A 452,614-nucleotide genomic window follows, 5' to 3' on the forward strand; every position below is an offset into this window, starting at 1 on the left:
TGCTTTCCAGGTTCCCGCTTTCGCGTTTCCCTTTCCGGCGGTTCCGACTCTATCAGATCCTTTCGGCCCTGATTCCCCGTCAGAGGGGGTTGTCTTCCCGGCTGTTGGGCCGTTCCGACGTCTCAAACTTTAGCGGACTCTCTCCGCGATTCTCAAATCGCGGCCGGAATTGAATTCGGGCACGCCGAAATCGATCCCGCTGGGAGGTCGTGCTGGTGGTTTGATGGCCGCTGCTGCGGCGGGAGGTGCTACCGCAGAACCGTTACGGTCCCGTGGCAACCCGAAGAACTGTACGGACCCCGCAGGGGGCTGTCAACCATCGCTGTCAAGATCTTTAATCGAGGTCGCTGAGCCGGCCACCGGCATCCGGCTGGGCGTGCTCCACCCTGCGCAGGAGCCGGGTGAGCACCTCGCCGAGCGCGGTGCGGTCGTCGGCGGAGAGGTCCTGGAGCAGGTCCTCCTCGAAGACCGTGGCGAGGCGCATGGCCTCCAGCCACTTCTCCCGCCCCTCCGCCGTAAGCGCCACGATCACCCGGACCCGGTTGGTCTCGTCGCGCTCCCGGGTGACCAGCCCCTCCGTCACCATGCGGTCGATGCGGTGGGTCATCGCGGCCGGTGTGAGGCCAAGGCGCTTGGCGAGGTCGCCGGGGCCGAGGCGGTAGGGGGCGCCGGAGAGCACGAGGGCCTTCAGCACCTCCCAGTCCGTGTTGCTGATGCCCAGCTCGGCGGTCTGCCGGCCGTACGCGACGTTCATGCGGCGGTTGAGGCGGGAGAGCGCCGAGACGATCTTCTCGACCTGCGGGTCGAGGTCCTGGAACTCGCGCTGGTAGGCGGCGATCTGCTCTTCGAGTGTCGGCTCGCCGGCGCCGGAGGTGTCGCCCATGGCCGCAGTATGGCACGCGGCTCCTTTGCTTTGAAGTCCTTCGGTATGTACTCTTTACCTTCGAACTTTAGCTTCTAAGTCTTCAGCTCTAACGGCTGGAGCGAGCGATCCCGAGAGATCAAGAGAGGGTGAACGTGACCAGGGCAATGGGCGCGGCGATGCGCCGGATTCACGTGGGCAACGCACTCAGCGCGTTCGGACTCGGCTTCACGGTCCCCTACCTGTACGTCTATGTGGCGCAGGTACGGGGACTGGGTTCCGTCACGGCGGGCCTGGTGCTCGCCGTCTTCGCCGTGGCCGCGCTGATCGTGCTGCCGTTCGCCGGGCGGGCCATCGTCCGGCGCGGCCCGCTGCCGGTCCTGCTGGTCGCCCTGGTCACCGCCGCGCTCGGCGCGCTGAGCCTCGGGCTGTCCGCCTCCGCGGGCACGGTGCTGCTGTCCGCCGCCGCGCTCGGTGCGGGCCAGGCGGTGATGCAGCCCGCGCTCGCGACGATGATCGTGGACTGCTCCACGACGGAGACCCGGTCACGGGCGTTCGCCACGCAGTTCTTCCTGCAGAACCTGGGGCTCGGCGTCGGCGGGCTCATCGGGGGTCATCTGGTCGACACCACGAGCGCGTCGTCCTTCACGCTGCTGTTCGCCATCGAGGCGGCGATGTTCCTGGTGCTGGTCGCGATCATGGCGACGGTACGGGCGCCGCGCGCGCCCCGGATCGAGGAGGCGCCGGGGCACACCGGCGGCGGGAGCTGGAAGCAGCTGCTCGGCAACCGGGCCATGGTGCAGCTGTGCGTGCTGGGCTTCGTGCTGTTCTTCGCCTGCTACGGGCAGTTCGAGTCGGGGCTGAGCGCCTACGGCGTCGAGGCGGCCGGGATCTCCACGTCCGCGCTGGGGACCGCGCTGGCGGCGAACACGCTGATGATCGTGGTCGCGCAGTTCGCGGTGCTGAAGTTCGTGGAGCGGCGCAAGCGCTCGCGCGTGATCGCGTCGGTGGGGCTGATCTGGGCCGTGGCGTGGGCCGTGGCCGGGTACGCCGGGCTGGGACACGGCAGCCAGACGATGGCCACGGCCGCCTTCATCTCGACGTACGCGCTGTTCGGGCTGGGTGAGGCGATGCTGTCGCCGACGCTGGCGCCGCTGGTGGCGGATCTGGCGCCGACCGGGCTCGCCGGGCAGTACAACTCCGCCTTCGCCCTGGTGAAGCAGCTCGCGCTGGCGATCGGGCCCGCGGTGGGCGGGCCGCTCGGGGCCTCGCTGCACGCGCCGTACATCGTGGCGTTCCTGCTGTTCTCGCTGGGCATCACGGTGCTGGCGGTGCGGCTGGGGCGGCAGCTCACGGACGTGCAGAACCAGCCGTCGCTGGCCAGGAGCCGGGTGGTCACGCAGGGCGGGGCACCGGCCGACGCGGTGGCCGTCGCGGAGGCGTGAGCGGGCCGTCGGCCGGGGACCGGGGTCCTCTCCGCCTCCGGCGCCGGGTCACGGCTTGTGCAGGACGAACTCGCACCACACCGCCTTGCCGCCGCCCGGGGTGCGCCGGGACCCCCAGTTGGAGGCGATCGTCGCGACGATGGCGATGCCCCGGCCGGACTCGTCCCCCGGCTCCGCGCGGCGGCGCCTGGGCAGGTGGTCGTCGCCGTCGGTCACCTCGATGATCAGGCGGCGGTCGGTGCGGCGCAGGCGCAGCCGCATCGGCGGGATGCCGTGCTGGAGGGAGTTGGCGACCAGTTCGCTGGTGGCCAGGACACCGAGGTCGTGCAGGTCGGTGGGGAAGCGCCAGCTGGTGAGGACGCCGGAGGCGAAGGCACGCGCGCGTGGGGCCGCCTCCACTCCGCCGAGCAGTTCCAGGGCGGCGTTGCGGAACAGCTCGGCCTCGGCTCCGCTGCGGGCGGGGTGCTGGAGGACCAGGACGGCGACGTCGTCGTCGTGGTCCGGGGTGACGCCCGCCGAGCGGATCAGGCGGTCGCAGACCACCTGGGGGGTGCCGGCGGCGCCGGACAGGGCGCGCTCCAGGGCGGCGATGCCCTCGTCGAGGTCCTCGTCGCGGCGTTCGACCAGGCCGTCGGTGTAGAGGACGGCCGTGGACCCCGGGGGCAGGGCGATGGAACCGGACGCGTGGATCCAGCCGCCCGTGCCGAGCGGCGGGCCGGTGGGTTCGTCGGCGCGCTGCACGGTGCCGTCCTCGTCGCGGACCAGGATGGGCAGGTGCCCGGCGGACGCGTAGACCAGCCGGCCCTCGTTGGGGTCGTGGATGGCGTAGACGCAGGTGGCGATCTGGTTGGCGTCGATCTCGGCGGCGAGGCCGTCCAGGAGCTGGAGCACCTCGTGCGGGGGCAGGTCGAGGCGGGCGTAGGCCCTGACCGCCGTACGGAGCTGGCCCATGACGGCCGCCGCGCGGACGCCTCTTCCCATGACGTCGCCGATGACCAGGGCGGTGCGGCCGCCGCCGAGGGTGATCACGTCGTACCAGTCGCCGCCGACCGCGGCCTCGGTGCCGCCGGGGTGGTAGGTGGCGGCGACGCGCAGGTCGTCGGGCTCCTCCAGTTTCTGCGGGAGGAGGGAGCGCTGGAGGGTGACGGCGGTTTCGCGCTGGCGGCGTTCGCTGGCGCGGAGGCGTCCGGCGGCCTCGGCGTGGTCGGTGACGTCGGTGGCGAACACCAGGACACCGCGGCCGCCCCGGCCGCCGTCGCTCCCGGTCTCGGTGACCGGGGTGCAGGTGAAGGTGTAGGAGCGGCCGTCCGGGGCCTTGCGGGACTTGAGGGTGCGGGGCCTGCCGCTGCGCTGGACCTGGTCCAGGAGCGGGAAGAGGCCCGGCTCGTCCAGCTCGGGGAGGGCCTCGCGGGCGCGGGCGCCGAGGTCGCGGGTGCCGAAGGCGGCGACGTAGGCGTCGTTGACGTAGGCGAGGCGGTGGTCGGGGCCGTGGAGGAGGGCGACGAGGGCCGGGACGCGGTCGAGGACGTCCCGTACGGGCAGTTCGTCGACGCCGGGGACACCGGGGGCGGGCGGAGACTCGTCGGTCGGCTGCTCGGCGCGGGCGGCGGGTACGGAGCCGTCCGCCCGCCGGTCCGGGGAGAGGGCCGTGTCGGTCCGCGCGGCGGCGCGGCGCTGTGTTCCGGGGAGTCGGGCGCTCCAGCGCGTGAAGTTCACGAATCCTTGCCTCGTGTAGTTGTCGGCGGCCGGGGACCGGGACGGGCCGGGGGCCCGGGCCCCGGGGGCCGCGCTGGGGCGAGCGGCGGCGCGCCCGCGGTGGTGGACCAGTCTGGCAGGGTGCCCGCCCGGCCGACATCCGTCAGACGCCCCAGTGGCCGGGGGAGTTCCTGAGACCGGTCAGGACGACCCCTTCGGGTTGTGCGGGGGCTCCTGGGAAGGCTTTCCACCGGCCGCGAGTTCGAACTCCGCCCGCGGATGTTCGAGTGAACCCAGGGAGACGATCTCCCGTTTGAAGAGTCCGGCGATGACCCATTCGGCGAGCACGCGCGCCTTGCGGTTGACGGTGGGGACGCGGCTGAGGTGGTAGGCGCGGTGCATGAACCACGCGGGGTAGCCCTTGAGCTTGCGCCCGTAGACGTGCGCGACGCCCTTGTGGAAGCCGAGTGAGGCGACGGAGCCGGCGTACGTGTGCGCGTACGTGTCGAGGGGTTCGCCGCGCAGGGCGTGGGTGACGTTGTCGCCGAGGACCTTGGCCTGGCGGACGGCGTGCTGGGCGTTGGGGGCGCATTCCCGGCCGGGTTCGCGCGCGGTGACGTCGGGTACGGCGGCGGCGTCCCCGGCCGCCCACGCGTGCGGGGCGCCGTCGACCGACAGCTGGGCGGTGCAGGTGAGCCGGCCGCGGTCGTCGAGCGGCAGGTCGGTGGCGGCGAGCACCGGGTGCGGTTTGACGCCGGCCGTCCAGACGACCGTGCGGGTGGGGAAGCGGGAGCCGTCGCTGAGGACGGCCACGCGGTCGGCGCAGGACTCGAGGCGGGTGTCCAGGCGTACGTCGATGTTGCGGCGGCGCAGTTCGGTGACGGTGTAGCGGCCCAGCTCCTCGCCGACCTCGGGCAGGATGCGGCCGGACGCCTCGACGAGGATCCACTTCATGTCCTCGGGGGTGACGTTGTGGTAGTACCGCGCGGCGTAGCGGGCCATGTCCTCCAGCTCGCCGAGGGCCTCCACGCCCGCGTAGCCGCCGCCGACGAAGACGAAGGTGAGGGCGGCGTCGCGGAGGGCGGGGTCGCGGGTGGAGGAGGCGATGTCCAGCTGTTCGAGGACGTGGTTGCGCAGGCCGATGGCCTCCTCGACGGTCTTGAACCCGACGCCGTGGTCGGCGAGTCCGGGCACGGGCAGGGTGCGCGAGACGGAGCCGGGGGCGAGGACGAGTTCGTCGTACGTGATCCGGCGGGCGCCCGTCCTCGCCTCCTCGGTGGCGAGGGTGGTGACCGTGGCGGTGCGGGTGGTGTGGTCGATGGACTCGGCCTCGCCGACCACGACGTCGCACTGGCCGAGCACGCGGCGCAGGGGTACGACGACGTGCCGCGGGGAGATGGAACCGGCCGCCGCCTCGGGGAGGAACGGCTGATACGTCATGTAGGGGTCAGGGGTGACGACCGTGATCTCGGCCTCGCCCCGCCGCAGTTCGCCCTTGAGGTTCCGTTGCAGCCGCAGGGCCGTGTACATCCCGACGTAGCCACCACCGACAACGAGAATGCGCGCACGTTCCTTCACCATCCCATGACGCACCCGGCGCTTGCGTTTGTCCACAGGCTCGTCAATTTGTGTGACCGGAGATCGCCTGCGCGCCGAGCCGGGCGAACCGCCGTGGCGCGGGGTGACCACGCAGGTCAGCATGGGTGAGCACGGGGTCGGACAGCGGCACATTCGGGGCGTATGCGATCCGTGCGCCGATCGGGGGGCGCTCCGTGCGGAACGTGCCCCTTCTGAATTGACTCCCGCTCAACTATGTTCTTTCCGACGGTGTGCAGGGGGATGTGCTCATGGGGGGTCCGCGACGGGCGGGCCGCGCAACCGGGCCCGTTCCACGCGCTCCGGCTTTCGATGGCGGGGAGTGTCTCCGGGGGGAGACGTCATTACCGGGGGATTGTCTATGCATGTTCAGGATTCTCATTGGTCGTCCGCGTCGGCCGTCGCGCCCGGCGGTGCGATGAACCCGGCGGCGGGCGGCGCACGCGGCGACGCGGCACGGAACGCGCCCTTGCGCGTGGACGCCCAGCGCAATCTGGAGCACGTGCTGCGCGCGGCGCGGGAGGTGTTCGGCGAGCTGGGGTACGGCGCGCCGATGGAGGACGTGGCCCGGCGCGCGCGGGTCGGTGTCGGCACGGTGTACCGGCGCTTTCCCAGCAAGGACGTCCTGGTGCGCCGGATAGCCGAGGAGGAGACGGCCCGGCTGACCGACCAGGCGCGCACGGCGCTCGGCCAGGAGGACGAGCCGTGGTCGGCGCTGTCCCGTTTCCTGCGGACGTCGGTGGCCTCCGGCGCCGGCCGGCTGCTGCCGCCGCAGGTACTGCGGGTCGGGGTGCCGGACGACGCCGACGGCGGCGTGGGTGGTGCGGTGGCCGGTGACGCGCGGGTGCCGCAGCAGCGGATACAGCCGGGCACCGGCGAGCTGCGCCTGGTGCCCGAGGAGAACGCCAGGGCCGGGGCCGGGGCGTCGGCCGGTGTCACGGGTTCCGTCGCGGCTCCCGTGGCGGTCGACGACGGGGCCGCGGCGCTCCTGGAGGTCGTGGGCCGGCTCGTGGAGCGGGCGCGGACGGCGGGTGAACTGCGGCCGGACGTATCGGTGTCGGACGTCCTGCTGGTGATAGCCACGGCGGCGCCCTCGCTGCCCGACGCGGCCCAGCAGGCGGCGGCTTCGACCCGGCTGCTGGACATCCTGCTGGAGGGGCTGCGGTCACGGCCGGCGTGAGACGGCGGCGGAGTCGTCGGACGGCCGGCTCATCCTTCCCCGAACGGCTGAGCGTTATTACCGCGGCACGGCAAGTCCCCACAGACGAGTGATGGTCGGCACAGGGGGGTTCTGAACAAAAGCCAATATGGCACGCTGACCCGGTGTTCGGACTGGCTGGGCAGGTTGGCGGGGGCTTTCCGCGATGAGCGTTGACGGGCGGGACGGGTCACTCGGCGGCGACGGGGAGAACGGCCCCGGTGACGTCGAGACGGGCGACACCCGGGACGGTGACGCGCCGCAGGTGCCGGGCCAGGGCGGCCCGGCCCACGGCCGGCGAGGCGGTGCTCCCGAGCAGGGCGACCGGCTGGCCGAGGACGGTGGCCGCGGGGGCCCCGTCGAGGACGGGGACCGTGCGGGGACCGGGGTTCCGGCGCAGCGCGAGCTGCACGAGGACAGCGTCCTGCCACCGCCGCGGGAGCTGTACGACGACGGCGTCCTGCCGCCGCCGCGGGAGCTGCCGGCGTCCGACGCGGAGCTGATCGAGCGGATGCGCTCGGGCGACGACACGGCCTACGAGGAGCTGTACCGGCGCCACGCGGACGCGGTGCGCCGGTACGCGCGCACCTGCTGCCGCGACGCCCACACCGCGGACGACCTCACCGCCGAGGTGTTCGCCCGCATGCTCCAGGCGGTGCGCGGCGGTTCGGGACCCGAGTACGCCGTGCGCGCCTACCTGCTCACCGCGGTCCGGCGCGTCGCCGCCGGCTGGACCAGGTCGGCCGGTCGTGAGCACCTCGTCGAGGACTTCGCGGTGTTCGCCGCGCAGGCCGCGCACACCGCGAAGGCGGACGACGACACCCTGGAGCTGGGCGCCGATGTCCGCGCCCTGCACGAGGCCGAGCAGTCGATGGCCATGCGGGCCTTCCGGTCGCTGCCGGAACGGTGGCAGGCGGTGCTGTGGCACACCGAGGTCGAGGACGAGTCGCCGAGCGAGGTGGCCATGCTCTTCGGGCTGGACGCCAACGGCACCCGCGTCCTCGCCAGCCGCGCCCGCGAGGGTCTGAAGCAGGCCTACCTCCAGGCCCATGTCAGCGACGCCCTCGCCACCGACGAGGAGTGCGCCCGCTACGCCGACCAGCTCGGCACGTACGCGCGCGGCAGGCTGCGCGTCCGGGCCGAACGCGGGCTGCGCAAGCACCTGGACGATTGCGCCAGGTGCCGGCTGGCCGCAATCCAGATCGAGGAGGTCGCGAGCGGCATTCCCGCCGTGGTGCCCGTCGCGGTCATCGGCTGGTTCGGTGCCGCCGGGTACGCGAAGGCGGCCGGGCTCATCGCCGGGGGCGCGGGCGCCGGTGCGGCGGGCGCCGCAGCGGCGAGCGGCGGCTCCGGCGGAGCGGGCGCCGGGGGCGGAGCGGCGGCCTCCGAGGGGCTGGGCGCACCGGTGAAGGCCGGTATCGCGGCCGGTGTGGTCGCGGTGGCCGCCGCGGCGGCGCTGGCCCTCGCGCTGGTCGGCGACGACTCCCCGGACAAGGAGCCGCCGAAGGCCGCCCCGCCCGCCTCCTCACCGGTGGCGCAGCCCGCCCCGGACACCCCCACGCCCTCGACGCACCCGCCCCGCCCGCCCGCGCCGGTGACAGCACCCAAGCCGAAGCCGTCCCCGAAGCCGACCCCCACACCCACTCCCGAGCCCACCCCGAAACCGAAGCCGAAGCCGACCCCCACACCCACCCCGACCCCCACTCCACCCCCGACAACTCCACCGCCATCACCACCGCCCGCCCCCGCCGTCTACCAGTGGAGCGAGCTGGCGTACGACGTGAGCGGCGACGGCACCGGCCCCGAGATGCGGCTGGCCGGAAGCAGCTGGGTCTGGCAGCGCTCCGCCCTGACGATCGACGACGTGTCGTACGCGCACGGCGTCACCGTCCACGGCCACTCCTCGGTCACCATCGACCTCAACCGCGCGTGTTCGTCCTACGACGCCCTCGCCGGCATCGACGACCTGACGATGAAGCTGGGCAAGGTCCACTTCTCGGTGTACGGCGACGGCGTCCGGCTGTGGAACTCGGGGATGGTCAAGGGCGGGGACCCCGCGGTACCGGTCCACGTGGACATCACGGGGCGCGAGACGCTGCGGCTGGTGACCGAGCCGCACAGCCCCTTCGACTCGGTGGCCCTCGCGGACTGGGCCCAGTCCCGCTTCACCTGCGCGTAGGGGCCCGCGGGACCGCCGCCGCCAGCTCCCCGACGACGTCCCGTGCGGTAAGGACGGCCCCCTCGGCCAGTTCCACGGCGTACCGCTCGGCGCCGAGGGCGGCGCGGGCGGCGGCCTCGGCGCGCTCGGCGTGCGCGCGGTCCGGCATGGGGCGCGGGCGGTCGCCGCGCCAGTGGCCCGCCGCCCCGAGCAGCCGCACCGCACGGGCCTGGTCGCCGAGGTCGCTCAGCAGGCCCGCCGCGCTGTCTACGAGGGTCGCGACGACCAGGTCGGCGCACCGCTCCTCGACGGCCGTCCGTACGGTGTCCGCCAGCAGCGGCAAGGCCTCCCCCGGGCCGGACTCGCCCGCCGTCACGAGCGCGTCCACCAGGCCCAGCATGGCCAGGAACTGCGGTGGCGGCGTGCCGCGCAGGCACTCCTCGCGGGCGGCCGCCCACAGGACGCGCGCCCGTGCGAAGTCCTCCTCCACCACGGCGAGCCCGGCCCGCAGCATCAGGACGAAGGCCTTGGAGTCCACGACGCCGTACCGGTCCGCCGCGGCGCCGGCCTCGTCGAGCACGCCTAGTGCCGTGCTGTGGTCCCCCTCGCGGTAGGCGATCTCGGCGAGCCGGGCGATGAGGAAGGGCGCCTCCGCGAAGGCGCCCACCTCCTCGGCAAGCCGCAGGGCCTCCTCGTACTCGGCCCTGGCCTCCTCGTAGCGGCCGCGCACCATGGCGGCCTCGCCGAAGGCGCTGCACACCTGGGCCTCCACCAGACGGTCGCCGACGCGGCGGCTGAGCACGCGCATCTCCGCGAGGTCGTCGTCGATGCCGGCCGGGGTGCCCGAGAGGTCGACCACCGCGTGGGTGCGGAACATGAGGCTGGCGGCGATCTCCCACTCGCCCCCGTACGCACGGCAGTTGGCGACGGAGGCGTCCATGGAACCGCGGACGTCGCCCGAGTCGCTGACGAAGAACTCGGTCAGCGGCCACACGAGACCGGGCACCCGGGCCGCCTCGGGGCCGCCCGCGGCGAAGTGGTCCCGCACCCGCCGGACGTAGGCCCGCATGCGCTCGTCCAGCAGCCCTTCCCTCGGCTCGGTCTCGAAGGTGAGGAGGATGTGCATCATCCGCACCTGCATGCGCAGCGGGTCGAGCGGGTGCGGCGGGCTGTCCTCCGGCAGGGCGAGCAGCGCGTCGACGGGGTCCGCGGCGGCCGTACGACGGGCGAGGACGTCCGCCGCGGGCACCCGGCCGTCCCCCGCGTCCAGGGCGGCTCCGAGGCGCAGTACCCGGTCCAGCCATCTGACGCCCTCGTGGCGGTAGTTGCGCAGCCACCAGAACCAGCCCATGGCGAGCGCGAGGGCGGCGGCCTCCGGCTCGTCGCCCGCGGTGAGCGAGCGGTCGAGGGCCGCGCGGAGGTTGTCGTGCTCGGTCTCCAGCCGGGCGATGTACGGCAGTTGCCCGGCCGAGCGCAGCCGCGGGTCGGCCTCCTCGGCCAGGGCGCGGGCCCACGCGCGGTGGGCCCGTTCGGCGGCGGCGCGCAACCCGGGGACCTCGGCGGCGCGTTCCCCGGCGTACTCGTGGATGGTCTCCAGCATGCGGTAGCGCATGCCGGCGCCCACGACGCCCGGATCGGCGACGACCAGGGACTTGTCGACGAGGGCCCCGACGAGCTCCGCCGCGGGACCGGTGGCCACGGCCTCCGCGGCCGCGAGGTCCCAGCCGCCCGCGAAGACGGACAGCTCGCACAGCGTCGTGCGTTCCGCCTCGTCGAGGAGGTCCCAGGACCAGTCGACGACCGCGCGCAGCGTCTGCTGGCGGGGCAGGACGGTACGGCTGCCCGAGGTGAGCAGGCGGAAGCGGTCGTCGAGCCGGTCGGCGATCTCCCGCGGGGTGAGCAGCCGCAGCCGGGCGGCCGCCAGCTCGATGGCCAGCGGCAGTCCGTCGAGGCGCCGGCAGATCTCGGCGACGGCCGCCTCGTCGCGCAGTACGGCTTCGGCGTCGGGGCGTACGGCGCTCGCGCGCGCGGTGAACAGGCGCCGCGCCTGCTCGGGGGTGAGCGGCTCGACCGGGCGGACCGACTCGCCGGGCACGCCCAGGGGTTCCCGGCTGGTGGCGAGGACGGTGAGGCCCGGGCAGCGGGTCAGCAGGGTCTCGGCGAGCCGGGCCGCCGCGCCGATGACGTGCTCGCAGTTGTCGAGGACCAGGAGCGGGCCGCGCCGGGCGCAGTACTCGACGAGCAGGGCGACGGGATCGTCCTGCACGGCGGGCCGGTCTCCGGTCAGCAGCACGGTCTCGCGCAGCCCGAGGGCGTTGACGACCGCGCCGGGCACGGCCTCCGGACGGTCGAGCGGAGCCAGCTCGACCAGCCACGCCTGGTCGAGCCCGGCGGCGGCCTCCTCGGCGAGGCGGGTCTTCCCGGACCCCCCGGGCCCGGTGAGGGTGACGAGGCGGGACCCGCGCAGTTCGGAACGGATGGCGTCGAGCTCCAGTTCCCGTCCCACGAAGGTGGTCAGCCGGGGCCTGATGTTGCCCCGACGACCGTCGGGAGCCCTCTCGGAAGCTCGCGTGGGTGCCTGGGAGCTGCCCACCGTGCCCTGGGCGCCGAGCAGTTCCGCGTGCAGGGCGCGCAGCCGGGGCCCGGGCTCGGTGCCGAGCCCTTCGGCGAGGGTGCGGCGAGCGCTCCCGTAGGCGGCCAGGGCGTCGGCGTCGCGGCCGGTGGCGCGCAGGGCGCCGATGAGGAGGGCGTGCAGCGGTTCGTCGTACGGGTGGGCGGCGGTCAGTTCGCGCAGCCGCGGTACGGCGTCGTGGGCGTCGCCGAGGCGCAGCCCGGCCTCGATACGGGTGCGGGTCGCCTCCAGGTGCAGGGCCTCGGGGCCGGCGGCGTGACCGGGGAGGTCGGCGAGGGCGGGGCCGCGCCAGAGGGCGAGTGCGTCGTCCAGATGCCGGGCGGCGGTCGCGGCGTCGCCGTGCCCGAGGGCGGTGGTGCCTTGGCGTACGAGGCGCTCGAAGACGTACAGGTCGACGTCGTCGCGGGTCGCCGCGAGCCGGTAACCGCCCGGGGCGGAGTCGACGGCCTCCTTGCCGACGGTACGGCGGAGGCGGCCGACCAGGGCCTGGAGGGCGGCCGGGGCGTCCTGCGGCGGGTCGTCCCCCGCCCAGACCTCGTCGATCAGCGTGCCGGGCGCGACGACGTCACCCGGGCGCAGGGCGAGGGCGGTGAGCAGCGCGCGCAGGCGGGGGCCGCCGGGGCTCGCGACGGTGCCGTGGTCCTCCGTCTGGGTGACGCCCAGGATTCTGTACCGCACGGGGCCATTGTCGCCGCAGCGGCCGGGTGGGGGCACCCGGCGTCCCTTCGTCACCCGGCGTGGCTGTGGCCGCGGGGGTGGGACGCGCGGCCCGGCGCTAACGGGGCGCCGCCGCGCCCACCCGTGCCGCCCCAGCGGCACGACTGCCCGCAGCTGGGGCGGGGGGGCGACGGCCCACAGCTAGGGCGGCGTGACGACGGCCCGCAGCGGGGCGGGGGCGGCGGTCCACAGCGGGACGGGAGGCGACGGGCCGCAGCTAGAGCAGCGCGGCGGCGGCCCGTAGCTGGGGCGGCGCGGCGACAGCCCACAGCTAGGGCGGGGGACGGCGGCCCACAGCGGCCCACAGTTAGAGCAGCGTGGCGACTGCCCGCGGCTACGCGCACGCGGTGGGAGAGCCGCGTACGGCGGGAAGGGGCCCGGAGGGCTGGCGGGCCGCAGCCGCGTACGGCGGGAAGGGGTCGGGTCGGGGGGTGTCCGCCCGCAGCGGTTGGCGCGTCAACGCCCCGCACCTCTGCAAACACCCGATTCCGCGCCGTTCCGAGGACGGACACCCCCCGGCGCGGCCCCGACCCACCCACCGGACGCACCGCGCAACGCGCACCCCCACGCACCCCGCACAGGCGCCGCAGGCACCCGCCCCCGTCAGACCCGCCGCGCCACCGTCCCGGCCCCGCCCAGCGCCCCCCGCTGCGGCGCGATGCCCGCGGGGACCGCGCGTTGGCGGGCCGGGGTCCCGGTCCAGCAGGTGCCGCGGCGGGCGAGGAGACGACGGAGCCACAGCTCCAGCGAGACGAGGTCCGCCAGCCCGTCCAGCGGCAACGGCTCCCCCGCGGCAGCCGCCCGCACCGCCTTGCGCACGACCCGCGCCTCCACGAGCCCCGCCTCCGCGAGCAGCGGCGTGTCGAACAGCCCCAGCAGCGAGTCCGCGGCGACCCGCAGCCCCGTCCGCGCCGCGGAGGCCGCCAGCTGCTGGGTGGGCGCCCCCCATCCGCTGGGCAGCTCGCTCACCCCCGCCCCCTCCAGCACCGTCCGCAAGATCGCCGCCCGCGCCCCCGGCTGCACCCGCAGCGCCTCCGGCAGCGCACGGCAGGCCCGGACGACCTGGTTGTCGAGGAACGGCGTGTGCAGCCGCTGGAAGCGGATCTCCGCGGCCTGCTCCAGCACCCGCACCTCCGAAGCGTGCCGCGCCAGCGCCGCCCGCGCCCGGAAGTCCCCCGGCCGCTGCCCCGGCCCCACCCCCGACCGCTGCGAGGACGTCTGGAGGCGAACCGATACTTCAGCCAGCGCCTCTCCGGTCAGCCACCGCGCCGCCGGCCCCGCCCCGGCCCAGGTCAGCGCGGCCAGCGAGGCGTCCATCGCCCCGTCGCCCGGCGTGTCGAACCGTCTGCGCAGCAACCGCTCGGCGAGCACCTCCAGGCCGCTCCGGTACGGCGTGCGCGCCAGCCGCCGCGCCGCCGCGTACACGCGCGCGGGGACCAGTACCGACCCGTCGGCCCGGGCGAGCGCGGCGACCGGCCGGACCAGATGCCGCCGTTTGCGGTCCATGAGCAGATCGGCGAGGCGTGCCGGATGCGCGTCGAGGACCTGCCGCGCCCCGTACCCGGTGAAGTGGTCCGCGCTCCCCGCGGCGAGCCGCGCCCGGTGCCGCGCGGCGGCGACCAGGGAGGAGCCCGGTTCGTCGGTCAGCGGCCCGTCGAGCGCGGCGTACGGCAGCATGTCCTCGCCGCCGGTGACCACCACGTGGTGCAGCCGCGGGTTGGCCGCCAGCGCGCCCGCCCGCGCCAGCTCGGGCTCCTGCCCGCCGACGGCGAGGTCGTTGAAGGTGACGGCCAGCAGCCGCTCCCCCGCCCCGGTGCCGTGTCCGAGCACGGTCCCCGGCATCCCCGGCAGCCCGGCCGCCAGCAGCGCCAGCGTGCCCGAGGCCGGCCCGCCGGACAGGTCGGCCCCGATCCCCGGCACCGGCATCCCGCGCGCCGCCCGGCGCTCCGCCGGCCCCATGCCCGGAACGGGCCCGGGGTCGATGCCGTCCCCGGGGACGTGCCGGGGCGCGGCGAGCCGGGTGCGCACCGCCTCCACCAGGGCGTCCCGCACACCGTCCACCGCGCGGTCGGGGTCCGCCACCGGCGCCGCGACGGCGAGCGAGGCCACCGGCTCGTACCCCGCGACCTCCCGCGCCCCGGCGCGCAGAATCAGCGCATGCCCCGGCGGAACGCGCTTCACGCCGTCGTACGGGGTGGAGTCGTCCAGCGCGGCCGGCACGTCGGGCGTGGCGAGCAGCGCGGCGAGGTGGCCGAAGTCGAGGTTGGCCTCGACGAGGTCGGCGAGCGGCAGCGCGGCGGTCGCGTAGGCGGTGCCGCCCGCCCAGGGGGTGTGGAAAACCGGCCGCGCGCCCGCGAGGTCGCCGCAGACGGTGATCCGCCGCCCCACCTGGACGACGGCCGTGTAACTGCCGGGCCACGCCGTCAGATGCCGCAACGCGCCCCCGCGCGCCGCGAACAGCGCGACCCGCAACTGCTCGTCGCTCGCACCGCAGATGCCGAGGACGGCGATCCGGGTCTGCGGGTCGGCGCTGACGACGCGCACCTCGTCGGGGCGCCAGTCGCCGACGGCCCACAGCGGATCGGGATCGCCCCACAACGGCTGGGCGCCCACGGGCTGCACGGTCTCACCGTCGTAGCCGGTGGCCCCCGCGGAGCCGGCCGCCCCGGCGATCCCGGCTGCTCCCACGGCGGCGCTGCTCCACCCCACCAACCACCGCATCGACGCCTCCACAGGCTGGGGACAACCAGTGCACCGTACGAACTGGTTCCCCATGCTGCCATGAAGGGCGCGCCACAGAGCGTCGGCGGAGCCGCGTGTGCTCCCTGCGGGCGCTCTCGCGGAAACTCACGCGAGAACACCGGCTCCCTCGCACCACCCCTGGACCCCGTCCGGGAGAGGGTGAAGACGACGCGAATGCGCCCCCGCAACGCGCCCCTTGGCTCCCCCACGCGCCCTCAACTCCCGTGGTGAGGGCGGTAGTACCCCGAAATCACCAGAGGTGATTTTCAGCCAAATCGACGTCACGCAGCCGCACTCGAACACGCTCCGTACAACCCCCGCACACCTCTGGGCGGCATGCCGCCGGCGCGTGGTCCGGGGGGCGGGACTCGCCCCCCGGACCGGTCCGCCGCCCGCGGGGATGTAGGCGGCGGCGTCCCCCAGCCCACTGGATCCAGTACAGCGGGCCGACCCACGCACCGCCCATGGAAACGCTCCCGCCGTGGCCGGAGAAGAGCGCACGCACGGGCGCACGGCCACACATCGGGAGCACGCGGCAACGGACCGTGCATGCACCGCACTTGAGTACGGACCACAATCCCGCCATCCGGAACAATGCCTCTTAACGCCTGGGATGCGGCGAACTACGCTGGGTTTACGAATGCCGCGTGGTTATGCCAGCGCGGCAGCCGTCTGTGTCGAGGGGTGGCGCATGTCCAGGGAGCAACGCGGGCCGAACGAAAAGCTCGGCGCCGTTCTCGCCCTCGCGGGAATCAGCAACGCAGGACTCGCCCGGCGCGTCAACGACCTCGGCGCCCAGCGCGGGTTGACGCTTCGCTACGACAAGACGTCGGTGGCGCGCTGGGTGTCGAAGGGGATGGTGCCGCAGGGTGCGGCGCCGCACCTCATCGCCGCCGCCATCGGCCAAAAGCTCGGCCGCCCGGTGCCGCTCCACGAGATCGGCCTGGCGGACGCGGACCCCGCCCCCGAGGTGGGCCTCGCCTTCCCGAGGGACGTCGGCCAGGCGGTCAGGTCCGCCACCGAGCTGTACCGTCTCGACCTCGCCGGCCGCCGGGCCGGCGGCGGCATCTGGCAGTCGCTCGCCGGGTCGTTCGCGGTGAGCGCCTACGCGACGCCCGCCTCCCGATGGCTGATAACCCCGGCCGACAGCTCGGTGGCGCGCGAGGTGGGCCCGGCCGAGGGCTCCGGCGCACCGCTCAAAGTCGGCCACAGTGACGTGCAGAAGCTGCGCGAGGCCGCCGAGGACGCCAGACGCTGGGACTCCAAGTACGGCGGCGGCGACTGGCGTTCGTCGATGGTCCCCGAGTGCTTACGCGTCGAGGCGGCCCCGCTGCTCCTCGGCTCCTACTCCGACGAGGTCGGCCGCGCCCTGTTCGGCGCCTCGGCCGAACTGACCCGCCTGGCCGGGTGGATGGCCTTCGACACCGGCCAGCAGGAGGCGGCCCAGCGGTACTACATCCAGGCCCTGCGCCTGGCCCGCGCGGCGGCCGACGTCCCGCTCGGCGGCTACGTGCTCGCCTCCATGTCCCTCCAGGCGACCTACCGCGGCTTCGGCGACGAGGGCGTGGACCTCGCCCAGGCCGCTCTCGAACGCAACCGCGGCCTGGCCACGGCCCGCACCATGAGCTTCTTCCGCCTGGTGGAGGCCCGCGCCCACGCGCGCGCGGGCGACGCGGTGGCGGCCGGGGCGGCCCTGAAGGCCGCCGAGAGCTGGCTGGAGCGCGCCCGCCCGGGCGACAGCGACCCGTCGTGGCTGGGTTTCTACTCCTACGACCGGTTCGCCGCCGACGCGGCCGAGTGCTACCGCGACCTGAAGGCACCACGCCAGGTCCGCCGCTTCACCGAGCAGGCGCTGTCGCAACCGACGGAGGAGTTCGTACGCTCGCACGGCCTCAGGCTCGTCGTCTCGGCGGTGGCCGAGCTGGAGTCGGGCAACCTGGACGCGGCCTGCGAGCAGGGCGTGCGGGCGGTCGAGGTGGCCGGCCGCATCTCCTCGGCCCGCACCACCGAGTACGTGAAGGACCTCCTGCACCGCCTGGAGCCGTACGGCGACGAGCCGCGCGTGGTGGAGCTGCGCGAGCGCGCCCGCCCCCTGCTGGTGACTCCGGCCTGACCCGGCGCCCGCTTCCGGGTTTGAAGGCGTTGTCAGTGGCGCAGTGCACTATCGACGTCGGGAGGTGGACCGGGACATGGAACAGGCGTTCGACTGCGAGGTGCTGGTGATCGGCGGCGGGATCGTCGGCCTGTCCACGGCGTACGCGATCACGCGCGCCGCCCCGGGCACCCGCGTCACGGTCCTGGAGAAGGAGCCCGGTCCCGCCCGCCACCAGACGGGCCGCAACAGCGGCGTCATCCACAGCGGTGTCTACTACCGCCCGGGCTCGCTGAAGGCGCGCTACGCGGTCCGGGGCGCCGCCGAGATGGTCAAGTTCTGCGCCGAGTACGGCATCGCCCACGCCGTCACCGGCAAGCTGATCGTCGCCACCGACCGCGCCGAGCTGCCCCGCCTGCACGCCCTCGTCCAGCGCGGCCGGGAGAACGGCATACCGGTGCGCGAGCTGAGCGGCGCCCAGATCCAGGAGTACGAGCCCGAGGTCCGGGGCCTGGCCGCCATCCACGTCGGCTCCACCGGCATCTGCGACTACGGCGCCGTGGCCCGGCAGCTCGCCCGCGCGTCCGGCGCGGAGATCCGCTACGGCGCCGAGGTGCACCGCGTCGACCGGCGTCCCGGTCTGGGGGTCGCCGTCCGCACCCGCGCGGGCGACGTGCTCCGCGCCCGGGTCCTGGTCAACTGCGGCGGGCTGCACTGCGACGGCATCGCCCGGCTGACCGGGGACGACCCCGGCATGCGGATCGTCCCCTTCCGGGGCGAGTACTACGAGCTGGCGCGACCGGAGCTGGTGCGGGGGCTGGTGTACCCGGTGCCGGACCCGGCGTTCCCGTTCCTCGGGGTGCATCTGACCCGGGGCATCGACGGCGGCGTGCACGTCGGGCCGAACGCGGTGCCGGCGCTGGCGCGCGAGGGGTACGGCTGGGGCGTGGTGCACCCCCGTGAGCTGGCCGCGACCCTGGCCTGGCCGGGTTCGTGGCGGATAGCCCGGCGGCACTGGCGGTACGGCGCGGGCGAGCTGCGGCGGTCGCTGTCCAGGACCGCGTTCACGACGGCGGTCCGCAGACTGCTCCCGGCGGTGGCGGAGGGCGACCTGGTCGCCGCCCCGGCCGGGGTGCGGGCGCAGGCGGTGCTGGCGGACGGCACCCTGGTGGACGACTTCCTGATCAAGGAGGGCGCCCACGCGGTGCACGTCCTGAACGCGCCGTCACCCGCGGCGACCGCGTCCCTGCCCATCGGCCGGGAGGTGGCGCGCCGGGCGCTGGCGATGCTGGCGCGCTAGCGCACCTCCCCGGCGCGGCCCTCAGTCCCGCCCGGGCGCGCTGCTGCCCTGGTACGAGCCGAGGCCCTCGATCAGGGCCACGAGGGCCGGGTCCCCCGCGAAGCGCTCGGCGTGGATCTGCCGGATGCGCTCGCCCGTGGCCGGGTCCTCGTCGTCGGTCAGGTCGTGCGAGACCATGTGCCGCACCAGCGGCAGCCCGAACTCGTCGACCCGCCGGTGCAGCGGATCGTGCATGTACGCCCGGTAGCCGTCGATGTCCTCGACCGCGAACATCGCTCCGTAGTCGAAGTCGCCGCCCACGTCCCGCCCGACCGCCCAGTACGCGACGGCGTCGATCTCACGGCCCATCCTGCGGAGCATCTCCAGCGCCTCCGCGACCTTGTCCTGCGGTGCGTCGGGGCGCATGGCGAGGCGGATCTGGTGGTGAATCACGGCGTCTCTCCTCCACGGTGCGGCATACAGTGCGACATACGGCTTTGCTCTATCGCTTGCGTTAGAGACTCTAACTAGTTCGATAGGCCATCGCAACCGCGTGCGCGGACTAAAATCGACGCATTGTGTCTGACTTCCACCGCGCCCCCGAGGCCGACGCCGCTCCCCCGCCCTCGGCCGGGGCCTCCCCGCGCCCCGTCCGCGCCAAGGGCGAGCCCCGTTTCCCCGACGGCCCGAAGGCCGATCCCGCCGGGTCGCACTTCGAGCGGCGGATCCGGAGTTTCCAGCCCCGGCGGAGCCGGGTGACCACCGGGCAGGCGGACGCGTTGCAGCGGCTGTGGCCCGTATGGGGACTGGACATCGACGGCCGGCGGGTCATCGACCTCGCCGAACTCTTCGGCAACGACCGCCCCGTGGTCCTGGAGATCGGCTTCGGCATGGGCGAGGCCACCGCGCAGATGGCCGCCGCCGACCCGGACACCAACCTCCTCGCCGTCGACGTCCACACCCCCGGCCAGGGAAACCTGCTCGCTCTCGCGGAGCGGAAGGCGCTGTCCAACATCCGGGTGGGCAACGGCGACGCGATCATCCTGCTGCGCGAGATGCTCACCCCCGGCTCCCTCGCCGGGCTGCGCGTCTACTTCCCCGACCCGTGGCCCAAGAAGCGGCACCACAAGCGGCGGCTGATCCAGCCGGAGTTCCTGTCCCTGGCCGCCACCCGGCTCGCCCCGGGGGCCGTCGTGCACTGCGCCACCGACTGGGAGCCGTACGCCGAGCAGATGCTCGAGGTGCTCACCGCGCACCCGGACTTCGAGAACACCGTGCCCGGCGGCGGATTCGCGCCCCGTCCCGAACACCGGCCGCTGACCCGTTTCGAGGGCCAGGGACTGGACAAGGGACATGTGGTGAACGACCTGCTCTTCCGTCGCGTACAGCACAAGGAGCTGCCCCCCACCGGTTAGGGTCCATGCCGTGGCCACCTGTCCCCCGTACCCGACCCGTGCGCACCGGCATACGCACTGGTGGCAGCGCCCCTGGGTCCGTTACGGCGCGCTGATCACCCTGCTCGCGCTGTCCGGGCTGGTGATCCTGGCCCTGGTGCGTGAACAGACCGGCACGCAGGGCTTCCTGGTGGGGCTGGGCCTGGCGGTACTGCCCGTGCCGCTGCTCATAGCCGCGTTCCGCTGGCTGGACCGGGTGGACCCCGGCCCCTGGCGGAACCTGCTCTTCTGCTTCGCCTGGGGGGCCTGCGCGGCGGCGCTGATAGCGATCGTCGCCAACAGCTTCGCGACCCGCTGGATAGCGACCGCCACCGCCGACCCGGCCGGCGCGGACACCCTGGGCGCCACGGTGATAGCGCCGGTCGTCGAGGAGTCCGCCAAGGCCGCCGCCGTCCTCCTGGTCTTCCTCTTCCGCAGACGGGACTTCACCGGCATCGTCGACGGCGTGGTCGTCGCCGGGGTCACCGCCACCGGCTTCGCCTTCACCGAGAACATCCTGTACCTGGGCACCGCCTTCGGCACCGACCAGCTCACCGGCGACAGCGGCATCGCCTCCGTCACCGCGGCGACCTTCTTCGTGCGGGTCGTGATGTCGCCGTTCGCGCACCCGCTGTTCACCGTGCTCACCGGCATCGGCTTCGGCATCGCCGCGCTCTCGGCTGGCCGGCACCGCGTGCGCCGGTCGCTGCTCCCGTCGGCCGGGCTGCTGCTCGCGATGGGCGTGCACGCCCTGTGGAACGGCTCGGCCGCGTTCGGCCAGTACGGCTTCTTCGCCGTGTACGCGGCGTTCATGGTGCCGTCCTTCGGCCTGCTGACCTGGCTGGTGATCTGGTCCAGGCAGCGCGAACTGGGCACCGTACGGGCCGAGCTGCCCGCGTACGTCGTCGCCGGGTGGCTCACGCCCGCGGAGCCGTACGCGCTCGGCTCAATGCGGGCCCGCCGCATCGCCCGGCAGTACGCCCGCCGGCACGCCGGGAAGGAAGGGGCGCGGGCGGTGGCGCGGTACGAGGCCTGCGCGACCTCGGTGGCGTTCCTCAGGCAGCGCGGGCGCCGGGGCCGGGCGGGCGCCGACTTCACCGTGCGGGAGCGGGCGCTGCTGGAGGCCCTGTGGCACCTGCGGGACGTGGCCCGCCCGGCGCTGGACCACGCCGCCCGGGCCACAGCACCGCCGCCGCCCGTGCCGCGGCCGATGCCGCCGTGGGCGTACCCGTACGGCGGGGCGCACCCCGGGTACGCCCCCCGCAGCGCGCCCGCTCCGTACGCCCCGCACCTCCCGTACACCCCGTACGCCCCCTACGGACCGCAGGCGCCTCTCGGCCCGTACGCGCCGCCCCACCCGGGCGCCCCGTACCCGCCGCCCGGCCCGCACCGGCCGTAGGTTCGCGCCGTCCGTCCGCTCAGGCGGACGCCCGCGTCAGGCGGACGCCCGTGTCAGCCGCCCGACCTCGTCCGCCGTCAGGCTCAGCTCGGCCACGCCCAGCAGCGCCGGCAGCTGCTCCACCGTGCGCGCGGACGCGATCGGCGCCGCCACCGTCGGCTGGGCGGCCAGCCAGGCGAGGGCGACGGTGGCGACCGGAGCGTCGTGGGCCTCGGCGATCTCGTCCAGGGCGGCCAGCACCCGGCGGCCGCGCTCGCTCTCCAGGTGCTTGGCCGCACCGCCCGCCCGCGGGCTGTCCACCGCGGTCCCCGGCCGGTACTTGCCGGTGAGGAAGCCGGCCGCGAGGGCGTAGTACGGCACGGCGGCGAGACCGGCCTGCTCGGCGAGGTCGCGCAGCTCGCCCTCGTAGGTGTCGCGGGAGACCAGGTTGTAGTGCGGCTGGAGGGCGACGTACCGGGCGAGGCCCTCGCGGTCGGAGAACTCCAGGGACGCGGCGAGCCGCTCGGCGGAGATGTTGGAGGCGGCGATGTGCCGCACCTTGCCGGCCTTCACCAGCTCGTCGAGGGCGCCGATGATCTCCTCGACCGGCACCTCGGGCTTGTCGTAGTGGGTGTAGTAGAGGTCGATGTGGTCGGTGCCCAGGCGGCGCAGCGAGGCGTCGGCCGCGGCCTTGATGTTCGCGGCGGACAGTCCCGGGTACTCGGGGTGCTGGCTGACCTTGGTGGCGAGGACGACGTCGTCACGATTGCCGCGGGCCGCGAACCACCGGCCCAGGACGGTCTCGGACTCGCCGCCGCTGTTGCCGTCGGCCCAGGCGGAGTAGGCGTCGGCGGTGTCGATGAAGTTGCCGCCCGCCGCCGTGTAGGCGTCGAGGACGGCGAAGGAGGCGTCCTGGTCGGCGGTCCAGCCGAAGACGTTGCCGCCGAGGGCGAGCGGGAAGACCTCGAGGCCGGAGGAGCCGAGTGTGCGCAGAGAAGTCATGTAGGGCGTCAACGACCGCACCGGAGCAGGTCATTCCGGCCAAGGCGCAAAAATCCGGCAAACCGGCGGCCCTGACGCCGGGGGGTTGCCGTCAGGACCGCCGGGTTCAGCGGGGTGGTCGGGGAGCGGGGTGGATCAGGGCGTGAGGCCCTTGCTCTGCAGCCAGGCCATCGGGTCGATGCCCGAGCCGCCTGCGGTGTGGACCTCCAGGTGGAGGTGGGCGCCGGTGACGTTGCCGGTGGCGCCGACGCGGCCGATGACGTCACCGGTGGTGACCTTCTGGCCGACGCTGACGCTGATGGACGACTGGTGCGCGTACCAGAGTTCGGTGCCGTCGTCGAGGGTGAGCACGGTCTTGTAGCCGTACGAGCCGTCCCAGCCGGCCGACGTGATCGTGCCGCTGTGCACCGCCTTGAGCAGGGTGCCCGTGGGGGCGGCGAAGTCGAGGCCGGTGTGGTGGCCGGAGGACCACAGGGAACCGGCCTGGTTGAACGTGGAGGAGATGGTGTACGAGGAGGTCGGCAGCGTGTACTGCTTGGCCAGCTTCGCGAGCCGCTCGGCCTCGGCCTTCTTCGCGGCCTCCTCCTCCGCCTTCTTCTTGGCGGCGGCGGCCTTCTCCCGGGCTTCCTTCTCCGCCTTGGCGGCGGCTTCCGCGGCCTTCTTCTCGGCGGCGGCCCGGGCCTCGGCGGCGGCCTTGGTCTCGACCTGCGCCTGCTGCTGCTCGGCCTGCGCCATGATCCGGGCCCGCAGCGACTCACCGGCGTCGGTGGTGCCGGTGCCCTCCGCGGTGTCGGCGGCGACGGCCTGGGTGATGCCGCTGAGCGGGGTGGCGGAACCCTCGGGCTCCGGCGTCCCGTCGTCGCCGGGCAGGAGTGAGCCGACGTTCGGCAGGTCCGGCATGGAGATGGACACCGGCGGCTTGCCGGTCTGCGCGCTGGCCATGCCGCCCGCGCCGACGGCGGCTATGACCCCGACGCCGAGGACGGTGGAGCTGCGGGCGAGCCCGCCGCGCTGCTTGGCGACGCGGTGCCGGCCGCGTACGGGGCGGATGGATTCCGCGGTGGGATTCCACTCCTCCCAGGGACCCTCTTCGGCACGGGGGGCGTCGTAGCCGAAGGTGTCGGTGCCGTGCCCGGCGGGCACGAACGGGGCCTCGGGGGCAGGCCGGTTGGACGCCACGTGGGCGTACTCCTTTCCTTCCTTTCGCCTACCGGGTTAGCTGACGGGTTCGGAGCAGGAAGGTCTCCTACGGGTGTGCGCCGACCGTGCGGACACGGCGGCAGACGCCCGATTCACCCCAATGTGGTGGTTCCCCGGTTCCCTTGCGGGATTCGGCGCGTGCGCACGGAGCCGCCTTCTGTGACGGCTGGGACGACCGCGCTGCGTTATCGAACGTTAATAGACGCGGGGCTCTGATTCCAAGCCGTTCCTCTTGATCGTTAACGGAAACGACTGGGACGTACGCCTCACGATCGGTGAAAACCGGGCGAGTTGACCCCGTCTCAGTATTCCCCTTCACGCCAGGTTTTTCTGACGGTATGTCAGTCGTTATGCGGAGGGGTGTCGGGCCGTCACGGCTCGTGACAACGATCATGTTCGCCGCGCCGGGGCCGCCGTACGGCGAGCAGCGCCATGTCGTCCGCCATGCCGCCCCCGGAGTGCCGGCGCACGTCCTCGGCGAGGGTGTCGAGCAGGGTCGCCGGATGCCGGAAGACCCGGCCGGTCAGCCGCACCTGCGGATCGTAGAACTCGCCCTTCGCGTCCCGGGCTTCGGTCAGTCCGTCGGTGTAGAGCAGCAGCGTGGCCCCGCCGGGGAAGGGGATCTCCTCCGCCCGGTCGGGCCACACGCCCAGCTCGCCCATGCCGAGCGGCAGCGCCGACTCGCGGGCGGGCAGCGGGCCGAGGGTGCCGTCGGCGTAGAGCAGCAGGGGCGGCGGATGGCCGCGGTTGACGATGCGGACCGTCCCGTCGCCGTGCGGGAGTTCGGCCAGTACGGCGGTGGTGAAGCCCTCGAAGGCGTCCAGTCCGTCGCGCCGGGTGCCCTCGCGCGCCAGCGCCCGCTCCAGCCGCTGCGCCACCGCCTCCAGCGTCGCCTCCTGCTCGGCGGCCTCCCGGAAGGCACCGATCACGACGGCGACGGCGGCCACCGCGCCCATGCCCTTGCCGCGCACGTCCCCGACGATGAGCCGGACGCCGCGGGCGCTGTCCTGCACCGCGTACAGGTCGCCGCCGATGAAGGCGTCCGCCTGCGCGGCCTCGTAGCAGACGGCGATCTCGAAGCCCGCGATCCGCTCGGCGGGCTGGGGCAGTACGGCGCGCTGGGCGGCCTCGGCGATCTCGCGGACGGAGACGAGGCGCTCGCTGCTGCGCCGGACCATGCCGTTCACGAGGACGGCGAGCACGGCGACGGTCGCGATGGTGATCAGCTCGGTGAGGGAGTCGACGTAGTGGATGACGCCCTTGCCGAGTTGCAGCCCGATGACCGCGGCGACCACGGCGACGCCGGTGAGCGCCGTGCCGCGCCGTGAGTAGAGCGGGGCGGCGATCAGGGGCGCGGCCGTGTAGAGGGGCCCGGCGGTGAAATACCTCGGGGTGAAGACGTCGTACAGGATGGCGACGACGATCAGCAGCACGGGGAGCGCGTGCACGAAGGCGCGCCCGTACCGGGTCCGCCGGTGCGGTGGTGGTGCCGGGGCCGAGAGGGGCTGCGGCTCGTCGCCGAGGCCGAGACCCGGGTCGGGCACGGGGTCGCCGGGGAGTCGGCCGCCGGCTCGGGCGTACGCTCCCTCGTCGTCCACGTCACCTGGCCGCACCACTCGTCTCCCGCCGCCCCGCACGTCCGCGCCGCTTGCCGTCCCGGACTCCAGGTTTCCGGGAGCGGGGGCGGGCGGCGAGCGGTGAGGGGCCGACCGGATGACACGCGACGCGTGCCGAAACGCACCGAGGGCCGGAACCCTTTCGGATTCCGGCCCTCGGCCTTCAGTAGCGGGGACAGGATTTGAACCTGCGACCTCTGGGTTATGAGCCCAGCGAGCTACCGAGCTGCTCCACCCCGCGTCGTTGTGTTCACCACTGTACGTCATCCCGGGGGCGGAATGCACATCGGTGTCTCCCGCCCGGCTCCCTACCCCTCCAGATGGCGGTTCGGCGCCTTCGCCCGCTGCGCGTACTCGGGCAGTACGACGACGGCGGCACCCCCCGCGGCGAGCATCCCGCTCCCGTCCGCCCCCGCCACGAAGGTGTCCGGCTCCCGCCAGGCCGTGACCACCCGGCGCACCCCGGCGTCGAGGATCAGCCGGGCGCAGGGGGCGGGCCGGGAGGCGCGGCGGGCGCAGGGCTCCAGGCTGCTGTACACGGTGGCGCCCGCGAGCCGCCGGTCGGCGGGACCGACCTTGGCGAGCGCGGCCTCCTCGGCGTGCACGACCGGGTCACCGCCCTCCCGGGAGTACCCCCGCGCCAGCTCGCTCCCGTCGGCGGCGACCACGACCGCCCCCACGCTGAAGGCGGTGTCCGACGGCGGGCACAGCTCGGCCAGCTCACAGGCGAGCGCCAGCCAGTGCCGGTCGGCGGCGGCGACCCGGTCGCCGGTGCCGGGGGCGGTGGGCCGGTACCGCATCAGGACGACGTCCTCGATCCGCCGCGTCTCGACCAGCGCGAGCCGCCCGCCCTGGTAGGCGCCGGGTCCGAACAGCCGGGGCGCGGCCGGGTCCCCGACCAGGAGGGGCGCGAGGACGAGGTGCAGTTCGTCGGCGAGCTCCTGCTGGAGCAGCTGGGTGTGCACGGTCCCGCCCCCTTCGACCATGAGCCGCCGCACCCCGCGCCGGTCGTGCAGGTACTCCAGCGCCGCACGCCAGTCGAGCACCGGCCCCAGGGACACGACCTCGGCACCGATGCCGAGCGCGCGGGCCCGCCGGGCACCGTCGTCCGTGGTCAGCAGCACCTTCTCCCCGCCCGTGTGCCAGAACCGCGCCGCCGGGTCCAGTTCGCCGCCGCCGCTGACGGTGACCTTGAGCGGGTACTCCGCCCGTCCGGCCGCGGTGCGGGCCGCCCGCCGCTCGGCCGAGTTCACCAGCAGCCGCGGGTTGTCGGCCCGGATCGTGCCGGCCCCGACCAGGATCGCGTCCACGGAGGCCCGCACCTCGTCGACCCGGTCGAAGTCGGCGGGGCTCGACAGGAGGAGCCGGTCGGGGCCGGTGTCGTCCAGGTAGCCGTCGAGGGAGACGGCGGCGGAGAGCAGGACGTGGGGCAGGGGCATGGGTGGCTCTCCGGTGGTGCGGGCGGACGGGCGGGCTGGGCGTGGAGTGCCGCCATTGTCGGTCATGGTCCGGCAAGGAACGCCAACGACGAGGAGCCGAAGCCTGCGCGGGCTTGACTCGCCAGTGGCTGGAGACCGCAGGGTGGGCCCATGAACGGCGCGATGCCCCCGTACTCGATCGGCGAACTGTCGGCCCGTACCGGCGTTCCCGTCCGGACGATCCGGTTCTACTCGGACACCGGACTGCTGCCGCCCACGGACCGCACCCCGGCCGGATACCGCCGCTACGACGACGCGGCCCTCGACCGGCTTCACCTCATCGGCGTACTGCGGGAGCTGGACGTCGACCTCGCCACGGTCCGCCGCGTCCTGGACGGCGGTCTCTCCGTCGCCGAGGTCGCCGCCGCGCACGCCGACGCCACCGCCCTCCAGATCCGCGCCCTGCGGCTGCGCCACAGCATGCTGCGGCTCGTCGCCCGGCGCGGCTCCAGTCCCGAGGAGACCGTTCTCATGCACCGGCTCACCCGGCTCACCGCCGACGAACGACGGCACATGGTGGCCGACTTCATCGCCGGCCTCGGCGCCGACACGCCCCGGTCCCGCGACGCTGCCGCCGTCCTGCGTACGGCCCTGCCCGACCTTCCCGACGAGCCCTCCGACACCCGGCTCGCCGCATGGGTGGAGCTGGCCGAACTCATCGCCGACGACGACTTCCGCGCGCGCATCGCGGACGCGGCGTTCCCGCCCGCCGACGAGGACGCGCTGCCGGGGGTGGCCTCCGAGCAGGCGGCCGAGCTCGTCCCCTTCGTCAGGGGGGTCGTCGCCGAAGCGAGGGAGGCGGGCATCGATTCGGCGGCCGCCGACGCCGTCCCGGTGGTCGACACCGTCGCGGAGCGCTTCGCCGCCGTACTCGGCCGCGCCGACGGTCCGGAGCTGCGGGAGTGGCTGGCGGGGCGTTTCGAGGCGGGCCACGACCCGCTCGTCGAGCGGTACTGGCGCCTGGTCTGGGCGGTCAACGACTGGCAGGTGATCCCCGGTCATCTGCCCTTCCAGCCCTGGATGATCACGGCACTGCGCCGGTCCGGCGGCCGGGTCAGCCCCAGTCGCCGTTGACCCACGCGAGCAGGCGGGCGCGCCTCGTGGAGGAGCAGAAGGTGTGGTCCGCGCCGGACGTGGGGTACGACCCGGAGCCGTACCGCACCTCGTACTCCTGGTCGCCGGGGCCGTACTCGCCGTCGCGGCGGCCGTCCAGGTCGTCGGCCCAGTCGAGGAGGCCGAAGTCGAGGCCGAGGCTGACGAAGTACCGCCCGGGGTCGGCCGGTTCCACCGGGGCGGGGCGATCGTCCGACGCGGCGGCGTGCCTGTCCTCCAGGCAGCCGTCGGACCGCACCGGCTGACCGAGCCACCACCCGGCCAGGAAGACGGCGTACAGGAAGGCGACGACCCCGAGGCGGCGCGGGGTGATCCAGGCGGGCATCCGGCCCTACCTCCAGTCGCCCTCGAACCACGCGCCGAGACGGGGCCGTTCACTCATGTCGTTCGTGCAGGCCACGGCGTAGGACGTATACGTCAGGGACATCACGTTGTCGTTGCCCACCACCAGCGAGTCGGAGACCGGACCCACGATCGGTGCGGGCGTGGGGGGCGGCTGGGTCCGGTACCGCTCGGCGGCCCGGTCGATCGCGGCCTGGTCGGCCTGGCACTCCGGGGTCACGGGCTGCCCCAGGTACCAGCCCGCGACGAACACGCCGTAGACCGCGGCGGCGGCACCGAGGCGGCGCGGGGTCATTCGACGGGGTCGAAGGTCAACCCGGCCTGCACCGTGCGGAGTTGTGCTCATGCCGGAGGACTCTACCCGCCGGTGTGACGGGCCCCCGGGTCACTCACCCTCGGTCCGGGGGACAGCGAAGGCGCCCGCGGCGGCCGCCAGCACCGCGGCCCGCGCCGCCCGTTCCGGCAGGCGCGGGTCGGGATCGGCGCGCAGGAGCACCAGTTGGTGGTAGAGCGGCGCCGTGGCGGCGATCAGCAGGCCGCGGGCGTCCACGTCCCGTGCGGGGAGTTCGCCGCGCTCGACGGCGCGCTCCACGAGGACCTCGCACTGGGCGTACCGGTCCGCCCACAGGCGCGTCTGGGCCCGGGCGGCCTGCTCGGAGTGGAACGACGCGGCCATCAGGGCGACGGCGAAGGACGGCCGTACGACGAGGGACTCCTGGATCTCCCGGTTGAGCGCGGTCAGATCACCGCGCAGGGAGCCGGTGTCCGGCGGCTGCCAGTCCGTCTCCCCGGCGGCGTCGATGACGTCGACCAGCAGCCCGCCCACGTCGCGCCAACGCCGGTAGACCGTGGTGCGGTGGACCCCCGCGCGGGCGGCGACGCCCTCCACGGTGAGCCCTTCGTGCCCGGCCTCGGCGAGTTCGGCGCGCACCGCGTCGAGGACCTGGGCGCGGATGCGGGCGGTACGACCACCCGGACGGCGCTCCGGCGTCATGGCTGTCGGGTCCGTCGGGTCTGTCCGGGCCGTCGGGTCTGTCATCGGGGGTCCCTTGTCCGGTTGATCGATGAGGCTGGACCGTGCGACCCTCCTAACGCTACACCTGTCGCACTAGTGATCCGCCGAGAGGATCCGCCTTGCCGATGCCCGCGCTCCCCGCCGATCCCACCGTGCTCCACCCGATGCCCGAACAGCCCCGGGTCGTGCTGCTCAAGCCCCTGGTGAAGTCCCCGCTGATCGAGGTCGGCGAGTTCTCCTACTACGACGATCCGGACGACGCGACCGCCTTCGAGACCCGCAACGTGCTCTACCACTACGGGCCCGAGAAGCTGGTGATCGGGAAGTTCTGCGCCCTGGGGACCGGCACCCGCTTCCTCATGAACGGCGCCAACCACCGCATGGACGGCCCGTCCACCTTCCCCTTCCCCACCATGGGCGGCTCCTGGGCCGAGCACTTCGACCTGCTCACCGGCCTGCCGAACCCCGGGGACACGGTGGTGGGCCACGACGTCTGGTTCGGCAACGGCGCCACCGTGATGCCCGGCGTCCACATCGGCCACGGCGCGATCATCGCCACCGGGGCCGTGGTGACGAGCGACGTGCCCGACTACGGCATCGTCGGCGGCAACCCGGCCCGCCTGATCCGCACGCGCCACGAGGAGCGGGACATCGCGCGGCTGCTCGCGGTGGCCTGGTGGGACTGGCCCCTGGAGCACATCACCGAGCACGTCCGGACGATCATGTCGGGCACCGTCACGGAACTGGAGCAGGCCGCCGCCGTTCGGCGCTGATCGACCTCAGGTTCCCCCGTTGCCGAGAAGACGCTGGGCTCCCGCGACGGACCGTGAGCGCGACTGCCGGAACTCCGCGTTCTGGTGGTTGAGCCGCTCGTCCATGTGCTCGAAGGTGAAGGCGCGGTCGAACGCGATCTCGAAGCGGCACATGTTCCCGTCGTAGGTCCCTTTCGCGAGGTCGGCCATGTCCTCCGGGCCTGCCACCCGCTTGCCGCGCCCGGCGCCCCGCGGTTCACGCCGGGCCGCCACGAATCGCGCACCTTGAGCTGAGGTGTCGCAGCGACCACTAGAGCCGAAGCTTCTTGGGCGGTGACAACCGTTTCGTCACGCCAGGACGGCTTTCAGTACCTGCGCTGTGTTGGCCAGGCTGTCCAGCACGACATCGGCGCCGGCCTCCCGCAGCTCGGCAGCAGGCGTCTTCCCCGTGGCGACTGCCACGACCCGCACACCTGCCGCGTGCCCGCCTTCCACATCAGCCGGGGTGTCCCCAAGGAACACAGCCTTACTCGCGGTCACGCCCGCCCGAGTGAGCGCCTTGCGCAGCAGCTCCGGCCGCCCTTCACCGTCCTCGCCGAACGCTCCCTCGCCAAGGAGCACATAACTGTCCAAACCGAAGATCGCCAGCTTCACCTCGGCGGCCACACGTACGTTGCCAGTCACTACCGACTGCCGCACCCCGCGCTCCTCGATGGCCGCCAGCGCCGCAGCGGCACCCGGCAGTGCGTGTCCGCGCTCGCGCAACTCGCCCGCTCGTCGCACGTGCACCGCACCGAGCGCATCGGAGAATCGAGCGAACAGCGCCTCGTCGTAATCCACACCGTGCAGCCGCGTGGTCTCGCGCAGAATGACCCGCTCCGTCGACCCCGTCACCGACGCCTGCTCTCTCAACGGCAGGCCCGTCACCTGTTCGAAGGCCACGGCCCACAACTCACCGCCCACCCCGCGCGTCGCCATCAAAGTGTGGTCGATGTCCCACAGCACCAGTTCCGGCACCGACGCCTCCTCTCTCTGCAACAACGGGGTCCCCACGCTTCGGGCACCCTACGCTCAGAGGACCGAGCAAGGAGCGGGCGATGGTTGCAGCAGACCTCCCCATCGGGGACCGGATCAGGCACCACCGCGGCGGGCGCCGTCAGGACGCTGTCGCCGGGTTGGTCGGCATCAGTCCCGACTACCTGTCGCAGATCGAACGCGGCCTGAAGGTCCCGTCGCTGCCGATCCTCTACGCGCTCGCGCAGGAGCTGGGGGTGCCGGCCGCAGCGCTGCTGTCAGAGCAGGCGCCCGCGACCGAGGAGGCGGCGGACACCGCCAAGGCAGCGGTCGGCCGGGCCTTCCTCGGATACGGCCCCGCCCGCGGCACAAGACCCGTGCCCTCGGCCGTGCTGCGGGACCGGGTGGAGGCCGCCTGGCAGTCCTGGCAGACCAGCGGCAATCGCTTCACGGAGGCCGCCGAGACGCTGCCAGACCTGGTCACCGATGTCGAGCACGCCACCCGGGCTGCCCGAGCCAGCACCGACCCAGCCGAGCGCCGGGCCGTACTGCGTGCCGCCGCCGATCTCTACTGCCTGCTCCGCTCGTACCTGCGGCGCACGGGCCGAGTCGACCTCGCCACCATCGCCGCCGACAGGGCCAAGCGCGCCGCCGAGGACGCCGACGATCCGCTCCGTATCGCCGCCGCGCAGTGGAACTTGGGCCACGTCCTCCTCGCTGCTGGCCAGCCCGCTGAGGCGGAGGAACTGGCGCTCCGCGCCGCCGAGCAGGTCGCCGCCACGACGATGCCCGAGACCGAGCAGGCCGCCATGGTCGGGGCTCTCCAGCTTGTCGCTGTGGTCGGGTCCGCCCGGCGCCGCCGGTGGTGGGAGGCCCGGGACCGGCTGACGCAGCAAGCAGCGAAGGCCGCCCGGCAGGTGCCGGACGACAGCAACGTGGCCTGGACCGTATTCGGGCCGACGAACGTCGCACTGCACGCCCTGTCCATCGACATGGAGGCCGGTGAGACCGGCGAGGCTCTGCACACTGCGGACGCCATCGACACCAGCGGCCTGCCCAGCCGGGAGCGGGAGTTCACGTTCGGCCTGGAGGTCGCGGCCTGTCACTCTCAGCGCCGCGACGACGCCGCCGCACTGCTCGCCCTCCGCGACCTGGAAACTCTCGCCCCTGAAGACCTTGCGCGCACCCCCCTCGCCCGCCAACTGGTGCTTACGGTTATCCGACGCGCCCGGGGCATGCACGCTCGTCAGGCCGAGCAGTTGGCCGAGCGGATCGGTCTCGTCTAAAGGACGAGCCCGTGGTCCACCCGAACTCACAGCTCGGGTGGACCGGTCAACACCTACATACGGTCACGGTTCTGAGACAGACCGCGATGACCGTAGAGGCGTAATCATGACCAACGAACGGGCACTTTGTCCTGTCGAGTCAAGACCGGGCGTACTGGTGCATCCAGCGGGCGACCGTCAGCTGGCCGCGTCTCGCTGGCTGCTGTCGACAGTCCGGCACCAAGATCGGGCCCGGATGGAGTGGCAGGAGCACGGACTCACGATGCTGCCGTTGGGCACACTGTTCTCCGCAGTCCGTCTGCCACAGCGCCTGGTGCTCGCCGTCACTGGCGGGACCGGCCCCTCGCCTGAGGTCGACGCGGTCCTCGGCGAGGCCCTCGGCGGCGGCCCGGTCATCTGCGACCCGCACGGCCACCGGTATTACGCCCTCGTCCCGGCCAGCACCCCCACCACGTGGCACCAGGCGGTCGACGACTGGCGTGTGGTGGACGTCGACTGCCTCGGCCGCCACACCTACCTGGGCGTGCCGCGCGTCGACCTCACCGCTTTCGACCGACGGACGTACGCGTCGTACTGGGCGGTGCCGATGCCGTCGATGGCCACGCTGTGCGCACCGATCGCTGTCGCCCGCCTCATCGCCGTCGGCCGGCACCAGCTGACCGAGCAGCCGGACGAAGAGAGACCGGCGTAGCGGGGGGACCCCGAAGCCCCCGCCCCGGGCCCCAACCCTGGACAGGTAGAGCCCCGGGGCGGGTTGCTCAGCGGCCGGAGACCGCTTCTCCGCAGGAGACAACCCAGACACTGGAGGCAAGTAATGCAGCAGAACCTGTACGCGCTGTCGGCAGCCGACGCGTCCACCCGGAAGTGGTGCGGTGGCAACCTCGGTGGCGACAACGAGACCTGCGTGACCACCGTGCCGCTGGCGGGCGCCGTGGATGCGTACGCCGTCGGCGACTCCAAGGCCGAGGCGAACGGCAGCGAGCTGCGCATGACCGGCGCGGAGCTCGACTCGTTCGCCATCGAGTGGGCCCGGAACCGCGGCCTCGCGCTCTAGGCTGTCCGCCCACCTTCACGCCCACCACGGTCCGCCCTGCGCGCGGGGCGGACCGTCACTGAAGGGATCTCATGACCGTTACCGCACCCGAACGAGTGAGTCTGAGCAGCCAGTCCTGGACGGGCCACTGGCACGGTTTCGGCCCCTGGACCGGGTCACCCGCGAACTACTTCAACGAGGGCAACAGGCGGCCCGCACACGAGATCCTGCCCGACCCCGGTGCGTCCTGCGCCGACCGATACCGAGAGGCTGCCAGCGAGTTCACCAACGGGTCCCTGCCTCCGCTGATGACCGGGCACTGGCTGCTGAAGCGCGGGCAGGCCGCGCGGGCCCGTACCTGGACGGACGCCGCCGACGCCACAAAGTGGCTGAAGGAGCAGTACGTCAGCAGCCCGCCCTTCGAGCGGACGGATGGAGGGCAGGCGTATGTCGGGCTCGACGTGAAGCTCGACTATGCCCTCAACGTGCTCCCGCGAGGCGTCGATGTCTCCTGGGTCCACTGGACGCCTTCCCGCTCCCTGTTTGCCGCTCAGGTCGTGTGCTGCCCGAACCTCCATCACTCGAATATCACGTGTCCCCTGCCCCCCTCGTGATCTGTGAGGAGAGATCATGTCCCTCCGCTTACTGCTGCCCGCCGAGGGCGTAGCCGGCCTCCTGTCCGCCTGGGCCGATCAGCCCCGCGTGTACGACCGCGGACTGACCGAGGTCGACGAGGCCCTGAGCCTGGACTACTTCAACGAGCTGGTCGACACCGGCTGTGCGCCTCCTGACGAGGTCGCCGTGATCAAGGCGGGGCCCTCCAACCGGGCAGCGTTCCTCACGAACGGCCGCACCGACCCGGTCAAGCTGAGCGGCTTGCGGGATCAGGGCTATACGATCCGCTTCGGAAATCTGCAGCGCTGGCTGCCTGCCTTCCACCGCATCTCCCAGGACATTCAGCGGGAGACCGGCTACTCGAACTACATGCACGCCTTCCTGACCCCCGGGGGCGAGCAAGGACTGCTGCATCACTGGGATCAGCAGATGGCCGTCATTGTTCAGGTGTCCGGCACCAAGACCTGGCAGTTGTGGAAGCCGCCCGTTGAGTCCCCGATGCGCGAGTTCAACGAGTCGTTCCGAGTGTGGCGCGAGGACTTCATCCCCGCATGGGAGGCCGCTGGCCCCGACCTGACGGTCGAGCTGGCGGCCGGACAGACTCTGTTGCTGCCTCGCGGCTGGGTCCACAACCCGCATGCCCTGAATCACAGCGATCCCAGCCTGCACCTCACGTTCGCCATCCGGGAGCGCACGCCCCTGTGGCTCGCCGAACAACTGCTCGCGGAGGCTGTCCATCAGCCGGAGTTCCGCCGCGTGCTCCTCCCCGCTGAGCTGGAGCTGCCGGCCCTCGCCGAACGGCTGGCCGAGACCAAGCAGGCCATCGCCGCGTTCCTTGACACGCTCGACATACCAGCAGCGGCGGCTCGCGTACGGAGAGCGGCCCTGACCGCGCAGGAGTACAGCACCTGACGGGGACGGGCTGGCGGTCGCTGCGGTGTGTCCTGTCCGCCCAGCCGCTCCGCGCCGCGTCAGCTCCCCCAGCTCTCGGGCGGGCCAGCGACGGGCCAGCAAGCGATCACGAGGGGGGTCAAAACGGACGAGACCCCAGCTCATTCCAACTGTGAGCTGGGGTCCGGCCGGTAGGCCCTGTGGGACTCGAACCCACAACCAATGGATTAAAAGTCCACTGCTCTGCCAATTGAGCTAAGGGCCCCAGGCGGTGTCTCGCGCGGTGTCGCGTGATGTTGCCACACCGAGCATAGCCCGACGCCGCCGGGACGCCGATCGGGTATCGGGGTCACGGCCGCGTCGGGGGCGTGACTGCCCCGGGTTACGGGTCCACCGGCTCGGGGGCGCTCGCCCGGGCGGCGGCGCGGGCGCGGGTGCGGGCGTGGTCGGGGTTGAGGAACCAGTGCCGGGCCGAGGCCAGCCACCAGGTGGCGGCGAAGCCCAGGACGACCAGGACGGCGACGGGCGCGTAGTTGAAGGTCTCCCAGGTGACCGGGGAGACCTGGGGCAGCATGAACAGGACGGTGATGACGCCGACCCACGTCACCGCGATCACGCCCACCGGCCGCGACCAGCGGCCCAGGTGCCACGGCCCGCGTTCGAAGGCGGCGCCCTTGCGGACGCGCAGCAGGGTCGGGATGACGTAGGCGATGTAGAGGCCGATCACCGCGATCGACGTCACCGCCGCGTACGCCGTGACGTTGATCAGGTACGGGAGGCCCAGGACCAGCGCGGCCAGGGCCGCCAGCCAGACCGCCGCGACCGGCGTGCGGGTGCGCGGGTTCACCGAGTGCCAGACGTGGGACCAGGGCAGCGCGCCGTCCCGGGAGAAGGCGTAGATCATGCGGCTGTTGGCCGTCACCGACGCCATCCCGCAGAAGAGCTGCGCCCCGATGACGACCAGGAGCAGCAGCTTGCCCGCCGTCGCGCCGAGGGCGTCGAGCAGGATCTGCGCGGGCGGCGCACCGGTCGGGGACGTCAGGGCGCCGTCGTAGGACTGGATGGCGAAGGTGAAGCCGAGGAGGAGGACGAAGCCCGCGATCCAGGAGGTCCAGATGGAGCGGACGATGCCCTTCGGACCGGCCGTGGACGCGTCGTGCGTCTCCTCGGTCATGTGGGCGGAGGCGTCGTACCCGGTGAAGGTGTACTGGGCCATCAGCAGACCGATGAGGACGACGTACGCCCCGCTGCTCCAGCCCGTGTTGTTCACGAACTCGCCGAAGACGAAGGACGCCGACTGGTGGTGGTCGGGCGCGAAGGTCAGCGCGCCGACGATGACCGCGACGCCGAGGACGTGCCACCACACGCTCACGCTGTTCAGCAGGCCCACGATGCGGACGCCGAAGGTGTTCAGCAGGCCGTGCAGGATCAGGATGGCCGCGAAGAGCAGGATCGTGCGGCCCGGCGTCACCTCGAAGTCGAACTGCAGGTTCAGGTAGGCGCCGAGGAAGGACGCGGCGCCGAAGTCGATGCCGGCGGTGACCGCGACCTGGCCCAGCACGTTGAACCAGCCCGTGAACCAGGCCCAGGCCGCCGCCGTGCGCGGGGGCGCCAGGCGGTGCGCCCAGAAGTACAGGCCCGCCGAGGTCGGGTACGCCGAACAGATCTCGGCCATCGCCAGGCCGACGAAGAGCGTCATCAGGCCGACGGCGACCCAGCCCCACGTGATGACGGCGGGGCCGCCCGTGTTCATGCCGAAGAGGTAGAGGGTCAGGCAGCCCGACAGGACCGAGATGATCGTGAAGGAGACCGCGTAGTTGGAGAACGCCGACATGCGGCGGGCCAGCACCTGGGTGTAGCCGAGCTGGGCCAGCCGTTCCTCGTCCGACAGCCCACTCGCCTTGGCGTCATCTGTCATGCCCCCAGCAATTCCCTCGCGGCGGGCGTGACATGCGTCACTGGGTGGCCGAAACCGGACCGCAACGCGAAGCGCCGTGGCCTCCACCCGGTGGGGCGGAGGCCACGGCGCGTCTCAGCTGGTCAGGCGTCAGCCGTTGCGCTTCCAGCGCGGCTTGTCGTCACGGCGGCCGAAGGACGAACCCCGGTGGTCGTCGCGGCGACCGTACGGGCGGTCGTGACCGCCGGTGCGGAAGCCGGGACGGTCGCCGCCCTGGCGGTCGCGGTTGAACGGACGGTCGCTGCCCCGGTGTCCGCCGCGCTCGCCGCGGTCGTCCCGGCGGAAGCCGCCACGGTCGTCACGACGCTCGAACGGACGGCCACCACGGTCGTCACGACGCTCGAAGGAACGCCCACCGCGGTCACCGCGGTCGTCGCGGCGCTCGAAGGAACGCCCACCGCGGTCACCGCGGTCGTCGCGGCGCTCGAAGGAACGCCCGCCACGGTCACCACGGTCACCGCGGTCGTCACGGCGGAAACCGCCACGGTCGTCACGACGCTCGAACGAACGGCCACCACGGTCACCGCGGTCGTCACGACGCTCGAAGGAGCGGCCACCACGGTCGTCACGCCGGTCGTCACGACGCTCGAACGAACGCCCACCACGGTCACCGCGGTCGTCGCGGCGCTCGAAGGAACGCCCGCCACGGTCACCACGGTCACCGCGGTCGTCACGGCGGAAGCCGCCACGGTCGTCACGACGCTCGTACGAGCGCTCGCGGTCGTTGCCGCTGCCGGTGCGCTCCGTCTTCTCCACGTCCCGGGCGCCGGGCTGCTCGGGCAGCGAGACCTCGGTCTCGGGCGACGCGGCGGCCACCTCGGCCAGCACCGTCTCCGGGTCCTCGCCGCGCTCCCGCGCGGCCCTGGCGACCAGGCGGTCGGCCTCCTCGCGCAGCTCGGTGGCACGGCGCTGGGCCCGCTCCAGCTCCTTGGTGAGCTGGCCGACCTCACGCTCGGCCTGCTGCGCCGCGTTGCCCGCCGATTCCGCCTGCACCTCGGTCATCGACCGGGCACCGGTGATCTCGGCGACCTCGGGGTCGAAGGCGGCGCCGCCCTGGATGATGTGGCGCGTGGCGTCGACGCCCGCGTCCTCCATCAGCCGGAAGATCTGGCGGCGCTGGTGCGGCAGGGACAGCGAGACGACCGTGCCGGTGCGGCCCGCGCGGGCGGTGCGGCCGGCGCGGTGCAGGTAGTCCTTGTGGTCGCCGGCCGGGTCCACGTTCAGGACCAGGTCGATGCCGTCGACGTGGATGCCGCGGGCGGCGACGTCGGTGGCGACGAGGGCGTTGACGTAGCCCTTCTTGAAGTCCTCCAGCACCCGGGTGCGCGCGCCCTGGGTCATGCCGCCGTGCAGCGCGTCGGCCTTCACACCGGCGTCGCAGAGCTGCTCGGCGATGCGGTCGGCGCCGAGCTGGGTGCGGACGAAGATGATCGTGCGGCCCTTGCGGGCGGCGATCGCGGCGGTGACCGGCGCCTTGTCCTTGGGCTTCACCACGAGGATGTGGTGCGACATGGTCGTCACGTTGCCCTGGGCGCTGTCGACCTCGTGCGTGACCGGGTCGGTCAGGTAGCGCTTGACCAGCGTGGAGATCTCGTTCTCCATCGTGGCCGAGAAGAGCATCCGCTGGCCGCCCGCGGGGACCTGGTCGAGCAGCTCGGTGACCTCGGGCAGGAAGCCCAGGTCGGACATCTGGTCGGCCTCGTCGAGGACCGCGATCTGCACGTTCTCCAGGGAGCAGGCGCCGCGGTTGATGATGTCGCGCAGCCGGCCCGGGGTGGCGACCAGGACGTCGACGCCGCGCTCCAGGGCGTAGATCTGGTTGCCCATCGAGGTGCCGCCGCAGACGACCTTCATCTTCAGGCCGAGGACGTCGCCGTACGGCTGGAGCGCGTCGGCCACCTGCATGGCCAGCTCGCGGGTCGGGGTGAGGATGACGGCGCGGGGCTTGTGCTTCTCGGTGCGACCGCCGGCCAGCGTGGCCAGGGTCGGCAGCCCGAAGGAGAGGGTCTTGCCGGAGCCGGTGCGGCCCCGGCCGAGGATGTCCTTGCCCGCCAGCGCGTCCGGGATGGTCGCGGCCTGGATCGGGAAGGGGGTGGTCACGCCGTTCTGCGCGAGCTTGCGCACGACGCCCTCGGGCAGACCGAGGTCGGCGAACGTCGGACCGGGAGCCTCGGTGGTCTCCGTGGCCGGGGAGGCGGCTACGGCCTCGACGGCCTCCGGCGCGCTCTCGACGCCCTCGGCGTTCTCGGGCACGACGACGTGGTCAGTACTGGTCATGGACATGCGAATGCGAAACCTTCCGGAGTCTCTCGTCGGCACGCGCCCGTCAACTCCGTGAATCGCGATTCGCAATACGACCGCCTCAATGCGGTCCACCACGGCAGGGGGAGAGAACGCGCCACACGGCGCGCTCTGCGGTGGCGCCGGGCAAATGGGATCAAACGATCTACCACCATACGCACCCCCCACCCCCGAACGCAAACCGGCCGCACATGCCCAGCTCAGCGGGCTGCCGTCACCCTGTTCAGCGTCCCGCCCGTCCTACACCGGTGCCCCGGCCGCCGGTGCCGGCTCCCGCTGCTCGAGCTGGGTCCCGGGCGGCTCGTGCGCCGACGAGGACGGCTCGGCCACCGTCGGCTCCGGCGTCGGGGAGGCGGGCGGCTCCGCGGTCCGCGTCGGCTCCGGCTCGGCGGTCCGGGTGGGCTCCGCCGGGGGCGTCCAGGTGGGCTCGGGGCCGTGGTTCCCGCCGTTCGGCGGCGGCGCTCCGGTCGGGCCCGCGGCCGGGGGCTCCGAGGCGGACCCGTCCCTGCCCTTGCGGCCCTCGCCGCCCTTCCCCTTGCCGTCGCCCTTGCCCTTGGCCTTGGCCTTCTTCCCCTTGCCGTGCCCGTCGTCGGCCGCCGCGTCGTACCCGGCGTTCCCTCCGGAGACCGCGGGGCCGCCCCCGGACGCCTCGCCGCCCCGCTCCCCGGCGGAGTGCGACGGCCTGGCGTCCCCGCCGGACTCCTCGCCGACGCTCATGCAGCCGGCGGCCGCGGCGACGGCCAGGGCGGTGGCGGCCAGACGGACGGGTACGTACAAGGGGCGCACGGGCGGCCACCTCCGGGGGTCAAGGAGTCGACGTGCCCAACTCCCGTCACCCACAAGAGGACACGCGCTCGGCGAGGCAGACTTGACCCGGGCGCGTCACCCGTACCCGAGGGAGTGCAGCCGCGCGTCGTCGATCCCGAAGTGGTGGGCGATCTCGTGAACGACCGTCACCTCGGTCTCGGCCACGACGTCTTCCCGCGTCGCGCAGAACCGCAGCGTCGGCCCCCGGTAGATGGTGATCCGGTCCGGCAGCACGCCCGCGTACCACTCCCCGCGCTCCGTCAGCGGCGTCCCCTCGTACAGCCCGAGCAGCTCGGGATCGTCCGCCGGCGGTTCGTCCTCGACGAACACCGCGACGTTGTCCATCAGCCGCGTCAGCTCCGGCGGGATCCGGTCCAGGGCCTCGGCGACCAGTTCCTCGAACTCCTCGCGCGTCATCTCCAGCACACGCCCATTGTCGGGTACGACCGTGGAGTACGACCCGCATATCCGCACCGGGCCCTGGGCATACGGGACCAATGGCCCGCGTCCCCGCCGCAGCCCCGCACGTCCTGGCCGAGGTGATGAACCGCATCCGCAACGCCCCGCGCATCCTCACCCGCCGCTCCCGCGACCGGCTCGCCCGCCGGGACCGGCCCGGGTCCGCCACCCCCGAGCTCGCCGCCCGCCCCCGCCCCTGGTCCCGCGCCGCCGGCCTCGTCGCCGTCGTCCTGCTCGGCGCCTGGCTGGGGCTGCTGGTCGTCGGCAACGTCCGGGCCCCGGTCGGCCCCATGGACACCACCATGACCCTGCGCCCCTCGCTGGCCGGCGGCACGAAGATCAACGTCTCGCCACTGGGCGCCCTCCAGCTCGACAGCCACGTCGCCCCGGTCCGCCTCGACGTCAACGTCGACCAGCTGGACCCCGCCCGCGCCCAGGCCCTCGTCGACCACCCCGAACGCCTCTCCGGCCTCCAGGACGAGGTCGCCCGGGACGTCGAGCACGGCACGCTCGATCTCGCCGTCCGCTCCTGCGTGGCCGTCGTCACCGGCGCCACCGCGCTCGGCCTCGCCGTCTACCGCCGCCCCCGGCGCGCCCTCGGCGCGGGCGGACTCGCGCTCGCCCTCCTGGTCGCCTCCGGCGGCACCGCCTACGCGACCTGGAACCCCGACTCCGTCCTGGAACCGAAGTTCTCCGGCCTGCTCTCCTCCGCGCCCTCGCTCGTCGGCGACGCGCGCAGCATCGTGACCGAGTTCGACGTCTACCAGAAGGAACTGGCCCGCCTGGTGACCAACGTGACCAAGCTCTACGACGTCACCTCGACGCTCCCCGCGTACCAGCCGGACCCGACCACGATCCGCGTCCTGCACGTGTCGGACATCCACCTCAACCCGGCGAGCTGGAAGATCATCGCCTCGCTGGTGCAGCAGTACAAGGTGAACGTCATCGTCGACTCCGGCGACACGATGGACCACGGCACGGCCGCGGAGAACGGCTTCCTGGACCCCGTCGAGGACCTCGGCGCCCCCTACGTCTGGGTCCGCGGCAACCACGACTCCCGCGGCACCCAGGAGTACCTGAAGCACCTGAAGAACGTGCACGTCCTGGACGACGGCCACGCCCGGACCGTCGCGGGCCTGCGCTTCGCCGGGATGGGCGACCCGCAGTACACCCCCGACCGCTCCGAGGCGGACGGCGCCGAGGCCAGCCAGGAACTGGCCGGCGCCCGCCTCGCCTCCGCCCTGCGCGACCAGAGCGCGGCAGGCACCCCCGTGGACGTCGCCATCGCCCACGAGCCGTCGGCCGCCCGCGAGGTCGACGGCGACGTCCCGCTGGTGCTCGCCGGGCACCTGCACCACGAGGACATGAAGGTCATGAAGTACGGCACCCGGCTGCGGGTCGAGGGCTCCACCGGCGGCAGCGGGCTGCGCGCGGTCGAGGGCAGGTACCCGGACCCCATCCAGGCGTCCATCCTCTACTTCGATCGGGACACCCGGCGCCTCCAGGCCTGGGACGAGATCAAGCTGGGCGGCCTGGGCCTGACGACGGCCGAGGTCAGCCGCCATCTGCCGAAGGAGAACCAGCCGGGCGCCACCCCGTCCCCCACCGCCACCAGCCCGTCCCCCGCCTCCACCAGCCCCTCTCCCTCCGTTCCGGTCAGCCCCGCCCCCAGCACTCCGTAAACCGTTTTGGCGATACCTCCCGCCATCCCATATGCTTCTCACGTCCCCGACGCGCTGCGAAGCGCCCAGGCGGGCCGATAGCCCTCATCGTCTAGCGGCCTAGGACGCCGCCCTTTCAAGGCGGTAGCACGGGTTCGAATCCCGTTGGGGGCACGCAGTACATGTGCGACACTGTCGTACAAGCTTGGTCCTGTGGAGCAGTTTGGAGTGCTCGCCACCCTGTCAAGGTGGAGGCCGCGGGTTCAAATCCCGTCAGGACCGCTGAGGTTTCACGTGAAACCTCGCGGCTGGGTAGCTCAGTTGGTACGAGCGATCGCCTGAAAAGCGATAGGTCGCCGGTTCGACCCCGGCCCCAGCCACAGCAAAGGCCCCGATCTTCGGATCGGGGCCTTGTTGTATGCGGCCTGTACGCGGCCGCGGCAAAAGCGTTCGCCAGGATTTTCCCGAGGATGAGATCCTGGAACCCGTATGTCTACGCACCCTGCCCCCGCCCTCGGCACCCTCGCCCCCCGGCTGACCGAGCTGTCGCTGCGCGACGCGCACCGGCTCGGCCGCAGGCTGGAGGGTGCGCGGAAGATCCGTAAGCCGGAGGCCCGCGCCGCCGTCCTCGCCGAGATCGAGACGGAGGTGGCCAAGGCCGAACAGCGCATCGGCGAGCGCCGGGCGCGCGTGCCGGCCGTCAGCTACCCCGAGCAGCTCCCGGTCAGCCAGAAGAAGGACGAGATCGCGGCGGCCATCCGTGATCACCAGGTCGTGATCGTCGCCGGTGAGACCGGCTCCGGCAAGACCACCCAGATCCCGAAGATCTGTGTCGAGCTGGGCCGCGGCGTCCGCGGCATGATCGGGCACACCCAGCCCCGCCGGATCGCCGCGCGCACCGTCGCCGAGCGGGTCGCGGACGAACTGGACACCCCGCTCGGGGAGACCGTCGGCTGGAAGGTGCGGTTCACCGACCAGGTGAACCCGCAGTCCACCTTCATCAAGCTGATGACGGACGGCATCCTGCTCGCCGAGATCCAGACCGACCGCGAGCTGCGCGCCTACGACACGATCATCATCGACGAGGCCCACGAGCGGTCCCTCAACATCGACTTCCTGCTGGGCTACCTCTCCCAGCTGCTGCCCAAGCGCCCCGACCTCAAGGTCGTCATCACCTCGGCGACCATCGACCCCGAGCGCTTCTCCCGGCACTTCGGCGACGCCCCGATCATCGAGGTCAGCGGGCGGACGTATCCCGTGGAGGTGCGGTACCGGCCGCTCCTGGAAGAGGACGGCGAGGACGCCGACCGGGACCAGATCACGGCGATCACCGACGCCGTCGAGGAGCTGATGGGCGAGGGCAAGGGCGACATCCTCGTCTTCCTCTCCGGCGAGCGGGAGATCCGCGACACGGCGGACGCGCTGGAGAAGAAGAAGTACAGATTCACGGAAGTACTGCCGTTGTACGCGCGGCTCTCGCACGCCGAGCAGCACCGCGTCTTCCAGCAGCACACCGGACGCCGGATCGTCCTCGCGACCAACGTCGCCGAGACCTCCCTGACCGTCCCGGGCATCAAGTACGTCATCGACCCGGGCTTCGCCCGCATCTCCCGCTACAGCCACCGCACCAAGGTCCAGCGGCTGCCCATCGAGCCGATCTCGCAGGCCAGCGCCAACCAGCGCAAGGGCCGCTGCGGCCGTACCTCCGACGGCATCTGCATCCGGCTGTACTCCGAGGAGGACTTCGAGGCGCGCCCGGAGTTCACGGACGCGGAGATCCTCCGGACGAACCTCGCCTCCGTCATCCTCCAGATGACCGCGGCCGGCCTCGGCGACATCGAGAAGTTCCCCTTCATCGACCCCCCGGACCACCGCAACATCCGCGACGGTGTGCAGCTGCTCCAGGAGCTGGGCGCTCTCGACCCGGCGCAGAAGGACGTACGCAAGCGGCTCACCGACACCGGCCGCAAACTCGCCCAGCTGCCCGTGGACCCGCGGCTGGCCCGGATGGTGCTGGAGGCGGACAAGAACGGCTGTGTCCGCGAGGTCATGGTCATAGCCGCGGCGCTGTCCATCCAGGACCCGCGGGAGCGCCCGGCGGAGAAGCAGGCCCAGGCCGACCAGCAGCACGCCCGGTTCAAGGACGAGAGCAGCGACTTCCTCGCGTTCCTCAACCTCTGGCGGTACGTGCGCGAGCAGCAGAAGGAACGCGGCTCGTCGTCCTTCCGCCGGATGTGCAAGCAGGAGTACCTCAACTTCCTGCGCATCCGCGAGTGGCAGGACATCTACACGCAGCTGCGCACGGTCGCCAAGCAGATGGGCATCCACCTCAACGACGAGGAGCACCCCGCACCCGACGACCGGGTGCACGTGTCGCTGCTGGCCGGTCTCCTCTCCCACGTCGGCATGAAGGACGTGAAGGAGGGCGCGAAGAACGAGTACCTGGGCGCCCGGAACGCCAAGTTCGCGATCTTCCCGGGTTCGGCGCTCTTCAAGAAGCCCCCGCGGTTCGTGATGTCCGCGGAGCTGGTGGAGACCTCCCGCCTCTGGGCCCGGGTCAACGCGAAGATCGAGCCGGAGTGGGTGGAGCCGCTCGCCGGACACCTCCTCAAGCGCACCTACAGCGAGCCGCACTGGGAGAAGGACCAGGCGGCGGTGATGGCCTACGAGAAGGTCACGCTGTACGGCGTGCCGATCGTGGCCCAGCGCAAGGTGAACTACGGGCGGATCGACCCCGAGGTCAGCCGCGAGCTGTTCATCCGCAACGCCCTGGTGGAGGGCGACTGGCGCACGCACCACAAGTTCTTCGCGGACAACCGCCGGCTGCTGACCGAGGTCGAGGAGCTGGAGCACCGCGCCCGGCGCCGGGACATCCTGGTCGACGACGAGACGCTGTACGACTTCTACGACCAGCGGGTGCCCGAACACGTCGTCTCGGGCGCGCACTTCGACTCGTGGTGGAAGCACAAGCGGCACGAGCAGCCCGACTTCCTCGACTTCGAGCGCGAGATGCTCATCAACGAGAAGGCGGGGGCGGTCACCAAGGACGACTACCCGGACTCCTGGCGGCAGGGCCCGCTGAAGTTCCGGGTGACGTACCAGTTCGAGCCGGGTGCGGACGCCGACGGCGTGACCGTGCACGTGCCGCTCCAGGTGCTCAACCAGGTCACGGACGAGGGCTTCGACTGGCAGATCCCGGGGCTGCGCGAGCAGGTCGTCACGGAGCTGATCCGCTCCCTGCCCAAGCCGGTCCGCCGCAACTACGTGCCCGCGCCGAACTACGCCCAGGCGTTCCTGGACCGTGCCGTGCCGCTTCAGGAGCCGCTGACGGTGACCATGGCGCGGGAGTTGAAGCGCATGGTGGGGGTGCCGTTCGACGCCGAGGACTTCGACTGGTCGAAGGTGCCCGACCACCTGAAGATCACGTTCCGGATCGTCGACGAGCGCCGTCGCAAGCTGGCCGAGGACAAGGACCTGGAGGCGCTGAAGCTCCGGCTGCGCCCGAAGGCGCGCCAGGCACTCTCGCAGGCCGCGGCGGCCACCGCGGAGCGCAGCGGCGGCGAGTCCCTGGAACGCTCCGGGCTGACGGACTGGACGATCGGCACGCTGACCCGGGTCTTCGAGACCCGCCGGGCCGGCCAACCGGTGAAGGCGTACCCGGCGCTGGTCGACGACGGACCGAAGGCCGGCACCGTCTCCGTCCGCCTCTTCGACACCGAGGCCGAGCAGGCGCAGGCGATGTGGAAGGGCACGCGGCGGCTGATCCTGCGCAACATCCCGGTCAACCCGGCGAAGTTCGCGTCCGAGAAGCTGACCAACCAGCAGAAGCTGGGCCTGTCCGCGAACCCGCACGGTTCGATCCAGGCACTGTTCGACGACTGCGCCATGGCGGCGGCGGACCAGCTGATCGCGGACTTCGGCGGCCCGGCGTGGGACGAGGAGTCGTACCGCAAGCTCTACGACAAGGTCCGCGCGGAGATCGTCGACACGACCGTCCGCACGGTGGGCCAGGTGCAGCAGGTGCTGGCCGCCTGGCAGGCCTGCGAGCGCCGCCTGAAGGCCGTACGCAGCCCCGCGCTGCTGGCGAACCTCCAGGACGTGCGGGGGCAGCTGGACGCGCTGGTGAAGCCGGGCTTCGTGACGGAGGCCGGGATCAAGCGGCTGCCGGACCTGATGCGCTACCTGGTCGCCGCGGACCGCCGGCTTCAGCAGATGCCGACGGGCGTGCAGCGGGACACCTCCCGCATGGAGAAGATCCACGAGATGCGGGACGAGTACGCGTGGCTCCTGGAGCAGATGCCGCAGGGCCGGCCGGTGCCGCAGCAGGTCCTGGACATCCGCTGGATGATCGAGGAGCTGCGGGTCAGCTATTTCGCCCACGCGCTGGGCACGGCGTACCCCGTCTCCGACAAGCGGATCGTGAAGGCCATCGACGCCCTCGCGCCCTGACGGAGCCGTGACCGAGCCCGCACGGAGGGTGAGTTCGACCGGCGGCCCACCCTCCTGTACAGTCTCTTCTCGCAGCGCAACGCAGCAAAAGCGCCGCGAAACCTGGTCCTGTGGAGCAGTTTGGAGTGCTCGCCACCCTGTCAAGGTGGAGGCCGCGGGTTCAAATCCCGTCAGGACCGCAAGAAAGCCCCGCGTCGAGAAACCGGCGCGGGGCTTCTTCGTACGCCGCCCCCCGCCACCCGCGACGCGCTGGCCACCCTGTCGAGGTGGAGGCCGCGCCCGCGGCACAGCCGCAATCGGACACAGCAAATCCCGTCAGGACCGCAAGAAAAGCCCCGCCCCGAGCAATCGGCGCGGGGCTTCTTCGTTGCCTGGCTCGATACCGAACCGTCCAGCACCCCCAGCACCGCCCGAACCCCCTGCACCCCCAGCGGTCCCCAGAAGCCCCCAGTGGCCCTCTCGCGGCCTTGACGGCGTCGGATTCGCTCGGTACTTCAAAGGGCAGGGCACACCCCTCGTGTGGCCCCTGGAGGTGGCGTATGACGACGACGGTCAGGCACGAGACGCGGGCCCTGCTCCGCGCGCACCTGTCGGCCGCGTCGTCGCTCGGTCACGCGACGCGCCACTGCCCGATCTGCCACCGGCTCCTGCGGCTCGCGCTGGACGCGCCGGCCCCACAGTCTCCGACAGGCCGTCAAGAGGGCGTCGAGAGCGGGAGCGCGCCCACGGCGTGAACCCCGCGAGCCCCAACGCCCTTGCCCCGCAGAGCTACTGGAAGCCGAGCCTCCCTTAGCGCACCGGTGCCCGGCCCAACAACCACCGTGCGATGTGACGGGTGTCACCGCACGAGTTTTTGAAAGGGTGGCCCTTACGCCTCTCCTACAACTCATCAATTTAATATGTGCAATTGCACCACCCCGACGGCGCTCGCACAGCCGATCCGACACCCCTCCCCAGACTCCGACAAGCCCGCGCACAGAAGCGTCCGCCGACCCGCCCACCTGGCACAGGACCGGACAAGGACCGTGGCGGACGACCGCGGCGGAGGACCGGGCGCCGGCCCCGGGACCGGGACCGGGCACAAAAAAATCGCGCTGGACCCGGCGGAGTCCAGCGCGATCAACGACGCACCTCTGTTGGGGCAGGGACGGCGTCGCTTGGAGCTGTGGTCCAGGCGCCCCGACAGGTTGGGGGACCTGCCGTTCTGCCCGGTTATTCAGTTGTTCAGGCCTCGCTGCGCTGCTGCGGAATGCCCGCGAGCAGGGCGCGGACCTCGGCTTCGCGGTAGCGGCGATGCCCGCCGAGCGTGCGGATCGACGTGAGCTTGCCGGCCTTCGCCCAGCGCGTGACCGTCTTCGGGTCGACGCGGAACATGGTGGCGACCTCAGCCGGGGTCAGCAGCGGCTCGGCATCAGGGGTGCGAGCGGTCATGAGCGGCCTCCTCGGGAGAACCGAACCTTCTCGGTTCATTCCTCTAAATTCTGCACCTTGACCCGCGTTGCCCGAAATGGCGGACGCGAGTCGAGTCGGTTATAGGACGAACGGCTTGTCCTCGGCACTACAACTACACCATCTGTCCAGCCGCGTCGGCCAAACCGATGGAATTGCCCTCCCAGGTGTTCATCAGCGACGGAAGCCGATGGACCATGCCATAGCGGACAGTCACGCCACTGTGACGAACAGTCACAGGGGCGATCAGGAGTCACCAGACCCCCCAAAGCGTGCAATGCTGAGATTCCACCCACAGTGCATCACGGCAGGACGGAAGGAGCCCTCCCCGGGCTCCTTGTCCTATTTTGGCATGAGGAGGGGGAAGCGGCGCAAGAGTGATGTACGTGCGGTCCGTCACGCTTGACGCATACGCCCGGATCGGGACCTACGTCCCTTGCCGCCAAGGGGTCGGCTCACCCCGACCGGGCGGCGTAGCGGAAGACGGAACCCCACATCGGGCGGTACGTCAAACGTCAGTTCGCGGAGCGCCGGTCCCGGACCGCCCGCCAGCGCTCCACCAGCCGCCCGTACGCCGCCCCCGCGGCTCCCCCGTCGCCGTGGCGCAGCGCCTCGATCCCCTCGGCCACGTCCGCCGCGGAGTGGTCCGCCTCCAACTCACCGGCCGGCAGGGCGTGCACCAGCCCGCCGTAGTCCAACTCCACCAGGGACCGCGGGTGGAACTCCTCCAGCCAGCGCCCCACGTCCACCAGGCCGTCGATGAGCGGCCCCTCGGACACGGCCTCCCGCAGGGCCCGCAGCCCCCGGGCCACCCGCCGGCGGGCCTGCACCATCGGCGTCCGGTAGCGCAGCACCGGCGCGGCCGCCCCCTCGCCGTCGCCCCCGTCGTACTCCCGCTCCGCGTCGGAGACCAGCACGAACCAGTTGATCGGGACCTGCCAGGTGGCCGTGCGGATCCAGGGCCGCGCGTCCGGGTTGCGCTCCAGCCAGCGCTCGTAGTCCTGCGCGCTCTGGCGGCGCACGACCGGCGGGATCAGGGCGTCCAGGACCGGCTCCGGGAAGTCCTCGGCCAGCTCGCCCAGGGCCTGCCAGCCGCGCAGCCGGGTCCGCCAGGGGCAGACGCAGACCACGCCGTCCACCTCCGCCACGAAGGCGTCCGCGCTCTCGTGCACGGGCACCGCGACGGGCGGGGTGGGCAGCAGGTCGGCCAGGGAGCGGCGCAGCTCGTCCTGGTAGGAGGGCCGGTCGGGGCGGCGGGCGTAGCGGGTCCAGTGCGCGCGCTCGTCGTCCGGGAAGGCCGCCAGCGGCTCGTACACACGTAGGTACGCCGCGTACGGGACGATCACCGAGGACACCTTGGGCACGCCTGCTCCCTCCCCCGCGCACCGACGCGAAAACCTGCGGAAACCCGTGGAAACGGATCACAAACGCGCGAGAATCTCTGCAAATCGTCGCACGCCCGTACTCCGTGCGGAGGTGATCCTGAGCACTGTGCGGCGGGCCGGCACCCCCAGGCTCTAATCTCGTGCCACAGTCCCCGCCACCTTCACGGGGCCTGCCACCCATCGCCGCACCTACACAGGAGTCACCACCGTGACCGACGTAAACGGCGCACCTGCTGATGTACTGCACACCCTGTTCCACTCGGACCAGGGGGGTCATGAGCAAGTCGTGCTCTGCCAGGACCGTGCCAGCGGTCTCAAGGCCGTCATCGCCCTCCACTCCACCGCCCTGGGCCCCGCGCTCGGCGGTACGCGCTTCTACCCGTACGCGAACGAGGCGGAGGCCGTCGCCGACGCGCTGAACCTCGCGCGCGGGATGTCGTACAAGAACGCCATGGCCGGGCTCGACCACGGCGGCGGCAAGGCCGTGATCATCGGTGATCCGGAGCAGATCAAGAGCGAGGAACTGCTCCTCGCCTACGGCAGGTTCGTCGCCTCGCTCGGCGGCCGCTACGTCACCGCGTGCGACGTCGGCACCTACGTCGCCGACATGGACGTCGTGGCCCGCGAGTGCCGCTGGACGACCGGGCGCTCCCCGGAGCACGGCGGCGCGGGCGACTCCTCCGTGCTCACCTCCTTCGGCGTCTACCAGGGCATGCGGGCCGCCGCCCAGCACCTGTGGGGCGACCCGACGCTGCGGGACCGCACCGTCGGCATCGCGGGCGTCGGCAAGGTCGGCCACCACCTGGTCGAGCACCTGCTCGCCGAGGGCGCCCACGTCGTCGTCACCGACGTGCGCAAGGACGTGGTGCGGGCCCTCACCGAGCGGCACCCGTCGGTGGTCGCCGTCGCCGACACCGACGCGCTGATCCGGGTGGAGAACCTGGACATCTACGCGCCCTGCGCGCTCGGCGGCGCGCTGAACGACGACACCGTGCCGGTGCTGACCGCCAAGGTGGTGTGCGGCGCGGCCAACAACCAGCTCGCCCACCCGGGCGTGGAGAAGGACCTCGCCGACCGCGGGATCCTCTACGCGCCGGACTACGTGGTGAACGCCGGCGGTGTCATCCAGGTCGCCGACGAGCTGCACGGCTTCGACTTCGACCGGTGCAAGGCGAAGGCGGCGAAGATCTACGACACCACGCTGGCCATATTCGCACGTGCGAAGGAGGACGGTATCCCGCCGGCCGCCGCGGCCGACCGGATCGCCGAGCAGCGCATGGCGGAGGCCCGTACCCGGCGATGATCCGACGGTCGTACGGCGGTGGTCCGGCGGGATCATCACGGGTTTGACCGGTACCCGTCGGGGCGCAGTTGGAGAGAACTCTCACTTATCCCGGCGGGTCGACCGTCGAAACGTGGTTAAAATCGCCTGTGACCAGCGAGGACGGGGCGCCTCGGCGGTCCTGGGCAGGGCCACGTGGTGCGGGCGACGTACCGTATGGGCGTGGGCTCAGGTACCGTGGAAGCCCTACGGACCGGTCTCTCCGAGGAGAGCCCGTTCCGGACCATGAACGCGTGTCAAGACTCTGGGGCCGTCGAGCCCCGTCGTTGAGGGGGTCGAGCCATGGGGCGCGGCCGGGCCAAGGCCAAGCAGACGAAGGTCGCCCGCCAGCTGAAGTACAACAGCGGTGGGACTGATCTCTCCCGCCTGGCCGAGGAGCTGGGCGCATCGCCGTCGAATGCACAACCGCCTAACGGCGGGCCATTCGAGGACGATGAGCAGGACGATGACGTGTACGCGAAGTACGCCGACCTCTATGAGGACGACGACGAGGACGAGGACGGCCAGTCCCCTTCCCAACAGCGACGCGGCGCTTGACCTTGCACTGAACACCTTCCCGGTCGGTGACTTCTGTCACCGACCGGGTTCTGTGCTACCCGCGTCGCCTGTGGCCTCCGCGGCAGCTCAGACGGCGTAGTCGCCCACCAGCGCCGCGCCCGTCCCGTGCTCGCCGCGGTCGGTGATCTCACCGGCCACCCAGGCGTCCACGCCGCGGTCGGCGAGGGCCGTCAGGGCCACGTCCGTCGACTCTTCGGGCACGATCGCGATCATGCCCACGCCCATGTTCAGGGTCTTCTCCAGCTCCAGGCGCTCAACCCGGCCGGTCCGGCCGACGAGGTCGAAGATCTCACCCGGGGTCCAGGTGGAGCGGTCGACCACGGCGTGCAGGCCGTCGGGGATCACGCGGGCCAGGTTGGCCGCGAGTCCGCCGCCGGTGACGTGGCTGAAGGTGTGGACCTCGGCGGTGCGCATGAGGGCCAGGCAGTCCAGGGAGTAGATCTTGGTCGGCTCCAGCAACTCCTCGCCGAGGGTGCGGCCGAGACCGTCCAGGTGGGCGTCGAGCGCCAGGCCGCCCTCGTTCAGCAGGACGTGGCGGACCAGCGAGTACCCGTTCGAGTGAAGCCCGGAGGACGCCATGGCGATCACCGCGTCACCCGTTCGGATGCGATCCGGGCCCAGCAGCCGGTCGGCCTCCACGACGCCCGTACCGGCGCCGGCGACGTCGAAGTCGTCCGGGCCCAGCAGGCCGGGGTGCTCGGCCGTCTCGCCGCCCACCAGGGCGCACCCGGCCAGCACACAGCCCTCGGCGATGCCCTTGACGATCGCGGCGACCCGCTCGGGGTGCACCTTGCCGACGCAGATGTAGTCGGTCATGAACAGCGGCTCGGCGCCGCACACCACGATGTCGTCCATGACCATGGCGACCAGGTCGTGGCCGATGGTGTCGTAGACGCCCAGCTGCCGGGCGATGTCGACCTTGGTGCCGACGCCGTCGGTGGCGGAGGCGAGCAGGGGGCGCTCGTAGTTCTTGAGGGCGGAGGCGTCGAAGAGGCCGGCGAAGCCGCCGAGGCCGCCGAGGACCTCGGGGCGCCGGGTCTTCTTGACCCATTCCTTCATCAGCTCGACGGCGCGGTCGCCCGCCTCGATGTCGACGCCGGCGGCTGCGTAGCTGGCACCAGTTGTGTCAGGCATGACGATGAGAACCTTCGTGTCGTACGGCAGGGAGGCCAGGAAGCCAGGGATACGGACGGCTACGGGCGACGGATGGCGTCGGCGGCGGCCGTACCGGCGGGCCCGGCGGCCAGCTCGGTCTCCAGGAGCTGCTTGCCGAGCAGCTCGGGGTCGGGGAGCTCCATCGGGTACTCGCCGTCGAAGCAGGCGCGGCACAGGTTCGGCTTGGCGATGGTGGTCGCGTCGATCATGCCGTCGATGGAGATGTACGCCAGGGAGTCGGCGCCCATCGAGGTGCCGATCTCCTCGACGCTCATGCCGTTGGCGATCAGCTCGGCGCGGGTGGCGAAGTCGATGCCGAAGAAGCAGGGCCACTTCACCGGCGGGGACGAGATCCGGATGTGGACCTCGGCGGCACCGGCCTCGCGGAGCATGCGGACCAGGGCCCGCTGGGTGTTGCCGCGGACGATGGAGTCGTCCACGACGACCAGCCGCTTGCCCTTGATGACTTCCTTCAGGGGGTTCAGCTTCAGGCGGATGCCGAGCTGGCGAATGGTCTGTGAGGGCTGGATGAAGGTCCGGCCGACATAGGCGTTCTTCACCAGGCCGTTGCCGAAGGGGATGCCGGAGGCCTCGGCGTAGCCGATCGCGGCGGGGGTGCCGGATTCCGGGGTCGCTATGACGAGGTCGGCCTCCGCGGGGGCCTCCTTCGCCAGCCTGCGGCCCATCTCGACCCGCGAGAGGTAGACGTTGCGGCCGGCGATGTCGGTGTCCGGGCGGGCCAGGTACACGTACTCGAAGACACAGCCCTTGGGCTTCGCTTCTGCGAATCGCGAGGAGCGCAGGCCGTTCTCGTCGATGGCGACGAACTCGCCCGGCTCGATCTCGCGGACGTAGGAGGCGCCGCAGATGTCGAGGGCGGCGGACTCGGAGGCGACCACCCAGCCGCGCTCCAGGCGGCCGAGGACCAGCGGGCGGATGCCCTGCGGGTCGCGGGCGGCGTAGAGGGTGTGCTCGTCCATGAAGACGAGCGAGAAGGCGCCCATGACCTGGGGGAGGACGCGGTGCGCGGCCTCTTCGATGGTCAGCGGCTTGCCGTCCTCGTCGACCTGGGCCGCGAGGAGCGCGGTGAGCAGGTCGGTGTCGTTGGTCGCCGCGACCCGGGTGGAGCGGCCTTCCTGCTTGGGCAGGTCGGCGACCATCCCGGCGAGCTGGGCGGTGTTGACGAGGTTGCCGTTGTGGCCGAGCGCGATGGAGCCCTGCGCGGTGGCCCGGAAGGTTGGCTGGGCGTTCTCCCACACGGACGCACCGGTGGTCGAGTAGCGGGCGTGACCGACCGCGATGTGACCCTGGAGCGAACCGAGCGAGGTCTCGTCGAAGACCTGGGACACGAGGCCCATGTCCTTGAAGACGAGGATCTGGGAGCCGTTGCTGACCGCGATTCCCGCGGATTCCTGACCCCGATGCTGGAGGGCGTAGAGCCCGAAGTACGTGAGCTTTGCGACCTCTTCGCCCGGAGCCCAGACACCGAAGACGCCGCAAGCGTCCTGGGGGCCCTTCTCGCCGGGAAGCAGATCGTGATTGAGTCGACCGTCACCACGTGGCACGCCTCCGAGTGTAGGCGAGGTCGACCACTGGTCCGAATTGGGGATGTGGGCTCACCTGTGGATCACTGGTCGGCCACGGCCCGGACGGTGGTGCCGTCTTCGCTGGTCAGGGTGAGGGTTTCCTGATCGATCCGGTAGGCGACCTTGCCGTCGAACAAGCCCAGCAGCCGCTTCTCGGCGGCCATGAGTGAGCCTTCGCACATCATTCGGGTGGTGGACGGGGTGCCGAGGGTGATACGGCCGTCGCTGACGGTGGCCTTGGCGTTGACGTGGTTGCAGGGGAGCCGTCCGGAGACGGTCTTCGCCCCCTGGTCGAAGGTGAGGTGGGCGCGGCCCTCGCCGCCCTTCTGGCCCGGAGTGTCCACCGCCCACTTGGTGCCGTAGAGGGAGGCGTTTTCGGACCTGCTGAGCCGGACGGTGTCGCCGTCGGCGGTGGTGAGGGTGACCCGCTCGCCCTCGTTCTTCGTGGTGAGCGAGCCGGTGGTCAGGGCGCGGCCGAGGGACTTCTCGAAGCCGGCGGGGGTCTTGGCGCAGGCCTTCTCGGTGAACATGGCGTCGCTGAGCCGGACGCGTTCGCCGTCGACGTCGGCGCGGGCGCTGAAGCTGTTGCAGCCGGTGCTGCCCTCGGCCTCGCCGTCGTCGATCCGTACGTGTGCCGCGTCCGGCGCGCGGTGGGTGGCTCCGTCGACGGTGACGCTGTCGATGCTCCACCGGACGCCGGTGATGCGCTGTCCGCCCGCGCCCACGGTGTCGCTGCCGCCGTCGCCGGCCTTCTCGCTGCCGCAGGCGGCGGCGAGCGGGACCAGCGCGGCGACGGCCGCCACGGTCAGGGTCATGCTGCGCTGCTGCTTCTGCCTGTACATGCCGATTCGACGGAGAGAGGGAAGATCCGGTTCCCGCCCCGTTCACCCCCCGGCTTCCGCCCCTCAGCCCAGCAGGGGCAGCAGGGCTCCGAGGTCGGCCCGCTCCCCGCTCGCGCTCACCTTCGCCCCGTCCAGGGCGTCCTGCCAGGTCAGCCGTCCGGTGGCCAGCCGCGTCCAGGTCAGCGGGTCGGTCTCGACGACGTTGGGCGGGGTGCCCCGGGTGTGCCGGGGTCCCTCCACGCACTGCACGACCGCGTACGGCGGGATCCGCACCTCCGTGGAGCCGCCGGGCGCCTTCACGGCGAGCGCGTCGGCCAGCAGCCGGGTCGCGGCGGCCAGTGCCTGCCGGTCGTACGGGATGTCGAGGCCGGGCACGGCGGCGTTCAGGTCGTCGGTGTGCACGACCAGCTCGACGGTCCGGGTGACGAGGTAGTCGGCCAGCGGCAGGGCGCCCGCGCTGGTGGGAAGCAGCCTGCTCCCGGGGTGGGTGTCGAGCCGCCCGGTGAAGCGCCGCTCGACCTCGGCGAGGTGGGCGTCGAGGTCGGGGTGCTCGGCGGCGAGCCGTCGGGCCGTCCCGGCGATGGCGTCCGCGTCGGCGGCGATGGCGAACGGCCAGTCCAGCAGCCGGCCGTCCTGCCGCACCGGCTCGGGCTCGTCCAGCAGCCGGTCCACGGCGGTCAGCGCCATCCCGACGTGCGCGACCAACTCCCGCACGGTCCAGTCCCCGAGCCGCGTGGGCAGGGCCAGCTGCTCGGGGGTGAGGGTGCGGACGCCCGCCCGTACGTGGCCGAACTGGGCGAGGACGGCGGCACGGGTGCGGGCGGGGTCGTAGGCGCGGGGGCGTTTTCTGGCCGGGGGCATGGGGGGAGCCTATGCGGGGGCCGGGGAGGCGGTCACCCGTACGTGTGCACGGCCGCGGAGACCGCTCCGGGCCACCGGCACGCGGCCCACACTGGTCTGCGCCAGGAAGGGCACGCGGCAGGGGGGACATGGCCGGACGCACGCCTCAGATGTCGGTCGAGGAGTTCGAGACGATCGCTCACGCCGCTCCTGAGACCGTCACGCTCGAGTTCCTGGGCGGACAGCTCGGAGTCAAGAAGGGGATGGACGGGGACCGGAGCACCATCGTGTCCTGGATGGCCCGGCGGTGCATGCAGATCAGACCCGAGCTGGATCTGTGTTGGGGCCGAGGTCTCCGGGTCGACGCGTACCGGCAGAGCAGGGCGCGACCGGACGCCGTACTCGCGCCCGAGGCACATTTCGCCGGGCACGGAGAATGGTCCGACCCGGACGGAGCGCTCATGGTCGTCGAGGTCACCTCGTACGACTCGGACACGGACCGGCGGGACCGGCACGAGAAGCCGGCTGCGTACGGGCAGGCCGGAATCCCCCTGTACCTGCTGATCGACCGGGACAACTGCACAGTCACGGTGCACAGCGGTCCGGACCGACAGGTCGGCGGCTACCGGGACGCCCGCGTAACGAAGTTCGGCGAGACGCTGGTCCTGCCGGACCCCGTCGGCATCGAACTCGACACGGAGATCCTCAAGAACTACGTGCGATAGCCACGAAGAACGCCGAGGCCCCGTCCGGAACCGGACGGGGCCTCGGCCGTGCAGGCGTGCTACGCCAGCAGCCCCGGGATCGTGCCCTCGTGGGCCTCGCGCAGCTCGGTCAGGGGGAGGGTGAACTCGCCCTGGACCTCGACCGCGTCGCCGTCGACCACGCCGATGCGGGTGACGGGCAGGCCGCGGGCGCCGCACATGTCGTTGAAGCGGACCTCCTCCGAGCGCGGGACGGCGACGACCGCGCGGCCCGCCGACTCCGAGAACAGGAAGGTGAAGGCGTCCAGGCCGTCCGGTACGACCAGACGCGCGCCCTTGCCGCCCAGCAGCGCCGACTCGACGACCGCCTGGACCAGACCGCCGTCGGACAGGTCGTGCGCGGAGTCGATCATGCCGTCACGGGAGGCGGAGATGAGGATCTCGCCGAGCAGGCGCTCGCGCTCCAGGTCGACCTGCGGGGGCAGGCCGCCGAGGTGGTCGTGGATCACCTGGGACCAGGCCGAGCCGCCGAACTCCTCGCGGGTGTCGCCCAGCAGGTACAGCAGCTGGCCGTCCTCCTGGAAGGCGACCGGCGTGCGGCGGGCCACGTCGTCGATGACGCCGAGGACCGCGACCACCGGGGTCGGGTGGATGGCGGCCTCGCCCGTCTGGTTGTACAGCGAGACGTTGCCGCCCGTGACCGGGGTGCCGAGCTGGAGGCAGCCGTCGGCCAGGCCGCGCACGGCCTCCGCGAACTGCCACATGACCGCCGGGTCCTCCGGCGAGCCGAAGTTCAGGCAGTCGGAGACCGCCAGCGGCTTCGCGCCGGTCGTGGCCACGTTGCGGTACGCCTCCGCCAGCGCCAGCTGCGCGCCCGTGTACGGGTCGAGCTTGGCGTAGCGGCCGTTGCCGTCGGTGGCGATGGCGACGCCGAGGCCGGACTCCTCGTCCACCCGGATCATGCCCGAGTCCTCGGGCTGGGCGAGGACGGTGTTGCCCTGCACGAAGTGGTCGTACTGCTGGGTGATCCACTGCTTGGACGCCTGGTTGGGCGAGCCGACCAGCTGGAGGACCTGGTCCTTCAGCTCGTCGCCGGTCTGCGGCCGGGGCAGCTTGTTCGCGTCGTCGGCCTGGAGGGCGTCCTGCCAGTCCGGGCGGGCGTAGGGACGCTCGTAGACCGGGCCGTCGTGGGCGACGGTGCGCGGGTCGACGTCGACGATCTTGCCGCCGTGCCAGTAGATCTCCAGCCGGTCGCCGTCGGTGACCTCACCGATGACGGTGGCGATGACGTCCCACTTCTCGCAGATCTCCAGGAAGCGGTCGACCTTCTCCGGCTCGACCACCGCGCACATGCGTTCCTGCGACTCGCTCATGAGGATTTCCTCGGGCGAGAGCGTCGAGTCGCGCAGGGGGACGTCGTCCAGGGTGACGCGCATGCCGCCGGAGCCGTTCGACGCCAGCTCGCTCGTCGCGCAGGACAGGCCGGCCGCGCCGAGGTCCTGGATGCCGACGACCAGCTTCTCGGCGAACGCCTCCAGGGTGCACTCGATGAGGAGCTTCTCCTGGAAGGGGTCGCCGACCTGGACGGCGGGGCGCTTGGAGGGCTTGGTGTCGTCGAAGGTCTCGCTCGCCAGGATCGACGCGCCGCCAATGCCGTCGCCGCCGGTGCGGGCGCCGTACAGGATGACCTTGTTGCCCGCGCCGGACGCCTTCGCGAGGTGGATGTCCTCGTGCCGCATGACGCCGATGGCACCGGCGTTGACCAGCGGGTTGCCCTGGTAGCAGGCGTCGAAGACGACCTCGCCGCCGATGTTGGGCAGGCCCAGGCAGTTGCCGTAGCCGCCGATGCCGGCGACGACGCCGGGCAGCACGCGCTTGGTGTCGGGGTGGTCCGCGGCGCCGAAGCGGAGCGGGTCCACGACGGCGACGGGACGCGCGCCCATCGCGATGATGTCGCGGACGATGCCGCCGACACCGGTGGCCGCGCCCTGGTAGGGCTCCACGTACGACGGGTGGTTGTGCGACTCGACCTTGAAGGTGACCGCGTAGCCCTGGCCGACGTCGACGACACCGGCGTTCTCGCCGATGCCGACGAGCATCGCCTCGGACTGGGGGGCCTTCTCGCCGAACTGGCGCAGGTGGACCTTGCTGCTCTTGTACGAGCAGTGCTCGGACCACATGACGGAGTACATGGCCAGCTCCGCGCCGGTGGGGCGGCGGCCGAGGATCTCGACGACCCTCTCGTACTCGTCCTTCTTCAGGCCCAGCTCGGCCCAGGGCAGCTCGACGTCGGGGGTCGCGGTCGCGTGCTCGACCGTGTCCAGAGGCGTCCGGCTCATGCGTTGACCAGCTTCTTGAGGATCGAGGTGAAGAACGGCAGGCCGTCGGTACGGCCCGTACCGATCAGCGGCTCGACGGCGTGCTCGGGGTGCGGCATGAGGCCGACGACGTTCCCGGCGGCGTTGGTGATGCCGGCGATGTCGTTGAGCGAGCCGTTGGGGTTCATGTCCAGGTACCGGAAGGCCACCCGGCCCTCGGCCTCCAGCTCGTCCAGCGTGCGCCGGTCGGCGACGTAGCGGCCGTCCATGTTCTTCAGCGGGATGTGGATCTCCTGGCCGGCGGTGTAGTCGCTGGTCCAGGAGGTGTCCGCGTTCTCCACCCGCAGCTTCTGGTCGCGGCAGATGAAGTGCAGGTGGTCGTTGCCCAGCATGCCGCCGGGCAGCAGGTGGGCCTCGGTGAGGATCTGGAAGCCGTTGCAGATGCCCAGCACCGGCAGACCGGCCTTCGCCTGGTCGATGACGGTGTCCATCACCGGCGAGAAGCGCGCGATGGCGCCGGCGCGCAGATAATCGCCGTACGAGAAACCGCCGCACAGCACCACGGCGTCGACCTGCTTGAGGTCCTTGTCCTTGTGCCAGAGCGCGACGGGTTCGGCACCGGCGACGCGGATCGCGCGCTGCGTGTCCCGGTCGTCGAGACTGCCGGGGAAAGTGACGACGCCAATACGAGCGGTCACTTCGCCGCTCCCGCGACCACGTCTTCGGACTCGACCTTGACGGTGAAGTCCTCGATCACGGTGTTGGCGAGGAAGGATTCCGCAAGATCATGGATGCGGGCGAGGGCGGCGTCGTCGACCGGCCCGTCCACTTCCAGTTCGAATCGCTTTCCCTGACGGACGTCCGAGATCCCTTCGAAACCCAGCCGCGGCAGTGCGCGCTGCACCGCCTGGCCCTGGGGGTCGAGGATCTCCGGCTTGAGCATGACGTCGACTACGACGCGTGCCACTGGCACTCCCGGTGTGTGGTGCTGAGCAGGTTCCTTCAGACTACCCGTACAAAATTTCTACGCGCGTAGCCTTGGAGGAAACTACGTGACCCCAGTCACGATTCGGTATCGGGAGGGGGCCGTCGCGAAAAGCTTCGGGAAAGATCCCGGATGGCGCACGGACACCTATTGCCCTACGGACACGCCAAGAGATTTAGTCGGGCTTCCCATTGCAATGCCAGGCACTGTACAAATGAAAAGTCATTAGCCGATACTTTGCCCAATTACAGGCGAACAGTCGGCATCATCGCGGCGTCTTGGCACGTTCGGGCACGTCATCGCGGAGATGCCGCACGAAGGGACCGATATTCGTGGCGCAGCGTGTCGTGGTCACTCTCTTTGACGACATCGACGGCTCGGAAGCGGCGGAGACGATCGCCTTCGGAGTCGACGGCCGGATGTACGAGATCGACCTGAACGAAGCCAATGCCCGGAAACTGCGCAAGGCGCTCGAGCCGTACGTCTCGGCCGGCCGCAAGCGCTCCCGGTCCGGCAAGGCCTACCGGCAGACGGAGGTCGCCCCCGACCCGGCGGCGGTCCGCGCCTGGGCGCAGGCGAACAAGATGGACGTGCCCGCGCGGGGCCGGATCCCGAAGAAGGTGTACGAGGCGTTCGCCGAGGCGCAGTGAGCCGTGCGCCCGGCACGGGCGGCCGACGGCCGCTCAGTCGCCCCTCGCGGCAACCGACTTGCGCGGCACCCCGGGTGATCAGCTAAAGTCTGGAGCACGCCGAGGGGCGAGGCCGGAAGGCCCAGCTCACGGAACATGCGGGTGTAGTTCAGTAGTAGAACATCCCCCTTCCAGGGGGAAGGCGCAGTGTGCAATTCCTGTCACCCGCTCTGCATCGCCGTACCGGTCACTCGTTGGGATCAGGTAGGCTGGTGCTCGCACCGATCGGTGAAGGCCGGTCGGGGGCAATGCGGACGTAGCTCAGTTGGTAGAGCGCAACCTTGCCAAGGTTGAGGTCGCGAGTTCGAGCCTCGTCGTCCGCTCGGGAATCAGACCCCGGTCCTCCAGGACCGGGGTCTTTTCGTGTGCCCGGCTCCCGCGCCCTCCTCCGGTCCGTCCCCGCCCTGACATTTGTCATGCCGGGCGATGACGGGCCGCACTGTCGTCCCGCCCCGGGCGCCGGAATGCTCGAAGCATGCAAACCAACGAACACGAACACGTGATTGAGGTCACCGGCCTGCGGCGTGTGTACGGGGGCGGGTTCGAGGCCGTGCGCGGGATCGACTTCTTCGTGCGCCGCGGTGAGGTCTTCGCGCTGCTCGGCACCAACGGCGCCGGCAAGACCTCAACGGTCGAGCTCCTGGAGGGGCTCGCCGCTCCGGCCGGCGGGCGGGTGCGCGTCCTCGGGCACGACCCGTACACCGAGCGGGCCGCCGTACGCCCCCGCACCGGGGTCATGCTCCAGGAGGGCGGCTTCCCCTCCGAGCTGACGGTCGCCGAGACGGCACGGATGTGGGCGGGGTGCGTCAGCGGCGCCCGGTCGCCGGCCGAGGTGCTGGCGCTGGTCGGGCTGGAGTCGAAGACCGGCACCCGTGTGAAGCAGCTGTCCGGGGGCCAGCGGCGGCGCCTGGACCTGGCGCTCGCGCTGCTCGGCGACCCCGAGGTGCTCTTCCTCGACGAGCCCAGCACCGGCCTGGACGCCGAAGGCCGCCGGGACACCTGGGAGTTGGTGAGCGGGCTGCGCGACGCCGGCACGACGGTGCTGCTGACCACGCACTACCTGGAGGAGGCCGAGAACCTCGCCGACCGGCTCGCGATCATGCACGAGGGCCGGATCGCCGCCACCGGCACCCCGGCCGAGGTGACCGCCGCACAGCCGTCCCACATCTCCTTCGAACTGCCCGCCGGGTACTTCGTGGGCGACCTGCCGCCGCTCGCCGAACTGGGCGTCGACGACCACGAGACCGACGGCCGCATGGTCAAGCTGCGCACCCGGGAACTCCAGCGCGCCGCCACCGGACTGCTGGTGTGGGCCGGACAGGCCGGAGTGGAGCTGCGCCGCCTGGACGTGCGCTCGGCGTCCCTGGAAGAGGCCTTCCTCAGCATCGCCAAGGAAGTGTCCGCGAGGACGGCCCCCACCACGACGGAGAAGGAGTACGCGGCATGAGCACCACCGACGCACCGGCCCGCCCGCAGCGCGCCGGGGCCCCGGCCACCACGCCGATGGGCCGCATGACTGCCCTCGCCCGCGCCGAACTGATCCTGCTCGGGCGGAACAAGGGCACCGTCTTCGCCGCGCTCTTCGTGCCGCTCGTGCTGCCGTTCAGCGTGCGGGCGGGGGCCAAGGAGATGGACCTCGCCGGGGCCGGACTGACCACCGGCACGCTGGTGCTGCCCGCCGCGATCGGCTTCTCCCTGCTGTTCGCCGTCTACTCGGCCCTCGTCGGCGTCTTCGTCGTCCGGCGCGAGGAACTCGTCCTCAAGCGGCTGCGCACCGGCGAGCTGCGGGACGTGGAGATCCTCGGCGGGTCCGCGCTGCCGGCCGTCCTCAGCGGACTCGTGCAGTCCCTGCTGCTCGCGGTGGGCTGCGCGGTGCTGCTCGACCTGTCCGCGCCGTCGGCGCCCCACCTGACCGTCGTCGGTCTGCTGCTCGGCCTGGTGATGTGCGCCGCGCTCGCGGCGGTCACCGCGAGTTTCACCAGGACCGGGGAGAGCGCGCAGGTCACGTCGCTGCCGTTCATGTTCGTCTCGATGCTCGGCTCCGGACTGTTCTTCCCGCTGGAGCTGCTGCCCGACCGGCTGGCCTCGGTGTGCGAGTTCCTGCCGCTGACGCCCGTCATCACCTTGGTGCGCGGCGGCTGGACCGGCGACCTGTCGGCGGCCGACGCGCTGGGCGCGGTCGTGACGGCGGTGGCCTGGACCGTGCTCGCGGTGTTTGCTGTACGGCGGTGGTTCCGCTGGGAGCCGCGGCACTGAGGTACGGGGCGAGGGCGAGTGGGAGCGGCGGACGGATGCGCAGGCCGGGCGGATGGTGGCGGATCAAGAGCACGCCGGAGAAGGTGGAGACGTACACGCGGTGGTCGTTCCACTTCTTCGGGGTCATCGAGGTGCTCGCCCTCGGGGTGACCGCCTACGGCCGGACCGGCGTCGGGCCGGCCACCGTGCTGTGCCTGCTGGTCGTCGCGCACGCCGCCGTCTGCATGCTGGCCTCCTCCAGGGTGCTGGACTGGACGCTGGGCCGTCGCCCGCAGCCCGTACGGATGCTGTGGGTGCTGGTCGCCGTCACCGCCGTGGTGGCGATCACCGCGGTCGGGATCGCGGACCGCGGACCGGGCGGCGAGGTGGAGACCGCGGCGGGCTCGGTCTACGGCGGGGTCATGTGCTACGCCGCGGGTGTCGTCACCGTCGGGGTGCGGGGCCGGCGGCGCCGGGTCACCGTCGTCGGGGGCTTCGGACTGGGCGCGGGGCTCCTCACGTTCCCGCTGGAGATGCCCGCCCTCGCGTCGGTGGTGGTGACCGGCCTGGTGCTGGTGACCGGCGGGGTTCTCGCCGCCACCTCGATCTTCTCCCTGTGGCTGCTCAAGGCGGTCTACACGCTCGACGACGCCAAGGAGACCCGGGCCAGGCTCGCCGTCGCCGAGGAGCGGCTGCGGTTCGGCCGGGACCTGCACGACGTGATGGGCCGCAACCTGTCGGTGATCGCGCTCAAGAGCGAGCTGGCGGTCCAGCTGTCCCGGCGCGGCAGGCCCGAGGCGGTGGAGCAGATGATCGAGGTGCAGCGCATCGCCCAGGAGTCGCAGCGCGAGGTCCGGGACGTCGTGCGCGGCTACCGGGAGGCCGCGCTGGAGGTCGAGCTGGCCGGTGCCCGCGGTGTGCTGTCGGCGGCGGGCATCGTCGCGGAGGTCACCGGCGAGACGGCCGGCCTGCCCTCCGAGGTGCAGGCGGCGCTCGGCTGGGTGGTGCGGGAGGCGACCACGAACGTGCTGCGGCACGGGGACGCGAAGAAGGTCGCCGTGACGGTGCGGATGTCGGAAGGGCGGGTAGTGCTGACGGTGGAGAACGACGGCGTGGCGGAGACGACGGGAGACGGCCCCCCGGCGGGCTCGGGCGGCTCCGGGCTCGCGGGGCTGCGCGAGCGGCTGTCCGCGGTGGACGGGACGCTGGAGGCGGGACCCGCCGGCCGGGGGGTCTTCCGGCTGACGGCCGAGGTGCCGCTGCCCGCCGCCGCGGCCGGGACCGCGCTGGAGGTCGCGTCATGACGACGACCGTGCGCGTCCTGCTCGCCGACGACGAGCACCTCATCCGCGGGGCGCTGGCGGCCCTGCTCTCCCTGGAGGACGACCTGGTCGTCGTCGCCGAGGCGGCCACCGGTCCCGAGGCACTGGCGATGGCGCGGGCGCACGCGCCGGACGTCGCCGTCCTGGACCTCCAGATGCCCGGCGCCGACGGTGTGAAGGTCGCCACATCACTGCGGACCGAGCTGCCCGCGTGCAAGGTGCTGATCGTGACCAGCCACGGGCGCCCCGGGCACCTGAAGCGGGCCCTCGCGGCGGGGGTACGCGGGTTCGTCCCCAAGACCGTCAGCGCCCAGCGGCTCGCCGAGCTGATCCGCACGGTGCACGCCGGAAACCGGTACGTCGACCCCGAGTTGGCCGCCGACGCGATCTCCGCCGGGGACTCGCCGCTGACCGCGCGCGAGGCCGAGGTGCTGGAGCACGCCGCCGACGGGGCGCCGGTCGCGGAGATCGCCGAGCGGGCCGCGCTGGCCGAGGGGACCGTGCGGAACTACCTGTCGTCGGCCGCGAGCAAGCTCGGTGCGGAGAACCGGCACACGGCGGTGCGTCTCGCACGGGAGCGGGGTTGGGTATAGTGGCTCTCGCGTCACGGCGAAGTCCACGACGAAGCCCGCGCAGTGCGAACGTAGCTCAGTTGGTAGAGCGCAACCTTGCCAAGGTTGAGGTCGCGAGTTCGAACCTCGTCGTTCGCTCCGTGTGAGAAGCCCCCGGCTCCGGCCGGGGGCTTCTTCGTGTGCCGCCTTTCGCGGCCCGTTACGACCAGCTCTGGCCGGTCAGCAGCTCGTAGGCCTCCACGTACTTGGCGCGGGTGGCGTCCACCACCTGCTGCGGCAGCGGCGGCGGGGGCTGCTCGCTCCGGCGGTCCCAGCCGGACTCCGCCGAGGTCAGCCAGTCCCGCACGAACTGCTTGTCGTACGAGGGCTGCGCGCGGCCCGGCTGCCACTGGGCGGCCGGCCAGAAGCGGGAGGAGTCCGGGGTGAGCACCTCGTCGGCGAGGACCAGGTCGTCCCCGTCGAAGCCGAACTCGAACTTGGTGTCCGCGAGGACGATGCCCCGCTCGCGGGCGATGTCCCGGGCGCGGGAGTAGACGGCGAGGGTGGCCTGGCGCAGGGCGGCGGCGGTCTCCGCGCCGACCTGGCGGGCGACCTCCTCGTAGGAGACGTTCTCGTCGTGCTCGCCGACCTCGGCCTTGGTGGCCGGGGTGAAGATCGGGGCGGGCAGCTCCGAGCCGTCGACCAGGCCCTCGGGGAGGGCGAGGCCGCAGACGGTGCGGGTCTCGTCGTACTCCGCCAGGCCCGAGCCGGTGAGGTAGCCGCGGGCCACGCACTCCACGGGGACCATCCGCAGCGACTTGCAGACCAGGGCGCGGCCCTCCCAGTCGGCGGGGGCGCCGTCGGGCAGCTCGGTGCTCAGGACATGGTTGGGGGCCAGGTCGGCGAGCTGCTCGAACCACCACAGGGAGAGCTGGGTGAGGACCCGGCCCTTGTCGGGGATCTCGGTCGGCAGCACCCAGTCGTAGGCGGAGATGCGGTCGCTGGCGACCATCACGAGGTCGCCCGCCTCGTTCCGGTACAGCTCGCGCACCTTGCCGGTGTGCAGATGCACCAGACCCGGAACCTGGAGCGGCTCGGGCTTTTCAACGAATCCGGACACGGTTCCTCCCCGTGGTTCTGTCCAATGCCTTGATTGTCCCGTACGTCGTGGGGAGGGCGGACGCCGGGTCAGTCCCGTTTGCAGATGCGGTCCAGGAGGTTGGCCGTGGCGCGCTGGACGCGCGGGTCGACGTGGCCGGGGCGGTCCAGGGCCGGGGACCAGGCGAAGGTGCCGGACGCGAAGACCCAGGCGCCCGACGGGGCCCGGTACAGGGACGTCTCCTGGTGCCGCCGGACGCCGTCCACGTCGGTGTACGGGGAGTGGGCGAGCAGGACCCGCTCGTCGTGCTCGGGGAGCGCGGTGCGCGGGAAGTACCGGTCGGCCTCGCCCGCCACCAGGTCCTCGATCGCGTCGCCCTCGTGCGCTCCGGTGGCCTCCCAGAGCCAGTGTCCGGCGTTGCGCACGATCATCGGGTGCGGTTCGGGGACACGGCCGGCGTACTGGATGCCGAGCAGCTGCTGCTCGGGGCGGTCGACCTCCCGCCACAGCGCGGGGCGGCCGGGTCCCTTGCGTTTGCGGCAGGTCAGCAGGCGGTCGGGGGTGCCGGACGGGGAGGGCGCCAGCTCCACCTGCCAGTACATGGTGTTGGCGGAGAGGAAGACCAGGGAGGTCCCCCGGTCGCGGGCCAGTTCCGCGGTGCGGCGCATGGGGACGGACCAGTACTCGTCGTGGCCGGGGAAGACCAGGCCACGGTAGCGGGCCGGGTCGACGCGGCCGGAGTGCAGGTCGCGGGCGTCGGCGTAGGCGAGGTCGTAGCCGTAGCGCTCGGCGAAGCGGATGAAGTCGTAGGCGTGGCCGACGTGCAGCGGCAGCCCGGCGCCCGCGTAGGGGCGATCGAAGGAGACGGTCGTCGCGGCGTCCGCCTCGCCCAGCAGCCGGCCCTCCTCGTCCCAGGCGTGGTACAGGCTGGCCCCGGTGCGGCCGTCCTCCGGATACAGGTTGTACGCCTGCCAGGTGACGTCCGGCAGGAGGAGGAGCAGGTCGGCGGGGTGGTCGTCGCGGACCGTGAAGGGCACGTGGGAGCGGTAGCCGTCGGCGGTGGTGAGGACGGCGACGTACGCGCCGACGGTCCAGTACGTCGGGATCTGCAGGCGCCAGGACAGCCACCAGTGGTGGCAGGAGACCGTGCGGTCGGCGGTGAGCGGCGGGGGCTGGACGATGCCGGACAGGCGGGGGCTGGTGGTGATCTTGGCGGCGCCGTCACCGCCGTAGTGCCCGATCCGGTAGACGTCGACGCTGAACTCCTGCGGCGGGTCGACGGTGACGTGGAAGTCGATGGCCTCACCGGGGGCGGCGGCCCCCGTCGCGGTGAAGCCCTTGATCTGGCGCCGGACGTCGTCCGCGGCGCGGGGACCCCCACCGGAGTGCGTACGAGAGCCGGTGCCGGCCTGGTCCTGGTCCGCGTACCAGGCGACGACCTGGCCGGTGTCACCGAAGTACGTCTCGCCGCCGCGCAGCCAGGGGACCGGCCCCTGCCCGAAGGGGTCCGTCACGGCGTGCGCGAGTGCTCCCGACTCCCAACGGCGGATCTGCTCGGGCCCCATGGGACAGTCCCCTCCCTCATGCCCCCGTGGTCGTGCGTATGACGAACGCCTTTGCCATGTGCGCGATCGGTCCCAGCACATCACATTTCGCACGTGGGCTGTCACTGTTCGTTGCGAAGTGGCCGAAAGTGGAAGGGGAGGGTCCGGTTCATCGGAACCCGGGGCGCGCGCGGGCGGACGAGGGGCGCTCTGCGGGAGTCAGACCAGGCGCACCGGCTTCTCCGGCCGTATGCCGACTTCGGTCATCCAGGCACGCAGCGGGCCCGGGTCGCCGGTCTCCACCAGGCTGAGCACGCGGGGTGCCAGGTCCGCGGTGCGGGCACCGCCGAGGAGGAGCGACGGCCCGTCGAGCCAGTCCAGGGCGGGGGCAGCGCCGGCGGTGTCCATCGCGGCGCAGCACACCATCGCGGTGATGTGCGCGGTGAGGATCTCCCGCCCGGTGCGCGGCGGCTGCAACGGCAACAGGGGCAGCGCGCGGTCGTCCCAGAGGGCGGCGTCGGGACCGGCGGCCGGTCCCGGGGCGGAGGCGGGGGCCGTGGCTCCGGTGGGCCGCACCTCGGCCTCCTCGCGGGCCAGCTGGGCACTGAGCCCGGCGGCCAGGGCGGCACCGCGGGCGGTGGTGCCGTCGAGGTCGTCCTCGTCGTCGGCGTCGTCGTCGGCGGGGGTGTCGGGGCCGCCGTGGGACGGGGCGTCGGTGCCGCCGTAGGGCGGGTGCGGGGCGTCGTGGTCGCCGTAGGGCGGGTGCGGGGCGTCGGTGAGGGCGTCCGGGGCGCTTCCGGGGTCCGCCTCGGCGTCGGCTACGGCGTCGGCGCGGGTGCCGGTCCCGGCGGCAGGGGTGACGGTGACCGGGGCGTCCGGGGCCGTGAGGTGGTCCAGGACGCGGGCCAGGGTCGGGCCGTCCGTGCCCGGCGCGGTGCCCTCGGCGGCGCGGCGGACCCCCAGGGTGTCCAGCACGCGGTGCAGGCGGGCCGCGTCCGTGCGCCAGGTCCGGTCGACGACCTCCTCGGGATACTCCTCCCATCCCACCGGCGACCAGTCCGGACCGGTCTCGGCGGGCCCGCCGTGGAAGAGGCGGGCGGCGAGGAGCGAGACCGCCTCGTCCATCACCCCGGGCTCCTCCAGCAGGTCACAGGCGGGACGCTCCCCCAGACGGGAGGCGAAGCCCTCGGCCAGGCGGTCCCGGCGGGACAGCTCCGTGAGGGCGGCGACGACCCCGACGTCCAGCCGCGAGGGCCAGCGGCCCATCCGCCAGGCGGGCAGCGCCACCCGGGTCAGCAGCCGGTCCCAGCCCGCGTAGGCGAGCCCGACCTGCTCCTGGGCGACGATCCGCAGACCGTAGTCCACAGCCTGTGCACGCTCGGCGGCCGCGGCCGCGACCCCGCGCTCCATCTCGGCCGCGTGCCCCCGGCAGCTGCGCAGCAGCAGCCGGGAGGCCCAGCCGAGGCCCGCGCACGCCACGCGGGAGAGCGGGTCGCGTCGGCCCGCCGAGGCCACCGCCACCGCGGCGTCCAGGCCCCGTATGAAACGCCGGGCCGCGGCTATGTCGGGGTGCGCCGAGGGTCCCGTACCGGCGACGACCGGGGCGAGGACGGCGCGCAGCTCGCCCACCCGCATCCACCACAGGAACGGTGAGCCGATCACCAGGACGGGCGCGGCGGTACTCCGGCGGTGGCCGGGTCCGCCCGGGTCGGCCAGGTCGTCGTCGTGCCTCTCCGCGGGCGGCGGGCCGTGGGCCGGGTGGGTGCGGTCCTCCAGCCAGCTGTCGCAGTCCGGGGTGAGCGCTATCGCCGAGGGGGCGGGGACGTCGAGCCGGTCGGCCAGGTCACGCACCATGCGGTAGAGGTCGGGCGCCGACTCCTCGGCGACCGTGACCGTGGGCGTCACGGCGGGCCGGGAACGGGCCACGACCAGGGCGACCCCGGCGGCGGCCAGCAGCACGAACAGCGCGAGGACGGAGACGACCCAGCGCAGGACGTCCCAGCCGCCGCCCGCCAGGCGCCCGGTGGAGCCGCCGACGAGGAGGATCACCGCGGCGGCGGCGGGCAGCAGGGCCACGGCCAGCGCGCGGCTGCGCACCCGCAGCACCGCCAGTGCCCGGGAACGCGCGGCCTGCGCGCCCATCTCCACTCCACCGATACCGGTCACGGCCGGACCTCACCCCCTCATCGCTGTCCTGTCTGTCCTGGACCGTCCTGCTGCTCTGCTGTGCTTCGGGTCGTGCTCACTCCACCCACTGTGGCACCCGGCACTGACATCGCAATGCCGGTGGGCCAAGTGCCGGAATGCTTGCGCGGCACCATAGTTGGGGCCCTGGCCCCAGTCAGCCGTATGGCCCATCGGTCACCCGATGGAATGGCTTTGGGGAAAGGTGGAGACGGACAGCAAAGGTCAGGCCCCGGCTCCTGGGACGGGAGCCGGGGCCTGTCGGGTTCGGTGACCGGGGAGGGGCGGGGGCTTACGCGCCGGCCGCCTTCGCCGCGATGTCGGTGCGGTGCTGCGAGCCGTCGAGGCCGATGCGGGCGACGGCCCGGTAGGCACGGTCACGGGCCTCGGTGAGGTCGGCGCCGGTGGCCGTGACGGACAGGACGCGGCCACCGGCGCTGACGACGGCGTCGCCCTCGGCGCGGGTGCCGGCGTGCAGCACGTAGGCGTGCGGGGCGTCCTCGGCGGCCACCGCGTCGAGGCCGGTGATCGGGTCGCCGGTGCGCGGGGTGCCGGGGTAGTTGTGCGAGGCGACGACCACGGTGACGGCCGCCTCGTCGCTCCAGCGCAGGGGCTCGAGGTCGGCGAGGTTGCCGGTGGCGGCGGCCATCAGCAGACCGGCGAGCGGGGTCTTCAGGCGGGCCAGCACGACCTGGGTCTCGGGGTCGCCGAAACGGGCGTTGAACTCGATCACGCGCACACCGCGCGAGGTGATCGCGAGCCCGGCGTAGAGGAGCCCGGAGAACGGGGTGCCGCGCCTGCGCATCTCGTCGACGGTCGGCTGGAGCACGCTCTGCACCACCTCGTCGACCAGCTTCGGGTCGGCCCAGGGCAGCGGCGAGTACGCGCCCATGCCGCCGGTGTTGGGGCCCTCGTCGCCGTCGAGGGCGCGCTTGAAGTCCTGGGCGGGCTGGAGCGGGCGGACGTTCTCGCCATCGGTGACGGCGAAGAGGGAGACCTCGGGGCCGTCCAGGAACTCCTCGATGACGACGCGCTCGCAGGCGTTCGCGTGCGCCCGGGCCGCCTCGACGTCGTCGGTGACGACGACGCCCTTGCCCGCGGCCAGCCCGTCGTCCTTGACGACGTAGGGGGCGCCGAAGGCGGCGAGGGCCGCGTCGACCTCGGCGGGGTTCGTGCACACGTAGGAGCGGGCCGTGGGCACGCCCGCGCCGGCCATCACGTCCTTGGCGAAGGCCTTGGAGCCCTCCAGCCGGGCGGCCTCCGCCGACGGGCCGAAGACCGGGATGCCCGCCTCCCGGACGGCGTCGGCGACCCCGGCGACCAACGGCGCCTCGGGCCCTACGACGACCAGCTCGGCGCCGAGACGGGTGGCCAGCGCGGTGACGGCCGCGCCGTCGAGGGCGTCGACCTGGTGCAGTTCGGCGACCTCGGCGATACCGGCGTTGCCGGGTGCGCAGTGCAGCGCGGTGACGTCGGGGTCGAGGGACAGGGAACGGCACAGGGCGTGTTCGCGGGCGCCGCCGCCGATGACAAGGACCTTCACGGGGTGCAGCCTAATGGGAACGGGCCGGTGGGGTTTGTGCGGGCTTCCGAACGGACGGGACACGCAGGCTTGTGCCTTCCTCCAGCCCGGCCCTTCCAGCCCCCCCGGGGGCTACTCGTTCACGATCTCCTCGACCACCGTGGCGCCCAGCTCGCGGACCAGCAGCTCCTTGCCGGAAAGCGCCGACTCGTCCAGGTCCGGATCGTCGTCCTCGGGGGTGTCGTCCTCGGGGGACACCGGGGGCGGCTCGGGCGCCGAGGGGCGGGGCGCGGGGGCCGGAGCGGGCGCCGGGGCGGGAGCCTGAGGCGGCGCGGCGGACGCGGGAGACGACGGCCGCTGGGCGGACGTGCCCCCACCGAAGCCGCCTCCACCACCGCCGCCGCCCCCGGAACCGCCGAAGCCGCCGGAGGGACCGGACGGGCCGGCGGCGGGCGGGGGCGCGGAGCCGCCGCCGGACGGGTCGACGACGGCGTCGATCTTCCACTGCACGTTGAACTGCTCGGCCAGGGCCTGCCGCAGTACGTCCTCGCTGCCGCTGCTCACGAAGTTGTCGCGGGCTCCGGCGTTGACGAAGCCGAGCTGGAGGGAGGTGCCGTCGAAGCCGGTCACCTGGGCGTTCTGGCTGAGCAGGATCCAGGTGAACCGACGGCGGTTCTTGACCGCTTCCAGGATGTTGGGCCACAGCGAGCGGGGGTCGACCCCGGAGGCACCCGGCGACGGGGAGCCGGGCGCGGGCGCGGCCGCCGCGGGAGCCGGGGCCGGGGCTGAGGCGGGGCCGGCACCGGCCCCGGAGCCATGACCGGGAGCGGGACCGGAGGAGGCCGGTGGCCGGCCCTGCCCACCGCCCGCCGGAGCCGCCGTGGGCCATCCGCCGGGGCGGCGCCCGCCCCCCGCCGGGGCCGCGGTCGGCCAGGCACCGGGCGCGGGCCCCGAGGCGGGCGGGGTTGCGGCAGGCGCGGGTGCGGGTTCGGTGGGGGCGGTGGCGGGAGCGGCGTCGACGGAAGGAGGCGCGGCCTGCGGGTGCCCACCACCGGCAGGACGGCCCCCCACATCGGACGCAGGACCGGCACCGGCACCGTGACCAGCACCCGCACCGGCCGCCGCGTCGGCGGAAGGGCCACCGCCCGGTACACCCGCCGGGGCACCGGCGCCCTGCCCCGCACCGGCACCGGCACCGGCACCGGCACCGGCACCCTGCCCCCGTACCGCCGCACGGGCCGCCGCAGGCCCGCCGCCCGGCGGCACCGGAGCCGCGGCGGGCGCCGCACCCCCCGCACCGGCATGCGCCTCGGGCCCGGGCACGTACCCCATGGCGGGAGCGCCCGCACCGGCCGAGAACTGCACCCCGCGCTCGATCCGGTCCAGCCGGGCCATCACCGACCGCTCGTCGCCGTACGCGGCGGGCAGCAGCACGCGCGCGCAGATCAGCTCCAGCTGGAGGCGCGGCGAGTGGGCGCCGCGCATCTCGGTGAGGCCCTCGTTGACGATGTCGGCGGCGCGGCTCAGCTCGGCGGCGCCGAAGGACCGGGCCTGCTCCTGCATCCGCTCGACCACGTCGGCGGGGGCGTCGATGAGCCCCTTCTCCGCGGCATCGGGCACGGCGGCGAGGATCACCAGGTCACGGAGGCGCTCCAGCAGGTCGGTGACGAAGCGCCGCGGGTCGTGGCCTCCCTCGATCACGTGGTCCACGACCCCGAAGGCAGCGGAGCCGTCCCCGGAGACGAAGGACTCGACGACGGAGTCGAGCAGCGAGCCGTCCGTGTAGCCAAGCAGGGCGGTGGTCATGTCGTACGTCACACCGTCGGCACCGGCGCCCGCGAGCAGCTGGTCCATGACGGACATGGAGTCACGCACGGAGCCGGCGCCGGCCCGCACCACGAGCGGGAGGACGCCCTCCTCGACCGCGATGCCCTCCCGGCCGCACACCTCGGCGAGGTAGTCGCGCAGGGTGCCGGGCGGCACGAGCCGGAACGGGTAGTGGTGGGTCCGCGACCGGATGGTCCCGATGACCTTCTCGGGCTCGGTGGTCGCGAAGATGAACTTCAGGTGCTCCGGTGGCTCCTCGACGACCTTCAGCAGAGCGTTGAAGCCCTGCGGGGAGACCATGTGGGCCTCGTCGATGATGTAGATCTTGTACCGGCTGGAGGCGGGCCCGAAGAAGGCCTTCTCGCGCAGGTCACGGGCGTCGTCCACACCACCGTGCGAGGCGGCGTCGATCTCGATGACGTCGATCGAACCCGGCCCGTTCCTCGCGAGGTCGCGGCAGGACTGGCACTCACCGCACGGGGTCGGTGTGGGGCCCTGCTCGCAGTTCAGGCAGCGCGCCAGGATCCGGGCGCTGGTCGTCTTGCCGCAGCCGCGCGGACCGCTGAACAGGTACGCGTGATTGACCCGGTTGTTCCGCAGCGCCTGCTGCAGCGGGTCGGTGACATGCCCCTGCCCGATGACCTCGGCGAAGGACTCCGGGCGGTAACGGCGGTAGAGCGCGAGAGACGACACGCATACGAGGTTATAGGCGCCCACCGACAACCGGACCGCCCGCAAAGGAGACGCCCCCCACGCACCCGCCAGAGCCAACCTACCCTTGCTGCCTTCCGGCCCTGGGGGAGTTCAGTCAGATAGCGCCGCGTGAGGGGCTGAGCCACACGTTACCCGATGTGGGGCCCTCGGAACGAGTTCGCAAGCACTCTCCGACGTCATGTAATGTTTGCCGCGGAGGATTCGCCTAGAGGCCTAGGGCGCACGCTTGGAAAGCGTGTTGGGGGCAACCCCTCACGAGTTCGAATCTCGTATCCTCCGCCAGTGCCTCACCGGGCACGATGTCGAAGGGCCCCACCGTTCGCGGTGGGGCCCTTCGACATGAGGGCTGTCGGGCCGCAGCCGCGTACGGCGAGCAGGGGTCGTGTCGGGGGGTGTCCGCCCGCAGCGGTTGTCGCGTCAACGCCGGTGAGATCTGTGGCCGACCGATTCCGCGCCGTTCCGAGGACGGACACCCCCCGGCGCGGCCCCGACCCACCCACCGGACGCACCGCGCTACGCGCACCCCCCACCGAAGCCGCACAGGCCGCCGCAGGCACCCGCATCCGGGCGGCACCCGCAGGCACCTATTCGCCGGCGGACTTCGCCGCCTTCGCCGCCTTGGCCGCCTTGGCCGCCGCCTTCATCTCCTGCTTGTGCGCCCGCACCTTGGTCAGGGACTCCGGCCCCCTGATGTCCGCGACCGACCGGAACGCGTCGGGCTCTCCGTACGCCCCCGCCGCCTCGCGCCACCCCTCGGGACGCACGCCCAGCTGCTTGCCGAGGAGCGCGAGGAAGATCTGGGCCTTCTGCTTGCCGAACCCCGGCAGCTCCTGGAGCCGTTTCAGCAGCTCCTTCCCGGTGGACACCCCCCGCCAGACGGCCTCGGCGTCACCGTCGTACGTCTCGACGAGGTACCGGCACAGCTGCTGCACCCGCCCCGCCATGGAGCCGGGGTAGCGGTGCACGGCCGGCTTCTCGGAGAGCAGCGCGGCGAACCCCTCGGGGTCGTAGGCGGCGATGTCATGCGCGTCCAAATCCTCCGCCCCCATGCGCCGCGCGATGGTCGACGGACCCTTGAACGCCCACTCCATGGGCACTTGCTGGTCCAGCAGCATGCCGACCAGCGCGGCGAGCGGGCTGCGCCCGAGGAGTTCGTCGGCCTCGGGGTCCTGGGCGAGGTGAAGTGTGACGTCCATGGTCCCGATGATCGCGCGTACGGGCTCAGGTCGCGCGCCAGTACCCCAGCGCGTTCACCCGCTGCTTCGGCACCCCCAGCTCCTTGCGGACGTACGACGAGAGCGTGCGCGTCGTCGCCGTGTCGCAGGCGATCCAGACGAACGGCTCCGCGGCGGCCCCCAGCAGCTCCGGCAGCTCCTCCTTCACCCGTGCCACCAACTGCGCCCCCGCGTCCCGGCGCGCGACCGCGCGGACCTCGTGCCGTGCGGGGTCGGTGCGGAAGGGCAGGCCGTCGTCCGTGCCGCCCTCGAACCAGACGGTCGCGGGCACCGGCCCCAGCGCGTCGAGGAGGGAGTTGAGCGCGGGCAGGGACGCGGGGTCCGCGACCGCGAAGACCCGCGAGGGAAGCGGCTGCGGCACCTCGAACCCGGTGCCCTGCACCGTCGCCTCGATCGTGTCCCCCGGCTTCGCCGCCCGGGCCCAGTCGCTCGCGCACCCCTCGTGCAGGGCGAACTCCATGGCGAAGGTCCCGGCCGCCGGGTCCGGGTCCACCAGCGTGTACCCCCGCTGGTGCGGCTTGCCCGCGTTGTCGAACCACAGCCGCACCCACATCGTGGGGTGGACGCCGGTCACCGCCAGCATGCCGCCGTCGCTCAGCCGCAGCCGCCGGTAGTGCGGGGTCACGTCCTCGACGCCCGTCACGGTGAACTCGAAGTCCTTCGCGCGCATCAGCTTGAGGACCGCGCCCTCCCAGCCCCGCCCCTGCCCCATGTTCCTTCACCTTTCACGTACTATTCGGCCACGACACACAAACTTAGGTGAGCCTAACCTAAAGGAAAGTAGAGGCACAGGGGTGAGCGCCGAGACCTACCGCGACGCCTGGGGAATCCCGCACCTGCGCGCGGACACCCCGCACGCACTCGCCCGCGCCCAGGGCCGGGTGACCGCCCGGGACCGCGCCTGGCAACTGGAGGTCGAGCGGCACCGCGCCCAGGGCACCTCCGCGGCCTTCCTCGGTCCCGGGGCCCTGTCCTGGGACCGCCTCGCCCGCCGGGCCCGGCTCGCGGACACCGCACGCCGCTGCTTCACCGCCCTGGAGCGGAAGGACCCGGAGACGGCGGCCTGGGTGCGCGCGTACGTCGACGGCGTGAACGAGGGGCTCGCCGAGACCGGACGACCGGCCCCGGAGTTCGCCCGCACCGGCCTCACCCCCGGCCGCTGGGACCCCTGGACCCCGCTCGGCGTCTGGCTCGCCACGCACCTCCTCTTCGCGGGCTTCCCCGCCAAGCTGTGGCGCGAGCACGTCTCCACGCACCTCGGCCCGGAAGCCGTGCCCCTCTTCGCCGCCGACGGCCCCGGCACCGCGGGCAGCAACGGCTGGCTGGTGAGCGGCGAGCGGACCACCACCGGGCAGGCGATCATCGCGGGCGACCCGCACCGCTTCATCGAGGACCCCGGCGTCTACCAGCAGATCCACCTCTCCTGCCCGGAGTTCGACGTCGTCGGCCTCGCCGTGCCCGGTGTTCCCGGCGTCGCCCACTTCGGTCACGCCGGCACGGTCGCCTGGGCCATCACCAACGCGATGGCCGACTACCAGGACCTGTACCGCGAGCGCCTGCGCCGCACCGGCGCCGGTGTCGAGGCGCTCGGCCCGGACGGCACCTGGCACCGCGCCGCCCGCCACACGGAGCGCATCGACGTGGCCGGGGAGGACACCGTCGAGGTCGAGATCATCGAGACCGGCCGCGGCCCGGTGATCGCCGGCGGCCCCGAGGGCCTAGACGACGGCACCCCGGCCGCCCTCAGCCTGCGCTACCCGCCCCGCGTCACCGCCGACCTCGGCTTCGGCGCCCTGCTGCCGCTGCTGCGGGCCCGCCGGGTCGCCGACGTGGACCGCGCCCTGGACGCCTGGGCCGAGCCGGTCAACGTGGTGCAGGCCGCCGACACGGAGGGCGGCCTGCTGCACCGCGTCGCGGGCCGGGTCCCGGTGCGCCCCGCCGCGAACGGCCTGCGTCCGGTGCCCGCCTGGGAACCCGGCCACGAGTGGACCGGCTGGCACGCCCCGGCCCGCGCCGGGCTGACCGACGGCGTCGCCGTGATGGCCAACCAGCGCGGCCCGTCCACCCCCCTCGGCGTCGAGTTCGCCCCTCCGCACCGCGCCGACCGCATCGCCGCCCTGCTCGCGGGCAAGGAGCGCTGGTCGGCGGCGGACATGCCCGCGATCCACACGGACACCCACCTGGGGTCGGCCGCCGCCCTCCTGGACCACCTCGCCGCTCTCACCACGACCACCCTGGCCCCCGAGGCCGCCGCCCTCTGCGACCGCCTCCTCGCCTGGGACCGGCGCATGGACGCCGACAGCGCCGACGCGGCGGCGTACGCGGCGGTGCGCTCGGCGGTCGTGCGAGGACTGGCGGCGCACCCGGCCCTGGCGTCCGCCGCGGCCCCACCCGCGTACCCCGAAGTGCTGCAACCGTGGCTCGCGCTGGTGCCGCGCGTCGCGTACGCCCTCGAACACCTCCTGCGCGCGGACGACCTGTACGGCATCGACCGCGCGGCGACCGTGCGCGCGGCGCTGGAGGAGGTCGCCGCGCGGCCGCCCGCCGGCACCTGGGGCGACACCCACCGCCTGGCCCCTTGGCGGGCGCTGCCGGACCCCGCCACCGCCCGCGAGGACGAACCCGGCCTCTCCGGCGACCACGACTGCGTGCTGTGCACCTCCCCCGTGCCCGGCCTCACCGACCGCGCCGCACGCGGCCCGGCCGCGCGGTACGTCTGGGACCTGGCCGACCGCGGGAACAGCCGTTGGGTGGTGCCGCACGGCGCCTCGGGCGACCCGGACTCGTCCCACCACCGCGACCAGCAGCCACTGTGGCTCGACGGGGAACTCGCCCCGGTGATCACCGACTTCGACCGGCTCACGAAGGAATCCGATGACTGACCCGCAAGCGCCGGCCCCCAAGCCCGCGCTCCCGTACGCCTCCCGCACCCCCGTCCACGAACAGCACCTGGACGGCTTCGGCACCGTCCGCGTCCTCCCCCTGGACCCCGTCGCGGACGCCGCGGTGGTCCACGGCTGGGTGAGCGAGGAACGGGCCGCCTTCTGGGGCATGAACGGCCTGACGGAGCAGCAGGTCGCCGCCATATACGCGCACATGGACACCCTCGACACCCACCACGCCTTCCTGGTCGTCAAGGACGCCGAGCCGGTCGCCCTGTTGCAGACCTACGACCCCGCGGCCGACCGGGTGAGCGAGTGCTACGCCACCGAGCCCGGCGACATCGGCGTCCACCTGCTCCTGGCGCCCGCCGGGACCGGGGGCGCGCGCCCCGGCTGGACCGCCGCCCTGTCGGGCGCCCTCATGGCGTACGTACTGCTGGGCCTGGACCGGACGCGGATCGTGGTCGATCCGGACGTGGACAACGAGAAGGCGATCGCCCGCTTCCTCAAGCAGGGCTTCACCGCCGGACCCCGGGTGGTCCTGCCCGAGGTGGACCTGCCGGACGTGTACCTGCCCGAGAAGAAGGCGCAACTCGCGTTCCTGCGCCGGGAGGTAGCGTTCGCCGGGTGACTGACACGCCGACCGCCGAGGACCTGATCGCGCACTACGCGCTGGAACCGATCCCGCGGGAGGGCGGCCTGTTCCGGCGCACCTGGGCCGGGCCCGACCGCCCGGACGGACGCCCCGCGGGGACCGCCATCGTGGCCCTGCTCACCGCCCGGCCGGGCGACTTCTCCGCCCTGCACCGCCTGCCGGCCGACGAGGTCTGGCACTTCTACCTCGGCGACCCGCTGGAGCTGCTGCTCCTCGCCCCGGACGGCGGCGCCCGCACGGCCGTGCTGGGACCGGACGTGCTCGGCGGGCAGCACGTCCAGTTCACGGTCCCCGCCGGTACCTGGATGGGCGGCAGGGTGGCGGCGGGCGGCCGGTGGTCCCTCTTCGGCTGCACCATGGCGCCCGGGTTCACCTACGGGGACTACGAGCACGGCGACGCCGCCGACCTCACGGCGCGCTACCCGGCCGAGACGGCGCGCATCATGGCACTGTGCCGCCCATGACCCCCTCCCCTTCCACATCTCTCCTCGACGGCCAGGTGGCCCTGGTCACCGGCGCGGGCGGCGGCATCGGCCGGGGGATCGCGCTGCGCTTCGCCGAGGAGGGCGCCGCGGTCGCGGTGCACTGCCGTACGGCGGTGGCGGCGGCTCGGGAGGTGGCGGAACGCATCCGCGAGCGTGGCGGACGCGCCACCGTCCTGCGCGCCGACCTCACCGACGAGGACGCCTGCCGGCGCCTGGTCGGGGAAGCCGCCGACTGGGGCGGCGGACGGCTCACCGCACTGGTCAACAACGCGGGCGTGCAGCCGCTGCGGGAACTGCCCGGCATGACGGCGGCCGAGTGGCGGGCGGTGGTGGACACCAACCTCACCGGCGTCTTCGCGTGCACGCAGGCTGCGGCCGACGTCATGCGGGACCAGGACGGCGGCGGCACGGTCACCCACATCGCCTCCATCGAGGCGGGCGCCCCGGCTCCCGCGCACGCGCACTACAGCGCCTCCAAGGCGGCGGTCGTGATGCACGCCCGGTCGGCGGCGCTGGAGTACGGCCCGTGGGGCGTCCGGGTGAACTCCGTCTCACCCGGCCTCGTCGACCGTGCGGGACTCGCCGAGTCCTGGCCGGAGGGCGTACGGCGATGGCTGCGGGCGGCGCCGACGGGACGGCTCGGGCGCCCGGAGGACGTGGGCGACGCGTGCGTATTCCTCGCCTCGCGGCTGGCGTCCTGGGTGACCGGCCATGACCTGGTGGTGGACGGCGGGGTGACGGCACGCCCGTCGTGGTGAGGAGCCACTGAGCACGGCGGCCTCCGCGTCCGTACGTATCCCCGAGGCAGTGGGTCCGGACGACGGAGATACGACGTGAGGTGTGACGACGGTGCACACGCTGGACACCGGGGACGAGGGACGGAACGGGCCGGGCCCCCGCTGGGCCCACGAAGCCCGAGGAGGCGAAAGCGCTCCTCGCGCCCTCCCGAACCGCTGGGGTCACTGGGTCGGCCGCGACCTCCGCTACCGCCGGGGACTCCGGCGGCTGGTGTTGTTGGGTGTCGTGCTGGGGCTGCTTCTCCTCGGGGGCGTCGGGACCGCGTCCGCGCACGCCGCGCTCGGCTCCACCGACCCCGGGGAGGGAGCCGTCCTCCAGCGGGCCCCCGGCCACGTCACCCTGACGTTCAGCGAGTCCGTCGGCCTGCGCGACGACTCCTTCCGCGTCCTGGACCCGGGCGGTCACCGCGTCCGTACGGGGGCGGCCGGACACGCGGACGGACGGGCCGACACGGTCCGGGTCGCGCTGCCGGGCGAGCTGGGGGAGGGCACGTACACCGTGGCCTGGCGGGTGGTGTCCGCCGACAGCCACCCGGTGTCGGGCGCCTTCACCTTCTCCGTGGGCACGCCGTCGCAGACGACCGCACCCGTGGACACCGGCCCCACCGAGGACCCGCTGACCGCCGCCCTCCACAAGCTCGCCCGCTACCTCGCCTACCTCGCCGCCGCCCTCCTCATCGGCACCGCCGCCTTCGTCGCCCTGTGCCGCCCGCCGGACCCGGCCCCGCTGCGCCGCCCGCTGGTGGCGGGCTGGTGGACCCTGCTGGCGGCCACCGTCGCCCTGCTGATGCTGCGCGCCCCGTACGAGGCGGGGACGGGCCCGTCCTCGGCCCTGGACGCCGGCGCGCTCGCCGACACCCTCACCGCCCGCCCCGGCGTGCTGCTGCTGACCAGGCTGGCGCTGCTGGCCCCGGTCGCGCTGTTCCTCGTCCGGATGTCCCGCGCGGACCCGCACCGGCGGCGCGACCCCCTCCTCGGCGCGGTGGGCGGCGCCCTGGCCGTCGGACTCGCCCTCACCTGGGCCGCCGCTGAGCACGCCTCCGCCGGTATCCAGGTGCCCCTCGCGCTGACCTCCTTCACCCTCCACCTGCTCGCCACCGCGGTCTGGCTCGGCGGCCTCACCGCCCTGGTCCTCACCCTGCGCTCCACCGCGGACGCCGCCACCGTCGCCCGCTTCTCCCGCGTCGCCCTCGCCTCCGTGACCGTCCTGGTGATCACGGGCGTCTACCAGTCCTGGCGCGGCCTCGGCTCCTGGGAGGCGCTCACCGGGACGACGTACGGCAGGCTGCTGCTGGTCAAGGTGCTCCTGGTGGCCGTGCTGCTGGCCGCGGCGGCGGTGTCCCGGAGATGGACGACGGCGCTGGCGACGGCGCCACTCGTCGTACGGGAGCCCGACCGGGCGCACCAGCGGGTACCGCAACCAGCGGGCGGCCCGCCGCCGCAGGCGCCGAAACCGCCGCCCCCCGATCCCGGGACCGGCGCCGGCCCCGACACCGATCCCCTCCTCCGCCGAGGTCTGCGCCGCTCCGTCCTCGCCGAGGCCGCCGTCGCCTCCGTAGTGCTGGCGGTCACGACCGTGCTGACCGCCACCCTGCCGGGCCGTGCGGCCGACGAGGCGGCGCGGACGGCCGTACCGGCGGACGGGGTGCTGCCCGCGTCCGTCACCACGATCCCGTTCGAGATCGGCACGGCCGGCCGCGGCACGGTCCAGATCACCCTGGACCCCGGCCGCACCGGCGACAACGCCGTCCAGGCCGTCGTCTTCGGCCCCGACGGCAGCCTGGCCGCCGTACCCGAACTGCGCCTCTCCTTCACCCTCCCCGACCGGCGCGTCGGCCCCATCGAGGCGGCCCTGGTCGACCGCGGCGGGTACTGGAGCGCCAACACCGTCACGCTGCCCCTCCCGGGGACCTGGACGATGAAGGCGACGGTCCGGGTGTCGGAGATCGACCAGGTGAGCGAGACCCGGCGAATACGGGTGGAGCGGTAGCCGCCGGTCCGGCGTGACCGGCGTGTGCGGCGGGACGGGTCGGCCGGGCGGCTGCTCGACCGCTAGGGCTCCTCGGTGGCCGGTCCTTCCTCGCGCTGGCTCAGCCTGGCCTTGATCACCGGGCTGACGAGCAGGTCGTACACGAGGACTCCGACGACCCCGCCGACGAGCGGGCCGACGATGGGAATCCACCAGTAGCCGCTGAACCAGTCGAAGGTGCCGGGCAGGGCGATGGCGCCCCATCCTTCGAAGAAGGTGAACAGGCGGGGGCCGAAGTCGCGGGCCGGATTGATCGCGTACCCGGCGTTGGTGCCGAAGGCGAGACCGATCGCGACGACGACGAGCCCGATGAGGAACGGGTGGAGGTTGGCCCGCGGAGCCGTGTTGCGGGTGTCGACGAGGGCGCAGATCAGCAGGAGCAGGACCCCGGTGCCCACGATCTGGTCGAGCAGGGGACCCCACCAGGAGTCGCCGAAGTACTCGGCGGGGAACGTGGCGAAGATCGAGTACGTGCTCAGCGACGTCTCCCGCGTCTCGCCCGCCTTGGCGATGGCCGCGTCGATCGCCCACCGGTAACAGGCGTACACGAGCGCGGCGGCGACGAAGGCGCCCACGACCTGGGCGAGCCAGTAGGGCAGGACCTTGCGCCACGGGAAGTCCCGCCGGACCGCGAACCCGAGGGTCACCGCGGGATTGAGGTGCGCTCCGCTGATGCCGCCGGCCACGTAGACGCCGAACACGACGGCCAGGCCCCATCCCCACGAGATGATGAGCCAGTTGGCGGGCCCGAAGTCCGCGGTCTGCCGTCCCGAGCCGGGCAGCCCGGCGACCGCGACAGCCACCGAGCCGATGCCGAACAGGATCAGAACGAACGTCCCCAGGAACTCGGCGCACATCTCACCGCCGAGGCCCTTTCGATAACCGCGTCGATGAACAATGCGTTCGGCCACCGGCCCTCCTTCACTGGAACGGAACAGACCAATCCGCCCATACCCGGAAAAAGACCGCCCGGATGCTCAACCGGGTGACGGCACCTGAAGACACCCGAGATTCCCCCTCGATGGAGCAACGCCGCGCGGCCAGGTCGTGATCGCGCGGACCTTGGGAGGTACCTCCAGGCGGCACGGGGGGGCGAGGCGGCCGCCCGCGCCGGGTGCCGAGGGAGCGCCGGATCGCGTCAGCCCCGTGGAGCAATCCGGCTGGCGTGGGTGTTCCGGCTGCTTTCAGCATGGGGCATGACCGAACCACCTAGCGGGTCCCCCGGTGGGACGCCGTACGACGACCGCGGGGTGCACGCCCGGCACGGGGCGGGGCGCGGGCCGGGCTCGGGGCGGCAGGAGCCGGAGCCCGAGCCGGCCTTCGAGGGGCCGCTGCACCTGCTGTCCCGCGCCGCCTGGCAGACCGTGCTGTTCACCGGTGCCGCCTCGCTGGTCCTGGGCGTCCTGGTGCTGGTCTGGCCGGGCGCCTCACTGCTCGCGGCCGGCGTGCTCTTCGGCCTCTACCTCGTCATCAGCGGCGTCCTCCAGCTGGCCGCCGCCTTCGGTACGCACCGGCGGACCTCGCTGCGGGTGCTGGCCTTCATCAGCGGCGCGGTGTCGATCCTGCTGGGTCTGTTCTGCTTCCGCGGCCCCTTGCAGTCGGTGCTGCTGCTCGCGCTCTGGATCGGCATCGGCTGGCTGTTCCGCGGTGTCACCCAGATCGTGGCCGCCGCGCACGACCCGGCGATGCCGGCCCGCGGCTGGCAGATCTTCCTCGGTGCCGTCACCGTCGTCGCCGGCATCGTCCTGATCGACTCGCCGGTCGAGTCGGCCACCGTCCTCATGCTGGTCGGCGGGTGGTGGCTGGTCGTCGTCGGCGTCGTGGAGATCGTCACGGCGGTGCGGCTGCGGGGGCGGGCGCGTCAGGTCCCGCGCGCCCTGTGAACGGCGCCCGCCCTACGCCGAGCGGGCGGTTCTGGCCCCCGGTGCGATGGACGGCGTACGCCGGGCGGGGACACGACTGAGATGAGCCCCGCCCCGCACGCCGCCGCCCGCCGTGGCGCCTGGCTGCGGGCCCTGGTGCTGCTGCTCGCCCTGATCGTGCCCTGTACGCACGTGACGGCGCAGTCGGCACCGGTGGAGGTGGTGGCCGGGGCGGGCGGCTCGGCGGGCGGTTCGGCGGGGGAGTACGACGCTCTCGACTCCGCCCTGCGCGTCGTGGCCCGGAGCGGCCGACGCGCCACCGTGCCGCGGCCGGTCCCGCCGTCCTTCGCGGCGGACCCGCCTCTTCGATGCGACGCCCGTTCCGTACAGGCCGCCGCCCCTCCCCGCGGCCCGCACTCCGTCGTTCTGCGCTCCGTCGTTCTGCGCTGCTGACCGCGCCGGGCCGGCCCCGTGCCGGTCCCCCGCGGACAGGGACGAACACGTGACGCACCAGGAACGAGGAAATCGCCATGCCCACCGACCCCTACGCCGTCCTGCGCGCCCTCCTGCGCGCCGAGGCCGCCCGCCGTACGCCCAAGCCTGGTTCCGCACCTCGGAAAGCCGAGGAACGGCGGCTCCCGGAGCGGGAACGGGGGCGCGGCTGACGGGAGCGTCCGGGCGGCGGGGGTGGGCACCCCCGCCGCCGCCCCCGTCTCCGCCGTCGGCGGAGTGCCGATTGATCCGGTTTACGGCGTCTTTTCCGGCGCCGCACTCCGGCGCCATGGCTGCGCCCGCAACGTCCGGGCCGGTAGGCTTTCCGTGTGATCTTCAAGCGCATCGGAAACGGCCGGCCGTACCCCGACCACGGCCGGGAAAGCACCCGGCAGTGGGCGGACGTCGCGCCGCGCCCGGTCCGCCTCGATCAGCTCGTGACGACCAAGGGCCAGCTCGACCTGGAGACGCTCCTGGCCGAGGACTCCACCTTCTACGGCGACCTGTTCGCGCACGTCGTGAAGTGGCAGGGCGATCTGTATCTGGAGGACGGCCTGCACCGGGCGGTGCGGGCCGCGCTGCAACAGCGCCAGGTGCTGCACGCCCGGGTCCTCGAACTCGACTGACGGGCGCCGAGAGGCTTCCGCTTGACCCTTTCGGGTTGCGTTGCGCCGCACCGCGGAACGTCGACTGATCATCTAATAGGCATCACCGCTCCGGCGCACTACGCTGCGCTCATGAGCATGCTGACTCCTCCCGGCATGGGTGGCCAGTACAAGATCACGGGGGACAGGTACCCGCGGATGCGCCCGGTCCGGCGGCGTGGCCGGGTCGCGTTCGTCTCCGTCGCCTGTGTCACCGTTCTCGGAGTGCTGGGCTGGGGCACGCTACAGCTCATCGACGTCTTCACCGGCGGCGACAAGGCCTCGGCGGCCGGTGCCGCGGGCTGTGTCACCACCGCGCGGGCGAGCGCCTCGCCGGCCGCTGCCGTGCTGCCGAAGCCCGGTCAGGTCACCGTCAACGTGCTCAACGCGACCACCCGCGGCGGCCTGGCGCAGAAGACCGCCGACGAGCTGAAGAAGCGCGGCTTCCGCGTGGGCGACGTGAGCAACGCGCCCAAGGAGTACGACAAGAAGGTCACCGGCACGGGGCTCCTGCTCGGGCCGGCCGCCTCCGAGAAGGGTGCGCTCCCCGTGCTCGGCACGCAGCTGCCCGGCGCCGAGCACCGCACCGACGCGGCCCGCAAGGGCGCCGCCGTCGACCTCATCATCGGCAACGGCTTCAAGGGACTGGCGAACCGCGCGGACGCCGACACGGCGCTGGTCAAGCTGACCGCGCCGCGGTCGACGCCCGCCGCGGAGAAGAAGAGCTGCTGAGCAGCCGTACGAGGTACTGGGTACGCGGTACTACTCGGCTGCTCCGTACATGCGGTCGCCCGCGTCGCCGAGGCCCGGGACGATGTAGCCCTGCTCGTTGAGGCGCTCGTCGACCGAGGCCGTCACGACCGTCACCGGGGTGCCGGCCAGCTCGCGCTCCATCAGTTCGACACCCTCGGGGGCGGCGAGCAGCACCACGGCCGTCACGTCGTCGGCGCCGCGCTTCATCAGCTCCTTGATGGACGCGACCAGGGTGCCGCCGGTGGCCAGCATCGGGTCGAGGACGTAGACCTGGCGGCCGGACAGGTCGTCCGGCATACGCGTGGCGTACGTCGACGCCTGGAGCGTCTCCTCGTTGCGCACCATGCCGAGGAAGCCCACCTCGGCGGTCGGCAGCAGCCGGACCATGCCGTCGAGCATGCCGAGACCGGCCCGCAGGATCGGCACCACCAGCGGGCGCGGGTGGGAGAGCTTGACGCCGGTGGTCTGCGAGACCGGCGTGTGGATGTCGACCTGTTCGGTGCGCACGTCGCGCGTGGCCTCGTAGGCGAGCAGGGTGACCAGCTCGTCGGCGAGACGGCGGAAGGTCGCGGAGTCGGTGCGCCGGTCGCGCAGCGTGGTGAGTTTGTGGGCGACCAGGGGGTGGTCGACGACGTGGAGACGCATGTCCACCACAGTAACCGGGCGCCGTGGGGGCGGCGTCCCCGCGGCGGGCAAGGCCGCTGGACGCGGAACCACTCGTTCACGGGCGTCAAACCGCCCGGCCGGGGGAAGGTGGGAGAGACGGACGCTAGGTGGTGAGACTGTGCCTGACCGGGACATCCACACAACGCCGTCCCCCGGCGCGGGGCGGGGTACGGAACGCGGGGCCGAGCCGAGAGCGGTGCCCGAGGACGAGCGGGAGCGGGGGCGCGAGGCGGAACGGCGTCGGCGCCGGGCCCAGTTCCTGCGCGATCTGGCGGAGGCCCGGCAGTTGCGGGACCGCGTGCAGCCGCGCCGGGTCAAGACCGCCCGGCTGCGGCACGCGATGCGCATGCGCACCTTCCGGTGGTAGTCCCTCCCCGGCTCCCGGGAGAAGTTCCTGACCCGGCCGGGGAAGATCGCGCGCCGCGCCGAGGTTGGTGGTGACGGACATACGCGGGGACCGCGAGAATCCGCGTACGATCCGCACGTGGCGGCGACGAGAACGCTGCTGGACGGCTGCCCGGGTACGCACCTTCCGGGACGCCGGTCAAAACAGCCGGACACAGGGCGCCGAAGACGTCCCCTGAGTGCCTTGTTTCTGCCACGATTCCGAGTGGGTGGGGCTCGGAGCACCGCTCCCCCGCCCGCAGCCTCCGCCGGGGGGACCCCCAACCGGCACGCCTAGGACCAGTGGGAGAGTCACGGTGTACTTCGCCGCACTGCTCGCGCGCACCGAAGACGGGTGGGAAGCGAGCGACACAGAGCTCGACGATGTGGAGACCCTGTCGGATCTTGCCGACCTGGCCCGGGAGGCCTCTCCCGACGAGGACACGGTGCTCGTGCTGATCGAGCAGGAGGACGCGTGGTTCGGAGTCGTCCGGGTGGACGGTGAGGAGGACCCTCGTATCTACGTCTCGGACGCCGCCGCGGCCGCCCGCAGCAGCTACGGCGAGATCCTGCTCACCGACGAGCTGCTCGGCCGGGACCCGGGTGAGGACGGCGACGTCCTCGACGCCCTCGACCTCGACGGCACCGAGGACGGCGAGTCCGACGACGACGAGGAGGACGACGGCGACGGCGCCGCCGCCGCGGCCACCGGCTCGGGCGAGGCCGTGCCGCACGGGCCGGTCGGTGACGCCGAGGTCCTCGACGACCTCGGGGTGAGCGAGAAGGAACTGCGCTCGATGTCCGGGGACGCGGTCGGGGAGATCGCCGAGGCCCTGGGCGCCTCCGAGGTCCTGGAGACCGTCCGCTGACCGCGCCGGCCGGTCAGTGGCCCGAGGAGGCACCGCCCGATCCGGTGCGCGACCGGTGGCGGGCCGCGATGCGGCTCGCCCTCGTCGAGGCCGGGCGGGCGGCGGAGGGCGGGGACGTGCCCGTCGGCGCCGTCGTCCTGGCGCCGGACGGCCGCACCGTGCTCAGCGCCGGACACAACGAACGCGAGGCCACCGGGGACCCGACCGCCCACGCCGAGGTCCTCGCGATCCGGCGGGCCGCGGCGGAACTGGGCGAGTGGCGCCTGTCCGGCTGCACGCTCGTCGTCACCCTGGAGCCCTGCACGATGTGCGCGGGCGCGCTCGTGCAGTCCCGCGTGGACCGCGTGGTCTACGGCGCCCGCGACGACAAGGCGGGCGCGGCCGGCTCCCTGTGGGACGTCGTGCGCGACCGGCGCCTCAACCACCGTCCCGAGGTGATCGAGGGCGTGCTCGCGGACGACTGCGCCCGGCTGCTCACGGACTTCTTCCGCGACCGCTGACCCGGCCCGGACGGGTGCCGGGACGGGTGCGGGGACGGCCGCCCGTACGGCCGTTCGTCGGCCGCGATACCGATTTCTGAGCATGCCGCTGTGTGCTGTAAGGTCTGTCTCGGTAGCGTGTCCGAGCGGCCGAAGGAGCTCGCCTCGAAAGCGAGTGTGGCGCAAGTCACCGAGGGTTCAAATCCCTCCGCTACCGCTTTGAAAGGGCCCCGTCGAAAGACGGGGCCCTTCGTGCGATCATGAGCGACCGAAGGCGTGAGTCGAAAGGGACAGGGGAGGCCGCGGTGGCGGTGAACTCGAAGAAGATCGCCGTCTACGTGCTCGTGGTCTTCGTGCTGTACGTGATCATCACTGATCCCGCCAAGGCAGCCGACTACGTGGAGATAGGTTTCCAGGGCGTGTCCGACGCGGCGGGCGCCGTGGGCGACTTCATGACCTGGGCCGCCAACGGAGGAGAATGATGATCCGCCACCTCGTCCTGTTCAAGCTGAACGACGGCGTCGGACGCGACGACCCGCGCGTCGTGGAGGGCGCCGAGGCCTTCCGGGCGCTCGGCGGCCAGATCGACGACCTCCGCTTCTGGGAGTGCGCCTGGAACATCAGCGACCGGCCCATCGCCTACGACTTCGCCATCAACTCGGCGGTGGACGACGCCGACGCCCTCCGGCGCTACCTCGAACACCCGGCGCACCAGGCGGGCGTCGCGCTGTGGCGGGAGTTCGCCACCTGGGTGATCGCCGACTACGAGTTCTAGTAGCCCCGCGGGCCCCTGAGCCCCCTCGGGCCGCGCCCCGGCCCCGCACCAGCCCGGTGCGGGGCCTTTCGCATTCACTCAACACGACCTTATGCGGTGCTTGCACACAGTGGACATGTCTTGTGATGCTATGACCGCTTTTGACGGATGAGTTGACGGAAGAGTTGACAGATCACGAGGTGGAGTTGACCGTGCCGGCCAGTACTGCGCCTCAAGCACCGCCCGCGCCGCCCGCCCAGGCCCAGGAGGCCCCCGCGCCGCAGCGCAGCCGGGGTGCCGACACCCGGGCCCTCACTCAGGTGCTCTTCGGTGAACTGAAGGGCCTCACCCCGGGCACGCCGGAGCACGACCGGGTGCGCGCGGCGCTCATCGAGGCCAACCTCCCGCTGGTGCGCTACGCCGCCGCCCGGTTCCGCTCCCGCAACGAGCCGATGGAGGACGTCGTCCAGGTCGGCACCATCGGGCTGATCAACGCCATCGACCGCTTCGACCCGGAGCGGGGCGTGCAGTTCCCGACGTTCGCGATGCCCACGGTGGTCGGGGAGATCAAGCGGTACTTCCGCGACAACGTCCGCACGGTGCACGTACCGCGCCGGCTGCACGAGCTGTGGGTGCAGGTCAACAGCGCCACCGAGGACCTGACCACCGCCTTCGGGCGCTCCCCGACGACCGCCGAGATCGCCGAGCGGCTGCGCATCACCGAGGAGGAGGTGCTGTCCTGCATCGAGGCGGGACGGTCGTACCACGCCACCTCGCTGGAGGCCGCGCAGGAGGGCGACGGGCTGCCCGGACTGCTCGACCGGCTCGGCTACGAGGACCCGGCGCTGGACGGGGTCGAGCACCGCGACCTGGTGCGCCACCTGCTCGTCCAACTCCCCGAGCGGGAGCAGCGGATCCTGCTGCTGCGCTACTACAGCAACCTCACGCAGTCCCAGATCAGTGCCGAACTCGGCGTCTCGCAGATGCACGTCTCCCGGCTACTGGCGCGTAGTTTCCAGCGGTTGAGGTCGGCGAACCGGATCGACGCGTAAGCTCGGCCACGACTTGGGGCGGAGTCGAAAGCGCGAGCGAGGGGTCACCGGCGAGAGCGAATCGCTCACCAGGGCCGTTGCGGACGGAATCGGGCTGAAAGCCCATCAGACCCCTTGTTTCCAGGGGGTATTCGCATCTCAGATGTCGACATGTCACTACAGCGCGTTGCCGACATGTGACATTCTGCCGGAGACGCGTTTGCCGGAGCGTCGGCTCCGGTATTCAGGTGAAGGCTGCGTTCCCGGCGTGGGAGCGTGTGCCGCGACCGTCCCGCGACCCAAAGGGGGTGGCATGTCCGCACAACAGGGCAGCTCGAAGGTGCTTGCGCTCGCGGAGAGCGAGACCGCGCCCGACTCGATCGAGGCGCTCGCCGTCGTCGAGCCCGTCGGCCCCATCGACTCCGTCGGCCCCGTCGACGGCCTTCAGGCCGGCGACGCCGTGCCGGACCTCGACGCCGTGCCGGCCCAGGCCCTCCCGGCCACGGGGGCCATCGACACCCGCACCCTGTCCCGCTCCCTGTTCCTGCGGCTCGCCGCCCTCGCCGAGGACAGCCCCGAGCGTGCCTACGTCCGGGACACCCTGATCGAGCTCAACCTCCCGCTGGTGCGTTACGCCGCCGCGCGCTTCCGCTCCCGCAACGAGCCGATGGAGGACATCGTCCAGGTCGGCACCATCGGCCTGATCAAGGCGATCGACCGCTTCGACTGCGAACGGGGCGTCGAGTTCCCGACGTTCGCCATGCCGACCGTCGTCGGCGAGATCAAGCGGTTCTTCCGCGACACCTCGTGGTCGGTGCGCGTCCCGCGCCGCCTCCAGGAGCTGCGCCTGGCCCTGACGAAGGCCAGCGACGAGCTGTCCCAGAAGCTGGACCGCTCGCCGACCGTGGGCGAGCTGGCCGCCGTGCTCGGCGTGTCCGAGGAGGACGTCGTCGACGGCCTCGCGGTCGGCAACGCCTACACCGCCTCCTCGCTGGACTCCCCGGCCCCGGAGGACGACGGCGGCGAGGGCTCGCTGGCGGACCGCCTGGGCTACGAGGACACGGCGCTGGAGGGCGTGGAGTACCGCGAGTCCCTCAAGCCGCTGCTGGCCAAGCTGCCGCCCCGGGAGCGGCGGATCATCATGCTGCGCTTCTTCGCCAACATGACCCAGTCGCAGATCGGCGAGGAGGTCGGCATCTCGCAGATGCACGTCTCCCGGCTGCTCACCCGCACCCTGTCGCAGCTGCGCGAGGGGCTCATCTCCGACTGAGGCCCGTCCCGGGACGGTCGGCAGGACAGCGCGGCGACCGCCGCGGCACCTCGGGGGTGCCGCGGCGGTCGTCTTCGTGTGCGCCGGTACCGGCCGGAGGGGCCCGGTGCCCCTGGCCGGTGCCCGTGCCTAGCCGAGCGCCAGCCAGGCCACGGCCGCGACGACGATCACGGCGGCCACGATGCCGACGATCAGCCCGACGCGGGGCCCGGAGGAGGCGGCGGGGGCCGCCTGCCGGCTCTGCGGGGCGTCGTCGACGAACGCGCGGAACATCTGGGTGCTGCCTGCGGGGTCGTTGGTGCCCTGGGGGCCCTGGGTGTTAGCCATGGGCCGAGACACTAGCGAATCCCCGGGTGCGGCCCAAGTGCGGGGCCGCTCAGCCCTCTTGACCCGGCCCACCCCTTATCACCTGCGCATTTACTTTCGCAATACTTGCCTTTGCCAACTTTTTATGCCGCGGCGACCGTTTTTGCTTGCCTGTAGCAACTAACTGATCCTATGGTTGCCCTAAGCAACGAACCGGGAGGTGCGCATGGCCGAGAGGGCGCAGTACGAGGAGCTGATCCGCCAGTTCAGCGCCTTCGGCGCCGTGAAGCGGGAGATGGGGCGGTTGCTGCCGTCCGACTGCCCCGGCGGGTCCGTCGCCGTACTGACCCTGCTCGGCCGCCACGGGGACATGCGCATGAGCAAGCTCGCGGAGCTGCTCGCGGTCGACATGTCGGTCACCAGCCGGCACGTCGCCCACGGCGCCGAGCGGGGCTGGATCGAACGTCTTCCCGACCCCGCGGACAAGCGCTCGCGCATCCTGCGCCTGACGGCCGCCGGACAGGACCAGCTCGACGAGATCGCCGAGCGGACCACCCAGCTGCTCTCCCACCGGCTGAGCGACTGGTCCGACGACGAGGTCGGCCAGCTCTCCCGGCTCATGGCCCGCCTCAGGGCCAGCTTCGACGACTGCCGGGCCCCCGCGGCCCGGCCTCCCGCACTGTCCGGGGACGAACAGTCCACCCGTACACCCGCGATCACCACGTAAGTAAAGGAAGTCCATGGCAACGACCACACCAGCCGGTGTGCGGGCTCATGCCAAGCACGGGGGAGGCTCCTCCGGAGACGCTCCGATGACGCACCGGCAGATCATGGAGGCATTGTCCGGGCTGCTGCTCGGCATGTTCTGCGCGATCCTGTCCTCGACCATCGTCACCAACGCCCTGCCCGAGATCATCGGTGACCTCGGCGGCGGCCAGAGCGCCTACACCTGGGTCGTCACGGCCTCGCTGCTGACGATGACCGCCTCCACCCCCCTGTGGGGCAAGCTCGCGGACCTGTTCAGCAAGAAGGCCCTGGTCCAGATAGCCCTGATCGTCTACGTCATCGGCTCCGTCGTGGCCGGTCTGGCGCAGAACCCCGCGATGCTGATCACCGCGCGGGCCATCCAGGGCCTGGGCGCCGGCGGTCTGTCCGCCCTGGCGCAGATCATCATGGCCGCGATGATCGCCCCGCGTGAGCGCGGGCGCTACTCCGGCTACCTCGGCGCCACCTTCGCCGTCGCCACCGTCGGCGGTCCGCTGCTCGGCGGCGTCATCACCGACACCAGCTGGCTCGGCTGGCGCTGGTGCCTCTACGTCGGCGTGCCCTTCGCGATCCTCGCGCTGATCGTGCTCCAGAAGACGCTGCACCTGCCGGTGCTCAAGCGGAAGGTCAAGGTCGACTGGGCCGGCGCCTTCTTCGTCACCGCGGCCGTCTGCCTGCTGCTCGTCTGGGTCACCTTCGCGGACGACAAGTACGACTGGATGTCCTGGCAGACCGGCGCCATGGTCGGCGGCGCGATCGTGCTGACGCTGCTCTTCCTGCTCGTCGAGTCGAAGGCCAGCGAGCCGATCATCCCGCTGCGCCTGTTCCGGAACCGCACCATCACCCTGGCCTCGCTGGCCTCGCTGTTCGTCGGTATCGCGATGTTCGCGGGCACCGTCTACTTCAGCCAGTACTTCCAGCTGGCCCGGGACAAGTCCCCGACCATGTCGGGTGTCATGACGATCCCGATGATCGGCGGTCTGTTCATCTCCTCCACGGTCTCCGGTCAGGTCATCACCAAGACCGGCAAGTGGAAGGGCTGGCTACTGGCCGGCGGCGTGCTGCTGACCGCGGGTCTGGGCCTGCTCGGCACCATGCGCTACGACACCCCCTACTGGCACATCGGCATCTTCATGGCGCTGATGGGTCTCGGCGTCGGCATGATGATGCAGAACCTGGTGCTCTGCACGCAGAACCAGGTGGACCCGAGCGACCTGGGTGCCGCGTCCTCCACGGTCACCTTCTTCCGGTCCCTCGGCGGCGCGGTGGGCGTCTCGGTGCTCGGCTCCGTGATGTCGACCCGGATCAGCCACTACGCCTCGGACACCATCGGTCAGCTCAGCCCGCAGGAGCAGGCGGCGGCGGCCAAGGCGTCCGGCGGCGGCTCGATCCCCGACATGGATCTGCTGCCCCCCGGCATCCGGGAATGGCTGGAGAGCGCCTACGGGCACGGCATCGCGGACATCTTCCTGATCGTCGCGCCGATCGCCCTGCTCGCCTTCCTGGTGACGCTGTTCATCAAGGAGGTCCCGCTGCGGACCAAGGGCGCCCTCGCCCAGGCCGCGGAGTCCTCGGCCGAGTCCGCCCCGCCGGTGGCGGGCACCCCGGCGGAGGCCGTCCGCGTTGCCGACGAGCCGGTTCCGGCCGCCGCGATGGCGTCCGTGTCGGCCTCGCCGGCCGGTGATCCGGCCGTCTCGGCGGTCTCGGACACCTCGGCCGCCCCGGCCACCACGCAGCGACTGGCCGCCGTCGCCACCACGACCGGCTCCGGTGAACCGCAGGCGCCCGTCTCCGGCGGCATCGCGGTGCGCGGCTTCGTCCGCGGCGCCGAGTCCGCGCCGGTCCCGCAGGCCGCGGTCACGCTGATCTCGCTGGCCGGCCGCCAGCTCGGCCGGTCCGTCGCCCAGGCCGACGGCTCCTACGCCGTCGACGCGCCGAGCGCCGGGTCGTACGTGCTGATCGCCTCCGCCGACGGCTTCCAGCCGCAGGCCTCCACCATCGTCGTCAACGACGAGCCGGTCGCCTACGACATCCTGCTCAGCGGCACCAGCGGGCTCACCGGCCTGGTCCGTGCCGAGGAGAGCGGGCTGCCGGTCAAGGACGCCATGGTGATCGTCACCGATGTGCGCGGGGACCTGCTGGCCAGCGCCGCCACCGGTGAGCAGGGCGAGTTCGCCTTCACCGAGCTGGTGCCGGGCACGGTGACCGTCGCGGTCAACGCCGCCGGCTACCGGCCCCGTGCCCTGCCGCTGGAGGTGGGCGGTACCGGCGTCACCCGCGTCGAGGTCGACCTCCAGGCCGGGGCGCAGGTCCAGGGCGTCGTGCGGGCACCGCACGGTCCGCTGGCCGACGCCCGGGTCACCCTGGTGGACGCGGCGGGCAACGTGATCGGCACGGCCACCACCGGGACGGACGGGGCGTACGCCTTCACCGACCTGGACGCCGGTGAGTACACCGTCATCGCGACCGGCTACCCGCCGGTGGCCACCGCCCTGACGGTCTCCGGCCCCGGTGCCGACGGCCACGACATCGAGCTCGCCCACCCCGGCGAGTAGCGGAACCCCGGCCCGTGGTGGCGTGCGCGCTCTGAGCGGAGGTGCGCCCGCCCACCACGGGCCGGTTTCTTTACGACCACTTTCTGAGCCTTTGCAGGGAGAAAACGGGATGGGACTGACCGCGAGGATCCGAACGCGGGACGGATGGGCCGTGTCGCACGCGGTCGTCACGGTGACCGACATGACCGGCACGCAGGTGCTGCGCGCCGAGGCGGACACCGAGGGGGCCGTGCGGGACACCACCGCGCTGACGCCGGGGGCGTACACCGTCATCGTCACCGCGGTCGGCTACGCGCCGGCCGCCTCCAGCGCGATCGTCACCGCGAGCGGCCGGGCCGAGGTCGGCACGGTGACGCTGGCCCGCCAGGGCGGCACCGAACTGCCGCCGCCGGGGCCGTGGACGGTCGACCCGGCGCACTCGAGCGTGGCCGCCGTCGCGCAGCACCTGGGCATCTCCAGCGTGCGCGGGCGTTTCACCGACTTCGCCGCCACCGTCGAGATCGCGCCGGACGACGTCACCAAGTCCCGGGTGGAGGCGGTGATCAAGGCGGCCTCGATCGACACCGGCAACGGCATGCGCGACACCCACCTGCGCTCGGCGGACTTCCTGGACGTCGAGCGCCACCCGGAGATCACCTACCGCTCCACCGGGGTGAGCGAGGCGGGCCCGGACCGCTGGACCGTCCACGGCGAGCTGGGCCTGCACGGGGTGGTCCGCGAGGTCGACCTGGACCTGGCCTACCTCGGCACCGGCGCCGACCCCTGGGGCGGCACCCGGGCGGCCTTCCGGGCGACGGCGGAACTGCACCGCGAGGACTTCGCCATGAACTACAACCAGGTCGTCCAGGCCGGCATCGCCGCCATCGGCACGACGCTCAGGGTCGAGCTGGACATCCAGGCGGTCCAGGGGGAGTCACTGCCCGCGGTGTGACGCACCGCCGGACGCCCGGGCCACCACCTGGGCGCACAGGTCACGGAGCTTGACGTTCCGGTCCTGTGAGGCCCGGCGCAGCCGCTCCATGGCCCGGTGGGCGTCGATGCGCTCCCGGGCCATCAGCATGCCGACCGCCTGGTCTATGACGCTGCGGGAGAGCAGGGCGGTGCGCACGTCGGCCGCCGAGGCCCGCTCCCGCTCGATGCGCAGCGCCTCGTTCACCGCCTCCGCGGCCCGCTCCGCGAAGGCGCCCGCCGCGTCCAGCCCCTGGGCCAGGGAGTCGGGCTGGAGGCCGTAGAGGTTGAGCGCGGCACCCGTCTCGCCCTCGACGGCCAGCGGCAGCGCCAGCACACAGCGCACGCCGGCGGCCAGCGCGTACTCCGTGTACGGGGGCCAGCGGGTCTCGGTCGCCAGGTCCGGGGAGTACTGCGCGCTGTCCGTCTCGGCGGCGTCCACGCAGGGGCCCGAGCCGTTCTCGTACTGGCGCAGGTCCAGGCCGCTGGGCAGGCCGGTGCTGCCCGCCAGCGTCATCAGCCGGTCGGCGCGGCGCACGGTGACCGAACAGGCGTCGGCGCCGGGCACCTGCTGGACCGCCCGGTCGGTCAGGTCGCGCAGCAGGGTGTCCAGGCCCTGGGCGCGGGCGAGGGCGTGGTCAAGCGTCTGCGTGCTCGGGTCCGTGCCCGGGTCCGTGGTCTGCGGGGTCATGACCGTACGGATGTCCCCTCACCGTTCGGTCACACCTCGTCCACCGGATGCGGAGTTCGCGTCGACGATGCGGCGGGCCAGGTCGCGCAGCTTCACGTTCTCCCGCTGCGAGGCCTTCACCAGGGAGTCGAAGGCACCGGCCGCGTCGATGTCCAGCCGCTCCATCAGGATGCCGGTGGCCTGGCCGATCAGGTCCCGGGTGCGCATCGCCTCGGTGAGCTGCTCGCGCACGGTCGCCGAGTCCAGGGCGAGGGAGACGTGCGCGACGAACAGCCGCCCGACGCGGGTGGCGTCGTCGTCGAAGGCCTGCGGCTTGCGGGCGTAGGCGGTCAGCACGGTCAGGCGGCGCCGGTCGGCGCGCAGCCGCAGGGACAGCGCCGAACGCAGGCCGAGCCCGGACAGGACGTTGCCGCCGCCGTCGGCCTCGCTGTCGTCCGTGCGCACCACGGGCGTGGTCCACAGGCGCTCCCAGTCCGGGTGCGGGGTGTGGCCGCCCTGCCGGGGCTCGGCGTCGAAGCGCACGGTCTCGTCGGTCCAGGCCAGGGTGCGCAGCCGGCCGCCGCGCTGGATCTCCGCGATGCCCGCGTGCTCGGCGTCGGGCAGCAGGCGTACCGCCAGGGCGACGGCGGTGTCCATGGTGGCGTCGGGGGTGTCCGTCCCGTGCAGATGCTGAGCCGCCGCGGTCAGCGCCTCGGCCAGCTCGAAGCCCACCGGAAAACGCGGCAAATCAGTAAATTCGGACGCAGCCACCACGAACCTCTTCGGCAAGCGCGGCCTCACGGCCGTGCGCAGGAGAGCTCCGCAGCACATTCCCGACTGCGAGCACAGGACGAACAGCACTTTAGCTGCTCGGTTGCGTGCCGGTGACGCGCGGCCGACGGACCGGGCGGGCGGCCGGCCGGTGCGCCTGTCGCGCCGCCCCGCGGCATGGTGCAATGGGGAGCGGGTCAGGAAGCGGCCCGGCCGGAAGCCCGACGGACGTCTGTCAGGTGAGTGCTGTGACCTTCCCTCCCCAGTCCCAAGAACCCTGTGAGCCCTGTGATCCACCCGGGTGCGCCGTGCTCGCGATGCCCCGCGAGATCGACTTCTGCAACGCCTCGGGACTGCTGCCCCTGATCACGACCGCCGTGGAGCAGCGCTCCGACGGACTGCGCCTGCTGGTCCTGGACCTCTCCGCGACCCGTTTCATGGACTCCCAGGGGGTCCGTCTGATCGCCGCCGTGCGCCAGGGGCTGCCCGACGGGGCCCTGCTGCGCGTGGTGGCCGTCCCCAAGGGCGTGCCGAGCCGCGTCCTGGAACTCTCCGGGCTCCGCCGCGACGTCCCGGTCCACGAGAACCTCGCGGAGGCGCTGCGCACCGAGTGCGGGACGGCGCCCTAGGCTGGCGGCATGGCACCGAACATCGCGACGAACACCCGTGTCTCCCTGGCCGAGTTGCTGGACTTCGTACGCCCCCGGCACCGGGCGATCCTGTTGACCCGGCGGGCCGACGGCAGCCCGCAGGGGTCGCCGCTGACCTGCGGGGTCGACGACGCCGGCCGGATCGTCGTCTCGACCTACCCCGAGCGGGCCAAGACCCGCAACGCGCGCCGTGACCCGCGGGTCAGCCTCATCGTGCTCAGCGACGAGTGGAACGGTCCGTGGGTCCAGGTCGACGGCACCGCGGAGGTCATCGACGCGCCCGACTCCGTGGAACCGCTCGTGGAGTACTTCCGCACCATCTCCGGCGAGCATCCCGACTGGGACGAGTACCGGCAGGCCATGGTCGCGCAGGGCAAGTCCATCATCCGGGTGACGCCGGAGAAGTGGGGACCGGTGGCGACGGGCGGCTTCCCGGCGCGGCTGACCGCGGACGACTGAGGACCCTGCGCCGAGGCGGGCGACCGGCGCCCGGTCAGTCCCGTCCCACCATGGCGTCGATGCCCGCGACGAGCAGGTCGAGGGCGAACTCGAAGTCCCGGTCCAGCATCTCCGCGACGGTGTCGCCGCCCCGGGCCGCCATGATGTCCCGGGCGTCCTCGATGACGCCCGCGGTGTCCGGCAGCTCGGTCGCCGCGCTCATCGAGTCCCGGTAGTACTCCTCGGGGCTCAGCCCGGTGTCCGCCACCCGGGCGAGGAAACGGCCCTCGATGGTGCCGTAGCCGTAGACGAACTGGAAGACGGCGGAGATGGCGCCGGTCAGCCGGTGCGCGGGCAGCCCGCTGCGGCGCACGACGTTCTGCACCGACCGGGAGAACGCCAGCGAGTGCGGCCCGATGTTGAGGTAGGTGCCGACCAGCCGGGACGTCCAGGGGTGGCGCACCAGCAGCGCCCGGTTCTCCCGGGCCAGCGCGCGCAGCTCCTCGCGCCAGTCGAGGCCGGCGTCCGGGTCGGGGTGGCGCAGCTCGCCGAAGACGGCGTCCAGGGCGAGTTCGAGCAGCTGGTCCTTGGTGTCGACGTACCAGTACACGGACATCGCGGTGACGTTCAGCTCGGCGGCCAGGCGGCGCATGGAGAACCCGGTCAGGCCCTCGGCGTCCAGCAGCCGGACGGTGACGCCGGTGATCCTGTCCCGGTCGAGCCCGGACGGCTGTCCCCCACGGCGCCCACTGCGCCGCCCCTCCCCCGACAGCCACACACTGTCCCGCGGCCCCTCCCGCCCTGTCTTCGCCATGCGCACCTACCTCGCTCTCCCCATCACCGATCATGCCAGGCGCCCCTGGCAGGAGCGCGGGGAACCGCGCGACCAGCCACGACCTGCCCACGGCCGCGAACATGCCCCACTTCCCGACCTCTTAGGCGTCCACCCGTTCCGCCCGCCGCAGCAACACCGCCGCCACCACCCCGCCCAGCAGCACCGCCACCGCCCCCACCAACTGACTGCTCTCCACTCCGGAGGAGAACGCGTCGAGCACCCGCCCCCGCTCTCCCTCCCCCTCCGCCGAAGCCAGCGCCGCGGGCAGCGACGCCGCCGCGACGGGGGCCAGCGCCGCGAACCGCGAGGTCAGCACCGCGCCCAGCACGGCCACGCCCAGCCCGTTGCCGAACTCGGCCAGCGTGCCGTTGACGCCCGCGCCGACCCCCGCCTTGGCCGGCGGGATCGCGCTCATCAGCGCGTGGGCCATGGCCGGGTTGCCGAGCGCGCATCCCACGCCGATCAGCAGCAGCCCCAGCAGCGTGCCGGCGTAGCCCTGCCCGGTCAGCGTGGCGATGGCCACCAGGCCCGCCGCCATCAGCACCATGCTCAGCAGCACCGCCACCGGCGTGCCGAGCCGTGCCAGCCACTTCGCCGCCACCCCGGAGAAGTTGAGCAGCACCACCGTCAGGGCCAGCGGCGCGGTCCGCAGCCCGGCCTCCAGCGGGCCGTAGCCGAGGACGAACTGAAGGTGCTGGGTGAGCAGGAACAGCGCACCGCCCATGCCGAAGGTGATCAGCACGAGACCGGCCACCGCGCCGGTGAACCGCTGGTCGCGGAAGAAGGCGAGGTCGAGCATCGGGTACGGGACGCGGCTCTCCCAGTAGGCGAAGAGGGCGAGCACGCCCACGGCGGCGGCGGCCGTGGCCAGGACCCGTCCCGACGCCCAGCCGTGCTCCGGACCGGAGATGATCGCGTAGACCAGCGCGGCCATGCCGATGGTGGAGAGGACGGCGCCGAGCAGGTCGGGCCGGTCGCCCTGCCGGTTCTTCGACTCCGGGACCAGGGCCACGACCGCGACCAGGCCGAGGGCCACCACCGGCAGGTTGATCAGGAAGATCGCGCCCCACCAGAAGTGGTCCAGCATGAACCCGCCGATCAGCGGCCCGCAGGCGAAGCCGAGCGCGCTGACCGCGCTCCAGATGCCGATGGCCTTGGCGTGCTCGGCGGGGGCGAAGATCTGCATGACCACGGCGAGCGTGGTGGTCAGCAGCAGGGCGCCGCCGACGCCCATGCCGGCCCGCGCCGCGATCAGCTGGCCGGTGGTGTCGGCGAGTCCGGCCGCCAGCGAACCGATCCCGAACAGGGCGAGGCCGGTGGCCAGCATCTTCTTGCGGCCGTACCGGTCGGCCGCGCTGCCCGCGGTGAGCAGCAGACCGGACTGGACGAGCGAATAGGCGTTGATCATCCACTGGATGTCCGAGGTGGCCGCGCCCAGCTCGTCGGTGAGCGAGGGGATGGCCACGTTCAGCACGGTGTTGTCCAGGACCACCGTGAGCTGGGCGAGGCTGATGACACCGAGGATCAGCCAACGCTGCGGGTGGCCCTGGACCGGGGGAACGGTTCCCCGTTCCCTGGCGGATTCCTGGGGTGATGTCGTCATGTTGTACAGCGTAGAGGACTCTCCTCTACGCTGTACAACGGTTTCTCGTCCGGAGTGGTTCAGTCCGTCGGTGCGGTGAGGTCGTAGAAGGTGGCCGAGCCTGCCGTCACCTTCTTGAAGGTGGCCTCGACCCACGCGGTGATCTGCGCCCCGGTGCCGGAGTCGCCGCCCATTCCGCCGCCGGTGCCGCCGCCGATGAAGTAGTGGATCCGGCCGTCCGCCACGTACTGCTTGAACTGGGCCAGGGTCGGTGCCGGGTCGGTGCCGTTGAAGCCGCCGATCGCCATCACGGGGTCGCCGGTGCCGAGCTGGTAGCTCGCGGCGTTCTGGGAGCCGATCGCGGCGGCGACCCAGGTGTACGCGTCGGCGTCGGTCTCCAGCAGCTTCCTCGCCTCGGAGTCGACTTCGGCGCCGTTGAGCAGGCCGCCCATGCCGCCGCCCGCACCCATGCGGCCGCCTTCACCGGTCGGGCCGTTGGGCGTCCGGCCGGTCGGGCCGGTCGGGCCGGTCGGGCCGTTCTGGCCGTTCTGGCCGTTCTGGCCGTTCGGCGTCCGGCCGTTCGGGGTGGTGCCGCCGGCGCCCGGGGCGGTGCCGCCGCCGGGGAAGCCGCCACCGCCGGGACCGCCCTGCCCCTGACCCTGACCGGGTGTGGTCCCGCCGCCCGGGAAGCCGCCGCCACCGGGGCCCCCGCCCCTGCTCGCGCCGGCCGGACCGGCCGTGACGATGGAGCCGCTGTGCCCTTCCCGCACGGTGCTCAGCGTGTACGCGGTGGGCGCGGCCAGCGACGCCACGAGGGCGAGCCCGGCCGCCGCGAGGGCGGTCCGCCGCCCCACCCGCCCGGCGAAGACCAGCCCCAGCGCGGCGACCAGGCCGCCGACCAGCACCGGCACCCTCAGCCAGGGCAGGTAGTCGGGCGTGCGGTCGAGCAGGACGTACCCCCAGGCCGCGCTCGCCGTGACGGCGGCGGCGAGGGCGAGCGACGCCCAGGGGCGCTCGCGGCGTTCCCACAGGGTCGCGGCGCCCATGCCGATCACGGCCGCCAGGTACGGCGCGAGGGCCACCGTGTAGTACTGGTGGAAGATGCCGGCCATGTAGCTGAAGACGGCCGCGGTCGTCAGCAGCGAGCCGCCCCAGACCAGGAGGGACGCGCGCGCGGTGTCCGTGCGGCCGGCGCGGCGCGTGGCGAACAGGCCCGCGGCGAGCAGGATCAGGGCGGCCGGGAGCAGCCAGGAGATCTGGCCGCCGATCTCGGCGTTGAACATCCGGTCCCAGCCGGTCTCGCCCCACTGCCCGCCACCGCCACCGCCCATGCCGCCGCCCCCGCCGCCGACGCTGCCGGTCTCCTCGCCGTTGAGACGCCCGAGGCCGTTGTAGCCGAAGGTCAGCTCCAGGAAGCTGTTGTTCTGCGACCCGCCGATGTACGGGCGGGACGAGGCAGGCCACAGCTCGACGACCGCGACCCACCAGCCGCCGGAGACGACGATCGCCGCGGTCGCCAGCGCGAGCTGCCCGAGGCGCTTCCTGAGCCGCACCGGTGCGCAGACGCCGTAGACGAGGGCGAGGGCGGGCAGGATCAGGAAGGCCTGGAGGGTCTTCGTCAGGAACGCGAAGCCGATCGCGACGCCCGCCCACACCAGCCACTTGGTCCGGCCGTCCTCCAGCGCCCGTACGACGAGGTAGCAGGCGGCGGACATCAGCAGGGCGAGCAGCGCGTCCGGGTTGTTGAACCGGAACATCAGCGCCGCGACCGGGGTGAGCGCGAGGACGGCGCCCGCGATCAGTCCGGCGGCGGGGCTGAACCGGCGGCGTACGGCCGCGTACACGACGGCGACCGTGCCCACCCCCATCAGCACCTCGGGGACGAGAATCGACCAGGAGGAGAGGCCGAAGATCCGCACCGCCAGCGCCATCGGCCACAGCGCGGCCGGGGGCTTGTCGACGGTGATGGCGTTGCCGGCGTCGAGCGAGCCGAAGAAGAACGCCTTCCAGGACTGGCTGCCCGCCTGCACTGCCGCCGAGTAGAAGGAGTTGGCGTAGCCGGAGGCGCTCAGGTGGGTGAGGTAGAGGAGGGCGGTGGCCAGCAGGAGGCCGAGGAAGGCGGGGCGTACCCAGCGCGGGTCCTCGGGCCGGCCGCACCATACCCGCCCGAGCCGGGACCGGGACCGGCGGGGCTGCCGGTGGGCGCTCGGCGGTCCCCCGTCCGCGCCGGCGGGGGTGTGCGTGCCGTCGGCGTGCGTGGTCGGGTCGTAGTGCGTCGTCATCGGGCGTCGCTCCAGGTGCGCTGCGGGTCCGGGAGGTGAGATCCCGTGAGGTGGGGTTCCGGGGCGGGGGCCGTGGGCGGCGGGTCGGGGAACACCCAGGCGCGGAAGAGCAGGAAGCGCAGCACGGTGGCCGCGAGGTTGGCGGCGATCAGCACCGCCAGCTCGGTCGAGTGGTCCGGGTCGGCCGTCGCCGCGCTCAGAGCGGCCAGCGAACCGCTGGTCAGCGCGAGCCCGATGCCGAAGACGACCAGCCCCTGCGCCTGGTGCCGCACGGCGCCGCCCCGGCCCCGTACCCCGAAGGTCAGCCGCCGGTTGGCGGCGGTGTTGGCGACCGCCGAGACCAGCAGCGCGAGCGCGTTGGCGGGCTGGGAGCCGGCGAAGTGGCGGAAGCCGCTGTAGAGGAGCAGGTAGCAGAGGGTGGACAGGGCGCCCACGACGCAGAAGCCGACGAGTTGCCGGGCCAGCCCCTGCGGGACCCCGGCCAGGTCGCGGTCGCGCGGGTCATCGCCGAAGGGGCGGGCCAGCCGGTCCAGTGGCAGCGAACCGGTGGCCAGGGCCTTGCCGACCCGCCACACGCCCTTGAGGTCCTCGGTCGCCGTCCGCACGATGTGCACGGTGGAGTCCGGGTCGTCCACCCAGTCGACCGGCACCTCGTGGATCCGGCACCCGGCGCGCTCGGCGAGCACCAGCATCTCGGTGTCGAAGAACCAGCCGCTGTCCTCCACCAGCGGCAGCAGCACCTGGGCCACGTCCCGGCGGATCGCCTTGAAGCCGCACTGGGCGTCGGAGAAGCGGGCCTGGAGGGAGCCGCGCAGGATGAGGTTGTAGGAGCGGGAGATGAACTCCCGCTTGGCGCCGCGCACCACCCGGGAGCTGCGGGCGAGCCGGGAGCCGATCGCGAGGTCCGAGTGACCGGAGATCAGCGGCGCCACCAGCGGCAGCAGCGCGTTCAGGTCGGTGGACAGGTCCACGTCCATATAGGCGAGGACCGGGGCGTCCGAGGCCGACCAGACGGTGCGCAGGGCCCGGCCGCGCCCCTTCTGCTCCAGCCGGACGGACCTGACCGCGGCGAGGTCGGCCGCCAGGCGGGCCGCGACGTGCGGGGTGCCGTCCGTGGAGGCGTTGTCCGCGACCGTGATGCGGAAGGCGTACGGGAACGTCCGGGTGAGGTGCTCGTGCAGGCGCAGGACGCACGGTCCGAGGTCCCTCTCCTCGTTGAAGACGGGGACCACTACGTCCAGGACAGGCGTACCGGCTCCTGCGGCCGGGAGGTGCTCCCGCGCCGGCAGGGAGCCGGGAGAAGAGTCGGTTCGCATGCGACCGACTTTTCTCAACTCCCCTGTCGCACCCGTGTGGTGGGACTGTGCTGCGCCTGTGAGTGCGTCCGCTCGCCCGGCCGGTCGCCGACGGCGGGCAGGTGGACGGTGAAGACCGTCCGGCCCGGGGCGCTGTCGACCGTCACGCCACCGCCGTGCGCGGTCGTCACGGCCTGCACGATGGCGAGTCCGAGGCCCGTCGAGCCGGTCGCGCGGGACCGCGCGGAGTCCCCGCGGGCGAACCGTTCGAAGACGCGCGGCAGCAACTCGGCGGGGATGCCCGGCCCGTTGTCCTCCACGTCCACGCGGAGCCAGGCCCCGTCGCGCCGCACGCGGGCCGTGACGGTGGTGCCCGGCGGGGTGTGGTTGCGGGCGTTGCCCAGCAGGTTGACCAGCACCTGCTGGAGCCGGGCCGGGTCCGCCGACACCAGGGCCGGTTCGTCGGGCAGGTCGAGCCGCCAGGTGTGGTCGAGGCCGGCCGCGCGGGCGTCGCTGACGGTGTCCACGACGAGCGGTACGAGGTCGGTGTGCCCGAACTCCAGCGGGCGTCCGGCGTCCAGGCGGGCGAGCAGCAGCAGGTCCTCGACCAGCAGGGTCATGCGATCGGCCTCGGACTCGATGCGGCCCAGCGCGTGCCGGGTGTCGGGGCCGACCTGTTCGCGCCCCCGGCGGGTGAGTTCGGCGTACCCGCGGATGGAGGCGAGGGGCGTGCGCAGTTCGTGGCTGGCGTCGGCGACGAACTGCCGTACCCGGGTCTCGCTCTGCTGCCGTGCGTGCAGGGCGCCGTGGACGTGGTCCAGCAGCCGGTTGAGCGCGGAGCCGACCCGGCCGACCTCGGTGTGCGGGTCGCACTCGGACTCCGGGACCCGTTCGTCGAGGTTCACCTCGCCCGCGTGCAGCGGGAGTTCGGAGACCCGGCCGGCGGTGGCGGCGACCCGGCGCAGGGGGCGGGTGGCGACGCCGACGATGACGGCTCCGGCGAGGGAGGCGGCGACGAGACCGGCGGCGGTGACGCTGGCCTCCACGAGGATCAGGGTGTTGATGGTCTCGGTGACGTCGGAGGTGGGCAGGGCGGCGTAGTAGCCGTCGTGGTACTCGACGCGGTAGTCGCCGAGGCCGGGGATCTCGACGGTGTGCGGCCCACCGTCCCGGGGGACGGAGGCGAGCGCGGTGCGCTGGGCCTCGTCGAGGGAGACCGCCGTCGTCCTGCTGGGGTCCGTGCTCTCGTCGTCCTTCTCGCCGTACTTGGCGTCGACGACGGCGCCGTCCCGCGTCTCGGCGACGATCGTGTCGCGCGGCTGCGGTCCGCCGTGCGTGACGAACTCGCCGAGGTCGATCCGCTGCTTCACCCCGCCGCCGGGCCCCGGTTCGCCCGGCGGTCCGAAGCCGGACACCCGGGCCGCGACCTCGCGCACCTGTCCGTCCAGTTGCTCGTACAGGTGCGAGCGCAGCGCCACCGTCGTCACCGTGCCGATCACCGCGCACACCACCGCGATCAGCGCCACGGACGCGACGACGAGCCGCGTCCGCAGGGTCCGCGGCCGCGGTCGTCGCCCGCGGCTCATGCCACCGCGGGCTTGATCAGGTAACCGGCGCCGCGCCGGGTGTGGATCATCGGCTCGCGCCCCGCGTCGATCTTGCGGCGCAGGTAGGAGATGTACAGCTCCACGACGTTGGCCTGGCCGCCGAAGTCGTAGGACCACACGCGGTCCAGGATCTGCGCCTTGCTCAGCACCCGCCGCGGGTTGCGCATCAGGAAGCGCAGCAGCTCGAACTCGGTGGCGGTGAGGTGGATGCCGTCGCCGCCCCGGGTGACCTCGTGGCTGTCCTCGTCGAGGGTGAGGTCGCCGACGACGAGGACGGAGTCGGAACGCCGGTCGGCGGCGCCGGAGCGGCGGATCAGTCCGCGCAGCCGGGCGACGACCTCCTCCAGGCTGAACGGCTTGGTGACGTAGTCGTCACCGCCCGCGGTCAGCCCGGCGATCCGGTCCTCGACGGCGTCCTTGGCGGTCAGGAACAGCACCGGCACGTCCGGCAGGTCGCGGCGCAGCCGCCCCAGCACGCTCAGGCCGTCCATGTCGGGCAGCATCATGTCCAGCACGACGGCGTCGGGCCGGAAGTCGCGGGCGGCCTGGACGGCGCCGTGGCCGTCCCCGGCGCTGCGGATCTGCCAGCCCTCGTAGCGCAGGGCCATGGACAGCAGCTCGGTGATGGACTGCTCGTCGTCCACTACAAGCACCCGGACGGGGCTCCCGTCCGGCCTCAGCAGTTCGGTGCGCCCCTGGGGCGAGGTCGTGGTCATGGCGGACACCATGTCGGGGCGCTCTGAGAGGGCCCTTTCCCCCAGCTGTGATTTCTCTGAGAAACCCGCCGGCGCGTCCCGGGCACCGCCCTTCAGGCCCCGCCGGTCAGCCCCTCGGCCGTGAGGGTGAGATGGCGGACCAGCACCTCGGCCGCGGTGTCGGCGTCGCGGGCCAGCGCCGCCTCCTCCAGCCGGCGGTGCTCCTCGACGCCGTCCCGGCCGGGGTTGCGGTGCGTCGACCAGCGGCGGGCCAGTTCGCTCGCCGTCCACAGCCGGTCGAAGGTCTCCAGCAGGACCGGGTTGCCGCAGCCCTCCATCAGGGCGCGGTGGAAGAGCCGGTGCGCCTCGGACCACGCCTCGCTGTAGTACTCGCCCTCTTCCGGCGTGTACGCGGGCGTGCGGGACAGCCGGTGGTGGGCGGCGCGCACCCGGGCCTCCCAGTCGACGTCGCCGCGTTCGACGGACATGCGCAGCAGGACCGGTTCGATGGTGCGGCGGGCCTCCGCGATCTCCTGCCAGCGGCGGTCGGAGTACGCCGGGACGGCGAAGCCGCGGTTGGGCAGCCGGTCGGCGAGCCCGTCGCCGACCACCCGCACGAGGGCCTCGCGCACCACGGCCAGGCTCACGCCCTGCTCCTTGGCGAGATCCTGCGGCTTCAGGGCGGCGCCGGGGGCGTGGTCGCCGCGCATGATCGCGTCCCGCAGGTGCGCGTAGACCTGCTCGGAGAGCATCCGCTTGCCCGTCGGCGGGGGCGAGGTGGGGCCGGTCTGAGTCATGGGGGCAGCATAGACGATCCCTTGAATAATCGATTATCAGTGTTATGGTCGATCTCAGTGGCCGACACAGCCGACCGCACCGCATACGGCTCGGCACGGCCCGGCACGGCCCGCGGGGCCGGCCCGCCCGAAAGGAAAACGACGCGATGAGCGCCAACAACCCGTTCGCCCGCCTCCCCGAGGCGGCCTCCTTCACCCTCACCAGCACCACCGTCACCGACGGCGCCCCCTGGCCGGACGCCCAGCACTCCTCCGGCGTCCCCGGCGGCAAGGACCTCTCCCCGCAGCTGTCGTGGAGCGGCGCGCCGGAGGGCACCAGGAGCTACGCCGTCACCGTCTACGACCCCGACGCCCCCACCGGGTCCGGGTTCTGGCACTGGGCGGTCGCCGACATCCCCGCCACCGTCACCGCCCTTCCCGAGGGCGCCGGCGACGACACCGGCTCGGGCCTGCCCGAGGGCGCCTTCCAGCTCCCCAACGACGCCCGCGCCGCCCGCTACATCGGCGCCGCACCGCCCGCCGGGCACGGCCCGCACCGCTACTTCGTCGTGGTGCACGCCCTCGACGTCGAGTCCATCGGCGTCCCGGCCGACGCCACCCCCGCCGTCCTCGGCTTCACCATGGCCGGGCACACCCTCGGCCGCGCGGTCCTGACCGCCACCGCCGAGACCCCCGCCTGACCCACCCCGTGTCCAGGCTCATCGACACCACGGAGATGTACCTCCGCACCGTCCTGGAGTTGGAGGAGGAGGGCGTGGTCCCGCTACGCGCCCGCATCGCCGAGCACCTGGACCAGAGCGGCCCCACCGTGAGCCAGACCGTCGCCCGCATGGAACGCGACGGGCTGCTGCGGGTCGCCGCCGACCGGCACCTGGAGCTGACCGACGAGGGCAGGCGGCTGGCGACGCGGGTAATGCGCAAGCACCGGCTCGCGGAGTGCCTGCTGGTCGAGGTGATCGGCCTGGAGTGGGAGCAGGTGCACGCGGAGGCGTGCCGCTGGGAGCACGTGATGAGCGAGGCCGTCGAACGCCGCCTCCTGCGTCTGCTGCGGCACCCGACCGAGTCGCCCTACGGCAACCCGATCCCGGGCCTGGCGGAACTGGGCGGCAGGGACACCCCGGTCCCGCACCCCGCCGGGAGCACGGTCAGCCTCGGTGACCTGCGCCCCGGGCCGGACGGCGCGAGTGCGGTCGTCCGGCGCATCGGGGAGCCGGTCCAGACCGACCCCGGGCTGCTGTCCGCCCTGCGGCGGGCCGGGGTACGGCCGGGCGCGGTCGTGTGCGTCACGCCGTGGCCCGGCGGCGTGACGGTCGGCGGAGTGACGGCTGGCGGCGGGACAGCTGGCGATGGCGACCGGACCGCCCGGCTCCCGGCACGGACGGCCGCGCACGTCTTCGTCGCCCCGCTCTGAGCCCGCACCTCAGCGCCGCCGGCCCTCCTCGTCCTCTCGGGCCTCTTGGGCCTCTTGGGCCTCTCCGCTGGTCGGCAGCCCGAACAGCCGGGCCGCGTTCTCGTGGCACACCCCGCGCAGCCACGCGTCCCCCAGCTCCAGCCGCTCCAGGGCGTGCAGTTGGTGCAGGTAGGGATACGGGATGTTGGGGAAGTCGGTACCGAGCAGGACGCGGTCGCCCAGGTCCGCGAGCCGGGGCAGCGCGCGGCGCGGGAAGGGCGCGAGACGCTCACTGAAGTCGGTGAACGCCATGGTCGTGTCCAGCCGGACCTCCCCGTACCGCTCGGCGAGGTCCAGGAAGTCCTCGTACTCGGGCATCCCGAGGTGCGCGACGACCAGCCGCAGCCGGGGATGCCGCGCCAGCACCCGTGCGATCGGCTCCGGTCCGGTGTGCTTGCCGGGCGCCGGGCCCGAACCGCAGTGGACGACGACCGGGACCCCCGCCTCGGCGAGCACGCCCCACGCCGGGTCGAGCAGCTCGTCGGCCGGGTCGTACGCCCCCACCTGCACATGGGCCTTGAAGACCCGCGCCCCGGCCTCGACGGCCCGATGGACGTACGTCTCGACGCCCGGCTCGGGGAAGAGGGTGGAGGTGTGCAGGCAGTCGGGGGTGCGGCGGGCGAAGTCCACCGCCCAGTCGTTCAGCCACTGGGCCATGCCCGCCTTGTGCGGGTAGAGCATCGCGGTGAAGGCCCGCACCCCGAACGCGCGCAGCAGCTCGGCGCGTTCGTCCTCCTCCTGCCGGTAGGTGATCGGCCACTCGACCCCGCCGGTCAGCGGCCCGAGGGCGTCGAAGTAGGCCCAGACCTTGCGCAGTACCCGCTCGGGCATGAAGTGCGTGTGCACGTCGATCAGCCCGGGCAGCCCGAGCCCCTCCCAGAACCGGCGGACCTGCCCCACCTCGTGATCACTCATGCCGCCACGATGGCGCCCCGCGCTCCCCTGAACAAGGGGGCCGGAGGAGGCCCGGAGAGGAGGTGGAACAAGGGGGCAAGGGGTCTCCCGGAGACCGAGGGGACTCCCGGAGACCGAGGGGACTCCCGGAGACCGAGGGGACTCCCGGAGACCGAGGGGACTCCCGGAGACCGAGGGGACTCCGGGAGACCTACAGGGCTCCCTGAGGCAAGGTCAGAACAGACCGTCCTGCACTCCAGCCGCCCGTTTCAGCTCCCGCAGGGGCACCGCGCACGGCTGCTCGCCCCCGGCGGCCAGCAGCTCCCACCCCGTCATCAGCCGGGTGTCGAGCACGACGACCCCGCGCTCCGTCGCCAGATGCAGATCCGGCCCGGCGGCGGCCACCAGCTCACCCCCGATCGCCCCGCCCGCCACCAGCTCGGCCACCTCCGCCACCGCGGCCGGCCCGCGCTCCGGCCCCGTGATCCCGAAGACGCCCGCGTGGTCGACGCCCCGGAACGGCTCCGGCGTCAGCGCCTCCGGCCAGCCGCCGAGCGCCGCCGCCCGCGCGTGCAGCCCGGCGATCTCGGCCGTCCGCTCCGCCTCCGACTCGGGCAGGGCGGCCCGCACCGCGCGCTTGTGGGCGTACGGGATGCGGTCGGGCACGCCCAGCGCGGCCCGTAGCAGCTCCTCGGTCCGGCGCGCGGCCATCAGCGGCCCGTGACCCAGCCAGCTGAAGCACACGGCCCCCTGCTCGAGGAGCCGGGCGGACCCCCGTTCGTATGCGGTGATCCCCACCTTGACCAGGCCCGGACCGAACCACGCCAGATAGACGCGGTACGGCCGCGGGTCGTCCGCCATGGTGTCGGCGGCCACGGAGTGGGCCCGGTCCAGCCGGGCGCACTCCTCGCACCGCGCCCCCGTACTCCGCCCCGGCACGCCGGCCCGCACCGGACACGCGTTCCCCCGTGCTCCCACGCACGTCCGCACACCCCCCTCGGCGACCGCGAAGGCCACCCGCTTCCCCCGGGCCAGCACACTGCGCCGGCCCCCGACCCACGTCAGCACGGGACCGTCCGCCGCCCAGCGCAGCCCCGCGCACTTCCATGCCTGTGCCATCCCCACCGACAGTAGAGGGCACCACTGACAACGGCCGGTGACGGGAGCCCGCGACGACGTCCGGGCGGGCACTCACTCATGGTGAGCGCCCGCCCGGACGTACCGTATGACCATGGCAGAAAGTGAACCGATGTGCCCCGAGCGCCTGCTCATGGAGCACGTCACCAGCCGCTGGGGCACCCTGGCCCTGATCGCTCTGCTCGACCGCCCCTACCGCTTCAGCGAACTGCGCCGGGAGATCGGCTCGGTCAGCGAGAAAATGCTGGCCCAGACCCTGCGGACCCTGGAGCGCGACGGTCTGGTCGACCGCGACGCCAAGCCCGTGATCCCGCCCCGCGTGGACTACTCCCTCACCGACCTCGGCCGCGAGGCCGCCGAACAGGTCCGGGACCTCGCGCGCTGGACGGAACGCCGGACGGCGGCGGTGGAGCGGGCCCGGGGGGCGTACGACGCGTCCCAGGCGTGACGTCCCGCCGCCCCCGCCGGCATCACGACTTCAGAAGCGCCTTCACGACTTCAGGACCGCCTTCATGACGCTCTTGGCGATGGGCGCGCCGAGCCCGCCACCGGAGATGTCCGCACGGGAGATGTCCATGTCGGTCGGGTCGATGAACACGGCCACCGCGACGGAGGACCCGTCGTCCTTCTTGCCGTAGGACACGAACCAGCCGTACGGCACCTCGTCGTTCACGTCCACACCGCGCTGCGCGGTACCGGTCTTGCCGCCGACCGTGATGCCGTCGATCTGGGCGCGGCGGGCGCTGCCCTCCTTGGCGGTGAACTCCATCATCTCCTGGACCTTCTGCGCGGTCTCGGCGGAGACCGCCTCGCTCATCACCGCGGGCTCGGTCTTCTCCAGGGTGTCCAGGTCCGGGCCCTTGACCTCGTCGACGACGTAGGGCTGCATCACCTTTCCGTCGTTGGCGATCCCGGCGGTGACCAGGGCCATCTGCATCGGCGTACTGGTGAGACTGCCCTGGCCCATGCCGGTGAGCGCGGTGCCGGGCTTGTCGAGGTCCTCGGGGTAGAGGCTCTTGGCGGCGAGCAGGTCGCCGAAGTCGTCGGAGTAGACGTCCTCGTTGAAGCCGAACTTCTCGGCCGTCTCGCGCATCTTCTCCTGCCCCACCTTGGAGGCGGCGTCGAGGAAGACGTTGTTGCAGGAGTGCTGCATGGCGGTCTTCATCGAGGCCTTGTTGCAGACCGCGTCACCGGCCTCACTGCCGATCTTGTTGGTGGACTGCGGCAGCGGGTACGGGGAGACGGCGTCCGTGCGGGCGTCGACGTCGGTGACGATCCCGTGCTCCAGCGCGGCGGCCGCGGTGAGGATCTTGAAGGTGGAGCCCGGCGGGTAGGTCTCCCGCAGCGCGCGGTTGGCCAGCGGCTTGTTCTTCTTCTTGTCCAGCGCCACGAAGCGGTCGGACTCCTTGAAGGTGCTGCCCGCGAACGCGGACGGGTCGTAGGAGGGCGCCGAGACCAGCGCCAGCACCTTCCCGGTCTGCGGGTCGAGCGCGACCACGGCCCCCCGGGCGCCCTTCAGGTCGGTCAGCCCGTCCCAGGCGGCCTTCTGCGCCTTCGGGTCGATGGTGGTGACCACCGAGCCGGGCCGCCGCCCCTCACCGCTGACCACGTCGGCGAACCGCTGGAAGGCCAGCCGGTCGTCCTTGCCGGTGAGGATGCCGTCGTAGGTCTTCTCCAGCAGCGTCATGCCCTGGGCCTGCGAGGCGTATCCGGTCACCGGCGCGTACATCGGCCCGTCGACGTAGGTGCGCTTGTACTTGAGGTCGGTGGTCTCGGTCTCCTTGGAGCCGGTGACGGCCCGGCCGCCGACGACGATGTCGCCCCGCGGGGTGGCGAACTGCTCGATCTGCACCCGCCGGTTCTTGGTGTCGGAGGCCAGCTCGGGGGCCCGGACGTACTGCAGCCAGTTCGCGCGGATCAGCAGGCCGAGCACCAGCAGCCCGCAGAAGATCGCCACGGCCCTCAGCGGCTTGTTCACCGTCGGCCTCCGTCGAGGCTCGTCCGGTCGGATATGAAGACTGGTCCTCTCAACATGCGTTCACCCTAGACAAAGTCGCGGACGTCATCACGTCCGGTCGCCCGTAACCGCCGTGTCGTCCAACTCCCGTTGCCTTTGGCCGTCGAGTCCCGGCGGCGACAATCCGTCGATACCTGTCACTAGTGCCACTGGGACCCGCCCCGTCCCCTGCATAGCGTGCCCGCATGAACCTTGCCGACCTCCTTCCCTACGTCATGCCGGTCGCCATCGGCCTCGTCGTCGTCCTGCTGCTGTCCCTCGTCCCGGACCGGCACCGCCGGCCCCTGAACGCCCTCGGGATCGCCGGGGCCGGGGGCGTCTACTTCTCGGGCGGCGGCCTGGACGCCTGGGAGCTCCCCTTCGGCGCGCTCATGCTGTACGTCGCCTACCGGGGCCTCACGTCCTGGACGTTCATCGGCATCGGCTGGCTGCTGCACACCGCGTGGGACGTCGTCCACCACCTGAAGGGCAACCCGATCCTCCCCTTCGCCCACGGCTCGTCCCTGGGCTGCGCGATCTGCGACCCGGTCATCGCCCTGTGGTGCCTGCGCGGCGGCCCGCCCCTGCGCGAACTCCTCCCGGGCCGTCGGGCTCCCCAGGAGCGAATGTTCACCTGACGGCCTACGTCTACTGATTCCGACCACTCCCCGTGCAGCCCGCCGCTGACGGCACGTCACGGCACCGCTGGTCCTGGTGCGACTGAAGCGCGACGCCACCGAAGACGACGCCGCAGACCAGGCCGACCACGACGGCCTGGCCGACCACGGTCACCACGGCCCTGACCCGCGCGGCCACCGCGGCCGCCGCCCCGGCGAGAACCCCGACTCCACCGACGGCGGCCAGGTAATCCCACAGAGGGTCGGGCGAAACGCTCTCCGCCGGGTCGAGCTGGAACCCGGACAGGAACCAGAGCCCGAAGATCACCGCCAAGGCGATCAACTCCAGGAACACGAGCCCGCACCCGGCCCCGATGTCGGCCCCGAGATCCGCACGGCGCCGACGCCGGGCGCCGTCAGTGGCGTCGAACGCCGGCGGGGCGACAGGCAGCTCCATACCCCCCACCCTCACCCGCCCGCGAGCCGGGCACATGAGTACGTCTACTCAGCTCCCGAGCCTCGCGCCCCCTTCGAATGGGAGTCAGCCGAGGTACGGCCGATTTCGGTTCTCGAGAAAGTGCCGAATCCGCAGCCGCTGGGTGTGATGCATGGGCAGTTCGGCCACATCTCCCGCCGGAACAAATCGCAGCTCAGTGGATTCGTCGGAGATCGCGAGCCGACCACCGACCACACGGGCGGTGAAGCAGACGTTGAACGGACATGGCGGCGCCGACCGGGCTGAGAGCTGCCGCGGAGCTGCGCACCGACCGGTGACCGGTCGGTGTCGGTGCGGACCCGGTCTACCGGTTCGCGGCTTCGCGAGAGGCGATCGGGTTCGTGCGACCGACCGCGCGGCCCACCGCGTTGCGCATCGCGAGGCCCGGCCGGGTGCGGGGCACCATGAGCCTGGAGAGCAGACCGACGCGTCGCTGCCGCGGGCCCACCTCACGGCGGAGCCGCGACTCGTAGGCGGCGAAGGCGCGGTCGTGATCACCGGGGTGGGCGGCGAGCTCTTCTGCGAGGGCGTACGCGCCCGCCATCGCCATGCTGGACCCGTCACCCAGCAGGGCCGTCGCCGCCGCCGCGTCCCCGAGCAGTACGACCCGTCCGCGGGACCACGAGGGCACTCTGACGGTGGTCAAGGGGTCGAAGAACGGAGCCGGGTGGTCGAGGAAGGCTGCCACGAGTTCCGGTGCCCGCCACCGCACGTCGGCGTAGGCGTCGGCCACGGTCTGCTTGTGAAGGGCGATGTTCTTGCGGTCGTGGGGCGTCGGCCGTGCGGCCCGGAAGGTGAAGATCGCGAGCGGGGTGGTCCGCGAGGGATGGACAACCAGCATCCGGTTCGGCACGGTCAGCATCGTCATCTCGGTCGGGTCCTCGACGGCGTCGGGTTCCAGCGGGACGGTCGCGCCGTACAGGCCCAGGTCGCCGGCGAACTGCCGCTCGGGCCCGAATACCAGGCGCCGTACGGTGGAGTGCATCCCGTCGGCACCGACGACCAAGTCGAAGCGCCGTGGCGCGGACCGCCGGAAGGTGACGTCGACCCCGCCTTCATCCTGGTCGAGAGCGGTGACCGTGTCGTCGAACAAGAACTCGGCATCGGTCTGCGCCGACCGGTGGAGCACCTCGGACAGGTCGGCTCGGGTCACCTCGACCGTCGGCGCCTTGTCCGAGGTGAGCGGGAGTTGCAGGATTCGCCTGCCGTCGGGGTCGAGCAGGGTCAGCGACCGATTGCGGGTGGCGAGTTCGCGGAGCTGCGGCAGGATGCCCATGCGCTCGGCGACCGGGATCGCGGGCCCCTTCACGACGATCGCGCTGCCACCGGAGCGCAGCTGCCGGGCGTGTTCGACGACCGTTGGCCGGTATCCATTCCGGGAGAGCCAGTACGCGAGTGCGGGCCCTGCGATTCCGGCACCGACTATCAGCACCTCGGGCTTCTTCATGACGATGACCTCTCGGAGTGTCGATGACCAGGTCTCCGGCGAGTGCCGGGCCGGGTCTGGGGGGCGCGGCCGCACGGGGCGGTGCAACCGGACCGAGGTACGAAGAATTTCGTACCTCAGGGAAGCACGCCCTTCAGGTACGATGCAAGTCGTACCTGAAGGAGGTGCCGCATGGCCGGGAGGAACCTGGACGGCCCGGAGGCCGATGCGCTCGATCTGGGTGCGGTGTTCCGTGCCCTCGCCGACGAGCACCGTCGTTCGGTGATGACGGAGTTGGCCACCGACCGCAGCGACAGCGAGCGGGGCTGCAACTCGTTCGATCTCCCGATCTCGAAGCAGACCCAGACCCACCACTTCCGGGTCCTGCGTGAGGCAGGTCTCATTGACGAGATCGACTACGGCAACCGCAAGGGCGTCCGACTACGGCGCGCGGACATCGAGAAGAGATTCCCCGGGCTCCTCGCGCTCCTGGAAGCAGGGCCCCCGGCCGATACCGCTCCTCGCTGAGCACAACTGAGGGGCGTCCGATTCGGCCCTGAGCCGCAAGTTCGACCGAGTCCAGCTCATGCCCGGCTCGCAGGCAGCCGGGCACGAAGGGGATCGGTGTCGCTTCGATCACCGTCCCGCGCTCGTGATCGGCGCCGAACGCTTCCGCGCGCGCTCCCTCACGCCACCACTCACTGAGGTTTCCTCAACCTGCGTGCGGATCGGGGCCACTGGGGGTGAGGGCGGGGTTGGGACGCAGAGAGGCTCCTGGTAGACGGGTGCGTGTCGAGTCCAAGCCATCCGGCCAGGAGCTTCCGCATGCTCGTCTACCCAGCCGGGGTCGATCTGTCCACCTCCGCTCTGCGCTTCCTCGCCCGCGAGCTGACCGTACGTCGTCTTGCGCAAGGGACACGATGGCGCCGGCCAGCCACCGGACGGCAGGCGCTGCTCGTGCCGGCTCATCTACGATGCGGCCCTACCTACGCCCAGCTCGCAGCCGGAATCGGCGTGGGCAGCCTCCGGTAAGGGGTTCGTGATCCTGGACGGTACGTTGCCGCCGATCGACCGGATCGCCGCCGACCGACCCTTCTACTCCGGGAAACACAAGAAGCACGGCACTGAGCTGACTCCCGAAGCCAAGGACCGGACCACCCGTCAGCCTGGACGGCCTCGGTGATCCCGACGCACGGGCGAGGAGGAGCATCGGAAGGCTGAGAGCGTCTCTCCGGACACACTGATGTCAGCCGTTGATGTCAAAGGCCCCGCCGGATTTCCCGGCGGGGCCTTTGACCTGTGTGCACTCGGCAGGATTCGAACCTGCAACCTTCTGATCCGTAGTCAGATGCTCTATCCGTTAAGCTACGAGTGCTTGTGTTGTTCAGTTTTACTGCCGCTCCCGTTCCTTCCGGCCCGCTCGCGGCGACAGGAAGAACATTACATGACTGCCGCCGTCATGTGAAATCCATTGGCCGCACCCCTTGTGACCTGCGCAAACGCCGCCTGGGGCCCGCCTGCAACACGGAAGCCCCGGCCGTGTGGGCCGGGGCTTCCGTGATCGGTGCGGAGGCGGAGGGATTTGAACCCTCGATGGGCTTTAAGACCCAAACCGCATTAGCAGTGCGGCGCCATAGACCGGACTAGGCGACGCCTCCAGACAACATCACCACCTCGCGTGCGAGCGCGAGTGGCGCGTGCCGATGATGACACAGTTGAGCGCGCTGTCACCAATCGACCCCTACGGTACTAGGCGGGCGGGCCGCAGAGCAAAGCCCTTACGGCGTAGTCCACGGCCGGTCGCGCAACGTCCGGGCGGCCCGCGCGTTGGTCAGGTCATGTTCCAGGTCACCCGCACCCCCGCCGCCCGCCTCCTCGGCGCCGCCGCCCTGTCCGCCGCCGCCCTCGCCTCCGTCTGCGCCGCGCACCCGGCCGCGGCCGCCGCTCCCGGTGCTCCGGACGGTGACCACCTCACGGTCACCGTCCGCGACGCCGGCGCGGGCGTCGACGGCACGTACGAGCTGTACTGCCACCCCGCCGGCGGCGACCACCCGCACGCCGAGGACGCCTGTTCCGTCGTCGACGGCGACACCCGCTGGGGCCGGGAGGTCTTCGCGCCGGTGCCCGAGGGCAGCGTCTGCACCATGCAGTACGGCGGCCCCGCCACCGCGCACGTCACCGGCACCTGGGCCGGGCGCCCCGTCGACGCGACGTACGACCGCCGGGACGGCTGCGAGATCTCCCGCTGGGACCGCATGGTGCCTCTGCTGCCCGAGATCGGGGACCCGGCCCGGTCCTAGAGACGGAGGGCGGCCGACGGACATCGGTCACAGGTTCTACATCACCTGATTCTTGCGAAGCGCCCGTATCCGCTGTCGGCATGCCCAAGGTGAAGCGAACGCGTGTGCCTGTGATCGCTGGTCGGGGTGGCGGTTGTGGGACCTGCGGGTGTGTGCGGCTGTCGTACGTATGGTCCTTCGCGGGGTTCGGGACGGCACGGTGTCCTGGACACAGGCCGTGAGGGGGTGCGAGATGACGCAGTCGGGGACGGATGGTCATGCCCGGTACACGTACCGGTTGCGGGTGTCGTCCGCGGCTCGCGCATCTCTGGCGGCGGAGTGGGGCCGGTGTCGCTGGGTGTGGAACGAGTGCGTCGCCAAGTCCAGGGCGGTGCACCTGCACCACAGGGCGACCGGTGAGAAGGCCACGTGCGGACCGGCGCAGCTGGACAGGATGCTGACCGAGGCCCGCGCCCGTACGCCGTGGCTGCGGGAGGGCTCCTGCGTTTCCCAGCAGCAGGTCATCCGCGACTTCGGGCGATCCCGCGCCAAGGCCCAGCAGGACATGACAGCCGGCCTGCCCCTGGCGCGCCGGGCCGGGATGCCGACGTGGAAGACCCGGCGCGAGGCGCCGGCGACCCTGAACTACACCCGGCGCGGGTTCCGGATGAAGGACGGCCGACTACACCTGGCGGGCGGCATCGTCCTGAACGTGGTGTGGTCGAGGGAGCTGCCCGACGAGCCGTCCTCGGTACGCGTGTACCAGGACAGCCTCGGGAACTGGTACTGCTCCTTCGTCGTCCCCGCCGAGGTCCAGCCCCTGCCCCCTACGGGCCGCGTCCTCGGTGTCGACTGAGGCGTGCGGGAGACGGCGACGACCACATCCGGCGCGCACGACCTGCCGCACCCCTCGCACGGTGGGAAGGCGAAGGAGAAGCTCACCCGCTACGACCGGATGATGGCCCGCCGCAGGCCGAGGGAGGGGACGGCCGGATCGAGGGGCTACCGTGAGGCGAAGAGGCTGCGGGCGAAGGCGTACAAGAAGGTCGCCAGGCAGCGTGCCGACACCGGCCGCAAGTGGGCCAAGAAAGTCGTCCGCGACCACGATGCCGTCGCAATCGAGGACTTCCGGCCGAAGTTCCTGGCCCGGTCGACGATGGCCCGCAAGGCCGCGGACGCCGCCATCGGCGCCACCAAGGCCGCTCTGATCGAGATGGCCCGTAAACACGGGCGGGACATCCGCCTGGTCCACCCCGCGTACACCACGATGGACTGCGCGCAGTGCGGAGCGAGAGCCAAGCACGCCCTGCCGCTGGGTGAACGCACCCACACCTGCACCGCCTGCGGAACCACGTCCCCCAGGGACAAGAACTCCGCACACGTCATGCTCGTCCGGGCTGGTCTCAACCCGGCTGGTGCCGACGGCGGAAGACCTCCTGGAGCGCCGCTCCAGAAGGCGGCCTGAGCCAGGAATTCCCTCCCTTCAGGGAGGGGAGGACTCAATTCCTCGTGCGACCTCCGTCCCATCCGACCCCGCCCGGCGGGCCCCAACCCTTAGACTCCCTCGCGTGACATGCTGCGGGCACGGTTGGCAAGATGGCCCAGGCGGTCGGCAAGTGCGGTAACAGGAGGGAAGCGTCTCGTGAGCAGCAGGCCATCCCGAGGCACTGCTCGCCTCGCAGCCATACTGGACGCGCTGCCGGACGCGTTGGTCCTGGTCAACGCCAACGGCACCGTGGTCAACGCGAACACCATCGCGCTGGAGGCGTTCGAGACGCCGGGCACGGCGCTGGTCGGGCGGGGACTCCTCGATCTGCTGCCGCAGTTCGACTCGCGGCTCATCCCCGGCTCCATGCGGCGCCCCGACCACGTCGACCCGCGGGCGCGCACCAAGCCGACGCGGATGGTCGCGCGGCGCACCGACGGCTCCGAGTTCCCCGTCGAGGTCACCAGCGCCAACCTGGAGACCGGTCAGCAGGCCTACGACACCTACGGCTACACCGGCGACGAGCTGCTGATGCTGGTCGTCCGCGACCTCTCCGGCACCGTCGACACCGAGGCCGAGCTGGCCCGTTCGCAGCGGCAGACCGAGATGATCCTGCGGGCCGCCTCCGAGGGCGTCGTGGGCACCGACACCGACGGGCGGATCGTCCTCGTCAACCCGGCCGCCGCCCAGATCCTGGGCTACCGCGCCGGTGAACTGGGCGGCCGGGAGCTGCATACCCTCGTCCTGCACTCGCGCGCCGACGGCTCGCCCTTCCCGTACGACGAGTCCCCGCTCGCCGACACCCTGCGTTCCGGGCGCAAGCACCGGGTGCGCGGGCAGGTGGTGTTCGCCAAGAGCGGGGACCCGCTGCCGGTCGACCTGACGACCGCACCCGTGCGTGACGGCGACCAGCTCGTCGGCGCCGTGATGACCTTCACCGACCGGCGCCCCTACGACGCGCTGGTCAAGGAGCACGAGGAGGCGGAGCGGCGGCACGCCGAGGAACTGGAGCGGCTCGCCGAGGAGCACGCCTCCGAGCTGACCGCGCTGCGTCAGCAGCACGTCGCCGAGCTGGAGGAGCTGCGGGAGCAGCACGCGGAGAAGATCGCCGCGGACGCCGACCGCTACGCCGCCCTCGGCGAGCGGGAGAAGGACCGGTACGAGGCGATCGCCGGACGGCACGAGCAGTTGCTCACCCTCCTCGGCGACTCCCTGCGCGGCCCCCTCGACGAGCTGCGCCGGGAGCTGGCCGCGCTGGCGTCGGACGACGCCGGTCAGTTGTGGCCCGAGGCCAACCAGGTGCTGCACCACCTGTCGGCCGGCTACTCCCGCATCACCACCCTCATCGACAACGTCCTCGGCTACCAGCGCCTCGACATCGGCACCGAACAGGTCGCCCGTACGAAGGTGATGCTCGACGCCGTCGTCGCCGGGGGTATCGACGGGGCCGTGGAGCTGATCGGGCCGGGGCGGGTCCAGTTCGCCGTGCACGCGCCGCCGATCGAGGCCGAGGTCGACCCGCGGCTGCTGGCCACCGCACTCGCGCACCTCGTCGCGGATGTCGCGGGCGTCGACGCCACCGGCAACTCGCCCGTCTCGGCGACGGGCGGCTACCTGGACAACACCGTCGTGGTGGCCGCGGCGCAGCGCGGCGAGGTCGTACGCATCGAGGTGCGCGGGCCGTACGCCGGGGGAGACCCGGTGCACGAGCCGATCGTGCGCGGGATCGTGCGGGCGCACGGCGGCGTGTTGCAGACGCACGAGGTGCCGGGCATGAGCGGCAGCGCGTACGTGCTCGAGGTGCCGATCGGGGGCGGCGCGGGTGCCGTCGCGGTCCAGGGCGCCGAGTCGGCCCAGGTCGCCCCCGCCGCACCGGGCGCCGGGGCCGACGCGGCCGGTGTCGCGGGCGGCGCGGGGAACGCCGTGGCCCTTCGGGAGCCGGCTTCCGGGGGCGGACGGCGGCGTGCGCGCCGGGCGTCCGTCGACGCGTTCCTGGAGAGCGGGGTCGCGGGGACGCCGGACGAGGGCGATGCCGGGCCCGAGGCGGAGAGCGCCGCACCGACCGGACGGCGCAGGCGGCGTGCGACCCAGGGCCAGGCCCAGGCCCAGGATTTGGTGCAGGCCGAGGCCGAGGGCAAGACGGAGGCCCGGGCTCCGCTTCCCCTGCCCGCGCAGGCGGGGCCCGGCGAGGGTGCCGGGGCCGGTGGTACCGGGCGTCGGCGCGGACGGCCCGCGGAGGGTTCGGGCGCCGAGGTCGCCGGGGTGCCCCAGGGATTGCCCGCCGGGGTCTCCGAGGGTGCCGTCGTCATGGCCGGCGAGCATCGCGGAGGGGCCGCGGCGTCCAACACCGGGCTGGGCGGGACCGTACCGCCGCAGGGCGTGCCCGCGCCCACCGGACGCCGGGGCGGGCAGGACGGCGGCGAGCAGCACGCGCTGCCCCCGGCGCTGCCCGCGCAGGCCGGCGAGTCGGACCCGGCGGACGCGGACCACGACCGGCCGACGGGGCGCCGACGCCGTGCCCTGGCCTCGGCCAACGAGCGCGCCGCGGCGCAGGAGGCGGCCCCGCGCCAAGTGTTCGCCCTGCCGCCCGTCGACGCCGACCGTCCGTCCGAGGGGACGGCGGAGATGACCGGCCAGGGGCAGGTTCAGGGACCGGCGCAGGGATCGGTGCCGGGACAAGGAGCGGTACCGGGACAGGGACCAGTGCCGGGACAGGGACCGGTACCAGGACAGGGGCCGGTGCCGGGACAGGCACGGCCCGGTCGGGTTCAGGTGCCCGGGCCCGCCGCTCCCGGTGACGTCCGGCCCGACGACGGCCGCCACGACGCCGTACCGCACGACCAGTCCGAGGACCACACGCCGCCGCAGGCTCACCCGGCCGAGGCCCCCACGGGACGCCGTCGCCGGGCCGGGGCCGCCCGCCCGGCCGACGAACCGGCGCCGGTCCAGACGGGGAACGCGCCCGCGCAGAGCGTCCCGGTGCAAGGGGCGCCGCCGGCGCACGGGGCCCCCGTGCCCGCCCCGGCCGCCGCCCGCGCCGACGGGCAGGCACCCCGGCCCACGGCGCCCGGTGCCGACACCGCCCGTCCCGACACCGCGACGCCCGCCACCCCCGGCCGGCCCGCCCCCGCGCCGCAGCCGTGGCCCGCCGCCGCGGACACCCCGGGCGCGGGCGCCTCCGTATCGCCGGGCACCCCCGTATCGCCAGGCGCTCCCGTATCGACGGGCGCCTCAGTACCGTCTGGCACCCCGGTACCACCCGGCACCCCCGTACCGCCTGGCACTCCCCCCGTACCGCCCGGCACGGGCACCGCGCAGGCGCCCGCGACGCCCGCGGCTCCGGCAAGTCCCGCGGCACCCCCTGCCGCCCCCGCCGCCCCCGGCGCTGCGCCGCAGGGGGTCCCCGCCGCCACGCCGAGCCGTGGCACCCCGCTGCCGCCCGAGAACGCGCCCGCCCCGCGTGCGGCCCAGCCGCTGCCCGCCGAGGCGTCCGCGCCGGTCGACCCGAACTCGACGCAGGGACGGGCGATCAGCGTGCGGACCCTGGGCCAGGGGTTGCCGTTCAACCGGCAGGCGGTCCAGGTGCAGCAGCCGTCGGCCACACCCGCCCCGCACCACCCGGCCGGCGGCGGGCGGCGCCGCAAGCTGGGCACGCCGCCCGACCCGGCCACCCTCCGCGCGGAACAGCCGGCCCGCCCGCACCCGGCCGCCGAACAGCCGCCGGGCACCCAGCCCGGCACCGCGCAGCCGCCCACCGGCCGGCCGAGGCAGCAGTCCCAGCCGCAGACCCCGCCGCAGCAGGAGCAGGCGTCCCTGGCCGGCGGTCAGGGACGGCTCGCGCCGGTCACCGAGGGCGCCGGACGGTCGTACGCCATAGGGGCACCGGACCGGAACGCCGCCGAGGGGCCCGAGCCGCTGGACGGGCCCGGCGGAGCGGTCGAGGTGGCCGATCCGCCGCGTCCGCAGCCGATGGACGACGAGTTGCCGCCGGAGCCGCTGGACAACCCGCGCCGGCTGCTGGTGTGGCCCGCGCCGGACGTCTCCACGCAGCAGGCGCTCAGCGACCGCGGCTACCGGCCGGTGATCGTGCACTCGCGCGAGGAGGTCGACGCGCAGATCGCGGCGTTCCCGGCCGCGCTGTTCGTGGACCCGCTGACCGGGCCGATCACGCGTACGGCGCTCCAGTCGCTGCGGCAGGCGGCGGTGGCCGCCGAGGTCCCGGTGCTGGTCACGGCCGGACTCGGACAGGCCTCGCGGGACGCCGCGTACGGCGCCGATCCCGCCGTCCTGCTGAAGGCGCTCGCGCCCCGGGACAGCGAGCAGCACCCGCCGCGCGTGCTGCTGATCGAGGAGCACGCGGAGATCGCGCTGGCGCTGACCTCGACGCTGGAGCGGCGCGGGATGCAGGTGGCGCGGGCGGCGAGCGACGCCGACGCGGTGACGCTGGCCGGGCAGTTCCGGCCGAACCTGGTCGTGATGGACCTGATGCGGGTGCAGCGGCGCCAGGGTGGGCCCGCCGGGATCGTCGACTGGCTGCGCGCCAACGGGCAGCTCAACCGCACCCCGCTGGTCGTCTACACCGCCGCCGTGGACCAGGACGACCTGCCGCGGCTGGCCTCGGGCGAGACGGTGCTGTTCCTGGCGGAGCGTTCCACCAGCGGTGAGGTGCAGTCCCGGATCGTCGAGCTGCTCGCGCGGATCGGGACCAACTGATCGGGATCGGCTGAGGGCACCCGCACCCCCCTGAGGGCGCCCCGCCGCGTGACGGACCGGCTCTACATGGCGGGCCGCCTCCGCGTGACGGGCCGGCCCCGCGTGACGGACCGGCTCCGCGTCAGCGGGCGACGATCCGCCGGGCCGCCTGCTTGATCGAGTCGCGCAGGCGGTCGGCGTCGCCGTCCTCGCCGCCGACCAGGATGCGTTTCATCTGCGGCACGACGACCGCCCAGTTCGCCATCGCGACCAGCAGGAACAGGAGGTCGGGCGCGGGGATGGCGTCGGTGATCACGCCGCGCTCCTGGCCGTCCCGCACGGCGGCGACCTTGCGGGCGTAGTGCGCCTGGCGTTCCGCCTCGTGGGGCAGCTCGGCGGTGCCGTACTCCATGCCCTCCCAGAAGAGCAGGTGCAGCAGCTCGGGATGGGCGGCGTGGTAGTCGAGCAGGCGGTCGATCCAGCCCTCGATGTCGTCGGGGTCGACGGGGACGGAGATCGCGAGGTCGAGCATCTTCTTCTCGAGGACGGACGCGAACAGCTCGCCCTTGTTGCCGTAGTAGGCGTAGATCAGCTGTTTGTTGGCCTTGGCGTCGGCCGCGATGCGGTCGATGCGGGCGCCGGCGATGCCGTGGCGGGCGAACTCCGCCACCGCCGCCTCGAAGATCCGGGCCTTGGTGGCCTCGGGGTCCCTTGCTGCCATGGGGCCAGGGTAGCGGGATGGCGGCGGTAACCAACTATTTGGTTGACACCGATCGGGAATGCGAGCCAGACTCCCGGGGTTGGTTCCAACCAACCAGTTAGTTGCTAGTTAGCGCGCACTCGAAGGAGTCGCTCCCCCTCATGTCGTCATCGCCCTCATCACCGCCCTCGCCGTCATCGCCGCCCGCCCCCGCGATCCCGCAGGCCGGGCTCGGACCCCGTCCCATGCGTCCGCCCAGGGGAACGTCGTCCGGGGCCGGTCCGTCCGGCGCCGCCGGCCGCCTCTTCCTCCCCCTGATCGCCCTGTGCACCGCCGTGACAGCCGCCAACATCTACCTCGCGGCGCCGCTGCTCCCCCTCATCGCCCACGACATGGGCTCCACCGCGTCGGGGGTCGCCTGGCTCGCCTCGGTCGCGCAGCTGGGGTACGCGGCCGGCCTGCTCTTCTTCGCCCCGCTCGGGGACAGCGTGAACCGGCGCCGGCTGGTCGCCGTCCTCTCGCTGGTCGCCACGGCGGCCCTGCTCGCCGCCGCCGCGTCGGCCGGGACCGGCGCGCTCGCGGGTGCCGTCCTGGTCGCCTCGGCCGCGACCGTCGTGCCGCAGCTGCTGGTCCCGCTGGTCGCCGAGCGCGCCCCCGCCGACCGCCGGGCCCGGCACGTCGCCGCCGTCATCGCGGGCCTGTTCACCGGCGTGGTCGCGGCCCGGGTGCTCGGCGGTCTCGCCGGGCAGGCGTTCGGCTGGCGCTCGGTGTTCGTGGGCGCCGCCGTCCTGACCGCCGTACTGGGACTGGCGACCGCGTACATCCTGCCCGCGGAGCGGCGGCAGCGGCAGGGCCCGCTGTTCGCGGGGCTCGTCGCGATACCGGGCGTGGTGCGCCGCTCGCCCGACCTGTGGCGGGCGTGCGTGCGCCAGGCGGGTATGTACGGCGCCTGGAGCGCCCTGTGGACCTCGCTCGCGCTGCTGCTCGCGGGGGACGAGGGGTACGGCATGACCACCGCCGCGGCCGGGCTGTTCGGCCTGTTCGGGCTGGTGGCGAGCGTGGTCGCGCCGCTCGCCGGGGGTCTGGTCGACCGGTTCGGCGCCGCCAAGGTCGTACGGTCCGCGTACGCGCTGGCCGCCCTGTCGGTGCCGCTGTTCTGGCTGGGCGGCCGGGCGATGGCGGCCCTGTGCGCGGCGGCCGTCCTGGTGCACGCCGCCCTGGTCGCCTCGCACGTCGCCAACCAGACCCTCGCCCTGACCACCACCCCGGCCCCGGCCACCGCCAACACGGCGTACGTCGTCGCCGGCTTCGCGGGCGGCGCGCTGGCCTCGGCCCTCGCGGGGCCCGCGTTCGCCCACTGGGGCTGGGGCGGCGTGTGCGCGGTGGCGGGGGCCTGGCTGGTGCTGGGGTGGGCGGCTACGGCCGTGCGCCCGGCGCGGTGAGGGCGGCCGGGGGCCGGGGGCCGGGTCAGCACGGCTCGCGCGGTGAGGACGACCGGGACCGCACGGCCCGCGCGGTAAGGACGGCCAGGGCCGCACACCCCACGCGATGAGGACGACCGGGACCGCACACCCCACGCGATGAGGACCGCCGGGGGCGCCGCCCGCGCGATGAGGACGGAAGGAGTGCCGGGCGCGAGGCCGTGGGGCCCGCCGCCCGGCATCGTCGTGCACGCGCCGGTCAGAGCCGGGTGACGTCGAGACCCCCGTCGGCGTACTGCCGGCGCAGCACCTTCTTGTCGAACTTGCCGACGCTGGTCTTCGGCACCGTCTCGATGACCGTCCAGCGTTCCGGGAGCTGCCACTTGGCGATCTTGCCGTCCTCGGCGAGGAAGGTGCGCAGGGCGGCGAAGTCGACGTCGGCCCCCTCCCTGAGGACGACGGTGGCCAAGGGACGCTCGCCCCACTTGTCGTCCGGTACGGCGACCACGGCGGCCTCGGCGACGTCCGGGTGGGCCATCAGCGCGTTCTCCAGCTCCACTGAGGAGATCCACTCGCCGCCGGACTTGATGACGTCCTTGGCCCGGTCGGTGAGGCTGAGGAACCCGTCCGGGGAGATGGTGCCGACGTCACCCGTCTTCAGCCAGCCGTCCTCGCTGAACTTGTCGTCGGGACGCAGCGGCTCGGCGCCGGGGCCGTTGTAGTAGGCGCCGGCGATCCAGTTGCCGCGCACCTCCAGCTCACCGGCGGACTCGCCGTCCCAGGGCAGGCGCTCGCCGCCGGGACCGGTGAGGCGGGCCTCGACACCGGCCGGGAAACGGCCCTGGGTGAGGCGGTACGCGAACTCCTCCGGCGTCCCCACCACGTGGGCCGGCGGCCGGGCGACCGTGCCGAGCGGCGAGGTCTCCGTCATGCCCCAGGCGTGGCAGACCCGCATGCCGAGCGCGTCGAACGCCTCCATCAGCGACGGGGGACAGGCCGAGCCGCCGATGGTGACCTGGGTGAGGGAGGAGACGTCGCGGGGCTTGGCCGTCAGCTCGGCGAGCAGGCCCTGCCAGATGGTGGGGACGGCGGCGGCGTGCGTGGGCCGCTCGCTCTCGATCATCGCGGCGAGGGGCGCGGGCTGGAGGAAGCGGTCCGGCATCAGCATGTTCACGCCGGTCATGAAGGTGGCGTGCGGCAGACCCCAGGCGTTGACGTGGAACTGCGGGACCACCACCAGCGAGGTGTCCTGGTCGGTCAGGCCCATCGACTGGGCCATGTTGACCTGCATGGAGTGCAGGTAGATGGACCGGTGGCTGTAGACCACGCCCTTGGGGTCGCCGGTGGTGCCGGAGGTGTAGCACATGGCCGCCGCGGCCCGCTCGTCCAGCTCGGGCCAGTCGTAGGCGGCGGGCTTGCCGGCGATCAGGTCCTCGTACTCGTGGACCTGCACGGACGCCCCGTCCAGCAGGGAGCGGTCGCCCGGCCCGGAGACGACGACGTGCTCGACCGGCTTGAGGTGCGGCAGCAGCGGGGCGAGCAGCGGCAGCAGCGATCCGTTGGCGATCACGACCCGGTCGGCGGCGTGGTTCACGATCCAGGCCAGCTGCTCGGGCGGGAGCCGGAGATTGAGGGTGTGGAGGATCGCGCCCATGGCGGGGATCGCGAAGTAGGCCTCCACGTGCTCGGCGTTGTTCCACATGAGGGTCGCCACGCGTTCGTCGTCGCCGACGGCGAGGTCCTCGCGCAGGGCGTGCGCCAGCTGGGCGGCGCGGGCGCCGATCTCGGCGAAGGAGCGGCGGTGCGGCTCGTCCTCACCGGTCCAGGTGGTCACCTGCGAGCTGCCGTGGATGGTCGACCCGTGGGCCAGGATCCTCGAAATCAGCAGCGGTACGTCCTGCATCGTGCTCAGCACGGTGTCCTCCCGGGGCGACATTGCCTACGCGGCGGCAAGGGCTGCGCTGATTCTGCGCACATACCGCGCGGTATGTCACTAGTCCCGGGTGATCGATCAGTGGGCGGGGCCGCCGACGCGGTCCCACCGAGGATCCACAGACCGGTTCAGGACCGGACAAACCCCAGCTCAGGGTCTTCCCGGAGCTTGCCGAGGGCCCGGGAGACCGCCGACTTCACGGTGCCCACGGAGACACCCAGCACTTCCGCCGTCCGGGCCTCGCTGAGGTCCTCGTAGTACCTGAGGACGACCATCGCGCGCTGCCGTGCGGGCAGCTTCATGATCGCTCGCCACATCGCGTCATGCAGGGCCTGCCGCTCCGCCGCGTCGTCGCCGCCGGGCGCGGGCTCCGGCTCGGGCAGCTCGTCACAGGCGAACTCGTCGACCTTGCGCTTGCGCCACTGCGAGGTCCGGGTGTTCAGCAGCGCCCGGCGCACATAGCCGTCCAGGGCACGGTGGTCCTCGATGCGCTCCCAGGCCACGTACGTCTTGGCCAGCGCGGTTTGCAGCAGGTCCTCCGCGTCGCTCGGGTTCGCGGTGAGCGACCGGGCGGTACGCAGCAGCACCGGCTGGCGTGCCTTCACGTACGAGGAGAACGACGGGTAGGGGAAGGTCTGCGCCCTGGCCGTGGCCGCGGCCGGTGCCGTGGCCGGCGCCAGGGCGGTGGCGGCGTTCGAAGCGCTGGTGCAGACGGGTGTGGTCATGGCTCAACGCTATGAGCGAGGGGATACCCGGCGGATCGGCCGCAGGTCCCGAAGCAGAGTCCGCCTCAGGTTGTAGGGGTGGTGTTGGCCCCACCTCCTGTAGGTGGAGTGGGGGAGGAGGGGCGGTCCGGGTCACCCCCTGGGGGTTCCGTGCGGGAGGGGCGCCCGCGCGGAGGGCTCCCGGCGCCCGGCGGGCACGAAAACGCCCGGGCGACGGTACCGAAGTACCGCCGCCCGGACGCACTGCGACCCCATGAAGCACACCCGCACAAGGAACCGGGGCCGGCGCGGCAGCGCACCCGCGCCGGCCCCTCAGCTCACCACCACAGCGGGGAGAAGCTGACGGCCACGTTCTCGTTGCCCTGGTTGATCGCCGTGAAGGCGGAGCCGTCGACCTGCGCGGTGTTGCTCTGGTTCGAGGCCCCCGAGCCGACCGCCTGCTGCTGCGTGGTGGACGAGTTGCCGTTGTTGCTGCCGCCGACACCGCTGCCGAGGATGCCGGCGTTGGCACTGGCGGCGGTCGCGTTCGATCCGTCGTCCGCGAAGGCGCCGTTGTCCGCCGTGGCGATCCCGCCGAAGAGAGCGGCGGCGAGCGGAAGGGCGGCGACGGCGGCGACGACACGGGCGGTACGGATGCTTGCCATGTTGTTCCTCCAGAACAAGTGCGCACCGGCTTCCAGCCGACAACGCGAGAAGTAAGTGAACTAGGGCTTGTGCCAAGGCAGTTGGCCGACCGCCTCGACGCTGTGCACGACGTCGCGTGATCAGAATTGCCCACCGGGTCCCGACGAACCACCCCGGAAGCCCTGATTCGCCCTCAAGCGTGAGGACAAGTCGATAAACCCCTTTGCTGCCCTTCCGCCGCACCACGGGACAGCACGGACGACTCCTCCTCAAGCCCCGCAAGGGGTGAAGCGTTCCGCCACTTTCTCCCCCGCCCCCGCCTCACCGGCGTGTCGCACCCCTCACTCTTCCCTTTGTCGAACATGCGTACGAACATAGACCCATGGCCACCACCGACCGGCAGGCCACGACGCTGGCCCTCGCCCACGCCCTGTCAGCCGCGGAACGCGGGCTGGCCGTCATCCCGCTGGCCCGGACGAAGCTCCCGGCGCTGCGCTCCCCCCACCGCGACGCCCCGGCGCCGGAGCCGTTCACCTGCCGCGGCGAGTGCGGACGCTTCGGCCACGGCGTCCACGACGCCTCCACCGACCCGGCCCGCGTCCGCGCGCTGTTCGCCGCGGCACCCTGGGCCACGGGCTACGGCATCGCCTGCGGCCTGCCGCCGCACCACCTGATCGGCATCGACCTGGACACGAAGCCGGACGACGCGCAGGCGGACTCCTCGACCGCCCTGCGCGAACTGGCCCTGCGCCACCTCTTCACGATCCCGCCCACGGTCGTCGTCCTGACCCCCAGCGGAGGCCGCCACCTCTGGCTGACCGGCCCGCCCGACCGCGTCGTCCCCAACTCGGCCGGCCGCCTCGCCCCCGGCATCGACGTCCGCGGCGCCGGCGGCTACCTGGTCGGCCCCGGCTCCGTCACCCGCCACGGCGCCTACACGACCGCGCCCGGCACGTCCCACCTGGCCCCCGCGCCCTGCCCGCCCGCCCTCCTGCGCCTGCTGCTCCCGCCGCCGGTGCGGCGTGCCGGGGGCGGGACGACGGGCGGCGACGGCCGGGGCCTGGTCCAGTTCGTCCTCGCCGCGCACCGGGGTCAGCGCAACACCCGCCTCTTCTGGGCGGCCTGCCGCGCCTACGAGGACGGCATCGGCGCGGCCCTGCTGGCCCCCCTGCTGGAAGCCGCACGCGCCACCGGCCTGACGGACCGCGAGGCCCGCGCGACCCTCGCCTCGGCGGCCCGCATGACGGGCCACCACCCCTGACGAACGCCGAGCCGCCCCCGCCTCCGCATCCCCCGGCCACCTGGGCGCCCGTCCCACCCGGCACGCAACCGAAAGACGCCGATGCACGACCGCCCCAGGGTGCCGACCCTGTCGCTGACCCGGATCACCCTGTCCTGCGGCCGCAGCGTCGACCTGACCGACCTGCGCCTCACCCCGACCTACGGCGACATGCCGTACGGCTACCCCTGCCGCCCCGCCAACGACCTGCGCATCCGGGCCCTCCTGCACACCGCCGCCCGAATGCTCCCCACCCTGCCGGTCCACCTGATCCCACCGCCGCGCACGTACCCGGACCAGTACCCGGGCCCCTTCGGCCCCGTCGAGACCCTCCCGCACGTCGCCTGCGTCGGCCGCTTCTCCTCGACACCCCTGACCCCGGCCAACGACCCACTCACCCACCGCTCCGGCCTGACCGTCATCTGGTTCCAGCCGACGCCCCGCATCCCGGACCCGTACGACCCCGACCCACCCCTGCGCAACATCGCCTGGCCAGCCCTGGCCCGGGACTACGAGCTGGGAGATCCGCCGTAGACGCCCTGAGCCCTCCGCCTCCCGCTGCCCCTTCCGTGCCGTGTTCGGCGGGCAGCGCACACGGCGACGGCCCCCGACCGTCATGCCTGGTCAGGGGCCGTCAAATACCGCGGTGGGTGTGGGATTTGAACCCACGGTGACATCGCTGCCACGACGGTTTTCAAGACCGTTCCCTTAGGCCGCTCGGGCAACCCACCCCCGCGCCGTCCCGCCTGGGGCGGAGCGGGTACAGCCTACCGGCACCGTCTGCCGTGCGGGGCTCACGTGGGGTGTGGGGGGCGGGCCGCCTGCCAGGCCGCCTCGATCATCGGGAAGATCTCGTCGAGGGCGGCCTCGGGGTCGGGGGCCTCGCGGGACACCGAGTAGGCGTCGATCACGAACCGGGCGAGGGTGCGGGCGGCGGTTTCGCTCCGGGTCAGGGCGGGGTCGGCGGCGATGGCCTTGGCCAGGGCTTCCGCGTGGCGGAGGCGGACCGACTCGTCGTACTTCCGCAGGGCGGGGGACGCGTCGATCATGCGCCAGATCGGGGCGGCGCTGTCCGCGGTGCAGTGCCGGACCAGGGCCAGGATCTCGCGGCGCAGCGCGGGGATCAGCGGTTCGTTCGGTGCCCGGTCGGTGACCGCGCGCGTGAGGCGGTGTTCGAAGTCCTCGTCCTGCTCGAAGACCAGGGCCTCTTTCGAGGCGAAGTGGGAGAAGAGCGTGGTGACGGCCACGTCGGCCTCGGCGGCCACGTCGCGGATGCCCACCGCGTCGTACCCGCGTTCCAGGAAGAGCCGCAGCGCGGTGTCGGCGATCTTCTGGCGGGTCGCGGCCTTCTTGCGCTCACGGCGGCCCGACTGCTGCACGGTCATGCCCGGCAGGCTAGCAGGTACGGAACAATAACCGTTACGGAACACTATCCGTTAGTGTTACGGTCGCCGCATGAAGAAAGTGAGCTTCGAGGAATTCGGTGGTCCGGACGTTCTGCGGCTGGTGGACGCCGAGGAGCCCCATGCGGGGCCCGGTCGCATACGTGTCGCCGTGCGGGCGGCGGGGGTGAATCCCGTCGACTGGCGGGTCAGGGAGGGGCAAGTGCTGGGGGCCCATCCGATCGAGCTGCCCTCCGGGGTCGGGCTGGACGCCGCCGGAGTGGTGGACGAGGTCGGCGAGGGGGTGACCGGGGTCGAGGTCGGGGACCGGGTGTTCGGCGAGGGCGCCGACACCTACGCCGAGTTCGCCGTGCTCGGGGCCTGGGCGCGGATGCCGGAGGGGCTGACCTTCGAAGAGGCGGCCGGGTACCCCTCCGTGGTGGAGACCGCGTTGCGCGTCATCCGCGAGGTCGGTGTGCTGCCGGGGCAGACGCTGCTGGTCAGCGGGGCCTCGGGCGGAGTCGGGTCGGCGGTGGTGCAGATCGCCCGCGATCGCGGCATCAGGGTCATCGGTACGGCCGGTGCGGCCAACCAGGACTACCTGCGCGGCCTCGGTGCCGTCGCCACGACGTACGGCGAGGGCTGGGTCGAGCGGGTGCGGCGGCTCGGCGAGGTCGACGCGGCTCTCGACCTGGCCGGTTCGGGGGTGATCCGCGAGTTGGTCGAGCTGGCCGGGGCGCCGGAGAAGGTCGTCAGCATCGCCGATCTCGGGGCGCCCGAGTTCGGCGTCCGGTTCTCCGGCGTGGCCGGGAGCGTGCCGGCGGCGCTCGCCGAGGCCGTCGACCTGATCTCGCGCGGGAAACTCCGCATCCCGGTCGAGAAGTCGTACCCGCTCGCCGAGGCCGCGGCCGCGCACGTCGACAGCCAGGCCGGTCACACGCGCGGGCGCCGGGTCATCGTCGTCTGAACCGGGGTCCGCACCCCCTGACGCACTTCGCCACCGGGGCGGCCCCGGTGGCGAAGTGGGTGGAACGTGAGGGTGGAGAACGCCGGTCAGTCGTCGCCGAGCTTCGAGCCCAGGGTGACCTCGGTCGTGTGCTGCTTGCCGCCGCGCTCGTAGGTGACGGTGACCTTGTCGCCGGGCTTGTGGGTCCAGATCTCGCCGATCAGGGTCGGACCGCTGTCGATCACCCGGTCGTCGAGCTTGGTGATCACGTCACCGGGCTTGAGGCCCGCGTCGTCGGCCGGGCCGCCCTTCTCGACCGGGTCGGAGCCGCCCACGCCCTGCTCGGTGAGCTTGGCGCCGTTCGTCGTCTCCTCCAGCGAGACGGAGGCACCGATCTTCGCGTACACCGGCTTGCCGGTCTTGATCAGCTGCTGGGCGACGAACTTCGCCTGGTTGACCGGGATGGCGAAGCCCAGGCCGATGGAGCCGGCCTGGCCGGTGCCGAAGCCGCCGTTGCCGGTCGACTGGATCGCGGAGTTGATGCCGATGACGTTGCCCTGCGCGTCGAGCAGCGGGCCGCCGGAGTTGCCCGGGTTGATCGACGCGTCGGTCTGCAGGGCGCTCATGTAGGACGCCTTGCTGTCGGCGCTGCCGTCGCTGGAGGCCACGGGGCGGTTCTTGGCGCTGATGATGCCCGTGGTCACCGTGTTGGACAGGCCGAAGGGGGCGCCGATGGCGATCGTCGAGTCGCCCACGGCGACCTGGTCGGAGTCGCCGAGGGGGAGGGGTTTCAGGTCCGAAGGGGCGCTCTCGAGTTTGACGACCGCGACGTCGTAGCCCTGAGCGTGGCCGACCACCTCGGCGTCGTACTTCTTGCCGTTGGGGAAGGTCGCGCTGAGCTTGCCGCCGTCGACCGCCTCCGCCACCACGTGGTTGTTGGTGACGATGTGGCCTTCCTTGTCGAAGACGAACCCGGTGCCGGTGCCGCCCTCGCCGTTGCTTCCCTCGGCCTGGATGGTGACCGTGCTCGGCAGCGCCTTGGCGGCCACGCCCGCGACGGTGCCGCCGTCACGCTTGACGGAGCCGCCGGTGTCGGAGGCGGAGACCGTGGTGGAGCCGCCGTCGTCGTTGTTCTTGGCCAGGGTGTAGCCGAGACCGCCGCCCAGACCGCCCGCGACCAGCGCGGCGATCAGGACGCCGGCAAGCACACCGCCACGTCCGCGGCCCGGCTTCGGCGCGGGCTGCTGGTACGAGGCGCCCCAGCCGCCCGCTCCGCCGCCGGCCCCGTCACCGGAGCCCTCGCCGAAACCGCCGCCGTAGCCGTAGCCGTTGTGGCCGCCTCCGCCGTACGCCGGTGTCTGGGCGGCCGGGGTGCCCGGCGGCGGGGGCGGGGGCCACGAGGCGTCGGGAGCGGTGGAGCCCTGCGGGACCTCACCGCCCTGGGGTGCCTGGTGCACCTGCGGCTGGGGCGCCTGGGGCTGGGGTGCCTGGTGTCCCGGGGGTGCCTGCCGGTCCTGCGGCGACGCGTCCTGAGGCACCGTGTGACCCTGCGACACGGTCGGGGCCTCGGCGGGGGGAGCCGCCGGGGCGTCGGGGGCGGAGGCGGGCGCCCGGTGCGGGGCGGGCGGCGCGGGAGGCTGGGCGGAGGCAGCGGGAGCATCCACCGGCACGGGAGGTGCGGACGGGGCCGGGGGTACCGCGGTGCCCTCGTTCTCGGTGCTCACAGCTTCTCTCCTAGTTCCACGGCTGGTTGTCGCTCACCCTGGTCGCGCTCAGCCACGCTCACGCGCTGCTCCACGGTCCGGCGCGATGCGGATGTGCTGGTGCTTTTGTATGCCATCAGCTTTTCCCACGGGCCGTCAGAGCACCATAAGCGGTAGCTGTGGGTCCCCGACCATCCTTTATATAGGTCATCCAAGACTAAACGGACACGGTGCCGTTTCAGCCGGTGGCACGTCTACCCGCCCGCGGTGGCACCATGACGCGGTGACCCACGCACGACAGCACCGGATTCAGGTCGTCGCCCACCGTGGCGCCTCCGAGGAGGCACCCGAGCACACCCTCGCCGCGTACCGCAAGGCGATCGAGGACGGGGCGGACGCCCTGGAGTGCGATGTGCGCCTGACCGCCGACGGCCACCTCGTCTGCGTCCACGACTGGCGCGTCAACCGTACGTCGAACGGTCGCGGCGCGGTGTCCGCGCTGGAGCTCGCCGACCTCGCCGCCCTCGATTTCAGCGCCCGCCGCACCCGGGAGTTCTGGCGCACGCGCGACGAGCAGCCCGACTGGGAGCACCGGCCCGAGGACCGGGAGGAGACCTCCGTCCTGACCCTGGAACGGCTGCTGCAACTGGTCGCCGACGCGGGACGGCGCGTGGAGCTGGCGATCGAGACCAAGCACCCCACGCGCTGGGCGGGGCAGGTGGAGGAGCGGCTGCTGCTCCTCCTGAAGCGGTTCGGACTCGACGCCCCGGCCTCGGCCGAGGAGTCCCCGGTGCGGGTGATGAGCTTCTCGGCGCGGTCGCTGCACCGGGTGCGGGCCGCCTCGCCGACACTGCCGACGGTCTATCTGATGCAGTTCGTCTCGCCCCGGCTGCGCGACGGGCGGCTGCCCGCGGGTGTCCGGATCGCGGGCCCCTCGATCCGGATCGTGCGCAACCACCCCGCGTACATAGAGCGCCTGAAGCGGGCCGGCCACCAGGTGCACGTCTGGACGGTGAACGAGACCGCCGACGTGGATCTCTGCTCCGACCTGGGCGTGGACGCCATCATCACCAACCGGCCGCGCGCGGTCCTGGACCACCTGGGCCGTTGATTCGTCCGCGGCTCTTGACCCGGCGGCCCGGCTGCCCCATTCTCCGGTCTCGGCCACACCGACCAGAACCAGCCAAGTGACTACAGGGAGTGCACCGGCGCGTTCGGTACGTGTTCGACCGTGTCGAATGCGTCACCGTGCGGCGACCGGCCGGTTTCCGGCTCAGGGCGATGGGGCATCCACACCGTGGCGTGGGGCGAAGGAGGTCTCGGGGGTGGCGTTGGTGGTGGCACAGGAAGTGCCCACGTCGTCGAGCATGGCCGTGCCCCATGGCCCTGCGGGCGTGGGGGAAGCGAGACACCGCATGCGCGATCAGCTGCGCAGGGGCGGGGTGGCGGAATCGGTCATCGACGACGCTGTACTGGTCCTTTCCGAACTGCTGAGCAATGCGTGCAAGCACGGCCGGCCCCTGGGCGACGCCCTGGCCGGGGACGGCGACGTCCGGGCCGCGTGGCAGGTGGACGCGGGCGGCCGGCTCCTTGTGGAGGTCACGGACGGCGGCGGCCCGACCCGCCCGGCTCCGGCGACCCCCTCGGTCACCGCGCACGGCGGCCGCGGGCTGAACATCATCACGGCGCTCGCCGACGACTGGGGCGTACGGGACGACCCCCGCGGACAGGTCACCGTCTGGGTCGTCGTCCACGACGACGTGCACGACCCGGACGCCGGGCACCGGCGCGACGACTTCGCCACCCGGATCTCGGCACCGGCGGTGTCGGAGATCCCCGGCCTGGACTTCGCGGACGCCCTCGATGATCTGGCCTGACCCGTACGACGACTCGCGCCGATCCGGTGGTGGCGTCTCACGCCGATCCGGTGGCGGTGCCTAGCGCCGCTTCGGTGGTGGCGTCTCGCGCCGATCGCGGTGGCGGTGCCTCGTGCCGATCCGGTGGCGGTGTACGAGGCCGGGTGTGGCGGCGAGTTGTCCACAGGCGGCCCGTCGTCCACAGGGTCCCGACGGCCGGAGTGGGAACGGCTAGGCTCGCGCCCGTACGAGTAGAGCCGTAACCGGGAGACACCCACGATGGCCAAGAAGCGACCCCAGACGAAGGCCAAGCGGCCCCAGCTCGACGATGCCGAGATCCCGGTCGTCGGCGCCCGCGAGCCCTGCCCCTGCGGCAGTGGCCGCCGGTACAAGGCCTGCCACGGCCGGACCGCCGCGCAGGCCACGACCGCGCTGGTGCAGCGCCCGTTCGAGGGGCTGCCCGGTGAGTGCGACTGGGTGGCGCTGCGGGAGCTGGTGCCGGCGGCCACGGTCGAGCTGACCCTGCGGGACGGCCTGCCCGAGGGCGTCCCCTCGGTCACGCTGGCCACGGTGCTGCCGATGGCCTGGCCGGCCCTGCGCCGCGACGACGGCTCGGTCCTGCTCGGCCTGCAGAACGACACGGCGTCGGGCGACATCAGCCGCGACCTCGCCGACACCCTGGCGCGGGCGCTGACCGCCGAGCCGGGCACCCCGGTGCAGGGGCGCCGCGCACCGGCCGACGGTCCTCGGCTCCAGGACCTGCTCGCGCCCGAGGGCGCGTTCGAGCCGGAGGTGCACTCGGGCTTCGAGTTCTGGGTGCCGGACCCGGCCAACGCCACGCCGGACGTCACCGCCTCCCTGGAGCGGGCCAACGCCGCGGCCATCCCGACCGTCCGGCTTCAGGGCGTGGACGCCGCCTACTGGTGCGAGACGCCGGACAAGAACCACCTGCGCTGGGTCATGCCGCACGACGAGGAGCGGCTTCTGGACGCTCTCGCCCGGCTGCACGCCGCGGGCCGGTCGTCCCTCGGCGAGGGCACCCGCCTCGTCGGCTCCTTCCGCGCCCACGGGCTCACCGTGCCGGTGTGGGACCTGCCGAGCGAGGTCACCGCGCAGGACATCGAGAAGCCGGCCGCGGAGTTCGCCGAGCGCCTCGCCGAGGCCCTGGCCACGGACGCTCCGCTCACGCATGACGAGCGCCGGGCGCGCGGCGGCCTGACCAACCGGCAGGTGACGCTCAGCTGACGCACAGCCGTGCGGGCCGCCCCCGGCTGACCGACCGGTCAGCCGGAGCGGGGGCTCGTGGACGGGTGACTCCGGTCACAACTCCCGTTGCGGACAAGCCAGTCGGTGACCGGAAAACAAGAGATCGAATTTGCTAACCGCCGATCTCTTGTTACCGTTCCAGTAGCCCGGTTGCTGGTGCATCCCCCGTCGCCAGCAACCGGGTCTTTTCATGCGCCCGGTCGAGCACTCACCGCAGTCGCCGGTCAACTCCCCGTCCCCGAGGGCGGTTTGCCGGCGCCGCTCCCGGCGCCTTCCTCGTCACCGCCGCCCTCGTGGTCCCCGCCGCTCCCGCCGCTTCCGGCCCGCAGCAGCAGCGGCCCGTACCCGGCCCGGCGCGCGAACTCCGCCACCGCGGCGTACCCCGCCAAGCCGCCCCCGCTCGCGCCCTCTGTGTCTTGCGGCGGTGTCTCGCAGGTGCCCGGCGCGTCCTCGACGCCGACCGCGCAGCTGGTCCGCACGCTGCGTCCGTCGGGTCCCATGAGGCTCAGTACGGACTCGAGCGGGCCGCCGGTGGCGTTGCGGTAGTAGGTCCGCGCCCAGGTCTCCGTCCCCCGGGCCAGGACACAGGTCTGCGCCTCGACGCCCGCGGGCGAGGTGAGTTCGGGGCCGCAGCGCGCGGCCAGCGCGGGGCCGGGCGGCAGCGGCGAACGGGCCGGGGACGGTGCGAGTCCTTCCGGGACGCGGTCGAATCCGCCCGCCCCAGACCCTGGCCCGGACCCAGACCCGAGCCAGGGCCCCGATCGGTCCCCCGCCCCCGCCGCGGAGGACGGCGCCTTGCCGTCACCGCCCCGCGCGAGAAGCGGCACGGCCGTCGCGCCCTCGGTGGCCGCGTCGCCCGAGGGCCCCGCGGACGCCACCGCGAACGGCAGTACGACCGCGCACACCACGACACCCGCGAGCCCGTACAGACGGATCCGCCGGCGGTCCGGCCCGCGTCGGGGCGACCCGGTGCGGCGCGGCCCGACGGCGCGGTGCTCCCCTGCATGAAGCGGCATGCCCGGACCATAACGACCGGGGACGGGCGCGGACTTCCGCGCGCGCCGACACCCCCTACAACTCGGGGGCGCTCACACCCGTACGAGTGAGGGCGTCGACCACCGCGTCCACCACGGCCTCCACGTCGGGCACCCAGGGCGAGGCGGAGCCGGGCAGCGGCGCCCGCTCCCAGCGGACGGCACCGGCGCCGGTCTCGGACGGGGGCAGCGCGAGATAGCCGCCCTCGCCGTGGAAGCGCAGGGAGCCGGGGACGAAGTCCTTGGCGTACAGCAGCTCGCCCAGCTGCTCCATGGAGTACGGCCGGACCAGCAGCGACCAGCGGGTGGGCGAGGCGACGACCGGGCCGAGCCGCAGCCCGGCGCGGTCGAGCGCGGCGAGGGCGTGGGCGGCCGGCAGGGCGGGCAGGGAGACGGCGCACGGGGCGCTGCCCCCGGTGGCCATGACGATCGGCGCGGTCGGCCGGTTGGTCCACCACCAGCGCACCATGCGCGCGTCGGTGGTCGCCGCGAGGAGACCGGGTTCGAAGGGATGGGCGCCCGGCACCGTGCACTCGGGGTCGGGGCAGGCGCAGCGTGACCGCGCCCGCGGTTCCGCCGCCACGCCCGGGAGTACGGGCCACCGCCATTGTGTCGCGTAGGTCAGGGCCGCGCCGATCAGCTCAGGCTGCCCGTCGTCGTGCTGGGACAGGAGCCTGCGTCGCCTTCCGAGGATCTCGCGCATGAGCGCTCGTTCCTTTCCGTTGCACGCCTGGCAACACCGTGGTCTCTTCACACCATGTGTCGATCACTTCGCTGTGCGTTGCTGGTGGCGCATCACACCCCTGCCGGGACACGTCCCCACGGGGGCACGTCTCCGCCAAGGGCAAGGGAAACCCCTGTGGGTCGAGCACTGACTGCGTCCGTGACGGTTCCGGCCACTGCGTCTGTCAAAAGCTGGCGTGGCGCGGGGGTGGCGAAGTCTGGCGTTTTGCCGTCGCGCGTATTTCTCTCCGCCTCCGCCACGGGAGGATGGGGCACGGTCGTCGGTGGATAGGACGCCCGGGTCCGTCGCCGGGTTCCAGGTGGCCCCCAACCACCCCCGGCCTTCTCCGAGTACGTACCCATCACGACCGCTGTGACGCTCCGTGAAGCACCCCCAGTCGACCGCAACAAGCCGTCCTCTGGGGCAGTTTCAAGCCAAATTCGTTTTTCCGCAAGGGGCCGGGAAGGAGGCCGCTCCCACCCCACGGACACCAGGAATACCAGCAGGACAATGCTGGACATCCCCTTACGAGTGCGTGTACATGTGGAGACACTGCTAGCGGCGCAGAATGACATGGGGGTTTGCGATGCTTTTGAGCAGTAAGCGCCGGTCGGAAGACCGGACGCCATGAACGCCCCGCACCCTGCGAAAGTGGCCGGAATCGATTCAACGGTTCCGTCCCCCGCACACACTGTCGCGTCCGCCGCCACGGACACCTCCCAGGCGGCCGAGCCCCCCACGACGGACGCCGCGACCGTCACGGACGACTCGGGCACACCTGGTGCCCCCGGGGCCCTGCTCCAGGACCGGCTGGCCGGCTGGGTCTCGGACCTCACGACCCTGCACGAGCTGACCGAACGCCTGGTCCGCACGGACACCCTCGCCGACGGCCTCCAGGAAGTGCTGCGCGCCGGAGCCGCCCTGGTCGGCGCCCGGCGCGGGCTCCTCGTGCTGGAACCGGCCGACGGACTCGGCCCCGGCACCACCGTCGGCCTCGGCCTGGCCCGCGCCGACCTCGGCCACCTCGAGACCGTGCCCCGCAGCTGCCTGTCCTACGGGCGGATCCTGGACGGACTGCCGGTCGCCCAGGAGGGCATCGCCGAACCCGACCTGCTCGCCGAGAAGGCCCTCGACCCCCGCCACCGCGAGGTCGCCGCCCGCCTCGGTTACGCCGCCAGCTACACGCTCCCCCTGTCCGCCGAGGGCACCGGGCGCCTCGGCGCCGCCGTCTGGCTCTACGACGAACCCGCCGAACCGGGTGAGCGGCAGCGCCACCTCGCCGGCCTGTACGTCCGGTACGCCGCCCAGCACCTGGCCCGCCTGCTGGAGGTCGAGCGCACCCGCGCGTCCATGGCGACGATGGCCGAGGAACTGCTGCCCTCGCGGCTGCCCCGGGTGCCCGGCGTGCAGCTCGCCGCCCGGCACCGCACCGGTCCGCTGGGCGGCGGCGACTGGTACGACGCCCTGCCGCTGCCGGACGCCGCGCTCGGCCTCGCCGTCGGTTCCGTCACCGGGTCGGGGCCCAGCGCGGTCGCCGCGATGGGGCGGCTGCGCGCCTCGCTGCGGGCGTACGCCGTGATGGAGGGCGAGGACCCGGTCGCCGTCCTGTCCGACCTGGAACTGCTGCTGCGGCTCACCGAGCCCGCTCGCTCGGCCACCGCGCTGTTCGGCTACTGCGAGCCCGCGCTGCGCCGGATCACCCTGGCCGGCGCCGGGCACAGCCCGCCCCTGCTGATCGGTCAGCGGCGCACCGAGTTCGTCGAGACCTCCGTCTCCGCACCGCTCGGCATGCTCGCCTGCTGGGAGGCGCCCAGCGTGGAGGTGCAGGCCGAGCCGGGAGAGACGGTTCTGCTCTACACCGACGGGCTGCTGCACCGCACCGGCGACCCGGCCGACCGTGCCTTCGCCCGGCTGCACGCGGCGGCGGCCGGTGTCCCCCGGGCCGCGCGGCAGGACCCGGACGCGGTCGTCGAGCACGTCCTGCGCACCGTGCTGCCCGACGGCAAGGCGGAGGCGCAGTGCGAGGAGGACGTCGTTCTGCTGGCCGTCCGGTTCGAATAACGGTCACCTGGGGTGCGCCAACGCCCCGCACGTCACGCATAGCGGACGGCAGCACTCCGTGTAACAGGCCCTTCGGCCCTGGGCCCCCTTCCGTACGACCGTACGATGGGGGGTGGTCCAGTGCCGTATCGAGGAGGATGACCGTGGCGGAGGAGCTCAACCCGGCAGTATCCGATCCTGCTGCTGACGCAGCGGGCCCGGACGAGACCGAGGAGCCGATCAAGCAGCGCAAGAACGGCCTGTACCCGGGCGTGTCCGACGAGCTGGCCGAGAACATGAAGTCCGGCTGGGCCGACACGGAGCTGCGCGACCTGGAGCCGATCCCCCAGGCCGCCGAGACCGCGGCCCGCCGTGCCGCCCTGTCCGCCCGCTTCCCCGGCGAGCGCCTGGTGATCCCCGCGGGCCGTCTCAAGACCCGCTCCAACGACACCGAGTACCCCTTCCGCGCCTCGGTCGAGTACACGTACCTGACCGGCAACCAGACCGAGGACGGCGTCCTGGTCCTGGAGCCCAAGGGGGACGGACACACCGCGACGATCTACCTCCTGCCGCGCTCGGACCGGGAGAACGGCGAGTTCTGGCTGAACGGGCAGGGCGAGCTGTGGGTGGGCCGCCGCCACTCCCTCACCGAGGCCGGAAAGCTGTACGGCATCCCCGCCTCCGACGTCCGCGAGCTGGCCGGCAGCCTGCGCGAGGCCACCGGCCCGGTCCGGGTGGTGCGCGGGTACGACGCCGGCATCGAGGCGGCCCTGACCGACAAGGTCACCGCCGAGCGCGACGAGGAACTGCGCGTCTTCCTCTCCGAGGCCCGCCTGGTCAAGGACGAGTTCGAGATCGGCGAGCTGCAGAAGGCCGTCGACTCCACCGTGCGCGGCTTCGAGGACGTCGTGAAGGTCCTCGACAAGGCCGAGGCGACCAGCGAGCGCTACATCGAGGGCACCTTCTTCCTCCGCGCGCGCGTCGAGGGCAACGACGTCGGCTACGGCACCATCGCCGCCGCCGGCCCGCACGCCTGCACCCTGCACTGGGTCCGCAACGACGGCCCGGTCCGCTCCGGCGACCTGCTGCTGCTCGACGCGGGCGTGGAGACGCACACGTACTACACCGCCGACGTGACGCGCACGCTGCCGGTCAACGGCACGTACAGCGCGTTGCAGAAGAAGATCTACGACGCCGTGTACGACGCCCAGGAGGCCGGCATCGCGGCGGTGCGGCCGGGCGCCAAGTACCGCGACTTCCACGACGCCGCCCAGCGCGTGCTGACCGAGCGGCTGGTCGAGTGGGGTCTGGTCGAGGGCCCCGTCGAGCGGGTGCTGGAGCTGGGCCTGCAACGCCGCTGGACGCTGCACGGCACCGGTCACATGCTCGGCCTGGACGTCCACGACTGCGCCGCCGCGCGCGTGGAGTCCTACGTCGACGGCACGCTGGAGCCCGGCATGGTGCTCACCGTCGAGCCGGGCCTGTACTTCCAGGCCGACGACCTGACCGTGCCCGAGGAGTACCGGGGCATCGGCGTGCGCATCGAGGACGACATCCTCGTCACCGCCGACGGCAACCGGAACCTGTCCGCCGGGCTGCCGCGCCGGTCGGACGAGGTCGAGGAGTGGATGGCCGCGCTGAAGCGCTGACCCTCACCCGCCGTACGACGGCCGGGCACCGCGCGGGTGCCCGGCCGTCGGCGTGTCCGGGCCCCGCCCGTCACACCGCCGCCAGCGGGGCGTTCTCACGCCACTTGAGGACCTTGTCGAAGCTCACCACGGCACCGGCCCGCCCCGGCGTACTGCCGATGTGGACATGGTCGGCGAGCTCCCGGATGAGACACAGGCCGCGGCCGCTCTCCGCCTCCGCCGCCGGGCGGGCGACAGCCTGCGGCCCGCCCGGAGCGGCGGCGGGAAAGCCGGGGCCCGTGTCGGCGACCTCGATACGGCAGCGCTCGCCGTCCAGGTAGGCCGTGACGCGGTACGCCTCGCCGGGGCCGCCGCACCCGTCGTCGCCGCCGTGCTCGACCGCGTTGGCGCAGGCCTCGCTCAGCGCGACGGAGAGGTCGAAGGAGATGTCGGGATCGACGCCCGCGGTCTCCATGGTGCCGATCAGCAGGCGGCGGGCCAGGGGGACGCTCGCAGCCTCGCGCCGCAAATGGAGTGACCACCAGATGCTCATGCTCCAGCCTCCCGGCCGCGGCTCGACATACCGATACGTATTGCCCCTCACACCCGGGCGTAAGCGCGCCGGGCCCGTGACACCGCTCATCTGGCGGATGTGTCGCCCTCGTCGGCCGGTGTATGCGGGGCGACTCGTACCAGAGGGTGACCTTCCGTCCCGTTCCTCGTCTTCCGGTCGTACGGCATCTTGTGGACCTGCCGTACGGCGTGCGGGCCGTGAGTGCGATGATGAGGCCGCCATGACTGCCCCCCACCCGCCAACGGCGCGCTCCGGGAACGATCTCCGGGTCCTGCGGGCCGCGGTGTTCGCCGCGGTCTGCGTCGTGCTGGCCGCGGCGGGGCACTCCCTCGCCTCCTGTGCCACCGTTCCGCTGTGGTCGCTGGGCGCGGGTTTCCTCGGGGCGGTCCTGGTCGCCGTGCCGCTCGCCGGCCGCGGGCGCTCGCTGCCCTGCATCGCGACGCTGCTCACCGTCGGACAGACCGCGCTGCACGCCCTGTTCGGGCTGGGCCAGCACGGCACCGCCGCGGCCACCGCGTCCGGTACGGCCGCCGCGTCCGGCGGTGGGGCGGGCGCGCTGTCCGACGCCTCCCTGGTCCAGCAGGCCGCACGGCTGGTCTGCGGGACCACCGCGGCGGCGATCAGCCCGACCCAGGCCGAGCGGATCCTCACCGACGCGCGCATCGCCCCGGACGTCACCACCGGCGCGGCGCACCACCAGGCCGACGCGCTGTCCACCGCCGGTACCTCCGCCTCGCTGGTGCCGTCGCTGCCGATGCTGCTCGGTCACGTCCTCGCGGCCCTGGCCGCCGGCTGGCTGCTGCGGCGCGGGGACCTGGCCCTGGCCCGGCTCGTCGAACTGTCGGCGCACTCGGCCCAGTCCGTGGCCGAAGCGGCACTCGTACGCGCCCTGCGCGCGGCGCTCGCCCTGGTGCGCGCCCTGCACGCCGGGCCGGCCGGCGCCCCCGGCACGGGCCCGCGTCCGCCGCGCGCCGCCCTGTGGGTGCCGCCGCGGCCCCGTACCACCGCGCTCCAGCACACGGTGATCAGGCGCGGCCCGCCGCGTGACGTGTTCGCCCTCGCCGCCTGACACGACGCGACCGTCATCCCGCTTCGGGAGGGGCCGCCGTCGTGCGGCACGCGCGCGCGTGCGCGCATCCCTCCTGTCACCCGGCACCGGCTGCTCGGCACCGGTGTCCCCACGAAGCGGAGTACTCCGTCCATGAAGGCTTCCCGTATCGCCGCCGTCGGCGCCGTGTCCGGCATCGCCGTCCTCGCCCTGTCCGCCCCCGCCTTCGCGCACGTCAGCGTGCAGCCGGAGGGCCCGGCCGCCAAGGGCGGCTACGCGGTCGTCGACTTCAAGGTCCCCAACGAGCGCGACAACGCCTCCACCACCAAGCTGGAGGTCAGCTTCCCGGCCGAGCACCCGCTGGCGTCCGTGATGCCGCAGCCGGTGCCGGGCTGGAAGGCCGAGGTCACCAAGGCCAAGCCGGCCAAGCCGCTGGAGTCGCACGGCAAGCAGATCACCGAGGTGGTCACCAAGGTGACCTGGACCGCCGACGGCCAGGGCGTTCAGCCCGGCTACTTCCAGAAGTTCCCGGTCTCCATCGGCGCGCTGCCCGAGGACGCCGACCAGCTGGTGTTCAAGGCGATCCAGACGTACTCCAACAAGGAGGTCGTGCGCTGGATCGAGGTGCCGCAGGAGGGCCAGGAGGAGCCTGAGACCCCGGCGCCCGTGCTCAAGCTGTCGGCCGCCGAGGACGACGCCCACGGCGCGGCGGGCTCCTCGGACGCGAAGGCCGACGACACCGAGGCGGCCGAGCAGAACACCGCCGCCGACGCCTCCTCGTCGGACTCCGGCTCCGGCAGTGACACCACCGCCCGGGTCCTCGGCATCGTCGGCATCGTCGTCGGCGCGGCGGGCGTCGGCTACGGCGTGCTGGCCGGCCGTCGGCGTGACTCCGGCGCGGCGGTGTAACGACGCCGTACCGGTGCGTCGGCGCCACCTCGCCGGCGCATCCTCTCGTCCGGTGCGCGCCGGACACCGTCCGTCGGTCCTCCGACGGGCCCCGGCGCGCACCGGAGCACCTCACATCTGGGACATTTTTCTATGCGCAAGAAGACGTTCGCCACGGCCGCCCTGCTCGCCGCCGCCTGCCTGACGCTGTCCGCCTGCGGCGGCGGCGCCGACAGCGACAAGCCCGTGTCCGTGGTCTCCGAGGACAACAGCCGGCAGGCCGCCACCGTCCTCGACCAGCCCTTCGAGAAGCCCGACCTGGTCCTCACCGACACCCGGGGCAAGAAGTACGACCTCCGCGAGCAGACCGCCGGCAAGCCCACCCTGGTCTACTTCGGCTACACCCACTGTCCCGACGTCTGCCCGCTGACCATGAACAACATCGCCGTGGCCAAGAAGCAGCTCCCCCGGGCGGAGCAGGACAAGCTCCGCGTCGTGTTCGTCAGCACCGACCCGGAGCGCGACACCCCGGCCGCGCTCGGCACGTGGCTCAAGGGCATCGACGCGCAGATCGTCGGCCTGACCGGCGACTTCGACACCATCCAGGCGGGCGCCCGCACCCTCGGCATCTCGATCGATCCGCCGACCAAGGACAAGGACGGCAAGATCGTCTCGACCCACGGCACCCAGGTCGTCGCCTTCTCCCCGAAGACCGACGCGGGTTACGTCCTCTACGGCGAGGACGCCACGGTCGACGACTACACCAAGGACCTCCCCAAGCTCATCAAGGGGCAGAACCCGTGAGGCGGCCCGCGGCAGGGCCCGTACGGCGCCGCCCCGCCCTCGCCGCCGTCGCGGTGATCGGTGCCCTGGCCCTGGCGGGCTGCGGCGGTTCGGACTCCGACTCGGACTCCGCGGCCTCCGGCGCCGAACTCTCCGTGGACGCCGCCTACATACCGCAGCCCGTCTCCGACTCGATGGCGGCCGGGTTCCTCACCATCACCAACAAGGGCGACGCCGCGGACGAACTGACCTCCGTCACCAGCGAGGCCGGCGAGGTCACCGTGCACGAGACCGTCGACGGGACCATGAAGGAGGTCGACCGCCTTGAGGTCCCCGCCCACGGTCAGCTCGTGTTCAGGAGCGGCGGAAACCACCTGATGTTCGAGAAGCTGAAGCACCAGCCGAAGCAGGGGCAGTCCGTCGCCGTCGAACTGCACTTCGCGCACTCCGGCCCCGTCACGGTCAAGCTGCCCGTGAAGGCGGCCACCTACCAGCCCACCACCGGACACTCCGGGCACTCCGAAGACTCCGGACACTGAGGGAGGGACCACCTTGACGCAGACCATCGCCCCGCGCCTGCGGACCCTGGTGCTGCTGCTCCTGGCCGCGGCCTGCGCGCTGCTGGCCGGCGCCGGACCGGCCTCCGCGCACGCCGCGCTCACCGGCAGCGACCCCCGGGAGGGGGCGGTGGTCGCCAAGGCTCCGGCCCAGGTGTCGCTCACCTTCTCCGAGTCGGTCTCCATGGACGACGACTCGCTGCGCGTCCTCGACCCCAAGGGCACCCGCGTCGACGACGGCAAGCCGTCCGGCACGGGCGGCACCACGTACTCCGTGAAACTGCGCCCCGGGCTGCCCGACGGCACCTACACGGTGACCTACCAGGTCGTCTCCGCCGACAGCCATCCCGTCTCCGGCGCCTACACCTTCTCCGTCGGCGCCCCCTCCGCGACCTCGGTCACCGTCTCCGGGCAGGGGGCGGGCGGCGGATTCGTCGGCGGGCTGTACGGTGTCGGCCGGTACGTGTCGTACGCCGCCTTCGCCGTCCTGGTGGGCGGCGCCGCCTTCGTCCTCGCCTGCTGGCCGCGCGGCTCCGGGGTGCGCGTCGTACAGCGGTTCGTCGTCTCCGGCTGGCTCGCGCTGACCGCCGCCACCCTCCTGCTCCTCCTGCTGCGCGGCTCCTACACCGGTTCCGGGAAGGTCGCCGACATCTTCGACCTGGGCCTGCTCGGCGAGGTGCTGCAGACCAAGTCCGGTGCCGCGCTGGTCTCCCGGCTGCTGCTGCTGGCGGCGGCCGCGCTGTTCATCGCCGTGCTCTTCGGCGCGTACGACAAGCGGGACGACGAGGAGAAGCGGGACCTCACCTTCGGGCTCGCGGTCGGCGGGAGTGTCGTGGCGGCGGGCCTCGCGGCGACCTGGGCGATGTCCGAGCACGCCTCCGTCGGCCTCCAGGCGGGCCTCGCCATGCCGGTCGACGTGGTCCACCTGATCGCCGTCGCCACCTGGCTCGGCGGCCTCACCGCACTGCTCGTCGCCCTGTACCGCGGCCCGGCGGACACCCCGGTCCCCGCCGTCGCCGTGCGCCGGTTCTCGCGCATCGCCTTCGGCAGCGTGATCGCGCTGGTGGTGACCGGCACCTACCAGTCCTGGCGCCAGCTCGGCTCCTGGACGGCCTTCACCGACACCCGGTACGGGCAGCTGCTCCTCGTGAAGATCGGGCTCGTGGCGGTGCTCGTCGGCGTCGCCTCCTTCTCGCGCCGGTGGACGGCACAGCTGGCGGAGGCGACACCCGCCGTCGCCGGGGCCGCCCGGGGCGCGGCGAAGGCGTCCGCGAAAGCGGCCGTGGAGACCGCCTCCAAGACGTCCGGGAAGGCGACCGGGAAGAGCTCCGGGGAGGCGTCCGGGACCGGGAAGGGCTCCGGGAAGGAGACGGGCTCGGGGAACGCGAAGGTCGCCGAGAAGGCGTCCGGCGCGGGGAAGGACTCCGGCGCGGGGAAGGATTCGGGCGCGGGGAAGGACTCCGGCGGTGGCTCCCGGCGAGCCGCCCAGCTCGCGCGGCAGCGCGCGGCCGTGGACGCCGCCCGGCAGAAGCGGCAGCGGGACGCCGACCCGAACCGCTTCGGACTGCGCCGCTCCGTGCTCGCCGAGGCGGGCGTCGCCGTCGTGCTGCTGGTGGTGACCACCGTCCTGACCCAGACCGAGCCGGGCCGTACCGAGGAGGATGCCAAGGCCGCCGGCGCGTCCTCCGCCACCAGCTCGGCGCCCTCCACCGGCGCGGTGACGCTGGACCTGCCCTTCGACACCGGCAGCCAGAACGGCAAGGGCGTCATACGGGTCGAGCTGGACCCGGCCCGGGTCGGCGCCAACGACATGCACCTCTACGTCGAGCGCCCGGACGGGACCGTCTTCGACATCCCCGAGGTGAAGGTGGCCCTCACCCAGAAGGCACAGAACATCGGGCCGCTGCCCGTCGCCCCCGACCACATCACCACCGGCCACTGGTCGGCGAGCGGAGTGCAGATCCCGATGGCCGGCGACTGGGAAGTCGCCGTCACCGTGCGCACCTCCGACATCGACCAGGTCACCGTCGCCAAGAACACGCAGATCGGCTGAACCGCACCATGGCTGACCAGTCCATCCCGGAGGCCCGGAACCACGAGGCGACCCGTGGGAAGCCCGGCGGCACCACCGGACCGTCCGGGCCACTCGGCTCGGAGGGCACCGAGACCGCCCAGAACGCCGAGAGCCCCACCGCTCCCGGAGGCATCTCACGACGGCGACTGCTCGGCACCGCCGGGGCCACCGGGCTCGTCCTCGGCGCGGCGGGAGCTGCCGCGGGCTACGCCGCCGCGCCCTCCTCCGCCGCGACTCCCCTCACCTCGCTCGGCAGCGAGCAGGCGATGTTTCACGGGAAACATCAGCCCGGCATCACCACCCCGCTGCAAGCCCGGGGCCACCTCATCGCCTTCGACCTCGCGGCCGGTGCCGGCCGCAGGGAGGCGGCCGCGCTGCTGCGCCGCTGGTCCGACACGGCCCGGCGGCTGATGGCGGGCGAACCCGCCGGAAGCGGTGACACGGACGTGGCCCGGGACGCCGGGCCCTCCTCGCTGACCGTCACCTTCGGATTCGGGCACAGCTTCTTCGGCCGGACCGGCCTGGACGAGCAGCGCCCGGTCGCCCTCGATCCACTCCCCGACTTCTCCTCCGACCACCTCGACAAGAACCGCAGCAACGGTGACCTGTGGGTGCAGATCGGCGCCGACGACGCCCTGGTGGCCTTCCACGCCCTGCGCGCGATCCAGCGGGACGCCGGGACGGCCGCCCGCATCCGCTGGCAGATGAACGGCTTCAACCGTTCGCCCGGCGCCACCGCCCACCCCATGACGGCCCGCAACCTCATGGGCCAGATCGACGGCACCCGCAACCCCAAGCCCGCCGAGGCCGACTTCGACGAGCGGATCTTCGTGCCGGAGGAGCCCGGGTCCGGGAAGGGCGCTCCGGCCTGGATGGCGAACGGCTCCTACGTCGTCGTACGCCGCATCCGGATGCTCCTCGACGACTGGGAGCAGCTGTCGCTCAAGGCCCAGGAGGCCGTCATCGGGCGCCGCAAGTCCGACGGGGCGCCGCTGTCCGCGGGGAGCGACGCCGGCGAGACGACGGAGATGGACCTGGAGAAGACGGACGGCTCCGGAAAGCTCGTCGTTCCGATCAACGCGCACGCCCGCATCACCCGGCCCGACCAGAACGGCGGCGCGGCCATGGTCCGCCGGCCCTTCTCGTACCACGACGGCTTCGACGCCGACGGCGTCCCGGACGCCGGGCTGCTCTTCATCTGCTGGCAGGCCGATCCGCTGCGCGGCTTCGTGCCCGTGCAGCGCAAGCTGGACCGGGGCGACGCGCTGTCGCAGTTCATCCGGCACGAGGCGAGCGGCCTGTTCGCGGTCCCGGGCGGGGCGTCCGAGGGAGAGTACGTGGGGCAGCGGCTGCTGGAGGGGTGAAACCGCGACGCGTCACCCCCCGGGAGGGGCTCGGGCGCAACCCGTGGGCCGCGCCTTCCCGGGCCCATTAGGGTGAGTACATGCCAGCCAGTTACGCGTATCTCGGCCCTGAAGGCACCTTCACCGAAGTCGCCCTGCGCACCCTCCCGGAGACGGCGACCCGGGAACTGGTCCCCTACGTCTCCGTGCAGTCGGCGCTCGACGCGGTGCGCACCGGCGAGGCCGAGGCCGCGTTCGTGCCGATCGAGAACTCCGTCGAGGGCGGCATCACCACCACCCTCGACGAGCTGGTCGCCGGCCAGCCGCTGATGATCTACCGCGAGGTGCTGCTGTCCATCACCTTCGCGCTGCTGGTCCGCCCCGGCACCAAGCTGTCGGACATCAAGACGGTCACCGCCCACCCGGCGGCGCAGCCCCAGGTCCGCAACTGGCTCAAGGCGCACCTCCCGGACGTCGCCTGGGAATCGGCCGCCTCCAACGCGGACGGCGCCCGCCTGGTGCAGGAGGGGCGGTACGACGCCGCCTTCGCCGGTGAGTTCGCCGCGGAGCGCTACGGCCTCGAGGTGCTGGAGGCCGACATCCACGACGCGGAGAACGCCCAGACGCGCTTCGTGCTGGTGGGCCGCCCGGCCCGGCCCGCGGCACCGACCGGGGCGGACAAGACGTCGGTCGTGCTCTGGCAGCGCGACGACCACCCCGGCGGCCTGCGCGATCTGCTGGGCGAGTTCGCCGCCCGCGGCATCAACCTGATGCTGTTGCAGTCCCGCCCGACCGGTGCCGGTATCGGCAACTACTGCTTCTGCATCGACGCCGAGGGGCACATCTCCGACCGCCGGGTGGCCGACGCGCTGATGGGTCTGAAGCGGTCCTGCCTCCAGGTGCGCTATCTGGGGTCGTACCCGCGCGCGGAGGTCGAGGCCGCGGACGTGGACGCGCTGCGGCCGGGCACCTCGGACGAGGCGTTCGTGGCGGCGGCGGAGTGGGTGGCGCGCTGCCAGGACGGCCGGTTCTGACCGCCGGGCCTATCTGCTGATTTTCCTTATCCACAGAAGTTATCCACAGGTCCGCTTCTCGACCTGGGGACAAGTCGACAACGAAGGGGCACATGGTCGACAAATCCCCCTACGGGACCCCACTTCGCCCACAGAGGTCCAGGTCACCCTTCGTCCACCTGTTTCTTGCCCGCCATTCTCCGGAGTGACACCGGGTGCCCCATTTCCACTCGAAAGTGGGGGCGTGGAGGGTTTGGACAGCTCGACTCCACGAATTAGGAATGATCACTTCCATGCATCCACAGATCTTTCGCACACCCTGTGGATAACTTTCCCGGGCTGTGGATTCCTGTGGACAGTCACGCCCCAAGTCCCGTTCTCCACAAGGAGATCCGGTCAACCCGCCGCCCATGCGGCGCCCCGTTCCGGGGAGGTCGCAGCATTTCCTTGACCCGCCGAACGGGACGTGCGGGCCGCGTACGGCAAGAGCGGGTCGAGAGCCGACACCGCGCACCGGTAGCCTTGACCGCGTGATTGACCTTCGCCTGCTCCGTGAGGACCCCGACCGTGTGCGCGCGTCGCAGCGCGCCCGTGGAGAGGACGTCGCGCTCGTCGACTCTCTCCTGTCCGCCGACGAACGGCGCAGGTCGTCCGGCGTCCGTTTCGACGAGCTGCGCGCCGAGCAGAAGGGCCTCGGCAAGCTGATCGGCAAGGCCGCCGGGGACGAGAAGGCCGAGCTCCTCAAGCGGGCCGAGCAGCTGAAGACCGACGTCAGGGCCGCCGACGCCGAGCGCGACGCGGCCGACGCCGAGACCCAGGAGCTGCTCCAGCGGCTCGGCAACCTCGTCCACCCCGACGTGCCCGTCGGCGGCGAGGAGGACTTCGTCACGCTGGAGACGCACGGCACGCATCGCGACTTCGCCGCCGAGGGCTTCGAGCCCAGGGACCACCTGGAGCTGGGCCAGCTGCTCGGCGCCATCGACGTGGAGCGCGGTGCCAAGGTCTCCGGCTCGCGCTTCTACTTCCTGACCGGCGTGGGCGCCCTCCTGGAGCTGGCCCTGGTCAACGCGGCGATCGCGCAGGCCACGGCGGCCGGCTTCACCCCGATGCTGACCCCGGCGCTGGTGCGCCCGCAGTCGATGGCCGGCACCGGCTTCCTCGGCCAGGCCGCCCAGGACGTCTACCACCTCGACAAGGACGACCTGTACCTGGTCGGCACGTCCGAGGTGCCGCTCGCCGCGTACCACATGGACGAGATCCTGGACGCCGACCGCCTGCCGCTGCGCTACGCGGGCTTCTCGCCCTGCTTCCGCCGCGAGGCCGGCTCGCACGGCAAGGACACCCGGGGCATCTTCCGCGTGCACCAGTTCGACAAGGTCGAGATGTTCTCCTACGTCCTCCCCGAGGACTCGCAGGCCGAGCACCAGCGCCTGCTGGAGTGGGAGAAGCAGTGGCTGACGTCGCTGGAGCTGCCGTTCCGGGTGATCGACGTGGCCTCGGCCGACCTGGGCTCCTCGGCCGCCCGCAAGTACGACTGCGAGGCGTGGATCCCCACCCAGGGCAAGTACCGCGAGCTGACCTCGACCTCGGACTGCACCGAGTTCCAGTCCCGCCGGCTGTCGATCCGCGTCCGCGAGGGCAAGAAGGTCCGTCCGCTGGCCACGCTCAACGGCACGCTGTGCGCCGTGCCCCGCACGATCGTGGCGATCCTGGAGAACCACCAGCAGGCCGACGGTTCGGTCCGCGTGCCCGAGGTGCTGCGCCCGTACCTGGGCGGCCGGGAGGTCCTGGAGCCGGTGGCCAAGTGACGGACACCGGCACCGCCACGGCCCCCGGCACCGGACCCGCCGAGGGCTTCCCCTACCGGCTGGTCGCGACCGACCTCGACGGCACGCTGCTGCGCGGCGACGACACGATCTCGCGGCGCACCCGTGACGCGCTCGCCGCGGCCACCGCGGCGGGCGCCGCCCACATCGTGGTCACCGGGCGGGCGGTGCCGTGGACCCGGCACATCCTGGACGACCTCGGTTACGACGGGCTGGCCGTCTGCGGTCAGGGCGCGCAGGTCTACCACGCCGGGGAGCACCGGCTGCTGACCTCCGTCACCCTGGACCGGCAGCTGGCCGGGGTGGCGCTGGCCAAGATCGAGGCGGAGACCGGCCCGCTGTACCTGGCGGCGAGCCGGGACGGCCTGGAGGGCGACGTGCTGGTCGGCCCGGGCTACGCGGTCGGGGGCGACCTGCCGGCCGTGCCGTTCACCGACGCCTCGGACCTGTGGTCGGCGCCGCTGAACAAGATCTACATCCAGCATCCGACCCTGTCCGACGACGAGCTGGCCGAGGCCGCCCGGCGTGCCGCGGGCGGCTTCGTCACGGTCGTCATGGCCGGCGCGGGCATCGTCGAGCTGCTGCCGCTGGGGCTGTCCAAGGCCACGGGACTGTCGCTGGCGGCCCGCCGGCTCGGCCTGAAGGCGGCGGACACGATCGCCTTCGGCGACATGCCCAACGACATCCCGATGTTCGCCTGGGCGGCCCGGGGCGTGGCGATGGCCAACGCCCACGAGGAACTGAAGGCGGTGGCCGACGAGGTGACGTCCTCCAACGACGAGGACGGCATCGCGGTGGTACTGGAGCGGCTGGCGGCCTGAGGCCGGCCCGGTGCTCTCCGGCGTAGCCCCCTCCGGCGGCCCCCGCGGTCCCTGCGGCGCACGGTCCGGACGGCGTCGGCGTCCCCGTCGGTCGGCCCACGCGGGGCATCCCGCGTGCTCGAAGCGGCCTCCCGTCGCACCGTCGCCGTCCGGCCTCGTGCATCCCCCACAGTGCCGTCACGGGAAGCCGGACGCCACCGATTAAAAGCGGACGTAGGTCGCGTTACCGACGGGGCGGGGTCACTCCTCCCCGGCGAGCGTCAGCGACCGCAGCTTCTGGCCGGCGTACCAGGTGGCGAGCACGGTCACCGCGGCGAGCAGCACCGTCGCGGTCGGCAGGCCGACGTCGGAGGTCACCAGGTTCCCGTCGGCGACCTTCTGGGCCACCGCCAGCGACCACTGCTGGACGCTGAGCGTGCGGGCGCCCGGCACCAGGGAGCCGAACAGGGCCTCCCAGACCAGGGCGTAGACGAGCCCGAAGACCACCGCGTGCCGGGACACCGTGCCCAGCAGCAGGAACAGCGCGGCGTACGCGATGGAGGCGACCAGCGCGGCGATCGTGTAGGCGACGGCGATCTGCTGGCCGTTGCCGTTGAGGATCAGACCGGCGAGCAGTGTGGGCACGGCGGAGAAGACCATCGTCACGGCTATGGCGACGATCAGCTTGGTGAAGATGATCGTCGGCCGCTTGATCGGCTTGGACAGCAGGTACACCACCGAGCCGTCGTCGATCTCGGGGCCGATGGCACCGGTGCCGGCGATGACGCCGATGATCGGCACCATGGTGGCGAGGGCGAACCCGCCCAGCACGTCCGTGGTGGTCTGGTCGTCCGCTCCGGCGAGCGCGCGCACCGCGACGGCGATGACGAGCAGCAACAGGGGGAGCGCGCCCAGGATGAGGGCCCGGCGGCGGCCGAGCAGGGCCCGGTAGGTGAGCCGGGCGACTGTGGGGTCGTACATTCTTGGGCCTCCTACGCCGCGACGAGATACGAGAAGACGGACTCGAGGGACTCGTCGGACGGCGAGACCGTGAGCAGCCGGATGCCGTGGTCGCGGGCGACCTTGGGCAGCAGGGCCGTGAACCGGCCGAAGTCGACGGCCTGGATGCGCAGGGCGCCCTCGGCGAGGTCGACCTCGATGCCGGACGTCGACGGGTCGGCGATCAGCGCCGCCGCGAGAGCCCGGTCGTCACTGGAACGCACCAGGTAGCGGTGGGGCCGGTCGGTCATCAGGCGGCGGATCTTGCGGAAGTCGCCGCTGGCCGCGTGGCGTCCGGCGACGATGACCTCGATGTGCCAGGCGAGCTGTTCGACCTCTTCCAGGATGTGCGAGGAGAACAGCACGGTGCGGCCCTCGTCGCCCATGCGCCGCAGCAGGTCCATCAGCTGCATGCGCTGGCGGGGGTCCATGCCGTTGAACGGCTCGTCGAGCAGGAGCAGCGACGGCTGGTGGACGAGGGCGGAGGCCATCTTCACGCGCTGGCGCATGCCCTTGGAGTACGTGGCGATCTTGCGGTCCTGGGCATAGGCCATCTCCACGGTGGCGAGGGCCTCGTCGGCCGCCTTGGCGCCCAGGCCGTGCAGTTCGGCGTTGGCGAGGACGAACTCGCGGCCGGTGAGGAAGTCGTACATCGCCTCCCGCTCGGGGACGATGCCGATGTGCCGGTAGATGTCCTCGTTGCGCCAGACCGGCTGGCCGTCCAGGGTGACGCTGCCGGTGGAGGGGGCGAGGAAGCCGCCCATCATGTTGATGAGGGTGGACTTCCCCGCGCCGTTCGGGCCGAGCAGGCCGGTGACGCCGGGGCCGATCGTCATGGTGATGTCGTTGACGGCGACCACGTTGCCGAACCAGCGGGAGACGTGGTCGATGTTCAGCGTGGTCACAGTCCCACCTTCTTGTAGCGGCGCATCAGCAGGCCGTAGGCGCCGGCGATCAGGCCGAGGGTGACGAGGACGTAGACCGCGCCCTCGCCGTGGCTCGGGCCGACCCCGCCGGGGAAGGCCGAGGTCGCTCCCAGGAAGGCCGCCGACACCCCGTCGATCAAGGTGATCGGCGAGAACAGGCCGATCCAGGTGACGGCCCCGGAGCTGCTCTGGACGTCCGCGATGGCCTGGAGCGTGGAGACCGCGCCGTAGGTGATGGTCAGGACGGCGATGACGGCGGCGATGCCGAAGCCGCGGCGCGGGGTGACCGAGGCCACGACCAGGCCGATACCGGCGAACAGCAGCGAGAGCAGTGCCACGGAGACCAGTCCCTGGGCGAACCCCTTGGTCTGGTCCGCGAAGTCGAGTTTGGCGAGCAGCGCGCCCACGTAGAGCACCAGCAGCGGTGCGGCGGTGAGGATGAAGAGAGCGGAGGCCAGCGACGCGTACTTGGCGCGGACGTAGTCGGCGGTCTCGATCGGCCGGGAGAAGTACAGCGGCACGGTCTTGAAGCGCAGGTCGCGCGAGACGGACTGGGGGGCCTGGGACGCGACGTAGAGGCTGATGACGGCTTGCAGGACGATCGCGTAGCGCGTGTAGTCCACGGGCAGGTCGTCGGCCTTGGTGGCGACGGCGACCGCGACCATGATGGCCGCCGGGAGGCACATCACTACGAACAGCAGCATCGGCAGCACCTTGGACTTGGCCGAGCGGCCGAGGCCGTAGGCGCCGCGCAGGGACTGCGAGTACAGCGAGCGGCGGGCGTAGGCGCGGCCGAGGCGGGGGCCGTCGTAACTGCGGTAGCCGATGTTGTGGATGCGGGTCTGGTCGCCCCGGACCGTGGCTGTGGGCTGTTCAGCTGCCATGGCCGACCGCCTCCTTCCGTGCTGCGTCGCTGTCGGTGAAGACCTCCGAGATGTGGTGCCGGCGCTGCTCCATGCGGACCAGGCCGATGCCGAGGTCGGCTATGACGTCGCGGACCAGGTCGTAGGTCTCCTCGCCCGCCGAGGTGAGCAGCAGGACGTGGCCGGCGCCGGGCAGGCCGCTGCCGTCCTGGACGGTGACCCCGCGCGCGTCGAGCGCGTCGCGCACCGCGCGGGTGCCGTCGGGGTGTGCGTCGGTGTCGGTGACCTCGATCGCGAGGGTCGTGGTGGTCTGGGTGAAGTCCGTGGTGGAGCTGGAGCGCAGCAGCTTGCCGCCGTCCACGACGACGACGTGGTCGCAGGTGCGCTCCAGCTCGCCCAGCAGGTGGGAGGTGACCAGGACGGAGATGCCGAAGTCGGTGTGGATGCGCCGGATGAGGCCGAGCATCTCGTCGCGGCCGACCGGGTCGAGGCCGTTGGTCGGCTCGTCGAGGAAGACCAGCTGGGGGTCGTGGACGAGGGCCTGCGCGAGCTTCACGCGCTGCTTCATGCCCGTCGAGTAGCCGCCGATGGGGCGGTAGCGCTCCTCGTACAGGCCGACGTGGCGCAGGGTGTCGGCCGTGCGCTCGCGGGCGGCGGTGGGCGGCAGGCCGGACATGCGTGCCATGTGGACGACGAACTCGGTGGCCGAGACGTCGGGTGGCAGGCAGTCGTGCTCCGGCATGTAGCCGACCCGCTCGCGGATGTCGGCGCCCTTGGTGGCGACATCGAGTCCGAGCACTTCGGCCCGGCCCTCGGTGGCGGGAGACAGACCCAGCAGGATCTTGATCAGGGTGGATTTGCCGGCGCCGTTGGCACCGACGAGTCCGGTCACACCGGGTCCGACGTCCACGGAGAGCCGGTCGAGCGCGGTCACCCGGGGGAACCGCTTGCTCAGGCTTTCGGTCGCGATCACAGTCACGTCAATGACACTAGTGACGCCCGCCACTGCCGTCGTCAGACCGCAGAGCCGTCTTGGCGTCAGACTCGAGTAGTACGGGCCCGTAGGGGATGCCGTACCTGAGAGCCACGGCCGGCCTGTCGAGGCCGCACGGGCCACCCGGTGAACACCCTATTGACGTTGGGTCTAACAACTGGGAGATTCGGCGGCGTCACGTTACGGGCGAGTAGCACCATCGGCGCGGACCGCGCCGGGACGGCGGAACGGGGGTGGCACGGCATGGGTGGCATGACGACGACGGCAGCCGGACTCCGCACGGAACTGCGGGGATTCCGGGAGGTGCAGCGTCTCGCCTACGCGTGCGCCGAGGCCGTGGCCGCCCGGCTGGAGCCGGGCGTGACCGAGCGGGACGCGGCCCGCATGCAGCGCGAGTGGCTGCGGGCGCGGGGCGTGCGGGACTGGTTCCACCTGCCCTTCGCCTGGTTCGGCGACCGCACGGCGTTCACCGGCTTCCGCGTTCCGCTCCAGTTCTTCCCCACCGGCCGCCGACTGGAGCCGGGGATGGCGTTCATCCTGGACATGGCCCCCGTGCACCGCGGTTTCACCGCCGACATCGGCTACTCCGGAGCGCTCGGCCCCCACCCGGTGCAGCACCGGCTGGCGGCCGACCTGGCCGCGCACCGCGAGCTGATCCTGCGCGAGGTGCGCGAACGCAGGCCGCTGCGGGAGATCTACGAGGACGTGGACCGGCTCATGGTCCGCCAGGGCTATGCCAACCGGCACCGGGCCTATCCCTTCGGCGTCATCGCCCACAAGGTGGACCGGGTGCGGGAACGGCGGCTGTCCCCGCGCCTGTTCGGCTTCGGCACCCAGTCGCTCAAGGGCCTGGCGGGCGACGCGCTGCACGGCCACCGCGAGGGCTGGTCGCCGCTGTGGTCGCCGTACCGCTTCTCCGACCACCCGCCCCGCGCGGGACTGTGGGCGGTCGAACCCCACCTCGGTTTCCGGGGTACGGGCGCGAAGTTCGAGGAGATCCTGGTCGTGACCGACTCGGTGGATCCCGAGGAGAGCGCCTTCTGGCTGGACGACGATCTGCCGCACGTGCGGCGCTGGGCGGAGGAGACATGACGGTGCTGGACGGTGCGCGGGAGCGCTGGGTGCGCTCGGGCGGGGTCGAGCTGTGCGTGGCCGAGCTGGGCGATCCGCGGCGGCCCACAATCGTCCTGGTGCACGGCTACCCGGACAGCAAGGAGGTCTGGTCCGAGGTCGCCGCCCGCCTGGCCGGCGCCTTCCACGTGGTCCTCTACGACGTCCGCGGCCACGGCCGGTCCACCGCGCCGAGCACGCTGCGGGGCGGGTTCACGCTGGAGAAGCTGACGGACGACTTCCTGGCCGTGGCCGACGCGGTCAGCCCGGACCGCCCCGTGCACCTGGTGGGCCACGACTGGGGCTCGGTGCAGTCCTGGGAGTTCGTCACGGTCCGGCGCACCGAGGGCCGCATCGCCTCCTTCACCTCGATGTCCGGGCCCTCCCTGGATCACTTCGGGCACTGGATCAGCAAGCGCCTCAGGCGGCCCACCCCGCGCCGGATCGGGCAGCTCCTCGGCCAGGGCGCCAAGTCCTGGTACGTCTATCTGCTGCACACCCCCGTGCTCCCGGAGCTGGCCTGGCGCGGCCCCCTCGGCAAGCGCTGGCCGGGCATCCTGGAGCGCGTCGAGAAGGTGCCCGGCGGCGACTACCCGACCGCCTCCCTCCCGTCGGACGCGGCGCACGGGGCGTGGCTGTACCGGGACAACGTGCGGCCCCGGCTGCGCAGGCCGCGCGAGGACGCCTACGCGCACGTGCCCGTGCAGCTCATCACGCCCCTGGGCGACGCGTTCCTGTCGGAGCGGCTCTACGACGAGCTGGAGCTGTGGGCGCCGCGGCTCACCCGGCGCACACTGCCCGCGAAGCACTGGGTGCCGCGCACCCGGCCGGACCGGCTGGCGGACTGGATCACGGAGTTCGTCACCGCCACCGAGGACGGCCGCTCCGGGGCCGGGGCGAACGGCAGGCACGCCGACCGCTTCGGCGGGCAGCTGGTCCTGGTCACCGGTGCGGGCAGCGGCATCGGGCGGGCGACGGCGTTCGCCTTCGCCGAGGCCGGCGCGCGCGTGGTGGCCGTCGACCTCGACGCCGAGGCCGCCGCCCGGACCGCGGAGCTGTCCCGGCTGATCGGTGCGCCGGCCGCCTGGGCGGAGACCGCCGACGTCTCCGACGAGCAGGCCATGGAGAAGCTGGCGGCCAGGGTCGCCGCCGAGTACGGCGTGGTGGACGTGCTGGTGAACAACGCCGGGATCGGCCTGTCCGGCTCCTTCTTCGACACCACGCCGGAGGACTGGAAGAAGGTCCTCGACGTCAACCTCTGGGGCGTGATCCACGGCTGCCGGCTGTTCGGCCGGCAGATGGCCGAGCGCGGGCAGGGCGGTCACATCGTCAACACCGCGTCGGCGGCGGCCTTCCAGCCCTCCAGGGCACTGCCCGCCTACGGCACCTCCAAGGCGGCCGTGCTGATGCTGAGCGAGTGCCTGCGCGCCGAACTGGCCGATCAGGGGATCGGTGTCACGGCGATCTGCCCCGGCCTGGTCAACACCAACATCACCGCCACCGCGCACTTCGCGGGCGCGGACCCCGCGGAGGAGAGGCGCCGGCAGCAGCGCACCGCCCGGTGGTACGGGGCGCGCAACTACCCGCCGGAGAAGGTGGCGGACGCCGTCCTGGAGGCGGTCGTGCACAACAGGGCCGTGGTCCCGGTGACGCCGGAGGCGCGCGGCGCTCATCTCCTGTCCCGCTTCGCGCCACGGGTGCTGCGGCGCCTCGCCCGGGTGAAGCCGCCCCTGTAGTTTCCACAGAGATCCCCAACCAGCCTGTGGATAACTGCACTTGACTGTGGATCAAACCTCGGGAACAAAATCGATCGCGTGACGCCCGTCTCACTGGGCAGGCTGGCGCCATGCAACAGGAACGCTCGGTGAAGGTGTCGAAGTATCTGTCGAAGCACCTGCGCCACCAGCCGGAGAGGATCGGGCTCACGCTCGACAAGGGCGGCTGGGCCGAGATCGACACGCTGATCGCCGCGGCGGCCGCGCACGGCTTCCGCTTCACCCGCGAAGAGCTCGACCACGTGGTCGCCACCAACGACAAGCGGCGCTTCGCGGTCGAGGGCACCCGCATCCGGGCCAGCCAGGGCCACAGCGTCGACGTGGATCTCCAGCTGCCCTCGGCGACCCCGCCGCCGTACCTCTACCACGGGACCGTGGCCCGGCAGCTGGAGGCCATCCGCGCCGAGGGCCTGCGGCGGATGAACCGGCACGCCGTGCACCTCTCGCCGGACCGCGAGACCGCGACCCGGGTCGGAGCCCGCCGCGGCCGGCCGGTCGTGCTCCCGGTGGACGCCGCCGCCATGCACCGCGACGGCCACGTCTTCCACGTCAGCGCGAACGGGGTCTGGCTGACGCGACACGTACCGTCCCGCTATCTGCGCTTTCCCGCTCCGCACTGACCCCGCATGATCGAGGGCATGGAGCACCTGCCCACCACCCAGTCCGCCGTCACCGCTCTCCGCGCCGTAGCCGAGGAGTACGCGCTGGAGATCGAGGTCACCGACGACATCGGCGCCGACCAGACCTCCCGGGGCACGGCCGCGGGCGTGGGGGTGACCACCGACGCCGACGGCTCGCTCCCGCACGAGGCGTTCGTCGAATTCGGCGGCGTCCCCCGGGTGAGCGTCCGCCTCTTCCACGAGGGCGACGCCCTGATCACCGTCGAGAACGTGGAGTTCCCCGATGTCGAACGCGACGACGTGCCCGCGTTCCTGCGCTCCGTCTTCGGTGGCCTCGCCTACGTCCACGGGCGCCGCTTCCCGCCCGGATACCGCCTGATCGTGCCGCTGCCGGGCGACCGGGCCCACAAGGAGCACGTGTCGATACTCCTCCTCACCCCGTGGCTGAGCGGTCGCGTACGGTGACGGCGGCGGCCGTTTCACGTGAAACCGACGCCGGCCGCATAGGCTCGGAGGCATGAGTCTGCGCCTGAGCACCGTGATCCTTCCGTACCGCCGCTGGCACGAAGGCGGCCGTTCGACCTGGACACGGGCCGAGCAGCTCGGCTTCCATACGGCGTACACCTACGACCACCTCTCCTGGCGCAGCTTCCGGGACGGCCCGTGGTTCGGTGCCGTACCGACCCTCACCGCCGCCGCGGCCGTGACCGAGCGGCTGCGCCTGGGCACCCTGGTCACCTCGCCGAACTTCCGGCACCCGGTGACGCTCGCCAAGGAACTGATCTCCCTCGACGACATCTCCGGCGGGCGGATCACGCTCGGCATAGGAGCGGGCGGCACCGGCTTCGATGCCACGGCGCTGGGCCAGGAGCCGTGGACGCCGCGAGAGCGGGCGGACCGGTTCGGCGAGTTCCTGCCGTTGCTCGACCGGCTGCTGACCGAGGACGCCGTGTCGTACGAGGGCGACTTCTACTCCGCGCACGAGGCCCGCAACATCCCGGGCTGTGTACAGCGGCCCCGGCTGCCCTTCGCGGTGGCCGCGACCGGCCCCCGGGGTCTGGCGCTCGCCGCCCGGCACGGCCAGGCGTGGGTGACCACCGGTGACCCGAAGCTGTTCGAGAACGGCACCCCCGAGCAGTCGGCCCGGGCACTGCGGCAGCAGGGCGAGCGACTGGCCGACGCCTGTGCCGCGATCGGCCGCGACGTGGGTGAGCTGGACCGGGTCCTGCTCACCGGTTTCACACCCGAGCGCAGTCGCCCGCTGGAGTCCGTGGACGCGTTCGTGGACTTCGCCGGACGCCACCGGGACCTGGGCTTCACCGAACTCGTCGTCCACTGGCCGATCCCCGACTCGGACTTCGCCGCGGACGAGAAGGTCTTCGAGCAGATCGCCATGGAGGCACCGGCACAGCTGAAGGAATGAGGGCGCAAGGAATGAGGGCGTCGCATCGAGCGGCCGCGGGGAGCCGCGCATGAGAGCCGTGGCTCACAGATGTGCGGACCCCCGCACGGGCGTGCACGCACATGCGTGACAATGACCGGGTGACCTCAGCGACCCGACAGCCCGAGCCCCCGGCCGCCGCCACCCGCCCGCGGCTCATCGCCACCGACCTCGACGGCACGCTGCTGCGCGACGACAAGTCGGTCTCCCCGCGCACGGTCGCCGCGCTGGCCGCCGCGGAGCAGGCGGGCATCGAGGTCTTCTTCGTCACCGGCCGCCCCGCCCGCTGGATGGACGTCGTCAGCGCCCACGTCCACGGGCACGGCCTCGCCATCTGCGGCAACGGCGCCGCCGTGGTCGACCTGCACGGCGGCCCCGGCCGGCACAGGTTCGTGAAGGTCCGCGAGCTGCCCCCGGAGAACGCCCTGGACGCCGTACGGCTACTGCGGGAGGCGGCGCCCGGCACGGTCTACGCGGTCGAGCAGACGTACGGCTTCCACCAGGAACCGGCCTACCCGAAACTGCACATGGAGGTCCCCGACGACCTCCTGCCCGCCGAGGAGATCCTGGCGCCGGGCGGCCGTGCCGCCGCCGAGCCCGTCCTCAAGATCCTCGCCTTCCATCCGGAGCTGGACCCCGACGGCTTCCTCACGCTGGCCCGCCTCGCCATCGGCGACCGCGCCAACGTCACCCGGTCCAGCCCCAGCGCCCTGCTAGAGATCAGCGGCCCCGAGGTCTCCAAGGCCAGCACGCTCGCCCTGTGCTGCGCCGAGCGCGGCATCTCGCACGAGGAGGTCGTGGCCTTCGGCGACATGCCGAACGACGTCGAGATGCTCACCTGGGCGGGCCAGTCGTACGCCATGGGCAACGCGCACCCGGACGTGATCGCCGCCGCCTCGGGGCGGACGGTCGCCAACAACGACGACGGGGTGGCCGTCGTGATCGAGCGGATGCTGGCCCTGCCCTGACGTCCGCCGCCGCCGGGCGGCCGGCCCGCGGCGCGTCCGGTGCCGTCACAGCGGCACCCCGCGCTGCGACAGCCACGGCACCGGGTCCAGCGCCGAGCCCATCTCCGGGGTGACCCGTACCTCGAAGTGAAGATGGGGGCCGGTGGAGTTGCCCGTGCTGCCGGACTGCCCGATCCACTGCCCGGCCTCGACCTTGTCCCCCTGGTCGACGGCGACGGCGGCGAGATGGGCGTACTGCGTGTAGTAGCCGCCCGCGTGCTCGAGGACGACCTGGATGCCGAAGGCCCCGCCGCAGGACACCTTCAGGACCCGGCCCGTGCCGACCGAGCGCACCGGTGTCCCGACCGGCACCGCGAAGTCCTGGCCGGTGTGCCGGTTGGCCCACCGCGATCCGCCGCTACCGAAGGACGCCGACAGTTCGTAGGTCTCGACCGGGGCCGTCCAGGACGCGCCGGCGGGCAGGTCCGGCTGGTCGAGACGGACCGCGCCGGGGCACGAGCCGGCCGCGACGGAGGAGTCCGCCTGGCCCTCCAGCCGGGACCGCGCCGCCTCCAGCTTGTTCTCGATCCTCTTCTTCAGCGTCCCCAGGTCGGCGTTGCGCTTCTCCAGCGCCTGCCAGGCCGCCTGCGCCATGGCTTCCTCGGCGGCGAGCCGGGTCTCCGCCCGCAGGTGCGTGCCGATGGCCCTGTCCACGGCGAGGTTGGCGCGGGAGACCGCCCGCTGACCGCGCATCAGCTCCTCGGGGTCGTCGGCGAGAAGCATCCGCGCGGTGAGCGGGAGACCGCCGCCGTCGCGGTACTGGGCACGGGCGATGCGGCCCAGGTCCTCCCGCATGGCGTCGATCTTCCGCCGTTGCCCGTCGAGCCGCCGCTCGTACTCCAGGGCCTTCGACCGCTGCGCCTCGGCCTTTCGCCGCCCGTCCTCGTACCGGCGGGTCGCCTTCGCCGCGTCCTCGTACAGTCGCGCCACCTGCGGCCCGAGACCGGCCCCGGGTCCGCCGTCCCCGTCCATGCCGTCGCCGGGGCGGGCCGCGAGCACGGCGAGCGCGCACAGCAACACCGGAACGAGCAACGGTCGGCGGCGGGATGGGCGCATGTCAGCGATCGTGGACCAGCGCGGGCCCCGCGGTCCCGTTCAGCTCGTACGAGTGGGGGACCCGTTGCTGCACACGGCTCAACGCGGCTGCTGCACACGGGGCAACACGGCGTCGGCCGCGCTCAGTACGGCGCTTCCCACCGCACCGTCGTGCCGGCGCCGTCCGCCCCGATGCCCGGCCCGAGCCGACTGCTGCCGCCCACGGACTCGGCGCGGCGCTCCAGGTTGTGCAGGCCGCTGCGCCGGCCGCCCTCGGGAACGCCGACCCCGTCGTCCGCGACGGTCAGCCGCACGCCCGGCCGGCCGTCCGGCAGGGTCGCCGTCGCGTCCACGACCACCTCGATCCGGTCGGCGCGGGCGTGCCGGAAGGCGTTGGACAGGGTCTCGCGCAGTGCGGCGATCAGGTTCTTGCCGGTCAGGTCGCCGACCGCGGTGTCGACCGGGCCGACGAAGCGGTGCGCGGGCGTGAAACCCAGCGGGACGGCGGCCATGCTGATCTCGCGCAGTACGCGGGTGCGCAGTCCCGTGGGCGCCTCGGCCGGCTGCTGGAGTGCGAAGATCGCCGAACGGATCTCCTGGATGGTGACGTCGAGTTCGTCGACCGCCCCGCCGACCCCGTCGCGCACCTCCGGCACGGCCGCTCCGCGCTGGGCGCTCTCCAGCATCATCCCCGTCGCGAAGAGCCGCTGGATGACGAGGTCGTGCAGGTCCCGGGCGATCCGGTCCCGGTCCTCGTACACGGCGAGCCGCTCCCGGTCGCGCTGTGCTTCGGCCATCGTGAGCGCCAGCGCCGCCTGCGAGGCGAACCGGTCGCCGAGCGCACGCTCCGTCCGGGTGAACGGGCGGTCCCCGCGGGCGCGGGGCATGACGAGGCACCCGAGGACGTTCCCGTCCCTGCACAGCGGCAGCAGCATGACCGGCCCGTAGGAGCGCACCGGTCCGTCGCCCAGGCGGGGGTCGGTGGTGGCGTCGTCCACGAACACGGGCCGTCCGGCGAGCAGTTCCGCGACGATGCCGTTCTCCGGCGGGATGACCGCGCCGAGCGCGTTCGTGGGGCGCGGCGCGTCGACGGCCACGATCTCCAGGCCGCCCCCGTCGGCCGGCAGCAGCACGATCCCGGCGGCCGCTCCGGAGAGGCGGCGGGCCTGCTCGGCGACGATCTGGAGGGCGTCGTCGGTGTCGCCCCCGGCCAGCAGGGCGGTGGTGACGGCGACCGATCCGTCGATCCACCGCTCCCGCTGCTGGGCCGCCTCGTACAGGCGCGCGTTGCCGATGGCGATACCGGCCTCCGTGGCCAGGACCCGGACCATGGCGAGGTCGTAGTCGTTGAAGGGCTCACCCGCGTGCTTGTCGGTCAGGTAGAGGTTGCCGAAGATCTCGCCCTGCACCCGGATGGGGACGCCCAGGAAGCCGCGCATCGGCGGGTGGTGCTCGGGAAGGCCGCACGAGCGCGGGTCCGCGGTGAGGTCGGCCGACCGGACCGGCCCGGGCTCGCGGATGAGCGCGCCGAGCAGGCCCTTGTGGCCGTCCGGGAGGTGGCCGACGCGGCGGGCGGTCGCCTCGTCGACGCCGTGGTGCACGAAGTCGGCGAGGCCCTCGCCGTCCTCGTCGACGACGCCGATGGCCGCGTACCGGGCGTGCGCCAGGTCGGCGGCCGTCTCGCAGATCCGGTGCAGCGTGGCGTGCAGTCCCAGTACGCTGCCGACGGAGCGCATCGCGTCCAGCAGTTTCGGCACCCGTGCCAGCAGCTCGGCCGAGGCTCCCTCACGGGACGGCGGGGAGCCGGGGGGCGGGGCTGAGGACATGACCCGAGCCTAATGAGACCCTTTTGTTCAGGAAAGTCGGATTAGCGGAATCCCTCGCCGATCCGTGGCCGGGCCGGCCGGTCACCGGGCTCCCACCAGCAGGTCCGCCGCCGCCTCCCGTCCGGCCATCTCCCGCAGCGGCCCCGGCACGGCCGCCAGCTCCGCGTACGTACCGCGCTGCACGACCCGGCCCCGGTCCAGGACGATCACCTCGTCCACGGCCCGCAGTCCCGCCAGCCGGTGGGTGATCAGCAGGCTCGTACGGCCCTCGGTGGCGGCCAGCAGATCGGCGGTGAGCGCGTCGGCGGTCGGCAGGTCGAGGTGCTCGGCGGGCTCGTCGAGGACGAGGACGGGGAAGTCGGCGAGCAGCGCCCGGGCCAGGGCGAGCCGCTGGCGCTGCCCACCGGACAACCGGGCCCCGTGCTCACCGACCAGCGTGTCCAGACCGTCGGGCAGACTGTCGGCCCACTCCAGCAGCCGGGTCCGCGCGAGCGCGTCGCGCAGCTCGCTCTCCGTGGCGTCCTTCCTGGCCAGGAGCAGGTTCTCGCGGACCGAGCTGTCGAAGAGGTGCGCGTCCTGGGCGCACAGCCCGACCAGCCGCCGTACGTCGTCCCCGGCCAGGGCGTAGGCGTCGACACCGGCCAGCGTGTAGGAGCCCGCGTCCGGGTCGAGGAAGCGCAGCAGCACCTGGGCCAGGGTCGTCTTGCCGGAGCCGGACGGTCCGACCACGGCGACGCGGCGCCCCTCGGCCAGCGTCAGGTCCAGCCCCGCCAGCGCGTCCCTGTCCTGCCCGGGGTGACGCGCGGCCAGTCCCTTGAGGATGACCGGGAACGGCGAGGCGGGTGCCTGCCTGGGCGCCTCCGGCTCGCGCACCGGCTCCGGGGCGTCGAGCACCTCGTGGACGCGCTCGGCGCTCCTGCGCACGCGCTCGCGGTACCGCACGGCGAGCGGCAGCCCGAGGACGGCCTCGAAGGCGGCCAGCGGGGTGAGGACGACGACGGCCACCGCCACCCCGGCGAGTCGGCCGTCGGCAGCCGCCTGGACCCCGACGAGGGCGGCGCCCGCGACGGTCAGGCCGGAGACGAGCGCGGTGAGCCCGTCGCCCAGCGCGGTGGCGGTGGCGGCCCGCGAGGCGATGCGGGTGAGGGTGCCGTCGGCCCGCCGCGCCTCGGCGGCACGACCGGGCAGGGCACCGGCCACGGTCAGCTCGGCGGTGCCGGTCAGCAGGTCCGTCACGCGGGTGGCGAGCACGCCCCTGGCAGGGGCGAGCCTGCGCTCGGCCCGCCGCGCCACGGCCGCGGTGACCAGCGGAACACCGGCTCCGGCCGCGAGCAGGCCGGCCGCGAGCACGGCGCCCGCCTCCGGCAGCAGCCAGGCCGTGAAACCGACCGAGGCGACGGAGACGACCAGCGCGCTGCCGGCCGGCAGCAGCCAGCGCAGCCAGTAGTCCTGCAAGGTGTCGACGTCGGCGACGAGACGGGTCAGCAGGTCGCCGCGGCGGCTGCGGCGCAGCCCCGCGGGGGCCAGCCGCTCCAGCCGCCGGTACACGGCGACCCGTGTGTCGGCCAGCATCCGCAGCACGGCGTCGTGCGACACGAGCCGCTCCGCGTAGCGGAACACGGCCCGCCCGATGCCGAAGGCCCGCGTCGCCGTCACCGCCACCATCAGGTACAGCACCGGCGGCTGCTCGGAGGCCCGCGAGATGAGGTACCCGGAGGTCGCCATCAGTCCCACGGCACTGCCCAGCGCCAGAGCGCTGAGCAGCAGCGCGAGGCCGAGCCGCCCGCGCCGGGCGCCGGACAGGGCACGGACCCGGGCCAGGGCGCCCTCTCGCGCCGCAGCGGGCTCGGCGGGCCGGGCGGACTCGGCGGCCGGTTCGTCGAAGAAGCCCGGAGCGGCGGTGCGGGGGCCCGCCTCCGCGGCGGCCGGCGGCCCGTCGGCGTCGGCGGACGCGGCGACCACGACCGGCGTGTCCAGCCGCACCACCCGGTCGGCCACCTCCAGCAGGGCCGGGCGGTGCACCACCAGCAGGACCGTCCGCCCCTTCGCCAGCCTGCGTACGGCGTCCACGACCTCGGCCTCGGTGGCCCCGTCCAGGGCCGCCGTCGGCTCGTCGAGCAGCAGCACCGGCCGGTCCGCGAGAAACGCCCGGGCCAGCGCCAGCCGCTGCCGCTGCCCGGCGGACAGGCCCGTTCCGTCCTCCCCGAGGACGGTCGCCGTGCCCTCGGGCAGCGCGTCCACGAACTCCAGGGCGCCCGCGTCCCGCAGGGCCCGGCGGACGGCGGTGTCGTCGGCGTCGGGCCGGGCCAGCCGTACGTTCTCCGCGATGGTGCCGGCGTACAGGTGCGGGTGCTGCGGCACCCAGGCGACGCGGGCGTGCCACTGCGCCACGTCGAGGGAGGAGAGGTCGGCTCCCCCGACCCGGACCCGCCCCCCGGTCGGGGCGACGAAGCCGAGCAGGGCGTGCAGGAGCGTCGACTTGCCCGCCCCGCTGGGGCCGACGAGCGCGACCGTTTCCCCGGGCTCCACGGTGAGGTTCACGTCCGTGACGGCCGCCGTGGCGCGTCCGGGATAGCGGACGGTCACGTCCTCGAAGGCCAGGGCACCGTCCGCCGGGACCTGCCCGGTCACCGACGCCGGTACGGGACGCTCCAGCACGGAGAAGATGTCCTCGGCGGCGGCGAGGCCCTCGGCCGCCGCGTGGTACTGCGCTCCCACCTGCCGCAACGGCAGATATGCCTCGGGCGCGAGGACCAGTACGACCAGGCCGTCGTACAGGGCCATGTCACCGTGGACCAGACGCATGCCGATGGTGACGGCGACGAGCGCGACGGAGAGTGTGGCGAGCAGTTCCAGCGCGAAGGACGACAGGAAGGCGATCCGCAGGGTCCGCATGGTCGCCTGGCGGTACTCGCCGGTGATGCGCTTGATCGACTCCGCCTGGGCCTTGGCCCGGCCGAAGACCTTCAGCGTGGGCAGCCCCGCGACCACGTCCAGGAAGTGTCCGGACAGCCGGGAGAGCAGCCGCCACTGGCGGTCCATCCGGGACTGGGTGGCCCAGCCGATCAGCATCATGAAGACCGGGATGAGGGGCAGGGTGCCGACGATGATGGCCGCCGAGACCCAGTCCTCGGTGACGATGCGGGCCAGCACCGCCACGGGCACGACCACCGCGAGGCCCAACTGCGGCAGATAGCGCGAGAAGTAGTCGTCGAGGGCGTCGACTCCCCGGGTGGCGAGGGTGACCAGTGAGCCGGTCCGTTGTCCGCTCAGCCAGCCGGGGCCGAGCGCGGTGGCCCGCTCCAGCAGCCGGCCCCGCAGCTCCGACTTCACGGCCGCGCTCGCCCGGTGCGCGGCCAGTTCGGTGAGCCAGCCGACCAGGGCCCGGCCGCAGGCGACGGCCACCAGCAGCAGCAGCGGCGTACGGAGTCCGGCGGCCGGGGTGCCGTGCTGGAAGGCGCCGACCACCACCTCGGCGATGAGCATCGCCTGCGCGACGAGCAGCCCGGCACCGACGGCGCCCAGGGCGACGACCGCCACCAGGAAGATCCGGGTGGCGCGGGCGTACCGCAGAAGACGTGGATCGATGGGTTTCACGTGAAACAGGCCTTCCTGCCCTGGGCTCCGGTTGCCCTGTGTTTCACGTGAAACACAGGGCAACCGGAGCCCGTTGGACTCAGTGCGCGGCGTCGGCGAGGTGCTGGGTGCCGATGCGCTTGCGGAACACCCAGTACGTCCAGCCCTGGTAGAGGAGGACGACCGGGGTGGCGATCACGGCCAGCCACGTCATGATCTTGAGCGTGTAGGCGCTGGACGAGGCGTTGGTGACGGTGAGGCTCCAGTCCGCGTTCAGCGTGGAGGGCATGACGTTCGGGAAGAGCGTCAGGAAGAGCATCGCCACGGCGGCCACGATGGTGACGCCGGACAGGGCGAACGCCCAGCCCTCGCGCCCGGCGTGGTTGGCCGCCAGCGCGGCGATCAGGGCGGCCACGGCCACCACGAGGGCGATCAGGCTCTTGGCGTCCCCGTTGTGGACTTGCGTCCAGAGCAGGAAGGCCAGGGCCAGCACGGCCGTGACCAGACCGACCCGCGACGCCAGGGTCCGCGCCCGCTCACGGATCTCACCGACGGTCTTGAGCGCGGTGAACACCGTCCCGTGGAAGGTGAACAGCGTCAGCGTCACCAGGCCGCCGAGCAGGGCGTACGGGTTGAGCAGGTCCCAGACGGAGCCGACGTACTCCAGGTCCCGGTCGATCTTCACGCCGTGGACGATGTTGCCGAAGGCCACGCCCCACAGGAAGGCCGGGATCAGCGAGGTCCAGAAGATCGCCGTCTCCCAGTTGCGCTGCCACTTCTCCTCGGGCCGCTTCACCCGGTACTCGAAGGCGACGCCCCGGACGATCAGGCAGACCAGGATGACCAGCAGGGGAAGGTAGAACCCGGAGAAGAGCGTGGCGTACCACTCGGGGAAGGCGGCGAAGGTCGCACCGCCGGCCGTGAGCAGCCACACCTCGTTGCCGTCCCACACGGGGCCGATGGTGTTGATCAGCACCCGCTTCTCGGCCCGGTCCCGGGCGAGCAGCTTCGTGAGCACACCGACCCCGAAGTCGAAGCCCTCCAGGAAGAAGTAACCGGTCCACAGGACGGCGATCAGAACGAACCAGACGTCGTGCAGTTCCATGACTGTGCAGCTCCCTCGGCCTAGTACGAGAAGGCCATCGGCTTGTCGGCGTCACGCAGATCGCCGCCGATCTTCGTGGGCGGACGGAGGTCGGCCTCGGTCAGCTCGGGCGGTCCCGCCTTCACGTACTTCGCCAGGAGCTTGACCTCGATGACGGCCAGGACGGCGTACAGCAGGGTGAAGACGGACATCGAGATGATGACCTCGGTGGTGGAGACACCGGGGGAGACCGCGTCGCGGGTCTGCATCACGCCGTAGACGACCCAGGGCTGCCGGCCCATCTCGGTGAAGATCCAGCCCCAGGAGTTGGCGATCAGGGGGAACGCCATGGTCCACAGCGCCAGCAGCCAGTACAGCCGGGAGAGCTTCGCCCCGAGCGGCTTCTTCAGCAGCACCAGTCGCGGGACCTCGTCCTCCCCGGTGCGCAGGGCCGGTGGCAGCAGGAACCGCTTCCGCGTGAGCCACAGGCCCAGCAGGCCGAGGGAGAAGGACGCCATGCCGAAGCCGATCATCCAGCGGAAGCCCCAGTAGGCGACGGGCACGATGGGCTTGTAGTCGCCGGGGCCGAACTGCTCCTGGAGGGCCTTGTTGGTGTCGTTGATGCCGGGCACGTAGGACTCGAAGTCGCTGTGCGCGAGGAAGGACAGCAGTCCGGGGACCTCCAGGGCGACCTTGTTGTGCCCCTTGTCGACGTCCCCGTAGGCGAAGACCGAGAAGGGTGCCGGCTTCTCGCCGTCCCACAGGGCCTCGGCGGCGGCCATCTTCATCGGCTGCTGCTCGTACATGACCTTGCCGAGGGTGTCACCGCTGACCGCGGTGAGCAGGCCGCCGACCGCCAGGGTCACCAGGCCGAGCCGGAGCGAGGTCCGCATCACCGGGATGTGCTTCTTGCGCATCAGGTGGAAGGCGGCGATGCCGACCATGAAGGCGCCGCCCGTGAGGAAGGCCGCCGAGAAGCTGTGGAAGACCTGGTTGAGGGTGGTGTTCTGGGTGAGGACCTGCCAGAAGTCGGTGAGCTCGGCGCGGCCCTTCTCCTCGTTGATCCGGTAGCCGACGGGGTGCTGCATCCAGGAGTTGGCCGCGAGGATGAAGTACGCCGACAGCAGGGTGCCGATCGAGACCATCCAGATGCAGGCCAGGTGGATCTTCTTGGGCAGCTTGTCCCAGCCGAAGATCCACAGCCCGATGAAGGTGGACTCGAAGAAGAACGCGATCAGCGCCTCGAAGGCGAGCGGAGCACCGAAGACATCACCGACGAAGCGCGAGTAGTCGGACCAGTTCATGCCGAACTGGAACTCCTGCACGATGCCGGTGACGACACCCATCGCGATGTTGATCAGGAAGAGCTTGCCCCAGAACTTGGTCGCCCTGAGGTACTTCTCCTTCTCCGTGCGGACCCAGGCGGTCTGCAGTCCGGCCGTGAGAGCGGCCAGCGAGATCGTCAGCGGGACGAACAGGAAGTGGTAGACGGTCGTGATGCCGAACTGCCATCGCGCCAGCGTCTCCGGCGCCAGAGCCAAGTCCACGTCGTCACTCTCCTCACATCGCCACACCGCCGTGGTCAGCGACGGTTTGGGCGCGTTTGTCACACCCAACGCGGGCGCAATCGGGACACGCTTGTGAACGCGTTCACATTCACAAGCAATTATGACCTACTGCTTTTCGACACCGGAAGGGGGGTCCCCTGTGACGTCAACCCCTTCGCCGGACTTCGGCGGGCCGCCGGATCCGAGGGGTGGGAACCGCGCCCACGGCATACGACATCGCGGGACGGCTCCCGGCCGTCCCGCGATGTGTCGTACCCGACGCTTCGTTGCGCGATGCGTCGTTCCGCGATGTGTCGTCCCGCCCCCGGTGGGGGCTACAGCTCCTTGCGGAACTCCTCCGACACCTTCAGGAAGATGTCGTTCGCCTCGCTCTCCCCGACCGTCACGCGCACGCCCTCGCCCGCGAAGGGACGGACGACCACGCCGGCCTGCTCGCAGGCGTCCGCGAAGGCGAGCGTGCGCTCCCCCAGCCGCAGCCAGACGAAGTTGGCCTGGGTCTCCGGCACCGTCCAGCCCTGCGCGCGCAGGGCGTCGACGACGCGGGTGCGCTCGCACACCAGCGAGCCGACCCGGCCGATCAGCTCGTCCTCCGCGCGCAGCGAGGCGATCGCCGCCTCCTGCGCGATCTGGCTGACCCCGAAGGGCACCGCCGTCTTGCGCAGCGCCGCCGCCACCGGCTCGTGGGCGATCGCGAAGCCGACCCGCAGACCTGCCAGGCCGTAGGCCTTGGAGAAGGTGCGCAGGACGCAGACGTTGGGCCGCTCACGGTAGAACTCGACGCCGTCCGGGACCTCCGCGTCGCGGATGAACTCGCGGTAGGCCTCGTCGAGGACCACCAGGACATCGCTCGGCACCCGGTCCAGGAACCGTTCCAGTTCGGCCCGCCGCACCACCGTGCCCGTGGGGTTGTTGGGGTTGCAGACGAAGATCAGCCGGGTCCGGTCGGTGATCGCGTCCGCCATCGCGTCCAGGTCGTGCACCTCGCCCGGCGTCAGCGGCACCCGCACGGACGTCGCCCCGCTGATCTGGGTGATGATCGGGTACGCCTCGAAGGAGCGCCAGGCGTAGATCACCTCGTCGCCGGGGCCCGAGGTCGCCTGGATCAGCTGCTGGGCCACACCGACCGATCCGGTGCCGGTGGCCAGGTGGGCCAGGGGCACCCCGAAGCGGTCCGACAGCTCACTCATCAGCGAGGTGCAGGCCATGTCCGGGTACCGGTTGAAGGAGGCGGCCGCGGCCGTCACCGTCTCCATCACTCCCGGCAGGGGCGGATAGGGGTTCTCGTTGGAGGACAGCTTGTAGGCCAGCGGGCCGTCGGCCGCGGCGGGCTTGCCCGGCTTGTAGGTGGGAATCCCCTCCAGCTCGGCGCGCAGCTTGGGGCTCTTCTCGCTCACCGCAGTCCTCCTCGTGGCCACCACCGGCATCGAATACTTCTCACCCTATGAGGATTCGCCGCCGCTGCGTATAGGCGGGAGCCGACCTCGTCCATGGGGGAGCAGACCTCGTCCGTCACACTGGCATCAAGGGCATCAGGGCACGAAGGCGCACGATTCGGGGGGCGCGCTGCACATATATCTACGCGCCGGTGGCTCGCGCCGTGGCGCGCATCCCTCGTGCAGGTGAGTTGAGACCTCTTCGCAACATCCGCCACCCCGCAGGCCCTCACCGGTCAACAGGTCAGGTAATGGGATGAGTGGACCCAACTGGCTTTCTTTCCAAGGGCGTTAGCCACTAATGATCATGCAGAAACGTGACTGTCAACGCGTGCATATGCGTCCGCACTACCCCGCCCCATGAGCCCTACTATCGGCTCGCCATGACAGCAGCAGGGAAGCACCAGGTGAGCCGCGCGGAAACCTCACGTCGAGGCAGCCGGCCGGGCCGGGCGGGCATCAGGGACGTGGCCGCCGCCGCCGGAGTATCCATCACTACCGTCTCCGACGCCCTCAACGGCAAGGGCCGACTCCCGGATGCCACCCGGCGCCATGTGCGCGAGGTCGCCGACCGACTGGGCTACCGGCCCTCGGCCGCCGCCCGCACGCTCCGCACCGGCAAGTCCGGACTCATCGGCCTGACCGTGACGACGTACGGGGATGAACCTTTCACCTTCACCGAGTTCGCGTACTTCGCCGAGATGGCGCGCGCCGCCACGTCGGCCGCGCTCGCCCGCGGCTACGCCCTCGTCATCCTCCCGGCGACCTCCCGTCACGACGTGTGGTCCAACGTCGCGCTCGACGGCACGGTCGTCATCGACCCCTCGGACCACGACCCGGTCGTCAGCGAACTGGTCCGCCAGGGCTTACCCGTCGTCTCCGACGGCCGCCCGGCCGGTTCGCTGCCGGTCACCGCCTGGGTCGACAACGACCACGAGGCGGCCGTACTCGGCATCCTCGACCACCTCGCCGACGCCGGGGCGCGCAGGATCGGCCTGCTCACCGGCACCACGACCGACACGTACACCCATCTGTCGACCACCGCCTACCTGCGCTGGTGCGAGCGCGTCGGCCAGGACCCGGTCTACGAGGCCTACCCGGCCCACGACCCGTGCGCCGGCGCGGTCGCCGCCGACCGGCTGCTCGCCCGCCCGGACCGGCCCGACGCCGTTTACGGCCTGTTCGACCCGAACGGCACCGACCTGCTCGCCGCCGCCCGCCGCTACGGACTGCGCGTCCCCGAGGACCTGCTGCTGGTCTGCTGCAGCGAGTCCACCGTGTACGCCAGCACCGAGCCGCCCATCACCACCCTGTCGCTGAAACCCCGCCGCATCGGCACCGCCGTGATCCAGGTCCTCATCGACGCGATCGAGGGGCTGCACTCCGACCAGCCGGTCGAGCAGGTGATACCGACCGAGCTGATCGTGCGCACGTCGTCGCAGCGGCGCCCGCCGCGTACGACGGTCAGCCCGCCGCGGTCGCCGGAGGGCGAGTAGGGCGGGCCCGGGGCGCGCGTGCGGGACCGGGGCGCGGTCGCGGGTGGTGGGCACCGCGCGTGGCGCGTCCCGGTGGGAGCGGGGCGCGCGGACGAGCGATGACGACGACGGGGCGACAGGCGCGACGGGTGCGACGGGTGGGGCCGAGGGGCGCGACGACGCGGAACGGCGCGAAACGGGGCGGCGAAGACCACATCCGCCCCATCCGGAACACGGGTGGCCCGCCGTCACGGACGGTCGAAGCCGGGCCCAATCGGGGCGAAAGCCGCAGTGAACCGGAGTCCTGTCCTGATTCACCACCCCTGGGTCATCACACAGCGCGATCCGCATTCCTATGATGGGCCCACACACCGCGGGCCGCTGCGACCAGGCAGTCCGAAGCGGTGCAGATGCGGCGCGATGGTGGAGGGGTCGATGACTCAGGGGGCCGGTCAGGGACCCGAGGTGGAGCGGACGGCGACGGTGCGCGACTTCCGGGTGCCCGCGTACGTCCACGAGACCGCTCCGTACGCTGCCCCCGGCACGCACGCGAGCGAGTCGGCGCCGCCCGCCGAGGAGGGGGTCGAGGAGGCCCTGCCCGAGGGCTACACGCCCACCCAGCGCGATCTGCCCATCATCCGTCGGGGTGACACGGTCCAGGTCGCGGTCGACCCCGAGCCGATCGTGGTGCAGCAGCAGGCCACCGGCCAGGGGCCCCTGTTCGTCGTCGGCGACGTGCACGGCTACCTCGACGAGCTGCTGGCCGCCCTGCGGGAGAAGGGCCTGGTCGACGAGGCCGGCCAGTGGTGCGCGGGCACCTCCCGGCTGTGGTTCCTCGGCGACTTCACCGACCGCGGCCCGGACGGCATCGGCGTCATCGACCTGGTGATGCGGCTGTCCGCCGAGGCCGCCGCGGCGGGCGGCTACTGCAAGGCACTGATGGGCAACCACGAGCTGCTGCTGCTCGGCGCCAAGCGCTTCGGCGACACCCCCGTCAACTCCGGCGCGGGCACCGCCACCTTCCAGGCCGCCTGGCTGCTGAACGGCGGCCAGAAGACCGACATGGACCGCCTTCAAGACCACCACCTCCAGTGGATGGCCCGCCTCGACGCCATGGAAGAGGTCGACGGCCACCTCCTGGTCCACTCGGACGCCACCACCTACCTCGACTACGGCCGCTCCATCGAAGAGGTCAACGACACCGTCCGCGAGACGCTCACCCGCAATGACGCGGAGGAGGTGTGGGACCTGTTCCGCAAGCTGACCAAGCGCTTCTCCTTCCGCGACGAGGGCGGCGCCGACGCCGTGCGCTCCCTGCTGGATACGTACGGCGGCACCCGGATCGTTCACGGCCACAGCCCCATCCCCTACCTGCTGGGCGAAGTCGGCTCCGAGGACGGCGAGGACGACACCCGTACCGCGGTCGAGGGACCGCACGTCTACGCGGACGGCCTGGCCATCGCCATGGACGGCGGCGTGACCATGGCCGGAAAGCTGCTGGTCCAGCAACTTCCGCTGGACGCCTGACGGTTCACCGGGCGGCTTTGGGGCGGCGCCGTCCGTACAGACCGGCACCCAATTTCTGGAAACCCCCTGTCACCCGCCACCGTCACCGCTCTACCATCGGCTTATCCGTAGCAGGCTCCCCTCCGTTTCTGCCCGACGGCTCGTTGGCATGCGAGCCCCAAGCCCTACGGAGCATCGGGGGATGCACATGAACAGCGTTCCGCAGCATCTGTCGAACGAGGACCGCCAAGAGTACGAGCGGGTCCTCGACGAGGCGCTGCGCTCCGCACCACACCGCCCGGAACTGGCCGCGGTCGGTCAGCGGCTCAACTCCGAACAACTGCGCACCATGGCGCTCAACGCCACCGCCCTCATCACGGCGGCGGCCACGACCGAGTACCAGCACTACGTGAAGGTCCGCGAGGAACTGCGCCACCCGGCGCCCTCGGGCCCGTCGTCCGCCACGCACGAACCCGGCTCCCAAGAGCAGGGCACGGGCGCGGGGGGACTCGCCGCCACCATGGGCGAGATGGCCGAGGCGACCGGTGCGGGGGCCGTCGCCGTCGTCGCCGTCCTGGCACCGGTCCTGGCCGGCACCGCCGCGGCCATATTCCTGCTGGTCGGCTACCTGATGAAGATGCTCGACCCCGGGCAGGCCTTCGCGCAGACCATGCTCACCACGGGATGGGTGTTCGGCGGCGTGACCGCGGTGGCGATCCTCGTTGCCGCGGTGGGGCTGCTGCTCACCGCGCTGCGCAACCGCCCCTCCGCCGAGTCCGGCTTCTACAACGCCCGCGACGAGGAGGTGACCCGGGCCAGGGATGCCTGGCACGAGGCGCTGCTGGAGCGGGGCATCCTGCCCTTCCTCCGGGAAGCGCTCAGCGAACCGGGCACGGCGGCACTGCACCGCACGGGACCGGCCACCCCGAGCGGCAGCCGCATGCCGCACCTCGGCTACGGCCGTCCCGGGTTCACCAGCCCCGACGGCGGCCCCGACGCGGGACCGCGTCCGAGCTACTCGAGCCCGGACTACAGCAGCCCGGACTTCGGGGGCCCGGAACACCGGCCCGAGTAGCCACCGGCACGGGCGGGCAGCGCTTCAGAGGATGCCCGCCCGGCCGGCGGCAGTGATCCAGGACGGGAACTCGGACAGCAGACGGTCGTACAGCTCCGGGTCCGGTACGGTGCCGATGTCGTCGACGGCGAAGAAACCGACGTTGTCGACGCGGCGGCCCGGCAGGGTGTCGAACCGCTCCAGCACCCCGTACTCGGCGCGCCCGAGCCCCACGAACTGCCAGAAGACGGGTTCCTCCACGGCCTCCCGCAGCTCCCGCTCGATCTCGGCGTTGCGGTAGACACCGCCGTCGGAGAAGAACAGCACCAGGGTCGGAACCGGGGCCGGGTGGTCCCGGACGAAGGCCCGGACCTCGGCGATCACCTTCTGCTCCTCGTTCTGGATGCCCACCGCCCGCATGTCGACCTGCTCGGGGTGCAGGCCCTTCTTCCTGCCCCGCCGGAACAGGCTGATCTCCCCCACGCGCACGTGCAGCCGCAGCCATTCCGGCAGCTCGCCCAGGCGCAGGTCGGGCAGGCGCGCCGGGTTCGAGGCGAAGGTCCATGCCTGCATCTCCCCGTCGTCGTCCAACTGCGCGGCGACGGCGGCCATCCGCTCCACGACGTCCGCGACGACGCCCTTGGAGTAGAGGAAGGACATGGACCCGGAGGCGTCCAGTACGAGCAGGACGCGCGCGGTGACCCCGGCCGCCCCGTGCTTGCTCAGGCTGACCGCGACCTGCTCCTTGCGCAGGGACAGCCGCTTGCGCATGTCCACGGGCAGGCGGTCCTCGCCCTTGGTGAAACGGGGCCCGGTGGCGGGCGCCGCCGGGACCGGTGGCGGTACGGGCGCCGACGGTGGGGTGGGCGCCGGGGGAGCCGTCGGCGGGGGCGCCGGGGCGGCCGTCGGCGGGGCGGTGACCTGGGGCGGGGTCGTCGGCGGGGGAGCGTCGTCGTCCACGGTGATGCCGAAGTCGGTCGCCAGCCCCGCGAGCCCGGAGGCGTACCCCTGTCCGACCGCGCGGAACTTCCACATCCCCTGGCGTCGGTACAACTCGCCGCCGACCAGTGCGGTCTCCGTCCCGGCCGTGATGTCGAACCGGGCCAGTTCGGTGCCGGTCGCGGCGTCCAGCAACCGCAGCGACAGCCCCGGAACCCGGCCGAAGGCACCGCCGTCCGCCGAGGCGCACAGGACGATGCGCTCGACCGCCGGCTCGACCGACCGCAGCTCCACCTCGACGGCGTCGGTCGTGACGCCCGCGCCTGCGCCGGAACCGGCGCCGGGGACGACTCTCTTGCCCAGGTGGCTCACCGCGCCGGAGACATGGCGGGGCTGGTTGTAGAAGACGAAGTCCCCGTCGTCCCGCACCCGTCCGGCCGAGGTGAGCAGCAACGCCGAGGCGTCGACCTCGGGCACGCCCGGCCCGGCGGACCACACGAGTTCGGCGCGCACCGCGGGGGAGTCGACGGCGACGTTGGCACCCTTGCTCAGGGAGGTGGCTGTCATGCCTCCAGTCTGCCGAGACGGACCCCTCGACGGGGAGAGGGGCGGCCCTGCGGCCTGTCCCCCTCCCGCGCCGGTGCGCTCAGTCCGCGATCGGCAGGTACACGCGGTTGCCCGCCGCCGCGAACTCCTTCGACTTCTGCGCCATGCCCTCCTCGATCTCGCCCTGGCTGCCCCCGTGCTGCCGGCGGATGTCCTGCGAGATCTTCATCGAGCAGAACTTCGGCCCGCACATCGAGCAGAAGTGGGCCGTCTTGGCGGGCTCGGCCGGCAGGGTCTCGTCGTGGAACTCCCGTGCCGTGTCCGGGTCGAGGGCCAGGTTGAACTGGTCCTCCCACCGGAACTCGAACCGGGCGTCCGACAGCGCGTCGTCCCACTCCTGCGCACCCGGGTGACCCTTGGCGAGGTCGGCGGCATGGGCGGCGATCTTGTAGGTGATGACGCCGGTCTTGACGTCGTCACGGTTGGGCAGGCCCAGATGCTCCTTGGGCGTGACGTAGCAGAGCATGGCCGTGCCCCACCAGGCGATCATCGCGGCACCGATGCCGGAGGTGATGTGGTCGTACGCCGGCGCGACGTCCGTCGTCAGCGGGCCGAGCGTATAGAACGGAGCTTCATCGCAGATCTCCTGCTGAAGGTCGATGTTCTCCTTGATCTTGTGCATCGGGACATGTCCCGGGCCCTCGATCATGGTCTGTACGTTGAAACGCTTGGCGATCCGGTTGAGTTCCCCGAGGGTGCGCAACTCGGCGAACTGCGCCTCGTCGTTGGCGTCCGCGATCGACCCCGGGCGCAGGCCGTCGCCGAGGGAGTACGTGACGTCGTAGGCGGCGAGGATCTCGCAGAGTTCCTCGAAGTTCTCGTAGAGGAACGACTCCTTGTGGTGCGCCAGGCACCACGCCGCCATGATCGAACCGCCGCGCGAGACGATGCCGGTCTTGCGGTTCGCGGTCAGCGGTACGTACGGCAGGCGCACGCCGGCGTGGACCGTCATGTAGTCCACCCCCTGCTCGGCCTGTTCGATCACGGTGTCCTTGTAGATCTCCCAGGTCAGCTCCTCGGCCCGGCCGTCGACCTTCTCCAGCGCCTGGTAGAGCGGCACGGTCCCGATGGGAACGGGGGAGTTGCGCAGCACCCACTCGCGGGTGGTGTGGATGTTGCGGCCGGTGGAGAGGTCCATGACCGTGTCGGCGCCCCACCGGGTCGCCCAGGTCATCTTGTCGACCTCCTCCTCGATGGAGGACGTCACCGCCGAGTTGCCGATGTTGGCGTTGACCTTCACCAGGAACCGCTTGCCGATGATCATCGGCTCGATCTCGGGGTGGTTGACGTTGGCGGGCAGCACGGCCCGGCCCGCGGCGATCTCCTCGCGGACCACGTCCGGCGAGACGTTCTCCCGGACGGCCACGTACTCCATCTCCGGCGTGACCTCGCCCCGGCGTGCGTACGCGAGCTGCGTCACCGCGGTGCCGTCCCGGCCCCGGCGGGGCTGACGCGGCCGGCCGGGGAAGACGGCGTCGAGGTTGCGCAGGCCGCCGCGCGGCGCGGTGTGCTTGATTCCGTCGTCCTCGGGGCGGGCGGGACGGCCCGCGTACTCCTCGGTGTCACCGCGGGCGATGATCCAGTTCTCCCGCAGCGGGGCGAGGCCCCTGCGGACGTCGGTGTCGACGAGCGGATCGGTGTACGGGCCCGAGGTGTCGTACAGCGTGACCGACTGCCCGTTGGTGAGGTGCACCTGACGGACCGGCACCCGCAGATCGGGGCGCGAGCCCTCGACGTACGCCTTGTGCCAGCCGATGGACTTCCCGGCCTCCGTGGTCTCCGCGGTGTCCTCCTGGGCGGAGTCCTGCGTGGAGTTCTGTGCGGAATTCTGTGCGGAGGCAGGCGTGCGTGCGTCCTTGATGGTCATGAGACCTACTCCCTACGCCGGCATTACCCGGTAACAGGTTCGGCGGTCGACGCAGCGGCTTCCGTCCGGCGGCGCTTCGTGGGATACGTCACTCGACTTCGATGACGTTTCCCGTGAAACATCGCTGGGACGGAGGTCAGCGCCCTCTCAGCCCGGTGCTCCGAGCTCCCGCGTGTACAAAGGTGCCTCCACGCTAACGCCCATTCGGGCGCGGTGAACAGAGGGCCCCCCTTGTTCTTGCGATGATCGGGCGGTGACCACACCGCAGCATCCCTCCTTCCCGCCGCGTCGGCCCCGCCGCGGACCGAACGCCGAAGAGGGCGACGGCCGGGCAGCCGACCACGCCCCCGTCGTCGCTCACGGCGCGAGCGACGGCAGACCTGGGGCTGGTCACGGGCACACGCACGCCCACGGACCTGCGGCTCCCGTGTCCCGGCATCTGCGGAAGGTCATCGCCGCGATCCTGATCCCCTTCGGCGCGGCCGTGCTGGTCGGACTCGCGGTGCTGTGGCCGGGCGGCGCACCGTCGCACGAGCGCACCGGAGTCGGCTTCGACCGCCAGACCCAGCAGGCCACCGTCACCAAGGTGGTCGAGCTGAGCTGCCAGTCCGTCAACGCCTCGGGTGGCACCCCGACCGGCGACACGTCCACCGCCGAGGGCTCCTCCGCGGTGCAGCAGGCGAAGGGCGAGTGCAAGCGGGCGACCATCCGGGTGGACACCGGCGACGACAAGGGCCGGACGTTCGAGGAGATCGTGCAGCCGGACCAGTCACGGCAGTTGCACGAGGGTCAGGAGGTAGTGGTCGCCTACGAGCCCTCCGCGCCCAAGGACCTGCAGTACTCGGTGACCGACATCAACCGCCGGCTCCCGCTGTCCCTGCTCGCGGGCATCTTCGCCCTCGCCGTCGTGGTCGTCGGACGGCTGCGCGGCCTCATGGCGCTGGTCTCGCTGGCCATCAGCTTCCTGCTGCTGAACTTCTTCATCCTGCCCGCCATCCTGCAAGGATCGAACCCCCTGGTCGTGGCGGTAATCGGGTCCAGCGCCATCATGCTGATCGCGTTGTACCTGTGCCACGGGCTGTCGGCCCGCACGTCCGTGGCGGTGCTCGGCACCTTGATCTCACTGTTGCTGATCGGTGTGCTCGGGTCGATCTTCATCGGTTGGGCCGCGCTCACCGGCAACACGGACGACAACACCGGCCTCATCCACGGCCTGTACCCGTCGATCGACATGAGCGGTCTGCTGCTCGCCGGGGTCATCATCGGTTCGCTCGGTGTCCTCGACGACGTGACGGTCACGCAGACGTCGGCGGTCTGGGAGCTGCACGAGGCCAACCCGACGATGGGCTGGCGCGGCCTGTACCGCGCGGGCATCCGCATCGGCCGCGACCACATCGCCTCGGTGGTGAACACGCTGGTCCTGGCCTACGCGGGCGCCGCGCTGCCCCTGCTGCTGCTGTTCTCGATCGCGCAGAGCGGGGTGGGGACGGTCGCCAACAGCGAACTGGTCGCGGAGGAGATCGTGCGGACGCTGGTCGGCTCGATCGGCCTGGTGGCGTCCGTGCCGGTCACCACGGCCCTCGCCGCCCTGGTCGTGTCGGCGGACCGGCCGGCCGGAGGAGCGGCCCCGGCGGCGGGCGCCACAGCGGCCACGGGTCCGGGTGCCCCCGCCCGTGGCGGGCGGGGCCGGCGCCGCAAGCACTGAGGCACCCGGCGAAGCGTTACGCCCCCGCCACGGGACTGCCGTAACGGTTCAGCCCGCGCTCTGTTCCTCCGCCAGGATGCGGTCCAGGGCTTCGTCGAGGTGGCTGTCGAAGTCGGCGAGCGCACCCTCCTGGCCCAGGGGCACCAGCTTGTCGGTGCGGTCGAGGAAGGCCACGAGGGGCGCCGCGGAGGAGCGGAACAACGCCTGGTCGCTGCCGACCTGAAGACGGATCAGCACCTCGGCCAGGGGCTCGGGGTCGACCGGTGCGATGCGCACATCACCGTCGCCGCACGGCCGGCCCACCCCGTCGACCAGCAACTCCCGCCCGAAGGCCCAGGTCACCGGCGCGTCTCCGGGCAGATGGAAGGTCAGGCGGACGGCATAGGGATCCCGGGTCTCGTAGCGCAGCTCCACCGGGATGCGGAAAGAGAGCTCCTCGGACACGAGAAAGCTCATCATGACCTCCGCCTGTACGGACTCGCCCATTCGCCTACCCCGTCATTCGCCGTCGACTGTCCGGGAATCAAACCTCTAACACTGGTGGCATCTTGCTCAACGTACACACCAGATCACAAGGAGTGAGTTTTCAGATACTGATAGAGAGCGCGAGCGAGCCCAGCCGCCGCCCCACCTCGTTCTGCAGGCGCTGGGCCGCGGGCAGCAGCCGGTCCGCCTGATGCAGGGGCAGTGAGATGGCCATCGTGGCGGCCGTGGTGCCGACCGTGATGGGGATCGCCGCGCAGACCGTGCCCAGCGCGTACTCCTGGCGTTCGATCACCGGCGTCATCCGGCGCATGCGTTCCAGCCGCCTCAGCAGACTGTGTCCGTCACGCACCGTGTACGGCGTGATCGGCTGCACCGGGTAGCGGTCCAGGTGGTCGCGGCGGGCGTCCTCGTCGAGCTGGGAGAGCAGGCATTGCCCGATGGCGTGCGCGTGCCCCGTCTCGCGGAAGTCCGCCCACTCCTCGACCGCCGGATTGCCCGGGGTGTCGGAGACGCACATCACCTCGATCTCGCCGTCCCGGTACATGGCGTAGTACACGGGGACGCCGATCGCGTCCCGCCAGCGCGCCATGGTGTCCACCACCGTGCTGCGACGTTTCTGCTCGGCCCCGCTGCTGCCCAGCCGCTCGGCGGCCTCACCGAGGAAGAACAGCCCCTTGTCCCGGTGCAGATAGCCCTCGTGGACCAGGGTGCGCAGCAGGTGGTACGCCGTGGGCAGCGCCAGCCGCGTCTCGCGGGCCAGTTGTTTGGCGGGGGCTCCGTACGGGTGCTCGGCCACGCACTCGAGCAGGCGCATCGCCCGCTGCACGGAGCCGATGAGCGTCGCGGACGGCGGGTCGGCGACGGACGGTGTGGGGGGTGTCCCGGGCGTCGAGCAGGGCTGCACGGGAAGGGTGTGCAGCTGAGCGAGTGCGGTGTCAGCCGTGGCCAAGGGTCACTCCCGGAACGCGAGGTGGCAGCCCGTGCGGAGAACACGGGTGGGGGTGTGCGCCGTTCGCGAGGTCGCCCCCGCGTGGAGTTCCGGACTCTAACCGCCGGTCACCGCTCACCGACGGCCCGTCCGGGAAACTTCCCTCGCCCGAGGGAACCGGTGGTTCCTGTTACCGCCACCGGTGTCCCACGGCTCTCACCAGTCGCTGCGCGACGACGAGCTCGACATGAACTTGCGTACGACGTAGATCAGTCCGCCGACGAGCGCGACGAAGACCAGCAGCTTGAACAGCAGTCCGATCACGAACCCGACCACGCTGGCGATCAGTCCGCCGAACACGACCAGGGCGATGACCGGCACCGCGATCCACTTCACCCACCACGGCAGTCCCGTGAAGATCTCTCGCATCGCCCTTGCCCTTACCTTTCGGGGAATCCTGGGGAGTCCTCTGATGTCCTGCACTCGATGCTAGGGCGGCGAGCGCCGCGACAGGGGCCTCGCATCCCTTGTCTCCCCCTGACCGGTCCCCTAGGGAATCCCGGGGCCGGGCCTCAGCTCTCCGGCGGAGAGAACACCACCAGAACCCGCAGGTCCTCGCTGATGTGATGGAACTTGTGGGCGACCCCGGCCGGCACGTAGACCACGCTGCCGCGGGCGACCTGGGTGGTCTCCATGCCGACGGTGATCGCGGCCCGGCCGCTCACCACGAAGTACACCTCGTCCTGCGCGTGCGGCTTCTGCGGGTCGCTCGTCCCCGCGTCGAGGGCGTACAGGCCGACCGACATGTTCCGCTCCCGCAGGAACTGCAGATAGGCACCGTCGTTGGCGGCGCGCTCCGCCTCCAGTTCGTCCAGCCGGAATGCCTTCATCGCCTCGTCCGCCCCTGCCTCACCGTTCGGGTCCGATCGCATCTGCCACGATCAGACACATGAAGAATTTCCTAGTCAAGACGATCGCCAACGCGGGCGCCCTCGCGGTCGCCGTGTGGCTGCTCGACAAGATCACCCTGACCGGCGGCAGCACCGGGGAGAAGGCGGTCACCCTGATCGTGGTCGCCCTGGTGTTCGGACTGGTCAACATGGTGGTCAAGCCGCTCGTACAGGTGCTGACCTTCCCGCTGTTCATCCTGACCCTCGGCCTGTTCACGCTGGTGGTCAACGCGCTGATGCTGTTGCTCACGTCGTGGGTGGCCGACAAGCTCGACCTGAGCTTCCACGTCGACGGTTTCTGGACCGCCGTCCTGGGCGGCCTGATCATCTCGATCGTCTCCTGGGCCCTCAACGCGTTCCTGCCCGACGGGGACTGATCCCGATGACCTACCGCGTCTGTTTCGTGTGCACGGGCAACATCTGCCGCTCCCCGATGGCCGAGGCCGTCTTCCACGCGCGCGTGGCGGACGCCGGGCTCGACGACTTGGTCGAGGCCGACAGCGCCGGCACCGGCGGCTGGCACGAGGGCGAGGCCGCCGACCCGCGCACCGTGGCCGTCCTGGCGGAGCACGGTTACGTTCTCGACCACACGGCCCGGCAGTTCCAGCAGTCCTGGTTCTCCCGCCTCGACCTGGTCGTCGCCCTCGACGCGGGGCACCTGAGGGCCCTGCGGCGTCTCGCCCCCACGGAGCGGGACGCGGCCAAGGTGCGCCTGCTGCGGTCGTACGACCCCGCCGCCGAGGACGGTGACCGGGATGTCCCGGACCCGTACTACGGGGGCCAGGACGGCTTCGAGGAATGCCTTGAGATGGTGGAGGCGGCGAGCACCGGACTGCTCACCGCGGTACGCGAGCACGTGGAAGGACGGGCGGCATGAGCGATTCCGGTACGAGCGGCAGCGCAGGCACCGGCACGGGGAGGGCCGCTTCCGGCCCCGGCGACGGCACCCGCGCGGTGCGGGCCGGGCTGCCCGAAGCCGTCAAGCACGAGCCGACCCTGCCCGGCCCGGTGTTCGCCGCCCACTTCCACCTGCCGGGCGACCCGACCGGTCCGTACACCTACGGCCGCGACGAGAACCCGACCTGGACCCACCTCGAGAGCGCCATCGGCGAGCTGGAGGCGCCCGGAGAGGACGGCGTGGAGACACTCGTCTTCGCCTCGGGCATGGCCGCGATCTCCTCAGTGCTCTTCTCCCAGCTGCGCGCCGGCGACACGGCCGTCCTGCCCGACGACGGCTACCAGGTGCTGCCGCTGGTCCGCGCGCAGCTGGAGGCGTACGGCATCGAGGTGCGCACCGCGCCGACCGGCCAGGACGCCCAGCTCGACGTCCTGGACGGGGCGAAGCTGCTGTGGCTCGAGACGCCGTCGAACCCCGGGCTCGACGTGTGCGACGTACGGCGGCTCGTCGAGGCGGCACACGCGCGCGGTGCCCTGGTCGCCGTCGACAACACCCTCGCCACCCCGCTCGGGCAGCGCCCGCTGGAGCTCGGCGCCGACTTCTCGGTGGCCAGCGGCACCAAGCAGCTCACCGGCCACGGCGACGTCCTGCTGGGCTATGTCACCGGCCGCGACGCCGGGGCGATGGCCGCCGTACGGCGCTGGCGCAAGATCGTCGGCGCGATTCCCGGGCCCATGGAGGCGTGGCTCGCCCACCGCTCGATCGCCACTCTCCAGCTGCGGGTGGACCGGCAGGACGCCACCGCGCTCAGGGTGGCCGAGGCGCTCCGGGCGCGGCCGGAGATCACCGGCCTGCGGTACCCCGGGCTGCCCGACGACCCGTCCCACAAGGTCGCCTCGCAGCAGATGCAGCGCTACGGCTGTGTCGTCTCCTTCACGCTGCCCTCGCGCGCGCGTGCCGATCGTTTCCTCGACGCCCTGCACCTCGTCGAGGGCGCGACGAGCTTCGGCGGGGTGCGGTCCACGGCGGAGCGGCGCGGGCGCTGGGGCGGTGACGCGGTGCCGGAGGGCTTCATCCGGCTCTCGGTCGGCGCGGAGGACCCGGACGACCTGGTGGCGGACCTGATGCGCGCGCTGGACGAGACGGCGGACTGACGCCGGTGCACGGACGGTCCGAGCCTCCCCCCTCGTGGCTCGGACCGTCCTCCGGTTCCGCGCGCGAAGAACCGCGCGACCAAGGCTAGTTGACTCAGTGTCAGTGTCCAATCACGGTAGCGACAGCGACCTATCGACTTATTTATAGTTGGGCACGGCCGACCGGGCCGGGGTGGGGTTGAACGGAAGAGGGGACGGTTTCCGTGGATCTGGCCTTGCTCCGCACCTTCGTCACCGTGCACCGGGCCGGTTCCTTCACCCGCGCTGCCGCTCTGCTCGGCCTCTCCCAGCCTGCTGTCACCTCGCAGATCCGCACGCTGGAGCGCCAGCTCGGCCGCCCGCTGTTCCTCCGGCAGGCCCGCGGCGTGATCCCGACGACCATCGGCGACGAACTCGCCCACAAGACCGCGCCGCATCTCGACGCCCTGGTGGAGATCGCCGAGACGGGGCTGACGGACGACTCCGCGCTGCGCACCCTGCATCTGGCCGGACCACCCGAATTCACCGCCGAACGGGCGCTGCCCGCGCTCACCGAGCTGACCGGCGAGGACGGCCGGGCGCTCGCCCTGCGCGCCTCGTTCGGGAACGCCGAGGAGACCCTGGACGGCCTGGCCGCCGGGCACCACGATCTGGCCATCGGCACAGCTCGCCCCCGCGGCACACTGCTCACGGCGACACCGCTCTGCGACGAGGTGCACGTCCTGGTCGCCGCGCCCGCCTGGGCGGAGCGTGCGGGGGTCGAAGACCTCCGCGACACCGATGCGCCCGCCCTCAAGCACGTCCCCGTGGTCGAGGTGCACGAGTCACTGCCCTTCGTCGCCCGCTACTGGGCCTCCGTCTTCGACGCCCGGCCGTCCGCTCCGGCCACGGTCGTCGCCCCCGACCTGCGTGCGGTCCTCACCTGCACGGTCGCGGGCGCGGGGCTCGCCGTCCTGCCCCGCTATCTGTGTGCGCGGGCGCTGGAGCGCGGGGACGTCGTTGCCCTGTACGACCCACCCGTGCCGCCGCTGCGGACGTACTTCCTGGTGGTGCGCACCGGCACGTTGGCGATGCCGCACATCGCCCGGGCCCACGAGTGGCTGCTGCGCGCGGCCGCCGACTGGAACTGAGCCGGCGCCCTCACCAACCGGACGCGATCACGATGTTTCACGTGGAACAAGCCGGGCCACATTTCTCCCATGACCGTCCGACCCGTGGTCAAGCGCACCGCTCGCGCCGTCCTGCTGGACGACGACCACCTGATCCTGATCAAGCGGACCAAGCCCGGCGTCGATCCGTACTGGGTCACCCCCGGCGGCGGGGTGGAGCCGGACGACACCACCGTCGTGGACGCCCTGCACCGTGAGGTGTACGAGGAACTCGGCGCCAAGATCAGCGACGTGGTGCCCTGCTTCGTGGACACCGTGGAGCACATCGGCGAGGACGCCGACGCGACCGGCGTGAAGGTGCAGCACTTCTTCGTCTGCCACCTGGAATCCATGGACCCGTCCCTGCGGCACGGCCCCGAGGTCGACGAGCCCGCCGGTGAGTACGAGATCGTCAGAGTGCCGTTCACCCGGGTCGGGATCGCCTCCGTCCATCTCGTGCCGCTGTCGCTGCGGCATTACCTGGACGGCAACATCGAGGGGGTGCGTGCCCTGCACGCTCCCGACCTCGGCTGAACCGGCATGGCCGAAAGCCCGCATGTTCCGCCGGAAAGAGGTGGACGCGGACGGTCGCCGTCGGACAGCCTGACCTGCGTGCCGACACCTTTCCTCGCCTCTGCTCCGATCCGCCGTCTGACGCTCCGCGATCTCACCGCCTGCGCCGACCTGTCCGAGGACCGGGGGTGGCCGCGCGAGGAGCACAAGTGGGGATTCCTCCTCACGGCCGGCAAGGGATACGGCATCGACGACCCCGGCGGTGGTCTCGTCGCCGCCTGCACCGTCACCGAGTACGGACCGCAGGAGCGTCCCGCACTCGCCGCCATCGGCATGGTGCTGGTCGCCGAGCGGCACGCCCGCCAGGGCGTCGGCCGCCGGCTGATGCGCCACGTCGTCTCCGCCCTGGCCACCGTTCCGCTGACCCTGCACGCGACGCCGTACGGCCGGCCGCTCTACGAGGAGCTCGGCTTCAAGGTGACGGGTGGGGCGGAGATGGTGCGCGGCCGTTTCGTGCCGGGCGGGCCGGAACCGAAGGCCGTCACCCGCGCGGCCACCGCCGAGGACCTCACCGCGATCCTCCGGCTCGACGAGGACGTCTTCGGCACCGACCGCACCCACATCGTCACGCGCCTGCCCGCCTTCGCCGACCAGCTGCGCGTCGCCGAGGAGGACGGCCGGATCATCGGGTACGCCGCGGCCTGGCCGAACATGGACACCCACGTGGTGGGCCCGCTGATCGCCCGGGACACGGATACGGCCAAGGCCCTGATCGGCTCGCTCGCCGCCCGCACCGACCGACCGCTGCGCACGGACATCGACGTACGGCACGAGGAACTGCTCGCGTGGGTGAAGGAGCGCGGCCTCTCCAGGGTTGCCCCCAACGCGGTCATGACCTACGGGATCACCGAGCTCCCCGGGGACTGGTCCCGGCGGTTCGCGCCGCTGACGGTCGCGGCGGGCTGACGCCGGGACGGTCCGTGCCGCCGGTGTCGGGCACGGGTCAGTCGAGCGCCCGCACGGCGGCCGAGGCGAAGCCGTGGTCCTGCTCGGGGGCGCCGCCGCCCACCCCGATCGCGCCGATCAGCCGGCCCTCCCGGTGCACGGGCACGCCGCCCGCGATGAACAGCAGCGGCCGGTCGAGGGCGGTGGGCAGGGTGTGGAAGAGGCCTCCGGGCTGCACGGCGTCGACGAGGTCAGCGGTGGGGGCGTTCAGCTGGAGCGCCGTGTAGGCCTTGCGCGTGCTGGTCTCGCCGGAGATCAGCACGGCGCGGTCGTCGCGCCGGAAGGCGAGCAGGTGGCCCCCGGCGTCGAGGACCGTGACGCTGACGGTGACGCCGGCCGCCTCGGCGGCACGGTGGGCGGCGGCGACCAGCTCTTCGGCGTCCTGGATCGTCAGCGGGGCGACAGCGGTGGTGCTCATGGGTCTTTCTCCTTGGTTGTGCCGAGTGGTGCGGTGCCTCGGTGGTCGTCGAGGCGGTGCGGGGCCGTGGGACACGGGGACGGCCCTGGCTCCGTGTCCCCGGGGCGGGGGTGGGTCGTTCAGTGGTGGACGGCGGTGGCTCGCTGCTCGGCCGGCACGGAACCCGTGACGACCGTGCCGGGAGCACTCCCGCGCCGTTCCAGGGCGGCCGAGAGAACGGCGAGGACCAACGCGGCAGCGGCGAGCACGGCACCGACCCAGTTGGGGGCGGTGTATCCGAAGCCCGCGGCGATGACGACACCGCCGAGCCAGGCGGAGAGCGCGTTGCCGAGGTTGAAGGCGCCGATGTTCACCGCGGAGGCCAGCGTCGGGGCGCCGTGGGCGTGGTCCAGGACGCGCTTTTGCAGCGGGGGGACGGTGGCGAAGCCCAGGGCCCCGATCAGGACGACGGTCACGGCGGACGCGATCTTGTTGTGTGCGGTGACGGTGAAGAGGGCCAGTACGACGGAGAGGGCGCCCAGGGAGACGTACAGCATGGGCATCAGGGCCCGGTCGGCGAACCGGCCGCCGACGAGGTTGCCGCCGACCATGCCGAGGCCGAAGAGGACCAGCAGCCAGGTGACCGAGCCGTCGGCGAACCCCGCGACACGGGTCATCATCGGCGCGATGTAGGTGATGGCCGCGAAGACCCCGCCGAAGCCGAGGACGGTCATGGCCATCGCGAGCAGGACCTGCACGTTCTTGAACGCGGCCATTTCGTGGCGCAGCCGCACGCCTTCGGCCCTGGGCACGTCGGGGACCAGCTTGGCGACTCCGGCCAGGCCGACGACCCCGAGCGCGGCGACGACGGCGAAGGTGACGCGCCAGCCGGCGGACTGCCCGATCAGCGTGCCCAGCGGTACGCCGACGACATTGGCGACGGTCAGGCCGGTGAACATCATCGCGATGGCGCCGGCCTTCTTGTCCGGGGCGACCAGACCGGCCGCGACGACCGATCCGATGCCGAAGAAGGCGCCGTGGGCGAGCGAGGCGACCACGCGGCCGATCAGCATGACGGAGAAGGCGGGGGCGAGGGCGGAGAGCAGGTTGCCGACGATGAACAGGCCCATCAGCAGCATCAGCATCCGCTTGCGCGGAACCTTGGTGCCGAGCACGGTCATCAACGGGGCGCCGAACATCACGCCGAGCGCGTAGCCGGTCACCAGGTAGCCGGCGGTGGGGATGGAGACCCCGTAGTCGCTCGCGACCTCGGGCAGCAAGCCCATGATCACGAACTCGGTCGTTCCGATCCCGAAGGCCCCGATCGCGAGGGCCAGAAGCGCGAGAGGCATGGAGGGGTACACCTTCCCAAGTGATTGCAGGAGCGCTTTGGGTTCGCCCACAATAATTGCAGACGCGGGCTATATGCAAGCGACGACTATTGCGGAGCTGGTCTACCCTGGTCTCAGCCGCTCCTGGACGGAGGAACCACATGACAGCGACGGACCCCGCGCTCACCGCCCTCTCCCAGGGCTGGTGCGCCCTCTCCCTGCTGCACGGGAGGATCGAGGCACACATCGAGCGCGCTCTGCAGACCGGGCACGACCTGAGCGTGCGCGAGTACTCCCTGCTCGACGTCCTCAGCCGGCAGCACGACGGCGACGGAGGGCATCTCCAGATGAAGCAGGTCGCCGACGCCGTCGTCCTCAGCCAGAGCGCGACCACCCGGCTGGTCACCCGGCTCGAGGACCGGGGTTTGCTGGAGCGCTACCTGTGCCCCACCGACCGTCGCGGCATCTACACCAACGTCACCGCGACGGGCCTGCGGCTGCTGGAGGAGGCGCGTCCGACCAACGACGCCGCCCTGCGCGAGGCCCTCGACGAGGCGGCCGCCAACCCCGACCTGGCCCCGCTGGTGCGGGCGGTGGAGACCCTGAAGGCACCGGTGCCCGCCTAGAGCGGGTTCTAGAGTGCGGTCATGGCAGATCTCGAAATACGCCCCACCACCGCCGAGGACATCCCGGCGGTCGTCGCGATGCTCGCCGACGACCCGCTGGGCGCACAGCGCGAATCACCGGACGATCTGGCACCGTATCTGGCCGCGTTCGAACGACTCGGGGCCGACCCGAACCAGCACCTGGTGGTGGCCGTCCGCGACGACCGTGTCGTCGGCACGCTCCAGCTGACGATCGTCCCGGGACTGTCCCGACGCGGCGCCCTCCGTTCGATCGTCGAAGGGGTACGCATCCATGGCGACGAACGCGGCAGCGGACTGGGCACACAGCTCATCGAATGGGCGATCGACGAGTCCCGGCGGCAGGGATGTCACCTGGTGCAGCTCACCTCCGACAAGACCCGTACCGACGCTCACCGCTTCTACGAGCGTCTCGGCTTCACGGCCTCGCACACGGGCTTCAAGCTCCAGCTCTGAGGGCAGGGCTCCCGCTACCCGCCCTCACGACGCGCGGCCCTGTTTCACGTGAAACAGGGCCGCCTCACAGGGACGGCTGCTAGCCGATCCCCCGCCATCCCTCCGGGTCCACTCCGCCGGGCACAGCGGCGCCCTCCTCGTACGGCTGACGCGTGAAGACGAACGACCCGAGGTCCAGGTGGCTCACGGTGCCGTCCGGACGCCTCACCGCACGCAGCGACTCACCCGCGTAGTACCCCTCCAGTCCCGTCCAGCTGCCGTCACCGTTCGGCCGGAAACGCGAGCGGCGTCCCTGGCCCGACAGCGGCCCCAGGGAGACCCCTCCGTCGGACGTCAACCGCAGGGCGAAGGCGTGCGTCCCCCAGTACCACTGCCCCGCCAACTCCAGTACGGAGGAGTCGACCTCTCGCAGTGGCCGCCACGGTTCGGGGATGCGGGGCTCCGCCTCGGCGACGATGCGCACGAGGTCGGCCCCGACCCCGGCGAGCCGTGGCCCGGAGGTGCAGTTGGTCAGGACGACCGCGGCCACGTCGTCCTCCACCCCGATGGTGAGGTTGGCCAGGAAGCCCGGCAGGGAGCCGGAGTGCCCCACGAGCAGCCGCCCGCCGCGGCTCTGGATCTGCAGGCCCAGTCCGTACGCCGCACCGTCCACGACGTCCGCGGCCTCGACCGGTGCGGCGGGCTCCCGCATCTCCCGCACGGTCTGCGCCCCGAGCACCGTGTCGTCCCCCTGCGTCAGAAAGACGGCGAACCGCGCCAGGTCCCCCGTGGTGGACCAGAGCTGGCCGGCCGGGGCCATCCGTCCGAGGTCCTCGGCGGGCTCCGCCAGCATCACATCGGCCCAGGGATGCACCGCCCAGCCACCGGCATGCGGGGCACTGGGCCGGGTGGCCGTACGCTCCAGCCCCAGCGGGTCCAGCACCTCCCGCCGCAGCACCTCTTCCCACGGAGCGCCCCGCAGCTTCTCGACCAGCGCGCCGAGCAGGGTGTAGCCGGGGTTGGAGTAGTGGTGGCGGCGGCCCACCGGGTGCAGCAGCGGCCGTTCGCCCAGCACGTCGGCCAGCTCGGGGCGCAGCGAGCCCGGCGTCCGCTCCCACCAGGGCGCCGGTGACTCGGCGGCCAGCCCGCCCGAGTGCGCGAGCAGCTCGGCGATCGTGGCCTCCCCCACGCCGGTGCCCGGAAGATGCTTCTCCAGCGGGTCCCCGAGATCGAGCAGGCCCTCGTCGCGCAGCCGAAGGACCAGGACCGCGGTGAACGTCTTGGTGATCGAGCCGATCCGGTACTGCACGTTCTCGTCCGGACCGTGCCCGTCGACCGAGGTCCGCGCACCGTGCCACACGGTCCGCCCGCCCCGGACCACCGCCGCCGCGAGGGACGGCGTACGCCCTTCGGCCTGCGCCACGGCGATACGGTGCGTCAGCGCCCGGCGGGTGGCGGGGAGCAGCTCTTCCTGAGGTGTCGTCATGTGCCCAGTCCACCGGCCGGCACCCCACACGTCGAGCCGATTTCCCGTGGCACCGTCTCCGTTCGGGGAGAAGAACGCACACCCGGGCAGATCCTCATGTGCCGCCGGCGGTCAGGTGCTGATGGTGGCAACGGGGTCGACGTGATAGTTGCGGGCATAGCCGTTCTCGGTACCGACGAGGATGTCGACAACCTCGAAGTAACGGTCCCAGAACGGGGTTTCGCGCAGGCGTCGATGAGGAGCTGGTAGGCGTGGTGGTCGTCCGCCTCCCAGACCAGGCACCGGGCGTCTCGTTCCGGCTCCGAGCCGAGGAGTGGGAGGCCGGTCCGGCCCTCCGCGACGGCCGGATCGATCTGGAGATCGGATCCATCGACCACGTGGACCCGGAGACCCAGGTCGAAGAACTGGTCACGCTGCGGATGGTGGCGGCCGTCCGCCCGGGGCACCCCCTCGCCGAAGAAGCCCTGGACCCGGCACGGCTCGCTGCCGCCGAACATGTCGTCGTCAGCCGACGAGGCCGGTTCACCGGCCCTCTCGACAGCGCCCTGGCCGAACGGAACCTCCAGCGGCGCGTCACCGCCGTCCTTCCCAGTCACCTGGCGGCGATGGCCCTCGCGGCCCGCAGCGACGTCGTATGCCTCGTCCCCGCCGCACTCCCCGGCAACCCCGAATCACCCCTCACCCACACCGCCACCGCCCTGGGCCTGCGCCTCCTCGACGTACCCCTGCCGCTGCCGCCCCTGGCCATCGGCATGGCCTGGCACCCCCGCCACACAGCCGACGGAGCCCACCACTGGCTCCGCAACGCTGTTCGCCACACACTGCGGGCACCCGGGACCACCTGACGTGACCTCACCACGCCGTCCCTCGGGTCAGGTCTGGGCCATGTCCACGAAGCGCGAGTAGTGGCCCTGGAAGGCGACCGTGATGGTCGCCGTCGGGCCGTTACGGTGCTTGGCCACGATCAGGTCCGCCTCGCCCGCGCGCGGCGACTCCTTCTCGTAGGCGTCCTCGCGGTGCAGCAGGATGACCATGTCCGCGTCCTGCTCGATCGAGCCGGACTCACGCAGGTCGGACACCATGGGCTTCTTGTCGGTGCGCTGCTCCGGACCACGGTTCAGCTGGGAGAGCGCGATGACCGGGATCTCCAGCTCCTTCGCCAGGAGCTTGAGGTTGCGGGACATGTCGGAGACCTCCTGCTGACGGCTCTCGGCCCGCTTCGAACCGCCGGACTGCATCAGCTGGAGGTAGTCGATGACCACCAGCTTGAGGTCGTTGCGCTGTTTGAGACGACGGCACTTGGCGCGGATCTCCATCATCGACAGGTTCGGGGAGTCGTCGATGTAGAGCGGCGCGGCCGACACGTCGGGCATCCGGCGCGCCAGCCGGGTCCAGTCGTCGTCCGTCATCGTGCCCGACCGCATGTGGTGCAGCGCGACGCGGGCCTCGGCGGACAGCAGTCGCATCGCGATCTCGTTGCGTCCCATTTCGAGCGAGAAGATGACGCTCGGCAGATTGTTCTTGATCGAGGCGGCCCGCGCGAAGTCCAGCGCGAGGGTCGACTTACCCATCGCGGGACGTGCGGCGATGACGATCATCTGCCCGGGGTGCAGGCCGTTGGTCAGCGAATCGAAGTCCGTGAAGCCTGTCGGCACACCGGTCATCTCGCCGCTGCGCGACCCGATCGCCTCGATCTCGTCGAGCGCGCCCTCCATGATGTCGCCGAGCGGCAGGTAGTCCTCACTGGTGCGCTGCTCGGTGACGGCGTAGATCTCGGCCTGGGCGCGGTTGACGATCTCGTCGACGTCGTCGTCGGCCGCGTATCCCATCTGCGTGATCCGGGTGCCGGCCTCCACCAGGCGGCGCAGGACCGCCCGCTCGTGCACGATCTCCGCGTAGTACGCGGCGTTCGCGGCCGTCGGCACGGTCTGGACGAGGGTGTGCAGATACGAGGCGCCGCCGACCTTGTTGATCTCCCCGCGCTTGGTGAGTTCGGCGGCGATCGTGATGGGGTCGGCCGGCTCGCCCTTGGCGTAGACGTCGAGGATGGCCTGGTAGACCGTCTCGTGGGCCGGCTTGTAGAAGTCGTGCCCCTTGAGGATCTCGACCACGTCGGCGATGGCGTCCTTGGACAGGAGCATCCCACCGAGGACGGACTGCTCGGCGTCCAGGTCCTGCGGCGGCACCCGCTCGAACGCGGCGCCCCCGCCGTCCCACCCGTTGTCCGGGCCGCGCTCGTGCTGGTCGTCGCGGCTGCGGCCGCCCTCACCGCGGCGGCGGGAAGCAGGCAGACGATCACTGGGGCCGCTGTCGGCCCACGGGTCGTCCAAGGGCTCGGAAATGCTCACCGAGCCACCTCCTCCCGTCCGCCGAGCGGACCTCGCCGTGCCCCTCATTTCTACGGCACGGCACTGACAAATAAGACGCCCAACTCCGGTTCTGGCGCGTCGGTTTTATGACGGTTCACCAGCCGACGGACGGAGCGGGTGCCGGTTAACCGTAGGCCCGCGGGCACCGTCAGCCAATCTGGTTATCCACAGGCCATGTGGACGACTGGCCAGATGCTGTGGAGAACTCCGCCAAACCTGTGCACGACTCGGTGGACAGCCCTGTGAACAAGCCCGCACCTCAGCCCAGAGAACCCTTCTGAACTGCGCCTTTACCGTCCACCGCCTGTGCAGAAGAAAAACTTCCCCGGTCGGACCAAGATCACTTCGGGCCGTACCCAGAAGTGCACAGCGTGAGAGCAAACGTAAGGGTTGCCGAAGCTTTGCATCTCTTACCTGTGGACGATTAGATTGGTGCTCATGACACAGGCCCCCGCGCGCACCCGGACCGTCCGGCGCCGACACGACCGAGAGATCGTCGCGCTGGCAGTCCCGGCCTTCGGCGCGCTCGTCGCCGAGCCCCTTTTCGTCATGGCCGACAGTGCCATCGTCGGCCATCTCGGGACCGCTCAGCTCGCCGGGCTCGGCATCGCCTCGGCCCTGCTCACCACAGCCGTCAGCGTTTTCGTCTTCCTCGCCTACGCCACCACCGCGGCCGTCTCCCGGCGCGTCGGCGCGGGGGACCTGCAAGCAGCGATCCGCCAGGGGATGGACGGCATCTGGCTCGCCCTGCTGCTCGGCGCCGCCGTCATAGCAGTCGTTCTGCCCACGGCCCCCTCCCTCGTGGAGCTCTTCGGCGCCTCCGAGACCGCGGCCCCCTATGCCATCACCTATCTGCGGATCTCCGCCCTCGGCATCCCCGCCATGCTCGTCGTGCTCGCCTCGACCGGTGTACTGAGGGGGTTGCAGAACACCCGGACCCCTCTCTACGTGGCCGTGGCCGGCTTCGTCGCCAACGCCGTCCTCAATGTCGTGCTCGTCTACGGCGCCGGACTCGGCATCGCGGGTTCCGCCTGGGGCACCGTCATCGCTCAGTGCGGCATGGCCGCCGTCTACCTGTGGGTGGTCGTCCGCGGAGCCCGACGGCACGGCGCCTCCCTGCGCCCGGACGTGGCTGGCATCAGGGCTTCCGCCCAGGCCGGGATGCCGCTGCTCGTGCGCACCCTCTCGTTGCGGGCCATTCTCATGATCGCGACGGCCGTGGCGGCCCGGCTCGGCGACGCCGACATCGCCGCGCATCAGATCGTCCTGTCCCTGTGGAGCCTGCTCGCCTTCGCTCTCGACGCCATCGCCATCGCCGGGCAGGCCATCATCGGGCGATATCTGGGCGCGGACGACGCCCAGGGCGCACGAGAGGCGTGCCGCAGGATGGTGGAGTGGGGCGTCGCCGTCGGGGTCGTACTGGGTCTGCTCGTGGTGCTGTCCCGTCCGGTGTTCCTGCCCCTGTTCACCGGCGATTCCATGGTCAAGGACGCCGCGCTGCCCGCGCTGGTGATCGTGGCCGTCGCCCAGCCGATCTGCGGCGTGGTCTACGTCCTGGACGGTGTCCTCATGGGCGCGGGCGACGGTCCCTACCTTGCCTGGGCCATGCTGCTGACCCTGGTGGTCTTCACTCCCGCGGCGCTTCTCGTCCCGACGCTCGGCGGTGGGCTCACCGCCCTGTGGGCGGCCATGACGCTGATGATGGCGATGCGTCTGGTGACGCTGTGGCTGCGTACCCGGTCGGGTCGCTGGATCGTCACGGGCGCGACGCGCTGACCGTTTCACGTGAAACGAGAGAGGCGACGTTCCACGTGAAACACGGCCGCGAACCAGCACGGCCACGAGCACGGACACGAAGAGGGGCCGCATCTCCGACGGGAGATGCGGCCCCTCTCATCGCTTCAGCGAGAGCAGTGCTCAGGCAGCGACGACCTCGATGCTGACCTTGGCGTCAACCTCGGGGTGCAGACGCACGGACGTCTCGTGGGCGCCCAGGGTCTTGATCGGCGAGCCCAGCTCGATGCGGCGCTTGTCGACCTCGGGACCACCGGCGGCCTTGATCGCCGAAGCGACGTCGGCCGGGGTGACGGAGCCGAAGAGACGACCGGCGTCGCCGGAGCGGACGGCCAGACGGACCTTCACACCCTCGAGCTGGGCCTTCACCTGGTTGGCCTGCTCGATGGTCTGGATCTCGTGGATCTTGCGAGCGCGACGGATCTGCTCGACGTCCTTCTCGCCACCCTTGGTCCAGCGGATCGCGAACTTCCGCGGGATCAGGTAGTTGCGAGCGTAACCGTCCTTGACGTCGACGACGTCGCCCGCGGCACCGAGGCCGGAGACCTCGTGGGTGAGGATGATCTTCATGTTTCGGTCACCCTTCCCTTATCGCGCGGTGGAGGTGTAGGGCAGCAGCGCCATCTCACGGCTGTTCTTCACGGCCGTGGCGACGTCACGCTGGTGCTGGGTGCAGTTGCCGGTCACGCGGCGGGCACGGATCTTGCCGCGGTCGGAAATGAACTTCCGCAGCATGTTCGTGTCCTTGTAGTCCACGTACGTGACCTTGTCCTTGCAGAATGCGCAGACCTTCTTCTTCGGCTTGCGCACAGGCGGCTTAGCCATGATGTTTCTCCTGTGTGATCAAGAAGTGTGGGTAGAGCCCGTTCCCTTAGAAGGGGGGCTCGTCCGAGTAGCCGCCACCGCCGCCGGAGCCACCGCCCCAGCCGCCGCCACCCTGGCCGCCACCGCCCTGCTGGCCACCGGCGGGAGCACCACCGGTCGCCCAGGGGTCGTCGGCCGGAGCGCCGCCGCCCTGCTGGCCGCCACCGGGGCCGCCGCCCCAGCCGCCGCCACCCTGGCCGCCACCGCCGCCGTAACCGCCCTGGCCTCCGCGACCCTGGCCCGAGGTCTTGGTGACCTTGGCCGTGGCGTTGCGCAGGCTGGCGCCGACCTCGTCGACGTCCAGCTCGTAGACCGTGCGCTTGACGCCCTCACGGTCCTCGTAGGACCGCTGCTTCAGCCGGCCCTGCACGATGACGCGCATGCCTCGCTGGAGCGACTCGGCGACGTTCTCCGCCGCCTGGCGCCAGACCGAGCAGGTGAGGAAGAGGCTTTCGCCGTCCTTCCACTCGTTCGTCTGGCGGTCGAAGGTGCGGGGAGTCGACGCGACGCGGAACTTCGCGACGGCCGCACCGGACGGGGTGAAGCGCAGCTCGGGGTCGTCGACAAGATTGCCGACGACCGTGATGACGGTCTCGCCTGCCATGGGGAACCTCTCGGCGGGTTTGCTGCTCTGGCTGCTTGGTTGCTGCTACTCGAATCCCGGGATCAGCTGAGCGGGAAGGCTCAGTGCATCTCGGGACGGAGGACCTTGGTCCGGAGGACCGACTCGTTCAGGTTCATCTGGCGGTCGAGCTCCTTGACGACCGCAGGCTCGGCCTGCAGGTCGATGACCGAGTAGATGCCCTCGGGCTTCTTCTTGATCTCGTACGAGAGACGACGACGGCCCCAGGTGTCGACCTTCTCGACCTTTCCGCCGCCGTCACGGACGACAGAGAGGAAATTCTCGATCAGCGGGGAGACAGAGCGCTCCTCGAGATCGGGGTCGAGGATGACCATCACCTCGTAGTGACGCATGTGGAACCCACCTCCTTTGGACTCAACGGCCACGGTCGTTCCGTGGCAGGAGGGTTGCGATGCGTTCGCACCGGCATCAACGAGTAAACCAGGACCCACTGACAATCGGGCCTCCTGCGAGGAGGCGGCCCGGGCGTGGGCGGCTACAGACACCGGTGCGGAAGGTACAGCGTACCCGGCTGTCGCCCTGCGGTTGAAATCCGGCCCCGAGGGGACACAATCGGTACTCAGGGATGTGAGGGCGCACACACACTGCCTTCGGCAGGAGGTTCTCCATGGCACAGATCATGCGACCCGCCAAGCCCCGGACCGGCCTGCTAGCCACCGACGGCAAACGACACCCCCTCCAGGACGCGCTCCTCGCGGTGACCGTGGTGCTGGGAGTGCTCGCCCTGGCCACCGCGAGCTTCCGCGGGCTGCACGTCCTGACCTCCTGGGCGGGGCTGCTCGGGGTACTGACCGGTGGATACGGTCAGTACGTGTCCGAGACGACACGGGAGCGCTTCGGCCTGGTACTGGGACTCGGCGCCTGCGCACTCGGTCTGTTCTTCGGCATCTACCACGGCGGGCTCGTCGGCTGATCCACGCCGCCGGCCGCCCGCCGGACGAGCCCTTCCGGCCGTACGCCGGACGGGGCGCTCACAGGGCGCAGTAGGCTTCGCGCGAGAGCCGGAGCCCCTGTACCCATGGGGACACACCAGCCCGAGGAGCGCCCCGAATGAGCCTGACCCTGAGGACCATCAGTCGCGAGCAGCATCTGGCGTACATCCAGAGCCTGCCGGCGGCGAGTCACATGCAGGTCCCGGCATGGGCGGACGTCAAGGCGGAATGGCGCTCGGAGAACCTCGGCTGGTTCGACGACCGGACCGGTGAGCTGGTCGGCGTGGGTCTCGTCCTCTACCGGCAGCTGCCCAAGATCAAGCGCTACCTCGCCTACCTCCCCGAGGGCCCGGTCATCAACTGGTTCGCGCCGAACCTCCAGGACTGGATGGAGCCGATGCTGGCGCACCTCAAGCAGCAGGGCGCCTTCTCCGTGAAGATGGGCCCGCCGGTGATCATCCGGCGCTGGGACGCGACGTCCATCAAGAAGGGCATCCAGGACCCCGACGTCAAGCGCCTGCGGGACATAGAGGCGGACCACATCGAGCCGCGCGCCTTCGAGGTGGCCGACAAGCTGCGCCGCATGGGCTGGCAGCAGGGCGAGGACGGCGGCGCCGGCTTCGGTGACGTACAGCCCCGCTACGTCTTCCAGGTACCGCTGGCCAACCGCTCCCTGGAAGAGGTCCACAAGAACTTCAACCAGCTGTGGCGCCGCAACATCAAGAAGGCCGAGAAGGCCGGCGTCGAGGTCGTCCAGGGCGGCTACCACGACCTCGAGGAGTGGCAGCGCCTGTACGAGATCACGGCCGTGCGCGACCACTTCCGGCCGCGTCCGCTGTCGTACTTCCAGCGCATGTGGTCGGCCCTCAACAGCGAGGACCCCAACCGCATGCGGCTGTACTTCGCCCGGCACAACGGGGTGAACCTGTCGGCGGCGACCATGCTGGTCGTCGGCGGGCACGTCTGGTACTCCTACGGCGCCTCCGACAACATCGGCCGCGAGGTCCGGCCGTCGAACGCCATGCAGTGGGCCATGCTCCGCGACTCCTACGCGCTGGGTGCCACCGTCTACGACCTGCGCGGCATCTCCGACTCGCTGGACGAGAGCGACCACCTCTTCGGCCTGATCCAGTTCAAGGTGGGTACGGGCGGCCAGGCTGCCGAGTACCTCGGCGAGTGGGACTTCCCGCTGAACAAGCTGCTCCACAAGGCGCTCGACATCTACATGTCGCGCCGCTGACCGCACCGACCGTCCCCGATCCGCACCTCTGACAGCCACCAGAAAGGTTCCAGGTCCGGCCATGGCGCTCACGCTCTACGTCGACACCGCGCGCTGGCGGGCGCACCACAAGCACGTGCAGGAGCAGTTCCCCGGGCTGGTCCCGGTCTGCAAGGGCAACGGCTACGGATTCGGCCACGAGCGGCTGGCGGAGGAGGCCACGCGGCTGGGCTCGGACGTGCTGGCCGTCGGCACCACCTACGAGGCCGCCCGCATCAAGGACTTCTTCGGCGGCGACCTGCTGGTTCTGACGCCGTACCGGCGCGGTGAGGAACCCGTACCGCTGCCCGACCGGGTCGTGCGCTCGGTGTCCTCCATCGACGGCGTGTACGGCCTGGTGGGCGCGCGCGTGGTCATCGAGGTGATGTCCTCGATGAAGCGGCACGGCATCAGCGAGCAGGACCTGCCGCAGCTGCACGCCGCCATAGAGAACGTCCGGCTGGAGGGCTTCGCCATCCACCTGCCGCTGGACCGTACCGACGGCTCGGACGCCGTCGAGGAGGTCATCGGCTGGATGGACCGGCTGCGCGCGGCCCGGCTGCCGCTGCACACCATGTTCGTCAGCCATCTCAAGGCCGACGAACTGGCCCGGCTCCAGCAGCAGTTCCCGCAGACCCGCTTCCGCGCCCGGATCGGGACCCGGCTGTGGCTGGGGGACCACGAGGCCACCGAGTACCGCGGTGCGGTCCTGGACGTCACGCGTGTGGTGAAGGGCGAGCGTTTCGGTTACCGGCAGCAGAAGGCCGCCTCGGACGGCTTCCTGGTGGTCGTGGCGGGCGGTACGTCGCACGGGGTGGGGCTGGAGGCTCCGAAGGCGCTGCACGGCGTCATGCCGCGCGCCAAGGGGGTCGCCCGGGCCGGCCTGGCCACGGTCAACCGGAATCTCTCGCCGTTCGTCTGGAGCGGCAAGCAGCGCTGGTTCGCGGAGCCGCCGCACATGCAGGTGTCGATCCTGTTCGTGCCCTCGGACGCGTCGGAACCCAAGGTGGGTGACGAGCTGGTGGCCCATCTGCGGCACACCACCACGCAGTTCGACCGCATCCTCGACCGCTAGCGAGCGGAGCCGTACCCGCGAGAAGGCCGTACACGACGTCTTCGTGATCCTCGTGTGCGGCCTTTCCCGCGTTCACTCAGAGCGAACCGTTCGGCTGCCGTCCCTTGCCCCAGTGCACCTGAGGCCCTTCGACGTGGGCCACGGGCTGCTCGGTCCGGGCCGCGGGGCCCAGGACGAAGACGTCCTCCGCGCCGTCCAGCACACCGCCCGAGGGGTCGTCGTCGCCCGTCCGCCGGACCGGGTCCCTGTCCGGCATCAGGATGTCGCGCACCACCATGGCGCAGAGGAACAGCGTTCCCAGCAGGTGCAGGCCGATGGCCCAGTGGTAGCCGTCCGTGGGCAGACCCTTGTGGGCGTCGCCGCTGGTCGTGTACGCGAGGTACATCCAGATGCCGAGGAAGTAGGCCACCTCGCACGCCTGCCAGATCAGGAAGTCCCGCCACTTCGGCCGGGCCAGCGCGGCCAGCGGCACCAGCCAGAGCACGTACTGCGGTGAGTAGACCTTGTTGGTCAGGATGAACGCCGCGACGATCAGGAAGGCGAGCTGCGCGAACCGCGGCCGCCGGGGTGCGGTCAGTGTGAGGGCCGCGACGGCGCCGCAGCACAGCAGCATGAGAAGCGTGGCGAGGGTGTTGACGGTCTCGGTGCTGAGCGGGTGGTCGGAGTTCTGCCCCAGGATCAGCCAGAAGGACCCGAAGTCCACGCCGCGTTCCTGACTGAACGTGTAGAACTTCGACCAGCCGTCGAAGGCGTAGAGCATCACCGGCAGGTTCACCACGAGCCAGGCACCGGCCGCGCCTGCCAGCGCTGTTCCGAACGCCCGCCATTGGCCCGCGCGCCAGCACAGGACGAGCAGGGGGCCGAGGATCAGGAAGGGATAGAGCTTGGCGGCCGTGGCCAGTCCCAGCAGCACACCGAAGGCCAGCGGACGCTCCCGGGACCACATGAGGACGGCGGCGGCCGTCAGGGCGACCGCCAGCAGGTCCCAGTTGACGGTGGCGGTCAGTGCGAAGGCGGGGGCCAGGGCGATCAGCAGGCCGTCCCAGGGGCGCCGGGTGTGGGTGCGGGTCACACAGATCGCGATCACGACCGCACAGACCATGAGCATCCCGGCGTTGACCATCCAGTACCACTGCTCCTGGTCCTGGATGGTGCCGCTGCCCGGCGTGAGCCAGGACGCGACCTCCATGAACAGGCCGGTCAGCACGGGGTACTCCAGGTACTCCATGTCACCGGGGAGCTTGTCGAAGTACGGCACGAGCCCGTCGACGAATCCGCGGCCCTGGTAGAGGTGCGGGATGTCCGAGTAGCACGCATGCGTGTACTGGGAGCTGGCTCCGAAGAACCAGGCACCGTTGTAGCAGGGCGCTTTCTGGACCAGTCCTAGGGCGAACATGCCGATCGTCACGAGCGCGATCACCCGCACGGGGGTCCACCAGGATGTGCCGAGCAGGGCGCGTCGGCCCAGGGGACCGCCGATCAGCTCGCTGCCGGCTGCGGCGACCGTGTCCTCCCTGGTCGGCCGCACCGGGTCCGGCTCGTGCGCGCTCGCTGGCGTCGATTCTGCACTGGGCATGGGGCACATCCTGCCGTACGCGCCTGGGAACACGCCGGGGCCGCCGCACCCTCGTGGATGCGGCGGCCCCTGTTTCACGTGAAACGTGCGGGCGTTTCACGTGAAACGCCCCTTCTCGGCGACTGCGGAACCGGCTAGCCGTTCGGGCCCAAGATGGTGTTGCCCCGGGGGTTTCCGCTGCTGTCGCCGTCTCCCTCCGTCTCGCTGGCCGAGGGTGAGGGCGACAGGCTTCCCTCCGAGCCGCCTGGGCCGGCGCCCCCGTTGCCGTTGCCGGCGTTGTTCCCGTCGTCGCAGTTCCAGTCCCAGACACCGCAGGTCTCGCTCGCGGACGGTGACGGGCTGGGCCCTGTGTCACTGGGCGACGGCGACGGCGAGGGGCTGGTCTCCTCGGTCTCGGAAGCAGAGGGCGAGGGGGAGGGCGTGGGGGTCGGCGGCGGGGTGTCGTTGATGACCTCGCCGATGGGCTCCGGCTTCGGGAACTTCTCCACCTTCATGCCCTTGACCGCGTCGGACATGTAGTCCTGCCAGATCGTGGACGGGAAGGAAGCACCGTGGATCTTCTTCTCGCCACCGGTGCCGAACATCTCCAGGAACGTGCGGTCCTTGATGGTCTCGTCGTCCGGGTAGCGGTACATGCTGATCGCGGTCGACAGCTGCGGGGTGTAGCCGACGAACCAGGCGGACTTGTTGCCGTCGGTGGTACCGGTCTTGCCGGCCACCTCACGACCGGGCAGCTGGGCGTTGGAGCCCGTTCCCTTTTCGACGACGGTCTTCAGGACGTCCGTCACGTTGTCCGCGACCTTCGCCGTGAACGCCTGCTTCTCCTCGACCTTGTGCGTGTAGAGCGTGCCGTCCTTGCTCGTCACCTTCGTGACGGAGTACGGCTCGCGCTGCTTGCCGCTGTCCGCGAAGGTGGCGTACGCGCCCGCCATGCGGATGGCGCTCGGGTCCGAGACACCGATGGAGAAGGACGGGTAGCCGGAGCCGGCCAGGCTGCTCTCCAGGAGCCCCGCGTCCACGGCGGACTCCTTCACCTTGTCCAGGCCGACGTCCATGCCGAGCTGCACGAAGGCGGAGTTCACCGACTCCCGCATCGCCTCACGGAGGTCGATCTTGTAGTCCGGCGGGCTACCGACGTCGTCCTGGCCGTCGTTCTCCTGACGCCACTGCTCGCCCTTCTCGTTCTCCCAGATCGACCCGTCATAGTTGTTGATCTTGAGGTCGTTCTTGCCGCTGTAGAGGCTCTTCGGGGAGACGACAGTGCGCTCGTCCTGGGCCTGGACCGGCCCGAGGTCCGGGTCGCGCACACCCCACTTCATCGCGGCCGCGAGCACGAACGGCTTGAACGTCGAACCGACCTGGGCACCGGTCACGTCGGCGTTGTTGGTGAAGTGCTTGGTGGCGTCCTCACCGCCGTAGATGGCCTTGATCGCCCCGGTCTGGGTGTCGATCGAGGCGCCGCCGAACTGGACGTCGGTGTCCGTCTTGGGGCGCTTCTTGGGGTCGATCTTCTCCTTGTAGACCTTCTGGACCGCCTTCTCGAGCTCGTCGACCTTCTTCTTCTCGAAGGTCGTGTAGATCGAGTAGCCGCCCTTCTCCAGCTGCTGCTCCGACACCGCGCCGCTCTTGACCACGGAGGCCTGGGCGAGCCTGACGAGGTAGCCGATCTGGCCGCCCAGCTTCGCGTTCGACTGCGGGTTCTGCGTGGTGGGGAGCTCGGTGTACTTGGCCCGTTCCGCCTGGCTCAGATGCCCGTACTCCACCATCTTGTCGAGGGTGTCCTGCATCTGGGAGAGGGCCCGCTTCTTGTTGGCCTCGGGCGTGGCCGCCGCGTCGATACCGATCGAGCCCGCCGGGTCGTAGTAGGTGGCGCCCTTGAGCACCGACGACAGGAAGGCGCACTGCCCCGGGTTGAGGTCGACGGCGTCGACGTTGAAGTACGCCCGTGCGGCGGCCTGGATGCCGTAGGCGCCGCGGCCGTAGTAGGCGGAGTTCAGGTAGCCCTCGAGGATCTTGTCCTTCGGCTCCTCGGCACCGACCTTGATCGAGACGAAGATCTCCTTCACCTTGCGGGAGATCGTCTGCGACTGGTCGTTGAGCATCGCGTTCTTCACGTACTGCTGGGTGATGGTGGAGCCACCCTGCGTCTCACCGCCCTTGGCCATGTTGAACACGGCCCGGGCGATGCCCTTGGGGTCGATGCCGCTGTCGGAGTAGAACGTCTTGTTCTCCTGCGAGATGACGGCGTTGCGCATCGCCTTGGGGATCTGCGAGAGATTGACGCTCTGGCGGTTGCGGTCACCGCCCGTGGCCACCATCTGGGTGTTGTCGGCCCAGTAGTAGACGTTGTTCTGCGCCGTGGCGGAATCGTCGACGACCGGAACGCTCACCATGGCGTACGCGAGGCCGGCGGCACCGACCAGGCAGCCGATGAACGCGATGCACAGCCCGGAGACGAGCCTCCAGGACGGCACCCAGCGGTGCCACCCGTCCTTGTCGCGGCGCGGGTAGTCGATCATCCGCTTCTTGCCGGGCGCCGCGGCGCGGCCCCGCCCGGGCCCTGCCGAGCCGCCGGGTGCCCCTCGCCGGCCACCGCGGCCCGGATCGGCCGCTCTGCGACGGCCACCCCCGCTCCGCTGTGCCGCGCGCCGGGCCTCGGCGCGGCTCCCGTACGCACGCTCCTCGTTCTCCGGACCGTACGAGCCGGACGGAGACCCTGTGGCGCCTCGCGGTGCCGCACGGCGGCCGGAGGACGAGCCGGACTGACCGCGTCGGGCCGCGGCACGTCCGCCTCCCTGCGGCTGCGGCGGTTTGCGACGGTGCTCGCTCATCGAACGACTACTCCTCGGGCAGGCGCACCTTTGCGCGCCTGGTAAAGGCGGCTGGTTTCCGGTCCCCCCGAAGTACGGATGCGGCCCCTTCCGCATTCACCCGTACTGCACCGGGGACAGGGACGCCCCCAGACGCCACTCGGTTCCCGGTGGTTTGCATGGCGCACACACTACGCACCGTCAAAACCCCCGCGGCCCGAAGTTCACCTCAAATCAGGCAACTTGCTCGCGATGAAACCCTGATGTGATCCCGTTCACCAGTTCCCCTCTTGTCGCACGCATCAGCACGTTCTATCGTGCTGATGTATCGACTCGATACATCAGCGCGGCATAAGGGCGAGAGGAGGCGACGATGAGCCGGAGATCCGGCATCCTCGAGTTCGCCGTACTCGGCCTGCTCCGCGAGTCCCCGATGCACGGCTACGAGCTGCGTAAACGGCTCAACACGTCACTGGGTGTGTTCCGGGCGTTCAGCTACGGGACGCTCTACCCCTGCCTCAAGACGCTGGTCGCCAACGGCTGGTTGATCGAGGAACCGGGGAACGTCGGCGAGGCCGCCGCTTCCCTCACGGGACGCCGCGCCAAGATCGTCTACCGGTTGACGGCCGACGGCAAGGAACATTTCGAGGAGCTCCTCTCCCAGACGGGCCCGGACGCGTACGAGGACGAGACCTTCGCCGCTCGCTTCGCGTTCTTCGGCCAGACGTCGCGAGACGTACGCATGCGCGTGCTCGAGGGCCGGCGCAGTCGGCTGGAGGAGCGCCTGGAGAAGATGCGGGCCTCCCTGGCCCGCACCCGGGAGCGACTCGACGACTACACGCTTGAGCTTCAGCGCCACGGAATGGAGTCCGTGGAGCGCGAAGTGCGCTGGCTGAACGAGCTCATCGAGAGCGAGCGGGCGGGGCGGGACCTGAGGGGTTCCGCCGCCGAGGGGACCGCTCAACAGGACACGACATATGGAGCGACGGGCGGCCTGCCCCGGCCGGGGGACGACCCCCGGCCGGATACGCCCGGCGACACCGCCACGTGAGCGCCCAGTCAGGGCCTCACTCGTACACACAGGGAGCAACCGGAATGGGTTCGGTTCGCGTAGCCATCGTCGGTGTGGGCAACTGCGCCGCATCGCTGGTGCAGGGCGTCGAGTACTACAAGGACGCCGACCCGGCGGCCAAGGTCCCCGGACTGATGCACGTCCAGTTCGGCGACTACCACGTCAGTGACATCGAGTTCGTCGCCGCCTTCGACGTGGACGCCAAGAAGGTCGGCCTGGACCTCGCGGACGCCATCGGCGCCTCCGAGAACAACACCATCAAGATCTGCGACGTGCCGAACACCGGCGTCCAGGTCCAGCGCGGCCACACGCACGACGGTCTCGGCAAGTACTACCGCGAGACCATCGAGGAGTCCGCCGAGGCGCCGGTCGACATCGTGCAGGTCCTCAAGGACAAGCAGGTCGACGTGCTCGTCTGCTACCTGCCCGTCGGTTCCGAGGTCGCGGCGAAGTTCTACGCCCAGTGCGCCATCGACGCCAAGGTCGCCTTCGTCAACGCCCTCCCGGTCTTCATCGCCGGCACCAAGGAGTGGGCGGACAAGTTCACCGAGGCGGGCGTCCCGATCGTCGGCGACGACATCAAGTCGCAGGTCGGCGCCACCATCACGCACCGCGTCATGGCGAAGCTGTTCGAGGACCGGGGCGTCGTCCTGGACCGCACGATGCAGCTGAACGTCGGCGGCAACATGGACTTCAAGAACATGCTCGAGCGCGAGCGCCTGGAGTCCAAGAAGATCTCCAAGACGCAGGCCGTCACCTCCCAGATCCCCGACCGCGACCTGGGTGCGGACAACGTCCACATCGGCCCGTCCGACTACGTCGCCTGGCTGGACGACCGCAAGTGGGCCTACGTCCGCCTCGAGGGCCGCGCCTTCGGTGACGTTCCGCTGAACCTGGAGTACAAGCTCGAGGTCTGGGACTCCCCGAACTCGGCCGGTGTCATCATCGACGCCCTGCGCGCCGCGAAGATCGCCAAGGACCGCGGCATCGGCGGCCCGATCCTGTCGGCGTCGAGCTACTTCATGAAGTCCCCGCCGGTCCAGTACTTCGACGACGAGGCCCGCGCCAACGTCGAGAAGTTCATCGCGGGCGAGGTCGAGCGCTGAGCAGCCGCTGACCCCGGTCTGCCGAGGGTCCCCGGGTCGCATGACCCGGGGGCCTTTCCCGTATGTGAGGCTGTGCCCCATGGCCGTCGTCCGTGACCTGCGCGTCCTGCTGCGTCTGAAGGGGTTCCGGCGCCTGCTCGCCGTCCGTCTGCTCTCCCAGGGGGCCGACGGTGTCTACCAGGTCGCGCTCGCCACGTACGTCGTCTTCTCCCCGGAGAAGCAGACCTCGCCCGCCGCGATCGCCTCCGCGATGGCGGTGCTGCTGCTTCCGTACTCCCTGGTGGGCCCGTTCGCCGGTGTCCTCCTCGACCGCTGGCGCCGCCGCCAGGTCTTCCTCTACGGCAACCTGCTGCGCGCCCTGCTGGCCTCGGTGACCGCGGTGCTGATGATCGCTTCCGTCCCCGACTGGCTCTTCTACGTCTCGGCCCTGTGCGTCACGGCCGTCAACCGCTTCGTCCTCGCGGGCCTGTCCGCCGCGCTGCCCCGGGTGGTCGACGCCGAACGCCTGGTGATCGCCAACTCGCTCTCCCCGACGGCCGGCACCCTGGCCGCCACCGCGGGCGGCGGCCTCGCCTTCGTCGTGCGCCTCGTGGTGTCGGACTCCGACGCCGCCGTGGTGCTGCTCGGCGCCGGCCTCTACCTGTGCGGGGCACTGGCGTCGCTGCGGATCGCCGTGGAACTGCTGGGCCCCGACCCGGCACGTGTACCGCCCAGGCTGGCCTCGGCGCTCACCGGCACGGCCCGTGACCTGGTGGCGGGCGTACGTCACCTCGCCGCACCCGCCCGCCGGGAAGCGGCCTGGGCGCTCGCGGGCATGACGCTGATGCGGTTCTGCTACGGCGCCCTGCTGGTCATGCTGCTGATGCTGTGCCGGTACTCCCTGACCTCGGACACGGAGGAGGGGCTCGCCCTGCTGGGGCTGGCGCTGGGGGTGTCCGGAGCGGGCTTCTTCGCGGCGGCGGTGCTCACCCCCTGGGCGGCGGGACGGCTGGGGCCCGGTCGCTGGATGGCCGTGTGCGCGACGGTCGCCACCGTGCTGGTGCCGGCGCTGGGCCTGCCGTTCGCCACGGCGCCCCTGCTCGCCGCCGCGTTCGTGCTGGGCCTGACCACACAGGGGGCGAAGATCGCGACCGACACGGTCGTGCAGTCCTCGGTCGACGACGCGTTCCGGGGCCGGATCTTCTCCGTCTACGACGTGCTGTTCAACGTGGCCTTCGTCGGGGCGGCCGGGGTGGCCGCCCTCATGCTGCCGCCTGACGGCCGGTCGGTACCGCTGGTCTTGACGGTCTCCGCGATCTACGGAGTGGTTGCGGCAGCTATGGCCCGGTTTGAGAGCCGGCAAGTGTCACATCAGTGACACAGAGCCCCACCGGACTACAGGGTTGTCAGGGGGACCCGGTAGCTTACGTGCGTCTTATCTCGCGGCATGTCCGCGACACGTACCTATTTCAGGGGGACCCCAGTGACCACCCAGCCGCCGCCTCAGGGCAACCCGTTCGCGCAGAACCAGCCGCAGGCGCCGCAGCAGCCTCAGGGGCAGAACCCCTACGCCCAGGGGCAGCAGGGCTTCCCCCAGCAGGCCGGCCAGCCCGGTCAGCCCGGATTCCCGCAGCAGGGTGCGCCGTACGCCCCGGTGCCGCCGCAGCCGGCCCGCCGCAAGCCGAGCTTCAAGATGATCAAGAACATCGTCATCGCGGTGGTCGTCGTGGGTGTCGCGGTCGGCGGTTACATCGCCAGCCGGGACGACGCCGACACGGCCGCGGTGGGCGATTGCATGCAGCGCGGCAGCACCAGCGACACCGATCCGGACCTTGAGGTCGTGGACTGCGGGGACGCGAAGGCCAAGTACGTGGTGCTGGCCAAGATTGAAGGATCCTTCTCCGCCCTCACTGCTGAGAGCAAGTGCTCGGAAGCGGCCAAAGACTTCCAGTACTCGTACACCGAGAGTGGCAGCGGCAGCGACTTCCTGCTCTGCCTGAAGGACAAGTAGGCCCGGTCTCCCACCGCGAAGGGGCGATGTTTCACGTGAAACATCGCCCCTTCGTCTGTCCGTCACCTCCGGGTCACGACTCCTGATCGGCCCACCACTCCTTCAGCGCCGCCACCGCCGCGTCATGCGTCATCGGCCCGTTCTCCAGACGAAGCTCCAGCAGGTGCTTGTACGCCTGCCCGACGGCCGGTCCAGGGCGGATGCCGAGGATCTCCATGATCTGGTTGCCGTCCAGGTCCGGGCGGATCGAGTCCAGCTCCTCCTGCTGCTGAAGCTGCGCGATCCGTTCCTCCAGACCGTCGTACGCACGGGAGAGGGCCGCCGCCTTGCGCTTGTTCCGCGTCGTGCAGTCCGACCGCGTCAGCTTGTGGAGGCGGTCGAGCAGCGGTCCGGCGTCCCGGACGTAGCGGCGGACCGCGGAGTCCGTCCACTCACCCGTGCCGTAGCCGTGGAAGCGCAGATGCAGCTCGACCAGGCGTGAGACGTCCTTCACCAGCTCATTGGAGTACTTGAGCGCCATCATGCGCTTCTTCGTCATCTTCGCCCCGACCACCTCGTGGTGGTGGAAGGAGACCCTGCCGTCCTTCTCGAAGCGGCGGGTGCGCGGCTTGCCGATGTCGTGCAGCAGGGCGGCCAGGCGCAGGGTCAGGTCGGGCCCCTCGTCCTCCAGGGCCATCGCCTGCTCCAGGACGATGAGCGTGTGGTCGTAGACGTCCTTGTGCCGGTGGTGCTCGTCACGCTCCAGCCGCAGGGCCGGCAGCTCGGGCAGGACCCGCGCGGCGAGGCCCGTCTCCACCAGCAGGCTCAGGCCCTTGCGCGGGTGGGAGGAGAGGATGAGCTTGTTCAGCTCCTCCCGGACCCGCTCGGCGGAGACGATGTCGATGCGCCCGGCCATGTCGTGCATGGCCTTGACGACCTCCGGCGCCACCTCGAAGTCGAGCTGCGCGGCGAAGCGCGCGGCCCGCATCATCCGGAGCGGGTCGTCCGAGAACGAGTCCTCGGGGGTCCCGGGCGTACGCAGGACACGGGACGCGAGGTCGTCGAGGCCGCCGTGCGGGTCGATGAACGCCTTCTCCGGGAGCGCGACGGCCATCGCGTTCACGGTGAAGTCGCGCCGGACGAGGTCCTCCTCGATGGAGTCGCCGTAGGACACCTCGGGCTTGCGCGAGGTGCGGTCGTACGCCTCCGACCGGTAGGTGGTCACCTCGATCTGCCAGCCGTCCTTCTGTCCCCCGACCGTGCCGAACGCGATCCCGACCTCCCAGACCGCGTCCGCCCAGGGACGCATGATCTTCAGTACGTCCTGGGGGCGGGCGTCGGTCGTGAAGTCCAGGTCGTTGCCGAGCCGCCCGAGCAAGGCGTCCCGGACCGAACCGCCGACCAGGGCGAGCGAGAACCCGGCCTCCTGGAAGCGGCGGGCGAGATCGTCGGCGACAGGGGCGATCCGCAGCGGCTCACTCACCGTGCGGTGCTGCTCCTGGCTCAGGGCGCTGGGGCTGACTTCGTTGGCGTTCGGCACAACAGAACAGGGTACGTGGCCCGGGCGGAGACAAGCGCCCCCATAAAGCGCGCACCGAATCCCCCGCTTCCGTACCGCTCCCTTTATAGGCGCACATAGCGGGAAGCCCGGTCCGGCCGCGGATCTTGTGGCGTACTCCGCGGCACTTCCCCTCGCCGCACATCGTTACCATGCGTGGACGCACATTCCGACGACCACTGATCACGACGAGGGACGGGCGAGCGCGTGGCCGAGGCGGCAGACTTCCAGGGCACCAGTGCCTCACCTGCCCGCCGGTGGCTGCGGCGCACCACGGCACTGCTCGCCGGGGCGCCGCTGCTGGCCGGCCTGGTCCAGCTGCCCGCCGCCGACGCGGCGCACGCCGAGGAGACGGCCGCCGCCCTGACCGACTCCGACGCGGGCTCGGTGGCCGTGGCCGTCGACTCGCTCACCCCCTCCGCGCCCACGGACGGGGACACGGTGACCGTGTCGGGCACCGTGACCAACCACGGCAAGCGGACCGTCACCGACGCCCATGTGGGCCTGCGGGTGGGCCCGCCGGTCGACACCCGCTCCTCGGTCGACGCGATCGCCAAGGACAGCGACAATCTCCAGGGCTCCATCTCCCCGGAGATCGACAACAAGTACAGCGAGAAGTTCTCCAAGCTCACCCCCGGTGTCGCCGAGCACTTCAACATCTCCGTGCCGGTCGACGACCTGAACCTGGGCGACGACGGCGTCTACGAATTCGCCGTCTCGCTGTCCGGTGAGACCTCCGCGCAGCCGTGGGAGCAGATCCTCGGCATCCGGCGGACCTTCCTGCCGTGGCAGCCCGACGAGGCAGGCACCAGGACCAAGACCACGGCACTGTGGCCACTCGTCTCGACGACGCACATGGCCGCCGAAACGGGACCGAACGAGGAGCAGACCCCAGTCTTCCTCAACAACGACCTGGCGAAGGAGATCTCCCCCGGCGGTCGGTTGAACCAGATGGTGACGCTGGGCAAGGATCTCGACGTCACCTGGGTGGTCGACCCGGACCTGCTGGCGTCCGTCGACGCGATGACGGGCAGCTACCGCGTCCGGGACGGGGACAAGACCACCGCCGGCACCCACCAGACGGTCGCCAAGCAGTGGCTGGCCGACTTGCAGGACGCGGTGGCCGACAAGGAGGTCGTCGCCCTCCCCTTCGCCGACCCCGACCTGGCCTCCCTGGCCCACAACGGCACGGACGTCACCGGCTCGCTGAGTCAGCTCAAGGACGCGACGGACGTCGTCGACAACACGGTCGAGCCGATCCTGCATGTGAAGCCGAACACCGACTTCGCCTGGCCCGTGGACGGCGCCGTCGACCGGTCGATCGTCAAGGTCGCCACCTCGGCGGGCGCCGACAAGGTGCTCGCGCGCAGCGACAGCTTCCAGGAGACCAACGGCCTGTCCTACTCACCGTCCGCCGCCCGTCCCATCGGCGGCGGCACCACGGCCGTCGTGGCGGACGCCCGGATGTCCAGGGCCTTCGAGGGCGATCTGACGAACGCGTCCGCCTCCACGCTGGCCGTGCAGCGCTTCCTCGCCCAGAGCCTCGGCCTGGGGCTCCAGACCGACAAGCAGCGCAGCGTCGTCGTCGCCCCGCAGCGCATGCCCTCCGGCAGCCAGGCCCGCGCGATGGCCGAGGCGCTGCGGGCCCTCCAGAGCGGCACCTGGTCCCAGTCCCAGAAGCTGGCGGCAGCCTCCGCGGCCAAGCCCGACCCGGACGCCACCACCACGGTTCCGGGGTCCTCCTCCTACCCGTCGGCGCTGCGCAAGAAGGAGCTGCCCCGGTCGGCCTTCGTGGAGAGCGCGCGGACGCAGGACGCGCTGGACGGCTTCAAGGTCGTGCTCTCGGACCCGTCCCGGGTGGTGACCCCCTTCGGACGCGCCCTCAACCGGGAGATGTCCGTGTCCTGGCGCGGCCGGGCCGCCGAGGCGAAGTCGTTCCGCGCCGGAGTGAAGTCGTACCTCGACGGGCTGGCGGGCCGGGTCAGACTGATCGACAAGTCGGAGACGAAGCTGTCCGGGCGCAGCGCCACCATCCCGGTCACGGTGCAGAACAACCTCGTGCAGGACGTCGGCCCCTTGGTCCTGCGGCTCACCTCGACGAATCCGACGCGCCTCGAGATCGACGGCGCCGACTACGAGGAGCAGCCGATCTCGGTCTCCGGCGGCCACAGCCAGTCGGTGAAGTTCACCACGTCGGCCAACGCCAACGGCCGGGCGACGGTGATCGCCCAGCTGTACACGAAGGACGGGCGGCCGTACGGCAAGCCCGTGACCTTCGACGTGAAGGTCACCGAGGTCACGGCCACCGTGATGCTCGTCATCGGCGGCGGCGTCCTGCTGCTCGTCCTCGCCGGGTTCCGGATGTACACGCAGCGCAAGCGGGCCGCGGCCCGCGCCGCCGGGAAGGGCGAGGAGGGCGACTCCGAGGAGCCGGAGGCGCCGGAGAACTCCGAGAACGGCCCGGAGAACCCGGAGGGACCCGAAGGACGTCTCCCGGAGGGGTCCGCGGCACCGGCCCGGGCAGCCGACCCTGAGCAGCCGAGTGACCCGACACCGGACACCGCAGCGGAAAGCACCGACCCGTCCGGCACGGGTGAGAGAGTGGACCGTTGAGGATGTCGTGGCCGGTCGGCCCGGGACGATGAGGTGGGGTAACCATGAACGCGCCGTACGACGGTGACCGCGGTCAGGCCGTGGACGGCTCGGGTCACCCCCAGGGCCCGCCGCCGGACCCCGGGCAGACGCCGCCGCAGCAGCCGGACATGTACCTCCAGGACGCCTACGACCAGGACCCCTACCGGGCGCAGGACCTCTCCGCCCAGGACCCGGTCTCCGAGGCGCTCTACGACCGCGCCGCGCACCCCCCTCCGCCGCCGGGCACCTACCCGCCGCAGCAGCCGCTGTACTCCCAGCCCTCCCCGTCCCCCTACGCCCCCGACCCCCGTGTCTGGGCCCCGACCCCGGCCCCCGAACCGGAGGGTCCGACGCAGTACCTGCCGTACGGCGACGACCCTCGGACCACCCAGTTCGTGGGCGTCGACGACCTGGTCGGCCAGGCCGGCGACCAGCGTCACGAGCCGGACGCCTTCGCCCACCTCTTCCGCGACCAGCAGCAGGGCGGCGGCCACCCCTCGTACGACGACCAGGCGGCCGTGCCCGCCCCGGCCCCGGAGCCGGGACCGTACGGCGGTGCGGCGGGGCCGGGGCAGTACGGCACGGCGCCGGCCCCGGGACCGTACGGCGGACAGCAGGAGCCCGGCCCGTACGGAAACGCTCCGGCGCACGGACAGCCGCACGGACAGTACGGCGGTCCCGCCGCGGCGCAGGGGCAGTACGGGAGCCCCGCGGCGCACGGACAGCACGCGGCGCCCGCGCCCGGCCAGTACGCGGTGGCACCCACGCCCGAGGCGGCCGAGGCACCCCTTCAGGAGCCCGAGCCCGCCCCTGCGGCCGCCCCGGCCGCGCCCAAGAAGGGCGGGCGCGCGGGGGGCCTGCTGAAGTCCAGCGCCGTGATGGCGGCGGGCACGATGGTGTCGCGGCTGACCGGGTTCGTCCGGTCGGCGATGATCGTTTCCGCCCTGGGCCTCGCCCTGCTGGGCGAGTCCTTCCAGATCGCCTACCAGCTGCCGACGATGATCTACATCCTCACCGTCGGCGGCGGCCTCAACTCGGTCTTCGTTCCCCAGCTCGTCCGCGCCATGAAGGACGACGACGACGGCGGCGAGGCATACGCCAACCGACTGCTGACCCTGGTCATGGTGGCCCTCGGCCTCCTCACCGCGCTGGGGATGCTGGCGGCCCCGCTACTGGTTCGCGCGCTGTCGAACCCGGTCGCCTCGGACCCCGCGGCCAACGAGACGGCCGTCACCTTCACCCGGTACTTCCTGCCGTCCATCTTCTTCATGGGCGTCCACGTCGTGATGGGGCAGATCCTCAACGCCCGTGGCCGGTTCGGCGCGATGATGTGGACCCCGGTCCTGAACAACATCGTCATCATCGTGACCCTCGGCATGTTCCTCTGGGTCTACGGCACGGCCGCCGACTCCGGGATGACGGTCGCGACCATCCCGCCGGAGGGCAAGCAGCTCCTCGGCATCGGCATCCTGCTCGGCCTCGTCGTCCAGGCCCTGGCGATGATCCCCTACCTGCGCGAGACCGGGTTCAGACTCCGGCTGCGGTTCGACTGGCGGGGCCACGGCCTCGGCAAGGCAGCGATGCTCGCCAAGTGGACGATCCTGTTCGTCCTCGCCAACCAGGCGGGCGCCCTGGTCGTCATCCAGCTCGCCACGGCGTCGGTCACGGACACCGACCTCGCCGGCACCGGTTACAGCGCCTACGCCAACGCCCAGCTCATCTGGGGCCTGCCGCAGGCCATCATCACCGTCTCCCTGATGGCCGCCCTGCTGCCCCGCATCTCCCGCTCGGCGTCCGAGGAGGACGGGGGAGCGGTCCGCGACGACATCTCCCAGGGCCTGCGCACGACGGCCGTCGCCATCGTGCCGGTCTCCTTCGGCTTCGTCGCGCTCGGCATCCCGATGTGCACCCTGATCTTCGGCTCCTCGGGCACGGGCGCGGCCACCAACATGGGCTACATGCTGATGGCCTTCGGCCTCGGTCTCATCCCGTACTCCGTGCAGTACGTCGTCCTGCGCGCCTTCTACGCCTACGAGGACACCCGGACGCCCTTCTACAACACCGTCATCGTGGCCGTGGTCAACGCCGCCGCCTCGGGTCTGTGCTTCCTCCTGCTGCCCTCGCGGTGGGCCGTCGTCGGCATGGCGGCCAGCTACGGCCTGGCCTATGTGATCGGCGTGGGCATCGCCTGGCGCAGGCTGCGCAAGCGGCTGGGCGGGGACCTGGACGGCGCCCGGGTGCTGCGGACCTACGCCCGGCTGTGCATCGCGTCCGTCCCGGCCGCCCTGCTCAGCGGTGCCGCCTGCTACGCGATCAGCCGCGAGCTCGGCCAGGGCGTCGTGGGTTCGTTCGCCGCGCTGCTGGCCGGCGGAGTGCTGCTGTTCGGTGTCTTCTTCGTCGCCGCCCGCCGCATGCGCATCGAGGAAGTCAACTCCCTGGTGGGCATGGTGCGCGGACGCCTGGGACGCTGAGGGCCGGGGTAGGCGCACAACCATCGTCCGCCGCTGTGTGTCGTGCATAGCGGCGGACTGTGGGCACAATTGGGTTCGGCGTCGGACGCGCGGATCGGGAGTCGGCCGACGCGCACGGAATGGGGAGGCAGGAACGACGGTGGCGGAACGGAGCACAGCTGCCGTCGACGTGGCAGACAACAGCGGCGAGGAGCCGCTGACCGCACAGGCGGACCAGTCCACGGCCGACGGGGTGGCCAACAACCGGGAGCGGGACACGGACAGCGACGAGGCACAGGGGACCCCCACGAGCGAGGAATCCGGCAAGGCCTCGCCTCCCGAACTGCACAGCGGGCACAAGCTGGCCAGACGCTACCGCCTCGAGGAGTGCGTCACCCGTCTGGACGGCTTCAGCAGCTGGCGGGCCGTCGACGAGAAGCTCCGCCGCGCCGTCGGGGTCCACCTCCTCCCGGCGGACCACGCGCGAGCCCGGTCCGTGCTGGCGGCGGCACGCTCGTCCGCCCTGCTCGGTGACCCCCGCTTCGTCCAGGTCCTGGATGCCGTCGAGGACAACGACCTCGTCTACGTCGTGCACGAGTGGCTCCCCGACGCCACCGAGCTGACCGCGCTCCTCGCCTCCGGGCCGCTGGAGGTGTACGACGCCTACCAGATGGTCAGTCAGGTCGCGTCGGCCATGGCGGCCGCCCACCGTGAGGGCCTCGCCCATCTGCGTCTGAACCCCAACGCGGTGCTGCGTACCTCGACGGGCCAGTGGCGGATCCGCGGGCTCGCCGTCAACGCCGCGCTGCGCGGCATCAGTTCCGACACCCCGCAGCGCACCGACACCGAGGCCATCGGCGCCCTGCTGTACGCCACGCTCACCCAGCGCTGGCCGTACGAGAACGACGCGTACGGTCTGGCGGGTCTGCCCAAGGACATCGGGCTGATCCCACCGGACCAGGTGCGGGCCGGCGTCCACCGCGGCCTGTCCGAACTGGCGATGCGGGCGCTCGCCAACGACGGTGCCACCGCTTCCCGTCACGAGTCCCCGTGCACCACGCCGGAGGAACTGGTGAAGGCGATCGGCGAGATGCCGCGCATCCGCCCGCCGGAGCCGGCGTACACCGCTCCGCCCCAGTACCAGCGCACGGCCTACCAGCAAGGCCCCTACGGGCGTCCGGCAGCGCACCCCGGGGTCACCCAGCCCGTGCCGACGCCGCCGCCCCCGTTGCAGAGCCGTACCGGCAAGGCCCTCAAGTGGAGCGTCTCGGCCCTGCTGATCGCCGCACTCGGCCTCGGCAGCTGGCAGCTCGCGGACGCCCTCATGGAACGGGGCGGCAAGGCCGACGACCCGAACCAGACCCAGACGGTGGACGGCGACGACAAGAACGACGAGCAGACCAAACCGGTCAAGCCGATCAGCGTTCAGGGAGCCCAGGAGTACGTCGCCAGCGGCAGCGCCCAGGCACCGCAGGACGTGACCAACACCTACGACGCCGACGCCTCCACCTTCTGGCGCACCAAGAAGTACAACGAAGGGCCGCAGCTCGCGCCGTACAAGCCCGGAGTCGGCATCGTCTACGACCTCGGTTCGCCGCAGGACGTCTCGACGGCGTCCATAGGACTCCGGTACACCGGTGATCACACCACCGTGCACTTCTACGCCACCGATGCACTGTCGCCCTCGACGGGAGTCGACGGCATGACGGAGATCGCCAGTGCCACCACGACCGGCTCCTCGCTCACGGCGAAGGCGTCGAAGCCCGTCAAGACGCGGTACGTCCTGCTGTGGATGACCGACGTGCCGAACGCGCCGTCCGACGGCTACAGCGGCGCCGGCTACAAGCAGGCGATCACCGACGTGACCTTCAAGGGCTGAGGGTCCGCCGAGGAAAGGGGGAGGGGGCCGATGGCAGATGACACCGCGTACGACGGCATCGGCGACCAAACCCTCCTCGCCCGCCACGTCGAGGGGGACTCGGACGCCTTCGGTGAGCTGGTGCGGCGTCACCGCGACCGTCTCTGGGCCGTGGCCCTGCGGACGCTGGGAGATCGCGAGGAGGCCGCCGACGCCGTCCAGGACGCGCTCGTCTCCGCCTACCGGGCCGCGCACACCTTCCGCGGGCAGGCAGCCGTCACGACCTGGCTGCACCGGATCACGGTGAACGCCTGTCTGGACCGTGCCCGCAAGGCCGCCTCCCGGAAGACCGCGCCCGTCGACGACACCGAGCGCCTGGAGCAGCTGCTGGAGCCGCACGAGTCGGCCTCCGCTCCCGCCGAGCGCAATGATCTGCACCGCCAGCTGCTGGCGGCCCTGGGCACCCTGCCGCCGGACCAGCGGGCCGCTCTCGTGCTCGTCGACATGCAGGGCTACCCCGTCGCGGAGGCCGCCCGTGTCCTCGACGTACCGCCCGGGACGATCAAGAGCCGATGTGCGCGGGGCAGAGCCAGGCTCCTGCCGCTGCTCACCCACCTGCGACCGGACGGCAGCGGCGAGGGCGGGAAGCCCGGCTCGGAACGGAACCGGACGCCGGGGGCATCCGTCCCACCCGCAGCGGGACCGTCGGAAGCAAAGCCGTCGGAGGCAGGGCCGAGCGATTCAACCGCAGTGAAGGGCGGAGGTGGACGAGCGTGACGTCGTCGACGACAGACATGACCGGGCATCCTGACGTCGCGGAGATCGCCGACCTCGCCGAAGGCATCCTCCCGACCGCCCGGACCGCCGACCTACGGCAGCACCTGGAGAACTGCGCGCTCTGCGCGGACGTCTACGCGTCGCTGGGGGAGATCCAGGGTCTGCTCGGCACCCTCCCGGCCCCGGCCCGCATGCCGGACGACGTGGCCGCCCGTATCGACGCCGCCCTGGCGGCCGAGACTCTGCCGGACGTCCCCGACGGCGCGCGTGTTTCACGTGAAACATCGACGCCGGTCGACCGGCCCGCCGGACACGCCCGCTCCTCCTCCACCGGTCCCGGCCGCAAGGACCGCCGCCGGGGCGGACGGCGACGGATCGCTGTACTCGGCGCCGTGGCCGCCGCTGCCGCCATCGGACTCGGCTCGGTCATCGTGTCCTCCCTCACCGGGGAGAGCCCTTCCGGCAACACCGCCCAGGAGCAGCAGACCGCAGTCGCGGACACCTTCTCCGAGGGCCGGCTCCAGGACCAGGTGACCAGCCTCATCGCGGCCGGGGGCACCCAGAACGGGGCACCCACACCGCGCAGCTTCGGTATGGAGTCCGAGAACGGTGGCGAGACCACCGAGAACCATGTCTTCAAGCAGCCGACCGTCCCCGAGTGCGTCCGGAAGGGCATCGGCCGCGACGACGCGGTGATCGCCACGGAGCAGGGTGTCTACAAGGGCAGGGAGGCACTGCTGGTGGTGCTGCCCGATGCCGCCAACGACACTCGGGTCACCGCCTACATCGTCGAGGCGGCGTGCGTGGATCAGCCCGCGGTCGGCAAGGCCAAGATCCTTCTGAAGCACTCCTACGCCCGTCCGTAGCGCTCGGGCCTCTTCCTCGCCACGTGGCCCGGTCCTGACGCCGTGTGCCCGGGCACAGCGGGAATGCGCGCCCCGTAGGATCCGTTAGGTGGGGTGAGAGTTCCGAGTGCAGCTCCACCCGGCCCTGAAGACGCAGTCCAGAGACGAGGAATGAAGCCGTGAGCGACGTCCGAAACGTGATCATCATCGGCTCCGGGCCCGCCGGCTACACGGCGGCGCTCTACACCGCGCGAGCGTCGCTGAAGCCGCTGGTGTTCGAGGGAGCCGTCACCGCGGGCGGAGCGCTGATGAACACCACCGAGGTGGAGAACTTCCCCGGCTTCCAGGACGGCATCATGGGCCCCGAGCTCATGGACAACATGCGGGCCCAGGCGGAGCGCTTCGGTGCCGAGCTGATCCCGGACGACGTCGTGGCCGTCGACCTCAGCGGTGAGATCAAGACCGTCACCGACACCGCGGGAACGGTCCACCGGGCGAAGGCCGTCATCGTCACCACCGGCTCTCAGCACCGCAAGCTTGGCCTGCCGAACGAGGACGCACTCTCCGGCCGCGGCGTCTCCTGGTGCGCGACCTGTGACGGCTTCTTCTTCAAGGACCAGGACATCGCCGTGATCGGCGGCGGTGACACCGCGATGGAGGAGGCCACGTTCCTCTCCCGCTTCGCGAAGTCCGTGACGATCGTCCACCGCCGGGACACCCTGCGCGCCTCCAAGGCGATGCAGGAGCGCGCCTTCGCCGACCCGAAGATCACGTTCGTCTGGGACAGCGAGGTCGCCGAGGTCCAGGGCGAGCAGAAGCTGGCGGGCCTGAAGCTGCGCAACGTCAAGACCGGCGAACTCTCTGATCTGCCGGTGACCGGCCTGTTCATCGCGATCGGCCACGACCCGCGCACCGAGCTCTTCAAGGGCCAGCTCGACCTGGACCCGGAGGGCTACCTGAAGGTCGACGCGCCCTCGACCCGCACCAACCTGACGGGTGTCTTCGGGGCCGGCGACGTGGTCGACCACACCTACCGACAGGCGATCACCGCCGCGGGCACCGGCTGCTCCGCCGCTCTCGACGCCGAGCGCTACCTCGCCGCCCTCAGCGACGAGGACAAGGCGGAGCCCGAGAAGACCGCCGTCTGACCATCCCATCCCCCGCACCAACCAGTTAAGGAGCCCGCCGTGGCCGGCACCCTGAAGCATGTGACCGACGACTCCTTCGAGCAGGACGTCCTCAAGAACGACAAGCCCGTCCTGGTGGACTTCTGGGCCGCCTGGTGCGGTCCGTGCCGCCAGATCGCGCCGTCCCTCGAAGCGATTGCCGCCGAGTACGGCGACAAGATCGAGATCGTCAAGCTGAACATCGACGAGAACCCGGGTACGGCTGCCAAGTACGGCGTCATGTCCATCCCGACCCTCAACGTCTACCAGGGCGGCGAGGTCGCCAAGACCATCGTCGGCGCCAAGCCGAAGGCCGCGATCGTCCGCGACCTCGAGGACTTCATCGCCGACTGACGATCGACGACCGACGTTTCACGTGAAACACGAGGGGGCCGACCCGCACGGGTCGGCCCCTTCTGCTTCCCGCCTTCTCCGGTGCCGTCCTTACAGCGGACGCAACGCCGGTTCCTTCTGTACGGCGCCGAGCAGGCGGTCCAGTGCCATCTCCACGTCTTCCTTCCAGGACAGCGTGGACCGCAGATCCAGCCGCAGTCGCGGATGCCGGGCATGCGGCCGGACCGTCTTGAAACCCACCGCCAGCAGATGGTCCGCCGGCAGGACACAGGCGGGCTCCTTCCAGCGGGCGTCCCCGAACGCCTCGATGGCCTTGAAGCCACGGCGCAGGAGATCCTTGGCAACCGTCTGGACCATCACCCGGCCCAGTCCCTGGCCCTGGTACCCCGGCATCACGAACGCGGTGATCAGCTGGACCGCGTCGGAGGAGACCGGACTGGTGGGGAAGGCCGCCGAGCGCGGTACATACGCGGGCGGTGCGTAGAGCACGAAGCCCACCGGCACGTCATCGACGTAGACCACCCGGCCGCAGGACCCCCAGTCCAGCAGGACGGCGGAGATCCAGGACTCCTTCTCCAGGGCCGGCGTGCCCGCCTTTACCGCGGCCTCGCCACTGACGGGGTCCAGTTCCCAGAAGACACACGAGCGACAGCGCTGGGGAAGGTCCTGAAGGTTGTCCAGCGTGAGCGGTACGAGCCGGCGCCCCATGAAGGCTGTTCCTCGCTTCCTTCCCCTGCCGCGTCCCGGGCGGCTGTCAGAGCGCTCCGTTCCCTGAGCAGGCTGCCGACGAACCCACCGACCGCGCCCAGCCCCAAGCCCGCGCTCACCAGTTCGGTGCGGCTCATCGTGCGCATGGCCCCTGCCTTCCTCTCAGAGGTACTGCCAGGTGACAACGCCATCTCGATCGCATCGTATCCACGATGCGGTGGCCCCGACACCGACGCACAGTAAAGGGCGGGCCGTGTTCCGGTCTGCACCGGACACGGCCCGCCCTTGTGGCAGCCGAAGCACCCGTGAGTGCTCCCTCTACCCGAACATCAGGGCCCGAACATCAGGCGTCCCCGTCCTCGTCCTCGCCCTCCAGGAGCCCCTTCTGCAGGACCGGCCCCTCGCCAGGAGCGAGACTTCCGAGGATCCGCTCCAGGTCCTCCATGGAGGCGAACTCGACGGTGATCTTGCCCTTCTTCTGTCCCAGGTCGACCTTCACCCGCGTCTCAAAGCGGTCCGAGAGCCGCGTGGCCAGGTCGGAGAGCGCCGGGGACACCAGCGAGCCGGCCCTCGGGCCCTTGGCCCGCTGCGGCTTCTGCGGCCGTGAACCCATCAGGGTCACGATCTCCTCGACCGACCGCACCGAGAGCCCTTCGGCCACGATGCGATGCGCCAGCCGGTCCTGCTCCTCCGGATCGTCCACGGACAGCAAGGCCCGCGCATGCCCCGCGGAGAGCACGCCTGCCGCCACCCGGTTCTGCACCTTCGGGGAGAGCTTCAGCAGACGCAGGGTGTTGGACACCTGCGGGCGGGAGCGACCGATACGGTCCGCCAGCTGGTCGTGCGTGCAGTTGAAGTCCTTCAGCAGCTGGTCGTAGGCGAACGCCTCCTCCAGCGGGTTCAGCTGAGCGCGGTGCAGGTTCTCCAGGAGTGCGTCCAGGAGGAGCTTCTCGTCCTCCGTCGCCCGCACGATCGCCGGGATGGCGTCCAGCTCCAGCTCGCGGCAGGCACGGAAGCGGCGCTCACCCATGATGAGCTCATAGCGCCCGGGCTCCGTCGGCCGTACGACAACCGGCTGGAGAAGGCCGACCTCCCTGATGGAGGTGACGAGTTCGGCCAGCGCGTCGTCGTCGAAGTCCTTGCGCGGCTGCTTCGGGTTCGGCGTGATGGCGTCGAGGGGCACCTCGGCGAAGTGCGCCCCCAGGGGCGGCCGCAGTCCCTCCACGCCCTGCGGTGCGAACGGCTCTTCTGTTTCACGTGAAACAGGCGGCAGCGTGGCCACCTTCGCCGCCGCCACTCCACGCTCGTTCGGCAGCAGCGGCATGGTCCCGGGGGACGCGGAGGCCGCGGTTCCCAACGCCGCCGAGGCAACCGACTTCTCGGTCGGGGCGTTGGGGATCAGCGCGCCCAGACCACGACCCAACCCCCTCCGTCGCTCACTCACTGGATCCCCTCCACCATGCTCGGATCATTCTGGGCGCCGAGGTGAGCGTGGGTCGCGTCGTAGTTGACGCCCACACCCTTCAGCGCGATCTCACGGGCCGCCTCCAGATAGGAGAGGGCTCCACTTGATCCTGGATCGTAGGTCAGTACCGTCTGCCCGTAGCTCGGGGCCTCGGAGATACGGACCGAGCGGGGAATGCTCGTCCGCAGCACCTCCTCGCCGAAGTGGCTGCGCACCTCGTCCGCGACCTGCGACGCGAGCCGCGTCCGTCCGTCGTACATGGTGAGGAGGATCGTCGACACATGCAGCGTGGGATTGAGATGCCCCCGCACCAGGTCGACGTTGCGCAGCAGCTGACCCAGGCCCTCCAGGGCGTAGTACTCGCACTGGATCGGGATCAGCACCTCCTGGCCCGCGACCAGAGCATTGACGGTCAGCAGGCCCAGGGAGGGCGGGCAGTCGATGAGGATGTAGTCCAGCGGCTGTTCGTAGGCCGCGATCGCCCGCTGGAGACGGCTCTCGCGTGCGACCAGAGAGACCAGTTCGATCTCCGCACCGGCGAGATCGATCGTGGCGGGCGCGCAGAACAGGCCCTCGACATCGGGGACGGGCTGGACCACTTCCGAGAGCGGACGGCTCTCGACCAGCACGTCGTAGATGGAGGGGACATCGGCGTGATGGTCGATGCCCAGCGCGGTGGAGGCGTTGCCCTGCGGGTCGAGGTCGACGACCAGGACTCTCGCGCCGTGCAGGGCGAGTGACGCGGCAAGGTTGACGGTCGTCGTCGTCTTGCCCACACCGCCCTTCTGGTTGGCCACGACCATGACCCGGGTCTGCTCGGGTCTCGGCAGCCCCTCGCCGGCGCGGCCCAGAGCCTCCACGGCGAGTTGGGCAGCACGACCGATCGGAGTGTCGTCCATCGGAGGCGGTGTTTCACGTGAAACATCCGCTCCCATCGACTCGGTACGGGGACCGGGGACCGGATCGGTCATCGGTCCCGCGATATTGGCGTCGGACCGCAAGGATTCACTCTCCTCGACTTCAGGCTCGCAATGAACAGAGCCTCCCATGCCTTCGGGGTCATGAACCAGTGAGGCCTGGTCTTCTGTGGAGAAATCCACCTCTGTGGACAACTCCGTGCCCTCTCCGAGCGATCCGAGAGGCTTTCGGTCGCGGGGGTCGGCCGCGGCGCGGCCGCGACTGATGATGCCGTGCAGCAGTGAGCGACGTTTCACGTGAAACACGATGCACAGCAGCCGTTGCCGAGCTGCCGCGACACTCCGGCATGCGCAGGCAGGGCAGCTTGTGTGGAGTAGGGCGGACCGTCACGGCGACCATGAACCGCCTGGGGCCGCTATCCGCGACGTCGGCGTGTCCGTCCGGTCCGGGCGGCCTTGGCCCGCTTGGCTGCGAAGCGCACGCCACCGGGGCTCTCTCCGACCTCGACCCGCACCACGGTGGACATGGGGTCCACGACGCCCTCTCCGACGTGCAGGATGGACGTCTCCTCCGCACCGAGTTTGCTCAGCGCCGCGGTCGCCGCCTTCAGCTCCTCCTCGGCCGTGTCGCCCTTGAGGGCGAGCATCTCGCCGTACGGGCGCAGCAGTGGGATGCCCCAGGTGGCGAGGCGGTCCAGGGGAGCGACGGCGCGGGCCGTCACCACGTGCACCGGCGGCAGCTTGCCCATGACCTCCTCGGCCCGTCCCCGCACGACGGTGACATGGTCCAGGCCCAGCAGCTCCACGACCTCGGTCAGGAAGTTCGTGCGGCGAAGCAGCGGCTCGAGCAGGGTGATCTTCAGGTCTTCCCGTACCAGTGCCAGCGGGATCCCGGGCAGCCCGGCTCCCGAGCCCACGTCGCACACCGTCACTCCCTCGGGCACGACCTCGGAGAGCACCGCGCAGTTCAACAGGTGCCGCTCCCAGAGCCGGGGCACTTCACGCGGACCGATCAGACCGCGCTTCACCCCCGCCTCGGCGAGCAGTTCCGCGTAGCGGACCGCGTCCGCGTAGCGATCACCGAACACGTCACGTGCCTGCTCGGGTACAGGGGGGAGCTCCGCTGCCTCCGACACGGGGACCGTCCTTCCGTACGGCACCGACGCACTGGGCGTCGGTGCCAGAACCACCAGAACTATCAGGCTGACAAAATTCGGCCCCGCCTGCGCAACAGACGGGGCCGGAGAACGAGAGAACCGCTCAGGCGGGAAGCACGACGACGAAGCGCTCCGGCTCCTCGCCCTCGGACTCGCTGCGCAGTCCGGCGGCCTTGACCGCGTCGTGCACGACCTTGCGCTCGAAGGGCGTCATCGGCTTCAGCCGCACGGACTCGCCGCTGCTCCTGACCTCGGCCGCGGCCTTGGCGCCCAGCTCGGACAGCTCGGCGCGCCGGTCGGCCCGGTAACCCGCGATGTCCAGCATCAGCCGGCTGCGGTCACCGGTCTCCCGGTGCACGGCGAGGCGGGTGAGCTCCTGAAGAGCCTCCAGCACCTCACCGTCCCGGCCGACCAGCTTCTCCAGGTCCCTGCTCTGGGTGTCGCTGATGATCGAGACGGAGGCACGGTCGGCCTCGACGTCCATGTCGATGTCGCCGTCGAGGTCGGCGATGTCGAGCAGACCCTCCAGGTAGTCCGCGGCGATCTCGCCCTCCTGCTCGAGGCGGGTGAGGGTGTCTGCACCCTCGGCAGCGGCGGAGGTGGTGCCTTCCGTCACGGGATGGACTCCTTCTTACTTCTTCGACGGGGACTTGGGCCGCTGCGGGCCCTTGCGCTGTCCGGACTGGGCCTTGCTGCGGCCACCGCCGCCGGACTTCTGGGCCGGCTTCTTGGCACCGGCGGCAGGCTTGGCGTCCTGCTTGCCGGCCGGTTCGGCGTCCTGCGGCTCGTCCGACTTGGTCAGCGACGTCTTCGGCTCGGCCTCGCCGGCGGGCTTGGCCTGGCGCTGCGACTTGCTCTGCCGCTTGGGCTGCTGGCGCTTGGGCTGAGCCGTGGTCGTCACGGTCGAGCCGTCCGCACTCTGGGCGGCCACGGCGGCCTCGTTCTTCACCACGGTGCCGTCGGCCTGGGCGGCCATGCCGGCCTTGTTCAGACCGTTGATGAACTTCCGCTCGGCCTCGTTGCGGTCCCGGCCCTTGGCGACGATGGCCTTCACGATGGCCTTCTGGCCCCGGCCGCGGATCCTGCCGTGCTCGGTGACGCTCTTGTGCAGCCGCTCCAGGTAGGCGGCCTGCGCCTTGGAACCCGGCGTCGGGTTGTTGCGGATGACGTACATCTGCTGGCCCATGGTCCACACGTTGGTGGTCAGCCAGTAGACGAGGACACCGACGGGGAAGTTGATACCGAAGACGGCGAACATGACCGGGAAGACGTACATCAGCATCTTCTGCTGCTGCATGAACGGCGTCTTCACCGTGGTGTCGACGTTCTTGGTCATCAGCTGGCGCTGGGTGAAGAACTGCGACGCCGACATCAGCACGATCATGACCGCGGTGATGACCCGGACGTCCGTCAGCGAGGCACCGAGGGACTCCACCTTGGACGCACCGTCGGTGAACTTCGCGGCCAGCGGGGCGCCGAAGATGTGCGCCTTCTGGGCGCTCTCCAGCAGTGGCTGGTTGATCTTGCCGATGGTGTCGCCGGACGCGATGCCGTTGAGCACGTGGTACAGGGCGAAGAAGAACGGGGACTGCGCCAGGATGGGAAGGCACGAGGAGAGCGGGTTGGTACCCGTCTCCTTGTACAGCTTCATCATCTCTTCGGACTGACGCTGCTTGTCGTTCTTGTAGCGCTCCTGGATCTTCTTCATCTCCGGCTGGAGCGTCTGCATCCCGCGCGTCGCCTTGATCTGCTTCACGAAGAGCGGGATCAGGCAGATACGGATGAGGATCACCAGGGACACGATGGACAGGCCCCAGGCCCATCCGGTGTCAGGTCCGAAGATCGCCCCGTACACCGTGTGGAACTGGACGATGACCCAGGAGACGGGCCAGGTGATGAAGCTGAAGAGGCTGGCAATCGTGTCCACTAATCATGCTCCTTGGGCATGGGGCGAGGTCTCTGCGGCCGGGCCCGAAGGACGGGACGGGCTCGGGTGAGCAGGTCCTCCTTCGGTGGCCGGTTCGGCGGCGGAGGTCCCGCCCTTGCGTGCCCGCCAGGCGGCTCGCAGCGTTTCGTGCCACCGCGGGCGCTTGCGCGGCGGAACATGGTCCACGCCGCCCAGCGACCACGGATTGCACCGCAGGATGCGCCAGGCGGTGAGCGCGGTGCCCTTGACGGCTCCGTGCCGGTCGATGGCCGTGTAGCCGTAGTGGGAACACGACGGGTAGTACTTGCACACCGGCCCCAGCAGCGGACTGATCGTCCACTGGTAGAGCTTGATCAGAGCCAGCAACGGGTACTTCATCGCGCGCCCCCTCCCAGTAGCCGCTCCAGGGCGGCGTCCAGGTCTCGGGCCAGCTGTGCATGGTCGGCGTCACCCGCACCGGGCAGCGCTCGTACGACTACCAGGCTACCGGGGGGCAACAGGTCGATCCGGTCGCGCATCAGATGGCGAAGCCTGCGCTTCACCTTGTTGCGCACGACCGCACCGCCCACGGCTTTGCTCACGACGAAACCCGCACGTGTCCGGGGAGCGCTCTCCCCAGGCGCGTGCGGGTCCGTGGCACCGCTTCGAAGGTGGACGACGAGGGCCGGGCGGCCGGCCCGGCGCCCCCGTCGTACCGCGGTCGCGAAGTCCTCGCGCCGCCTCAGCCGGTTCTCGGTGGGCAGCACGATGTCATGACCTGACCGGGATCAGGCGGACAGACGGGCGCGACCCTTGCTGCGGCGGGTCGCGAGGATCGCGCGGCCGGCACGGGTACGCATACGCAGCCGGAAGCCGTGGGTCTTCGCGCGGCGACGGTTGTTCGGCTGGAAGGTGCGCTTGCTCACTCGGGGGCTCCAGAAAGATTCGGGTGTTGGCGGGGTGCCGTCCTGGCTGTCACCGTGCGCCCACGAGTAGCTCGCGTTACGCCCGAGTGCACCGCTTTTGGATCACCTTGGACGTGACCTGTGCCCATCGGAGGCAGGCGGCAGCAGCCATCGACAACTCGACCTGGTTACGGTACGTGCGACTGCGCCATTCGGTCAAACCAGCGGTGACCGGGAGACACTTGTCCACAGGCTGGGGACAACAACTTGAACCCTACCCGTCGCGCTGACTACCGTGACTGGACTCCGATTCGTTCCCTTATCCCTGCCCCACTCGAGTTTCATCCCGACCCGTCCCCGAATCACACCTTCGAGGGACTCGTGAGAGAGCGTGCCCTGTGGCTGACGTACCTGCCGATCTTGCCGCAGTGTGGCCACGCGTATTGGAGCAACTTCTCGGAGAGGGCCGCGGGCAGGGCGTCGAGTCGAAGGACGAGCACTGGATCCGCCGCTGCCAGCCCCTCGCGCTGGTCGCCGACACCGCCCTGCTCGCCGTACCGAACGAATTTGCGAAAGGCGTACTGGAGGGCCGTCTCGCCCCGGTCGTCAGCGAGACCCTGAGCCGCGAGTGCGGGCGCCCGATCCGCATCGCGATCACCGTCGACGACACCGCGGGCGAACCGGCCGGCCCCGCTCAGCAGGCCCCCCAGGCACCACCCTCCCGCCCCCAGCCCCGCTACGAGGAGCCCGAGCTCCCCGCCCCCGGACAGGGCGGCGGCGGCCGCGAGGAGTACCGCGACGAGTACGAGGGGTACGGCCGCCACCGCGCCGACCAGCTCCCCACGGCCCGGCCCGCCTACCCGCAGGAGTACCAGCGCCCCGAGCCCGGCTCCTGGCCCCGCCCCTCGCAGCAGGACGACTACGGCTGGCAGCAGCAGCGCCTCGGCTTCCCGGAACGGGACCCCTACGCCTCCCCGTCGCAGGAGCCGTACGGCCAGGAGCCGCCGCAGTACTCCCACGAGTCCCACACCCCGTACCAGCAGGACTACCGGCCGCAGCCCCCGGAACGCCCCTCGTACGACAGCCAGCGCGGCGAGTACGAGCAGTCCCGGAGCGACTACGACAAGCCCCGCGGGGACTACGACAAGCCACGCGGCGACCACGAACAGTCCCGGGGCGAGTACGACGGTCCGCGCGGGGACTACGACCAGCGGCGCGGCGACTACGAGCAGCGCGGCCCGCGCCGTGAGCTGCCCGACCCCCCGGCCGGCTCCGGGCACGTGCACCGCGGCGGCCCGGTCGGCCCCGGTCCCGCCACCGGGGCGCCCGGACCGCTGGCCGCACAGCCCGCGCCGGCGACCGGCCCCGGCGAGCCGACCGCGCGCCTGAACCCGAAATACCTCTTCGACACCTTCGTCATCGGCGCCTCCAACCGCTTCGCCCACGCGGCGGCCGTCGCCGTCGCCGAGGCACCCGCGAAGGCCTACAACCCCCTGTTCATCTACGGGGAGTCGGGACTCGGCAAGACCCACCTGCTGCACGCCATCGGGCACTACGCGCGCAGCCTCTACCCGGGCACGCGCGTGCGCTACGTCAGCTCGGAGGAGTTCACCAACGAGTTCATCAACTCCATCCGCGACGGCAAGGGCGACAGCTTCCGCAAGCGCTACCGCGAGATGGACATCCTGCTGGTGGACGACATCCAGTTCCTCGCGGACAAGGAGTCGACGCAGGAGGAGTTCTTCCACACCTTCAACACCCTCCACAACGCCAACAAGCAGATCGTGCTCTCCAGCGACCGGCCGCCCAAGCAGCTGGTGACCCTGGAGGACCGGCTCCGCAACCGCTTCGAGTGGGGACTGATCACCGACGTCCAGCCGCCGGAGCTGGAGACGCGTATCGCGATCCTGCGCAAGAAGGCGGTCCAGGAGCAGCTCAACGCGCCGCCGGAGGTCCTGGAGTTCATCGCCTCGCGGATCTCGCGCAACATCCGCGAGCTGGAGGGCGCGCTGATCCGGGTGACGGCGTTCGCGTCGCTCAACCGGCAGCCGGTGGACCTGGGCCTCACCGAGATCGTCCTCAAGGACCTGATCCCCGGCGGCGAGGACTCGGCCCCCGAGATCACGTCCACGGCCATCATGGGCGCGACCGCGGACTACTTCGGCCTCACGGTCGAGGACCTGTGCGGCACCTCGCGCGGGCGGGCGCTCGTGACGGCCCGGCAGATCGCCATGTACCTGTGCCGCGAGCTGACGGACCTCTCGCTGCCGAAGATCGGCGCGCTGTTCGGCGGCCGGGACCACACCACGGTGATGCACGCCGACCGCAAGATCCGCAATCTGATGGCCGAGCGGCGCTCGATCTACAACCAGGTGACCGAGCTGACCAACCGCATCAAGAACGGCTGACGGCCGCAGCCCCCGGCCACGAAGGCGCCTCCGGGACCCCCGGGGGCGCCTTTCGCGTGCCCCAGCGGGTCCCCGACGCGGCTCAGCGGGTCCCCGGCGCGGCCTCGGCGCGTCCCCGCGTCTCCACCGGCTCGTACGGCTGTCCTGGCCGCTGTTCGAATACCTGCCGGGTTACGGGCGTCCTCCACAGATTGGGCCAGTTTTTTCCGTCCACACCTTGGGGACCGGGAAGTTGTCCCGATCCTGTCCACAGGCCACGCTGTTGAGGGATCATCAGGGCAGGTCAGCTCCCTGTGGATTCGTGGACGAAGGATCTCCACAGGCTGTGGACGAAGAAATGATCCACAGGCTGTGCATCCGGTTGTCCACGGGCAACCCACAGGAAGGACGGGGTTGTCCCCAGCGATCCCCAGCTTCTCCACATGCCTGTCCACTGTTCGGCAACGTGACGCGCCCTGTCACCGCGTCGAGTGAAAGGCGTCACACCAAGCTGCCGGGTTGGGCTGTGGGAAACGGGGGTAAACCTGGGGACGGCGCTGGGGAGAAGTCGCCTCTCCCTGTGCACGGTGTGTGCAGAACTTTCCGTTCTCCACAGAAGGGCCGAGTTGTCCACCGGCTCCGCCCACAGGCCCCGTGGACAAAATTCCCGGCCTGACCTGGGCAAACGAGGTTATCCACGGTATCCACAGGCCCTACTACTACTGACGACTAGAGAGAGTGCGGAATTCGTTTCGAAGCGGGTCCTGTGCACAACTCGCTCTCTCGGGCCCGACCGCCCCTCGTCACGACTTGACCCCGAACGGCACCTACTGTCAGTGGGGTGCGTCAGACTGGTCCCCGGTGTTCTGCCCCTCACAGCGGCGGACGACACCGGTCAGACGACGAAGGCGAAGCAGGGCGAGCAGCGCCGGCAACAGCAGGAGGCGGCAACAGTGAAGATCCGGGTGGAACGCGACGTACTCGCGGAGGCAGTGGCCTGGGCGGCTCGCAGCCTCCCGGCCCGTCCGCCGGCGCCGGTCCTCGCGGGCCTGCTGCTGAAGGCCGAGGAGGGGCAGCTGAGCCTGTCCAGCTTCGACTACGAGGTCTCGGCGCGGGTGTCGGTCGAGGCGGAGATCGAGGAGGAGGGCACGGTCCTCGTCTCGGGCCGGCTGCTCGCGGACATCTCCCGCGCCCTGCCCAACCGGCCGGTGGAGATTTCCACAGACGGTGTACGGGCGACGGTGGTCTGCGGCTCCTCGCGGTTCACCCTCCACACCCTGCCGGTGGAGGAGTACCCGGCGCTGCCCCAGATGCCGGAGGCGACGGGCACGGTCCCCGGCGAGGTCTTCGCCTCGGCCGTGCAGCAGGTGGCCATCGCCGCGGGCCGTGACGACACGCTGCCCGTCCTGACCGGTGTGCGCATCGAGATCGAGGGCGACTCGGTGACGCTGGCCTCCACCGACCGCTACCGCTTCGCGGTCCGCGAGTTCCTGTGGAAGCCGGAGAACCCGGACATCTCCGCGGTCGCCCTGGTGCCCGCCAAGACGCTCCAGGACACCGCCAAGGCGCTGACCAGCGGTGACCAGGTGATCCTGGCGCTGTCCGGCTCGGGCGCGGGCGAGGGCCTGATCGGTTTCGAGGGCGCGGGCCGCCGGACGACGACGCGGCTGTTGGAGGGCGACCTCCCGAAGTACAAGACGCTCTTCCCGACGGAGTTCAACAGCGTCGCGGTGATCGAGACCGCGCCCTTCGTGGAGGCCGTCAAGCGCGTGGCCCTGGTCGCCGAGCGCAACACCCCGGTGCGGCTCAGCTTCGAGCAGGGCGTGCTCATCCTGGAGGCCGGCTCCAGCGACGACGCACAGGCTGTGGAAAGGGTCGACGCCCAGCTGGAGGGCGACGACATCTCGATCGCCTTCAACCCGACCTTCCTGCTGGACGGCCTGAGCGCGATCGACTCCCCGGTCGCCCAGCTGTCCTTCACGACGTCCACGAAGCCGGCCCTGCTCAGCGGCAAGCCCGCGGTGGACGCCGAGGCGGACGAGGCCTACAAGTACCTGATCATGCCGGTGCGGCTGAGCGGCTGAGCGGCTGAGCCGCGCGTCCGGCCGCCGGCACCGTCGGTCGCCGTCCCCAGGGTGGGGACGAACCCGCAGGTGGGGGCGTACGTCTGAGCGCGTATGCCCACAGCTGTGCACGGGCGTGCGGGTTTAGGCTCGACGCGGGTACGAAAGTGCCGCGGCACGCATCCGGCGGGTTCGGAGGTGCCGCCTTGCCACCTCGCACACCTAAGGAACGCAACTGATGGAGCTCGGTCTCGTCGGCCTCGGCAAGATGGGCGGCAACATGCGCGAGCGGATCCGCCGCGCGGGCCACACCGTCGTCGGATACGACCGCAATCCGGACCTCGCCGACGTCCACAGCCTGGAAGAGCTCGTGGGCAAGCTCAGCGCACCGCGCGTGGTGTGGGTGATGGTCCCGGCGGGCGAGGCCACCCAGGCCACCGTCGACCGGCTCGGCGAGCTGCTGGAGCCAGGCGACGTCGTCGTGGACGGCGGCAACTCCCGCTGGACGGACGACGAGAAGCACGCCGAGGAGCTGGCGGCCAAGGGCATAGGCTTCGTCGACTGCGGCGTCTCCGGCGGCGTCTGGGGCCTGGAGAACGGGTACGCGCTGATGTACGGCGGCGACGCCGAGAACGTCGCCAGGGTGCAGCCGGTCTTCGACGCCCTCAAGCCGGAGGGCGACTTCGGTGCCGTGCACGCCGGCAAGGTGGGCGCGGGCCACTTCGCGAAGATGGTCCACAACGGCATCGAGTACGCGATGATGCAGGCCTACGCCGAGGGCTGGGAGCTGCTGGAGAAGGTCGACTCCGTGGACAACGTCCGCGAGGTCTTCCGCTCCTGGCAGGAGGGCACCGTCATCCGCTCCTGGCTCCTGGACCTGGCCGTCAACGCCCTCGACGACGACGAGCACCTGGACGGGCTCCGGGGTTATGCACAGGACTCCGGTGAGGGACGCTGGACTGTGGAGGCGGCCATCGACAACGCGGTGCCGCTGCCCGCGATCACGGCCTCCCTCTTCGCGCGGTTCGCGTCCCGACAGGACGACTCGCCGCAGATGAAGATGATCGCCGCGCTGCGCAACCAGTTCGGCGGCCACGCGGTCGAGAAGAAGTAGGCACCACCAGTTGGGGAGGTCGGCGAACGACCATGCACGTCACGCATCTGTCGCTGGCCGACTTCCGTTCGTACGCCCGGGTCGAGGTGCCCCTGGACCCGGGCGTCACCGCCTTCGTCGGCCCGAACGGGCAGGGCAAGACCAACCTCGTCGAGGCGGTCGGCTACCTCGCCACCCTCGGCAGCCACCGGGTCTCCTCCGACGCCCCTCTGGTGCGCATGGGCGCCGAGCGGGCCGTGATCCGCGCCCAGGTCCGGCAGGGCGAGCGGCAGCAGCTGATCGAGCTGGAGCTGAACCCGGGCAAGGCCAACCGCGCCCGTATCAACCGGTCCTCGCAGGTCAGACCGCGTGACGTGCTCGGCATCGTGCGCACCGTGCTGTTCGCGCCCGAGGACCTCGCGCTGGTCAAGGGCGACCCCGGCGAGCGGCGCCGGTTCCTGGACGAGCTGATCACCGCCCGTTCCCCGCGGATGGCCGGGGTGCGCTCCGACTACGACCGGGTCCTCAAGCAGCGCAACACCCTGCTGAAGTCGGCCGCGCTCGCCCGCCGGCACGGTGGCCGCACGCTGGACCTGTCCACGCTCGACGTCTGGGACCAGCACCTCGCGCGCGTGGGCGCCGAGCTGCTCGCCCAGCGCCTCGACCTGATCGCGGCCGTACAGCCGCTGGCCGACAAGGCGTACGAGCAGCTGGCCCCGGGCGGCGGCCCCGTCGCCCTGGAGTACAAGCCGTCGGCGCCCGGTGAGGCGCACACGCGCGAGGATCTGTACGAGCAGCTGACGGCGGCGCTCGCCGAGGCGCGCAAGCAGGAGATCGAGCGGGGCGTCACGCTGGTCGGCCCGCACCGGGACGACCTGCTGCTCAAGCTCGGCTCGCTGCCCGCCAAGGGCTACGCCTCCCACGGCGAGTCGTGGTCGTACGCGCTGGCGCTCAGGCTGGCCTCGTTCGACCTGCTGCGGGCGGAGGGCAACGAGCCGGTGCTGGTGCTGGACGACGTCTTCGCCGAGCTGGACGCGCGGCGCCGGGAGCGGCTGGCCGAACTGGTGGCGCCCGGGGAGCAGGTGCTGGTGACGGCCGCGGTCGACGACGACGTACCGCAGGTGCTGGCGGGGGCGCGGTTCACGGTGGCGGAGGGAACGGTGGAGCGCGTATGAGCGCCGACGAGCCGGCCCCCGGGGGTCCTTCCGGAGATCCCGGGAAGGGCCCCGCGAAAGGCGGCCAGGAGCCGTCCGGCGTCGACCTCGCGCGCGTGGCGCTCAGGGCGGCGCGGGAGGCGGCCCGCGCGCGGGGGGACATGGCCCAGCAGAAGAAGCAGGCGCGGCGCGGGGGGCTGCGCTCCGGGGCGCGGGCCGACGGCCGTGACCCCATGGCGCTGGGTTCCGCGATCAACCGGCTGATCACCGAGCGCGGCTGGGAGACGCCGGCGGCGGTGGGCGGGGTGATGGGCCGCTGGCCGCAGATCGTCGGTGAGGACGTGGCCAAGCACTGCGTGCCGGAGCGGTACGACGAGGACGAGCGGGTGCTGGTCGTGCGCTGCGACTCGACGGCGTGGGCGACGAACCTGCGGCTGCTCGCGCCGACGCTGGTGGCCCGGCTCAACGAGGACCTGGGGCACGGGTCGGTGCGGATGATCAAGGTCCTGGGACCCGGTGGCCCGGGTGGTCCGGGCCGGCGGTACGGGCCGTTGCGGGCGCCCGGCAGCCAGGGTCCGGGCGACACCTACGGGTGACGCGGGGGCGGTCTGGCACCCCGTCAGAGATGCGTGATGTACCTCACAAAAATGCGCCCCGCCCGTCGGAGTGAACCGGCGGGGCGCGCTGTGCCGTACCCCCGTGCGGGGCCTCGGAGCGGGATCTGACTCCCAAGTAGCAAAGGGTTGACGCCTCGAAGCGCTGAGTGCCGTTGTGAGCCTCTTGAGGCCCCCATCCGCATATCGGGAGTCGGACGAGCAGCGTTCAGGGCGGCACATGCGGACTCAGGTACCGGCAAACCCCCATCAGTGTCAGTGGTACCGGTAGAATGAGAGAGAATCCCGCCCCGACTGTGGGGACCGTCCGGGACTAGCTGAGCAACGCTGATCAAGGCTTACCAACGCAACATGCCGCAGCCGCTCCGGCAACCTGCCGACGAGCCCGGCTCGTGCTGTGCCAGAAAGGGCGCTTCGTGGCCGATTCCGGCAACCCCAACGAGAACAACCCGTCCCCCGACACCGGCGTGACCGACGCGGTGAGCGCCTCGCACGGCGACGTCTCCGCGTCGTACGACGCCAGTGCCATCACCGTCCTCGAGGGTCTGGACGCGGTCCGCAAGCGACCCGGTATGTACATCGGTTCGACCGGTGAGCGGGGCCTGCACCACCTGGTGCAGGAGGTCGTGGACAACTCCGTCGACGAGGCGCTGGCCGGTCACGCGGACACGATCGACGTGACGATCCTCGCCGACGGCGGTGTCCGGGTCGTCGACAACGGCCGCGGCATCCCGGTGGGCATCGTCCCCTCCGAGGGGAAGCCCGCCGTCGAGGTCGTGCTGACCGTGCTGCACGCGGGCGGCAAGTTCGGCGGCGGCGGCTACGCGGTCTCCGGCGGTCTGCACGGCGTGGGTGTCTCCGTCGTCAACGCCCTCTCCACGCGGGTCGCGGTGGAGGTCAAGACCGACGGCTACCGCTGGACGCAGGAGTACAAGCTGGGCGTCCCCACGGCGTCGCTCGCCCGGCACGAGGCCACCGACGAGACCGGCACGTCGGTCACCTTCTGGGCCGACGGCGACATCTTCGAGACCACCGACTACTCCTTCGAGACGCTCTCCCGGCGCTTCCAGGAGATGGCCTTCCTCAACAAGGGCCTGCGGATCAACCTCACCGACGAGCGCGAGTCGGCGAAGGCCACCGCCGGCGCGGACGAGGCGGGCGAGGACGAGAAGCACGAGGAAAAGACCGTCTCGTACCACTACGAGGGCGGCATCGTCGACTTCGTGACGTACCTCAACTCCCGCAAGGGAGAGCTGGTGCACCCCACGGTGATCGACCTGGAGGCCGAGGACAAGGACAAGAGCCTGTCCCTCGAGGTCGCGATGCAGTGGAACGGCGGCTACACGGAGGGCGTGTACTCCTTCGCCAACATCATCCACACGCACGAGGGCGGCACGCACGAGGAGGGCTTCCGCGCGGCGCTCACCTCGCTGATCAACAAGTACGCGCGGGACAAGAAGCTGCTGCGCGAGAAGGACGACAACCTCACGGGTGACGACATCCGCGAGGGTCTGACCGCGATCATCTCGGTCAAGCTGGCGGAGCCCCAGTTCGAGGGCCAGACCAAGACGAAGCTGGGCAACACCGAGGTGAAGACCTTCGTCCAGAAGGTCGTCTACGAGCACCTGACGGACTGGCTCGACCGCAACCCCAACGAGGCCGCGGACATCATCCGCAAGGGCATCCAGGCGGCCCACGCGCGCGTGGCGGCCCGCAAGGCCCGCGACCTGACGCGCCGTAAGGGCCTGCTGGAGTCGGCGTCGCTGCCGGGCAAGCTGTCCGACTGTCAGTCGAACGACCCGACCAAGTGCGAGATCTTCATCGTCGAGGGCGACTCCGCCGGCGGTTCGGCCAAGTCCGGCCGCAACCCGCAGTACCAGGCGATCCTCCCGATCCGCGGCAAGATCCTCAACGTCGAGAAGGCGCGCATCGACCGGATCCTCCAGAACCAGGAGATCCAGGCGATGATCTCCGCGTTCGGCACCGGTGTGCACGAGGACTTCGACATCGAGAAGCTCCGTTATCACAAGATCATTCTGATGGCGGACGCCGACGTCGACGGCCAGCACATCAACACCCTGCTGCTGACCTTCCTGTTCCGCTTCATGCGGCCGCTGGTGGAGTCCGGGCACGTGTACCTGTCCCGCCCGCCGCTGTACAAGATCAAGTGGGGCCGGGACGACTTCGAGTACGCGTACTCCGACCGGGAGCGCGACGCGCTGATCGAGATGGGCCGTCAGGCCGGCAAGCGCATCCGCGAGGACTCCGTGCAGCGCTTCAAGGGTCTCGGCGAGATGAACGCCGAGGAGCTGCGCATCACGACCATGGACCAGGAGCACCGGGTGCTCGGCCAGGTCACGCTCGACGACGCCGCGCAGGCCGACGACCTGTTCTCGGTGCTGATGGGCGAGGACGTCGAGGCCCGGCGCGCGTTCATCCAGCGCAACGCCAAGGACGTCCGCTTCCTCGACATCTGAGTCGGTCTCAGCTGACCGCACCAGGAAGGACCTTCACCAGCAATGACCGACGAGAACACTCCTGTGACCACGCCCGAGGGTGACGCCCTGGCGATGCGTGTCGAGCCCGTCGGGCTCGAGACGGAGATGCAGCGCTCGTACCTCGACTACGCGATGTCCGTCATCGTCTCGCGCGCGCTGCCCGACGTCCGCGACGGCCTCAAGCCCGTGCACCGGCGCGTGCTGTACGCCATGTACGACGGCGGCTACCGGCCCGAGCGCGGCTTCTACAAGTGCGCCCGCGTCGTCGGCGACGTCATGGGCAACTACCACCCGCACGGCGACAGTTCCATCTACGACGCGCTGGTCCGCCTCGCCCAGCCGTGGTCGATGCGGATGCCGCTCGTCGACTCCAACGGCAACTTCGGCTCGCCGGGCAACGACCCGGCGGCGGCCATGCGCTACACCGAGTGCAAGATGGCGCCGCTGTCGATGGAGATGGTCCGCGACATCGACGAGGAGACCGTCGACTTCACGGACAACTACGACGGCCGCTCCCAGGAGCCGACCGTCCTGCCGGCCCGCTTCCCGAACCTGCTGATCAACGGCTCGGCCGGTATCGCGGTCGGCATGGCGACCAACATCCCGCCGCACAACCTGCGCGAGGTCGCGGCCGGCGCCCAGTGGTACCTGGAGAACTACGAGGCCTCGCACGAGGAGCTGCTGGACGCGCTGATCGAGCGCATCAAGGGCCCCGACTTCCCGACCGGCGCCCTGGTGGTGGGCCGCAAGGGCATCGAGGAGGCCTACCGCACCGGGCGCGGCTCGATCACCATGCGCGCGGTCGTCGAGGTCGAGGAGATCCAGAACCGCCAGTGCCTGGTGGTCACGGAGCTGCCCTACCAGACCAACCCGGACAACCTCGCGCAGAAGATCGCCGACCTGGTGAAGGACGGCAAGATCGGCGGCATCGCGGACGTCCGCGACGAGACGTCCTCGCGCACCGGCCAGCGCCTGGTGATCGTGCTCAAGCGGGACGCGGTCGCCAAGGTCGTCCTGAACAACCTGTACAAGCACACCGACCTCCAGTCGAACTTCGGCGCCAACATGCTGGCCCTGGTCGACGGCGTGCCGCGCACCCTGTCCCTGGACGCGTTCATCCGGCACTGGGTGAACCACCAGATCGAGGTCATCGTCCGCCGTACGCGCTTCAGGTTGCGCAAGGCGGAGGAGCGGGCGCACATCCTGCGCGGTCTGCTCAAGGCGCTGGACGCCATCGACGAGGTCATCGCGCTGATCCGGCGCAGTGACACCGTCGAGGTCGCGCGCGGGGGCCTGATGGACCTCCTGGAGATCGACGAGATCCAGGCCAACGCCATCCTGGAGATGCAGCTGCGCCGCCTGGCGGCCCTGGAGCGGCAGAAGATCGTCCGCGAGCACGACGAGCTCCAGGCGAAGATCACCGAGTACAACGAGATCCTCGCCTCCCCCGTCCGCCAGCGCGGGATCGTCAGCGAGGAGCTGACCGCGCTCGTCGAGAAGTACGGCGACGACCGCAAGACGAAGCTGATCCCGTACGAGGGCGACATGTCCATCGAGGACCTGATCGCCGAGGAGGACATCGTCGTCACGGTCACGCGTGGCGGCTACATCAAGCGCACCAAGACCGACGACTACCGGGCGCAGAAGCGCGGTGGCAAGGGCGTGCGCGGCGCGAAGCTCAAGGAAGACGACATCGTCAACCACTTCTTCGTGTCCACCACGCACCACTGGCTGCTGTTCTTCACCAACAAGGGCCGCGTCTACCGCGCCAAGGCCTACGAGCTGCCGGACGCCGGCCGGGACGCGCGCGGCCAGCACGTGGCGAACCTGCTGGCCTTCCAGCCGGACGAGACGATCGCCCAGATCCGCGCGATCCGCGACTACGAGGCGGTTCCGTACCTGGTCCTGGCCACCAAGGCCGGTCTGGTGAAGAAGACGCCGCTGAAGGACTACGACTCGCCGCGCTCGGGCGGTGTCATCGCCATCAACCTGCGGGAGCAGGCGGACGGAAGCGACGACGAACTGATCGGGGCCGAACTCGTCTCGGCCGAGGACGATCTGCTGCTGATCAGCAAGAAGGCGCAGTCGATCAGGTTCACCGCGTCGGACGACACGCTGCGTCCGATGGGCCGTGCCACCTCGGGCGTCAAGGGCATGAGTTTCCGCGAAGGGGACGAGCTGCTCTCGATGAATGTTGTTCGAGCCGGTACGTTCGTGTTCACTGCCACCGACGGCGGTTACGCGAAGCGGACCTCCGTCGACGAGTACCGCGTCCAGGGTCGCGGCGGCCTCGGCATCAAGGCCGCCAAGATCGTGGAGGACCGCGGGTCACTCGTGGGCGCGCTGGTGGTCGAGGAGCACGACGAGATCCTCGCCATCACGCTCTCGGGCGGTGTGATTCGTACGCGAGTCAGCGGGGTCAGGGAGACCGGCCGTGACACCATGGGCGTCCAACTGATCAATCTGGGCAAGCGGGATGCCGTCGTCGGCATCGCACGCAACGCCGAGGCGGGACGCGAGGCGGAGGAGGTCGACGGCGATGTGGCCGTCGACGAGACCGCCGAGGGTGCCGCGACCACCGGCACGGACGAGGGTGAGGCGCCCTCGGCCGAGTAGGACGAGGAGAGAGTCATCGTGAGCGGAGCCACGGGCGCCGGATCGGCCGGTACCCCCACGGGTACGGAAACGGGCGGCGGCGGCCGTGGCTCCGCCGCGCGTGCGACGGATTCGCACACGACTCAACTGCGCAAGATCGACGACGGAGCGACCGACTCGCACTCGGGGAGCTCGTCCACAACGCATGGATCCCAGGGGGGAACTGTGACGGACACCCGAGGCCAGCAGACTCAGCAGGCTGCCTCGCCGCTGCCGGGAGAACGGCAGCCCCAGCAGCCCGGCGGGCCCTACCACCCGCCGCAGGCCTACCAGACCAACGGCGGCAACACGGCGGCCGTGCGCCGCCCGCGCACCGGCGCACGCACCACGCCCCGGGTGCGCAAGGCGCGCCTGCGTGTGTCGAAGGCCGACCCGTGGTCGGTGATGAAGGTCAGCTTCCTGCTCTCCATCGCGCTCGGCATCTGCACCATCGTCGCGTCCGCGGTGCTGTGGATGGTCATGGACGCCATGGGCGTCTTCTCGTCGGTCGGCGGCACGATCGCCGAGGCCACCGGGTCCAACGAGTCCAACGGCTTCGACCTCCAGTCCTTCCTGTCGCTGCCCAACGTGCTGATGTTCGCGACGATCATCGCGGTCATCGACGTCGTCCTCGCCACGGCCCTGGCCACCCTCGGCGCGTTCATCTACAACCTGTCCGCCGGCTTCGTCGGCGGCGTGGAGCTGACGCTCGCCGAGGACGAGTGATCCGGGGCTCGGCCTCACCCTCGTCCTCGCTCTCCAGCCGTGCGACAACCGATTTTGGGACTGCCCGCCTCGTGCGCTAATCTTCAGGAGTCAGCGCGCGGGACATACACCGCAGAGCGCGGCGGGGCTATAGCTCAGTTGGTTAGAGCGCATCCCTGATAAGGATGAGGCCACAGGTTCAAATCCTGTTAGCCCCACCAGCACGAAGACCCCCAGCCGGTACCGGCTGGGGGTTTTTGCGTTCACCGCGGTGGGACAGGGGAGTTCACGAAAAGACCCGACCGCTGGCGACGGGGGATGCGCCAGCGGTCGGGCCGTGGTCAAGGCTAACAAGGCCGGGTGTCCGGTGGGTGCCGACTGGTCGGTCGGGTGGTGGGGATGTGACGGGGATCACGTGCGTCAGCGGTCGCACGGCGGTTCGTAGTCCAGGCGTGGCAGGTACTCGTGCCACTTCTCCTCGGTCAGCACGCCCCGGGTGGCGGAGCAGATGCGGTCGATGGCGTCGTCCACGCCCAGGCTCCACAGCCGGACGGTGTCCGTGCCGCTGGAGACGCCGAGCATGTGGTGCACGGGGCTGAAGGACAGGAAGTTGCCCGTCTTGGCGTTGGGGCTCATCGCCTGGCCGATGGGGGCGGCCTCGGCGGGGTCGGTGACGCTCCAGAGCCGGGCCGTGTTGTCGTTGGCGCCGCTGGCCAGGGTGGAGCCGTCCCGGCTGAACGTCAGCGACACCACCGAGTCGGTGTGTCCGGCGAGCGTGGTCTGGGACCCGGACGCCTCGCCCGGCCCGGAGACGTCCCAGAGCCGGACCGTGCCGTCGTCGCTGCCGCTGGCCAGGGTGCGGCCGTCGGGACTGTAGGCGAGGACGTTGACGGGCCCGAGGTGCCCGGTACGGGCCGCGCCGCGGCGGGTGGCGTGCGCGGGATCGGTGACGTCCCAGAGGCGTACGGCGTCGTCCGCGCCGCCGCTGGCGAGGGTGCGGCCGTCCGGGCTGAACGCCAGCGTGTTGACGTATCCCGCGTGGCCGGCGAGCGGCTTGCCCAGCCGGCGGGGGTGGGACGGGTCCTCGGCGTTCCACAACTGGATGGTGCGGTCGTCGTGGGCCGTGGCCAGGGTGCGGCCGTCGGGGCTGAACGCCAGCGTGTCGGGGCCCGCGTACCGGGTGCGCAGTGCCACGGGCGGTCCGTGGGCCTTGGGGCGGGCCGGGTCCGTGACGTCCCACAGCCGCAGCGCGCGGCCCCCCGCGAGCACCGCGAGCGTCTTGCCGTCGGGGGAGAACACCAGTGACCGTATGTCCCCCTCGCCGGGCTTGAAGGGGGCGCTCAGCGACACGGGCCGGGCGGGGTCCGTCACGTCCCACAGCCGGACCCGGCCGTCGCGGGCCGCCGTGGCCAGTACCTTCCCGTCCGGGCGGAAGGCCCCGATACGGCCGATCATGTCCGACGTCGGCAGCGACCACAGGCGGACCTTGCTGTCACCGCTGCCGGTGGCGAGGGTGCGGCCGTCGGGACTGAAGCCGAGGGCGTACATCTCACCGCTGCCGCCGGCGAGGGGCACGCCGACCTGCGAGGGGTAGGCCGGGTCGCTGACGTTCCACAGGCTCGCCGTACTGTCCGCGCTGCTCGCGGCGAGCGTGTCGCCGTCGGGGCTGAACGCCACCGCCCAGACGGGGCCGCTGTGACCGGTGAGCGGGGCGCCGACCGGCTTCGCCCCGGCGGGGTCGCCGACGTCCCACAGCCGTACGGTGTCGTCCGCGCTGCCGCTGGCGAGGGTGCGGCCGTCCGGGCTGAACGCCACGGAGTGCACCAGGCCGCTGTGGCCGGCCAGCGGGGCGCCGACCGGCTCGGGGCGGCGCGGGTCGGCGACGTCCCAGAGCCGGACATTCTCGTCGTCGCCGCCGGCCGCGAGCGTGTGTCCGTCGGGGCTGAAGGCCACCGAGCGCACCGCCGCGGTGGGGCCGCTCAGGGTGTCGAGCGCCTCGGGGCGGCGCCGGTCGGCGACGTTCCACAGGCGGACCGCGTGGTCGTCGTGGGCGGAGGCCAGGGTGTGGCCGTCCGGGCTGAAGGCGAGCAGGTAGACGGTGCCGCCGTGGCCGGTCAGGGGGGCGCCGAGCGGGCGCGGACGGCTGGGGTCCCGCACGTCCCACAGCCGGATCGTGCCGTCGTCCGAGGCGCTGGCCAGGGTGCGGCCGTCCGGGCTGAAGACGGCGGTGCTCACCCAGCTGGTATGTCCGGTGAGGGGCTTTCCCAGCTGCTTCGGACGGCCGGGGTCCGAGACGTCCCAGAGCCGGACGGTCCGGTCGTAGCTGGCCGTCGCGAGGGTCCGCCCGTCGGGGCTGAACGAGGTGAGGTAGACGGCGCCTGTGTGCCCGAGGATCGGGGTGGCCAGGGGCGCGTTCACGATCGAGATCAGCCGGTTCCTGACGTCCTCGTCGTCCGGCCGCAGACGGTGCGCCGCCAGGTCGAGCTGGGCCGACAGGGACGGGTCCGTGTCCTCGACCCGGTCCGCCTCGGCGACCACCTGCTCGAACACGGCGTCGTTGCGCTGCTGCCAGGCGAGCACCGCCGAACCGACGGCCACCAGGGCCAGGACGACCAGCGCGGACACCGCGGCCCGCCTGATCATGACGGTGCGCCTGCGCAGCCTGACCGCGGCGGCCAGGAACTCCACCGCGCTGCGGGTCAGGAAGGTGTCGCCGGCCGACTTCGCCCAGCCGCTCGCCTGCGCCAGCCGGGAGCCCCGGTAGAGCAGCGCGCTGTCGCGGTCCGACTCCTCCCAGGCCAGGCCGTCCTCCTCCAGCCGCTGGCGCAGCAGGTTTCCGGCCCGGTCCTCGTCGATCCAGTCGCGCAGCCGGGGCCAGGCGTGCAGCAGCGCCTCGTGGGTGATCTCCACGGTGTCCGAGTCGAGCGTCACCAGCCGGGCCCGCACCAGCGCCTCGAGCGACTCCTCGGTCTTGCCGGGGTCCACCGACTCCTCGGCCAGCCGGCGTCGCGTGCTGCGCCTGCGGGTGGCCTGGGTGTCTTCGCTCAGCCGGACCAGCCTGAGCAGCAGCAGCCGCGCGGCCGTCCGGGCCGCCGGGTCCAGACCGGACCAGGCCCGCTCGGCGGTCGCGGCCACCGCGCCCTGGATGCCGCCGGCCGCGCGGTAACCGGCCAGGGTCAACCGGCCCGACTTGCGCCGCTGCCAGGTCGCGAGCAGGGCGTGGGACAGGAGCGGCAGCACGCCCGCGTCGTGTGCCCCGCGCGGGCTGTCGGTGCTCACCTCGCGGATGATCAGCTCGGCGAGTCCCGGTTCGAGCTCCATGCCGACGGCCCTGGCGGGAGCGGTCACCGCCTCGCGCAGTTCCGCGGTGGTCAGCGGCCCGAGCACCATGTGCCGGTGTTGCAGCGCGTCGGCCAGCTCGGGGTAGCGCAGGCACCGGTCGTAGAAGTCGGCGCGTACGCCCAGGGTCACCAGGACCGGGGGCGGGTCCCCGTCGGCGCCGGGCGTGCAGGCGGCCTGGAGCAGCCGGATGAACACGCGCCGGTCCGCCTCGTCGGCGCAGAGGGTGAAGAGTTCCTCGAACTGGTCCACGATGACGACCGGACGGGCAGCCGGGAGTGCCCTGTTGTTCTGGTCGTCCCGGCTGTCGGGGCCGTCTCGGTGGTCTCGGCTGTCCGGTTTCGGCGGGCTCGCCGGCGCTGTGGGGCCGTCCGGGCCGTCCCGAACCCCCGGTTCCGCCGGCCCCACCGGGCCTGTCTCGTCTGCCCGGCCCTCCAGGTCTGCCCGGCCTTCCAGGTCTGCCCGGCCCGCCGGGCTGCCCCGGCTGCCCCGGTGTCCTTCCGGCCCGTCCGGCCCTCCCGTCCTGCCCGGCCCGTCCCTCCCGTCGGGTCCGGGTGGGCGTTCCGTGGTGGCCGCCCAGGCCGCGACGGCTGCCCTCGCCGCGTCCTCCGCCCGTGGGTCGCCCGGGGGGCGGGTCTCGGGGGAGCCCGGCTCCAAGGCCGCCGTCTCCTCGGCCGCCGCTTCCCTTGTGGCGCCGACGACGGGAGCGAGCTGCGGTATCAGGCGGGTCAGCTCGCCGAGCGGATCGGCCCCCGGCACGAGCTGGAGCACCCGCCTGGGCGGACCCTCACCGGCGTCCGGCGCGCCGGCGCGCAGGGCGGGCACCAGACCGGCGTTGAGCAGCGAGGACTTCCCGGCCCCGGAGGCGCCCACGAGCATCACCAGGCCCCCGGTGTCCCGCGTCGCGTCGAGCTGGGCGACCAGGGCCCGCGTGCTCCGCTCCCGCCCGAAGAACCAGTCGGCGTCCTGCCGGCGGTAGGCGGCCAGTCCCCGGTAGGGACAGATCCCGCCGGGGGCCGCCGGAGCCTCGGCGGGGGGCTGCTCCGCGGCCGCGGGCGCCGCGGGGCGTTCACCGGTCGGGTCGGCCACCGCCCGCTCCCACAGGCGCTGCCACTGGGCCAGGTCGTACAGGCCGGCGGAGACCGGTACCGGCCGGGCGCGCCGCGCCTGGGGTATGAGGACGTGCAGGACGGCCGCCAGGGCGGGGAACTGGGCGGGCACGTTCTTGGCCCGCCGCCAGTCGCTGATCCGCTGGGCGGAGACCCGCACGGGCCGCCCTCGTTCGTCGACCCGCTGGAGACGGACGACGGCCTCGGACACACGTTTGAGGGGAGGGTTGCCCGCCTCCCTGTACAGCAGTGCGAGGCGTTCCGCGAAGGCCGTGCGTGCCCCTGAGTCGAAACTCAAGGTCTCCACTCCTTACTTCGTACTTCCCCCGCACCTGGACGTCCGGACCGGAAAACTCACTCTATACGGCTGACCTGCGGCTACGGCGGGACCATGGTTCCGGAACCTCCTCCGCGGCGACCACGGGTGGCAGGATCGCGTCGCAGTGGCGAGGCGGCCCCGCGGCACCCGGACAGGTCAGCGGCTCAGCACTCGGCGAGCCACCCCATGAGGCCGCATGTTCTCGGTCAGCTTTCGGTGGCCCGTCCCTCCCCGACCCGGTCCGGTTCCGCCCACGAAAACGGCGCCGGCATGGTTTGGCACCGGTCCCCACGAGGGGAGGGACCGGAGCCAAACCATGCCGACGCGCACGGGTGCACGGTGCGGCCGTCGCCCTCGCCCTCGCCGTCAGTCTCCGGCGGCGGGCCGGCGTGCGGGCGGGACCAGCAGATCGCGCTCGGGATGCTTCTCGCCGGTGACGCCGCCCCGGATGCCGAGATCGGCCCTGGCGTCCTCGTGGAAGGCGTTGATGGCGCGGAACGCCGCCCGGTGCCGCTCCCGCCACTCCTCCAGGCTGCCGTCGATCCGGCCGGTCGCCTGCCAGTCGATCTCGGCCAGCACCACGTTCAGCTCGTGCCCGGACTCGATGGCCTCGTCCCCGCCGAGCAGCATGACGCGCTCGAAGGCCGACCCCCAGCGCCGGCTCGCCTCCGCCAGGTCGTCGCGCAGTTCCTCCTCGCTGCGGTGGCTCTCGCGCAGCCCCTCCCGTGCCTCGTACAGCGGCACGGACGCGGCGATCCGCATCTTGGCGGCGTCCACGTACTCCCCGTAGGCGTCGACCTTCTTGTCGTCCCACCGCGTGAGCAGCTGGTGACGGTTCCTGCTCCGCTCCATCAGGTAGTTCGTGACGTGTGTGGTCAGCGCGCCGAGCAGTACGGCCGCGATCGTCACGAGTTGCTCGCCGGTCCCCACACCGTCCCCCCGTCACGGCTCCGCACCGCGTACTGCGCACGCGTGCCGGATGATCTTATGAGGATCGGGGCGGGTCGGCCAACAGACGGGCGGGCAGGGCGGATTCAGGGTGCCGGTCCGTGGGCAGGCAGGTCGGGAAGGACCGAAACCGACCGCCGCTGGAGTGCGCATGAGGATCTCCGTCGACCCCGAGCAGTGTTACGGCTCCGGAGACTGCGTCCACCGGGCCCCCGCCGTCTTCACCCAGGTGGACGGCCTCGGCGCCGTCATACCCGGCCGCGAACACGACGTCGACGCCCCCCGGGTGCGGGAGGCGGCCGAGGGGTGCCCGTCCGCGGCGATCACGATCACGCGCACGGAAACGGAAGGGGTCTGACGCTGAGTACCGGGAGCGAGCCGCGTGCCGCCGTCGCCGATGCGCTGGTCGGCCTCGGGGCCCGGTATGTGCGCAACGGCCCCGGCACCTTCGGGAAGGCGGCCCTCGCCACACGCTGGCTGAACCCGCGGCTGCGCGACCACCCCCGCCGGGCCGTCGTCGAGACGCGGACCGGCGATCTGTTCGCCGTGGACACGCAGGACCTCATCCAGCGGTACCTGTACCTGTTCGGCGTCTGGGAGCCGCATCTGACGGGCTGGCTGCGGCGCCGCCTGCGGCCCGGGGACGGCTTCGTCGACGTGGGGGCCAACATCGGCGTCTTCAGTGTCCTGGCGGCCCGGCTCGTCGGTGACGGGGGCCGGGTCGTCGCGATCGAGGCGTCGCCGGACCTCCACCGCCGCCTGGTGCGGAACGTCCGGCTCAACGCCCTCGGCAACGTCCGGGCGCTCAACGCCGCCGTCTCGGACCGCGCCAGGACGCTGACCTTCGCGCTCGCCAGCTCACGGAACACGGGGGCGAACAGCATCGTCCCGTACGACGGCCCGGTGGAGTCCAGCTTCCGGGCTCGGGCCCGGCCGCTGCCGGAGCTCCTCGACGCGGCGGAGATCGCGACCGCGAGGGTGGTCAAGATCGACGTCGAGGGCGCCGAGGGGAGCGTCGTGCGCGGTCTCGCGCCGGTCCTGGGCGCCCTGCGCCAGGACGCGGAGATCACGGTCGAGGTGTCGCCCGAGCGGATGGCCCAGCTCGGGGATCACGTCGACGACCTGCTGGCGGTGATGCGGGACGCCGGGTTCCACGTCTACCGGCTGGCCAACGACTACGCGCCCGGGAGCTATCCCCCGGCGCTGAGCGGTGCGCCCCGGGCGCCGGTCCGGCTGCGCGGGCCGGTGACCGAGGAGAGCGACCTGATCTTCTCGCGGGTCGACGCGGAACGGCTGCCCTGACCCCGGGCGCTCCCGCGGCTGCCTCAGGGGCGCTCGCGCGACCCGCCGGAGCCACCGGGGTCGCCGGAGCTGTCCAAGCCGTCGGAGCCGTCGGAGCGGTCGGAGCCGCGGGAGCGGTCGGAGCCGCGGGAGCCGCCGGAGCCGCGGGAGCCGTCGAAGCTGCCGGTGCCGTCGGAGCCGTTGGCGCCTTCCGGCAGACGCCACCCGAAGGACGTCAGCGCGCGTGCCCTGGCCTCTACCACCGCCATCCGGGCTGCGCGTTCCGCGGGCTCCGCATGGGCGGCCTGGCCGGTCTCCTGGCCCTCCCACTTGCGGTAGAGAAGGCCGACCTCCGCTGAGAACCAGCCCCGGCTCACGCCGCCCAGCGCCAGCAGCAGGCCGGTGTCCTCGGACGCCGGCAGGGCCATCCAGCCGCCGAGGGCGAGCAGCAGGTCCCGCCGGACGAAGAGGGTCGCCGGGTGGACCTGGGCCCGGAAGCCGTTCGCCTTCCAGAAGTCGAGCACCGCCCCGCGCTCGACCGGCCCGTGCGCCGGGTCGCCGGGGAAGCCGGCCGTCGAACCGTCGGGCAGCAGGTCCAGGACCCGCGAGGTCGCCCACCCGATCGACGGGTCGGCCTCCAGGGCGGCCAGGTCGCGGGCCAGGGCGCCCGGAGTGAGCCGGTCGTCGGCGTCCAGGACCTTCACGTACGCGCCGTCGGCGTGCGCCAGGGCCATCGTGCGCGCCACCCCGGGCCCGCCCTGCCGGCCGGGGCGCCCCTGGTGGAAGGCGACCCGCGGGTCGTCGGGCACGTGGGGCCGGACGTCCTGGGTGCGGCCGTCCTCCTGGATCACCCAGCGCCACTCCCACCCGGCGGGCAGTTCCTGTGCGCACAGCGAGGCGTAGGCCTCGGGGAGGAAGGGGGCGGAGGGGCCGTGGACGGCCGTGACGACGGTGACGCGCCGGTTCACGGTGGCACTCACCACCTTTCCAGACGGGTCGTGAAGAGCAGTTCGGTGCGGTCGCCGGGCAGCGTGACGTCGGAGACGTCGACCACCCGGCCGTCGGTGTCGTACGAGGTCTTGCGGAGCAGGATCACCGACGTGCCCGGCGGCAGGTCCAGGGCCGTGGCCTCCTCCGGTGTCGGCGGGCGGGCGGTCAGCCGCTCCTCCACGCGGTCCAGTTCTATGCCCACGGTGCTGAGTTGGTGCTGAGTGCCGCCCGGCCAGGGCTCGTTGGCCTCGTCCAGGAGATCGGGGTTGGCCGCGATCATGTCGCGGACGAGGTAGGAGGTCACCAGGTTGAACGGGGCGGGCTCGGCCGAGTACCGCGTCCGGTAGACGCGTCGGAGGAGCACGGTGCCCTTCGGGACGCCGAAGGCCGCGGCCAGTTCCGCGGACGCCTCCCGCTCGCGGTACTCCGCGTGGAAGACGAGGTCGTCGGCGCGCAGGCCGGTGTCGCGCTCCGTGGCGCCCGTCTCGGCCCGGGTGGCCAGCGGGCGCCGGGCCCGGTCCTTCTCCCACTGGTGCCGGCGATTGTCCCGCACCGCCGGGGTGCGGGGCCGGCGGACGAAGGTGCCGAGGCCGTGCCGCTTGTCGATCAGGCCCTCGTCGCTCAGCAGCCGCAGCGCGTTCTGCACGGTCGGCACGCTGCGCCGGTAGTGGTGGGCGAGGTCGGCCTCCGAGGGCAGCCGGTCGCCGGGGCGCCGCTCGCCCGCGCGGATGGAGCGGCGCAGGTCGTCCGCGATCACTTCGTAGGCCTTGGGCATGGCCGCAGGCTACAACTCCTCAAGAGGTCTTGAAGAGTTGGGGACGCGGGGCGGTCCGGATTGATCGGGTATCACCCTGTTTGCGCGCACACATGGCGGCGGCCCGGCTGCTCTGTCGAGCTTCCGGGCCGTTTCTCGCGTGCGGTGCGTACGCAGATCGCCGTTACGTCGGGGTCGGGGTCGGGGTGGTGCGGGGCGCTCAGCGCTGGAGCGGGATGGTGTGCTGGGCCGTGGGCTCCGCGGCGCTGTCGTCGCAGCGAGGGCTGGTGGCCGTGGTGGTGGCCGCCGTGGCGGTGGCCGCGGCGTCGGCGAGCGGGCGGTGGCGGCAGCTGGGGGCCGCGCCGTGGGCCTCGGCCCGGATGCGCTGCTTCATCGTGGGGGGCAGGGAACCGGTTCGGGACCAGGACCAGGGAAGCGCGGCCGCGGGTGCCGCCTCGGGGGAGGCGCTCTCGCTGTTGCTGTGCGTTCCGGTCTGCGGTACGGCCGCGGCGGCCGTCGTCGTGATGAGTCCGAGCGCCGTGCACAGCGCGAGGAAGGCGGTGACGATGGTGGTCCAGAGCGTCAGGACCTTGTTCCGGGCCATGGCCCCTCACTTTCGGGTTGGGCGATTTGCGTACTTTCCTCATGATGTGTATGAGCGCCGCGATGTGGTGGACCGACGCCCGTGGCGCGTCGATGTTCAGATGAACACCACTCGAATGGCCGCAAAGAGCTGGAAAAGGTGCCCAGACGGGAGGGAGGCGGGCAAAAGTCACCGCGCGTGAGGGTGTGATCACCCTCCGATCAGAACGGTTTCGTCCGCTTCTAAAGGGTTCCGGCGACGGGCAGTTGACCGCCGACGCAGGTCACCGATCGGTATCGGCCGGTGTGTATAGTCGGGCGCCAGAGGTCCCCTACGTCAAGGAAAGACGAGGTCGCGCGGTGAAGAAGCTTCTCCTGGTCGCACTGGCCGCCATCGGCGGGCTCCTCGTGTACCGCCAGATCCAGGCGGATCGCGCCGAGCAGGATCTGTGGACGGAGGCGACTGACTCCGTGCCCACGGGTTCGTGAGAACGACCGACATCCGGTCCTGAGCAGACCCCGGCCGTCAAACGGTCGGGGTTTTGTGTTGCCCCGAGAGGGCACGGTCCGCTGGGGGCGGGCGGTGACGGAGCCGGTGAGCGCGAGGGGTGGCGGGTCATGGGACGGTGGTGTACGGCTCGGCGGCGCGCCGGAACGGGGCGAGCGCGGCGCTCGGTGACCGCGGGGCCGTCAGTGCGCGGGCGGGTGGCCGTGGTCGCCGCCGTACTCGTACTGGCCACGACCGCGGCGCTGCCCGGAGCCGCCGCCCTCGCGGCCGGTCAGCCCGGCTCGGCCCGTGGGACCGGCTCGGCCGGGGCGGCCGGCGGGTATGACTTCGCCGGCGACGCCGTGCGGATCGCGGGCGCGCGGGCCACCGCGGACGCCGAACCGCTGGAGGCCGGCTCCACGTACCGCAGCACCCTGCCGCGGAACGGCGTCCTCTATTACCGCCTCGAACTCGACGACACCTCCGACGCCTACGTCTCCGTCACCGCCGTACCCGGCGCCGAGAGCGAGGTCACCGCCGTCGACGGCATCCGGGTCACCGTGCAGGACGCCGACGGCGGCTCGTGCTCCGTGCAGAGCGCGACCTTCGGCGCCGCCCGCAGCCCCCGCCCGGTCACCGCCTGGGGGACGCGCGAGATCGACCCCGGCGCCAACCGGTGCCAGGACCCGGGCACGTACTACGTCGGCGTGGAGCGGACCCGGCCCCAGGACTCCCCGCCGGACGACTGGGACCTGGAACTCACCGCCGCCACCGAACCCCGCCCGCGCCAGACCGGTGCCACCAAGGCACCCGAGACCTGGGACTCCGCCTCGCCCGAGCCGCTCCCCGGCGAGCCGGAACACCGGCCGGGCGGCAACGGCTTCGCCCACGCCACCCTCGTCGGGCAGGGCGTCTGGCGCGACGACATCCGGCCCGGGGAGACCCTCTACTACAAGGTGCCGGTCGACTGGGGCCGCCAGGTGTACGCCACCGCGGAACTCGCCGGTTCCGCGGACGCCTCCGGCTATGCCACCGGGGCCCTGCGCCTGGCCCTGCACAACCCCGTGCGCGGCGAGGTCGACGACGCCGCAAAGGGCTACACCGGACGCCGGACCACCGTCGGCCTCGCCCCCCTGCCGCCCGTGGCGTACCCCAACCGGTACGCCACCGCCGGACAGGTCGGCGCGCTGCGGTTCGCCGGTGCGTACTACGTCGTGATCCACCTCGCGGCCCAGGTGGCCGACGACTTCGGCCAGGGCCCGTTCGGCGTGACGCTGCGCCTGCGACTCGGGGGAACGGCGGCTACCGGCCCCGACTACGCGGGGGAGTCCCGGCCGAAGGGCCTCTTCGAGGTCTCGGCGCAGGAGCGGGCGGCCGCGCCCGTGACCGCCGCCGCGGACGACGACCTCGCCATGAAGGCGGTCGCCGTCGGCGGGATCGGCACCGGCAGTCTGCTGCTCCTCGGCCTGGCCGTGTGGACGGTGACGGCCCGGCGCAGGGCCTAGGCCCTCCTTCCGGCGCGCACCGGAGTCAGATACGGGTCAGTGCCCAGAACCCCACGGCGTAGCAGGCCAGCGCGAGCAGCAGTAGCGGCAGGGCCACCCGGGCCGGGGGGCCTGGACGGCGGCGCCGCCGTGTCCCACGGTGCTGGGCGGGCGGGGCGGAGCGCGGGTTGCGGGCGGTGTACGCGGCGGTGGGGACGTCGGCGCGCTGCGGCGGGGACGGTGCGAGGGCCTGGGCGGGAAGCGGCGGCCCGTGCGGCGTCCGGTACTGCGTCCGGTCCGGCGGCAGCTGCCGCGGTGCGTTGGTGAACGCCGGTTGGTGCGGGGGTGGTTGGGCCGTGCCGGCCGTCGAGGGCGACGCCGGGGTGCCGGTCGGCTGCGGGGGCGGCAGGTGGAAGCTGCCGGTCTCCGACATGGCACCCGCCCGCGGCGCTCCGCCCGGCGCCGCCTGCCCCCTCCCGGGCGCCGACGGTGGCGCCGTGGGGACGGCGGCCGTCCAGCCCTGGCCGGAGGCGGCACCGGTCGGGACGGAGGGCGTGCCGGCAGGGGACGGGTCCGAGCCCGGCGGGGGTGTGCCGTCGGGGGTGGGCGGCCAGTCGTGGGCGGAGGGTGTGCCGGTGGCCGTCGACGGTGGGCCGGGCGGTGCGGACGCCGGTGTGGGGTCCGTGCCCGGGACGGCGGGCGACGGCCGGTCCTGGTCGGGCGGCGGGCCGGCCGGGGGCGTCGGTGGGGTGGGCGGTGTCCGGTCCGGGGACGGGGCGGGCGGGGGCGTGGCCGGCCACGGGGGCGTCGGCGGTGTGGTGTGCGGGGACGGGGTCGCGCCCGGAGGGCGCCGCGGGTCCGTCGGTACGTCGTCCACACCGGAGGCCCGTTGGAGCGGGCCCTCGGGGCCGAACCCCGGCGGCAGCGGGCCCACCTGGTCGAAGATCTCGATCAGCTCGTCGTCCGGCCCGGGCTCCGGCAGCAGTTCCACCGCCGCGGCCAGCGCCTTGCGCGCCCCCGTCGCGGTACGGAACCGCGCCGACGGGTCCGGTTGCAGCAGCGTCGCCACGACCTGCCACAAGGGCTCGGCGATCCCCCGCGGCGCGGGCGGCGTGCCGTGCTCGGCGAAGTGCTGCACGAGTGCCTTGGCGTCCGGCTTGGCCCCCTCCAGCAGATACAGGGCGACCAGACCCACCGCGAACAGGTCCGCCGGGAAGTCCGGCTCCGCGCCCATCATCTGCTCCGGCGCCAGATAACCCGGCGTCCCCACCACGAGGTTGGTCTCCGTCAGCCGGGGCTCGCCCAGCCGCATCGCGATGCCGAAGTCGGACAGCCTCAGGCGCGGACGGCCCGTCCCCGTCGCCTCGAGGAGCAGGTTGGCGGGCTTGATGTCACGGTGCACCACGCCCTCCCCGTGCACCGCCGCCAGCCCCGACAGCAGCTGGTCGAGCAGCGTGCACACGAAGTCGGGCGGCAGGGGCCCGTAGTCCCCGACCAGATGGACCAGCGAACCCCCCGTGACCAGGTCCATCGTGAACAGGACCTGGTCGTCGTCGGCGGCCCAGCTGGCGGGCGCCAGCACATGGGGATGATCGATCCGCAGCGCCTGCTCCCGCACGAACCGCAGCAGCGAGTGCGCGTCCCGCTGCTGAAGCACCTTCGCGGCCACATAACGCCTGCGACGGTGGTCCCAGGCACGCCAGACGGCACCCACCCCGCCCCGGCCGATCGGATCGACCAGCTCGTACCGGCCCGCGAAGACCTCACCCATGGCTGTGCGCCGCTCCTCCCCTGGGACCTGTCGCGCCACTCCCGCGGGCCCGGCCACCGACCCCCTCGGCGACCGGGCCCACCGGATCAGTTCTGGTGGGACTGGTAGTGCGCGACCGCGTCCGAGGTGCGGCCCGCGCCGTACACCCGCAGGAACTCCGCCAGCTCCGGGTGCGAGGTGGACAGGGAGTCCGCCGCGTCGATGATGTCCCCGGCGGCCGCCACCGAGCGCAGCAGCGACTGGATCTCCCGGACCACCCGCTTGACCGTGGGCGCACCCGAACTACTGGTCGTCGTCGTGGTGTTGCTGAGCACCGAGCCCCCCTGCGACTTCTTGATCTCGTCCATGCGCTCGGTGGCCTCGGCCGCGCTCACACTGCCGTCGGCGACCTGCCCGGCCAGGTCCTGGAGCAGCTGCACCCGCTGGACCACCGCGGGATTGCCGATCTTCGCCCGCTGGCCGCTCATCAGCTGCGACAGCATCGGCGCGGACAGCCCCAGCACCCCCGCGAGACGCGCCTGGTTGAGACCGAGATCGTCGATAAGCCTGCGGAAGAGCGCCCCCAGCGGCTCCCCGTACCAGTTCCGCTGCAGTTCCCGCGCTCTTGCGGTGGCTTCCTGCTGTGCGGCGTCCATTGCGTCTCCCCATCGCTTCCCCAAAAACCGCAGTTCGCTCCAGCGAACCACGCCGAGCATCTTACGGAGCGTGGTCGTTCCCCGGGACCCCCAATCATTTGTGAGATACGGGGGGCGACCCGGTACTCTGGTCCGCGGCACCCGACGGTCCGGCGACACCGGGACCGGCGAGGCCACCCGAGGGGCCTTAGCTCAGTTGGTAGAGCGCTGTCTTTGCATGGCAGATGTCAGGGGTTCGACTCCCCTAGGCTCCACCGTCAAGAACGCCTCCGACCTGCGGAAACATGGGTCGGAGGCGCTCTGTTCTCTCCAGGCGGGCCGCAGCGGCCCGGCCGTCCGGGCCCCGGCGGGCGGAGACGTTCCTCACCGTCGTCACCCTCGCACCGTGCCCGACACCGCCCGCACCGACCGGGCGAGCAACAACAACCAGAGGGAAAGGGCCAGTTGACCACGTGGAACAACGCTCCGGCGCCCGCGCCGGCACCGGCACGGGCTCATGGACGGGTCGCTCTCGGCGCCCGGGCGGCGCTGTCTGCTCTTGATATCGTCACCCCACAGGGCATCAGCGCCACACCCCGGCGGGGCGGTGCCACGTGGCTCATCGCCGTCGGAGCCGTCCGTTCGCTACCGACGAGGTGGAAGGGGTAGACCATGCGGGCCAAGGTACGAGCCGCTCTCGATGCGCTCTACATGAAGCGGCTGGTCAGGGAGTTGGAGGGACGCCCACGCCCCCAGCACATCGGCATCATGCTCGACGGCAACCGCCGGTGGGCCAAGATGTCGGGCATCGACGACCCCCGCGAGGGCTACCGGGCCGGCGGCGCGAAAGTGCTGGACTTCCTGCGCTGGTGCGACTCCGCGCAGATCGAACACGTCACCCTGTTCATGCTCTCCGACGACAACCTCCACCGGCCCGAAGAGCAGCTGAACCCTCTCATCGACATCATCGCCGAGGTCGTCGAGCAGCTGGCCGCGCCGGGCAACCCCTGGCCCGTCGAGGCCGTCGGCGCCCTGGACCTGCTGCCCGCCGAGTCCGCGAGCCGCCTCAAGACCGCCACCGCCGCCACCGAGGGCCGCAAGGGCGGCACCAAGGTCGACGTCGCCGTGGGCTACGGCGGCAGGCGCGAGATCGTCGACGCCGTGCGCTCCGCCCTGATGGAGCACAGCTCCCAGGGCGGCGACATCGACGAGTTCATCGAGACCTTCACCATGGAGCACATCTCCAAGCACCTGTACTCCAAGACGCGGTCCGAGTCCGACCTCATCATCCGCACCTCCGGCGAACAGCGGCTCTCCGGATTCCTGCTCTGGCAGTCCGCCTACGCCGAGGTCCACTTCTGCGAGACCTACTGGCCGGACTTCCGCGAGATCGACTTCCTGCGGGCCCTGCGCTCCTACTCCCTCCGGGAACGCCGCTACGGCCGCTGAGCGCCGTTTCACGTGAAACATCGCTGCGGGGCGGGAGACTCAAGGTCTCCCGCCCCGCAGCGATAAGAAGCGGCAGCCGACACCGGTACGGCGAGCGAGGATCAGCGGGGCTCGTCGCCCTCCGCGGCCTCCTGCTGGGCCTGCTTGGCCTGCACCTCGGGATCGAGGATCGCCTCGCCGGTACCGTCCACCGACGTCAGCCGGCCCGCCTCGGGAACCTCCGTCGCCTCCGGCGGCTCCACCAGCCAGTCCGGGTTGGCCTGCTTGTCCCACCACTTCCACGCGGCGAAGGCGCCGCCCGCGACGAGACCGGCGACCGCGAGAACCTTGGCGATCCGACCGGCCCTGGCCCGTCGCTGGTGCTTGCGCGTCAGCCGCTGGATCTCCTTCGCCGTGACCTGACCGCGCAGCGCGGCCAGCGCGGCCGCACCGCGCGCCGTGGCCTCGTCGCGCACGGGACCGGCCGCGGCCACCGCCTGCTCAATCCTCGGTCGTGAATAGTCGGCCGCCTGCCGGGCGGCCAGACGCGCACGGACCGCGGCCTCCTGCGCGGCCGCGTCCATCTTCGGCGGCACATGCGTACGGGCCTGCTCCAGCCGCGGCGCGACTCGCGCGTCGTACTGGAGACGGGCCTGGTCTGCGGCCTGCGACACCTTGGGCGCCAGCCGTACGCGCGCCTCCTGTGCATAGTGAGCGGCCCTGTCCTTGGCCGTGTCGGCGTAGGGCGCCACCACTTCCGCGGCGTGCAGCACGCTGTCCTTCGCCGAACCGGTCGCGGCGCGCACGCTGTCGATGCGGGTCACGGGTTCCTCCTCCTCGGTGGCGTACGGTAATTCGACTTTCCACCCTTTTACGGATCATGCCTGTGGACACACCGCCAGGCATGTGAGGGCGGGCATCCGGGTCACGGACGAGGCCGCCGTGCCCGCTGGGACAAGTGGTGATGAAGGTGCGGACAAGATCTGATCGACATGGATAAGGGACGAATACCGGGCAACGCGCGGCTGTGCACGACCATGCCACGGATCGGCGCTCCACGCTCGTGACCCAGCGGGATGAGCGACGAACGCGTCCCCGGCCGTGCGAGGATCGGTGCGCACCACAGGACGAGGGAAGGCACATCGTGGCCGAGCAGCTCTACGCCACCCTGAAGACCGACCAAGGTGACATCGAGGTACGGCTGCTGCCGAACCACGCCCCCAGGACCGTCAGGAACTTCGTCGAACTCGCCCGCGGCGAGCGGGAGTGGACCCACCCGGCCACCGGCGAGAAGTCCAGGGCCAAGCTCTACGACGGCACCGTCTTCCACCGGGTCCTCAGCGGCTTCATGATCCAGGGCGGCGATCCGCTGGGCAACGGCACCGGCGACCCCGGCTACCAGTTCCCGGACGAGTTCCACCCCGACCTCGCCTTCGACAAGCCCTACCTGATGGCCATGGCCAACGCCGGTCCCGGCACCAACGGCTCGCAGTTCTTCATCACCGTCTCCCCGACGACCTGGCTGAACCGCAAGCACACGATCTTCGGCGAAGTGACCGACCCGGCCAGCCAGAAGGTCGTCGACACCATCGCCGCCACCAAGACCAACCCCCGCACCGAGCGCCCTCTCACCGACATCGTCATCGAGTCGGTCGTCATCGAAACGCGCAACGCCTGACGTCCCCGCACACCGGGCAGGAACCAAACATCCCGTCCATCCGTAGAGAAGGGCGGGGCGGTGCATCTGCACACACCGCCCGCAGGGACGACCGAGGGGATGCCATGGACCACGCGGCCGCAGGCCGACCGGATGCCCAGAGCCTGCCCGGTTGCTATCGCCACCCCGACCGCGAGACCGGTATCCGCTGCACCCGGTGCGAGCGCCCCATCTGCACGGACTGCATGATCAACGCCTCCGTGGGCTTCCACTGCCCCGACTGCGCCGCCGGCCGCACACCGGGCGGCGGGCCGGCCCCGAGCGCCTCCCGGCCCCGCACCCTCGCGGGCGGCACGGTCGCGGCCGACCCGCACCTCGTCACCAAGATCCTGATCGGGATCAACGTGGCGGTGTTCCTCGCCGTCCAGGCGCTGCCCGACTCCTTCCTCGCCGACATGGTGCTCATCGGGCGCTGGCCCCCCGCCCCCTTCGTCCCGACCGAGGGCGTCGCGGAGGGCGAGTGGTACCGCCTGGTGACCACGATCTTCACCCACCAGGAGATCTGGCACGTCGGCTTCAACATGATCACGCTCTGGTTCCTCGGCGGCCCCCTGGAAGAGGCCCTCGGCCGAGCCCGCTACGTCGCGCTCTACCTGGTCTCGGGCCTCGCCGGCAGCGCCTTCGCCTACCTGCTCGCGTCACCCACCACGGCCACCCTCGGCGCCTCCGGTGCGGTCTTCGGCCTCTTCGGTGCCACCGCCGCGCTCATGCGCCGGCGCAACTCCGACATGCGGCCGGTCGTCATCCTGCTGGTGATCAGCCTGATCTTCACCTTCACCCGGGACAACGTCTCCTGGCAGGCCCACGTCGGCGGCCTCGTCGCGGGTGCCGTGATCGGCTGGGCGATGCTCCACGCCCCGCGTGAGCGGCGCACGCTCGTCCAGTACGGGACCTGCGCGCTGGTCCTGCTGGCCGTCGTCGCCCTGACCCTGTTGAGGACGGCCCAGCTCACCTGAGCGCCCGTTGTCCACAGAAGGTGGCGGATCTTGTGCACAGTGTGCGAGAACATCTGTGCCCCCTGTCACTGACCAGTGTTCTCGCAGGTCAGGCAGGGGGCGAACATGTTTTCGGAACCCTGGGGCCAGCCGGTACTTCCGTCACACCGGCGTCAATGCCCGGCGGGTTATCCACAGATCGTCTTTCTTTTCCCCATGTGGATAACGCCTGTGGATAACTCCGCGAACAGCCCTGGGCAGAGCTATCGCGGAGCCGTCGCCGGGGTTATTTCCACTGCGTCGAGACGCCGAAGCCCGCGGCGATGAAACCGAAGCCCACCACGATGTTCCAGTTGCCCAGGGAGTCGATGGGCAGGGAACCGTCGGTGACGTAGAAGACGACGATCCAGGCCAGACCGATGACGAACATGGCCAGCATGACCGGCGCCACCCAGGTGCGGCTGGTCAGCTTGATGCTGGTCGCCTGCTTCGAGGGCGGCGGCGTGTAGTCGGCCTTCTTGCGGATACGTGACTTCGGCACGAGGGTCTCTCCTGTCGATGCGCTGCGTGGCCGCGCAGGGAACGGGGCTCGGTCTCGGGGTGCGGCGTGGATGGGGACAAGGGGACTCTGAGCGCTCCCCCGGGCGTCCGTTAGCGTAGTCCTTCCGTGGCGCCGAAGGAGATAAGGGTACGTTGAGCAATTCTGCCGACTCCCCCGGGACGGGAGCCAGCCCGGTCCGCCCGCGCCGTTTCCGGCCCGTGCGGGTCCTCACGGCGGCCGTCTTCGCCCTCGCGGGACTCCTCTTCTTCACCAGCTTCAACACCGCGAAGGGCACCAATATCCGCACGGACGCCTCTTTGCTCAAGCTGTCCGATCTCATCCACGAGCGCAGCCGGGAGAACGGCGACCTGGAGGAGTCCAACGGGACCCTGCGCGAGGACGTCGAATCACTCGCCGAGCGCGACGACGGCCGTACGAAGTCGGAGGACGACAAACTCGCGGCGCTGGAGGAGAAGGCGGGCACGCAGAAGCTGAAGGGCGAGGCGATCAGCGTCACGCTCGACGACGCCCCGCCGGACGCCACCGCGAAGCTCCCCGGCTACCCGGAACCGCAGCCCGACTACCTGGTGATCCACCAGCAGGACCTCCAGGCCGTGGTGAACGCCCTGTGGCAGGGCGGCGCCGAGGGCATCAAGGTCATGGACCAGCGGCTGATCTCCACCAGCGCGGTGCGCTGCGTGGGCAACACCCTGATCCTCCAGGGCCGCGTCTACTCACCGCCGTACCGGATCCAGGCGGTCGGCGACCCGGAGCGGCTGAAGAACGCGCTGGCGAAGTCACCGGCGATCCAGAACTACATGGTGTACGTCAACGTGTACGGGCTCGGCTGGAAGGTCGAGGAGGACGGCCGGGTGACGCTGCCGGGCTACTCGGGCACGGCGGACCTGCACTATGCCCGGCCGGTGGATTAGGGCCGTTCCGCGGGGCCCGGCGCCGCTAGTCTGGTGCGGTACGGCGTGAGTCTGGCGCCGTGGTGCGACGGAAGGGACGGCATGTACGGCTGGATCTGGCGGCATCTGCCGGGGAACGCGTGGGTGAAGGCGCTGCTCTCGCTCATGCTGGCGATGATCGTGGTCTACGTCCTGTTCCAGTACGTCTTCCCGTGGGCCGAACCGCTGCTGCCCTTCAACGATGTGACGGTGGACAACCAGTGAGCGCGCGCATCCTCGTCGTCGACAACTACGACAGCTTCGTCTTCAACCTGGTCCAGTACCTGTACCAGCTCGGCGCCGAGTGCGAGGTGCTGCGCAACGACGAGGTGTCGACGGCCCACGCCCAGGACGGCTTCGACGGCGTGCTGCTCTCGCCCGGCCCGGGTACGCCGGAGCAGGCCGGGGTGTGCGTCGACATGGTGCGGCACTGCGCGGCGACCGGGGTGCCGGTCTTCGGCGTGTGCCTGGGCATGCAGTCGATGCAGGTGGCGTACGGCGGTGTGGTGGACCGGGCGCCGGAGCTGCTGCACGGCAAGACCTCGCCGGTCGAGCACACCGGCCAGGGGGTCTTCGCGGGCCTGCCCTCGCCGTTCACGGCGACGCGGTACCACTCGCTGGCGGCCGAGCCGGCCACGGTGCCGGCCGAGCTGGAGGTGACGGCCCGTACGCCCGACGGGATCGTGATGGGCCTGCGCCACCGGGAACTGCTCGTCGAGGGCGTGCAGTTCCACCCGGAGTCGGTGCTGACCGAGCACGGGCACCGGATGCTGGCCAACTGGCTGGTGGAGTGCGGCGACCGGGACGCGGTGGCGAGGTCGGCGGGGCTCGCCCCGGTGGTGGGCAGGGCCACGGCGTGACCGCGCTGCGCCCCGAGCGCGACTCCGGCACGGCCGGTGACCAGGGATCCTCGTACGGGCAGCCGTACGGGGATTCCGGTGCGTTCGGGGAGCGGCAGCACCCCCCGCCGCCGCTTGACGACGAGACGGTGGCGCTGCGGGTCCCGGAACCCCCGGTGGGCCGGGCGGCCGCCGAGAGCGGCTCCGCCGCCGCCTCCGCCGGGGACGGGCCCGTGGGCGGGGGGCGCGCGGCCCGCAGGAAGGCCGCGAAACGGCGCCACGGGCGCCGTGGGGCACCCAGGGGCCAGTCTCCCGAGCGGGAGGCCGACGAGAGTCCGAAGGCGCCCCTGTCGCGCGTGGAGGCCCGTCGGCAGGCGCGGGCGCGCAAGCCCGGCGCCGCGGTGATCGCCAGCCGGGCGATCGGTGAGATCTTCATCACGACCGGTGTGCTGATGCTGCTGTTCGTCACCTACCAGCTGTGGTGGACGAACGTGCGGGCGCACGCGCAGGCGGACCGGGCCGCGAGCAACCTCCAGGACGACTGGGCGAACGGCAAGCGCAATCCGGGGTCCTTCGAACCGGGTCAGGGGTTCGCGCTGCTGCACATTCCCAAGCTGGACGTGGTGGTGCCGATCGCGGAGGGCATCAGCAGCAAGAAGGTGCTGGACCGGGGCATGGTCGGGCACTACGCGGAGGACGGGCTGAAGACGGCGATGCCGGACGCGAAGACCGGCAACTTCGGGCTCGCGGGCCACCGCAACACGCACGGCGAGCCGTTCCGGTACATCAACAAACTGGAGCCGGGCGACCCGATCGTGGTGGAGACGCAGGACAAGTACTTCGTGTACAAGATGGCGTCGATCCTGCCGGTGACCTCGCCGAGCAACGTCAGCGTGCTGGACCCGGTCCCGAAGCAGTCCGGCTTCAAGGGCCCCGGCCGCTACATCACCCTCACCACCTGCACGCCGGAGTTCACCAGCAAGTACCGCATGATCGTCTGGGGCAAGATGGTCGAGGAAAGGCCGCGCAGCAAGGGCAAGCCGGATGCGCTCGTCAGTTAAGGGCGGATGACCAGTGGCAGCGACCACCGACACGGATCAGCAGGAGCAGGCCGGCGAGGACGGCCCACCGGAGCCCGGGGCACGCCGCCGCGGGCGCGGCCCCCGGCGGATCGTCGCGCGGGCGGTGAGTCTCTTCGGCGAGCTGCTCATCACCGCGGGTCTGGTGATGGGCCTGTTCGTCGTCTACTCGCTGTGGTGGACGAACGTGGTCGCCGACCGCGCGGCGGACGAGCAGGCCGAGAAGGTCCGCGACAACTGGGCCCAGGACCGGGTGGGCGGCGACGGCGCGGGCGGCCCGGGTGCCCTGGACACCAAGGCGGGCATCGGCTTCCTGCACGTCCCGGCGATGGGCGAGGGCGACATCCTGGTGGAGAAGGGCACGTCGATGAAGGTCCTCAACGACGGCGTGGCCGGCTACTACACCGACCCGGTCAAGGCGACGCTGCCCACCTCGGACAAGAAGGGCAACTTCTCGCTCGCCGCCCACCGCGACGGGCACGGCGCCAAGTTCCACAAGATCGACAGGATCGAGAAGGGCGACCCGATCGTCTTCGAGACGAAGGACACCTGGTACGTCTACCAGGCGTACGCCGTCCTGTCCGAGACCTCGAAGTTCAATGTCGACGTCCTCGACGCGGTCCCCGGCGGGTCCGGCAAGAAGAAGGCCGGCCACTACATCACCCTGACGACCTGCACCCCGGTCTACACGAGCCGCTACCGGTACGTGGTCTGGGGCGAGCTGGTCCGCACGGAGAAGGTCGACGAGGACCGGACCCCGCCGAAGGAACTGCGCTGAGCGCCACCGCGCCGGCCCCGTACGACGGAGCCCCGGTCCCTCCGCTGAGCTGAGGGGCCGGGGCTCCGGTCGGTCGGGGGGCAGGCGGGTCAGTCGCCGAAGCCGGGAAGGCCGCCGATGGCGCCGCCGTTGTCGTTGCCGCCGTTGTCACCGCCGCCGTTCCCGCCGTTGCCGCCGTTGCCGCCCACCGTGGTGAGGGTGATCTGCGTGCCGGCCGGGTCGTCGACCTCGCTGTTGGCCGGCGGGTTCTGCCCTATGACGACCGCGTTGCCGTCGTTGGGACCGTTCACCTGGACGTTGGTGAAACCGGCCTGGTTCAGGGTCTGCTGGGCCTGGGACAGGGGCGTGCCGAGCTTGATCTCGGGCACCTTCTTCTTCTCCACGGCCTTGCCGACCACGATCGTGACCTTCGAGCCCGGGTCGACCTGCTGGTTCGCCGAGGGCGTGGTGGAGATGACCTTGTCCACCTGGTTCGGGTCGTTGGTGGACTGGTCCGTGCAGGTGGCCTCGAGGCCGTTGTTCTGCATCTGGGACTTGGCCTCGTCACAGCTGCGGCCGACGACGTCCGGGACCGTGGCCTTCTCCTCGGCCTTGGCGACCTCCAGGGTCACCGTGGAGCCCTTCTCCAGCTCCTTGCCCGGGTCCGGGTTCTGGCTGAGGACCGTGCCCTCGTCCTGGGAGGACTCGGTCTGCTTGGTCTCGACGTCGAAGCCCTTGTCCTCGAGCTGCTTGGTGGCCTCGTCGACGTTCTTGTCGATCACGTTGGGCACGGCGACCTTGGGCGCGCCGGTCGAGACCACCAGGTTGACGGTGGACTCCTTGTCGACGCTGGTGCCCTGCTTGGGGTCCTGGTCGCAGACGCTGCCCTTCTTCTGGTCCTCGCAGGGCTTGCGCTCGACCGTTCCCAGCGTGAGGTCGGAGTTGGCGATCAGTTTCTCGGCGTCGTCCTGCGTCTGACCGATCAGGGCGGGCACCGGGACCGTGTCGTCGCCCGGTCCGCCGTCCCCGCTGAAGGCGTACTTGCCGATCAGGATGGCGCCGACGAGGACGAGGATGCCGGCCAGGACCAGGAAGATCGTGGAGGTGTTCTTCTTGCGGGACTGCTGGCGGCGCCGGTCGGGGCGCTCGTCGTAGCCGTAGCCGCCGTCGTCCGGGTTCATGGGCGGCAGCATGGTCGTGGCGCCGCCGCCCCCGTCCGAGCGCAGGGCGGTGGTCGGCTGCTCGTCGGGGTAGGCGCCGTAGCCGCCGGCGGCCATGGCGCCCATCGCGGCGGTGGCTGCGACGGGCTGGCCGTCGAGGCAGGCCTCGATGTCGGCGCGCATCTCGTCGGCCGACTGGTAGCGGTAGTCCGGGTCCTTGACCAGGGCCTTCAGCACGATCGCGTCCATCTCGGGCGTGATCTCGGGGTCGAAGACGCTCGGCGCCTGCGGTTCCTCGCGCACGTGCTGGTAGGCGACGGCCACCGGGGAGTCGCCGACGAAGGGCGGGCGGACCGTGAGCAGCTCGTAGAGCAGGCAGCCCGTGGAGTACAGGTCGGAGCGGGCGTCGACCTGCTCGCCCTTGGCCTGCTCCGGGGAGAGGTACTGGGCGGTGCCGATGACGGCGGAGGTCTGGGTCATCGTCATGCCCGAGTCGCCCATGGCGCGGGCGATGCCGAAGTCCATGACCTTGACCTGGCCGTTGCGCGTCAGCATGACGTTGGCGGGCTTGATGTCGCGGTGGACGATGCCGGCGCGGTGGGAGTACTCCAGGGCCTGGAGGATGCCGATGGTCATCTCCAGCGTCCGCTCGGGCAGCAGCTTGCGGCCGGAGTGGAGCAGCTCACGGAGCGTGGAGCCGTCGACGTACTCCATGACGATGTACGGGATCGACACGTTGTCGATGTAGTCCTCGCCCGTGTCGTAGACCGCCACGATCGCGGGATGGTTGAGCGAGGCGGCCGACTGGGCCTCTCGGCGGAACCGGGCCTGGAAGGACGGGTCGCGCGCGAGGTCCGCGCGGAGCGTCTTCACCGCCACCTGGCGCCCGAGCCTGGTGTCATGCGCGTGGTAAACCTCCGCCATGCCACCACGGCCGAGCACCGGGCCCAGCTCGTACCGGCCGCCGAGGCGACGCGGCTCTTCCATGGTTACCTACCAGCCCTCTCCGTCGGTCCCGACCGGCATGCTTGTACGGTCGGAGGCTGCCGTCCGGCCTACCGTACCCGGCTCGCTCCTGGCCCCTTGGCCGAGCCGGGCAGCCGATACAGGACCGGTATCGCAACGTGCGCCGATGTGAAGGGGGCGTGACCGGAGTCACGTCCCGTTCATGGCGACGCGGTCACTTCTTGCTGTCGATGACGGCCTCCATGACGTTCTTCGCGATCGGTGCCGCGAGGCCGCCGCCGGAGATGTCGTCGCGGCTGGCGTTCTCGTCCTCGATCACCACGGCCACGGCGACCGGTGAGCCGCTGTCGGTCTTGGCGTACGAGATGAACCAGGCGTACGGGTTCTCGCTGTTGTCGACACCGTGCTGTGCGGTACCGGTCTTGCCGCCTACGGTGACGCCGTCGATCTGGGCGTTGGTTCCGGTGCCGTCCTTGACGACGGTCTCCATCATCGACTGGAGGATCTGGGCGTTCTCCGGGGAGAGCGGCTTGCTCATCTCCTGCGGGTCCGTCTTCTCGATGGTGTCGAGGTTCGGGGCCTGGAGCTCGTCGACCATGTAGGGCTTCATCAGGGTGCCGTTGTTGGCGATGGCCGAGGTGACCATGGCCATCTGGAGCGGCGTGGCGGCGGTGTTGAACTGGCCGATGGAGGAGAGCGCGACCTGCGAGTCGTTCATGTCGTCGGAGAAGACCGAGGCGCTGGACCGGACGGGGACGAACTGCTCCTCGGTGAAGCCGAACTTCTTGGCCGTCTCGAGCATCTTGTCGTTGCCGAGGTCGTAGCCGATCTTGCCGAAGACGGTGTTGCAGGAGACGCGCAGGGCCTCGCGGAGGGTGGCGTTCTTGCAGGGGAGGTCGCCCTCGTTCGGCAGGGGCGTGGTGGTGCCGGGCATGGTCCACGGCAGCGGGGAGTCGGTCTTCTCGTCGGCGGAGTCGTACAGCCCGTGCTCCAGGGCCGCCGCCGCGGTGAGGACCTTGAAGGTCGAACCGGGCGGGTAGACCTCGCGCAGGGCGCGGTTGAGCATCGGGTCGTCGGGGTTGTTCTTCTTCTGGAGTTTGTTCCAGGCCTCGCCGGCCGCGTCGTTGCTGCCCGCGATGGAGGTGGGGTCGTACGAGGGGTACGAGGCCATCGAGAGGATCTTGCCGGTGGACGGCTCGATCGCGACGACGGCACCCTTGGCGCCCTGCTTCCTCAGACCGTCGTAGGCGGCCTTCTGGGCGGCGCTGTTGAGGGTGGTGACGACGTTGCCGCCCTCGCGCTTCTTGCCGGTGAGCATGTCGAGGGTGTTGCGGAAGAAGAGCCGGTCGTCGTTGCCGGTGAGGATGCCGTCGTCGATGGACTCGAGCTGGGTGGCGCCGAAGGCCTGGGAGACGTAGCCGGTGACGGGCGCCCACATGGCGCCGTCCTTGTAGGTGCGCTTGTACTTGAAGTCGCCCTCGGTGGTGGCGTGTCCGGTGATGGCCTTGCCGTCGACGATGATGTCGCCGCGGGGGCTGGCGTACCGCTCGATGGCGACGCGGCGGTTGTGCTCGTCCTCCTTGAGCTCGTCCGCCTGGACGTACTGGAGCCAGTTGTCCCGGATGAGGAGGGTGAGGACGAGGAGGCCGCAGAAGATCGCGATTCGGCGCAGTGGCTTGTTCACGGTCGGACCACCTGGGTCATCTCGGCGTCGGGGTTGGCGGGCGCGGCGGGTGCCGGTCTGCGCGCGGTGTCGCTGATGCGCAGCAGAATGCCGATCAACGCCCAGTTGGCGATGACGGAGGAACCGCCGTAGGCCAGGAAGGGCATCGTCATACCGGTGAGCGGGATGAGGCCCATGACACCGCCGGCGACGACGAAGACCTGGAGGGCGAAGGCGCCGGAGAGGCCGATGGCGAGGAGCTTGCCGAAGGGGTCGCGGGCGGCGAGGGCGGTGCGCACGCCGCGTTCCACGATCAAGGCGTAGAGCAGGAGCAGCGCCATCAGGCCGGCCAGGCCCAGCTCCTCGCCGAAGGTGGCGAGGATGAAGTCGGAGTTGGCGGCGAAGCGGATCAGCTCGGAGTGGCCCTGGCCCCAGCCGGTGCCGAGGGTGCCGCCGGAGCCGAAGGCCCACAGGGCCTGCTGGGCCTGCTCGGAGTGGCCGACGACACCGGCCCGGGAGAGCGCGTACTCCTTCATCGGGTCGAGCCAGGCGTCGACACGCTGCTGGATGTGCGGCTCGAAGCTGGCCACGCCGACCGCGCCGACCCCGGACATCAGCAGACCGAAGACGATCCAGCTGGTCCGCTCGGTGGCGACGTACAGCATGATCACGAACATGCCGAAGAACAGCAGCGAGGTGCCGAGGTCGGTCTCGAAGACGAGGATGAGGATCGAGACGATCCAGACCACCAGGATGGGGCCGAGGTCGCGGCCGCGCGGTAGGTAGAGGCCCATGAAGCGGCGGCTGGCCAGGGCGAGCGCGTCGCGCTTCACCATCAGGTAGCCGGCGAAGAAGATCGCCAGGACGATCTTGGCGAACTCACCGGGCTGGATGGAGAAGGAGCCGACCTGGATCCAGATCTTGGCGCCGTAGATGTTCTTGCCGAGGCCCGGGACGAGCGGGAGCAGCAGCAGGAACAGGGCGCCGACCATGGAGATGTAGGTGTAGCGCTGAAGGACGCGGTGGTCCTTGAGGAAGACGAGCACGGCGACGAACAGCGCGATGCCCATCGCCGTGTAGATCAGCTGGCGGGGTGCGGCGGTGCCGGCCTGGTCGATGCTCCGGAGCAGTTCGGACTGGTCCAGGCGCCAGATGGCGACCAGCCCGAGGCCGTTGAGCAGGGTGGCCAGCGGCAGCAGCAGCGGGTCCGCGTACGGCGCGAACCTGCGCACGACGAGGTGGCCGACGCCGGCCAGCAGGCCGAGGCCGAAGCCGTAGCTCAGCAGCCCCGCGGGCACCTCGTCGTTGATGGCGAGGCCCACGTTGGCGTAGGCGAAGACCGGGATGAGGACGGCGAACACGAGCAGAGCCAGCTCGGTGTTGCGCCGGCTCGGGGCGCCGATGGCGCCGATCGTGGACGTGTGGTGCGTCGACGGGTTGGTAGTACTGCTCATCGTGTGACAGGGCCTCTCACGGCTTGCCTACTGCTTACCGCACAGCGAGACGACCTTCTGCTCTTCCTCCGAGAGGGTCGGTCCTGAGCCTGGAGTGGGTGCGGTCGTGGACGGGGACTCGGACGATTCGGGTGCCTTGGGCGATCCCGACGGGTTCGGGCTCGGCGAGGCCTTGGACGTGAAGGAGGCGGGAGTGGTTCCCGTGGTGCCCCCGGCCTCGCCCTCGCCCGTCTTCGCGTTCTTCTCGGTCTCCGCGGTGCGCCGGTCGGCCTGCTTCTTGCAGGCGGAGGCCTGTACCGCCAGTTCCTCGATCTTGGCCCGGGCGTCGTTGAGGTCGCCCTCGGGGATGGTGGCCTCGACCAGCTTCTGCTGGTAGGGCGGCAGGTACTTGAGTTCGATCTCGGGGTGGTCCTTCTGGACCTTGGAGAGCGAGACCCAGGCGAGGTCCTGGCTGATGCCCCGGTACAGCGCGAGGTGGTCGTCTTTGGTGCCGACGTAGTACTGGGTCTGGGTCCAGCGCCAGCCGCCGTAGGTGCCGCCGCCGATCACGGCGAGGGCGAGGACGGTGTAGAGGGACCGCTTGAGCCACTTGCGGTTCTTGCGGGGTTTGACGAAGTCGTCGGGGCCGTAGTCGTCGAAGCCGCCGGTGGGGATGAAGCCGGTGGTGTCGCCGCTGCCGGGCGGGCCGAACTCGCCGCCCCCGCCGCGCTGTCCGCCGGCCCGGCCGAGGCCCGCGGCGCGCCCGGCCGGGGTCTGCATGATGCCGTTGTCGCCCATCTGGGCCTGGTTCTCGGCGACGGCGCCGACGACCACGGGGGTGTCGGAGAGCTGCCCGGCGAGGGTGTCGCCGGTGTCGAGGTCGAGGACGTCGGCGACGATGACGGTGATGTTGTCGGGGCCGCCGCCGCGCAGGGCGAGCTGGATCAGCTCCTGGACGGTCTCCTGGGGGCCCTGGTAGCTGGCGAGGGTGTCCTCCATCGTCTGGTGGGAGACGACGCCGGAGAGTCCGTCGGAGCAGATCAGATAGCGGTCGCCGGCCCGCACCTCGCGGATGGACAGGTCGGGCTCGACGTGGTCGCCGCTGCCGAGGGCGCGCATCAGCAGGGAGCGCTGCGGGTGGGTGCCCGCCTCCTCCTCGGTGATCCGTCCCTCGTCGACGAGGCGCTGCACCCAGGTGTGGTCCTGGGTGATCTGGGTGAGGACGCCGTCGCGCAGCAGGTAGGCGCGGGAGTCGCCGACGTGCACCATGCCCAGGCGCTGGCCGGTCCACAGCAGGGCGGTGAGCGTGGTGCCCATGCCCTCCAGGGCGGGGTCCTCCTCGACCATCTGCCGCAGCTGGTCGTTGGCGCGCTGGACGGCGGCACCGAGGGAGGTGAGGACGTCGGAGCCGGGCACGTCGTCGTCGAGCGCGACGATGGTGGAGATCACCTCGGAGGAGGCGACCTCGCCGGCGGCCTGGCCGCCCATGCCGTCGGCGATGGCGAGCAGGCGCGGACCGGCGTAGCCGGAGTCCTCGTTGCCCTCCCGGATCATGCCCTTGTGGGAACCGGCGGCGAAGCGCAGTGACAGACTCATGCGCACCTCGCCCGTCGGCTCCGACTGCAGCCGGTCGTGTCGAGCCACACTGCCCACCCTCCGGTCGGGAGCGCGCCGGGGCCCGGGGTGCCGGCCGCCGCTGCGTGCTCGCTCCGCTCGCGCTCATTCATTGGTGTAGCACTACTTCCGCAGCTCGATGACGGTCTTGCCGATGCGGATCGGCGCCCCGGGGCCGATCGGCGTGGGGGTCGTCAGCCGGGCCCGGTCCAGGTAGGTGCCGTTGGTGGAGCCCAGGTCCTCGACGATCCACTGGCCGTTCTGGTCCGGGTAGATCCTGGCATGGCGGCTGGAGGCGTAGTCGTCGTCCAGCACGATCGTCGAGTCGTGTGCCCGGCCGAGCGTGATGGTCTGGCCCTGGAGGGCAACGGTGGTGCCGGTGAGGGTGCCCTCCGTCACGACCAGTTTGGTGGGCGCGCCGCGGCGGCCGCGGCCACCGCCGGACTGCTGGCGCTGAGGTGGAGGCGCCTGGCCCTGGCGCGTGGCGGTCTGCTGCGGTCGGGCGGCGTCGCGTCGCGCGCCGCGCTGGGTGACCCGCGTACCGAAGAGGTCGCTGCGGATGACCTGCACGGCCACGATCACGAACAGCCACAGTACGGCGAGAAAACCCAGCCGCATGACCGTGAGGGTCAGCTCTGACATTGCCCCCGGATCACCCTTCGGCTTGCCTGTAGATAACGGTGGTGCTGCCCACGACGATCCGTGAGCCGTCGCGGAGCGTAGCGCGGGTGGTGTGCTGCCCGTCCACCACGATGCCGTTGGTGGACCCGAGATCCTGGATCGTCGAGGGCGTTCCGGTCCGGATCTCGCAGTGCCGGCGGGAGACGCCGGGGTCGTCGATCCGCACGTCGGCCTCGGTGCTGCGGCCCAGCACGAGCGTCGCGCGGGAGATCTGGTGGCGGGTGCCGTTGATCTCGATCCAGTGGCGGGTGCGTCCGCCGGGTGCGGGTGCGGCCGGGGGCTGCTGGGCGCCGGCGGGCTGCGGGTAGCCGTAGCCGCCGGGACGGCCGGGTGGCGGCGCGGACGGCATGGGCGGGGCGCTCGCGGGGGCGGCGGCCGGCGGGTAGCCGTACCCGCCGCCCGGGGTGCTGGGCCGCGCGGGCGGGGCCGGGGGCGCCGCGGGGCCCGGGCCGCCCTGGTGGCTGGTGGAGGAGGCGAGCGTACGGCTGCGCACCCGGTACAGGCCGGTGTCGAGGTCGTCCGCCTTCTCCAGGTGGACCTTGATCGGCCCCATGAAGGTGTAGCGCTGCTGCTTGGCGTAGTCGCGGACCATGCCGGCCAGCTCGTCGCCCAGCTGCCCGGAGTAGGGGCTGAGGCGCTCGAAGTCGGGCGTGCTCAGTTCGACGATGAAGTCGTTGGGCACCACGGTGCGGTCGCGGTTCCAGATGGTCGCGTTGTTGTCGCATTCGCGCTGGAGCGCTCCCGCGATCTCCACGGGCTGCACCTCGGACTTGAACACCTTCGCGAAGGTGCCGTTGACCAGACCTTCGAGACGCTGCTCGAACTTCTTCAGGACTCCCATGGGGCACCTCCTCCGTCGCTGCCGTCCTGGCCACTGCCTTGCGTACTGCTGTCCTGCGCCGTGCTGTGTCGCGTCGTGCCGCCCCGCGCGGTGCCGCGCGGTCCCGCACTGCCCACCTGGTACTGCTTACTGATCGTATCCACGCGCCGGTCGATCGGCTGGTTCCCCCTGTCGGCCCGGTCGACGGGTGTCGACGCCTCTCGGAGTTCCCGCCGGAGCTCCCCTTCGAACTCCCGCGGACCTTCGGGATGTGCTCCCGCAGGTACTCATGCCCAGGATCGTAGAGGCGGCCGCAGACCAGTGTCCCGCACCTGACCGCGGTCCCCCACCGGCTCCCGGGGAGACGGGCCGTACCGGTACGAGGTTGATACGTGAACGGGCAGGGACCGGGACGAGTGCCCGAAGGAGGGCGGGTGCCCCGGTCCGCGGGGGTAAGGGATGTGAATCGACCCCTTCCAGCGTGCTAATGTTCTCGTGTCGGAAGGCGCCGGACCGCAAGGAAAAGCCCGGAAGACACACCCAATGCGCGGGTGGCGGAATAGGCAGACGCGCTGGATTCAGGTTCCAGTGCCCGAAAGGGCGTGGGGGTTCAACTCCCCCCTCGCGCACCAGCCGGAAGCCCCCCAGGTCTCGGACCTGGGGGGCTTCCGCGTGTCCGGGCGCGGTGCCCGCGGTGCCTGTGCTGTGAGGAAGGTCTCAGGACTCCGGCCGCCACAGGGCCGGCACGTTCGGCGGCTCCCAGCCCGTCATCGAGGTGTGCGCCTGGAGGCAGCGGTAGGAGCGGCCGCCGTACGTCACCCGGTCGCCGGCGGTGTAGGCGCGGCCGCTCGCCCAGGTGCCGCCCGGCGGGTCGGTGGGCGGGTCGGTGGGCGGGTTTGTGGGGCCGGTGCCGCCGTCCACGTTCAGGACGAAGTCGAAGGTGCCCTCCTTGCCGCCGCCGGCGCCGCGGACGTTCATCAGCAGGGCCGGGTCGAAGAGCGTGTCCGTGCTGTTGCGGGGCTCGCCGGGGAAGTAGAGCTGGGTGGTGAGCACGGGCTCGCCGGGGGCCTGCACCTTGACGTGGAGGTGCCGGGTGCGGCCGGGATAGAGGCCGGGCACGATCGTCCGCAGCGTGAAGGCGCCGGTGGCGTCGCTGAACTGGTGGCCGCGGAGGGTGTACCCGGCCATGTCGTAGCCGCCGTTGTCGTCGGCCTGCCAGAAGTCGAGGAGCACGCCGGACAGCGGGACGCAGTTCCGGCCGAAGACGTAGCCGCCGACGGTCAGCGGGGTGCCCCGGGTGCCCGGCGTGACCAGGTTGGTGCGCAGCGGGGAGTTCGGCTTGAAGTACGGGCCCTCCATCTGGTCGGGCGTCGGGTCGTCGCCGTCGTCGCAGTAGGGGGTCGGCGTCAGGGCCTGGCCGGTGGAGGAGCGGGCGGCGTCCCGGGCCAGCGCGATACCGCCGGTGGCCAGCAGCGGGACGGTGGCGCCGGCGGCGACGGCCGCCCTGAGCAGCGTCTTGCGGCTGATCCCGCGGTCGGCGCCGGAGCCCGGGCCGGGCCGGGGCCCGGGTGCGGGCTCTTCGGGGGTGGTGGGGGTGTCGGAGGTCATGGCGGTTCCTCGGTCTCCTCGGTGGGTGGTCCCTGGGGAAGGTGTGCGGGACGTGCGGCATCCGGGACGTCGGGGACAGGGAGCGCGCCCGCCGCGCGGGGCAGGCTGCTGGTTGCTCCGGCGGGCGCGCTCCGTGGTGATCGCTGGCCACGGTAGGCGCGCGGGGCGGGGCGGCGGCACCTCCTGTTTCGCCCCCTGCCCGGCGTTATGAGGGCGGCGGACAGACGCCCGTGTACGGGCGGTGCGGCCGGGGGTACGGTCGTGGCGCGCCGGCGCGGCGCGGGCCCGACGGGCACGCCGCGCGGCTACGGCGAGGCACGGCACGACGCGGTACGGCGCACGGGTACGGACGGGTACGACGAGCACGGGGAGGGCGGCCGGGATGACCGGGGCGACGGCGGGGGCGGGCGCGGAGGCGGCGACCGGAGGGGCGAGCGGGGCGGCGCCCACGGCGCGTGCGGACGCGGCGGGGCCGCGGGGGACGGCACCCGGCGCGGGTGGGGCGGCGCGGGGCGGGCGGCTGCTGGCCGTGCCCGGGTTCGCGCGGTGGCCGGTGGCCGGTTCGCCGAAGGCGGAGGGCAAGGAGCTGCGCACCCGCGTCCCGCGCTCCGCGCACGCCGGGTTCGACCTGGACGCCGCCCGGCCGGACGCGGTGAGCGCGGTCGAGGAGTCCCACCGCGGCCGGATACCGGGGCTCACCCCGATCCGCGCCGGGCGGATGGCGGCCACGCCGTTCGCGTTCCTGCGCGGGTCGGCGGGCCTGATGGCGTTCGACCTGGCGCGCACGCCGGTGACCGGGATCGGCGCCCAGATCTGCGGGGACGCGCACGCCGCCAACTTCGGGCTCTACGGCGACGCCCGCGGCGGCCTGGTCATCGACCTGAACGACTTCGACGAGACGGTCCACGGCCCCTGGGAGTGGGACCTCAAGCGGCTCGCCGCCTCCCTCGTCCTCGCGGGCCGGGAGGCCGGTGCCGACGAGGACACCTGCCGGGAGGCCGCCCACGGCGCGGCGGGCGCCTACCGGCGCACCATGCGGCTGCTGGCCAAGCTCCCCGCGCTGGACGCCTGGAACGCCATCGCGGACGAGGAACTGGTCTCCCACACCGACGCCCACGACCTGCTCGGCACGCTGGAGCGGGTCTCCGAGAAGGCGCGGGCCAACACCAGCGGGCGCTTCGCCGCGAAGTCCACCGAGTCCACCGAGGACGGCGGGCGGCGCTTCGTGGACGCGGCGCCGGTGCTGCGCCGGGTGACGGACGCCGAGGCGGCGGCGGTCGCCGGTGGCCTGGAGGCGTACCTGGACACCCTCTCCGAGGACCGGCTGCCGCTGCTGGCCCGGTACGCGGTGCACGACGTGGCCTTCCGGGTCGTCGGCACCGGCAGCGTGGGCACCCGGTCGTACGTCGTGCTGCTCCTGGACCACCGGGGCGAACCGCTCGTGCTCCAGGTCAAGGAGGCCCGGCCCTCCGCGCTCCTGCCCCACCTGGCCGCCGCCGGGTTCGAGGCTCCCGAGGCCGCGCACGAGGGCCGCCGGGTCGTCATGGGGCAGAAGCGGATGCAGGTGGTCAGCGACATGCTGCTCGGCTGGACCTCGGTCGACGGACGGCCTTTCCAGGTACGGCAGTTCCGCAACCGCAAGGGCAGCGTCGACCCCGCCGCCCTGGCCGCCGACCAGCTGGACGACTACGGCCGGATGACCGGCGCCCTGCTGGCCCGGGCCCACGCGCACAGCGCCGACCCGCGGCTGATCGCGGGCTACTGCGGCAAGAACGGCGAGCTGGACGAGGCGGTCGCCGCCTTCGCCGTCGCCTACGCCGACCGCACCGAGGCGGACCACGCGGAACTGGTGGCCGCGGTGCGCGCGGGGCGGGTCGCGGCGGAACTGGGGGTGTGAGGGGTGGGCGGACCGTGCCCCCGGCCCGCGTCGGGGCACGGGCCGCCGGACAGGCCCTAGGCTGGTCGGGTGACGACGCCGGAAGCTGAGCCCGAGCAGGGGGGTGCGCCGCGTCCCGAGGAACGGCTGGAACAGGCCGTACGGGCCGCCGAGCAGGCACTCATCGAGTACGAGATCGCGCTGGAGACCTTCCGCGTGGAGGTCGAGAACTTCTCCCGGCTGCACGAGCAGCGGCTCGGCCCGGTGTACGCCCGGCTCGAGGAGCTGGAGGCGCAGATCCTCGAGGCCAGGGCGGCCCGTACGGGTGACGCCGACGACCTGCGCCGGGCCGACGAGGCGCGGGCCCGCCTGATGCCGATCCCCGGGGTCGAGGAGCTGCTGCACGGCTGGATGGACGGGGACGGGCTGTTCCCGGAGGCCACGGCGATGCTCACGGAGCAGGCGGTACGCCCCCCGCAGCGGGTCCGGCCCGGCGAGGAGGCCCGCAGGCTCTACCGCGAGCTGGCCCGCAAGGCCCACCCCGACCTGGCGCAGGAGGAGGACGAGCGGGTCCGGCGCGAGGAGTTCATCACCCGCGTCAACGCCGCCTACGCCCGCGGCGACGAGGCGGAGCTGCGCGAGCTGGCCGAGGAGTGGGCCGCCGGGCCGGTGCCCGAGCGGCGCCCGAGCCGCGGCGAGGAGCTGTACGCCCGCCTCGAATGGCTCGACCGGCGCAAGGAGATGCTCACCCTGCTCGCCAAGGAGCTGGAGGAGAGCGCGATCGGCGCCATGCTCAGGCTGGCCCCGGACGACCCCGACCGGCTGCTCGACGAGATCGGCGAGCAGCTGGCGACCCAGGTGCGCGAGCGGGAGGCGGAGCTGGCGGGCGTGCTCGCGCAGGACTGAGCCGCCGGGTGACGGCTCGGGTAGCGTCTGGGGCATGAGTTTCGGAGCTGGTGTGCCCACGGTCGGGATCGAGGACCTCAAGGACGGCGACTTCCTGCTGGACGTCCGGGAGGACGACGAGTGGCAGGCGGGTCATGCCGCCGGGGCGCTGCACATTCCCCTCAGCGAGTTCGTGGCCCGGTACGGTGAGCTGGCCGAGGCCGCGCCGCAGGACGGCCGGGTGCACGTGCTCTGCCGCGTCGGGGGCCGTTCGGCGCAGGTCACCATGTACCTGGTCCAGCAGGGCGTCGACGCGGTGAACGTCGACGGGGGCATGCAGGAGTGGGCCGCGGCCGGGCGTCCCGTGGTGGACGACGAGGGGCGGCCCGGGCACGTGCTCTAGGCCGTCCCCGCCGGATGTGGCGACGGCCACGGTGCGGCCGGTCCGCCGGGGGCTGTGCGGGCGGCCGGTCCTGAGTACCGTTCCCGTTCGAACGTCGCCGAGCAGCCGTACGGGTGGCGGGTGGGCGCCCCGGGGCGGGGCGGGCGGACGGATGGATCGGGACCGAACGGGGCGGAATGGACGCGTACGACAAGGGCTCGGGCGCCCGGCAGGGGCAGGACGGGCCGGACGGGCCGGACGGCGAAGCGGACGCGCCGGAGACCGGCGGGTCGGCCGGGGACGGCGAGCCCGCCGGGTCCGTCGAGTCCGTGGGGTCGGTCGGGCGTGCCGCCGCTGCCGAGGGGGCGGCGGGGGCTTCCGGAGCGGCCGGGACGGCGGAGGGCGCCGAGTCCGAGGGTTTGGCCGGGACGGCCGAGGGTGCCGTGACCAGCGTCGCGGAGGAAGCCGGTGCCGCCGAGGAGGCCGGTGCCGTACGTCCCGTGGAGGGGCCCGCGCAGCCCCCCGCTCCCCGTACCGGGGTCGCCGCGCTCTCCCCGCGCTACCAGGTCGGTGCCGTGGTCGCCCTCGCGGTGGTCGCGGTCGCCGTCTGCGCCCACCTAGGTCTGGTCTTCCTGCACGTGGCCCCGTCCAACACCCTCACCAAGCAGCACGGTTCCGTGGTGGACGAGTGGGTCTTCCCTGAGTTCGAGCAGAACTGGAAGCTCTTCGCGCCCAACCCCCTCCAGCAGAACGTCTCCGTCCAGGTGCGCGCGGAGGTCAGCACGGCGGGCGGCGAGATACGGACGACCGGCTGGTACGACCTGTCCGCCGAGGACGGCCGGGCCATCGACGGCAATCCGGTGCCGAGCCACACCCAGCAGAACGAACTGCGCCGGGCCTGGGACTTCTTCGTCGCCAGCCACGACTCCGACAACCGCCCGGTGGGTCTGCGGGGCACCCTCGCCGAGACGTATCTGCGGCGCATCGCGCTGCTGCGCCTGGACCGCGACGGCGCGGCCGGACCCGGCGGTGTCGTCGAGCGCGTGCAGTACCGTTCCCGGACCACGAACGTGAAGCCGCCCCCGTGGAGCGGTGAGAAGGTCTCCGGCCGGCCGGCCGTCCGCGAACTGCCCTGGTGGTCCGTGGCCGCGGAGAACCGGGGCACGCGGGCCGGACGGAACGAGCGGGAAGGGGGCGCCGCGTGAACGCCGCCGTCCTCTCGGTCTCCCGCGGCATCGCCCGGGTCACGGGCGCCGCGCTCGGCCCGTACCAGACCGCCGTGATCCGCATCGGCTTCAGCGCCACCTGGCTGCTCTTCCTGCTGCGCGAACTGCCCCACCGGAGCGAGCTGTACGGGCCCGACGGGCCCTGGAGCCACGACCTCGCCGAGCAGCTGATCGCGGACAACGGCGCCTTCACGGCGCTGATGTGGTCGGACGGGCGGACCTGGTTCGAGATCGTCTACGCGCTGGCCGTGCTGAGCAGCGTGCTGCTCCTGCTGGGCTGGCGCACCCGGACCATGTCCGTGCTGTTCATGGTCGGGGTGCTCTCGTTGCAGAACCGCAGCGTCTTCATGGGGGACGGCGGCGACAACGTCATCCACCTGATGAGCATCTACCTGGTCCTCACCCGGTGCGGCCAGGTGTGGTCGCTGGACGCGCGCCGCGCCCGGCGCACGGCCGCGGCACGCGCGCGGGGTGAGCGGGCCGTGGACCGGGTCGGTCCCGCGCTGTGGTGCGTCTCCGGGTTCCTGCTGCTCACGGTGACGCTGGCGGGCGGCTTCGACGGCGACTGGTTCGTCCCGGCGCTGCTGTGGGCGGTGTGGGTCGCGCTGGGCCTGTGGTGGGCCGTGGAGCGGGGCGCGGACGGCAGTCAGCCGCGGATCCTGCTGGACGTGGTCACCAACATCGTGCACAACGGCGCGCTGGTCGTGATCATGGCCGAGGCGTGTCTGATCTACGCGACGGCCGGCTGGTACAAGATCCAGGGTTCGCGCTGGCAGGACGGCACGGCCGTCTACTACCCGCTGCACCTGGACTACTTCTCGCCGTGGCCCGCGCTCTCCGACGCGCTGTCCGCCAACGGCACGATGGTCATGCTCATCACCTACGGCACGGTCGCCGTGCAGGTCGCCTTCCCGTTCACGCTGTTCAACCGGCGGGTCAAGAACGTGCTCCTCGCCGTGATGATGACCGAGCACGCGGTGATCGCCGTGACGCTCGGGCTGCCGTTCTTCTCGCTGGCGATGATCGCCGCCGACGCGGTCTTCCTGCCGACCTCGTTCCTGCGCCGGCTGGGCGGCTGGGCGGCACGCGCGGGTGGCCGGCTGACCGGCCGGGGGCCCGCGGGGGCTCCCAGGGGTGCGTCGGACGGGCCCGGGGACGGCGGTACGGCGACGGTGCCCGGGCCCAGGGCCCGTGGGGCCGGGGGAGCGGCCGGGGCGGGCCCGGCGGGTGCGGCGGACGGGAAGGACCCGGAGCACACCCGCGTAGGCTTCCGGGCATGACCTCCCCCGGACCGGGCCCCGCCCCCGGCCCGCCGGCCGCCTGGCACCTGCACGCCGGCCGGTGCGTGCTCCTGGACGGTTTCCACGCCCTCAAGCACGCGCTGCGCTTCGGTGCCGAGGTGCCGGTGGCGGTCACCAGCGACCGCGCGGGCGCCCTGGCCCTCGCCGACGAGCTGGCGCCGGACGTGCGCGAGGCGCTGGCGGGGCTGCTGACCGAGGTGACGCACGAGGCGTACGCGTCGCTCGTCGCCCGGCCGCACCCCACCGCGGTGGCCGCCCTGGCCGTACGGCCCGCGCGGGCGGCGGGCCTGGAGACGCTGGCGCACACGCCGCGCCGCGCCCCCGTCGTCGTCCTCGACCAGCCGCGCAACCTCGGCAACGCGGGGGCGGTGATCCGGCTGGCCGCCGGTTTCGGCGCGACCGGCGTGGTCACCACCGGCACGCTCGACCCCTGGCACCCCACGGTGGTGCGCGGCGGGGCGGGGCTGCACTTCGCGACCGTCGTGGAGCGGCTGGAGGTCGCCGGGCTGCCGCCGGGGCCGGTGTTCGCGCTGGACCCCGAGGGCGAGGACATCCGGGGGCTGACGCTGCCGGACGAGGCGCTGCTCGCGTTCGGCTCCGAGCGCAGCGGGCTCTCGGCCGAGCTGCGCGCGCGGGCCGACCATCTGGTGGCGCTGCCGATGCGCCCCCAGGTCTCCAGCTACAACCTCGCCACCAGTGTGGCCATGACGCTGTACCACTGGAGCGCCGGCGGGGGCGCGGCGCGGATGTCCTAGCGGATGTCCTGCTGGATGTCCTAGTGGGGTGTCGTCCGGATCAGGCCGGGCGGCGGACCTCCACCACCCGGAAGCGGTTCGCGACGAACGCGCCGTCGCACAGGGCCGCGTTGGCCGCCGGGTTGCCGCCCGAGCCGTGGAAGTCGGAGAAGGCGGCCGTCTGGTTGACGTACACCCCGCCGGTGAGGTTCAGGGAGAGCTGGGCCGCCTCCTCCAGGCAGACCTCCCGCACGGCCTCCTCGACCTCCGGGTCGGTCGTGTACGCGCCCACCGTCATCGCGCCCTTCTCGCGGACGCTGCGGCGCAGCAGCTCCACGGCGTGGCCGGCGGAGTCGACGGCGACGGCGAAGGAGACCGGGCCGAAGCACTCGCTGGTGTAGGCGGCCTCGTCCTCGGGCTTGGCGCCGTCCAGCTTGACGATCACCGGGGTGCGCACCACCGCGTCCGGGAACTCCGGGTGGGTCACCTCGCGGGAGGCCAGGGCCACCTCGCCGAGACCGGCGGCGGCCTCCAGGCGGGCCTTGACGTCCGGGTTGACGATCGCGCCGAGCAGGGCGTTCGCCCGGGCGTCGTCGCCGAGGAGGCCGTCGACGGCGCGGGCCAGGTCGGCGGTGACCTCGTCGTAGGTCTTGGCGCCCTGGTCGGTGCGGATGCCGTCGCGGGGGATCAGCAGGTTCTGCGGGGTGGTGCACATCTGGCCGCTGTAGAGGGAGAGCGAGAAGGCCAGGTTGGCCAGCATGCCCCGGTAGTCGTCGGTCGACTCCACGATCACCGTGTTGACGCCGGCCTTCTCCGTGTACACCTGGGCCTGGCGGGCGTTGGCCTCCAGCCAGTCGCCGAAGGCGGTGGAGCCGGTGTAGTCGACGATCCGGATCTCGGGGCGGGTCGCGAGGGTCTTGGCGATGCCCTCGCCGGGGCGCTCGGCGGCCAGCGCGACCAGGTTCGGGTCGAAGCCGGCCTCGGTGAGGACGTCGCGGGCGACCTGGACGGTGAGCGCGAGCGGCAGCACCGCGCGGGGGTGGGGCTTGACCAGGACCGCGTTGCCGGTGGCGAGGGAGGCGAACAGGCCGGGGTAGCCGTTCCACGTCGGGAAGGTGTTGCAGCCGATGACCAGGCCGATGCCGCGCGGGACCGGGGTGAAGCGCTTGGTGAGCGCGAGCGGGTCGCGCTTGCCCTGCGGCTTGGTCCACTCCGCCGTGTCGGGGGTGCGGGACTGCTCCACGTACGCGTAGGCCACGGCCTCCATGCCGCGGTCCTGGGCGTGCGGGCCGCCCGCCTGGAAGGCCATCATGAAGGCCTGTCCGGAGGTGTGCATGACCGCCTGGGCGAACTCCATGGTCCGGTCGGCGATCCGCCGCAGGATCTCCAGGCAGACCATCGCGCGCAGCTCCGCGCCCGCGTCCCGCCACGCCTTCTGGCCGGCCTGCATCGCGGGCAGCAGCACGTCCAAGTCCGCGTGCGGGTACTCCACGCCCAGCTCGATCCCGTACGGCGAGACCTCGCCGCCCACCCAGCCGTCGGTGCCGGGCTGGCCGAGGTCGAGGCGGGTGCCGTGCAGGGCGTCGAAGGCGGCCTTGCCCGCGGCGGTGTCCAGGCTGCCGTTCTCCCCGTAGGCCTTGGGGTGCTCCGGGTGGGGGGACCAGTACGCGCGCGTGCGGATCGTCTCCAGCGCCAGGTCCAGGGTCGGCCGGTGCTGGGCGATCAGCTGGTGTGCGGTGAGTTCGGCGGCCATGCGGGACCAACTCCTCGTCTCTCACGGACTCGCCGTCGACTCGTCGTCGAGTCCGTGGACCTGGGGGAAACCTGGGCACAAACAGGTGGACACGGCTAGAGTAACCGAACGATCGGTCGGGACAAGGGGGACCGCCGCATCTGTGGAAAACCCCGTGCGGGAGGATCGCGCACATGACAGCACTCGACCTCAGCAGCCCCGTGGCCGTCGTCGGCACCGGGACCATGGGCCAGGGCATCGCCCAGGTGGCGCTGGTCGCGGGCCATCCCGTGCGGCTGTACGACGCCGCCCCGGGCCGGGCCAGGGAAGCGGCCGACGCGATCGGCGCCCGGCTCGACCGGCTCGTCGAGAAGGACCGCCTCACCGGCGCCGAACGGGACGCCGCCCGTGCCCGGCTCACGCCCGCCGAGACCCTCGACGGCCTCGCCGGCTGCGCGCTCGTCGCCGAGGCGGTCGTGGAGCGGCTGGACGTCAAGCAGGAGCTGTTCCGCGCGCTGGAGGACGTCGTCGGCGACGACTGCCTGCTCGCCACCAACACATCCTCCCTGTCCGTCACCGCCGTCGGGGGCGCCCTGCGCGTGCCCGGCCGCTTCGCCGGCCTGCACTTCTTCAACCCCGCGCCGCTGCTGCCGCTGGTGGAGGTGGTCTCCGGGTTCGCCACCGACCCCGCCTCGGCCACGCGCGCGTACGAGACGGCCCGCGCCTGGGGCAAGACGCCGGTGGCCTGCGCCGACACCCCCGGCTTCCTGGTCAACCGCATCGCCCGGCCCTTCTACGCCGAGGCCCTCGCCGTCCACGAGGGCCAGGGCGCGGACCCGGCCACCATCGACGCCGTGCTGCGCGAGTCGGGCGGCTTCAGGATGGGCGCCTTCGAGCTGACCGACCTCATCGGGCAGGACGTCAACGAGTCCGTCACGCACTCCGTGTGGCAGTCGTTCTTCCAGGACGTGCGCTTCACCCCGTCCCTGGCCCAGCGCCGCCTGGTCGAGTCCGGCCAGCTCGGCCGCAAGAGCGGACGGGGCTGGTACGACTACCGCGACGGCGCCGAGCGCCCCGCGCCGCACACCGCCGAACCGGCCGAGGCACCCGCGTACGTCGTCGTCGAGGGGGACCTGGGCCCGGCGGCCGAGCTGGTCGCGCTGATCCGCGAGGCGGGCGTCGAGGTGCGCCCGGAGGACGGGTACGGCGCGGGGAGGCTCGTCCTGCCCGGCGGCGGCACGCTGTGCCTCACCGACGGTGAGCTGCCCGTGTCGAAGGACCTCGTCCACTTCGACCTCGCGCTCGACTACCGCGCGGCCGGCCGGATCGCCCTGTCCGCGTCCGACCGCGTCCGCCCGAGCCTCCTGTCCGAGGCCACCGGCCTGTTCCAGGCGCTCGGCAAGAAGGTCAGCGTCATCCGTGACGTCCCCGGGATGATCGTGGCCCGGACCGTCGCCCGGATCATCGACCTGGCGTTCGACGCCGTGGCCAAGGGGGTGGCCGCCCCCGAGGACGTCGACACGGCGATGCGCCTGGGTGTGAACTACCCACTCGGCCCCTTCGAATGGAGCCGTCGGCTCGGCGACACCTGGGCCTACTACCTGCTGGCCCACGTGCACGAGTGGGAACCGTCCGGGCGTTGCGCGCCGTCCCTGGCACTCCACCGCCACGCCGAGGCCGCCGAGGACCGGGAGGGCAGCCCCTCATGACCACCGCGAAGCGCGACACGTACACGCCCGAGACGCTGCTGTCCGTCGCCGTGCAGGTCTTCATCGAGCGCGGCTACGACGGCACCTCCATGGAGCACCTGTCCAAGGCGGCGGGGATCTCCAAGTCGTCGATATACCACCACGTCACGGGCAAGGAGGAGCTGCTGCGCCGGGCCGTGAGCCGGGCCCTGGACGAGCTGTTCGGAATCCTCGACGAGGAGCACGCGCGCGTGGGGAGCGCCGCCGAGCGCCTCGAGTACGTCGTGCGGCGCATGGTCGAGGTGCTCATGACCGAGCTGCCCTATGTGACGCTGCTGCTGCGGGTGCGCGGCAACACCGGCACCGAGCGGTGGGCGCTGGAGCGGCGGCGCGAGTTCGACCACCGGGTCGCCGCCCTGCTGAAGGACGCGGCGGCCGAGGGGGACGTGCGCGCGGACGTGGAGGTGCGGCTCGCGACCCGCCTCGTCTTCGGCATGATCAACTCGATCGTCGAGTGGTACCGGCCCGAGGGTCCCGACGGCCGGGGCGGCACGAGCGGCACCGTCGAGCGCGAGGTGGTCGACGCGGTGGCGCGGCTGGTGTTCGGGGGGCTGCGCAAGGCGTCCTGAGCCGGACGGGGCCGGGCGGGGCGGGCGGGGCCGGTCCGGGCGGCACCGGCCGTCGGGACCCGCCGGTCAGCTCTGCGGTTCGAGGTCCTCGGTCTCGAAGACCAGCAGGGTGCGGGTGCTGAGCACCTCCGGGATGGCCTGGAGGCGGCTGAGCACCAGCTCGCGCAGGGCCCGGTTGTCCGGGGTGTGCACCAGGAGCAGGACGTCGAAGTCGCCGCCCACCAGGGCGATGTGCGAGGCCCCGGGCAGCTGCCGCAGCTGGGCACGGACCGTCCGCCAGGAGTTCTGGACGATCTTCAGGGTGATGTAGGCCGAGGTGCCGTGCCCGGCGCGTTCGTGGTCGACGCGGGCGCCGAAACCGCGGATGACGCCGTCCTCGACGAGCCGGTTGATGCGCGCGTAGGCGTTGGCGCGCGAGACGTGCACCCGCTCCGCGACCGACCGTATGGAGGCCCGGCCGTCCGCCTGGAGCATGCGCAGGATGTCCTGGTCGATGGCGTCCAGCGGGCGCGGGGGCGGGGCTCCGGCCTCGTCCGCGCCGCCGCCCTCCCCGGGGCGATCGGCCATTTGTTCAGCTGCCACGTGCCCCCGCCTTCCCCTCATGGACGTACTGCGTCCATCTCAGGCTGTGGAGAACCGTTTGTCCACAGCCTGGGGGTGCGTGTAGCCAAAATGTGCCGACGACCGAACAATCGGTAGGTGAGGCCCGTCACATCCGTGGCGAGCCCGGAGCCGTCTCCCACGAGGAGGTGCCGTCATGACGGTCATGGAGCAGCGGGGCGCGTACCGGCCCACACCGCCGCCCGCCTGGCAGCCCCGAACCGACCCCGCGCCGCTGCTGCCCGACCCGGAGCCCTACCGCGTCCTCGGCACCAAGGCCGCGGACCGCGCCGACACCGAGCTGCTGCGCACCCTGTACGCCCGGCTGGTGCGCGGCCGGCGCTACAACGCGCAGGCCACGGCGCTGACCAAGCAGGGCCGGCTGGCCGTCTACCCCTCCAGCACCGGCCAGGAGGCGTGCGAGGTCGCCGCCGCGCTGGCCCTTCAGGAGCGGGACTGGCTCTTCCCCAGCTACCGCGACACCCTCGCGGTCGTCTCGCGCGGCGTCGACCCCGTCGAGGCCCTCACCCTGCTGCGCGGCGACTGGCACACCGGCTACGACCCCTACGAGCACCGGGTCGCCCCGCTGTCCACGCCGCTGGCCACCCAGCTGCCGCACGCGGTGGGCCTCGCCCACGCCGCCCGCCTCAAGGGCGACGACGTGGTGGCGCTGGCCATGGTCGGCGACGGCGGCACCAGCGAGGGCGACTTCCACGAGGCGCTGAACTTCGCCGCCGTCTGGCGGGCCCCGGTCGTCTTCCTCGTGCAGAACAACGGCTTCGCGATCTCCGTCCCGCTCGACAAGCAGACCGCCGCCCCGTCGCTGGCCCACAAGGCCGTCGGCTACGGGATGCCCGGCCGCCTGGTCGACGGCAACGACGCCGCCGCGGTGCACGAGGTCCTGTCCGAGGCCGTGCGGCACGCCCGCGCGGGCGGCGGCCCGACCCTGGTGGAGGCGGTGACGTACCGCGTCGAGGCGCACACCAACGCCGACGACGCCACGCGCTACCGGGGCGACGCCGAGGTGGAGACCTGGCGCCGGCACGACCCGGTCGAGCTGCTGGAGCGGGAGCTGACCGAGCGCGGCCTGCTCGACGAGGACGGCATCCGCGCCGCCCGCGAGGACGCCGAGACCATGGCCGCCGACCTGCGCGCCCGTATGAACCGGGACCCGGAGCTGAACCCGCTGGACCTGTTCGCCCACGTCTACGCCGAGCCCACACCGCAACTGCGCGAGCAGCGGGACCAGCTGCGCGCGGAGCTGGCGGCGGAGGCCGAGGCGGATGCCGCGTCCGCGCCGCAGGGGGGACACCGATGACCACCGTCGCCGCCAAGCCGGCCACCATGGCGCAGGCCCTCACGCGCGCGTTGCGCGACGCCATGGCCGCCGACCCGGCCGTGCACGTCCTCGGCGAGGACGTGGGCACCCTCGGCGGAGTCTTCCGGATCACCGACGGGCTCGCCGCGGAGTTCGGCGAGGACCGCTGCACGGACACCCCGCTCGCCGAGGCCGGCATCCTCGGCACGGCCGTCGGCATGGCGATGTACGGGCTGCGCCCGGTCGTCGAGATGCAGTTCGACGCCTTCGCCTACCCGGCGTTCGAGCAGGTCGTCAGCCATGTCACCAAGATGCGCAACCGCACGCGCGGGGCCATGCCCCTGCCGCTGACCATCCGCGTCCCCTACGGCGGCGGGATCGGCGGGGTCGAGCACCACAGCGACTCGTCCGAGGCGTACTACATGGCGACTCCGGGGCTCCATGTCGTCACGCCCGCGACGGTCGCCGACGCCTACGGGCTGCTGCGCGCGTCCATCGCCTCCGACGACCCGGTGGTCTTCCTCGAACCGAAGCGGCTGTACTGGTCGAAGGACACGTGGAACCCGGAGGAGCCGGCATCCGTTGAACCGGTGGGCCGCGCGGTGGTGCGGCGCTCCGGCCGGAGTGCCACGCTCATCACGTACGGGCCGTCGCTGGCCGTCTGCCTGGAGGCGGCCGAGGCGGCCCGGGCAGAGGGCTGGGACCTCGAAGTCGTCGATCTGCGCTCCCTGGTGCCGTTCGACGACGAGACGGTGTGCGCTTCGGTGCGGCGGACGGGACGCGCGGTGGTCGTCCACGAGTCGGGTTCCTTCGGGGGCCCGGGCGGGGAGATCGCGGCCCGGGTCACGGAGCGCTGCTTCCACCACCTGGAGGCGCCGGTGCTGCGGGTGGCCGGGTTCGACATCCCGTATCCTCCGCCGATGCTGGAGCGTCACCACCTGCCTGGTGTGGACCGGATCCTGGACGCCGTGGGGCGCCTGCAGTGGGAGGCCGAAAGCTGATGGCACACGCTTCTGACGGGCGCAGCCTGGAGTTCAAGCTGCCCGACCTCGGGGAGGGGCTCACCGAGGCGGAGATCGTGCGCTGGCTGGTCGAGGTCGGCGACGTGGTCGCCGTGGACCAGCCGGTCGTCGAGGTCGAGACGGCCAAGGCGATGGTCGAGGTGCCCTGCCCCTACGGGGGTGTGGTCACCGCCCGCTTCGGCGAGGAGGGCACGGAGCTGCCCGTCGGGGCGCCGCTGGTGACCGTGGCGGTGGGCGAGGGCGACGCGGCGCCCGACGCCCCGGTGCGCGGAGCCGGCCCGGACACCGCGGCCGGTGCCGCCGAGGCACCGGCCGCGGAGAAGAAGGCGGAGGGCTCCGGCAACGTCCTGGTCGGCTACGGCACCTCCGAGGCACCCGCGCGGCGGCGCAGGGTGCGCGCCGACCGGCAGCCGGCCACCGGCGCGTCCGGGCGGGCGAACGGCCGGGTCCGCGGCGCCGAGCCGGTGGACGGCCCGGTCCCGGTCATCTCCCCGCTGGTGCGCAGGCTGGCCCGGCAGCACGACCTGGACCTGCGCGAGCTGACCGGTTCGGGACCGGACGGGCTGATCCTGCGGGCGGACGTGGAGTACGCGCTGCGGGCCGCCGCCGCGCAGGGCGGCCGTACGGCGGCCCAGGAAGCCGGTACCGGCCGGGCGCCGGGCGCCTCCTCCTCCGCTTCCTCGCTTGCGTCCGGCGCCTCGCGCCCGGACGGCACCCGTGTCCCCCTCAAGGGCGTGCGCGGCGCCGTCGCCGACAAGCTCTCCCGCAGCCGGCGCGAGATCCCGGACGCGACCTGCTGGGTGGACGCCGACGCGACCGAGCTGATGCGGGCCCGCACCGCGATGAACGCGTCCGGCGGGCCCAGGATCTCCCTGGTCGCCCTGCTGGCCCGGATCTGCACGGCCGCCCTGGCCCGCTTCCCCGAGCTGAACGCGACGGTCGACACGGAAGCCCGGGAGATCGTCCGGCTCGAACAGGTCCACCTCGGCTTCGCCGCCCAGACGGACCGGGGGCTGGTCGTGCCGGTCGTCCGGGACGCGCACGCGCGCGACGCCGAGTCGCTCACCGCGGAGTTCGCCCGGCTCACCGAGGCGGCCCGCGCGGGCCGGCTGACGCCGGGCGAGCTGACCGGCGGCACCTTCACGCTGAACAACTACGGCGTCTTCGGCGTCGACGGCTCCACGCCGATCATCAACCACCCCGAGGCGGCTATGCTCGGCGTCGGCCGCATCGTCCCCAAGCCCTGGGTGCACGAGGGCGAGCTGGCGGTGCGTCAGGTCGTGCAGCTCTCGCTCACCTTCGACCACCGGGTGTGCGACGGCGGCACGGCCGGCGGCTTCCTGCGGTACGTGGCGGACTGCGTGGAACAGCCGGCGGTGCTGCTGCGGACCCTGTGACCGGGGCGATGCCGCCCGCAAGGTGACGGTGTGTCCGCACCCCCCCCGCGATCGCGCGGGCTCCCCTGCGTTCCCTGTGATCGCTCCGGGCCCCATACTCGGGGGGTGACCGCGTACGAGCCCCCCGGCGACCCAGGCGTCGGCACCGACCCCGCGCCGCCTTCGGGCCGCGCCGGGTACGACGCCGTCGTGCTCGCCGGCGGGGCCGCCCGGCGGCTCGGAGGCGTGGACAAGCCCGGCCTGCGGGTGGGCGGACGCGCGCTCCTCGACCGGGTGCTCGCCGCCTGCGCCGGGGCGCGGACCACCGTCGTCGTCGCCGATCCCCGGCCCACCGCGCGCCCGGTGACCTGGGCGCGCGAGGACCCGCCCGGCGGGGGACCGCTCGCCGCCCTCGCCGCCGGGTTGCGGCACACCAGCGCGGAGCACGTCGTGGTGCTCTCCGCCGACCTGCCGTTCCTCGCCGGGCCGACCGTCGGACGGCTGCTGTCGGCCCTCGCCGCGGGCGACGCCGACGGGGTGCTGCTCACCGACGCCGACGGCCGCGACCAGCCCCTCGTCGCCGCCTACCGCGCACCCGCGCTGCGCCGCGAACTGGCCGCGCTCGCCCGCGACCGGACGGAGCGGGCCGGCCGGCCGGACCTCACCGGGCTGCCGCTGCGCCGCCTGACCGGCGCGCTGCGCCTCACCCGCGTCCCGGACGCCGTCGCCTCCTTCGACTGCGACACCTGGGACGACCTCGCCACCGCAAGGGCACGCATCAGGGAGCATGGTCACGTGTTGGATGAATGGATTTCCGCAGCCAAGGACGAGTTGGGCATCGACCTGGACGTCGACACCGGGGTCCTGCTCGATCTCGCGCGCGACGCCGCCCACGGGGTGGCCCGGCCGGCCGCCCCGCTGACCACCTTCCTCGTCGGGTACGCGGCCGGGCGGGCCCAGGGCGGCCCCGAGGCCGTCGCCGAGGCCGCCCGCAAGGCCGCGGCCCTCGCGCTGCGCTGGGCCGAGGAGGCCGCCGACACCGGGGCCGCCCCCGCGAAGGGCGCGCCCGACGCGGCTCCCGACGCCACCCCCGACACCCGCCCGGACGCCTGATGACCACCCCCGGCACGCGGGCCGACGCGGAGGCCGAGGACCTCGACGTCGAGGAGGCGCTCGCCCTGGTGAACGAGAACCCCGGCCCCGCCCACCGCGGCCGCGCCGGACACGGCACGCCCGCCCCGCACCGCCCGGCGGACTCCCACCACCGGGCGACCCCCTGGCCCGAGGCCCGGGCGACCGCCGAGCGCGCCGCCCGCGCCGCGGCCCGTGCCGCCCGCCGCACCCCGGTCCCCGTGCCCCTCGACGCGGCCCTCGGCCTCACCCTGGCCGCACCGCTGACCGCCCTCACCGACCTGCCCTCCTTCGACACCTCCGCGATGGACGGCTGGGCCCTCGCCGGACCGGGCCCCTGGGCGCTGCGCGACGAGGGCGTGCTGGCCGGACACGCGGAACCCGCGCCCCTCACCGACGGCGAGGCCGTCCGCATCGCCACCGGCGCACGCATCCCCCCGGACACCACCGCCGTCCTGCGCTCCGAGCACGGCCGCACCGACGCACGCGGACGCCTGCACCCCACCCGCGAGGTCGTCCACGGCCAGGACATCCGCCCGCGCGGCCAGGAGTGCCGCAGCGGCGACCAGTTGCTGCCCGTCGGCACCCTCGTCACCCCGGCGGTCCTGGGTCTCGCGGCCGCCGCCGGGTACGACACGCTGACCGCGGTCCCCCGCCCCCGCGTCGACGTCCTGGTCCTCGGCGACGAACTGCTCGCCCAGGGCCTCCCGCACGACGGCCTCATCCGGGACGCGCTCGGCCCGATGCTGCCGCCCTGGCTGCGCGCGCTGGGCGCCGAGGTCCGCGCCGTGCACCGGATCGGCGACGACGCCAAGGCGCTGCACCGCGCCGTCACCTCCTCCGACGCCGACCTGATCGTCACGACCGGCGGCACCGCCGCGGGCCCCGTCGACCACGTCCACCCGATCCTGCGCCGGATCGGCGCCGAACTCCTCGTGGACGGCGTCCAGGCTCGCCCCGGCCACCCCATGCTGCTGGCCCGCCTCACGGACGACCAGCACCTCGTCGGACTGCCCGGCAACCCGCTCGCCGCCGTCTCCGGCCTGCTCACCCTCGCCGAGCCGCTGCTGCGCACCCTCGCCGCCCGCCCGGCGCCCGAGCCGTACACGCTGCCGCTGCGGGACGCGGTGCACGGGCATCCGAACGACACCCGGCTCGTGCCCGTGGTGCTGCGTGACGAGGGTGCCGTGCCGCTGCACTACAACGGCCCGGCGATGCTGCGCGGCATCGCGGCCGCCGACGCCCTGGCCGTTGTACCGCCGGGCGGCGCACGGCCGGGGCAGGAGGCCGAGCTGCTCGACCTGCCCTGGGCGGCCGGCGGGATCGGGGTGTGTTTCACGTGAAACTCCCGGGCCAGGACGCCATGGCACGCCAGGCGGACGAGCACTTCGTGACCCACAAGGTGAAGCTCCCCAGGAAACTGGTGGAGCACCCGTTCCGCCAGGTCGCCAAGCGGCTGTCCATCGCCCTGGTGGTCCTCGTGGTGACGGCCTTCATCGTGTACGCGGACCACGACGGCTACACCGACAACTCGGACGGTTCCGTCGACCTCCTCGACTCCTTCTACTACGCCACCGTCACCCTCTCCACCACCGGATACGGTGACATCACGCCTGTCAGCGACGCCGCCCGGCTGACCAACATCTTCGTCATCACGCCCCTGCGCGTGCTCTTCCTGATCATCCTGGTCGGCACCACGCTGGAAGCCCTCACCGAGCGCACTCGGGAGGAGTGGCGCCTGAACCGCTGGAGGTCCGCCTTGCGCGATCACACCGTCGTCGTCGGCTTCGGAACCAAGGGGCGGTCGGCGATCCAGACCGTCTGCGCGACCGGGCTGCGCAAGGACCAGGTGGTCGTGGTCGATCCCAGCGGCAAGGCCATCGAGGCCGCGACGGCCCACGGCTACGCGGGGGTGGTCGGTGACGCGACCCGCAGCGACGTGCTCAACCGGGCCGAGGCGTACCGGGCGAAGCAGATCATCATCGCCACGCAGCGCGACGACACGGCCGTGCTGGTCACGCTGACGGCCCGGCAGCTCAACCGCAACGCGAAGATCGTGGTCGCGGTCCGCGAGGAGGAGAACGCGCCGCTGCTGAAGCAGTCCGGCGCCGACGCCGTGATCACCAGCGCCAGTGCCGCCGGCCGGTTGCTCGGCCTCTCCGTGCTCAGCCCCGCCGCCGGCATGGTCATGGAGGACCTGATCAGCCAGGGCAGCGGGCTCGACCTCATCGAACGGCCCGTCATAAAGGCCGAGGCGGGCAAGAACCCGCGGGAGGTGGACGACCTGGTGGTGAGCGTGATCCGCGGCCACCGGGTCCTGGGCTACGACGATCCGACCGTCGGCGGGCTGGAGTTGACGGACCGCCTGATCACGATCGTGCGGGCGACGCCGGGCACCCATGTGACGCCCGACGCCCGCCCGTTCCCCCGCGACTGAGCCGTCGCTCGCCCCTGCTTACTTGCGGTTGTAGAGCCGCATCGTGACCGGGCCGAAGACCAGCAGGAACAGGCCCGCCCAGCCCAGCGTCCAGGCGATCTCGGCGCCGGGCCAGTCGCCCGCCATCAGGCCGCGCACCGCGGACGCCAGGTGGGTGATCGGGCTGTTGTTGACGAAGACCTGGAGCCAGCCCGGCATGGTCTTCGGGTCGACGAAGACGTTGGACAGGAAGGTGAGCGGGAAGATCACCATCATGCTGACGCTCATCACCGACTTCTCGGTGCGCAGCAGCAGCCCGAACATCGTCCAGATCCACGAGAAGGCGAACGAGAAGAGCAGCAGCAGCGCGATCCCGGCGACCACGCCGACGAACCCGCCGTCGGGCCGGTAGCCGAGCAGCAGTCCCACGGAGAGCATGACGACGGACGCGATGGTGTAGCGCAGCGCGTCGCCGAGGAGATAGCCGACCATCGCCGAGGGCCGCCAGATCGGCAGCGAGCGGATGCGGTCGAAGACGCCCTTCTCGATGTCGATGTTCACCGAGACCCCGGTGTACATCGTGATCATCACGACCGACATCACGAGGATGCCCGGCAGCACGAACTGGATGTAGTCACCGGGCGAACCCGCCAGCGCACCGCCGAAGAGGTACGTGAACATCAGCAGGTTCATGATCGGGAAGGCGGTGACGTCGAAGAGCTGCTCCGGCACGTGCTTGATCTTGAGGATCGCGCGCCAGCCGAAGGTCAGGGAGGTGGACAGGGCGCCGGGCCGCGGCGGCCGCTCCCTGGTCACCAGCAGGGCCGCCAGCGACTCGGTGCTGACCGGGGAGAGTTCCTTGGTCTCGGTGCTCGTGGCCGTGCTCATGCCGCCACCTCGTCCTTCGTGTCGGTGCCGGAGCCGCCGTCGGTGCGCCGGCCGGTGTCGTGCCCGGTCAGTGCCAGGAAGACCTCGTCGAGGCTGGGCTGTCCCAGGGAGAAGCCGTCGACGGTGATGCCGGCCTGGGCCAGCTCACCGAGCGCCTTGGCGGCCTGGTCGGCCGCGGTGTCGCCGGTCGTCACCCCGAGGCGCGCGGTCAGCGCCACCGGGTCGGGCTCCAGCCGTACCTCGGCCACCAGCAGGTTCCGCAGCACGCGCGCGGCCTCGGGCCGCTCCTCCGCGTCCCGCAGCCGCAGATGGACGGAGCCGGCGCCGACGGAGGACTTCAGCTCGCCCTTGGTGCCCTCGGCGATCACCCGCCCGTGGTCGATGACGGCGATCCGGGACGCCAGCTGGTCGGCCTCGTCCAGGTACTGCGTGGTCAGCAGCACGGTCGTGCCCTGGGCGACGACCGCGCGCACGATGTCCCACACCTGGTTGCGGCTGCGCGGGTCGAGACCGGTGGTGGGCTCGTCCAGGAAGAGCAGGTCGGGGGTGTTGAGGATGGAGGCGGCGATGTCGATGCGCCGCCGCATGCCGCCGGAGTAGTGCTTGACCTGCTTCGCCGCGGCGTCCGTCAGTCCGAAGGCCGCCAGCAGCTGGTCGCCCCGCTCCCGCGCGGCCGCCTTGCCGTGTCCGAGGAGGCGGCCCAGCAGCACCAGGTTCTCGGTGCCGGTGAGGTCCTCGTCCACGGACGCGTACTGGCCGGTGAGGCTCACCCGGCCGCGCACTTCGTCGGCCTCGCGCACCACGTCGTGACCGAAGACGCGGGCGTGGCCGCCGTCCGGCCGCAGCAGGGTGGCGAGCATCTTGACGGTGGTGGTCTTTCCGGCGCCGTTCGGACCGAGAACGCCGTAGACCGTGCCGGCCGGCACCGCGAGGTCCACCCCGTCCACGGCCCGGGTCTCACCGAACGTCTTCGCCAGTCCCGCGGTCTCGATGGCGAGTCCGGACGTGTGCGTGCTCATGCTGAGGGTCCTTCCGCGTTCTTGGCGTACGCGTTCTCGGCTACGCAGGGGAAGACCTGTGCCGGCGCGCAAACTCATCGGCGACGCACGGGGATGCTCCGGCGGGGGAGGACGGGAGAGCACAGGAGTAGCGTCGCCCTCATGCATGCGATCACGATTCCCGAACCCGGAGGCCCCGAGGCGCTGGTGTGGGCCGAGGTCCCCGACCCGCAGCCCGGCGAGGGCGAGGTCCTGGTCGAGGTGGCGGCCAGCGCCGTCAACCGCGCCGACATCATGCAGCGCCAGGGCTTCTACGACCCCCCGCCCGGCGCCTCCCCCTACCCGGGCCTGGAGTGCTCCGGCCGCGTGGCCGCGCTCGGCCCCGGCGTGTCCGGCTGGGCCGTCGGCGACGAGGTGTGCGCGCTGCTCGCGGGCGGCGGCTACGCCGAGAAGGTCGTCGTCCCGGCCGGGCAGCTGCTGCCGGTGCCGCGGGGTGTCGGCGTGAAGGCGGCGGCGGCGTTGCCCGAGGTGGTCTGCACCGTCTGGTCGAACGTCTTCATGGTCGCCCACCTGCGCCCCGGCGAGACCCTGCTCGTGCACGGCGGCTCCAGCGGCATCGGCACCATGGCGATCCAGCTCGCCAAGGCCGTCGGCGCGAAGGTCGCGGTGACGGCGGGCACCAAGGAGAAGCTGGAGCGCTGCGCCGAGCTGGGCGCGGACGTCCTGATCAACTACCGGGAGCAGGACTTCGTCGCCGAGGTGCAGGAGGCCACGGGCGGCGCGGGCGCCGACGTCATCCTCGACAACATGGGCGCGAAGTACCTGGACCGCAACGTCGAGGCGCTCGCCGTGAACGGCCGGCTCGCGATCATCGGCATGCAGGGCGGCCGGAAGGGCGAGCTGAACATCGGCACGCTCCTGGCCAAGCGCGCCGCCGTGAGCGCCACCTCGCTGCGGGCCCGGCCCCTGGAGGAGAAGGCGGCGATCGTGGCGGCCGTGCGGGAGCACGTCTGGCCGCTGTTCGCCGGGGGCCACGTCCGTCCGGTCGTCGACCGCGAGATGCCGCTGAGCGAGGCCGCCGAGGGCCACCGGGTGGTGGAGGAGAGCGGCCACATCGGCAAGGTGCTGCTGGTCGCCTCGTAGCCGACACCCGCCCTACGCCCGGCGCACGGCCTACGCCCGGCGCAGGCGCAGTCCCGCGAGGCCCAGGGCGAGGCCGAGGCCGAGGAGTACCAGGCCGGTGCCGAGCGGGAGGACGCGCAGGAGGGGTTCGGCCGCGGCCCGGCTGGGGGTGCGGCTCTGCGTCGGGGGCCGGGGCGGGGCGGTCGTGGGCGCCGCGGCGGCCTCGGTCCGGGCGGGCGGCAGGGCGGTGGCCGGGGCCTCGGGGACGGCGTCGTCGCCGCCGTATCCGTGCCGGTACCGACGACCGGCGTACTGGTCCCCGGCGTCGTGCTCCGGTTCCCGTTCCTCGGCGTGACCGGGGCGTTGCCTTCCCTCGCCCTGCATGCTCCCGCCCCGGGAGGGCTCGGGGTCGGCCTTGGTGCCGGACGCCGACGGCGAGGGGGAGGAGGGCGAGGGCGTGGGCGAAGCGCTGTCCGCGGGGCCGGATTCCGCGGGGGGACGGGCGTCCGGGCGGTCGTCCGGACGGTCACCGTCGTCGGGGCGGTGGGGGTGTTCGTGACCGCCCCGCCCGTCATGGCTGCCGGAGCCGTCCGGGGTGGTGGGCGTCCCCGGCGCGGAGGGCCCCGGTGTCGGCGCCGCCACCACCGCTGACCACCCGGCGGCGTGGGCCGGCTCCGCCGAGTACGGCGCCGCCACCGCACCGGCCCCCAGGGCTCCCACCAGTCCCGTCGCCCGCAGTGCGCGCAGCCATGGAATCACGTCCGTGACCCCCTCCCGGTGATGTGCGGTCGTGGAAAGCGCCGTGAAAACGACGGGACAAGCCTCACATCACACGACAAGACCGGCATTACGGGCGCCGCCGAACGCGTCGGGACGGTTTCCGCGGGGGCACCGCCCGGCCGGGGCCCGGGGGTGCGCGACAATGGCGGCATGGAGATGCCGAGGAACGACAGGTCGCCGGAGAACCCCCAGATCCTGGTCGTCGGCCAGGACGGAATGGCGCTCAGCGGCGGCGGGGACGACGAGTCCCGCGAGATTCCGGTGACCGAGCAGGTGGAGCAGCCCGCCAAGGTCATGCGGATCGGCAGCATGATCAAGCAGCTGCTCGAAGAGGTGCGGGTCGCGCCCCTGGACGAGGCGAGCCGGGTCCGGCTCAAGGAGATCCACGCCAGCTCGGTGAAGGAGCTGGAGGACGGTCTGGCCCCGGAGCTGGTGGAGGAGCTGGAGCGGCTCTCGCTGCCCTTCACGGACGACGGCACCCCGACCGACGCCGAGCTGCGGATCGCGCAGGCACAGCTGGTCGGCTGGCTGGAGGGCCTCTTCCACGGCATCCAGACCACGCTGTTCGCCCAGCAGATGGCCGCGCGGGCCCAGCTGGAGCAGATGCGCCGCGCGCTGCCGCCGGGCTCCCTCCCGGAGGGCGAGGAGCCCCCGCACCCGGGCGGCCGTTCCGGCGGCCCCTACCTGTAGGCACGGCTCCTCGCAGGGGACGACTTCCACCGACCGACATCGCGAAGGGCCCGGCAGCACCGCTGCCGGGCCCTTCGACGTCAGGCGTCCGTCACGCCGTTTACGTGCTCACTCGGACGGCGGGTTGCCCGTCGAGACCTTGAGCTGGATCTCCGGCATGTTCTCCGGGTCGACGTCCGTGCCGGCGGTGGGGAACTGGTCCCGGATCGAGCCCTCGCCGTAGGTGTTCTCGTCGACCTCGACGACCTTCATCCGCCAGCCCGCGGCGTTGAAGCACTCCTTGACCGAGCCGATGTACTTGAACGTGAAGTCCGGCACCTTGATCTTGTCGGGGTCGTTGTACGACTCCTCCGGCTCGGTGCACTTGTCCTTCTCGATCGTCTTCTCCTTGTCCGGCCCCCGGTAGCCCGCCGCCTTCGACGGAGGCGCGGACACGCTCGCCGTGCCGCTCCCGCCGGCCTCCGGGTCCTCGTCCCCGCCGCCGTTCATCAGCAGCGCGCCGACCAGTGCCCCGACGGCCACGACGGCGACCACGATCGAGCCGATGATCACCGTCTTGTTCCTGCCGCCGCCGGAGGAACCGGAGCCGGAGCCCTGGGCCGAGGGCGTCAGGTTGTACGGCGGCGGCGTGGACGCGCCCTGCTGCTGCGCGTACGGCGACGGGACCGGCGTCTGGTACCCGGCCTGCTGCGGATAGCCGTACGCCGGCGAGTGCGCCGCCGGGGCCGGGGTGCCGTACGGGTTCGGGCCGGAGGCCGGGGTCGGCTGGTACGGCGTCTGGACGGGGCCCGCGGGCGCCGGGGCGCCTTGGTCGACCGGCGGGAACACCGCGGAGCCGACGCCCGCGCCGCTCGACGTCTGGGCGCCGGGCACGATGCTCGGCGGGGCCGCCTGGAAGGAGGCCGCCACCCGCAGGCACTCGTCGCGCATGGCCTCGGCGCTGGGGAAGCGTTCGTTGGGGTTCTTCTTCAGCGCGCGGGCCACCAGCGCGTCCACCGCCGGAGGCAGCGCCCGGTTCACGGCGGACGGGGCGACCGGCTCCTCCTGCACGTGCGCGTACGCGATCGCGAGCGGCGAGTCGGCGTCGAACGGCAGGCGCCCGGTGACCAGCTGGAACAGCATGATGCCGACCGAGTACAGGTCGGAGCGGGCGTCGACGCCGCGGCCGAGGGCCTGCTCCGGCGAGAGGTACTGCGGGGTGCCGACGACCATGCCGGTCTGCGTCATCGAGGTCACGCCGGACTGCATGGCGCGGGCGATGCCGAAGTCCATCACCTTGACCACGCCGCGCTTGGTCATCATCACGTTGCCCGGCTTGATGTCCCGGTGGACCAGGCCCATCTCGTGGCTGATCTCCAGCGCGGCCAGCACGTCCGCGGTGATCTTCAGCGCCTTGTCGGCGGGCATCGCGCCCTGCTGCCGCACGTCCTCGTCGAGCACGGAGCCCAGCGGCCGGCCCTCGACGTACTCCATGACGATGTACGGAGTCGTCAGGCCGTTGAGATCGTCCTCGCCGGTGTCGAAGACGGAGACGATGTTGGTGTGCGTGAGCTTGGCCACGGCCTGGGCCTCGCGGCGGAAGCGCTCGCGGAAGGCCTGTTCGCGACCCAGCTCGGTGTGCAGCGTCTTGATCGCGACCTGACGGTCGAGGACCGAGTCGTACGCCAGGTGCACCGAGGCCATGCCGCCCTCGCCGAGCAAGTCGCGCAGCTGGTAACGGCCGCCGGCGAGCGCCCGCCCCGCGTACCGTCCCTGTCCGGCGGCGTCCTGGCTCATGTCTCTGCGTCCCCCATAGACGGCGGGCGCCGGTGGCGGCGGCACGCGCGCTCGTGATCGAAAGTGCTATTCCCGGCCAAGTCTGCCCGAGGGCACCGACACGTCAAGCGCGGTGCCCGTTCCGTGACCGTACGCGAAAGAAGCGTCGCGGAAGCGTTACAGCCGGCGTACCGCCGGTACACGGAATTTGCACGAGAGTACGGAACCAGGGTTTCATGACCGGTCCGTCTCATGTCCGGTCCCGGCGCCCATCTCGGACCGGAGGCCCCCGCGAAGGCTGTAGCGTGGCCGACGGAGACCGTAACAACACCGCGCGTACCGCGGGCAGAAACGACGGCGAGGACTGATGGCACAGCAGCAGCGCGCCCAGGGCCCGTCCGAACCCGAGGCATCTGGCGGCGGTATGTCTGACGCGCCGGAGAACTGGGGCAACGGCGGCCTGGTCGGCGACGGCCGGTACCGGCTGACCCGCAGGCTCGGGCGGGGCGGCATGGCCGAGGTGTTCGCCGCGGAGGACGTCCGCCTGGGACGCACCGTGGCGGTCAAGCTGCTGCGCGCGGACCTCGCCGAGGACCCGGTCTCCAAGGCGCGGTTCACGCGCGAGGCGCAGTCGGTGGCCGGGCTCAACCACCACGCCATCGTGGCCGTGTACGACTCGGGCGAGGACGTCGTCGGCGGCCAGTCCGTGCCGTACATCGTGATGGAGATCGTCGAGGGGCGCACCATCCGCGACCTCCTCCTCAACGCCGAGGCGCCCGGGCCCGAGCAGGCGCTGATCATCGTCTCCGGCGTCCTGGAGGCGCTGGCCTACTCGCACCAGCACGGCATCGTGCACCGCGACATCAAGCCGGCCAACGTCATCATCACCAACACCGGCGCGGTGAAGGTGATGGACTTCGGCATCGCGCGCGCCCTGCACGGCGCCCAGTCGACGATGACGCAGACCGGCATGGTCATGGGCACCCCGCAGTACCTCTCCCCCGAGCAGGCCCTCGGCAAGGCCGTCGACCACCGCTCCGACCTGTACGCCACGGGCTGCCTGCTCTACGAACTCCTCGCGCTGCGCCCGCCGTTCACCGGGGAGACCCCGCTGTCGGTGGTCTACCAGCACGTGCAGGACATCCCGACGCCCCCGTCCGAGGTCTCCGACGCCACTCCGCCGGAGCTGGACGGCCTGGTGATGCGCTCGCTGGCCAAGGAGCCCGACGACCGTTTCCAGACCGCCGAGGAGATGCGCGGCCTGGTCCAGTACGGGCTTCAGATGCTGTACGAGCAGGGCGGCCACACCGGCACCTGGAACACCGGCCCGGTCACCGCGCACGACGGCCGGCACACCCCCTCGGCCGGCCTGGCGGGCACGACGGTGATGCCGCACTCCGACCACCACGGGGCGTCCGGCACCCAGCAGATCCCCCAGCCGATCCTGCCGGGCGGCTACGGCGGGAGCGACGAGGGCGGCTTCGAGGGCCACGGCAACAAGGGCAGCGGCCGCGGCAAGCTGTGGATACTGGCCGTCTTCGCGGTGATCGCCATCGCGGCCGGCGTCGCGCTGGCCCTGAACAACAGCGACGACGGCAAGGGCGGCACCGAGACGGACAAGAGCCCCTCGGCGACCACCTCCCAGAGCACCGGTGGAGAGTCGCCCAGCTCCTCGCCGAGCGACGAGGCGACGCAGGAGACCACCGACCCGGGCACCGAGCAGGGCTCGGGCGGGGGCGGCAACGGCGGCGGGGGCTGGGAGCAGCCGGACACGCCGTCCTGGACGCCGTCGAACACCGCGACGAACGATCCGACCGGTGACCCGACCGGCGATCCCACGGGCGACCCGACCGGCGACCCGACGGGCGACCCCACGGGCGGCGGTGAGCCGACCGGTGGCGGTGAGCCGACCGGTGGTGGTGAGCCGACGGGCGGTGGCGAGCCGACGGGCGGCGCGACCGGCGCCCCGGGCGGTTCCGAGGGCGGCGAGGGCTGACCCGACCCCGTCGCTATGCCTTACGCGCGCGTGCGGCCCGGAAACGGGCTCCACGCGCGCGTCGCGTTGCGGGGGCGTCGTCGTGAGGAGGTTGTTCTCGGGGAGGTCAGAGCGGTCCGGCCGAGCCGTCCGTGAAGTGCACCGTGCCGAACTGCGGGTCGACGCGCAGGTAGGCGGGTTCGAACGGCTCGCCGTCCACCCGGTCCGGCGCCGGACCGAACCGCTCCAGCTCGGCCGTGCTCGGCTCGTGGACCTCGCACCGGCCCACGACCTGCACGGTCCACAGGCTCTCGCCGGGCCGCGCGGAGGTCAGGTTGTCCGCCCCGTACGCGACGACGCTCCCGGCGCACATCCGGTGGTACCCCCAGCTCCTGGGCATCCGCAGCAGGACCCGGCCGTCGCTCACGATGTGCCGCGCGTGGGCGAGGAAGGGCAGGGCGCGCAGGGTGGTGGCCGCTCGGCCGTAGGCGGTGCGGCCGAGCAGGCCGACGGCGAGCTGTTCGTCGGAGGGCATGGACTCACTGTGCGGGAGCGCGGGGCACGGGGCCAGGGTCGCCCGCCCCGGCGGGAGGGGACGTAAGTCCCGAGTAAGACCGCCACCGGTGAGACGCGGCTCCCGTCAGCGGTTCTCGGCCTCCAGCCGGGCCACGAAGGCCGCCGCCTGGGAACGCCGCTGCATCCCGAGCTTGCCCAGCAGGCTCGACACGTAGTTCTTGATCGTCTTCTCCGCCAGGTGCAGCCGCTCGCCGATCGCGCGGTTGGTCAGTCCCTCGCCGATCAGGTCCAGGATGCGGCGCTCCTGCTCGGTGAGCCGGGCCAGCCGGTCGTCGGGCTTCGCCCCGCCGTCGCGCAGCCGCTCCAGCACCCGCGCGGTGGCCGCCGGGTCGAGCAGCGACTTCCCGGCCGCCACCTCCCGTACGGCGCCGAGCAGCTCGGCGCCGCGGATGTCCTTGAGGACGTACCCGGCGGCGCCCGCCATGATCGCGTCGAAGAGGGCCTCGTCGTCGGCGAAGGAGGTCAGCATCAGGCAGCGGACGGACTCGTCCCGGGAGCGGATGTCGCGGCAGACCTCCACACCGCTGCCGTCCGGCAGCCGCACGTCCAGCACCGCGACGTCCGGACGGGTGGCCGCGACCCGCGCCTGCGCCTCGGCGGCCGTACCGGCCTCGCCCACCACCTCGATGTCGGCCTCGCCGGCGAGCAGATCGTGCACCCCGCGCCGGACCACCTCGTGGTCGTCGAGGAGGAATACCCGGATTTTTCCGTCTTCGCGCACGCGGTCAGTGTCACACACCGACTCTTCCCGTGCCCGGGGTGGCCGGGATAACGTGCCGTTGTTCCGGCCCCCTGCAAGGCTGTGACCAGTAAAACTTCCGCCCTACGCCGATTTACTTGGAAATCCGAGTAAAAACGCAGGTCAGGAGGGGTTTCACAGAAATGTGGAGCACTGGGTAACGTGCTGTTCGCAGGGCGCTCGCCGGGGCACCTGTCACGCCTGTTCCCGATCGGGCCGCACCCACCCTTGTGCGTCCGCCGGGCCGCAGGTGAGCCGCACTGGCTTCCGGCGAACCCGGGGGCCGGACCGACGGAGGAGCACACGTGACCGAGAGCACTGCCGCGCGCCAGCCGCGACGCAGCGCCGGAAGCAAGGCGGCCGGCACCACCGGCACCAAGGCGGCCGGGACCACCGGCAGCAAGGCCGGCACCGGCGCAAGGCGCACCACTCGCACCACCGGCACCACCCGTACCGCTGCCCAGAAGGGCTCCGAGACGGAGCTGGTGCAACTGCTGACGCCCGAGGGCGAGCGCGTCGGGACGGCCAGGAACTCGCCGTACGCCGAGTACGCCTCGTACGTCGCCGACATCACCCCCGACGAGCTGCGCGGCCTGTACCGCGACATGGTGCTCACCAGGCGCTTCGACGCCGAGGCCACCGCCCTGCAACGCCAGGGCGAGCTGGGCCTGTGGGCCTCCCTGCTGGGCCAGGAGGCCGCCCAGATCGGCTCCGGCCGGGCCACCCGCGAGGACGACTACGTCTTCCCGACCTACCGCGAGCACGGCGTCGCCTGGTGCCGCGGGGTGGACCCGACCAACCTGCTCGGCATGTTCCGCGGCGTGAACAACGGCGGCTGGGACCCCAACAGCAACAACTTCCACCTGTACACGATCGTCATCGGCTCGCAGGCGCTGCACGCCACGGGCTACGCGATGGGCATCACCAAGGACGGCGCCGACTCGGGCGTGATCGCCTACTTCGGTGACGGCGCCTCCAGCCAGGGCGACGTCAGCGAGGCGTTCAACTTCGCCGCGGTCTACAACGCGCCGGTGGTGTTCTTCTGCCAGAACAACCAGTGGGCGATCTCCGAGTCCAACGAGAAGCAGACCCGGGTGCCGCTCTACCAGCGTGCCCAGGGCTTCGGCTTCCCCGGCGTCCGCGTCGACGGCAACGACGTGCTGGCCTGCCTCGCGGTCACGCGCTGGGCCCTGGAGCGGGCGCGGCGCGGTGAGGGACCCGCGCTGATCGAGGCGTACACGTACCGCATGGGCGCCCACACCACCTCGGACGACCCCTCCCGCTACCGGCACGACGACGAGCGCGTCGCCTGGGAGGCCAAGGACCCGATCCTGCGTCTTCGCCGCTTCCTGGAGTCCGCACACCACGCGGACGAGGGATTCTTCGCGGAACTGGAGGCGGAGAGCGAGACGTTGGGCAAACGAGTGCGCGAAGTGGTCCGTGCCATGCCGGACCCGGACCGGTTCGCCATCTTCGAGAACGTGTACGCGGACGGGCACGCGCTCGTCGACGAGGAGCGGGCCCAGTTCGCCGCCTACCAGGCGTCGTTCGCAGAGGCAGAGGGGGTCTGACATGGCTACGGAAAAGATGGCCCTGGCCAAGGCGATCAACGAGTCGCTGCGCCGCGCGCTGGACACCGACCCCAAGGTCCTGATCATGGGCGAGGACGTCGGCAAGCTCGGCGGCGTCTTCCGGGTCACCGACGGTCTGCAGAAGGACTTCGGCGAGGACCGGGTGATCGACACCCCGCTGGCCGAGTCCGGCATCGTCGGCACCGCCATCGGCCTGGCGCTGCGCGGCTACCGGCCGGTGGTGGAGATCCAGTTCGACGGCTTCGTCTTCCCGGCCTACGACCAGATCGTCACGCAGCTGGCGAAGATGCACGCCCGGTCGCTGGGCAAGGTCAAGATGCCGGTCGTCATCCGCATCCCCTACGGCGGCGGCATCGGCGCGGTCGAGCACCACTCCGAGTCCCCCGAGGCGCTGTTCGCGCACGTGGCGGGCCTGAAGGTGGTCTCGCCTTCGAACGCGGCGGACGCGTACTGGATGATGCAGCAGGCCATCCAGAGCGACGACCCGGTGATCTACTTCGAGCCCAAGCGCCGGTACTGGGACAAGGCCGAGGTCGACAAGGAGGCCATCCCGGGACCGCTGCACGCCGCGCGGGTGGTGCGCGAGGGCACCGATCTGACGCTGGTCGCCTACGGGCCGATGGTGAAGCTGTGCCAGGAGGTCGCCGACGCGGCGGCCGAGGAGGGCCGCTCGCTGGAGGTGGTCGACCTGCGGTCGATCTCCCCGGTGGACTTCGACACCGTCCAGGCGTCGGTGGAGAAGACCCGCCGCCTGGTCGTGGTCCACGAGGCGCCGGTGTTCCTGGGCTCGGGCGCGGAGATCGCGGCCCGGATCACGGAGCGCTGCTTCTACCACCTGGAGGCCCCGGTGCTGAGGGTCGGCGGTTACCACGCGCCGTATCCGCCGGCGCGTCTGGAGGAGGAGTACCTGCCCGATCTGGACCGGGTGCTGGACGCCGTCGACCGCTCGCTGGCGTACTGAGGAGGGGAGCGTGACGACGATGACGGACAGTTCCGTGCGTGAGTTCAAGATGCCCGACGTGGGTGAGGGGCTCACCGAGGCCGAGATCCTCAAGTGGTACGTCCAGCCCGGTGACACGGTCACCGACGGACAGGTGGTGTGCGAGGTCGAGACGGCCAAGGCCGCCGTCGAACTGCCCATCCCCTACGACGGCGTGGTGCGCGAACTGCACTTCCCCGAGGGCACCACGGTCGACGTGGGCACGTCGATCATCGCGGTGGCCGTCGGCGACGGCGCGGCGGCGGCCGCGGAGCCGGTGCAGGAGGCCGTGGACACCCCGGCCACCGCCGAGGCGGAGGAGGCCAAGCCTCCGGCCCGCCAGCCGGTCCTGGTCGGCTACGGGGTCTCCACCTCCGCGACCCGGCGCCGCCCCCGCAAGGGCGCCCAGGCCCCGGCCGCCGGGGCGGAAGCGTCGGCGGCGATCCAGGCCGAGATGAACGGCCACGGACCGGCCGCACCCGCCGCGCCCGCGGCCCCGGCCGCGCCGGTCACCGGCGACCGCCCGCTGGCCAAGCCCCCGGTGCGCAAGCTGGCCAAGGACCTCGGCGTCGACCTGGCGACCGTGGCCCCGTCCGGCCCGGACGGCGTCATCACGCGTGAGGACGTCCACGCGGCGGTGTCGGCGGCGGCGGAGCCGGCCCAGGAGGCCCCGCGGTCCGAGACCCCCGCACCCGCCCCGGCCGCGACCGCGTCGGCGTCGGCGTCGTACGGCACGGCGCGCGAGACCCGCGTCCCGGTCAAGGGCGTGCGCAAGGCGACGGCGGCGGCGATGGTCGGCTCGGCGTTCACGGCGCCGCACGTCACCGAGTTCGTGACGGTCGACGTGACGCGCACCATGAAGCTGGTCGAGGAGCTGAAGCAGGACAAGGAGTACGCGGGCCTGCGGGTGAACCCGCTGCTCCTGATCGCCAAGGCCCTGCTGGTCGCGATCAAGCGCAACCCGGACATCAACGCGTCCTGGGACGAGGCCGCCCAGGAGATCGTGGTCAAGCACTACGTCAACCTGGGCATCGCCGCCGCCACCCCCCGGGGCTTGATCGTCCCGAACATCAAGGACGCCCACGCCCAGACCCTGCCGCAGCTGGCCGGCTCCCTGGGCGAGCTGGTCGCGACGGCCCGGGAGGGCAGGACCAGCCCCGGCGCCATGCAGGGCGGCACGGTGACCATCACCAACGTCGGCGTCTTCGGCGTCGACACCGGCACACCGATCCTCAACCCCGGTGAGTCCGCGATCCTCGCGGTCGGCGCGATCAAGCTCCAGCCGTGGGTCCACAAGGGCAAGGTGAAGCCGCGTCAGGTCACCACCCTCGCCCTCAGCTTCGACCACCGCCTGGTCGACGGCGAGCTGGGCTCCAAGGTCCTCGCCGACGTGGCGGCGATCCTGGAACAGCCCAAACGGCTGATCAGCTGGGCGTGAGAGGCACGAACCGGGTAGGTTCACGACGGAGGGGCGCCGCAAGCTCGAGTTGCGACGCCCCTCTTGTCGTGCCGGGCTCAGCTTTGGTGCAGCACGTACACCGGAGCCCCGTCCTCGGCCCCGCCCCGCGAGCGAATGCAGGCGCGGGTGCGCAGCAGCCGCAGGCATTCGTTGACCCGGCGCACGGAAAGCCCCGTACGGGCGGCGATCGACTCCAGCGGCTCCCTCAACTCCCCCTCCTCGACGAGCACCGGTGCGATGACCAGGGCGACCGTCCACACGTCCTCCGTCACGGCCAGCCGTTGCCGCCAGTCGGCCAGCACGGACTCCGTGGTGGGCACCGGGGCGAGGTGGCCGCGGGGTGCCCCTGGGTGGAGCACCAGGGTGTCGAACCGGTCCGCGATCCGCTCCAAGGCGTGCACCATGGCCTGGTGCACGGCGAGGGTGGCCTGTTGCGCGGCGAGCGTGGCCTGCTGCGTGGACAGCATCTCCCTCTGCAAGGCGATCGAGGTGCGCTGCCCTTCGGCCAGCTCCTCGTCCAGCCGCAGGTTGTGCGCCTCCAGCCGGACGATGGCCTCGGCGACCTGGTCCGGCATGGCGTAGACGATGGGCGCGCCGGGTGCGGCGGGCTGCACCTCGGCCTCGTCCAGGGAGTACGAACCCTCGCGCTGCACGGTCTCGATGACTTCGGCGACCCACTGCTTGAAGGGGGCGCAGGCCGGTTTGGTGCAGGCGTTGACGAGGAGGATGAGACCTTGCAGAGAGATGAGTTGCAAGTCTCGACGCCACTCTCTACCTGCGGGAACGCTGAGACCGTAACTTCCAGTTACGGTCTCGAGACTGTCTCGGTGCTCCTCGGGAACGTGATCGGCGAGCGCCTTCCGAGAGTTGCTGTGCCCGAGTTCCTTGCACACGTCCACCGCCGGGAACCAGTGGCTCCCGCCCGGCATGGTCAGCCGTCGCACCCGGGCGCCGGTGGCCGCGTACACGAAGTCGCTGACGTCGATCGCCTCGTGCCGCGCGCCGGAGTTCTGTCGTTTGCTGGGTTCGTTCATGTGAACCACCTCCGCCGCGGAACGTAGGACGAAGCCGAGGGCATATGCCAGCCAGATCGACGGGAGTTCACGACTGCGAGCGAACATGATCCAAAGTGCTGCCGGGGGGCGCTGAGCACGTGTATGAGGAAGGGCCCGTCGCGTTGGCGACGGGCCCTTTCCGGTGAGGGGTGTGCGTGAGTGGCGGGCTACTTGGCGAAGCCGTAGTTCATGAGCTTCGTGGCGTCCTTGGCGCGCTGGGTGGACGAGGAGGACGCCAGGACCGTGCCGATGACGGTCTTCCCCTTCCGGGTCGCGGCGAAGACCAGGCAGTACTTGGCCTCCGGGCCCGACCCGGTCTTCACGCCGATCGCGCCGCTGTAACTGCCCAGCAGCGTGTTCGTGTTGGTCCAGGGCGCCATCGTGCGGGTGCCGCCCTTCTTGGTCGTGGTCTTCGCCGTGTACTTCTTGGTCTTCACGATGGTGCGGAAGGTGGAGTTCTTCATCGCGCTGCTCGCGATTTTCGTGAGGTCGCGCGGCGTGGAGTAGTTCTTGCCGTTGCCGATGCCGTCGAACGAGTCGAAGTGCGTGTTCTTCAGGCCGAGGCTCTTGGCGGACGCGTTCATCTTGCCGATGAACGACTTCACGCGCGCCGCCCGGGTCTTGCCCGAGCCGAACTTGTCGGCCAGCGCGTACGCGGCGTCGCAGCCCGAGGGCAGCATCAGCCCGTAGAGCAGCTGGCGGACCGTCACCTTGTCGCCGACGATCAGCCGGGCGGAGGAGGCGTTCTTCGACACGATGTAGTCGCTGTACGCCATCTGGATCGTGACCTTGGCGTCCAGGTTCAGCTTCGGCTGGGAGAGCACGACCTTGGCGGTCATGATCTTGGTCGTGGAGCCGGTGGAGCGCTTGGTGTCGGCGGCCTTGGTGTAGAGCGACTTGCCGGTCGCGTTGTTCATCACGAAGCCGCCCTTGGCGGCGATCGAGGGCACGGTGGGCGCCGCCCGCAGGGCAGCGGCGGCGGAAACGGCGCGCTCGGGTGCGGCGGCCTGTGCGGGTGCGGTGGCGAGGGCCCCCGTGGCGAGGACGGCACCGCCGGTCAGAGCGACGGCGACGGCCCTGCGCAGACGGACGCCCGAAAGAGTATTCATTGAGTTTATTACCCCGATTGTGGTGAATTCGCCTGGGCTGCGGCCTAGTTGTGGTCGACCGAGCGGTGGCCGCGTCAGTGCGACACCCGGAGGGGGTGAATGGTTGCCCGGTGGGGCGGGGTGAATTCTCGCTTCCCCCTCGCGAGTGAGCCGGCGTCCGGATGCTGGACCGGGTCCCTCTTGTGTCCCTGTTGTATCTATCCTGTCGGCATGACCACGGCAGTGAAGCAACCCCCCGCGGCGGACCGCGTCTACACCCACGTCAAGCAGGGCGTCCTGGAGCGCCGTTACGAGGGCGGGACGCTGCTCACCGAGGGCGAGCTGGCCGAGGCCGTGGGCGTCTCCCGCACCCCGGTGCGCGAGGCGCTGCTGCGGCTGGAGGCCGAGGGGCTGATCCGGCTCTACCCCAAGAAGGGCGCGCTGGTCCTGCCGGTCTCCGCGCAGGAGATCGCGGACGTGGTGGAGACCCGGCTGCTGGTCGAGGAGCACGCGGCCAGGAAGGCCGTACCCGCCCCGCCGGGGCTGCTCGAACGGCTGGAGGAGCTGCTTGCCCGGCAGCAGGAGCAGGCCGCCGCCGGTGACTTCGCCGCCGCCTCCGTCACCGACCGTTGCTTCCACGCCGAGATCGTCCGCAGTGGCGGCAACGAGATCCTCTCCCGCCTCTACGACCAGCTCCGCGACCGCCAGTTGCGCATGGGCGTCGCGGTCATGCACTCCCACCCCGACCGGATCGCCAAGACCCTCGCCGAGCACGAGGAGCTCCTCGACGCGCTGCGCTCGGGGGACGCGGAGGCGGCCGTCGGCGTGGTGGGCCGGCACGTGGGCTGGTTCTCGCACCTGGCGCGGGGGGAGGTCCGATGAGTACGGCCACCTCGGCCGGCCGTGCCCTGCCCGGTGACCCTCCGGGGGGCCGGCGTGCGGTCGCCGTGTGGGGCATCGGCGTCTCCGTCTACTTCGTCGCCGTCATCTTCCGTACGTCCCTCGGGGTCGCCGGTCTCGACGCCGCCGACCGCTTCCACGTGGGCGCCTCCGCGCTGTCCACCTTCTCCATCCTCCAACTGCTGGTCTACGCCGGCATGCAGATACCCGTCGGCCTGCTGGTCGACCGGCTCGGCACCAAGAAGGTGCTGGGCATCGGCGTCGTGCTGTTCACGGTGGGGCAGCTGGGCTTCGCCTTCTCCCCGTCGTACGGCACGGCGCTGGCCGCGCGGGCGCTGCTGGGCTGCGGGGACGCGATGACGTTCATCAGTGTGCTGCGGCTCGGCACCCGCTGGTTCCCGGCCCGGCGCGGGCCGATGGTCGCCCAGCTGGCCGGGCTGGTCGGCATGGCGGGCAACCTCGTGTCCACCCTCGTCCTGGCCCGGCTGCTGCACGGCGTCGGCTGGACCGCGGCGTTCGCGGGCAGCGCGCTGGCGGGTGCCGTCGTCTTCGTCCTGCTGCTCCTCTTCCTCAAGGACCACCCCGAGGGGCACGAGCCGGAGCCGCTGCCGCACCAGGGTGCCGCCTACGTGCGGCGGCAGATCGCGCTGTCCTGGCGGGAGCCGGGGACCCGGCTCGGGCTGTGGGTGCACTTCACCACCCAGTTCCCGGCGATGGTGTTCCTGCTGCTGTGGGGGATGCCGTTCCTGGTCGAGGCGCAGGGGCTGTCCCGGGCCACGGCCGGCACGCTGCTCACCCTGGTCGTCCTGTCCAACATGACGGTCGGTCTGGTCTACGGCCAGATCATCGCCCGGCACCACGCGGCGCGGCTGCCGCTGGCGCTCGGCACGGTCGGGGCGACGGCGCTGCTGTGGGCCGCGACGCTGGCCTACCCGGCCGAGCACGCGCCGATGTGGCTGCTGGTGGTGCTGTGCACGGTGCTGGGGGCGTGCGGGCCGGCGTCGATGATCGGCTTCGACTTCGCGCGGCCGGCGAATCCGCCGGAGCGGCAGGGGACGGCGTCCGGGATCACCAACATGGGGGGCTTCGTGGCGTCGATGACCACGTTGTTCGCGGTGGGGGTGCTGCTGGATGCGACGGGGGACGACTACGCCGTCGCGTTCTCGTCCGTGTTCGTGTTGCAGGCGGTGGGGCTGACGCAGATTCTGCGGTTGCGCAAGCGGGCCGCGCTGCGGGAGCGGGAGCGGTTGGTCGCCAGCCGGGTGGAGACGGTGCACGTGCCCGTGTAGGCACCCGGCGCGGGTGCGGGCCGGGCTGGGGGCTGCCGCCCCCAGGCCCCCGCTTTCGGCCTGAACGGCCTCGTCCTCAAGCGCCGGACCGGCTGAAAATCACTGCGTCACCGTGAAGTTGCGCAGGATCGCCGTCGTCAGGTCCGGGTCGCCCTCTGTCTTGATGCGGTCCGCCGCCGCCTCCGGGGTCACCCGGCCGCAGGCCAGGCGGACGTACGTCTCCCAGTCGAGGGTGAGGGTGGCGGCGGGGCCGAGGGCCGGGGACGATTCGAGGGTGCCGCGGCCCTGGATGTCGACGCGGATGGTGCGCAGGAACTCGACCGGGCCGTGCACGTCGAAGACGACGGCCGAGCTGCGCGGCGCGTCCGCCCGCTCGGCGACGACGGCGGGCAGCTCGCCGAGCAGCACGTCCCGCGCGACGTACGCGCCGGGGGAGTCGAGGTTGCCGGGGCGGCCGAGGGCCGTGCGCAGGTCCTGCTCGTGCGCCCACACGTCGAAGGCGTGCCGGCGCATCGCCTCCTCCAGGGTCAGCTCGGTGCCGAGCGGGCCGCGCACCTTCGTGCCGGGGTCCCGCGACTCGTTCCGCAGCTGGCGGTTGCGTCGGATGATCATGTACTCCAGCTCGGACGTCATCTCCGGCGCCGTGTGGTGGCGGCGGACGTCGACCTGCATCTCCATGTAGCGCTGGTGGTCGTTGGTGACGTGGTAGAGGTCGCGCGGCAGGGTGTGGATGGGGCGGGGGTCGCCGAGCATCTCGGAGTCCAGGCCCAGGACGTGCGAGACGATGTCGCGCACCGACCAGCCCGGGCAGGGGGTCCGGCGGTTCCACTCTGCCTCCACAAGCGGCTGGACCAGCTCGGATATCGCCTCGATGGAGTGAGTCCAGGCGTCGGCGTAGGGCTGGAGGGTGGGATGCAGACTCACGGAACGGGACCCCTCGGCGGTCGGTACACGGGCGGTTGGCGGCAGCGGTGCCAGTGGCGGCGGCGGCAGTCGGCGGGCGTCTTGGGAGGCTAAGTTACGCTGCTGTGCGGCACCCCGGCAGTGCTTTCGTGTGACGATCGTAGGCCCGTGTGGACGGCTCGAATGCCAGGACGGTGGTAGTGTGCGCGCCTCTTTGATCCAAATCGCCGTGAACGAGGACGAAACGGTCGAAGCGCGTCGTCTGCGGGCGGCGGCTCTGGTACGGGAGCAGGCGGGCGCCGATCTCGTGGTGCTGCCGGAGCTGTGGACCACGGGCGCGTTCGCCTTCGAGGAGTTCGACGCGGCGGCCGAGCCGCTGCGGGGCCCGACGTTCGAGGCGATGGCGAAGGCGGCGAGCGACGCGGGCGTGTGGCTGCACGCGGGGTCGGTCCCCGAGCGCGGCGAGGACGGACGGCTCTACAACACCTCGCTCGTCCTCTCCCCCGCCGGTGAACTGGCCGCCTCCTACCGCAAGATCCACCGCTTCGGCTTCGACAAGGGCGAGGCCGTGCTGATGGGCGCGGGGCGGGAGCCGGTGACGGTCCGGCTGCCGGACACCACCACCCTCGGCGTGGCCACCTGCTACGACCTGCGCTTCCCCGAACTCTTCCGCTCCCTCGTCGACGACGGTGCCGAGGTCCTCGTCGTCCCGGCGGGCTGGCCGGAGCGCCGCCGGGCCCACTGGACGCTCCTGGCGCGGGCGCGGGCCGTGGAGAACCAGGCGTTCGTCCTCGCCTGCGGAACGGCCGGGACGCACGCCTCGGTTCCGCAGGCCGGCCACTCGATCGTGGTGGACCCCTGGGGCGAGGTGCTCGCGGAGGCCGGTGCGGACGAGGAGGTCCTCACCGTGGAGTTCGACCCGGCGAAGGTGGCACGGACCCGGGAGCAGTTCCCGGCCCTGAAGGACCGGGTGCTGGGTCTGGAACCGCCGCGCGGCTGAGCGCGGAGCGTGAGGAGGTGTGACACGCCGTGTTTGACGTCGCGTCACGCCGCTCAGTATTCCGGTATGACACGGACGCGTACCGGTACCTCCGCCATTCGCCGGGTGCGGGTGGACCCCCTCGGCGCCGCTTTCGCGTCGGCCTTCGAGCTTCCGACCGCGGGACTTCCCCGGCTGACGCCCGAGGAATGGGTGCGCGCCAGCTTCGAGGACGTCCCGGTGCTCCTGCGTGAGCTGTTCCGGACGGGGTGGGCGGGCGTGCTGGGGCTGCGCCTGGGGCCGCGCACCTCGCGACGGCACGTGGTGGGCTGGCGCGTGCTGGAGACCGGGCCGGGCAGGATCGCCCTGGAGGCCCGCGCGCCGTCGCTGACCGTGCGCAACGTCGTGACCGTGGACGACGCGCGGCTGCTCTGGGCGACGTACGCCTGCTACGAGCGCCGGGCCGGCCGGGTGCTGTGGGCCCTGGCGGCACCCGTGCACCACCTGGCCGTGCCGTTGCTCCTCGGCCGCGCCGTCCGCCGCACGGCGTGAGGCGCCGCCGGGCCGCCGCTCCTCAGTCGTCCTCCCGCTCCTTCTCCGCCAGGTGGATCACGCACACGGTCAGCGCGATCAGCAGCGCCGGGTCCGCGTCGTCCCGGACGACGTCCAGGCCGTAGGTGTCGCGGAGGGTGAGCCAGCGCCGGGAGACGACGGCCAGCAGTTCGCCGTCGTACTCGATGGCGAACTCCCGGTCGAGGATCTTGCCGCTGACGTCCAGTTCGGTGCCGTCGGCCAGGGTGACCCGGTAGTGGTTGCGGAGCAGGGACAGACGTTTGCGCTTGATGCGTGCCAGGGGCTCACCGGCCCGTTCGATCACCATCGTGTCGCGCAGGGCGAACATCTTCTGGTGGATGTCGATGAGCACGCGCCCCTGGGCGTCCTTCAGCTCCCAGGTGTCCCGCAGCCGCAGCGCCTTGCCGTCGACGAGGAAGACCTTGTTGCCCCGGTCGTCCTCGATCCAGTAGTCGTCACCGATGCCGAGGAGCCGGTCGTACACGAGGAATCTCATGCTCTGACCGCTTCCCCGTCGGCCGTCCCGGGACGCGGCCGGTAGGCCGACAGGCTGAGTGTGGGGGGTGTACGCGCGGCCGGCTCAGGCGCCGTAGCCGTTGTGGTAGCCGTCCTGCGTGTGGTGGGGCCGGTCCTCGACGACCGGGGTCGACGGCGGCATCACGACGCGGCGGCGCCGGGCGATGCTGCTGAACGTCGCGACACCGATCAGGCCGACGACCATGAAGATCACTCCGACCAGGTCGAGGTTGACGCCCTGCATGTCCCAGTCGGTCGCGAACGTGAGGATGGCTCCCACGGCGATGAGGATGATGCACCCGCCGAGGCCCATGAGTGTTGCCTCCCTGTCAGAGCCGGTCGGTTCCGGGATTCCGGTCGATCCGGTTCCGTCCGGGTACCCCGCGCCTCAACCCTCATGCCGTGGGGCGGTGTTCCGCGTTCCGGTCTACGGCCGGAGGAACGCCACCAGCGCGTTGGCCAGCAGGTGCGGGTCGTCGGCGCCGCACAACTCCCGGGCGCTGTGCATCGACAGGATGGCCACGCCGATGTCGACGGTGCTGATGCCGTGCCGGGCCGCGGTGATGGGGCCGATGGTGGTGCCGCACGGCATGGCGTTGTTGGAGACGAAGGTCTGGAAGGGGACGTCCGCCTTCTCGCAGGCGGCGGCGAACACCGCGCGGCCCGAACCGTCGGTGGCGTAGCGGTTGTTGACGTTGACCTTGAGGAGGGGGCCGCCGTTGACGCGCGGGTGGTGCGTCGGGTCGTGCCGTTCCGCGTAGTTGGGGTGGACGGCGTGGCCCGTGTCGGAGGAGAGGCAGACGGTGCCGGCGAAGGCGCGCGCCCGGTCCTCGTAGGAGCCGCCGCGCGCGAACACCGAGCGTTCCAGCACCGTGCCGAGCAGCGGTCCGTCGGCGCCGGTGTCCGACTGGGAGCCGGTCTCCTCGTGGTCGAAGGCGGCCAGCACGGGGATGAACGGGAGGTCGCCGCCCGAGGACGCGACCGCGGCCAGCGCGGCCGTCGCGGCGTGCACGGACAGCAGGTTGTCCATCCGCGGGCCCGCCACCAGCTCCCGGTCGCGGCCAAGGTACGCCGGGGGCTCCACGGAGTGCGTCATCAGGTCCCAGCCGGTGACCTCGCCGCGGGCGAGACCCGCCTCCTCCTCCAGGAAGGCGATCAGATCGCCGTCGCGCACGGTGTCGCCCAGGCCCCAGACGGGCTGGAGGTGGCGCTGCTTGTCGAGCTTGAGGCCCTCCGTGGACACGGCGCGGTCCATGTGGATGGCGAGCTGCGGGACGCGCAGCAGCGGGCGGTCCACGTTCACCAGGCGCGTCGAGCCGTCGCGCAGCGAGAGGCGGCCGGCCAGGCCCAGGTCGCGGTCGAGCCAGGAGTTCATCAGCGGGCCGCCGTAGATCTCCACGGCGACCTGGCGCCAGCCGTGCGCCCCGGTGTCCGGGCGGGGCTTGACGCGCAGGTTGGGGGAGTCGGTGTGGGCGCCGACGATGCGGAAGGGGGTGTGCGCCGCGGCGCCCTCTGGGACGTACCAGGCGACGATCGCACCGCCGCGCAGCACGTACTTGCCGCCGCTCGTCGCCTCCCAGGCGTCGGTCTCCGCGACCTGGCGGAAGCCGGCCTTCTCCAGCCGCTCGGCGGCACTCGCCACGGCGTGGTACGGCGTCGGGCTCGCCGACAGGAAGGTCATCAGGTCGTCGGTGTGGCCGCGGTCGAAGCGGGAGGGTGCGCTCATGGGGTTCACCTTAACGACGTACGAGGGCCCGCTTCCCGTCTGGCGGGAGCGGGCCCTCGTGGGGGTCTGCGGAACGGACTGTGGTGCGGGACCCGTCCTAGAACGCGGCCTCGTCCAGCTCCATCAGGTCCAGCTCGACGCCCTGGGCGACCTTGCGGGCCAGGGTGAGGCCGGGCAGGACGTTCGCGGCGAAGAACTTCGCGGCGGCGATCTTGCCGGTGTAGAACGCCTTGTCCTTGGCGGACGCGGTCGGCAGCTTCTCGGCGGCGACGGCGGCGCCCTTGAGGAGCAGGTAGCCGACGATCACGTCGCCGGAGGCGAGCAGCAGGCGGGTGGTGTTGAGACCCACCTTGTAGATGTTCTTGACGTCCTGCTCGGTGGCCGCGAGGTCGGTGAGCATCAGGCCGACGATGGCCTCCAGCTCGACGGCGGCCTTGGCCAGGTGCTCGCGGGCGCCGGACAGCTCCTCGCCGCCGGTGGCGAGCGCCAGGAACTTCTTGATGTCCTCGGCGAGCGAGTTCAGCGCGGCGCCCTGGTTGCGGACGATCTTCCGGAAGAAGTAGTCCTGGCCCTGGATCGCCGTGGTGCCCTCGTACAGGGTGTCGATCTTGGCGTCCCGGATGTACTGCTCGATCGGGTACTCCTGGAGGAACCCGGAGCCGCCGAAGGTCTGGAGCGACTGGGCGAGCTGCTCGTAGGCCTTCTCCGAGCCGTAGCCCTTGACGATCGGCAGGAGCAGGTCGTTGAGGGCGTGCTCGGTCGAGGCGTCCTCGCCGTTCGCCTCCTTGATCTGGATCTCGTCCTGCACCGAGGCGGTGTACATGACCAGGGCGCGCATGCCCTCGGCGTACGCCTTCTGCGTCATCAGGGAGCGGCGCACGTCCGGGTGGTGCGTGATGGTGACCTTGGGGGCCGACTTGTCCATGAAGTTGGCCAGGTCGGGGCCCTGGACGCGCTCCTTGGCGTACTCCAGGGCGTTGAGGTAGCCGGTGGAGAGGGTGGAGATCGCCTTCGTGCCGACCATCATGCGGGCGAACTCGATGATCCGGAACATCTGGCGGATGCCGTCGTGCTTGTCGCCGATCAGCCAGCCCTTGGCGGGGTGGCGGTCGCCGAAGGTCATCTCGCAGGTGTTGGAGGCCTTCAGGCCCATCTTGTGCTCGACGTTGGTGGCGTAGACGCCGTTGCGCTCGCCCAGCTCGCCGGTCTCGAAGTCGAACTCGTACTTCGGGACGAGGAAGAGGGACAGGCCCTTGGTGCCGGGTCCTGCTCCCTCGGGGCGGGCGAGGACGTAGTGGAGGATGTTCTCCGACATGTCGTGCTCGCCGGACGTGATGAAGCGCTTCACGCCCTCGATGTGCCAGGAGCCGTCCTCCTGCTGCACGGCCTTGGTGCGGCCGGCGCCGACGTCCGAACCGGCGTCCGGCTCGGTGAGGACCATGGTGGAGCCCCACTGCTTCTCGACGGCGATCGAGGCGATGTGCTTCTGGACCTCGTTGCCCTCCTCGAAGAGGATGCCGGCGAACGCCGGGCCCGAGGAGTACATCCACACGGCCGGGTTGGCGCCGAGGATCAGCTCCGCGTAGGCCCAGATCAGGGAGCGCGGCGAGGTGGTGCCACCGATCTCCTCGGGCAGGCCGAGCCGCCAGTACTCGGAGTCCATGAAGGCCTGGTAGCTCTTCTTGAAGGACGCCGGGACCGGCGCGGTGCTGGTCTCCGGGTCGAAGACCGGCGGGTTGCGGTCGGCGTCGGCGAAGGATTCGGCCAGCTCGTTCTCGGAGAGGCGGGTCAGCTCCTCGAGGACGCTCTTGGCGGTGTCCGTGTCCATCTCCGCGAACGGGCCGCTGCCGTAGACCTTGTCGCGGCCGAGCACCTCGAAGAGGTTGAACTCGATGTCCCGGAGATTCGGCTTGTAGTGCCCCATGGCGACGGCTCCGTTGAGAGATCGGCGAGGCACTCGCTCCTCGCATCCGTACACGTACCAACTAGTAGCTCCGATGATGCTACCCGTCGGTAATAAGAAGCAACCCCGAGCCGCCCATCTGTGACTCGTTACTCGTTACTCTGTGCGGCATGTACGGCTACGACCAGACCGCGGGCCAACAGCAGCAGCAGTACGCCCCGCCGCAGCAGCCGATGGGCGGCGGATACGGGCAGCAGCCGCCGCTGTACCCCGAGCCGTCCCCGCCCTCGCTCGCGGACGCGGTGCGCGCCTTCACCACCGGCCAGCTGTCCGCCGAGGACTTCCAGCAGATCTTCGCGACCTCGAAGGTCTACTGCCCGCGCGGCGACAATCCCGGCTTCCTCGCGCTGCACAACACCCAGCAGCCGGTGATCCCGATGTTCACCGGGCTGAAGGAGCTGCGCCGGTACGCGGGCAAGGAGTCGAAGTACTTCGTGATCACCGGCGCGGAGGTGATCGACCTGCTGCCGACCGGCTACGGCTTCGTCCTGGACATGGAGGGCGAGCACCGGATGGTGTTCGACGCCAAAGCCGTCGAACAGATGGTCGATTTCGCCATGCGCCGCATGTACGGCTAGCGGCCGCCGAGCGGATGTCCGGGAGCCCGGAGGGAATGCCCTCCGGGCTCTCGTGGTTCCAGGTGGCAAGAAGTTCAATGCTCAACTAAAGTGGGCGTACGCCGCCCGAGGAGGTCGACATGCCCGCCGTGACCGTCGAGAACCCGTTGACGCTGCCCCGCGTATCCGCGCCCGCCGACGCCGTCGCGCGTCCCGTGCTCACCGTCACGACCGCGCCCAGCGGTTTCGAGGGCGAGGGCTTCCCGGTGCGCCGCGCGTTCGCCGGGATCAACTACCGCCACCTCGACCCGTTCATCATGATGGACCAGATGGGTGAGGTGGAGTACGCGCCCGGCGAGCCCAAGGGCACGCCCTGGCACCCGCACCGCGGCTTCGAGACCGTCACCTACATCGTCGACGGGATCTTCGACCACCAGGACTCCAACGGTGGCGGCGGCACCATCACCAACGGCGACACCCAGTGGATGACGGCGGGCTCGGGCCTGCTGCACATCGAGGCGCCGCCGGAGCAGCTGGTGATGTCGGGCGGTCTCTTCCACGGGCTCCAGCTGTGGGTGAACCTGCCGGCCAAGGACAAGATGATGGCCCCCCGCTACCAGGACATCCGCAGCGGCTCCGTCCAGCTGCTCACCTCCCCCGACGGCGGCGCGCTGCTGCGCGTCATCGCCGGTGAGCTGGACGGGCACGACGGCCCCGGCATCACGCACACGCCGATCACGATGGTCCACGCGACGCTGGCGCCGGGTGCCGAGGTCACCCTGCCCTGGCGGGAGGACTTCAACGGCCTGGCGTACGTCATGGCCGGGCGCGGGTCCGTGGGCGCCGAGCGGCGTCCGGTCCACCTCGGGCAGACCGCCGTCTTCGGCGCCGGGGGCTCGCTGACCGTCCGCGCGGACGCGAAGCAGGACGCGCACACCCCCGACCTGGAGGTCGTGCTGCTCGGCGGCCGGCCGATCCGGGAGCCGATGGCCCACTACGGCCCGTTCGTGATGAACACCAAGGACGAGCTGATGCAGGCCTTCGAGGACTTCCAGAAGGGCCGCCTCGGCACCGTCCCGGCCGTGCACGGCATGTCGGGCGAGGGCCCCGCGGCCTGACGGCGCGTCACCCGGGCGGGCCGTCCGCACAGGACAGCCCGCCCGGCGCGTGATCGGGTGGAGGCGTGCAGCTGCTCCCCGGTCCGGTACGGCGGTTCGCCGCCTGGTGCGCCGTCATCCTGCTCGCCAGCGGTGTCGGCTACGTCGCCATCCGGCTCTGCGTCGAGTTCCGCACCGCGGTGACACCGGCGCTGCTCGCGCTGCTCGGCACCGCCCTGCTCCGGCCGCTGCACGCGCGGCTGGTGCGGGCCCATGTGCAGCGGTCGCTGGCCGCCGGGCTGACCTGCGTGGCCGTGCTGGCCGTGGTCGGCGCCGCCGTGTACATCGTGGTCTCCGCGCTCGTCGAGACCGGCGACCAGATCGTCGCCTCGCTGCGGGACGCCGCCAAGGGCGTCGCCGACCACTTCGGCGCCGCCGGGACCTCGCTGGACGACGTGGCCTCCAACGCGCGCGAACTGCTGGGCAGGTTCGGCGGTACGGCCGCCTCGGGCGTGCTGACCGGGATCAGCGTCGTCGGCGAGATGCTGGCCATGGCCGTACTCGCCCTGCTGCTCGTCTTCTTCTTCCTGCGCGACTCCGACCGGGCCGTCTCCACGGTGCGCGCCCTCGCCCCGCCCGGCGCCGCCGACACGGTCGAGGCCATGTCCCGGCGGGCCTTCGGGGCCGTCGAGGGCTTCATGCGGGGCACGACCCTGATCGCCCTCATCGACGCGCTCTGCATCACCGTCGGGCTGCTCGTGCTGCGCGTCCCCGGCGCGGTCGGGCTCGGGGCGCTGGTCTTCGTCGGCGCCTACATCCCCTACCTCGGCGCCTTCATCTCCGGTGCCGTCGCCGTGCTGGTGGCGCTGGCCGACCGGGGGTTCGTCATCGCGCTGTGGGCCCTCGGCGTGGTGTTGGCCGTGCAGGTGCTGGAGGGACACGTGCTCCAGCCGATGATCCAGAGCCGCACGGTGCAGATGCACCCGGCCGTCGTGCTGCTGGCGCTCACCGCGGGGGCGTCGGTGGCGGGCATCCTGGGCATGCTCCTCGCCGTGCCCCTGACCGCGGCGGCGTTCGGGGTCGTGCACGAACTCCAGGGGCGTTACGGGGCCTCGGACGCCACCGGTCCCGCCTCCGGGCCGGCCGCGGGGCCGGAGCCGTCGTCCGGGTCGGGGGACTCGTAGAGCTCGTACCAGATGCTCTTGCCCTCGCCGCGCGGGGCGACGCCCCACGCGTCCGCGAGCAGTTCGACCAGCATCAGGCCGCGCCCGGAGGACGCCATCTCCCCCGGCCTGCGCTTGTGCGGCAGGTCGTCGCCGTTGTCGGTGACCTCCACCCGGATCCGTCGCTCGCCCGGCTCCCCGGCGACCTCGGCCACGAGCAGGGCGTCGGTGTCGGTGTGCACCAGGACGTTCGTCAGCATCTCGGAGAGCAGCAGGACCGCCGCGTCCCGCTGCTCCTCGACCGGCCAGTCGTGCAGCAGGTCGCGCAGGTGCTGCCGGGCGGTGGCGATCCGGGCGGGCTCGGACTGGGCGACCGACAGCATCGTGCGGCGCACCGGCGCCCGGGTCGCGGTGGATTCGCCGCAGCCGCAGCCCTCGCCCTGCCGGCACAGCAGCACCAGCGCGATGTCGTCCTCCCGGCGGTCGGCCAGCGGCCCGGTGGTGTGGTGCGAGGAGGGTCCGTGCACGGCCTGGACCAGCGCGTCGGCCAGCTCCTCCAGGCCGCCGGTGTGCTCCTCCAGGATCACCCGCAGCCGGTGCCAGCCGCTCTGCAGATCATGGCCGCCGGTCTCGACCAGGCCGTCCGTGCACAGCATCAGGGTGTCCCCGGGTTCCAGGGCCAGCCGCGTCGTCGGGTAGTCGGAGTCCGGGTCGATGCCCAGCGGCAGTCCGCCCGCCGTGGCGAGGATCAGTGCCGTCCCGTCCGCCATCCGCACCACCGGGTCCAGGTGCCCCGCGCGGGCGCTCTCCAGGGTGCCGGTGGCGGGGTCGACCTCGGCGTAGTAGCAGGTCGCGAAGCGCAGGTCGCCGGGGTCGTCCTCGGAGGTGGCGAGGCTGTGGAAGAAGTGGGAGGCGCGGGCGAGCACCGCGTCGGGACGGTGGCCCTCGGAGGCGTAGGCCCGCAGGGCGATGCGCAGCTGGCCCATCAGCCCGGCCGCGCGCACGTCGTGCCCCTGGACGTCGCCGATCACCAGCGCGAAGCGGCCCCCGGGCAGCGGGATCATGTCGTACCAGTCGCCGCCGACCTGGAGGCCGCCGCCGGTGGGGACGTAGCGGGCGGCGAGGTCCATGCCGGGGATCTCCGGGCCGAGCAGGGGCAGCATCGAGCGTTGCAGCCCCTCGGTCAGCTCCCGCTGGTTCTCCGCGGCACCGGCCCGGGACAGGGCCTGGGCCAGCATCCGGGCCACCGTGGTCAGCACGGAGCGCTCGTCCGGCGTGAACGCGACCGGATAGGCGAAGGCGGCCATCCAGGCGCCCATCGTGCGGCCCGCCACGGTCAGCGGCAGATAGGCCCAGGAGCGGCGGCCGAAGCGCTCGGCGAGCGACCAGGTCATGGGGTAGCGGGACCGGTACTGCTCCGGGGAGGAGAGGTAGACCGCGCGGCCGGTACGCACCACCTCCGCCGCCGGGTAGGCGGTGTCCAGCGACATGTCCACGAACGGGTTGCTCTCGTTCGCGGGCTGCCCGTGGTGGCCGATGACGGTGAGACGGTCGCCCGAGACCCCGAACACCGCGAGGCCGTCCGGGGAGAAGCCCGGCATCGACAGCCCGGCCGCCACCCGCAGCACCTCCTCGGTGGACCGCGCCTCGGCCAGCGCCCGCCCCGCGTCCAGCAGGAACGCCTCCCGCGAGCGGCGCCACTCCCCGGTGACCGCGCTGCGCCCGGCGGGCGTGCCCGGCCGCGGTTCGGCGACCTCCTGAAGGGTGCCGATCAGGTCGTATGCCTTGCGCTCGGAGTCGAAGGACGGCTTGGAGCGGCTGCGTACGACCCGGACGACATGGCCCTGCTCGTCCATGATCCGGATCCGGACCTCGGCGAGGGTGCCCTCGGCGACGGCGAGCTGGACCACGCCGGTGATCTCGTTCCAGTCCACCGGGTGCAGCCGGGCCCTGACCTGCGCCTCCCTGAGGCACGCCCGTTCCGCGGGCAGCCCGAGCAGGCGGGCGGCCTCCGCGTCCACCGCGACCTCACCGGTGGCGGTGTCCCAGTGCCACAGTCCGGTCGCGAGGGAGGCGAGGACGTCCCCCACCTCGGGCAGGGGCTCACCAGTGCGCATTGCCCCACTTTAAGAAGATCTGATCGCACGCTGCCACCGCTCGCCCGCGGGAAAGGGGGAGGATCGCAGGGGTGGCCGCCCGGTACGCTGGGGTTGTTTCACGTGAAACGCGAAACACTTCCCCGATCCGCGAAGGCTGGATGAACGACGATGCATCGGTACAGGTCCCACACCTGCGGCGAGCTCCGCTCCTCTGACGTCGGCACCGACGTCCGACTGAGTGGCTGGCTGCACAATCGGCGCGACCTGGGCGGCATCCTCTTCATCGATCTGCGCGATCACCACGGCATCACGCAGCTCGTCGCCCGTCCGGGCACCGAGGCGTACGAGGCGCTGGACAAGCTGACCAAGGAATCGACCGTTCGGGTCGACGGCCGGGTCGTCTCCCGCGGCGCCGAGAACATCAACCCCGACCTGCCCACCGGCGAGGTCGAGGTCGAGGTGGGCGAGGTCGAGCTGCTCGGCGCCGCCCAGCCGCTGCCCTTCACCATCAACACCGAGGACGGGGTCAACGAGGAGCGGCGCCTGGAGTACCGCTTCCTGGACCTGCGCCGCGAGCGCATGCACCGCAACATCATGCTGCGCACGTCGGTCATCTCCTCGATCCGCAGCAAGATGGTGGCCCTCGGCTTCAACGAGATGGCGACGCCCATCCTCACCGCCACCTCCCCCGAGGGCGCCCGCGACTTCGTGGTCCCCTCCCGCCTGCACGCGGGCCGCTTCTACGCCCTCCCGCAGGCGCCGCAGCAGTTCAAGCAGCTGCTGATGATCTCGGGCTTCGACCGGTACTTCCAGATCGCGCCCTGCTTCCGCGACGAGGACGCCCGCGCCGACCGCTCGCCGGGCGAGTTCTACCAGCTCGACGTCGAGATGAGCTTCGTCGAGCAGGAGGACGTCTTCCGCCCGATCGAGCAGCTCATGACCGAGCTGTTCGAGGAGTTCGGCAACGGCCGCGAGGTCACCTCCCCGTTCCCGCGCATCCCGTTCCGCGAGGCGATGCTGAAGTACGGCTCCGACAAGCCCGACCTGCGCGCCCAGCTGGAGCTGGTCGACATCACCGACGTGTTCGAGGGCTCGGAGTTCAAGGCCTTCGCCGGCAAGCACGTGCGCGCGCTGCCCGTCCCGGACGTCTCGGCGCAGCCCCGCAAGTTCTTCGACCAGCTCGGCGACTACGCCGTCGCGCAGGGCGCCAAGGGCCTGGCCTGGGTCCGCGTCGGCGAGGACGGCAAGCTGTCCGGCCCGATCGCGAAGTTCCTCACCGAGGAGAACGTCGCGGAGCTGACCAAGCGGCTCTCCCTGGCCCCCGGCCACGCGGTGTTCTTCGGCGCGGGCGAGTTCGACGAGGTCTCCAAGATCATGGGCGCGGTCCGCGTCGAGGCCGCCAAGCGCGCCGGCCACTTCGAGGAGAACGTCTTCCGGTTCTGCTGGATCGTCGACTTCCCGATGTACGAGAAGGACGAGGAGACGGGGAGGATCGACTTCTCCCACAACCCCTTCTCGATGCCGCAGGGCGGCATGGACGCCCTGGAGAACCAGGACCCGCTGGACGTCCTGGCCTGGCAGTACGACATCGTCTGCAACGGCGTCGAGCTGTCCTCCGGCGCCATCCGGAACCACGAGCCGGAGATCATGCTCAAGGCCTTCGAGATCGCGGGCTACGACGCGCAGACCGTCGAGCGCGAGTTCGCCGGCATGCTGCGCGCGCTGCGCTTCGGCGCCCCGCCGCACGGTGGCATCGCCCCGGGCGTCGACCGCATCGTCATGCTGCTGGCCGACGAGCCCAACATCCGCGAGACCATTGCCTTCCCGCTCAACGGCAACGCCCAGGACCTGATGATGGGCGCCCCCACCGAGCTGGACGAGACCCGCCTGCGCGAACTGCACCTGACGGTCCGCAAGCCGCAGCCGAAGTAACCCGCAGCCCACCGACGGCACGACGCGGGCCCACGCCTCGCCTTGGCGGCGGAGGCGTGGGCGGGGTTCGTGGCGCGGGTCTAGCGCGCCACGAACTGGGTCAGGATCGCCTGGACCTCGTAGATGTCGACGCCCTTGGTGAACGTCTTCTGGATGGGCGCCGGGGAGCCGGAGAGCCAGATCTTCAGCTCGGCGTCCAGGTCGAAGTGGCCGGCCGTCTCCACCGCGAAGTGCGTGATGCTGCGGTACGGGATCGAGTGGTACTCGGTCTTCTTGCCCGTGATGCCCTGCTTGTCGACCAGGATCAGCCGGCGGTCGGTGAACAGGATGGTGTCGCGTATCAGCAGGTAGGCGGCGTGCACCTGCTCGCCCTGACCGAGCAGACGCGCGTACTCCTGCTGCGCCTGACCCGGATCGATGCTGTGCGCGTTGCCGAACAGTGCCATGGAAAGTCCCCCCACGTAGAGCGGTGGTGGCCGGACGTCGGACCACTCTGCAGCGATCTTCGCAAACCGAGGGGCCGGGCAGAAGAGCCGGTCATTCCCCGGCCCCTTGCTGTAGCGAGCGTGTTACGTGGTGCGCCTCAGCTGCCCTGCGGGCGGCGGAAGTGGTAGCCGGGCACGGGACCGAGGCTTTCGTCGCCCACGTCGACGCTGTCCGACCAGTCGCGCCGTTCCAGAGGAGCCAGGAGGGACTCGAGCGTGCAGGACCAGACCTCGCAGAGGGTGCGCACGAACAGGCCGTACAGGTCGTCCGACATGCGCCACCAGTGCTTCTGCCAGGTGAGCGTGGCGTGGTCGCGGGCGAACTCGTAGGCGATGTCCCGATGCGCGGTGGACGGAAACACCTCCGACAGGGGGGAGGTGAAGCCGTACTGAAGGATGAAGACACAGTTGTCGGGGATGCGGACCCGGTCTCCGGACACCCGATGGCAGAGTTCGGGCGGACGCGTCCGCCAGGTGAGGGGCCACCCGAACCCCACGAAGATGTCGTTGCGCCGTCCTGCCCACTCGCGCACGTCGGACAGCCGAAGCACCCCCTGTGACGTCAGGGCGAAGGCGACGTCGTCGGCGAGCGGGTGGAGAGCGCAGTGCAGGATGTAGGCGAGTTCGAGCTGGAGCGAGTCGTCGAAAAGTCCGGCGCCGCGCAGGCGTTGCTCCTGGGTGCGCATCCACTGCCGCATCTGACTCCGGCTGGCGACCAGCGGGGCCTTGTCACGTGATGCCCGGCTCGGCTGTCCGGCGAGGTAACCCGCGAACGAGACCGAGGTGTCGGAGAGAAAACCGTTGACCGTCACCGTGCCCGGGTAGTCACGTTGGCCCTGGTGCAGCATGCTGCTCCACAGCATGGCGATCCCGATGCGCTGCCCCTTGTCGTCACGCACTTCCGTGGCCCTGCTGACGAAATCGTCGCGCATCCGGAGACGGAACTTCTCCTCCCCGGCACGCCCCTTGGCTGCCTGAGGGGGGTACAGGCGGTCGAACACCTCCTCCGGTGACCCGGACGCCAGGGAGAACGGTGCGAGGATCTCCGGGTCGGTGGCTCCCGGCTCCCAGGTGTGCAGGGGTACCGCGTTTTCCAGGACGAGGCGCTGGGCGAGCTGCGACAGCCGTTCGTCGTAGGCCCGGCTGAACAACCCCTTGGACGCGTAGGGGCTGGTCCTGAGCCTGACCCGCACCGTCGTGCCTTCGGGAACCCAGCCCTGGCCGGTGACGGGCGTGAGCAGGGGCCGGTGGGAGGGGCCGTCGAAGGTCAGGCGACGGGCGTCTGCGAGCGAGGCGTCGTAGCGCCGGGTGATCAGCTCCACCTGGTCGCCGAGCAGGAAGACGGAGAAGAAGCCGATACCGAAGCGGCCGCTGGGCCGGAAACCGCCGTCGGCCAGCCCGGGGAGCCGATTGCGCACGCTCGTGGAACTCCAGCCGCTGGTCCCGAAGTCGAGCAGACCGTGGACCAGCGTGTCCTCGTCCATGCCGGTGCCGTAGTCCCGCACCTCCAGGAACCAGTCCCCGTCGTTCTCGGACAGCCGGATCTCCACCCGCCCGAGCGGAAAGTCGGGTTGCAGCGTCTGCCGGGCCAACACGGCGTCCTGGGCGTTCTGAATCAGCTCCCGCAGGGCGACCTCGGGTTCGTCCCCGTAGAGCTGCTGCCCGCCGAGCGTGCCGACCAGGGCGGGGATGTCGGAGACCTTGACGGTCGCATCGATGGGCCGCCAGTCCTGCACCCGGAACAGTTCCGCGAAGCGCTCCGGGGAGTCGACACCGGCGACGGCGCGCGCCGCGAGCCGATCCCGGCCGAGGTCGTGCAGGAGGGCGTCGACGGCCTTCAGCTCGTGATCGATGCCGCGCAGGTACTCCAGCGCCAGCCACCAGGCGGTGGCGTCCTGCGGGGGAAACGGCCGCAGTGAGCTGTAGGTGACCCGGTCGCCCTTCCGGTACGGGCGGCTGATGTGTTCCTGGAACCGCCAGTGCTCGCGCGAGCCGTCCCGCGGCCGCCGCAGGGAGAACAGGAAGCCGGGTGCGCGCCGGCTGTCCACCTGGGTGGCGTCGGCGAGCCGCAGGATGCAGGCCAGTCTGAGCGGTTCGATGATCCACTCGCTGGGCTGCCAGGGCAGGGAACCGATCGGGTGCCGGAACTCCCCGGCGAGACGGTCCACGGGCCACCAGTGACTGGCCGCGAGTTCGCCGATCAGCGGGCCGTACCACTCCCGCAGCTGGAGTTCCTCGATGAGGAAGATCTCGTTCCCCGCGCTCGACCGCCACGGCTGGTCCACCAGCCGCTTCGCCTGTTCCGCGTGGGTTTCGCGGATCGCGGTCGCCACACAGGCCTCGGCGATCCCCGCGGGCGGATCGTCCAGCTCGTCCCGGTCGGGCCAGCAGCCCTCCCGCTCGTAGTAGGCGAGGGACACGAGGTCGTGCCACCGCTGCTCACCCAGGGCCTCGGGCACGGTCGTCCCGTAGGCGGCCGCCCCCATCGCCGCGTCGTGCAGCACGAACGCACCACCCAGGACATAGGCCTCGGCCGGATTCAGGGTGACCTCGTCGCCGCAGACGAGATCGGCCGTCTCCCACAACGCGTCCACGTGGCTGACGTCGTGCACGGTGAAGTCGGGCATGCTGCGGGCGTTCTCCTCCAGGAGGACGGCCGCCTTCCTCCGCAACTCCGTGTACGACGTACGCAGCCGCTCCCGCTGTACGGCGTGCGGGTCGGCGTCCGGACGTGCGGCCAGGGTGTTCTGCCACAGGGTCGTGCTCGTGTGGACGTGCTCGGTCACGGGGGACGGTCACCTCATCGAGGGCAGGAGGAACACGGCGGCGAGCGCCCACATGGTGAGCACCGACACGAGGATGAAGAGCACCACGTACGTCTCGTACCAGCGCAGGAAATTGCCGGGCCGGGGACGCTTGCGGAAGCCGGGCCCGACGATCTCGTCGGTGATGTCGCACTCCTCGTTGCGGTAGTCGATCCAGGCGAGTGCCCCCACCACGATCAGCGTGCCGGTGAAGGCGGCGACCACCGTCACCAGCGTCAGCAGGCCGATCACCCCGCCTCGGGCGGTGTCTGCCGTCAGGTCCCACTTGCGGTACCCGACGAAGAGGGCGAGCGCCGCGGTGACGAGTGCGGTGGCGAGGGTCTGGTAGAGGGCGAGGAAGCGGTGCGCGTTCTCGTTCACGGCGTGGATCTGCTGCAGCAGGTACCGGTAGCGCTCCAGGGCGAACTCGTTGCGGATCGCGGCGGTGTCCGTGGGCGCGTCCGGCCGAGCCTGGTCCGGCTGCGCCGCTTCCGGCCGCACCTGTCCCGATTCCCCCATCGCCCCCACCCATAGGCCTGCCGTCCCCTGACCTATACCCATCCGCCGACGGTCCACCCGACGGCCGCGAAGCGCCACGTCGGACGCACCGGGGACGGTGCGGGCCCACGCTCAGAGGGCCCGGGAAACGATGTTCCCGGGCCCTCTGGACATGCGGCACACGCCCTACGCGGTGGGGTTCTCCTCGAGACGCGGGAAGAGCACCGCGCCCTTGGTGACCGTCGAGCCCGCCGGCAGCCGGCCCCAGTCGGCCGCGTCCTGGACCCTCTGGTCCGCGATGCCGCCGAGGGACGCCTCGGCGCCCAGGGAGTCCCAGAGCTTCTGGGAGGTGTCCGGCATGACCGGGTTCAGGAGGACCGCCACCGCGCGGAGGGACTCCGCGGCCGTGTAGAGGATCGTCGCCAGGCGGGCCTTGCCCTCCGGACTGTCGTCCTTCGCGACCTTCCAGGGCTCCTGCTCGGTGATGTAGCCGTTGACCTGCTTGACGAAGTCGAACACCGCCAGGATGCCGCCCTGGAAGTCCAGCTCCTCGCCGATCTTCCGGTCCGCCGCCGCGACCGCCGTGGCCAGGCCGTCGTGGATCGCCCGCTCCGCGTCCCCGTCGGCCGTCGCGGCCGGCAGCGCGCCGCCGAAGTACTTGTTGACCATCGCCGCCACACGGGAGGCGAGGTTGCCGTAGTCGTTGGCCAGCTCGCTGATGTAGCGGGCGGAGAAGTCCTCCCAGGAGAAGCTGCCGTCCTGGCCGAACGCGATCGCGCGCAGGAAGTACCAGCGGTACGCGTCCACGCCGAAGTGCGAGGTCAGGTCCTGCGGCTTGATGCCGGTCAGGTTGGACTTGCTCATCTTCTCGCCGCCGACCATCAGCCAGCCGTTCGCGGCGATCTTCCCGGGCAGCGGCAGGCCCTGCGCCATCAGCATGGCCGGCCAGATGATCGCGTGGAAGCGGAGGATGTCCTTGCCGACCAGGTGCACGTCGGCCGGGAACGTCGACTCGAACTTCTCCGGGTTCTCGTTGTAACCGACCGCCGTGGCGTAGTTCAGCAGGGCGTCGACCCACACGTAGATGACGTGCTTGTCGTCCCAGGGGACCGGCACGCCCCAGTCGAAGGTCGAACGGGAGATGGAGAGGTCCTGGAGGCCCTGACGGACGAAATTCACGACCTCGTTGCGCGCGGACTCGGGCTGGATGAAGCCCGGGTTGGCCTCGTAGTGCGCGAGCAGCTTCTCGCTGTACTCGCTGAGCTTGAAGAAGTAGTTCTCCTCGCTGAGGATCTCCACCGGCTTCTTGTGGATCGGGCACAACTTCTGGCCCGCGTACTCGCCCTCGCCGTCGAGCAGCTCGCCGGGGAGCTTGTACTCCTCGCAGCCCACGCAGTACGGGCCCTCGTAGCCGCCCTTGTAGATCTCGCCCTTGTCGTACAGGTCCTGCACGAACTCCTGGACGCGGTCGGTGTGCCGCTTCTGCGTGGTGCGGATGAAGTCGTCGTTCGCGATGTCGAGGTGCTCCCACAGGGGCTTCCACGACTCCGTGACGAGCTTGTCGGCCCAGGCCTGCGGGGTGACCCCGTTCGCCTCGGCCGTCCGCATGATCTTCTGACCGTGCTCGTCCGTGCCGGTGAGGTACCACACCTTCTCGCCGCGCTGGCGGTGCCAGCGGGTGAGCACGTCGCCTGCGACGGTCGTATAGGCGTGGCCCAGGTGAGGAGCGTCGTTGACGTAGTAGATGGGGGTCGAGACGTAGTACGCCTTCGCCCCCTGCTTCTCGGTTCCAGTGGCCGCCATGGGCGAAATCCTACTGGGCGCGTGGAGATCGACTCACACGCGTTTCGGGGGGTGGACGGAGGGGTTCCCCTTCGTCCACCCCCCGAGGGGCCGTGCGTGCGGCCGCTGCGCCCGGCTACGGGCGCCAGGTCGCCAGTACGCCCTCGTACAGCTCCTTGTCGGTCAGCTCCTTGGGGGTCTCGCCGGCCAGGAAGTGCGACGCGTTGCCCGTCTTGAGCTTGCGGAGGTAGTCGAACGCCTTGTTCTCCGGGTCACCGAAGGCGACGAAGGAGAAGTGGACGTTCGGGTGGTCCGCGGCCGCCTTGGTGAGGGCCTGGGTGGCGGGGGTCTTGGCGTCGGGGGCGCCGTCGGTCTGGAAGACCACCAGGACGGGGGTGCCGGGGGCGTCGTTCTCGGTGTGATGGGCGAGCACGGCCTCCACGGCGGCGTGGTAGCTGGTGCGGCCCATGCGGCCGAGCGCCGCGTGCAGCTCGTCGATCTTGTTCTCGTGGTCGGTGAGGGTCAGCTCGCCGGTGCCGTCCACTTCCGTGGAGAAGAACGTGACGGGGACCGTGGCCTCGGGGTCGAGGTGCGCCGCGAGGGCGAGGGTCTGCTCGGCGAGGGCCTGGGCGGAGCCGTCCTTGTAGTACGGGCGCATGGAGGCGGAGCGGTCGAGGACGAGGTGGAGTTTGGCGCGGGCGCCGGTGAGGTGGTGCTTTTTGAGGGCGGTGCCTGCTGCCTTGTAGGCGGTGGTGAGGGCGGGGGCGCGGGAGCGGAGCGCTGTGGCGGGGGTGGCGGGTTTCGACGCCTCGGCTTCGCCTTCGGCGTCCGTGTCCCCACGGGGTGCCTCCGGCTGGTCGGTGGGCTTCGACGCCTCGGCTGCGCCTTCGGCGTCAGTGTTCCCACCCGCACCGCCCGTGCTGGTTTCGTCGTCGGGTGCGGGTGGCCCCTGCGGGGCGTCCTCGCCATCGGCGGCTGCCGGTCCCGGGGTGCCGGCCGACTCAGCCTTCGGCTCCGCCTCGGCTTCGGGCTCCGCCTCGGGCTCGGGTTCGGGCTCCGCCTTGGCCTTCGGCTTCGCCTCGGTCTCTGCCCCGGCTTCGGCCTCAGGCTCTGCCCCGGCTTCGGGCTCGGGCTCGGGCTCTACCTCGGCTTCGGGCTCGGCCTTGGGCTGTGCCTCAGGCTCCGTCTCCGGGTCGGTCTTGGCCTCGGGCTTCTGCTCCGGCTCGGGGGCTGCCCCGGCTTCCGGGGCCGTCTCGGCTTCCGGGGTCGGCTTGGCCGCCGGGGGCGCCGTCTCGGCCGCGGGGGTCGTGTCCGGTTCCGGCGTCGGGGTGGGCTTCGGTTCCGGGGGTGAGGTCGGCTCCGTGGGCCCGGTCGTGCGCTCTGTCGGCTTGGGGACTGTGACGTTGGCGAAGGCGGCCTTGACGAGGTCGTGTTCGTCGGGGGTGGGTTCCGAGCGGGGCTCGGGGATCTGGGAGGACTCCGGCTGGTCCGGGGTCCCGGCCGGCTCCGGGGGCGCGGTGGGCTGGGACGGGAGCTTCGGCTCCGGCTCGGTGACCGGCGGTGCCGTCTCCTGCGTCGCACCCTCCGTCTGTGCGGTCCGTTCCTTGCGTGAGCGGCCGAACGCGTTCCGCAGGAGAGTGAGAATGCCCATGTGCGCAACCCTTCGAGTGAGTTGGTGCCGTCAATCCCTGGCCAGGACGGACACGTAAGGTTAGCGGGCCCGGCTTGTGATCTTGTGCAGGGTCTGGCACGCGGGCGGCGGCGCGTCAAGGCGGGATCGAGACGTAGCCGCAATTCCCCGGCGGATTCCTCGGGTTCACCCTGCGTTCACCGCGACGCCCGGTCCCCGCACGTATGTGCACCTACGGTCGCGCTGACACCAGGGCATACAGGGATTCTCAAGGGGAGAACACAGTGCGCAAGCTCCTGCCGTTGATCGGGACGCCGTCCGGTTCGCATCCTGGCGGCCGGTCCGCGATGACCTGCCGTTTCCGGTGCGGCGACGCCTGCTTCCACGAGGTGCCGAACACCAGCTCCAACGAGTACGTCGGCGATGTCATCGCCGGTGCGCTCAGCCGCCGTTCGATGATGCGTGCCGCCGCCGTCGTGACCGTCGCCGCGGCCGGCGCCGGGGCGGTGGGGGTGGCGGGGGCGCCGTCGGCGCAGGCCGCGCCGGCGGCTGGAAAGGGGCACGGGAAGCCGTCCGGGGCGCAGGGGGCGCGGGGGCTGCGGTTCGCGCCCGTCGCGCCCAACACCGACGACGCGGTGACCGTGCCGGAGGGGTACCGGCAGGACGTCGTCATCCGTTGGGGTGAACCCATTCTGCGCGGGGCGCCCGCCTTCGACGCCGAGAAGCAGACCGCCGAGGCGCAGGCCGGGCAGTTCGGGTACAACAACGACTTCCTCGCGCTGCTGCCGCTGCGGGGCGAGCACGGCCGCCAGCTCCTGGTCGCGAACCACGAGTACACCGACGAGGTGCTCATGTTCCGCGGCTACGACCCCGAGAACCCGACCCGTGAGCAGGTCGAGATCGCCTGGGCCGCGCACGGGCTGTCCGTCGTCGCCGTGGCGGAGGAGAGGCGGAGCGGGCGGCTGACGCCCGTGTCGCGGCACCGGCTGAACCGGCGGGTCACCGCCACCACCGAGTTCCGGCTGACCGGGCCGGCCGCCGGGTCCGACCTGGTGAAGACCTCCGCCGACCGCACCGGCCGCACGGTGCTCGGCACCCTCAACAACTGCTCCGGCGGCACCACCCCGTGGGGCACGACGCTGCACGGCGAGGAGAACTTCAACCAGTACTTCGCCAACAGCAGCCGGGCCACCGACAAGCGGTACGGGATCGGGACCGGGGCCACCGAGCGGAAGTGGGAGCGGTTCGACAAGCGGTTCGACGTGGCCCGGGAGCCGAACGAGGTGCACCGCTTCGGGTACGTCGTCGAGCTGGACCCGTACGACCCCGAGTCCACGCCGCGCAAGCACACGCTGCTCGGCCGGTTCAAGCACGAGGCCGCGACCGTGCGGCTGACGCACGACGGGCGGCCGGTCGTCTACACCGGGGACGACGAGCGGTTCGACTACTTCTACAAGTTCGTCGGCAGCAAGCGGATGCGGCACGGCACCTCCCGCTGGGCGCGCGAGCACAACCTCTCGCTGCTCGACGAGGGGACCCTGTACGTCGCCAAGCTGACCGGCGACTCCCCGGCGATCGAGATCGACGGGGCGGGCACGCTGCCGCGCGACGGCGAGTTCGACGGCGGTGGCACGTGGATTCCGCTGGTGACCGCCACGGAGCGCGGTGCCGTGTCGCACGTCGAGGGGATGAGCGCCGAGGAGGTGTGCGTCTTCACGCGGCTCGCCGGGGACAAGGTCGGGGCCACGAAGATGGACCGGCCCGAGGACATCGAGCCGTCGCCGGCCACCGGCAAGGTGTACGTCGCCCTCACCAACAACTCCAACCGGGGCAAGGCCGGTTACGCGGGCCCCGACGAGGCCAACCCGCGCAACGCCAACAAGCACGGCCACGTCCTGGAGCTGACCGAGCGCGGGAACCGGGCCGACGCCACCAGTTTCGGGTGGTCGCTGTTCCTGGTCGCCGGTGACCCGGAGGACCCGGCGACCTACTTCGCGGGCTTCCCGAAGGACCGGGTCAGCGCGATCTCCTGCCCCGACAACGTCGCCTTCGACGCGCACGGCAACCTGTGGATCTCCACCGACGGCAACGCGCTCGGCAGCCACGACGGGCTCTTCGGCGTGGCGACCAAGGGCGACCGGCGCGGTGAGCTGAAGCAGTTCCTGACCGTGCCGACCGGTGCGGAGACCTGCGGTCCGCTGGTGCAGGACCGGCGGGTGCTGGTCGCCGTGCAGCACCCGGGCGAGGTCGACGGCGCCTCCGTGGAGCGGCCGGCCAGCACCTGGCCGGACGGGCCCGGGAAGATCGTGCGCCCGGCGGTCGTGGCGGTGTGGCGCGCGGACGGCCGGGACATCGGCGTCTGAGCCGTTCCGGAGGGAGCGGGAGCGGGGTCAGTCTTCCGCCGCGTGCAGGGTCAGGTCGACGACCAGCGCGCGGTGGTCGGTGTCGGCCAGGTCCAGGAAGCGGGCGTCGCGCGCGGCGAAGTCCTCGGACACCAGGACGTGGTCGATCTGCGCGCCGAACGCGGGGAGGGTGCGCGCGGGCCAGCTGGGGGTGCGGTCCTCGCCCGCCAGCCGGGCGGCGTCGCGCAGCCCGGTGTCGAGGACGCGGCGGAAGGCGGCGTGGTCCTGCGAGGCGTTGAAGTCGCCGGCCAGGACCGTGGGTGTCCCGCGGTCCGCGGCGGCCGCGTCGCGCAGGGCGTCCAGTTCCTCGCGCCAGAGGCCCACCTGGTCCGCCAGCGGCGGCATCGGGTGGGCGAGCTGGAGCCGTACGGCGTGGCCGCGCACGTCGGCGACGGCGGCGGGCATGCCCAGGGTGCCGGGGACGGCGGGGGCGGCCCGGAGCGGGAGGGCGCTGAGGATCACGGAGCCCTCGGAGCCGTCGCCCTCGACGGCCCGCCGGTGGGGGTAGTCGGCGGCCAGGTCGCGCCGCAGCGCCGCATCACAGGTGGACTCGCACTCCTGTACGAACACGAGGTCGGGTTTCTCGCGGCGCACGGCGGCGATCAGCGCGTCGGTGCCCTGCCCGAACTCCACGTTGGAGGTCAGCACCCGCACCTCGGCGACGGGCGGCCCGGTGGGCTCCCCGCTCTTGCCGTACGGCTCGATGAACCACGCCAGCAGGCCGAGCAGCGCGACGCCCCAGACCGCGCCGGTCCACCACCGGGCGAGCAGCGTGAGCAGCAGCCCGGCGCCGGTCGGCACCAGCAGCCAGGGCAGGAAGGCGAGGAGCTGCGGTACGGGGGTGACGCCGTCGGTGTCGGCGACCCGGCAGCCGACGGCCGCGCTCACCCCGGCGAACAGCAGCCCCGCGCACCAGGCACCGAAGCGCCGTCCGGCGCCGCGGGGCGCCCGGCCGCCGCCGTCCGTCCACGCACCGGTCCCCGTGTCGGTCTGGGTGTCCACGTCCCGGCCTTTCGCTCGCGGTGCGGTGCCCGAATCCTTTCTCAAGGACGGGAGCGGGGCGCCGGAAGTTGCCCGGCGGCCGCCCTACGCGGGCGCGTGGAACTCCCGGACGACCTCGATGCGGCCCACGATGTGCCGGTTGAACTCCGCCAGCTCCTGTGCCGGGACCCACAGCTCCAGGATGGTCTCGCCGCCCGCCCGGCGTACGGGGTAGCGCGCCAGGAAGGCGGTGTCGACCTCGAAGCGGGTCACGTAGCCGGAGCCGGAGGCGGGGACGTTCCAGTCGCGGGCGATGCGGACGGCGTAGTCCTCGTTGAGGACCGGGTAGAAGATCGGCTGCTCGGGCAGGCGCGGGGGCCAGGCCGTCCAGCCGGAGGCTTCGACGAGCGCCAGTTCCTCGGGGCCGGTGGGCCGCCACAGGGTCGTCGTGCGGCTCTCGGTCTTCGTCTCGGGCTCGGGCTCGGTCATGCTCGGCGACGGTAGCCGCCGGGGCGCGGGTCCCGCCAAGGGTTTCAGAGCCGGGTGCGGCTGGGCCGGGGCGATGCGGGCTCGCCGGGGGGCCGCGCGGGGGACCGGTGGCGCGGCCGGCGCCCGTACCGGCCGGTGAGCCAGGAGGCCAGGGCGACCGTGAGGCCGAGGGCGACGAGGAGCCAGGAGGCGGTGCGCAGGGTTTCGGTGAGGGCGTCGTAGACGGCGCCCGCGGCGGGGCCGTCCACCGGGCCGGGGAGTTCCGCGACGGTGAGCCGGCGGCCGACCAGCACGGCGAGGGCGAGCAGGGCGCCGCCGAGGGCGGTGCCGATCCCGGCGGCGGTGACGGCGCGGCGGCGGCGGGCGGCGACGGCGATGCCGGTGACGGCGAAGACGACGGCCGCCAGCGGCAGCCACAGGGCGGCGACGTCGAGCACGTGGTAGCCCTTCCTGAGCCGGTCCGCCTCGCGGGCCGGGAGCACGGTGAGGGCGGTGTGCCGCACCGGGATGCGCCGGGCGAAGGGCACGTGGTCCTCGGCGAGCCGGTCCCGCACGCGTTCGGTGACCGGGGCCAGGTCGACGGTGACCGCGCGTCCAGCGGCGCCGTCGTCGCGCAGGGCGCGCAGCACGGCGGCGTGGACGGTGCGGTTGGCCGCGTCCCAGCCCTCGTGGAAGGCCTCGGTGCGGGTGAACGACCGGGCCGCGTCCCGTACGAAGAGCCGCACGGTGCCGTTCACCGGGCCGGCCGTGGCCTCGTCGACGTATCCGGCGAACCCGGCGCCCAGCGTGTCGGCGGCCGCCTCCCGTACGTCCGGGTCGTCGGCGAGCGGGGCCACGGCGGCGACGTACCGGCGGGTGTCGGCCGGCCCGTGCAGGGCCCAGCCCGCCAGCGTGGCGCACGGTACGAGCAGGCTGGCGAGGACGATCAGGACGGCCGACAGGGCGCCGCGGAGACGGGGGGACACCCTCCCAGGCAAACCCCGGCGCCCCCGCCGGGCGACCGGCGTGACTGCATATGGCCCCCGGGGACGATCCGGTCAGGTGGCGCGGGTGGGGGTGCCGTGCCGGGCCGTCCGCGCCTCCTCGGCGTCCTGGTGGGTGGCGTAGCGGTAGTACAGCCCGGCGGTCACCGCCGCCGCGAGCAGCAGGGACACCAGGACGCAGGTGAACATGGCCACGCCGCTGCCCGAGTACAGGAATCCCAGCGCGCTGCCCGCGAACGCCCCCCACAGCACCGCGTGGCCCTCGCGCGGCAGCCGGTCGGCGACCGCGCGGACCACGTACCACAGGAGGGCGAACGCGAGCACCGTCAGGAAGCCGAACAGCAGGTTCCAGCCGGTGACGGGGCCGCCGTGGCGGCGGATGGACGCGGCCCAGTAGCCGTAGACCAGGCCGAGCGCGAGGGGCATCGCCCACTTCGCCAGCAGGTGGGTGCGCGCGCCGAAGACGTCGGGCGTCGTGTGCCCGGACGCGCCGGTGCGGGTGCCGGTGGACGTTCCGCGTGTGGGTACCGCGTGAGTCATGAGAGCACTCCTCTCGCCTCGCCCCCTCTGCCCCCGTCTACCAGGGCACACCTGGGTCCGCCGGGCGGCAAGTCGGGATGCGGGCCGGTCGGGCGCGTGTTTCGCTGGGGCCCGTGAGGGGTCGTGTCGGCAGCCCGGTGCGCGCCCGGTGGCGGCCGCTCGGTCGGCTCGTGCACGCCGCCGGCCGGGGCGACGCCGTGTCCCGGCACGAGCTGCTCAGTGTGCGCGGCCGCACGGTGGCCTGGGTGTTCCCGCTGCTGCTGCTCCTCGGCATCGGCGTCGGTGACATCACCACCGGCGCCTTCGAGATCATCTCCTGGACCGTGCTGGTGCCGGGCGTCGCCGCCGCGATCTGCGGGGTGCGCGGGACGGCCGTCCTCGCGGCGCTCGCGCTCGGCGTCTACGTCTGTGCCGACACCGTCTGGCAGCACCGTGACGAGACCGGGCTGCCCGGTCTGGTCCTCGTCGTCCTCGGCGGTGCCATCGCCGTGGTGGCCGCCGGGTTCCGGGTCGGCGGGGAGCGGCGCATGCTGCACATGCGGGACATCGCCGACACCACCCGCCGCACCGTGCTGCGTCCGCTGCCGGTGGGCTTCGGCGGCCTCGACCACGCCGCCGTGTACCTCGCCGCGGACAGCGAGGCCCGCGTCGGCGGCGACTTCTACGACATCCAGCCGGGCCCGCACGGCACCCGGGTCCTCGTCGGCGACGTGCAGGGCAAGGGGCTCGGCGCGGTGGAGACGGCCGCCGCGCTGCTCGGCACCTTCCGCGAGGCCGCCTACCACGAGGCGGACCTCGGGACGGTCGCCGAGCGGCTGGAGATCCGCATGGTGCGCCACCGCGCGCACACCGCCGCCCTCGGCCGGGCCGACGGCGACCGGTTCGCCACCGCCGTGCTGATCGGCTTCTCCCCCGGCCTGCCGGACGCGGTGGACGCCGTCGTCTTCGGCCACGAGCCCCCGCTGGCGGTCGGCCCCCGCGGGGTGCGCGTGCTGCCGGTCGTGGGCGGGCTGCCGCTGGGCATGGCCGAACTGGCGCCCACCGGCCGGGCAGGGGCGCCGCCGCCGGTGCACCGGCTGCGCCTGGCCGCGGACGAGACGCTGCTGCTGGTCACCGACGGGGTGACCGAGGCCCGCGACCCCCGCGGGGTCTTCTACCGGCCGGCCGAGGACATCGCGCGCGCCCTCGCCGCCGACGCGCGCGGCGCCGCGCCCGCGCGGCTGGTGGCCCTGGTGCGGGACGGCACGCTGCGGCACTGCCGGGGCCGGGTGGCCGACGACACCACGGTCTTCGCGGTACGGCGGACACCGGCCGGCCGGGAACCGGCCGCCCACGGATGAGTGCCCCGCTGTGCAGCCGCAGCGGTTACCGTGCTGCCGTACGTGATCGACAGGGGGAGGGGACATGCCCGGAACCGTGCTGCTGCTCGCGGCGTCGCCCGTGGGCCGTGGGTGCCTGGTGGACGCCGCCTCCGTGCTCCCCGTGCTCGCGGCGGTGCCGCCCGCCGTGCTCTCCGGCACGGACACGGCGAACGTCGTGGAACTCGCCGACCCGCTGGAGCCGCAGGCGGTCCTCACCCGGCTGCGGGCCGCGGCGGCGGCCCCCGGACCGCTCACGGTCTACGTCGCCGGGCAGCTCCAGCTGGACCGGCGCCAGCGCCTGCCGCACCTGGCGCTGGCCCGCACGACGCCGTCGACCGTCCGCTACACCGCGCTGCCCTGGCACTGGGTCCGCGAGGAGCTGCGGCTGCGGCCGAGCGGCGCGACGACGCTGCTGCTCGATCTGCACGCCGACCGGGAGACCTGGCAGTGGCTGCGCACCAGCCCGCTGGACTCCGGGCGCAACAACGCCGTCTACGGTCGCATCGCGCCGCCGCCCGCCCGGCGGACGGTGGCCGTGCCCTCGTACATGCGGGGCGTCGCGACGATCCTGCGCAGCGGGCACCGGCCGCCGCCGGACGAGCTGCACCAGCAGGCGCTGGACCGGGCCGCGGCCGACACCGCGGGCAGCGGCGCGGACCTGGTGCTGACGGCGCCGGGGCCGGTGGCGGGCGACCCGCACGCCGTCATCGCCGCGGCCGTGCGCTCCGGGCGGCACGGTGACGCCGACGCGCTCGCCGCCCGGCACGAGCGGGCCGCGGCGCACGCGCACGGGCCCGCCTCCGAGGACGCGCTGCACTGGACCGAGGTCCGGGCCGACCTGGCGATGTTCGCGGGGGACCCGGTGCGCAGCTGCCGGACCTGGCTGACGGTGGCCGAGGCCCGGCTCGGCGCCGGGCAGCCCCCGCAGGCGCCCGCCGTGGAGGCGGCCGTCGACCGGGCGCACCACCAGTGGGGGCTGGTCCGCGACGCCGGCCGGGCCCGCGAACTGGGCGCGGCCCTCGCCGCGCTGCGCGGCCGGGTGCCGGGCCGCCGCGAGGGCGCCCTGGACCACGTCCAGCGGGAACTGAGCCGCTTGCAGACCCAGGGCTGAGCCGGCCACCGGCACTGCCGCCGCGTGCTCTGCCGGCCCGGTCCGCCTCGCGCCCCTCAGCGGTGCACCGGGGCCGGTTCGCCCAGGTGCGGGGCGCTCCCGTCGGCCGGTGCGGGGGAGCCGCTCGCGGCCGTCGGGCCCGCGTTCCCGGCCAGCAGCAGGCAGGCCACGGCGGTGAGGGCCGCGGCGAGGGCTCTGGCGTAGCGTTCGGCGGTGCGGGAGCGTACGGGCACGGCGTCCTCTGGGGGATGAGGGAGTGTGTCAAGCGCGGTTAAGCGCGCTTAATACACCGTTTAACCTAGAGCCGTCCGAGCCGAACGGCAAGAGCCTCAGGGGGCGTTGGCAGTGGGGGACCGTGACGACCGAAACGCCATCGGACGCCGGGTGCAGCGGCTGCGGGCCGAGCGCGGGATGACCCAGCGCCAGCTCGCGGAACCGGCGTACACACCCGCCTACATCTCCACCCTGGAGGCCGGTCGCGTCCGCCCCTCCGACGAGGCGCTGCGGCACCTCGCCGAGCGGCTCGGCGTCGGTTACGAGGAGCTGGCCACCGGACGCCCCGCCCGCCTCGCCACCGACCTGCGGCTCAGGCTCACCGAGGCGCAGCGCACCCTCGCCACCGAGGGCGCCGAGGAGGCGGCCGGGCAGTACACCGAGCTGCTCGCCGAGGCCGAGGCGTACGAGCTGGCCGAGGAGCGGGCCGCCGCGCTGCTCGGGCTCGGCGAGTGCGCCGTGGAGACCGGCGAACTGACCGCCGGACGGGAGTACTTCGAGCGGGCCGAGCAGTGCCTCGTGGCGGCCGGCGCCCCGCTGCCCGCCCGGGTCCCCGCGCTGCGCGGCCGGGCGCTCGCCCACTACCTCGCCGGTGAACTGCGCTACGCCGTCTACCTGCTGGAGTCCACCCTCGACGAGCTGAACCGCGGCGGCCTGCACGACCCCGACGCGCTGCTGCTGCTCTACGCCAGCGCCATCGGCCCGTACATGGACATGGGCGCCCACGCGCGGGCCGCCCAGGCCGCCGAACTCGCCCTCTCCCTCGCCCCCAGCGCCGGGGACCCCGCCCTGGTGGCCCGCATGCACCGCTCCGTCGCCCGCACCCTGCTCGCCGAGGGCCGCCTCGCCGAGGCCGACGCCTCGCTCGCCAAGGCGGCCGAGCTGTACCGCACGCTGCACCTGCGCACCGAGCTGGCCAACTGCCACTGGATGCGCGGCTACGTCTGCGCCCAGAACGGCGAACTCCCGCGCGCCGAGGCGGAGATGCGCGAGGCCCTCGGCATGCTCTCGGCCACCCGCGCCGCCCTCTACAGCAGCCAGGTCGCCGTCGAACTGGCCGACGTGCTGCACCGGCGCGGCAAGTCCGAGGAGGCCGCGGAACTGCTGCACGGCGTCCTCGACGACCTCTCCTCCGAGCGCGGCGCCGTGCACTCCGCGGGCGCCCACCGGCTGCTCGGCATCATCGCCGAGGACGCCCGGGACACCGAGGCCGCCGAGGAGCACTACGTCCGTGCGCTGAGCCTGCTGGAGCGGGCCGGCGCCGCCGGTGACCTGGCCGACCTGTGCCGGCTCCTGGGCGACCTGCTGCGCCGCACCGGCCGCGTGGAGGCCGCCCTGGACGCGTACCGCACCGGCCTCGGGCACCGCACCGCGCCCGGCACGACCACCCTGGGCCCGGCGCCCGCACAGCCGCCGCTGTAGCCCCGGCCAGCGCCCGGCCGGTGCCTTGCCGGGGGCTCACACCTGGGCCCGGCCCTGTCGCCGGGCCTCCGTCAGGCGTCCGGTGCCGGCCTCGACGGACGTCAGGGTGGCGTCGTCGGCCGGTTCGCCGAGGGTGCCGTTGGTGAGGCTGATCGCGTCGTCGCCGACGCGGACGGCGACGAGGTCCACGGTGAGGACCCCGCCCCGGGTGCCCGCCTCGGTGTCCGCCCCGGTGTCCTCCGGGTCCGTCCCGGTGTCCGCCTCCGGGTCCGCCCCGGTGTCCGTCGCGTCGTCCGGTGCCGCGCCGCTCACCGTCACCCGCAGGCCCCGGCGGGCGTCCCCCGCGTCCGGCAGCGGCAGTGCGGTCACCCGGACGTCCCGGGTGGTGCCGTCGGCGGCGGCCCGCGCCGCGAAGTGTCCGCACGTGTCCGGCAGCGTCCCGAGCCAGGCCAGCGTCCGGTCCAGGTCGGCGGCGCGGTAGGAGGTGACCCGGTAGTGCAGCTGGGCCCCGCCGTCCGCGTCGTCCAGGGCGGCCGTGGCCCGGGGCGCGGTGGCGGGGTCCGCGCCGAAGAGGTCCTCGGTGTAGAGGACGTCCAGCAGCCGTCGGCAGTCGGACCGTCCGGCGGTGGCCTTGAGCAGCTCGTCGCGCCAGGTTGCGGCACCCCGCGTGGGCGCCCACGCCTCCCCCAGGTCGGCCGCCGTGATCAGGGCCGCCCGCGCCTGCCCCCGGGTGAGCACCGGCGGCAGGCCCGGTGACGCGAGCGCGGCCGGGGACCGCGCGGGCGGCGGCGCCGTGCCGGCCGGCCGGTCCGTCCCCCGCCCGCCGACGGCGCAGGCGGTCGCCGTCAGCGCCAGCACCGCCGCGAGCGCGGCGCCGAGCAGCGGGCGGGCGCCGGGGACGGGCGACGGGCGGGCGGCGGGGGCGTGCTGCATCGGTGCCTCCTGGAGGGCCGGTGCGACCGGCGCCGGTCAGGATCGGTCACCCCTCCACGCCACCACCGTCCCCGCCCCGCCACCAGCGCGCGCGGCCGTCCGGGTGAGCGTGCCCGGCGACCGCGGCCGGGACCGGCTACCGGCCCGGCCGCACCGTTACAGACCCAGCCACACCGTCGTGTCCGGGCCGAGCCGGCCGTCCTCCAGCGGCGCGCTGCTCAGCAGCACCTCGCCGGCGGGCAGGTCCACCGCCCGGCCGGAGAGGTTGGTGACGCAGCGCCAGCCGTCCGAGCGGTCGAACCGCAGCACTCCCGCCGGGACGTCGTCCGACCAGGTCAGCGACTCGCCGTCGAGCAGCTTGCGGCGCAGCCGCAGGGCCGTGCGGTACAGCTCCAGCGTCGAGCCCGCCACCCCGTCCTGGGCCTGGACGGCGTACGCCGCGAAGTCCGGCGGCTGCGGCAGCCACGCCCCGCCCGCGCCGAAGCCGTACGAGGGCCCCTCCGTCGTCCAGGGCAGCGGCACCCGGCAGCCGTCGCGGCCCTTGCGGACGTGGCCGGTCTGCTCCCAGATCGGGTCCTGGAGGACCTCGGTGGGCAGGTCGGCCACCTCGGGCAGCCCCAGCTCCTCGCCCTGGTAGAGGTAGGCCGAGCCGGGCAGCGCCAGCATCAGCAGCGTCGCCGCGCGGGCCCGGCGCAGCCCGGCCGCCGGGTCGACGGCGGGCGCGTGGCCGCCGGACAGCAGCCAGGCGTCGGTGTCCGTGTCCGGCGGCAGGACCAGGCGGGTGGCGTGCCGGACGACGTCGTGGTTGGACAGCACCCAGGTCGCCGAGGCGCCGGCGGCCCGCGCGTCGGCCAGCGAGCCGGTGATGACCTCGCGCAGCTCGGCCGCGTCCCAGCCGGTCTGGAGGTACTCGAAGTTGAAGGCCTGGCCGAGTTCGTCCGGGCGGGCGTAGAGGACGCGCCGGGGGCCCGGTACCCAGGCCTCGGCGACGGCCGTGCGGGGCGGGGTGTAGGCGTCGAGGATCTTGCGCCAGTCGCGGTAGACCTCGTGGACCTCGTCGCGGTCGTAGAAGGGGTGGGTGCCCGGCGCGAACCGGTCGAGGGCCGCCTCGCCGCTCAGCTCGGGGGCGCCGAGGTCGCGCAGCGGCTCGGTCAGGTCCTTGACCAGCGCGTGCGCGACGTCCACGCGGAACCCGTCGACGCCCCGGTCGCACCAGAACTTCAGCGTGGTGCGGAAGTCGGCGCGGACCTGTTCGTTCTCCCAGTTCAGGTCGGGCTGTTGGGGGGCGAACAGGTGCAGGTACCACTGTCCGTCGGGCACCCGCTGCCAGGCGCTGCCGCCGAAGACGGACTGCCAGTCGGTGGGCGGGAGTTCGCCGTGCGCGCCGCGGCCGTCGCGGAAGACGTACCGGTCGCGGGCGGCCGATCCCGGGCCGGCGGCCAGGGCCTCCCGGAACCAGGCGTGGCGGTGCGAGGTGTGGTTGGGGACCAGGTCGACGATCACCTTCAGGCCCAGCCGGTGGGCCTCGGCGGCCATCGCGTCGAAGTCGTCCAGGGTGCCCAGGCGCGGGTCGACGTCGCGGTAGTCGTCGACGTCGTAGCCGCCGTCGGCGAGTTCGGAGGGGTAGAAGGGGCTGAGCCAGAGGGCGTCGACGCCGAGGGCGGCCAGGTGGGTCAGGCGCTGGGTGACGCCGCGCAGGTCGCCGAGCCCGTCGCCGTCGGCGTCGGCGAAGCTGCGGGGATAGACCTGGTAGATCACGGCCTGCCGCCACCAGTTGGGGTCCTTGGACGACAGATCGGGGGTGCTGGTGGTGCTGCGTACGGTCACGCGGCCTCCTTCGCGGTACGTGCGGGCGACACGAACTGATCTGGTACGTCTGTCCAGATCACCCGAAAAGCGAACCCGCGCGCCCGCGACGCGCCGGTGGTTACGCCTCCGTGCGCTCGACCGTGCCGAGGTACAGGTCCACGTACCGGGTGACGTCCACGTCCAGGGCCACGTCGACGAGGGGCTGTTCGCGCATGCCGTCGTGCAGTTCGGACTCGCCGACGCGCAGCCGCCGGTCGACGAGGGTCTGGCCGCGGGCGGGGCCGGGGGCCAGGGACACCTCGACGGGCAGCCGGTGCGTGGTCAGGCCCGCCGGGTCGATCACCGCGCAGACCGCGCCCGCGTCGCCGAGCCCGCCGCCGGGGTCCGTGGCGTCGGTGGCGGGGCCGCGGTGGGCGAGCAGCTCCCCGGCGAGCCGGGTGCCGGGCTCGGCGCTCGCGCGCAGCCGCCGTACGTCCGCGCCGGGCACGATCACCCGCTCGAACACGTCCAGGCCGTACATGGTGATCGGCACCCCGGCGGTGAGCAGGATCGCCGCGGCCTCCGGGTCGTGCCACACGTTGAACTCGGCGACCGGCGTCGCGTTCCCGGTGGCCACCGCGCCGCCCATGAACACGATCCGCTCGATGTTGCGGGTGACCTCGGGGTGGGTGCGCAGCAGCAGCGCGATGTTGGTCAGCGGCGCGGTGGGGATCAGGGTGACCGGGCGCGGGGAGACGAGGATCTCCCGGCGCAGCAGCGTCACCGCGTCCACGTCGGCGGGGGTGCGGGTGGGCGCGGGCAGCCCGAGGTCGCCCATGCCGTCGGCCCCGTGCACGTGCCGCGCGGTGCGCACGCCCTCGATCAGCGGCCGCTCGGCACCCCGGGCGACCGGAACGTCCGGGGCGCCGGCCCGCTCCAGCACGGTCAGCGTGTTCCGTACGACCCCGGCCACGTCCGTGTTCCCGGCCACGCAGGTGACCGCGCGCAGGTCCAAACGCGGGTGGCGGACCGCCAGCAGCAGGGCCAGGGCGTCGTCGATGCCGGTGTCGCAGTCGATGATCACCGGGATGGTCTGCTGCTGCTCGGACTCGGTGCTCACGGCCGGGGCTCCTTGTGCTTCGCGGGGGACGCCGATGCGGCGACCTTACGCGGACGCGACCGCGTCCCCCGGCCCGGCGGGGTGCGGGGCCGCTTCGGCAGGAGGGCGGGCTCAGTCGGAGGGCCACAATTCCGGGCCGCGGGCCTCGACCCGTTCGGTGATGCGGCGCAGGAGTTCGGTGCCGGGCAGCGGGCCCGGGCGGCGTCCGTCGCGCAGGCGTACGTCGACCAGGTCGCCGTCCCGCGCCTCCCGCGCGCCGATCACCGCCTGGTACGGCACCTTCCGCGCCGCCCGCACCCGGGCGCCGAGGCTGCCGCGCTCCGGGTCGGCGAGCTCGGCCCGCAGCCCCAGCTCGGCGGCCTGCCGTACGAGGGCGTGCGCCGCCTCCCGCTGCGCCCCGGCCACCGGCAGCACCACCAGCTGCACCGGGGCCAGCCACGCCGGGAACGCGCCGCCGTGCACCTCGATCAGGTGGGCGACCGCTCGTTCCACGCTGCCGATGACGCTGCGGTGCACCAGGACCGGGCGCCGCCGGGTGCCGTCGGGGGCGAGGTAGCGCAGGCCGAAGCGTTGGGGCTGGTGGAAGTCGATCTGGACGGTCGACAGGGTCGACTCGCGGCCCGCCAGGTCCTCGATCTGCACGTCGATCTTCGGGCCGTAGAAGGCCGCCTCGCCCTCCACCGCCTCGTACGGCAGCCCGTCCAGGGCCTCTTCGAGCAGCGCGGTGGACCGCCGCCACAGCTCCGGATCGGCGACGTACTTGCCGCCGGGGCCCGGCAGGGACAGGCGGTAGCGGGCGGCCCGGATGCCGAGGTCGGCGTGGGCGCGGCGGATGAGCCCGAGGGCGGTGCGGGCCTCGTCGGCGGCCTGGTCCGGGGTGCAGAAGATGTGCGCGTCGTTGAGGTGGATGGCCCGCACGCGGGTCAGTCCGCCGAGGACGCCGGACGGCTCGGAGCGGTACATCGCGCCCAGCTCGGCGATGCGCAGGGGCAGTTCGCGGTGGCTGCGGGAGCGGGAGCGGTAGACCAGGGCGTGGTGGGGGCACAGGCTCGGCCGCAGCACGACCTCCTCGGCGCCCAGCGCCATCGGCGGGAACATGTCGTCGCGGTAGTGCTCCCAGTGCCCCGAGATCTCGTACAGCTCGCGTTTGCCGAGCACGGGCGAGTAGACGTGCCGGTAGCCGGCCCGGCGCTCCGCGTCGCGGACGTACTCCTCCAGGGTGTGGCGGACGACCGCGCCGTCGGGCAGCCAGTACGGCAGGCCCGCGCCCATGAGGGGGTCGGTGTCGAACAGCGCCAGTTCGCGGCCGAGCCGCCGGTGGTCCTCGCGGTGCATGGTGGTCTCCCTCGGAACGGTCCACAGGACGAGCACCACGCGACGAAGCCCCGGGGCGTTCGCCCCGGGGCTTCGGACTTCTGGTCAGCAGTCAGCGCGCCGGGACGGTCCCCGGCGTCGTCATCAAGGACGGACAGGCGCGCTTCATGGGGGTGACGGTACGGGGGGCCGGGCGCGGACGCGAGCGAGTTTCCTCCCGGACGGGACGGGACGGGACGGGGCGAGACGGGACGGCGCACGAGCACCGGCTCGGCGGGGGTGGGGCCGCCCGCGTCCTCAGACGTGTCCCGGCCCGCCGCTGCCGAAGGCTCCGCTCGACCCCGGCAGCCAGCGGCGCCGCTTCTGGTCGTCGCAGCGGCGGCTGCCCGAGTGGTGCAGCTCGTAGGGCATGAGCCGCGGGCTCCCGTCACTGTTCAGCGGGATCTCGTCGGGTTCGCGCATCTCCCGTTCCTCGCGGACGGCCCCGGTGGCCGGGAGGTGCGGCTGTTCGTCGGCGCGGGGGCGGTCCGGCTCCCGGTCCATGACCCGCATGCCGATGCGTACGGCCCAGACCAACGCCCCGGCGATCACCAGTCCGATGATGAAGACCACGATCACTTTGAGCCCGCCCGAAGGCGCGGCCAGCAGTACATACGTTGCCGTACTCATGTTCTGATTATGTACCCCCAAATGAGATAAAGCGCCTGATATGTCCCCGTGATGTGCGCGGGTCCGTGCGCGCGATTGGGACGGGCCGGTGGCTGGTACCCGGTCGGCGCGGGCGAGGGCGGAAGGAGCAGCCCATGAGCATGCCGTTGACGGCGGAAGCCCAGGAGTACGGCCTGGTCGGGGACGGGGCCGCCGACGACCGGTCCGCCCTCCAGAAGCTGGTGGACGCGCTGGGCGACGCCACCGCCGAGGACGGGCGGCCGCGCACCGTGCGCGTACCCGCCGGGCGGTACGTGATCCGGGACCGGCCGGTGCGCTGGCGCAGCGGCGTCTCGCTGGTCGGCGCCGGACGCGGTGCCACGTGCTTCGCGCTCGCCAACCCGGGCGCCCCCACGCAGCCGGTGCCCCTGGCCTGGTTCACCGCCGCGCAGCACGGCGCGGGGCGGGACCGTCCCATCGCGGACGTCACCTTCGCCCACTTCGAGATCGACGGGTTGGGGGTGGCGACCGAGGAGTACGAGGTGCTGGCCAAGGGACTGGGCCTGCAATACGTGCTGCGCGGGCGCTTCAGCGACCTCTACATCCACGACACCGCCGCCACCGGCTTCGGGTGCGACTTCCTCCAGGACACGGTGGTGGAGGGGGTGCTGGCGGAGCGGTGCGGACGGCAGGACCCCGGCGAGAAGATGGGCGGCGCGGGCATCGGGATCGGGGTCGGCGGATGGGGGCCGGTCGAACGGCTGGCGGTGACCGACTGCACCGCGCGCGGCAACGGCACCAACGGCATCTTCCTGGAACTCCAGCAGGACGACTGGGTCCCGCCCCGCGGCATCCGGGTCACCGCCTGCCACACCGAGGACAACCGCTACGGCATCTCCGACTGGGGCGCCGACGGCCTCCTGGTCACCGGCTGCACGATGCTCGGCAACCACGTCGCCGGGTTCGACGTGTCGGCGCAGGGCACGACGAGCGTCGGCGGGCGCGGCGGCCTCGTCACCGGGTGCGTGATCGACGGCAACGCGGGGGACGGGATCGCGCTGGGCAACACCCCCGGTCCGTACGGCTTCCACGGCAACCGGGTCGGCGGCAACGGGCGGTACGGCTACTGGCAGCACAACCTGGCCGGCGGCGACCAGGAGCCCGCCACGGACATCGTCCTGGAGTCCAACGACATCCACGGCAACGCGCTGGACGGCATCCGCGTCGACGCCCCGCTGCACGAGCCCGCGATCTTCGGCAACCGGATCCGGGGCAACGGCCGCCGAGCGGCGCCGGAAGCGGACGGGGGCGGCGAGGGCGTCCACTGCGGGCCGCTGTCGCTGACCGACGAGCGGGCCGACTGGCTTCCGGGCGGCCACCGCGGCAAGGAGCTGACGGTCGGCGGCGGTCCCGCAGGGGCCGAGGGCACCACCGAGGTCACGGCGGAGGTCAACGCCGAGGTCACCGCCGTGGTCGTCGACAATACCGCGACCCGGCTCACCCTCGCCCCGGTGCGCCCGGGCGCCGACACCGCGTGGCCCGACGGCACCCCCGCGCCCGGCACCGCCTACCGCCTCCCGGACTCCCCGGCCCCGCGTGCCGGTCTCACCGCCGCCGCTGCCGTGATCCACCCGTACGTGCACGGCAACCGCGTCCGGGACGACGGGCACCCCCGCACCCAGCTCCACGCCGTGTGGATCGCGCCCGGGGCCGTCTGGACCGGCGGCCGGGTCTCCGGCAACGACTTCAGCGGCAACGGCTCGGCGTCGACCCGTTTCGACTCGGCGCCCAGCGGCGGGCGCTGGCGCGACAACGCGTCCTGACGCGCGGACCCCCTCAGGGCCCCCTCATGGTGCCCGCAGTGCGTCCACCGCGATCCGGGCCGCGGTGCCGATCACCGCGTCCGCCGCCGGGAGCACGGCCGCCGTGTGGGCGGTGCGGGTGAAGACGGCCACGGCGTAGCGGCCGCCGTCGGGGTATTCGACGACGCCGACCTCGTTGCGCAGGGTGGGCAGGCTGCCGGTCTTGCCGGCCACGTGCACGTCGTCGAAGGGGAAGCCCGAGGCCAGGCGGTGCGGCCAGACCTGGAGGCCCATGATCCGGCGCATCGCGTCGCCGTACTCGGGCGGGCAGGTCTCGTCCCGCCACAGGGCGCCGAGCAGGCGGGTCATGTCGCGGGGGGTGCTGTGGTTGGTGCGGGCCGGGTCCAGGGCGCGCAGGCGGGTGATGACGTGCGGGTCGGTCAGCGCCCGGGCACCGGCGGGCCCGGCGTCCTCGCGCATGGTGCCCAGCATCTCGCCGAAGCCGTACACCGCCCGCGTCCGGGTGAGGCCGAGCCGGGCCGCGGTGCGGTTGACGGCGTCCAGGCCGACCCGGCGCAGTAGCAGGTCGGCGGCGGTGTTGTCGCTGACGGACATCATCAGGTACGCGGCGTCGCGCAGCGACAGCCGGACCGGGTCGAGCATGGCCGCGAGCCCGGTGGGGCCCGGGGTGCGTCCGGCGGGCGGGCACTCGACCTGCTCGGTGAGGTCCAGCTCCCCGGCCGCCGCCAGCTCGTGCAGCGTCACCAGTACACACAGCTTGTGGACACTGGCCGTGCAGACCGGCTGGTCCGCCCCGGCCCCGACCTGCGCCCCCGAGTCGATGTCCACGGCGTGCAGCCACCCGGTGACCCCGGCCCCGGCGAAGGCGGCGTCCAGCCGGGCGGCGGTAACGGTATCGGTCATGCCCGCACCTCCGGTGCCAAGTGGTACCCCGCAGCCCGAGCGCCCCCCGCGCCGACCGGGGCTTCCCGGAGGGCGTCGCCGGGCGCGGGGCGGGTGAGGGGCGTCGGGTGCCGGTGGTGGGCGGCGGGGTGCCCCGGGCGGTGGCTGAGCCGGGCGGTGTCGGTCATGGCCGGGTCTGCCTCGGGTGCCGGGCCGGGGGTCACCGGGTGGGTGACCTCCGCGAGGCACGCGATGGCCGGGGCTTCCCGGAGGGCGTCGCCGGGCGCGGGGCGGGCGGGGGGCGTCGGGTGCCGGCGGCGAGCAGCGTGGTGCGCCGGGCGGCGGCCGAGCGTGGCGGCGTCGGTCACGGCCGGGCCTGCCTCCGTCACCGGGCGGGTGACCTCCGCGACGCGCGCGACGACCGGGGCCTCCCGATGGGCGTCGTCGGGCGCGGGGTGGGTGAGGGGCGTCGGGTGCCGGCGGCGAGCAGCGTGGTGCGCCGGGCGGCGGCCGAGCGTGGCGGCGTCGGTCACGGCCGGGTCTGCCTCCGTCACCGGGTGGGTGACCTCCGCGACGCGCGCAATGGCCGGGGCTTGCCGGAGGGTGTCGGCGGGCGCGGGGTGGGTGAGGGGCCTCGGGTGGGGGCCGAAGGTGGCGGTGTCGGTCACAGCCAGTACTCCGATGCCGGGCGGAGGTGCAGGGGCCGGGCGGGGGTCTCGGGGTGGGCGTCGGCCGTGGTGCGCAGGGCGTGGGTGGCCGCGTCCGCGAAGGCGCCGACGGCGGCGTCGCCGCGCCCCTTGGGCCAGGCCGCGGAGTGCCGCCAGACGGGCGGCGCCCCGGCCAGCGGGCGCCAGACCAGGTCCTGGTCGCCGGGGGTCACGAGCCGGGTGTCGCGGGGGCCGAGGGCGACCGCCCCCGACGACAGGACCAGGCCGCGGACGAAGCTGGCGCCCTGGCCGTGCCGTACCGCGGCGGGCGTGTAGCCGCCCCGGGCGCAGGCGGTGAGCAGGTCGTCGTAGACCGCGGGGGCGTCGGCGCGCGGGAAGAGCACCAGGTCGTAGCCGGTGAGGGCGGCGAGCGGCACCGCGTCCAGCTCCGTCTGGGGCGCGCCGCGCGGCAGCAGTACGCCGAGGTCGCGGCGGAGCACCGGGCCCAGCTCCAGGCCGGTGACGTCGCACGGGTGGTGGATGAGGCCGACGTCCAGCTCGTGGGCGGCGAACCCGGCGAGCTGCTGGGCGGTGGTCAGCTCGTGCAGCTCCAGTTCGAGGCCCGCGTGCCGGCGGCGGAAGTCGGCCAGCAGCGCGGCGACCGTCTCGCCGGAGATGTCGGGGGACAGGGCGGCGCGCAGCAGACCGCTCTCGCCGTCCCGGATGCGGCGCGCGGCGGTCCGCAGCGCCTCGGCGCGGGCCAGCAGCTCACGCGCCTCGGCGAGCAGCAGCGTGCCCGCCTCGGTGATCGTCACCTGGCGGCTGGAGCGCTCGAAGAGCCGGACGCCCAGCTCCTTCTCCAGCCGCTGGATGCGCTGCGACAGGGGCGGCTGGGCCATGCCGAGCCGGGCGGCGGCACGCCCGAAGTGTGACTCTTCTGCAACAGCCACAAAGCACTCCAGGTGCCGCACCAGGTCCACGACCAGTAATCATATCGGTGCTTGATCGATCCGACATCCATATCGGTCTTGGACAGGGACTCGGCGGGGTTGCTCTCCTCGGGCCATGCGCTCCTTCCGTGACCGTGACAGTGACCGTGGTCGTGACCGTGACCCTCGCCTCGCGCCTCGCGCCCGCCGGTGGCCCGGCGTGCTGGCCCTCGCCCTCGTCCTCCCCCTGGCCGGCTGCGCCGCCGACACCGACGCAGATCCCGGCGCCGACTCCGGCCGCCCCACCGCGGCACCGTCGGCGAGCCGCCCGTCCGCCGCCGGTACGGGCACTCCGGCGCCGGAGGTCCGCGCCCGGCTCCGGGTGGACGGTGACACCCGCCAGTACCTCCTGCACCGGCCCGCCACCCCCACCGCCGACGACGGCTCGAGGCCCCTCCTCATCGCCTTCCACGGCCGCGGTGGCGACGCCGCCGAGCTGCGGGCGAAGTCCCGCCTGGAGCGGGCCGCCACCGCGCGCGGCATGCTCGTCGCCTTTCCCGAGGGCCTCGGCCACGGCTGGGCCGCCGGCACGCGGGCCACGAAGCAGCGCCCGGACCCCGGCCTGGACGTCCGCTTCACCGAGGCCCTGATCAAGCACCTGGTCCGCACCGAGCGCGCCGACCCCGACCGGGTCTACGTCACCGGGTTCTCCAACGGCGGCTCGATGGCCCTGCGCATGGCCGCCGAGCGCCCCGCCCTGCTGGCGGGCGCGGCCTCGGTCTCCGGCCAACTGCCCACCGGGTCCGCCGCGGTGGAGCCCACCGGGCCCGTCCCCGTCATGGTCGTCTACGGCGCCGACGACCCCGTACGGCCGCTCGCGGGCCTGCCCTCCCCGCCGCCGGACCCCGAGGAGCCGATCCTGCCGACCCGGTCGGCCCGGGACAGCGCGGCGGCGTTCGCGGCGGCCGGGGACGCGGGCAAGCCGGTCACCCGGGCGGAGAAGGGCTACGACCGGACGGTCTGGCGGCTCGGGAAGGACGCCCCCGGCGGCGACCGGCGGTCCGGCGGCGGCACCGTGCAACTCCTCGTCGTCGACGACGCCGGTCACACCTGGCCGGGCTCGACCGTTCCCCCGCCCGAGGGGTTCGGCCCCGTCAGCAAGGCCCTCGACGCCACCGACACGATCCTCGACTTCCTCACCGGCCCCGGCCGCTGACCGACAAGGACCTTCCCATGACCGACGCTCCCCACCTCACCGCTCCCCGCCCGAGCCCGCCTCGCCGCCGCAGGCCCCGCACCGGGGTCCGGGCCGTCGTCGCCGTGGGTGTGGTCCTCGCGGTCGCCGCGGGCGGCTCGTACGCCGCCGGGTTCGGCCCCTTCGCGCGCGGCGACGACGGACCCGACCCCGCCGCGATGAAGCAGGCGCGCGCCTTCCTCGCCGACTGGGCCGCCGGGCGCCTGCCGAGCGCGGCCGGCCGCACCACCGAGCCCGGCAAGGCACAGGAGGTCCTGCAGAGCTTCACCGCGGGCCTCGACATCGAGAAGCCGAAGCTGACGGCGGCGGACGACGGCGTGCAGGAGGACGAGGACGGCACCCTCGGCGTCCCCTTCACCGCCCGGATGCCGGTCACCGGCCTGGGCACCTGGACGTACGAGTCGCGGCTGCCGCTGCGCGAGCAGGACGACGGCGGCTGGAAGGTGGACTGGCGGCTGTCCCTGGTGCACCCGAGGCTGAGCGACACGGAGAAGTTCCGTCTGGAGCGCGAGGAGACCGCGCCGCCGAAGGTCACGGACCGGGAAGGGGCCTCCCTCGTCGGCGATGCGTACCCGTCCCTGGCCCCGCTCCTGGGGCGGCTCGCCGGTGACGCGGGCGGCGGCGGTCCGCGCGGCGCGGTCGAGCTGGTCGACCGGGCCAGCGGCGAGACCGTGCGCACCGAGGCGTCCTTCGGCAAGAAGCCCGACCCGGCGACGGCGGACCGGCCGGTGCGCACCACCCTGGACGCCGGCTGGCAGGCCGCCGCGGAGCAGGCCCTCGGGGAGGCCGACGGCAAGAACGCCTCCCTCGTCGCCCTGCGCGTCGACAACGGCGAGGTCCTCGCCCTCGCCAACTCGCCCTCCTCCGGCTTCAACCGCGCCGCCTCCGGCACCTACGCGCCCGGCTCCACCTGGAAGATCGTCACCAGCAGCGCCCTGCTGCTCAAGGACGCGGTCGCGCCCGACGACGTCGTGGACTGCCCCAAGTACCTGACGGTGGGCAAGGAGTTCCACAACGTGGAGACCTCCGAACACCCCGGCGCCACCTTCCGCAAGGACTTCACCGAGTCCTGCAACACCGCCTTCATCAGCCTGCGCGGCAAGCTCGACGACGCGGAGCTGGGGAAGGTCGCGCGCACCTACTTCGGGGTCGGCCAGGAGTGGCACGTCGGCATCCCGACGTACGACGGCTCGGTGCCGGTGCCCAAGGACGAGACGGAGAAGGCCGCGTCGATGATCGGGCAGGGCCGCGTCCAGGCCAACCCGCTGATCATGGCGTCGGTGACGGCCACCGCGGTGTCCGGCGAGTTCCACCAGCCGTCCGTCACCGCGGGCCACGAGAACGCCACCCGCACCGAGCCGCTCCCCGACGAGGTCGTCACCCAGCTGCGCGGGCTGATGCGGGCCACCGTCACCGACGGCACCGCGCGCGTCCTGGCCGACCTGCCGGGTGAGATCGGCGCCAAGACCGGTACCGCCGAGGTCTCCGACGACCAGGACAACAACGGCTGGCTGGTCGCCCACCGGGGCAACGTCGCCGTCGCGGCCGTCGTCGAGGAGGGCGTCACCGGCGGCGGCTCGGCGGGGCCGATCGTGCACAGCCTGCTGTCGGCCGTACCGGAGGACCCGTCGTGATCCCGGCCCCGGGCGGCCCCGGGGCCCGTGCCACCGGCGCCGGTCCGCGGCTCAGCCGAGCCGCACCGGCAGTTCCGTCAGCCCGCGCAGCAGGGTGCTGGTGCGCCAGGTGAGCGTGGCCGGGGCGGTGGCGAGGGCGAGCGCGGGGTGCCGTTCGAGGAGCAGGCGTACGGCGACGGCGGCCTCGACGCGGGCCAGCGGTGCGCCCAGGCAGTGGTGCGGGCCGTGGCCGAAACCGAGGTGGCCTCGCGGGCGGCGGCCGATGTCGAAGCGGTCGGGGTCGGGGTGGTGCGCCGGGTCACGGGAGGCGGCGGCGAGGGAGACGTGCACCGAGTCGCCCGCCGCGATCGCGGTGCCCGCCAGCTCCAGCGGCTCGGCCGCGTAGCGGAACGCGGAGGCGTGGACGGGGGAGTTGTAGCGCAGCGACTCCTCCACGGCGCTCTCGGTCAGCTCCGGCTCGGCGCGCAGGCGGGCGAGCTGGTCGGGGTGGGTGAGCAGGCTGTGGACGGTGGCGGAGATCAGGTTGACGGTCGTCTCGTGCCCGGCGACCAGGAGGAGGAAGGCCATCCCGAGCAGTTCCCCGGCGGTGAGTTCGCCGCCGTCGGCGGCGCCGACCAGGTCGCCGAGGAGCGTGCCGTCCGGGGTGCGGCGCTTGGCGTCGGTCAGCTCGGTGAGGTAGCCGGTCAGGGCGTCGGCCGCCGACCGGGCCGCCTCCGGCGAGGTGGGCATGACCAGCTCGTTCGACCAGGTGTGGAAGCCCCCGCGGTCGCTCTCCGGGACGCCCAGCACCTCGCAGATCACCGTGACCGGCAGCGGCAGCGCGTACCGGGCGACCAGGTCGGCCGTGCCCGTTCGCGGCAGGGCGTCCAGCAGGTCGCGCGCGATGTGCTCGACGCGCGGGCGCAGGGCGGCGGCCCGGCCCGGCGTGAAGTGCCCGGCCACCAGCCGGCGCAGGCGGGTGTGCTGCGGCGGGTCGCTCTGGAGCATGTTGTGGCCGATGGCGTGCCCGCCGTCGCTCCGCCAGGACGCGGAGTGCCGGATGTCGTTGCGCAGCCGCGGGTCGGCGAGCGCGGCCCGCGCCGCGTCGCGCGTCACCACCAGCAGGCTCTCCCCGCTGCCCGGCACGCACACCCGGTGCACGGCGCCCACGGCCCGCAGGGCGGCCAGTTCCTCGGGGGTGGGCGCGGTCATGGAGCCTCCAGGGGGAAGAAAGTTAAACGGGGAGTGCTCCCCACTTTCCTCGCCGACGATAGCATCGGCACCCGGAGCACGGGGAGCACTCCCCGGTTCGTACGATCCGGAGGGCGAGGATGACCGTCGGCGCACGCGACGGAGCGCCCCGGCAGCGACGCGACGCGCGGCGCAACCGGGAGCTTCTGCTGGAGGCGGCCCACGAGGTGTTCACCGAGCAGGGACTGGACGCGCCGCTGGACGTGATCGCGCGCCGGGCGGGGGTGGGCAACGCGACGCTCTACCGCCATTTCCCCACCCGCGCCGCCCTGGTGGACGCCGTCTTCCGGGACTCGCTGACGGGCACGATGGACGCCGGTGAGCAGGCCAGGAGGGCCCCGGACGCGTGGGCGGGGCTCACCGCCTACCTGGAGGTGGTCTTCCGCACCCTGGCCGCCGACCGCGGCTCCAACGACCTCATGACCACGCATCTGCGGGGCGTCGAGAGCCTGGAGGCCGTGCACGAGCACAACCGCCGGACCGTGGACGCGCTGCTGTCCCGCCTCCGCGACGAGGGCACCGTGCGCGCCGACGTCACCACCGAGGACGTGCTGTTCGGACTCGCGGCACTCGGCCGCGCGGTCCCGGCGCTGACCGCAGCGACGGCGACGCCGGGCGGGAGGGTGACGCTGGGCGCGACGGCGGCGCCGGGCGCGAGGGCGACGCTGGACGCGAGGGCGACCCCAGGCGCGACGACGAGTCCGGATGCGACGGCGAGCCCGGATGCGAGGGCGACGCTGGCCACGGCGGCGAGCCCGGACACGACGACGAGCCCGGACACGACGACGAGCCCGGACGCGGCCGCGACCGGGACGGCGCCCCCGGGCACGACGACGAGCCCGGACGCGACCGCGACCGCGCCGGATGCCTGGCGCCGGCCCCTCGCCCTGTTCCTGGCGGGTCTGCGCACCGCGCCGGCCGCCGGGCCCCTGCCCGCTCCCGCGCTCACCGCCGCCGAACTCGGCGAGGTGCTGCGCGAACTGGGCCCGCACCGCACCCGCGCCGGGGACCGCGAGCCCGGCGCGTGAGGCGGGCCGGCCTCAGCCCCGGGAGCCGGTGCCGGGGTCCTCGCGCCTGACCGTCTCGCCCTGGATGACGCGCGGCGTCCCCGGGGCGTCCGCGTCCCGCGTGGCGCGTGCCTCCGCCTTGAGGATGCGGGCCGACCTGCCCGCCGAGCGGGTCAGCTCGGGAAGCTTCTTGACGGCGATGACGGCCGCGACGACGACGAGAATGATCGCGAGCTCGCTGAGTCCGAACACGGCGCTCCCCTGGTGGACGTACGGTGCGGGCCCGCGGCACGGACCCGCACCCGGAATCTACGGCAAGGCCGGCGGGCCGGGGCGCGCCCCGGGCGCCCGCCGCCTCTCAGAGGTCGAACTCGTGCGGCGGCAGGTCGAGGGCGTAGCACGCCTCGCGGACCACGGCGCGCTCGTCCTTGTCGAAGTCCCCGTCGGCACCGCCGATCACGATGCCGATCTGGATCACGGCCCGCGCCTCCGCGGGCTTCTTCTTCGCCTTGGCGATCTCCTGGAGGATGCCGACCTTGCCGAAGGCGAAGTCGGCGGTCAGCTTGTCCAGGTTGGCCTCGAAGCGGCGGCGCAGGTCGTCGGCGGGGAAGTTCTGCAACACCTCGTTGGTCGAGATCAGCTGGGCGACCCGCTGCCGCTCCGAGGGGTCGACGCTGCCGTCGGCCGCGGCGACCAGCGCGCACATCGCCATGCTGGCGTCGCGGAAGGCACCGCTCTTGAGGTCGTTCTTCTTCGCCACGAGCTGCGTCTGCATCTGCGACGCGGACTCCTTGAAGCGGTCCCACAGGGCCATGAGAACTCCGTACTCCGTACCGGTCGGGCCGGAGTCGCAGGCGACCCCGATCCGTTGCTCTACATCACTGTAGAAGCTACCAGTCTTCCCCGTCCCCGTTCCCGTCCCCATCCTCGGAGTCGCCCTCGAAGAGGTCCCCCACCTCGTCGACGGCCTCGGTCGCCACCATCCCCACGGCGATGCCCGCCGCCCCGGCCATGACGGCGGCGCCGACCCCGGACTCGTGGCCGTACACCGCGTGGGAGCCGTAGGACGCGCGGTGCTCGACCAGCTCCTTGATCCAGCCGTCGACGAGGGCGGTCCAGCCCTGCGGCCCGGCGGGGCCCTCGTGCGGGACGGTGAAGCGGCTGACCGCGTCGTGGCCGCCGTGGCCGTCGGCGAACGGGCCGCCGCGCTTGTCCGCCTCCAGCACCACTTCGAGCGCACCCGGCACGGCCAGGAAGGTCAGCTCGATCTCGTCGGCCTGGTGGGCGTAGCGCGGGGGCGGGGTCAGCTCGATCTCCTGGTAGAACGGCAGCCGCTGCCCGGTGCCGCCGATGCGGCCGTACTCCAGGTCGGCGGAGCGGATGGTGAAACCGAGCCCGCCGAGGGCCTCCAGGACCGCCTCCTGGGCCGGGAGCGGCGTCACGGTGAGCGGGTCCAGGTCGCCCCGGTCCCGGGCGCCGGCGACGGCCAGCTCGGTGCGCACGCCGAGCACGATGCCCAGCGGCTGCCCGTGCAGCTCGGTGGCCGGGGTCTCCCAGGGCAGCGTCACCGCGAACGGGATGCTCGTCTCCTCGCCCGCCGCGAGCCGGAAGGACCCGCCGACGGTGTGCCGGTCGAAGACGACGACGCCCTCGCTGTCGACTCCCTCACGGCCGACCCCTACCCCGTCGACGCCCTCCCCGTGGCCGTGCTCCCGGTGCCCGGTCTCCACGCGGGCCACCAGCTCCAGCGCGACGTGCTCGACGTCCTGGTCGGCGCTGCCGCCGGCCAGGTGGACCCGGCCCGACAGCGTGCCCCCCGGCCGGGCGGCGCCCGGGTCGAGGACCGTGTCCACCGTGGGCCCGCCCACGCCGAGGGAACCGAGCAGCCGCTTGAACACCATCGAGGCGTTCACTCCTTCACTTTCGTGCGGGGAACAACCGGAACCGTCCGGCCGTTCTCTACAGGCGAGTAGAAGCATAGGGGTCCGAGGACTCCCGATCTCTTTGCTCGTCCTTTACCATGAGGGAGAACCCTCGGGCGCCCGGCTGGTACCGGTGCCCACCGACCCCGTTAAGGAGTCCCGTTCCGTAATGGAGCCTCCCAGTACCGGCCGTGCCGCGGCCGGCCCGCCAGTGCCCCCGTATGCGCGTGAGGGAAGCGGGGTGGCACGGTGACCGAGGTCCTGCTGCTCCTGCTGGCCCTCCTCCTCACCCTGGCCTGCGCGCTGTTCGTCGCGGCCGAGTTCTCCCTCACCACCGTCGAGCGCTCCGACCTGGAGCGTGCCGCCGAGTCCGGTGAGCGCGGTGCCGACGGCGCCCTGAAGGCCGTCCGCTCCCTGACCCTCCAGCTGTCCGGCGCCCAGCTCGGCATCACGGTGACCTCGCTGGTCATCGGCATGCTGGCCGAGCCGTCCCTCGCGGTGCTGCTGCGCGGCCCGCTGCGGGCGATCGGCCTGGGCGGCGCCACCTCGACGGTGGCGACCGTGCTCGGCGTGGTCGTCTCCACCGTCGTGCTGATGGTCGTCGGCGAGCTGGTCCCAAAGAACTGGGCGATCTCCCGCCCGCTGGCCGTCGCGAAGGTCGTCGCGGGCCCGCAGCGCGGCTTCACCACCGCCTTCGGCCCCTTCATCCGGCACCTGAACGACACGGCGAACCGCTTCGTGCGCCGCTTCGGCCTGGAACCGGCCGAGGAGCTAGCCTCCGCCCGCAGCGCCGAGGAACTGGTCGCCCTCGCCCAGCACTCGGCCGCGGAGGGCGCCCTGGAGGCGGACTCGGCGGAGCTGTTCGTACGCACCCTGCACCTGGGCGAGCTGACCGCGGAGAACGTCATGACGCCGCGCGTGGACGTCAAGGCCCTGGAGGCCCACGCCACCGCCGCCGACGCCGCGAACCTCTCGCACGCCACCGGCCTGTCCCGCTTCCCGGTCTACCGGGACAGCCTGGACGAGGTCATCGGCACCGTCCACATCCGCGACGTGCTGGCCCTGGAGCCGGACCGCCGCCGGTCCACCCCCGTCACCGAGCTGGCCACCGCGCCGCTCCTGGTGCCGGACAGCCTGCCCGCCGACCGCCTCCTGGAGCGCATGCGCGCCACCCGCACCATGGCCGTCGTCATCGACGAGTACGGCGGTACGGCGGGCGTGGCGACCGTGGAGGACATCGTCGAGGAGGTCGTCGGCGAGGTGCGCGACGAGCACGACCCGGTGGAGACACCGGACCTGCTGCCGGCCCCCGCCGACCCGGACGGCCGGGCGGCCTGGGAGGCCGACGGGTCGGTGCGCCTGGACCACCTGGAGCGCATCGGCCTGACCGCGCCGGAGGGCCCGTACGAGACCCTGGCCGGCCTGGTCGCCACCCGCCTGACGCGCATCCCCGCCAAGGGTGACGTGGTCGCCCTGGACGGCTGGCGCATCGACGTCCTCGACGTCGACCACCACCGCGCCGACCGCCTCCGCGTCACGGCCCCCGCGCCGGACGCCGGCGCGCCGGCGCACGAACCGGCGTCGCACGAACCGTCGGCGCACGGACCCGCGTCGCACGAACCGTCGGCGCGCGATGAGCGGGAGATGGCCCGATGACCGTCGTACAGCTCCTCATCGGCGCGCTGACGCTGCTGACCAACGCGTTCTTCGTGGGCGCCGAGTTCGCCATGATCTCGGTGCGCCGCAGCCAGATCGAGCCGCGCGCGAAGTCGGGCGACAAGCGCGCCCGGATGACCCTGTGGGGCCTCCAGCACATCTCCCAGATGATGGCCACGGCCCAGCTCGGCATCACCGTCTCCTCCCTGGTGCTCGGCGCGGTCGCGGAACCGGCCATCGCGCACCTGATGGAGCCGGTGTTCGAGGCGGTGCACATGCCGCACGCGCTGGTTCACCCGGTCGCCTTCGCGATCGCCCTGGCCCTGGCGACGTACCTCCACATGCTGATCGGCGAGATGATCCCGAAGAACATCGCGTTGGCCGCCCCGGCGACCACCGCGCTGCTCCTCGGCCCGCCGCTGGTCGCCCTCACCCGGGCGCTGAAGCCGTTCGTCTTCGGCATCAACGCCTTCGCCAACACGCTCCTCAAGCTGCTGCGGGTGGAGCCGAAGGACGAGGTCGAGGCCGTCTTCACCGACGACCAGCTGGCCCGCATGGTGGTCGACGCCAGCGAGGCCGGACTGCTCACCCCGGCCGACGGCGAACGCCTGCGCGACGCGCTGGAGCTGGGCACCCGCCCGGTCGGCGAGATCCTGGTCCCGGCCCAGAAGATGCGCACGGTCCCGCACACGGTCACCCCGGCCGAGCTGGAACGCGTGGCCGCCGACGCGGGCTACTCCCGCTTCCCGGTCACCGGCCCCGGCGGCACCGTCCTCGGCTACCTGCACATCAAGGACACCCTGGGCCTGACCGACCGCGAGAGCCCCTTCCCGCGCACGGCCCTGCACCGCGTCACCCGCGTCCGCATCGACACCCCCCTGGACGACACCCTCACCGCCCTGCGCGCCGAGGACAGCCACCTGGCCGCCGTCACCGGCGAGGCGGGCTCGGTCCTGGGCTTCGTCACCATGGAGGACGTCCTGACCGAACTGGTGGGCCCGACGACACCCGTGGCCTGACGCACCCCGGGTGCGGGCGCCGACCCCCTACCGGGGTATCACCCCGGGTTGGCTCTCCGGGGTGACGGCCCGGTCTCGTCCCGCGCCTAGGGTGGTGACCATGACCTCAGTGGAGGAGGAGCGCCCGCGGGCGCTGCTCGCGGGGGCTTCGCGGCGGTGGGTGCGACTGCTGCCGTGGGCCGTGGCGTTCGTGCTGTGCGTCGCCCTGCTGCCCACCACCATCGTGGTCCTCACCGCCGACTACGGGCTGAACGGCGGCGTCGCGAGCGCGCTGGCGGTCGGGCAGGCGGCCCCGCTGCTGCTCGCCGTCGTACGGCCGCTGCGGGCCTGGTACGTGGTCTTCGCCGCGGATGTGGCCGGGGCGCTCGCCCTGCTCGCCGTCGACTTCCAGGAGCGGCTGCTGTGGCCGTTCCCGCCCACGGGACTCGTCGGGTACGTCGCGCTCTGCCTCGCCCTCGGCCTGCGCGAGCGGACCCGGACGCTGCTGCTGGTGTGGTTGGCGACGGCGGGCGCCAACGTCGGCCTGGGGTTCGTCGCACCCCACGGCGCCGGTGCCAGGGAACTGCTGCTCACCATCCTCGGGGGCATCGCGCTCCTGCTGGGCGGTGTGCTGCGCGAGCGGTACGAGGTGCGGCGCAGGCTGGCCGAGCAGGAGACGATCAGCGAGGCCGAGAGGGGCCGCCGGACGCTGCTGGAGGAACGCGCCCGCATTGCGCGCGAGCTGCACGACGTGGTGGCGCACCACATGTCCGTCATCACGGTGCAGGCGGACACCGCCGAGTACCGCCTCGCATCGCTCTCGCCCGAGGTGCGGGAGGAGTTCACGTCCATCGCGGCGACCGCGCGGGAGTCGCTCGGCGAGATGCGACGCCTCCTCGGCGTGCTGCGCAACGAGGAGGCGCACGGCGAGCTCGTGCCCCAGCCGGGCCTCGCGCAGATCGGGCAGCTGGTGGACGCCACGGCGCGGACCGGCGGGCCGGTGGAGTTCACCCCCTGCGACGCCGAGGTGCCCGAGACGGTGGGCCTGTCGGCGTACCGCATCGTCCAGGAGGCCCTCGCGAACGTCGTACGGCACGCGCCGGGAGCCGCGACGCGCGTGTCGCTGTCGGTGGCGCGGCCCGCCGACGGGCGGGGCGGGGAGCGGCTCACCGTCCTGGTGGTCAACGACCCGCCGCCCGAGCCGCCCGCCGGGCCGCTCGAAGTGGGCGGCACCGGGCACGGCCTGGTCGGCATGCGCGAGCGGGTGCGGCTGGTCGGCGGCACCCTCGACGCGGGGCCGCTGCCGGACGGCGGCTTCCGGATCGCCGCACAACTCCCCCTGACGGAAGAGGACTTCACGTGACGACCCGCGTCATCATCGTCGACGACCAGGCCATGGTGCGGGCAGGCTTCGCCGCGCTGCTGGCCGCCCAGAGCGACATCGACGTGGTGGGCGAGGCCCCCGACGGCGCGCAGGGCGTCGAGCTGAGCCGCCGTACGCATCCCGACGTCGTGCTGATGGACGTGCGGATGCCCGAGATGGACGGCCTGGAGGCCGCGCGCCGCCTGCTGTCGCCCCCGCCGGGAGTGACCCACCGGCCGCGGGTGCTGATGCTCACCACGTTCGACGTCGACGACTACGTGTACGAGGCGCTGCGGGCGGGCGCCAGCGGCTTCCTGCTGAAGGACGCGCCCCCGGCCGACCTCATCGCGGCGGTCCGCGTGGTGGCCTCGGGCGACGCGCTGCTCGCCCCCTCCGTCACGCGCCGCCTCATCGCGGACTTCGCCAAGCAGCGCCCCGCGCCCGCCCGGGGCAAGCCCGCGCAGCGGCTCAAGGGCCTGACGGAACGCGAGACCGAGGTCCTCGCTCTCGTCGCCCGGGGCCAGTCCAACACCGAGATCGCGCAGACCCTGGTGCTGGCGGAACAGACGGTGAAGACGCACGTCAGCCGCGTTCTCACCAAGCTCGACCTGCGCGACCGGGCCCAGGCGGTGGTCTTCGCGTACGAGTCGGGGCTGGTGGCCCCGGGCGAGTAGGCCGGCGGACCCGCCCCGCCACCCCCTACCGGGGTAGCGCCTCCAGGTTGGCTCCCGGGTATGACGCCCGGCGCGCAGCCGTCCCCGCACTCTCTGGTCCGTCGGAACGAGAAGATCTCGAAAGGGCGGAACATGAGGCTACGCAGCGCCAAGCGACACAAGGCGGAACACCGCCCGGAGGCCCCGGCCGCCACGCCCGGGCTCGCCGTCGAACTGCGCGGGGTCCGGCGGCAGTACGGCCGCGGCGCGGGCACCGTGCACGCGCTCGCGGGCATCGACCTCGGCCTCCCGCGCGGCACCTTCACCGCCGTCATGGGCCCGTCCGGGTCCGGGAAGTCGACGTTCCTCCAGTGCGCCGCCGGGCTCGACCGGCCGACGGCGGGCTCGGTGCGCCTCGGCGGCACGGAGATCACCGGCATGAAGGAGAACGAGCTGACCGAGCTGCGCCGCAGCCGACTCGGCTTCGTCTTCCAGGCGTTCAACCTGCTGCCGTCGCTGACCGTGGAACAGAACGTCCTGCTGCCCCTGCGCCTGGCCGGGCAGCGGCAGGACCGCGGCCGGGCGGCGGCGGTCCTCGCACAGGTCGGGCTCGCCGACAAGGCGCGCCGCCGGCCCGGCGAGCTGTCCGGCGGCCAGCAGCAGCGCGTGGCCGTCGCCCGCGCCCTGGTCACCACCCCCGACGTGATCTTCGCCGACGAGCCCACCGGCGCCCTCGACACCGGCACCGCCGCCGAGGTCCTCGGGCTGCTGAGGCACGCGGTGGACACCCTCGGTGCCACCGTCGTCATGGTCACCCACGACCCGAGCGCGGCCGCCTGGGCCGACCGGGTGCTGTTCCTCGCCGACGGGGCCTTCGCCGACCACCTGGAACGGGGTTCGGCGGAGGAGATCGCGGCCCGGATGACCGCGCTCACCGGCCGTGCGCGGGGGATGGCCGGGGTTGGCGCGGGGGTGGCGGCATGAGCCTCAAGCCCAACGGCCTCGCCCGCGCCGCCGTGCGCTTCAAGCCCGCCTCGTTCGCGGGCACGTTCGTCGCGCTGATGATGTCGGCGCTGGTCGTCGCGGCCTGCGGGGTCCTGCTGGAGACCGGCATCCGCGCCTCGGTACCGGCGGAGCGGTACGCGAACGTGCCGGTCGTCGCGGCCGCCGACCAGTCCGCGCGCATCGTCGCCGACACCGTCGACGGCCCCGAGGAGACCGCGTACCCGCTGCCGGACACCGCCCGCGTGGACGCGGGGCTCGCCGCGAAGGCCGCCGAGGTGCCGGGCGCGGCCGCCGCCGTACCGGACGTCACCTTCCCGGTGCACGGGGGCGCCGCCGCCTCCGGTGGGCTCACCGGCCACGGCTGGGGCTCGCACGCCTTCACCGGCACCGCGCTGTCGAAGGGCGCAGCGCCGCACCCCGGCGAGGTGGTCCTCGGCACCGACGCGGCCCGCGCCGCGCGGCTCGGCGTCGGCGACACCGTCGCGCTGGAGACGGCCGCCGGGCCCGCCGACTTCCGGGTGTCCGGGCTGGCCGAGGCCGGTGCCGGGGACACCGCGGGCGCGGGGGCTGACGGCGGGGGCACGGCCTGGTTCGCCGACGCCGAGGCGCCCGCGCTGGCCGGGCACCCCGGCAAGGCCGACGCCGTCGCCGTCCTGGCCGAGGAGGGCGTCGACCCGGACGCCCTGGCCGCCGCCGTGGGCAAGGCCCTCGCCGGTACCGGCGCGCAGGTGCTCACCGGTGACGCGCGCGGCGAGGTCGAGGACCACGGCCTTGCGTACGCCAAGGAGACGCTCTTCGCGGTCGGCGGTTCCTTCGGCGGGATCGCCACCCTGGTCGCGGTCTTCACCGCGGCCGGTACGGTCGCCCTCTCCGTCGGGCAGCGCACCCGCGAGTTCGCGCTGCTGCGCGCCGTCGGGGCGACCCCGCGGCAGATCCGCCGCGCGGTCGCCGCCGAGGCGCTGCTCGTCGCCCCGCTCGCCGGGCTGCTCGGCTGCCTGCCGGGCATCGGGCTCGCGCACTGGTGGTTCGGCCAGATGCAGGACCGCGGGGCCGTCCCGGACGCCGTCGACCTGCACGTCTCGGGGTTCCCGCTGCTGGCCGCCGTCGGGGTGGGGCTGCTCACGGCGCTCGGTGCCGGCTGGGCGGCCGGGCGCAGGCCCGCACGGATCAAGCCGGGTCAGGCGCTCGCCGAAGCCTCGGTGGAGCGGCTGCGGCCGGGTGTCGTCCGTACGGTCCTCGGGGTCGCCGCGGTCGGTGGCGGTGCGGCGCTCGCCGGTGTGGCGGCCTCCGCCGCCGGTGCCGACGCGGCCAACGCCTCCCTCGGCGTCGTCATGCTCTTCATGCTGGCCGTCGCCCTGCTCGGGCCGGTGCTGGCCCGGCTGTGCGCGGCGCTCTTCGGCCTGCTGCTGCGCGGCGGCGGGGCTTCCGCGTCGCTGGCCGCCGCCAACTCCCGTACCAACGCGCGCCGGCTGGCCTCCGCGATCACTCCGATCGTGCTGGCGATGGCCTTCGCGTCGACGCTGGTCTTCATGCACACCAGCGAGAGCCACGTCGCCGCGGAGCAGCTCCGCGCGGGCGTCACGGCGGACCACGTCGTCACCAACCCGGCCGGTCTGCCCGCCGACGCCGCGGACCGGGCCGCCCGCGCCCCCGGGGTGGACGCGGCCGTGAGCCTGCTGGACACGCAGGTGCTGGTGCCCGTACGCGGCGGTGGCGAGACCTCGTTGCAGGGGACGGCGACGCAGGGCGTCTCGGGTCCCGGCGCGCGGCTCGCCGAGGTCCAGGACCTGGACGTGCGCGAGGGCAGCCTGGACCGGGTGGGCCCGGGCCGTATCGCCATCGACCGGACCCTCGCCACCGCCACGGACATCGGCCTCGGCGACAGGCTGTCGCTCTACCTCCCCGACGGCACGAAGGCCGCCCCGCAGGTCGTCGCGGTCTACGGCCGCGGCCTGGGCCTGCCGGCGGTGACCATGGACCGCGCGTCCCTGGACGGCCACGTCACGTCCCCCTTCGCCGGCACCCTGCTGGTCAGCGGCGGCGACGCCGAACCGCTCACCGCGCTCGGCGAGGTCACCGACGCCTCCGGCTACGCGCTCGCGCAGAACGTGGACCGCGAGTTCGGCGCCTGGGCCAACTACATGATGGCCGCCGTCCTGGGCGGCTTCGCCGCCGTCGCCGCGGTCAACACCCTGGTGATGACGGTCCTGGACCGCCGCCGCGAACTGCACACCCTGCGCCTCGTCGGCTCCACCCGGCGCCAGGTGCTGCGCATGCTGGGCTGGGAGAGCCTGCTGGTGTCGGCGGCGGGCGTGGCCCTGGGCACCGCCATCGCCATGATCACGCTGACCCCGATGATGCGCGGCCTGACCGGCGAGTTCCCGCACGTGCCCCCGCTGCTCTACGCCGCCTTCGCCACCACCGCGGGCGCCCTCGCCCTGGCCTCCGTCACCCTCCCGGCCCGCACGGCACTGCGCGACCGGGGCGCGTGAACCCCGTCCGACCACCGCGCCCCGGGCCGCGGTCCGACTGTGGCCGCCTGCCCGTCAGCCGTACGCCCGGCCGCAGCGTGTGCCGGTCGTTCGCCCGGCCGTGAGGTCCGCGTGCCGCGAGGGCGTTGACGGGTGGGCCGCCGGACGTAGCGGCCCGGCGGCCCGTGTATCCCCGTATCCCCCGCCCCGCGTCAGCCGGTGCGCAGGGCGTCTGCCGGAGGGGTTCGCAGGGCGTGGCGGGTGGGGAGTTCGATGGTGAGGTAGGCCGTCAGCACCACCGTCGCCGCCACCGCCGGGAGGAGCCAGGCCGGGCCCGCCGGCCAGGGACGGCCGAGGAAGCCCTGGCCGAGGAGGGCCAGGGGGACGGCGGACAGCAGCAGGCCGGAGACGAGGGCCGCGGCGGCGATCACCTCGGCCTCGCGGCGCATCATCGCGCGGATCTGCCGCGGGGTCGTGCCGACCAGGCGCAGCGCGGCGATCTCCGCCCGGCGCTGGGCGGTGGCGGCCACCAGCTTGTTGGCGATGCTCAGCAGCAGATAGCCGAGGAGCACCACGACCACCGCCAGGTTGATCCACACCTCGGGCGGCGCGTCCGCACCGGTGGCGTCGGGGGCGGTGCTCGCGACGGCGAGGCCGGGACGCCCGTCGGCCAGCTCGGCGAGCGCCCGCCCCGCCTCCCGCGTGCCGTCGGTGCGGACCAGGGCCCGCTGGTCGAGGCCGGTCGTGGTGTGCCCGGCGGCCAGTTCGCGGGAGAGGACGACCGGGCCGAAGCCCAGCCCCCGGTCGTACACGGCGACGACCCGGGCGTCGACGCGCGCCCCGTCGCCGAGCACCAGCCGCACCCGCTTGCCGAGCCCGGCGTCGCGCGTGCGGGCCGCCTCGTCGCTGACGGCGATCGTCGCCCCGGTCAGCCGGTCCAGGCCGCCGTCCGTCACCCCGAGGTCCACGACGTCCCCGGCGTCCGGCGCCAGGATCATCGCCGAGGCCGACTCGGCCGCGGGCTCGCCCAGTTCCTCGTACTCCCACACCACCGTGGTCGTCCCCGCCGGTTCCGCCGCCCGTACGCCGGGCACCTCCCGCACGGCGGACAGGGTGCCCTCGGGCAGCCCGCCCAGGGCCGGTGCCGTCAGCTCGTACTGGGCGAGCGTGCCGGTGCGGGTGTCCTCGGCGGTGGCGGCCAGCACCGTGGTCTGGGCGAGGGTGTAGGTCAGCACGAAGACGACGCCCATCGCCAGCGGACTGACCACCCCCGACAGGCGCAGGGCGTAGGCCCGTACGTTGGACAGCGCCAGCCACGTCGGCGCCGCCACCCCGGGCCGCAGCCGCCGTACGACGGCCTCGCCCGCGCTTTTGACCAGGGCCGGGCCGGACAGCGCCAGGCCGATCGGGGCGAGGATGCCCGCGATGGACGTGACCGAGGCCCCGAGGACCGTCCGGGACAGCAGCGGCACCACCGACAGCGCGCAGGCGCCGAGAATCAGCAGCCACCCGGCGGTGGTCCGCCCCCGCGACGGTGTGCGCGGCTCGCTGCGTGACTCGGCGACCGCCTCGGTGGCCGGCATCCGCGAGGTGCGCCAGGCCGCGCACCGGGCGGAGAGCCGCACGGCCGCCACCACCAGGAGCAGGGTGGCGAGGGCGGGCAACGGGCTGAGCACGAGCGGGAGTTCGTCGGGGAGGACGCCTCGGCCGGCCAGCAGGTCCCGGAAGCGTCCCGCCAGCAGGTAGCCGGCCGCCACACCCGGCACCAGGGCGATCACCGCGACGGCCGTCGACTGCGCGGCGGCCAGGTGGCGGATCTGCTTCGGGGTCGCGCCGACGGCCCGCATCAGCGCCAGGTCGCGGCGCTGCCCGGCGATGGTCACGCCCAGCGCGCCCGCGACGACGAACCCGGTGATCAGCAGCACGATCCCGCCGAGCGAACCGGCGAGCAGGACCAGCAACGAACGCGCCGACCCCACGCCGGGTGCCACCGCGTCGCCCCGGTCCGCGCCGGTGGTCACCGCCAGGCCCGTGCCCGCCACCTCCTCGCGGACGGCGGCGGCGACCCGTGCCCCGGCGCCGTCGGCGGCCCGCAACCCGACCAGGTCGACGGTCCCGGCCCGTGGGCCCTCGCTCCCGGCGTCGCGCCCGGCCAGCGCGGCGGCCGTCCGGTCCGCGAAGTAGACGCCGTCCGCGCCCGGGGCGTCGACCAGCGCGGAGACCCGGTAGAAGGCGGCGGGGCGGCCGTTCGCCACGATCCGGACCCGGTCGCCCACCGCGAGGCCCGCCGCGTCGGCCGCCGCCGCGTCCACGGCGACCCCCTTCGCGCCGGACGGCGCCCGCCCCTCGATCCGCGCGTCCGCCAGCAGCCGCGTCGAGGACCAGCCGTGACCCGCCGTCCCCGGCTCCTGGGCGACGGCGACGGGCCGGCCGCGCCCGTCGACCAGCGCGGCCGGGAAACCGATGTCGCCGACGGCCGCGGTGACGCCGGGCAGTCCGGCCAGCCGGTCGACGAGCGCGGCCGGGACCGTGGCCCGCTCGGGCAGCGCGAGCGGCAGGTCGCCGCTCGGGTGGAACTCCTGCTCGGCGGCGACCACGACGTCCGCGCCGCCGAGCCGTCCGGGCGGCAGCTGCGAGCGCAGCCCGGACTCGGCGAGCACGCCGGTGGTGGTGATCAGGGCCGCGCCGCCGAGCACCGCGCACGCCACGGCGAGCAGGGCGGTGATCCGGTGCGCGGCCATGCGCAGGGCGAGGTGCAGCATGGCTACCGCTCTCCCAACGCGACGAGCCGCTCGGCCAGTCGCGGGGCCGTCGGCCGCTCCAGGGCCTCGACCACCCGGCCGTCGGCCATCACCAGCGCCCGGTGCGCGCGGGCCGCGGCGGCCGGGTCGTGGGTGACCATCACCACCGTCTGACCGAGGTCGTCGACGAGGGCGCGCAGCAGGTCGAGCACCTGGTGGGCGCTGCGCAGGTCCAGCGCGCCGGTCGGCTCGTCCGCGAAGACGACGGCGGGCTTCGCCGCCAGCGCCCGTACCACGGCGGCCCGTTGCTGCTGGCCGCCGGACAGCTCGGCCGGGCGGTGCGACAGCCGGTCGGTCAGCCCCACCCGCTCGGTCAGGGTCCGCAGCCAGTCCCGGTCGGGGCGCCGGCCGGCCAGCCGCAGCGGCAGCGTGATGTTGTCCTCGACGCTGAGCGAGGGGATCAGGTTGTACGCCTGGAACACGAAGCCGACGCGTGCGCGGCGCAGTTCGGTGCGCCGGGTCTCGTTCAGGCCGGAGATCTCCTGCCCGTCGATGCGGACGCTGCCGGACGTGGGGGAGTCGAGGCCGGCGGCGCAGTGCATCAGCGTGCTCTTGCCGGACCCCGAGGGCCCCATCACCGCGAGGAACGTGCCGTGTTCCACGGTCAGCGACACCTCGTCCAGGGCCCGTACGCCGCCCGGGTACGTCCGGGCGACCCGGTCCAGGGCGATGGCGGGCGCCCTGCGCGCGGTGACGGCCGGTACGGCGGCGGTGCTCATCGCCGCCCCCGCAGACCGCGCACCACGAGGGTCCCGGCGGCGAGCACGGTGACCACGCCGCTGGCCAGGTGGAGCGCGGTCGCGGCACCGGCGAAGGAGAGGGCCATGTTGGCGACCGCGCTGAGCACCACCACGGCCCACAGCAGCGTCCGCAGCACGTCCCCGCGGGAGACGGCGTCCGGGCCGCCGCCGGGGACGGAGCCGGGGGCGGCCTGGGGAGCACCCAGCCGATAGGGGTCCCGGTGGTCCCGGCGGTCTCGGTCGTCCCACTGATCCCGGTGGTCCCGATGATCCCGGTGGTCCTGGTGCGTCATGGCTGCGGCCTCCGTCGGCGTCGCTCTCGGTGGTCTCCGACGCTAGGGACCGCGACCCCCCGCGGCCGATCCCGTGGGCCGCCCGGTCCGAGGTACAGCAGGCTGTACTTTCCGGCTCCGCACCCGTCACCGGCCCATGCGGCGGCATAGGGTCGGCCACGCCGGAGCGGAGCCCACGGCCCGGAGGGAGGCAGGCGGATGACGGTGTCGATCACGTCCGTGCGGGAGACCGCCGTACGGACCCTGCGCGCCGCCGGTGCGGCGACGGGGCAGCTCGTCGGCGGTCTCGGCACGGCGTTCCTGGCGCTGGGCGTGCTGCCGCTGGTGGCCCTGGCCGCCGTGACCGCGCCGGTCGGCGTGGGCCTGCTGCTCGCCCCCGCCGCCCTGCGCGCCCTGCACGCGCTCGCCCGCCGGGAACGCCGGCGCCTGTCCCGCCGGGGCGTCGAGATCGTCCCGCCCGACCCGCCGCCCACCCGGCTGCGCCCCGCCCTGGCCGACCCCACCACCCGGCGCGAGCTGGGCTGGCTGGTCCGGCACGCCACCCTCGGGTTCCTGCTGGGGCTGCTCGGCTTCCTGCTGCCGCTCTGCGCCGTCCGGGACACCAGCTTCCCGCTGTGGTGGCGGCTGGTCCCCGAGGACGCGACCACCACGTCCGTGGGCGTCGGCACCGCGCACACCTGGCTGGACGCGGTCGCGGCGATGCTGCTGGGCGTGGGCTGGACCGCGATCCTCCTGGGCCTGGGCCCCGGCATGGCGCGGCTCCAGGCCGCCCCGGCCCGGCGGCTGCTCGCGGCGGGCCCGGACACGGACCTGTCGCTGCGGGTGGCGGAACTGACCGCCACCCGGGCCGCGGCCCTGGACGCGCACGCCACCGAACTGCGCCGGATCGAACGGTCCCTGCACGACGGCGCGCAGAACCGGCTGGTGTCGGTGACGGTGCTGCTGGGCGCCGCCCGGCGGATGGCGGCGCGCGACCCCGCCGGGGCGGACGAGCTGCTGGAACGGGCGCAGTCCGCCGCGGAGCAGGCGCTGGCCCAGCTGCGTTCGGTGGCGCGGGGCATCCTGCCGCCGGTGCTGGCCGACCGCGGTCTCGCGGACGCGCTGTCGGGACTGGCGGCGGACTGCGGGGTGCCGTGCCGGGTCGAGGCCGACGTGCCGCAGCGGTGCGCGGCGTCGGTCGAGGCGACGGCGTACTTCGTGGTGGCCGAGGCGCTCACGAACATCGCCAAGCACAGCGGAGCCGCACGGGCCTCGGTCACGGTCCGGGCCCGCGGGGGCCGGCTGCGCCTGCTGGTCGAGGACGACGGCCGGGGCGGCGCCGACGAGGACGGCGGCTCGGGCCTGACCGGCATCCGCCGCCGCGTCGCGGCCCTGGACGGCACCCTGCGCCTGACCAGCCCGCCCGGCGGCCCCACCGTCCTGGACGTGGACCTGCCCTGCGGGAGCTGACCTGCCGGGACGGCGGGCGGGGCCCGCAGTACGGTGGAGGAACCGGGGGCACCACGCGCACCGGCCCCGACACCGGTGCCGCTTCCGGCGATCGACGACGCCGGGCCGGAACGAACCGCCCGAGCCCGGGGCAGGACTCGCCTCATGACGGTGCACGTGCCGGTGCGACCGGCGACCACAGAACCGCACGAGAAGTCCGCCGGAAACCCCCGGCCGGTCCCGCGCCGCCCCGGGCGGGTGTACGGCTCCTCACCGCAGGCCGGCGAACGGCTGCGGCCACTGAGCCGGCGTCAGATCGAGGACCGGTTCGCCGAGCTGGGCGACCTGTACGCGCGGACCTCCGGCGGCGGCCCCCGGGTGTGGAACGCGGCCCGCGGTGCCTTCCTGCGCCATCTGCGCGCCGACGTACGGCGTCCCGGCTTCTGCCTGTTGATCGCGGAGACGACCGTCCTGACCGGCTGTGCCTACGGCTACCCGGTGCCCGGCGGCGACCCGCGCGGCGTGCGGGGCCTGGAGCCGTACCTGCCCAGGGCCGTGCTGCCCGTCGCCGCGTCGGGCGGGCTCTTCCTGGTCTCCGGGATCGTCGTCCCGGCCCGGGTGCGCCGACAGCACCAGGACCGCGCCTGGAACCTCGCCCGGCGCCTGCAGACCCGCCTGCTCGCCGAGCACGACGCCGCCCTCGGCGTCACGCTGGTGGACCGCACCGACGGCGCGACCGTGCAGGCCCTGCGCTCCTGGGGCTGGCGCTGCGCCGAGGGCCACACCCTCCAGTCGTCCGTGCTCGGCCGGTACGGCGTCCTGCTCCTCGGACGCTGAGCGACACCGCGGCGAACGGAAATCTCGTCCCGCTGAAACAATTATTCGTCCGGCGCGGGAATAATTGTCCGGCGGGGAAAAAGGTAGATCTTTCCCGGTGATTTCTTCCCGGCCCGGCGAGGTATTACGTGCTAGGCTGGACATCAGTTGCAGTTGTGGTTGCCATTTGTGTTACCGGGTTTCCGGGCAGGTGATCATCGCAGCGATGGGAGGGCCCACACGGTGTGGGCCTTCAGCACTGCCTAGGAGAAAAAAGCATGGCTTCCGGTACCGTGAAGTGGTTCAACGCCGAAAAGGGCTTCGGTTTCATCGCGCAGGACGGCGGCGGCGCCGACGTCTTCGCCCACTACTCGAACATCAATGCGCAGGGCTTCCGTGAGCTCCAGGAGGGCCAGCGGGTGAACTTCGACGTCACGCAGGGCCAGAAGGGCCCGCAGGCGGAGAACATCATCCCCGCGTAACACCTGCGCGACGTACGCACGGCGTACGTCCGACGTACGTATCGAGGGCCCGCACCGTACGGTGCGGGCCCTCGGCGTGTGGGCGCCCGCGCCCGGCGTCACCAGCCGGTGGCCAGCAGGTGGTTGAGGAGCAGCGCCAGGACCGCCTGCGCCGTCAGCCAGCCGCGCGGGCGGGTGAGGAAGGCGCAGGCCGGAAGGAGCCACAGGGCGAAGGGGAGCCAGATGCGTTCCGTCTCCGCCTTGCTCATGCCGGACAGGTCGGCCGCCAGCAGAGCGAGCAGCCCCGCGGCCACGAGCCACGCCAGCCGGACCTCCCCGGCCCGCCCGCCACCGGCGCGCCCACCCTCCGCCTCCGCGTCCCCGGTCCGCCCCCGGGCGGCCAGCACGCCCCCGGCCCGCCGCAGTCCCGCCGCCGTCGCCAGGCCCGTGATGAGCACCGTGCAGGCGAGATTGGCCCACACCCAGTAGCCGTACGGGCGGACCCCGCCCGCGCCCTCGTAGTAGCGGGTGACCAGCAGGTGGTACGCCTCCCACCAGTCGAACCCGGCCACCGTGAACGCCACCGGCACCACCGCCGCCCCCGCGAGCAGCGGCACGAGGAGCACCGGCCGCTCCCGCACCCCGCGCCGGCCGAGCAGCAGCACCGCCGCTGCGATCACCGCGCACAGCGTCAGGCCGTACGAGAGGTAGCAGGTCAGCCCGAACAGCAGTCCCGAGCCCGCCGCCCACCACGGTGAGCGCCCGGTGACCGCGAGGGCCAGCAGCGCCACCGCCCACGCGGCGACCGCCGCGAAGCAGCCGTCGGCGGACGTGCCCAGCCACACCGCGGCCGGTGCCAGCACCAGGAAGGGCGCCGCCCGCCGGGCGAGCCGCTCGCCCGCCAGCGCCCGCACCGCCACCAGCACCGCCACGCCCCCCGTCGCGCCCACGGTGATGGTGAACGCCCCCGCCCAGCCCCCGCCGCCGAGCCCGATCCGGTCGAGCAGCACATAGACGAGCGTGGCCGCCGGGGGATGACCGGCCACGTGCGCGGGCCAGTTGTCGGGGGAGTGCAGCAGGATGTGCCCGGTGAAGTCGCGCAGGGTCGCCGGGACGTCGTGCCAGCGGCCGACGACCGAGAGGTACTCCTGACGGGTGGCGAGCCGCCCGGCGACTCCCCGCTCCCAGCCGTCGACCAGCGCCAGCGACCAGATCCAGGCCAGCGCCGCCCCCCAGACCGAGGGCAGCAGCGCGCGCCACGGCAGCCGGGCGGCGACGGCCGGGCCGTACGCCGCGACCGCCGCCGCGACCACGAGCGCGGCCGGGGTGCCCGGTCCCAGGTGCGGGTCCCAGCGGCCCAGCAGCGGCGGCCAGCCGACGATCAGGTCGTCGTAGGTGTACACGTACCGGCCGACCAGGACGGCGGCCGTCACGAGCAGCACGGCGGCCGTCGCGGCGTACAGGTCGCGGGGGACGGAGCGCGGGCGGGTCGAGGTCACCCCGGCACCGTAGGCCGGGAGATCGCGCGGCGGGCGGTGCGCACGGCGGACGTCAGCGTTTCGTCATGGGTCGCGGACCGTCCGGAGGGCACCTCCCGGCCTACCGTCGGCACATGCGCGACCTCGCCCCACGGCTTCCCTCCTCCCCGGGTTTCTGGCGCAGCCCGCTGCGCGGGCCCTGGTTCACGTCGGTGCTCGGCCTCGTCCTGCTCGTCGGCATCACCGTGCTGTTCGTGACCGGGCTGCTGTCGTACGCCGCCTACAACCCCGATCTGTCGCCGGTCAACGACAAGACCCCGGACAAGGGGGTCCTCGGCTTCTACCTCTTCGCCTGGCCGACCGACCCGCCCTGGTTGTACCGCCTCACGCAGGGCGTCCACGTGACCCTCGGGCTGGTCCTGATCCCGGTGCTGCTGGCCAAGCTGTGGTCGGTGGTGCCGAGGCTGTTCACGCTGCCGCCGGTCCGCTCGCTCGCCCACGCCCTGGAGCGGATCTCGCTGCTGCTGCTGGTCGGGGGCGCGCTGTTCGAGTGCGTCACCGGGGTGCTCAACATCCAGCTGGACTACCTCTTCCCCGGCTCCTTCTACCCCCTGCACTTCTACGGCGCCTGGGTCTTCTTCGCCGCGTTCCTCGCCCACGCCGTGCTGAAGACGCCGGCCGCGCTGCGCAACCTCCGGGCGCTGCGCGAGGAGCGCGACGACCTGGTCTCGCCCCGGCCGGCCGCGCCCACCGTCTCGCGGCGCGGGGCCCTGTGGGTCGTCGGGGGCGGCTCGCTCCTGATGTTCGCCACCAGCGCGGGGCGCGGCTTCGACGGGCCGCTGCGGGCCACCGCCGTACTCGCCCCGCACGGCGGCCCCGAGCCGGGCAGCGGCCCGAACGGTTTCCAGATCAACAAGACCGCCGCCCACGTGGGCATCGACCCGGCCGAGACCCGTGCGGACACCTGGCGGCTCGTCGTCACGGGACGCGCGGGCACCGTCCGGCTGAGCCGGGCCGAACTGCTCGCCATGGAGCAGCACAGCGTGGCCCTGCCCATCGCCTGCGTCGAGGGCTGGTCGACGTCCGACCAGTGGTGGCGCGGGGTGCGGCTGCGGGACCTGGCCGCGCGCGTGGGCCACGAGGACGACCCGCCGGACGTGTTCGTCGAGTCCCTCCAGCGGCGCGGCGCCTTCCGCAGCGGGGCCCTGCGCGCCAACCAGGTGGCCGACCCGCGCTCCCTGCTCGCCCTGTACGTCAACGGCGCGGAGCTGAGCCCCGACCACGGCCACCCGGCCCGGATCATCGTGCCCGCCGCACCCGGCGTGCTGAACACCAAGTGGGTGGCCCGGATGACCTTCGGAGACCTGGGATGAAGCGCGTACGCGAGGTGCGCGGGCGGCTACGGCCCCGGCACCTCCGGATCGGCGGCCCCTTCCAGATCCTCCTGCTCGCCTGCTCCTTCGCCCTCGCGGGCTACGCGGGCGTGCGGCTGCTCGCCGACGACTGGCTCGGCGTGGCCCTCTGGTTCGTGGGGGCGGCGCTCCTGCACGACCTGGTGCTGCTGCCGCTGTACTCGGTGGCGGACCGGGCGCTCACCCGCGGGCTCGGCGCGGTGCGCCACCGGGAGTGGGCCTCGTACGTCCGGTTCCCGGCGGCCTGCTCCGGGCTGCTCCTGCTGGTGTGGTTCCCGCTGATCGGCGGCCGGGTCGACGCGAGCTACGCGGGGGTCACCGGGCTGTCGGCGGACGGCTTCCTCACCCGCTGGCTGCTGATCACGGCGGTGCTGTTCGGCGGCTCGGCGCTGCTGCTCGCCGGGCGGCTGCTGCGCAGCGCGACGAAGCGGCGCCCGCCCGACGTCCACTGACCGCCGGTCCGCCAGCCGGCCGCGCCCGCGCGGCGCAGCAGGGCGCGGGTGCCGAGGCGCGCCCAGGGGAACGGGCTGCCGGGGGCGTGGGCGTCGGTGTCGTCGACGAGCTGCACGTGGGCGCGTTCGTCGACGTCGGCCGGGGCGGTCTCGGCGATCAGCAGGCCGCCGGGTGCGAGCAGGGCGGCGACGCGGGCGAGCAGGGCCCGGGGATCGCCACCGATGCCGACGTTGCCGTCCATGAGGAGGACGGTGTCCCAGCGTCCCTCGCCGGGCAGCGGCTCGAACACGGAGCGCCGCAGGGACGGCCCGCCGAGCCGCACGGTGCGGGTGACGGCGGCCTCGCTGACGTCGATGCCGAGCACGGTCCGGCCCCGGGCGGCGAGTTCGGCCACCAGGCGGCCGGGTCCGCAGCCCACGTCGAGCACGGCGCCCTCGCAGCGGTCCAGCACCTCCAGGTCGACCGCGTCGGCCCGGGCGCACCAGCGCTCCACCTCCAGCGGCAGCAGCCAGCCGTCGGCGCGGCGCAGGAACAGCGGCCCGTGTCCCGACCGCAGGGCGGCGGCGTAGGGGTCGGAGGCGTCCCACGCGGGGCCGGAGGCCGCCGCACGGGCGGGGCCGGGGGACGGGCGGCCGGGGGCGAGGCGCGTGGCCCCCTTCCCCCTCACCGGCTCGCCCGCCGGTCCGCGGCCGGGGTGCAGGCCGCCAGCCGGGCGGCGAAGCGGCCGTCCGGGGCCAGGGCGGCGACGGCGCGGGCGTCGGCGGCGGTGTCGACGTCGCGCAGGGGCGGCAGCTCGCGCACCCGCAGTCCCGCCGCCAGGAGCCGCTCACGCTGCACGGCCCCCGTCACCGGCGTCGACATGGGCACGCCCCGCAGCAGGGCGGGCTCCGGCCGGGCCAGACCCAGGGCCCAGAAGCCGCCGTCCTCGGCCGGACCGAGGTACGCGTCGCAGTCGCGGAAGTCCACGTCGAGCAGGTCCGGCGTCACCTGAGGGGTGTCCATCCCGATCAGCAGGGCGGGCCCCGCGCACCCGGCGAACGCCTCCGCGAGGCGTGCGTCGAGACCGCCCGCGCCCTGCGGTACGACGTCGATGCCGGGCGGCAGCCAGGGGCCGGGGGCGCCGTCGAGCACCAGGACCCGGCGCCGCGCGGGCGCCGCGGCCACGGCGCTCAGCGTGTCGGCGAGGGCCGCCCCGGCCAGCGCGGCCGCCTCGCCGGGGGTGAAGGGCGGGGTGAGCCGGGTCTTGACCCGGCCGGGGCGCGGCTCTTTGGCGATGACGAGGAGGGTGGTCGTGGCGCTCACCGGACGCCGCTCCGCTCGCCGGTCCCCGTACGGCCGGCCGGCGGCTCGGCCAGCACGCGGCGCATGTCCCGCACCGCGTGCCAGGTACCGCGCCAGGTCCCGGTCACCTTCGAGGCGGGGGTGAGGGCCGGAGTGAGCCGGGTCTTGGCCCGGCCGGGGCGCGGTTCCTTGGCGATGACGAGGAGGGTGGTCGTGGCGCTCACCGGACGCCGCTCCGCTCGCCGGTCCCCGTACGGCCGGCCGGCGGCTCGGCCAGCACACGGCGCATGTCCCGCACCGCGTGCCAGGTACCGCGCCAGGTCCCGGTCACCTTCGAGGCGCCGGTGCGGGGCAGGTACGGGACGTCGTGCTCGGCGATCCGCCAGCCCGCGTCGGCGGCCCGCACCACCATTTGCAGCGGGTAGCCGCTGCGCCGGTCGGTGAGGCCGAGGCCGAGCAGCCGCTCGCGGCGGGCGGCGCGCAGCGGGCCGAGGTCGTGCAGCCGCAGGCCGGTGCGGCGGCGCAGCATCCGGGCCAGGGCGAGATTGCCCGCCCGGGCGTGCACGGGCCACGCGCCCCTGACCTGGGGTCGTCGGCGGCCGAGCACGAGGTCGGCGGTGCCGGCGCGGACCTCGTCCACGAAGGGGATCAGCAGGGACGGGTCGAGGGAGGCGTCGCAGTCGCAGAAGCAGACGACGTCGGCGGTCGCGGCTCTCAGTCCGGCGTGGCAGGCGGCGCCGAAACCGCGGCGCGGCTCGGTCACGACGGTGGCGCCGAGCGAGCGGGCGAGGTCGGCCGAGCCGTCGGTCGAGCCGTTGTCGACGACGAGCGCACGCCAGCCGGCCGGCACGCGGGCCAGGACCCAGGGGAGGGCCCCGGCCTCGTTCAGGCAGGGCAGTACGACGTCGACGTCCGAAGCGGGCGAGGTGGTCACGGCGTTCACCCTACGAACCGGAACCGGACGAATCGGGCTTCCAGTCCTTACGAAACACGGACGTCGGCGCCCCGGCCGCCCACGGCAGACACACCGACGAGAACACGGTGCGAGGCTGAACCCATGCACCAGCAGCCCCCCGAGCCCACCCCACCGGCCCCACCGGCCGCCGAACCCGCGACCGCCCTCGCGGCCGGGCCCGCGCCCGCCTCCGCGTCCGGGCCTGCGGCCGTTCCGGTGGCTGAACCCGCGCCAGGACCCGCCACCGCACCTCCGGCGGCCCCTGCGACCGATGCGGCGGCTGGGCGCACAGCCGGACCCGCGGCCGATCCCGCGGCTGGTGAACCCGTGGCCGAGGTGGGGGCCGCCTCCGCGGCTGGGCCCGTGGCCACTCCCGCCGCTCGACCAGTAGCCGCCCCTGCGGCCGTCGCGGCGGCTGGACGCACGGCCGGGCCCGCGGCCGATCCCGCGGCCGATCCCGCAGCTGGTGAACCTGTGGCCGAGGTCGGGGCCGCCTCCACGGCTGGGCCCGTGGCCACTCCCGCCGCTCGACCCGTAGCCGCCCCTGCGGCCGTCACGGCGGCTGGACGCACGGCCGGAGCCGCGGCCGATCCTGCAGCTGGTGAACCCGTGGCCGAGGTGGCAGCCGTCTCCGCGAGTGAGCCCGCAGCCGCCCTCGCAGCTGACCCCGCAGCCGCCCCCGCCGCTCGGCCCGCAGCCGCCCCTGCCGCCGCATCCGCCGCCGCGACCCCCGCCCCCGCCCGGATTCTCGTCGTGGATGACGATCCCACCGTCGCGGAGGTGGTGGCCGGTTATCTGGTGCGGGCCGGTTATCGCGTGGACCGGGCCGGTGAGGGGCCCGCCGCGCTCGAGCGGGCCGCCGTCAACCGGCCGGACCTGGTGGTGCTCGACCTGATGCTGCCCGGCATGGACGGGCTGGAGGTGTGCCGGCGGTTGCGCGGGCAGGGGCCGGTGCCGGTCATCATGCTGACCGCGCGGGGCGACGAGGACGACCGTGTCCTCGGCCTGGAGGTCGGCGCCGACGACTACGTGACCAAGCCGTTCAGCCCGCGCGAACTGGTGCTGCGCGTGGAGTCCGTCCTGCGCCGCACCCGCCCGTCCCCGTCCCCGGCCCCGGCACCCCGCCCGCCGTCCGCGGCCGGTCTCACCGCCGACCCGGCCGCCCGCAGGGCCACCAAGGACGGCGCCGAACTGGCGCTCACGCTCCGCGAGTTCGACCTGCTCGTCTTCTTCCTGCGCAACCCCGGGCGGGCGTTCGCCCGGGAGGAGCTGATGCGTGAGGTGTGGGGCTGGGACTTCGGCGACCTGTCCACCGTGACCGTCCACGTCCGGCGGCTGCGCGGCAAGGTCGAGGACGACCCGGCCCGGCCCCGGCTGATCCAGACGGTGTGGGGCGTGGGCTACCGCTTCGACCCCGCCGGCCGGGAGGCGGACTGACCGTGCACGCCACCCTCCTCATCGCCCTCTACGCCTTCGCGGGCGCCGCCGCCGCCGGCCTGCTGGGCGCGGCCGTGCTGCGGCTGATCCGGCGGCGCTCGCTGACCGCGTCCCTCGCGGTCGTCGCGGCGGTCGCCGTCCTCGCCATGCTCGCCGGCACGCTCGCCGTCGCCTGGGCGATGTTCCTGTCCCCGCACGACCTGTCCGTCGTCACCACCGTCGTGGCGATGGCGGCCGTTGTCTCCCTGGCCACGGCGCTGCTGCTGGGCCGCTGGGTGGTCGCCCGCAGCCGTGAACTGGCGGCGGCAGCCCGCTCGTTCGGCGACGAAGGGGACTACGCGGCCCCCACCACCCCGGCGACCGCCGAACTGGACGCGCTCAGCCGCGAACTGGCGGCCACCAGCGCCCGGCTCGCCCTCTCCAGGGAGCGGGAGCGGGCCCTGGAGACCTCCCGGCGCGAGCTGGTCGCCTGGATCTCGCACGACCTGCGCACCCCGCTGGCCGGACTGCGCGCCATGTCCGAGGCGCTGGAGGACGGAGTCGCCGCCGACCCCGACCGCTACCTGCGACAGATCCGCGCCGAGGTGGAACGCCTCAACGACATGGTCGGCGACCTCTTCGAACTCTCCCGCATCCATGCCGGCACCCTCGTCCTCACGCCGGCCCGGATCTCGCTCTACGACCTGGTCGGCGACGCCCTCGCGGGTGCGGACCCGCTCGCGCGCCGGCACGGCGTACGGCTGGTCGGCGACGCGGTGGCGGCCGTACCCGTCGAGGTGGACGGCAAGGAGATGAGCCGGGTCCTGGGCAACCTGCTGGTCAACGCGATCCGCCGCACCCCGGCCGACGGCACGGTCGCGGTCGCCGCCGAGCGGTCCGCCGACGGCGTGGTGGTCTCCGTGACCGACGGCTGCGGCGGCATCCCCGAGGAGGACCTGCCGCGGGTCTTCGACACCGGCTGGCGCGGCACCCACGCCCGTACGCCCCCGGCCGGGGCGGGTCTGGGCCTCGCCATCGTCCGCGGCATCGTCGAGGCCCACCGCGGCCGGGCCACGGTCCGCAACATCCCCGGCGGCTGCCGCTTCGAGGTGACCCTGCCCCTGGCGCAGGCCTGAGCGGCACCTCCCCGGCGGGTCACGCGCCCCGCAGGCCCGCCCGCGCGAACTCCCGTATGCCCTCGGCGAATCCCACCCGCGGGCGCCAGCCCAGCTCGGTCCGCAGCCGCGTGGAGTCGGCGGTGATGTGGCGGACGTCGCCGAGGCGGTACTCGCCGGTGACGACGGGCTCGGGTCCGCCGTGGGCGGCGGCCAGCGCGGCGGCCATCTCGCCCACCGTGTGCGGCTGACCGCTGCAGGTGTTGTAGGCGCGGAGGGCGCCCCGTGGCGGCCCGGCGGCCTCCAGCGCCGCCACGTTCGCCGCGGCCACGTCCCGCACGTGCACGAAGTCCCGGCGCTGGCGGCCGTCCTCGAAGACGCGCGGGGCCTCGCCGCGGGCCAGCGCGGACCGGAAGAAGGAGGCGACCCCGGCGTATGGGGTGTCGCGGGGCATCCGGGGGCCGTACACGTTGTGGTAGCGCAGCGACACCGCCGTCCCGCCGGTCGTCCGCGCCCAGGCGGCGGCCAGGTGCTCCTGGGCCAGCTTGGTCGTGGCGTACACGTTGCGCGGGTCGGCCGGGGCGTCCTCGCCGACCAGCCCCGGTGACAGCTCCGCCCCGCACTCCGGGCACGCGGGCTCGAACCGGCCCGCGTCCAGATCGGCGACGGCGCGCGGCCCCGGCCGCACCACCCCGTGCCGGGGGCACGCGTACCGCCCCTCCCCGTACACCACCATCGACCCGGCCAGCACCAGCCGCGGAACGCCCGCACCGGCCATCGCGGCGAGCAGCACGGCGGTGCCGAGGTCGTTGCGGGAGACGTACTCCGCCGCGTCGGCGACCCCGTTGCCGAGGCCGACCATCGCCGCCTGGTGGCACACGGCGTCCACCCCGGCCAGCGCCCGCCCGAGGGCCGCCGGATCGCGCACGTCGGCGCCGGGGTCCTCGCGGACGTCGTAGCCGACGGGCTCGTGCCCGTGCTCCCGCAGGGCCTCCACGACGTGGGACCCGATGAAACCGGCGCTGCCGGTGACCAGTACGCGCATGCCCGACACGCTAGGGCTGCCGGGGCGCCGGACCGGGCCCGCCGCCCGGCACGTCACGGGTCCGTAAGGAGCGGGGGCGGCCACGCACGGCGACGGCTTTGCCATTCCTTTACAACCCGCCCGGTCCCCGCCTCGTCTCTCCGTCCGACCCGCATCACCACCCCCCACGTGGTGCGCCGACGACGAGAGAGAGCGACCCGATGCGCCGAACCATCCTCACCGCCGTGGCCCTGGCCTGCACCGCCGTACTGGCGGGCACCGCGCCCGCGTTCGCCGACGACCCCACCCCGGCCCCCTCCGCACCCGCCGCGAGCGCCCCGAGCCCCGGCACCGGCCCCGGCGACGCGGCCCCCGCCCCCGCGCCGTCCGTCAGCGTCCCCGCCGAGGCGACCGAGGCACCGGCCCCCGCGCCCGCCGACGGCCAGGTCTCCGTCGTACCGGAGGGCGCGGCCGACACCGGAGTGGCGGCGCCCGCGGACCCGGCCGGGACGGACGCGTCCGTGGTCGGGGCGGGCGCCGGCGGGGTGCTGCTCGCGGGCGGCGCGGTGCTCCTCGTCGTCCGCCGCCGACGGGCGGCGGCGACCGGCGCATGATCCCGCGCCCCGGCCGCGCCCTCGCGACCGCCGCACTGGCCGCGCTGCTCGTGGGCTGCGGCGGCGGCCAGGGGGACGCCGACAGCGCCCCCGGCCGCCCGGCGCCCACGACGGCCACGGCGGCACCGCCCGCGCACGCCCCGGCGAGGTCGGCGCGGCCCCTGGCGCGTTCGGTGCCGGTGGGGCTGCGCATCCCCGCCCTCGGGGTCGACACCCCGGTGATGGGCCTCGGGCTGGCCGCGGACGGCACGGTGGAGGTCCCGCCCGTCACGGCCGACGACCGCGCCGGCTGGTACCGGCACTCGCCGACCCCGGGCCAGGTGGGCCCGTCGGTCCTCCTCGGCCACGTCACCGTGGGCCGGTACGGCGACGGGGTCTTCCGGCACCTGGCGCGGCTGCACCGCGGCGACCGGATCGAGGCCCGCCTGGAGAACGGCACCGCCGCCGCGTTCACGGTCACGGCCGTACGGACGGTGGCGAAGGCCGACTTCCCGACGCAGGACGTCTACGGGGACGTGGCCGGGCCGGAGTTGCGGCTCATCACCTGCGGCGGCCCGCGCGACGGCGAGGAGTACCGGGACAACGTCATCGTCTTCGCCGAACTGAGCACCACCAAGGGCGGCTAGGAAGGGCCCTGGTGCGCCACCGCACACCCTCACGACCATGGAGAGCGTTGAAACGGTCCCGTGACAGGGCGGCGTCCGAGCTGTTCGCCGCCCTGTATCCGCGCCTCGCCGGCTGGTGCCGCCGGCTCGTCGACGACGACGAGACGGCCCACGAGATCGCCTCGGAGGCGTTCACCCGGCTCTGGGCCCGCTGGACGTCCGTGGAGGAGCCCCGCGGCTTCCTCTACGTCACCGCCGCCAACCTGGTCCGCGACCACTGGCGCAAGCTGGAGCGCGAGCGCCGCGCGGTGCGCCGGGTCACCGCGGAGGTCGCCGTGCGCCCGCACCCCGAACAGGCCGACCCCTCGGTGCGGTTGCTCGTACAGTCCCTGCCGGAGCGACTGCGCGTGCCGATCCTGCTCCACTACTACGCCGACATGCCGATCCGGGAGGTGTCCGTGCTGACCGGACGCAAGGAGGGAACCGTCAAGGCCGACCTGCACGCGGCCCGCGAACTGCTCCGCGTCCATCTGAGGAGAAGCCTTGACCACACGCCTTGAGGACGAGATGGACGAGCCCGGGTTCGACCGCGACGGCGACGATCCCCTGCTGGTCGTGCTGCGCCCGGGCGCCGATTACCTGGGCCCGCCGCCGGGCCGCTACGAGGCGATCCGCCGGGCGGCGTCCCGGCGCCGCCTGCTGCGCGCCGCCGCCGGTGCCGCCGCGACCGCTGCCGCCGCCGCGCTGATCGCGCTGCCGCTGCACGGGGCGGTCCCGGCCCCGCCCGCACGCCAGACACCCCCCATGGCCCCGGCCCCGGCCGCCCCGACACCGGAGGCCTCGCCGAGCCCGGCCCCGCCGAGCGACTCCACACGGGCGCCCGGCACCGGCCCGGCCCGGCCGACCGAGCACCCCGCCCCGTCCGCCGCCGCACCGTCGCCCTCCGAGCCGGCGGTCTCCGGGCCGTCGGCCGAGCCCAGCGACCCGCCCGTCGGGCAGGCGCCGTCGCGCGCACCCGGCACCGCGGCCCCCACACCCTCGGCGCCCGACCCCGCGGAGCCGGACGGCCCGGCCGCCGCGGGCGGCCCGGCTGCTACAACAGGGCGATGATCTATCACGTGGTGCCGCTGGCCGAGTGGAACGCCGACCCGGGGCAGCCGTACGCGCCCGCCTCCCTCGCGGAGGACGGGTTCGTCCACTGCTCGCCCGACGAGGAGACCACGCTCGCCGTCGTCAACGCCTTCTACCGTGCCGCGCCCCGGCCGCTGGTGGCGCTCCTCGTGGACGAGGACCGGCTCACCGCGAGGTGCGCGTGGGAGGCCGCCGACCCCGCGCCGCCCCCGGGCGTCGCCGCGGGCACGCGCTTCCCGCACGTGTTCGGCCCCCTCGACCGCGCGGCCGTCCAGCGCGTGCTGGAGGTCCGCTGGGACGACGGGGGCCGGGCCACGGGACTGTCCTGACCTCAGTGCTCCTGGGGGACGCCGGTGCCGCCGAGCAGCGCGGACGCCGTCTCGACCGGCGTGGGGGCGGGCGCCGACGGCGCGGGCTCGGCGCCGGGGGCGGGGTGGCAGGTGAAGCCGAGGCGGGCCATGGCCCGGGTCACCTCGCCGCCGGAGAAGTCGCGTCGGTCCTGCCGGGTGATGACCTCGCCCACCTGCTTGACGGGGTAGCGGCGACGGCCGATCGTGACCGACTCACCGGTGACGGGTTCGGGCGTGATGCCCTTCATGGAGTCCAGCACCCCGCCCTTGGTGAGGTCGAACGGGTACCGGGCGATGACACAGCGCATGATGCCTCCACAAGCGGGATGGGGCGGGGGTGGGGTGGGTCCGGTCGGTCCCGGGGCGGGGCGTCCCAGGGACCTGCCGGGGTTTTCCGGTGGGGTCGGGGGCGTCGGGGATGGCCGAGCGGACTCAGGCCGCCGAGCCGGTCGAACCGGCCGACCCGCCCGTGGACTGGCGGCGCGGCCTGCGGCGCGGGGCCTCACCGGCGGGCCGCCCCTGGGCGGCGCGGCCCTGGCCGGTGCGCGGCTGCGCGGTGCCGGAGCGGGTGGCCTGGGCACCGGCGCCCTGTCCGCCGGCACGCCCCTGCGAGGAACGGCCGCGGCGGCCGCGGGACGCGGAACCCGAGCCGGCGGCGGTGCGCCGGGGGCGCTCCACGACCGGCGCGGCGATGACGACGGGGACACCGGAGGGGGTCTGCGCACCGGTGATGCGGGCCAGGTCCGCCTCGCCCGAACGGACCGGGGTGACCTGCGGGGTGATACCGGCCAGGGACATCAGCCGGGTCATCTCGCGCCGCTGGTCCGGCGTCACCAGGGTGACGACGCTGCCGGACTCGCCGGCCCGGGCGGTACGGCCGCCCCGGTGCAGGTAGTCCTTGTGGTCGCCGGGCGGGTCCACGTTGACCACCAGGTCGAGGTTGTCGACGTGGATGCCGCGGGCCGCGACGTTGGTCGCCACCAGCGCCGTGACCTGCCCGTCCTTGAACTGGGCGAGGGTCCGGGTGCGCTGCGGCTGGGACTTGCCGCCGTGCAGTCCGGCGGCGCGCACCCCGCTCTTCAGCAGCTGCTTCACCAGCCGGTCCACCCGGTGCTTGGTGTCCAGGAACATGATGACCCGGCCGTCGCGGGCCGCGATCTCGACGGTCGCGCGCTGCTTGTCCTCGTCGTGCACGTGCAGCACGTGGTGCTCCATCGTGGTGACGGCACCGGCCGAGGGGTCGACGGAGTGGACCACCGGGTCGGTCAGGTAGCGGCGGACCAGCCGGTCGACGTTGCGGTCCAGGGTGGCCGAGAACAGCATCCGCTGCCCGTCCGGCTGTACCTGGTCGAGCAGGGCGGTGACCTGAGGCATGAAGCCCATGTCGGTCATCTGGTCGGCCTCGTCCAGCACCGTGATGGTGACGTCGCCGAGGGCGCAGTCGCCGCGGTCGATGAGGTCCTTGAGCCGTCCGGGGGTCGCGACGACGACCTCCGCGCCGGAGCGCAGCGCCCCGGCCTGCCGGCCGATCGACATGCCGCCGACCACGGTGGCCGACCTGAGGCCGACGGCGCGGGCGTACGGGCTGAGCGCGTCGGTGACCTGCTGGGCCAGCTCACGGGTGGGGACGAGGACCAGGGCGAGCGGACGCCGCGGCTCGGCGCGCTTGCCGGCCGTACGGGCCAGCAGGGCCAGGCCGAAGGCGAGCGTCTTGCCCGAACCGGTGCGGCCGCGGCCGAGTACGTCCCGTCCGGCCAGGGAGTTCGGCAGGGTCGCCGCCTGGATCGGGAACGGGACGGCCACGCCCTGGTCGCCGAGGGCGGCCAGCATGCGGGCCGGCAGGTCGAGTTCGGCGAACGTCTCGACGGCGGGCAGCGCCGGGGTGACCGTCTCCGGCAGCGCGAACTCGCCGCCCTGGGGGGCGGCGGCCGGACGGCGGCCGGAGTTCTGCGGGCGGCCGGCCGACCGGGAGCGACGGGGGCCTTCGCCGGAGCGGCGGCGGTCGTTGGTGCGTGTGCGGTTCATGGGGAACCTTCCTTGATACGGCACGTATCAAGGGAGACCCGCAGCGGTAGAGCGGCGCAGGGAATCGCAAGAACGAGCCGACCCGGCCGAAATCGGCGTGGTGCGCCGAGCGGACCGGGAGAATTGGTGAATTGCGGGGAACGCGGGTGAATCGAATGCGCGGGGAGAAATCGGTGACCCCCGCGGCGGGGTCGGGCGCCGGGCGCCCGGAAACGCGGCGAGCTGGGGTCCGCACCCCAAGGTGCGGGCCCCAGCTGCGGAGTATGCGTGAGCGTCAGGCCGGGGTGATGTTCTCGGCCGTCGGGCCCTTCTGGCCCTGCGCGATGTCGAAGGTCACCTTCTGACCCTCGAGCAGCTCGCGGAAGCCCTGCGCGTTGATGTTCGAGTAGTGGGCGAAGACGTCGGGGCCGCCGCCGTCCTGCTCGATGAAGCCGAAGCCCTTTTCGGCGTTGAACCACTTCACGGTGCCGGAAGCCATGTTTTCTCCTTCGGTACGGTGCTCGGAGTTCACCCTGTGTGCACTCCGGTCGCCGTGATGATCACCCCGTCGGAAAAAACCTTCAGGCAACCAACCACAACTGCAACTTCCGTCGACACTAGCACGCCGTGATCGGCCGGGCGGCGGCGAAAATCTGGCCCCGATCGGCCGCTTAGGGAATATTCCCGGGCCCGCGCAGGATTTTCTCCCGCCGTCACGGCAGATATCGCCCCACACCTGTCACGGACACCCCCGCGCCTGCCACGGACACCCCCGTACCGAGACAAAGGACACGTCCGCACGGGCGGTCAGTTGAGGTCGGCGAGGTCCTCGGCGGTGAGGGTGATCGAACCGGCGGCCGTGTTCTCCTCCAGGTGGGCCGGGGAGCCGGTGCCGGGGATGGCCAGGGTGACGGGCGAGGAGGCGAGCAGCCGGGCCAGGGCGATCTGCGGGACCGTGGCGCCGTGCCGCTCCGCGACCTTGGCGATACGATCCCCGCCGATGTCGCTCAGGCCGCCGCCCAGCGGGAAGTACGGCACGTAGGCGATGCCGGCCTCCTCGCAGCGGGCCAGTACCTCCGAGTCGTCGCGACCGTCGGTGTGGAAATGGTTCTGGACGGCCGCCACGGGGGCGATCGCCCGCGCCTCGGCGAGGTGCCCGGCGTCCACGTGGCTGAGGCCCAGGTGCCGGATCAGGCCCTCCTCGCGCAGTGCGGCCAGCGCCTCGAAGCGGGCGGCGACGGACTCGCCGTGCGGCGGCGGTTCTATGCCGCCGATGCGCAGGTAGACCAGGTCGAGGCGGTCGACGCCCAGGGTGTCCAGGTTCTCCTCGACCAGTGCCCGCAGCGCGCCCGGATCGGTGGTCGCCTCCAGACCGCCGTCCGGGGTGCGCAGCGGCCCGACCTTGGTGGCGATCACCAGGTCGTCCGGGTAGGGGTGCAGGGCCTCGCGGATCAGGTCGTTGGCGCGGACGGAGCCGTCACCGCTGGTGTAGAAGGCGGCGGTGTCGATGTGGTTGACGCCGAGTTCCACGGCACGGCGCAGCACGGCACGGCCGGTCTCCCGGTCGCGGGCCGGGCCGTGGAAGCTGTGGGTGGGCAGGCGCATGGCTCCGAAGCCGAGCCGCCCGATCGGAAGATCGCCGCCGAGGCGGAAGTCGTTGCTCATGTGCCCACCCTGCGCGGCACCGCCCCCACCCGACGAGCCCGTGGCAGCTTGCTGCCAACACACCCCGCAGCACCGCCCCCGGCCGACCGCCCGCCGGGACCCTCCGAGCCCTGGCGCCGACGGGCCGCGAGACCTGCCGGGCTGTGGGAGATGCCCGTCGGGACGGCCCGAGGACCGGAGCGCTGGAGGGCCGGTGGCCGCCTCTGGCACCGGGGCAGCGTGATGGCGCCGGGCCCCGTGTCGTCGGGGCGTGGGCCCTGCTGGGCCGCACGAGTCACCGGGCTCCGGGATGCCCGTCGGGTGCCCCCGGCACCGGGGGAGGCGATCCCGAGGGGCGGCGAGGGCGTACGCGTCACAATGGCCGTATGGCAGAGAGCATGACGGTGCACGGTGATCTGGAGCTGTTGGCCCGTGCCGGGCACCTCTTCTCCTCGGTCCGGGAGGAGTTCGTCTGTGCCGCCCGCGACCTCGACACCTGGCCCCGCCCCGCCGCCCGGCAGGTCGCCCGGACACGGGTGCGGGACAGCGGTGCCTCGCACGTCCGCAAGCTGCTCAGCCCGGCCGCGCTGGCCGGCGAGGGCGGGAGGGCGCACTTGGCCGAGCTGACCGCCCGGGGGGCCCGGGTGCGGATCGCCGCCAGTGGCCTCCCGCACGAGACGATCATCATCGACCGGCGCTGGGCGATCCTTGCCGGACCGGACGCCCCCGGGGGCCGCGCGTACACCGTGACCGCCGCGCCCACCCTGGTCGGCGGCGTGCACGCCCTGTTCGAAGCCGCCTGGGAGGCGGCCACCGACCTCGCGTCCTTCCTCCGGGGCGAACAGCCGCAGCTCGACGCCGGGAGCCGGACGGTGCTGCGCGCGCTCGGCTCGGGCGCCACGGACGAGGCCGCCGCGCGGGAACTGGGCATGTCGCTGCGCACCTACCGGCGCCGGGTCGCCGAACTGCTCGACGCCCTCGACGCCGGCTCGCGGTTCCAGGCGGGGGTGCGCGCGGGTGAACTGGGCCTGAGCGGCTGAGCGGGTGGCGGAACGGTTCGGCGTTCGGCTGCGTCGTCGTCTTCCGGGGTACGGCGGCCGTGCCCCGGGGAGGGGCGGCGCGGTGGGCGGTACGGACGGGTTCGCCACGTGGACACGGCGGTTCGAGGACGAGCGCGGGCGCAGGGCGGCGCGGGGCGACCCGGACTGGGCGCGGGGCGCCGTGCTGCACCGGGCGGTGTGGGCCGGCATCCAGCGCTTCCAGGTCGGCGAGGACGGTGACGGCGCGAACCTCGTCGCCAAGGCGGACGAGGCGGGCGACGCCGACTACGCGCGGGCGGTGCGGCTCTTCGTCGCCGAGGAGCAGAACCACGCCCGGCTTCTGGCCCGGCTGCTGGCCGCGGGCGGCAGGCCGACGCTGAGCGGCCACTGGAGCGACACCGCCTTCGTACGGCTGCGGCGGCTGCTGGGCCTGCGCACCGAACTGCTGGTGCTGATGATCGCCGAGGTCGTGGCGCTGCGCTACTACCGCGCCCTGCGGGACGGCACCGACGACGCGCTGACCGCGGAGGTGGCGGGCCGGATCCTGGCCGACGAGCGGCGCCACGTCCCCTTCCACTGCGCGCGGCTGCACGACTCGCTGGCCGAACTCCCCGCCGTGACGCGCCGCCCCGTGCTGGCCGTGTGGCGACTGCTCCTCCTCGCGGCCACCCTGGTCGTCGTCGCCGACCACGGCGCGGGGCTGCGCCGGCTCGGCGTCGGACGGCGCCGTTTCGCGGCCGACGTCGTGGCCTCGTCCGCCGAGGTGGTCCGCGCCGTACTGACCGGGCGGCCGGACGCGTGGACCGGCGGCGCCTGAGATCCGGCACCGGCGGCGGACGGTCAGTTTTCGAGAAGCACCGCGGACCCGCCCGCCCCTACCGTCGAGGACATGAACTCCATCGACTCCGTCACCCTCGAGGTGGCCGACACCGAGGCCGCCCGCCGCTTCTACTCCGACGCCTTCGGACTCGACGGATCGCGGGTGCGGGTCCGCGCCGGTGACGCCCCGACGAGCGGGTTCCGCGGCTTCACGCTGTCGCTCGTGGTGGCCCAGCCCGGCAACGTCGACGCGCTGTTCTCCGCCGCCCTCGACGCCGGCGCCACCGTCCTCAAGCCCGCCGCGAAGTCGCTGTGGGGCTACGGCGGGGTCGTCCAGGCACCGGACGGCACGGTCTGGCAGATCGCGACGTCGGCGAAGAAGGACACCGCCCCGGTCACCCGGGACGTGGACGAGATCGTGCTCCTGCTGGGCGTCGAGGACGTCAGGGCCACCAAGCGGTTCTACGTCGAGCAGGGCCTCACCGTGGGCAAGAGCTTCGGCGGGAAGTACGTCGAGTTCGCCACCGGCCCCGGTACCGTCAAGCTCTCCCTCTACAAGCGCCGGGCCCTCGCCAAGGTCGCGGGCGTGTCCGCCGAGGGCACCGGTTCGCACCGGCTCGTGGTCTGTGGCGGCACCCGCCCGTTCGACGACCCGGACGGCTTCACCTGGCAGCCGGAGCCCAGCCACTGATGGGCTAGTTTCCTGTGCATGTCATCACGGGAAACTCCGCGAATACCCGGGGGCGGGACGCGGGCAGGACTCTGGGCCGTGGCGGGTGCGGCGACCCTCGCGTTCCTCATAGCCCTGGAGATCGCCGCGCGCCGCTACGGCCTGCCGGGGCCGATGACCAACCAGGCCAAGGAGCTGGTGTTCGCCCCCGCGTCGGGGCCCCTGCTCTACGCCGGTCTGGCGCTGACGATGGTGGTCCTGACCTGGCGCCAGCGGTTCGTCGCGGCGGCCGTCGCGGTCGGCGTCGACCTCACCGTCGCGCTGGTGCGGTGGGCGGCGGACGCCACCGCGTCCGGCAGCCACTCCTTCGGCAACGGCGCGCTGTGGGTGGTCCTGGGGTGCGGAGTCGTCGCCGTGACGCGGCGCACCGGAGCCGAACGGGTCCTCCTGCTGAAGGGCGTCGGGCTCGGCCTCCTGCTGGTGGCCGGGCGCAAGACGGGCGACGCCTGGCTGCTGATCACCTCCAAGACCCGCCCCGACGTCCTCGACCCGTACGTGGCGACCGCCGACCACGCGCTGGGGAACCCGTCGTGGCTGATGGGGCGGGCCGTGCAGGCGACCGGAGCGGTCGGTGAGCACGTACTGGACTGGGTCTACGTCCAGCTCGCGGTGGCCGCGGTCGTGGTCGCGCTGTACCAGCTGCGCCATGTGGCGGCCGAGCGCCGGTTCCCGCGCCACCACCTGGTCCGCACCTTCTTGCTGATCGGTCTGCTCGGGCCGGGCATCTACATGATCTTCCCGGTGGTCGGTCCGGTCTTCGCCTACGGCACCGGGGCCTTCGGCACCGGCGGCGCGGAGTGGGCGATCGCCGACCTGTGGCCGCACACGCTCCCGCCGATCGGCACGCCCCAGCCGTTCACGTACGACGGGGTCACCCCCCGCAACTGCATGCCCAGCCTGCACACGGCCTGGGCCACCGTGATCTTCATCCACTCCCGGAAGGGCCCGCGTGTCCTGCGCTGGGCGGGAACGTTCTGGCTGGTCGCCACGCTCACCGCGACGCTGGGATTCGGCTACCACTACGCCATCGACCTCGTCGCCGGAGTGGTGTTCGCGGTCACGGTCGAGGCGGGGCTGCGTGCCCTGGACCGCGGCTGGGACCGGTCGGCGAGCGTGCTGGTGGCCCACGGGGTGCTGGTGTTCACCGCGATCCTGGTGTCGACGCGCTACCTGTCGCTGGAGATGGCCCGGCACCCGTGGGTCTTCGGACCGCTCCTGCTGCTGGGGATGGCCTCGGTGATCCACGGCTACGTACGGACCGCGAAGGGCTGGGAACCGGTGCCCGTGCCGCCGCCGGCGCGTCCGGAACCGCAACTCGAAGCGGCCTGAGGAGCCGGGTCCCGCAGGAGCCGATCGACCCCGACGCCTCGGTGGTGCCACGCATGGCGCCACCGAGGCGTTGGTCATTTCTGAGGCGTTTCCGCAGGTCGGAGAGTTGCTCCTCACGGATTGGCGCGTGTGGTGTCATTGCGGCTTGCGCGTGACGCCATCGTGGTGCCATGATGGCGTCATGGACCTCACCCCGTACGTCGACACCCTGCGCCGCGAACTCGCGGTGGCCGCCGAAGCCGGTGGCCAGGAAGCCCGCGAGCTGGCCGAGCGGCTCATCGCTCCGCTGGACTCGGCGACCCGGCTGACCATGCTCAACGTGCTCTCCGCCGCGATGGACGAGATCACCCGCGAACTGGCCCCCGGTTCGGTCGACGTACGGCTGCGCGGGCTGGAGCCCGACTTCGTGGTGACGCTGCCGCCCACCGAGGGCGGCGGCGCCGCAGAGCGGTCCGCGCCCGTCGAGACGCTCAAGGCGCCGGCGCCCGCCGACGGCGACGAGGGCGGCACCGCCCGGGTCAACCTGCGGCTGCCGGCCCACCTCAAGACGCGCGCCGAGGAGGCCGCGAGCCGTGAGGGGCTGTCGGTCAACGCCTGGCTGGTGCGGGCCGTGTCGGCCGCAGTCGACGGCGGCGGCACCCCGCCCGCCCCGGAGCGGTCGCGCAGCGTCGGCCAGAGCTTCACGGGCTGGGTGCGCTAGCCCCTCGCCCACCCGCACCCGCACCCGCACCCGGCCCGCACCCGGGCCCCGGAGAACCCAGCACAGCACAGCGCTCACATCACGTCCCACCAGCGGGGACACCCCACGGACTCACGAGGACGGTACAGCCATGCCTTCTTTCGACACTCCCGGACCGATCGCCGTGACCGCCCACGTGGGCGCCGGTTCCATCCGGTTCAGCGCGGGCGAGCGGCTCGACACGGTCGTCGAGGTGCGCCCCGGCGACCCCGAGCGGGACAAGGACGTACGGGCCGCCGAGCAGACCGAGGTCTCCTACGCGAGCGGCGTCCTGACGATCAGCACGAAGGAGCGCCGCTTCATCGGCCCCACCGGCACCGTCGACGTGACGGTGGAACTGCCCGCCGGGTCGCGGGTCGACATGGGCGGCTCCTGGACCCAGGTCCTCGGCGAGGGCCGGCTCGGCGAGGTGCGGGTGAAGACCCCGGGCGGTGACGTCCGCCTGGACACGACCGGGCCGCTCCAGCTCAACGCCTCCCACGGCTCGGTCACCGTGGACCGGGTCGAGGGCCCGGCCGAGATCACCACCAGCTCCGGCAGCGTGCGCGTCGGCGTCATCGACGGCACCGCCGTCCTGAAGAACTCGCACGGCTCCACCACCGTGGGCGTCGCACTCGGCGACCTGCGGGTGAAGAACGCCAACGGCGACATCAACGTCACCCGCGCCGAGGCCTCGCTCACCGCCACCACCGCCCACGGCACCCTGCGGGTGGACGAGGTGGTCCGCGGCGAGATCCGGCTGGAGACCTCCTACGGCGCCATCCAGATCGGCGTCCGCGAGGGCACGGCCGCCTGGCTCGACGCCCAGTCCAGCGGCGGGCAGGTGCGCAACACCCTCACCGCGTCCGGCAGCCCCGCGGCGACCGAGGAGACCGTCAAGGTCCACGCCCGCACCCGGTACGGCAACATCGACGTCCGCCGCGCCAAGGGCTGAGCGCCCGCCCGTCCCGCCGCCCGCCCGGCACCCCTCTGTCGTCCCCTCCACTCCGTCATCCCCTCGAACGGGAGGGCTCCATGCCTTCATCTGTCATGCCCACGACCATCTCGGAAGCCGGTCCGCAGGGCCCCGCCGCCGTCTCCGCCGTCGGACTGCGCAAGTCGTACGGCGACAAGACCGTCCTCGACGGCATCGACCTGCACATCCCGGCCGGGTCCGTGTTCGCGCTGCTCGGGCCGAACGGCGCCGGCAAGACCACCACCGTGCAGATCCTCTCCACCCTCCTCTCCGCCGACGGCGGCCAGGCCCAGGTGGCGGGCCACGACCTCGCCACCGCCCCGCAGGCCGTGCGCGGCGCCATCGGTGTCACCGGGCAGTTCTCGGCCGTGGACGGCCTGATCACCGGCGAGGAGAACATGCTCCTCATGGCGGACCTGCACCTGATCCCCCGGCGCGAGGGGAAGCGGCTCGCCGCCGAACTGCTGGAACGCTTCGGCCTCACCGAGGCCGCGAAGAAGCCCGCCTCCACCTACTCCGGCGGCATGAAGCGCCGCTTGGACATCGCCATGACCCTCGTCGGCAGCCCCCGGGTCATCTTCCTGGACGAGCCCACCACCGGCCTCGACCCCCGCTCCCGCCACAACATGTGGCAGATCATCCGTGAACTCGTCACCGGCGGCGTCACCGTCTTCCTCACCACCCAGTACCTGACCGAGGCCGACGAACTCGCCGACCGCATCGCCGTGCTCCACGACGGGAGGATCGCCGCCGAAGGCACCGCCGAGGAACTCAAGCGGCTCGTCCCCGGCGGACACGTCCGGCTCCGCTTCACCGATCCGGGCGCCTACCGCGACGCCGCCGCGGCCCTGCCCGGCGGCACCGGGGACGACGACTCCCTCACCCTCCAGATCCCCAGCGACGGCAGCCAGCGCGACCTGCGCTCCGTCCTCGACCGCCTCGACGGCGCGGGCATCGAGGCCGACGAGCTGACCGTGCACACCCCCGACCTCGACGACGTCTTCTTCGCCCTCACCGGCGGCGCCGGCGTCCCCGCCCAGTCCGACGCGATCAAGGAGACGGTCCGATGAGCAACCTCACCCTCGCCGCGCGCAACTCGTCCACCATGCTGCGCCGCAACCTCCTGCACGCCCGCCGCTACCCCTCCCTCACCCTCAACCTGCTGCTCACGCCGATCATGCTGCTGCTCCTCTTCGTCTACATCTTCGGAGACACGATGAGCGCCGGCATCGGCGGCGGCGCCGACCGGTCCGCCTACGTCGCGTTCATCGTGCCGGGCCTGGTGCTGATGACCATCGGCAGCACCACGGTCGGCACCGCCGTCTCCGTCTCCAACGACATGACCGAGGGCATCGTCGCCCGCTTCCGCACCATGCCCATCCACCGCGGCTCGGTGATCACCGGGCACGTCATCGGCAGCGTGCTGCAGTCGGTGGTCAGCGTGGTCCTCGTCGGTGCCGTCGCCGCCGCCATCGGCTTCCGCTCCACCGACGCCACCGTCCTGGAGTGGGTCGCGGCCTTCGCGCTGGTCGCCCTGTTCGCCACCGCGCTCACCTGGATCGCGGTCGGCATGGGCCTGATCAGCCCGAACGCCGAGGCCGCCAGCAACAACGCGCTGCCGCTGATCTTCCTCCCGCTCATCTCCAGCACCTTCGTGCCCATCGACGCCATGCCGGGCTGGTTCCAGCCGATCGCCGAGTACCAGCCGTTCACCCCCGCCATCGAGACCCTGCGCGGGCTGCTCCTCGGCTCGGAGATCGGCCACAACGGCTGGCTCGCCCTCGCCTGGTGCGTGGCCCTGTGCGCGCTCGGCTACTTCTGGTCGAAGTCGGTCTTCAACCGCGACGCGAAGTAGGCGGCCCCGGCGCGGGCGGCACCCGCGACCCGTCCCACCCGAGGGCGGCGCCCCGACACCTGGTCGGGGCGCCGCCCTCGGCGTTGCCCCCGGGCCATGGCGCAGACGGCGCCAAAAATGGCTCCCTATGGCGCCAAGGATGTGCCATAGTGGTGCCATCGATGGCGCGATGGAGGGGGACGACCGACCATGGACACAGCGCAGAGCAGCCGACGGGCCACGCCCGGCGCCCTCGCGGCCTTCGCCCGCTTCGTGCTCTGCGGGGGCGGGCTGGGCCTCGCCTCCAGCTTCGCCGTGGCCGGCCTCGCCTCCTGGGTCCCCTGGGCCCTGGCCAACGCCCTGGTCACCGCGGCGTCCACCCTCCTCGGCACCGAGCTGCACGCCCGTTTCACCTTCGGCGCGGGCGGGCGGACGACCTGGCGCCAGCACGCCCAGTCGGCCGGGTCGGCGGGGGCCGCGTTCGCGGTGACGTCCGCGGCGATGCTCGCCCTGCACCAGGTGGCGGCGGCGCCCGGTGCGGTGCTCGAACAGGCCGTCTACCTGTCCGCCTCCGCGCTCACCGGTGTCGCGCGCTTCGTGGTCCTGCGCCTCGTCGTCTTCGCGCGGTCCGGGGGCGCACCGTCGGCAGCCCCGTCGGCCCCGTCGTCAGAGAGGTGTCAAAGCCGTTCACGCCGCCGTATGGAAGCCGTCAACGGTGGCCGAAACCGGTCGGAAGGGGGCTCTCATCTCCTTGTCAGCTTCTCTCCCGAACCTCTCTAGGAGCTAGCGATGGCCGACGTGGCCTTCGTCGTCACCACGATCGCGGTGTTCGCGCTCGTCGCCCTGGTCGCCAAGGGGGTGACGAAGCTGTGACCGCGGAGAACATCGTCGGCCTGATCGTGGCCGTCGCCCTGCTCGGTTACCTCGTCATCGCCCTGATCCACCCGGAGAGGTTCTGAGCACCGCATGAGCCCCGTCCTCGCCGGCGTGCTCCAGCTGCTCGCGCTCATGGCCGCGCTGGCGCTCGCCTACGTCCCCCTCGGCACCTACCTGGCCAGGGTCTACTCCTCGACCACGCACCTGCGGGTGGAGAAGTGGATCTACCGGGGCATCGGCGCCGACCCGGACACGGAGATGCGCTGGCCCGCCTACCTGCGCGGCGTCCTCGCCTTCTCCCTCGCCGGAGTCCTCTTCCTCTACCTGCTCCAGCGGCTCCAGGGCGTCCTGCCCGGCTCGCTCGGCTTCGCCTCCCTCGACCCGGACCAGGCGTTCAACACCGCCGCGTCCTTCGTGGCCAACACCAACTGGCAGTCGTACTACGGCGAGCAGGCCATGGGCCACGTCGTGCAGACCGCCGGTCTGGCCGTGCAGAACTTCGTCTCGGCCGCCGTCGGCATCGCCGTGGCCGTCGCCCTCGTCCGCGGCTTCGCCAGGGCCCGCACCGGCGAACTGGGCAACTTCTGGGCCGACCTGGTCCGCGGTGTCGTCCGCGTCCTGGTGCCCCTCGCCGTCGTCGGCGCGCTGGTCCTGGTGGCCTGCGGGGTCATCCAGAACTTCTCCGGCATCCACGAGGTCGGCCAGTTCCTGGGCGCCCCGCAGCAGTGGAACGGCGGGGCGGTCGCCTCCCAGGAGGTCATCAAGGAGCTGGGCACCAACGGCGGCGGCTACTTCAACGCCAACTCCGCCCACCCCTTCGAGAACCCGACGCCGTTCACCAACCTGTTCGAGATCTTCCTGATCCTGCTGATCCCGGTCGCCCTGACCCGCACCTTCGGCCTCCTGACCGGCTCGGTGCGCCAGGGCTACGCGATCCTCGGGACGATGGCCACCATCTGGCTCGCCTTCGTCGCCCTGATGATGTGGACCGAATTCGCCCACCACGGCCCCGCGTTGCAGGCCGCCGGGGGCGCCATGGAGGGCAAGGAGGTCCGCTTCGGCATCGGCGGCTCGTCGATCTTCGCGGTGTCGACCACCCTCACCTCCACCGGCGCCGTGGACTCCTTCCACTCCTCCTTCACCGGCCTGGGCGGCGGCATCACCCTGCTCGGCATGATGCTGGGCGAGATCGCGCCCGGCGGGGTGGGCTCCGGCCTCTACGGCATGCTGGTCATGGCGGTCGTCGCGGTGTTCCTGGCGGGCCTGATGGTCGGCCGCACCCCCGAGTACCTGGGCAAGAAGATCGGCACCCGCGAGATCAAGTACGCGGCCTGCTACATCCTGATCACCCCCGCCCTGGTGCTGGTCCTCACCGCCGCCGCGATGGCCCTGCCCACCCCGGGCGACTCGATGACCAACAGCGGGGCGCACGGCTTCTCCGAGATCCTGTACGCCTACACCTCCGCGGCGAACAACAACGGCTCCGCCTTCGCGGGCCTGAACGCCGACACCCAGTGGTTCAACACCACCCTTGGCCTCGCCATGCTCCTCGGCCGCTTCCTGCCGATGGTGTTCGTCCTGGCCCTCGCGGGGTCGCTGGCCGGACAGCAGCCGGTGCCGGCCACCCGGGGCACCCTGCGCACCGACAAGCCCCTGTTCGCCGGGCTGCTGGTGGGCGCCGTCCTGATCATCACCGGTCTGACCTACTTCCCGGCCCTCGCCCTGGGCCCGCTCGCCGAGGGGCTGGCATGACCACCGACACGCGGAAGCACGAGGACTCCATGTCCACCCTCACCACCCAGGACCGGGCGCCGCACGGCGAGACACCCGCCGGGCACCGGCCCGCGGAGGGCCGCGTCGGCGCGGGCCTCTTCGACCCGAAACACCTGCTCACGTCGCTGCCCGACGCGTTCCGCAAGCTCGACCCGCGGGTGATGGTGAAGTCGCCCGTCATGTTCGTCGTCCTGGTCGGCTCCGTCCTGACCACGGCCTTCTCCTGCACCGACCCCGGCGACTGGTTCGGCTGGACGATCAGCGCCTGGCTCTGGCTGACCGTGCTCTTCGCCAACCTGGCGGAGGCGGTCGCCGAGGGCCGCGGCAAGGCCCAGGCCGACACCCTGCGCCGGGCGAAGACCGACACCGTCGCCCGCCGGGTCGACGGCACCACGGTCCCCGGCACCGCGCTCACGGTCGGCGACCTGGTCGTCTGCGAGGCCGGGGACGTCATACCCGGCGACGGTGACGTCGTCGAGGGCGTCGCCTCGGTCGACGAGTCGGCGATCACCGGGGAGTCGGCGCCCGTCATCCGCGAGTCCGGCGGCGACCGGTCCGCGGTCACCGGCGGGACGAAGGTGCTCTCCGACCGCGTCGTCGTCCGGATCACCACCAGGCCCGGCGAGACCTTCATCGACCGGATGATCAACCTGGTGGAGGGGGCGGCCCGGCAGAAGACGCCGAACGAGATCGCGCTGAACATCCTGCTGGCCTCGCTGACCGTCGTCTTCCTGCTGGCCTGCGCCACCCTCCCGCCGTTCGCCGACTACGCCGGCACCCACCTGGACCTGGTCGTGCTGGTGGCCCTGCTGGTCTGCCTCATCCCGACCACGATCGGCGCCCTGCTCTCCGCGATCGGCATCGCCGGCATGGACCGCCTGGTGCAGCGCAACGTACTGGCGATGTCCGGCCGCGCGGTCGAGGCCGCCGGCGACGTCTCCACGCTGCTCCTCGACAAGACCGGCACCATCACCCTCGGCAACCGGCAGGCCGCCGAGTTCGTACCCGTGGGCGGGGTGACGGAGGCCGAGGTCGCCGACGCCGCCCAGCTCTCCTCGCTCGCCGACGAGACCCCCGAGGGCCGCTCCGTCGTCGTCCTCGCGAAGGAGGAGTACGGGCTGCGCGAACGGCAGCAGGGCGAGCTGGCCGGCGCCGAGTGGATCGAGTTCACCGCCCAGACCCGCATGTCGGGCGTGGACGTGGACGGCCGCAAGGTGCGCAAGGGCGCGGCCGGTTCGGTCGTCGCCTGGGTCGAGGAGCGGGGCGGCACGGTCGCCGAGGACGCCTCCGCGACCGCCGAACGCATCTCCCAGGCGGGCGGCACGCCGCTGCTCGTCGCGGTCGAGGACGAGCGCGGCGCGCGCGTCCTCGGCGTCATCCACCTCAAGGACGTCGTCAAGCACGGCATGCGGGAACGGTTCGACGAGCTGCGCCGCATGGGCATCAAGACCGTCATGATCACGGGCGACAACCCGCTGACCGCCAAGGCGATCGCGGACGAGGCGGGCGTCGACGACTTCCTCGCCGAGGCCACGCCCGAGGACAAGATGGCGCTGATCAAGCGGGAGCAGGCCGGCGGCAAGCTGGTCGCGATGACCGGCGACGGCACCAACGACGCCCCCGCGCTGGCCCAGGCGGACGTCGGCGTGGCCATGAACACCGGCACGTCGGCCGCCAAGGAGGCCGGCAACATGGTCGACCTGGATTCCGACCCGACCAAGCTCATCGAGATCGTCGAGATCGGCAAGCAGCTGCTGATCACCCGCGGGGCGCTCACGACGTTCTCCATCGCCAACGACGTCGCCAAGTACTTCGCGATCATCCCGGCGCTCTTCGCGGCCGTCCATCCGGGCCTGGACAAGCTCAACATCATGGGCCTGTCCTCCCCGTCCTCCGCGATCCTGTCCGCGGTGGTCTTCAACGCGCTGATCATCGTCGTCCTGGTGCCGCTCGCGCTGAAGGGCGTGCGCTACCGGCCCATGAGCGCCGACCGGATGCTGCGCCGCAACCTCGCCGTCTACGGCCTTGGCGGCCTGATCGCCCCGTTCATCGGCATCAAACTCATCGACCTGATCGTCTCGTTCGTTCCCGGGATCGGCTGACCGACATGAACACTTCGCTGACCAACGCCGCCCGGCTGCTCGCGGCGGGCCTGCGCGCCCTGCTCGTCCTGACCGTGGTCACCGGCATCGTCTACCCGCTCGTCGTCACCGGCGTCGCCCAGGCGCTGTTCCCCGGAAAGGCGAACGGCTCCGAGATCAAGGCGGACGGCAAGGTCGTCGGCTCGTCCCTGATCGGCCAGCAGTACAACCTGCCCCTCAAGGACGGCCAGGAGACCCCGGAGCCGGACCTGAGGTGGTTCCAGGGCCGCCCGGCCAACGGCCTCGGCACCAACAGCGTCAACACCCAGTACGACCTCATCCTGTCCGGGGCCACCAACCGCTCCGCCGACAACCCGGAGCTGGTCCGCTGGGTGGAGGAGGCCAAGGCCGCCGTGGTGAGGGACAACTCCGTGCCCGGCCACCCCGTGCGGCCCGAGGACGTGCCCGCGGACGCCGTCACCTCCTCCGGGTCGGGCCTCGACCCGGACATCTCCCCGCGGTACGCCGACCTCCAGGTGCACCGGGTCGCCGAGAAGAACGGCCTGCCCGCCGAGCGCGTCCAGCGGCTCGTCGACGAGCACACCGCCTCCCGCACCCTCGGCTTCATCGGCGAACCGCGGGTGAACGTGCTGGAACTGAACATCGCGCTCGGGGACCTGGTGGCCCCGACGGCCGGGCGCTGAGGCGCGGTTACAATCCGGGCCATGGTCCTGACCGTGCGCGACGTGGAACGGTTCGAGGCCTCCAGGCCCCGTCTGGAGGCCATCGCCTACCGCCTCCTCGGCTCCGCGAGCGAGGCGGAGGACGCCGTGCAGGAGACCTTCCTGCGCTGGCAGGCGGCCGACGTCGAGCGCGTCGAGGTCCCGGAGGCCTGGCTGACCAAGGTCCTCACCAACCTGTGCCTCAACCAGCTCACCTCGGCCCGCGCCCGCCGGGAGACCTACGTGGGCCAGTGGCTGCCCGAGCCGCTGCTCGCCGGGGACCCCATGCTCGGCCCGGCGGAGACGGCCGAGCAGCGCGAGTCGGTCTCCCTGGCGGTCCTCGCCCTGCTGGAGCGGCTCTCACCGGCCGAGCGGGCGGTGTACGTCCTGCGCGAGGCGTTCGGGTACCCGCACCGGGAGATCGCCGAGATCCTCGACATCACGCAGGACGCCAGCCAGCAGACCCTGCACCGGGCCAGGAAGCACGTCGCCCGGGGCACGGCCCGCACCGAGGTCGACGAGGCCGCGGCCCGGCGGATCGTCGACGAGTTCCTCGCGGCGGCCACCAGCGGCCGGACCGAACCACTGGTCCGGCTGCTCACCCAGGACGCCGTGTCGATCGGCGACGGCGGCGGAAAGGTCCCCGCCCGCGCCAAGGCGTTCGAGGGCGCCCGCGCCGTGGCGACGTTCCTGCGGGGCCTGTTCAAGCCCGGCAAGGCCAAGCGCGCCCTGACCGGCGGTCCCGCCGAGATCCACGCCGTCACCGCCAACGGCGACCCCGCCGTGGTGGCCGTCGTGGACGGCCGGGTCATCGGGATCATGTGCCTGGAGGTCACGCCCGAGGGGCTCGCGGGCTTCCGCAACCAGGTCAACCCCGACAAGCTCGAACGCGCCACCCGCCGGTGGGCGGCCACGGACCACGGAGAACCCCTGATCCGGGCCTTCTGACCGGAATGTGACGCGCGTCACTCCCCACCCCTGTCAGGAATCGGCGGGCTGCCCGGTTCAAGGGGCGAGTCCCGCTGGAGAGAGCCCTCAGCGGCCGCAGACAAGGGAGTACGTCATGCAGCACACCCCGCGGCACCGCATCGTCGTCCTGGGCGCCGGATACGCCGGAGCCGTCGCCGCCGGCCGTCTCGCCCGGCGGCTGCGGAGCGAGGACGCGGCCATCACCCTCGTCAACGCCGAGCCCCACTTCGTCGAACGGGTCCGGATGCACCAGCTCGCCGTCGGCCAGGACCTCGGGACCCGGCCGCTGGACGCGATGTTCGCCGGCACCGGGGTCGACGTGCGGATCGCGCGGGTCACCGGCGTGGACGCCGACCGCAAGACCGTCTCCGTCACCGGTCCGGACGGCGCCGGTGAACTCGCGTACGACACCCTCGTCTACGCCCTCGGCAGCGCCTGGAACCCGCAGGACGTCCCCGGCGTCGTGGAGCACACCCACGAGATCGCCGGCCGCCCGGGCGCGCTCCGGCTGCGCGACCGCCTGGCGGGGCTGGAGGCGGGGCGGTCCGTGGTCGTGGTCGGCGGCGGGCTCACCGGCCTGGAGGCCGCGTCCGAGATCGCCGAGGCCCGCCCGGACCTGGACGTGTCGCTCACGGCGAGCGGCGGCCTCGGCGACTGGCTCTCCCCCCGGGGCCGCCGCCACCTGCGGAAGGTCTTCGCCGCCCTCGGCGTCACGGCGTACGAGAACACCCCCGTCACGGCCGTGGCCGCGGACCACGTCGTCACCGCCGACGGCACGTCCGTACCGGCCGACGTGACGGTGTGGACCACCGGATTCGCCGTCCACCCCCTGGCCCGGGCCAGCACGCTGGAGGTCGACGACACCGGCCGGATCGTGGTCGACGCGACCATGCGCTCGGTGTCCCACCCGGACGTGTACGCGGTCGGCGACGCGGCGCTCGCGGCGGGCCCCGGCGGCAGGCCGCTGCGGATGTCGTGCGCCTCGGGCGTCCCCACCGCCTGGCAGGCCGCCGACGCCATCGCGGCCCGGCTGACCGGCGGCAAGCTGCCGAACGTGACGCCGCGCTACTTCAACCAGTGCGTCTCGCTGGGCCGCGGCCAGGGCCTGATCCAGTACGTCACCGCCGACGACCGCGCCGTGCGCGGGGCCCTGACCGGACGGCTCGCCGCCCTCTACAAGGAACTCGTCTGCAGGTCCGCGGCCTGGGGCGTCGCCCACCCGACCCTCGGCATGCCGACCCGCCGCCGCCCGGTCACCGCGCCCGCTGTGCAGCCGGCGACGACGGGCTGAGCGGCCGCCGCGCTCAGCGCACCGGGAACCCGAAGGTGTGGCCCTGCTCCTTCAGCCAGGGCAGGACCTGCCGCAGGGCCTCGACGGTCTGGGTGCGGTCGCCCCCGGCGTCGTGGAAGAGGATCGTCGGACCGTTGGCCAGCTCCCGCTGGACGGTGGTGACGATGGCGTCCGTGCCCGGCCGCTCGAAGTCCTTGGTGTCCACGTTCCAGCCCAGCGGGCGCATGCCGTGGGAGGCGGCGAGCTTGCGGCTGTAGGGGGTGAACGCCCCGCCGGGGGCCCGGTAGTACATCGGCCGGACACCCCCGGACGCCTTGATGATCATGCGTTCGGCGTCCAGGATCTCCTGGGACTGGTAGGACTCGGGCTTCTGGTCCATGCCGGTGTCGTGCGACACCGAGTGGTCGCACAGCCGGTGCCCGGCGGCGACCACGTCCTTCACCAGGTCCGGGTGGGCCTGCGCCTGAACGCCCGTCATGCAGAAGGTGGCCTTCGCCCCGTACTCGTCCAGCAGATCCAGCACCTGGGGCGTCCACGCCGGGTCGGGACCGTCGTCGATGGTGATGTTCACGCCGCGCGGCCCGGCGTCCGAGGCGTGCGCGATGCCGGCGTCGACCGGCTCGGCGGCACCGCCCGGGGCAGCCGACGCGGACGCCTGCGGCGCCGGACCGCCCCCGGCGGAGTCGGCCTGCGCGGTCCACACCGAGGCACCGACGGCGAGCATCGTCACACCGAGCGCCGCCCCGACCACCTTGCCGTACCAGCCCCGTCCACCACCGTGCCGCGCCATGTCCGCCGCCCCGCCTTCGCGTAGTCCCTCGCCGCCGGTCCCCGAGCACGCCGGGGACCACAGGACAGGACGGAGGAACAGGGCCGCGGGATCCCGTCGTTACGGATCGCGGACAATCCCGGGGGAGTTCGCGGACAACCCGGCCGAAGACCACGTCGCGGACCGCCGACGCGCGCACCGCGCACGGCGGTTCCGGTCACTTGCGCCAGAAGATGTGGTGCGTCACGCCGCTCGGGCTGGGCACGACCTCCCGGTGGAAGCGGTCCAGCAGCTCCTCGGGCGAGTCCCACAGGCGCAGCCCGGTCCCCATCGTCACCGGCGAGACCACCACGTGCAGGGTGTCGACGAGGTCGGCGTCGAGGAACTCCCGGATGGTGGACACGCCGCCGCCGAGCCGGACGTCCTTGCCCTGTGCGGCCTCCCGCGCCCGCGCGAGCACGGAGGCGGGGTCGCCGTCCACGAAGTGGAACGTGGTGTCGGAGAGCGTGAACGACGGACGCGGGTGATGGGTCAGGACGAACACCGGCGTGTGGAACGGCGGCTCGTCACCCCACCAGCCGCGCCAGTCGTGGTCCTGCCACGGGCCGCGCTGGGGCCCGAACTTGTTGCGGCCCATGATCTCGGCGCCGATGTGGTGGCTGAAGTCCCGGGTGAAGTAGTCGTCGAGGCCCCGGCTCCCGCCCGGCTCGGTGCGGTTGGGCCAGCTCGCCGTGGCGCCGGCCCAGGCCATGAGCCGCGCCGGGTCGACGGCGTGGCCGAAGGGCCGCTCCAGGCTCTGGTCCTCGCCGGCGGCGACGCCGTCGCTCGAGACGGTGAAGTTCTGCACGCGCAGCAGCTGTTCCATGCGTTCCCCTCTACGGGTTCGGTCGGTTCCGGTCGTTGCGTCCTTCATCACGATGTCGAACGGGAGGCGACCGGATCGACAGCGGCGCGCGACTTCTTTGCAGGCGCCTGTCCCACGCCCGGCCCCCGCGCCCGGCCTCGCTGTCTTCACTTGTCCCTCACATGTCATACGCTGCGCTTCGGCAGCGCGCGACCACCCGTCGTCGGGTGAGGGGGACGCGCGGCCCTTCGTTCTCGCCCGGTGCGAACCGGGCATTCATCTGTGGGGGTTCACATCACTGTGCGCACGCGCAGCATCGCGACCGCGACGGCACTCGCGGTCGTCCTCAGTTCCGCCGCCCTGGTGGGGGGCGTGGCGGGTCCGGCATCCGCCGACTCGGCGAAGGTCCTTCCGGTGAAGTCGGTCGGCGACATGGTCGTGGACGGCGCCCACCAGCGGGTCTACGTCTCCGACCCGACCGGCGGCAAGATCGTCGTCACCGACTACAGCGGCACCGTGAAGGCGACGCTGACCGGCCTGTCCGGAGTCACCGGCCTGGCGCTGTCCGCCGACTCCGGGCAGCTGTACGCGGCCGTGAAGGGCGGTAACCGGATCGTCTCGGTGGCCACCAGCACGTACACCCAGACCGCGAGTTACCCGGTGGGCGCGGCCCCCGGCGACCTGGAGGTGGTGGACGGGCGGATCTGGTTCGCCCACGGGACGGACTTCGGCTCGCTGGACACCTTTGGCCCGGAACCCGTCGTCCACCTCGCCCAGCGCGGCGACGTCGGCTTCTCCGGCGCCTTCGGGATGTTCCTGGCGTCGGACCCGGCGGTCCCGGGCGTCCTGGTGGCCGGCAACGGCGGCGACCTCGCCGTCTACGACGTCTCGGCGGACGGGGCCGCGCTGCGGGTCAAGGGCGCCATGGACACGGCCGTGAAGCAGCTGGACCTGACGCCCGACGGCAAGCGGGTCCTCACCTCGTGGGGCGCCCCGCAGAACGGCTACGGCCTCGGCTCCTACGCGACGAACGACCTCACCGAGCAGCCGGGCTACCCCATCGACGCCTACCCGAACGCCGTGCGGGTCGCGCCGGACGGCAGCGTCGCGGGAGGCAGCTTCTCCTGGTACGAGCCCGACGTCCACGTCCACCGGCCCGGCGACAGGACGCCCGTGCGGGAGTACGACTTCCCCAACACCGGCAACAGCAGCGGCGCCGACACCCTCGTGGACGGAGCGCTCGCCTGGGCGCCGGACTCGAGCCGCGTCTTCGCCGTCTCCGTGAACACCTACGACACCTACACCCTGCGGGCCCTGACCGACCCCACCAAGGAACTGCCCACCCTCAAGGTGGCGGCCCCGGCCACGTCGGAACGGGCCAAGAAGCTCACCGTCACCGGCAAGCTGACCGCCAGGAAGCCCCTGGCCGCCGGCACCGCCCTGAAGGTGACCCGTACCGACGTCGACTCGCCGAAGGGCAAGGCGCTGCCCGCCGTCCGGACCAAGGCGGACGGCAGCTTCTCCTTCACGGACACCCCGCCCGCCGGCGGCAAGGTCACCTACAAGGTCTCCTACGCGGGAGACGCCACGCACGCCCCGGCCTCCGGCTCGGACGCGGTGGCCGTCTCGCGCAAGGCGGCCGTGCTCAGCCTGAACAACAACGGCAAGGTGTACGCGTACGGCAAGAAGGTCACCTTCACCGCGCACCTCGGCACGACGTACAAGAACCGGACCGTCTCGCTCTACACGGACCCCTTCGGCACCGACAAGCCGAAGAAGCTGCTCAGGACGGCCAAGGTCAACTCCAAGGGCAACCTGTCGGCCACCGTCACCCTCACCCGCGACACCACCGTCTCCGCGGTCTTCACCGGCGACGCCCGCTACGCCTCGAAGACCGTGAAGTCCACGGAGTACGCCCGGGTCAAGGTCTCCACCGCCGTCTCCAAGCACTACAAGACGGGCCGGATCGGCTCCACGACGTACTACTACTTCCACAAGAAGACCGACCCGGTCTTCACCACCACCATGAACTACTACAAGGGCCGCAAGCAGCGCTTCCAGCTCCAGGTCTACTACCAGGGCGCCTGGCGCGACTCCGGCTCCCAGTACTTCGCCCTGGGCACCAGCGGCAAGTCGTCCGTACGCCTGGAGGCCCCCGGCGAGTCCGGCATCCGCGCCCGCATGCGCTCGTCGTACGTCAACGGCTCCTCCGGCGACACGATCAACTCCACGACGCACGGCTCCTGGAAGTACTTCACCTTCACCCGGTAACCACCCCGAAGCCGGTACGGCCCCGAACCCCGGCGGGCCGTACCGGCGACGGCCGTCCCCACGGGCACGGCGTCGCACGGCCCCTAGGCGCGGTCCGCGGTCCCTAGGCGCGGGCGCGGGCCCGCCGGAGCGGTGCGCCGGCGTCGTGGAGGCTGGCGAGCGCCAGCCGGTACGAGGCGACCAACCCCGTCTCCGCGTAGTCGACGCCCTGTTCCCCGCAGTACCGCCGGACGATGGCGCGGGCCTTGCGCAGGTTGGGGCTCGGCATGCTCGGGAAGAGATGGTGCTCGATCTGGTGGTTCAGACCGCCGAGCGCCAGGTCGGTGAACCGGCCTCCGTTGACATTGCGCGAGGTGAGCACCTGGCGGCGGAGGAAGTCGGGGCGGTCGTCGGCCGACAGGATCGGCATCCCCTTGTGGTTGGGCGCGAAGGCGGAACCCAGGTAGACGCCGAACAGGCACTGGTGGACGGCGAGGAACGCGAACGCCATGCCCGGCGGCAGCACCCAGAACAGGGCGGTCAGGTAGACCGCGCAGTGCGCGAACAGCAGGCCGCCGTCGAGCACGCGGTGCTTGAGCCGGCGGTCGGCGACCGCCCTGCCGCTCGCCACGTGCAGGTTGAAGCCCTCCAGCGTGAGCAGCGGGAAGAACAGAAACGCCTGCCAGCGGCCGACCAGGCGGGGGAGGCCGGTGGCCGCGCGCGCCTGGTCCTGGGACCAGACGAGCACGTCGGGGCCGATGTCGGGGTCGAGGTCCTCGGTGTTGGGGTTGGCGTGATGACGCGTGTGCTTGTCCTGCCACCAGCCGTAACTCATGCCGATCGACGCGCCGGCGATCCGGCCGGACACTTCACTGGCCCGGCGGCGGCGGAACACCTGCCGGTGGGCCATGTCATGGGCGACCAGCGCGACTTGGCCGTACATGACGGCCAGGAAGGCGGCCACCGCCAGCGTCCACCAGGAGGCGCCGACGAAGACGAAGGCGGCCCATCCGGCGGCGTAGAGCCCGGCCACGGCGGTGATCCGTAACGTGTAGTAGCCGGGGCGGCGTCTCATCAGACCAGCCTCCGCGACCTTCTTCGACAGCCGGGCGAAGTCGCTGCCGGGGTTGTCGGAACGCGTGGCGGAGGAGGCGGCCATGGTCATGAGGGGGAAGCTCCCTTGAGAGGCGGGCGGATGACGCGGACTGGCGAGCGAGACGGCTGCGTACACGGACCCGCCCTGCGGGGGCACCTACCACCGCGGGGCGCGGGTTCCCGGCCCCGTAACTCCCACACCGCCGCGAGGGTCCGTCGCCGCCGTCGGGGACGGAGTCCGGACGTCTCCGCCGGTGCCGGGCACGCGGTCTTCGAGTGCGGTGGCCATGAGGAGGGCGGCGGCCTCCTCGGTCGCGTCCGGCGGGACCACCACCAGATCCCAACGGCCGAGACCGGGGGAGAGCAGGGTGACCCTGTCCAGAGTGCGCGGCGAGGCGGGGGCCTTGTTCAGGCGCACGACCTGCTGGGCGACGAACATGCGCCCCGGTGCCGCCGACCAGGCCGCGGCGTCCACGGTGACGCCGGCGATGTCGCCCCACGCGCTCGGCAGCACGGCGAGCAACTCCGGGAGCTCCGTCAGAAGGTCGCGGGAGCGCGGCCACCACACTCCGTCGTTCCGGCGGGGCAGCACGCCGCGTGGCGCGAGGCGCAGGCGGACCGGGGACAGGGGTAGGGGGAGGGCGGACGGTGCGTCCGGAGCTGCGGTGATCACGTGAGTTCTCTCTGACGGCGTCGAGCACGAAGGGCACGGCGGTTGACGGCCCGCCCGCGCCGGTGAAGGCGGCGACACCGGAGGTCGCCGACGACGATCACCGAGAACCCGTGGGAAGAGAGTCGGCGGGCAGAAACGGAGTGCATGGGGCGCCGCCCCGCGTAAGGAACTCCGTCGAAATCCAAGGGTGGAGCCGGTCCGCCGCCAGCGCGCCTGATGCCCTCGGTCCCCTCAGCCTACTCCCCACCGCGTAAAGACAGCGTGACGGTCGGTCATCGCCACCGGAGGGACAACGGTGGGCGGCCGCCGAGGGGCCTGCCCTGACCTGCGGGGGAGTGGCCTAGCGGCCCTCGATTTCGGCGTCACGCTTCCCGCCGCTCCCCGCCCCACCTGGTTACTTATGCCCTACAGCGCTGACCAGTTTCGTTAGCGATGTGCCGTGTAGACGCTTGAGGAGGAATCTTTCGATCTTCTGCAACTGATAGTGCGCCAACCTGCTCTGCAGGATCAGCTCATCCAGATGGTACGACTCCTCGACGAGCATCGAGTCGAGCTTATCGTCATCGCGCTCGTCCCTCTTTGCGAGGGGGTCGAAGTGGCGTTCCTTAGTTTCGAGACGTCCCTTCATCCACCCCAATCCGAGCATCGAATTTTTGATTCCTACGGTGTGGTGACTCGCGGAGTGATAAAGGTGCGACTGGAGCCTGCATTCGTAAAGCTCCTCCCAGACTGGAGAAAGGATCCTGAGAGCTACCGAAGATATCCCTTTGTCTCGTATGTCCGTCAAATGATCAGCCACTGCGTCTAGGGCGCACTGCAGTCTCTGGAATTCTGGCTCCTCAAGGAGGGTTTCCAATGATTTTCTGCCGTAGAGGCTTACCCTGAGCCCGTAGCGATTCCTTTCGAACCCGAACCCTGGAGACCATGCGCGCCCCGACTCCGCCGCTCCGGATGCGACGTCAAGGTAAGCAGAACGATACGAATTTATGTTCTCGTGCACCTCCTGCAGTGCGACATCCAATTCAGAGAGCTTGGCAAGGAGTTCGGCAAGCATGCGGTTCACGTCCTTTGCCGCCTCGTCCCTCGCCCTGATCCTGTCGATCAAATTTCCGCTTCGGGTGAATGCGATGACTCCGACGGTCAGAACCAGGATCGGCACCCATGTCCTCTGCTCTGCGATTTGAGGGATTCCATCTGCAATCATCTGGAGATCCCCCCTCGTCATCCCCGGGCGCTCATACTGGTACACCACTATGCTCGACGCGAGGAGCACCAAAGATCGCCGAGAGGCCAACTCGACGACTCTCTTTGGTGTTCTTGACAACTGCTCTACAGTGTTCCTCCTCTTCGTCATCCTTTTGAGCTGCTTCACGGATACTTGCCTGACAAGGCGGCGTACCATCAAATAGCGGAGGAGCCACATTGGGCTCCTCCGCTTCAGATTTGCCCACGAGCGTGGGAGATTACTTCGCCAGCGAGGAGCCCCTACGCGAACACCGATCTTACTGGCAGATTCCAGGAGGTTTGAGTACCGAATGCGCCGCTCGACGCGCATGCTCACGTCCACCCAGAATTTGACGGCCAGGAACCGGGCGACTGTGAGCGCGCCGAGCAGCATGACGGCAACGGTAGCGATCTTCAAAGGAACGGCAAACCAAGGTTGTGTCACACCGGCCTCAATGGATGCGAAGAATTTATACAGCAATTCCATTGGCCCTTCCCGGGAGCTCCATGGTTGGGAGCGTAATTATCAGGGAGGGGCGCGGGGAACTACGTGGATTTGAGGACAGTTTGAGCTTCGTCTTGAGCGCAGCTACCTCAGGCCAGGTCCGCGGTCGGCAACGACGCCCCCTCCATCCCGGTGCCGACTGATCCCCCGCCAGAGGCATCGTTCTAGCCTCGACCGGCCTACGTGCGGCACTTGACTCATGGGATTCTGCTCGGCCGCGCGCGGTGAGCGGAGCGAGCCGCCTTGAACCAGCCGAGAAAGTCCGTCTGCTGAGGCCTGAAGTCGTACGTGCACGCTGGGAGTTCCGTCGTCTGGCGGTACGCGAGCGGCAGGAAGAGGACTGGTCGTTTCGTCCAGGTGATGCGGGTGTTGGTGGGGGTTACTGAGACCGTGCAGGGATGCATCTGGAGGCGTGCTCTGCGGGTGCGAATGCGGCCCTCATACAGTCACTCCCAGGCTTCGTTTGAAGCGGCGGAGCTGAGTGCTGGTGAGATGGCGCGGAGGGCGATCGCCACCCACCGGTCCCCCTGGGCTGCTGAGTAAGCGCCGAAGGATGTTCGTAGCTGGGGGCCTGCATGGCAGCCGGCGAGGTCAGCCTCGACCTGGGCGCCCAAGGCCCCACCATGTCGACCTGGGCCTTCTTCATGGAGCGGGTGACGAGAACCGAACTCGCGCTCTCAGCTTGGGAAGCGACGGCGCTCGCCCCATCCTTATGGCTATGACTTGCGCAGATGGCATTTGCTCGGGCGATCGTGCGGGTCGGACCGCACCGCTGTTGACCGTGGTAGTCCCCTCTTACGGGCACGCTATGGGCACGGGGTGCGAAGACTGATGGGCAGAGTGCGTACTGGGACGGGCACGGTGTCGAGCCGGACTCGGTCGGACGACCAGTCGGGGAACGCTTACGCGCGTGCGCAGAGACTGCTGCCGCGTGGTTGTCAGCGGCCAGCTCTAGTGTGTCCCCGTGACGACATTTCGTTCCAGCTTCACGCTCCGGCGACTGGTCCAGACGGCACGGGAACTGACTGATGACCCGCGCGTCCGGGAGCGCGTCGACGCGGTGCTGCACATCATGGGCGGCCTCGGTGGGACGTACGGCAGGGGTAGGCCGCTGGTGAACGCCTTGGAGGATGTGGCCCAAGAGGCCATCCTCCAGGGCGACTTCCCGCTCGCCCAGCGCTTTCAGCGCTTCGCCGCCTATGCCGGAGGCGAACTGTTCCTTGACATCCTTGAGAACTACTACGACGACGAAGCCCGAGAGCGCAGCGAGAAACACATGCGCAGGATGGCCGCATTGGGTGCGGACAGGGCGGTCGCCGCCCTTGACGTCCTGTGCCGTGACAAGCCCGACGCAAGCGCCGCCGACGCCCGTGACCTTTTTCGCGGCATAGCTCAGTCCGTCGACTACCTGGGCCTCGGGGACGGCGAGGGCGGCATCCGTCTCTCCACCAAGGAGGCGAGGCGACTCCAGAAATACGGACACATGGAAATGGTCCTCCGCAACCTGCCCCGGCCCGCCTCCGCCGAGGCCGCCCGGATGATGAGCGACGTCCTGGCAGACGCCGACGCCGGCATGCTCGCCCAGTTGCTCGAACTGCGGGCCAGACAGGTCGGCCTGGCGGCCCTGCGTACCGCGGTGGACGACCCGGACAGCGCCGAGAGTGCCCTCCATGGCTGTCTGAAGAACCAGGAATGGATCTTCGGCGGGGCCTACGTGGCCGAGCTGGCACGCCGGCAGTACACCCCGGACGCCATCCTCGACATCCCGCTTCTGCGCGGCGACGGCTCCCTGCACGTGGTGGAGCTCAAGCGCGCCAACATCAAGGACCTGGTCATACGACGCTCCCGCCACCTCATGTTGGGTGCCCCGGCGCACCACGCGGTCTCCCAGGCGCAGAACTACCTCCGGACCATGGACGAGAACCGCCCGAGCATCCTGGCCGAGCACGGAGTCGACACCCGCCGGGCGTCGGCGACGGTCGTCATCGGACACCCGCGGTACGTGACCGGGGACGTCACCTCCCAGGAGATCGCGGAGACGCTGCGGACCTACAACACACACCAGGCGCGCATAGAAGTGATCACATACGAGACCCTGCTGGATTCAGCCTCCCGCATGCTGGCTCTGTCATCGGCACGGCAGGACACAGGCCCCGACTCGGACGAGGAGTCCGCAGCATGACCGACGAGCCGCCCGCGATCGAACCACTCCTGGCCCGCTTGTGCGGCGGTGAGATCACCGACGAGGACTACGTCGGATACTTCATGAACGAGTACGGAGAGGAACTCGTGTTCGCCCAGCGTCGGGGCGAGAAGAACGCCCGGCTCTGGCACAGCGACACGGACTGGGAGATGTACCTCGTCGGCGACCACTCCATACGGTTCGACGGTCCGATGGACGGAATGATCACCGTCGCCGACCTGATCATCAACCGCGAGGAGGCGACGTGGCTGTCCTCCTGTCTCGCCGCTTCCCGCCACCTGCGGCAAGGACGGACGTGACCACCTCCCGTATCGAGTGAGTGGGCAGTGGATCACGTAACGATGTGTACTCCACCCTTGCCGTGCCCGTACTGGCACGCGCTGGCAGCACGGCGAAGCCCCCGACCCTCCTGGGCGAGGGGCGGGGGCGCAAGGACGGCTGGTCAAGTCAGGTCAGGTCGACCAGGGTGGGTGTCACTTCGTTCTCGAGGTTGTACTCGGAAAACTCCCATGTTGTGGCCACCGCGTCTGCGGGAATGCGATAGACGAATTGCATCTCGTCGTCGAATCCGGGCTGCAACTGTGCATTGCATTCCGGGTTGTCGGCGACTTCGTAAAGATCTTCGATCGTGTCGAAGCGGCGGTCTTGTTCATCGATTAGTGCATTGACGATCGGCAGCGAGCAGGTCAGGTCCATGCTGGCCTTTCCCTCGTTACTGACGACGGTCTTGAGGACGACGTATTTGGCATCGGCGCCTGCAGATTTGCGAGCCCCGGCGAGCACGATGGTGTCCGTCTCCGTCACTTTGGTGACCTTGACGACCGCTCCGCCGTTTCGAGCCACCTCACCGACGTTGGCGTCTGTGGTCTGGTCCGTTGCTGCCGCTGCCTCCCCCTCGCCTGCGGTCTCCATCTCGACGGTTTCGGTCACCGTGACGGTGGGCCGCGGCTGTGCCGCGTCGTTGCCACTGCCGGAGACGGCGATCCCTGTGGCGACGATGGCGGCGGCGATGATGGCCGCCCCGCCGATGATGTAGGCGTGGGTGTGGCTCTTCTTGCCGGGCTGCGGCGGCAGAGCCGGCATCGGCGGCGGCGTGATGTTGGTACTCATGATCCCCCCTGGAACGGTGCTGCTGTGAGTCGAATCATCCCTTGTGAATGGCTGTGCTGATGGCAGTTGGAGCAACAGTTGCCGCAAGCTGACGGCGGTCACTTCTGGATGTAGTCGATGTGGCGCGGGTCGTGGGGTGCGAACGGCTGGCCGATCCAGATGTCCCGATGGCGGCTCTCCCGGCCGAGGCTCCTGCGAGCGTTGCGATGCCAATCTTGCTGCAGGGCGGCCCCTGCTCTGGACCGCAAAAAACCCCCGGGTCGATGACCTGGGGGTTCAAAAATGGAGCGGGTGACGAGAATCGAACTCGCGCTCTCAGCTTGGGAAGCTGATGTTCTACCATTAAACTACACCCGCGTAAGACGCCGACCGAGGTCGGTGCCTGGACGCTCGCTCACTCTACCCCATGCCTGGCCCCCGGTGTTCGCGCCGTGGGGCCGGTGGTCGTTTCGGGGGTGGGGAGGAGGCTGCGGGGGCTCTGAGTCGGGGCGTACGGTGGGGGCCCCGGAGAGGGTGCGCGAGCGGGCGGAGTGCCGCCTGGAGAGTCGTCTCTTTCATCCCGTACTGTGGCTTTTGTCGTCAAGGTAGTAAGCCAGACGCGGCTCTTGGGGAAGGGACTTGAAGGACTTGATGGAGCGCACCGTCGTCCGCTGTGCCGATGGGCACGTGTTCACCGCCACCTCGTTCCCGATGCAGCAGGCCGATCGACTCGGCCCCGGTCGGCTCGTCCGATGTCCGCGGTGTGCGCGGCTGCGGAGTGCCGTGCCGGTGGGTGCGGAGAAGCGGTAGGCACGGACACAGAGCGGGATCGGGCGCGCGGCGCGGCGGCGGTTGTCGCTGCTCCGCGCGCCTTGCGTATCCTCGGTGCGTGCTTCTCTCAGACAAGGACATCCGGGCCGAGATCGACGCCGGACGGGTCCGCATCGAGCCCTTCGACGACTCCATGGTGCAGCCGTCGAGCATCGACGTGCGTCTCGACCGCTACTTCCGGGTGTTCGAGAATCACCGGTACCCGCACATCGACCCCTCCGTCGAGCAGGCGGATCTGACCCGGCTCGTGGAGCCGGAGGGCGACGAGCCGTTCATCCTGCACCCCGGCGAGTTCGTGCTGGCCAGTACGTACGAGGTCATCACGCTGCCGGACGACCTCGCCTCGCGGCTCGAGGGGAAGAGTTCGCTCGGGCGGCTCGGGCTCGTCACGCACTCCACCGCCGGGTTCATCGACCCGGGCTTCTCGGGGCACGTGACGCTGGAGCTGAGCAATCTCGCGACCCTGCCGATCAAGCTGTGGCCGGGGATGAAGATCGGGCAGCTGTGCATGTTCCGGCTCACCTCGCCGGCCGAGCACCCGTACGGGAGCGAGCGCTACGGGTCCCGTTACCAGGGGCAGCGCGGGCCGACCGCCTCCCGCTCCTTCCTCAACTTCCATCGGACCCAGGTATGAACCCAGTGATGAGCAGGACGCGCGCATGAGTGATGTTCGGGAGAATCTGACCTACGAGCAGTTCGGCGTCGCCGTGCGCGAACTCGCGCAGGCCGTCGCCGACGACGGGTACGAGCCGGACATAGTGCTGTCCATCGCCCGCGGCGGCGTCTTCGTCGCCGGCGGCCTGGCGTACGCGCTCGACTGCAAGAACATCCACCTCGTGAACGTGGAGTTCTACACCGGGGTCGGGACCACGCTCGACATGCCCGTCATGCTCGCGCCGGTCCCCAACGTCATCGACTTCTCCGACAAGAAGGTCCTGATCACCGACGACGTCGCCGACACCGGCAAGACGCTCAAGCTGGTGCGGGACTTCTGCCTCGACACGGTCGCCGAGGTCCGCAGCGCGGTGATCTACGAGAAGTCGCACTCCCTCGTCCAGTGCGAGTACGTGTGGAAGCGGACCGACGAGTGGATCAACTTCCCGTGGAGCGTGCAGCCCCCGGTCGTGCGGCGGCAGGGGCAGGTGCTCGACGCCTGAGCCGCGGGGCGGTGGCGACGCGAAGGGGCCCCGGCGTGACGCGCACGCCGGGGCCCCTTCGTAGGCCGACGGCTAGAACGTGCCGAGCTTCACGATCGACAGCAGGGCGATCAGCTGGATCGCCGAGGCGCCGAGCGCCTTGGGCCAGGGCAGGTCGTGGGAGCGGCTGACCATCAGGGTCAGCAGGGCGCCGGCCGCGACCCAGGTGGCCCAGCCGAGGATCTGGACGAAGGGCGCGTCGCCGCCCGCGAACATCGCGACGACCAGGCGCGGGGCGTCCGTGAGGGACATGACGAGCATGGAGAGGCCGACCGTCGGCTGCCAGGCGCCGTCGCCGCCGAGCTGGCGGGCCAGGGTGTGGGTGACCACGCCCAGGACGAAGGCGCTCAGCACCAGCGCGACCGCCGTGGTCAGGACGATCGGGATGGCGTTCGAGAGGGTGGCGTTGATCGCCTCCTCGCGGGCGCCGTCGAAGCCGAAGACCGCCAGCAGGCCGTAGAGGAACGTCACGATGAGCGCCGGGGCCCACATCGCGTAGTCCCGCATCTGGAGGAAGGTCCGGTTGGGCGCGAGGATCACGCCCTTCAGGAGGTCCTTCCAGTGCAGGCGGGGGCCGACCGGGCCGGGGGCGGGGGCGGAACCGGCGCGGTAGGTGTCGCCCTGGTGGTAGGGGTCGTCGACCGTGAACGCCTGGGTGTGGCCCGGGTTGTTGGCCGCGTACGGGTCGTACGGGGCCTGCTGGGGGTGCCCGCCGGGGCCCTGCCCGTAGCCGCCGTCGCCGAAGTACTCCGGCTCGCCGTGTCCGCCCGGTCCGGGGTGTCCGCCCGGCCCGGGGTGACCGCCGCCGTGGGCCTGGGGCCACGGGGAGCCGCCGGGCGCGGGGGCACCGCCCCCGTACGGCTGTTGCGGGTACGGGGGCTGAGGCGCCGCGGGGCCGCCGTACGACGGTCCCTGGGGCGCCTGCTGTCCGTACGGGGGGCGTTGCGGTCGCGCGTTTGGAGCGCCGTTGTCCCGGCCGCGTCCGATCCTGAATCCAGCCACGCCTTCGAACGTACCTGGTCCCGGAGAGTGACGTGCGGGGCCCGGCCGTTCGGGGGGTCCTTTGCGGCCGAGCTGTGACATCCCTTACGGGTGCTCCCCGACGCGTCCCCGAGGTCCGGCCGGCAAAGTCGCGGCGTCCGCCCGCCGGTCCCCTACGGGGTCAGGAACTGCGACGTCGAGAAGGTGACCGCGGCCCGTGCCGTCACGAGGCCCTTCGCCGTGCCCCGGTGGACCTCGACGGAGTCCTTCGTGTCGCTCCGGTAGGTGCGCACCACCAGGTCCGCGAGGCCGTCGCCGTCGAAGTCGCCGGCCGTCAGCACCCGCGTCGTGCCCGTCGCCGCGGGCCGCACGGTGACCGCGGCCCGGGTGGTGGGGCCGGCCTCGCGGCCCGGGTGGACGCGTACGCCGGAGCCGCTGGTGACCAGGTCGCTCAGGCCGTCGCCGTCGAAGTCGGCGGCGTCGAGCATCGAGCCCGGGGCGCCGAGGGTGGCGGGTGCCGCGGTGGGCAGGTCGTAGCGCAGCGCGGTGCCGTCCGGGCCGCCCACGGCCGCGTCGAGCGCCCTGCCCTTGCCGAAGGCGCCCAGCGCGATGTCGACGCCGGTGGGCAGGGTGGCGCCGGTGCGGGTCGGGCCGTCGGGGCCGCCCAGGACGAGGGCCGCCTCGCCGGGGCCCGCGGAGGCGCGGACGACCAGGTCGTCGTACCCGTCGTGGTTCACGTCGGCGGCGGGGCCGGTCGGTGCCTCGCCGGGGGACGGGACGGGCGCGCCGGACCGGTGCGGGGTGCCCTTGCGGGTGAAGGGGCCGCGCAGGTGGCTGAGGCGGCCGCCCGAGGCGTGCACGACCAGGTCCTGGGCGCCGTCGCCGTCGAAGTCGCCGCACACCGGGCGTTCGGGCCAGTCGTCGCCGTAGCGGGCCCGGTCGGGGATGGTCAGCGGGACCGCGCGGCCGGCGGGGCCCGCGGGGGAGCCGAAGAGGAGCTGGAGGGGGACCGGGGGGCGGCCCTGGCCGTCGTAGGGCGGGTCGGTGGTGACCACCAGGTCGGTGAAACCGTCGCCGTCGAGGTCGCAGCTCGCCTCCGTCTCGAAGACGGCCGGCAACTGGCCGTCCACCGGCGCCGCGTGCTTCTTCGGGGTCAGCAACTGCCGGGCTCCCGGCACCAGTCCGCGCGGCGAGCCGTAGACGATGCCGATGCCCGCGTCGTCGGTGTGGCTCTCCGCCTTGACCAGGTCGTCGAGGACCAGGTCGCGGTGACCGTCGCCGTTGAAGTCGTCGGGGACCTCGCTGCCGTCGCCGTGCGGGACGGGGAGCAGGGCGGGGGCATGAGGGGCGCGTACGGGGGTGGGGGTGGCGGCGTCCTCGGCGGCGGGTGCCGGGCCGTGGCCGCAGGCGGCGAGCAGCAGCAGGCAGCCGGCGGCGGCTGTGCCGGTCAGGGTGGCGCTTCTTCGCAGGCGCACCGTTCACCTCGTCCGTATCGACCCGTATCACCATGAACGTCAACGACCGGGTAATGATGCACGTGTTCGACATGCGACGACACCCCCGGGTCCGGTCGGGACCCGGGGGTGTCGGTCGAGCGGTCGAGCGGGCGTCGGGCGGCTACTTCACCGGCTCCGGCGTCGGCTCGCTCTCCGGCTCCGGCGCGCCGGTCGGGTCGGCCGGGGTCTTGACGGAGTCCAGCAGCAGCTGGGCGACGTCGACGACCTGGATGGACTCCTTGGCCTTGCCGTCGTTCTTCTTGCCGTTGACCGAGTCGGTGAGCATGACCAGGCAGAACGGGCAGGCGGTCGAGACGATGTCGGGGTTGACGGACAGGGCCTCGTCGACGCGCTCGTTGTTGATGCGCTTGCCGATCCGCTCCTCCATCCACATCCGCGCGCCGCCGGCGCCGCAGCAGAAGCCGCGCTCCTTGTGCCGGTGCATCTCCTCGTTGCGGACGCCCGGGACGGCGGCGATGATCTCGCGCGGGGGCGTGTAGATCTTGTTGTGGCGGCCCAGGTAGCAGGGGTCGTGGTAGGTGATGATGCCCTCGACCGGGGTGACCGGGACCAGCTTGCCCTCGTCCACCAGGTGCTGGAGCAGCTGGGTGTGGTGGATGACCTCGTAGTCGCCGCCGAGCTGCGGGTACTCGTTGCCGAGGGTGTTGAGGCAGTGCGGGCAGGTGGCGACGATCTTCTTCGCCGACTTGGGCTTGCGGGACTCCTCAGTGACCTTGCCGTCGTCGTCCATCTCCTCGCCGAAGGCGGCGTTGAGGGTCATGACGTTCTCCATGCCGAGCTCCTGGAACAGGGGCTCGTTGCCCAGGCGGCGGGCGGAGTCACCGGTGCACTTCTCGTCGCCGCCCATGATCGCGAACTTGACGCCCGCGATGTGCAGCAGCTCGGCGAAGGCCTTGGTGGTCTTCTTGGCGCGGTCCTCCAGGGCGCCGGCGCAGCCGACCCAGTACAGGTACTCGACCTCGGTGAGGTCCTCGATGTCCTTGCCGACGACCGGGACCTCGAAGTCCAGCTCCTTGAGCCACTCCAGGCGCTGCTTCTTCGCCAGGCCCCAGGGGTTGCCCTTCTTCTCCAGGTTCTTGAGCATCGTGCCCGCCTCGGACGGGAACGCCGACTCGATCATGACCTGGTAGCGGCGCATGTCGACGATGTGGTCGACGTGCTCGATGTCCACGGGGCACTGCTCGACGCAGGCGCCGCAGGTGGTGCAGGACCACAGGACGTCGGGGTCGATGACGCCGTTCTCTTCGAGGGTGCCGATCAGCGGGCGCTCGGCCTCGGCGAGGGCGGCCGCGGGGACGCCCGCCAGCTGCTCCTCGGACGCCTTCTCCTCGCCCTCCATGGTCTTGCCGCCGCCGGCCAGCAGGTAGGGGGCCTTGGCGTGCGCGTGGTCGCGCAGGGACATGATCAGGAGCTTGGGGGAGAGGGGCTTGCCGGTGTTCCAGGCGGGGCACTGCGACTGGCAGCGGCCGCACTCGGTGCAGGTGGAGAAGTCCAGCAGGCCCTTCCAGGAGAACTGCTCGACCTGGGAGACGCCGAAGACGTCGTCGTCGCCGGGGTCGGTGAAGTCGATCGGCTTGCCGCCCGAGGTCATCGGGAGCAGTGGGCCGAGCGCGGTGCCGCCCTTGGCGTCACGCTTGAACCAGATGTTCGGGAAGGCCAGGAAGCGGTGCCAGGCCACGCCCATGTCGGTCTTCAGGGCGACCGTGATCATCCAGATGAAGGAGGTCGCGATCTTGAGCCCGGCGAAGAAGTAGACGAGGTTCTGGAGCGTGCCGAGGTCGGCGTCCCGGAGCGCGGAGACGACCGGGTACGAGATGAAGAACGACGCCTCGTAGCCGTCCACGTGGTGGAGGGCGCCCTCCAGCGCGTGCAGCATGAAGATGCAGACGCCGACGATGAGGATGACGGCCTCGACGAAGTACGCCTGGCCGAAGTTGGAGCCCGCGAAGCGGGACTTGCGGCCCGGCTTCCTCGGGTGGCTCAACTGCCGGATGACGATCAGGGCCAGGATGCCGAGCACCGTCATCGTGCCGATGAACTCGACGAAGACGTTGTACGGCGCCCAGTCGCCGATGACCGGCAGGATCCAGTCGGCCTGGAAGAGCTGGCCGACGGCGTTGACGATGGTCAGCAGCAGGGAGAAGAAGCCCACCGCGACGAACCAGTGCGCCACGCCGACGATGCCCCAGCGGTTCATCCGGGTGTGGCCGAGGAACTCCCTGACCACGGTGACGGTGCGGTCCACGGGGTCGTTGGTCCGCGTGCCGGCGGGTACCGGCTGGCCCAGCCGCAGGTAGGTGACGATCTGCAGGACGGCGCGGCCGAACAGTGCGACGCCGACCACGATCAGGACCAGCGACACGATGATCGCGGCGAGTTGCATTTGGGGGCTCCTCGGGCCTGCGAGGTTACGAGGGGGCGGTATTACTAAGCGGTAACTTATTCAGTCCGTCTGAGAGTACCCCCATCCTTCGCCGCACTGTAGTCGGACGTGCGGTGATCTGCGTCGCTGAGGCAACCCTGACCCCATCGGGGCCGTACGGGGGCGGTGGCCGGCGCGCTCGCCGGGTTCCCGCTGCGCAACTGGCATCCCGCGCGGAGCGCGCTTGGCGTGTGCGGGTCGCTCTTCACGGGCTTCCTGCTCGCCGGGCTGGCCGTCTCCGTCCGGCGGGGTGCGCGCCCGGCGGCGGGGCGGGGTGCTGTGCGCGCCGACACGCCGTGCCGGTGGCCGACGCCGTCCTGGTCCTCCTTTCGCGCCGGCTGGCCGGGCGGTCCCCGGCGCGCGGCGGGCCCGACCGCCTTGCACACCGGCTGCGGGGGCTCGGGCTCACCGCGCAGGGTGCGGTGGTGGTCCTCGGCGGGGCCGCGCTGGGCGCGGTGCTCGTGGGGGTGCCGACGGACACCGGCCGGGTGGGCGGGCCGGCGGTGCTGTGGGTGGCGGGTGGATTGGCCGCCGGGGTGGCGGGGCCGGCGCGGGTACGGGTCTACGGGCCGCCGCGGCTCCCGCGCCTGCGCGGCGGCGAGGGTGCCGGTGTGGCGGCCGGGTGCGGGTGCCGGTGTGTCCGAGCTGCCTCACGGGGCAGGCGGAGCCCCGGGTGGTGGGACTTTCCCGGGGGATTTTTCCGGTTCGCCAGGTCGCGAGTATCGAGAACGTGCAGGTCAGAGGGCCGTTGCGTGTAAGGAACGGATAAGAGTTGAGTCCGCCCGACTCACCTCTGTTGACCCATCGCCGGGCGTCGTGCACACTTGAGCCTGTTCCACTCAAGTCAGCTGGAGGTTATTCACCATGGCACGTGCGGTCGGCATCGACCTGGGCACGACTAACTCCGTCGTCAGCGTTCTGGAGGGCGGCGAGCCCACCGTCATCACCAACGCCGAGGGCGCCAGGACCACGCCGTCCGTCGTCGCCTTCGCCAAGAACGGTGAGGTGCTGGTCGGCGAGGTGGCCAAGCGCCAGGCGGTCACGAACGTCGACAGGACCATCCGCTCGGTCAAGCGCCACATGGGCACCGACTGGAAGGTCAACCTGGACGGCAAGGACTTCAACCCGCAGCAGATCAGCGCCTTCGTGCTGCAGAAGCTGAAGCGGGACGCCGAGTCCTACCTGGGCGAGAAGGTGACCGACGCGGTCATCACCGTCCCGGCGTACTTCAACGACGCCGAGCGCCAGGCCACCAAGGAGGCCGGTGAGATCGCGGGCCTCAACGTCCTGCGCATCGTCAACGAGCCGACCGCCGCCGCGCTGGCGTACGGCCTGGACAAGGACGAGCAGGTCATCCTGGTCTTCGACCTCGGTGGCGGTACGTTCGACGTCTCGCTGCTGGAGATCGGCGACGGTGTCGTCGAGGTGAAGGCCACCAACGGTGACAACAACCTCGGTGGTGACGACTGGGACCAGCGCGTCGTCGACTACCTGGTCAAGCAGTTCCAGTCCGGCCACGGCGTGGACCTGGCCAAGGACAAGATGGCGCTCCAGCGCCTGCGAGAGGCGGCCGAGAAGGCCAAGATCGAGCTGTCCTCGTCCACCGAGACCAACATCAACCTGCCCTACATCACGGCGTCCGCCGAGGGCCCGCTGCACCTGGACGAGAAGCTCACCCGCGCCCAGTTCCAGCAGCTGACCGCCGACCTGCTGGAGCGCTGCAAGACGCCGTTCCACAACGTCATCAAGGACGCCGGCATCCAGCTGTCCGAGATCGACCACGTCGTCCTCGTCGGTGGCTCCACCCGGATGCCCGCCGTCGCCGAGCTGGTCAAGGAGCTGACCGGCGGCAAGGACGCCAACAAGGGCGTCAACCCGGACGAGGTCGTCGCCATCGGCGCCGCCCTCCAGGCCGGTGTCCTCAAGGGCGAGGTCAAGGACGTCCTGCTGCTCGACGTCACCCCGCTGTCCCTCGGCATCGAGACCAAGGGCGGCATCATGACCAAGCTGATCGAGCGGAACACGACGATCCCGACCAAGCGCTCGGAGATCTTCACCACCGCCGAGGACAACCAGCCCTCCGTGCAGATCCAGGTCTACCAGGGCGAGCGCGAGATCGCGGCGTACAACAAGAAGCTCGGGATGTTCGAGCTGACCGGTCTGCCGCCGGCGCCCCGCGGCGTCCCGCAGATCGAGGTCGCCTTCGACATCGACGCCAACGGCATCATGCACGTGACCGCGAAGGACCTGGGCACGGGCAAGGAGCAGAAGATGACCGTCACCGGCGGCTCCTCGCTGCCGAAGGACGAGGTCGACCGGATGCGCCAGGAGGCCGAGAAGTACGCGGAGGAGGACCACGCCCGCCGCGAGGCCGCCGAGTCCCGCAACCAGGGCGAGCAGCTCGTCTACCAGACGGAGAAGTTCCTCAAGGACAACGAGGACAAGGTCCCCGGCGAGGTGAAGACCGAGGTCGAGTCCGCCGTCGCCGAGCTGAAGGAGAAGCTCAAGGGCGAGGACACCGCCGAGATCCGCACCGCCACCGAGAAGGTCGCCGCCGTCTCGCAGAAGCTGGGCCAGGCCATGTACGCCGACGCCCAGGCCGCGCAGGCCGCCGGCGGCGAGGCCCCGGGCGCCGACGCCGGTGCCGACGGCAAGGGTGCCGACGACGACGTCGTCGACGCCGAGATCGTGGACGACGAGCGCAAGGACGGTGCCGCGTGACGGAGGAGACCCCGGGTTTCGACGAGAAGCCCGACGTCCCCTCCGGCGCCACCCCTGACGACGCCGAGCCGCAGGCCGCCTCCGAGGAGGGGGCGGCCCCGGCCGGGGACGCGAGCGAGAACGCGGGCCTGGTGGCCCAGCTGGACCAGGTGCGCACCGCGCTGAACGAGCGCACGGCGGACCTCCAGCGCCTCCAGGCCGAGTACCAGAACTACCGCCGCCGGGTGGAGCGGGACCGCGTCGCGGTCAAGGAGGTCGCGGTCGCGAACCTCCTGTCCGAGCTGCTTCCCGTGCTCGACGACGTCGGGCGCGCCCGGGAGCACGGCGAGCTGGTCGGCGGCTTCAAGTCCGTCGCGGAGTCGCTGGAGACCACGGTCGCCAAGCTGGGCCTCCAGCAGTTCGGCAAGGAGGGCGAGCCCTTCGACCCGACGATCCACGAGGCCCTGATGCACTCCTACGCGCCGGACGTCACCGAGACGACCTGCGTGGCGATCCTTCAGCCCGGGTACCGGATCGGCGAGCGCACCATCCGCCCCGCGCGGGTGGCGGTGGCCGAGCCGCAGCCGGGCGCCCAGACGGTCAAGCCGGCCGAGGCCGGCTCCGAGGGGCAGGACGCCACCGACGCGGAGGACAACGCCGGAAGCAAGGAGAGCGGTGGCCCGGACGAGGGCTGAGCTTGACGTGACGAGGAAGCCGAGGAAGGAGGGACGTCGGGGATGAGCACGAAGGACTTCATCGAGAAGGACTACTACAAGGTTCTCGGCGTCCCCAAGGACGCCACCGAGGCCGAGATCAAGAAGGCGTACCGGAAGCTCGCCCGCGAGAACCATCCGGACGCCAACAAGGGAAACGTCAAGGCGGAGGAGCGCTTCAAGGAGATCTCCGAGGCCAACGACATCCTCGGTGACCCCAAGAAGCGCAAGGAGTACGACGAGGCCCGCGCCCTCTTCGGCAACGGCGGGTTCCGTCCGGGGCCGGGCGCCGGCGGCGGCACCTTCAACTTCGACCTGGGCGACCTCTTCGGAGGCGGCGCCCAGGGCGGGGGCCAGGGCGCCGGCGGTTTCGGCGGCGGCCTGGGCGACGTCTTCGGGGGCCTGTTCAACCGCACCGGCGGCGGACCCGGCGCCGGCCCGCGCACGCAGCCGCGGCGCGGGCAGGACATCGAGTCCGAGGTCACCCTGAGCTTCACCGAGGCCATCGAGGGCGCGACCGTGCCGCTCCGGATGTCCTCGCAGGCGCCCTGCAAGGCCTGTTCGGGCACCGGCGACAAGAACGGCACGCCGCGCGTGTGCCCGACCTGCGTCGGCACCGGCCAGGTCGCCCGGGGCTCGGGCGGCGGCTTCTCGCTCACCGACCCGTGCCCGGACTGCAAGGGCCGCGGCCTGATCGCCGAGGACCCCTGCGAGGTCTGCAAGGGCTCCGGACGCGCCAAGTCCTCGCGGACCATGCAGGTCCGCATCCCCGCCGGGGTGTCGGACGGGCAGCGCATCCGGTTGCGCGGCAAGGGCACACCGGGCGAGCGGGGCGGTCCGGCGGGCGACCTGTACGTGGTCGTGCACGTCAAGGAACACCCCGTGTTCGGCCGCCGGGGCGACAACCTCACCGTCACCGTCCCGGTCACCTACGCCGAGGCGGCCCTCGGCGGCGAGGTCCGGGTCCCGACCCTGGGCGGTCCGCCGGTCACGCTGAAGCTTCCGGCGGGCACGCCCAACGGCCGCACCATGCGGGCCCGGGGCAAGGGCGCGGTCCGCAAGGACGGCACCCGCGGCGACCTTCTGGTCACCGTGGAGGTGAGTGTTCCGAAGGATCTGACGGGGAAGGCTCGTGACGCGCTGGAGGCGTATCGCGAGGCGACCGCGGACGACGATCCGCGGGCGGAGTTGTTCCAGGCCGCGAAGGGAGCTTGACGGGAATGGACGGTCGGCGACGCAACCCGTACGAACTGACCGAGGACACCCCGGTCTACGTCATCTCGGTGGCGGCCCAGCTCTCCGGCCTGCACCCCCAGACCCTGCGCCAGTACGACCGCCTCGGCCTGGTCTCCCCGGACCGCACGCCCGGCCGGGGCCGGCGCTACTCGGCCCGCGACATCGAACTGCTCCGACAGGTTCAGCAGTTGTCGCAGGACGAGGGCATCAACCTGGCCGGAATCAAGCGCATCATCGAGCTGGAGAACCAGGTCGCCGAGCTCCAGGCCCGCGCGGCCGAGCTGGCCGCAGCCCTCGACGGCGCGGCCACCGCGATGCGCCAGCGCGAGGCCGCGGTGCACGCGTCGTACCGCCGTGACCTGGTTCCTTACCAAGAGGTACAGCAGACCAGCGCCCTGGTGGTCTGGCGGCCCAAGCGCCACGGCCAGTCCTCGGACTGACCCGGGCCGGCAGGCGGCACAAGGGAAGACGGCACCGGCGGCCCCGGAGGACGGACTCGTCCTCCGGGGCTTGTTCACAACGGTGCTGTCTCATTGGTCTAGTACTTCTTGACGATTTGGTGAAGACAGCGTTGGCTTCCTTCACCCGGGTCATCTGGGCCCCTCGGTACCAACTACACCCGTGTGTCGGAAGGTCTAGCGCAGTGAGCAGCCGTGCCCGTCGAACCGCCATGTCCGTGGCCGCGTCCCTGATGACCTTCTCGCTGGCCTCCTGCGGTGTGCTGGGCGCGTCGGAGAGCGGTGACGGCGCGAGCCCGACCAAGGGCAACGACCTCCTGGTCGGGTTGCTGCTCCCGGAGAAGGAGAACACGCGCTACGAGCAGTTCGACTACCCCTTCTTCAAGAAGAAGATCGGCGAACTCACCCGGGACGAGGGCATCGTCAAGTACGCCAACGCCGAGGCCAGCGCCACCAAGCAGGCCGACCAGATGCAGCAGATGATCGAGGACGACGTCGACGTGATCGTGCTGGACGCGGTCGACTCGCACGCCATCGGGGACGCCGTGCAGAAGGCCAAGGACGCCGGCATCCCCGTCATCGCCTACGACCGGCTGGCCGAGGGCCCGATCGACGCCTACATATCCTTCGACAACGAGCTGGTCGGCGAGGTCCAGGGCCGCTCCCTCATCGAGGCGCTCGGCGGCGACCCGGACGGCTCCGACAAGATCGTCATGATGAACGGCTCGTCCACCGACCCGAACGCCAAGCAGTTCAAGGCGGGCGCGCTGTCCGAGCTGAACGGCAAGGTGACGATCGCCCAGTCCTTCGACACCAAGGACTGGAAGCCGGAGTACGCCGAGGCGAACATGACCGAGGCGATCGAGAAGATCGGCAAGAACAAGATCGCGGGCGTCTACTCGGCCAACGACGGCATGGCGGGCGGCATCATCAAGGCCCTGGAGGACGCGGGCGTCACCGACCTGCCGCCGATCACCGGCCAGGACGCGGAACTCGCGGCGGTGCAGCGGATCGTCACCGGCGAGCAGTACATGAGCGTGTACAAGTCCTACCCGCAGGAGGCCGAGAACGCCGCGGAGATGGCCGTGGCGCGGGTCCAGGGCCGGGACATCCAGTTCGACGCGCTCGCCCGCGACAAGGTCGACAGCCCCACCCTCAAGGGCATCCCCGCCCAGCTCGTCCCCGTCGTCGCCCTCACCAAGGCCAACATCGAGGAGACGGTCGTCGCGGACGGCTTCTACAAGGTCACCGACATCTGCACGGCCAAGTACGCGGACGCGTGCGAGGAACTCGGCCTGAAGTAGGCCGTGTGTCTTCCGGGTCCCACCGGCGGGTCATTCCGGTCGCAACCGGCTCGTTTCGTGCCCCGTGCGGGGTGGAGCCGTGTTGCGGAGCCGGTCCGGGCCGCGCATAGTTGCGCTGCGGAAAGCCGGAACCGGGGGTGGGATGGGCGATGGCCGGGCACGGGGCTCAGGAGCACCCGCACGGGGCCGAGCGGCTGTGCGCGGCCGGAGACCGCCTGTACTCCCGGGCCGTCCGGCGCGGGAGGGTGCCGCGCCAGGACGCCGAGCCGGTCCCCTGCCTCCTCGAACTGGCCCTGCTGCACCCCGACCCCGACGACATGGACTGGCTGGTGCCGACCTCCCCGCAGGAGGTCATGACCCGGCTGCTGCGCGGGGTCCACGACGAGGTCAGCGCCAGTCAGCGGCGGGTGGGCTCGGCCGTGGAGGCCTTCGAGTGGTACGCGGGCCTCGGCAGGCTGCTCCAGACCCCGGCCGGCCCGGAGCGCACGGCGATCCGGGTCCTGGACGGCCTGTCCCGCATCCAGGCCGCGATGGACGAGGCGACGCAGTCCTGCACGACGGAGGTGCTCACCGTCCAGCCCGGCGGCATCCGGCGCGAGCACGAGCTGTCCGAGGGGCTGCACCGGGCGCTGGCGCTGCGCGGGCGCGGGGTGCGGATGCGGGACCTGTACACGCATGTGGCCCGGCACGGGCAGGGCCTGCTCAACTACCTCGAACTCATGGGTGACGCGGTGGAGGCCCGCACCCTGGACGAGGTCATCGACCGCCTCATCCTCTTCGACCGCACGGTCGCCTTCATCCCCGCCAACACCGACCGCACGATGGCCCTGGAACTGCGCCACCCGGCCCTGATCGCCTACCTGGTCACGGTCTTCGAACGCCTGTGGCGCCTGGCCATCCCCCTGACCGCGCCCCTCCCCGACACCGGCATCGAGGGCATCTCCCACCGCGAGCAGTCCATCGCGGCGCTGCTCGCCGAGGGCCACCAGGACGCGGTGATCGCGGAACGCCTCGGCATCAGCGTCCGCACGGCCCGCGCGCACATCGCCCGCCTCTCGGAGACCCTGGGCGCGGCCAGCCGCACGCAGTTGGGCGTCCGCATCGCCCAGGCCGGCCTGGACGGCTCCCCGCACGGCACGCCGGCCCCCGTCATCCTTCCTGGTCGAGAAGCCCCGACTGCCCGATGAGGTAGCCGAGCTGGGCCCGGCTCTCGCTGCCGAGGGTGGCGGCGAGTTTGGCGATGTGGACGCGGGCGGTGCGCACGTTCATGCCGAGGCGGTCGGCGATGTCGCTGTCGGTGTGGCCCTCGATGAGCAGGGTGGCGATGGCGCGCTGGCGGGGGGTGATGCCGTTGAGGGTGGGCTGGTGGACGGCCTGGGGGTGCATGGGGGTGGCCAGGTGCCAGAGCCGGTCGAAGGTGTTGACGAAGTAGCCGATGAGGGCGGGGTGGCGGACTTCGAGGGCGCGTGAGCGGTCGGCGCTGGCGGGGATGAAGGCGACGGCGCGGTCGACGATGATGAGCCGTTCGGTCACCTCGTCGAGCGTGCGGGCCTCCACGTCGCCGGTCAGGTGCTCGTAGCGGGCGCGTGCGTAGGGGGCGTGGCGCATGGTGTGCTGGTACAGGGCGCGCACGCGGCCACCGCGGTCGAGGAAGGCCTGGTCCCGCTTCAGGGCCCCTTCGAGGATGTCGGGACGCCTGGTGACGTGCGCGTCGTGCGGCTGGATCGCGAGGAGTTCCTCTCTGCCCTCGGCCATGGCCTCCTCGATGGCCTGGCCCGCCCGCTCCTTGCTGCCGAGGATTCTGAGGGCCGGAGTGTCCTCGGCGGCGACACCGTGTGCGCCCAGGCGCATGAGGGGCTCGAAGAGGTCGGCCATGCGTTGACCGCGGCGCCGCTCGTCGGCGATGCGGTCCTCCGAGGAACGGAGCAGGCGTTGCAGCGCGACGGCCGGTGCGACCGGCTCGAGCCGGTCCAAGTCGTCGATGGCCGGGTGCACGAAGCCGAGGTCGACCAGGCACGGCGCGGCCGCCACCTCGCCACTGTCCAGGTGCCCCTCCCGCAGAGCGCGGGAGTAGAGGCCGAGTGCCGTGTCGCACAGTTCGTCGCCGTGGTGCCGGTGCGTCCCGCCCGTCATCGGTGGGCTTCCCCTCCCAGGTCCTGTTTGCCTTGGTCCAGGATCCCGGACTGGGCGATGAGATAGCCGAGTTGGGCGCGGCTTCCGCTGCCCAGGGCGGTGGCCAGTTTGGCTATGTGTGCCCGGCAGGTGCGCACGTTCATGCCAAGGCGGCGGGCGATGGCCTCGTCGACGTGGCCCTCCACCAGGAGCTTGGCTATGGAGTGCTGGATGTCGGTGATGCCGTCGGGGGCCGTCTCGTAGGGGGCGCCGGCGGTGAGCGGGACGGCGCGGCTCCAGATGAACTCGAACACCTTGATCAGGTAGCCGACGAGTCCCGGGTGACGGATCTCCAGGGCAACCTGCCGGTCGTCGCGGACCGGGATGAACGCCACGGTCTCGTCGCAGATGATCAGGCGTTCCACCAGTTCGTCGATGGTGCGGTACTCGGCCTTGCCGCTGGAGAAGCGGTCCACGTAGGCCAGCCGCTCGGGACTGTAGCGCGCCGTGTGCTGGTAGAGGGTCCGGATCCGCACCCCGCGCTCGGTCAGGGTCTTGTCGCGCTCCAGCCCCTCGATGACTCTCCGCTCCGGATGACGGGCGCTGGGCTGAATGCTGAGCACTTCGTTCGTGCACTGGTTCGTGGCCAGGTCGAGCGCGGTGTTGATGCGGTCGAGGCCTTCCAGCACGGTGATCGAGTGGGTGGACGACGTGCCTTGCGCACTGAGGGCCATGAACGGCTCGAAGGCTTCGGCCAGCTCGATCGAGGTGCGCCTGCGCTGCGAGATCTCCCGTTCGATCGGATTGAGTCGCTGGGCCAGGGCGACCGCGGGGGGCACGGGGCGCAGCCGGTTGGCGTCGTCGGGATCGGGATGCAGCAGGGCCAGCTCCATCAGGCACGGAGCGGGCTCCGCGTCGGCGCGCGTGATGTATCCGGTACGCAGGGCGTTCGCGTAGAGGCGCCCGCCGTCCTTACACAGTTCAGTGATGGAATGGGGATGTGTCTCGTTGGTCCGATTCGTTGTCAAATCTCCACCCCCCAGGGTCCTGAACGTGCAGGAACATGATGCACCGATTGTGTGGCCATGACGTGCCTATATGAGCCATCGTCTTATCCGACGGGGGAAGAGGGGACCTTCAAGTGAGGACGAAGCCGACTATGTCTAAGAGAATGCTTCGCTCGGTGCTTGTCGCCGCCTTCTCCGCCGTCGTGGCCTTCGGAGCTCTGAATGGCCTCGGTACAGCGCAGGGCGACGAGCGAGTGGGCAGTGTGGAGTCAGTGGCGGAGGTGTCCGCTGCGCCCGTCGGTGCTGACGCCGAAGCCACTACGAGTGACACCATCTGGTCGTGACATGAGTACTCCACCCGACGACCGCTCCTTCCGTCGTGAAATGGCCACCGCCTACCGCTCGGGCTGGCACTTCATCGACCTGGTCACCGCGATCCCGCACGCCGGTGACTCCCTGATGGTGACCGTCTTCGGCGAGCCGGTCGTCGTCACGCTGGACGAGGACGGCGACGTGCGGGCCTACCGGTGTCTGCGGCGGCCTCGGGGGGCGCCGCAGCCTGTGCGGTGCGCCATCCGCTACGGAATGATCTTTGTGAACCTGGACCAGCGGGACCACCGGCTCGAACAGCCGGAGGACCCCGAAGTGAGGACCATCTCGGCCACCCCCCGCAGTGCCTGACGCGATTCCCCCGTCGTAACAAATCGCTCAGGTGCTTCCCCCCGGCAGCGGCGTCACCGTGACCTGAACACGGTGACGCCGCTGTCGCATGTGCGGACATCTAGCCATGACCGGCGTTCTTGCGTGTTGGCCGAAAAGTCTCTCGTGCGGTGCGGTCCGCTCCGCCTCCCGATCCCCTTGAGTGGAATAGACTCAACTTTGTGTACGTTGGATGAGTCAGCACTGGGAGACAAGGCCGGACCGCCGACGGCCGACACGAGGAGGAGAGGCAGAACGTGGACGCCGAGCTGACCAACCGGAGCAGGGACGCGATCAACGCGGCCAGCAACCGGGCCGTGACCGAGGGAAACGCCGACCTCACCCCCGCCCACCTGCTGCTGGCCCTGCTCCAGGGCCAGGACAACGAGAACATCACCGATCTGCTCGTCGCAGTCGAGGCCGACCTCGCCGCCGTGCGCTCCGGCGCCGAGCGCGTCGTCGCCGGGCTGCCCAGCGTGACCGGGTCCACCGTCGCGCCCCCGCAGCCCAGCCGTGAGATGCTCGCCGTGGTCGCCGACGCCCAGGCCCGCGCCAAGGAGCTCGGGGACGAGTACCTCTCCACCGAGCACCTGCTCCTCGGCATCGCCGCGAAGGGCGGCGCGGCCGGTGAGGTACTGGAGGGGCAGGGAGCCAGTGCGAAGAAGTTGCAGGAGGCCTTCCGCAAGGCGAGGGGAGGGCGCCGGGTGACCACGCCCGACCCCGAGGGCCAGTACAAGGCCCTGGAGAAGTTCGGCACCGATCTCACCGCCGCCGCCCGGGACGGGAAGCTCGACCCCGTCATCGGACGCGACCAGGAGATCCGGCGGGTGGTCCAGGTGCTCAGCCGGCGGACCAAGAACAACCCCGTCCTCATCGGCGAGCCCGGCGTCGGCAAGACCGCCGTCGTCGAGGGACTCGCCCAGCGCATCGTCAAGGGGGACGTGCCCGAGTCGCTGAAGGACAAGCGGCTGGTCGCGCTGGACCTCGGCGCCATGGTCGCCGGGGCCAAGTACCGCGGTGAGTTCGAGGAGCGGCTGAAGACCGTCCTCGCCGAGATCAAGGACTCCGACGGGCAGGTCGTCACCTTCATCGACGAGCTGCACACCGTCGTCGGCGCCGGCGCCGGCGGGGACTCCGCCATGGACGCCGGGAACATGCTCAAGCCCATGCTGGCGCGCGGCGAGCTGCGCATGGTGGGTGCGACCACCCTGGACGAGTACCGGGAGCGGATCGAGAAGGACCCCGCCCTGGAGCGGCGTTTCCAGCAGGTGCTGGTCGCCGAGCCGAGCGTGGAGGACTCCATCGCGATCCTGCGTGGGCTCAAGGGCCGCTACGAGGCGCACCACAAGGTGCAGATCGCCGACAGCGCGCTGGTGGCCGCCGCGAGTCTGTCCGACCGGTACATCACCTCCCGCTTCCTGCCCGACAAGGCCATCGACCTCGTCGACGAGGCCGCCTCCCGGCTGCGCATGGAGATCGACTCCTCGCCCGTCGAGATCGACGAACTCCAGCGCGCCGTCGACCGGCTGAAGATGGAGGAGCTGGCGATCGGCAAGGAGACCGACGCCGCCTCCCTGGAACGCCTGGAGCGGCTGCGGCGCGACCTCGCCGACAAGGAGGAGGAGCTGCGCGGCCTCAACGCCCGCTGGGAGAAGGAGAAGCAGTCCCTCAACCGGGTCGGCGAGCTGAAGGAGAAGCTCGACGAACTGCGCGGACAGGCGGAGCGGGCCCAGCGCGACGGCGACTTCGACACCGCCAGCAAGCTGCTGTACGGGGAGATCCCGACCCTGGAGCGCGACCTGGAGGCCGCCTCCGAGGCCGAGGAGGAGGTCGCCAGGGACACCATGGTCAAGGAGGAGGTCGGCGCCGACGACATCGCGGACGTCGTCGCCTCCTGGACCGGCATCCCCGCGGGCCGCCTCCTGGAGGGCGAGACGCAGAAGCTGCTGCGCATGGAGGACGAGCTGGGCAAGCGGCTCATCGGGCAGACCGAGGCCGTACGGGCCGTCTCCGACGCGGTCCGGCGCAGCCGGGCCGGGATCGCCGACCCGGACCGCCCGACCGGCTCGTTCCTCTTCCTCGGCCCCACCGGCGTCGGCAAGACCGAGCTGGCCAAGGCGCTCGCCGACTTCCTCTTCGACGACGAGCGGGCCATGGTCCGCATCGACATGAGCGAGTACAGCGAGAAGCACAGCGTCGCCCGGCTGGTCGGTGCCCCGCCCGGCTACGTGGGGTACGAGGAGGGCGGCCAGCTCACCGAGGCCGTGCGGCGGCGGCCGTACACCGTCGTGCTGCTCGACGAGGTGGAGAAGGCGCACCCCGAGGTCTTCGACATCCTGCTCCAGGTGCTGGACGACGGGCGCCTCACCGACGGGCAGGGCCGCACCGTCGACTTCCGCAACACCATCCTGGTGCTCACCTCCAACCTGGGCAGCCAGTACCTGGTCGACCCGCTGATCGGGGAGGCCGAGAAGAAGGAGCGGGTCCTGGAGGTGGTCCGGGCGTCGTTCAAGCCGGAGTTCGTGAACCGGCTCGACGACCTCGTGGTCTTCTCGGCCCTGAGCAAGGACGAGCTGAGCCGGATCGCGCGGCTCCAGATCGAGGCGCTCGCCCGGCGGCTCGCCGAGCGTCGCCTCACCCTGGAGGTCACCGACGACGCCTTGGACTGGCTGGCCGTCGAGGGCATGGATCCGGCCTACGGCGCCCGCCCGCTGCGCCGCCTCGTGCAGACCGCGATCGGCGACCGGCTCGCCCGGGAGATCCTCTCCGGCGAGATCAAGGACGGCGACACGGTCCGCGTGGACCGCTTCGACGACGACCTGATCGTGGGACCGGCGAGCGGCAAGACGCTGTAGCGGACCGCGCGGCCTGCCCCGGCGACCCGTCCTGCGGGTTGCCGGGGCCTCGCGCGGGTACCCGACTGGCCGGATCGAGTCAGCCGAGGGCTGACAGGCCCCCGACGGGCTTGCCACGCCCCTCCCCGCATGGGGGAGGATGGCCGGAATCCGTACGAAGGGAAATTCACGGTGAGCATCGACCCGTCCTCGATTCCGAACTTCGGGGGCAAGCAGCCCGAGCCGCAGCCCCAAGGACCGGCGGGCCCCGTCGTCCCGGATCAGGATCTTGTGAAGCAGCTCCTCGAACAGATGGAGCTGAAGTACGTCGTCGACGACGAGGGCGACCTCGCGGCGCCGTGGGAGCAGTTCCGTACGTACTTCATGTTCCGCGGCGAGGGTGACCAGCAGGTCTTCTCGGTGCGGACGTTCTACGACCGGCCCCACCAGATCGACGAGAAGCCGCAGCTGCTCGAGTCGGTCGACGACTGGAACCGGCGCACCCTGTGGCCCAAGGTGTACTCCCACACCCACGACGACGGCACGGTCCGCCTGATCGGCGAGGCGCAGATGCTGATCGGCATGGGCGTCAGCCTGGAGCACTTCGTCTCCTCGACGGTCAGCTGGGTGCGGGCCGCCATCGAGTTCGACCGGTGGCTGGTGGAGCAGCTCGGCCTGGAGCAGGAGGTCAACGAGGCGGAGAAGCCGACCGACGAGGACGGCGAGTAGTCCGCCCCCGCCACGCACCGAAGGAGAGGGCCCGGCCCCGCAGCAGCGGGAGCCGGGCCCTCTCCTTCGGTGTGACTCACCCTGCCGCCTTCAGCCGCCGCACCGCCTCTTCCAGCACCGAGGCACGCTTGCAGAACGCGAACCGCACGAAGGGGGCGCCCGCCTCCCGGTGGTCGTAGAAGACCGCGTTCGGGACGGCGACGACGCCCGCGCGCTCGGGCAGCGAGCGGCAGAAGGCGAAGCCGTCGCTCTCGCCGAGCGGACGGATGTCGGTGGTGACGAAGTACGTCCCGGCGGGCCGGTACACGCCGAAGCCCGCCTCGGCCAGCCCCGCCGCCAGCAGGTCGCGCTTGGCCCGCATGTCCTCCCGGTAGGCGGCGAAGTACGACTCCGGCAGCGCGAGCGCCTCGGCGACCGCGTACTGGAAGGGCCCCGAGGCCACGTACGTCAGGTACTGCTTGGCCGAGCGGACCGCCGTGAGCAGGGCGGGCGCGGCGGTGACCCAGCCGACCTTCCAGCCGGTGAACGAGAACGTCTTGCCGGCCGACCCGATGGTCACCGTGCGCTCCCGCATGCCCGGGAAGGACGCCAGGGGAATGTGCTCGGCCGCGTCGAAGACCAGGTGCTCGTAGACCTCGTCGGTCACCACCAGCAGGTCCCGCTCCACCGCCAGCTCGGCGATCGCCGTCAGCTCCCCGCGGCTCAGGACCGTGCCGGTCGGGTTGTGCGGGGTGTTCAGCAGCAGGAGCCGGGTGCGGTCGGTGACCGCGTCGCGCAGCTCGTCCAGGTCCAGGCGGAACGCGCCTTCGTGCGGGCGCAGCGTCACCGGCACGCGCGTGCCGCCCGCCATCGCGATACAGGCCGCGTACGAGTCGTAGTACGGCTCCAGCGCGACCACCTCGTCGCCGGGCTCCAGCAGCGCCAGCAGGGCCGCCGCGATGGCCTCCGTGGCGCCGGCGGTGACCAGGACCTCGGTGTCGGGGTCGTAGGACAGGCCGTAGTGGCGCAGCTGGTGGCCGGCGACGGCGGCGCGCAGCTCGGGGACGCCGGGGCCCGGCGGGTACTGGTTGCCGCGCCCGTCGCGCAGTGCCCGTACGGCGGCCTCGCGGATCTCCTCGGGTCCGTCGGTGTCGGGGAAGCCCTGACCGAGGTTGATCGCCCCGGTCCGCACCGCCAGGGCGGACATCTCGGCGAAGATCGTCGTCCCGAACTCCGCGAGCCGGCGGTTCAGGAGGGGGCGGGCGCTGGAGCTCATCGAGGTCATGCCGGTCATCCTGCGCCGAAGCTCTGGACTTCCTCAACTCTGCTTTGGGGCGCGGCGGCGAGGGGCATCTCCCGTTCACGCCGGTGAGCTCCACGGCGTGATCCACGGTCCATCGATACGCAGCGAGGCGTCCGACGGGGGATCGCTTCGGGGGACTTCCGGGCGCAGGCCCGGAACGGAAGGGAGGGTGGAGCCATGGTCACAGGCATCGTCCTGTTCGTGCTCGCGGCCCTGCTGATCAGGGTTTTCGTGCGGGGACGTCGCGCCGCCGGCGCCGTACGCACCGGGAGCGGCCGGGGGTCGCGCCGGAGGGGCGGCGGCGACAGCGGCGGCAGCTGGTGGGCCGGTGACGGGGGCGGTTCGTCCTCGGGCGGGCACCACTCGGGCAACTCCTGCGGCGGGGGCAACTCCTGCGGTGGCGGCTCGTCCTGCGGAGGCGGGTCGTCCTGCGGGGGAGGGGGCGGCGGCGGATGCGGCGGAGGCAGCTGACACGGGGCAGCTGAGCTCCGGCCAGGGGGAACCGCATCCCCGCCAGGGGGCCCGTTCCTGGGACCGGGCCCCTCGCCCCACCAGAGCGCCCGCCGGGTCACCCGCCCGGTGGGCGCTCGCACGCCCGGCGCACTCCGTGCGGGCGAGGTGTGCGCCCTGGTTGAACAGTTGAGCTGTGGAGCCCCCTGAGGGATGGAAACGCCACGAAGTTGGGTAAAAACGCTGTGGCGGCGCCATCGTTCATGATTCGCTCTCCCTCATCAACGCAGCTCCTCGGACGACCTGTTGACCCCCCTCCTGACCGGCCGACTGGGCTGAGCGGGCCGCATCCCCGGCAGTGCCACGGATGCGCAGGCCCCACACCTTCCTCTCCTTGTGTGCTTGCGGAGCCGATCCATGCTCACGACCCTGAACACCGCCTACACCGACACCCGTGCCGCCGACCTGGCCTGGGCCCTGGGGCGCGAGCCCCTGCCCGCGCTCGCCTGCCTCGACGTCGAACTGACCGATGCCCGGCTTCAGTTGCGACTGCTCGGCGCCTCCCACCAAGTCCTGCTCGAGGAGGAGCGGGGCAGCTGCTCGGAGACGGTGGCGTGCATCCCCGGCAGCAGCACCCCCCTTCCGCTGGGCGTCGCCAAGCGGGTGGGCGACTGGGAGTACGAGTTCGCCGCCCGCGTCGAGGTGCTGACGCCGGGCTCCTTCGCCGGCCGCGCCCAGGAGCTGCTGGCTCTGGTCTCCGACCACCCGCACGGCCTGGCCGGCGTCTTCCCCGGCAGCCCGCACGCCTTCACCGCGCTGCTGGCCCAGCGGCACGAGGGGCAGGTGCACTGGCGGACCTGGCACGCCTATCCGCAGGACGGCCAGCTGGTGGCGACCCGCACCCGGGTGGGCGTGCGGGTGCCGGCGGCCCGGTTCAGCCCGTCCCCGGTGTGAGCGCGTGGGGGCGAATAAACCTGTGGGGTGCGACAGGCCCCGAGTTTCACACGTGTGGGTGACGAATCGCAGTGCTGGAGTGACGTAACGTCACTCCGTGATCGAACCGCACGCGCCCGCCCCGCCCGGCTCTCCGCCGTCCTGGGGCGGCCCCCGCGGCCCGGAAGCGCCCGCGCGGCTGCCCGTACGGCCGGCCATCGGACGGTTCCTGGTGCTGGCGGGGGTCTTCGTGTGCGCGGCCTGCGGGCTCGTGTACGAACTCGAACTCGTCGCGCTCGCCTCGTACCTGATCGGCGACTCGGTCACCCAGGCGTCCGTCGTCCTGTCCGTCATGGTCTTCGCCATGGGCGTCGGCTCGCTCGCCGCCAAACGGCTGCGCGGCCTCGCGGCGGCCGGCTTCGCCGCGCTCGAGGCCACCCTCGCCCTCGTCGGCGGCTCCAGCGCGATGCTCCTGTACGCCGTCTTCGCCTGGACCGGCGGCTGGGGCGGCCTGTGGGCCGACGGCCCGCGCGTCCTGCTGGTCGCCTTCGCCCTCGCCATCGGTGTGCTGATCGGCGCCGAGGTGCCGCTGCTCATGGAGCTGATCCAGCGGGTGCGCCGGCAGGACCCGGGCGGTGCCGTCGCCGACCTGTTCGCCGCGGACTACGTCGGCGCGCTCGTCGGCGGCCTCGCCTTCCCGTTCGTGCTGCTGCCCTTCCTCGGCCAGCTCACCGGCGCGCTGCTCACCGGCACCGTCAACGCGGTCGTCGGCGCCGCCCTCGTCCTCGGCCTGTTCCGGCGCGACCTGACCCGCCGGGCCCGCTGGCTGCTGCTGACCGCCAACGCGGTGGTCCTCGCCCTCCTCGCCACCGCGACCGTCCTCGCCGACGACTTCGAACGCGCCGCCCGGCATGCCGTGTACGGCCAGGACGTCCGGGTGGCCGTACGGACCGACGTGCAGGAGGTCGTCCTCACCGGCGACGCCGACGGGCGGCCCCTCGACCTGTTCCTCGACGGGCGGCTGCGGGTGCGCGCCGGCGACGAGCGGCGCTACCACGAGGCGCTGGTGCACCCCGCCATGAACGGCCCCCACGCGCGCGTGCTGGTCCTCGGCGGCGGCGACGGCCTCGCCGTCCGGGAGGTGCTGCGCCACCCCGGCGTACGCCGCGTCGACGTCGTCGCACTCGACCCCGGGCTCGCCCGGCTGGCCCGGCACGACCCCGGTCTGTCCACCCTCAACGCCCACGCCTACGGCGACGCGCGCGTCCGCCTCGTCACCGGGGACGCCTTCCACCGGCTGCGCTCGACGCCCTCCGCGACGTACGACGTGGTGATCTCGGACCTGCCCGACCCGGGCATCACGGCCAGCACGAAGCTGTACTCCCAGGAGTTCTACGGCCTGCTGCGGCGGGTGCTCGCGCCCGACGGGCGGCTGGCGGTCCACGCGGGCCCCGTCGCCGCCCGCCCCCAGGCCTTCTGGACGGTGGACGCCACCCTCCGCGCGGCCGGCCTGCCGGCCGTCGCCTACCGCGTCGGAGCCCGCGACCCCGGCGCAGCGCCCGGCCCCGGCCGGGCTGCCGCCGATCTCCGCGCCCCCCGCGGCTGGGGCTTCCTCCTGGCCGCGCGCACCGCCCCCGCGCTGCGCCTGGACCCGGCGGCACCCCGCCCGCGCACCCTCACGCCGGACTCGCTGGCCCGGGACGCCCGCGAGGCGGCGCGCACCAGGGTCCCCGGGCTGCCGCCGTCCACGCTCGTGCATCCCCGGTACTGAGCCCGCGAGGGTGCCGCGCCCGCGATCCGGCACGTCCCCGTGCGGCGGCCCGCCCCTCCCCCGGGTGCGGGACGGACCGCCGCATCCCCCTGCGGATCGCTCGCACCGAGAACCTACGGCCGCACCCCGGGTCCCGGAATCCGGCGGTGGGTGGAGACCGGAGCCAACCCGGCGTGGTAGCCGTCCGGTTCCTGCAACTTCCGCGGTACCGCGGAAGGATGACGCCGACGCCGGGCGGGCGGACCTACGCTGCGGGAATGCGCCTGCACCCCCTGGCGGCCGACGGTCTGATCGCCGCGGCGCTGACGACCGTGGCCGTCCTGCTCGGCACCGAGGCCGTCGCCCAGGGGTGGCCCGCGCTCGACCCGCTCGCCTGGACGCTCGTCGCCCTGCTGACCCTCCCCCTGGTCCTGCGCACCCGCGCCCCCGTCACCGTCTGTCTCGCCGTCCACGCCTGCTGGGCGCTCTACGTCACCCTCGGCTACTGGCCCGTCGTCGGCTCCTTCGGCCCCATGCTCGCCGTCTACACCGTCGCCTCCCTGCGCCCCGACCGCACCGCCGCCGCCTGTGCCGCGCTGCTCGCCGGGGTCTGGATCTACGCCGGGCTGCGCAGCGACGCGGGAGCGATGGCCTCGGTGGCGGGGCAGGCCGTGGGCTTCCCGCTGGTGCTGTGGCGGTTCGGGTACGTGGCCCGCCGGACCGGCGAGCTGACGCTGCGGCTGCGGGCCGAACAGGCCGACCGGGCCCGGCGCGAGGTCGCCGAGGAACGCGTGCGGATCGCCCGCGAACTGCACGACGTGGTCGCCCACCACATCGCCGTCATCAACGTCCAGGCCGGACTGGCCCGCTTCGTGTTCCACTCCGACGCCCGCACCGCGCGCGACGCCCTGGACACCATCGAGGGCGCCAGCGGCGAGGCCCTGGCCGAACTGCGCCGCATGCTCGGCCTGTTGCGCGCCGACGGCGTGCAGGGCGCGGACGGCGCCCCCGCTCCCGGCCTCGGCCAGCTCGACGAGATGGTCTCCCGGGTGCGCACCGGCGGCGTGGGCGTCCGGCTGCGCGTCACGGGCACCCCGCGCTCGCTGCCGCCCGGCGTCCAGCTGTGCGTCTACCGGGTGGTGCAGGAGGCCCTGACCAACGTGCTCAAGCACGCGCCCGGCGCGGACGCCGCCGTCGAACTCGCCTACCGCGCGGGCGAGGTGACGGTGTCGGTGACCGACGACGGGCCCGCCGGGGGGCTGGTTCCGGACACACCTGCCGAACGGGGCGGACACGGCTTGATCGGGATGCGGGAGAGGGCCAAGCTCTACGGCGGGACGATCGCCGTCGGCCCGCGCAGCGAGGGGGGTTTCGGCGTGCGCCTGACCCTGCCGACGCCGGTACAAGCCGCACGCCGGGGAGGCACCGTCCGCGAATGACCGACGCAGACCGCCCGACGGACGGGCCGATACGCCTGCTCGTCGTCGATGACCAGTACCTCGTCCGCAGCGGTCTCGCCACGCTGCTGCGCGCCGCCCCCGGCATGGAGGTCGTCGGCGAGGCGGCCGACGGCGCCGAGGCCGTGGAGCTGGCCGCGCGGACCCGGCCCGACGTGGTCCTGATGGACATCCGCATGCCCGGCCTCACCGGGATCGAGGCCACCGAGCGGATCCTCGCCGACGCGGTGGACCCCGCGCCCCGCATCCTGGTCCTGACCACCTTCGACCTCGACGAGTACGTGTACGGCGCCCTGCGGGCCGGCGCGTCCGGCTTCCTGCTCAAGGACGCGGGACCCGAACGGCTGCTGGCCGCCGTCACCGCGGTGCACGGCGGCGACGCGCTGTTCGCCCCCGCGGTCACCCGGCGCCTGGTGGAGACGTTCACGCGGATGACGGACGCGGGGCGCAGGGGCCCGGGGCGCGGGGAGGGCCCGGACGCCGGTCCGCCGCCCGCGCTGACGACGCTGACCGGCCGCGAGGCCGAGGTCCTGGAACTGGTGGCCCGCGGACTGAGCAACGCCGAGGCCGCCGACCGGCTGTTCATCAGCGAGGCCACCGTGAAGACCCACCTCAACCGCACCATGACCAAGCTGGGCCTGACCAGCAGGGCCCAGGCGGTGGTCGTGGCGTACGAGACGGGACTGGTGACGCCGGGGAGCGCGGGCGGCGGGTGACTTCGCGCCGACGGGGGGTGTACCGGGCGTCCGCTGGGTAGGCTGCGCTGACATGGAGCATGAGGTGTTCGTTCCGGTTCCGGCCGAGCGGCTGAGGGACGTGCTGGCCGACCCCGTCCGGGTCGCCCGGGCGGTCCCGGGGCTCCAGCAGGACGCCGGTGCCGAGCCCGTCGCGGGCCGGCTGAAGGTGCGCATCGGCAGTCACTCCATCACCTACCGCGGCTCCCTGCGCCTGTCCGCGCGCACGGACGGCAGCTACGCCGTCGAGGGCGACGCCACCGAGTCGCGCGGCACCGGCGCGGTCACCCTCGCGCTGACCCTCCGCACGGACGACGCCGAGGGCGGCGCCACCCTCACCTTCACCGGGACGGCCACCGCCGACGGGCGGGTCACGGAGCTGCCGCCGGAGGCGGTGACGTCGGCCGCGACACGGCTGCTGACCCGGTTCGCGGAGAACCTGGGCACGGCGGCGCAGGCGACCAGCGCACCCCAACCGGAGACGGAACCGCGACCGGAGACGGAACCGGAGACGGGTACGGAACCCGGGCCGCGCCCCGCCTCCGTCTTCGACACCGAGATCCCCCCGCCCTCCCTCCTGAACACGGACGAGGACGAGGACGAGGACGAGGACGCGCACGTGGACGAGCACCGGCACGAGGACGGAGCGGCCGGAGACGGAGCCCGTGCCGGGGACGACGACCGGCACGACGAGCCGGCCGTCGCACCGCCTGCCGAGGCCGCGCACGCGCGCCGCACGATGATCGGCCGCAGCGCCGAGGAGGTGGACCACGCCCCGCCGCGCGGCCGGTACGCCCCCGTGCCCGCCCCCCAGGCGAGCGCGGTCGGCGCCCCCCTGCGCTGGGCCGCCCCCGCGGCGGCGGTGGTCGTGGCGTCGGCGATCGTGGTGGGCCGCGCCCTGCGCAGACGCCGCTGAGCACCACCGGACCCGCTGCGGGTCCCGGCGCGGGACCGCCCGCCCGGTGGGGCGCCCTTGATCGCACCAGTAGGGTCGTGGCGTGAGTAACGAACCCATCACGCTGACCGCGGGCGACGCGGAGGCGACCGTGCTGCCGGGCAACGGCGGCCGGATCGGCGGACTGCGCGTCGGCGGCACGGAACTGCTCCGCCAGGGCGAGCGCTACGGCTGCTTCCCGATGGTCCCCTGGTGCGGACGCATCCGCGACGGCCGCTTCGGCGACGGCGCCGCGGTCCACCAGATGCCCCTCAACTCCCCGCCGCACGCCATCCACGGCACCGCCCGCGACGCCGCCTGGCGCACCGCCCGCGTCACTGCCGACGAGGCCGTCCTCACGTACGACCTCGTCGACCCCTGGCCGTACTCCGGACGCGTCACCCAGGTGGTCGCGCTGGCCGAGGACGGTCTGACGCTGTCGATGTCCGTGGAGACCTACGAGTCGTCCTTCCCGGCGCAGATCGGCTGGCACCCCTGGTTCAACCGCACCCTCGACGGCGCCGGTGCGGAGATCGCCTTCGACCCCGCCTGGCAGGAGGAGCGCGGCGCCGACCACCTCCCCACCGGCCACCGCGTCGACCCGAAACCGGGCCCCTGGGACGACTGCTTCGGCATGCCCGACGGCGTCGACGTCACGCTGACCTGGCCGGGGCGGCTGGAGCTGAAGGTGACCAGCCGGGAGCAGTGGGTCGTGGTGTACGACGAGCAGGAGGCCGCCGTCTGCGTGGAGCCGCAGACCGGTCCGCCCAACGGCCTGAACACCCTCCCGCGCCTGGTCACGCCCCTGGAGCCGCTGGAGGCCACGACGACCTGGGCCTGGCGCCGCCTTTAAGCTGGCGTACATGACGGACGTCAACGAAGCAACGCCGCCAGGCACACGCGGCGATCTGCTGCAGCAGATCAAGGACAAGGCCGTGGTGCACGGCAAGGTGACCCTCTCCTCGGGCCTGGAGGCCGACTACTACGTCGACCTGCGCCGCATCACCCTGGACGGCGAGGCCGCGCCGCTGGTCGGGCAGGTGCTGCTCGACCTGACCGCCGACCTGGAGTTCGACGCGGTGGGCGGGCTGACCATGGGCGCCGACCCGGTCGCCGCGAGCATGCTGCACGCCGCCGCCGCACGCGGCCGCAGGCTGGACGCGTTCGTCGTTCGCAAGGCCGCCAAGGCGCACGGGCTGCAGCGCCGCGTCGAGGGCCCGGACATCAGGGGCCGCCGCGTCCTGGTCGTCGAGGACACCTCCACGACCGGCGGGTCCCCGCTCACCGCCGTCGAGGCCGTGCGCGAGGCCGGTGCCGAGGTGGTCGCCGTCGCCACGATCGTGGACCGGGCGACCGGCGCCGCCGAGAAGATCCAGGACGGCGCGGGAGTGCCGTACCTGTACGCGTACGACAAGGACGAGCTGGGCCTGGACTGAGACCGGGGGCCGAGACGGGGCCGGGGTCCACTCGGGGATTCCCGTCCGGTCTGGAAGGATGGGGCCGACGATGACGTCGCCCCCCAGTCCTAGGTCAGGGCCATAAGCACCAACACGCCCACCCGCACATACAAGGAGCGGACAGATGCCCATCGCAACTCCCGAGGTCTACAACGAGATGCTGGACCGGGCGAAGGCAGGAAAGTTCGCCTACCCCGCCATCAACGTGACCTCTTCCCAGACGCTGCACGCCGCCCTGCGCGGTTTCGCGGAGGCGGAGAGCGACGGCATCGTCCAGATCTCCACCGGTGGCGCCGAGTTCCTGGGCGGCCAGCACAACAAGGACATGGTGACCGGCGCCGTCGCCCTCGCCGAGTTCGCGCACATCGTCGCCGAGAAGTACGACGTCACCGTCGCCCTGCACACGGACCACTGCCCGAAGGACAAGCTGGACGGGTACGTCCGCCCGCTCCTCGCGGTCTCCGAGGAGCGCGTGAAGGCCGGCCGCAACCCGCTCTTCCAGTCGCACATGTGGGACGGCTCGGCCGAGACCCTGTCCGACAACCTCGCCATCGCCACCGAGCTGCTGGAGCGCGCCCGCGCCGCCAAGATCATCCTCGAGGTCGAGATCACCCCGACCGGCGGCGAGGAGGACGGCGTCTCCCACGAGATCAACGACTCCCTCTACACCACGGTCGACGACGCGGTCCGCACCGTCGAGGCGCTGGGCCTGGGCGAGAAGGGCCGCTACCTGCTCGCCGCGTCCTTCGGCAACGTGCACGGCGTCTACAAGCCGGGCAACGTCGTGCTCCGCCCCGAGCTGCTCAAGGAGCTGAACGAGGGCATCGCGTCGAAGTACGGCCGGCCGGCCGGCAGCAAGCCGTTCGACTTCGTCTTCCACGGCGGCTCCGGCTCCACCGCCGAGGAGATCGCGACCGCCCTGGAGAACGGCGTGGTCAAGATGAACATCGACACGGACACCCAGTACGCCTTCACGCGCCCGGTCGTCGACCACATGTTCCGCAACTACGACGGCGTCCTCAAGGTCGACGGCGAGGTCGGCAACAAGAAGACGTACGACCCGCGCACCTGGGGCAAGCTGGCCGAGGCCGGCATGGCCGCGCGCGTCGTGGAGGCCTGCGGCCACCTGCGTTCGGCGGGCCAGAAGATCAAGTAACGCCCGGTCGACACGACCGTACGCACGAGCCCGGCGCCCCGCGCGCCGGGCTCGCTGTATACCTGGGGCATGCCCGACGTACGGATCGCCTCACCGCAGGGCAAGTGGATCCTGCTGACCACCGTCCTCGGCTCCAGCATGGCCCTGCTCGACTCGACCGTCGTCAACGTCGCGCTGCCCCACATCGGCCGCGACCTCGGCGCCGGCCTCGCCGCCCTCCAGTGGACCGTCAACGCCTACATGGTGACGCTGGCCGGTCTGATCCTCCTCGGCGGCGCCCTCGGCGACCGGTTCGGCCGCCGCCGGATCTTCGTCCTCGGGGTGCTGTGGTTCGCCGCCGCGTCCCTGCTGTGCGGCCTCGCGCCGAACGCCGGCGTGCTGATCGCCGCCCGCGCCCTGCAAGGCGTCGGCGGGGCGCTGCTCACGCCGGGCTCCCTCGCCCTCATCCAGGCGTCCTTCCACGCCGACGACCGGGGGAGGGCGGTGGGCCTGTGGTCCGGCTTCGGGGGCGTCGGCGCGGCCGTGGGGCCGTTTCTCGGGGGCTGGCTGGTGGACGGCGCGGGGTGGCGCTGGGTGTTCCTGCTCAACGTCCCGCTGGCCCTGCTGTGCGCGCCGATCGCGCTGCGCCACGTGCCCGAGTCCTCCGACCAGCGCGCCCACACGCGGTTCGACGTGCTCGGCGCGGCCCTGTGCGCGGCGGCCCTGGCGCTGCTCACCTACGCGCTGATCGAGGCCCGTACGGCGTCCTGGGCGGTGGCGCTCAGCGCGGTGGCCGGGGCGGTGGCCGCCGTGGCCTTCGTCGTCGTCGAACGGCGCGGCACCGACCCGATGATGCCGCTGGACGTCTTCGCCTCCCGCCAGTTCACCGCGGTCAACCTGGTCACCCTGTGCGTGTACGCGGCCTTCGGCGGCTTCTTCTTCCTCGCCGCGCTCCAGCTCCAGGTCGTCGTCGGCTGGTCCGCGCTGGCCGCCGGTACGGCCCTGCTGCCGACCACCGTCCTGATGCTGCTGCTGTCCGCCCGCTCCGGGGAACTCGCCGAGCGGCTCGGCCCGCGCCTCCAGCTCACCGTGGGGCCGCTGCTCTGCGCGGCCGGGATGCTGCTGATGCTGCGGGTCGGCCCGGGCGCCTCCTACCTCGCCGACGTGCTGCCCGCCCTGCTGGTCCTCGGCCTCGGCATGGTCACGCTGGTCGCGCCGCTGACGGCGAGCGTGCTGGCCGCCGTGGACACCGCCCGCGCCGGTCTGGCCAGCGGCGTCAACAACGCGGCGGCCCGTGCGGCGGGGCTCGTCGCGGTCGCCGCGCTGCCGCTGCTCACCGGCATGGGCGAGGAGGCGTACCGGTCGCCCCGGGCCTTCGACGACGCGTTCGGACCGGCCATGCTGATCTGCGCGGGCGTCCTGGTCGCGGGCTCCGCGATCGCCTTCACCACGGTACGCCGCCCCACCCCGGACTGCCCCCGCCCCGAATGCCGCACCCACGGCTCGCTCCTGACACCCCCACTGGAGGGAGACCGCACCCCGTAGGAGCGCGGGGAACCCCGCACGGAACGGCATGCGGGGCCCCTCTGGACCAACGCCCCGCTCCCGCCCCTGAGGGGCGCGGGGAACCGCGCACGGAGCGGCATGCGGGGCCCCTCTGGACCGACGCCCCGCTCCCGCCCCTGAGGGGCGCGGGGAACCGCGCACGGAACGGCATGCGGGGCCCCTCTGGACCGACGCCCCGCTCCCGCCCCTGAGGGGCGCGGGGAACCGCGCACGGAACGGCATGCGGGGTGCCCTCTGGACCAACGCCCCGCTCACGCCCCTGAGGGGCGCGGGGAACTGCGCGCCCAGCCACAACGCACCCGCAACCGACAACGCACCCGCAACCGACAACGCACCGCACCCCCTCCCACCGACAGCCCGCCCGGCCGCCGCCGGCGATGCCGCAGACTTGACCCATGTCCATTCACGAGAACCTCCTCGGGGGCCCGCCCCCGACCCACCTCCCCGACGACCCCGGCCCGCGCGAACTGCTCGCGTCCGGCACCTCCCCCGCCGACGTCGCCGCGAAGTACCCGACGTCCTCGCTCGCCTGGGCCCGGCTGGCCGACGAGGCGTTCGAGCGGGGCAGCGTCGTGGAGTCGTACGCGTACGCCCGTACGGGCTACCACCGCGGCCTCGACTCCCTGCGCCGCAGCGGCTGGAAGGGGCACGGCCCGGTGCCCTGGGAGCACGAGCCGAACCGCGGCTTCCTGCGTGCCCTGCACGCCCTCGCCCGCGCCGCCCAGGCGATCGGCGAGAAGGAGGAGTACGAGCGCTGCACCCAGTTCCTGAAGGACTCCTCGCCGAGCGCGGCCGAGGTGCTGGGCTGAGCGGCCCACGACACCCCGGGGCCCGTCCGCCGTGCGCGGGCGGGCCTTGCGGTTTCCTGCGACCATTGCGGAGGATGCCGTTGGGGACCGGGGCCCCGTGCCGGTAACGGCAGGGCGGACCGCTACCCGTGCACATCAGGAGACAGCGATGTCCCACGACGCCCCGAATCTCGACTTCGAGGGCAGCACGCCGTACGAGGACTACGTCAAGGCGGACGTGCTCACCCACCTCCAGCACACCCTCTCCGACGATCCCGGAGAGATGGTCTTCCTGGTCACGACCCAGGTCATGGAGCTGTGGTTCACCGTCATCGTCCACGAATGGGAGACCGCGGCCCGCGCCCTGCGCGAGGACCGGGTCCCGGTGGCGACCGACGCGCTCAAGCGCTCGGTGCGGGAGCTGGAGGCGCTGAACGCCTCCTGGACCCCCCTGGGGCAGCTCACCCCGGCCCAGTTCAACTCCTACCGCTCCGCCCTCGGCGAGGGCTCCGGTTTCCAGTCGGCGATGTACCGCCGCCTGGAGTTCCTGCTCGGCGACAAGTCCGCGTCCATGCTCGTCCCGCACCGCGGCGCCCCGCGCGTCCACGCGGAGCTGGAGAAGGCGCTGCACGAGCCGAGCCTGTACGACGAGGTGGTCCGGCTGCTCGCCCGGCGCGGGTACGACATCCCCGACGCCGTGCTCCAGCGCGACCTCACCCGGAAGTACGAGGCCGCGCCCGAGGTGGAGGCCGCCTGGACGGCCGTCTACTCCGGCGACCAGAACGGCGAGCTGGCCCGCCTCGGCGAGGCCCTCACGGACGTCGCGGAGCTGGTCTGGCGCTGGCGCAACGACCACCTGGTCGCCACCCGGCGCGCGATGGGCTCCAAGACCGGCACGGGCGGCTCCGCCGGGGTGGCCTGGCTGGAGAAGCGGGCCCGCAACAACGTGTTCCCCGAGCTGTGGACGGCGCGATCGTATGTCTGAGTTCTCCGGTCCGCCCGACCTCAGGAGCACGGCCCAGGAACTGGATGCCACCGACCCGCTGGCGGCCCTGCGCGCGCGCTTCGTCCTCGACGACGTCACGTACCTCGACGGCAACTCCCTCGGCGCCCTTCCCGCGCACGTCCCCGCGCGCGTGGAGGACGTCGTACGGCGCCAGTGGGGCGAGCTGCGCATCCGGTCCTGGGAGGAGAGCGGCTGGTGGACCGCGCCCGAGCGGATCGGCGACCGGATCGCCCCGCTGGTCGGCGCGGCCGCCGGACAGGTCGTGGTCGGCGACTCGACGAGCGTCAACGTCTTCAAGGCGCTGGTCGCCGCGGTGCGCATGGCGCAGGAGGACGGCCGCACCGGTGGTTCCGGTGGTTCCGGTGGTTCCGGTGGTTCCGGTCCGGTCCGGGACGAGATCCTGGTCGACGCCACCACCTTTCCCACGGACGGGTACATCGCCGAGTCGGCGGCCCGGATGACGGGGTGCGCCCTGCGGCCGGTGGCCCCGGCCGAGGTCATCGGCGCCCTGGGCGACCGCACCGCCGCCGTGCTGCTCAACCACGTCGACTACCGCACCGGCCGGCTGCACGACCTGCCCGCGCTCACGGCCGCGGTGCACGCGGCGGGGGCGTACGCGGTCTGGGACCTGTGCCACAGCGCGGGCGCCCTGCCGGTCGGACTCGACGAGCACGGTGTCGACCTGGCGGTCGGCTGCACCTACAAGTACCTCAACGGCGGCCCCGGCTCGCCCGCGTACCTGTACGTGCGCCGCGACCTCCAGCCCCGCTTCGACTCCCCGCTGCCGGGCTGGAACTCGCACGCCGAGCCGTTCGGCATGCGGTCCGAGTACGCCCCGGCCTCCGGTGCGGTGCGCGGGCGGGTCGGCACGCCGGACATCCTCTCCCTGCTCGCTCTCGAGGCGGCGCTGGACGTGTGGGACGAGGAGGGCGTCTCGGTGGCGGCGGTGCGGGCCAAGTCGCTGGCGCTGACGGACTTCTTCCTGCGCTGCGTCGGGGCGTACGTCCCGGACGGCCGGGTCGAGTCCGTGACCCCGGCGGCACACGCCGAGCGGGGCAGCCAGGTGGCGCTGCGCTGCGACGACGCGGGCGAGGTGATGAAACGCCTGATCGAGCGCGGGGTGGTCGGCGACTACCGCGCCCCGGACGTGCTGCGCTTCGGCTTCACCCCGCTGTACGTCGGCTTCGCGGACGTCGAACGGGCGGCGCGGGTGCTGGCCCGGACGCTGGCCGGCTGAATCGCGGCCGGGGCGGGGGCCGAGGCCAGGGCCGAGGCCGAGCGTCGGGGCCGGGGCCGGGGCCGGGGCCGGGGCCGGGGCCGGGGCTCGGGCGTCTGGTGTCTGGCGTCTGGCGTCTGGCGTCTGGTGGGGACCGTACGCACGTCGTCCGGTCCTCACCCAGCGTCACATCCCCGTGTCCGCGCACGTCACCGGCCTGATACCGTCCCGCCAACGGCCGATTTTCCTTCCTCCGGTCCGCCAACACCGTTCCGTCGCTGAGAGGTTGACCATGCCGGACTCCGCCGCAGAACCGGGCACCGCTGCCGCGAGGGACGCCGCGGAGGAGAAATCGGCCCTCTCCCACCCGGCGGTCGCCCCCGACTCCACCGCCGGGTACGGCGACCACCCCGACCAGGTGATCGACTTCTACCTGCCGCGCGGCGGTACGGGCCCGGGCGAGGCCGCTCCGGTCGTGGTGGTCCTGCACGGAGGCTCGTGGCGCGCCCCGTACGACCGGCGCCACATCAGCCCGTTCGCCGGTTTCCTGGCCCGCCGGGGCTTCGCCGTGGCCAGCGTGGAGTACCGGCGCGGTGCGGAGGGTTTTGCCGGGGAGAGTTCCGGGGGGCCCGTCGCGGGGCGCTGGCCCGACACGTTCGACGACGTGGCCGCCGCCCTGGACGCGTTGCCGGAGCTGGTCCGGCGGCACCTGCCGCGGGCGGACGCGCGGCGCGTGGTGCTCACCGGGCACTCCGCCGGCGGCCACCTCGCCCTGTGGGCGGCCGCCCGGCACCTGTTGCCCGCGGACGCCCCGTGGCGCACCGAGCGTCCGGCGCCGCTGCGCGGCGTGGTCGCGCTCGCGCCGATCGCCGACTTCGCGGTCGCCGACAAGCTCGCCGTGTGCGGTGGCGCGGCCCGGCAACTCCTGGGCGGCGGTGAGCTGTTCGCCGAGCGTCGCCCGTATGCCGACCCGGCCCTGCTGCTGCCCACCGGGATCGCGACGACCCTCGTGCAGGGCCGTGCCGACGTGGACGTCCCGCAGGCGGTCGCCGAGGCGTACGCCGACGCGGCGGCGCAGGCCGGGGAGGTGGTGGGGGTGACGCTGCTGGAGGACGTCGGCCACTACCCGCTGATCGACCCGGCGGCGGACGCGTGCGCGGTGGTCGCGGAGGAGATCGCCCAGCTGGCCTGGTGAGCCGGTAGCCCGCAGGCGGCAGGCGGGAGGCGGCAGGTGGCAGGTGGCAGGTGGCAGGGCCCGTGCTGTCGTACCCGTAATACCTGAGAGCTACCCGCCAGGTGAGTTCCCAGGCGGGACGCGGGTTACCCGCCCCGATTCATAACTTCCCTTTCAGACGCGCCCGGTGGGCGGGCGTGCTGGAGGGGAGCGGCCATGAGGCCCAGGGCGACGGTACGTTGGCGGCGGCGCGGGGGCAGATGGCGCCGCGCCGGTTGCGCGGCCCTCATCGCCGGTGCCGTGGTGCTTCCCCTCTCCGGAGCCGCGCAGCCCCGGATTCCCGCCCCGGCCCCCGCCGCGCTCGCGGCCCCGACGGCCGCCACGCTGGACGACGCGTACGCCGCCAACCGGGCCAACGCCGCGCAGGCGTCCCGGATGGCCGCCGGACGCGGCGACGACCACCGGGCGGCGGCGGACCGCGCGCTGGCCGACCGGTCCCGCCACCTCCTCGCCTTCGACGGCCGGGGCACCGGACTGGCCACCGAGGTCTTCGGCGACCTGGCGCGCGCCGACCGCGTCGCCGTCCTGGTCCCGGGCTCCGACACCGGCCTCGACACCTACGGCCGGTTCCGCGCCGCCGCCCTGGCCCTGCACCGGCAGCTCGTCGCCGAGGCGCCCGCGGGGACCCGCACCGCCGTCGTGGCCTGGCTGGGGTACGAGACGCCGGGCACCGTCAGCACCACCGTCGCCACGACCGACCGCGCCGACCGGGCCGCCCCCGGGCTGCGCGACCTGGTCGGCGACCTGCACGGGATCACCGGCCCCGGCACCCGCCTCGCCCTCCTCTGCCACTCCTACGGCTCGGTGGTCTGCGCCCGAGCCGCCGACGGCCTGGACGTCTCCGACATCGCCCTGGTCGGCAGCCCCGGCACCGGAGCCGACACCGCCGCCGGTCTGCACTCCGACGCCCGGATATGGGCGGGGCGGGGCGCCGACGACTGGGTGGAGCACGTTCCGCACGTCAGCGCCGACCTCTTCGGCACCACCGTCGGCTTCGGCACGGACCCGGTCTCCCCGGGCTTCGGCGCCCGGATCTTCGACGCCGGCGACGGCGGCCACAGCGACTACTTCGACCCCGGCTCCCGCTCCCTGACGAACCTGGCCCGGATCGCCCTGGGCGAGACCACGGAGGTGACCCATGACTGACCTGACCCCGGCCCGCCCACGCGGCGCCCTGCGCGAGGCCGCCGCCCGCGTCGACGCGGCCACGCCCG

At 72.4% G+C, this 452,614-nt stretch carries 397 protein-coding genes, 18 tRNA genes, 1 other RNA gene, 7 pseudogenes and 2 riboswitches (1 of these 425 cut by a window edge); of the genes and pseudogenes, 238 read left to right on the top strand and 185 right to left on the bottom strand.

Features of this window, described 5'->3' with window-relative positions; translation table 11 throughout:
* Positions 1-334: 334 nt before the first annotated feature.
* The gene (locus ACIRGB_RS03425) at positions 335-883 is read right to left on the bottom strand and encodes a MarR family transcriptional regulator (protein WP_123625118.1); all 549 of its coding nucleotides are present in this window, start codon (positions 881-883) and stop codon (positions 335-337) included.
* A gap of 146 nt (positions 884-1,029) precedes the next feature.
* On the opposite strand from ACIRGB_RS03425, the gene ACIRGB_RS03430 reads away from it, so the two are divergent.
* Positions 1,030-2,307 carry an MDR family MFS transporter gene (locus ACIRGB_RS03430; RefSeq protein WP_403859283.1) on the top strand — a complete coding sequence of 426 codons (1,278 nt, stop codon included), beginning with the start codon at positions 1,030-1,032 and terminating at the stop codon, positions 2,305-2,307.
* A 48-nt stretch (positions 2,308-2,355) separates the two neighbouring features.
* Here ACIRGB_RS03430 and ACIRGB_RS03435 read toward each other — a convergent pair whose 3' ends face one another.
* Both ACIRGB_RS03435 and ACIRGB_RS03440 read right to left on the bottom strand, forming a co-directional pair.
* Positions 2,356-4,023 (bottom strand): SpoIIE family protein phosphatase, encoded by a 1,668-nt coding sequence (locus tag ACIRGB_RS03435; protein WP_403858210.1) that lies wholly within the window; start codon positions 4,021-4,023, stop codon positions 2,356-2,358.
* A gap of 180 nt (positions 4,024-4,203) precedes the next feature.
* Positions 4,204-5,583, bottom strand: coding sequence for an NAD(P)/FAD-dependent oxidoreductase (locus ACIRGB_RS03440; protein ID WP_403858212.1), 1,380 nt, complete (start codon positions 5,581-5,583; stop codon positions 4,204-4,206).
* A 376-nt stretch (positions 5,584-5,959) separates the two neighbouring features.
* Here ACIRGB_RS03440 and ACIRGB_RS03445 point away from each other — a divergent pair, with 376 nt between their 5' ends.
* On the top strand, positions 5,960-6,778 hold the full coding sequence (locus tag ACIRGB_RS03445) for a TetR/AcrR family transcriptional regulator (RefSeq protein WP_403858214.1): 819 nt from the start codon (positions 5,960-5,962) through the stop codon (positions 6,776-6,778).
* Positions 6,779-6,962: 184 nt separating this feature from the next.
* Entirely contained in the window at positions 6,963-8,975 is a 2,013-nt protein-coding gene (locus ACIRGB_RS03450; RefSeq protein WP_403858216.1) for a sigma-70 family RNA polymerase sigma factor, read from the top strand.
* Here ACIRGB_RS03450 and ACIRGB_RS03455 read toward each other — a convergent pair.
* Both ACIRGB_RS03455 and ACIRGB_RS03460 read right to left on the bottom strand, forming a co-directional pair.
* Positions 8,962-12,264 (bottom strand): ATP-binding protein, encoded by a 3,303-nt coding sequence (locus tag ACIRGB_RS03455; RefSeq protein ID WP_403858218.1) that lies wholly within the window; start codon positions 12,262-12,264, stop codon positions 8,962-8,964. The two genes, ACIRGB_RS03450 and ACIRGB_RS03455, sit on opposite strands and share 14 nt — an antisense overlap.
* Positions 12,265-12,906: 642 nt before the next feature.
* A complete protein-coding gene (locus ACIRGB_RS03460; protein ID WP_403858220.1) occupies positions 12,907-15,024 on the bottom strand; it encodes an asparagine synthase-related protein in 2,118 nt (705 codons plus the stop codon).
* Positions 15,025-15,736: 712 nt separating this feature from the next.
* On the opposite strand from ACIRGB_RS03460, the gene ACIRGB_RS03465 reads away from it, so the two are divergent.
* Together ACIRGB_RS03465 and lhgO are read left to right on the top strand one after the other, a co-directional pair.
* Positions 15,737-17,158 carry an MFS transporter gene (locus ACIRGB_RS03465; RefSeq protein WP_403858222.1) on the top strand — a complete coding sequence of 474 codons (1,422 nt, stop codon included), beginning with the start codon at positions 15,737-15,739 and terminating at the stop codon, positions 17,156-17,158.
* Between the two features lie 76 nt (positions 17,159-17,234).
* Complete coding sequence (gene lhgO, locus ACIRGB_RS03470; protein ID WP_403858224.1) at positions 17,235-18,437, top strand: L-2-hydroxyglutarate oxidase; 1,203 nt, start codon at positions 17,235-17,237, stop codon at positions 18,435-18,437.
* A 21-nt stretch (positions 18,438-18,458) separates the two neighbouring features.
* On the opposite strand, the gene ACIRGB_RS03475 is transcribed toward lhgO, so the two are convergent.
* Entirely contained in the window at positions 18,459-18,869 is a 411-nt protein-coding gene (locus tag ACIRGB_RS03475) for a Dabb family protein (RefSeq protein ID WP_403858226.1), read from the bottom strand.
* A gap of 125 nt (positions 18,870-18,994) precedes the next feature.
* On the opposite strand from ACIRGB_RS03475, the gene trmB reads away from it, so the two are divergent.
* Both trmB and ACIRGB_RS03485 read left to right on the top strand, forming a co-directional pair.
* A complete protein-coding gene (gene trmB / locus ACIRGB_RS03480) occupies positions 18,995-19,831 on the top strand; it encodes a tRNA (guanosine(46)-N7)-methyltransferase TrmB (RefSeq protein ID WP_403858228.1) in 837 nt (278 codons plus the stop codon).
* 10 nt (positions 19,832-19,841) lie between these two features.
* Complete coding sequence (locus ACIRGB_RS03485) at positions 19,842-21,248, top strand: PrsW family intramembrane metalloprotease (protein ID WP_403858230.1); 1,407 nt, start codon at positions 19,842-19,844, stop codon at positions 21,246-21,248.
* 36 nt (positions 21,249-21,284) lie between these two features.
* On the opposite strand, the gene ACIRGB_RS03490 is transcribed toward ACIRGB_RS03485, so the two are convergent.
* From ACIRGB_RS03490 to ACIRGB_RS03510, 5 genes are all read right to left on the bottom strand, one after another.
* A complete protein-coding gene (locus tag ACIRGB_RS03490; protein ID WP_403858232.1) occupies positions 21,285-22,229 on the bottom strand; it encodes an aldo/keto reductase in 945 nt (314 codons plus the stop codon).
* A gap of 135 nt (positions 22,230-22,364) precedes the next feature.
* Entirely contained in the window at positions 22,365-23,408 is a 1,044-nt protein-coding gene (locus tag ACIRGB_RS03495; RefSeq protein ID WP_403858234.1) for a M23 family metallopeptidase, read from the bottom strand.
* Between the two features lie 11 nt (positions 23,409-23,419).
* A riboswitch (cyclic di-AMP (ydaO/yuaA leader) is annotated at positions 23,420-23,576 on the bottom strand.
* A gap of 224 nt (positions 23,577-23,800) precedes the next feature.
* Positions 23,801-25,027, bottom strand: coding sequence for a PP2C family protein-serine/threonine phosphatase (locus tag ACIRGB_RS03500; protein ID WP_403858236.1), 1,227 nt, complete (start codon positions 25,025-25,027; stop codon positions 23,801-23,803).
* A 185-nt stretch (positions 25,028-25,212) separates the two neighbouring features.
* A tRNA-Met gene (locus ACIRGB_RS03505) sits at positions 25,213-25,286 on the bottom strand.
* A 67-nt stretch (positions 25,287-25,353) separates the two neighbouring features.
* The gene (locus tag ACIRGB_RS03510) at positions 25,354-26,484 is read right to left on the bottom strand and encodes a dihydrofolate reductase family protein (RefSeq protein WP_403858238.1); all 1,131 of its coding nucleotides are present in this window, start codon (positions 26,482-26,484) and stop codon (positions 25,354-25,356) included.
* Positions 26,485-26,634: 150 nt separating this feature from the next.
* On the opposite strand from ACIRGB_RS03510, the gene ACIRGB_RS03515 reads away from it, so the two are divergent.
* On the top strand, positions 26,635-27,597 hold the full coding sequence (locus ACIRGB_RS03515; protein WP_403858240.1) for a MerR family transcriptional regulator: 963 nt from the start codon (positions 26,635-26,637) through the stop codon (positions 27,595-27,597).
* Here ACIRGB_RS03515 and ACIRGB_RS03520 read toward each other — a convergent pair.
* From ACIRGB_RS03520 to ACIRGB_RS03530, 3 genes are read right to left on the bottom strand one after another with little or no spacing between them, the layout of a single operon-like run.
* A complete protein-coding gene (locus ACIRGB_RS03520; protein ID WP_403858242.1) occupies positions 27,578-27,961 on the bottom strand; it encodes a hypothetical protein in 384 nt (127 codons plus the stop codon). The two genes, ACIRGB_RS03515 and ACIRGB_RS03520, sit on opposite strands and share 20 nt — an antisense overlap.
* A 6-nt stretch (positions 27,962-27,967) precedes the next feature.
* Positions 27,968-28,324 (bottom strand): hypothetical protein, encoded by a 357-nt coding sequence (locus ACIRGB_RS03525; RefSeq protein WP_403858244.1) that lies wholly within the window; start codon positions 28,322-28,324, stop codon positions 27,968-27,970.
* 39 nt (positions 28,325-28,363) lie between these two features.
* Positions 28,364-29,017: a TetR/AcrR family transcriptional regulator gene (locus ACIRGB_RS03530; RefSeq protein ID WP_403858246.1), complete on the bottom strand. Its 654-nt coding sequence runs from the start codon at positions 29,015-29,017 to the stop codon at positions 28,364-28,366.
* Positions 29,018-29,118: 101 nt separating this feature from the next.
* Here ACIRGB_RS03530 and ACIRGB_RS03535 point away from each other — a divergent pair, with 101 nt between their 5' ends.
* Entirely contained in the window at positions 29,119-29,766 is a 648-nt protein-coding gene (locus tag ACIRGB_RS03535; RefSeq protein ID WP_403858248.1) for a CatB-related O-acetyltransferase, read from the top strand.
* Between the two features lie 6 nt (positions 29,767-29,772).
* On the opposite strand, the gene ACIRGB_RS03540 is transcribed toward ACIRGB_RS03535, so the two are convergent.
* Together ACIRGB_RS03540 and ACIRGB_RS03545 are read right to left on the bottom strand one after the other, a co-directional pair.
* Entirely contained in the window at positions 29,773-30,018 is a 246-nt protein-coding gene (locus tag ACIRGB_RS03540) for a hypothetical protein (protein WP_403858250.1), read from the bottom strand.
* A gap of 75 nt (positions 30,019-30,093) precedes the next feature.
* A complete protein-coding gene (locus tag ACIRGB_RS03545; RefSeq protein WP_403858252.1) occupies positions 30,094-30,762 on the bottom strand; it encodes an HAD family hydrolase in 669 nt (222 codons plus the stop codon).
* A gap of 80 nt (positions 30,763-30,842) precedes the next feature.
* Here ACIRGB_RS03545 and ACIRGB_RS03550 point away from each other — a divergent pair, with 80 nt between their 5' ends.
* From ACIRGB_RS03550 to ACIRGB_RS03570, 5 genes are all read left to right on the top strand, one after another.
* On the top strand, positions 30,843-32,045 hold the full coding sequence (locus tag ACIRGB_RS03550) for a helix-turn-helix domain-containing protein (protein ID WP_403858254.1): 1,203 nt from the start codon (positions 30,843-30,845) through the stop codon (positions 32,043-32,045).
* Between the two features lie 235 nt (positions 32,046-32,280).
* Positions 32,281-32,736, top strand: coding sequence for a hypothetical protein (locus ACIRGB_RS03555; RefSeq protein WP_403858256.1), 456 nt, complete (start codon positions 32,281-32,283; stop codon positions 32,734-32,736).
* A 123-nt stretch (positions 32,737-32,859) separates the two neighbouring features.
* Positions 32,860-33,099: a DUF397 domain-containing protein gene (locus ACIRGB_RS03560; RefSeq protein WP_104635179.1), complete on the top strand. Its 240-nt coding sequence runs from the start codon at positions 32,860-32,862 to the stop codon at positions 33,097-33,099.
* A 71-nt stretch (positions 33,100-33,170) separates the two neighbouring features.
* Positions 33,171-33,692, top strand: coding sequence for a hypothetical protein (locus ACIRGB_RS03565; RefSeq protein ID WP_403858258.1), 522 nt, complete (start codon positions 33,171-33,173; stop codon positions 33,690-33,692).
* Between the two features lie 16 nt (positions 33,693-33,708).
* Complete coding sequence (locus ACIRGB_RS03570) at positions 33,709-34,605, top strand: JmjC domain-containing protein (RefSeq protein ID WP_403858260.1); 897 nt, start codon at positions 33,709-33,711, stop codon at positions 34,603-34,605.
* A gap of 171 nt (positions 34,606-34,776) precedes the next feature.
* Here ACIRGB_RS03570 and ACIRGB_RS03575 read toward each other — a convergent pair.
* The 5 genes from ACIRGB_RS03575 to ACIRGB_RS03595 all read right to left on the bottom strand — a co-directional run bounded on the left by ACIRGB_RS03575 (position 34,777) and on the right by ACIRGB_RS03595 (position 40,075).
* Positions 34,777-34,849: transfer RNA gene (locus tag ACIRGB_RS03575), tRNA-Lys, on the bottom strand.
* Positions 34,850-34,966: 117 nt separating this feature from the next.
* Positions 34,967-36,502 carry an amino acid permease gene (locus ACIRGB_RS03580; protein ID WP_403858262.1) on the bottom strand — a complete coding sequence of 512 codons (1,536 nt, stop codon included), beginning with the start codon at positions 36,500-36,502 and terminating at the stop codon, positions 34,967-34,969.
* A gap of 129 nt (positions 36,503-36,631) precedes the next feature.
* The gene (locus tag ACIRGB_RS03585) at positions 36,632-38,824 is read right to left on the bottom strand and encodes a DEAD/DEAH box helicase (RefSeq protein WP_403858264.1); all 2,193 of its coding nucleotides are present in this window, start codon (positions 38,822-38,824) and stop codon (positions 36,632-36,634) included.
* 258 nt (positions 38,825-39,082) lie between these two features.
* Positions 39,083-39,628 (bottom strand): hypothetical protein, encoded by a 546-nt coding sequence (locus tag ACIRGB_RS03590; RefSeq protein WP_403858266.1) that lies wholly within the window; start codon positions 39,626-39,628, stop codon positions 39,083-39,085.
* 96 nt (positions 39,629-39,724) lie between these two features.
* On the bottom strand, positions 39,725-40,075 hold the full coding sequence (locus ACIRGB_RS03595) for a metallopeptidase family protein (RefSeq protein ID WP_011029427.1): 351 nt from the start codon (positions 40,073-40,075) through the stop codon (positions 39,725-39,727).
* Positions 40,076-40,146: 71 nt separating this feature from the next.
* On the opposite strand from ACIRGB_RS03595, the gene ACIRGB_RS03600 reads away from it, so the two are divergent.
* The 7 genes from ACIRGB_RS03600 to ACIRGB_RS03630 all read left to right on the top strand — a co-directional run bounded on the left by ACIRGB_RS03600 (position 40,147) and on the right by ACIRGB_RS03630 (position 46,952).
* Positions 40,147-41,790, top strand: coding sequence for a metallophosphoesterase (locus ACIRGB_RS03600; RefSeq protein ID WP_403858268.1), 1,644 nt, complete (start codon positions 40,147-40,149; stop codon positions 41,788-41,790).
* Between the two features lie 80 nt (positions 41,791-41,870).
* A tRNA-Glu gene (locus ACIRGB_RS03605) sits at positions 41,871-41,943 on the top strand.
* A 33-nt stretch (positions 41,944-41,976) separates the two neighbouring features.
* A tRNA-Asp gene (locus tag ACIRGB_RS03610) sits at positions 41,977-42,051 on the top strand.
* Between the two features lie 24 nt (positions 42,052-42,075).
* Positions 42,076-42,149: transfer RNA gene (locus ACIRGB_RS03615), tRNA-Phe, on the top strand.
* Between the two features lie 109 nt (positions 42,150-42,258).
* On the top strand, positions 42,259-46,218 hold the full coding sequence (hrpA, locus tag ACIRGB_RS03620; protein ID WP_403858270.1) for an ATP-dependent RNA helicase HrpA: 3,960 nt from the start codon (positions 42,259-42,261) through the stop codon (positions 46,216-46,218).
* 104 nt (positions 46,219-46,322) lie between these two features.
* Positions 46,323-46,397: transfer RNA gene (locus ACIRGB_RS03625), tRNA-Asp, on the top strand.
* Positions 46,398-46,757: 360 nt separating this feature from the next.
* A complete protein-coding gene (locus ACIRGB_RS03630) occupies positions 46,758-46,952 on the top strand; it encodes a DUF6274 family protein (protein WP_403858272.1) in 195 nt (64 codons plus the stop codon).
* A gap of 490 nt (positions 46,953-47,442) precedes the next feature.
* Here the strand turns inward: ACIRGB_RS03630 and bldC are convergent, their stop codons facing one another.
* Together bldC and ACIRGB_RS03640 are read right to left on the bottom strand one after the other, a co-directional pair.
* Positions 47,443-47,649: a developmental transcriptional regulator BldC gene (gene bldC / locus ACIRGB_RS03635; protein WP_003949541.1), complete on the bottom strand. Its 207-nt coding sequence runs from the start codon at positions 47,647-47,649 to the stop codon at positions 47,443-47,445.
* 533 nt (positions 47,650-48,182) lie between these two features.
* Positions 48,183-49,031 carry a hypothetical protein gene (locus ACIRGB_RS03640; protein WP_403858274.1) on the bottom strand — a complete coding sequence of 283 codons (849 nt, stop codon included), beginning with the start codon at positions 49,029-49,031 and terminating at the stop codon, positions 48,183-48,185.
* A gap of 229 nt (positions 49,032-49,260) precedes the next feature.
* Between ACIRGB_RS03640 and ACIRGB_RS03645 the strand changes: the two genes are divergently transcribed.
* Complete coding sequence (locus tag ACIRGB_RS03645; protein WP_076975363.1) at positions 49,261-50,355, top strand: Glu/Leu/Phe/Val dehydrogenase dimerization domain-containing protein; 1,095 nt, start codon at positions 49,261-49,263, stop codon at positions 50,353-50,355.
* A 321-nt stretch (positions 50,356-50,676) separates the two neighbouring features.
* The gene (locus ACIRGB_RS03650) at positions 50,677-50,931 is read left to right on the top strand and encodes a DUF3073 domain-containing protein (RefSeq protein ID WP_052843058.1); all 255 of its coding nucleotides are present in this window, start codon (positions 50,677-50,679) and stop codon (positions 50,929-50,931) included.
* Between the two features lie 87 nt (positions 50,932-51,018).
* Here ACIRGB_RS03650 and purM read toward each other — a convergent pair whose 3' ends face one another.
* From purM to ACIRGB_RS03670, 4 genes are all read right to left on the bottom strand, one after another.
* Positions 51,019-52,086 (bottom strand): phosphoribosylformylglycinamidine cyclo-ligase, encoded by a 1,068-nt coding sequence (gene purM, locus ACIRGB_RS03655; RefSeq protein WP_403858276.1) that lies wholly within the window; start codon positions 52,084-52,086, stop codon positions 51,019-51,021.
* 59 nt (positions 52,087-52,145) lie between these two features.
* A complete protein-coding gene (purF, locus tag ACIRGB_RS03660; RefSeq protein WP_403858278.1) occupies positions 52,146-53,672 on the bottom strand; it encodes an amidophosphoribosyltransferase in 1,527 nt (508 codons plus the stop codon).
* A gap of 62 nt (positions 53,673-53,734) precedes the next feature.
* Positions 53,735-54,535: an META domain-containing protein gene (locus tag ACIRGB_RS03665; protein ID WP_403858280.1), complete on the bottom strand. Its 801-nt coding sequence runs from the start codon at positions 54,533-54,535 to the stop codon at positions 53,735-53,737.
* Positions 54,536-54,598: 63 nt separating this feature from the next.
* Positions 54,599-55,396, bottom strand: a complete 798-nt coding sequence (locus ACIRGB_RS03670; RefSeq protein WP_403858282.1) for a sterol carrier family protein — start codon at positions 55,394-55,396, stop codon at positions 54,599-54,601.
* Positions 55,397-55,524: 128 nt separating this feature from the next.
* Here ACIRGB_RS03670 and ACIRGB_RS03675 point away from each other — a divergent pair, with 128 nt between their 5' ends.
* Positions 55,525-56,100: a Uma2 family endonuclease gene (locus tag ACIRGB_RS03675; protein WP_403858284.1), complete on the top strand. Its 576-nt coding sequence runs from the start codon at positions 55,525-55,527 to the stop codon at positions 56,098-56,100.
* A gap of 59 nt (positions 56,101-56,159) precedes the next feature.
* On the opposite strand, the gene purL is transcribed toward ACIRGB_RS03675, so the two are convergent.
* From purL to purS, 3 genes are read right to left on the bottom strand one after another with little or no spacing between them, the layout of a single operon-like run.
* Positions 56,160-58,418 carry a phosphoribosylformylglycinamidine synthase subunit PurL gene (gene purL, locus ACIRGB_RS03680; RefSeq protein WP_403858286.1) on the bottom strand — a complete coding sequence of 753 codons (2,259 nt, stop codon included), beginning with the start codon at positions 58,416-58,418 and terminating at the stop codon, positions 56,160-56,162.
* A complete protein-coding gene (purQ, locus tag ACIRGB_RS03685) occupies positions 58,415-59,095 on the bottom strand; it encodes a phosphoribosylformylglycinamidine synthase subunit PurQ (protein WP_282087666.1) in 681 nt (226 codons plus the stop codon). The genes purL and purQ overlap by 4 nt, the downstream gene beginning before the upstream one ends.
* Positions 59,092-59,364 carry a phosphoribosylformylglycinamidine synthase subunit PurS gene (gene purS, locus ACIRGB_RS03690; protein WP_003974895.1) on the bottom strand — a complete coding sequence of 91 codons (273 nt, stop codon included), beginning with the start codon at positions 59,362-59,364 and terminating at the stop codon, positions 59,092-59,094. Before purS ends, purQ begins: the two co-directional genes overlap by 4 nt.
* A gap of 350 nt (positions 59,365-59,714) precedes the next feature.
* Here purS and ACIRGB_RS03695 point away from each other — a divergent pair, with 350 nt between their 5' ends.
* The 8 genes from ACIRGB_RS03695 to ACIRGB_RS03730 all read left to right on the top strand — a co-directional run bounded on the left by ACIRGB_RS03695 (position 59,715) and on the right by ACIRGB_RS03730 (position 64,338).
* Complete coding sequence (locus tag ACIRGB_RS03695) at positions 59,715-60,032, top strand: Lsr2 family protein (protein ID WP_055421997.1); 318 nt, start codon at positions 59,715-59,717, stop codon at positions 60,030-60,032.
* 137 nt (positions 60,033-60,169) lie between these two features.
* Positions 60,170-60,241: transfer RNA gene (locus ACIRGB_RS03700), tRNA-Gly, on the top strand.
* Positions 60,242-60,321: 80 nt separating this feature from the next.
* Positions 60,322-60,394 (top strand) — tRNA-Gly (locus ACIRGB_RS03705).
* Between the two features lie 152 nt (positions 60,395-60,546).
* Positions 60,547-61,518 carry an ABC transporter ATP-binding protein gene (locus ACIRGB_RS03710; RefSeq protein WP_403858289.1) on the top strand — a complete coding sequence of 324 codons (972 nt, stop codon included), beginning with the start codon at positions 60,547-60,549 and terminating at the stop codon, positions 61,516-61,518.
* A complete protein-coding gene (locus tag ACIRGB_RS03715; RefSeq protein WP_403858291.1) occupies positions 61,515-62,327 on the top strand; it encodes an ABC transporter permease in 813 nt (270 codons plus the stop codon). The genes ACIRGB_RS03710 and ACIRGB_RS03715 overlap by 4 nt, the downstream gene beginning before the upstream one ends.
* A gap of 35 nt (positions 62,328-62,362) precedes the next feature.
* Positions 62,363-63,610, top strand: coding sequence for a sensor histidine kinase (locus tag ACIRGB_RS03720; protein WP_403858293.1), 1,248 nt, complete (start codon positions 62,363-62,365; stop codon positions 63,608-63,610).
* The gene (locus ACIRGB_RS03725) at positions 63,607-64,221 is read left to right on the top strand and encodes a response regulator (RefSeq protein ID WP_403858295.1); all 615 of its coding nucleotides are present in this window, start codon (positions 63,607-63,609) and stop codon (positions 64,219-64,221) included. The genes ACIRGB_RS03720 and ACIRGB_RS03725 overlap by 4 nt, the downstream gene beginning before the upstream one ends.
* A 44-nt stretch (positions 64,222-64,265) precedes the next feature.
* Positions 64,266-64,338: transfer RNA gene (locus tag ACIRGB_RS03730), tRNA-Gly, on the top strand.
* Between the two features lie 61 nt (positions 64,339-64,399).
* Here the strand turns inward: ACIRGB_RS03730 and ACIRGB_RS03735 are convergent.
* The 6 genes from ACIRGB_RS03735 to ffs form a co-directional block, all read right to left on the bottom strand.
* A complete protein-coding gene (locus ACIRGB_RS03735) occupies positions 64,400-65,299 on the bottom strand; it encodes a phosphoribosylaminoimidazolesuccinocarboxamide synthase (protein ID WP_403858297.1) in 900 nt (299 codons plus the stop codon).
* Positions 65,300-65,367: 68 nt separating this feature from the next.
* A complete protein-coding gene (locus ACIRGB_RS03740) occupies positions 65,368-66,843 on the bottom strand; it encodes a N,N-dimethylformamidase beta subunit family domain-containing protein (protein ID WP_403858299.1) in 1,476 nt (491 codons plus the stop codon).
* Between the two features lie 198 nt (positions 66,844-67,041).
* Positions 67,042-68,988 (bottom strand): hypothetical protein, encoded by a 1,947-nt coding sequence (locus ACIRGB_RS03745; protein ID WP_403858301.1) that lies wholly within the window; start codon positions 68,986-68,988, stop codon positions 67,042-67,044.
* Positions 68,989-69,298: 310 nt separating this feature from the next.
* Positions 69,299-70,549 (bottom strand): phosphoribosylamine--glycine ligase, encoded by a 1,251-nt coding sequence (gene purD / locus ACIRGB_RS03750; protein WP_226028640.1) that lies wholly within the window; start codon positions 70,547-70,549, stop codon positions 69,299-69,301.
* A gap of 111 nt (positions 70,550-70,660) precedes the next feature.
* Positions 70,661-73,048, bottom strand: a complete 2,388-nt coding sequence (locus tag ACIRGB_RS03755) for a DNA polymerase III subunit gamma and tau (RefSeq protein WP_403858304.1) — start codon at positions 73,046-73,048, stop codon at positions 70,661-70,663.
* A 45-nt stretch (positions 73,049-73,093) separates the two neighbouring features.
* Positions 73,094-73,190: signal recognition particle sRNA small type (gene ffs / locus ACIRGB_RS03760), an RNA gene on the bottom strand.
* 73 nt (positions 73,191-73,263) lie between these two features.
* Here ffs and ACIRGB_RS03765 point away from each other — a divergent pair.
* Positions 73,264-73,351 (top strand) — tRNA-Ser (locus tag ACIRGB_RS03765).
* A gap of 302 nt (positions 73,352-73,653) precedes the next feature.
* Here the strand turns inward: ACIRGB_RS03765 and ACIRGB_RS03770 are convergent.
* Both ACIRGB_RS03770 and ACIRGB_RS03775 read right to left on the bottom strand, forming a co-directional pair.
* Positions 73,654-74,265 (bottom strand): HhH-GPD-type base excision DNA repair protein, encoded by a 612-nt coding sequence (locus ACIRGB_RS03770; protein WP_403858306.1) that lies wholly within the window; start codon positions 74,263-74,265, stop codon positions 73,654-73,656.
* A gap of 25 nt (positions 74,266-74,290) precedes the next feature.
* Complete coding sequence (locus ACIRGB_RS03775) at positions 74,291-75,016, bottom strand: siderophore-interacting protein (RefSeq protein ID WP_403858308.1); 726 nt, start codon at positions 75,014-75,016, stop codon at positions 74,291-74,293.
* A gap of 82 nt (positions 75,017-75,098) precedes the next feature.
* Between ACIRGB_RS03775 and ACIRGB_RS03780 the strand changes: the two genes are divergently transcribed.
* The 5 genes from ACIRGB_RS03780 to ACIRGB_RS03800 all read left to right on the top strand — a co-directional run bounded on the left by ACIRGB_RS03780 (position 75,099) and on the right by ACIRGB_RS03800 (position 81,113).
* Positions 75,099-77,186, top strand: coding sequence for a penicillin acylase family protein (locus ACIRGB_RS03780; RefSeq protein ID WP_403858310.1), 2,088 nt, complete (start codon positions 75,099-75,101; stop codon positions 77,184-77,186).
* Positions 77,179-77,817, top strand: a complete 639-nt coding sequence (locus ACIRGB_RS03785) for a GNAT family N-acetyltransferase (protein ID WP_403858312.1) — start codon at positions 77,179-77,181, stop codon at positions 77,815-77,817. Before ACIRGB_RS03780 ends, ACIRGB_RS03785 begins: the two co-directional genes overlap by 8 nt.
* A complete protein-coding gene (locus ACIRGB_RS03790) occupies positions 77,814-78,305 on the top strand; it encodes a cupin domain-containing protein (RefSeq protein ID WP_403858314.1) in 492 nt (163 codons plus the stop codon). The genes ACIRGB_RS03785 and ACIRGB_RS03790 overlap by 4 nt, the downstream gene beginning before the upstream one ends.
* Positions 78,302-79,084 carry an SDR family NAD(P)-dependent oxidoreductase gene (locus ACIRGB_RS03795; RefSeq protein ID WP_403858316.1) on the top strand — a complete coding sequence of 261 codons (783 nt, stop codon included), beginning with the start codon at positions 78,302-78,304 and terminating at the stop codon, positions 79,082-79,084. Before ACIRGB_RS03790 ends, ACIRGB_RS03795 begins: the two co-directional genes overlap by 4 nt.
* Before the next feature lie 250 nt (positions 79,085-79,334).
* On the top strand, positions 79,335-81,113 hold the full coding sequence (locus tag ACIRGB_RS03800; protein WP_403858318.1) for a copper resistance protein CopC: 1,779 nt from the start codon (positions 79,335-79,337) through the stop codon (positions 81,111-81,113).
* A 62-nt stretch (positions 81,114-81,175) separates the two neighbouring features.
* Here ACIRGB_RS03800 and ACIRGB_RS03805 read toward each other — a convergent pair whose 3' ends face one another.
* Complete coding sequence (locus ACIRGB_RS03805) at positions 81,176-82,009, bottom strand: MIP/aquaporin family protein (protein ID WP_403859285.1); 834 nt, start codon at positions 82,007-82,009, stop codon at positions 81,176-81,178.
* A 339-nt stretch (positions 82,010-82,348) separates the two neighbouring features.
* Between ACIRGB_RS03805 and ACIRGB_RS03810 the strand changes: the two genes are divergently transcribed.
* From ACIRGB_RS03810 to ACIRGB_RS03830, 5 genes are all read left to right on the top strand, one after another.
* Positions 82,349-83,035 carry an HdeD family acid-resistance protein gene (locus ACIRGB_RS03810; RefSeq protein WP_403858320.1) on the top strand — a complete coding sequence of 229 codons (687 nt, stop codon included), beginning with the start codon at positions 82,349-82,351 and terminating at the stop codon, positions 83,033-83,035.
* An 81-nt stretch (positions 83,036-83,116) separates the two neighbouring features.
* Positions 83,117-83,467, top strand: a complete 351-nt coding sequence (locus tag ACIRGB_RS03815) for a hypothetical protein (protein ID WP_403858322.1) — start codon at positions 83,117-83,119, stop codon at positions 83,465-83,467.
* 77 nt (positions 83,468-83,544) lie between these two features.
* The gene (locus ACIRGB_RS03820) at positions 83,545-83,679 is read left to right on the top strand and encodes a hypothetical protein (RefSeq protein WP_403858324.1); all 135 of its coding nucleotides are present in this window, start codon (positions 83,545-83,547) and stop codon (positions 83,677-83,679) included.
* Positions 83,680-83,835: 156 nt separating this feature from the next.
* On the top strand, positions 83,836-84,132 hold the full coding sequence (locus ACIRGB_RS03825) for a type II toxin-antitoxin system VapB family antitoxin (RefSeq protein WP_003999914.1): 297 nt from the start codon (positions 83,836-83,838) through the stop codon (positions 84,130-84,132).
* A 135-nt stretch (positions 84,133-84,267) separates the two neighbouring features.
* Positions 84,268-84,882, top strand: coding sequence for a LytR C-terminal domain-containing protein (locus ACIRGB_RS03830; RefSeq protein ID WP_403859287.1), 615 nt, complete (start codon positions 84,268-84,270; stop codon positions 84,880-84,882).
* Between the two features lie 30 nt (positions 84,883-84,912).
* Here the strand turns inward: ACIRGB_RS03830 and upp are convergent, their stop codons facing one another.
* Positions 84,913-85,548, bottom strand: a complete 636-nt coding sequence (gene upp, locus ACIRGB_RS03835; RefSeq protein WP_403858326.1) for a uracil phosphoribosyltransferase — start codon at positions 85,546-85,548, stop codon at positions 84,913-84,915.
* Between the two features lie 139 nt (positions 85,549-85,687).
* Here upp and ACIRGB_RS03840 point away from each other — a divergent pair, with 139 nt between their 5' ends.
* The 8 genes from ACIRGB_RS03840 (at position 85,688) to ACIRGB_RS03875 (ending at position 90,356) form a co-directional block, all read left to right on the top strand.
* Positions 85,688-85,936: a hypothetical protein gene (locus ACIRGB_RS03840; protein ID WP_403858328.1), complete on the top strand. Its 249-nt coding sequence runs from the start codon at positions 85,688-85,690 to the stop codon at positions 85,934-85,936.
* 334 nt (positions 85,937-86,270) lie between these two features.
* Positions 86,271-86,822 carry a hypothetical protein gene (locus ACIRGB_RS03845; protein ID WP_403858330.1) on the top strand — a complete coding sequence of 184 codons (552 nt, stop codon included), beginning with the start codon at positions 86,271-86,273 and terminating at the stop codon, positions 86,820-86,822.
* Between the two features lie 68 nt (positions 86,823-86,890).
* The gene (tadA, locus tag ACIRGB_RS03850) at positions 86,891-87,322 is read left to right on the top strand and encodes a tRNA adenosine(34) deaminase TadA (protein WP_403859289.1); all 432 of its coding nucleotides are present in this window, start codon (positions 86,891-86,893) and stop codon (positions 87,320-87,322) included.
* A gap of 111 nt (positions 87,323-87,433) precedes the next feature.
* Positions 87,434-87,518, top strand: a tRNA-Ser gene (locus ACIRGB_RS03855).
* Between the two features lie 88 nt (positions 87,519-87,606).
* The gene (locus tag ACIRGB_RS03860) at positions 87,607-87,783 is read left to right on the top strand and encodes a hypothetical protein (protein ID WP_403858332.1); all 177 of its coding nucleotides are present in this window, start codon (positions 87,607-87,609) and stop codon (positions 87,781-87,783) included.
* A complete protein-coding gene (locus tag ACIRGB_RS03865) occupies positions 87,783-88,076 on the top strand; it encodes a Dabb family protein (protein WP_403859290.1) in 294 nt (97 codons plus the stop codon). Before ACIRGB_RS03860 ends, ACIRGB_RS03865 begins: the two co-directional genes overlap by 1 nt.
* Before the next feature lie 191 nt (positions 88,077-88,267).
* Positions 88,268-89,107 (top strand): RNA polymerase sigma factor SigF, encoded by an 840-nt coding sequence (locus ACIRGB_RS03870; RefSeq protein WP_030188868.1) that lies wholly within the window; start codon positions 88,268-88,270, stop codon positions 89,105-89,107.
* Between the two features lie 292 nt (positions 89,108-89,399).
* Positions 89,400-90,356 carry an RNA polymerase sigma factor SigF gene (locus ACIRGB_RS03875; RefSeq protein ID WP_403858334.1) on the top strand — a complete coding sequence of 319 codons (957 nt, stop codon included), beginning with the start codon at positions 89,400-89,402 and terminating at the stop codon, positions 90,354-90,356.
* Positions 90,357-90,485: 129 nt separating this feature from the next.
* Here the strand turns inward: ACIRGB_RS03875 and ACIRGB_RS03880 are convergent, their stop codons facing one another.
* Positions 90,486-90,683 (bottom strand): hypothetical protein, encoded by a 198-nt coding sequence (locus ACIRGB_RS03880; protein ID WP_402555150.1) that lies wholly within the window; start codon positions 90,681-90,683, stop codon positions 90,486-90,488.
* Positions 90,684-90,888: 205 nt separating this feature from the next.
* Here ACIRGB_RS03880 and ACIRGB_RS03885 point away from each other — a divergent pair, with 205 nt between their 5' ends.
* The 3 genes from ACIRGB_RS03885 (at position 90,889) to ACIRGB_RS03895 (ending at position 94,913) form a co-directional block, all read left to right on the top strand.
* Complete coding sequence (locus tag ACIRGB_RS03885) at positions 90,889-91,389, top strand: MarR family transcriptional regulator (protein ID WP_356370383.1); 501 nt, start codon at positions 90,889-90,891, stop codon at positions 91,387-91,389.
* 13 nt (positions 91,390-91,402) lie between these two features.
* A complete protein-coding gene (locus ACIRGB_RS03890; RefSeq protein ID WP_403858337.1) occupies positions 91,403-93,982 on the top strand; it encodes an MFS transporter in 2,580 nt (859 codons plus the stop codon).
* Between the two features lie 109 nt (positions 93,983-94,091).
* On the top strand, positions 94,092-94,913 hold the full coding sequence (locus ACIRGB_RS03895) for a YceI family protein (protein ID WP_403858339.1): 822 nt from the start codon (positions 94,092-94,094) through the stop codon (positions 94,911-94,913).
* On the opposite strand, the gene ACIRGB_RS03900 is transcribed toward ACIRGB_RS03895, so the two are convergent.
* Both ACIRGB_RS03900 and ACIRGB_RS03905 read right to left on the bottom strand, forming a co-directional pair.
* Positions 94,896-95,621, bottom strand: coding sequence for an ANTAR domain-containing protein (locus ACIRGB_RS03900; protein ID WP_403858341.1), 726 nt, complete (start codon positions 95,619-95,621; stop codon positions 94,896-94,898). The genes ACIRGB_RS03895 and ACIRGB_RS03900 overlap by 18 nt on opposite strands.
* A gap of 18 nt (positions 95,622-95,639) precedes the next feature.
* The gene (locus tag ACIRGB_RS03905; RefSeq protein WP_403858343.1) at positions 95,640-96,347 is read right to left on the bottom strand and encodes an ANTAR domain-containing protein; all 708 of its coding nucleotides are present in this window, start codon (positions 96,345-96,347) and stop codon (positions 95,640-95,642) included.
* A 272-nt stretch (positions 96,348-96,619) separates the two neighbouring features.
* On the opposite strand from ACIRGB_RS03905, the gene ACIRGB_RS03910 reads away from it, so the two are divergent.
* Together ACIRGB_RS03910 and ACIRGB_RS03915 are read left to right on the top strand one after the other, a co-directional pair.
* On the top strand, positions 96,620-97,000 hold the full coding sequence (locus tag ACIRGB_RS03910) for an STAS domain-containing protein (RefSeq protein ID WP_403858345.1): 381 nt from the start codon (positions 96,620-96,622) through the stop codon (positions 96,998-97,000).
* Positions 97,001-97,009: 9 nt separating this feature from the next.
* Entirely contained in the window at positions 97,010-97,480 is a 471-nt protein-coding gene (locus ACIRGB_RS03915; protein ID WP_403858347.1) for a PPOX class F420-dependent oxidoreductase, read from the top strand.
* A gap of 34 nt (positions 97,481-97,514) precedes the next feature.
* Here the strand turns inward: ACIRGB_RS03915 and ACIRGB_RS03920 are convergent, their stop codons facing one another.
* The 7 genes from ACIRGB_RS03920 to ACIRGB_RS03950 form a co-directional block, all read right to left on the bottom strand.
* Positions 97,515-98,273, bottom strand: coding sequence for a TetR/AcrR family transcriptional regulator (locus ACIRGB_RS03920; RefSeq protein WP_403858349.1), 759 nt, complete (start codon positions 98,271-98,273; stop codon positions 97,515-97,517).
* Between the two features lie 121 nt (positions 98,274-98,394).
* Complete coding sequence (locus tag ACIRGB_RS03925; RefSeq protein ID WP_403858351.1) at positions 98,395-99,897, bottom strand: MFS transporter; 1,503 nt, start codon at positions 99,895-99,897, stop codon at positions 98,395-98,397.
* A 59-nt stretch (positions 99,898-99,956) separates the two neighbouring features.
* On the bottom strand, positions 99,957-102,158 hold the full coding sequence (locus ACIRGB_RS03930; protein ID WP_403858353.1) for a glycosyltransferase family 39 protein: 2,202 nt from the start codon (positions 102,156-102,158) through the stop codon (positions 99,957-99,959).
* Positions 102,155-103,474: a glycosyltransferase gene (locus ACIRGB_RS03935; RefSeq protein WP_403858355.1), complete on the bottom strand. Its 1,320-nt coding sequence runs from the start codon at positions 103,472-103,474 to the stop codon at positions 102,155-102,157. The genes ACIRGB_RS03930 and ACIRGB_RS03935 overlap by 4 nt, the downstream gene beginning before the upstream one ends.
* 14 nt (positions 103,475-103,488) lie before the next feature.
* A complete protein-coding gene (locus ACIRGB_RS03940) occupies positions 103,489-105,039 on the bottom strand; it encodes a sensor histidine kinase (RefSeq protein ID WP_403858357.1) in 1,551 nt (516 codons plus the stop codon).
* The gene (locus ACIRGB_RS03945) at positions 105,036-105,776 is read right to left on the bottom strand and encodes a response regulator transcription factor (protein ID WP_403858359.1); all 741 of its coding nucleotides are present in this window, start codon (positions 105,774-105,776) and stop codon (positions 105,036-105,038) included. The genes ACIRGB_RS03940 and ACIRGB_RS03945 overlap by 4 nt, the downstream gene beginning before the upstream one ends.
* A gap of 92 nt (positions 105,777-105,868) precedes the next feature.
* Positions 105,869-106,552, bottom strand: a complete 684-nt coding sequence (locus tag ACIRGB_RS03950) for a GntR family transcriptional regulator (RefSeq protein WP_403858361.1) — start codon at positions 106,550-106,552, stop codon at positions 105,869-105,871.
* Between the two features lie 146 nt (positions 106,553-106,698).
* Between ACIRGB_RS03950 and ACIRGB_RS03955 the strand changes: the two genes are divergently transcribed.
* Both ACIRGB_RS03955 and ACIRGB_RS03960 read left to right on the top strand, forming a co-directional pair.
* Positions 106,699-107,232 carry a YbhB/YbcL family Raf kinase inhibitor-like protein gene (locus tag ACIRGB_RS03955; RefSeq protein WP_403858363.1) on the top strand — a complete coding sequence of 178 codons (534 nt, stop codon included), beginning with the start codon at positions 106,699-106,701 and terminating at the stop codon, positions 107,230-107,232.
* Between the two features lie 8 nt (positions 107,233-107,240).
* Positions 107,241-107,963: a metal-dependent transcriptional regulator gene (locus ACIRGB_RS03960; RefSeq protein ID WP_403858365.1), complete on the top strand. Its 723-nt coding sequence runs from the start codon at positions 107,241-107,243 to the stop codon at positions 107,961-107,963.
* Positions 107,964-107,972: 9 nt separating this feature from the next.
* Here the strand turns inward: ACIRGB_RS03960 and ACIRGB_RS03965 are convergent, their stop codons facing one another.
* Together ACIRGB_RS03965 and ACIRGB_RS03970 are read right to left on the bottom strand one after the other, a co-directional pair.
* The gene (locus tag ACIRGB_RS03965) at positions 107,973-108,917 is read right to left on the bottom strand and encodes an amidohydrolase family protein (protein ID WP_403858367.1); all 945 of its coding nucleotides are present in this window, start codon (positions 108,915-108,917) and stop codon (positions 107,973-107,975) included.
* 213 nt (positions 108,918-109,130) lie between these two features.
* The gene (locus tag ACIRGB_RS03970) at positions 109,131-110,015 is read right to left on the bottom strand and encodes a DUF2797 domain-containing protein (protein ID WP_403858369.1); all 885 of its coding nucleotides are present in this window, start codon (positions 110,013-110,015) and stop codon (positions 109,131-109,133) included.
* Between the two features lie 106 nt (positions 110,016-110,121).
* Here ACIRGB_RS03970 and ACIRGB_RS03975 point away from each other — a divergent pair, with 106 nt between their 5' ends.
* A complete protein-coding gene (locus ACIRGB_RS03975; protein ID WP_403858371.1) occupies positions 110,122-110,481 on the top strand; it encodes a winged helix-turn-helix transcriptional regulator in 360 nt (119 codons plus the stop codon).
* 42 nt (positions 110,482-110,523) lie between these two features.
* Here the strand turns inward: ACIRGB_RS03975 and ACIRGB_RS03980 are convergent, their stop codons facing one another.
* Positions 110,524-112,011, bottom strand: coding sequence for a peptidoglycan D,D-transpeptidase FtsI family protein (locus ACIRGB_RS03980; protein WP_403858373.1), 1,488 nt, complete (start codon positions 112,009-112,011; stop codon positions 110,524-110,526).
* A gap of 224 nt (positions 112,012-112,235) precedes the next feature.
* Here ACIRGB_RS03980 and ACIRGB_RS03985 point away from each other — a divergent pair, with 224 nt between their 5' ends.
* Positions 112,236-112,667 carry a DUF6010 family protein gene (locus tag ACIRGB_RS03985; protein WP_403858375.1) on the top strand — a complete coding sequence of 144 codons (432 nt, stop codon included), beginning with the start codon at positions 112,236-112,238 and terminating at the stop codon, positions 112,665-112,667.
* Positions 112,668-112,677: 10 nt separating this feature from the next.
* On the opposite strand, the gene ACIRGB_RS03990 is transcribed toward ACIRGB_RS03985, so the two are convergent.
* The 3 genes and pseudogenes from ACIRGB_RS03990 to ACIRGB_RS04000 all read right to left on the bottom strand — a co-directional run bounded on the left by ACIRGB_RS03990 (position 112,678) and on the right by ACIRGB_RS04000 (position 114,589).
* Positions 112,678-113,103: a DUF6234 family protein gene (locus ACIRGB_RS03990; protein ID WP_403858377.1), complete on the bottom strand. Its 426-nt coding sequence runs from the start codon at positions 113,101-113,103 to the stop codon at positions 112,678-112,680.
* 84 nt (positions 113,104-113,187) lie between these two features.
* A pseudogene (locus tag ACIRGB_RS03995) lies at positions 113,188-113,361 on the bottom strand (DNA mismatch repair protein MutT); the annotation flags it as partial.
* Positions 113,362-113,446: 85 nt separating this feature from the next.
* Positions 113,447-114,589, bottom strand: a complete 1,143-nt coding sequence (locus tag ACIRGB_RS04000; RefSeq protein ID WP_403858379.1) for an FAD-dependent monooxygenase — start codon at positions 114,587-114,589, stop codon at positions 113,447-113,449.
* A 171-nt stretch (positions 114,590-114,760) separates the two neighbouring features.
* On the opposite strand from ACIRGB_RS04000, the gene ACIRGB_RS04005 reads away from it, so the two are divergent.
* Entirely contained in the window at positions 114,761-115,096 is a 336-nt protein-coding gene (locus ACIRGB_RS04005; protein WP_403858381.1) for an ArsR/SmtB family transcription factor, read from the top strand.
* A 297-nt stretch (positions 115,097-115,393) separates the two neighbouring features.
* Positions 115,394-115,691 (top strand): annotated as a pseudogene (locus ACIRGB_RS04010) (IS5/IS1182 family transposase); the annotation flags it as partial.
* Positions 115,692-115,870: 179 nt separating this feature from the next.
* Here ACIRGB_RS04010 and ACIRGB_RS04015 read toward each other — a convergent pair.
* Together ACIRGB_RS04015 and ACIRGB_RS04020 are read right to left on the bottom strand one after the other, a co-directional pair.
* Positions 115,871-115,943: transfer RNA gene (locus ACIRGB_RS04015), tRNA-Arg, on the bottom strand.
* Between the two features lie 192 nt (positions 115,944-116,135).
* Positions 116,136-116,226 (bottom strand) — tRNA-Ser (locus ACIRGB_RS04020).
* Positions 116,227-116,406: 180 nt separating this feature from the next.
* On the opposite strand from ACIRGB_RS04020, the gene ACIRGB_RS04025 reads away from it, so the two are divergent.
* The 3 genes and pseudogenes from ACIRGB_RS04025 to ACIRGB_RS04035 all read left to right on the top strand — a co-directional run bounded on the left by ACIRGB_RS04025 (position 116,407) and on the right by ACIRGB_RS04035 (position 123,046).
* Entirely contained in the window at positions 116,407-116,868 is a 462-nt protein-coding gene (locus ACIRGB_RS04025; protein WP_403858383.1) for an SSI family serine proteinase inhibitor, read from the top strand.
* 232 nt (positions 116,869-117,100) lie between these two features.
* A pseudogene (locus ACIRGB_RS04030) lies at positions 117,101-118,312 on the top strand (RNA-guided endonuclease InsQ/TnpB family protein).
* 177 nt (positions 118,313-118,489) lie between these two features.
* The gene (locus tag ACIRGB_RS04035; protein ID WP_403858385.1) at positions 118,490-123,046 is read left to right on the top strand and encodes a PAS domain-containing protein; all 4,557 of its coding nucleotides are present in this window, start codon (positions 118,490-118,492) and stop codon (positions 123,044-123,046) included.
* Positions 123,047-123,167: 121 nt separating this feature from the next.
* On the opposite strand, the gene ACIRGB_RS04040 is transcribed toward ACIRGB_RS04035, so the two are convergent.
* On the bottom strand, positions 123,168-123,746 hold the full coding sequence (locus tag ACIRGB_RS04040) for a TetR family transcriptional regulator (RefSeq protein WP_403858387.1): 579 nt from the start codon (positions 123,744-123,746) through the stop codon (positions 123,168-123,170).
* A gap of 224 nt (positions 123,747-123,970) precedes the next feature.
* On the opposite strand from ACIRGB_RS04040, the gene ACIRGB_RS04045 reads away from it, so the two are divergent.
* Entirely contained in the window at positions 123,971-125,167 is a 1,197-nt protein-coding gene (locus tag ACIRGB_RS04045; RefSeq protein ID WP_403858389.1) for an MFS transporter, read from the top strand.
* A gap of 238 nt (positions 125,168-125,405) precedes the next feature.
* Here ACIRGB_RS04045 and ACIRGB_RS04050 read toward each other — a convergent pair whose 3' ends face one another.
* The 3 genes from ACIRGB_RS04050 to ACIRGB_RS04060 all read right to left on the bottom strand — a co-directional run bounded on the left by ACIRGB_RS04050 (position 125,406) and on the right by ACIRGB_RS04060 (position 128,448).
* A complete protein-coding gene (locus ACIRGB_RS04050; protein ID WP_403858391.1) occupies positions 125,406-127,082 on the bottom strand; it encodes a long-chain fatty acid--CoA ligase in 1,677 nt (558 codons plus the stop codon).
* 125 nt (positions 127,083-127,207) lie between these two features.
* The gene (locus ACIRGB_RS04055; RefSeq protein ID WP_403858393.1) at positions 127,208-127,804 is read right to left on the bottom strand and encodes a SigE family RNA polymerase sigma factor; all 597 of its coding nucleotides are present in this window, start codon (positions 127,802-127,804) and stop codon (positions 127,208-127,210) included.
* 317 nt (positions 127,805-128,121) lie between these two features.
* Positions 128,122-128,448, bottom strand: coding sequence for a hypothetical protein (locus ACIRGB_RS04060; RefSeq protein WP_403858395.1), 327 nt, complete (start codon positions 128,446-128,448; stop codon positions 128,122-128,124).
* Between the two features lie 362 nt (positions 128,449-128,810).
* Here ACIRGB_RS04060 and ACIRGB_RS04065 point away from each other — a divergent pair, with 362 nt between their 5' ends.
* Together ACIRGB_RS04065 and ACIRGB_RS04070 are read left to right on the top strand one after the other, a co-directional pair.
* The gene (locus ACIRGB_RS04065; protein ID WP_403858397.1) at positions 128,811-129,689 is read left to right on the top strand and encodes a bifunctional DNA primase/polymerase; all 879 of its coding nucleotides are present in this window, start codon (positions 128,811-128,813) and stop codon (positions 129,687-129,689) included.
* Between the two features lie 81 nt (positions 129,690-129,770).
* Positions 129,771-130,241 (top strand): hypothetical protein, encoded by a 471-nt coding sequence (locus ACIRGB_RS04070; RefSeq protein ID WP_403858399.1) that lies wholly within the window; start codon positions 129,771-129,773, stop codon positions 130,239-130,241.
* Between the two features lie 110 nt (positions 130,242-130,351).
* Here the strand turns inward: ACIRGB_RS04070 and ACIRGB_RS04075 are convergent.
* Positions 130,352-130,438: transfer RNA gene (locus ACIRGB_RS04075), tRNA-Ser, on the bottom strand.
* Between the two features lie 63 nt (positions 130,439-130,501).
* Positions 130,502-131,092: a TetR/AcrR family transcriptional regulator gene (locus tag ACIRGB_RS04080; RefSeq protein WP_403858401.1), complete on the bottom strand. Its 591-nt coding sequence runs from the start codon at positions 131,090-131,092 to the stop codon at positions 130,502-130,504.
* A 70-nt stretch (positions 131,093-131,162) separates the two neighbouring features.
* Here ACIRGB_RS04080 and ACIRGB_RS04085 point away from each other — a divergent pair, with 70 nt between their 5' ends.
* The gene (locus ACIRGB_RS04085) at positions 131,163-132,056 is read left to right on the top strand and encodes an NADP-dependent oxidoreductase (protein WP_403858403.1); all 894 of its coding nucleotides are present in this window, start codon (positions 131,163-131,165) and stop codon (positions 132,054-132,056) included.
* Between the two features lie 86 nt (positions 132,057-132,142).
* Here the strand turns inward: ACIRGB_RS04085 and ACIRGB_RS04090 are convergent, their stop codons facing one another.
* Positions 132,143-133,759, bottom strand: a complete 1,617-nt coding sequence (locus tag ACIRGB_RS04090; protein WP_403858405.1) for a S1C family serine protease — start codon at positions 133,757-133,759, stop codon at positions 132,143-132,145.
* Positions 133,760-134,021: 262 nt separating this feature from the next.
* On the opposite strand from ACIRGB_RS04090, the gene ACIRGB_RS04095 reads away from it, so the two are divergent.
* The 3 genes from ACIRGB_RS04095 (at position 134,022) to ACIRGB_RS04105 (ending at position 136,839) form a co-directional block, all read left to right on the top strand.
* On the top strand, positions 134,022-134,849 hold the full coding sequence (locus ACIRGB_RS04095) for a glycerophosphodiester phosphodiesterase (RefSeq protein WP_403858407.1): 828 nt from the start codon (positions 134,022-134,024) through the stop codon (positions 134,847-134,849).
* 127 nt (positions 134,850-134,976) lie between these two features.
* Positions 134,977-135,615 carry an ATP-binding protein gene (locus ACIRGB_RS04100; RefSeq protein WP_403858409.1) on the top strand — a complete coding sequence of 213 codons (639 nt, stop codon included), beginning with the start codon at positions 134,977-134,979 and terminating at the stop codon, positions 135,613-135,615.
* Between the two features lie 258 nt (positions 135,616-135,873).
* Positions 135,874-136,839 (top strand): DUF5926 family protein, encoded by a 966-nt coding sequence (locus ACIRGB_RS04105; RefSeq protein WP_403858411.1) that lies wholly within the window; start codon positions 135,874-135,876, stop codon positions 136,837-136,839.
* Between the two features lie 245 nt (positions 136,840-137,084).
* Here the strand turns inward: ACIRGB_RS04105 and ACIRGB_RS04110 are convergent, their stop codons facing one another.
* The gene (locus ACIRGB_RS04110; protein ID WP_403858413.1) at positions 137,085-137,876 is read right to left on the bottom strand and encodes a hypothetical protein; all 792 of its coding nucleotides are present in this window, start codon (positions 137,874-137,876) and stop codon (positions 137,085-137,087) included.
* A gap of 55 nt (positions 137,877-137,931) precedes the next feature.
* Complete coding sequence (locus ACIRGB_RS04115; protein ID WP_403858415.1) at positions 137,932-138,597, bottom strand: bifunctional DNA primase/polymerase; 666 nt, start codon at positions 138,595-138,597, stop codon at positions 137,932-137,934.
* 648 nt (positions 138,598-139,245) lie between these two features.
* Here ACIRGB_RS04115 and ACIRGB_RS04120 point away from each other — a divergent pair.
* Together ACIRGB_RS04120 and ACIRGB_RS04125 are read left to right on the top strand one after the other, a co-directional pair.
* The gene (locus ACIRGB_RS04120; RefSeq protein WP_403858417.1) at positions 139,246-140,679 is read left to right on the top strand and encodes a PP2C family protein-serine/threonine phosphatase; all 1,434 of its coding nucleotides are present in this window, start codon (positions 139,246-139,248) and stop codon (positions 140,677-140,679) included.
* A 143-nt stretch (positions 140,680-140,822) separates the two neighbouring features.
* The gene (locus ACIRGB_RS04125; protein ID WP_403858419.1) at positions 140,823-142,307 is read left to right on the top strand and encodes an aminopeptidase P family protein; all 1,485 of its coding nucleotides are present in this window, start codon (positions 140,823-140,825) and stop codon (positions 142,305-142,307) included.
* Between the two features lie 70 nt (positions 142,308-142,377).
* On the opposite strand, the gene ACIRGB_RS04130 is transcribed toward ACIRGB_RS04125, so the two are convergent.
* Entirely contained in the window at positions 142,378-142,839 is a 462-nt protein-coding gene (locus ACIRGB_RS04130) for an ATP-binding protein (protein ID WP_403858421.1), read from the bottom strand.
* A 241-nt stretch (positions 142,840-143,080) separates the two neighbouring features.
* On the opposite strand from ACIRGB_RS04130, the gene ACIRGB_RS04135 reads away from it, so the two are divergent.
* From ACIRGB_RS04135 to ACIRGB_RS04175, 9 genes are all read left to right on the top strand, one after another.
* Positions 143,081-143,929 carry a hypothetical protein gene (locus ACIRGB_RS04135; RefSeq protein WP_403858423.1) on the top strand — a complete coding sequence of 283 codons (849 nt, stop codon included), beginning with the start codon at positions 143,081-143,083 and terminating at the stop codon, positions 143,927-143,929.
* Positions 143,930-144,061: 132 nt separating this feature from the next.
* A complete protein-coding gene (locus ACIRGB_RS04140) occupies positions 144,062-144,817 on the top strand; it encodes a YcnI family protein (protein WP_403858425.1) in 756 nt (251 codons plus the stop codon).
* A 132-nt stretch (positions 144,818-144,949) separates the two neighbouring features.
* Positions 144,950-145,600 carry an SCO family protein gene (locus ACIRGB_RS04145; protein WP_403858427.1) on the top strand — a complete coding sequence of 217 codons (651 nt, stop codon included), beginning with the start codon at positions 144,950-144,952 and terminating at the stop codon, positions 145,598-145,600.
* On the top strand, positions 145,597-146,118 hold the full coding sequence (locus tag ACIRGB_RS04150) for a copper chaperone PCu(A)C (RefSeq protein WP_403858429.1): 522 nt from the start codon (positions 145,597-145,599) through the stop codon (positions 146,116-146,118). The genes ACIRGB_RS04145 and ACIRGB_RS04150 overlap by 4 nt, the downstream gene beginning before the upstream one ends.
* A gap of 13 nt (positions 146,119-146,131) precedes the next feature.
* A complete protein-coding gene (locus ACIRGB_RS04155; RefSeq protein WP_403858431.1) occupies positions 146,132-148,189 on the top strand; it encodes a copper resistance CopC/CopD family protein in 2,058 nt (685 codons plus the stop codon).
* 8 nt (positions 148,190-148,197) lie between these two features.
* On the top strand, positions 148,198-149,574 hold the full coding sequence (gene efeB / locus ACIRGB_RS04160) for an iron uptake transporter deferrochelatase/peroxidase subunit (RefSeq protein WP_403858433.1): 1,377 nt from the start codon (positions 148,198-148,200) through the stop codon (positions 149,572-149,574).
* An 80-nt stretch (positions 149,575-149,654) separates the two neighbouring features.
* The gene (gene pheA / locus ACIRGB_RS04165; protein WP_403858435.1) at positions 149,655-150,587 is read left to right on the top strand and encodes a prephenate dehydratase; all 933 of its coding nucleotides are present in this window, start codon (positions 149,655-149,657) and stop codon (positions 150,585-150,587) included.
* Positions 150,588-151,096: 509 nt separating this feature from the next.
* A complete protein-coding gene (serS, locus tag ACIRGB_RS04170; RefSeq protein ID WP_403858437.1) occupies positions 151,097-152,374 on the top strand; it encodes a serine--tRNA ligase in 1,278 nt (425 codons plus the stop codon).
* Positions 152,371-153,213 (top strand): HAD family hydrolase, encoded by an 843-nt coding sequence (locus ACIRGB_RS04175; RefSeq protein WP_403858439.1) that lies wholly within the window; start codon positions 152,371-152,373, stop codon positions 153,211-153,213. The genes serS and ACIRGB_RS04175 overlap by 4 nt, the downstream gene beginning before the upstream one ends.
* A 240-nt stretch (positions 153,214-153,453) precedes the next feature.
* On the opposite strand, the gene ACIRGB_RS04180 is transcribed toward ACIRGB_RS04175, so the two are convergent.
* From ACIRGB_RS04180 to ACIRGB_RS04195, 4 genes are read right to left on the bottom strand one after another with little or no spacing between them, the layout of a single operon-like run.
* Positions 153,454-154,173 carry an ABC transporter permease subunit gene (locus ACIRGB_RS04180; RefSeq protein WP_403858441.1) on the bottom strand — a complete coding sequence of 240 codons (720 nt, stop codon included), beginning with the start codon at positions 154,171-154,173 and terminating at the stop codon, positions 153,454-153,456.
* Between the two features lie 11 nt (positions 154,174-154,184).
* Positions 154,185-155,096, bottom strand: a complete 912-nt coding sequence (locus ACIRGB_RS04185; RefSeq protein ID WP_403858443.1) for an ABC transporter ATP-binding protein — start codon at positions 155,094-155,096, stop codon at positions 154,185-154,187.
* A complete protein-coding gene (locus ACIRGB_RS04190) occupies positions 155,093-156,001 on the bottom strand; it encodes an ABC transporter permease (protein ID WP_403858445.1) in 909 nt (302 codons plus the stop codon). Before ACIRGB_RS04190 ends, ACIRGB_RS04185 begins: the two co-directional genes overlap by 4 nt.
* Positions 155,991-156,953 (bottom strand): ABC transporter ATP-binding protein, encoded by a 963-nt coding sequence (locus tag ACIRGB_RS04195; RefSeq protein ID WP_403859292.1) that lies wholly within the window; start codon positions 156,951-156,953, stop codon positions 155,991-155,993. The genes ACIRGB_RS04190 and ACIRGB_RS04195 overlap by 11 nt, the downstream gene beginning before the upstream one ends.
* Before the next feature lie 273 nt (positions 156,954-157,226).
* Between ACIRGB_RS04195 and ACIRGB_RS04200 the strand changes: the two genes are divergently transcribed.
* From ACIRGB_RS04200 to ACIRGB_RS04225, 6 genes are all read left to right on the top strand, one after another.
* Positions 157,227-158,066, top strand: coding sequence for a M24 family metallopeptidase (locus ACIRGB_RS04200; protein WP_403858447.1), 840 nt, complete (start codon positions 157,227-157,229; stop codon positions 158,064-158,066).
* Positions 158,063-159,820, top strand: a complete 1,758-nt coding sequence (locus ACIRGB_RS04205; RefSeq protein ID WP_403858449.1) for an SDR family oxidoreductase — start codon at positions 158,063-158,065, stop codon at positions 159,818-159,820. Before ACIRGB_RS04200 ends, ACIRGB_RS04205 begins: the two co-directional genes overlap by 4 nt.
* Before the next feature lie 110 nt (positions 159,821-159,930).
* Complete coding sequence (locus tag ACIRGB_RS04210; protein WP_403858451.1) at positions 159,931-160,479, top strand: RNA 2'-phosphotransferase; 549 nt, start codon at positions 159,931-159,933, stop codon at positions 160,477-160,479.
* A gap of 6 nt (positions 160,480-160,485) precedes the next feature.
* Positions 160,486-160,944, top strand: a complete 459-nt coding sequence (locus ACIRGB_RS04215; protein ID WP_403858453.1) for a hypothetical protein — start codon at positions 160,486-160,488, stop codon at positions 160,942-160,944.
* Between the two features lie 52 nt (positions 160,945-160,996).
* A complete protein-coding gene (locus ACIRGB_RS04220) occupies positions 160,997-161,902 on the top strand; it encodes an LLM class flavin-dependent oxidoreductase (RefSeq protein ID WP_403858455.1) in 906 nt (301 codons plus the stop codon).
* Between the two features lie 101 nt (positions 161,903-162,003).
* A complete protein-coding gene (locus tag ACIRGB_RS04225) occupies positions 162,004-162,888 on the top strand; it encodes an HAD family hydrolase (RefSeq protein ID WP_403858457.1) in 885 nt (294 codons plus the stop codon).
* A 45-nt stretch (positions 162,889-162,933) separates the two neighbouring features.
* Here the strand turns inward: ACIRGB_RS04225 and ACIRGB_RS04230 are convergent, their stop codons facing one another.
* The 6 genes from ACIRGB_RS04230 to hisC all read right to left on the bottom strand — a co-directional run bounded on the left by ACIRGB_RS04230 (position 162,934) and on the right by hisC (position 173,410).
* Positions 162,934-163,983, bottom strand: a complete 1,050-nt coding sequence (locus ACIRGB_RS04230) for a peptidoglycan DD-metalloendopeptidase family protein (protein ID WP_403858459.1) — start codon at positions 163,981-163,983, stop codon at positions 162,934-162,936.
* Between the two features lie 122 nt (positions 163,984-164,105).
* Complete coding sequence (locus tag ACIRGB_RS04235) at positions 164,106-165,788, bottom strand: GAF domain-containing sensor histidine kinase (RefSeq protein ID WP_403858461.1); 1,683 nt, start codon at positions 165,786-165,788, stop codon at positions 164,106-164,108.
* Between the two features lie 81 nt (positions 165,789-165,869).
* Complete coding sequence (gene cydD, locus ACIRGB_RS04240; protein ID WP_403858463.1) at positions 165,870-169,385, bottom strand: thiol reductant ABC exporter subunit CydD; 3,516 nt, start codon at positions 169,383-169,385, stop codon at positions 165,870-165,872.
* Between the two features lie 79 nt (positions 169,386-169,464).
* Positions 169,465-170,469: a cytochrome d ubiquinol oxidase subunit II gene (cydB, locus tag ACIRGB_RS04245; protein WP_403858465.1), complete on the bottom strand. Its 1,005-nt coding sequence runs from the start codon at positions 170,467-170,469 to the stop codon at positions 169,465-169,467.
* Between the two features lie 20 nt (positions 170,470-170,489).
* Positions 170,490-171,995: a cytochrome ubiquinol oxidase subunit I gene (locus ACIRGB_RS04250; RefSeq protein ID WP_403858467.1), complete on the bottom strand. Its 1,506-nt coding sequence runs from the start codon at positions 171,993-171,995 to the stop codon at positions 170,490-170,492.
* Positions 171,996-172,330: 335 nt separating this feature from the next.
* Positions 172,331-173,410 (bottom strand): histidinol-phosphate transaminase, encoded by a 1,080-nt coding sequence (gene hisC, locus ACIRGB_RS04255; protein WP_403858469.1) that lies wholly within the window; start codon positions 173,408-173,410, stop codon positions 172,331-172,333.
* A gap of 422 nt (positions 173,411-173,832) precedes the next feature.
* Between hisC and ACIRGB_RS04260 the strand changes: the two genes are divergently transcribed.
* From ACIRGB_RS04260 to ACIRGB_RS04270, 3 genes are all read left to right on the top strand, one after another.
* Positions 173,833-174,945: a LacI family DNA-binding transcriptional regulator gene (locus ACIRGB_RS04260; protein ID WP_003975000.1), complete on the top strand. Its 1,113-nt coding sequence runs from the start codon at positions 173,833-173,835 to the stop codon at positions 174,943-174,945.
* A gap of 399 nt (positions 174,946-175,344) precedes the next feature.
* Positions 175,345-176,451 carry a Ser/Thr/Tyr protein phosphatase SppA gene (gene sppA / locus ACIRGB_RS04265; RefSeq protein WP_403858471.1) on the top strand — a complete coding sequence of 369 codons (1,107 nt, stop codon included), beginning with the start codon at positions 175,345-175,347 and terminating at the stop codon, positions 176,449-176,451.
* Between the two features lie 181 nt (positions 176,452-176,632).
* On the top strand, positions 176,633-177,505 hold the full coding sequence (locus ACIRGB_RS04270; protein WP_403858473.1) for a hypothetical protein: 873 nt from the start codon (positions 176,633-176,635) through the stop codon (positions 177,503-177,505).
* Positions 177,506-177,529: 24 nt separating this feature from the next.
* Here the strand turns inward: ACIRGB_RS04270 and ACIRGB_RS04275 are convergent, their stop codons facing one another.
* Positions 177,530-178,990, bottom strand: coding sequence for a VWA domain-containing protein (locus tag ACIRGB_RS04275; protein WP_403858475.1), 1,461 nt, complete (start codon positions 178,988-178,990; stop codon positions 177,530-177,532).
* Positions 178,991-179,069: 79 nt separating this feature from the next.
* Positions 179,070-180,896, bottom strand: coding sequence for a phosphomethylpyrimidine synthase ThiC (gene thiC, locus ACIRGB_RS04280; RefSeq protein ID WP_403858477.1), 1,827 nt, complete (start codon positions 180,894-180,896; stop codon positions 179,070-179,072).
* Positions 180,889-181,078, bottom strand: a riboswitch (TPP riboswitch). It overlaps the preceding gene by 8 nt.
* Before the next feature lie 71 nt (positions 181,079-181,149).
* Here thiC and ACIRGB_RS04285 point away from each other — a divergent pair.
* Entirely contained in the window at positions 181,150-182,601 is a 1,452-nt protein-coding gene (locus ACIRGB_RS04285) for a YibE/F family protein (protein WP_403858479.1), read from the top strand.
* A 48-nt stretch (positions 182,602-182,649) separates the two neighbouring features.
* Here the strand turns inward: ACIRGB_RS04285 and ACIRGB_RS04290 are convergent, their stop codons facing one another.
* From ACIRGB_RS04290 to ACIRGB_RS04305, 4 genes are all read right to left on the bottom strand, one after another.
* Entirely contained in the window at positions 182,650-183,087 is a 438-nt protein-coding gene (locus tag ACIRGB_RS04290; RefSeq protein WP_007388906.1) for an SsgA family sporulation/cell division regulator, read from the bottom strand.
* Between the two features lie 100 nt (positions 183,088-183,187).
* The gene (locus ACIRGB_RS04295; protein ID WP_403859294.1) at positions 183,188-183,913 is read right to left on the bottom strand and encodes an IclR family transcriptional regulator; all 726 of its coding nucleotides are present in this window, start codon (positions 183,911-183,913) and stop codon (positions 183,188-183,190) included.
* 318 nt (positions 183,914-184,231) lie between these two features.
* Positions 184,232-184,444 (bottom strand): DUF5326 family protein, encoded by a 213-nt coding sequence (locus ACIRGB_RS04300; protein ID WP_007388908.1) that lies wholly within the window; start codon positions 184,442-184,444, stop codon positions 184,232-184,234.
* 143 nt (positions 184,445-184,587) lie between these two features.
* Positions 184,588-184,905: a cupin domain-containing protein gene (locus tag ACIRGB_RS04305; RefSeq protein WP_386931749.1), complete on the bottom strand. Its 318-nt coding sequence runs from the start codon at positions 184,903-184,905 to the stop codon at positions 184,588-184,590.
* Positions 184,906-184,964: 59 nt separating this feature from the next.
* Here ACIRGB_RS04305 and ACIRGB_RS04310 point away from each other — a divergent pair, with 59 nt between their 5' ends.
* The 6 genes from ACIRGB_RS04310 (at position 184,965) to ACIRGB_RS04335 (ending at position 189,623) form a co-directional block, all read left to right on the top strand.
* A complete protein-coding gene (locus ACIRGB_RS04310; protein WP_403858482.1) occupies positions 184,965-185,342 on the top strand; it encodes a phage holin family protein in 378 nt (125 codons plus the stop codon).
* 5 nt (positions 185,343-185,347) lie between these two features.
* Positions 185,348-185,842: a low molecular weight protein-tyrosine-phosphatase gene (locus ACIRGB_RS04315; RefSeq protein WP_403858484.1), complete on the top strand. Its 495-nt coding sequence runs from the start codon at positions 185,348-185,350 to the stop codon at positions 185,840-185,842.
* On the top strand, positions 185,839-187,017 hold the full coding sequence (locus ACIRGB_RS04320; RefSeq protein ID WP_403858486.1) for a cystathionine gamma-lyase: 1,179 nt from the start codon (positions 185,839-185,841) through the stop codon (positions 187,015-187,017). The genes ACIRGB_RS04315 and ACIRGB_RS04320 overlap by 4 nt, the downstream gene beginning before the upstream one ends.
* Positions 187,018-187,220: 203 nt before the next feature.
* Positions 187,221-188,126, top strand: a complete 906-nt coding sequence (locus tag ACIRGB_RS04325) for a LysR family transcriptional regulator (protein ID WP_403858488.1) — start codon at positions 187,221-187,223, stop codon at positions 188,124-188,126.
* Between the two features lie 69 nt (positions 188,127-188,195).
* The gene (locus tag ACIRGB_RS04330) at positions 188,196-188,678 is read left to right on the top strand and encodes an NUDIX domain-containing protein (RefSeq protein ID WP_403858490.1); all 483 of its coding nucleotides are present in this window, start codon (positions 188,196-188,198) and stop codon (positions 188,676-188,678) included.
* 78 nt (positions 188,679-188,756) lie between these two features.
* A complete protein-coding gene (locus ACIRGB_RS04335) occupies positions 188,757-189,623 on the top strand; it encodes a GNAT family N-acetyltransferase (protein ID WP_403858492.1) in 867 nt (288 codons plus the stop codon).
* Positions 189,624-189,660: 37 nt separating this feature from the next.
* Here ACIRGB_RS04335 and ACIRGB_RS04340 read toward each other — a convergent pair whose 3' ends face one another.
* Positions 189,661-190,080 (bottom strand): heme-binding protein, encoded by a 420-nt coding sequence (locus ACIRGB_RS04340; protein WP_403858494.1) that lies wholly within the window; start codon positions 190,078-190,080, stop codon positions 189,661-189,663.
* Positions 190,081-190,199: 119 nt separating this feature from the next.
* Complete coding sequence (locus ACIRGB_RS04345) at positions 190,200-191,411, bottom strand: MFS transporter (protein ID WP_403858496.1); 1,212 nt, start codon at positions 191,409-191,411, stop codon at positions 190,200-190,202.
* A gap of 140 nt (positions 191,412-191,551) precedes the next feature.
* Here ACIRGB_RS04345 and ACIRGB_RS04350 point away from each other — a divergent pair, with 140 nt between their 5' ends.
* Positions 191,552-192,016 carry a MarR family winged helix-turn-helix transcriptional regulator gene (locus tag ACIRGB_RS04350; RefSeq protein ID WP_403858498.1) on the top strand — a complete coding sequence of 155 codons (465 nt, stop codon included), beginning with the start codon at positions 191,552-191,554 and terminating at the stop codon, positions 192,014-192,016.
* A 21-nt stretch (positions 192,017-192,037) separates the two neighbouring features.
* Positions 192,038-192,490 (top strand): GNAT family N-acetyltransferase, encoded by a 453-nt coding sequence (locus ACIRGB_RS04355; RefSeq protein WP_403858500.1) that lies wholly within the window; start codon positions 192,038-192,040, stop codon positions 192,488-192,490.
* Positions 192,491-192,569: 79 nt separating this feature from the next.
* On the opposite strand, the gene ACIRGB_RS04360 is transcribed toward ACIRGB_RS04355, so the two are convergent.
* Positions 192,570-193,955 carry a serine hydrolase domain-containing protein gene (locus ACIRGB_RS04360; protein WP_403858502.1) on the bottom strand — a complete coding sequence of 462 codons (1,386 nt, stop codon included), beginning with the start codon at positions 193,953-193,955 and terminating at the stop codon, positions 192,570-192,572.
* A 111-nt stretch (positions 193,956-194,066) separates the two neighbouring features.
* Positions 194,067-194,230, bottom strand: a pseudogene (locus tag ACIRGB_RS04365) (darcynin family protein); the annotation flags it as partial.
* On the opposite strand from ACIRGB_RS04365, the pseudogene ACIRGB_RS04370 reads away from it, so the two are divergent.
* Positions 194,231-194,800, top strand: a pseudogene (locus ACIRGB_RS04370) (LysR substrate-binding domain-containing protein); the annotation flags it as partial. It lies immediately after the preceding pseudogene.
* Positions 194,801-194,827: 27 nt separating this feature from the next.
* Here ACIRGB_RS04370 and dnaB read toward each other — a convergent pair.
* Positions 194,828-196,303: a replicative DNA helicase gene (dnaB, locus tag ACIRGB_RS04375; protein ID WP_403858504.1), complete on the bottom strand. Its 1,476-nt coding sequence runs from the start codon at positions 196,301-196,303 to the stop codon at positions 194,828-194,830.
* 459 nt (positions 196,304-196,762) lie between these two features.
* On the opposite strand from dnaB, the gene ACIRGB_RS04380 reads away from it, so the two are divergent.
* Positions 196,763-198,100, top strand: a complete 1,338-nt coding sequence (locus ACIRGB_RS04380) for an MATE family efflux transporter (RefSeq protein ID WP_403858506.1) — start codon at positions 196,763-196,765, stop codon at positions 198,098-198,100.
* A gap of 141 nt (positions 198,101-198,241) precedes the next feature.
* On the opposite strand, the gene rplI is transcribed toward ACIRGB_RS04380, so the two are convergent.
* From rplI to rpsF, 4 genes are all read right to left on the bottom strand, one after another.
* The gene (gene rplI, locus ACIRGB_RS04385) at positions 198,242-198,688 is read right to left on the bottom strand and encodes a 50S ribosomal protein L9 (protein ID WP_003975023.1); all 447 of its coding nucleotides are present in this window, start codon (positions 198,686-198,688) and stop codon (positions 198,242-198,244) included.
* An 18-nt stretch (positions 198,689-198,706) separates the two neighbouring features.
* Positions 198,707-198,943: a 30S ribosomal protein S18 gene (gene rpsR, locus ACIRGB_RS04390; RefSeq protein ID WP_003949403.1), complete on the bottom strand. Its 237-nt coding sequence runs from the start codon at positions 198,941-198,943 to the stop codon at positions 198,707-198,709.
* A 46-nt stretch (positions 198,944-198,989) separates the two neighbouring features.
* Positions 198,990-199,586 carry a single-stranded DNA-binding protein gene (locus ACIRGB_RS04395; RefSeq protein WP_052836804.1) on the bottom strand — a complete coding sequence of 199 codons (597 nt, stop codon included), beginning with the start codon at positions 199,584-199,586 and terminating at the stop codon, positions 198,990-198,992.
* Between the two features lie 80 nt (positions 199,587-199,666).
* Positions 199,667-199,957, bottom strand: coding sequence for a 30S ribosomal protein S6 (gene rpsF, locus ACIRGB_RS04400; protein ID WP_003975025.1), 291 nt, complete (start codon positions 199,955-199,957; stop codon positions 199,667-199,669).
* Positions 199,958-200,232: 275 nt separating this feature from the next.
* On the opposite strand from rpsF, the gene ACIRGB_RS04405 reads away from it, so the two are divergent.
* The 3 genes from ACIRGB_RS04405 to ACIRGB_RS04415 all read left to right on the top strand — a co-directional run bounded on the left by ACIRGB_RS04405 (position 200,233) and on the right by ACIRGB_RS04415 (position 202,890).
* On the top strand, positions 200,233-200,538 hold the full coding sequence (locus ACIRGB_RS04405; protein ID WP_403858509.1) for a hypothetical protein: 306 nt from the start codon (positions 200,233-200,235) through the stop codon (positions 200,536-200,538).
* A 137-nt stretch (positions 200,539-200,675) separates the two neighbouring features.
* Complete coding sequence (femX, locus tag ACIRGB_RS04410; RefSeq protein WP_403858511.1) at positions 200,676-201,797, top strand: peptidoglycan bridge formation glycyltransferase FemX; 1,122 nt, start codon at positions 200,676-200,678, stop codon at positions 201,795-201,797.
* A 61-nt stretch (positions 201,798-201,858) separates the two neighbouring features.
* The gene (locus ACIRGB_RS04415) at positions 201,859-202,890 is read left to right on the top strand and encodes an alanine racemase (RefSeq protein WP_352148889.1); all 1,032 of its coding nucleotides are present in this window, start codon (positions 201,859-201,861) and stop codon (positions 202,888-202,890) included.
* 76 nt (positions 202,891-202,966) lie between these two features.
* Here the strand turns inward: ACIRGB_RS04415 and ACIRGB_RS04420 are convergent, their stop codons facing one another.
* Positions 202,967-204,475, bottom strand: coding sequence for a glycosyltransferase family 87 protein (locus tag ACIRGB_RS04420; protein ID WP_403859296.1), 1,509 nt, complete (start codon positions 204,473-204,475; stop codon positions 202,967-202,969).
* A gap of 125 nt (positions 204,476-204,600) precedes the next feature.
* Positions 204,601-206,985 carry a transglycosylase domain-containing protein gene (locus ACIRGB_RS04425; RefSeq protein WP_403858513.1) on the bottom strand — a complete coding sequence of 795 codons (2,385 nt, stop codon included), beginning with the start codon at positions 206,983-206,985 and terminating at the stop codon, positions 204,601-204,603.
* Positions 206,986-207,649: 664 nt separating this feature from the next.
* Here ACIRGB_RS04425 and ACIRGB_RS04430 point away from each other — a divergent pair.
* From ACIRGB_RS04430 to ACIRGB_RS04445, 4 genes are all read left to right on the top strand, one after another.
* Positions 207,650-208,327, top strand: coding sequence for a PadR family transcriptional regulator (locus ACIRGB_RS04430; RefSeq protein WP_403858515.1), 678 nt, complete (start codon positions 207,650-207,652; stop codon positions 208,325-208,327).
* Positions 208,328-208,371: 44 nt separating this feature from the next.
* Positions 208,372-209,454: an inositol-3-phosphate synthase gene (locus ACIRGB_RS04435; protein ID WP_403858517.1), complete on the top strand. Its 1,083-nt coding sequence runs from the start codon at positions 208,372-208,374 to the stop codon at positions 209,452-209,454.
* 79 nt (positions 209,455-209,533) lie between these two features.
* Positions 209,534-210,811, top strand: coding sequence for an MFS transporter (locus tag ACIRGB_RS04440; protein ID WP_403858519.1), 1,278 nt, complete (start codon positions 209,534-209,536; stop codon positions 210,809-210,811).
* A gap of 105 nt (positions 210,812-210,916) precedes the next feature.
* A complete protein-coding gene (locus ACIRGB_RS04445) occupies positions 210,917-211,444 on the top strand; it encodes a hypothetical protein (RefSeq protein WP_403858521.1) in 528 nt (175 codons plus the stop codon).
* Positions 211,445-211,517: 73 nt separating this feature from the next.
* On the opposite strand, the gene ACIRGB_RS04450 is transcribed toward ACIRGB_RS04445, so the two are convergent.
* Entirely contained in the window at positions 211,518-212,963 is a 1,446-nt protein-coding gene (locus ACIRGB_RS04450) for a CCA tRNA nucleotidyltransferase (protein ID WP_403858523.1), read from the bottom strand.
* 225 nt (positions 212,964-213,188) lie between these two features.
* Between ACIRGB_RS04450 and ACIRGB_RS04455 the strand changes: the two genes are divergently transcribed.
* The 7 genes from ACIRGB_RS04455 to trxA all read left to right on the top strand — a co-directional run bounded on the left by ACIRGB_RS04455 (position 213,189) and on the right by trxA (position 223,065).
* The gene (locus tag ACIRGB_RS04455; RefSeq protein ID WP_403858525.1) at positions 213,189-215,594 is read left to right on the top strand and encodes a DUF6049 family protein; all 2,406 of its coding nucleotides are present in this window, start codon (positions 213,189-213,191) and stop codon (positions 215,592-215,594) included.
* 44 nt (positions 215,595-215,638) lie between these two features.
* Complete coding sequence (gene murJ / locus ACIRGB_RS04460; protein ID WP_403858527.1) at positions 215,639-218,086, top strand: murein biosynthesis integral membrane protein MurJ; 2,448 nt, start codon at positions 215,639-215,641, stop codon at positions 218,084-218,086.
* A gap of 139 nt (positions 218,087-218,225) precedes the next feature.
* Complete coding sequence (locus ACIRGB_RS04465) at positions 218,226-219,944, top strand: protein kinase family protein (RefSeq protein WP_403858529.1); 1,719 nt, start codon at positions 218,226-218,228, stop codon at positions 219,942-219,944.
* 30 nt (positions 219,945-219,974) lie between these two features.
* On the top strand, positions 219,975-220,700 hold the full coding sequence (sigM, locus tag ACIRGB_RS04470) for an RNA polymerase sigma factor SigM (RefSeq protein WP_403858531.1): 726 nt from the start codon (positions 219,975-219,977) through the stop codon (positions 220,698-220,700).
* 17 nt (positions 220,701-220,717) lie between these two features.
* A complete protein-coding gene (locus ACIRGB_RS04475; RefSeq protein WP_403858533.1) occupies positions 220,718-221,566 on the top strand; it encodes an anti-sigma factor family protein in 849 nt (282 codons plus the stop codon).
* Between the two features lie 158 nt (positions 221,567-221,724).
* Positions 221,725-222,693 carry a thioredoxin-disulfide reductase gene (trxB, locus tag ACIRGB_RS04480; RefSeq protein ID WP_104633793.1) on the top strand — a complete coding sequence of 323 codons (969 nt, stop codon included), beginning with the start codon at positions 221,725-221,727 and terminating at the stop codon, positions 222,691-222,693.
* A gap of 39 nt (positions 222,694-222,732) precedes the next feature.
* Positions 222,733-223,065, top strand: a complete 333-nt coding sequence (trxA, locus tag ACIRGB_RS04485) for a thioredoxin (RefSeq protein WP_003975042.1) — start codon at positions 222,733-222,735, stop codon at positions 223,063-223,065.
* A 90-nt stretch (positions 223,066-223,155) separates the two neighbouring features.
* Here trxA and ACIRGB_RS04490 read toward each other — a convergent pair whose 3' ends face one another.
* The 9 genes from ACIRGB_RS04490 to rpmH form a co-directional block, all read right to left on the bottom strand.
* Complete coding sequence (locus ACIRGB_RS04490) at positions 223,156-223,773, bottom strand: GNAT family N-acetyltransferase (RefSeq protein WP_403858536.1); 618 nt, start codon at positions 223,771-223,773, stop codon at positions 223,156-223,158.
* A gap of 343 nt (positions 223,774-224,116) precedes the next feature.
* Positions 224,117-225,217 carry a ParB/RepB/Spo0J family partition protein gene (locus tag ACIRGB_RS04495; protein ID WP_403858538.1) on the bottom strand — a complete coding sequence of 367 codons (1,101 nt, stop codon included), beginning with the start codon at positions 225,215-225,217 and terminating at the stop codon, positions 224,117-224,119.
* Complete coding sequence (locus tag ACIRGB_RS04500; RefSeq protein WP_403859298.1) at positions 225,214-226,287, bottom strand: ParA family protein; 1,074 nt, start codon at positions 226,285-226,287, stop codon at positions 225,214-225,216. The genes ACIRGB_RS04495 and ACIRGB_RS04500 overlap by 4 nt, the downstream gene beginning before the upstream one ends.
* Before the next feature lie 284 nt (positions 226,288-226,571).
* Complete coding sequence (gene rsmG, locus ACIRGB_RS04505; RefSeq protein WP_052836785.1) at positions 226,572-227,291, bottom strand: 16S rRNA (guanine(527)-N(7))-methyltransferase RsmG; 720 nt, start codon at positions 227,289-227,291, stop codon at positions 226,572-226,574.
* Positions 227,292-227,415: 124 nt separating this feature from the next.
* Entirely contained in the window at positions 227,416-227,928 is a 513-nt protein-coding gene (locus tag ACIRGB_RS04510) for a protein jag (RefSeq protein ID WP_403858540.1), read from the bottom strand.
* Positions 227,929-227,943: 15 nt separating this feature from the next.
* Positions 227,944-229,239, bottom strand: a complete 1,296-nt coding sequence (yidC, locus tag ACIRGB_RS04515; RefSeq protein ID WP_403858542.1) for a membrane protein insertase YidC — start codon at positions 229,237-229,239, stop codon at positions 227,944-227,946.
* A 3-nt stretch (positions 229,240-229,242) separates the two neighbouring features.
* A complete protein-coding gene (gene yidD / locus ACIRGB_RS04520; protein ID WP_403858544.1) occupies positions 229,243-229,617 on the bottom strand; it encodes a membrane protein insertion efficiency factor YidD in 375 nt (124 codons plus the stop codon).
* Entirely contained in the window at positions 229,614-229,985 is a 372-nt protein-coding gene (gene rnpA / locus ACIRGB_RS04525; RefSeq protein WP_104633800.1) for a ribonuclease P protein component, read from the bottom strand. The genes yidD and rnpA overlap by 4 nt, the downstream gene beginning before the upstream one ends.
* A 21-nt stretch (positions 229,986-230,006) precedes the next feature.
* Entirely contained in the window at positions 230,007-230,144 is a 138-nt protein-coding gene (gene rpmH / locus ACIRGB_RS04530) for a 50S ribosomal protein L34 (RefSeq protein WP_003975051.1), read from the bottom strand.
* 377 nt (positions 230,145-230,521) lie between these two features.
* Between rpmH and dnaA the strand changes: the two genes are divergently transcribed.
* The 9 genes from dnaA (at position 230,522) to ACIRGB_RS04575 (ending at position 243,492) form a co-directional block, all read left to right on the top strand.
* Complete coding sequence (dnaA, locus tag ACIRGB_RS04535) at positions 230,522-232,531, top strand: chromosomal replication initiator protein DnaA (RefSeq protein ID WP_403858547.1); 2,010 nt, start codon at positions 230,522-230,524, stop codon at positions 232,529-232,531.
* Positions 232,532-233,463: 932 nt separating this feature from the next.
* Positions 233,464-234,594, top strand: coding sequence for a DNA polymerase III subunit beta (dnaN, locus tag ACIRGB_RS04540; RefSeq protein WP_052836777.1), 1,131 nt, complete (start codon positions 233,464-233,466; stop codon positions 234,592-234,594).
* A 217-nt stretch (positions 234,595-234,811) separates the two neighbouring features.
* Positions 234,812-235,687, top strand: a complete 876-nt coding sequence (gene gnd, locus ACIRGB_RS04545; protein WP_076975211.1) for a phosphogluconate dehydrogenase (NAD(+)-dependent, decarboxylating) — start codon at positions 234,812-234,814, stop codon at positions 235,685-235,687.
* A gap of 32 nt (positions 235,688-235,719) precedes the next feature.
* Positions 235,720-236,841 carry a DNA replication/repair protein RecF gene (recF, locus tag ACIRGB_RS04550; RefSeq protein WP_403858550.1) on the top strand — a complete coding sequence of 374 codons (1,122 nt, stop codon included), beginning with the start codon at positions 235,720-235,722 and terminating at the stop codon, positions 236,839-236,841.
* Positions 236,838-237,416, top strand: a complete 579-nt coding sequence (locus tag ACIRGB_RS04555) for a DUF721 domain-containing protein (RefSeq protein ID WP_403858552.1) — start codon at positions 236,838-236,840, stop codon at positions 237,414-237,416. The genes recF and ACIRGB_RS04555 overlap by 4 nt, the downstream gene beginning before the upstream one ends.
* Before the next feature lie 434 nt (positions 237,417-237,850).
* Complete coding sequence (gene gyrB, locus ACIRGB_RS04560) at positions 237,851-239,911, top strand: DNA topoisomerase (ATP-hydrolyzing) subunit B (protein ID WP_403858554.1); 2,061 nt, start codon at positions 237,851-237,853, stop codon at positions 239,909-239,911.
* Positions 239,912-239,953: 42 nt separating this feature from the next.
* Positions 239,954-242,548, top strand: coding sequence for a DNA gyrase subunit A (gene gyrA / locus ACIRGB_RS04565; RefSeq protein WP_403858556.1), 2,595 nt, complete (start codon positions 239,954-239,956; stop codon positions 242,546-242,548).
* Positions 242,549-242,566: 18 nt separating this feature from the next.
* The gene (locus tag ACIRGB_RS04570; protein WP_403858558.1) at positions 242,567-243,292 is read left to right on the top strand and encodes a DUF3566 domain-containing protein; all 726 of its coding nucleotides are present in this window, start codon (positions 242,567-242,569) and stop codon (positions 243,290-243,292) included.
* Positions 243,293-243,415: 123 nt separating this feature from the next.
* Positions 243,416-243,492: transfer RNA gene (locus ACIRGB_RS04575), tRNA-Ile, on the top strand.
* Positions 243,493-243,691: 199 nt separating this feature from the next.
* Here the strand turns inward: ACIRGB_RS04575 and ACIRGB_RS04580 are convergent.
* Together ACIRGB_RS04580 and ACIRGB_RS04585 are read right to left on the bottom strand one after the other, a co-directional pair.
* The gene (locus ACIRGB_RS04580) at positions 243,692-248,026 is read right to left on the bottom strand and encodes a hypothetical protein (protein WP_403858560.1); all 4,335 of its coding nucleotides are present in this window, start codon (positions 248,024-248,026) and stop codon (positions 243,692-243,694) included.
* 378 nt (positions 248,027-248,404) lie between these two features.
* On the bottom strand, positions 248,405-248,968 hold the full coding sequence (locus tag ACIRGB_RS04585) for a hypothetical protein (protein ID WP_403858562.1): 564 nt from the start codon (positions 248,966-248,968) through the stop codon (positions 248,405-248,407).
* 169 nt (positions 248,969-249,137) lie between these two features.
* Here ACIRGB_RS04585 and ACIRGB_RS04590 point away from each other — a divergent pair, with 169 nt between their 5' ends.
* A complete protein-coding gene (locus tag ACIRGB_RS04590) occupies positions 249,138-249,344 on the top strand; it encodes a ferredoxin (RefSeq protein ID WP_403858564.1) in 207 nt (68 codons plus the stop codon).
* 68 nt (positions 249,345-249,412) lie between these two features.
* Positions 249,413-250,288, top strand: a complete 876-nt coding sequence (locus tag ACIRGB_RS04595; protein ID WP_403858566.1) for an FkbM family methyltransferase — start codon at positions 249,413-249,415, stop codon at positions 250,286-250,288.
* Positions 250,289-250,473: 185 nt separating this feature from the next.
* Here ACIRGB_RS04595 and ACIRGB_RS04600 read toward each other — a convergent pair.
* From ACIRGB_RS04600 to ACIRGB_RS04610, 3 genes and pseudogenes are all read right to left on the bottom strand, one after another.
* Positions 250,474-251,235 (bottom strand): annotated as a pseudogene (locus ACIRGB_RS04600) (glycosyltransferase family 2 protein); the annotation flags it as partial.
* An 8-nt stretch (positions 251,236-251,243) separates the two neighbouring features.
* A complete protein-coding gene (locus ACIRGB_RS04605; protein ID WP_403858568.1) occupies positions 251,244-252,032 on the bottom strand; it encodes a GntR family transcriptional regulator in 789 nt (262 codons plus the stop codon).
* Between the two features lie 199 nt (positions 252,033-252,231).
* Positions 252,232-252,615, bottom strand: coding sequence for a DUF6344 domain-containing protein (locus tag ACIRGB_RS04610; protein ID WP_403858570.1), 384 nt, complete (start codon positions 252,613-252,615; stop codon positions 252,232-252,234).
* Positions 252,616-252,953: 338 nt separating this feature from the next.
* On the opposite strand from ACIRGB_RS04610, the gene ACIRGB_RS04615 reads away from it, so the two are divergent.
* Positions 252,954-253,082, top strand: coding sequence for a DLW-39 family protein (locus tag ACIRGB_RS04615; RefSeq protein WP_003999697.1), 129 nt, complete (start codon positions 252,954-252,956; stop codon positions 253,080-253,082).
* Positions 253,083-253,286: 204 nt separating this feature from the next.
* Positions 253,287-254,585 (top strand): hypothetical protein, encoded by a 1,299-nt coding sequence (locus tag ACIRGB_RS04620; protein WP_403858572.1) that lies wholly within the window; start codon positions 253,287-253,289, stop codon positions 254,583-254,585.
* A gap of 25 nt (positions 254,586-254,610) precedes the next feature.
* Here ACIRGB_RS04620 and ACIRGB_RS04625 read toward each other — a convergent pair whose 3' ends face one another.
* Both ACIRGB_RS04625 and ACIRGB_RS04630 read right to left on the bottom strand, forming a co-directional pair.
* On the bottom strand, positions 254,611-256,335 hold the full coding sequence (locus ACIRGB_RS04625; protein ID WP_403858574.1) for a protein kinase: 1,725 nt from the start codon (positions 256,333-256,335) through the stop codon (positions 254,611-254,613).
* 86 nt (positions 256,336-256,421) lie between these two features.
* Positions 256,422-256,970, bottom strand: a complete 549-nt coding sequence (locus ACIRGB_RS04630) for a helix-turn-helix domain-containing protein (RefSeq protein ID WP_403858576.1) — start codon at positions 256,968-256,970, stop codon at positions 256,422-256,424.
* Between the two features lie 181 nt (positions 256,971-257,151).
* Between ACIRGB_RS04630 and ACIRGB_RS04635 the strand changes: the two genes are divergently transcribed.
* Both ACIRGB_RS04635 and ACIRGB_RS04640 read left to right on the top strand, forming a co-directional pair.
* A tRNA-Ala gene (locus tag ACIRGB_RS04635) sits at positions 257,152-257,224 on the top strand.
* A gap of 397 nt (positions 257,225-257,621) precedes the next feature.
* Positions 257,622-258,398: an isoprenyl transferase gene (locus tag ACIRGB_RS04640; protein ID WP_030180735.1), complete on the top strand. Its 777-nt coding sequence runs from the start codon at positions 257,622-257,624 to the stop codon at positions 258,396-258,398.
* A 101-nt stretch (positions 258,399-258,499) separates the two neighbouring features.
* Here ACIRGB_RS04640 and ACIRGB_RS04645 read toward each other — a convergent pair whose 3' ends face one another.
* On the bottom strand, positions 258,500-259,201 hold the full coding sequence (locus ACIRGB_RS04645; protein WP_403858578.1) for a DUF5324 family protein: 702 nt from the start codon (positions 259,199-259,201) through the stop codon (positions 258,500-258,502).
* A gap of 320 nt (positions 259,202-259,521) precedes the next feature.
* Here ACIRGB_RS04645 and ACIRGB_RS04650 point away from each other — a divergent pair, with 320 nt between their 5' ends.
* Positions 259,522-260,055 carry a peptidylprolyl isomerase gene (locus ACIRGB_RS04650; RefSeq protein ID WP_403858580.1) on the top strand — a complete coding sequence of 178 codons (534 nt, stop codon included), beginning with the start codon at positions 259,522-259,524 and terminating at the stop codon, positions 260,053-260,055.
* A 104-nt stretch (positions 260,056-260,159) separates the two neighbouring features.
* The gene (locus ACIRGB_RS04655) at positions 260,160-261,050 is read left to right on the top strand and encodes a rhomboid family intramembrane serine protease (protein WP_403858582.1); all 891 of its coding nucleotides are present in this window, start codon (positions 260,160-260,162) and stop codon (positions 261,048-261,050) included.
* 265 nt (positions 261,051-261,315) lie between these two features.
* On the opposite strand, the gene crgA is transcribed toward ACIRGB_RS04655, so the two are convergent.
* Positions 261,316-261,570, bottom strand: coding sequence for a cell division protein CrgA (crgA, locus tag ACIRGB_RS04660; protein WP_403858584.1), 255 nt, complete (start codon positions 261,568-261,570; stop codon positions 261,316-261,318).
* 152 nt (positions 261,571-261,722) lie between these two features.
* Between crgA and ACIRGB_RS04665 the strand changes: the two genes are divergently transcribed.
* From ACIRGB_RS04665 to ACIRGB_RS04685, 5 genes are read left to right on the top strand one after another with little or no spacing between them, the layout of a single operon-like run.
* Positions 261,723-262,502 carry a DUF881 domain-containing protein gene (locus ACIRGB_RS04665; protein WP_403858586.1) on the top strand — a complete coding sequence of 260 codons (780 nt, stop codon included), beginning with the start codon at positions 261,723-261,725 and terminating at the stop codon, positions 262,500-262,502.
* A gap of 45 nt (positions 262,503-262,547) precedes the next feature.
* Positions 262,548-262,745 carry a hypothetical protein gene (locus tag ACIRGB_RS04670; RefSeq protein ID WP_174256084.1) on the top strand — a complete coding sequence of 66 codons (198 nt, stop codon included), beginning with the start codon at positions 262,548-262,550 and terminating at the stop codon, positions 262,743-262,745.
* Positions 262,742-263,380: an aminodeoxychorismate/anthranilate synthase component II gene (locus tag ACIRGB_RS04675; protein WP_403858588.1), complete on the top strand. Its 639-nt coding sequence runs from the start codon at positions 262,742-262,744 to the stop codon at positions 263,378-263,380. Before ACIRGB_RS04670 ends, ACIRGB_RS04675 begins: the two co-directional genes overlap by 4 nt.
* Complete coding sequence (locus ACIRGB_RS04680; protein WP_403858590.1) at positions 263,377-264,420, top strand: class E sortase; 1,044 nt, start codon at positions 263,377-263,379, stop codon at positions 264,418-264,420. Before ACIRGB_RS04675 ends, ACIRGB_RS04680 begins: the two co-directional genes overlap by 4 nt.
* Before the next feature lie 13 nt (positions 264,421-264,433).
* Entirely contained in the window at positions 264,434-265,216 is a 783-nt protein-coding gene (locus ACIRGB_RS04685) for a class E sortase (RefSeq protein ID WP_403858592.1), read from the top strand.
* Between the two features lie 89 nt (positions 265,217-265,305).
* Here ACIRGB_RS04685 and pknB read toward each other — a convergent pair whose 3' ends face one another.
* The 6 genes from pknB to fhaA form a co-directional block, all read right to left on the bottom strand.
* Positions 265,306-267,342, bottom strand: coding sequence for a Stk1 family PASTA domain-containing Ser/Thr kinase (gene pknB, locus ACIRGB_RS04690; RefSeq protein WP_403858594.1), 2,037 nt, complete (start codon positions 267,340-267,342; stop codon positions 265,306-265,308).
* A gap of 193 nt (positions 267,343-267,535) precedes the next feature.
* Positions 267,536-269,005 carry a peptidoglycan D,D-transpeptidase FtsI family protein gene (locus ACIRGB_RS04695; RefSeq protein ID WP_403858596.1) on the bottom strand — a complete coding sequence of 490 codons (1,470 nt, stop codon included), beginning with the start codon at positions 269,003-269,005 and terminating at the stop codon, positions 267,536-267,538.
* A complete protein-coding gene (locus tag ACIRGB_RS04700; RefSeq protein ID WP_403858598.1) occupies positions 269,002-270,438 on the bottom strand; it encodes an FtsW/RodA/SpoVE family cell cycle protein in 1,437 nt (478 codons plus the stop codon). Before ACIRGB_RS04700 ends, ACIRGB_RS04695 begins: the two co-directional genes overlap by 4 nt.
* A gap of 27 nt (positions 270,439-270,465) precedes the next feature.
* Positions 270,466-272,013 (bottom strand): Stp1/IreP family PP2C-type Ser/Thr phosphatase, encoded by a 1,548-nt coding sequence (locus ACIRGB_RS04705; protein WP_403858600.1) that lies wholly within the window; start codon positions 272,011-272,013, stop codon positions 270,466-270,468.
* Between the two features lie 141 nt (positions 272,014-272,154).
* Positions 272,155-272,673: an antibiotic biosynthesis regulator FhaB gene (gene fhaB / locus ACIRGB_RS04710; RefSeq protein WP_003975090.1), complete on the bottom strand. Its 519-nt coding sequence runs from the start codon at positions 272,671-272,673 to the stop codon at positions 272,155-272,157.
* A 10-nt stretch (positions 272,674-272,683) separates the two neighbouring features.
* On the bottom strand, positions 272,684-273,553 hold the full coding sequence (gene fhaA, locus ACIRGB_RS04715; protein WP_403858602.1) for an antibiotic biosynthesis regulator FhaA: 870 nt from the start codon (positions 273,551-273,553) through the stop codon (positions 272,684-272,686).
* A 524-nt stretch (positions 273,554-274,077) separates the two neighbouring features.
* Between fhaA and ACIRGB_RS04720 the strand changes: the two genes are divergently transcribed.
* Positions 274,078-274,164, top strand: a tRNA-Leu gene (locus tag ACIRGB_RS04720).
* An 85-nt stretch (positions 274,165-274,249) separates the two neighbouring features.
* Here ACIRGB_RS04720 and ACIRGB_RS04725 read toward each other — a convergent pair.
* Complete coding sequence (locus ACIRGB_RS04725; RefSeq protein WP_403858604.1) at positions 274,250-275,140, bottom strand: carbohydrate-binding protein; 891 nt, start codon at positions 275,138-275,140, stop codon at positions 274,250-274,252.
* A gap of 382 nt (positions 275,141-275,522) precedes the next feature.
* On the opposite strand from ACIRGB_RS04725, the gene ACIRGB_RS04730 reads away from it, so the two are divergent.
* The 6 genes from ACIRGB_RS04730 (at position 275,523) to ACIRGB_RS04755 (ending at position 281,565) form a co-directional block, all read left to right on the top strand.
* Complete coding sequence (locus tag ACIRGB_RS04730) at positions 275,523-277,037, top strand: DUF2252 domain-containing protein (protein WP_403858606.1); 1,515 nt, start codon at positions 275,523-275,525, stop codon at positions 277,035-277,037.
* 69 nt (positions 277,038-277,106) lie between these two features.
* The gene (locus ACIRGB_RS04735) at positions 277,107-277,922 is read left to right on the top strand and encodes a hypothetical protein (protein ID WP_403858608.1); all 816 of its coding nucleotides are present in this window, start codon (positions 277,107-277,109) and stop codon (positions 277,920-277,922) included.
* A 52-nt stretch (positions 277,923-277,974) separates the two neighbouring features.
* A complete protein-coding gene (locus ACIRGB_RS04740) occupies positions 277,975-278,304 on the top strand; it encodes a rhodanese-like domain-containing protein (protein ID WP_403859300.1) in 330 nt (109 codons plus the stop codon).
* A 176-nt stretch (positions 278,305-278,480) separates the two neighbouring features.
* Entirely contained in the window at positions 278,481-279,488 is a 1,008-nt protein-coding gene (locus tag ACIRGB_RS04745; RefSeq protein WP_403858610.1) for a DUF5819 family protein, read from the top strand.
* Positions 279,485-280,789: an HTTM domain-containing protein gene (locus tag ACIRGB_RS04750; protein WP_403858612.1), complete on the top strand. Its 1,305-nt coding sequence runs from the start codon at positions 279,485-279,487 to the stop codon at positions 280,787-280,789. Before ACIRGB_RS04745 ends, ACIRGB_RS04750 begins: the two co-directional genes overlap by 4 nt.
* On the top strand, positions 280,786-281,565 hold the full coding sequence (locus ACIRGB_RS04755) for a TrmH family RNA methyltransferase (protein WP_403858614.1): 780 nt from the start codon (positions 280,786-280,788) through the stop codon (positions 281,563-281,565). Before ACIRGB_RS04750 ends, ACIRGB_RS04755 begins: the two co-directional genes overlap by 4 nt.
* Before the next feature lie 40 nt (positions 281,566-281,605).
* Here ACIRGB_RS04755 and paaN read toward each other — a convergent pair whose 3' ends face one another.
* Positions 281,606-283,297, bottom strand: coding sequence for a phenylacetic acid degradation protein PaaN (gene paaN / locus ACIRGB_RS04760; protein WP_403858616.1), 1,692 nt, complete (start codon positions 283,295-283,297; stop codon positions 281,606-281,608).
* A gap of 173 nt (positions 283,298-283,470) precedes the next feature.
* Between paaN and ACIRGB_RS04765 the strand changes: the two genes are divergently transcribed.
* Together ACIRGB_RS04765 and ACIRGB_RS04770 are read left to right on the top strand one after the other, a co-directional pair.
* Positions 283,471-284,985, top strand: coding sequence for a 3-hydroxyacyl-CoA dehydrogenase (locus ACIRGB_RS04765; protein WP_403858618.1), 1,515 nt, complete (start codon positions 283,471-283,473; stop codon positions 284,983-284,985).
* Positions 284,982-285,593 (top strand): TetR/AcrR family transcriptional regulator, encoded by a 612-nt coding sequence (locus ACIRGB_RS04770; RefSeq protein WP_403858620.1) that lies wholly within the window; start codon positions 284,982-284,984, stop codon positions 285,591-285,593. Before ACIRGB_RS04765 ends, ACIRGB_RS04770 begins: the two co-directional genes overlap by 4 nt.
* Positions 285,594-285,659: 66 nt before the next feature.
* Here the strand turns inward: ACIRGB_RS04770 and ACIRGB_RS04775 are convergent, their stop codons facing one another.
* On the bottom strand, positions 285,660-286,160 hold the full coding sequence (locus ACIRGB_RS04775) for an Lrp/AsnC family transcriptional regulator (protein WP_403859302.1): 501 nt from the start codon (positions 286,158-286,160) through the stop codon (positions 285,660-285,662).
* A 190-nt stretch (positions 286,161-286,350) separates the two neighbouring features.
* On the opposite strand from ACIRGB_RS04775, the gene pdhA (ACIRGB_RS04780) reads away from it, so the two are divergent.
* The 6 genes from pdhA (ACIRGB_RS04780) (at position 286,351) to ACIRGB_RS04805 (ending at position 293,477) form a co-directional block, all read left to right on the top strand.
* Positions 286,351-287,511 carry a pyruvate dehydrogenase (acetyl-transferring) E1 component subunit alpha gene (pdhA, locus tag ACIRGB_RS04780; RefSeq protein ID WP_403858622.1) on the top strand — a complete coding sequence of 387 codons (1,161 nt, stop codon included), beginning with the start codon at positions 286,351-286,353 and terminating at the stop codon, positions 287,509-287,511.
* Positions 287,508-288,512 (top strand): alpha-ketoacid dehydrogenase subunit beta, encoded by a 1,005-nt coding sequence (locus ACIRGB_RS04785; protein ID WP_403858624.1) that lies wholly within the window; start codon positions 287,508-287,510, stop codon positions 288,510-288,512. The genes pdhA (ACIRGB_RS04780) and ACIRGB_RS04785 overlap by 4 nt, the downstream gene beginning before the upstream one ends.
* The gene (locus tag ACIRGB_RS04790; protein ID WP_403858626.1) at positions 288,512-289,930 is read left to right on the top strand and encodes a dihydrolipoamide acetyltransferase family protein; all 1,419 of its coding nucleotides are present in this window, start codon (positions 288,512-288,514) and stop codon (positions 289,928-289,930) included. The genes ACIRGB_RS04785 and ACIRGB_RS04790 overlap by 1 nt, the downstream gene beginning before the upstream one ends.
* A gap of 105 nt (positions 289,931-290,035) precedes the next feature.
* Positions 290,036-291,022, top strand: coding sequence for an NTP transferase domain-containing protein (locus ACIRGB_RS04795; protein WP_403858628.1), 987 nt, complete (start codon positions 290,036-290,038; stop codon positions 291,020-291,022).
* Positions 291,022-292,383 carry a molybdopterin molybdotransferase MoeA gene (locus ACIRGB_RS04800; RefSeq protein ID WP_403858630.1) on the top strand — a complete coding sequence of 454 codons (1,362 nt, stop codon included), beginning with the start codon at positions 291,022-291,024 and terminating at the stop codon, positions 292,381-292,383. The genes ACIRGB_RS04795 and ACIRGB_RS04800 overlap by 1 nt, the downstream gene beginning before the upstream one ends.
* Positions 292,380-293,477, top strand: coding sequence for a potassium channel family protein (locus ACIRGB_RS04805; RefSeq protein ID WP_403858632.1), 1,098 nt, complete (start codon positions 292,380-292,382; stop codon positions 293,475-293,477). Before ACIRGB_RS04800 ends, ACIRGB_RS04805 begins: the two co-directional genes overlap by 4 nt.
* A gap of 18 nt (positions 293,478-293,495) precedes the next feature.
* Here ACIRGB_RS04805 and ACIRGB_RS04810 read toward each other — a convergent pair whose 3' ends face one another.
* On the bottom strand, positions 293,496-294,344 hold the full coding sequence (locus ACIRGB_RS04810; RefSeq protein ID WP_403858634.1) for an ABC transporter permease: 849 nt from the start codon (positions 294,342-294,344) through the stop codon (positions 293,496-293,498).
* Positions 294,341-295,363, bottom strand: coding sequence for an ATP-binding cassette domain-containing protein (locus ACIRGB_RS04815; RefSeq protein WP_403858636.1), 1,023 nt, complete (start codon positions 295,361-295,363; stop codon positions 294,341-294,343). Before ACIRGB_RS04815 ends, ACIRGB_RS04810 begins: the two co-directional genes overlap by 4 nt.
* A 141-nt stretch (positions 295,364-295,504) precedes the next feature.
* Here ACIRGB_RS04815 and ACIRGB_RS04820 point away from each other — a divergent pair, with 141 nt between their 5' ends.
* Positions 295,505-296,485: an NAD(P)H-quinone oxidoreductase gene (locus ACIRGB_RS04820; RefSeq protein WP_403858638.1), complete on the top strand. Its 981-nt coding sequence runs from the start codon at positions 295,505-295,507 to the stop codon at positions 296,483-296,485.
* A 30-nt stretch (positions 296,486-296,515) separates the two neighbouring features.
* Here the strand turns inward: ACIRGB_RS04820 and ACIRGB_RS04825 are convergent, their stop codons facing one another.
* Positions 296,516-297,223 carry a hypothetical protein gene (locus ACIRGB_RS04825; protein WP_403858640.1) on the bottom strand — a complete coding sequence of 236 codons (708 nt, stop codon included), beginning with the start codon at positions 297,221-297,223 and terminating at the stop codon, positions 296,516-296,518.
* A gap of 171 nt (positions 297,224-297,394) precedes the next feature.
* On the opposite strand from ACIRGB_RS04825, the gene ACIRGB_RS04830 reads away from it, so the two are divergent.
* Positions 297,395-297,934: a bacterial proteasome activator family protein gene (locus tag ACIRGB_RS04830; protein WP_403858642.1), complete on the top strand. Its 540-nt coding sequence runs from the start codon at positions 297,395-297,397 to the stop codon at positions 297,932-297,934.
* Positions 297,935-298,042: 108 nt separating this feature from the next.
* Here ACIRGB_RS04830 and ACIRGB_RS04835 read toward each other — a convergent pair whose 3' ends face one another.
* Positions 298,043-299,710: a protein kinase gene (locus ACIRGB_RS04835; protein ID WP_403858644.1), complete on the bottom strand. Its 1,668-nt coding sequence runs from the start codon at positions 299,708-299,710 to the stop codon at positions 298,043-298,045.
* Between the two features lie 346 nt (positions 299,711-300,056).
* Between ACIRGB_RS04835 and ACIRGB_RS04840 the strand changes: the two genes are divergently transcribed.
* Positions 300,057-301,685, top strand: coding sequence for a protein kinase (locus ACIRGB_RS04840; RefSeq protein ID WP_403858646.1), 1,629 nt, complete (start codon positions 300,057-300,059; stop codon positions 301,683-301,685).
* A 106-nt stretch (positions 301,686-301,791) separates the two neighbouring features.
* On the opposite strand, the gene ACIRGB_RS04845 is transcribed toward ACIRGB_RS04840, so the two are convergent.
* Positions 301,792-302,199, bottom strand: a complete 408-nt coding sequence (locus ACIRGB_RS04845) for a pyridoxamine 5'-phosphate oxidase family protein (RefSeq protein ID WP_403858648.1) — start codon at positions 302,197-302,199, stop codon at positions 301,792-301,794.
* A 105-nt stretch (positions 302,200-302,304) separates the two neighbouring features.
* On the bottom strand, positions 302,305-302,961 hold the full coding sequence (locus ACIRGB_RS04850; protein ID WP_403858650.1) for a response regulator: 657 nt from the start codon (positions 302,959-302,961) through the stop codon (positions 302,305-302,307).
* Between the two features lie 323 nt (positions 302,962-303,284).
* On the opposite strand from ACIRGB_RS04850, the gene pdhA (ACIRGB_RS04855) reads away from it, so the two are divergent.
* Genes pdhA (ACIRGB_RS04855) through ACIRGB_RS04865 form a run of 3 tightly spaced genes read left to right on the top strand, consistent with a single transcriptional unit; the run spans position 303,285 to position 306,988 of the window.
* The gene (gene pdhA / locus ACIRGB_RS04855) at positions 303,285-304,550 is read left to right on the top strand and encodes a pyruvate dehydrogenase (acetyl-transferring) E1 component subunit alpha (RefSeq protein WP_403858652.1); all 1,266 of its coding nucleotides are present in this window, start codon (positions 303,285-303,287) and stop codon (positions 304,548-304,550) included.
* Between the two features lie 16 nt (positions 304,551-304,566).
* Complete coding sequence (locus ACIRGB_RS04860; protein ID WP_403859304.1) at positions 304,567-305,532, top strand: alpha-ketoacid dehydrogenase subunit beta; 966 nt, start codon at positions 304,567-304,569, stop codon at positions 305,530-305,532.
* A 10-nt stretch (positions 305,533-305,542) separates the two neighbouring features.
* On the top strand, positions 305,543-306,988 hold the full coding sequence (locus tag ACIRGB_RS04865; protein ID WP_403858654.1) for a dihydrolipoamide acetyltransferase family protein: 1,446 nt from the start codon (positions 305,543-305,545) through the stop codon (positions 306,986-306,988).
* 77 nt (positions 306,989-307,065) lie between these two features.
* On the opposite strand, the gene ACIRGB_RS04870 is transcribed toward ACIRGB_RS04865, so the two are convergent.
* A complete protein-coding gene (locus ACIRGB_RS04870; RefSeq protein ID WP_403858656.1) occupies positions 307,066-308,043 on the bottom strand; it encodes a Bro-N domain-containing protein in 978 nt (325 codons plus the stop codon).
* A gap of 188 nt (positions 308,044-308,231) precedes the next feature.
* Positions 308,232-309,173 carry a D-alanyl-D-alanine carboxypeptidase family protein gene (locus tag ACIRGB_RS04875; RefSeq protein ID WP_403858658.1) on the bottom strand — a complete coding sequence of 314 codons (942 nt, stop codon included), beginning with the start codon at positions 309,171-309,173 and terminating at the stop codon, positions 308,232-308,234.
* A gap of 210 nt (positions 309,174-309,383) precedes the next feature.
* Between ACIRGB_RS04875 and ACIRGB_RS04880 the strand changes: the two genes are divergently transcribed.
* Positions 309,384-310,034, top strand: a complete 651-nt coding sequence (locus tag ACIRGB_RS04880; RefSeq protein WP_403858660.1) for a GntR family transcriptional regulator — start codon at positions 309,384-309,386, stop codon at positions 310,032-310,034.
* Positions 310,031-311,341, top strand: coding sequence for a nitrate/nitrite transporter (locus ACIRGB_RS04885; RefSeq protein ID WP_403858662.1), 1,311 nt, complete (start codon positions 310,031-310,033; stop codon positions 311,339-311,341). The genes ACIRGB_RS04880 and ACIRGB_RS04885 overlap by 4 nt, the downstream gene beginning before the upstream one ends.
* A gap of 99 nt (positions 311,342-311,440) precedes the next feature.
* Here ACIRGB_RS04885 and ACIRGB_RS04890 read toward each other — a convergent pair whose 3' ends face one another.
* Positions 311,441-312,265: a maleylpyruvate isomerase family mycothiol-dependent enzyme gene (locus tag ACIRGB_RS04890; RefSeq protein WP_403858664.1), complete on the bottom strand. Its 825-nt coding sequence runs from the start codon at positions 312,263-312,265 to the stop codon at positions 311,441-311,443.
* Positions 312,266-312,446: 181 nt separating this feature from the next.
* On the opposite strand from ACIRGB_RS04890, the gene ACIRGB_RS04895 reads away from it, so the two are divergent.
* Both ACIRGB_RS04895 and ACIRGB_RS04900 read left to right on the top strand, forming a co-directional pair.
* Positions 312,447-313,244 (top strand): carbon-nitrogen family hydrolase, encoded by a 798-nt coding sequence (locus tag ACIRGB_RS04895; protein WP_403858666.1) that lies wholly within the window; start codon positions 312,447-312,449, stop codon positions 313,242-313,244.
* Between the two features lie 66 nt (positions 313,245-313,310).
* Positions 313,311-313,775 (top strand): DUF2867 domain-containing protein, encoded by a 465-nt coding sequence (locus ACIRGB_RS04900; RefSeq protein WP_403858668.1) that lies wholly within the window; start codon positions 313,311-313,313, stop codon positions 313,773-313,775.
* A 22-nt stretch (positions 313,776-313,797) separates the two neighbouring features.
* Here ACIRGB_RS04900 and ACIRGB_RS04905 read toward each other — a convergent pair whose 3' ends face one another.
* From ACIRGB_RS04905 to ACIRGB_RS04920, 4 genes are all read right to left on the bottom strand, one after another.
* Positions 313,798-314,292, bottom strand: a complete 495-nt coding sequence (locus ACIRGB_RS04905) for an LURP-one-related/scramblase family protein (RefSeq protein ID WP_403858670.1) — start codon at positions 314,290-314,292, stop codon at positions 313,798-313,800.
* 84 nt (positions 314,293-314,376) lie between these two features.
* The gene (locus ACIRGB_RS04910; protein ID WP_052836626.1) at positions 314,377-314,625 is read right to left on the bottom strand and encodes a DUF6458 family protein; all 249 of its coding nucleotides are present in this window, start codon (positions 314,623-314,625) and stop codon (positions 314,377-314,379) included.
* A 114-nt stretch (positions 314,626-314,739) separates the two neighbouring features.
* A complete protein-coding gene (locus ACIRGB_RS04915) occupies positions 314,740-316,038 on the bottom strand; it encodes a M18 family aminopeptidase (RefSeq protein WP_403858673.1) in 1,299 nt (432 codons plus the stop codon).
* A 97-nt stretch (positions 316,039-316,135) separates the two neighbouring features.
* Complete coding sequence (locus ACIRGB_RS04920; protein WP_403858675.1) at positions 316,136-317,962, bottom strand: acyl-CoA dehydrogenase; 1,827 nt, start codon at positions 317,960-317,962, stop codon at positions 316,136-316,138.
* 149 nt (positions 317,963-318,111) lie between these two features.
* Here ACIRGB_RS04920 and ACIRGB_RS04925 point away from each other — a divergent pair, with 149 nt between their 5' ends.
* From ACIRGB_RS04925 to ACIRGB_RS04935, 3 genes are all read left to right on the top strand, one after another.
* Entirely contained in the window at positions 318,112-318,579 is a 468-nt protein-coding gene (locus ACIRGB_RS04925; RefSeq protein WP_403858677.1) for an SseB family protein, read from the top strand.
* Between the two features lie 119 nt (positions 318,580-318,698).
* Positions 318,699-319,676: a pirin family protein gene (locus ACIRGB_RS04930; RefSeq protein ID WP_403858679.1), complete on the top strand. Its 978-nt coding sequence runs from the start codon at positions 318,699-318,701 to the stop codon at positions 319,674-319,676.
* Between the two features lie 65 nt (positions 319,677-319,741).
* Positions 319,742-320,839, top strand: coding sequence for an AI-2E family transporter (locus ACIRGB_RS04935; protein WP_403858681.1), 1,098 nt, complete (start codon positions 319,742-319,744; stop codon positions 320,837-320,839).
* Here the strand turns inward: ACIRGB_RS04935 and ACIRGB_RS04940 are convergent.
* Positions 320,758-322,935, bottom strand: a complete 2,178-nt coding sequence (locus ACIRGB_RS04940; RefSeq protein ID WP_403858683.1) for a SpoIIE family protein phosphatase — start codon at positions 322,933-322,935, stop codon at positions 320,758-320,760. The two genes, ACIRGB_RS04935 and ACIRGB_RS04940, sit on opposite strands and share 82 nt — an antisense overlap.
* Before the next feature lie 150 nt (positions 322,936-323,085).
* On the opposite strand from ACIRGB_RS04940, the gene aspS reads away from it, so the two are divergent.
* Positions 323,086-324,849 (top strand): aspartate--tRNA ligase, encoded by a 1,764-nt coding sequence (gene aspS / locus ACIRGB_RS04945; RefSeq protein ID WP_403858685.1) that lies wholly within the window; start codon positions 323,086-323,088, stop codon positions 324,847-324,849.
* A gap of 80 nt (positions 324,850-324,929) precedes the next feature.
* Here the strand turns inward: aspS and ACIRGB_RS04950 are convergent, their stop codons facing one another.
* The 5 genes from ACIRGB_RS04950 to ACIRGB_RS04970 all read right to left on the bottom strand — a co-directional run bounded on the left by ACIRGB_RS04950 (position 324,930) and on the right by ACIRGB_RS04970 (position 332,069).
* Complete coding sequence (locus ACIRGB_RS04950) at positions 324,930-325,295, bottom strand: PH domain-containing protein (protein WP_403858687.1); 366 nt, start codon at positions 325,293-325,295, stop codon at positions 324,930-324,932.
* A gap of 137 nt (positions 325,296-325,432) precedes the next feature.
* On the bottom strand, positions 325,433-328,120 hold the full coding sequence (locus ACIRGB_RS04955) for an ATP-binding protein (RefSeq protein WP_403858689.1): 2,688 nt from the start codon (positions 328,118-328,120) through the stop codon (positions 325,433-325,435).
* Between the two features lie 9 nt (positions 328,121-328,129).
* The gene (locus ACIRGB_RS04960) at positions 328,130-328,657 is read right to left on the bottom strand and encodes a hypothetical protein (RefSeq protein ID WP_403858691.1); all 528 of its coding nucleotides are present in this window, start codon (positions 328,655-328,657) and stop codon (positions 328,130-328,132) included.
* Between the two features lie 165 nt (positions 328,658-328,822).
* Positions 328,823-330,439 carry a methionine--tRNA ligase gene (metG, locus tag ACIRGB_RS04965; RefSeq protein WP_403858693.1) on the bottom strand — a complete coding sequence of 539 codons (1,617 nt, stop codon included), beginning with the start codon at positions 330,437-330,439 and terminating at the stop codon, positions 328,823-328,825.
* A 115-nt stretch (positions 330,440-330,554) separates the two neighbouring features.
* Positions 330,555-332,069 carry a VWA domain-containing protein gene (locus ACIRGB_RS04970; RefSeq protein ID WP_403858695.1) on the bottom strand — a complete coding sequence of 505 codons (1,515 nt, stop codon included), beginning with the start codon at positions 332,067-332,069 and terminating at the stop codon, positions 330,555-330,557.
* Between the two features lie 263 nt (positions 332,070-332,332).
* On the opposite strand from ACIRGB_RS04970, the gene ACIRGB_RS04975 reads away from it, so the two are divergent.
* Positions 332,333-334,411: a PhoX family protein gene (locus ACIRGB_RS04975; RefSeq protein ID WP_403858697.1), complete on the top strand. Its 2,079-nt coding sequence runs from the start codon at positions 332,333-332,335 to the stop codon at positions 334,409-334,411.
* Between the two features lie 27 nt (positions 334,412-334,438).
* Here ACIRGB_RS04975 and ACIRGB_RS04980 read toward each other — a convergent pair whose 3' ends face one another.
* The 4 genes from ACIRGB_RS04980 to ACIRGB_RS04995 all read right to left on the bottom strand — a co-directional run bounded on the left by ACIRGB_RS04980 (position 334,439) and on the right by ACIRGB_RS04995 (position 337,443).
* Complete coding sequence (locus ACIRGB_RS04980; protein WP_403858699.1) at positions 334,439-335,452, bottom strand: endonuclease/exonuclease/phosphatase family protein; 1,014 nt, start codon at positions 335,450-335,452, stop codon at positions 334,439-334,441.
* An 84-nt stretch (positions 335,453-335,536) separates the two neighbouring features.
* Positions 335,537-335,920 carry an ADP-ribosylation/crystallin J1 gene (locus ACIRGB_RS04985; RefSeq protein ID WP_403858701.1) on the bottom strand — a complete coding sequence of 128 codons (384 nt, stop codon included), beginning with the start codon at positions 335,918-335,920 and terminating at the stop codon, positions 335,537-335,539.
* Between the two features lie 44 nt (positions 335,921-335,964).
* Positions 335,965-336,885 carry a hypothetical protein gene (locus ACIRGB_RS04990; protein ID WP_403858703.1) on the bottom strand — a complete coding sequence of 307 codons (921 nt, stop codon included), beginning with the start codon at positions 336,883-336,885 and terminating at the stop codon, positions 335,965-335,967.
* A gap of 72 nt (positions 336,886-336,957) precedes the next feature.
* Entirely contained in the window at positions 336,958-337,443 is a 486-nt protein-coding gene (locus ACIRGB_RS04995) for a hypothetical protein (protein ID WP_403858705.1), read from the bottom strand.
* Between the two features lie 77 nt (positions 337,444-337,520).
* Here ACIRGB_RS04995 and ACIRGB_RS05000 point away from each other — a divergent pair, with 77 nt between their 5' ends.
* Positions 337,521-338,783, top strand: a complete 1,263-nt coding sequence (locus tag ACIRGB_RS05000; RefSeq protein ID WP_403858707.1) for a PP2C family protein-serine/threonine phosphatase — start codon at positions 337,521-337,523, stop codon at positions 338,781-338,783.
* Between the two features lie 64 nt (positions 338,784-338,847).
* Complete coding sequence (locus ACIRGB_RS05005; RefSeq protein ID WP_403858709.1) at positions 338,848-339,915, top strand: hypothetical protein; 1,068 nt, start codon at positions 338,848-338,850, stop codon at positions 339,913-339,915.
* A gap of 56 nt (positions 339,916-339,971) precedes the next feature.
* Here ACIRGB_RS05005 and ACIRGB_RS05010 read toward each other — a convergent pair whose 3' ends face one another.
* Entirely contained in the window at positions 339,972-340,148 is a 177-nt protein-coding gene (locus ACIRGB_RS05010; protein WP_403858711.1) for a hypothetical protein, read from the bottom strand.
* Positions 340,149-340,260: 112 nt separating this feature from the next.
* Here ACIRGB_RS05010 and ACIRGB_RS05015 point away from each other — a divergent pair, with 112 nt between their 5' ends.
* Positions 340,261-341,610, top strand: coding sequence for a helix-turn-helix domain-containing protein (locus ACIRGB_RS05015; protein ID WP_403858713.1), 1,350 nt, complete (start codon positions 340,261-340,263; stop codon positions 341,608-341,610).
* A 36-nt stretch (positions 341,611-341,646) separates the two neighbouring features.
* On the opposite strand, the gene ACIRGB_RS05020 is transcribed toward ACIRGB_RS05015, so the two are convergent.
* The 5 genes from ACIRGB_RS05020 to ACIRGB_RS05040 form a co-directional block, all read right to left on the bottom strand.
* Entirely contained in the window at positions 341,647-342,543 is an 897-nt protein-coding gene (locus ACIRGB_RS05020) for a hypothetical protein (RefSeq protein ID WP_403858715.1), read from the bottom strand.
* Between the two features lie 156 nt (positions 342,544-342,699).
* Complete coding sequence (locus ACIRGB_RS05025) at positions 342,700-344,370, bottom strand: glycoside hydrolase family 13 protein (protein ID WP_403858717.1); 1,671 nt, start codon at positions 344,368-344,370, stop codon at positions 342,700-342,702.
* A gap of 100 nt (positions 344,371-344,470) precedes the next feature.
* A complete protein-coding gene (locus ACIRGB_RS05030) occupies positions 344,471-345,451 on the bottom strand; it encodes a nucleoside hydrolase (RefSeq protein WP_403858719.1) in 981 nt (326 codons plus the stop codon).
* Positions 345,452-345,562: 111 nt separating this feature from the next.
* The gene (gene thrS, locus ACIRGB_RS05035) at positions 345,563-346,786 is read right to left on the bottom strand and encodes a threonine--tRNA ligase (RefSeq protein WP_403858721.1); all 1,224 of its coding nucleotides are present in this window, start codon (positions 346,784-346,786) and stop codon (positions 345,563-345,565) included.
* 276 nt (positions 346,787-347,062) lie between these two features.
* Complete coding sequence (locus ACIRGB_RS05040) at positions 347,063-347,434, bottom strand: DUF6479 family protein (RefSeq protein WP_403858723.1); 372 nt, start codon at positions 347,432-347,434, stop codon at positions 347,063-347,065.
* 134 nt (positions 347,435-347,568) lie between these two features.
* Between ACIRGB_RS05040 and ACIRGB_RS05045 the strand changes: the two genes are divergently transcribed.
* Complete coding sequence (locus tag ACIRGB_RS05045) at positions 347,569-349,236, top strand: right-handed parallel beta-helix repeat-containing protein (RefSeq protein ID WP_403858725.1); 1,668 nt, start codon at positions 347,569-347,571, stop codon at positions 349,234-349,236.
* A gap of 24 nt (positions 349,237-349,260) precedes the next feature.
* Here the strand turns inward: ACIRGB_RS05045 and ACIRGB_RS05050 are convergent, their stop codons facing one another.
* The 3 genes from ACIRGB_RS05050 to ACIRGB_RS05060 are packed head-to-tail and all read right to left on the bottom strand — an operon-like array spanning position 349,261 to position 351,715.
* On the bottom strand, positions 349,261-350,139 hold the full coding sequence (locus tag ACIRGB_RS05050; protein ID WP_403858727.1) for a serine hydrolase: 879 nt from the start codon (positions 350,137-350,139) through the stop codon (positions 349,261-349,263).
* Positions 350,136-350,786 carry a hypothetical protein gene (locus tag ACIRGB_RS05055; protein ID WP_403858729.1) on the bottom strand — a complete coding sequence of 217 codons (651 nt, stop codon included), beginning with the start codon at positions 350,784-350,786 and terminating at the stop codon, positions 350,136-350,138. The genes ACIRGB_RS05050 and ACIRGB_RS05055 overlap by 4 nt, the downstream gene beginning before the upstream one ends.
* Entirely contained in the window at positions 350,783-351,715 is a 933-nt protein-coding gene (locus tag ACIRGB_RS05060; RefSeq protein WP_403858731.1) for a LysR family transcriptional regulator, read from the bottom strand. Before ACIRGB_RS05060 ends, ACIRGB_RS05055 begins: the two co-directional genes overlap by 4 nt.
* A 199-nt stretch (positions 351,716-351,914) precedes the next feature.
* Here ACIRGB_RS05060 and ACIRGB_RS05065 point away from each other — a divergent pair, with 199 nt between their 5' ends.
* A complete protein-coding gene (locus ACIRGB_RS05065) occupies positions 351,915-352,910 on the top strand; it encodes an alpha/beta hydrolase family esterase (protein WP_403858733.1) in 996 nt (331 codons plus the stop codon).
* 17 nt (positions 352,911-352,927) lie between these two features.
* A complete protein-coding gene (locus ACIRGB_RS05070) occupies positions 352,928-354,583 on the top strand; it encodes a penicillin-binding transpeptidase domain-containing protein (protein ID WP_403858735.1) in 1,656 nt (551 codons plus the stop codon).
* A 51-nt stretch (positions 354,584-354,634) separates the two neighbouring features.
* Here ACIRGB_RS05070 and ACIRGB_RS05075 read toward each other — a convergent pair whose 3' ends face one another.
* A complete protein-coding gene (locus tag ACIRGB_RS05075) occupies positions 354,635-355,774 on the bottom strand; it encodes a cytochrome P450 (RefSeq protein WP_403858737.1) in 1,140 nt (379 codons plus the stop codon).
* 119 nt (positions 355,775-355,893) lie between these two features.
* Here ACIRGB_RS05075 and ACIRGB_RS05080 point away from each other — a divergent pair, with 119 nt between their 5' ends.
* Positions 355,894-356,841 carry a TetR/AcrR family transcriptional regulator gene (locus ACIRGB_RS05080; RefSeq protein ID WP_403858739.1) on the top strand — a complete coding sequence of 316 codons (948 nt, stop codon included), beginning with the start codon at positions 355,894-355,896 and terminating at the stop codon, positions 356,839-356,841.
* Between the two features lie 12 nt (positions 356,842-356,853).
* On the opposite strand, the gene ACIRGB_RS05085 is transcribed toward ACIRGB_RS05080, so the two are convergent.
* From ACIRGB_RS05085 to ACIRGB_RS05095, 3 genes are all read right to left on the bottom strand, one after another.
* Positions 356,854-357,072, bottom strand: coding sequence for a twin-arginine translocase TatA/TatE family subunit (locus tag ACIRGB_RS05085; RefSeq protein WP_403858741.1), 219 nt, complete (start codon positions 357,070-357,072; stop codon positions 356,854-356,856).
* A 106-nt stretch (positions 357,073-357,178) separates the two neighbouring features.
* Positions 357,179-357,634 (bottom strand): tellurite resistance TerB family protein, encoded by a 456-nt coding sequence (locus ACIRGB_RS05090; RefSeq protein WP_403858743.1) that lies wholly within the window; start codon positions 357,632-357,634, stop codon positions 357,179-357,181.
* Positions 357,635-357,710: 76 nt separating this feature from the next.
* The gene (locus ACIRGB_RS05095; RefSeq protein WP_403859306.1) at positions 357,711-358,721 is read right to left on the bottom strand and encodes a sporulation protein; all 1,011 of its coding nucleotides are present in this window, start codon (positions 358,719-358,721) and stop codon (positions 357,711-357,713) included.
* Between the two features lie 270 nt (positions 358,722-358,991).
* Between ACIRGB_RS05095 and ACIRGB_RS05100 the strand changes: the two genes are divergently transcribed.
* From ACIRGB_RS05100 to ACIRGB_RS05125, 6 genes are all read left to right on the top strand, one after another.
* Entirely contained in the window at positions 358,992-360,398 is a 1,407-nt protein-coding gene (locus tag ACIRGB_RS05100) for a hemolysin family protein (RefSeq protein ID WP_403858745.1), read from the top strand.
* Positions 360,395-361,417, top strand: coding sequence for a hemolysin family protein (locus ACIRGB_RS05105; RefSeq protein ID WP_403858747.1), 1,023 nt, complete (start codon positions 360,395-360,397; stop codon positions 361,415-361,417). Before ACIRGB_RS05100 ends, ACIRGB_RS05105 begins: the two co-directional genes overlap by 4 nt.
* A 100-nt stretch (positions 361,418-361,517) precedes the next feature.
* Positions 361,518-362,759 carry a sensor histidine kinase gene (locus ACIRGB_RS05110; RefSeq protein ID WP_403858749.1) on the top strand — a complete coding sequence of 414 codons (1,242 nt, stop codon included), beginning with the start codon at positions 361,518-361,520 and terminating at the stop codon, positions 362,757-362,759.
* Complete coding sequence (locus ACIRGB_RS05115) at positions 362,756-363,433, top strand: response regulator (protein WP_403858751.1); 678 nt, start codon at positions 362,756-362,758, stop codon at positions 363,431-363,433. The genes ACIRGB_RS05110 and ACIRGB_RS05115 overlap by 4 nt, the downstream gene beginning before the upstream one ends.
* 132 nt (positions 363,434-363,565) lie before the next feature.
* Positions 363,566-364,396, top strand: a complete 831-nt coding sequence (locus ACIRGB_RS05120; RefSeq protein ID WP_403858753.1) for an ABC transporter ATP-binding protein — start codon at positions 363,566-363,568, stop codon at positions 364,394-364,396.
* Positions 364,393-366,909, top strand: a complete 2,517-nt coding sequence (locus ACIRGB_RS05125; protein ID WP_403858755.1) for an ABC transporter permease — start codon at positions 364,393-364,395, stop codon at positions 366,907-366,909. The genes ACIRGB_RS05120 and ACIRGB_RS05125 overlap by 4 nt, the downstream gene beginning before the upstream one ends.
* A gap of 191 nt (positions 366,910-367,100) precedes the next feature.
* On the opposite strand, the gene ACIRGB_RS05130 is transcribed toward ACIRGB_RS05125, so the two are convergent.
* Genes ACIRGB_RS05130 through ACIRGB_RS05140 form a run of 3 tightly spaced genes read right to left on the bottom strand, consistent with a single transcriptional unit; the run spans position 367,101 to position 370,722 of the window.
* Positions 367,101-369,650 (bottom strand): FtsX-like permease family protein, encoded by a 2,550-nt coding sequence (locus ACIRGB_RS05130; protein ID WP_403858757.1) that lies wholly within the window; start codon positions 369,648-369,650, stop codon positions 367,101-367,103.
* Between the two features lie 2 nt (positions 369,651-369,652).
* Entirely contained in the window at positions 369,653-370,408 is a 756-nt protein-coding gene (locus ACIRGB_RS05135; RefSeq protein ID WP_403858759.1) for an ABC transporter ATP-binding protein, read from the bottom strand.
* A complete protein-coding gene (locus tag ACIRGB_RS05140) occupies positions 370,405-370,722 on the bottom strand; it encodes a hypothetical protein (protein ID WP_403858761.1) in 318 nt (105 codons plus the stop codon). The genes ACIRGB_RS05135 and ACIRGB_RS05140 overlap by 4 nt, the downstream gene beginning before the upstream one ends.
* A gap of 198 nt (positions 370,723-370,920) precedes the next feature.
* Between ACIRGB_RS05140 and ACIRGB_RS05145 the strand changes: the two genes are divergently transcribed.
* The 3 genes from ACIRGB_RS05145 to ACIRGB_RS05155 all read left to right on the top strand — a co-directional run bounded on the left by ACIRGB_RS05145 (position 370,921) and on the right by ACIRGB_RS05155 (position 373,448).
* The gene (locus tag ACIRGB_RS05145; protein ID WP_403858763.1) at positions 370,921-372,171 is read left to right on the top strand and encodes a sensor domain-containing protein; all 1,251 of its coding nucleotides are present in this window, start codon (positions 370,921-370,923) and stop codon (positions 372,169-372,171) included.
* A gap of 144 nt (positions 372,172-372,315) precedes the next feature.
* The gene (locus ACIRGB_RS05150) at positions 372,316-372,987 is read left to right on the top strand and encodes a hypothetical protein (RefSeq protein WP_403858765.1); all 672 of its coding nucleotides are present in this window, start codon (positions 372,316-372,318) and stop codon (positions 372,985-372,987) included.
* A 257-nt stretch (positions 372,988-373,244) separates the two neighbouring features.
* The gene (locus ACIRGB_RS05155; protein ID WP_403858767.1) at positions 373,245-373,448 is read left to right on the top strand and encodes a cold-shock protein; all 204 of its coding nucleotides are present in this window, start codon (positions 373,245-373,247) and stop codon (positions 373,446-373,448) included.
* A 98-nt stretch (positions 373,449-373,546) separates the two neighbouring features.
* Here ACIRGB_RS05155 and ACIRGB_RS05160 read toward each other — a convergent pair whose 3' ends face one another.
* Positions 373,547-374,926, bottom strand: a complete 1,380-nt coding sequence (locus ACIRGB_RS05160) for a hypothetical protein (protein ID WP_403858769.1) — start codon at positions 374,924-374,926, stop codon at positions 373,547-373,549.
* Positions 374,927-375,039: 113 nt separating this feature from the next.
* Here ACIRGB_RS05160 and ACIRGB_RS05165 point away from each other — a divergent pair, with 113 nt between their 5' ends.
* Entirely contained in the window at positions 375,040-376,278 is a 1,239-nt protein-coding gene (locus ACIRGB_RS05165) for a molybdopterin-dependent oxidoreductase (protein ID WP_403858771.1), read from the top strand.
* Positions 376,279-376,621: 343 nt separating this feature from the next.
* Here the strand turns inward: ACIRGB_RS05165 and ACIRGB_RS05170 are convergent, their stop codons facing one another.
* The 4 genes and pseudogenes from ACIRGB_RS05170 to ACIRGB_RS05185 all read right to left on the bottom strand — a co-directional run bounded on the left by ACIRGB_RS05170 (position 376,622) and on the right by ACIRGB_RS05185 (position 378,994).
* On the bottom strand, positions 376,622-377,437 hold the full coding sequence (locus ACIRGB_RS05170) for a class I SAM-dependent methyltransferase (protein WP_403858773.1): 816 nt from the start codon (positions 377,435-377,437) through the stop codon (positions 376,622-376,624).
* The gene (locus ACIRGB_RS05175; RefSeq protein ID WP_403858775.1) at positions 377,434-378,072 is read right to left on the bottom strand and encodes a DUF2064 domain-containing protein; all 639 of its coding nucleotides are present in this window, start codon (positions 378,070-378,072) and stop codon (positions 377,434-377,436) included. The genes ACIRGB_RS05170 and ACIRGB_RS05175 overlap by 4 nt, the downstream gene beginning before the upstream one ends.
* Positions 378,069-378,188: pseudogene (locus ACIRGB_RS05180) on the bottom strand (glycosyltransferase); the annotation flags it as partial. The gene ACIRGB_RS05175 and the pseudogene ACIRGB_RS05180, both read right to left, overlap by 4 nt.
* Positions 378,189-378,271: 83 nt before the next feature.
* On the bottom strand, positions 378,272-378,994 hold the full coding sequence (locus ACIRGB_RS05185; RefSeq protein ID WP_403858777.1) for a glycosyltransferase family 2 protein: 723 nt from the start codon (positions 378,992-378,994) through the stop codon (positions 378,272-378,274).
* Positions 378,995-379,750: 756 nt separating this feature from the next.
* Between ACIRGB_RS05185 and ACIRGB_RS05190 the strand changes: the two genes are divergently transcribed.
* A complete protein-coding gene (locus ACIRGB_RS05190) occupies positions 379,751-380,443 on the top strand; it encodes a response regulator transcription factor (protein ID WP_403859308.1) in 693 nt (230 codons plus the stop codon).
* A 2-nt stretch (positions 380,444-380,445) separates the two neighbouring features.
* Complete coding sequence (locus ACIRGB_RS05195; RefSeq protein ID WP_403858779.1) at positions 380,446-381,558, top strand: sensor histidine kinase; 1,113 nt, start codon at positions 380,446-380,448, stop codon at positions 381,556-381,558.
* Positions 381,559-381,577: 19 nt separating this feature from the next.
* On the opposite strand, the gene ACIRGB_RS05200 is transcribed toward ACIRGB_RS05195, so the two are convergent.
* On the bottom strand, positions 381,578-382,582 hold the full coding sequence (locus tag ACIRGB_RS05200; protein WP_403858781.1) for an NAD-dependent epimerase/dehydratase family protein: 1,005 nt from the start codon (positions 382,580-382,582) through the stop codon (positions 381,578-381,580).
* Between the two features lie 200 nt (positions 382,583-382,782).
* Between ACIRGB_RS05200 and ACIRGB_RS05205 the strand changes: the two genes are divergently transcribed.
* From ACIRGB_RS05205 to ACIRGB_RS05225, 5 genes are read left to right on the top strand one after another with little or no spacing between them, the layout of a single operon-like run.
* Positions 382,783-383,175, top strand: a complete 393-nt coding sequence (locus tag ACIRGB_RS05205; protein ID WP_403858783.1) for a sortase-dependent protein — start codon at positions 382,783-382,785, stop codon at positions 383,173-383,175.
* Positions 383,172-383,801 (top strand): class F sortase, encoded by a 630-nt coding sequence (locus ACIRGB_RS05210; protein ID WP_403858785.1) that lies wholly within the window; start codon positions 383,172-383,174, stop codon positions 383,799-383,801. The genes ACIRGB_RS05205 and ACIRGB_RS05210 overlap by 4 nt, the downstream gene beginning before the upstream one ends.
* A 47-nt stretch (positions 383,802-383,848) precedes the next feature.
* Positions 383,849-384,340, top strand: a complete 492-nt coding sequence (locus ACIRGB_RS05215) for an RNA polymerase sigma factor (RefSeq protein WP_003975205.1) — start codon at positions 383,849-383,851, stop codon at positions 384,338-384,340.
* Positions 384,324-384,890 carry a hypothetical protein gene (locus ACIRGB_RS05220; protein WP_403858787.1) on the top strand — a complete coding sequence of 189 codons (567 nt, stop codon included), beginning with the start codon at positions 384,324-384,326 and terminating at the stop codon, positions 384,888-384,890. The genes ACIRGB_RS05215 and ACIRGB_RS05220 overlap by 17 nt, the downstream gene beginning before the upstream one ends.
* Positions 384,887-385,240 carry a DUF952 domain-containing protein gene (locus ACIRGB_RS05225; RefSeq protein ID WP_403858789.1) on the top strand — a complete coding sequence of 118 codons (354 nt, stop codon included), beginning with the start codon at positions 384,887-384,889 and terminating at the stop codon, positions 385,238-385,240. Before ACIRGB_RS05220 ends, ACIRGB_RS05225 begins: the two co-directional genes overlap by 4 nt.
* Positions 385,241-385,242: 2 nt before the next feature.
* On the opposite strand, the gene ACIRGB_RS05230 is transcribed toward ACIRGB_RS05225, so the two are convergent.
* The 4 genes from ACIRGB_RS05230 to ACIRGB_RS05245 form a co-directional block, all read right to left on the bottom strand.
* Positions 385,243-385,569, bottom strand: coding sequence for an SCO5918 family protein (locus tag ACIRGB_RS05230; RefSeq protein WP_403858791.1), 327 nt, complete (start codon positions 385,567-385,569; stop codon positions 385,243-385,245).
* Between the two features lie 124 nt (positions 385,570-385,693).
* A complete protein-coding gene (locus tag ACIRGB_RS05235; RefSeq protein ID WP_403858793.1) occupies positions 385,694-387,286 on the bottom strand; it encodes a DEAD/DEAH box helicase in 1,593 nt (530 codons plus the stop codon).
* Between the two features lie 274 nt (positions 387,287-387,560).
* The gene (locus tag ACIRGB_RS05240) at positions 387,561-387,764 is read right to left on the bottom strand and encodes a cold-shock protein (RefSeq protein ID WP_003975209.1); all 204 of its coding nucleotides are present in this window, start codon (positions 387,762-387,764) and stop codon (positions 387,561-387,563) included.
* 308 nt (positions 387,765-388,072) lie between these two features.
* On the bottom strand, positions 388,073-388,930 hold the full coding sequence (locus tag ACIRGB_RS05245) for an oxidoreductase (RefSeq protein WP_403858795.1): 858 nt from the start codon (positions 388,928-388,930) through the stop codon (positions 388,073-388,075).
* Positions 388,931-389,295: 365 nt separating this feature from the next.
* Between ACIRGB_RS05245 and ACIRGB_RS05250 the strand changes: the two genes are divergently transcribed.
* The 15 genes from ACIRGB_RS05250 (at position 389,296) to ACIRGB_RS05320 (ending at position 404,067) form a co-directional block, all read left to right on the top strand.
* Complete coding sequence (locus tag ACIRGB_RS05250; protein WP_403858797.1) at positions 389,296-389,949, top strand: DNA-binding response regulator; 654 nt, start codon at positions 389,296-389,298, stop codon at positions 389,947-389,949.
* Positions 389,950-390,031: 82 nt separating this feature from the next.
* Complete coding sequence (locus tag ACIRGB_RS05255) at positions 390,032-390,766, top strand: ferritin-like domain-containing protein (RefSeq protein ID WP_403858799.1); 735 nt, start codon at positions 390,032-390,034, stop codon at positions 390,764-390,766.
* Between the two features lie 72 nt (positions 390,767-390,838).
* Complete coding sequence (locus ACIRGB_RS05260) at positions 390,839-391,459, top strand: glyoxalase (RefSeq protein ID WP_403858801.1); 621 nt, start codon at positions 390,839-390,841, stop codon at positions 391,457-391,459.
* Positions 391,460-391,537: 78 nt separating this feature from the next.
* On the top strand, positions 391,538-392,827 hold the full coding sequence (locus ACIRGB_RS05265) for a phosphatase PAP2 family protein (protein WP_403858803.1): 1,290 nt from the start codon (positions 391,538-391,540) through the stop codon (positions 392,825-392,827).
* 181 nt (positions 392,828-393,008) lie between these two features.
* Positions 393,009-393,527 (top strand): hypothetical protein, encoded by a 519-nt coding sequence (locus tag ACIRGB_RS05270; protein WP_403858805.1) that lies wholly within the window; start codon positions 393,009-393,011, stop codon positions 393,525-393,527.
* Between the two features lie 130 nt (positions 393,528-393,657).
* Entirely contained in the window at positions 393,658-394,500 is an 843-nt protein-coding gene (locus ACIRGB_RS05275) for a DUF4097 family beta strand repeat-containing protein (RefSeq protein WP_403858807.1), read from the top strand.
* A gap of 80 nt (positions 394,501-394,580) precedes the next feature.
* A complete protein-coding gene (locus tag ACIRGB_RS05280) occupies positions 394,581-395,591 on the top strand; it encodes an ATP-binding cassette domain-containing protein (protein WP_403858809.1) in 1,011 nt (336 codons plus the stop codon).
* Positions 395,588-396,376 (top strand): ABC transporter permease, encoded by a 789-nt coding sequence (locus tag ACIRGB_RS05285; RefSeq protein ID WP_403858811.1) that lies wholly within the window; start codon positions 395,588-395,590, stop codon positions 396,374-396,376. The genes ACIRGB_RS05280 and ACIRGB_RS05285 overlap by 4 nt, the downstream gene beginning before the upstream one ends.
* 189 nt (positions 396,377-396,565) lie before the next feature.
* The gene (locus tag ACIRGB_RS05290; protein WP_403858813.1) at positions 396,566-397,135 is read left to right on the top strand and encodes a hypothetical protein; all 570 of its coding nucleotides are present in this window, start codon (positions 396,566-396,568) and stop codon (positions 397,133-397,135) included.
* Positions 397,136-397,224: 89 nt separating this feature from the next.
* Complete coding sequence (gene kdpF, locus ACIRGB_RS05295) at positions 397,225-397,314, top strand: K(+)-transporting ATPase subunit F (RefSeq protein ID WP_403858815.1); 90 nt, start codon at positions 397,225-397,227, stop codon at positions 397,312-397,314.
* A 7-nt stretch (positions 397,315-397,321) separates the two neighbouring features.
* Positions 397,322-398,983 carry a potassium-transporting ATPase subunit KdpA gene (kdpA, locus tag ACIRGB_RS05300; protein ID WP_403858817.1) on the top strand — a complete coding sequence of 554 codons (1,662 nt, stop codon included), beginning with the start codon at positions 397,322-397,324 and terminating at the stop codon, positions 398,981-398,983.
* The gene (gene kdpB / locus ACIRGB_RS05305; protein ID WP_403858819.1) at positions 398,980-401,106 is read left to right on the top strand and encodes a potassium-transporting ATPase subunit KdpB; all 2,127 of its coding nucleotides are present in this window, start codon (positions 398,980-398,982) and stop codon (positions 401,104-401,106) included. The genes kdpA and kdpB overlap by 4 nt, the downstream gene beginning before the upstream one ends.
* 5 nt (positions 401,107-401,111) lie before the next feature.
* On the top strand, positions 401,112-401,789 hold the full coding sequence (locus ACIRGB_RS05310) for a potassium-transporting ATPase subunit C (RefSeq protein ID WP_403858821.1): 678 nt from the start codon (positions 401,112-401,114) through the stop codon (positions 401,787-401,789).
* 21 nt (positions 401,790-401,810) lie between these two features.
* A complete protein-coding gene (gene sigJ / locus ACIRGB_RS05315; RefSeq protein WP_403858823.1) occupies positions 401,811-402,755 on the top strand; it encodes an RNA polymerase sigma factor SigJ in 945 nt (314 codons plus the stop codon).
* A 115-nt stretch (positions 402,756-402,870) separates the two neighbouring features.
* Complete coding sequence (locus ACIRGB_RS05320; protein WP_403858825.1) at positions 402,871-404,067, top strand: NAD(P)/FAD-dependent oxidoreductase; 1,197 nt, start codon at positions 402,871-402,873, stop codon at positions 404,065-404,067.
* Between the two features lie 13 nt (positions 404,068-404,080).
* On the opposite strand, the gene ACIRGB_RS05325 is transcribed toward ACIRGB_RS05320, so the two are convergent.
* The gene (locus tag ACIRGB_RS05325) at positions 404,081-404,857 is read right to left on the bottom strand and encodes a polysaccharide deacetylase family protein (RefSeq protein ID WP_403858827.1); all 777 of its coding nucleotides are present in this window, start codon (positions 404,855-404,857) and stop codon (positions 404,081-404,083) included.
* 196 nt (positions 404,858-405,053) lie between these two features.
* A complete protein-coding gene (locus ACIRGB_RS05330) occupies positions 405,054-405,701 on the bottom strand; it encodes a dihydrofolate reductase family protein (RefSeq protein ID WP_403858829.1) in 648 nt (215 codons plus the stop codon).
* Between the two features lie 279 nt (positions 405,702-405,980).
* Here ACIRGB_RS05330 and ACIRGB_RS05335 point away from each other — a divergent pair, with 279 nt between their 5' ends.
* Positions 405,981-407,951 carry a YncE family protein gene (locus ACIRGB_RS05335; protein WP_403858831.1) on the top strand — a complete coding sequence of 657 codons (1,971 nt, stop codon included), beginning with the start codon at positions 405,981-405,983 and terminating at the stop codon, positions 407,949-407,951.
* 103 nt (positions 407,952-408,054) lie between these two features.
* Here ACIRGB_RS05335 and ACIRGB_RS05340 read toward each other — a convergent pair whose 3' ends face one another.
* The 3 genes from ACIRGB_RS05340 to ACIRGB_RS05350 all read right to left on the bottom strand — a co-directional run bounded on the left by ACIRGB_RS05340 (position 408,055) and on the right by ACIRGB_RS05350 (position 411,409).
* Positions 408,055-409,095: a fatty acid desaturase family protein gene (locus ACIRGB_RS05340; protein ID WP_403858833.1), complete on the bottom strand. Its 1,041-nt coding sequence runs from the start codon at positions 409,093-409,095 to the stop codon at positions 408,055-408,057.
* 87 nt (positions 409,096-409,182) lie between these two features.
* Positions 409,183-409,698: a DUF5994 family protein gene (locus ACIRGB_RS05345; protein WP_403858835.1), complete on the bottom strand. Its 516-nt coding sequence runs from the start codon at positions 409,696-409,698 to the stop codon at positions 409,183-409,185.
* A gap of 394 nt (positions 409,699-410,092) precedes the next feature.
* Complete coding sequence (locus tag ACIRGB_RS05350) at positions 410,093-411,409, bottom strand: hypothetical protein (RefSeq protein WP_403858837.1); 1,317 nt, start codon at positions 411,407-411,409, stop codon at positions 410,093-410,095.
* A gap of 982 nt (positions 411,410-412,391) precedes the next feature.
* On the opposite strand from ACIRGB_RS05350, the gene ACIRGB_RS05355 reads away from it, so the two are divergent.
* Complete coding sequence (locus ACIRGB_RS05355) at positions 412,392-413,609, top strand: Shedu anti-phage system protein SduA domain-containing protein (RefSeq protein WP_403858839.1); 1,218 nt, start codon at positions 412,392-412,394, stop codon at positions 413,607-413,609.
* The gene (locus tag ACIRGB_RS05360) at positions 413,606-413,929 is read left to right on the top strand and encodes a hypothetical protein (RefSeq protein WP_403858841.1); all 324 of its coding nucleotides are present in this window, start codon (positions 413,606-413,608) and stop codon (positions 413,927-413,929) included. The genes ACIRGB_RS05355 and ACIRGB_RS05360 overlap by 4 nt, the downstream gene beginning before the upstream one ends.
* A gap of 148 nt (positions 413,930-414,077) precedes the next feature.
* On the opposite strand, the gene ACIRGB_RS05365 is transcribed toward ACIRGB_RS05360, so the two are convergent.
* Together ACIRGB_RS05365 and ACIRGB_RS05370 are read right to left on the bottom strand one after the other, a co-directional pair.
* Entirely contained in the window at positions 414,078-414,740 is a 663-nt protein-coding gene (locus ACIRGB_RS05365) for a hypothetical protein (protein WP_403858843.1), read from the bottom strand.
* A 283-nt stretch (positions 414,741-415,023) separates the two neighbouring features.
* A tRNA-Gly gene (locus ACIRGB_RS05370) sits at positions 415,024-415,097 on the bottom strand.
* A gap of 511 nt (positions 415,098-415,608) precedes the next feature.
* Between ACIRGB_RS05370 and dcd the strand changes: the two genes are divergently transcribed.
* A complete protein-coding gene (dcd, locus tag ACIRGB_RS05375) occupies positions 415,609-416,184 on the top strand; it encodes a dCTP deaminase (protein ID WP_356367298.1) in 576 nt (191 codons plus the stop codon).
* Positions 416,185-416,209: 25 nt separating this feature from the next.
* Positions 416,210-416,707: a phosphoribosyltransferase gene (locus tag ACIRGB_RS05380; RefSeq protein ID WP_383252055.1), complete on the top strand. Its 498-nt coding sequence runs from the start codon at positions 416,210-416,212 to the stop codon at positions 416,705-416,707.
* A gap of 72 nt (positions 416,708-416,779) precedes the next feature.
* Here the strand turns inward: ACIRGB_RS05380 and ACIRGB_RS05385 are convergent, their stop codons facing one another.
* The 3 genes from ACIRGB_RS05385 to ACIRGB_RS05395 form a co-directional block, all read right to left on the bottom strand.
* Complete coding sequence (locus ACIRGB_RS05385) at positions 416,780-417,829, bottom strand: Yip1 family protein (protein ID WP_403858845.1); 1,050 nt, start codon at positions 417,827-417,829, stop codon at positions 416,780-416,782.
* Positions 417,830-417,900: 71 nt separating this feature from the next.
* Positions 417,901-419,202, bottom strand: a complete 1,302-nt coding sequence (locus ACIRGB_RS05390) for an FG-GAP repeat domain-containing protein (protein ID WP_403858847.1) — start codon at positions 419,200-419,202, stop codon at positions 417,901-417,903.
* Between the two features lie 142 nt (positions 419,203-419,344).
* Positions 419,345-421,627 (bottom strand): (Fe-S)-binding protein, encoded by a 2,283-nt coding sequence (locus ACIRGB_RS05395; protein ID WP_403858849.1) that lies wholly within the window; start codon positions 421,625-421,627, stop codon positions 419,345-419,347.
* 903 nt (positions 421,628-422,530) lie between these two features.
* On the opposite strand from ACIRGB_RS05395, the gene dnaK reads away from it, so the two are divergent.
* The 6 genes from dnaK (at position 422,531) to ACIRGB_RS05425 (ending at position 429,264) form a co-directional block, all read left to right on the top strand.
* The gene (dnaK, locus tag ACIRGB_RS05400; RefSeq protein WP_403858851.1) at positions 422,531-424,387 is read left to right on the top strand and encodes a molecular chaperone DnaK; all 1,857 of its coding nucleotides are present in this window, start codon (positions 422,531-422,533) and stop codon (positions 424,385-424,387) included.
* Positions 424,384-425,061, top strand: coding sequence for a nucleotide exchange factor GrpE (gene grpE, locus ACIRGB_RS05405; protein ID WP_403858853.1), 678 nt, complete (start codon positions 424,384-424,386; stop codon positions 425,059-425,061). The genes dnaK and grpE overlap by 4 nt, the downstream gene beginning before the upstream one ends.
* 42 nt (positions 425,062-425,103) lie before the next feature.
* Positions 425,104-426,294, top strand: a complete 1,191-nt coding sequence (dnaJ, locus tag ACIRGB_RS05410) for a molecular chaperone DnaJ (RefSeq protein ID WP_403858855.1) — start codon at positions 425,104-425,106, stop codon at positions 426,292-426,294.
* A gap of 5 nt (positions 426,295-426,299) precedes the next feature.
* On the top strand, positions 426,300-426,755 hold the full coding sequence (locus tag ACIRGB_RS05415; RefSeq protein WP_403858857.1) for a heat shock protein transcriptional repressor HspR: 456 nt from the start codon (positions 426,300-426,302) through the stop codon (positions 426,753-426,755).
* 203 nt (positions 426,756-426,958) lie between these two features.
* Positions 426,959-428,077 (top strand): sugar ABC transporter substrate-binding protein, encoded by a 1,119-nt coding sequence (locus ACIRGB_RS05420; protein WP_403858859.1) that lies wholly within the window; start codon positions 426,959-426,961, stop codon positions 428,075-428,077.
* A gap of 149 nt (positions 428,078-428,226) precedes the next feature.
* Complete coding sequence (locus ACIRGB_RS05425; RefSeq protein ID WP_403858861.1) at positions 428,227-429,264, top strand: LuxR C-terminal-related transcriptional regulator; 1,038 nt, start codon at positions 428,227-428,229, stop codon at positions 429,262-429,264.
* Here ACIRGB_RS05425 and ACIRGB_RS05430 read toward each other — a convergent pair.
* Together ACIRGB_RS05430 and ACIRGB_RS05435 are read right to left on the bottom strand one after the other, a co-directional pair.
* Positions 429,227-430,210, bottom strand: coding sequence for a LuxR C-terminal-related transcriptional regulator (locus ACIRGB_RS05430; RefSeq protein ID WP_403858863.1), 984 nt, complete (start codon positions 430,208-430,210; stop codon positions 429,227-429,229). The two genes, ACIRGB_RS05425 and ACIRGB_RS05430, sit on opposite strands and share 38 nt — an antisense overlap.
* Positions 430,207-431,217 carry a helix-turn-helix transcriptional regulator gene (locus tag ACIRGB_RS05435; RefSeq protein WP_403858865.1) on the bottom strand — a complete coding sequence of 337 codons (1,011 nt, stop codon included), beginning with the start codon at positions 431,215-431,217 and terminating at the stop codon, positions 430,207-430,209. Before ACIRGB_RS05435 ends, ACIRGB_RS05430 begins: the two co-directional genes overlap by 4 nt.
* A 324-nt stretch (positions 431,218-431,541) precedes the next feature.
* Between ACIRGB_RS05435 and ACIRGB_RS05440 the strand changes: the two genes are divergently transcribed.
* From ACIRGB_RS05440 to ACIRGB_RS05450, 3 genes are all read left to right on the top strand, one after another.
* Positions 431,542-431,877, top strand: a complete 336-nt coding sequence (locus tag ACIRGB_RS05440) for a hypothetical protein (protein WP_403858867.1) — start codon at positions 431,542-431,544, stop codon at positions 431,875-431,877.
* A gap of 275 nt (positions 431,878-432,152) precedes the next feature.
* Positions 432,153-434,750, top strand: coding sequence for an ATP-dependent chaperone ClpB (gene clpB, locus ACIRGB_RS05445; protein ID WP_403858869.1), 2,598 nt, complete (start codon positions 432,153-432,155; stop codon positions 434,748-434,750).
* A gap of 171 nt (positions 434,751-434,921) precedes the next feature.
* Positions 434,922-435,458, top strand: coding sequence for a YbjN domain-containing protein (locus ACIRGB_RS05450; protein ID WP_064728987.1), 537 nt, complete (start codon positions 434,922-434,924; stop codon positions 435,456-435,458).
* Positions 435,459-435,534: 76 nt separating this feature from the next.
* On the opposite strand, the gene ACIRGB_RS05455 is transcribed toward ACIRGB_RS05450, so the two are convergent.
* On the bottom strand, positions 435,535-436,722 hold the full coding sequence (locus ACIRGB_RS05455; RefSeq protein WP_403858871.1) for a pyridoxal phosphate-dependent aminotransferase: 1,188 nt from the start codon (positions 436,720-436,722) through the stop codon (positions 435,535-435,537).
* Between the two features lie 195 nt (positions 436,723-436,917).
* Between ACIRGB_RS05455 and ACIRGB_RS05460 the strand changes: the two genes are divergently transcribed.
* From ACIRGB_RS05460 to ACIRGB_RS05535, 16 genes are all read left to right on the top strand, one after another.
* Complete coding sequence (locus ACIRGB_RS05460; protein ID WP_403858873.1) at positions 436,918-437,211, top strand: hypothetical protein; 294 nt, start codon at positions 436,918-436,920, stop codon at positions 437,209-437,211.
* A 396-nt stretch (positions 437,212-437,607) separates the two neighbouring features.
* A complete protein-coding gene (locus ACIRGB_RS05465) occupies positions 437,608-438,144 on the top strand; it encodes a DUF2617 family protein (protein WP_403858875.1) in 537 nt (178 codons plus the stop codon).
* Between the two features lie 97 nt (positions 438,145-438,241).
* Positions 438,242-439,894: a polyamine aminopropyltransferase gene (locus ACIRGB_RS05470; RefSeq protein WP_403858877.1), complete on the top strand. Its 1,653-nt coding sequence runs from the start codon at positions 438,242-438,244 to the stop codon at positions 439,892-439,894.
* A 257-nt stretch (positions 439,895-440,151) separates the two neighbouring features.
* Entirely contained in the window at positions 440,152-441,312 is a 1,161-nt protein-coding gene (locus tag ACIRGB_RS05475) for a sensor histidine kinase (RefSeq protein WP_403858879.1), read from the top strand.
* The gene (locus ACIRGB_RS05480) at positions 441,309-442,046 is read left to right on the top strand and encodes a response regulator (RefSeq protein ID WP_403858881.1); all 738 of its coding nucleotides are present in this window, start codon (positions 441,309-441,311) and stop codon (positions 442,044-442,046) included. Before ACIRGB_RS05475 ends, ACIRGB_RS05480 begins: the two co-directional genes overlap by 4 nt.
* 52 nt (positions 442,047-442,098) lie before the next feature.
* Positions 442,099-442,980: an SRPBCC domain-containing protein gene (locus ACIRGB_RS05485; RefSeq protein ID WP_403858883.1), complete on the top strand. Its 882-nt coding sequence runs from the start codon at positions 442,099-442,101 to the stop codon at positions 442,978-442,980.
* Positions 442,981-443,062: 82 nt separating this feature from the next.
* Entirely contained in the window at positions 443,063-443,851 is a 789-nt protein-coding gene (locus ACIRGB_RS05490) for an aldose 1-epimerase (protein WP_403858885.1), read from the top strand.
* 10 nt (positions 443,852-443,861) lie between these two features.
* Positions 443,862-444,434: an orotate phosphoribosyltransferase gene (gene pyrE, locus ACIRGB_RS05495; protein WP_403858887.1), complete on the top strand. Its 573-nt coding sequence runs from the start codon at positions 443,862-443,864 to the stop codon at positions 444,432-444,434.
* A 145-nt stretch (positions 444,435-444,579) separates the two neighbouring features.
* A complete protein-coding gene (gene fbaA, locus ACIRGB_RS05500; protein WP_403858889.1) occupies positions 444,580-445,611 on the top strand; it encodes a class II fructose-bisphosphate aldolase in 1,032 nt (343 codons plus the stop codon).
* 69 nt (positions 445,612-445,680) lie between these two features.
* A complete protein-coding gene (locus ACIRGB_RS05505) occupies positions 445,681-447,135 on the top strand; it encodes an MFS transporter (RefSeq protein ID WP_403858891.1) in 1,455 nt (484 codons plus the stop codon).
* A gap of 416 nt (positions 447,136-447,551) precedes the next feature.
* Positions 447,552-447,965, top strand: a complete 414-nt coding sequence (locus ACIRGB_RS05510; protein ID WP_403858893.1) for a DUF3151 domain-containing protein — start codon at positions 447,552-447,554, stop codon at positions 447,963-447,965.
* 148 nt (positions 447,966-448,113) lie between these two features.
* Positions 448,114-448,929: a tryptophan 2,3-dioxygenase gene (locus ACIRGB_RS05515; RefSeq protein ID WP_403858895.1), complete on the top strand. Its 816-nt coding sequence runs from the start codon at positions 448,114-448,116 to the stop codon at positions 448,927-448,929.
* Complete coding sequence (gene kynU / locus ACIRGB_RS05520; RefSeq protein WP_403858897.1) at positions 448,922-450,187, top strand: kynureninase; 1,266 nt, start codon at positions 448,922-448,924, stop codon at positions 450,185-450,187. The genes ACIRGB_RS05515 and kynU overlap by 8 nt, the downstream gene beginning before the upstream one ends.
* A gap of 271 nt (positions 450,188-450,458) precedes the next feature.
* The gene (locus tag ACIRGB_RS05525) at positions 450,459-451,361 is read left to right on the top strand and encodes an alpha/beta hydrolase (protein WP_403858899.1); all 903 of its coding nucleotides are present in this window, start codon (positions 450,459-450,461) and stop codon (positions 451,359-451,361) included.
* A gap of 195 nt (positions 451,362-451,556) precedes the next feature.
* Complete coding sequence (locus ACIRGB_RS05530; protein ID WP_403858901.1) at positions 451,557-452,546, top strand: alpha/beta hydrolase; 990 nt, start codon at positions 451,557-451,559, stop codon at positions 452,544-452,546.
* Positions 452,539-452,614, top strand: the beginning of a protein-coding gene (locus ACIRGB_RS05535; protein WP_403858903.1) for an acyltransferase. The gene runs 1,133 nt beyond the window's last position; the window shows 76 of its 1,209 coding nt (coding positions 1-76); it begins with the start codon at positions 452,539-452,541; the stop codon falls past the right edge of the window. Before ACIRGB_RS05530 ends, ACIRGB_RS05535 begins: the two co-directional genes overlap by 8 nt.

This window comes from Streptomyces sp. NPDC102490 (assembly GCF_044765285.1).
Classification (GTDB): Bacteria; Actinomycetota; Actinomycetes; order Streptomycetales; family Streptomycetaceae; genus Streptomyces.

Bases quoted from the DNA above. Each gene is read 5' to 3' on its own strand.
- ACIRGB_RS05200 (WP_403858781.1), bottom strand. From the start codon at position 382,582: ATGCGCGTACTGGTCACCGGCAGCGCCGGTTTCATCGGGTCCCACGTC.
- ACIRGB_RS05245 (WP_403858795.1), bottom strand. From the start codon at position 388,930: ATGAGCAACGACTTCCGCCTCGGCGGCGATCTTCCGATCGGGCGGCTC.
- ACIRGB_RS04885 (WP_403858662.1), top strand. From the start codon at position 310,031: ATGAGTACGGCCACCTCGGCCGGCCGTGCCCTGCCCGGTGACCCTCCG.
- ACIRGB_RS04995 (WP_403858705.1), bottom strand. From the start codon at position 337,443: ATGACTCACGCGGTACCCACACGCGGAACGTCCACCGGCACCCGCACC.
- ACIRGB_RS05130 (WP_403858757.1), bottom strand. From the start codon at position 369,650: ATGCTGCACCTCGCCCTGCGCATGGCCGCGCACCGGATCACCGCCCTG.
- fhaB (WP_003975090.1), bottom strand. From the start codon at position 272,673: ATGTCAGAGCTGACCCTCACGGTCATGCGGCTGGGTTTTCTCGCCGTA.
- ACIRGB_RS04810 (WP_403858634.1), bottom strand. From the start codon at position 294,344: ATGAGCACGGCCACGAGCACCGAGACCAAGGAACTCTCCCCGGTCAGC.
- ACIRGB_RS03920 (WP_403858349.1), bottom strand. From the start codon at position 98,273: ATGGCGAAGACAGGGCGGGAGGGGCCGCGGGACAGTGTGTGGCTGTCG.
- ACIRGB_RS04970 (WP_403858695.1), bottom strand. From the start codon at position 332,069: ATGGGCATTCTCACTCTCCTGCGGAACGCGTTCGGCCGCTCACGCAAG.
- fbaA (WP_403858889.1), top strand. From the start codon at position 444,580: ATGCCCATCGCAACTCCCGAGGTCTACAACGAGATGCTGGACCGGGCG.
- ACIRGB_RS04790 (WP_403858626.1), top strand. From the start codon at position 288,512: ATGGCACACGCTTCTGACGGGCGCAGCCTGGAGTTCAAGCTGCCCGAC.
- ACIRGB_RS04180 (WP_403858441.1), bottom strand. From the start codon at position 154,173: ATGTACGACCCCACAGTCGCCCGGCTCACCTACCGGGCCCTGCTCGGC.
- ACIRGB_RS04425 (WP_403858513.1), bottom strand. From the start codon at position 206,985: ATGATCGACTACCCGCGCCGCGACAAGGACGGGTGGCACCGCTGGGTG.
- ACIRGB_RS04900 (WP_403858668.1), top strand. From the start codon at position 313,311: ATGACACGGACGCGTACCGGTACCTCCGCCATTCGCCGGGTGCGGGTG.
- ACIRGB_RS04725 (WP_403858604.1), bottom strand. From the start codon at position 275,140: ATGACCTCCGACACCCCCACCACCCCCGAAGAGCCCGCACCCGGGCCC.
- ACIRGB_RS04475 (WP_403858533.1), top strand. From the start codon at position 220,718: ATGACCGGGCATCCTGACGTCGCGGAGATCGCCGACCTCGCCGAAGGC.
- ACIRGB_RS03510 (WP_403858238.1), bottom strand. From the start codon at position 26,484: ATGCCCCTGCCCCACGTCCTGCTCTCCGCCGCCGTCTCCCTCGACGGC.
- ACIRGB_RS04605 (WP_403858568.1), bottom strand. From the start codon at position 252,032: ATGCCCAAGGCCTACGAAGTGATCGCGGACGACCTGCGCCGCTCCATC.
- ACIRGB_RS04300 (WP_007388908.1), bottom strand. From the start codon at position 184,444: ATGCGAGAGATCTTCACGGGACTGCCGTGGTGGGTGAAGTGGATCGCG.
- ACIRGB_RS04025 (WP_403858383.1), top strand. From the start codon at position 116,407: ATGTTCCAGGTCACCCGCACCCCCGCCGCCCGCCTCCTCGGCGCCGCC.
- ACIRGB_RS03530 (WP_403858246.1), bottom strand. From the start codon at position 29,017: ATGACAGACCCGACGGCCCGGACAGACCCGACGGACCCGACAGCCATG.
- ACIRGB_RS05005 (WP_403858709.1), top strand. From the start codon at position 338,848: ATGCCCGGAACCGTGCTGCTGCTCGCGGCGTCGCCCGTGGGCCGTGGG.
- ACIRGB_RS03425 (WP_123625118.1), bottom strand. From the start codon at position 883: ATGGGCGACACCTCCGGCGCCGGCGAGCCGACACTCGAAGAGCAGATC.
- upp (WP_403858326.1), bottom strand. From the start codon at position 85,548: ATGCGTCTCCACGTCGTCGACCACCCCCTGGTCGCCCACAAACTCACC.
- ACIRGB_RS03915 (WP_403858347.1), top strand. From the start codon at position 97,010: ATGGCACCGAACATCGCGACGAACACCCGTGTCTCCCTGGCCGAGTTG.
- ACIRGB_RS03565 (WP_403858258.1), top strand. From the start codon at position 33,171: ATGACCGTTACCGCACCCGAACGAGTGAGTCTGAGCAGCCAGTCCTGG.
- ACIRGB_RS05140 (WP_403858761.1), bottom strand. From the start codon at position 370,722: ATGACGCACCAGGACCACCGGGATCATCGGGACCACCGGGATCAGTGG.
- ACIRGB_RS03740 (WP_403858299.1), bottom strand. From the start codon at position 66,843: ATGGGGCCCGAGCAGATCCGCCGTTGGGAGTCGGGAGCACTCGCGCAC.
- ACIRGB_RS03925 (WP_403858351.1), bottom strand. From the start codon at position 99,897: ATGACGACATCACCCCAGGAATCCGCCAGGGAACGGGGAACCGTTCCC.
- ACIRGB_RS03795 (WP_403858316.1), top strand. From the start codon at position 78,302: ATGACCCCCTCCCCTTCCACATCTCTCCTCGACGGCCAGGTGGCCCTG.
- ACIRGB_RS04730 (WP_403858606.1), top strand. From the start codon at position 275,523: ATGACCGGGGCGACGGCGGGGGCGGGCGCGGAGGCGGCGACCGGAGGG.
- ACIRGB_RS04050 (WP_403858391.1), bottom strand. From the start codon at position 127,082: ATGTCGCCCCGGGAGGACACCGTGCTGAGCACGATGCAGGACGTACCG.
- ACIRGB_RS04340 (WP_403858494.1), bottom strand. From the start codon at position 190,080: ATGAGCACCACCGCTGTCGCCCCGCTGACGATCCAGGACGCCGAAGAG.
- ACIRGB_RS04260 (WP_003975000.1), top strand. From the start codon at position 173,833: ATGACAGCAGCAGGGAAGCACCAGGTGAGCCGCGCGGAAACCTCACGT.
- ACIRGB_RS04140 (WP_403858425.1), top strand. From the start codon at position 144,062: ATGAAGGCTTCCCGTATCGCCGCCGTCGGCGCCGTGTCCGGCATCGCC.
- ACIRGB_RS04360 (WP_403858502.1), bottom strand. From the start codon at position 193,955: ATGACGACACCTCAGGAAGAGCTGCTCCCCGCCACCCGCCGGGCGCTG.
- ACIRGB_RS03970 (WP_403858369.1), bottom strand. From the start codon at position 110,015: ATGGCACAGGCATGGAAGTGCGCGGGGCTGCGCTGGGCGGCGGACGGT.
- ACIRGB_RS05425 (WP_403858861.1), top strand. From the start codon at position 428,227: ATGGCCGGGCACGGGGCTCAGGAGCACCCGCACGGGGCCGAGCGGCTG.
- dnaJ (WP_403858855.1), top strand. From the start codon at position 425,104: ATGAGCACGAAGGACTTCATCGAGAAGGACTACTACAAGGTTCTCGGC.
- ACIRGB_RS04800 (WP_403858630.1), top strand. From the start codon at position 291,022: ATGACCACCCCCGGCACGCGGGCCGACGCGGAGGCCGAGGACCTCGAC.
- ACIRGB_RS04330 (WP_403858490.1), top strand. From the start codon at position 188,196: ATGACCGTCCGACCCGTGGTCAAGCGCACCGCTCGCGCCGTCCTGCTG.
- ACIRGB_RS04355 (WP_403858500.1), top strand. From the start codon at position 192,038: ATGGCAGATCTCGAAATACGCCCCACCACCGCCGAGGACATCCCGGCG.
- ACIRGB_RS04085 (WP_403858403.1), top strand. From the start codon at position 131,163: ATGAAGAAAGTGAGCTTCGAGGAATTCGGTGGTCCGGACGTTCTGCGG.
- rpsF (WP_003975025.1), bottom strand. From the start codon at position 199,957: ATGCGTCACTACGAGGTGATGGTCATCCTCGACCCCGATCTCGAGGAG.
- ACIRGB_RS04500 (WP_403859298.1), bottom strand. From the start codon at position 226,287: ATGGGAGGCTCTGTTCATTGCGAGCCTGAAGTCGAGGAGAGTGAATCC.
- ACIRGB_RS05350 (WP_403858837.1), bottom strand. From the start codon at position 411,409: ATGGAATTGCTGTATAAATTCTTCGCATCCATTGAGGCCGGTGTGACA.
- ACIRGB_RS04205 (WP_403858449.1), top strand. From the start codon at position 158,063: ATGACGGTGCTGGACGGTGCGCGGGAGCGCTGGGTGCGCTCGGGCGGG.
- ACIRGB_RS03450 (WP_403858216.1), top strand. From the start codon at position 6,963: ATGAGCGTTGACGGGCGGGACGGGTCACTCGGCGGCGACGGGGAGAAC.
- ACIRGB_RS03490 (WP_403858232.1), bottom strand. From the start codon at position 22,229: ATGACTTCTCTGCGCACACTCGGCTCCTCCGGCCTCGAGGTCTTCCCG.
- ACIRGB_RS05515 (WP_403858895.1), top strand. From the start codon at position 448,114: ATGTCCCACGACGCCCCGAATCTCGACTTCGAGGGCAGCACGCCGTAC.
- ACIRGB_RS04145 (WP_403858427.1), top strand. From the start codon at position 144,950: ATGCGCAAGAAGACGTTCGCCACGGCCGCCCTGCTCGCCGCCGCCTGC.
- ACIRGB_RS04830 (WP_403858642.1), top strand. From the start codon at position 297,395: ATGGAGATGCCGAGGAACGACAGGTCGCCGGAGAACCCCCAGATCCTG.
- ACIRGB_RS05310 (WP_403858821.1), top strand. From the start codon at position 401,112: ATGAACACTTCGCTGACCAACGCCGCCCGGCTGCTCGCGGCGGGCCTG.
- rplI (WP_003975023.1), bottom strand. From the start codon at position 198,688: ATGAAGATCATCCTCACCCACGAGGTCTCCGGCCTCGGTGCCGCGGGC.
- ACIRGB_RS05210 (WP_403858785.1), top strand. From the start codon at position 383,172: ATGATCCCGCGCCCCGGCCGCGCCCTCGCGACCGCCGCACTGGCCGCG.
- ACIRGB_RS04415 (WP_352148889.1), top strand. From the start codon at position 201,859: ATGGCGCTCACGCTCTACGTCGACACCGCGCGCTGGCGGGCGCACCAC.
- ACIRGB_RS04065 (WP_403858397.1), top strand. From the start codon at position 128,811: ATGGCCACCACCGACCGGCAGGCCACGACGCTGGCCCTCGCCCACGCC.
- ACIRGB_RS03770 (WP_403858306.1), bottom strand. From the start codon at position 74,265: ATGGACGTCACACTTCACCTCGCCCAGGACCCCGAGGCCGACGAACTC.
- pyrE (WP_403858887.1), top strand. From the start codon at position 443,862: ATGACGGACGTCAACGAAGCAACGCCGCCAGGCACACGCGGCGATCTG.
- sigJ (WP_403858823.1), top strand. From the start codon at position 401,811: ATGGTCCTGACCGTGCGCGACGTGGAACGGTTCGAGGCCTCCAGGCCC.
- ACIRGB_RS04320 (WP_403858486.1), top strand. From the start codon at position 185,839: ATGAGCGATTCCGGTACGAGCGGCAGCGCAGGCACCGGCACGGGGAGG.
- ACIRGB_RS03460 (WP_403858220.1), bottom strand. From the start codon at position 15,024: ATGCGGTGGTTGGTGGGGTGGAGCAGCGCCGCCGTGGGAGCAGCCGGG.
- ACIRGB_RS03820 (WP_403858324.1), top strand. From the start codon at position 83,545: ATGCCCACCGACCCCTACGCCGTCCTGCGCGCCCTCCTGCGCGCCGAG.
- ACIRGB_RS04005 (WP_403858381.1), top strand. From the start codon at position 114,761: ATGGCCGGGAGGAACCTGGACGGCCCGGAGGCCGATGCGCTCGATCTG.
- ACIRGB_RS04555 (WP_403858552.1), top strand. From the start codon at position 236,838: ATGAGCGCCGACGAGCCGGCCCCCGGGGGTCCTTCCGGAGATCCCGGG.
- gyrA (WP_403858556.1), top strand. From the start codon at position 239,954: ATGACCGACGAGAACACTCCTGTGACCACGCCCGAGGGTGACGCCCTG.
- ACIRGB_RS04925 (WP_403858677.1), top strand. From the start codon at position 318,112: ATGTACGGCTACGACCAGACCGCGGGCCAACAGCAGCAGCAGTACGCC.
- murJ (WP_403858527.1), top strand. From the start codon at position 215,639: ATGAACGCGCCGTACGACGGTGACCGCGGTCAGGCCGTGGACGGCTCG.
- ACIRGB_RS05090 (WP_403858743.1), bottom strand. From the start codon at position 357,634: ATGGCCCTGTGGGACCGCTTCAAGGAGTCCGCGTCGCAGATGCAGACG.
- ACIRGB_RS03440 (WP_403858212.1), bottom strand. From the start codon at position 5,583: ATGGTGAAGGAACGTGCGCGCATTCTCGTTGTCGGTGGTGGCTACGTC.
- ACIRGB_RS04060 (WP_403858395.1), bottom strand. From the start codon at position 128,448: ATGGCAAGCATCCGTACCGCCCGTGTCGTCGCCGCCGTCGCCGCCCTT.
- kdpA (WP_403858817.1), top strand. From the start codon at position 397,322: ATGAGCCCCGTCCTCGCCGGCGTGCTCCAGCTGCTCGCGCTCATGGCC.
- sigM (WP_403858531.1), top strand. From the start codon at position 219,975: ATGGCAGATGACACCGCGTACGACGGCATCGGCGACCAAACCCTCCTC.
- ACIRGB_RS05330 (WP_403858829.1), bottom strand. From the start codon at position 405,701: ATGGAACAGCTGCTGCGCGTGCAGAACTTCACCGTCTCGAGCGACGGC.
- paaN (WP_403858616.1), bottom strand. From the start codon at position 283,297: ATGGCCGCCGAACTCACCGCACACCAGCTGATCGCCCAGCACCGGCCG.
- ACIRGB_RS05455 (WP_403858871.1), bottom strand. From the start codon at position 436,722: ATGACCTCGATGAGCTCCAGCGCCCGCCCCCTCCTGAACCGCCGGCTC.
- ACIRGB_RS05205 (WP_403858783.1), top strand. From the start codon at position 382,783: ATGCGCCGAACCATCCTCACCGCCGTGGCCCTGGCCTGCACCGCCGTA.
- ACIRGB_RS03465 (WP_403858222.1), top strand. From the start codon at position 15,737: ATGTCCAGGGAGCAACGCGGGCCGAACGAAAAGCTCGGCGCCGTTCTC.
- ACIRGB_RS04310 (WP_403858482.1), top strand. From the start codon at position 184,965: ATGAAGAATTTCCTAGTCAAGACGATCGCCAACGCGGGCGCCCTCGCG.
- ACIRGB_RS05465 (WP_403858875.1), top strand. From the start codon at position 437,608: ATGCTCACGACCCTGAACACCGCCTACACCGACACCCGTGCCGCCGAC.
- ACIRGB_RS04960 (WP_403858691.1), bottom strand. From the start codon at position 328,657: ATGGGGGAATCGGGACAGGTGCGGCCGGAAGCGGCGCAGCCGGACCAG.
- ACIRGB_RS04815 (WP_403858636.1), bottom strand. From the start codon at position 295,363: ATGAGCACGCACACGTCCGGACTCGCCATCGAGACCGCGGGACTGGCG.
- ACIRGB_RS05230 (WP_403858791.1), bottom strand. From the start codon at position 385,569: ATGCGCTGTGTCATCGCCCGGTACCCGTTCGACCTCACCAAGGGCGGG.
- ACIRGB_RS04380 (WP_403858506.1), top strand. From the start codon at position 196,763: ATGACACAGGCCCCCGCGCGCACCCGGACCGTCCGGCGCCGACACGAC.
- ACIRGB_RS04135 (WP_403858423.1), top strand. From the start codon at position 143,081: ATGACTGCCCCCCACCCGCCAACGGCGCGCTCCGGGAACGATCTCCGG.
- kynU (WP_403858897.1), top strand. From the start codon at position 448,922: ATGTCTGAGTTCTCCGGTCCGCCCGACCTCAGGAGCACGGCCCAGGAA.
- ACIRGB_RS04430 (WP_403858515.1), top strand. From the start codon at position 207,650: ATGAGCCGGAGATCCGGCATCCTCGAGTTCGCCGTACTCGGCCTGCTC.
- ACIRGB_RS03805 (WP_403859285.1), bottom strand. From the start codon at position 82,009: ATGTGCGCCGAGTTCCTGGGGACGTTCGTTCTGATCCTGTTCGGCATC.
- ACIRGB_RS05360 (WP_403858841.1), top strand. From the start codon at position 413,606: ATGACCGACGAGCCGCCCGCGATCGAACCACTCCTGGCCCGCTTGTGC.
- ACIRGB_RS03785 (WP_403858312.1), top strand. From the start codon at position 77,179: ATGACTGACCCGCAAGCGCCGGCCCCCAAGCCCGCGCTCCCGTACGCC.
- ACIRGB_RS05320 (WP_403858825.1), top strand. From the start codon at position 402,871: ATGCAGCACACCCCGCGGCACCGCATCGTCGTCCTGGGCGCCGGATAC.
- ACIRGB_RS05225 (WP_403858789.1), top strand. From the start codon at position 384,887: ATGATCTATCACGTGGTGCCGCTGGCCGAGTGGAACGCCGACCCGGGG.
- ACIRGB_RS04775 (WP_403859302.1), bottom strand. From the start codon at position 286,160: ATGGCCGATCGCCCCGGGGAGGGCGGCGGCGCGGACGAGGCCGGAGCC.
- aspS (WP_403858685.1), top strand. From the start codon at position 323,086: ATGCATCGGTACAGGTCCCACACCTGCGGCGAGCTCCGCTCCTCTGAC.
- ACIRGB_RS04875 (WP_403858658.1), bottom strand. From the start codon at position 309,173: ATGAATACTCTTTCGGGCGTCCGTCTGCGCAGGGCCGTCGCCGTCGCT.
- ACIRGB_RS04100 (WP_403858409.1), top strand. From the start codon at position 134,977: ATGCGTCACCGTGCGGCGACCGGCCGGTTTCCGGCTCAGGGCGATGGG.
- ACIRGB_RS04345 (WP_403858496.1), bottom strand. From the start codon at position 191,411: ATGCCTCTCGCGCTTCTGGCCCTCGCGATCGGGGCCTTCGGGATCGGA.
- ACIRGB_RS03810 (WP_403858320.1), top strand. From the start codon at position 82,349: ATGACCGAACCACCTAGCGGGTCCCCCGGTGGGACGCCGTACGACGAC.
- ACIRGB_RS05440 (WP_403858867.1), top strand. From the start codon at position 431,542: ATGAGTACTCCACCCGACGACCGCTCCTTCCGTCGTGAAATGGCCACC.
- ACIRGB_RS05145 (WP_403858763.1), top strand. From the start codon at position 370,921: ATGACGGTGTCGATCACGTCCGTGCGGGAGACCGCCGTACGGACCCTG.
- ACIRGB_RS03600 (WP_403858268.1), top strand. From the start codon at position 40,147: ATGGCCCGCGTCCCCGCCGCAGCCCCGCACGTCCTGGCCGAGGTGATG.
- ACIRGB_RS03895 (WP_403858339.1), top strand. From the start codon at position 94,092: ATGGGACTGACCGCGAGGATCCGAACGCGGGACGGATGGGCCGTGTCG.
- recF (WP_403858550.1), top strand. From the start codon at position 235,720: ATGCACGTCACGCATCTGTCGCTGGCCGACTTCCGTTCGTACGCCCGG.
- ACIRGB_RS04655 (WP_403858582.1), top strand. From the start codon at position 260,160: ATGGACCACGCGGCCGCAGGCCGACCGGATGCCCAGAGCCTGCCCGGT.
- ACIRGB_RS03890 (WP_403858337.1), top strand. From the start codon at position 91,403: ATGGCAACGACCACACCAGCCGGTGTGCGGGCTCATGCCAAGCACGGG.
- ACIRGB_RS03515 (WP_403858240.1), top strand. From the start codon at position 26,635: ATGAACGGCGCGATGCCCCCGTACTCGATCGGCGAACTGTCGGCCCGT.
- dnaK (WP_403858851.1), top strand. From the start codon at position 422,531: ATGGCACGTGCGGTCGGCATCGACCTGGGCACGACTAACTCCGTCGTC.
- ACIRGB_RS04765 (WP_403858618.1), top strand. From the start codon at position 283,471: ATGACAGCACTCGACCTCAGCAGCCCCGTGGCCGTCGTCGGCACCGGG.
- ACIRGB_RS03710 (WP_403858289.1), top strand. From the start codon at position 60,547: ATGCAAACCAACGAACACGAACACGTGATTGAGGTCACCGGCCTGCGG.
- ACIRGB_RS04610 (WP_403858570.1), bottom strand. From the start codon at position 252,615: ATGGCCCGGAACAAGGTCCTGACGCTCTGGACCACCATCGTCACCGCC.
- ACIRGB_RS04040 (WP_403858387.1), bottom strand. From the start codon at position 123,746: ATGGCAGCAAGGGACCCCGAGGCCACCAAGGCCCGGATCTTCGAGGCG.
- fhaA (WP_403858602.1), bottom strand. From the start codon at position 273,553: ATGGGAGTCCTGAAGAAGTTCGAGCAGCGTCTCGAAGGTCTGGTCAAC.
- ACIRGB_RS05050 (WP_403858727.1), bottom strand. From the start codon at position 350,139: ATGACCGATACCGTTACCGCCGCCCGGCTGGACGCCGCCTTCGCCGGG.
- ACIRGB_RS04235 (WP_403858461.1), bottom strand. From the start codon at position 165,788: ATGTCCTCAGCCCCGCCCCCCGGCTCCCCGCCGTCCCGTGAGGGAGCC.
- ACIRGB_RS03720 (WP_403858293.1), top strand. From the start codon at position 62,363: ATGCGCAGGCCGGGCGGATGGTGGCGGATCAAGAGCACGCCGGAGAAG.
- ACIRGB_RS05045 (WP_403858725.1), top strand. From the start codon at position 347,569: ATGAGCATGCCGTTGACGGCGGAAGCCCAGGAGTACGGCCTGGTCGGG.
- ACIRGB_RS03550 (WP_403858254.1), top strand. From the start codon at position 30,843: ATGGTTGCAGCAGACCTCCCCATCGGGGACCGGATCAGGCACCACCGC.
- cydB (WP_403858465.1), bottom strand. From the start codon at position 170,469: ATGGAACTGCACGACGTCTGGTTCGTTCTGATCGCCGTCCTGTGGACC.
- ACIRGB_RS03525 (WP_403858244.1), bottom strand. From the start codon at position 28,324: ATGAGCACAACTCCGCACGGTGCAGGCCGGGTTGACCTTCGACCCCGT.
- ACIRGB_RS03830 (WP_403859287.1), top strand. From the start codon at position 84,268: ATGGGTGGCCAGTACAAGATCACGGGGGACAGGTACCCGCGGATGCGC.
- ACIRGB_RS03865 (WP_403859290.1), top strand. From the start codon at position 87,783: ATGATCCGCCACCTCGTCCTGTTCAAGCTGAACGACGGCGTCGGACGC.
- ACIRGB_RS05095 (WP_403859306.1), bottom strand. From the start codon at position 358,721: ATGGTGTTCAAGCGGCTGCTCGGTTCCCTCGGCGTGGGCGGGCCCACG.
- pknB (WP_403858594.1), bottom strand. From the start codon at position 267,342: ATGGAAGAGCCGCGTCGCCTCGGCGGCCGGTACGAGCTGGGCCCGGTG.
- ACIRGB_RS04870 (WP_403858656.1), bottom strand. From the start codon at position 308,043: ATGAACGAACCCAGCAAACGACAGAACTCCGGCGCGCGGCACGAGGCG.
- ACIRGB_RS03775 (WP_403858308.1), bottom strand. From the start codon at position 75,016: ATGGGGCAGGGGCGGGGCTGGGAGGGCGCGGTCCTCAAGCTGATGCGC.
- ACIRGB_RS05155 (WP_403858767.1), top strand. From the start codon at position 373,245: ATGGCTTCCGGTACCGTGAAGTGGTTCAACGCCGAAAAGGGCTTCGGT.
- ACIRGB_RS04290 (WP_007388906.1), bottom strand. From the start codon at position 183,087: ATGGGCGAGTCCGTACAGGCGGAGGTCATGATGAGCTTTCTCGTGTCC.
- ACIRGB_RS05430 (WP_403858863.1), bottom strand. From the start codon at position 430,210: ATGACGGGCGGGACGCACCGGCACCACGGCGACGAACTGTGCGACACG.
- ACIRGB_RS05415 (WP_403858857.1), top strand. From the start codon at position 426,300: ATGGACGGTCGGCGACGCAACCCGTACGAACTGACCGAGGACACCCCG.
- ACIRGB_RS04000 (WP_403858379.1), bottom strand. From the start codon at position 114,589: ATGAAGAAGCCCGAGGTGCTGATAGTCGGTGCCGGAATCGCAGGGCCC.
- ACIRGB_RS04785 (WP_403858624.1), top strand. From the start codon at position 287,508: ATGACCACCGTCGCCGCCAAGCCGGCCACCATGGCGCAGGCCCTCACG.
- ACIRGB_RS03535 (WP_403858248.1), top strand. From the start codon at position 29,119: ATGCCCGCGCTCCCCGCCGATCCCACCGTGCTCCACCCGATGCCCGAA.
- ACIRGB_RS04200 (WP_403858447.1), top strand. From the start codon at position 157,227: ATGACGACGACGGCAGCCGGACTCCGCACGGAACTGCGGGGATTCCGG.
- ACIRGB_RS04220 (WP_403858455.1), top strand. From the start codon at position 160,997: ATGAGTCTGCGCCTGAGCACCGTGATCCTTCCGTACCGCCGCTGGCAC.
- ACIRGB_RS05070 (WP_403858735.1), top strand. From the start codon at position 352,928: ATGACCGACGCTCCCCACCTCACCGCTCCCCGCCCGAGCCCGCCTCGC.
- ACIRGB_RS05260 (WP_403858801.1), top strand. From the start codon at position 390,839: ATGAACTCCATCGACTCCGTCACCCTCGAGGTGGCCGACACCGAGGCC.
- ACIRGB_RS03560 (WP_104635179.1), top strand. From the start codon at position 32,860: ATGCAGCAGAACCTGTACGCGCTGTCGGCAGCCGACGCGTCCACCCGG.
- ACIRGB_RS05120 (WP_403858753.1), top strand. From the start codon at position 363,566: ATGAGGCTACGCAGCGCCAAGCGACACAAGGCGGAACACCGCCCGGAG.
- thrS (WP_403858721.1), bottom strand. From the start codon at position 346,786: ATGCACCGCGAGGACCACCGGCGGCTCGGCCGCGAACTGGCGCTGTTC.
- ACIRGB_RS05165 (WP_403858771.1), top strand. From the start codon at position 375,040: ATGCGCGACCTCGCCCCACGGCTTCCCTCCTCCCCGGGTTTCTGGCGC.
- ACIRGB_RS05105 (WP_403858747.1), top strand. From the start codon at position 360,395: ATGACCGTCGTACAGCTCCTCATCGGCGCGCTGACGCTGCTGACCAAC.
- ACIRGB_RS04845 (WP_403858648.1), bottom strand. From the start codon at position 302,199: ATGCCCTCCGACGAACAGCTCGCCGTCGGCCTGCTCGGCCGCACCGCC.
- ACIRGB_RS05075 (WP_403858737.1), bottom strand. From the start codon at position 355,774: ATGACCGCGCCCACCCCCGAGGAACTGGCCGCCCTGCGGGCCGTGGGC.
- ACIRGB_RS04115 (WP_403858415.1), bottom strand. From the start codon at position 138,597: ATGCGCGAGATCCTCGGAAGGCGACGCAGGCTCCTGTCCCAGCACGAC.
- ACIRGB_RS04860 (WP_403859304.1), top strand. From the start codon at position 304,567: ATGGCCCTGGCCAAGGCGATCAACGAGTCGCTGCGCCGCGCGCTGGAC.
- ACIRGB_RS04120 (WP_403858417.1), top strand. From the start codon at position 139,246: ATGAACGCCCCGCACCCTGCGAAAGTGGCCGGAATCGATTCAACGGTT.
- ACIRGB_RS05235 (WP_403858793.1), bottom strand. From the start codon at position 387,286: ATGAACCGCACACGCACCAACGACCGCCGCCGCTCCGGCGAAGGCCCC.
- ACIRGB_RS04840 (WP_403858646.1), top strand. From the start codon at position 300,057: ATGGCACAGCAGCAGCGCGCCCAGGGCCCGTCCGAACCCGAGGCATCT.
- ACIRGB_RS04820 (WP_403858638.1), top strand. From the start codon at position 295,505: ATGCATGCGATCACGATTCCCGAACCCGGAGGCCCCGAGGCGCTGGTG.
- pheA (WP_403858435.1), top strand. From the start codon at position 149,655: ATGCCAGCCAGTTACGCGTATCTCGGCCCTGAAGGCACCTTCACCGAA.
- thiC (WP_403858477.1), bottom strand. From the start codon at position 180,896: ATGACCATCAAGGACGCACGCACGCCTGCCTCCGCACAGAATTCCGCA.
- ACIRGB_RS05290 (WP_403858813.1), top strand. From the start codon at position 396,566: ATGGACACAGCGCAGAGCAGCCGACGGGCCACGCCCGGCGCCCTCGCG.
- ACIRGB_RS05270 (WP_403858805.1), top strand. From the start codon at position 393,009: ATGGACCTCACCCCGTACGTCGACACCCTGCGCCGCGAACTCGCGGTG.
- ACIRGB_RS03570 (WP_403858260.1), top strand. From the start codon at position 33,709: ATGTCCCTCCGCTTACTGCTGCCCGCCGAGGGCGTAGCCGGCCTCCTG.
- hrpA (WP_403858270.1), top strand. From the start codon at position 42,259: ATGTCTACGCACCCTGCCCCCGCCCTCGGCACCCTCGCCCCCCGGCTG.
- ACIRGB_RS05240 (WP_003975209.1), bottom strand. From the start codon at position 387,764: ATGGCTTCCGGCACCGTGAAGTGGTTCAACGCCGAAAAGGGCTTCGGC.
- ACIRGB_RS05125 (WP_403858755.1), top strand. From the start codon at position 364,393: ATGAGCCTCAAGCCCAACGGCCTCGCCCGCGCCGCCGTGCGCTTCAAG.
- lhgO (WP_403858224.1), top strand. From the start codon at position 17,235: ATGGAACAGGCGTTCGACTGCGAGGTGCTGGTGATCGGCGGCGGGATC.
- ACIRGB_RS04705 (WP_403858600.1), bottom strand. From the start codon at position 272,013: ATGAGTCTGTCACTGCGCTTCGCCGCCGGTTCCCACAAGGGCATGATC.
- ACIRGB_RS04930 (WP_403858679.1), top strand. From the start codon at position 318,699: ATGCCCGCCGTGACCGTCGAGAACCCGTTGACGCTGCCCCGCGTATCC.
- ACIRGB_RS04755 (WP_403858614.1), top strand. From the start codon at position 280,786: ATGACCTCCCCCGGACCGGGCCCCGCCCCCGGCCCGCCGGCCGCCTGG.
- ACIRGB_RS04225 (WP_403858457.1), top strand. From the start codon at position 162,004: ATGCGTGACAATGACCGGGTGACCTCAGCGACCCGACAGCCCGAGCCC.
- ACIRGB_RS04395 (WP_052836804.1), bottom strand. From the start codon at position 199,586: ATGGCAGGCGAGACCGTCATCACGGTCGTCGGCAATCTTGTCGACGAC.
- ACIRGB_RS04835 (WP_403858644.1), bottom strand. From the start codon at position 299,710: ATGAGCCAGGACGCCGCCGGACAGGGACGGTACGCGGGGCGGGCGCTC.
- ACIRGB_RS04305 (WP_386931749.1), bottom strand. From the start codon at position 184,905: ATGAAGGCATTCCGGCTGGACGAACTGGAGGCGGAGCGCGCCGCCAAC.
- sppA (WP_403858471.1), top strand. From the start codon at position 175,345: ATGGTGGAGGGGTCGATGACTCAGGGGGCCGGTCAGGGACCCGAGGTG.
- ACIRGB_RS04590 (WP_403858564.1), top strand. From the start codon at position 249,138: ATGAGGATCTCCGTCGACCCCGAGCAGTGTTACGGCTCCGGAGACTGC.
- ACIRGB_RS04440 (WP_403858519.1), top strand. From the start codon at position 209,534: ATGGCCGTCGTCCGTGACCTGCGCGTCCTGCTGCGTCTGAAGGGGTTC.
- ACIRGB_RS05285 (WP_403858811.1), top strand. From the start codon at position 395,588: ATGAGCAACCTCACCCTCGCCGCGCGCAACTCGTCCACCATGCTGCGC.
- ACIRGB_RS05480 (WP_403858881.1), top strand. From the start codon at position 441,309: ATGACCGACGCAGACCGCCCGACGGACGGGCCGATACGCCTGCTCGTC.
- kdpB (WP_403858819.1), top strand. From the start codon at position 398,980: ATGACCACCGACACGCGGAAGCACGAGGACTCCATGTCCACCCTCACC.
- tadA (WP_403859289.1), top strand. From the start codon at position 86,891: ATGCGGCTCGCCCTCGTCGAGGCCGGGCGGGCGGCGGAGGGCGGGGAC.
- ACIRGB_RS03985 (WP_403858375.1), top strand. From the start codon at position 112,236: ATGAACCTTGCCGACCTCCTTCCCTACGTCATGCCGGTCGCCATCGGC.
- gnd (WP_076975211.1), top strand. From the start codon at position 234,812: ATGGAGCTCGGTCTCGTCGGCCTCGGCAAGATGGGCGGCAACATGCGC.
- ACIRGB_RS03675 (WP_403858284.1), top strand. From the start codon at position 55,525: ATGGCCGGACGCACGCCTCAGATGTCGGTCGAGGAGTTCGAGACGATC.
- ACIRGB_RS05385 (WP_403858845.1), bottom strand. From the start codon at position 417,829: ATGTCACAGCTCGGCCGCAAAGGACCCCCCGAACGGCCGGGCCCCGCA.
- ACIRGB_RS05080 (WP_403858739.1), top strand. From the start codon at position 355,894: ATGACCGTCGGCGCACGCGACGGAGCGCCCCGGCAGCGACGCGACGCG.
- ACIRGB_RS03555 (WP_403858256.1), top strand. From the start codon at position 32,281: ATGGAGTGGCAGGAGCACGGACTCACGATGCTGCCGTTGGGCACACTG.
- ACIRGB_RS04055 (WP_403858393.1), bottom strand. From the start codon at position 127,804: ATGACCACACCCGTCTGCACCAGCGCTTCGAACGCCGCCACCGCCCTG.
- ACIRGB_RS03885 (WP_356370383.1), top strand. From the start codon at position 90,889: ATGGCCGAGAGGGCGCAGTACGAGGAGCTGATCCGCCAGTTCAGCGCC.
- ACIRGB_RS05460 (WP_403858873.1), top strand. From the start codon at position 436,918: ATGGTCACAGGCATCGTCCTGTTCGTGCTCGCGGCCCTGCTGATCAGG.
- ACIRGB_RS05485 (WP_403858883.1), top strand. From the start codon at position 442,099: ATGGAGCATGAGGTGTTCGTTCCGGTTCCGGCCGAGCGGCTGAGGGAC.
- ACIRGB_RS05380 (WP_383252055.1), top strand. From the start codon at position 416,210: ATGAGTGATGTTCGGGAGAATCTGACCTACGAGCAGTTCGGCGTCGCC.
- ACIRGB_RS03875 (WP_403858334.1), top strand. From the start codon at position 89,400: ATGTCCGCACAACAGGGCAGCTCGAAGGTGCTTGCGCTCGCGGAGAGC.
- ACIRGB_RS05510 (WP_403858893.1), top strand. From the start codon at position 447,552: ATGTCCATTCACGAGAACCTCCTCGGGGGCCCGCCCCCGACCCACCTC.
- ACIRGB_RS05040 (WP_403858723.1), bottom strand. From the start codon at position 347,434: ATGAGTACGGCAACGTATGTACTGCTGGCCGCGCCTTCGGGCGGGCTC.
- ACIRGB_RS05135 (WP_403858759.1), bottom strand. From the start codon at position 370,408: ATGAGCACCGCCGCCGTACCGGCCGTCACCGCGCGCAGGGCGCCCGCC.
- ACIRGB_RS03430 (WP_403859283.1), top strand. From the start codon at position 1,030: ATGGGCGCGGCGATGCGCCGGATTCACGTGGGCAACGCACTCAGCGCG.
- ACIRGB_RS03445 (WP_403858214.1), top strand. From the start codon at position 5,960: ATGCATGTTCAGGATTCTCATTGGTCGTCCGCGTCGGCCGTCGCGCCC.
- ACIRGB_RS03940 (WP_403858357.1), bottom strand. From the start codon at position 105,039: ATGAGCCGCGGGCGACGACCGCGGCCGCGGACCCTGCGGACGCGGCTC.
- ACIRGB_RS04105 (WP_403858411.1), top strand. From the start codon at position 135,874: ATGGCCAAGAAGCGACCCCAGACGAAGGCCAAGCGGCCCCAGCTCGAC.
- ACIRGB_RS04270 (WP_403858473.1), top strand. From the start codon at position 176,633: ATGCACATGAACAGCGTTCCGCAGCATCTGTCGAACGAGGACCGCCAA.
- ACIRGB_RS03580 (WP_403858262.1), bottom strand. From the start codon at position 36,502: ATGACAGATGACGCCAAGGCGAGTGGGCTGTCGGACGAGGAACGGCTG.
- ACIRGB_RS03585 (WP_403858264.1), bottom strand. From the start codon at position 38,824: ATGTCCATGACCAGTACTGACCACGTCGTCGTGCCCGAGAACGCCGAG.
- ACIRGB_RS04700 (WP_403858598.1), bottom strand. From the start codon at position 270,438: ATGAGCAGTACTACCAACCCGTCGACGCACCACACGTCCACGATCGGC.
- ACIRGB_RS03815 (WP_403858322.1), top strand. From the start codon at position 83,117: ATGAGCCCCGCCCCGCACGCCGCCGCCCGCCGTGGCGCCTGGCTGCGG.
- ACIRGB_RS05395 (WP_403858849.1), bottom strand. From the start codon at position 421,627: ATGCAACTCGCCGCGATCATCGTGTCGCTGGTCCTGATCGTGGTCGGC.
- ACIRGB_RS04950 (WP_403858687.1), bottom strand. From the start codon at position 325,295: ATGGCACTGTTCGGCAACGCGCACAGCATCGATCCGGGTCAGGCGCAG.
- ACIRGB_RS04210 (WP_403858451.1), top strand. From the start codon at position 159,931: ATGCAACAGGAACGCTCGGTGAAGGTGTCGAAGTATCTGTCGAAGCAC.
- ACIRGB_RS05325 (WP_403858827.1), bottom strand. From the start codon at position 404,857: ATGGCGCGGCACGGTGGTGGACGGGGCTGGTACGGCAAGGTGGTCGGG.
- ACIRGB_RS04315 (WP_403858484.1), top strand. From the start codon at position 185,348: ATGACCTACCGCGTCTGTTTCGTGTGCACGGGCAACATCTGCCGCTCC.
- ACIRGB_RS04920 (WP_403858675.1), bottom strand. From the start codon at position 317,962: ATGGGGCACTACAAGCCGAATCTCCGGGACATCGAGTTCAACCTCTTC.
- ACIRGB_RS03965 (WP_403858367.1), bottom strand. From the start codon at position 108,917: ATGAGTGATCACGAGGTGGGGCAGGTCCGCCGGTTCTGGGAGGGGCTC.
- ACIRGB_RS04350 (WP_403858498.1), top strand. From the start codon at position 191,552: ATGACAGCGACGGACCCCGCGCTCACCGCCCTCTCCCAGGGCTGGTGC.
- ACIRGB_RS04985 (WP_403858701.1), bottom strand. From the start codon at position 335,920: ATGACCGAGCCCGAGCCCGAGACGAAGACCGAGAGCCGCACGACGACC.
- ACIRGB_RS03650 (WP_052843058.1), top strand. From the start codon at position 50,677: ATGGGGCGCGGCCGGGCCAAGGCCAAGCAGACGAAGGTCGCCCGCCAG.
- ACIRGB_RS04745 (WP_403858610.1), top strand. From the start codon at position 278,481: ATGGACGCGTACGACAAGGGCTCGGGCGCCCGGCAGGGGCAGGACGGG.
- ACIRGB_RS04625 (WP_403858574.1), bottom strand. From the start codon at position 256,335: ATGGGTGAGGTCTTCGCGGGCCGGTACGAGCTGGTCGATCCGATCGGC.
- ACIRGB_RS05525 (WP_403858899.1), top strand. From the start codon at position 450,459: ATGCCGGACTCCGCCGCAGAACCGGGCACCGCTGCCGCGAGGGACGCC.
- purM (WP_403858276.1), bottom strand. From the start codon at position 52,086: ATGCCTGACACAACTGGTGCCAGCTACGCAGCCGCCGGCGTCGACATC.
- ACIRGB_RS05275 (WP_403858807.1), top strand. From the start codon at position 393,658: ATGCCTTCTTTCGACACTCCCGGACCGATCGCCGTGACCGCCCACGTG.
- ACIRGB_RS04630 (WP_403858576.1), bottom strand. From the start codon at position 256,970: ATGGACGCCGCACAGCAGGAAGCCACCGCAAGAGCGCGGGAACTGCAG.
- ACIRGB_RS04915 (WP_403858673.1), bottom strand. From the start codon at position 316,038: ATGAGCGCACCCTCCCGCTTCGACCGCGGCCACACCGACGACCTGATG.
- ACIRGB_RS04435 (WP_403858517.1), top strand. From the start codon at position 208,372: ATGGGTTCGGTTCGCGTAGCCATCGTCGGTGTGGGCAACTGCGCCGCA.
- ACIRGB_RS04130 (WP_403858421.1), bottom strand. From the start codon at position 142,839: ATGAGCATCTGGTGGTCACTCCATTTGCGGCGCGAGGCTGCGAGCGTC.
- ACIRGB_RS04275 (WP_403858475.1), bottom strand. From the start codon at position 178,990: ATGACAGCCACCTCCCTGAGCAAGGGTGCCAACGTCGCCGTCGACTCC.
- ACIRGB_RS03930 (WP_403858353.1), bottom strand. From the start codon at position 102,158: ATGACGACGCACTACGACCCGACCACGCACGCCGACGGCACGCACACC.
- ACIRGB_RS03880 (WP_402555150.1), bottom strand. From the start codon at position 90,683: ATGGCTAACACCCAGGGCCCCCAGGGCACCAACGACCCCGCAGGCAGC.
- ACIRGB_RS05475 (WP_403858879.1), top strand. From the start codon at position 440,152: ATGCGCCTGCACCCCCTGGCGGCCGACGGTCTGATCGCCGCGGCGCTG.
- ACIRGB_RS05365 (WP_403858843.1), bottom strand. From the start codon at position 414,740: ATGAGTACCAACATCACGCCGCCGCCGATGCCGGCTCTGCCGCCGCAG.
- ACIRGB_RS05340 (WP_403858833.1), bottom strand. From the start codon at position 409,095: ATGACCATGGCCGCCTCCTCCGCCACGCGTTCCGACAACCCCGGCAGC.
- purL (WP_403858286.1), bottom strand. From the start codon at position 58,418: ATGAGCCGGACGCCTCTGGACACGGTCGAGCACGCGACCGCGACCCCC.
- pdhA (WP_403858622.1), top strand. From the start codon at position 286,351: ATGACGGTCATGGAGCAGCGGGGCGCGTACCGGCCCACACCGCCGCCC.
- ACIRGB_RS04770 (WP_403858620.1), top strand. From the start codon at position 284,982: ATGACCACCGCGAAGCGCGACACGTACACGCCCGAGACGCTGCTGTCC.
- metG (WP_403858693.1), bottom strand. From the start codon at position 330,439: ATGGCGGCCACTGGAACCGAGAAGCAGGGGGCGAAGGCGTACTACGTC.
- ACIRGB_RS05250 (WP_403858797.1), top strand. From the start codon at position 389,296: ATGGCAGAGAGCATGACGGTGCACGGTGATCTGGAGCTGTTGGCCCGT.
- ACIRGB_RS04070 (WP_403858399.1), top strand. From the start codon at position 129,771: ATGCACGACCGCCCCAGGGTGCCGACCCTGTCGCTGACCCGGATCACC.
- ACIRGB_RS05530 (WP_403858901.1), top strand. From the start codon at position 451,557: ATGAGGCCCAGGGCGACGGTACGTTGGCGGCGGCGCGGGGGCAGATGG.
- ACIRGB_RS04940 (WP_403858683.1), bottom strand. From the start codon at position 322,935: ATGCGCACTGGTGAGCCCCTGCCCGAGGTGGGGGACGTCCTCGCCTCC.
- ACIRGB_RS03725 (WP_403858295.1), top strand. From the start codon at position 63,607: ATGACGACGACCGTGCGCGTCCTGCTCGCCGACGACGAGCACCTCATC.
- ACIRGB_RS04905 (WP_403858670.1), bottom strand. From the start codon at position 314,292: ATGAGATTCCTCGTGTACGACCGGCTCCTCGGCATCGGTGACGACTAC.
- ACIRGB_RS04910 (WP_052836626.1), bottom strand. From the start codon at position 314,625: ATGGGCCTCGGCGGGTGCATCATCCTCATCGCCGTGGGAGCCATCCTC.
- ACIRGB_RS04420 (WP_403859296.1), bottom strand. From the start codon at position 204,475: ATGTGCCCCATGCCCAGTGCAGAATCGACGCCAGCGAGCGCGCACGAG.
- ACIRGB_RS04110 (WP_403858413.1), bottom strand. From the start codon at position 137,876: ATGCCGCTTCATGCAGGGGAGCACCGCGCCGTCGGGCCGCGCCGCACC.
- ACIRGB_RS04405 (WP_403858509.1), top strand. From the start codon at position 200,233: ATGGCACAGATCATGCGACCCGCCAAGCCCCGGACCGGCCTGCTAGCC.
- ACIRGB_RS04880 (WP_403858660.1), top strand. From the start codon at position 309,384: ATGACCACGGCAGTGAAGCAACCCCCCGCGGCGGACCGCGTCTACACC.
- ACIRGB_RS03520 (WP_403858242.1), bottom strand. From the start codon at position 27,961: ATGCCCGCCTGGATCACCCCGCGCCGCCTCGGGGTCGTCGCCTTCCTG.
- ACIRGB_RS03665 (WP_403858280.1), bottom strand. From the start codon at position 54,535: ATGTACAGGCAGAAGCAGCAGCGCAGCATGACCCTGACCGTGGCGGCC.
- ACIRGB_RS05110 (WP_403858749.1), top strand. From the start codon at position 361,518: ATGACCTCAGTGGAGGAGGAGCGCCCGCGGGCGCTGCTCGCGGGGGCT.
- ACIRGB_RS03900 (WP_403858341.1), bottom strand. From the start codon at position 95,621: ATGACCCCGCAGACCACGGACCCGGGCACGGACCCGAGCACGCAGACG.
- yidD (WP_403858544.1), bottom strand. From the start codon at position 229,617: ATGAAGTACCCGTTGCTGGCTCTGATCAAGCTCTACCAGTGGACGATC.
- ACIRGB_RS04640 (WP_030180735.1), top strand. From the start codon at position 257,622: ATGCGGGCCAAGGTACGAGCCGCTCTCGATGCGCTCTACATGAAGCGG.
- ACIRGB_RS04215 (WP_403858453.1), top strand. From the start codon at position 160,486: ATGATCGAGGGCATGGAGCACCTGCCCACCACCCAGTCCGCCGTCACC.
- ACIRGB_RS05150 (WP_403858765.1), top strand. From the start codon at position 372,316: ATGACGGTGCACGTGCCGGTGCGACCGGCGACCACAGAACCGCACGAG.
- ACIRGB_RS05505 (WP_403858891.1), top strand. From the start codon at position 445,681: ATGCCCGACGTACGGATCGCCTCACCGCAGGGCAAGTGGATCCTGCTG.
- efeB (WP_403858433.1), top strand. From the start codon at position 148,198: ATGGCTGACCAGTCCATCCCGGAGGCCCGGAACCACGAGGCGACCCGT.
- ACIRGB_RS04490 (WP_403858536.1), bottom strand. From the start codon at position 223,773: ATGGGGCGCCGGCTCGTACCGCTCACGCTGGACAACCTTCAGGACCTT.
- ACIRGB_RS03630 (WP_403858272.1), top strand. From the start codon at position 46,758: ATGACGACGACGGTCAGGCACGAGACGCGGGCCCTGCTCCGCGCGCAC.
- femX (WP_403858511.1), top strand. From the start codon at position 200,676: ATGAGCCTGACCCTGAGGACCATCAGTCGCGAGCAGCATCTGGCGTAC.
- ACIRGB_RS03715 (WP_403858291.1), top strand. From the start codon at position 61,515: ATGAGCACCACCGACGCACCGGCCCGCCCGCAGCGCGCCGGGGCCCCG.
- ACIRGB_RS04080 (WP_403858401.1), bottom strand. From the start codon at position 131,092: ATGACCGTGCAGCAGTCGGGCCGCCGTGAGCGCAAGAAGGCCGCGACC.
- ACIRGB_RS05020 (WP_403858715.1), bottom strand. From the start codon at position 342,543: ATGCAGCACGCCCCCGCCGCCCGCCCGTCGCCCGTCCCCGGCGCCCGC.
- ACIRGB_RS03990 (WP_403858377.1), bottom strand. From the start codon at position 113,103: ATGGAGCTGCCTGTCGCCCCGCCGGCGTTCGACGCCACTGACGGCGCC.
- ACIRGB_RS03975 (WP_403858371.1), top strand. From the start codon at position 110,122: ATGACCATGGCAGAAAGTGAACCGATGTGCCCCGAGCGCCTGCTCATG.
- ACIRGB_RS05280 (WP_403858809.1), top strand. From the start codon at position 394,581: ATGCCTTCATCTGTCATGCCCACGACCATCTCGGAAGCCGGTCCGCAG.
- rpsR (WP_003949403.1), bottom strand. From the start codon at position 198,943: ATGGCTAAGCCGCCTGTGCGCAAGCCGAAGAAGAAGGTCTGCGCATTC.
- ACIRGB_RS03955 (WP_403858363.1), top strand. From the start codon at position 106,699: ATGAGCGCCAACAACCCGTTCGCCCGCCTCCCCGAGGCGGCCTCCTTC.
- ACIRGB_RS03935 (WP_403858355.1), bottom strand. From the start codon at position 103,474: ATGCGAACCGACTCTTCTCCCGGCTCCCTGCCGGCGCGGGAGCACCTC.
- ACIRGB_RS04045 (WP_403858389.1), top strand. From the start codon at position 123,971: ATGCGTCCGCCCAGGGGAACGTCGTCCGGGGCCGGTCCGTCCGGCGCC.
- ACIRGB_RS05000 (WP_403858707.1), top strand. From the start codon at position 337,521: ATGCGGGCCGGTCGGGCGCGTGTTTCGCTGGGGCCCGTGAGGGGTCGT.
- ACIRGB_RS03670 (WP_403858282.1), bottom strand. From the start codon at position 55,396: ATGCCCCCGGCCAGAAAACGCCCCCGCGCCTACGACCCCGCCCGCACC.
- ACIRGB_RS03950 (WP_403858361.1), bottom strand. From the start codon at position 106,552: ATGACTCAGACCGGCCCCACCTCGCCCCCGCCGACGGGCAAGCGGATG.
- ACIRGB_RS04230 (WP_403858459.1), bottom strand. From the start codon at position 163,983: ATGCGCCCATCCCGCCGCCGACCGTTGCTCGTTCCGGTGTTGCTGTGC.
- ACIRGB_RS03945 (WP_403858359.1), bottom strand. From the start codon at position 105,776: ATGACCACGACCTCGCCCCAGGGGCGCACCGAACTGCTGAGGCCGGAC.
- ACIRGB_RS04190 (WP_403858445.1), bottom strand. From the start codon at position 156,001: ATGGCAGCTGAACAGCCCACAGCCACGGTCCGGGGCGACCAGACCCGC.
- bldC (WP_003949541.1), bottom strand. From the start codon at position 47,649: ATGACCGCTCGCACCCCTGATGCCGAGCCGCTGCTGACCCCGGCTGAG.